This is a genomic window from Desulfobacter sp., assembly GCA_028768525.1.
Taxonomy (GTDB): domain Bacteria; phylum Desulfobacterota; class Desulfobacteria; order Desulfobacterales; family Desulfobacteraceae; genus Desulfobacter.
The window spans coordinates 4,027,400-4,488,772 of the sequence record CP054837.1 but is presented as its reverse complement, the minus strand read 5'-3'; the positions used below and the strand labels follow the sequence as shown (position 1 = coordinate 4,488,772).

Here is a 461,373-nt window from a genome sequence, read left to right as displayed (position 1 = left end):
CCGGAACGGCGCCATTGAGGGGGCGGACATCGCCGCCTACAACCCGGCCGGGATCATGCAGCTCAAAAACGGGCTGACCTGCGCCCTGGATGCCCAGTTTATATCCACCAATTACGACCACACCACCGGCGGAAGGGATTACGGCAATGAAAACTATCCCGTCGTGCCCTCCCTATTTGCCATATATAAAAAGGATAATTGGGCATTTTACGGCAGTTTCACCGTCCCGGGCGGGGGCGGGGAAGTGGAATACAAAGAGGGGAATATCATTACCCGCCAGGTCAGCAATAAATTGACCGGCGTCGGGCTGGGCAGGGAAGATCTGCTGAAAAACCAATATGCCTATGTTGAAAGCTATGATTACGGCCTTACGGCCGGTGCCTCCTACGCCCTTAGCGACAATTTTTCATTTTCTGCCGGCATCCGGCGGGTGATCACGGAAAAAAAAGTGGATATCCGGGGGTACCTGGGAAGCGATATCATTGCCAAATTTGAACAGGATGCCCAGGGCTGGGGCGGGGTATTCGGCATGAACTACCGGCCCAATAAAGCATTCAACCTGGCCCTGCGATATGAGACCCGGGTCAACCTGGACTGGGAGACCAAAATTCCAGGAGACACCAATGCCATGGGACGCTTTCTGTTGCAACAAAACAACCGGGAAGACGGCCACAGCTACGCCAGGGACCTGCCTGCGGTACTGGGCCTGGGCATGCAGTGGGCCGCCGCGCCGAAACTGACCGTCAGCCCTTCTTTTACCTATTACTTTGAAAAGGATGCAAACTGGGGTGACCAGAATGGCAAGGTGAATCATAATGCCTATGACATCGCCATCGCCTTTGCCTATGCCTTCAATGAAAAATGGACGGCCACCTGGGGGTATATGTACACCGACACCGGAATAGATCCGGCAGACTACGGCATTATCGAACAGATGAGCCCCCCGCTGGACTGCCATACCCTGTCTGTGGGCGGAACCTACCGGGCCACGGAACGGCTGGCATTCAAACTGGGTCTCATGGGCAGTTTTTATGTTTCTGATACCGCACCTGCCGACCCTGCCTCAGGTGCCCCGGAAACCGAATACAGCAAAACCAATTATACGGCGGCGCTTTCCATGGAGTATCGTTTCTTTTAGGCCTTGGTGTGCCGGCTGTTTATCCCATGTATCAACAGCCGGCGCCCGTCCCCCCTATTCCGGTGTCAGATGGCCTTCCGCATCTCCGCCATATAGTCGGCGGTTTTTTCTTTGACCCCTTCAATATCGTCTGGCCGCAGCCTTAGCAGATAGGCGGACTCGACTTTGTCAAGATCCGGTCCGGACACGGATGCCTCAATATTAAAACCCTGTGCCGTCACCAGCAGGTTGGCAAAATGGACACAAAGAAATTCCGGCGACGGATCATCCATTTTATGGAAATGATCGTGGCATACGGCCACATCCTTGAAGGGCTTTGGGAACCCCCACCGGTTCAGGAGCACGGCCCCGAAATTGCCGTGGTACTGCTTCAGGGTGGTTAATATTTTTTTTCGGCTGAACACCTTTTCGCCGCCGCTTTTCCCCTCCAGTTCGCCGATCACCTGGAGGAGGACGAGTTTACCGATATCATGGGTGAGGCCCAGGGAAAAAATATCAATACTGGATTTTAAATGGAGCAGATTCAGCAGGTACTCCGAGGCATAGGCCGTTGCCAGGGAATGTTCCCACAATTTCTCCACCAGGCCGGCAAAACGCTTGTTGTCCGAGGTATACAGGCTACGGTTGGCGATAATTTCCACATATTGCCGGGTTTTGCCAAGGCCAAGCTTTCCAACGGCGTCTTCCACCCTGGTGGTCTTTTCAATGCCCCGGTAGAGGGCCGAGTTGGCCACATTGATCAATTTTGAGGTAATGGCAACATCCTGTTTTAAAAAATCAGCCACCTCTTTCAGATTCGCCCCTTTTTTTACGAGGCGGTTGAATTTCATGGTGATTTCAGGAAGGGTGGGCAGGTTGACATCCCCTTTTTTGAACCTGGAAACGATCTCCTCCATCAGGTTCCGCTCCGGCTTCGGGGGCTCGGTTTTGGACGCGGCGTCCCCCGCGACGGGGGCGGCCGCCTTGGGCTTGGCACCCTGGGTGCGGGTTTTCCCTTCCAGGATGAACAGCCTTTTCTTTAACTCGGAAACGGTATGTTTCAGGTCCTGGCGTTCCCTGTATTTATTAACCGCATCATCAATGGCAATATGCAGGAACTTAAGATATCCCCCGGTTTTCACGATGTAGTTGAACGCCCCCACCCGCAGGGCTTCCACCGCACACTGGGGATCTCCGGACGGCGTGAGCATCAATACCGGCAGCTTGTAGCGGGGCAGAATATCCATTAAAAAATCAATGCCCGAATTGGGGGTGAAATTATGGTCAATGAGCATCAGGTCAAACCGGCTGTCCAGGTCAAAAAAGGCTTTGGGTGAACAAATGGTGCTGACCTTGAAAAACCGTTCAAGATATGTTGCCGTTTCTTCGGCCTTTTCAGGCTCTTTATTGGCCACCAGTATTTTTTTCATTCCCGTTTGGTCTGCCATTCAGGCCCCCGTCAATACAGCTTACGGATATGCTCCGCCACCCGGTCCCGCTGCTCCCGGCTGTCAAACACAAATTGAATGCCGGCTCCGTTTATACCGATCCAGGCCACATTTCCAGTGATGACAAGGGGATGGCCTGCATCTTTAAACTCAAATGTCAGTTCTAGTTTCTGTCCGGCAAAGAGGGGATGGATGGTTTCAAGGAAGATACCGCCCGGGCTGATATCCAGGATAAAATCCGTAAAACATTCCTTATCCGTACCACACTTGATCTGCATTAGGTAGGGCAGGCGCTCATACTGCCGCTCATCCCCTATCATCAGGAGCACATCTTTCTTGCGGCCCTCATCCATTTTCAAGATGGCCTCAAACAGCCTGGCGGTAATGCCTGACACATTGAATTGTTGACTTGACTCGGACACTATTCCTTTTCCTCACCGGCTAAGCTGCCGCCTTGTGTAGACGCCGTTCGCTGTTTCGGCCCGGACCCATGGAGAACACGATTTTTTACAGTATACGAATGAGTATGCCAACGATGGTATTGAAAGTCAAAAATTTTTAGTCATAAAACCCTTGAATGACGATTTGGGAAGGCGATTCACTGGTCTGGTGGGATTCGGTGAACTTCACCCCGAAAATGTCCCTGTCCACCTTAAGGACCGCTTTTTTGCCCTTGATCACAGTCCCCTTTGCCACCTTGTTTTTCACCCGGATGGCCGGTGGTACGGCTTGGGGCCCGGAAGGCCGGCTCAATGAGGCGGCATCCTTGCGAACGGTCAATGCCCGGATCTCCCTTTCGAGCTTTTTTATCCCATGCCGGCTGTCGTCAATTTTCTCCCGGATCAATTCCCTTCTGGCCTCATATTCCCGTTTATAGCGGCGGGTGGCACTGACTGAGGCCCTGTACATGCCGTATTTTATATCTGCCTGTTCAATAATATATTCTTCAAGGGCATCAGGTGACATCCTGCCGGCAGTTGCCATAAACTCTTTTTCAAATTGACGGAATGCCTCCGAGGCACACTCGGGCGGTCGGGGCAGGTTCGCCCATTCCTTCCGGGGGGTCCGGGCGGCACGGATTTTATCCGCCAGTCCGGGCAGGCCGGCCAGGGGGGGGAATTTTATCAGGGCCAACAGATATTTTAAAAATTCATTCTGTTCCAGATAGGTATCCTTGAGTTCCATGCGTTCCCTGAACCAGTCTTCCAATTCCCGGGTCTCACGGGCGCAGGACAGCCCCTCCAGTTTATCCCGGCAGGACCGAATCCGGGAGGATATATGCCCGGCCTTCACATTCGGTGCATTGCCGGTCTGCAACACACAGGGCCGGGGGCCGGTATCCAGGACATTCTTTACGATAATATCCTCCAATGCCTGCACAGCAGCGGCAGATAGATCCGCGCCGGGCGCCTTAACCCCTTTAGCGGTGACAATAATCGCATTGGAGACCGTTTTAGCCGCCTGAACATCCCCCTCCGCCCTGATGATGGCAGGATCCCCTCCGGAGGGATTCCCGATTTCTCCTTTGACGATGATTTCCCCGTCAGCAGACACCTGTCCCTTAATACTGCCGGACACGGTAAGATTCCGGCACCGGAGTTTCCCGCCGGCCAGGACAGAGCCGTCCACCCTCAGATTCACCCCTTCCCACCGGTCTTCCATATCCGTATCAATGGCGCCGGTGTGATGGCGGGTGGGCACGGATTCCGCCATTTCCTTCACAAAAAGAGTGCGGTTCCGGTAAAGGACAGGCGAACCGTCTACATCAGCGAAATACAGGTCATTGTCCCGGATGACGCCGGCCCCGCAGTTCAGAACGGGCTCCAGCGGTTCAGGAGCAGCCACGGTAAAGCCGCTGACATCCTTGCCCGGTTTCCCTGGGCTCGCCGGGATCCGCCGGGCAATGGGCTCCCCTTTTTTGACAAAGGACCGTGCGCCGGATTCACCCTCCCGGTCGCCGGGGGGATTTGCCGTATCAAAATAGAACTCCAGAGTCCCGTCGCTGCCGGGCTCCGGCGGCTGCCCCGCGGCAATGACAATTTCATCGCCCACAGTATTACGGGTTAAAAATTTTTGAATATCTGAATCCGGACAGATTCCCCAGACAATGCCCACAGATGAAATCCACCGCTTCAGATCGGGGACACTGATATCTTCAAACTCCCGGCTGTTCCGCCGCAGCCGGGCCTCAAGCTTGTTTTTGGCAAACCGATACTCAAAGAGGCCTGCCAGACGTTTATTGATGCTGGTTTCGGTATTGTACCGCTCAAGGGCCGTTTCCAGAGAGAGCCGTTTTTTCTCCAACTCCTTCTGAATCTGAAGAATACGGCTCAGCCGGTCGTCGGAAAGATCGAACAATTCCTTGAGAATGCCGCCCAGATATCGCTTAGGCTTCCCCTCCTTTGCCTCGGCCTCCTGGACGGCCAGGGCACGGTTCAAATGATCCAGGGTAATATATCCTTTTTTCACGGCAATGGCACCGAACCTCATGTTCAGGTTGATCTTTTCCATTTCCGATGCAGCTATATCATTCATGGCCTCGGCAAGGAATTCATCTTTGATCCGGTCCTGGGTAAGAAGAATGGCGGCCTTATCGGCCCTGGAAATTTCCCTGTTTTCAAGAAGGATATCGCCGATCAATTTACTCTGGTTTGTTTCTTTAAAAATTTGGCTCTGGATATCCAGGGCATTTTGAACGCTCTTGGCTTCAACAAGCCGGTTGGCCACCCCAAGCTCCCCGAACTTTTTGTCCAGCATCTTCATTTCAAGGTGCTCCCGGACGGCGAATAAAAAGTCAATATCCGTTTCCGAAAGGACATTGGTTTCCTTGAACAGGCTGACAGCCGTATAGCCGGGCTGCTCTTTTCTTTTCCGGACAAGGGTTTGCAGCAGGGCGGATTCCTGCTCCGGGGTGACCAGGCGGCATTTCACCGCAAGGGAGATCAGGGCTTTATTGTTGTGTCCGAAGATGTCCGGCACCTTGTCTGAATGCGTGGCAGTTTGAGAAATCCTATCCGGTGCCGTCCCTTCTGATGGGGTATCAGCGTTCATCCCATGAAGATAACCGCTTTTCATGGGCGGGGTCAAGTCCTGAATCCTGTCACCAAGGATGAATGCATTTAAACAGGATTCACAAGCGGCGTTTTTACGGCCGCAACCCTCTTAACATAAAAACCCGGCCGGCAAGGTCTCATTGTGACCCTATCCGGCCGGGCCGTATTTCACACTTGATTATCTTCTTGAATCATTCTTCATGCGGGTCTTGGAAAAACCGCCAATTCCGACCCTTGGCAACAGCGGCTATACGTTGAATCTGAAATGCAGGACATCACCGTCACAGACCTGGTACTCTTTGCCTTCGAGACGCAGTTTCCCTGCTTCCTTGAGTTTCTGCTCGGATTGGAACTGGAAAAGCTCTGTACAATGGTAGGCTTCGGACCTGATGAAACCGCGCTCGAAATCGGTATGGATGATGCCGGCGGCCTGGGGCGCCCTGGCGCCTTCGGGAAATGTCCATGCCCTGACCTCTTTCTCGCCTGCGGTAAAATAAGTTTTCAGCCCCAGGATGGCGTAACCTTTTCGTATCAGTCGGTCGAGGCCGGACTCCTCCAATCCGGCGGCCTCCAGGAATTCCTTTTTTTCTTCATCTGAATCCAGAGAGGCGATTTCCGATTCCATCTTGCCGGAAATAACAACCACCTCTGAGCCGTCTGTTTCAGCGTATTTCCGGACCTTTTTGACATACTCATTGTCCTCTCCAAGATCATCCTCTCCCACATTGCAGCAGTACAACTGCTGCTTCATGGTGATCAGATGGAGATCGGCAACACATTTTTTCTGGCTTTCGTCAAGTTCCACGCTTCTTGCCGGCAGCCCCTCTTCCAGCGCCCGGGCAATCATTTCCAGGACAGGCTCGGCAGCCTTGGCCGGCTCTGATATTTTTTTATCATGGGACTTCAGCAGTCTTACAAGGTTGTCCTGCCTTTTTTTGACCGTTTCCAGGTCGGCCAGGGCGAGCTCGATGCCGATGGTTTCAATATCGCTTACCGGATCGACCCTGCCGTCAACATGAACCACATCATCGTCGTCAAAGCACCTGACAACATGAATGATGGCGCCGACCTGCCTGATATGGCCCAGAAACTTGTTGCCCAATCCCTCACCCTTTGATGCGCCTTTAACAAGGCCTGCGATGTCCACAAACTCCACAACCGCCGGAATCACTTTCTGGGGTTTGATATACCGGGTGATCATCTCAAGCCTTGTGTCGGGGACACTGACGATTCCCACATTGGGTTCTATGGTACAGAACGGATAGTTGGCCGCTTCTGCCGGCGCAGAGGTCAGGGCCGAAAATATTGTGGATTTCCCGACATTGGGAAGCCCCACGATTCCACAGTTAAGCTGCATGGTTTATTCCTTTGGTACATAAAATAAAAAACCCGGCATTCATTGATGCCAGGTGTGTAAAATTCACATAAAAGCCGTTAGTTATACTATATTTTCAATTTTTTGCAATCAAAAACCCTGAAGGGTCAGGGCATACGCATTCAGACACGATAAAAAAAGGGGGTACCGGTTGAACCGCGTTTTATTATTTTTTGGTCAACGGGCAGAACCCGGCCGCGGCACGGGGGAACGATTCCGTTTAAGCATTCCCGGTCGTCCTGACCGGGAATGCAGTGAATGAACTGCCGTCTTCGCCGTCCTGGCAGCCGGCAGTTCATACACCACTCCATCGTTCCCCCGCACCACGGCCTAGTCACCCAGATAAACCATAACCAGTTGCCCGCGTTCTAAAACAATACCTTTCCTCTTGCATTCCAAGTGCAGATCAAGATAATCTCCAATATTGTTGATTCTCGTTTTTGGACCAACCTGTCTGAATTGGTTGGATAACATTCAAATTTTCAGGATATACAGTTAAAAACTGGATAATAAGGGAATATACAGAACCACACAATATATTGTTGGAATAACAAAAAATGAAACTACCAGTTGTAAAAGAAACCCAAAGCCATTTCCCAAAAGAACCAAAATGTCCAATTTGTGGAAAAAGAAAAGTATTTGAGCCACATTCATTTGCAGTTCTTAGCGCTGGCGCTTTATTAATGAATCGAAAAGATGACAGTGGAGGACCATCTGACAATATGGATGGATTCTTGAACATTGGCTGGCACGGTGCCCATGACTCTGGTGAAGGAGAACATAGGGAAATAGGATGTTATGTTGACATTTTTCGGGATGTTTTTGGTGGACAAGCGAATGCGTACTTTTGCTCCACTGAATGTCTCAGGACATTTTTGAATGAATGTGTGGATGCCCTAGAAAAGAGAATTAATCAAGAAGAAAAATGATTCCAACTAGCAGATGCACAATATCCAGAGGGACGCTTCGCTTACCCCTCTGGAATTGTGATCTAATCGTTCTGGCTCAAAGGAAATAATGAGATTACTTGATCAAGCAACTTGTAATGCAAATCACGAAAGATTCGTTCGGCGCATAGTTGAAAGTGAAATTGTTTGGTATCTTTCTCATCCTGATGGAGTTGCAAACTCAGTATCTAATGAAGATGAAGAAACTACAATTCTTCTTTTTTGGTCTGATCGTGCTTATGCAACAAGGGCAAAGAAGGAAACATTTCCTGAGTTTGAAGAAGCTTCTATGGATTTATTCGATTTTTTATTTCGCTGGCTACCGGGCATGAGTGGTGACGGAGTGTTGGCAGGCACGAACTGGACTCAGGATCTAATTGGTGTCGAAAAAGACCCATATGAATTGCGGGAAGAAATTGATTTGCAGCTACCTAAAGAACTCGCAGATCGGCACCAAGAGAAGTACAATCAATTAACAGGCAGTGAATAGCCAGAACATGGCATTCCACTGGACTGGCTGGACAGCGCCGCTTTTTGAAGTGCGCTGTTTTTATAAACTTTTTCTTAAATTCACGTCTGTCGGTATTCCCCGCCAGCCTGTGAATTTTTCGTTAGTCGTGGAGGAAAAAATGGGAAACTTCTATGTTAATATCACTACTCGAAAGGCGAAAAGTCATGAAATTATCGATTTTTTAAAATCTAATAATCTCTCAGCCTATATTATTGTTGGACCTGAAGACTTTTGCACAATCTATGAGGAGATATGTGATGAACAAAATACAAATCATATCTCAGCTCTTCTTCGTGAACTCTCAGAGAACTTCTCATGCCCTGCAATTGGGATGTTGAATCATGATGATGATATCCTTGCATACGAGTTATGGTCAAATGGCGAAAAAGTCGACGAATATGATTCTTGCCCCGGTTACTTTGATCCTGAATCTGACGAAATGGAACCTGAAGGTGGTAATGCAAAGCTTCTTTCTGAACTTATGGGACAGAACCCCAATGAAAAATCTATTGAAGACGTGCTAAGGGCATCTGGGGATGGAGATTTGGATTTTGTTTTTGCTGTTGAACGCCACGATGCTTTGGCAAAAGCAGTCGGTTTGCCTTCTCATACAGTAGGCTATGGCTTTAAGTACATATCGGAAGGTGAACTTCCAGAAGGCATTCTAAAAGAAAATATTCTTAAAACAGACGGCTAACATCACGTTTCACTTGATGGCTTGCTCCACAGCGGTTGGAAACTTCAATATTTATAGAACCATTTTTGTGTTTATTAAGCTGCGGCAATTATTAAACGCCACAAGTGAACTTCACGTTACATTTAATACTTTATTATCTGGATTTTTTGGCTACGGGGTTGCAATCAATTTAAAAAGTAAGTTGAATCTCCACTATAGTTGATTTTTCAAATGGGAAATAATTATCAAGTTCTAAGATAACAAGAATTCATTTCAATATGTATTGTCCAAGATGTAAAAAGCCATTAAGTACGAAAACTTATTGTAAATCATGTAATTTAATTATCTGTCCAAAATGCTCTCATGCTCAAAAACGCAAAAAGGCATTATCTTGGGCATTAACGCTGCTTGGGGTAATTCTTTTCCCAATTGTTTTAATTGCATTATTGGCATTATTCATGATTAGCGGAGGGGATCTTCCTGAATTCTCTTTTTTGAAAAACGAATGTGAACAATGTGGTGAAAAGTATTGAATCCAAATACAGATAAGGCAGAAAGTGAGTTGAAATCTTTTTTTAAAAAAAGGCGTGATAAATCTTTACTCGTGCTATTCTCTATTCCGATCAGTTCTTTTATAGTAGCAGCAATAGGTGAATCGCCTTTAACACTATTGTATCTTTTAATATACCTCTATATTATCGGTCGGATTTTTGTTCAAATAACAGCATACCAATGCCCCAAATGCCATAAAATGTTTACATATAATGGTGTTGGACCAGGCCTCTATACAAGCCAATGTTTGCATTGTGGATTTGGTATTAAAAAAAGAAAATGAAGAATACATTTCAGACATTGGTATCCCTAATTTCCAAAAAGCTAATCGATACAATAGACTCATTATTATATTGCTTATTGTCATTTTCAAATGACAGGTAGGTTTGTCAAAAACTCGGTGTGCAAGCCTTGGGCGGGGAGGGGTGTAAGCGGCTTTTGAGTTGCGGACTGCCATACCCTGAAGGGCAGGAACTGAACGGCACTGGGGGGGGGCGGAGGAAGGCGCCATGAAGCCGTCTCCTGACCGTCCACCCCGGTTTTTACAAAGAAAATACGCCCTGCTCCGGACCCGCATTTTTACAGAGGTTAGCGGGACGGCCTCAGGTAGGCGCCCCAATACCCCAGGCCCACGAAGAGCACCCCGCCGATGGTATTGCCGATGGTGACGGGGATCAGGTTGTTGACCACAAAGGCCGACCAGGTCAGGGTGGAGACATCCACCCCGGCCGGGGCAATGCCGGCCCAGCCAGCCAGAAAGACCCCCCCAGGGATAAAGAACATATTGGCGATGCAATGCTCGAACCCGATGGCCACAAAGGCCATGATGGGAAAGAAGATGGCAAAGATCTTGGAGACGATCTGGCGGGCGGCCAGGGCCATCCACACGGCCAGGCAGACCATCCAGTTACAGCCGATGGCCCGGATAAAGGCTTCTCCGAAGTCCAGGTTGACCTTGGCATGGGCAATTTTCACGGCTGTTTCCCCCAGGGCCCCGCCCCCGGTTTTCCAGAGACCGGAGTAGTAAAAAAGCAGGGCCAGAATGATGGAACCGATGAAATTGGCCGTATAAACCAGCCCCCATTTGGCCAGGACCTTCTGCCAGGTGACCCGGCCTGTGACCACGCTGGAAACCATGAGATTGTTGCCGGTGAACAGTTCGGCCCCGGCAATGACCACCAGCATCAGGCCGATGCTGAAGGCGCCGCCCGCCACCAGTTTTTTCATTCCCACCGGGGCCATGTCAAAGGTTACGGACATGGAAAAAAGGCCGCCGAACCCGATATAGGCCCCGGCCATCACCCCCAGCACAAACAATGAGAGCCATGGAGAGGTGGCCTTGGCCACCCCCACGGTCTGGGCAACGGTCTCGGCAATGATCTTGGGCCCCTTGTCGTCCACCCCCTGGGTGGGAAATTTATCCAGAATCTTTTCAAACCGGCCCAGTGCCCTTTTCTCCCGGTCCAGTTTTCCGGCCATGGCCCTGCGGACGGCATCGCAGATTTCCTCCGGGGTAAAGGGCTTGGCCAGGTAATCCATGGCCCCGCGCTTCATGGCCTCGGCCGCCCGCCCCACGCTGGGGTAGCCGGAAATCATGACCACGGCGGATTCCGGGGCATGGGTTTCCAGGGCCGCCACCACATCCATGCCGTCCAGTTCGGGCATATTCCAATCGCAGAGGATCACCGAATAGGGTTTATGCCTTGCCATATCCAGGCCCTCAAGGGGGTTGGTCGTGGTCGTCACCTCAAACCCCTCCTCCGCAAAAATGCGCTGGCAGGATGCCAGTACGGCCGTATCGTCATCTATTATCAACATCGTCTGTGCCACGTTTATTTCTCCTTGCTATTGTATTTTTACTCTCAGTGCCTTACCTGGGCATTCACCGCCGCCACGAGTTCCTCCGGGGTAAAGGGCTTGGCAATACACTGGTCGGCACCCGCCTGCCGCCCCCTTGCCACGGTTTCCCCGGTCAGATAGCCTGTCATCATTAAAACGGGCAGTTCAGGGGTGACGGCCTTTACCGTCCGGATCAGGTCGAATCCGTCCCGTCCCGGCATCTTAATGTCGGTGATCACCAGGTCGAACCGCCCCTGCCTGAGCATCTGAATACCCGATGCCACATCGGCGGCCGTCATCACCTTTATGCCTTCGGCTTCCAGAATCCGGCAGCAGCTGTGGACAACAATGGGGTCGTCATCAATGATTAAAATATTCATGCCTGTGTTATTACCTTTCCCGTGTTTTTTTCTCGGCGGGTTTTTCCGGCAGCCGGATAATAAAGGTGCTTCCCTCGCCTACGGCGGATCTGACCTTGACGGTGCCGCCGTGGCGCTGAATCACACCGGCGGAAACGGCAAGTCCCAGGCCGGTCCCCTTGCCCACATCCTTGGTGGTGAAAAAGGGATCAAAAAGCCGGTTAATGTGCTCGGGCGGGATCCCGCAGCCCGTATCTGAAATCCGGATGACCGCCCCCCCTTTTTCCGAAGAGTTAGGGTTGACGGACAGCTCGATTTTCCCGCCGGAGCCGGTGGCATCCAGGGCATTGAGAATGATATTGATGAGTACGCTCTGGAACTGGTTGCGGTCCAGGGTCAGGGGGGAAAGCCGGTCATCCCGGTGAAAGGAAAGATCAATGCCCTTGATCAGGGCCTGGTTTTTCATCAGCCGGACCGTGTCTGAAATCAACCGGTTGAGATCCGTTGATTCCGGGGCCAGGGCCGACTGCCTGGAAAAATCCAGAAGGCTTTTAACGATCCGCCGGACCCGCTCGGTCTGGGCGGCAACGATTTCAAGATCTGACCGGACCTCCTGGGCCAGATCCTTGCGGCGAAGAATCAGATGGGTAAAGGTCAGTACCGCCGTCAGGGGATTGTTGATTTCATGGGCCACCCCCGCAGCCAGCTTGCCGACGCTGGCCTGTTTTTCAGACTGGATGAGCTGGATCTGGCTTTCCACCTGCTGCCTGTGTTCCCGCCGCTTAAGGGCCCGGGTCATGGACAAGAATTTCTTTTGGAGCAGGCCGATGTCATCCTTGGAAATGGGACCGATATCCGGGGAAAAATTACCGCCGGAAATTTCGGCACTGGCCCGGATCAAATGGCTCACCGGCCGCATGATCCGCCCTGTAAACAGCCAGCCCAGTCCCATGGCAATGGCCATGCCGGCCAGGGTGATAGCCGCAAATACGGCCAGTGCCTTTTCCCGGACATCCCGGTATTTGGCCTCCAGCACCCCCACATAAAACATTCCCACCCGTCTGCCGCCGATGTCGGTGATGGGCTCATAGGCGGTGATATACCAGTCATCCAGGACCTTTGCCCGGTCCGTCCAGCGCTGCCCCTTTTCAAGCACTGTCCGGGACACCTCCGGAGAGGCGGTGGTGCCCAGGGCCCGGTTTCCGTCTGCATCCGTCACATTGGTGGCGATCCTCAGGTCCCGGTAAAAGATGGTGGCCGTGCCCAGATTCCGGCCCTTGTACACTTCATTTTCAAATACTGTCTCATTAATCTTATCCACAATGGCCGTATCCCCGTTGAGCAGGAATCCGCCGTAGATGATACCGGCCATGCAGCCGTCCTTCATGATGGGAACGGCAGCGCCGATGGCCAGCCCCGGAAGCCCCGCACCGGTTCTGCCCTCCTGATTTCCACCCACCATGCCGTCCTGCCGGGCCGGGAGCGGACGAATGTCGGCGCGGTCCCCAAGGGCGGGGGCCTCATGGGCCAGTTGTTCCGGGGTCATTACAATGGTGCCGGAAACCCCTTTGCGGTGTTTGAGCACGTATGCCGCCAGGGGATTCAGTCCGGCGGGACCTCCCGGATTCTTTGGATTGCCGGGGCAAAGCCTGCGGACATCCACAATGCCAAAAAAATCCAGTTTCAGATTCCTGAAAAGGGGATTGATATCCCGCAAGGCCTCGGCCGGGCCGCCCGAGGCGGCCATGGCATAAAACCCCGGGGCAGACACCGTTATCTCCAGGGCTGTGCGCACGGATCCGGTCCGGCCCTCATAGATCACCTTTGCCACGTTCAGATCCTGGCGGATCCGGTTGTTAACCTCATCCAGCACGGACTGGTAGAGCAGGTTTCCCCCCACCAGAAGGGAGAGCAATCCAATGAATAATGACACGGCCAGAAGGCTGGCAATGAGCTTAAACCGTATGGAATGGGGCTGCAGCTTAAACACGGCAGAATGTCCGGCAACATGCCTGTATCATTATATTAATTCCTTTTTCAAAAAAAGATTGAGCCATATCATAAAGGCAGGGATCCGTCAAAGCACAAAAAAATTAAAGGTGGCATTCCCCGGGGTTTTACTTTATGAATGGGCGGATATGATGAACTGAACGCATTTAACGCATAAACCTGGGATATGGAATAATGTTCAAATTAGCAATGGTGGGGCTGGGCGGCGGCATGGGCGCCATCTGCCGGTTCATGGTCTATGAAATCTGCCTGGGCCTGGTCAAAAATGCCTGGCTTCCCTATGGTACCATCATCGTCAATGTGGCGGGGTGTTTTGTCATCGGACTTCTGGGCGGAATTGCAGAAACCCGGGATGTCTTCAGCCCTGAGTTACGGGCCCTGATATTCATCGGATTTCTTGGGGGATTCACCACCTTTTCAACCTTCGGATTCGAGCTTTTTTTCTTCATCCGCAACGGCCAGGCCGGCGTGGCGGCCCTGAATGCCGCCATCCAGTTTACCCTCGGCCTGTTGGGCGTCTGGGCCGGATTCAGCCTGTCCAGGCTGGTTTAAATCAGGGGCAGGGAAATATCGAACCGGGTCCATTCTCCCTCGCGGGAGGCCACCTGGATGTCCCCCCCGTGGTCCTTGATGAATCCGTAACATACCGATAGCCCCAATCCCACCCCCTTGACGCTGTCGGTCTTGGTCGTAAAAAAAGAATCAAAAATCTTGCCGATGTGTTTGGAATTTATCCCGGTGCCCGTATCCTCCACCGTTATTTTCAGGGCAGTGGCATTGGCAGCGGTGGTGATTTTCAGTTCACCGCCGTCGGGCATGGCATACATGGCATTGGAAAAGAGGTTGATGAACACCTGGCGGAGCTGATCCTTGGAGCCCATGATCCTGGCCGGGGCTTCCGTAAGGTTGAGCCTGAGCTTCACGCTGTTCTCCCGGAACCGTTTTTCATACAGCAGCAGGAGTTCGTCCAGAACCATATGAATATCCAGCTCCGAGCGGATCTCCTGGTCCGGCTTGGAGAAGGAGAGCATTTTTTTGAGCATCTCGGCCAGGCGCATGGTTTCTGACAGGGACATGTCCAACAGTTTCCGGCGCTTATTGGAAGGCGGTATTTCGGTTTTCATTAATTCCAGGGTATTCATGATCCCGAACAACGGGTTGTTCAGCTCGTGGGCAATCTGGGAGGTAAGCCTCCCCATGGCCGCCAGTTTTTCGGACTGAAGCAGGTGCTGCCGGGCTTCGGAGAGTTCCCGTTCGGTCCGGAGCCGTTCCTTGAGATCCACAAACAGCCCCACCCAGGCCAGTTCCCGCCCCTTACCGTCATAGATCATGCCGGCGGAAAGATTGCCTTCCAGGCGCGCTCCCCCGGCCAGTTCCATGGTCAGGGAAAAAGAGTTGAGGCGGCCCTTGCCCCCGTATCCGGCATCCCGCATCATCTCAAGTACATTGCCGGTGGTTTCGCTGCCCAGAATGTCACGGATATTCATCAGGCCCGCCACCTCTTCGGCGGCATAGCCGAACATCTTTTCCGCCGCCTCATTCCACAGGGTGATCACCCCGTCCATCTCCATGGTCATGATGGCGTTGGGGGAACAGGAGATGATGTTATCCAGAAAATTATGGGCCTCCCAGAGCTGGTTTTCACTGAGTTTTCTCCGGGTCTGGTCAACCACAATGCCTTCGTATCCAAGCACCTCCCCCCCTTCTCCGTACCGGACGTTGGAGGTGAGCAGGATATGGAGGATATGGCCGTCCCGCCTCCGCCACCGGACCTCATAGCCCACAACCTGCCCCTTTTTCTCTATGGTCCGCTGGTACCGCAGGCGGTCCTCGGGCCGGAGATAAACATCCGTCGCCAAATCCAGGGAAAGGAACTCATCCTTGTCTTCATACCCCAGGATCTTCAGCAGGGCCGGATTCACATCCAGGAACCGCCCCTCCTTGGAGGAAATAAACACACCGCACCCCACATGCCTGAACAGCCGCTGGTAGGAGGCCAGGGAAGATTTGAGTTTGGCCTTCTGGGCCACGACGTCCGAGATATCCCTGTAGATGGAAAGCTTGGCCCGGGTGCCGTCCCGGTTGGTCACGGGCAGTTCATTCACGTCAAAGGTCTTGCCCACTGCCGGTACATAGACTTCTGAGCGGTGGGCTTCCTGTTTTTTAAACACCTTCTCATGCCGGCACCACTCACAGGGCTGATCCTCCCCGGTGAGCACTTCATAGCATTTTTTCCCCACCCCCTCTCCGAAATAGGTCCTCATGAACTTATTCATATATTCGACGGTATAATCCTCATTGACAATGTAAATGCCTTCATCGAATACATCCAGGGCGTCCTGGAGTCTGGGGGTGTTGTCGGCCATGATAAACCTCCTTGGGTCAAAAAAGGATCTCGGTTCGTATTGTCTGCCCGTCCGGATTAAACCGCGGGCTTGTAATCGGCGGCACCAGGCTTTAAGATAGGCCATTTTAACACTCCCGGCCCCATATGGAAAGAGAATGGACTGAACCCAGGGGGCCGGTTAAATAATTAAATATTTTAAGGACACACATGACGGAAGCAGACAGGGGCACCCACCATTTCAAGGCCCAGGTATATTACGAAGATACAGACCACTCAGGGGTGGTTTACCATGCCAACTACCTTAAATACTTTGAACGGGCCCGGGAAGATATCATCGGCGTGGCCGAACTGGCCCGGATGTGGCACGAGGAAGGCATTGGGTTTGCCGTATATAAAACCAGCCTCAATTTCAACGACGGCGCCGTATTCGGCGACCTTCTGGACATCCGGACCTCCTGGGAAAAAGACGGCCCCTACCGGGTGGTCTTCACCCACGAGGCCTGGCGGCCCGGCGGATCAAAGCCCGCCGTCTCCTGTACCCTGGAACTGGTCTGCCTGGCCCCGGGCAAAAAACTGATCCCCATTCCGGAGCTTCAGTTCCTGCGATAGCACAGCGCCGATGGCATGGCCCATTTCGCGTCCCGGATGACGCCTGCAAGGGGGGAACCGGGACCGCTGTCCTCCCCCCACCCGTTCTTCCGCCCTGCCCTTTTTATTACTAAACGTTTGCTTGTAAAAATAAAACCTTAGCTGAATACCTGATCATACTTTTTCATTGACAAATGGCTGTATTTTTCATTAACATGAATCCCTACGAATTTAGTGGGAAATTACCAATTACAAACAGGGGGCAGGCAAAACTGCCTGCCCATTAATACCAATAATGGGGATCGGGTTATGTTAAAACAAAGGTCTTTACGCCTGTTGCTGGGAACGGCAGCATGTTTATGTTTATTTCCTCTCATTGTTTTTGCCAGTGCCAAACTCATGGAGGAACCGGGTGAAATGCGGCCGGATATACTGGTCATCGACATTCCGCCTGTGGAAAACCCTGATGACGCGGACGTAAAGGACATGCCGCCTGTATTTTTCAAGCATGACCTGCATTCCCGCGCCCTAGAGGGCCAGTGCAGCAAATGCCATGAGGCCAAAGAGGGAAAGATTGTCTTCAAATTCAAACGGACCTCAACACTCAGCGGCAAGGCCTATATGGACCTCTACCATGAAAACTGTGTGGCCTGCCACGCAGAGATGAAAGGAGAATCCGGGAAACAGGGCCCCCTGGAGGCCCAGTGCCGGACCTGCCACACTGCCGACCCCGGGGCCGCCTCCTCACGGGTTAAAATTAAATTTGACCGGTCCCTTCATTACACCCATGAAACAGCCAAGGCCGTCAAACCCGCCGACAAAGACCAGCGGGCCAATTGCAGCGCCTGCCACCACAGTGCAAACATGAAGGCCAAAACCACCTTTTATGAAAAGGGCAAGGAATCGGCCTGTGTCTACTGCCACAAAGAAACGGCAGACGACCAGATGCCGGAAAACGGAGTAAGGCCGGCCCGCCAGGCCGCCCACGATTCCTGCGTAGTCTGCCATCTCTCCATGGCCGGGGATGCTGAAAAAGGCGGCCCCGTTGAATGCGCCGGCTGCCACGATGCAGAAAACCAGAAAAAAATCAAACAGCACACCGCCATGCCCAGGCTGGACCGGAACCAGCCTGACCAGGCACTGATGACCGGATTCAAGGACCTGGGCCAGGATGAAGCAGCCAATAAGAAAATGGTAGCCGCCCACATGGATGCCGTGCCCTTTAACCATAAACTCCATGAGGAAAAAGGGATCAGCTGCAAGACCTGCCACCATGACACCCTGAACGAGTGTGCGTCCTGCCATACGGCCAAGGGAGATGCCCAGGGCGGATATATCAAGCTGGCCGATGCCATGCACAACAGCGGTTCTGCCCAGAGTTGCATCGGCTGCCACAATGAGATAAAAACCGCCAAGGAATGCGCCGGCTGCCATGCCCAGATGCCTGAAAAGGATTTTAAGGACCAGGACTGCGCCGCCTGCCATTCCGTGGATGTCAAATCCACCCCGGCGGAGACCCTCAACGACACCCATGCAAAAGCCCGGCTGGCCAAAGACGCCCTGGCAGCCAAAACCTACACAAAAGTCAATCTGGAAGATATCCCTGAAACCGTTGAAATCAAGACCATTGCTGAGGAGTACAAGCCTTCCAGCTTCCCCCACCGCGCCGTGGTGGAAGCCATTTTCAAGCAGGTCGGCGACAATGCCATGGGAAAATCCTTCCATAAGAGCGACCTGACCATGTGCGCCGGCTGCCACCACAACAGCCCGGCCACCATGACACCGCCCCAGTGCGCCTCCTGCCACAGCAAAGAGCCGGATATTGCCACGGGCAAACCCGGGCTAAAAGGGGCCTACCACGGCCAGTGCATTACCTGCCACCAGAAGATGGAGGTCAAAAGCGTACTGCCCACGGACTGCACCAAATGCCACGAAAAAAAATAATAAAATAAGCGTATTTAGAGATATAAAGGTGGATTTATGGCTATTTCCCGAAGAAAATTTTTAGGCTGCCTCACCGCAGCCCTCGGCGCCACAACCGGCGTGCGGTCCATTGCCCATGCCGCATCCAACAAGCACTTTGAAGGCTACCCGGACAGCTTCGGCGTCCTCCACGACAGCACCAAGTGCATCGGATGCCGGCAGTGTGAAAAGGCCTGCAACGAGGTCAATGAACTGGGGTCACCCGAAAAACCCTTTGACGACCTTAAAGTGCTGGACACCCGGCGCAGGACCGACGAAGCCGCGTATACGGTGGTCAACAAATTTGAACCGGCCCAACCCGGGCCCAAATCAAGCCCGGTGTTTGCAAAAATCCAGTGCAACCACTGCCAGGAGCCGGCCTGCGCCTCTGCCTGCTTTGTAAAGGCATTCAAAAAAGACAAAACAGGGGCCGTGATCTATGACGAATCCCTCTGTGTGGGCTGCCGCTACTGCATGGTGGCCTGCCCCTTCAACGTGCCGGCCTACACCTATAACGACCCGATCACCCCCAAGGTCACCAAGTGCACCATGTGCCACCCCCGGATCCTTGAGGGCAAACTCCCCGGCTGCGTGGAAATCTGCCCCAAAGAGGCACTGGTTTTCGGCAAGCGGAAGGACCTGATCAAACTGGCCTGGAAACGGATCAATGAAAAACCGGACAACTATATCCAGCATGTATACGGGGAGCATGAGATGGGCGGCACCTCCTGGCTCTACCTCTCAGGCGTCCCCTTTGACCAGATCGGCATGCGAGAGGATTTAGGCGTCACCCCGGCCCCCCAGCTCACCTCCGGGGCCCTGGCGGCCGTGCCCATCGTGGTGGGCCTCTGGCCGGTTCTTCTCACCGGTGTCTATGCCATTGCCCAGCGCAAGGATAAGATTGCCAAAGAGGAAAAGGATGCGGCCGTAAAAGAAGCCATTGACCAGGCCACAGACGAAATGAACAAACAGCTGGCCCAGCTCAAGGATAAGATGACCAAGGAACAGCAGAACGCCGTGGCCAATGAAGTGAAAAAGGCCCTGGAAGAGGCCGCCAAAAAGGCGGAAGCAGAGGCAGCTGCCGCTGACGGCGAAGGCGGTTCAGAAGATGCGCCCGAAGCCGGTAAGGAGGATAAATAATGTCCCAGGAAAATAAAGCAATTCAACCTGAGCCCTATAATTGGTTCACCCCCTTTAATATACTTACGGCGGTTGTGCTGGCAGTGGGTGCGGTTCTGACCTTCATGCGCTTCACCCAGGGCATGGGCGCCGTCACCAACCTGGACAACAACAATCCCTGGGGTATCTGGATCGGCTTTGACCTGCTCTGCGGCGTGGCCCTGGCCGCCGGCGGATTCACCACCTCCGCCGCCTGCTATATCTTCGGCCTGAAACGGTTTCACTCCGCGGTCCGGCCGGCCATTCTCACCGCCTTTCTGGGCTATGCCCTGGTGGTCTTTGCCCTGCACTACGATGTGGGCCGCCCCTGGAAACTGCCCTACCCCATTTTTGTCTCCCAGGGCACCTCATCCCTGCTCTTTGAAGTGGGCCTCTGCGTATTCCTTTACCTGACCGTACTCTTCATCGAATGGACCCCGGCGGCCTTTGAATGGCTGGGGTTCAAAAAGCTGCGCACCATTGTGGTCCGGCTGACCCTGCTGCTCACCATCTTCGGCGTGGTGCTGTCCACCCTGCACCAGAGTTCCCTGGGGGCGCTGTTCATGATCGCCCCCTCCAAGCTCCACCCGCTCTGGTACTCGGGTTACCTGCACGTATACTTTTTCATCTCCGCCATATTTGCCGGCCTCTCCATGGTGATCTTTGAAGGGACCATGGCCCATAAATGGCTCCACCACAAGATGGATGACACCCACCTGGCCGAGGCTGACGGGGTGGTCCTTGGATTCGGCAAGGCCGCCTCATTTATCATGATGGGCTACTTCGGCATCAAGGTTATCGGCCTGGCCGTGGACAACAACTGGCATTACCTGGGTACGGGCTGGGGCGCCTGGTACCTGGTGGAAATGATCGGCTTTGTGCTTTTCCCTGCCATCCTCTACTCCGTGGGGGCCCGGGAAAAGAACCTGAAGTTCATCCGCATTGCCGCAGCCTGGACCGTCCTGGGCATTGTCCTGAACCGGTTCAACGTTTCCCTGGTGGCCTTCAACTACCATCTGCCCGCCGCGGACCGGTACTTCCCCAGCCTGTCTGAAATCGGCATCACCCTCTTCGTCGTATTCGTCGGCATTACCGTATACCGTTTCATCACGGCCAAAATGCCAATTTTATATGAACATCCCGAATACAAAGACGAGCATTAATAAGGAGAGACACCATGGAATTTTTCACACTCCACGACTTTATGACATTTACCAAGGGCATCACCTACCTGGTGATGGCCGGTATCCTGATCTTCATGCCGGTGTACTGGCTCTACCTCACCGACCGGGATGACGATTAGGGCATGCGGAATAAAAAAATATATCAATCAATCTACTTGCAGGATGAACACCTGTGCTTGGGCGAAAATTTGCCCAGATGCAAGGCGCAAGCAAGTTTGAAACCGGAGCGTACTGAAGTACGTGAGGATTTCAACCTTGTGCAGCAACGCGGCAGATGGGTGAATTTTCGTTCAAGCACCAACAAGATATGGAGGCAATGATGCACGGATTACTAACCGGACCCCTGTTTTATATATCCCTGGGGGTCTGTATCATCGGAATGATCGTCCGGTTTTACAAATATTTCACCGGGCTGAACTGGCAGCTGGACCGGGTGGCCTATAAAAAATATCCCATGATGGGGCTGAAAGGGGCACTGCGCTCCATCTATAAATGGCTCATCCCTTACGGCACTTACGGGTGGCGGCAGCAGCCGGTGATGGCGGCGGCCTTTTTCGGCTTTCACATCGGAGCGGTGGCCATCCCGCTGTTCCTGGCCGGCCATTCGGTATTTCTCAAGGAAAAAATCGGCTTTTCCCTGCCCTATATGGGCAGCGGCGCCGCGGACCTCATCTCCTGGATCGCCATTGTCTGCCTGGCCTTCATGGCACTGCGCCGGCTGGTGCTCCCCGAAGTGAGGATATTGACCGACAAATCCGACTGGGGGGTGCTCCTGCTCTCCTTCCTCCCCTTTGCCACCGGCCTTCTGGCCCGGTACCAGGTGGGAGACTACGGGTTCTGGCTGAACATGCACATCCTCGCAGGAGAACTGGTTCTTTTGGCCATTCCCTTTACCAAATTGTCCCATGTATTCCTGTTCTTTGCTTCCCGTGCACAGCTTGGAATGGATTTCGGCATCAAACGCGGCGGCCTCAAGGGCACGCCCATGGCCTGGTAACCCAAAGGTTTAAAGACGCCAAACACTTAAGGAGAATATTCCATGCCTGAAGGAACGCTTTGCAACAAGAAACCCATTGATACCGCAGAAGGGATCACCACCCTGCTGGCGGACAAAAGCGGTGCAAAATACTACGAGGAAATGAAACATATAGAGGTGGACACGGACCTGCTCTGGGAAACCATCCAGAAAACCTGCAAGTCCCGCATCCGCACCTGGCTTGAAATCTGTGCCCACTGCGGCATGTGCGCCGATTCATGCTTCCTCTACCTGGCCAACAAGCGGGACCCCAAGCAGGTCCCCGCCTACAAGATCCAGTCCACCCTGGGCGAGATCATCAAGCGCAAGGGAAAGGTGGACAATAAATTCATGCGGAACGCCATGCGGGTGGCCTGGAGCCAGTGCACCTGCTGCAACCGCTGCGGCATGTACTGCCCCCACGGCATCGACACCGGCATCATGTTCGGTTACCTGCGCGGCCTGCTTTACCAGCAGGGGTTTGTCCCCTGGGAGATGAAAATCGGTGCGGGGATGCACCGGGTCTACAACGCCCAGATGGACATCTCCAGCGAAGACTACGTGGACACCTTTGAATGGATGGTGGAAGAATACGAAGACGACTATCCCGGCCTCACTGTCCCCGTGGACGTGGAAGGGGCCGACATCATGTACACGGTCAACGCCAGGGAAGCCAAGCATTACCCCGAGGACCTGGCCGAGGCGGCCATCCTCTTCCACATTGCCGGTGAAAACTGGACCATCCCCTCCAAGGGCTGGGAGCAGACCTCCCTGGCCATGTTCGCCGGTGACTGGGCCGCTTGCAAAATGCAGGTGGAAAGTGTATACGACGCCATGGGACGGCTGAAACCCAGACGGATGGTGGGGACCGAATGCGGCCATGCCCACAGGGCAAGCGTGGTTGAAGGCCCTTACTGGGCAGGCCGGGAAGACGGAAGGCCCCCGGCGGAATCCATCCACTACATTGAATGGCTGGCAGAGGCATTGAGAGAAGGCAAACTGAAAATCGACCCGTCCAAACGGATAAAAGTTCCCTGCACCCTCCAGGATTCCTGCAACTATGTGAGGAACCACGGCCTGAGGGATACGGCCCGGGAGATTGTATCCTATATTGTCGAACCCGGATATTTCATCGACATGGACCCCAACCGCCAGAACAATTTCTGCTGCGGCGGGGGCGGCGGATTCAACGGTATCGGCTATTTCAGAAAAGAAAGGAATGTCGGTCTCAAGGTGAAGCGGGACCAGATCCTGGCCACGGGGGCCAAACTGGTCATTGCCCCCTGCCATAACTGCTGGGATGCCATCCGGGACCTTGAAGAAGAATTTGAAATCGGTATTGAATGGTCTTTTCTCAAACCCCTGATCATCAAAATGCTGGATATTCCCGACCACCTGAAACCCCAGGAAGAGGATATGTAGTATCAAATAGAAACACGGGCCGCGCTGTCCGGCTGCCACACCCTGCCGCCGGATAGCGCCACACCCTTTACCCATAGGTACGCATTGTTATGAGGCTCACCACCAAAAGCCGGTACGGCACAAGACTGATCCTGGACCTCGGGGTCTACGGGGCTGAAAAACCCGTCCCCCTGAGTGATATTTCCAAACGCCAGAATATTTCCCTCAAATACCTGGAACAGCTCACGGTCAAATTAAAAAAAGCCGGCCTGATCAAAAGCCTCAGGGGGGCCTCCGGCGGTCACATGCTGGCCAAGCCCGCCGCTGACATCACCATCGGCGACATCGTCCGCACCCTGGAGGGACACCACCAGATCACCGACTGCGCCGAAGACCAGAAAAATGCCTGCGGCGTCTGCAACAAGGCCGGCGACTGCCTCTCCCGCTGGGTCTGGGTGGAAGCTTCCAACGCCATGTTCAACTGCCTGGACAGCATCACGGTGGAGCGGTTGCTCAACATGGCCAACGCCAGCGACAGCCCCAACTGCAGGAGAAAGCACAGCGGCAGCGAGGATGATGCCCCCGATCCCGCCCAATAACGTTCTTTTTTTACATCTTTTTTACAAGTTCTTTACCCCGGTTTGACACATGATTCTGCCGGACCGGGTATGCTTGGGCCGTAAATGGAATTGATCATAAGGTGCACCTTGCACTTTTGGTCAAAAAGCATTAACTCAATACAAGGAGACGACCCATGCAGAAGATTAAATTCTCAATTCTGGCAATATCTTTTATTCTGGCAATGACCACGGCAGCTTCCGCTGCCCTGCCCGCCACCGTGGCCTGCCGGGTGGAAACCGACCGCTCGGTGCTGCCCGCCGGCGGTCCCCAGAACATTATCCTCAAGGTCACCCTAGACGCCCCTGCGGCACCGGCCAGGGCGCTTCGCCCCAAGGTCAATGTCGCCCTGGTACTGGACCGGTCCGGCTCCATGGCCGGGACCAAGCTGAAGATGGCCAAGGAAGCGGCCATTGAAGCCCTCTCCCGGCTGGGACATCAGGATGTCTTCTCCCTGGTCACCTATGACACCACGGTACAGACCCTGGTGCCGGCCCAGAAGCTGCGGGACATCAATCCCATCATCCGGACGGTGCAACGGATTGAATCCGGCGGCAACACCGCCCTCTTCGGCGGGGTCAGCCAGGGGGCCTCGGAAATCCGAAAATTCATTGAAAGGGACTATATCCACCGGGTGGTGCTGCTCTCCGACGGCCTGGCCAATGTCGGCCCCAGGATGCCCGGAGACCTGGGACGCCTGGGGGCGGGCCTGTTCAAGGAGCACATCTCCGTTACCACCGTGGGCGTGGGCAATGACTACAATGAAGACCTCATGGCCCAGCTCTCCCAGAAAAGTGACGGCAACACCTATTTTGCAGAATCCGGCATCGACCTTCCCCGGATCTTTGCCGAGGAACTGGGCAATGTCCTCAATGTGGTGGCCAAACAGGTGGTCCTGACCATCACCCTGCCCGACGGGGTGGAACCCCTGGAGATCATCGGACGGGAAGGCCGGATACGGGGGAACCAGATTGAGTTGTCCATGAACCAGCTTTACGGGGGGCAGGAAAAATTCGCCCTCATTGAGGTCCGCCTGCCCCAATCCCGGGCCGGCCGGTCAATGAAAGTGGCCATGGCCCATGTCCGCTACCACGACCCCTATGCCATGGCAGACCGCAGTTCAAAGGGGACGGCCACGGCCAGATTCTCCAGCGACCCGGCAAAGGTTGAGGCCTCCACCAATGTCAAGGTGGTCCGGGACTACCAGCTCAACCTCAATGCCCTGGCCCAGGAAAAGGCCATTGAACTTTCCGACAAGGGCAAACCGGCAGCAGCGGCCCAGGAGCTGAGGAAATCGGCAGCCAAGCTCAAGGAAGTGGGTGCCGTCTATAAGGACGAAGCCCTTATCCAGGAAGCCAAAGAGGCAGAAGCCCAGGCCGATACCCTGGAAAACGAAGGCATGAGCAAAAAGAGCAGAAAGCTGCTGAGAACCAAATCCTACCAGATGAAAAACCAGCAGTTGAAAAAATAGACCATGGCCGGCAGACGATCCATACTCATATTCTGGGCACTGCTCATGGTGCCCGCCCTGATCCTGGCCGGGATTGCATTCAGGCTGCTTTCCCTTGAAGAGGCGCGGATCCGCCAGGCCCGCATCACCACCCTGGTGGACCAAGCCCGGACCGCTGCCGGCCACATCGACCTGACCATTGAAACCGTCCAGAACAATCTCACCGGGGCCCTGCTGGAAATCCCCGCCCATGCCCTTGAACAACGGCTCCTTGAGTGGGAGCGGCAGAACCCCCTGGTGCGCAACGTCTTTATCCTTCACCCCAAAAAGGGCCTTGAATATCCCCTGCGGTCCCTGGCCGCCACCCGGGAGGAACGGCAGTTCATCAACCGGTTCGCCCCCCTGTTTTCAGGGGAAATGGCCTTTGATTTCAACCGGGCCGCCATGGAGGAATCCCCGGTACCCGCGTCCCGGACCGGGCTCTACGCCCTCTCACGGGAACCCTCCCCCGCCCCCCATGCCTCGGGATGGATTCCGTGGTTCAGCGACAACCGCCTCTATATCCTGGGCTGGGTGCAACGGCTGGAAAATGGCCCGGTGTACGGGGTTGAACTGGAAATGATGACCCTGTTATCCCGGCTGGCATCGGAATTTCCCGCCCCCGGGCAGAAAGGCGCCGCCCTGGTCCTCAGCGACGGCAGCGGCAGCACCCTGCTCCGGTCGGGGGAGGCCGCCGCGGAAGGGGAGCCGGATGGACGGCTCGCGGTCTCCCTCCGCCTGCCCCACTGGTCCCTCTCCGTTTACAGGGGCAATGCAGCCCACGGCAGCACCCGGGGGTTCATGGTCCTGGCCCTGCTCCTTCTGGGACTGATGCTCACGGCCATTGTCTCCGGAGGCATCATGATCACCCGCCTCACCCTGGCCAAAATTAAAGATGCCCGGCACAAAACCTCATTTGTGGCTTCGGTCTCCCACGAACTGAAAACCCCCCTGACCAGCATCCGCATGTATGCGGAACTCCTCCAGTCCGGCCGGATAAAAGATGTAAGCAAACAGGCCCGCTACCTTGAGGTCATTGTGGGGGAAAGCGGACGGCTCACCCGGCTGATCAACAACCTCCTTGATTTCGGCCGCCTGGAACAGGGGCGAAAAACATACAACCCCGTACCATTTGACATGAAAGACTTTCTGGAGGGACTCATCGGCATCCATGCCATCCGGCTCCGGAACGCAGGCTTTGAAATCATAAAAGACTTTGCCCCGGGCCCCTTTCCGGTGGTCACCGACCGGGATGCCCTGGAACAGTCCGTACTCAATCTCATGGACAACACCCTGAAATACGCGGACCAGGGAAAATTCATAACATTCATCCTGGCCCGGGAGGCGGGTGACACCCTGGTAAAAGTCAGGGACGGCGGCCCCGGTATTCCAGCTCCTGCCGCAGACCGGGTCTTTGAAAAATTCTACCGTGCTGACAATTCCCTCACCGCAGCCAAGCCAGGGTCCGGCCTTGGACTGAGTATTGCCAGGCAGATGCTCAGGGACCAGGGCGGAGACCTTTATCTGGACCCGGACTGCGCCCCTCACCAGGAAGCGGAGATGAGCCGGGGCGCATGCTTTACCATAAGGATTCCACACAATGAAAAAGATTAAAATACTTGTGGCTGAAGACGATACCCACATCAGAATCGGGCTGGCAGACACCCTTGAAAGCGAAGGATACCGGGTCATCCAGGCCGAAGACGGCGCACGCGCTCTCGCTTTGTTTGAACAAGAAGAACCCGACCTACTCCTGCTGGATGTGATGATGCCGGAAAAAAGCGGCTATGATGTCTGCCAGGCCGTCCGCGTTGCCGATTCCGCCGTCCCCGTGATTATGCTCACGGCCAAGGGCGAGGAGATCGACAAGGTCGTGGGGCTGAAACTGGGGGCCGACGACTACATCACCAAACCCTTTGGCATCCATGAACTTCTGGCCCGGGTGGAGGCGGTGCTCCGCAGGGCCCTCCCGCCAGCGCCGGTGACTGACGTCGCGGAGAAAGAGCCTTTCCCCTTTGCCAAATTCACGGTCAACCCCAAGACCTACAAGCTGACCGGCCCCGAAACCGACTGGGATATCTCCAAGCGGGAGCTTGAACTGATCCGGCTATTTGCCGCCCATCCCGGGGAAGTGCTGGACCGGGACACCCTGCTCAACAGGATATGGGGAATCGATTACAGCGGCACCACCCGGACCCTGGACCAGCACATTGCCATGCTCAGGAAAAAAATAGAAACCGATCCCGGTACTCCTGAATTAATTAAAACGGTACACGGTATCGGGTACAGGTTTGAAGAATAAGCAGCTATAGGATCTGAAGGCCGATGATTTTATGGTCGGGGTGGCGGCCATCCTCCGGTTCCGAAATATGGCGGATTTCTGCCTCAATAGGGGTATCAGACACATGCCCCCCGGGGTCGTGGACCTTCAGGGAGATCACCTGCCCCACCTCAATCAGGGCCAGGACCCTTGAATCGTTACGGACCAGGATACCCAGTCCGGACGTGGACCAATCCCTGAGACCGAACTGGTAAACCATGGCATTTTCAGAGGGTTTGAATTCTATGCTCCCCCCTTTTTCCGCGGCCTCTCTCACATCGGCCCTCAATTCCTCAACCCGGGTGTTTTTTTCTTTTTTCATTGTTCGGCTTTCGTTTACTGGGGCATTTAGGCTGTATTTTATTCTTATTTTCCTAAAAAAATCAAGAAATTGTTTCGCCATCCGCTTTTTTCGGTCCATCCCCGTCCGGCCGGAAACCCGGGGGCAAATCAGATATTCACCTTTACCGACCTGGTTTTAAGACTTCGCAGATTGCGCAGGGCCCTTGCTTTTTTCCGGGCAGAAACGGATTTCACCGTCTTCACGGCCATGGCCGGGGCCTCACGTCCATGGCCGCCGCCCTCCGGCGGCACAAGCTCCCCGGCGGCCAGACAATCGGTCAACATAGCCTGCCCTGCGTCTGTCCGTGCAATGAACGTGCTTTCCCCCGTTTGAAGGCCCTCCACCCTCCCCCAGGAGATATCTGCGAATTCCGATGAGAAATCACTGCAATACCTGCAGCCCGCCAGGTATTTTTCTCCGCTGCAAAACAGGCCGAAACAGATCTCAATGGCATGGGAAGGCGCCAGGTTCAGCACCTGCATCTTCCTCAGGGCCCTGATCTGGCACGGGGCGCCGACCAGGGCGACCCGGGTCAAGGCCCCAGCGACAATCGGCTGCAATACATCCAAATTCCCTTTTTCCTCTACCCGGATCCGGCCGGCCCCATCCTCCGGGATGGGCCGGACAGCGGCCAAAATCTTCTCCCGGGAGGCCCCAAGGGAAACATGGCCCCCGGGCAGGGTGACCACCACACCGTCAATGCGCCGGCTGTCAAACAGCTGGATCAAAAGGCGGGCAAGGGCGCCGGGCGCCTCCCCGGGGCCGGCAGCTCCAACAATAACCGCCTCAAGGATCCGGCCAGGCGGGGCCGTCCATCCGGCCTGCGCTTTTATGTCCCCGTCAAATTCCCCCAGCGCCGGGCAGACGGCATGGCAAAGGCCGCATTCAAAACAATTCTCCATTTTTTCATAGACGGGTTTCCCCTCAGAATTGATCCCGAGGGCATTGAACCCGGCCGCCCGGCAGAATACCGCGCAGCCCATGCAGTTACAGCACAACCCGTTCTTCTGTACCGACTGCACCAGATCAAAAAAAGATTTCATCGGCTGCCCCCTTTCTTTTCGTCCCCCTGGCCAGGGGGCCGAGCCCCTTTATCTTTTGCGAGAATGCGGCCACCTCCCGGGCAAACGCCCCGGCCTGGGCCGCCGATATCCACCCCAGGCCGAAGCGTTCCGGGTTGATCCCCATCCGATCCAGGGAGAATGAAAGGGCCCCGGCCCGGGCCGCCGCCCGGGTATTTCCTTCAATGTAGTGGCATTCCCCGGGATGGCACCCCAAAACGATGACACCGTCCGCCCCGCTGTTAAAGGCGTCAAGGACCAGGTCCGGCCGGACCATGCCCGAACACATGACCCGGATGGGCCGGAACCCGGCCGGATACTGAAGCCGGGCCGCACCTGCGCCGTCCGCGCCGGCATAGGAGCACCAATTGCATAAGAACCCGACGATAATCGGATCAAACCCGCTACCAGAGGGTCCCTGGGCAGCCAGGACCTGTGCCCGGAGCTGGTCGGTGGTAAATCCCCGGACCAGGATGCCGTCACGCCCGCAGGTGGCGGCGCAAATGCCGCACCCCTGGCACAGGGCCGGGTCAACGGCCGCCCGCCCCCCCCTCTTTCCAATACCGTCCGTCCCTTTATCCCGCCCCTGGCTGACAAGGGAAATCGCCCCAAAGGGGCAGGCATCCACACAGAGGGCGCAACCGTCGCACCCATCGGTCACATATGCCTTGACGGCATCGGATTTAATTTCATTCTGGGAGAGAAGGTTTACCGCACGCAGCCCCGCGGCCCGGGCCTCTTCAATGGATTCGTCCATGGGCTTGGGGTAATTGCACAGCCCGGCGAGGAAAAGGCCGGCCACCGACAGGTCCACCGGTCTCAATTTCGGGTGGGCCCCATTGAAGAATCCATCCTCATTGACTGAAAACCGGAACATTTCCGCCAGTGATCTGTTATCCCCGGCAGTGACCCCGGAGGCCAGTACCAGATAATCGGCATTAATCGTCAGTGTCCCGCCCCGGGGAGCGGCTGCGGCCACCCTTATCTGATTGTCTCCAAATGAGACCACCGGCTTGGTTTCCCGGGTATACCGGACAAAGGAGACCCCCAGGGCCTTTGCCCTGGTGTACAGGGTCTCCCATTTTCCATAGGTCCGGATCTCCCGGTAGAGGATATGTACCCGGATGCCGGGGTCATGCTGTTTCAGTGCAATTGCCGCCTTTACCGAATGGATGCAGCAGATCCGGCTGCAATAAATCCGGCCGTCTTCCCTGGATCCGACACATTGAATGAAAACCACATCCGAGGTACGGTCCAGTTTTTCGCGGCGTGCCATCACCTGCCGGTCAAATTCCATCTGGGTCATCACCCCGGGGCGGGTCTGGGGGCCGAAGCCGTATTCCCCGGGCCTGGCCTCAACTCCCCCCGTGGCCATCACCGCCGCCCCGAAGCTGAAAGACTCAAGGGTTCTGCCGGCCCTGATTTTCGCTGTAAAACGGCCGGCCGCCCCCCCGCCATCCTCCAGCACCGCCCCCATGCAGACGCGGATATGGGGATGGCCTTCAACCCGGCGGATCAGGTCCGCCAGCATGGGGCCCACCGGATCACCGTTAAAGCAGGTATCAAGGTTCAGGGCATTCCCCCCCAGCCGGGTTTCCTTTTCCACAATAAGGGTATGGATGCCGGCATCTGCAATGGTCAGTGCCGCTGTCATCCCGGCCACCCCACCGCCCACCACAAGTGCCCTGGGAACCACCCCAATGGGCACCCGGGCCAGGGGAGTGTTCAGTGCAACCCGGGCCACGGCCATCCCCACCTGGGCCATGGCTTTCCGGGTGGCCCCCCGGGGATTCTCCCGGTGAACCCAGGCGTTCAGATTTCTGATGTTGGCCATTTCCACCATGTACCCGTTAAGCCCGGCCTCCCTCAAGGTGGACCGGAACATATGCTCATGGGTGAGGGGGGAGCAGGCGGCAATGACAATCCGGTTCAGCTTCATTTCCCTGATCCGGTCCCTGATATTTTTCTGAACCGCCACAGCACAGGTAAACAGATTGTTCTCCACATAATCCACATGGGAAAGGGCTGCGGCATATTCCCCCAGGGCCGTCACATCCACCACCCCTGAAATATTGCTTCCGCATGAACAGATAAAAACGCCGATGGACGGGGCCTCCCCGGAGATATCCCGTTCCCGGGGGAGGTCTTCTTCCCCCGCCAGTGTGCGGCGCCGGCCGGCCAGGGCCTTTGAGACAGAGGCGGCGGCGGCCGACGCCTGGACCACCGCCCTGGGGATGGCAACCGGATTTTTAAACGCCCCGGCCGCATACACCCCGGCCCTGCTGGTCTCCACCGGCTCGAAATATGGGGTTTGGGCAAACCCCTGGCCATCCAGCTCAATACCGAACTGCCGGGCCAGACGGCCGGCGCCCTGGGGTGCCTCAAACCCAATGGCCAGCACCGCCATGTCAAAGGCCTCGGTTCGTGTCCTCCCGGTGCCATCCTTATATTCGACCCGGACCCCTCTGCTCCTGGCACCCGGTTCCAGCGCGCTGGGCAGGGCCCGGACGAACCGGATACCGCCGGACTTTGCCCGCATGAAATAGGCCTCGGACTCCTTGCCGTGGCTGCGCACATCCTCCACAAAAACCACCCGTTCCGTCCTGCGCCCCCCGGGCTGCTCGGCCACTGCCATCCCCTGTTTCACCGTGGACATACAACAGATATTGGAACAATAGGCGGTGTTGCAGCCGTTGATATGTCTGGAACCGACACATTGCACCCATGCGATTCTTTTGGGCGCCGTCAGGTCCGACGGCCGGAGAAGCACACCACCCGTGGGACCGCCCGCAGAAAGCAGCCGCTCAAACTCCAGACTGGTCACCAGGTCCGGGGTCACAGGATACCCGTAAAAATCATTTCCAGCCGGATCATAGGGGGAAAACCCCGGTGCAAGCACCACCGCCCCCACACGGAGATCCTCCACACTCCCGGCCTGCCTGAAATTCATTGCGCCTGTCGGACAGACCGCCTCGCACACCCGGCATTTTTTCCGGGTCAGCCAGAGGCAGGCATCAGGATCAACCGCGTACTTCCTGGGCTCGGACTGGTCATAGGGCAGATATACGGCCTTCCGCCGTCCCAATCCCTGGTCAAAATCATCAATGACAGACACCGGGCATTTCTGGGCACAGAGGCCGCAGGCCATACACTGATCCACATCAATATATCTAGGCGTTTTCTTGATCCGGATTTTAAAATCCCCGACCCGCCCGGCCACCGAGTCCACCTCGGCCAGGGTAATCAGTCTGATGTTGGGACGGCGGACGCAGTCCGCCAGCCTGGGAAGGAGAATACAGGGGGCGCAGTCATCCGTGGGAAAGGTTTTGTCAAGCCGGGCCATGGTGCCGCCGATGCCGGCACTCTTTTCAACCAAAAAGACATCAAACCCGGTATCGGCAAGGTCCAGTGCCGCCTGGATGCCGGCAATGCCGCCCCCCACCACCATGACCGAATCCGAAGCATTTTCAGCAACGGGTGCCGTTACATCCGTTCCAGACGCCGCTTCTGCCGCTGACCGGTCCGTCCCGTCCCCCTCCTGCATGGACGGGTCGGACAGCACCCGGTCCATTACCGTGGCCGGGATATTGGCCCGGGTGCAGAAAATGATAAACGCTTCTTTTGAAAGGGTATAGCGCTTTGCCGGCGCAGGGGTTGCCGGCAGCACCCCTTTTTTGATCCAGTTGGTGATGGTATTGCGGTGGACTCCGACCAATTCGGCCAGGCGCCCGACATTAAAGGTCAGCCCCATGGCTCCCTCTGCCTTTCCCAAAGCCCATGTAAATGGTCTATCCATTTCAGACCATTTCACAAAAGCTTGAAACTTTGTGCAATCCATTAATCCGCTCATTTTTCGGCGGATATTGATTTAATAGATGATTTACCCCAAAGGCATTCAAATTTTTAATTGACAATTAAATGCCCCCATTATATTGATTCAATTGTTTTGCACAAGCATATTTTGCATAATTTGCACAATGCTCGACAATCCCGGTCGAAACCGGGATGAAAGAATAGATAGGCAAGTTTTTTTAGTTGTTAACAGCATCAAGGAGGTGCCCGTGAAAGACGAACAAGTGTTGCCCGAAACGCAACAGAAGAAATCTGGAGTGACCAGGCGGAGCTTTCTGAAGGCCGTTACCGGAACTGCTGCCGGTATCGGTATTTCTCAGGTGGTGAACCCTGCGTTCATTCATGCCCTTGAAAAAGGTCTGGAACGCCATCCGGTTGTCTGGATCCAGGGTCAGGGATGCACCGGCTGCTCAGTCAGCCTGCTGAACTCCGTGTCTCCCCCCATTGCAGACGTCCTGCTTAAGATCATCAGCCTGCAGTATCACCCCACCATCATGGCCAGCGAAGGCGAAGAGGCTCTGGATAACCTGTTTGCCATTGCCAAAGAGTACAAAGGCAGATTTTCCATTGTTGTCGAAGGTGCCATCCCGACTGCTGAAGACGGAAAATACTGTATTGTGGGCGAATACCACCACAAAGAATACTCCCTGGTTGAGCTGATGAAAGAACTGTCTCCCATGGCAGGTTCCGTACTGGCCGTGGGCACCTGCGCAGCTTACGGCGGCATCCCTGCTGCTGAAGGCAACGTCACCGGCGCCACCGGCGTGATGGACTTCTTCAAGGCAGAAGGCATTAAAACACCGGTTGTGAACATCCCCGGCTGCCCGCCCCATCCCGACTGGATCGTTCTTTCCATCGCCCATCTCCTGGAAAAAGGGATTCCCGAGCTGGACGACGACGGACGCCCCACCCTCTTCTTCGGTGAAAACATCCACGACAACTGCCCCAGACTGGCAGCCTACGACGAAGGCGAACTTTCTGAAATCATTACCGACCCCAAGGGATGCCGTATGGATCTCGGGTGTAAAGGGCCGGACACCTATGCCGACTGCTTCAAGAGAAAATGGAACGGCGGCCTGAACTGGTGTGTGGATAACGCCGTTTGCATCGGCTGTGTTGAGCCGGGATTCCCCGATTCCTCTTCACCCTTTTACGAACCCTCATAATTTCCGAAATTATACTGAACCCAAGGAGGTTTTATGACTAAGAAAGCCGGAAAAGTTAAGATCCATATAGATCCGGTCACCCGGATTGAGGGTCACCTTAAGGCAGAAGTAGAAGTTAAGGACGGTGTGGTAGTAGATGCCCGTCTCTCAGGCGGTATGTACCGCGGTTTCGAACAGATCCTTCGGGGCCGGGACCCCAGGGACGCCACCCAGATCACCCAGAGAATCTGCGGCGTCTGCCCCACTGCCCATGCCACGGCATCTGCCATGGCCCTTGATGATGCCTTCGGCGTCAAACTCACTGAAAACGGCAGGATCGCCCGTAACCTGATCCTGGGTGCCAACTTCCTGCAGTCCCATATCCTGCATTTCTACCACCTGGCAGCCCTGGACTATGTCAACGGTCCGGATACCGCGCCCTTTATCCCCAGATACGGCAACAATGACGTTCGTCTTGATCCCAAGACCAACAAAGTCGGCGTTGACCAGTACCTTGAAGCCCTTGAAATCAGAAAAATCTGCCATGAGATGGTTGCCCTTCTCGGCGGCAAAATGCCCCATGTCCAGGGTATTGTAGCGGGCGGCGCCACTGAAATCCCCACCCGTGAAGCCCTGAACGCCTATGCAGAGCGCTTCAAAAAAGTTAAAGACTTCGTCTTCAACAAATATGTTCCCCTGATTTACCTGCTGGCCGGCCCCTACGGCGACCTGCTGAAAACAGGTGTGGGCCACAAAAACCTGGTATCCTTCGGCGTATTCCCCCTGGATGCCGGCGGAAAGAACACCCTGCTCAAACCCGGTATCTACATCGACGGCAAAGACTACGATGTGGATCCCGCCAAGATCAAAGAGTACGTTAAATACTCCTGGTTCAAGGATTCCACCACAGGCCTCAATCCCACCAAGGGACAGACCATGCCGGATCCCAATAAAGCAGGCGCCTACTCTTTCATCAAGGCTCCCAGATACAACAACAAGCCCGTCGAAGCAGGCCCCCTGGCCAGAATGTGGGCCACCAATCCCGAGCTGTCCAAAGCAGGCCAGGCCGCCCTTGGCGTCAAAAAGCTGCGTGACATCGGCGATGCCTGCTTCTCCATCCTGGGCCGCCATGTGGCACGGGCTGAAGAAACTGCCCTGGTTGCCATGGCCGTTGAAGAATGGCTCACCCAGGCCGAGCCCGGCAAAGAAACCTTTGTTCCGGCTCCCATCCCCGAAAAGGCGGAAGGCATGGGCCTGACCGAAGCCCCCCGCGGTGCCCTGCTCCACTATGTGGACATCAAGGATTCCGTGATCTCCAACTACCAGATCACCTCCGCCACCATCTGGAACGCCAACCCCAGAGACGATATGGGCGTCAGAGGACCCATTGAGGAATCCCTCATCGGCGTCCCCGTTCCGGATATCGACAACCCCGTGAACGTCGGGCGCCTGATACGCGCCTACGACCCCTGACTGGGCTGTGCCGTCCACGTGCTGGACGCAGATACCGGTAAAGAAGTTAAAGTGGAACTTCCCCTTTAATTGACGGACCATCGGATCTCATTGATCTGAACCTAATATAATGGGGAGGCTGGCCCGAACATCATCAGGCCCGCCTCCCCATTGTTTTTGAAAGCAAGGAAAAGCGGTAAATGAAAAAGCTATTGGTACTGGGCGTGGGCAACACACTGCTTCAGGATGAGGGCATCGGTGTCCATGCCATTAATGAATTCTGGAAGGAAAAAGAGGACTGGGACGAGTCCCTGGTTGATTTTGTGGACGGGGGTACCTTTACCCAGGACATCTTCTACCTCTTTGAAGAATACGAAAAGGTGCTGGTGCTGGACATTGTCCGGGCCGGCCATGAGCCCGGCACCATCTACAGCCTGGAAGAAGACCAGTTGCGCAAGGATAAAAAGCAGATGCTCTCCCTCCATGACATCGACCTGCTGGACTCCCTGGGCATGGCGGAAATGAGGGGCAACCGCCCCTATCTGAGGGTCATCGGCATCGAGCCCAAAACCATCGACTGGGGTACGGAACTCACCCCGCCCCTGGCCGATGCCTTTGACAACTACCTCAAGGTCATCAGAAAGCACATCAAAGAGCTTCTGGCCTAAGCCCCATCGCCCCAAAACAATTATACTCCTGCTTCCGGACCGAACCTTATGGAGATGCAGGAGTATAATGTATAGAGTTGACTTTAACACCAAGGCTCACAGTTGCCAATCTCGGAGCGCAGCGTAAAGGTCCGTATCATTGTGTAGCCGTTCGTTATGTCCAGAAATTAAAAAATATTTTAATACAAACGAATATGATCAACGCTATTAGACCAAGTCCAAAAATTATGTAGTGAAAAGCAAACTGAAATCCCCAAATATCTTTGTGAAGGTTTTTAGCGGAAAGCTCTTCGTGGCTCATTTCTGGGTTCAACTTATTTATTCTATTTTTAAAGGATTCTATACCCTGAATCATATGGTCTAAATAGACTGAGCCATTTTTGTAGTATAACCTGTAATATCGGATACCATCAAAATCATGCGTTATTTCTTTGATTTCAAATTTTGTTTTCTTTAAAACCCTGTGAAAGACTAAATATTGATCTTCGATAAGTTCGATCTTATAAATTTGGAATAAAAAAAAGGCCCAACTTAACCCAAAGAATAAATAACTCTCGAAAAGGCCACCATAAGTTGATTCTCTGTTAAAAACATAATATGTCGTATAGCAGACGATAAGAATTGCCAATATCTTTATTGAATTCGGAAGTTGGTAAACTTCATAGTCCTCTCCTTTTACGGTTGCACTTTCCCAATTTATTTTTTTTGATATTTGTTTTCCGGAAAAACCAATTGCGGGATTAATAAATTTAACAAAGAGTAATCGCACTAAGAGAATCCCAACGACCAAATATATGGGAAACATGAAGAATATTGTTGAGTAGAATAAATCAGCCATCATTCAAATTTAATGAATGTTATCCAACCATCTTGGAAAGGTTGGCCCAATAACGAGAATCAATTTTATTGGAGATATAGCTTACTTTTGCTGATAGTTTCAAGGCGAATCTGAGAAAACAGATATCAGGCCCCTTCCCTTCTCGCCACTATCCGGATTCGCATCTAAAAAACCATCACAGTTAAAGAAATTAGAGATTGGCACTGAGGGGCGGGCAGGCCGGTGGCGGCATCAAGGTGCTTTTTTCTTAGGGGCTCTATGGCGTGGAACGAAAAAATCCGTTTTGTTTGAGGACGAAGGACGAGTTTAACGGATTTTTCGTGGACGGCATTAGAGCACCTTGAAAAAAGTGCCCGCCGCCTCCGGTCTGCCCGTCCCGGTCCCTGGAATACTTTTTTATTTACTGCCTGAGAATCAATTCATCATCAGCAGATACGGGGCAATTGTTCACCGGTCAGCATATCCACGATGCGGGTGCCGCCGATAAGGGTCTGGAGAATAACCCGGCCCGGATCCTCTTTTGTGACCTCGCCGACAATAACCGCCTCTTTTCCGAATTCATCCTGCCGGATCACTTCAAGGGCCTGTTGCGCATCCTTTTCAGGAACAATGGCGATGAGTTTTCCTTCGTTGGCCACGTAAAGGGGATCAAACCCCAGCAACTCGCAGGTGCCCTGGACCGAACCGCGGACCGGCAGTTGATTTTCGAACAGGCGGATGCCCACATTGGACTGGCCGGCAATCTCGTTAAGGGTGGTGCCCAGCCCGCCCCGGGTGGGATCCCGCAGTACATGGACCTCACATCCGCAATCCAGCACGGATTTAACCATGTGGTTAAGGGGGGCGGAATCGGTCTTCACATCCGAGTCGAATTTAAGCCCTTCCCGTTCGCTGAGGATGGTGATGCCGTGGTCGGCAATGGTACCCGAGACTATGATTTTATCCCCTGGTTTGGCCCGGTCACCGGATACATCAACGCCTTCGGGGATGACGCCCACCCCAGAGGTGTTGATAAATATTTTATCGGCCTTGCCCCGGGGCACCACCTTGGTGTCTCCGGTGGCGATCCTCACACCCGCCTTTTTGGCGGCCGCAGCCATGGCTTCCAAAATGGCTTTCAGGTCTTTTATGGGCAGGCCTTCCTCAATGATCAGCCCCACTGAAATGTACAGGGGAACCGCTCCGCACATGGCCACATCGTTGACCGTCCCGTTCACCGCCAGTTCCCCGATATTCCCTCCCGGGAAAAAAATGGGGTCCACCACATAGGAATCCGTTGAAAAGGCCATCCGGCCCTTGGGCACCTCAAATACAGCCCCGTCGTCCTGTTTGGACAGCTCGGGGTTGTCGAACAGGGGCAAAATCAACTTGGAAAACATGGCATGGGAGACCTTGCCCCCGGAGCCGTGGTCCAGCAATACCTTATCATTATCACTCATGGTTCTTATCCTTACTCATTTTTAGCACAGCCTCATCCCAGCGCTTAAATGAAAACACGCTAACTATATTTGTAATAAGCGGCACAGGCCCCTTCACTCGACACCATACAGGGCCCCACCGGGCTCATGGGATTGCAGACCTTTTTATAAAGCTTGCAGGCCTCGGGTGTTTTAAGGCCCATGAGGATCTCCCCGCAGGCACAGCCCTTGGGCTCGGGCACATCGGGCAGGTCCGTCATATTGAATTTTCGGGCGGCATCAAAGGCGGCATACTCATTTTTCAGCGACATGCCGCTCTCCGGAATCTCTCCAATGCCACGCCAGGTCGCACCGGAAAGCTCAAAGACCTGGTTCATGATATTCTTGGCCTTCACATTGCCTTCATCACAAACCGCCCGGGGATAAGCATTCACCAGTTCGGGTTTTCCCGCCGCATTCTGCGCCACCAGAAGCAGCACCGCCTGGAGGATATCCACCGGCTCAAAGCCCGTGATCACCGAGGGCACATCATATTTTTCAAAGGTCGGCCGGTAGGCATCCGTCCCGGTGATCACCGAAACATGGCCGGGCAGGATGAATCCGTCGATCTTCACCCCGTCCGCCTCCATCAGGGCGGCCAGGGCCGGGGGGGTCAGTTTATTGGCCGCGTAGATACTGAAATTTTCCACATTGTCGGCCCTTGCCGTCATCACAGCCGCCGCAATGGTGGGAATGGTGGTTTCAAAACCAACGGCACAGAAGACCACCTCCTTATCAGGATTCTCCTTGGCGATGTTCACGGCATCAAAGATGGAATACACGATTCTCACATCGGCGCCGCCCGCCTTCTCCTTTGCCAGGGTGGAACCGGACCCCGGCACCTTCATCAGATCCCCGAAGGTGGTGACGATGACATCCTCTTTTCTGGCAAAGGCCACATAGGCGTCGATGTCCTTCTGGGCGGTCACGCAGACCGGACAGCCCGGGCCGGAAAGCAGTTTAATCCCTTCCGGGAGCACGGAACGGATGCCGTGGCGGAAGATGGACATGGTATGGGTCCCGCAGACCTCCATCAGCCGAAGTTCCCCGGTGCTTGTTTCCTGAATCCGCTTGATCAGTTCCCTTGCCAGTTCCGGGTCCCGGAACTCTTCAATATATTTTAACCCCATGGTTTTCCTCTATGCCTTTGGTTGTTCTTGGGCCAGCCTCGCCGCTGCCGCCATGGCCTGGCCCATGGCGATGCCGCCGTCCCCGCAGGGGACCCGGGAATGGGTATACACCTCAAACCCCTTTCCTTCAAGTCCGTCCACAATATTGTTAAATATTAAATCATTATTGAATACCCCGCCGGAGAGCACCACCCGGTCAAGCCCGGTTTCTTCCCGGACCAGGCCGGCCGTTTCCGCGAATACCCGTGCGAGCCCGGAATGAAACCGGACGGAAATCTCTCCCGGCGGTACATTCCTGCGGATATCTTCAACCATCTCCCGGACCATGGGCCCGGGATCAATCACCCGGCATCCCCCCTTATCTTTTCTGAGGCTGAAGGGATAGGGCGCCCCTTTCCGGCCCACGGCCAGGGCCTCCAATTCCATGGCTGCCTGGGAATCGTGGGAAATCTTCTGCCGGATGCAGTTCAAGGCGGAGACCGCATCAAATAGCCGGCCGGCACTGGAGGTCAGGGGGGCGTTCACCCCTCTGTCCATCATCTGGATAAGAAACGCCAGCTTCTTTTTGTCCATGGCAGCCATATAGGGGATATCCAGATCCAGAAATTCCGGTCCCAGGGTTTTATACAGCAGGGCGGCGGCCATCCGCCAGGGCTCCAGCACGGCGGCATCCCCGCCGGGCATGGGCAGCATGGCCAGACGGGCCCGGCGCGTAAATCCGCCATAGGTGCAGGTGAGGATCTCCCCCCCCCAGATATGACCGTCTGTGCCAAGCCCTGTACCGTCCAGGGTCAGGGCCATCACCTCGCCATCAAGCTGGTTTTCGGCCATGCAGGAAAGGGCGTGGGCGTGGTGGTGCTGTACCCCCACCAGGGGAATCCCTTTCTCCCCCAGCGCTTTGGCATATTCGGTACTGAAATAACCGGGGTGGAGATCGTGGGCTGCGATCCGGGGGGTAATGTCCAGTATTTTTTCCATGTGGCCGATGGTTTGGCTGTAGAATCCGTGCACTTTCGGGTTTTCCAGGTCCCCGATATGCTGGCTCATGAACCCGTATTGGTCCCGGGTCAGGCAGATACTTGATTTCATCCCGGCCCCGCAGCCCAGCACCATGGGCAGTTTTTCCCCTGCAAAGGGCGCCAGATCAACGGGCAGGGGCGCATACCCCCTGGACCGACGCAAAAACCTTGTTTTCCCCTTCTGCACCCTCGCGATGGAATCGTCGGCCCTGAAATAAATGTCCCGGTTGTGGAAGAGAAAATAATCGGCAATGTGGGCAAATGCGTCCAGGGCATCATCATTATCAATGGACAGGGGCTCCCCGGAACGGTTCCCCGAGGTCATGACCAGAATATCAGGCCCCTTGGCCAAAAGCAGGTAATGAAGGGGGGTATAGGGAAGCATGATCCCCAGACAGCGGTTGTACGGGGCAATGGAAGGTGCCAGGCCCTGAAGGCCGCCAGCCTCTTTTTTCTTGAATAGTACAATGGGCCGGTGGAAGGAATTGAGCAATTCCCGTTCATCCGCTGCCAGATGGACATGGCCGGACAGGCTGTCCGCCGATGATGCCATCAGGGCAAAGGGTTTGTCCGGCCGGTTTTTCCTTTGACGCAGCAGTGCCACCGCCGCCTCATTGGCGGCATCGCAGGCCAGGTGAAATCCGCCCAGCCCCTTTACGGCCAGGATCTTTCCCTGCCCCAGCAACGTTGCCGCCAGATCCAGGGCATGGCCCGGATCCCGGTCAACCCGTGTCCCCTCATTATCCGTTAAAAAGACCTGGGGGCCGCAGACCGGACAGGCATTGGGCTGGGCATGGAACCGCCGGTCCAGAGGATCCCCATACTCTGCCAGGCAGTCCGGGCACATGGGAAAATCCTTCATGGATGTCTTGGGCCTGTCATAGGGAATATCCCGGATAATGGTATACCGGGGGCCGCAATTGGTGCAATTGATAAAGGGGTATTCAAACCGCCGGTCATCGGGATCCATCATTTCGGCCAGACAGTCCGGGCAGATGCTCACATCCGGGGATATCAGGGTAAACCGGTCCTCCCCGCCGCCGCTTTTCACAATCTCAAAACGGGTAAATCCCTGCACCGGTTCGGGGCGGAATTCCAGCCCCGTGATCCGGCTGAGCAGGGGTTTTTTTTCCCGGATCTCACGGATAAAGGCCTCAAGGGCATCCGCCGGTCCTTCCACCAAAAGATCCACGCCCCGGGCGGTATTGGACACCCTTCCTGTTAGGCTGTGGACCCCGGCCAGACCGAAAAGAAAAGGACGGAATCCCACACCCTGGACAACGCCCTGGATTTCGATACGCCGTGCAGAAATGTTAGAAGGGGTCATACGTAAACAGGTATCCGGAAGGATCAGGCCGGGCCCGACCCCAGTTCCAGGATCTGGCGCATATCCTCGATGGTCTGGAGGGCCGCCGCTTCGTCTACTTTGGAAATGGCAAACCCGGCATGGACAATCACATAATCGCCTACACCGGCATCATCCAGCAGCATGAGGCTGGCTTCACGGACCACGCCGTCCACCTCCACCTTGGCCACTGAATCGTTAATTTCAATAATCTTTGACGGTACTGCTAAACACATATCATTTATCCATATTAAGTAAAGTTCAAAAAGGGAGTATAGCACAGCAGATTCAGCGGGCAATATTTATTTACCGAATTTATTAGAAAATCTTACATACCCGCCGGATTAAATGCAAAAAAGCCCTGGACGGTGCTGCCGTCCAGGGCTTTTCTTTTAACAAACTGCGCGTTGTAAAACGGTTTGTGATGAATTAGATCACAGTGACGTTTTTAGCGGCAGGGCCTTTCTGGCCTTCTTCAACTTCAAATTCAACCCTGTCACCTTCGTTCAGGGACCTGAATCCGGTGGAGTTGATCCCTGTGTGGTGGACGAATACATCCTGTCCGCTTTCCTGTTCGATAAATCCAAAACCTTTTGCGTCGTTAAACCATTTTACGGTACCAGTGGCCATGTTGGCAATCTCCTGTAAAAAAATAGTAATAAATAAAGTGGTTTCCAGCTCCGGGAGTATTGCCGACAAAACGGCCAAGAACTACACCTTCAGGAAAAACCTAACGTTCCCCTCTCCAGAAACGCTGTTTCACTATATCCAAAGAAAAAGAAAAGTCAAGCATTTAGATAATTTTATTTTTCCCCTGTATTTTTAGCATGTTATATTTTTCACAAATTGTGAATTTTTTTTCACATAATTTACAATTTTTGTCATTATCCCCCGGATTTTTCTTGATAAATCGTTTTTTGTCTTCTTCTCATCAGGGCAGTTCACCTGCAGCACCGGCCCGGCCATCAGCGTCCAAAAGGTTGACGATGCATGTTCTTTTATCAAAAAACGACTTTAACGCCGCTATTTTCCCGCTCTTTTCTACTCTTCTCGGCCTGCGCCTTTTTTCGGGCGGATGCCGCGTAGATTTTCTCCTCGGCCTGGGTGACAAACTTGGGATTATCCTCAAAGCGGTACCGCATGAGCACATTTTCCAGAGCAAGGGTAAAAACAGCTCTCCCAACGGGGGAACGGATAATGGAGGTGGTCCAGCCGTTCTCAGCCCCTAGGCCCCCGAACGAGATATCTGCGTACTCTGCGGTAAAATCATCGCAAAAATTACAGGCCGGGCGTTTGAGGCCACTGAGTTTGTCAATGGGAACCGCCACCTGACGGCCATCCGTCAGGGTAAACACAAACTCATCTTTGATATTTATTTTTCGGACATCCTCATAATCGAACCCGTATGCCTGGGAAACCGGTTTAAAACAAGGCTCGGAAAAGGTGAAATTCCCCGAACAGAACAGGCCGAGACAAAGGATGATCACATCCGACGGAACCATATTCATGGCCTGCATCTTCCTGATTGTCACGATCTGGCAGGGAGTTCCCACAAAGGCAAGCCGGTCAAGGGAGTGGAATCGCAGCCCCCCAAGGGCACTGATGGAAGGTGAAAAGGTGGAGTATTCTTTTCCAAACTGAAGCATGGCCTGGGAACTGTTAAAATGGGAACCGGCCGAACTAAGAATCTCCTGCCGGGTTTTGGCCAGGCAGGGAATCCTGCCCTGGGGGGTATTTTTAGACACAATCGCCCCGTCAATCCGGCCTGTATCAAAAAGGTAGGTCAGGATGGCAGTGACGACGCCGCCGTCAGTCCCGTTATCAAGAATTTTTTCATCCCTTGCCCGGGTGACGTTGAAATTGATCACCTTTCCCAGCGGTTCCTGCCAATGTGCCTTTTCCCGAATCTCATCATCCAGCTCGTTGGTCTGGGGGCAGATGGAATAGCACAGCCCACACTCAATGCACTTATCCATATTGCCGAATCTGGGCTTCCCATCCTCATCAAGTTCCAAGGCCCCATAGTTTATGGCAGAACAAAAGGTGACACAGCCGCCGCAATGGGAACATTTCCCCTTTTTCTGCACTTCCTGGACCAGGTTGAAAAAGGTTTTTTGCATGATTTTCCCCTTTCACCGGATTCGGCCATTCATTTTATCATGGCCCAGACCCAAAACCGTCCGGTATAATCTATTTTCGTTCTTGCGATTTTTTAAGTCCTACCAGGAGTTCATCAAGTTCAGCCCCATGAATTTGACCACTTCATCCTGCATCTGCTTGAACCGGAATCCGACGACCTGTACAAGGTATCCCATGATTTTAAACCCAATGCTGGGTTCTGACGCCATCAATTGATTGAGTTTTTCCCCATGCACTTTGACCACCTGGCATTTTCTGGAGGTACAATAGGCGGACAGCCTCATTTTATACGGCGGAATAAAGCAGGACCATCCAAAAACCTGGGACTGGGGGATTTCCTCCCCATGGGCTGACATGGTTGTATTAGAGGAACTGGCCTGGGTATTGGGCATCTCAAACCGGAGTTCCACTTTTCCTTCGGCGACAACCCACATGTCCGATGCCTTTTCCCCTTCCATAAAAAGCCGGTCCTGATTCTGGAACTCTTCAAGCGAACAGATTTCAAGAATCTTGCCCAGCTCCTGGTTGGTCAACTTGTCGAAAATCTCTAACTTTTCAAGCATTTCCACGGTTACCATGGTCTCCCTCCTTTGTTAAGAAAAGCGTTGGTTTTAAAACGGGGGAGAAATACCTTGAGGTCCCCCTTTTTCCTAACATGAATTGCCGTTTTCCGGCTTGCCTTTTCCATTTTGAGGACTGCTGTGACTGAGTAGCGTTTGGGGCTTCAGGAACTGAGGCTGGTATGGATATTGTAGAAAAAAATCATTGGTTTGTAAACCACGAAAGCCGAGTTGGGCAGGGCCAGCGCATTATAAGAATTGAGGCGAAATAAAGGATAGGGATGATAGAGCACCGGCCCTGGGCGGGAGAGGACCGACACCTTATATGGGCGAAGGCGGCACAGGGGCTGTCATCCCTGTGCCGCCGTATGCTTAAAGAGATGAGACATCCAGGGGGAATTTATACCCGGCATCAGCATAAATTTTCTGTATTTTCAGTAAATCCTCCACCTTGTCATCTCCGGGAATGACCTCTCCGAGCCATCTTGTAACTTGGTTGCGATTATCAAGATACCAGCAGATGATTGAAACATCGGCTTCTTTTGCGATGTGCCAGAAACCTGTCTTAATCGTTTTAACCCCTTTTCTGGTCCCTTCAGGCACAATTGCCAATAGAAAATCATCCTGCTCATTAAACCGGGTTACCATTTGGCCAACAACCCCCCGGGACGAATCACGGTAAACAGGGATTCCGCCCAGTGCCTTGAAAATAACTGACAGCGGCCAGAAGAACCATTCTTTTTTAATCATTATATACCCGGTGCGTTTAATAATTTTAAACCCGAAAAAAGCCCTTATGGTATCCATATTTGAAGTATGCGGGAACCCGATAAGGACATGTTGGTTCTTAAAATAATCTGGGATTGGCTCAAATTTCCAGCGGGTTGCCATATAGAAAAATTTACCGACAAAACTTAAAAATGTTTGCATGGCTCTCCTGAATCGATATTTTTGTATTGGTTCAAACATCAAAATATCGGAGATTAAACTGAGATTACCAAGGATTGCAAGAAGAAATCATGCTTTGAGTGACATCTCCGGAAATTTGCTGCGGCGGAGATATAAAAAGCCAAACCGGGGTGATACAAAATTTGCATTCCCCATAGGGAGCATTGTGGTCGGACGGTGATTTTGATATATCCTGATCCATGGCTTATATAAATAAACATATCCTCACCGCGGTTGCGGCCGGGGAAAACGGCGAAATATTTGAACTGGAAGGGTACGGGGCCGTGGGCATGTCCGGCGATCAATACCATATTCTGACCAAGACCAACAGCTGTGACATGCCCCACGGCAGCGAACTCATGCTCCTGCCCCACCGGAAGGTGGTGGTCTTCAACCTGATGACCGACGACTTTGAGGTGCTGGAAACCAATCCCTATGATCCCCGTGAGCGGATCTACCCTGTGGGGGTATTCAACTCCCCGGGATATGTGAACCGCCACTTCTGCGCCTATGACGATACCGGCATTGAAGCTCCCCTGCCCCTGTTTTCTTACGGGGCCGTGGGGTTCGGAAAAAACGATTTCCGGTCGGCGGCCCTTCAGGTGGATGACGAACCCAGACAGGATTTAAGGCGCATGCCCATTTCAGGGGTACAGGCCGGGGTAAAAAAATACCGCAAGAAATATCCTGACAACCGGCTGATGCGCCACCTTGAAACCTGCGCCCTGGAATACGGATGCCCGGCCGGGAAGAATTTCTTCCTGGGACGGTATGAGGCCCCCCTGCCCACTTCAGTGGTCTGCAATGCGGCCTGCCTGGGCTGCATTTCCCTTCAGACAGAAAACAACCTCTGCGCCTGCCAGGACCGGATCGCGTTCATCCCTGACCCCGAGGAAATCGCCGGGGTGGCCCTGGAACATATACAAAAGGTGGACAAGGCCGTGGTCAGTTTCGGCCAGGGCTGCGAAGGGGAACCCCTGACCTCGGGCAAGGCCCTGGAAGCCGCCATCAAAATCATCCGGACCCAAACGGATAAAGGCACCATCAACCTCAATTCCAACGCCAGCCTGACAAAGGTGGTGGATCGGCTCTGCCGTGCCGGCCTGGACAGCATGCGGGTGAGTATGAATTCAGTGAGGCCGGACTGCTATACCGCCTATTTCAGGCCGAAAACCTATACCTACGAGGACGTGGTGAACTCCATTAAAACCGCCAAGGCCCACGGCAAATTTGTGGCCATCAACTACCTGAACTGCCCCGGATTCACCGATTCGGAAGGGGAGCGGGAGGCCCTGTTCGCCTTTATCCGGGAGCTTAACATCGACATGATCCAATGGCGGAACCTGAATTTCGATCCCAGGCGGTATATCCGGATCATGGCCGGGGTGACGGATTCCGGCAGCCCGACCGGCATGGCGGACATGATTGACGCCCTGGGCAAAGAATTCCCCCACCTCATCCACGGCTACTTTAACCCGCCAAAGGAAAACCATGTCAGATAAAGGGAGAAGGATCCGGGTCATCGATGAAACCCTCAGAGAGGGAATGCAGTTCCACGGCCTGGTTTTTTCCCTTGAACAGCGGATAAAAATCCTGGAGTTCCAGGAGATGCTGGGGGTGGATGTCTGCCAGGCAGGCTATCCCCCGGCCCTGGACCGGGAGGCCGGTATTGTCCGGGCAGTGGCGGACCATGCCAGAAAGAACAAATTTAAGATCCGTACCGCCGCCCTGGGCCGGGCCCTGGCCGGGGATGCCCAGATCATCGCCGACACAGGGGTGGATGATCCCCATTTCCATTGTCACCTGAAAAAAGGGGCATCAAAAACAGAGCGCCAATCCATCCTTTCAGACCTTGGACGGCTTTTCAAGGATGTAAAGGAGATGCGTCCTGATTCCCAAATCAGCCTGGCCATGCTGGATATGGGCCGGACGCCGGCCCCGGTGCTGGCCGCCTGCCTGAAAGCCTTTGACAGCCCCGGCGGCCTGTCCATCCTTTCCCTGCCCGACACCTCGGGCATCATGGCCCCCAACCGGGTCACCGCCTGCATATCTCCCCTGGCCGCCTTAAAACAGAGAATCCGCCTTTCCGTACACTGCCACAATGACATGGGCATGGCCACAGCCAACACCCTCACCGGTATCCTGGCCGGTGCGGACATCTTCGAGGCATCGGCCCTGGGGATAGGGGAACGCAACGGCCTGGCCGACCTTTATATTACCGGCAGACTGCTGGCGGACCAGGGACACGAGACGGGACTGAACCTGGACAACCTTGACGGCTTCAAAGCCTATTACACCTATGTCAACGCCATCGTCAAAGAACAGGCCGGTTTCGACCTTTTAAACTACCAGTATCCGGTATTCGGAGCCGCAGTGAAAACCCATGTGGCCGGCACCCATGCCGGCGGAAACTTTGGCACGGCCGACCAGGAGGCATTTTTCCTAAATCCCCTCTGCGGCCGGGGGCTGGTGAAAAAATACCTGGGCAGCCATGGCATTGGCTATGATGCCCGTTCCCTTGAAGCCATTACCACGGCCGTGAAAAAAATGAGCATGGACAAGGGCCGCGCCCTGACAAAAGAGGAAATTGCCCGGATTGCCGAGAAAAACCATTTGCAAAACCCCCCTTGATCTGATTTAATTCGTGATTTGAATTGTTGGTTTAATTAGGTTCAGCAGAAGGGAGAGAGGGAGTTGCCGGAAATCAATATACCGGATATCAATGGAATCGTCGTCATTGCGGGCAACTACGGCAGCGGCAAGAGCGAAACCGCCGTCAACCTGGCCGTTGCCGGCAGAAAACAGGGCAAAACGGTGAAGATCACGGACCTGGACCTGGTCAACCCCTATTTTCGCACCCGGGAGGCCCGGCAGCCCCTTGAGGAGCTCGGTGTCCAAGTGGTCCTGCCCCCGTCCAAATACATGCATGCAGACCTGCCCATACTGGCCCCGGCCGTGGCCGGCATGATACAGGCGCCGGCGGAACTGACCATCCTGGATGCAGGCGGCGACGATGTGGGCGTCACGGTTCTGGCCGCCCTGGCCCATGTCCTTGCAGGCCGGGATATACAGATGCTGCAGGTCATCAACCCCATGCGGCCCTTTACCGAGACCCTTGAAGGCTGCTTGAAAATACGGCAGGAAATAGAAGCATCTGCAAAATTGAAGATCACAGGCCTTGTGTCCAATGCCAATCTCATCGACGAGACCACCCCTGACATCATCTACCGTGGGGTGGACCTGGTTCGGGAGGTTTCCTCCGCCACCGGCCTTGATATTAAATTTATAACAGCGTCCACCAGGCTGATGCCCCAGCTGGATATGAGCCGGATCGGCTGCCCGGTCCTGCCCATTGACAGAAAACTGGCTCCCCCCTGGAAACGCATTTAACCCCATGAGCTATTCGATAAGGAGTAAGGTTAACAATGGCCCTAAAACACATCATTGATTCCGAAAGGTGCAAGGGATGCGGGCTCTGTGTTCATTTCTGCCCGAAAAACGTCCTGGAAATCACCGATAAAGTGAATGCCAAGGGACACTTTCCCGCCTACCAGGCCCGGCCCGAAGACTGCATCCACTGTACCATCTGCTGCGTTATGTGCCCGGATGTGGCCATCAGCATCGTAGAAGAGGAAACCGCTTAAATTAAACAGACCATTGAATCAGTTAAAAGGAAAACATAATGGCTAAAGTCTTAATGAAAGGTAATGAAGCAATAGGCGAAGCCGCCATCAGGGCAGGCTGCAAGAACTATTTTGCATATCCCATCACCCCCCAGTCCGAAGTGGCTGAATACCTGGCCAAGCGCCTCCCCGAAGAAGGGGGATGTTTTCTCCAGGGTGAAAGTGAAGTGGCTGTGGGCTACATGATTTTCGGTGCCGCAGGTGCCGGCGAACGGGTCATGACCACCTCTTCCTCTCCCGGGGTCAGCCTCATGAGCGAAGCCATTTCCTATATTGCCGCGGCCCAGTGCCCGGCGGTTTTTGTCAATATCATGCGCGGCGGCCCGGGGCTGGGCGGCATTCTTCCCTCCCAGGGCGATTATTTCCAGGCCACCAAGGGCGGGGGACACGGCGACTACCACCTCCTGGTTCTGGCACCGGACGGGGTTCAGGAAGCCGTTGAAATGACCATGCAGGCCTTCACCCTGGCCGAAAAATACAGAAACCCAGTCATGATTCTGGGCGACGGCATGATCGGCCAGATGATGGAACCTGTGGAATTTAGGGACGACCTCAAAAGCGAACCCTCCAATAAAGACGACTGGGCCTCCAACGGCATGGCCACCCGGGGCAGCAAGAAACGGAACCTGGTAAAATCCCTGTTCCTGGATCCCACGGAGCTGAACAAAAACAACCTCATCCTCAAGGCCAAATACGAGCAGATGAGAAAAGAGGAAGTCCAGTACGAACTCTACAACGAGGATACCGACTACCAGGTGCTCATCACCAGTTACGGCACCATGAGCCGGGTCTGCCGCACCGCCATCGACATGCTCAAGGAAGAGGGCATTGAGGTGGCCATGTTCAGGCCGAAAACCCTGTTTCCCTTCCCGGAAAAAGAGGTTCACGATGCAGCGGTCAAGGAAAGCTGCAAGTCTGTTATCAGCATTGAGATGAGCATGGGCCAGATGGTGGAGGATGTCCAGCGCTGCGTCATGGGCAAACGGCCCGTGGAATTCTACGGAGAATGCGGCGGTGAAATCCCCACACCGGAAAAAATCATCGAAATCGTTAAAGGGCTGATATAGGAGAGCCTTAAAAAGGAGATTAGTATGGGAAAAACATATACCAAGCCCGCCGCCCTGACCGACAACCATACCCATTACTGCCCGGGCTGCACCCATGGTATCGTCCACCGGCTGGTGGCCGAAGCCATTGACGAGCTGGGCATCCAGGACACAACCGTGGGCATCGCCCCCGTGGGATGTGCGGTAATGGCCTACAATTATTTTGACTGCGACTTCCAGGAAGCCGCCCACGGCCGGGCGCCGGCCATGGCCACCGGCATCAAACGGGTGAGGCCCGATCTTAACGTTTTCACCTACCAGGGGGACGGGGACCTGGCCTCCATCGGCATGGGTGAAATCATGCATGCGGCCAACCGGGGTGAAAAATTCACCGTCATCTTCATCAACAACGCCATTTACGGCATGACCGGCGGCCAGATGGCCCCCACCACCATGCCGGGCCAGCGGGCCACCACCGCCCCCATGGGCCGTGACACCGCCCTCACCGGCATGCCCCTGCGCATGGCCAATATCTTAAGCCAGCTGGTCACCCCGGCATACGTCACCCGCCAGGCCGTACTCAAGCCCCAGCAGGTCAACAAGGCCAAAAAAGCCATTAAAAAAGCCTTCCAATACCAGGTTGACGGCACCTGCTTTTCCTTTGTGGAAGTCATTTCCACCTGCCCCACCAACTGGGGCATGACCCCGCTGGATGCGCTGAAATGGGCTGAAGACACCCTGCTGCCCTATTACGAGCTGGGGGATTACAAAACCCCTGAAGACGAGCCCAAATAAACCTAAGACCCGACTGGAGAAAGCTATGCAGACAGAGATAAAATTTGCAGGATTCGGCGGACAGGGCATCCTTCTCAGTGCCAAGCTCCTGGCCTACGCCGCAATGAAACAGGGCTCACAGGTGGCCTGGATCCCCTCCTACGGACCGGAGATGCGGGGCGGCACCGCCTATTGCACGGTGGTGATCAGCGACAAGCTCATTGGATCACCCATTATTAAAAACCCCACCCACCTGGTGGCCATGAACCGGCCCTCCCTGGAAAAATTTGACGAAACCGTCAAGCCCGGAGGCATTGTATTCATCAATTCCTCCCTGATTCCCGTGAGAAGCCAGAGAACCGACGTCACCGAACTGGTGGTGCCGGTAAACGATATTGCCATTGAAGCCGGCTCGGTGCGGGCCGCCAACATCGTGGCCCTGGCCGCCTTTGCCGCCAAGAGCGGCCTGGTGGATCTGGACCTGCTCAAAAAATGCATCAAGGAAGAATTTTCGGCCAAGCCCAAAATCATCCCCATGAATATGGATGCCTTTGACAGGGGGGTTGCCGCCGCCAACGCATAAAAAATATAGATAACGAAAAAGCGGAGATTCGGGGCCGTTCCCACCGTCCGGCCCGCCCCGCTTTTTCCCAACCAAAGGGGGACAAAGAGAATGATCAGACGTGAAATTTCGCTCTTTCTTAAGAATGTGCCCGGAGAACTGGGAAAACTGACCGACCTGCTGGGTGATGCCGGCGTGAACATTGACGCCATCACCATCCAGGATGCCTCATCCTATGTCCAGAACCTGTTTGAAGCCCGGGGCAAATCCCTGAAGCGCCTGGCCTCCTCGGCCAGTTATTCGTCCATGCGCAGGGATTCCGCCGAGTTTGCCCTGATCCGCCTTCTATGTGATGATCCTCAAAAGGCCGAAGGACTCCTCAAGGAAAAAGACTACCTCTTCGACACCAAGGATGTGGTGGCCATCGACATCACCAACCAGCCCGGCGAACTCTCCAAGATGACCAAGCGCCTGGGCAAGGAAGGGATTAATATCAACTACGTCTACGGCTCCGTTTCCACGGGGGCCGATCAATGCCTCTTCGTCTTCTGCCCCGAAGATGTGGCCTTTGCCGATTCCATATTCGAAGGCGGCAAGTACTAACACCGTCCCCCGCCGGCCACCCGGCCGGCGGGACCAGCTAAAAGACTCCGGCAGCGGGCGTCCGAGGCCTGCGCCAACCTTTCCCCTTGCATCACACCAGGGTTTGCCCTACACTGGCACCCATGAACTCCCTTGGCCCGTCCCCAAAAGGATGGAATCGGCAACCCATTGAATTTCAAGGCCCATGATGCTCATTACACTGGATACCCGTTCCCTGTTTATTGCACTGGCGGTGGCCACACTCAGCCTCTCTCTATGCATGTTTCACTTCATGCTGTCCAGAAAGACCTATCCTGGATTTTCCACCTGGTGCCTTTCTTTTCTGTGGATCGGTATCGGCATCGGGCTCATCGGGCTGCAAGGCGTCATGCCCAGGCTAATCACCGGTGGATTGGGAAACGCGGTGATATTTTATGCCGCCTTTCTCTTTTATTCTGGGTTCCGCATGTTCGCAAACCAGCGCGTTGACCGCCGCCGTCATGCCGCAGCCTTTACGGCTTACCTGCTCTGTCACCTGTTTTTTCTCTACGGCATGCCCTGCCTTCCGGCCAGGGTGATCCTGATTTCATCGGTACTGGCGCTCTATTCCGGGTTCTGCCTGAATACGCTGCTCAACAATATCCACAGGGAAGTCAGCCGTCCCAACTGGATTCTCGCGGCGGCCCTGGGGATGCTCATTCTTTTCTTTCTGCACAGGGCCTTGCATTACCTGATCCATCCCTCCCTTGAAAAGAGTATTATAACCAGCAAGACCCTTGAGCCGACCATTTTTCCACTGGTTTTAACGGCCGTCATCATCTTTCTGGTGGTGGGCCTGATCCAGCTCAGCTACCAGCGGCTTGAAAAGGATCATGCCGACGGATACAATGATCTGGAACAGGCCATGAAGGAAGCCGAAAGTGCCACCCTGGCCAAATCGGAATTCCTGGCCAATATGAGCCATGAAATCCGGACCCCCATGAACGGCATCATCGGCATGCTGGACCTGCTGGCCGCCACCCCCCTGACCCCGGAGCAGGAAGACCTTTCCCGGTCGGCCCAGGAAAGCGCAGAATCCCTGTTGTACCTGGTCAATGATATCCTCGATTTTTCCAAAATCGAGGCCGGCATGATGGAATTGGAATCCATTGACTTCAACCTGAACATCACCCTGGAGTCCTTTTCCGATATGATGGCTGTCAATGCCTATAAAAAAGGGCTCGAATTTGCCTGCCTCATCGATCCGGACGTACCGGTGCTGCTTAAGGGGGATCCCGGACGCCTGAGGCAGGTCCTGACCAATCTGGCGGGAAATGCCGTTAAATTTACCACAAAAGGGGAAGTATTTATCCAGGTCTCCATGGAAAAAACCCATGATGACCAGGTTGAGCTTAGATTCAAGGTCCGGGATACGGGCATCGGGATTCCGGAAAATAAACTGCCCTTCCTGTTTGAATCCTTTACCCAGGTGGACAGTTCCATCACCCGCAAATACGGCGGCACAGGCCTGGGACTTGCCATATCCAAACAAATGGCCGAACTGCTGGGGGGCCGGATATGGGTTAAAAGCCGTGAAGGGCTCGGGTCTACATTTTATTTTACCGCACAATTTTCCATATCCGCCCCCCCAACGCCCCCGGCGGTTCAGACGCCGGCGATAGAAGGCTGCCGGGTCCTGGTGGCGGCGGACAATCCCATGAACCAAAAGGTATACAATGCCATATTAACGGCCATGGACTGCCGGTGCAGCGGTGTACTCGACGGTGCAAAAGCCTTGAAACGCCTGATTCAGGCACCCGGCGACTATGATGTGGTACTCATCGACCTGCAGAAACCCGAGATGACCGGGGAAGAGCTGGGAAGATGGATCCGGAAAGAAAGCGCCCTGGCCGGCCTGCCCCTGGTCATGATGGCCTCCGCAGCCAAACGGGGGGACGCGGCCCTGCTTAAGGAAATCGGATTCCAGGCCTTTTTGACGAAACCCATCAAAAAGACCCAGTTAAAGGAATGTATTCAGGCCCTGCGCATCCCCGGCCCTGGTACACCGGACCGGCCAAGGGACGGGGACGGAGAAGATACGGCCCTGGTCACCCGGTACACCCTGGCAGAAATGCGCCGCCAGGCCAGCCCGCCAACTGGGACCATCCCCAAAAAAGTGCTGCTGGTGGAAGATAATAAAATCAACCGGAAAGTCGCGGTAAAAATGCTCACCTCCCTGTCCCACGAGGTGGTGATTGCCAAAAACGGCGTGGAGGCCGTGGACGCCGTCCAGGCCGCACCCGGAGAGTTCGACATCATCCTCATGGACATCCAGATGCCGGTGATGGACGGCGAACTGGCGACGAAACTGATCCGCACCGTTGAAATGGCAGGGCCGTTCCACACCCCGGTCATTGCATTGACGGCCAATGCAATGAAAGGGGACAGGGAAAAATTTCTGGCGGCGGGAATGGACGGCTACCTGTCCAAACCCGTCAAAAAAAAGGATCTCATGGAAGTATTCGCATCCCTTTGAAGATGGAAATATCACCGGTGATTGCCCCCCCCTGCCCCCCTGAAGCAGCACCTGCCCTGAATTGTGTTTTTTACAAAAATTCTATAGGATGCGATTATTACCTGTATCCACAATTGTGAGAAACCATGGCCCATGCCCAGTCATTGACATCCAAAAGCATAATCGGCATCCCTCTGGCGCTGATTGTCACCTTCACCATTGCCAGCGTCCTGCTCATTGACCTGTATTTTGAAAAAACCGCCATTGTCCGCTATGAAAAAGCGCTGATCCAGCAGGCCCGGAGCGGTGCCAGAATCCTGGAATTTTTAAAGAACCATTACAGGATGGCTGATTATGATGCCTTTGCCGATCACATCGCCAGAGGCAGCCTGCTCAGGGTCACCATCATCGGAAAGAACGGCTGGATTATCGGCGATTCGAGACTGTCCTTCGCCGAGGTGCAGGAGGCGGAAAACCGGTCCCAGCGCCCGGAGATTGTAAAGGCCAGGGAGCATGGGGCGGGACTGGACCGCAGATACAGCCAGACCGTCGGCGTTGAGCTTCTCTATGCGGCGGTCCGCTACAGAAATGAAAAAATGCAAGGCTTTTTCAGGGTGGCGGTTCCCATGAGAAGCCTCAATGAAGAATTGGTTCACCAGCGGATGGTACTGGGGGGATTTTGCATCATCACCCTTCTGGTGGCCGGTATCCTGAGCCTGCTGGCCTCCAGGTACCTGCTGGGCCTGGTGCGCAGAGAAGAGGATTCCCTGGAACGAAAAGTCCGGGAACGGACCCGTGAAATCGAAATCCTTCAGAACCTGGGCACCCAGCTGACGGCCTGCAACACCTACAATGAGGCCAGGAATGTCATTGCCATGGTGGCTCCGGTTCTAATGCCCAGGTTTTCAGGGGCCATGGCCATATTCGATGATGAAGCAGACCGCCTGAAGGTCATCGACACCTGGAACGGGGAATGGGGCCAGGAAACGGTCTATGAACCCGCCCAATGCTGGGCCCTGAGAAAGGGCAGCCGCCACCTGGGCGATACAAAAGCCGGCAATGCAACCTGCAGCCATTGGTCGGGCACTGACCGCACGATGCTCTGCCTTCCCCTGGTGGCCCAGGGAGAAAGCCTCGGGGTACTCCATATTTCCATACCGTCAGAAGATGTGTTCTCCCAGGAAGAACAGAATCTGGCCCTGGCCCTGGCAGAGCAGGCCAGCCTTGCCTTTGGCAACCTTAAACTGCAGGAGGCCCTGCGGGACCAGGCCATCCGGGATGCGCTCACCACCCTTTACAACAGACGTTTTCTTTTGGAATCTGCAGAACAGCAGATCAGCAGGGCCGGCCGGCGGAACCAGTCTCTGGGGCTGCTCATGATGGACCTGGACCATTTCAAAAAGATAAACGACACCCACGGCCATGACACCGGCGACCACATCCTGAAAGAATTCGGCCTCATGTTGCGGGGCATGGTCCGTGCCGAAGATATCCCCTGCCGGTACGGGGGAGAAGAATTTACCCTCATCCTGCCCGAAACCGGCCATGAAGCCACCTGCCAGACAGCCCAGAAAATCTGCGACCGGATCCGGTCCCACGAATTTTCACTTGACCATAGATCCCCGGGGACCGTCACCATTTCGGTGGGCGGGGCGGTATACCCCGACAACGGGACCACCCTGGACCAGTTGATCAAGGAAGCAGACAAAGCACTGTACACGGCCAAGTCCCAGGGCAGGGACAGGGTGGTCATGGCGAAAGATACAACCTGACCCGAGGCCACCCGGCCCCTGAAACGGCGGGCATGGACTGCCCGCCGTCCATGCCCGCCCAGAAGGCCTGTCCTATCTGAGTTTTCGCTTGTCCCTCAGTATATTGTTGGAAATGACGATGCGCTGGATTTCGCTGGTGCCCTCGTAGATGGTGAAGACCCGGGCATCCCGGTAGAAGCGCTCCACAGGGTAATCCTTGGTAAACCCGTATCCGCCGTGCATCTGGATAGCGCGGGCGGTGACATCCTGGACCATTTCAGAAGCAAAGAGCTTGGCCATGGAAGCCTCCCGGGTATAATTCTCCCCCCGGTCCTTCATGGAAGCGGCGGAAAAAACCAGCTGGCGGGCCGCCTCAATCTGGGTGGCCATATCGGCCACCTGGAACCGGATGGCCTGGTGCTTGGTGATGGGCACGCCGAACTGTTTTCTTTTCTTGGCATATTTTACGGCCGCATCAAAGGCGGCCTGGGCCACCCCTAAGGACTGGGCGGCAATGCCGATCCTGCCGCTGTCCAGGCCGGACATGGCAATTTTAAACCCGTCCCCTTCCTTGCCCAGTATATTGGCGGCCGGTACCCGGCAGTTCTCAAAAATCAAATCCGTGGTGTCCGAGGCACGCAATCCCATCTTATCCTCATGGTGTCCCACCACAAGACCCGGGGTGCCCTTGGGCACGATAAAACAGGAAATGCCTTTGTGGCCGGAGGATTCATCTGTCTTGGCCGTCACCAAAACCACGGAGGAATGCTCTCCAGAGGTGATGAACCGCTTGGTGCCGTTGATAATATAATGATCCCCGTCTTTTTCTGCGGTGGTGGCCTGGCTCACGGGATCGGAGCCGGCATCGGGTTCGGTAAGGCCGAAGGCGCCGATGATCTCCCCCGAGGCCAGGGGCACTAAAAATTCCTCCTTCTGCGCCTCGGTGCCGAATTTGTTCAGGCTCTCGCAGACAATGGAGTTCTGCACGGACATGACCACCGAGGTGGAGGCACAGGAGTAGGCGATCTCGGACAGGGCCAGGACATAGGAAACCGCATCGGCCGCTTCCCCGCCGTACTCTTCTGGGATCATCATCCCCATGAGGCCCAGTTCCCCCATCTGTTTGAAATTCTCTGCGGGGAATTCACGGGTTTTGTCCCGTTCAGCCGCCGTGGCCGCAACCACCTTCCGGGAGAATTCCCGGACCATGTTCTGGATCATCAATTGTTCGTCGGTCAGCTTGAATAGCATATGAAAAACTCCTTTTCACTCCCCGGCGGGGCCGGGCAGTCAATTTCAAATTGTATTAAGGGGCGTACACCACCACAATGAGTTCGGCATCTTCGTCGCCGACATTGCGCAGGTCATGCTTGATCCCTGAATTGAAATGGAGGGAGTCTCCCGCTTTCAAGGTATTGACATGGTCCCCCACCTGGATTTCAACGGTTCCGGACAGCACATAGGAAAACTCCTCGCCCTCGTGCTGGAAGCCGACGCCCTCATGCCGGGTGCCGGCCTCCACCACAATGCGGAAGGCCTTGAGGTGCTTGTTTTCCGCCCCGGGTGTCAGGGGCGTATAGGCATAGTTGTCCGTCCGTTTGGTGTAGGCATCGGCCCGCTCTTCCAGGGTGTCCTCCTGTTCCTTGAGCAGGTAGCTTGAATCCAGTTGAAGGGTCCGTGAAATCTGGAGCAGGGTCCCCACAGAGGGACGCTGTTCCCCGCCTTCGATCTTTTTGATGAAGTCTTTGGACAGTCCGGTTTCATTTGCCATAACGTTCAGGCTGATGCCCTTATCCAGCCGGGCACGCCTGATCCGCTTTCCAATGGGGGTCATTTCTTTCTTTTTAGCCATCTCATCTCCAATAGTTTGAGGGTGATCAAACTTCATCTTTGACTGAGCGCTCGTTCAGCGCCTGGGTCTAAAAAAATTAATCCATAAAACAACGTATTATACTAAAACTCACCGACAGTTCCCGCAGTGCAGGATCAATCGATGACTTCTATCCAGCCTTCGGTATCTTCTGCTTTGCCGTATTGAATGGCGGTCAGGGCATTGTAGAACTTCATGGAGGTCTCGCCCGGGGTGCCGTCGCCGATGTTCAGCATCTTATCGCCGTAACGGATTTCACCCACAGGTGAGATCACTGCGGCGGTGCCGGAACCGAATACTTCGGTGAGCTGCCCCTTGTCATGGGCCTCAAGAATTTCATCCATGCTGACTTTCCGTTCACTGACCTTCATGCCCCATTTTTTGGCCAGGTCAATGACTGAAAACCGGGTGATGCCCGGCAGGATGCTGCCGTTGAGTTCCGGGGTGACCAGTTCATCGTTGATGATGAAAAAGATATTCATGGCCCCGACTTCCTCAATATATTTGAGTTCAATCCCGTCCAGCCAGAGCACCTGGGCATATCCTTCTTTTTTCGCCTTTTCCCCGGCCAGGAGGCTTGCCGCATAATTGCCTGCGGTTTTAAACTCGCCCACGCCGCCCCGGACGGCCCTGACATGGTCCTTGCACACCCATATTTTCACCGGATTCAGTCCCTCGGCATAATATGCGCCCACGGAACAGAGGATGATGAAAAATTTAAATTTATAAGAGGATCTCACCCCCAGGAAAGGATCGGTGGCAATGATAAAGGGCCGCACATAGAGGGAGGTCCCCAGGGTTTCGGGGATCCATTTTTCTTCCATCTTAACCAGCTGTTTCATGGCATCCATGGTAAAATCCACATCAATCTTGGGGATGCACAGCCCTTCGGCGGATTTATTCATCCGGGCGAAATTATCCCGGGCCCGGAAAAACTGAATTTTGCCTTCTGGGGTCTTGTAGGCTTTGAGGCCTTCGAAAATCGCCTGGCCGTAGTGGAAAACCATTGCTGCAGGAGACATGGAAAATTCGGCAAAGGGTTCAATGCGGGGATTGAGCCATCCCTTGCCTTCCTCATAATCCATCACAAACATATGGTCGGTGAATACCGTACCAAACCCCAGGTCTTCGTCCTTGGGCCGGGTCCCTGTCTGGGCGGCCCGGGTTACTTTAATCTCCATTAACGCCTCCGTGTTTCATAATATTAAACTTAAGTTTGATTAAACTATAATGGGCCGCCCGAAACGCCTTTGTCAAGGGGATTTTGCCCTTTAAAGGCGGCAGCGGCCGGTCCGCAAAATTTCATATTAGGCTATTCAATGGGTGAAAGCAAAGGGAATTTGGATGGAACTGAAATTTTATGGATAAATGCTGTCTCTTCGCGTATGATAGAAAAATCCACGACAAATTTTTTCAGAAAAAAGCATACCTTTAATCCGCCGTAAGGAGGGAAAAATGGGAAAACTGATCAAAGAACAGGACGAAAAGGGCAGGCTGCACATTGACACCCCCATGCTGGGCGAATCCCTGGTGAGCAAAGAGTTTTTAAAAACCACCGAATCCGGGGAATATTTCCGGATGCACCCGGACATCAATGTATTAAAAATAGGCGGCCAGAGCATCATGGACCGGGGCTCCAAGGCCATTTTCCCCATTGTGGACGAACTGGTCAAACTCAAGGAAGAGCATAAGCTGCTGCTCATGACCGGCGGCGGCACAAGGGCCCGCCACGTCTACAATATCGGCGTGGACCTGGGCATGCCCACCGGGGTTCTCTCCAAGCTGGGGGACAAGGTCTCCTCCCAGAATGCGGTGATGCTATCGGTGCTGCTGGCCAAACACGGGGGGGTGAGGATCGGACACGGTGATCACCTGGAACAGCTGACCATGTTCTGCCGCCAGGGCTACCTGCCCATCACCACCGGCATTCCCCCTTATGGATTCTTTGAGCACCCGGCGGAATTCGGATCCATCCCTCCCCACCGCACCGACTGCGGCGCCTTTCTTTTAGCGGAAAATATCGGAGCCCAGTCCCTGATTTACCTCAAGGACGAAACCGGCCTTTATTCAAAAGACCCGAAAAAGGCGAAAAAGGATGAAAAGCTGGAATATTACGATAAAATTTCCGTTGATGAATTAATCGAACTGGACCTGGACGATCTCATTATTGAGCGCCCCATCCTGACGATGCTGAAGAATGCCAAATGCCTCAAGGAACTCCAGGTTATTGATGCCCTGCGCCACCCTGAAAAAATTGCAGATGCCCTGGCAGGCAAGCATGTGGGCACCATTATCCATAAATAGGCGGCCATTCCATGACCAGGGCCACACTGACATTTCGCCACAGGGAAAAGGCGATAGCCGAGCATGAACGGCTCTCCAGGCTCTTCCGGGAAAACCGGTTTTTATTTGAACTGGAACGGAAACAGGCCATTGAGAAAACCATCGGCCGGGTAAAAAAAGAGGCCCTGAAAAAGGAGCTTCGCCGGCGCCAGGATAAATGGGACAGGATTCTGGACCATTCTGGAAACACCCGGAACCGCCTGGCATTGATGGAAATGCTGCTCTGGGATGCCGTCCGCAAAGAATGGCTCCCCACCCTGAATAAAGTATAGTGCACGCCCCTGCGGTCCTGCCACAGGGGCGGCCTTTACATCTTCCCGTCCCGGTTGCCGGTGCCGTGCTTGGGCAGATAAATGATCTGTGCCCCGGCTTCCTTGGCAATCAGTTCCAGTTCATTTTTACGGATATGCTTGGTGTAAAGCTTCACATCCTTTCCGCTGAGCCCCACCACGCGGAATCTGGCTTTTTTTTCGCCTTTTTCGACTTTCCGCCTTTCGCGGACAAAAATTTTGCTCATGGTTCCTCCCTTTCCCGGTCTTTTCCCGACCTGTTTATCCATGTGGAAATATGATATAGAAAATCATATTTTAACTTAAAGTATATATCCTTAAAGGATATATGTCAAGGAGCTATACATGACCCACAAAAACATGCCCGGTTCCGGCCGCCAGGAACGCTACATCCAGGCCTCCATCCTCCTGGGGCTGGCCAGCGCCCCCTCCTACGGATACCAACTCATCTCCACCATCCAGACCTTCGGTTTCATCCAGGGATCAGCCCCCCCCGGCATGATCTACCGCCACCTGCGCCAGATGGAAGAGGACAACCTGGTGAAATCAGAATGGGACACCGGGGAGACCGGGGCGGCCAAACGGATCTACACCATCACCGACGAAGGCCGGGAAGTGCTGGAGTTGTGGATCCAATTCATGCAGGCCAATGCGGACAAGCTCAACAATTTCATCAGCATGTATGAAGAAAAAACAGCGGCGGGGAAAAAATAAGGATACCAAGCCCCCCCTGCGCTGGGGTCAACACCCAGGAACGATCACCTACCCCCCATGGCTGTCTGGCCGGTTGCCCCTATAAATGGATTTTGATAGGGTAGCGGTATGATGAAAAATACAATCATACTGAAAATACTTGCCTGCCTCGTGGCCGCCTGTGCATTCACCACGGCCCCTTCATTATCCGGCACCAGCCGGCCGGTACAAAAGAAACTGGTGATGAGCCACCTGGCACCGGAAACAGAGCCCGTGGGCTGCTGGCTGAAGATGATCTACACCGATGTATTCAGCCACCTGGGCTATGAACTGGAATACCTCCACCTCCCCGCCGCCAGGGCCAGCATACTTGCTGAAAAAGGAAAAATTGACGGTGAGCTGGGAAGAACCCGTTCCTACGGCAAAAATTATCCCGATCTGGTCATGGTGACCGAACCCCACCTCACAGAAGAATTTGTGGTGTATACCCTTGAAAAAGGGCTTTGCATAAAGGACTGGGATGACCTGGCCGCCCGTCCCGGCATTATCAGTTTTAAACGGGGTCTCCGTATAATTGAGGACCAGGTTGCCCAGCGGCGGCCCGGGGACACCATTATCCGGGTCAACAATTTTGATGCCGGCCTGATACTGCTGGAAATAAAAAGGGCGCGGTTCTTTGTGGGACCGCGGAAGAGAATGGAAGGCCTTTTAAAAAACCGGTCTTCCCAAAAGCCCGGGATATATCCCGCCGGCACCCTCGATATCCATACGGCCCATGCCTATCTCCATTCCAGGCACAGAGAACTTGCCGCTGACGCCGCCGTCTATCTGAAAAGCATGAAAAAAAGCGGCCTGCTCGACACTTACAAGGAAAAGTGCGGATTTTAAAATCCTGCACCAACCTGCCGGGCTGTGTGGCGCGGCGCCCTCTAAAGGGCCGGGAAAAAACCGGTCTGCCTGCAAACCGGCGTTCCCCGCCCAATCTATTAGCCGGCAGCCTTAAAACAGCTTGCCCACGGCAGAAGCCACCGCATCCTCATCGGCCGGATTCGGGATGGTGATCCGGTCCCCGTTGGGATTGTCCCGGTTATAGGTCAAAGCCACTTCCCTGGCATTGGGATTGCCGGCCCAGTTTCGCCGTGCCACCCCGCCCATGACGTCCCAGAGCATGGCGGATCTGATGATGTCATCCACCTGCTCGCTGCCGTCAAGGACCAGGCCGAACCCGCCGTTGATGGCCTTGCCGATGCCGGTGCCCCCGCCGTTGTGCAGGGCCACCATGGTCATGCCCCGGGCTGCATTGCCGGCAAAGCAGTGGGTCGCCATGTCGGCGCAGACGTTGGACCCGTCATTGATATTGGCCGTTTCCCGGAAGGGGGAATCCGTGCCCCCGGGGTCGTGATGGTCCCGGCCCAGCATGATGGGGCCTGAGACCTCTTTATTTCTCACCATTTCATTGAACCTCAGGGCAATGGCCACCCGCCCTGCGGCATCCTGGTAGAGGATCCGGGCCTGGGAGCCCACCACCATCCTGTTCTCTTTGGCATCCCGGATCCACACGTAGTTATCCCGGTCATAGGGCCGGCGGTCCGGATCAATGCAGGCCATGGCAGCGGCATCGGTCTTATCCAGGTCATCGGGACGCCCGCTGAGGCAGACCCACCTGAAGGGCCCGTACCCATAGTCAAAAATGGGCCCCATGATATCTTCAAAATAAGAGGGATAGACAAATCCGTCCTTGGCATCCACACCGTTTTTCACCACCTCGGTGACGCCGGCGTCAAATATCGCTTTCAAAAAGGCATTGCCGTAATCAAAGAAATAGGTGCCCTTCCCCGTGATCTGTTTGATCAGGTCATAATGCTTTTTAAGGCTCTCGTCCACCAGGACCTTGAATTGGGTCCGGTCCTCGGCCAGCAACCGTGTCCGCTCATCAAAATCAATGCCTGCCGGGCAGTACCCCCCGTCGTAGACCACATGGCAGGAGGTCTGGTCGGACAGCAGGTCCACCTTCAGGTCCTTATCCACCAAATAGTCCAACAGGTCCACCACATTGCCGTGGTAGGCAATGGAGGTATTCTCTTTGGCCGCCACCGCCGCCTTGGCCGTTTTGTATACGGTTTCCAGATCATCGGAAACCACATCCACCCAGCCCTGGGAATGGCGGGTTTCAACCCGGGAATAATCCACTTCCGCTGTAATGGACACCGCCCCGGCAATCTTGGCCGCCTTGGGCTGTGCCCCGCTCATGCCGCCCAGACCTGAGGAAACAAAAAGAAGACCGGCCAGGTCCCCATCACCAGGGACGCCGCACATCTGCCGCCCGGCATTGAGAAGGGTGTTATAGGTCCCGTGGACAATGCCCTGGGGGCCGATGTACATCCAGCCGCCGGCGGTCATCTGCCCGTAGGAGGAAACACCCATCTGAACCGCCACCTCCCAGTCATCGGGGTTGTCGTAGAGCCCCACCATCAACCCGTTGGTGATGATCACCCGGGGGTTGTCCGGGGAAGACTTGAACAGACCCAGCGGATGGCCGGACTGCATGACCAGGGTCTGGTCCTCGGTCATTTCCTCAAGATACCGCTTGATGAGCAGGTATTGCATCCAGTTCTGGCAGACCGCCCCGGTTTCCCCGTAGGTCACCAGTTCATAGGGATAAAGGGCCACATCAAAATCCAGGTTGTTGTCGATCATCACCTGGATGGCCTTTCCCGCCTTGCACCGTCCCTTATATTCCTCAATGGGCCGGGCCTTGATCTCACCGGCCGGCCGGAAGCGGTATCCATAGATCCGTCCCCGGGTTTTCAACTCTTCGAGAAACTCGGGGATCAACTCTTGGTGGAGGGCCTCGGGTACATAGCGAAGCGCATTTTTAAGGGCAACCGCCGTCTGGTTGCGGGTCAGGCGGAACCCCCGGTCCGGCGCACGCCGGATTCCGGGCCTGAATTCTTTTTTCTCCGGCAGGTTATCATCCAGACAAATACCCATTGAATCGATTAATTCCGTCATTGTTTCCTCCTTATGATCTCCGGGCACCCCGGTATAAAATATCAAAACACCAACTTGTATATACAAGCTTATACAACAGACAATTACCCATGTCAACACAGATAAAATGCCTCACAATATATTGATTTCCACCATGATTTGAATTTATAATACCGTCTATTCACTTTAATCCATTCGAAACCAAAGACAAAGGATTAAATTAATGAAAATAAGACGCATCACCTCTCTTACCGCCGGCCTTGCCTTTATTGTCATGGTGATCACCAGTTTTATCCTTTATATCGTCCCCCAGGGCCGGATCGCCTATTGGGCGGACTGGAAACTCCTGGGACTGACCAAGGAACAATGGGGCAACATCCACATCAACACCGGGATTCTTTTTCTCATGGCACTGGGGCTGCACATTTATTACAATTGGAATCCCATCCTCACCTACCTCAAGGACAAGGCCAGGCAGATAAAAATATTCACTGCAGACTTCAATGCCGCATTCATTCTCACCATTGTCGTCGTTCTGGGCACCTATGCGGAGATTCCCCCTTTTTCAAGCATTCTGTCGGTCAGCGAATCAATCAAAGACAAGGCCGCCAGGGAATATGGCGAACCGCCCTACGGACATGCAGAACTCTCCTCCCTGGAACTCTTTGCAAAAAAAACAGGCCTGCCCCTTGGGGAATCCCTGGCCCGGCTAAAGGAGAAGGGAATAAAAGTCGCCGGCAAAGAACAGACGCTCTCCGAAATTGCCCGGAATAACGCCCTCTCTCCCCAAAAGGTTTATCTGGCCATGAAACCGGAAACCGCCCGGCCGGTTGTACCGGTCGGCACCGCCATAAAACTGCCCGGCTCGCCGCCCCCGGGAACAGGCAATATGACCCTGGCCGCCCTGTGCAGCCAGTACAACCTGAACATGAAGGCAATGGTACGAACCCTGGCCGACAGGGGCCTGAAAGCCCGTGAAAACCAGACCATCAAAGACATTGCAACAGAAAATCAAACCGGCCCCATGGACATTTATGACCATATCCGGACGGCTGCCGGCATACTGGCGGACCAGAAGTCATGACCCGCCGGTATGCAATCTGTATTGAACTATTGGGGTAATTCCCATACACTAAAGGCAAACCTGCAACAAGGGAGGGCCCGTGGATCACTTTTCAACCCTTGAACATAAACGCCTGCTTCTGGTGGACGATGAGCCGGACATCCTTGAAACCCTGGAAGAACTTCTGGATATGTGTGATGTGGATACGGCATCGTCCTTTGAGGAGGCGGTTGCCTGCCTGAAAAACAATGAATATGATGCCGCCATCCTGGATATCATGGGGGTTCGGGGCCATTCCATTCTCAAAATCACACGAAAGCTGGATATCCCGTCCATTATGCTCACGGCCCACGCCCTGACGCCGGACAACCTCAAATCCTCCATTGAAAAGGGGGCGGACGCCTATGTGCCCAAGGACAAAATGGTGGACATCGCCCTTTTTGTCTCCGACGTACTCACCGCACGAAAAGAGGGAAAAAAAGCGAATGTCACCTGGTTTTCCCTGCTCAAGCCGGTGTTTGACAAATTATTCGGCGAAGGCTGGCGAAAAAGCGACCGGGAATTCTGGGACGAATTTGACGACAAACAGATGGCGGCCAGGGATGACATCCAGAAAATGTAAACAGGGCATTAATTTTGGTTAAGGGGGATATGTACGGTAAATTCAGCACCCTGCCCGTCCTCTGAATCCAGGGCAAGGGTACCGCCCATGTCCCGGAGCAGGACCATGACGCCGGCAAGCCCAAGGCCATGGCTGTTGATGGCGTTTTCAAGGGAACCGCCCGTGGTAAAATAGGTCTCAAATATCTTTTTATGTTCCGACGCCGGGATGCCCCTGCCGTCGTCCTTGACCCTGAGGACCAGATGGGGCCCGTCCAGAGTGGCCTGAATGTCAACCAGCTGGTTCCGGTGTTTAAATGCATTGGTCACCAGGTTCCTTAAAATCTGCTTTACCTTGGCCTTGTCCAGACAGACACTGGTGCGCCAGGTTTCCGCTCCCACCATCACAATAAACCCATGGGTGGCCAGCAGGTCCGCCAGGCTGTCATACCCCTGGATTTTTTTCACCTGTTCCGCCAGTGGCGGGTTGGCCAGGTCGAAAATTTCCACCAGCACCTCTCCCACCAGTTCGGCCACAGAGAACTCCGTGAGATTGACCACCCCTTCCCTGGATCGGCCCAGTTCCAGCATATCGTTGACCAGGCGCTGGGTGGTCAGGGTATTGCGGATAATCCGTTTGAGCACCTTCTCCTGCTTAGCCGTCAGGGGGCCGTACCGGTCCTGGCGGTTGAGCAGCGATTTGGCACCGGCATCAATGACTGAAACAGGTACTTTTAAATCGTGGATCAGGATTTCGGTTTTGATGGAGTTCTCCGCCATAGCAACTAAACCCTTGAAATTTATCCCCATGGTTTCTATAGTGGTGGCAATTATTTTTTTTGGTTATATACAGGATATCCAACCCTTGTAAAGTCTTTTGGAGTTTTTATGGGCCGGAACCCCGAAAATCTGCCGGAAAATGGGCCGGAAAAGGAAATTGGCGAATTAAAAGAAGAAATTCGCCGCCTCAAGGAAGAGAATCTCATCCTCAACAAAATTATATTCAAAGCCCCCATTCCCATATTTGTCCTGGACAAAGACCATAAAATCACCCATTTCAACCAGGCTCTGGAGGAACTGGCCGGGCTGGACAGCAGACAGATGCTGGGCACCCGGGAGCAGTGGAAGGCCTTTTACGGCAATCCCCGGCCGGTAATGGCCGACCTCATCATCGACAACTCCTCGGACAATGAGATTATCGAGCACTACGGGGTAAAATACAACCGCTCCCCCAAATCCCTGGACCGGTTCGCAGCCACCGACTTTTTCCCGGATCTTTCCCCGGAGGGCAAATGGCTCTATTTTACCGCCTCCCCCTTCAACGGCAGCAATGGCGAGATGGCCGGGGCCGTGGAAACCCTCCAGGATGTCACCCAGGAAAAGCTCCAGGAACACCGGCTCCGTGAACTCTACACCACCTATAGGAACATCCTGGAATTCATTCCCTATCCCATCATCGTATACGGGGACAAGGGAAGGGTTTCCTATATAAATCCTGCATTCACAAAGGTATTCGGATGGGACATGGATGAAATCAAAGGCACTCTCCTGGATTTCGTCCCCCCGGATCTGAAAGAGGAAACCCATGAGGTGCTCCACCGGTTCCGCCACACCAAGAAGCTCACCCGGTATGAAACCCAGCGGCTCACCAAGGACGGCGCCGTCCGGGACGTGATCATCTGGGCCGACACCCCCGCCCGTGAAAAGACCGGGGAAACCTTTGTCATCATCAGGGATGTCACAGAGGAAAAGCGGCTGGCCGCCAACAATAAGACCATCATGCGGATCTCGGCCGCCCTGCCCGAATATCCGGACCTGGAAGACCTGATGAACTATATCTCCCGGGAGGTCAAGGATCTGCTCAAGGCAGAGGGGGCGGTCGTCCTCCTCTACGACGAAATCAAATCGGATCTTTTCTTTCTGGGCGCCGCCTACGACGATCTGTCCACGGAGCGCCGGGCCAGGGAAATCCGGTTCAGCCTGGATGAGGTTTTTGCCGGGCAGGTGGTAAAAACCGGCGAGCCCGCAGTGACCAACAATGCAGAGGACCTGGCCGCCCAATACCCGGAGCGGGATAAAAAGATGGGTTACCGGACCCGGAGCATCCTTTCCATGCCCATCCGCAGCGACAGCCGGATCATCGGCGTACTCTGCGCCATAAACAAAAAACAGAACCTTTTTGACGACAACGATATGGAACTGATGACCATGATCGCCGGCACAGTGGCCATCTCCATTGAAAACGCCAGGTTCTCCGATGCCCTGAAAGAGGCCTACCGGGATGTGGCGTCCATGAACCGGGCCAAGGGGAAGGCCATCAACCACCTCTCCCATGAGCTGAAAACCCCGGTGGCCATCCTGACAGGGTCGCTGCAAATCCTGCGCAAAAAAATAGAGGCCATCCCCAATGTCAAGCTGGACTCCACCCTCAACCGCATCGAACGGAACCTGGACCGCATCGTGGATATCCAGGCGGAAACCGCCGACATCATGGAGACCGGTGCCTACCATACCCGGCAGATGCTCATCAAAATGCTGGAGGCCTGCCAGGATGAACTGGAAACCCTTATCGAAACCTGCCTGGACCAGGGCATACTGGCACCGGATCATCTGATTCAATCCGTGGGCGCCCTCATTGACAGGGAATTCGGCCCAAGATCCATGCGGCTGAAAATCATTGACTTCAAACAGGTCTTTGCTGATGTCTATGCCGCCATGGTGCCAAAATTCCATTTCCGGCGCCTGGAGATCATCCATGATGTCCCCGACGGGCTGCCCGATATCAAACTGCCCCCGGATGTGGCCGCGAAAATCATCGAGGGGCTGATTAAAAACGCCATTGAGAACACCCCGGACCAGGGACGGATCGACATCCTGGCCAGGGCAACGGGCGGCGGGCTGGTGTTTGAGGTGAAAGACTTCGGGGTGGGCATTGAACCGGACCACCAGAAAAGGGTATTTGAAGGATTTTTCTCCACCCAGGACACCCTGCTTTACTCCACCAAAACCCCCTTTGAATTCGGTGCCGGGGGCAAGGGGGCGGAGTTGCTGCGCATGAAACTTTTTGCCGGCCGCCTGGGATTCACCATTGAGCTTGCCTCCCGCCGGTGCCGGTACCTGGTCGCAAACGACGAACCCTGCCCCGGCGATATCATGAAATGCCGGTTCTGCAGTTCACAGACCGATTGTCTCAACTCGGGGCATACCAGTTTTTCAGTCTATTTCCCCAATGGAAAAAAATAAAAAGGGTGCTTGACAAGCCCCCGGCCTTTATGACAAAAATTAAAACATTAGCGAGCACTGGCTCAGTATGCAACGGAATTCCCTGTTGAAGCTGCCCTGCACAATACCGCAAGCACCAAAAGTTTAACAAACCCGGAAAGGAATGGTTCATGAACAACCTGCACGGCCTGACCTTGTTTGACTTTTTCCAGAAAAACGCTTTACAGCATAAAAATGCCGCCGCCCTCCACTGGGACGGCAAAAACATCAGTTTCCAGGCCCTGTTTGCCCGTACCTGCGCACTGACCGCAGGGCTGGCAGCCCTTAACCTTTCCCCCAACGCCCGGGTGGCCGTACTGGCCAAGAACCATCCCATTTTCTTTGAACTCTTCGGTGCCGCCTCGGCCCTGAACCTCTGCCTGGTACTCGTCAACCGGCGGCTGAGCCCCGAAGAAATGGCCCATATCATCGAAGACACCACCCCCAGCGTGCTCATCTGCGACGCAGAAATGGAAGCCCAGGCAGAAACACTTGCGGCCGGCAGCGATTCCCTTGAGCACTGCTTTGTCATCGGCAAAGATACGGACCGCCTATATCCGGAAAATACAGCAGCGGATCAGGGCCTGGCCGACCAGGCAGATCCCAATGCCCCGTATATAATCATCCACACCGCAGCCGTCCAGGGAAAGCCCCGGGGCGCTGTGCTGAGCCAGGAAAACATCATTCTGGCCAACCTGCAGATCATCCATACCTTTGGCCTGGATCCCTCCAAGGCCTACCTGAACATTCTCCCCCTCTTCCACATCATGGGGGTGAATTTCGGAATCGGTATGTTCATGGCCGGGGGCAAAAACGTCATTGTTGAAAAATTTGACCCGGCAAAATGCCTAGACTTCATCCAGGAACAGAAAATCACCATTTTCGGTTCCTTCCCCCCCATATTAACCAATATTCTCGACCTCATCAGCCAGGAAAAAGGATATGACCTGTCCAGCCTTGAAATAGCTGCCGGACTGGAAATCCCGGACACGGTAAAGAAATGGGAGGCGGCCACCCCGTCTAAATTCTGGACCATGTACGGCCAGACCGAGACCTCAGGTCTGATCACTTTTTCAGAGTACTTTAAAAACCCTGGTTCTGCCGGGGAGATCTCCCCCCTGGCCAGAATCGCCATAGCCGACGACCACGACAATATTCTCCCGTCTTGCAATGTGGGAGAAATCCTGGTCAAAGGCCCTCTGGTTTTCCAAGGATACTGGAACGCCGACGACCTCAATGCATTTACCTTCAGGCAGGGATGGCACCACACCGGTGACATGGGCCTGATCGATGATAAGGGCTTCCTCTTTTTCAAAGGCAGAAAAGCCGAAAAGGAACTGATCAAGCCCGGCGGGGAAAACGTATTTCCCGCAGAGGTGGAAAAGGCCGTGGTGACCCACGACGCCGTGGACAAGGTCTGCGTATTCGGCGTGCCCGACCCCAAATTCGGGGAAGGGATAAAGGCCGTGTGCACCCTAGTTCCGGGCACATCCCTGGATAAAGATGAGCTGATCGCCTTCACAGGCACCCTCATCGCCGGATATAAAAAACCCAGGTACGTTGAATTTATTGATGAGATGCCCCTGGCCGAAGACGGCAGTATAGACCGGGCCAAGGTAAAAGAACTCTACGGTTAAGACAAAAAGCGGCTGCCCTGCTCGCTCCCACAACTGACCTCGCTGCTCACGCTTTTTTTTACTTGATACATTTGTCCCGGCAGGTGCGATGGATATCCCCTGCCCCAACCCTAAACCTATGGACGTGCCATGACAGAACTCATTATTTCAGATGTCACCCTCTCCTTCGGCGGGCTCAAGGCCCTGGCGGATGTGGACATGACCATTGAACCGGGGCTCATCACCTCCATCATCGGGCCCAACGGGGCCGGAAAAACCAGCATGCTCAACTGCATCTCGGGCTTTTACCACCCCACCCACGGGGAGATCTCCTACAAGGGAAAGGACCTGTCCCACGCCTCCCCCCACCAGGTCTCCAACATGGGCATCGCCCGGGCCTTCCAGAACCTGGAACTCTTTTCCGGCCTGACGGTGCTGGACAATTTGCTGCTGGCCCGGCACCAAAACCTGAAGTATTCCTTTCTCCATGCCCTCTTTTTCTACGGAAAAGCCTCCCGCATTGAGGCGGAAAACCGGGCCTATGTGGAGGATGTCATCGACTTCATGGAACTGGAGCCCTACCGCAAAAGCCTGGTGGGCAACCTGAGCTACGGCATCCAGAAAAAGGTAGAGGTGGCCAGGGCCCTGACCCTGGCCCCGGATATTCTGCTGCTGGACGAGCCCATGGCCGGGATGAACATTGAGGAAAAAGAGGACATTGTCCGGTTTGTCATGGACATCCAGAAGGAACGGAATATCACCGTGGTCCTGGTGGAACACGACCTGGGGGTGGTCATGGATATCTCCGACCGGATCTATGTCCTGGACTTCGGCCAGGTCATCGGTTCCGGCACCCCGGAAGAAGTCTCCCAGAATCCCAAAGTAATTGAAGCCTATATCGGAGAGGACTAGCCCATGAGTGACAGATCCACCAATACGGAACAGATGAATACGGATCGGGACCACCTGCTTGACTATTCCATCCCCCAGTTGCTCCGCTGGCGGGTAAATACCAGCCCGGACCGCCCGGCCCTCAGGGAAAAGGATTTCGGCATCTGGAACACCTATACCTGGAAGGAGTATTACGCCCATGTCCGGAAAACCGCCCTGGGCCTGAGGGAACTGGGGCTGGGCAAGGGAGATACCATTGCCATTATCTCAGACAACATTCCGGAACTGCTTTTCATCGCCATCGGGGCCCATGCGGTTGGGGCCATTTCCGCAGGCATCTACCAGACATCCATGCCCCACGAAATTGCCCAGATTCTCCAGTATCTGAAGGTCTCCGCCGTATTCTGCGACAACCAGGAACAGGTGGACAAAGTACTGGATGTGAGAAAAGATATCCCCCTGGTGAAAAAGGTGATCTTTGAAGACCCCAGGGGCATGAGAAACTATTATTCCGACGACTGGTTCGTGGACATAAAGGAATTGTATAAACTGGGAGAGGCCGCCCATGGGCAGGCGCCGGATATCTTCGAAGAACTGGTGGACCAGGGGAGCCCCGATGATGTCTGCCACCTCTGCCTGACCTCAGGGACCACCGGTCTGCCCAAGGGCACCATGATGACCCACCGCAACTATATTAATATGGGGGTAAGGATCACGGATGTGGATCCGCTTTCCCCCACGGACGAATATGTTTCCTTCCTGCCCTTCGCCTGGATCGGGGAACAGATGAACTCCTTCGGGGTGGCCATGGCCACGGGGATCTGCATCAATTTCCCGGAATCCGTGGAAACCAATATGGCCGACCTCAAGGAGATCGGCCCCCATTTCATGTTCGGCGCCCCCCGGATATACGAAACCATCCGCAGCGAAATCTGGCTGAAAATAGACCAGTCCTACTGGTTCAACCAGCTCATGTACAATTACTTCATTAAAGTGGGGCTGGAAGCGGCAGATTACCGCATGAGCGGTAAAACCATGCCCCTCGGGCTTAAATTCAAGGCCTGGCTGGGCCGGCAGATCATTTTCCGCCCCCTGGTCAACCAGATCGGCCTGCTGCGGCTGCGGCGGGCCTATACCGGCGGGGCCGCCCTGGGCCCCGAATTGTTCACCTTCTACCAGGCCATCGGGGTCAACCTCAAACAGATCTACGGCCAGACCGAGATCACCGGCATCGCCTATATGCACCGGGACGGGGATGTAAGGCCGGACACCGTGGGCAAGCCCCTGCCGGGCACGGAGTGTAAAATCGCCGAAGACGGAGAGATCCTCTCCCGGTCCGCCTCGGTCTCCCCGGGCTACTACGAACTGCCGGAAAAAAGCGAAGAGCTGCTGGAAGGAGGATGGCTCCACTCCGGGGACGCCGGATTCATAGACGACCAGGGGCACCTGGTGGTCATCGACCGCCTCTCCGATGTCATGCACAACAACCAGGGGGAGATGTTCTCCCCCATGTTCCTGGAAAACGCCCTGAAATTCTCCCCCTATATCAAGGAGGCGGTGATCTACGGCAATCAAGAAGATTATATCTCCTGCCTCATCAACATCGATCCCATTGTTGTGGGAAAATGGGCCGAGGACAGGGGGATCTCCTATACCACCTACATGGATCTTTCGGCAAAAAAAGAGGTGGCCGACCTCATCATGGAGGAAATCCTCGGTGTCAACGGCCGGGCGGAAAAAGAGCATTTTAAAATCCATCGGTTCGCCCTGCTATACAAGCTTCTGGACGTGGATGACGGAGAACTGACCAAAACCGGCAAGATCCGCCGCAAATTCGTCCGGGAACGGTACCAGGACCTTTACGAGGCCCTCTACGATACAAGCATAAGTACCAAAGAGGTGACGGCCAGCTTCCAGTACCAGGACGGCCAGTCCACCACGGTGAACACCACCATTGAATTTTATACGGTGAAAGGAGCGTAAATGACGTATTTTTTCCAAATCGTGGTCAGCGGGATTGTGGTGGGTTCGATCTACGCCCTGGCGGCCCTGGGGCTGGTGCTTGTCTACAAGTCCAGCCGGGTGGCCAATTTCGCCCACGGCCAGATCATCGCGGCCGGGGCATTCATCACCTTTTTTCTCACCGTGGACCTGGGCGTGCCCATTTTCTTTTCCTTTCTCGCCTCCATGGCCATCACCTTTTTCCTGGCCATGAGCGTGGAACGGATTTTCCTGCGGCGCCTCATCGGCGAGCCCATCATTTCGGTGATCATGGTAACCATCGGCCTGGCCTCCATCATTGACGGGCTGATCTACCTGACCCCATTTGGTACGGAAAACTTCTCCTTTCCGCCCTTTTTACCCGACACCCCCCTGACCCTGGCCGGGGTCTCCATCTCCTGGACCCAATTGGTGGGGGTGATCATTACCTTCATTCTCATCGGAGGGTTCTCCTGGTTTTTTAAAAAATCCACCGTGGGCATTTCCATGCGGGCGGTTTCCGACGACCAGTTCGGTTCCATGTCCGTGGGGATCTCGGTTCCCCGGGTATTCGGACTGGCCTGGGCCACGGCCGGCCTTTCGGCCGCCGCCGCCGGCTGTATCATCGGCAATATCACAGGTTTAAACTTCGACACCCTCCACGCCTTCGGCATCGTGGTTTTCCCCGTGGTCATCCTGGGCGGCCTGGACTCCATCCTGGGGGCTGTTGTGGCCGGCATCATCATGGGGCTGATCCAGCAGTTCGCCGCCGGCTACCTGGACGGCAACTGGGGGCTGAACGGCACAGGCGACGTGGCCCCCTATGTTATTCTGCTCATCATCCTGCTGTTTAAACCCCATGGGCTCTTCGGCATCCATGAAATCGAGAGGGTATAGGTTATGTCACAGAATCAATGGCTGGCAACGGGCAATTTTTTCACCTCCTACAAAGAGGAACAGCACACCTTTTTCACCCACCTGGACAGGACCATATTCACCCTCTTTTTAGTCCTGCTCTTTGCATGGCCCCTGGTCTTTGAGGTGGGCAACAAGTACATGTTTGTGGTCAACAATGTCCTCATCGCCATTGTGGCGGTGATGGGGCTCAACCTGGTCACCGGATTTGCCGGACTCATTTCCATCGGCCACGCCGCCTTTGTGGGCATCGGCGCCTACACCGTGGCTTCCTTCTGCCGGACCCTGGGGACCGCCCATGTCCTGGTCACCCATTTCTGGCCCCTGGTGATCATCCTGGCCGGGCTTGTGGGGGCGGGATTCGGGGCCCTGGTCGGGCTGCCGGCCTTCCGGCTCAAGCATCTCTATCTGGCCATCGCCACCCTCTCCTTTCAGATGATCTTCCAGTGGGTGATCAACTTCATGACCTTTTTCAACCAGGGCCAGACCATCTCCATCGGCCGTGTCTTCTGGTTCACCGGCAAGGTGGGGCGGCGGGACCATTATTTTTTCTGGTACTATGTCATCCTGGTGGTTGTGGTGCTGATGGGGTTCGGCATCCGGAACCTGCTTAAAACCAAATACGGCAGGGCCCTGGTGGCGGTGAGGGACAACGACAGGGCCGCCGACGCCATGGGCATGCACCCGGGGCTGACCAAGGTATACGCCTTTGCCCTGGCCGGTTTTTTCGCAGGGGTGGCCGGCGCCCTGCACGCCTACGTATACCGGGGGGTGGGCTTTGAATCCTTTACCCTCCACGAATCCATCGGGTATCTTGCCATGGCCATTGTCGGGGGCCTGGGCACCTTGAACGGCAGTTTCTGGGGGCCGGTGGCCATCAAATTTCTGGACCTTCAGGTGGAACAGCTTTCCGAATCCGCGGCCCAGTACCTGCCGGCGGGCATGAACCTGGCCACGGCATTGAAGCCCTTCACCTTCGGTCTGGTCATCGTTTTATTTTTAATGTTCGAGCCCCGGGGCATCGCCAATTGGTGGCGGATCGTAAAATCGTATACCAAGCTGTGGCCCTTCAGGTATTGACGGGCCCTGAAAAAAGCAACGCACGTTAGGTCATATAACCCAAATCAAGGAGGAAAAGCGTCATGAAAAAAACAACGAGGGTTTTAACGGCAGCTTTAATCATGTTCTTTGCCTTTGCCGCAACAGCTACGGCGGGCCAGGTGTACAAGCTGGGATTTTCAGGAGCCATCACAGGCCCCACGTCGGATGCGGGCAACCCCCTGTCCAAGGGGATTGAGGACTGGTTCAAGTATGTCAACGACAACAAACTGCTGGGGGACGACAAAATCGAGTGTACCATCCGGGACGACCAGTATAAAACCGATGTCACCAAACGGAATTTTGAAGAGTACCTGGATGACGGCATCGTCTTTTACCTCAATTACTCCACCGGCTCCACCCTGGGCCTGAAAATGGATTTTGAAGAAGAACAGATGCCCACGGTGCCCTCCTCCTACCATGAGGGAAACCTGGTGGATTCCACCTATATTTTTATCCCCGTGGCCACCTATTCTGAAAACATGGTGGCCCTGGCTGAATATGTGGTTAAGAACCACAAGGGCGGCAAACCCAAGGTGGCCCTGTTCATCCACCCCAGCGCCTTTGGCAGGGGGCCGGTGGAAGATACCAAAAAGGCCGTGGCCGCAGGACTCAACATGGACATCGTCGAAGTGGTGGAACACGGCAAGGACCTGGATAACTCGGCCATGCTCAAACGGCTCATGAGCAAGGGGGTCCAGTATGTGATCTGCCATACGGTACAGTCCCCTGTGGCCACCATGATCAAGGATGCCATGCGCCTTAATGTCACAGCCAAATCATTCGGCGAGCCCGGCAAACTGACCTTTCTGGGCGCCCATTACACGGGCGGGGCGGACTTGATTGCCCTGGCCGGGGACGCGGCTGAAAACTACTATTGGACCTGTTCCTACAACCTGACCACGGAAGACAATGAAAAATCCCAAAAACAGCTGAAACTGGCCAAAACCTACGGCAGGGACGACAAGGCCGCCAATTCCCATAACTATGCAGCCGGCATCCTCCAGGCCCAGATTCCCACCCAGGCCATCATCATGGCCAAGGCCGCCGGCCTGGAGGTCAATCCTGCAAACCTCTACAAAATGCTGAACCAGATGAACGGGGCCAAGGTCTTTAACTCCTTTGCCGCAGTGGGCCCGGTATCCTATTCCGCCAACGACCATGTGGGGGTTGACGTGGTTAACATTTACAAGGTGGACAAGGGGGTATTCAAGGCCATCAGCTCCATTGAATCCGAATATATGAAAAAGCTGAGGGCCAAATAGGCCGCCGGCACTGCCGGTAACCCATATAAACGAACAGGCCTGCCGGAGCGGCCACCGCCCCGGCAGGCACAACAAGCGCGCAGAGAAAGGGCATATGGAAAATCTGCTTGAAGTCAACAATATCGAAGTGGTGTACAACGATATCATCCAGGTGCTGAGGGGGGTGAGCCTCAACGTACCCAAGGGCAGCATCGTCTCTTTGCTGGGCACCAACGGGGCCGGCAAGACCACGACGCTTCGGGCCGTTTCCGGCCTTCTCAAACCGGAAAACGGCGCCATAAAGGAAGGGTACATCAAATTCGACGGGACCGACACCACTGCCATGATGGGCACAGATGTGGTGAAACAGGGCGCCGTCATGGTACCCGAAGGCCGCCGGGTGTTCAAACATCTTACGGTGAACGAAAACATTCTGGTGGGATCCATCACCCGAAAGGATGGATCTGCGGCCATCAAAAAGGACCTGGACCTCATGTACCAGCACTTTCCCAGGCTCTCCAAGGTGACCAACCGCATGGCCGGATACTCTTCCGGGGGAGAGCAGCAGATGATCGCCATTGCCCGGGCACTCATGGCCGCCCCCAAAATGCTCATGCTGGACGAGCCCTCCCTGGGGCTGGCCCCCCTGCTGGTCAAGGAGATCTTCGATAATATCCGCCGCATCAACCAGGAACTCTCCACCACCATCCTGGTGGTGGAGCAGAACGCCAAGGTGGCCCTGGGCATTTCGGATTACGCCTATATCATGGAGTCGGGCAAAATCGTTCTGGAAGGATCCTCCGAAGACCTCCAGAACAATCCCGACGTCAAGGAGTTTTACATGGGCATCACCAAGGGCGGCGGACGGAAATCATTTAAGAATATTAAATCCTATAAAAGAAGAAAACGCTGGATGTAAACATGCTTGAACGAAAATTCACCCATATACTTCGTTGCTGCAAAAGCTTGAAGTCCTCACGTACCTTAGTACGCTCCGGTTTCAACCTTTTTTGCGCCTTGTATCCGGGCAATTTTTCGCCCAAGCAGATCCCAACTGAATTAGCGTTACAGATTGTTGATAAGGAGAATGTATGAAAATACTGGTTGGATATGACGGCGGCGAAGTGGGGCGGCAGGCCCTTTCCCTGGCCCGGGACATGGCCGGCATCCGCTCCGCCTTTGTCTATGTGGTCACCTCCATGACCGGCGGTTCTTCAGAAAAGCAGGCCGACGTTGAACGGGCTGAAGCCGGCCTGAAATTCGCCAAATCATTCATGGAATTTTCCGGCATCCAGTGCGACTGCCAGCAGAGCGTCCGGGGACTCTCCGCCGGAGAGGATTTGGTCAAATTTGCCCGGGAGAACGATATCGACCACATTTTCCTGGGGATCAGAAAAAAATCCCGGGCCCAGAAGGCCATCCTGGGTTCCACGGCCAGGTACGTCATACTCAAGGCCCCCTGCCCGGTCACCACGGTGAAATTCGAAGGGGATCAGATCTCCTCGGAAGACCTGCTCAAAGACCGGCGCATCCTGGTGGTGGATGATGAACCCGATATTCTGGAGACCATTGAGGAGCTTCTGGACATGTGCTTTCTGGATCTGGTCGACTCCTTTGATACCGCCCGAAAGATGCTCCGGAAAAATCAATACGATCTGGCCATACTGGATATCATGGGGGTCAGCGGCTACGACATCCTCAAGCTGGCCCGGGAAAAGGAGGTGCCGGCCCTGATGCTCACGGCCCATGCACTTACCCCGGAGAACCTCAAGGAATCCATCCAGCGGGGAGCAGACTCCTATATTCCCAAGGACGAACTGGCCAATCTCACCGACCATGCCGCAGACGTCATCCGTGCCAGAATCACGGGACAGCAGGGCGTCTGGTTTTCTACCCTCAAGCCATTTTTCGACCGGACCTTCGGAAAAGGATGGCGGGACAAGGACCGGACCTTCTGGAACTCCTTTGACGACAGGTATGGAAAATAATGCAGGCCATGGCCCTGGTAACGGCCATGGCCGCAGTTGTACTGGGTTTCCTTTCCCTGCCGGCAGGAGCGTCCCCCCTGAAATTGGAAAAAAAGATGCTGGCATATATCCGGTCACAGGATTTCAAAGAGAATTCGAGGGATCACCGGTGCACTGCCCCGGACAGGTACCGGGTCATCCTCATCGACAACTTCGAGTATCCCCTCCGCCTCACCCCGGAAGTGACCACCACCCACGGAGAGCTGCTTGTCAAGCTGCTCAAGTCCGGCAGGACAGACATCCGGGTGACCATTCTCAACACCACCCTGGCAAGGGGGCTGGCCCGCACACTCCAAATGCTCTCCCGGGGCGGCTGTGCAGACGCCGTTGTCTCATCCATCCCGGGTTCCAATTATACCTACAGCCAGATGCAGGCCATGCTGGCCAAAGACAGTCCCTTTAATCCGGATACCCGGCTGGCCCACCGACATACCCTAAACGCATTGATGCAGCAGATCGCCTTCAAGGGATTTCCCTCGGTAAAATGGGCAACCCGGGCAAAAGAAGCCGGCATCAACCTGATCAAACTCAGGGAAGACGCCCGGAAGCTCGCCTTCATCTCAGCCCTGGGCAAATTCAGCATCCCCGTCCTCCTGCCCTACGGCAACCCGGATACCCTCCACAGGGGAGAGGAAAAAGCCTTCAACCCCATGACCCTGGCGGACAATGCCCTGGTGTTCACCGGCCTTGACCGGACCGGCGGCCGGATGCCGGGCTATCCCTACAGCCCTTTGAGTGACGGCGACGCCACTGCCGAATACACCATGAAGGAATGTCCCCACCCCACGGATAACAGCATGGCCGTGCTGGATATCAATGAAGACGGGTGGTTCGATTTTGCCTACCCCCGGCCCCTGTCCGCCGCCGGGGAGCCAGAATCCGGCTTTCCCTGCCGGACACGGGGCCGCCTCAGGGGCACCTCCCTGATCCCGCCGCAAAAGGTTAAAGACCTGCTGCCCCCCTGGTGATGCCGGATATGACCATACCCTTTCTTTGCTTTCACCTAATTTTAACAGAGACGGTCTGAGTTTTCTCACCCAAGGATATCCTTGCAAATGGCATGGGTATACAGTGGCTTTCACAACGGCGTGTCCGAAACGCTCCTGCAGGACTGGGAGAGAAGACGCTCAATTTTTTCACCCATCTCCCCTGGATGCACTTTTTTCCCCAAAAAGCGGATCCAGCGCAGCGTTCCCCGGACCTGATTCAACGGCTTTAAGTTTGGATTTGGTGTGAACTTATTCTTGTTTTCCATGTTAGCTATGATAACACTGGTTATGATGGAATGTGTAAAGGATGGTGAAATACCCAGGGTTTCAGGGAATCAATAGTAAATTGATCGGAAAACGGGTAAGAAATCACTACACGGGATCTTTACTTTGCTGCGCTTCGCAAGAGCCAGGGCGGTCCACCGTTGACTGCAAGTAAAGGCAAAACATAAGGATGACGAAGGAGCGATGATTGAAGGGATTAGCCACATCACACTGATTGTTCAGGACTTGGACCGGACAAGCACTCTTTTTACATCGGTCCTGGGGGCAACGCAAGTATACGACAGCGGGAAAGCACCCTTCTCTTTGTCTGAGGAACGATTCTTCCTCCTTGGCGGTATCTGGATTACGATTATGAAGGGAGACGCCCTGCCTGAGCGGTCATACAACCACATCGCTTTCAAAATTCCCGAGTCGGAGTTTACACACTGCAGACACCGTCTGGAAAAGGCAGGGATCGATTTTAAAGAAGGGCGTCCAAGGATTCATGGTGAAGGATTGTCCCTCTATTTCTACGACTACGACAACCATCTTTTTGAACTTCATACAGGGACCCTGGAAACACGGCTTCAGGCATATGAGGGAAAATAAGTGAATGACAACCATCCGCCACCCCGCCGCTCCAGCGGGACGCATGTCATATCTTCAAAGGAGGGTAATTTGGACCGGACAGAAGAATCCTTTTGGGCACAGAAAGCCTGCAACTACGACAGATATAAGAAAAATAGCATTGAAAAAATAGTGGAACAGATTCTAAAGGATATTAAACCTGAAGATGATGTCCTGGATATTGCTTGTGGCACTGGATTGGCGGCTTTAAAAGTTGCTGAATGTGCAAAACATGTTGATGCCGTTGATAGCGAAACAAAAATGCTGTCCGTGGCTCAGCAGAAGATTGATTCAGCAAAAATACAAAATATAGATTTACATGTACAAAATGCCTACGATCTCGATTTCCCGGACCGCCATTTCGATTCAATTATTATTCTCAATTCCCTGCATGTTATGGAAACACCGGAAGCCGCTTTGAAAGAAGCCAAACGGGTTTTAAAACCAAAAGGCAAACTGTATGTCCCCACATATTGCCATGCTGAGACAGAGGAGGTGTTGAAAAATTATGAAAAGTGGTCGCTGAAATCAGGCCATACATCCTATCACCTGTTTACCTGTCAATCCCTTTGTGACCGGGTTGAAAGCTGCGGTTTTGAAATACAGGAGAATAAAACCCATTATATTAACACCGGGATGGATAATGGTATTATGGCAATAGGCTATGTTGTTGCCACTCATGAAATTTAGCAGAGGAGTCTTCCACCCGGCGATACAAGATTGAAATAAGCGCCGATACATAGTAGCATACGCGCAACATTGCAGGGCCTGAAAAGGTCCAGGAACCTTAATAAACGGATAAGAGAATTCTGAATGCTTCCGTTCCGGCATAAAATAATATCGGCCTGTATCAGGCGGTTGGTTGTATTTCTTTTTTTAACGGCATCGCACCTGCCCCCCGCCACCGCTGCCGGGGAAAAAATGATTACCTTTGCCTTTTCGGAATGGCAGCCGGTCTTCCATATTGACGAAAACAAAGAGATGCAGGGGCTTTACCCGGAAATTCTCGCGGAATTATTTGAAAAAAGACTGGGAATAACCGTCGTCGGCGTGGATCTGCCATGGGTAAGAAGCCAGATGAACATAAAAAACGGACAGTCGGATTTCTCTCTCATGGTGCCCAATGAAGAGCGCCTGGCCTATACGGAGATGAGCAAAGAACCGGTCTGCCAACTGTTTATGAACGTTTTCACCTATAAAGGCCATCCCAAACTTGAGGCCATTAGAAAAATAACCTCTGCCCGGGACATTAAACGGCTTGGGCTGCGCCCCGCCACCAATATCGGAAACGGGTGGCATAAAAAAAATATCGATGCCTACGGCATCCATACCGACTACCTGCCGGACGATCGCCTCATCTTCAGGTACCTGGCAAAGAAGCGGGCGGACATCGTCATTGATATCCTCGTGCCCAGCCTGTATCACATCCGCAAGGAGACCCTTCAATCACAGATTGAAGTTACCGACGCCCGGTTCGGCCCCCTGAACATCCATTTGATGATGGGGAAAAAATCAAAATACCGCCATCTCATGCCCAGGATAGATCAGGCCATCGCGGAGATGAAGCGCCAGGGGGTTATCCAGAAACTCATGGCCAAATTCGAAGGTGCCCGATAATCCAGGACGGTGAAGTAAAAAACAGATAAAATAATTATGAAAAATATGAACAAAAGGGACCTGCCCTCCCTGAACGGACTCAGGGCCTTTGAAGCCGCGGCCCGCCACCTGAGCTTTACCAGGGCCGCACGGGAGCTGAATGTCACCCAGGGGGCGGTGAGCCGGCAGATCAAACAGCTGGAATCCCATCTCAACACCATTCTCTTCCACCGCAACCACAGGACCCTGACCCTCACCGACCAGGGACGGCTTCTGGCCCAGCCCCTGACCCGGTCCCTGGACATCATGGCCGACGCCGTATACCGGCTGAAAACCCAGCAGCATGACCTCAACCTCAAGGTTCACCCGACATTTGCCATAAGGTGGCTGATTCCCCGGCTCCACCGGTTCCAGTCAAAGTACCCGGAAATCAGGGTCAGGCTGACCACCTCTTCGGTGAATGTGGATTTTGCCCGGGAAAATTTCGATGCCGGCATCACCCATCTTGGCAGGGAGGTCCCGGGGGTCATCCGGGAAAGGATACTCAAGGAGCAGCTGGTGCCGGTCTGCGCCCCCTCCCTTCTCAAAAAGGGACCGGCCATCACTGCCCCCGAGGACCTGCGGTGCCACACCCTGCTCCACAACAGCCCGGACATGCGGGAGTGGAGCGCCTGGGCCGCCCAGACCGGGGTCTCTGACCTCTCCCTGGAACGGGGGCAGATCTTTGAAGTGGACGACGCCGCCCTCCAGGCCGCCACCGCTGGCCTGGGCGTGGCCCTGGGCGACCTTTTCCTGATCCGGGACGAACTGGCCTCGGGCCGGCTGGTGACCCCATTGGGAAAAACCCCCATCCGGACCGGCAGCTATTATTTTTCCCGGCCGGATTTTGAGCCTGAAAACAAAGGGGTCCGGGTGTTCCGGGAATGGATCAGCCAGACCCTGGGATAAAGCGCAGCCCTGGGATACGGATTACTGGGCCGCCCCTTTTTCCTTAAACGACTCAATTTCCAGGGCCGTATATCCCAGCTTCTGAAGGACTTCCTCGGTGTGCTCCCCCTTTTCCGCCGCCCGGGTCAGGGTGCCGGGCCGGCATTTCCCGAAACGGGCCGGATAGCCCGGCAGGTTCATCTCCCCCAAGCCGGGATAATCGGCCGGCCTGACAAAGCCGTTGGCCCTGGCCTGGGGGTCATTTTCCACATCCATCACCTTCTGGATGGGGGCGAACATCAGTTTGGCCGCCATGAAATCCCCCATCCACTCATCCCGGGTCCGGGTGGCAAAAATCCTGTCGAACCGGTCGGTGAGTTCGTCGGAGACGATGGGCGCGCCCTTTTCATCGGTGAACCCTGGATCATCCAGCAGTTCAGGGGTGCCCATCACCCGGCAGAATCTGGCCCAGTATTTTTCTTCGGGATGGTGGGTGCACATCACCCACTGGCCGTCGGAACAGCAGAATACGTTTCGCAGGGGAGAATGGTGGGAGCGGTCCGCCGGCACGCAGGGGTCTATCTTCAGGGTGTTGGCCAGCATGAGGTTGATATGCTGGAGCCATAATGCCGATCCGTATAGGGAGACATGGACCTCCTGGGAAATCCCCTGTCTCTCCCTGGCCAGCAGGGCGGCAAGGACGGCATGGGAAAGGCTGATGGCCGTGGCCTGGTCCAGGACACCGATGTGAAGCAGCGCCGGCGTGGCGCCCCCGGTATTAAACATCATGCCGGAACAGGCCTGGCCCAGGGGATCAAAGGCGCCGATATCCTGCAGCGGTCCCTCATGGCCGTAGCCGGAGACGCTGGCATGGATGATTTTGGGATTGAGGCGGCGGATGGCGTCATAATCCAAATTCAGTTTAAGGGTGGTGCTCTTGCGCAGATTGGTCAAAAAGACATCGGCCTCCCGGACCAGCCGGTTGAAAATTTCCCGGCCCCCTTTCGTCTTTATGTCCAAACAGATATTTTTCTTATTCCGGTTGGAGACCTCAAAGGCCAGGCTGCCGCCGTGGGGCCCGGCCATGTCCACGGCACCCACCTTGGTCCAATAGCGGATGCCGTCGCCCACCGGGGCCTCCACCTTGACCACCTCTGCCCCCAGGTCCCCCAGTATGGCCCCGCCACCGGGGCCGGCATGGAAGACCCCGTATTCCACAACTTTTATCCCTTCAAGGGGCAGACGCCCTCCGTCCCGGCTCTCTTTATCATGATACCTGACTTCCATCCGCTCTCTCCTTCCCTTTAATTCTGCTGACTGCCGGCTCAGATTTCCTTGATTTCATCGGGATACCGGGTCAGGGCCCTGAGGCCGGCCTCGGTGACCAGAAAGGTGTTTTCAATCCCCGCAACCCCCCGGCCCGGCATCACCACCTTGGGCTCCAGGGCAAAGACCATGCCCGGTTCCAGCTTCAGTTCCTGGCCCTTGGCGATGAAGGGGAATTCATCCAGTTCAATGCCCAGCCCGTGGCCGGTGAACCGGATCCGGGGATGGGCACCGCCCATGAATTGTTCGGCATATCCTTTGTCGGCGGCCATGGCCACCATGATATCATAGATCCTGCCGGTCTCGATTCCGGGCACGGCCAGCCGCTTCACATGCTCCTGGATATCCAGCATGGACTCATGGGCCCGGTAAAATTCATCAGGCAGTTCGCCCATGGAAAAAATCCTGGCATGGTCGGCCAGGTAGCCGTCCAGGGCAAAAACATAGTCCACCAGCAACGGCTGGTTGGGTCTGATGGGGTTCATGGAGGGGCCCTGGCCCACAAAGGGATTCAGCCCCGGGCCGGCCGTGGGGGAGGATAACGCCCCGGGCACGGCCCCATCCCGGCCGCAGATGATATGGCCGTAAAACAAATGGTTGTCCCAGAGCCGCATGCAGATGGTGCCCTGGTGGCCCAGTTTCCGTGCATGGGCCTCCACAAGGCCGGCCAGTTCCACCTCGGGCATGCCCGCCTTCACCAGTTCGGGCACAGCGGCCGCCACCCCATCGGCCAGGGCCGCCGCTTTCTGGATGCACCCGATCTCAAATTCGGATTTCACGGCCCGCTGTAGCCGGACGGCGGTGGAGATATCCTCAATTTGGGTCGCCTCAAATATTTCCCGGAACATGAGATAGGTGTTGGCCGGCATGACATCCAGCTCCAGGCCCAGGCGCCTGGGCACCCCCATCTCCTCCAGGGTGGCGGGGATCTTTTTGGGGCTCATCAGGGGCAGAATGGATTCAATGGAGGATTCGGCCCGGGCCCGGTCCAGATCTTTAAACACCATGAACAGGGGATCGCCGTCCGCCGGCACATAGAGCCAGCCCTGCTGGGTGGTGCCGGTGTAATAGTACCGGTCCGCCTTCTGGACGATCAATGCCCCGTCCATCTCCTGCCGGGCCAGCCGCCGTTGAAGCCCCTGTATCCGGTTGTCAATTTCCTGCCGGGGTATCACCCGGCGATACGGTGAATCCATCTGCACCCTCCCGTAAAAAGCTGCAGCCGGACGGTGATCTTCCCGGCCGGCTGCATCAGTCTGTACTAAGTGAAAAAAGGCGGATTATTTATAATCGTAAAACCCTTTGCCGGTTTTCCGGCCCAGCCAGCCGGCTTCCACATATTTTCTCAGCAGGGGACAGGGCCGGTATTTGGAATCCTTAAACCCGTCGTAAAGGGTTTCCATGATGGCCAGACAGGTATCCAGGCCGATGAGGTCGGCCAGGGCCAGGGGCCCCATGGGATGGTTCATACCCAGCTTCATTACCGTGTCGATGTCCTCGGCCTTGCCCACGCTCTGGTAAAGGCAGAATACCGCTTCGTTGATCATGGGCATGAGGATGCGGTTGGCGATGAATCCGGGGTAGTCGTTGGCTTCCGCCGGGACCTTGCCGAATTTCTCAGACAGTTCCCAGGTCAGCTTGAAAGTCTCTTCCGAGGTGGCAATGCCCTTGATGATCTCAACCAGTTTCATCAGGGGGACAGGATTCATGAAATGCATGCCGATGACCTTGTCCGGCCGGGAGGTCTGGGCCGCAATCCGGCCGATGGGGATGGAGGAGGTGTTGGTGGAAAGGATCACGTGCCCGGGGCAGATCTCATCCAGGTCCCTGAAGATCTTGAACTTCAGGTCTTCCCGTTCCACGGCCGCCTCTACCACAAAATCCGCCTCGGCCATATCCTTGAGGTCCGTGGTGGTCTTAATCCGGTCCAGGATGGCCGTCTTGTCTGCTTCGGAGATTTTTTCCTTTTTCACCAGGCGCCCCAGGGACCCCGCGATGGTGGCCATGCCCTTGTCACAGAACTCTTCCTTGATATCGCTCATGATCACATTGAGGCCGGCCGCAGCCGCCACCTGGGCAATGCCGTTGCCCATTTGCCCTGAACCGATTACGCCAAAAGTCTTAACTTCCATCTCATATCTCCTAAAAACATTCTCAATAGTTGAACTTCTTTTAAAAATCGGGCCAAAAGACAATTTTTAACGATTCACAACCAGTGCTACCGCTTCGCCGCCGCCCAGACAGAGGGAGGCCAGGCCGGTTTTTACATCCCGTTTCTGCATTTCATAAAGCAGGGTGGTCAGCACCCGGCCGCCCGAGGCACCGATGGGATGGCCCAGGGCCACGGAGCCGCCGTTGACGTTGACCTTTTCCGGATCCAGCTCCAGCACCTTGTTGATGCCGCAGGAGGTGCCGGCGAAGGCTTCGTTGATTTCAAAGAGGTCCACGTCGCCGATGGAGATGCCCTGTTTTTTGAGCACCTTGGGAATGGCGTAAATGGGGGCCATGAGCACATATTTCATGTCAATGCCGTAGGAGGCCTGGGCACCGATCTCAGCCATGATGGTGCAGCCCAGCTCCTTGGCACGGGCTTCGCTCATGACCACCAGGGCCGAGGCCCCGTCGGAGATGATGGAGGCGTTGCCCGCCGTACCCACCCCGCCCTTCTTAAAGGCCGGTTTCATCTTGGAGAGGAACTCATAAGGGGTATCCTGGGGACATTCGTCGGTGTCGAAAATCTTGGGGTCTCCCTTGCGCTGGGGGACTTCCACGGGCATGATCTCATCCTTGAACCGGCCGGCAGCCACGGCTGCATTGGCCCGGCGGTAGGATTCGGCAGCGAATTTATCCTGGTCCTCCCGGGTCACCTCCCATTTTTCAGAGCAGAGTTCGTTGGACATGCCCATGTGGAAATCATTGACAATGTCCCAGAGCCCGTCGTGGATCATATGGTCCTCAATGCGGCCGGGGCCCATTCGGTGTCCCCACCGGGCCTTATCCATATAATAGGGGGCCATGCTCATGGTTTCCATGCCGCCGGCCACCACCACATCGGCGTCCCCGCACTGGATGGCCTGGGCCGCCAGCATCACGGCTTTAAGCGATGACCCGCAGACCTTGTTCACGGTAATGGCTTCCACATCCCAGGGAAGCCCGGCCTTGACCACGGCCTGTTTGCCCGGGTTCTGGCCGTAGCCGCAGGGAAGGACCTGCCCCATGATGCACTCGTCGACTTGTGTCTCTTCTATATTGGCTCTCCGGATGGCTTCCTTGATAACCATGCCGCCCAGGTCCGTTGCGCCGATTTTGCTCAGGCTGCCGCCGAAGCTGCCCAGGGGGGTTCTGGTGGCGCTGACAATGACCGCTTTGTTCATAGTACGCTCCTTTTTATCGCTCATATTCACTGTCTAAAGATTCCTATGTTTGGATAACACCTTACATGTTTCTTCTGTATTTTCCGCCCACTTCATACAATGCATTGGTAATGGTGCCCAGGGAACAGGATTTCACCGTTTCCATGAGCTGCTCGAACATATTGCCGCCGTTGAGGGCTGTCTGCTGGAGGGCCTGGACTGCCGGGTCGATTTCCTCGGCATGGGAGTCCTTGAATGCGGCCAGACGGTCCAGCTGGTCATCCTTCTGCTCGTCGGAAGCCCTGGCCAGTTCCAGGTGGTTGGCCATTTCCGCATAATCGGCATTGGGATCCTCAAAGGTATTCACCCCGACAATGGGATGTTTGCCCGTGTGCTTGAGGTATTCATAGTACAGGGACTCTTCCTGGATCTTGCCCCGCTGGTAGCCGGTTTCCATGGCCCCCAATACCCCGCCCCGCTCGGTGATCCGCTCGAACTCACAGAGCACGGCCTCTTCCACCAGGTCCGTAAGCTCATCCACGATAAATGAGCCCTGGAGCGGGTTCTCGTTCTTGGCCAGGCCCCACTCCCGGTTAATGATGAGCTGGATGGCCAGGGCCCGGCGGACGGATTCTTCCGACGGGGTGGTGATGGCCTCGTCAAAGGCATTGGTGTGCAGGCTGTTGCAATTGTCATAAATGGCACAGAGCCCCTGGAGGGTGGTCCGGATATCGTTGAACTGGATATCCTGGGAATGCAGGGACCGGCCCGAGGTCTGGACATGGTATTTCAGCTTCTGGGACTTTTCATTTCCGCCGTATTTGTATTTCATGGCCACGGCCCAGATCCGCCGGGCCACCCGGCCGATGACCGTATATTCCGGATCCATCCCGTTGGAAAAGAAAAAGGAGAGGGACGGTGCAAAATCATCAATGTGCATTCCCCTGGACAGGTAGTATTCCACGTAGGTAAACCCGTTGGCCAGGGTGAAGGCCAGCTGGGAAATGGGATTGGCCCCGGCCTCGGCAATGTGGTAGCCGGAGATGGAAACCGAATAAAAATTCCTTACCTGGTGGTCGATAAAATACTGCTGGATATCCCCCATCATTTTCAGGGCGAACTCAATGGAGAAGATGCAGGTGTTCTGTCCCTGGTCTTCCTTGAGGATATCGGCCTGGACCGTTCCCCTGACGTTGGAAAGGGCAAAGGCCTTGAGTTCAGCCGCTTCTTTTTCATCGGGCTCCCTGCCCTTTTCCTGGATGAACTTGTCCTTTTGCTGGGCAATGGCCGTATTCATGAACATGGCCAGCATCATGGGGGCCGGCCCGTTGATGGTCATGGAGACAGAGGTGTTGGGAGCGCAGAGGTCGAACCCGTCGTAGAGGACCTTCACGTCGTCCAGGGTGCAGATGCTCACCCCGGAGGTGCCGATTTTTCCGTAGATGTCGGGCCGGCGGTCCGGGTCGAACCCGTAGAGGGTGACCGAATCAAAAGCCGTGGAGAGCCGCTTGGCCGGATAGGCAGAGGAAAGCAGCTTGAACCGGGAATTGGTGTCTCCGGGGCCGCCCTCACCGGCAAACATCCGGGTGGGATCCTCATCGGCCCGTTTCAGGGGGAATACCCCGGCGGTATAGGGGAAGCTGCCGGCGAAATTTTCTTTACGCATCCAGGTGTACTGGTCGCCGGGGTCGGAAAATTTAGGCACGGAAATCTTTGCAATCTTTGAGTGGGAGAGGGACTCGGAATAGAGGGGCAGTCTGAATTCCTTGCCCCGGACCTCGTAAACCAGTTCATCCTTCTGGTACATCTCGGTGCAATGCTCAAAGGCCGCCACCGCCTCATTTGTTTCCCCATGGACCAGGGCATCCGTGGCCGCCACGGCTGACTTGAGGTCTTCGATGCCGCCGGCACCTTTTTCTTCCAGCGCCCTGACGGTCTCTTCAAGGTGCCAGCGCTGGCGTACGGCCTCAGCCTGTTTTTCGGTCTCCTGATGATAATCGCGCACCGTATCGGCAATTTCCGCCAGGTATCTCACCCGTTCCCCGGGAATGATAATGGTCTTGGAAGTGGATTCCTTTACCCCGGTCCGGGGAATGGCGGAGTCGTATTTGATCCCTTTTTTCTCTTCAATGGCATCCAGGAAGGCATGGTAAAAGGCCGTGACCCCGTCGTCATTGAATTTGGAGGCAATGGTGCCGAACACCGGCATATCCTTGGGGTCCTTGCCCCAGGCCTTGCGGTTTCGCTGGACCTGCTTGCGCACGTCCCTGACGGCGTCCTCGCTGCCCTTTTTTTCGTACTTATTGACCACCACGATATCGGCATAATCCAGCATATCTATTTTTTCCAGCTGGGAGGGGGCGCCGTATTCCGCCGTCATCACATAGATGGAGACATCCACCATATCCACCACCCTGGAATCCCCCTGGCCGATGCCGGCGGTTTCGACGATGATGATATCGTAGCCGGCGGCCTTGGCCACTTCCACGGCATGGGGAAGGGCTTCGGGCAGCTCGGTCTGGGAGCGGCGGGTGGCCAGGGACCGCATATAAACCCGGCCGGTCTCAATGGAATTCATCCGGATTCGGTCGCCCAAAAGGGCGCCGCCGGTTTTTCTCCGGGAGGGATCGCAGGAGATGATGGCGATGTGGACATCCTTAAGATCGCGCAGGATGCGGATGATCAACTCGTCGGTAAGGGAGGACTTGCCCGCCCCGCCGGTACCGGTGAGGCCGATGACCGGGGCACGGCTTCCGGCGGCCATCTCACCGATTCGTGACATGATGGCATCCAGTTGCCCCTTGTCATTGGCACAGGCCTCCTGGACCGCTGAAATCATATTGGCCGTCACCCGTTTATTGTCACGGTTTAACCCGTCGTATTCCAGATTGTTGAAATCCACGCAGGGATGGTCCATGCGCCGGATCTTATCGTTGATGATCCCCTGGAGCCCCATTTTCGCCCCGTCTTCGGGGGAATAGATCCGGGTGACCCCGTAGGCGTGGAGTTCATCCATTTCCGAGGGGATGATGACGCCGCCCCCGCCGCCGAAAATCTTGATATGGTCGCCCCCCTTCTCTTTGAGCATATCCACCATATACTTGAAATACTCCATGTGGCCGCCCTGGTAGGAGGAAACGGCAATGCCCTGGGCGTCTTCTTCGATGGCGGCATCCACCACCTCCTGGGCGGACCGGTTGTGGCCGATATGAATCACTTCGGCACCGGAATCCTGCAAAATTCGCCGCATAATGTTGATGGAAGCATCGTGGCCGTCAAAGAGAGAGGTGGCGGTTACGACCTTGACCGAATTCTTGGGGGTATATACATCAGGTTCTGCGCTCATAACATCTCCTTCTTTATAATACCGAAAAGTTTGATCACACTAAACTATGTTTACATACAATATTGTGATGGCATATATCGTTAAAAAAATAAATATAAATTTTTATTTTTATTTACATTTCCCTAATAAAGCAGCCCAAGAATAACATCCGTCTGGATGGCAGTATATTGTTCCAGGGTAAAATTTTTCTTCATGTGCCATCGCCTGAAAGCCCACATATGTCCCAGAACCGAGATATTGTGTCCCACCAGGTTAATGATCTTTTCGTCAAGATCGGGGAAATTATGCTTTCCCGACATCCGCCCCAGGATCCGGATAAAAATATCGGTAATATTCAGCTCATTGACCAGCACCCGTTCCTGCCACTTGTCCGGAAGAAACTGGGTCACCTGGTACATGAGCAGAATATGGTCTGACATCTTGTCGCAGACCATGAAATACTGGCGGATCATCCCGGCCAGCAGTTCCTTTTCCCCGACATTATCGGCCATCCCCTCCTCCACCGCATCCTGCACCTCTTCGTGGATGGCCTTGCAGACCAGGTAGAGCAGATCCTCTTTGGAGCTGACATATTCGTAAAGGGAACCGATGGAAAACCCGGCGGCCTTGGCAATCATCCGGGTGGTGGTTTTATGATACCCGTGTTCAATGAATAATTGAACGGTTGAATCAACGAGCTGGCGCCGCCTTTCGCTTACCAGTTCCTGGTTTTTAATCTGGGTCGGCACATCGTGGTCCGTCACGGGAGATGTCTTTTTTCTTGGCAATTACGCCTCCTTTCGGCCGGCATTCTCAAATTGAACGAGCGCTCGGTCTGCTTATTCCTGTCACGGTTTTCCCCGCTTGTCAAGGAATTATCCCAAAGCCGCCGGGTCCCTGCCCGGCCCCCCAAAATGATTCCGCAGTTGATCTTCCCTGTTTTTTAAAAATCCATTCAAACCAATCCCCCGGAACCGCTTGGTGCACCGGCCGCCACACCCCGGTCCGGGGCATCAATTCTGCTGTGACATTTATATACGAAAGCCACCCTCCCGGATAACAAGGGCGGCACCCGTGTCCGCCCGTTACGGGGATTGAATTCCCGACCGGCCGGAATTAAAGGACTCTGGATTTTCCCGGGACCCAAATTATGTAGAAAATATGTAGATTGCGGCGCGGTGTTGATCTGGAGAGCAGCGGATTATAGATGGTTAATACAGCAGGGAAAAGTTTTCACCTGCGGCAGGCAATTCCTGCCGCGGCCGGCGCCGGTAACGCCCGTTTCCCATGCCCGGAAAATAAAATTTTACAACATCAGTTTCAAAGGATTGGTTGGATGCGGAAAGGAAAAAACAGGTAAACTATGAAAATCAATCTCCATAAAAATGCCAGGACCACCCCTGCTCAGAGGGCCTTTATCCAGGACAATACCCATATGAACATCACTGACCTGGCCATGAGGATCGGGGTCAGTGAAACCACGGTCAGGCGGTGGAAAAACAGGGATTTCGTCTTTGACAAATCCCACACCCCCAGACATATTAAAACCGCGCTGCAGCCGGCGGATGAACTGGCCGCGGTGCTGTTCAGGTCCGCATTGCTGCTGAGCCTTGATGACCTTCTCCAGGTGATGCGCCGGTTTATCTCCCCCCGTTGCTCCAGGTCGGGACTGAACCGCTGCCTGGTGCGTTACGGGGTGTCACGGCTGGCCGCCGTTCAAAAGGAGGTGCCCTTTGGCCTGAAAGATTACCGGGGGACTTATTTTTATTATTCAAAGATTGATCTTCCCGCCCCCGTGGGCTGGCGGGAGCCCGTCAGCATCCATGGCCTCATGGATTATACCTTCAGATATCTTTTCGTGGATATCGGGGACTATAGTCCGGTGCCGGACACCGGATTTCTGGACAGGGTGATCGCAGAATACCCGTTTACCGTATTCGGCGTTCTTTTCGCCGACCCCATTGTGTTTGAAGATTCCGGTACCGGCCCGGGCAATCCGGGACGATACCATGGTTCTGTGGTCTCCGCATGGTGCCGGGGGCGGGGCCTTGCCTCCGGATACCTCAACTTCCCGGGGCCTTCGGCAAGGCAGCAGCTCAACCGGGCATGGCAGGTTGCAGGTGAACCGGGCCGGGCGGCGTTACGGTCAAAACTATTCAATGGGGACTGGACGAGGGTCCCCTGGCTGCAACCCTACAACCGCGAACTTGCCCTGCGCGCCCTGAGGCGGAAGACACCCTATCAGGCGCTCCGATCCCATTACACCCTTTTTCCGGGCAGTTTTAAAGGAAAGCCTGAGCGCCTGATTGCTTAACCCCCTGCCAGGGTTACAAATAATCGGCCAGGCTGACGTTGAGTATTTTCGCCGTGGCGCTGAGGCTGGCCTCGTAGGCGGTTTGAATGGCCTCAAGTTCCATGATGGCGGTGACCATATCGGCATCCTCTATCATGGACCTCCGTTCCGTCAGTACCAGCTGGATATCCGAATTAATGGTCTGGGTGCTCTCAAGCCGGTTGTATTTCATGCCCGTATCGGCAATCACCGAGGTGATGCTGTCGTAATGGGTGTCCAGGCGGGTCATGGACCGTTCGATGCCGGCCACATCGTCGCTTTCAAGATACCCCTTCAGGGCGGACAGGGTTTCAAAAATCCCGTACACCGTCTCCTCTCCCAGGGCGGCCTGGCCCGCCACATCCCCGGTGTCGAATCCCAGCAGCGGGCCGGCGGAGGCCGAGGCATGGCTGCCCGAGTCCCAGAGCAGGTCCAGCCGTTCCAGTTTCAGCCCCGTCTCCCCGTCCTCCCGGATGGTGAAGCTGTGGGTGTCCTCGTTGTAGAAAACAGCGTAGTCCACCCGGTTTCCGGCCGCCTCCGAAGCATCCTCCATGGCGTCTTCCACCGCCGCTGCAAGGGAGGCGGCATCGGTATAGTCCCCCGGGGGTATCACTGCGGTTAATTCACTGACATCCCCGCTGCTGTCCGGCAGGATCTCCTTAAAGTCAATGGTGTCGTTTTCCCCCGGGGTAACGGTAAAAAGGACCACGGCAGAATCGCTCCCATAGGACACCGCCCCGGTGTCGTCCGCCCCTGGGTTGAATCCCAGGGCGGTTGCGGCACTGGCTGCTGCATGGGTCCCGGAATTCCACAAAAGGGAAAACCCGGTAAGGGTGCCGCCCTCATCTTCAATGGTGAAGGTTCCGGAGGCCTCATCATAGGATACGGCATAGTCCGTATTATTTATGGATGCGGCTTCCAATGCCTCTTCCACGGCCAGGGAAAGTTCGGCCATATCTGAATACTCCCCCTGGGGAATGGCGGCGGTAAGCTGGGCAGAAGGGCCTGTCCCAATGTCTTCAGTAAAATCAATGAGATTGTTGGTATCGTCGAAGGACTTCAGGGTCACCGGCGCCGTGCTGGTGGGGGGATGGCAGGCGGTATCCGCGGTAAAGCCCAGGTCCGGGCCCAGCATCCCGGCATCCACGGTGTCAAGGCCGTCCACTTCTGTGCCGGGGCCCGATTCCCAGAGCAGGTCAAAACCGAAATATCCCTCGCTTTTCCCGTCGTCCCGGATGGCATACTGCCCGGTGTCATCATCGTATGCCGCCTGGTAGCCGATGCCGTACCCCGATGAAAGGGAGGCTGCGGTCATGGCATCCCCCACGGCGGCGGCCAGTTCCCCGGGCGTGTACATGCCGTCGGGAATAACCGCCATGACCGTCTTGATGCCCTCTTCCCCCATGCCGGTATCCTCCTGAAAAATAATGGTATTATTGGTGACATCCACGGCGATCCGCTCTTCGGTAAAGACCGCTTCCCCCACCCGGCCCACCGCCAGCACCGAGGTGGCGTTGATCTGAAGGGAAAAGGGGGTGTCACTCCCTTCATAGGCCACCCCCGAGGGACTGTCGGCATCCCGGGAAAAGGCCGGGGCATCATTGTCGGTCCCGGCAAAAATATAGGCGCCGTTGATCTGGGTGTTTCCCAGGGCAAAAATCTGGTCAATCATGGCATCCACGGTTTCAACGGCATCGGCCCGCTGGGAGGCGTTGGCCGATGCATTGACCAGCTGGGCGCAGAGCAGTTTGGTGTCCAGCAGAAGGTCCTGGGCCGACTGAAGGGCGGTTTCGATGCCGTTTATCCAGGTGAAACCCGTTTCAATATTGGCATCCATCTGCTCCAGCCCCTGGACGGCCTGGGTCAGCCCCAGGGTCTGGGAAACGCCCACGGGATCATCGGCCAGGCAGTTGATCCGTTTCTGGGTGGAAATAGCGGTATTGGCCTCTTTCAGTGCCCCGGCTGTCGTATTCAGCTGGGAGGTGGATGTATTATACAGGGAAATGGTTGGCACCCGCATTGTCTTTCTCCTTATTCTATACGCTGCATTTCACAGGCCGCCCATCCGGCGGCCGGCATGGGTTATCTGACCGATAAAATGGTCTGGAGCATCTCATCGGCCACGGAGAGCAGTTTTGAGGCGGCCGAATAGGCATGCTGGTATTGGGTTAATTTAATCATCTCTTCATCCAGGGAGACGGCAGAGACCGCATCCCGCTGGGCCGTGATCTGGTCCACCAGGGTGTCGGCAAATGTCCGGGAGGAAATAATGGATTTTGAGGTGATGCCCAGAGAGGCGATCATGGTGTTGTAATACTCATTTAATGAGGCCTGGGTCACCCCGGAAAGGGCATCCTCCCCCCGGACAAAATCGGTCTGGGTCATTTCAAGGGCGGTGTAGGCCAGATCGGCGATATCCAGGGCAGTTTCGTTGCTTCCCGTGGTGATGGCACCGGTCTGGGAATCCACCACCCCGGCGGCAATGCGTTCCGTATCCTTGAGGACTTCATTGACCCCTATATCCAGAGCGCTGGTGCCCGTAAAAAAGGTATTGAGCCCGGCGGCGGCGGCCAGCCCGCAGTCCCCCTCCCCAAGGCCGCCGAAGGCATAGCCGATGTCTGCCGGATCTTTGAGTACCAGATCAAAATTCACCGCCCCGTCTCCGGTGACGGGCGAAGAAAAGTCCACCTGGAGGTCCCCCAGCCCGTCCCCGTTAAGATCCACCTGGAACCCCCTGTCGTCCCCGCCCTCGGGGATGATGGCGGCCAGCCCCCCGGTGACATCGTTGACGATTCCCCAGGCGCCCGAAGACCGGACAAAGGAAAGGTCCGTTGCATTGAAGTCAAGGGCGGACCAGTCCAGTACGGTGATCTCTCCATTGTCCGAACTGAACCCGTCTGCCCCCGACCAGGTGACATTTTCCAGGGTATGGCAGTCCTGGTCCGCCGCCAGGGAGAGGCGGTTGTCCGCCGTCACCGTTGCGGCCATGCCGGACCCGTTCCGGTTGAATTCATCGGCAAAGGAGGTCAGGGTCCAATGCCAGTCCGACATCAGGGTCTGGGTGGCCTGGCCGGTCTCATCGGTGGTCAGGGTGAAAACGTCGCCATCAAACAGGGTGCCGCTGTAAAAATTGATGAGCATCCCGTCCACTTCCACCTGGATGGGGACATCGGGATCCTTGGGGGGATCCTCTGCAACCAGTTCAAAACTGCCGGCGCCCGTGGACGAGGTCCATTGAATGGTCAACGGCGCCTCTTCCCCTTCCAGGCCCACGCTGCCGCCGGAAACCACTTCAAAGGTATAGGTGTCGTTGATCCCGTTGGCCCGGCGGAAAACCTCCATATTCAGCAGATCGGGGCTGCCGGTCCCGTCGGTGTTCACGGTCAGGGTATTGCCGGCCACCAGACTGCCCGAAGACAGATCAAAAGAAAGGGTCTCCACACCCGCCTCCTCGATCACCACCCGCCCCTGGTCTTCCACCTGGATCAGGCCGGATTCCCCGGTAAAATACCCTTCTGAATCCAGTTTTTCCCAGAGGATAATGCCCCCATCGCTGTAAAGGGAAGATACCGCAAAATTTTTATCCGGATCACCGGAAACCAGCAGGGTGTTGTCCGGCCGGTCCGTGCCGGTGCCTGTCCCTGTGAACAGGCTTAAGGAGGCGTCCGCCGAGGTATTGTCCGTGAAATTGGTCAGTTCTATGGGCGCTTCCAGGTCCCTGTCCTTGATAATGGAAACCGAGGTGCCGTTGAGGACGAACTGGTAATCCGGGCTGGTGATGGTCGTGTTCAACTGGTTATAAATCTGCCGGGCCAGGCCCGCGTCGGTGGTGCCGCCGGCGGCCGCCGACACCGTAAAGCTGACGGTGGTGCCGTCCACATCAAAGGAGACCAGGTCCCCGTCGTCGAAATCGCCGAACCCGCCGGTGCCGCCCAGGGTGAGGATGGAAGCACCGGTGGCCGCCGTTCCCGATGTGCCGAAAAGGCCGGCTGCCGTTGCATTGTCCGAGTACAGGGTCATCCCGGGCTCAAGGTAGATGGTCAGGCTGCCGGTGGTCACGGCTGCCGTGTCCGCGGTCCCCGTCGGCGCCCCCACTTCACAGAGGGTCACCAGGGTGCCGGCCAGGGCGGCGGTGCCCGATCCGGGCATGGAGATATCCAGGGTGTCGGCGGTGCCGGATGCCGCCGTATAGGTTTCCGTATCCGTGCCTGCGGCGGTGAATTCCAGCACCCCGTTTCCGGCTCCGGATACGGAACCGGAAAGACCGGTGAGGGCAAGGGTTGCGTCGTCGCCGGTATCTCCGGCCGCCGCCCCCAGGGTCAGATTGGAACCGTCGGTTGTGCGCAGGGTCACCGCCCCGGTATCCTCATCCAGATCCAGGGCGAAAGGGCCCTCTGCCAGCCCCGTTGACAGGGCCTGGTAAAAGGCCGCGCCCATGGCCGCCTGGTCCGTGGGGTCGATGACCGAGGAAAGATCCACACTGATATCGGTGCTGGTGGTAGGGGCCCCGTCCGTGGAAACGGTGAGGGTGAGAACGTCGCCGGTATTGAAATTTGAAAAATTATCCATGAGGACCCCGGCATTGTCCACCACCTCAAAATCCTGGATTCCCAAAGTGGCCCCTTTGTCGCTTTTAAGGACCAGATCGTCGGCATAGAGGTCGGTATCGTTGTTGAGGATATTCACGGCGGCCGCGGCCTCTTCCAGGGCTGTCTCGAACTGCTGGTCAAGGGTGCCGGCCGAAGGGTCAACGGTAAAGGACTGCTGGTATTCAATCCCGTCGCAGTAAAGGGTGAATTTAACGATATCCCCTTCATCGGCAGCGGTCATGCCGCCTGTGTCAAAGGCCAGTTGGGATTCGGAGGCGTAGGCGGTGACCCCGTCGATACCGGTCAGGGTTTCTGCAATGGCGGCGGCGGACCGGCGGGTGCCGGCGGCGGTATCTGTGATTTCAATGGTCTGGGTCCCCTGGCCGGTCCCGGTGAGGGTCAGGGTCTGGGCGGCCATGACCGTATCCAGGGCCTGGTCCACCCCGCCGGAAGCAATTCCCCGGACCTCGCCCTGGCCTTCCCCCGAGGACTGGGCCACCACCAGGTCTCCCACTGCCGCCTCATCCACCACGGTGAGGCGGTAGGCGGCGGATTCCCCCCCGGGTGCCGTGCCCTGCCAGTCCGAGGCGGCCGCCCCGGAAATGCCCATATCCATGAGGATCTGGCGGTACTGGGCCGCCGAGGTCGAGCTGTCTTCCACCCAGAGGGAAAAATCCTTTGTATAATCAATCTTATCCCCGAACGCCAAACTGGACAGCCACCCGGAATCATCCGCGGCATAGGTGCCCGAGGAGGTGTCGGAGATATAATCCAGCCCCGCCCCCTGGGAATGCAGGTAATTCACGGCCCAGGTCATTTCCGAGGCCAGTTCGTCCACCTGGGCCATGCAGGTGGGCAGCACCTCGTCCCGGATGGTCAGCCAGCCGGCCAGCTTGCCCCCGGAAATTTTATCGGTAATATCCAGGGTGCTGCTGGCCCCCTGCCAGACGATCCGGTCCTTATCCGCTGCAATCCGGCTGCTGTCCACCCCGTTGACCAGGGGGAGGCCGTTGGCCCCGTTGATCAGGACGGCCCCGTCCCCCTGGGTGATGACATCGATATCGATGAGCTGGCCCAGATCGTCAATGAGGCCGTTTCTGGTATCCCTCAGGTCATTGGCGGTCTGGGTGGCTTCCAGCCCCAGGATTTCCCTGTTCAGATCCGCGATCTGGGAAGTGATGGCATTGATCTGGGTCAGGGTGGCGGAGATTTCCGAGTTAAGATCCTGTTCCAGGTCCTGGAGGTCCGAAGAGATGGAATTGAACTTGGCAGCCAGGGCCTGGCCGGTGTCGTACACCTGGACCCGTTCCGAGGTGCCCAGGGGGGAATCGGCAATATCCTGCCAGGCATCCCAATAATCATTGATGAGGCTGCTGAGGCCCGAACCCGAGGTTTCGTCAAAAAGGCTTTCAATCACCGCCAGGTAGGATTCAGCCTCTTCAAGGGAAGACTGCTTGGAGATTTCCGTTGTCAGCCGGTTTTCCAGGAGCTGGTCCACGGACTGGGAGACCTCGGTGATATCAACCCCGGTGCCGAAAATATATCCGGCGTATTCCGTGGACTGGGCATTGGTCTGCTGGACATTCTGGAGGGAATAATCCGGGTTGTTGACATTGGCGATGTTGTTGCCGGTGACGCTCAGCCCGTACTGCTGGGCGGCAATGGCCGTCTTGGCAATGCTAAGCGTGCTGTATAAACCGCTCATGGGACCATCCTTTCTCTTTTACCGTTTCATGGAGATGACCGTGTTCATCATTTCATCCACCGTTGTCACGATCTTGGAATTGGCCTGGAACCCCCGCTGCTGAACGATCATGGAGACAAACTCCTCGGACACATCCACGTTGGACATCTCAAGGGAGTTGGGTGAAATGGTGCCCAGCCCGTTTTCCCCGGGCTTGTTGGTGATGGCCGTCCCGCTCTCCCGGGTTTCGCTGAACAGGTTCCCCCCTTCATTGGAGAGCCCGTAATTGTTCTGGAATTCGGCTAATCCCACCCGGAAAAGGGGAATGAGCTGACCGTTGGAATAAATCCCGGTGATCACCCCGTCCGAGGCGACATCCACCCCCTGGAGATCCCCGGCGGCATACCCGTCTGCATCCTGGAACACCGTGGACGAAGACTTTGAATACTGGGTGGTGGACAGGGAATCGTTGATGAAATTGGTGCCGTCAAACCGGGAGCCGATGTTCAGCTCGATATCATTTTCCGTGGTGCCGAACTCCCCCCCGAGGAAGTCCGCGGTAAAGGCAAAGTAGCCGGTGTTTTTGATTTCGTCCGTCGAAATATCCGACCAGGCCGTGGAACCTGAGATATCAAAGGAGATGGTGCTCCGGTCGGTGTAGGGATGGGTGCTGGTGCCGTATTTCAGGGGATCGGTAAAGGTAAAGACAATGTCCTCCTTGTCATCGTCGCTGCCCGAGCCGTCCAGATCGATCACCACCTGGGTCTGGTCACCGGTGAGGGTGGCGTTCTGGTACGGTTCAGGGGGGACATCGGGGTCGGTGGTAAAACTGAAAAGGGACCCGTTGGCCGGGGCGGCGGAAAGGGCCGGATCAAAGGTGATGTCCAGGGTGTTGTCGGCATCGAAATCCACGGCAAACCCGTCTGCGGGCACGGCGGCCGAGGCGGCCGTGGTATAAAGCACGGCAGTTGAGTACTCCCTGGGGGGCGTGGGGTCGACCTGGAAGGAGATGGACTGGCCCGCCGCCGTGGACAGGGCCGACCCAAAGGTATATTCCAGGGTGGAAGCCCCGGCCGTGCCCGCGACGTAGAGGTCGAAAATCACATTGGTGGAAGAGCTGGCCGAGGTATTGATGGCCAGGGTGGTGTTGTCAAAGGCCTGGGTGGTCACCGTGCCCGCCGTGGACAGGGACCAGTGGTCCCCCATCCAGTAGAGGGAGGGCAGACCGGCGGCCGTGCCCGAGTATATGGCCCCCTCGGAACCGGCGGATTCAATGCTCAATACCGGATCATTCTGGGGGCTGAAATTAAAGGTGGAGGTGATGTCTTCCGACTTGAGGTCATCGTTCCAGTCCCAGGAACTGCCGTCGTACCGGAGCTGGAGGTCTTCGGCGTACATGGTGACATCCTCCGCATTGTTCACGGTGACAAATCCCGCCGCCGTGGTGGAAACCGGGTTCCCGAGCCCGTCGGTATAGGCCATGTCCGATACCAGGGTGCCCTGGTCCGCGGCAATGGCCGGGTTGCTCCAGGTCCATTCTTCGGTCAGGGGATTCCAGATCAGCCCCAGGTCCTCGGCGTCATGGGTCATCACCCCGGGGTCGTTGATTTCCAGGGTGGTGTTGTCGTTGGCCGTATCCCCGGAATAGGCGGCCCCTTCAATGGACTGGACATGGAGGTCATTGGCGTCATTGATGTCGAAACCGACGGAATCCGTTGCAACGGCGGGCTGGTCCAGCTTGATTCTCAGATCCGGCTCCGTGTCCAGGGCGTCGTCGGGGTCCAGGGTGATGTGGATATTCTTATTGTCCGAATAGACGATTTTCGCATCGGGGTAGTTATCCGGCAGATCGGCGGCGGTGATCAGGCCGTCCCCGTTCTGGTCGGTAAAATTCCAGGAACTGCCGTCGAACTCCAGGCTGAACCCGTACCCGTCCAGGAGGGCGGCGGCGGAATCGTCAATCTCGAAATGGACCTCATCCACCGTGTTCACCCCCGAGGCCGAAATATTGCCCACCCTGCCGGTGAACTCCTCCATGGTCATCTGGAGGACGTCTCCGGAACTCTGGGAAAAGGTGATGGTTCCCCGGGCCAGAAGCCCCTGGGAATCCGTGCCCTGGACCAGATTCCGGTTGTCCTCCTCGGGATTCATGGTGATGACGTATTCCCACTCGGTGCCGGATTTTTTATCGTAAAAAATGGTGATGTCATGGGTGCTGCCCAGGGAATCATAGACCTTGACCACGGTCTGGTACTCGTAATTCCCCGAGGACATCTGGGTGGTTTCCCCGGCATCCCATAGGTTGGACAGGACCACGGAATTGGATGAGGAATCGGCATCCAGGTTGGTGATGGCGGTGATTTCACTGCTTTTCTTGGGCGGGCTGGTAAATTCTTCCAGGATGAGATCGGTAATGGAGCCCACATCATCCCCGGTTTCCTCATCCAGCTCCCAGCCCTGGACAATATAGCCCTCCGGGTTGACCAGCTGGCCGGCTTCATCGAAATTAAAATTGCCGGCCCGGGTATAATAGGTGTTTTCCGTGCCGGACTGGCGGACGATGAAAAACCCGTCGCCGCCGATGGACAGGTCCGTGGTATTGCCCGTGGACTCAAAGGATCCCTGGCTGAAGTTCTGGGTGACGCTGCCCACGGCCATGCCCCGGCCCATCTGGGCGGTGCCGGCCTGGGTGGCCACGGATTCGTAAAGGGTGTCGGCAAAGGTGGTGCGCCCCTTTTTAAAGCCGATGGTGTTAAGGTTGGATATATTGTTGCCCACCACCTGGAGGGCGTTGCCCATATTTTTAAGGCCCGAGGTGCCGGTAAAAAGTGAACTGGATAAAGACATGACAAGTCTCCTTAAAAGGGGTTAAAAAATCTCGGTGACATTGGAGACGGACACAAGCCGGCCCGAATCCGCCAGGACCAGATAGGGGCTGCCGTTGACGGTCTTGACGGCCGACACCTCCCCGGACACCGGGGTGGATGCACTGCCGTCATCGGCGGACACGGTGTAGTAATACATCCCGTCCTGAACCTGGTATCCGTTGTCCGAAAGCCCGTCCCAGACAACGGCGTTTTCCCCTGCCGCCGTGTCATCGGCGTCGATTTCAATGGTCCGGACCAGCTCGTCGTAGGCATCGTAAACGCTGATGACGGCATCGGACTGTGTATCCAGTTCAAAACTCAAACCGGATCCGGACACGGCCCCGTCCTCCACCAGAACGATGGGAGCGGTGGAACTGATGGACTGCCCCAGGTAGGCGGCGGGTGAGGTGGCCAGGCCCGTTGCGGCGGTTTCTGAAAGGTTGGTGGCCGAGGTCACGGCATCGGGATCCAGCAGAATGCCCTGGACCACCAGGTAGGCCTTGCCGTTGTTATAGGCCACCCCTTCCACGGTGCCGCTCAATGAGGCGGAGAGGGTTTCATATCCGCTGCCGTAATCGGCCATGACCGTATAGCTGTATGTCCCGTCGGCAACGGCATCCCCCGACGCGTCGGTCCCGTCCCAGGAAACCAGGTAGGCACCGGCTTCCTGCTGCCCAGGATAGAGGGTCCTGACCACACTGCCGTCGGCATCGGTGATGGTGACGGCCACGTCCGCGGGTTCGGTGAGATTGTAGAACCCGCCGGAGACCGTGCCCTCGTCCACGGTCATGGTGTCGGCCGTGCCCGTAACCTCCATGCCGATATACTCCATGGGGTCCTTGCCCGAGGTGCCCTCAAGGGCGCTGATGAGGGATTCCATGGATTCATTGAGGTTCATGAGCTGTTCCAGCTGGGAATACTGGGCCAGCTGGGCCGAAAAATCCGTTCCGTCCATGGGGTTCAGGGGGTCCTGGTTTTCCAGCTGGGCCACCAGCATGGTCAGAAACGCATCCCGCCCCAGGGCATCCTCGGTCTCTTCGGTGGTTTGTTCATAGGGTTGATAGGATGCGGAAATGGCATCCAGCGCATTGGTTCCGGTGGATGAGACTGACATGGGTATTTCCTTTCATTAGTGTTAAAACCGTCGGAAAAAGGCACAGGGCAGCTTTTCCCTACCCATGGGAAACAACAAGAAAAATACCATCTGGGAACGATGGAAGGCCTGCACAGACAGCGGTTCCGCAAGATTGTTAAGGCCAATTTTCTCCCTGCCGGAAGACAGATTCCGGTCAATTTAAAAAGTCCCGGGATTAATCAGGCAGGACCAATTGCCCAAAACAGAAAAATGGCGCGCACGCATCCAAATGGGGCTGGATGTAAAAGGGGAATATTATTCCGGGTAAAGGGGAAAGTTATGACCGGGGAAAAATAAAAAAACGGCCTGCCGGTGAGGCAGGCCGTTGGAAAAGAAAAGTCTGGCCGGCAGGGCAGCCGGCTTGGTGCGGAGCGGGCTAATCGTCGCTGAGGGATGAAATCAGGGCCTCCAAGGTGTCGGCCTGGGAATTCATTTCACTGATATATGTATCCAGGCGGGAAAATTCGGCGGCCATGGTTTCGTACTTTTTATCCAGGCGTTCGGTTTCCGTTTCAATATATTCATCAATGCGTTCAATCCTCAGTTCGGCATCATCTATTTCCGTTGAGGCGATGCCCGAAGTGCTGACCATGTTGGTGATCGCTTCGTTGAAAAGGTCTGCCATGCCCTGGATCTCAAGGTCTTCATCCCCCAAAAAAAGGCTTGCCACCCCCTGGGGGTCGGCGGCAATGGCGTCATCCAGTGCGGACTCGTCAATGCTGACAGTGCCGTCGCTGTCGATTTCAAGTCCGATGTCCGCAAGGCTGGTATATCCTTCAGGCAGGTCAAGGACGGTGGTTAAAAGGGACTGGATATCATAGGAGATTCTCCGGGCACTGCTCTCCCCGTCCAGGGGGGTGCTGTCGGCCTCCCCCGCGCTCTCGTCCACGGCGCTGGTATCCCCGTCGCCCTCAAGGTAAACCAGAAGATTGTTGATCCCCTCCACCATTGAAAGGATGTCATCCTTGACGTTGTCCAGGGAAACTTCAACCCCCACGGTGGTCTCCCCAACGGTTTTCAGGTTCAGGGTAACCCCGTCAATGACATCGGAAATACCGGTGTTGGACTGGCGGGAATAGGCAATGCCGTTCACAGAAAATTCTGCGTTTAAAGACGCCCCGTCGGCGCCGGTGGCTTCGGTCATGACATCGAAATCGGTGAGGGTCAGCCGGCCGTCTTCACCGGTGTCGTCTGAGGTCAGGATGAGCTGGTAGGGATTGTCCGTATCTCCGTTATTAATAATGGCGGCGGTGACCCCGGGGTTGTCATCGGAGGCATTGATGAGTTCCGCCATCCCGGCATAGGTGGTCCCGGGGGCAACACTCAGGTACATGGTGCTGCTGCCCTGGCCGATGGCAATGGTGGTGTCCGCCACCACCCAGTCGAACCCGGATACGGAAACCCGGGAATCGTCACTGTTGCCGCCGTCAGTTGCCGACAGCCGGATATAATAGTCCCCGCTGTCCCCGAGCACATATGAGGCGCTGACCAGTTGACCGCCCTGCCCATCGGTATTCTGAGAGGAATTGTTGATTTCATCCACAATCTCGCTGAGGGTCATGCCGGCTGAAAGACTGATGTCAATCTGCTGGGGATCACCGGTATCACCGTAGTAAAAGGTCAGGGTTTCATCCCCGCTGACTGCCGCCGTGGTATCGGGATCGGCAATGCCCGATTCAGGCGAGTCAAACAGGGCCTGGGAGCTGCTGGAAACGGCTGCGGACGCCCATGAGTTTCGCTGGGCAAGGCTGGTGACATTGACCTGGTTTGAGGATGCGTCCAGGCCGTCGGAGACCGTCGCGGACAACACATCCTCATCGGAAACCGAGACGGAATTGCTCAGAAAGTTGGATTCCAGGGAAAGGTTGAATACATCGGATTTAATGGAGAACAATTTGGCATTCACCGTATTATAGGCATCGGACTTGTTCTGCAGCTCTGTTTTTTCAGTTTCCTTGGCCGTGATGGTGGCCTCTTCGGCCTCCCTGAGCTGATCCATGATATCCTGGAGATCCAGACCCGATCCCAATCCCAGACTTGTTATTGATCCTGTGGACATAATTTCCCTCCTCCAATGGCAGATTTATATATTCAGCCATCGACCGGGAAATCAGGAACTTAACCTGTAAAAAAGCAATAAAAGCCGCGGTGGCCGGGAGGTTCCGGATGATTGTTCGGACATGGGGAAAAGAATGGAAACCAAAGCCGCCTGAAGCCGGTAAACTCAGGTCGGTTCAATGATTCAGGATGGTGCGGAAAAGGAAACCAATCTTTCGGGACTTTTAGGTGGAAAGAAATTTAGTAATACCGGGATTCAATACGCCTGACCTCCCCTTCATCCTTCATCTTTCTGAGGACAAGGGAAAATCGGTCTACGGTCTTCCGGGTGACGGTTTTCTTTGAAAAAGCCAGATAGGTTTTGGAAGCACTTAAAAGGTAGGGCCGGCCGGTCTCGGTCATGGGCACCGGCTCGATCTGTCCGGCAACGCCCATCTTTCCGGCCAGATATAAAATGGTCAGCTTCACCCCCACAAAAACGTCGAAGCGGCCGCCCACCAGCTTTTTTATATTCATTGCATTATCCGGTACCGCCTGGAATGTTTTGAATCGTTTTTTTTCAATGGCGTCCTGGATCAATCCGCCGTATTGAAATCCCCTGCAAATCCCCAGGGTAAACTGTCCGGCATTGCCCAGATCCCTGTCAAGGGTCAGTGGACTCCCTTTCCGCCGGAACAGGTACCACTCTTCAACATAGACCTCTTCATGGGGATAATAAAGGAATTCGGCCCGTTCAGTGCTGTAAGCGGCATCGATAATCCCGTCGGCATCTCCGTTTTCCACCATGACCAGGGCCCGCTTCCAGGGCAGGATCCGCACCTTCGCCTCAATCCCCATCCGTTTCAGGCCTTCACGGGCAATATCCACATTCCGCCCCATTGCCCGTCCGTCCCTGAAAAACTCCGCCGGCGGGCTTTCCAGGGTCACCAATGTCAGCGTGTCCCCCAAAGCGGCTTCTCCGTATAAAAAAACAAAAAGAATGATATAAAATACCTGTTTCATATGGGAATGATATAAGTAAAGGATTTTGAGGTCAAGACACTTCCCCTTCCGACAGACTAATCGGTATCACTGGTGCCGGCCGGATTCCCCGTCGGCGATCGCCAGTCCTCAAGGTCGTATTTGTTCAGAATCTGTTTTAGCCTGCCGCTCTTTCTCATTTCCGCAATCCCTCTGGACAAAATGCGGGCGTAACTCTTGGAACGGTCAAGGCCCGGAGAAAAAGCAATGTAGCAAAATGAGGGCAGGGTGCCCTGCCCTGCCAACTGAATTTTATCCCCCAGGTTCATCTGTCTGGCAACAAACCGGATCGCCGCGTCATTGTCCACCACCGCATCCACCCGGCCGGCCATCAGCAGCCGCAGGTTTTTCTCCAGGGGATTCAGGCCGAAATTCACAAAGACTTTTTCCGGATTGTCCAGATTCGACGCCACATATTCATTGAGCCAGGGCCGGTAGTCATAACTGGCGATGGTGGCCAGTTTTATCTGCTTGAGCGATGACGGCTCCTTGTACTGCCAGGGGGTTCCCTTTTTCGTATAAAACGCCAGATAGTTCCTGGCCAGTTCCTGGGAGGGAAAAACAAATCCCTTTGCATCTGTTTTTGACGCCCCGACAACCGCAGTGTACCTTCCTCTCCGGGTTTCACGGAGGGCTCTTTTCCAAGGCAGCACCAGGTAATGAAACCCATGGCCCTCGGCCACAAATACGGCCCTGGCAATGTCAATCATGTACCCTTCGTTTTTCGCTCCGGCAATATGATTAAACGGCGGCCAATCATCCCCCACCACCGTTATCTCATCAGCGGCGGCCATGGATAGCATCAATGAACAGATAAGGACTGAAATATAAAATTTCATCATAGCTAAAAACGGTATAACTGTTTAGACACAATTATTTACAGTGGATCATCTGCAGTATAGGAAAGCCCACAGGGAAAAGCAACATCCGCAACAAAGAAATCCCCCCACTCTGATCGGTTGACATCCTCTATAAATCTTTCATCATTACTTCCGGGAAACACTTGATTCCAAACTGGTCACAGTTTATGCATCCGAATTGAGGGGCGTTTTCTCTATCGATTGCCAAGAAACCCTGAGTTTTAAAGAAACCGGGAGCCTTTGCACACAAATATAATTTCCTGGCGCCTAATGTTTTGAGATAGGTCTCTGCTTCACAAAGGAGTTGTTTTCCCACACGTTTTTTTCTGTAATCTGCATCTGTTGCGATGCCTTCAAGGATGTATACCCCTTCCCGCAGGCCCAAAACGCAACCACCAATAAGCTTTCCATCATCGAGTGCTTCCCAGTACTTGGCCACCGTACCTGGAATCTGTTTATCCTTTTCTGTAAATTCTAATTCATTTTCAATGAAAAGATTGATGAGTTCAGCGTATCGATTCGACTCGTTAATGGTTATCATTATTATTTTCCTTTGAAGCTCAACATGTGGTGTATGATACTTTTCAAGTGTTGAAATCTCCATTCAATTTTTTTGGACATTATCTTGATCTGCACCCGGAAAGCAAGGGGAAAGGTATCGCCCTGGAAACCTGGGAATTGGTCCGGGTTTATCTGGGTGGCCAGGCCGTGGTGCGGGGGAGCGATGGAGTGGTGTATGAACTGCCGACTGCCAGGACGGCAAAGACGGCCGTTCATTCACTGCATTCCCGGTCAGGACGACAGGGAATGCAAAAACGGAAGCGCTCCCCCGTGCTGCGGCCGGGTTATGCCCGCTTATCAAGAAACAATAAAAACGGTTTAATCACGTCCTCCTTTTTTTATCATGTATAGACGCGAAGGCCCTGGGAAAACAGATGGTAGGGGTTTACATCTCCAATCGCGGGTGATATGGCGGTTATATCTTCTATCATTTTCTGAGGGGTGCTTATGTCAATTGCAACAAAAAATTACATCAAAAATTCCATCGAACGACTCTACGGTATCATCGAGGGCATATCTATTGATTATAAAGTCAGGGATCAAGAGATAATTGCGCTTAAAAATTGGATTGATATACACGAAGCGATGAGAGAAACGGAGCCATTTAAAGGGCTCAGCTTATTGCTTGAAGAAATTCTGGAAGATGAGGTGATTGACGAACAAGAGCGGGAAGACCTGCTTGAATGGTGTGCTGAAACATTAAATGAAAAAGGTTATTTGGAAAATTTCACCCAGGTAATCAGGCGGTTGCATGGTATTTTTTCAGGCATTATCTGCGACCGATCCATCACAGAGGAAGAGCTTGAGGGGCTTGAAGAGTGGCTTTTGGACTACGAAGGGCTGCACGACTGGTGGCCGATAAACGAATTAAGAGCCCATATTCAAACCATCTTAAATGATGGAAAGATAGACACCGAAGAGCACCGTCTTTTAAAAGAATTCTTTTCAGATTTCGAAGAGCAATTAATTGACGAACCGCATCTCCACGATGATGAATACTGGCTAAATTGTCACATGAGGTCGCCCGCTCCAATATTCAAATCAATATCTTCTATTTGCGAAAAGGCGCCCAGAATAACCTTTAAAGGGAAAAAATTCTGCCTTACGGGGCCGGCAGCATCCGGCAAAAGAAAAGATCTTTTTTCAGTGATTGAAAAGCTTGGCGGTTCCCCTCACAACACGGCCATAAAAAAGCTTGATTACCTGATTATAGGGGCCCAAGCTTCACCGGCATGGGTTTACTCCACCTATGGAAGAAAAATAGAGACTGTTATGCATAGGAAGAAACACGATGAAAGGTGTCAGACCAAAATCGTCAGGGAGCTTGATTTTATCACTGCTGTTAAAAATATAGGCGGCGATGCTATTTTACCTGACCCCAATCGCCCTCTGTTCTGATTCGGAACAATCTCTGTGACCTGGACAGATTTTACCGCACCGACAGAAACTTGGCAGTAAAAAATAAAAACAGAATAAATATTGTTTGCAAATGGCAGCCTTGATATACCTTTCCCTGTCATGGAGCCCATAGCCACCCTCATTTTATATACCGCCATCACCGCCTTTGCCGCCGTAGTCCACGGCGTCGTGGGCATTGGATTTCCTCTGGTGGCCACCCCGCTGCTGGCCATGGCCGCCGATGTAAAAACCGCCGTACTGATCCTGGTGCTGCCCACGGTATTCATCAATGCGGCCAACGTTATCCGTGGGGGTGGATGGGGCAGGAGCATCGGCCGGTACTGGCCCCTGGCCCTGTACGGTATGGCTGGTTCCTTCATGGGCACCCGGCTGTTGATCCTGGCGCCGCCGGAACTCTTCCGGCCGCTTCTTGCCGGGGTCATCATCCTCTATCTCAACGCTGAACGCCTGGGCCTGGGCTTTTCCTGGATACCGGCCCATCCCGCTGCCGCCACAGCCGTCTTCGGCATATCCGCGGGCATCCTGGGAGGCACGGTGAACGTAATGCTCCCGGCCCTGGTCATCTTCGCCCTTGAGGTCAAAATGGATAAAACCGCCATGATCCAGGTCTTCAACCTCTGTTTTCTCTTGGGCAAACTGACCCAGGGAACGGTATTTCTCTCTGCGGGCCTGTACACCCCGGAAGTGTTAAAAACCGCACTGCCGCTGGCAGTCCTGGCCCTGGGAATCATGACCGGAGCCATGGCCCTGAGGGACCGGATTCCGGGGGCAGTCTACAGGAAATGGCTGCGGCGCCTGCTGGCCCTGATGGCCGGCATCCTCATTGTCCAGGCCCTGGGCCCGGCATTGGCCTGAAAGGGGGATATTGACAAAAAAAAGCCCATAACCTATTTATAATTTCAGTCTCTTCAGCGTATTCACACCATAATGAAAGGCTTCGTCAAATGAACCGGGAAGAATATATCAAACAACGGCTGGACGACCAGATTGAATGGTACGATCAAAAGAGCATGTGGAACCAGAAAATCTTCAAGCGCCTCAAGCTCATCGAATTTACGGCCGCGGCCATGATCCCCTTTCTCATCGGTTTCATGACCCAGGACGCCATTTTTCTCCAGGCCGTCGTCGGCCTGCTCGGGGTATTGATCTCAGTGATCACCGCCATGGTAACCATGAACAAATACCATGAAAACTGGATCGAATACCGGACCACCTGTGAAACCCTGCGCCATGAAAAATACCTCTTTGAAACCAACGTGCCGCCCTATGACACAAAGGCCCCCTTTCCCCTTCTGGTGGCCAGGGTGGAGGCCATGATTTCCAAAGAGAACTCCCAATGGGCCGCCACCTTAAGGAAAGCCGGGCCACCAGCCGACGACAGCCCCCAGAATAAAGATTAGACAGGCCGGCTAAAAAATGGAGATCAGCATCCGGGTGCCCACCAGGTAGAGCAACACCGCAAATACCCGTTTGAGCTTGTCAACGGGCAAACTGTGGGCCAGCTTCACCCCCAGGGGCGCAGTGAGCACAGAGGCCGCCACGATGCCGGCCAGGGCCTTCAGATTGATAAATCCAATGGACATGGCGGGCAGACCATCCACCCCCATGCCGTTAACCACATACCCCAGGGTGCCGGCAACGGCAATGGGAAAACCGATGGCCGACGAGGTGCCGATGGCCTTGTGAATCTTGGTATTGCACCAGACCAGGAAGGGCACGGACAGGGTGCCCCCGCCGATACCCACCAGACTTGAAAATACACCGATGATATTCCCTGCGGCGAATATCCCTGGGGCCCCGGGAATCTCCCGGGTGGGTTTGGGCTTGATGCCCATGAGCATCTGGGTGGCCACATAGTAAAGAAAAATCCCGAAAAACCCCTTGAGGAAATTGGTGGAGAGCATGGCGGCGATCCAGGTGCCGCAGAAGGTCCCCACCAGGATGCCCGGGGTAATCCGGAACACCACCGGCCAGACCACGGCCCCGTGCTTGTGGTGGGACCGCATGCTGGAGAGAGAGGTAAAGAGGATGCTGGCCAGGGAGGTGCCCAGGGCCATGTGAAGAATCACCTCGTGGGCAACGCCCTGGGAGGTAAAGACAAAGGTCAGCATAGGCACAATGACCAGTCCGCCGCCGATGCCAAGGAGGCCGGCCAGCACACCGGCCACAGCCCCGACACAAAGGTACAATGAGAGATAGATCATTTAGGGTATTCCTTATGTTTTGGATGTTAACATCCGGTTTAACAGGCTCTGGGTTTTTTCCATGTGATCGGCCATGGCCCGGGACGCCTTTTCCCTGTCCCGCGCCCTCAGGGCGCTGAGTATCTGCCGGTGGGAAGAAATGGAAAGGGCGGCCCGCCTGGGGGGTTGAAAATCACGGCTTTCGGCCAGGACGGCATTGAGGGTGGAAAACAGGGAACAGAGTACGGAATTGCCGGTGGCCTTTGCCAGAGCCTCATGGAACCGGGTGTCAAAGACTGCGGGGTCCTGGCCCTTCTCCAGCGCGGCCTCCTGCCGGCGGACGATCTCTTCCAGGTCTGCCAGCCCGGCCTCCCCGATGATCTCTGCGGCCCGGCCCGCAATGGCCGGTTCGAGCATTTTCCGGACTTCGAAAATCTCAGCCAGGCGCACCCGCTTTCCAGCCATTTCCTTTTGCAATGCCCGGGCAATCTGTTCCTCGGCTTCGGGAGCCACAAATGAGCCGGCCCCCCGTCGACAAAATAAAATTCCCTTTTCCACCAGGGCACGGATGGCTTCCCGCACCGTGTTCCTGGAGACCTTTAGCCTTTCCGCCAGTGCACGCTCCGAGGGCAGGCGGCAGCCCGGCGCCGCCTCACCGGTTTCAATCATCCGGATAATTTCCGATTCCACCCTGTGGTAAATTCCCCTGGCCATATCTTTGTCCTGTCCATCTGTCCTGCAAAAAAATTGGCCCAACCAATATCTGAAATTCCCATGAAAATCAAGAATAAAAAACGCCCTTTCCCCGGCGGCCGGGCCGGAAAAAGGGCGTTGGAAACAGCTCCTGAAATTAGCGGCGGAATACAGCCCCTGAAAGGGGCCGCTATTTTACAATAAACACGGGACAGTCAGATTTATGGAGTACCTGGTGGGCCACCGACCCCAGGAAAAGCCCCTCAAAATCAGATACCCCCCTGGATCCCATGACCACAAGATCAATCTTTTCAATTCGTACCACCTCGGCAACGGTGGAGCCGGGCAGCCCTTCCAGAATCCTGACTTCATAATCCACACCGGATTCCTCCAACATCTCCTCAAAGGGCTGGACCAGGGTTTCCGAGGCTTTCATGATTTCATTTATGGCCTGCTGGAAATAGGGTTCGGACAATACCACCGGAAACCGGTTGTGGCAGTGGAGAAGAACAACTTTGGAGTTAAATTTTTCTGCCAGGGTGATGGCATATCGGGTGGCATTCCTGGAATGCTCAGACCCGTCGACGGGATTTAAAATTGTTTGAAAAGTCATCATGCCTCCTTTCAGATCCGGGGACGGTTCAGGCACCGGACCTTTTCGGTTATTATGCTGGATCCTTGGGAGCAAAACCGGCATCAGACCCTGTAATCAGTTTGTATTATACATTATTTAAACGGCCAAGGCGAATGCATTTTTTTCACCGCTCTACTACTTCTGCCCCATTGATAATTCCCGTCTCTGAGTTTATACTGCCGCCATGGATGTAAACTACATAAACCCTTTTATCAGCGCCTCCATGAAGGTTTTTTCCACCTTTGCAGGGATGCAGTCCATGCCCGGCACCCCTGCCGTGCGGACCCAGCCCCTGGCAGATAAGGACATCAAAGGGTTCATCGGACTCAACGGGCACGGAATATCCGGGTATTTCATCATCAATTTTTCCGGCGGTTTCCTGGACCAGATCCTTGCCTCCATCTTCGGCCGGCCGGGTTCATCCATGGAGGAGCGCTTCGATCTGGCAGGGGAGCTGACCAATATGATCTCGGGGTCGGCCAAGGCCGAATTATCCCAAAAGGGCTATTTCTTCGATGTGGCCGTTCCCAAAATCAGCATGGAGCTGCCTGAAATCCCTGACAAGCTGAAAACCAATCCCATCATTGTGGTGCCCTTTTCAACCCGGGCAGGCAGCTTCCACATTGAAGCCTCCATCCAGCGCATAGAAGAGGATTTCCAGAAGGATACCATGCCCGACATACCGGCGCCGGAAGGACATATTTCCGTGGATGATTTTGCGGTAAAAACCCGCATGGCCCCGGTAAAGGTGCGGCGGCTGCTGAAAACCGGATTTCTGACCGGTAAAAAAATATCCAGCAGCCAATGGCATATTCCGGAATCCGAACTCCTTAAAATCCAGGGATACCGGCCGCCCAAGGCCGACTCCGCCCAAAAGGTAACCCAAAGCCTGATGGAGGAGACCATTTCCGTTGAAAAATTTTCAGTCCTCTCCGGGCTGTCCAAGGCAAAAGTCAAAAGCTTTCTGCGTACCGGTTTCCTCAAAGGGGTGCAGGACGAAAGCCACACCTGGCGGGTCCGCAGGAGCGAAATATCCAAATTCAACAAACGGGCCTGATTCCCCCCTGCCCCGGCCCCGGGCCCAGGCAGGGTCCGGCCCCCATCCGCCTTTCCCCGCCCCCCTTAAAAAAGTATTTGACAAACGAATTCTTTTAATTATAGAGTCGGGTAAAATAGACTGAGCGCTCGATCAGTTTCTTTCCCGAATCTCCGAGCACGCACCTGCTGATTCTGCACCGCAACATAAGACTTTAACCCTTAACCCAAAAGGAGGCCAGGGTGGATTTTGACCTTACCAAAGAACAGGAAATGATCCGTAAAGAAGTCAGAAAGTTTGCCCAGAAGGAAATCGCCCCCATCGCTGCAGAGCTTGACGAAAACGAGGAATTTTCCGAAGCGCTGACCCGGAAGATGGGTGAAATCGGTTTGTTCGGCATGTTTGTTTCAGAGGAATATGAGGGACAGGCAATGGATTATATTTCCTATATCATTGCCGTGGAGGAAATCGCCAGGATTGACGGTTCCCAGGCAGCAACCATTGCCGCTGGCAATTCCCTGGGGATTGGCCCCCTGTTCTACTTCGGCACCGAGGCGCAGAAGAAAAAATACCTGCCCAAACTCTGTGCCGGGGAGGGCCTGTGGGGTTTCGGCCTCACCGAACCCACGGCCGGTTCCGATGCCGGGGGCTCGAAAACCACGGCAGTCCTGGACGGGGACGAATGGGTGATCAACGGGTCCAAGATTTTTATCACCAACGCGGCCTGCGATATGACCATGGGCGTCACGGTGCAGGCGGTGACAGGGGAACGGGAAAACGGGAAACCGGAATACTCCTGTATCCTGGTGGAAGCCGGCACACCGGGGTTCAAAGCCGTTCCCATGCATAAAAAAATGATGTGGCGGGCCTCCAACACGGCGGAACTATACTTTGACAATGTGCGGGTGCCCAAGGAGAATATCCTGGGCAACAAGGGAGACGGCTTCCACCAGATGCTGGCCACCCTGGACGGCGGGCGGCTGTCCATCGGCGCCATGGGATTGGGGGGCGCCCAGGGCGCCTTTGACCTGGCCCTGAAATATGCCAGGGAAAGGGAACAATTCGGTCAGCCCATTTCCAAATTCCAGGCCGTGGCCTTCAAGCTGGCCGACTGCGCCATGGAGATCGAATGCGCCCGGAATCTGCTCTACAAGGCCTGCTGGCTCAAGTCCAACCACAAACCCTATGAAAAGGAAGCGGCCATGGGCAAACTCTACTGCTCCGAGGTCATGAGCCGGGTGGCGGACCATGCCGTACAGATCCACGGGGGCTACGGGCTGATGAAAGAGTATAATGTGGAACGCTTTTACAGGGATCAGAAGCTGCTGGAAATCGGGGAAGGCACCTCTGAAGTCCAGCGCCTGGTCATTTCAAGATATATAGGATGTTAGGGCATCCGGGCTGCTGATGCGCTAACTGAAACTGAACGGAGAAAAGATATGACTGAAGAGTCCCTACTGATCGTTGAAGAAAAAAACAATGCGGCCGTGCTCACCCTGAACCGGCCCCGTGTGATGAACTGCCTGAATTTCGACCTGCTCTACGCCGTGCGGGACCAGATCGATGCCCTGCAGTTCAGAAGCGATATCCGCTGCGTGATCATCACCGGAGCAGGAGAAAAAGCCTTCTGCGCCGGAGCCGACCTCAAGGAGAGGGCCAGTCTCACCCAGGACCAGGTAAAGAAGTTCATCCTCACCATCCGGAACCTGCTCACCGCCATCCAGACCCTGCCCATCCCGGTGATTGCCGCAGTGAACGGCATTGCCCTGGGCGGCGGTACGGAAGTGGCCCTGGCTTCGGATATCCGCATCGCCTCGGAAACCGCCACCATGGGGCTGACCGAAACCCGGCTGGCCATCATCCCCGGCGGCGGCGGTACCCAGCGCCTGCCCCGCATCGTGGGGGTGGCCAAGGCCAAGGAGCTGATTTTCACGGGCCGGCGGGTGGATGCCGATGAAGCCCTTGATATCGGCCTGGTCAACCATATGGTTCCGCCGGAACAGCTCATGGACAAATGCCTTGAGATGGCGGCCATGATTGCCGAGACCGGCCCCATTGCCGTGGAGATGGCCAAGTACGCCATTGACAGGGGAATTGAAACCGATCTCGCCACGGGCCTGGCCATTGAATCCAACGCCTACCGGGTCACCATCCCAACCGAAGACCGCATCGAAGGCCTCACCGCCTTCAGGGAAAAACGCAAACCCGTCTACAAAGGAAGGTAATCCATGACCACCGACAATAGATCATTCTGGCTCAAGGAAGAAGAGGCCCTTACCGCCCGGCAGCAGGAAGCGGTCTGGCCCGGGGGGCAGAAGGCCGTGGATATCCTTGCCAAACGGAACAAACGGCCGGTACGGGACCTGATCAACGATCTCATCGACCCCAATACCCCATTTTTCGAACTCTCCCTTCTGGCCGGATTCGGCGTGGGATATCCCGGGGTGGACGACGTGCCCTGCGCCGGCATTGTCACAGGCATCGGCAAAATCCACGGCAACTGGACCATGATCATGGCCAACGATTCCCGGGTCAAGGGGGGCACCTATTTTCCCATCACCCTGAAAAAGCATATGCGGGCCCAGGCCATTGCCGAACGCTGCGGCCTGAACTGCGTATATATTGCCGATTCCGGCGGGGCCTTTCTGCCCATGCAGGCCGAGGTATTTCCCGATGACCAGCATTTTGGCTCAATTTTCTACAATATGGCCAGGATGAGTGCCATGGGGCTGCGCCAGGTAACGCTCTCCACAGGGGGCAATACGGCCGGTGGGGCCTATATCGTTTTCATGGCCTGTGAATCGGTGATGATCGACAAACAGTCCTTCTCTTTCCTGGGGGGACCGCCCCTGGTTAAAATGGCCACAGGCGAAGAGATCTCCGCCGAGGATCTGGGGGGAGCCAAGGTCCACACCGGCATCTCCGGCGGTGCCGACCATATCTGCGCCGACCAGACAGAGGGCATTACCCGGGTGAGGGAACTGCTCTCTTTGACCCAACCCCAGACCGTTCACCTGCATCGGTACCAGGAGCAGGAACCCTCCATCCCTCTGGACAGCCTCTACGATGTACTCCCCCCCTCCCCCCACCAGGGAATGAACGGCTACCAGATCATCCAGGCCATTGCCGACGGTTCCTATTTTATAGAGGTAAAGAAAAATTTTGCCCCGGGCCGGGCCAGCAATATCCTTACCGGAAAAATCAGGATCAAAGGCCTGCCCGTGGGGGTGATCTGCTCCAACGGCTCGGGCATCATCTTCCATGAGACGGCCAAAAAGGTCACCGAGTGGATCGTACGGTGCTCCTACGAAAAAATCCCCCTGCTCTTCATCCAGGGAGCACCGGGATATATGGTGGGCTCGGACTCCGAGCACGCCGGCATCGGCAAATACGGGGCGGACATGGTGAGGGCGGTCTCCTGCGCCCAGGTCCCCCGGGTGCAGCTGGTCCTGGGGCCGGACAACGGAGCGGCCAACTACGGCATGTGCGGCCGGGCCTACCGCCCCCATTTCCTCTTTTCCTCCATGCGGGCCAGGACCGGCGTCATGAGCGGAAAAAGCGCCGGCGGCGTCCTGCTCTCCATTGAGCAGGCCAAACGCAAAAAAACCGGCAATCCCATGACAGATGAAGAAATCGCGGCCTTCCAGCAAAAGATGATAGACAAGTATGAAGGAGAGGCCCATCCCTTTTTCTGCGGGTCCCGCCTGCTCAGCGACCGGGTACTGAAATTCAGCGAAATCCGGGACTGGCTGGCCATGGCCTTTGAGGTCAGCCTGCTCAACCCCATCGATGATGCGACATTCGGAAATTTTAGATTTTAACCATAGGAGAAAACCATGACAGAGTATGATTATTGGAAGATTTTCCCCAGAATGCCCAAAAAAGTCACCATCGGCGATATCACGGTGAGGGACGGATTCCAGCACCTGGAAAAATTCATTTCCACCGCCGCCAAGATCACCTACCTGGAAGAACTGATCTTTGCCGGCTGCCGGAACATTGAGGTCACCAACCTGGGCAACCCCAGGCTCATGCCCCAGTTTTCAGATGCCGAAGCGCTCCTGGCCCATCTCAGGTCGGATAATTTCGTCTCCCGGGCCGCAAAAAAGGGCATCGACATGAACGATGTGACCCTGACGGCCATCACCATCCGTGAACCCTCAGTGGACCGGGCCGTTGAACTGAGAAAACGGGGGGTGGGCCCGGATCGGGTGCTCATGATGGTTTCCACCGAGGAGCAGCACCACTTTGCCAACTCCGGCACCACCCTGCCCAATTACTGGGCAGAGGCCGAACGCTGCATCAAAAAATGCTCGGATGTGGGCATCAAAATGTGCGGCACGGTATCCACCATCTGGGGATCGCCCATCGGCGGGGCCACGGAACTCAAGGATGCCGTTGAGTTCACCAAGCACTGGCTGGACATCGGGGCATCGGACATTGAACATGCCGACCACGACGGCTCAGCCTCGGCCCCCGAGGTCTACCGCTATTTTTCCATGATCCTGGACGAAATTCCAGACACAAGCCTGCACATTGCCCATTTCCATGAAACTAAGCGGGTGGCGTCGGCCTCGGTCCTGGCAGCGCTCCAGGCCGGTATCACCCATTTCGAGGCCACCTTAGGGGGCCTGGGCGGGCAGCCGGCCAACTTCATGGACGACCGGCCCATCAAGGGCACCGGCGACTACTACTATGAAGACGAACGCTATGTGGGGCTGGTCTGCCTTGAAGATACCCTTGTACAAATCGACGAAATGGGTATAGAACATGGATACGATGTGGACAGAATCCTCTGGCTGGGCAAACAACTGGAAAAAACCGTAGGCGCCCGGCTCCGTTCCGAGGCCATGATCAACGGCCGGACCCTGAAGGAAGGGCATATGCAGTTTGCCCGTCCCGGCCTGGCCAAGCTCAAGGAAAAACTGGGGGAAACACCGGACCAGATCCTGCCCACCCCCTAAACCCATTGGTTCGAAACCTTAAAAAACGGTATCCGGCCGGAAAAACCGGATACCTAAAATAAAAAGAAGCGGGGTCACCGTTCCCGCTTTTCACAAAGGAGATACCATGGAAAAAAAAGAGAATATTCCCCATATCAATGTGGATTATTTTGAGGACCTCACCGGCAATATCAAAAACGGAGAGGCCGGGGAGGTGGACGAGGTCGGAACCCGGATACGGCAGCTTCGGCAGGAGCGGGGAATTTCCCTGGACGACCTGTCCAGCCTCACGGGCTTCAGCGTGGAACGGCTGACGGATATTGAAAGCGGTAAGGAAAGCCCCCAGCTGGGCATGGTCATGAAACTCTCCAAGGCCCTGGATGCCGCCGTGGGACGCCTGGTATCCGGCATGGGCACCAAACTTTACTCCATTACCCGTAAAGACGACCGCAAACAGATTTCACGCTCCGCCTCCAAAACCGGGAAACAGAATGTATACTCCTATATGAGCCTGGCTCCGGAAGTCCAGGGGCGGCACATGGAAGCCCTCATCGTCCAGCTGGAAAAAACCGAAGACAGCGAAATTTCCGTCCACAACGGGGAAGAATTCATCTTTGTACTGGAGGGCACGGCCAACCTGACCATCGCCAAGGACTCCTACGATCTGGAACCGGGGGATTCGGCCTATTACCTCTCCACCACCCCCCACTATCTGACGGCAAAAACAGATAAAGCCACCATCCTGGCAGTACTCTACGAATAAGGAGGAAAGACCATGGCCGATTTATTGTGGCAGCCTTCGGAAGAACGGATTCAATCCACCAATATGTATGATTTCATGACCCGGGTCAATAATCGGTTCGACAAGGACTTTTCCGCCTATCCGGAACTCTGGGAATGGTCCGTGGACAATCTGGAGGATTTCTGGGCCGCAGCCTGGGATTACCTGGATATCACCGCCTCAAAACCCTACGAGCAGGTGATCCAGGACAAGGATAAGATGCCCGGGGCCAAATTTTTCACCGGGTCAAAGATCAACTTCGCCGAAAACCTGCTCAAATTCAGGAACGACAACACCGCCCTGGTTTTCCGGGGGGAGGATAAGGTCAGGCGCACCCTCACCTACAACCAGCTCTACGCTGAGGTCGCCCAGACCGCCGCCGCCCTCAAGGCCTGCGGCGTGGTCCCCGGGGACCGGGTGGTGGGATTTATTCCCAATATGCCCGAATCCATCGTGGCCATGCTGGCCGCCACCAGCCTGGGTGCCATCTGGTCCTCCTGCTCCCCGGATTTCGGCATCAAGGGGGTGCTGGACCGCTTCGGCCAGACCCGGCCCAAGGTGCTGTTCACGGCGGACGGCTACTTCTTCAAGGGAAAACCCCTGGACAGCATCGACCGCATCGCCGGCATCGTCAAAGAACTGCCCTCCATTGAAAAAATTGTGGTGGTTCCCTATGTCAATGAGGATCCCGACATCACTGCCCTTCCCAATGCCGTCCATTTCAAGGATTTCAAAACACCCGGCGCCACAGAGATTGAGTTTGCCCAGATGGACTTTGACGATCCCCTGTATATCATGTACTCCTCGGGCACCACGGGGCTTCCCAAATGCATGGTCCAGAGCATCGGCGGGGTCCTGCTCCACCAGAAAAAGGAACTGGTCCTCCACACCGACCTCAGGGAAGGGGACGTCATCTTCTATTTCACCACCTGCGGGTGGATGATGTGGAACTGGCTCACCTGCGCCCTGAGCACCGGGGCCACCCTGGTCCTTTACGACGGCAATCCCTTCCATCCCGGGCCCGAAGCGCTGTGGAAAATGGCTGAAGAGGAAAAGATCACCGTCTTCGGCACCTCGGCCGGATACATCGAAGCCCTGAAAAACGCAGGGGTGAAACCAGGGGAGCAGTTCGACCTGAGTCCGCTGAAATCGGTGCTCTCCACGGGGTCCCCCCTTTCCAACGAAAATTTTCACTTTGTCTACGACCATATTAAAAAAGATATCCAGCTGGCCTCCATCTCCGGCGGCTCGGACCTCAACGGATGTTTTGCCCTGGGAAATCCCATGGGGCCTGTCTATGTGGGGGAACTCCAGTGCAGGGGCCTGGGAATGAAGGTCTTTGCCTTCGGCCCCGACGGCAAACCCGTGGTGGGCGAGCAGGCGGAACTGGTCTGCACCGCCCCCTTCCCCTCCATGCCCATTTTCTTCTGGGGGGACAAGGACGGTTCAAAGTACCACTCGGCCTATTTTGACCAGTTCCCCAATATCTGGACCCATGGGGATTTTGTCATGGTCACCGAACGGGGCGGGGTTATCATGTATGGCCGCTCCGACGCCACCCTCAACCCGGGCGGGGTCCGCATCGGCACCGCCGAGATCTACCGCCGCCTGGACGCCATGATGGAAATCGATGATTCCGTGGTGGTGGGCCAGCCCTGGAATAACGATGTCCGGGTGGTGCTCTTCGTTAAACTGGCCCCGGGCATCACCCTCACCGAGGAACTGGAAAAAAGAATCCGGGCCGATATCCGAACCCATGCCTCCCCCAGGCATGTCCCGGCCAAGATCATCGAAACCCCGGACATCCCCTATACCCTGAACATGAAAAAGGTGGAACTGGCCGTCCGCCACATGATCGAGGGAAGGGAGGTCAAAAACAAGGATGCATTGAAAAACCCGGAATCCCTGGATTTCTTCGGAGACCTGAAGGAATTGAAAAGCTGATGGAAACCGAAGACCGCGTTCAACACCACTACGCCTGCCCGGACCTGGTAGAAGCCATCCGGGCAGGCCTTGAAAAGGCCGGAAAATCCGCTGAAACCATTTCCCCACGGGACCTGGCCCCGGTGGACCAGCTCCACACCGGCGGCCCCAAAGCCACCATCAGCCTGATTAAAAAGGCGGGCCTGGCAACGGATTCGGTGATCCTGGATGCCGGCTGCGGCATGGGCGGCTCCACCCGGCTTCTGGCCGAACAATTCGGGTTCCAGGCTGCCGGCATCGACATCACGGAGGACTTCATCCATACGGCCCGGATCCTGACCCAATGGTGCGGCATGGACAAGGGGCGCAACATCCGTTTCCAGCAGGGTTCGGTCCTGGACCTGCCATACGGCAACACCTGTTTCGACGCCGTGCTCTGCCAGCATATCCTCATGAACATCGAGGACAAACCCAGAGCCCTGGCCGAATTCCACCGGGTTCTCAAGCCCGGGGGCAAACTCATCCTCCATGAAATCGTGGACGGCCCGGGCCCGGTGCCCCTCATGCCCGTGCCCTGGGGGGCGGATGCCGCCACCTCCTTTGTCCCAGCCTGGGATACCCTCAACGCCCAACTGGCCGACGCCGGATTCAAACCAGACTATTTTTCCGATGAAACTGAAAATGCCGCGGCCTGGTGGCGGACGGTCAACCATATCCGGGAAACCAAAGGCATCCCTGCGGTAAACACCGGCCTGATCTTCGGCGCCATGGCCGACCATTTCGGACCCAACCTGGAAAAAAATTTTTCCTCCCGTGCCATCGGCTGCATTGAGGCCATCCTGACTCGCTGATCCCTGTTATCGGCTCCTTCCCCATTCATTTTTGAACATTAAAAAAAACAGCCTGGGACACCCGTCCCGGGCACATCTGCGCGCAAACACCAATGGTTATTTTTAGTTATTTTTAGTCATAATAATTATTAATCAATTATTATCTTGACTAAAAACATCCCCAAACATACAAAACAAACAAGATCTGCCTTCCACCAGGGTCCACATATTCACCAGGCTTCCCGCTCAAGGCTCAACTTTTGATTTAAACGTACTTTGATTTAAACGTACAAGGAGATTGAAATGATCGGTAAAAAACTATTGGTAAACGGTATTGAAAGAACCGTTTTTGTAAATGAGGATGATACATTGTCCACTGTCCTTCGGAACGGCCTCTACCTCACCGGTGTCAAGGTCGGATGCGACCAGGGCCAGTGCGGCGCCTGCAATGTTATTCTGAACTCAAAACTGGTCCGGTCCTGTGTCACCAAAATGAAACGGGTGCCGGATTATTCGGAGATTACCACCGTTGAAGGCATCGGCACCCCGGACAACCTCCACCCCATCCAGGTGGCCTGGATTGCCAACGGCGGCGCCCAGTGCGGGTTCTGCACCCCGGGCTTCATCGTCTCCTGCAAGGCATTGCTGGACACCCATCCCACTCCCACCCGCGAGGATGTACGGGACTGGTTCCAGAAACACAGAAACGCCTGCCGCTGCACCGGTTACAAACAGCTAGTGGATTCGGTGATGGATGCGGCCAAGGTCATCAACGGCGAGATGTCCATGGACGAACTGATGTTCAAGATCCCCGAAGACGGCCGGATCTGGGGGACCAAATACCCCCGGCCCAGCGCCGTGGCCAAGGTCACCGGCACCTGCGACTTCGGGGCCGACCTGGGGATCAAGATGCCCGAAGAGACCCTGAGGCTGGCCCTGGTCCAGGCCAAGGTCTCCCACGCCAATATCAAATCCATTGACACCTCGGAAGCCGAAAAAATGCCCGGCGTCTACAAGGTGGTCACCCACAAGGACGTTAAGGGCAAAAACAGAATCACCGGGCTGATCACCTTCCCCTCCAACAAGGGGGACGGCTGGGACCGGCCCATCCTCTGCGATGAAAAGGTATTCCAGTTCGGCGACGCCATTGCCATTGTCTGTGCCGACACAGAGAAGAATGCCAAGGCCGCCGCAGAAAAGGTGAAGGTGGACCTGGAACCCCTGCCCGAATACATGAGCGCACCGGCCGCCATGGCCGAAGATGCCATGGAAATCCATCCGGGCACCCCCAATATCTATTTTACCCAGGCCATCAAAAAAGGGGAGGAAACCGCCCCCATCTTTGACAATGCCGATGTCACCATTGAAGATGATTTCTACGTGGGCCGCCAGCCCCACATGCCCATCGAGCCGGACGTGGGCTTTGCCTTCCCCGGCGAAGACGGAACGCTGACCATCCACTCCAAATCCATCGGCATCCACCTCCACCTGGCCATGATCGCCCCGGGCCTGGGGATCGAGCCTGAAAAACTCACCCTGGTCCAGAACCCCACCGGCGGCACCTTCGGCTATAAGTTCTCCCCCACTATGGAAGCCCTGGTGGGCGTGGCCGCCATGGCCACGGGCAAACCGGTATTCCTCAACTACGATTGGTACCAGCAGCAGACCTATACGGGCAAACGCTCTCCCTTCTTCATGAATGTGAGGCTGGCTGCTGAAAAAGACGGGAAACTCAAGGCCATGGAAACCGACTGGTCCGTGGACCACGGCCCCTACTCCGAATTCGGCGACCTTTTAACCCTGCGCGGGGCCCAGTTCATCGGCGCCGGCTACGACATTGCCCATATCCGGGGCGAAGGCCGCACCGTCTGCACCAACCACGCCTGGGGCTCCGCCTTCAGGGGTTACGGGTCTCCCCAGAGCGAATTCTCTTCAGAGGTTCTCATGGACATGCTGGCCGAAAAGCTGGGCATGGACCCCTTTGACCTGCGCTATAAAAACATCTACCGTGAAGGGGCCACCACCCCCACGGGCCAGACCCCGGACGCCCTGAGCCTGGAAGAGATGTTCGATACCCTCAAACCCAAATACGAGGCTGCCAAAGCCGAAGCCGCCAGAAAGTCCACCGACGCCGAAAAATACGGGGTGGGGATCTCCATCGGGGTATACGGCTGCGGCCTGGACGGCCCGGACGGCTCCGAAGCCCGGGTACAGCTCAACGAGGACAACACCATCACCGTATTCAACTCCTGGGAAGACCACGGCCAGGGCGCAGATGCAGGCACCCTGGGCACTGCCCACGAGGCCCTCCGTCCCCTGGGGATCGCCCCTGAAAAGATAAAACTGGTGATGAACGACACCTCCGTCACCCCCAACTCCGGACCTGCCGGCGGTTCCCGCTCCCAGGTGGTCACCGGCCAGGCCACCAAGGCGGCCTGCGAACTGCTGCTGGGCGGTATGAGAAAAAGCGACGGCAGTTACCGGACCTATGAAGAAATGAAGGAAGAAAAAATCCCCGTGGAATACACCGGCGCCTGGACCGCCCCGGCTGTGGACTGTGATGAAAACGGCCAGGGCAGCCCCTTTGCCGTGTACATGTACGGCCTGTTCATGGCCGAAGTCTGCGTTGAAACGGCCACGGGCAAGACAAAGGTCACCAAGATGACCGCCATTGCCGACGTGGGCAAGATCAACAATAAGCTGGTGGTGGACGGCCAGATGTACGGCGGCATTGCCCAGAGCATCGGCCTGGCCCTGTCCGAAGATTACGAGGACATCAAAAAGCATTCCACCATGGTGGGTGCGGGCTTCCCCTACATCAAAGCCATCCCCGACGACATTGAACTGATCTATGTTCAGACCCCCAGGGAACACGGCCCCTTCGGCGCCGCCGGCGTGGGCGAGCTGCCGCTGACCTCCCCCCATGCCGCCGTCATCAACGGCATCTACAATGCATGCGGGGCCCGGATCAAACGGCTGCCGGCCACACCGGACAAGGTGCTGGCGGAACTGAACGGCTAGCCCCCGCTTTAACCTGCAACCCAGCCGCCGGGGCCTGCCCCGGCGGTTTAATTCATTTTAAACCATGGAAAAATCAGACCTCACCGCCTATGAGAAAAAATGCATCCAGGAGGAGCCGGCCTTTTGCACGGCCCGGTGCCCCTTCCATGTGGATGTAAAAGGTTTCCTGGCCCAGATGGCCGGGGGGAATGCGGACAAGGCCTTTAAAATCATTGAAAAAACCCTGCCCCTGCCGGAAATCATCACCCGGATCTGCGACCATCCCTGCGAAGCGGCCTGCATCCGTAAAGAGCTTGATGATCCTTTGGCCATCGGCCGGCTGGAACGGGCCTGCGCCGGAAACCGGAACCGGCAGAAAAAATACTTCCCCCCCCCGGCCAAGGAAACACTCGTCGGCATCTGGGGCAGCGGCCTGTCCAGCCTCACGGCGGCCTGGGACCTGGCCCTCAAGGGCTATAAGGTCCGTGTATTCGAACATGAAGAGCGGCTGGGCGGTCACCTGCGCCAACTGGACAGGGCGGTCCTGCCCCCGTCGGTTCTGGACCGGGAGATTGCACGCCTTGAAAGATTCGGGGTGAAATTCACCACCCGGGCCGGGTATACATCCTTCTTAGAGGCGCAGGACCGGTTCCAGGCCCAGTACATCGGCATGGACGCCCGGGGGGGGCCAGAGAATCCTCCGGAAACAGAGGAATTTTCCCTCCAATGGCTGTCGGATTCCAAACGGTTTGCCGGCGGTTTTTCCCGGAACGGGGCCTCCGCCAGCCCTGACAGCTACCCCATAGACCTTGCCTTCCAGGGCCGGAAGGCCGCCACCTCCATGGACCGGATCTTGTCCGGGGTCTCCCTGAGGGCCGGCCGGGAGAGGGAGGGCGTTTTTCAGACCGGGCTCTCCACGGACATCAGCCATGAGGCGATCCGGCCAATGATTGCCGATGCTGGAAAAAATATTGAACAGGCCGCCCTGGAGGCAGGCCGCTGCATCCAGTGCGACTGCTCCCGGTGCATCCGGACCTGCAACACCTTTCTGGAGAATTTCAAGGGCCATCCCGGTAAATACGCCCGGGAGATTTACAACAATCTGGCCATCGTCATGGGGGAAAAAAAGGCCAATACCCTGATCAACTCCTGCAGCCTCTGCGGTCAGTGCGAAACCGTCTGCCCCAATGATTTTTCCATGGCCGACCTCTGCCTCTCCGCCCGGCAGGAGATGGTGGCAGATAATAAAATGCCCCCCTCCGCCCATGAATTCGCCCTGGGAGAAATGGCCCATGCCAATGGCGAAACCTGCTTTTTCTCCATCCATGCCCCGGGCAAAACCACCTCGGACAGGGTGTTCTTCCCGGGATGCCAGCTCACCGGCTCATCCCCGGACCAGGTCAAAGCGGCCTGGGCATGGCTGAATAATACCCTTGAAGAAGACATCGGGCTCATCTCCGGCTGCTGCGGGGCACCGGCATACTGGGCGGGGCAAAAGGGGCTGTTTCAGGAGACCGGCAGCCGGCTCAAGGCCCTCTGGGAATCCTGGGGCCGGCCCGGGATCATCACCGCCTGCACCGCCTGCACCCGGATGCTGGAAGAGGTTCTGCCCGGGGCCGAGATTTCCTCCCTTTACGTGGAGATGGATGCCCTCCGCGCCGGCCTTCCCCGGCCCCAGCCCTCCCCTGCCGGCCCCGTGGCTGTCAGCGACCCCTGCACGGCCCGCAGGGACACGGCCGTCCAGCAGGCCGTGAGATCCCTGGCCCTATCACAAGGCCTTGAGATCAAAGAACTGGACACCGCCGGAGAACTGACTGAATGCTGCGGCTTCGGCGGCCTGGTCTTCAATGCCAACCCCAACCTGGCCGGCACCATCATCCAAAACCGGGTCCGGCAGAGCCCCCTGGACTATATGGCCTATTGTGCCATGTGCCGGGACCGCCTGGCCCGGGCCGGAAAACCCGCCCGCCATATTCTGGACCTGTTCTGGCCGGGAACGGCTGACCCTGAAAACAGGCAGGATCCCGGCTTTTCGGGCCGGCGCAGGAATCTCGCCGCCTTTAAACGGGAGATGGAAGGCGGGGAAGCGCCAGAGGATACGGTACCGATTACCAACGGCGGGAAAAGAATCATGATCCCGCCGGAGGCCCTGGCCCGCATGGAAGATGAATTCATCCTGGTGCCGGACATTCAAAGGGTGCTGGACCACCATGAATCGGAAAAAAACCGGTCCTTTTTTGTGGATGGGGAAAGGGGCGCTGAAATCGCCAATTTCCGGCCGGCCAATGTCTGCTTCTGGGTGGCATTCAAGGAAGACGGCGGGGCATATGAGATCCTGGATACCTGGTGCCACCGGATGGAAGTGGCCCGGCCCCCGGGCACTGCGCCGGGCGGCCCCCTGGACGGCCACAACCCGGCCCTGTCCTGCGGCACCTGCCGCACCCCGCTGGAGAGTGTCAAAAACCATGTGGCCTACCTGGATTCCCGGTTCGATGTGGACCTGCCCCAATGCCCGGGCTGCGGGGCCGTATATATCTCACCGGAAATGGCCCGGGGAAAGATGGCGGAAGTGGAAAAGATCCTTGAGGACAAATAAGCGTACCACATACAGGCCCGGCGGACTAACCCTGACCCGGGCCGCCCTGGACCATTGCGGCCTTGCCCCCGGCGACCCCGTACTGGATGCCGGCTGCGGTGACGGGGTGACCTGTGCATTCCTCTCCGGGGAAGCCGGGCTCAGCACCTTCGGCATGGATCTCTCCGCCCAGCGGATCTCCAAAACAGGGTCTGGCTGGACCGGCATACGGGCGAGGCTGCCCCTTCTCCCCTTTGCAACTTCTGCCTTCAGGGCCGTATTCTGCGAATGCGTCCTCTCCCTGGTGGCGGAAAAGCAGGACTGCCTGGAGGAATTTTTCAGGCTGCTCAAACCGGGGGGCCACCTGGTGCTCACCGACCTTTATCTTCCCGGCGAGGCGCCGGCGCCGGTCCCCGGCCTCACCTGCCTGGACGGGGCTCTGGGCCGCAACGCATTGAAAGCGGCCGTCGAGGGAGCCGGTTTCAGGCTCCGGATCTGGGAGGACCACACCCGGATGCTCAGGGAAATGGCCTGCCAAATGGTATTTAAACACGGCAGCCTGGATAATTTCTGGAAAACCCTCACCGGGGATGTTTTCCATGCCGGCCTGGGCGCCCGGTGCCGGGCCAGGGAGATCAACCCCGGATATTGCCTCATCATCGCAGACAAAGCATCGGATAAGCAAAAATATGAATGACATTGAGATACTGAAATTAAAAAGCAAAGGCTATTGCTGCAGCCAGATCATGGTGCAGCGGATTTTGGACCTTGGGGAGAGGGGAAACAGGGAACTGGTCCATTTCGCCCGGGGCCTGTGCATGGGCTCCGGCCTTGGGTCGGGCACCTGCGGCATCCTCACGGCCGGAATCTGCATCCTGGCCATGTATGCCCCCGATGACCCCGACCTCAGGGCATCCATGCAGGCCGTCTATATGGATTCTTTCACCGGGGCCGCCCCCGGGGGCAGCCAATGCCGGCAGATTGCAGGGACCCATTATCCCGATATGAACCCCGATACCTGTCCCGCCCTTCTGACCCGGGCCCTGACCACCCTCATGGCCATCCTCACCGAATACGGCATCGACCCGGCGGACCTTGATGATGAATAAAGACAGAGAGATCCTACACCATACCGAGAGCCTCTGCCCGGTCTGTTTCAAACGGATTCCGGCCCGGCATCTGGGGAACAGAGATGCGGTATTCCTGGAAAAAGAATGCCCGGATCACGGCCGGTTCTCCACCCTGTTCTGGGAAGGGCGCCAAAGCTATGAAAACTGGATCCGGCCCAAGCTTCCCATCCAAAAGCGGTTCACCATGACCCCGGAAGACCTCGGCTGCCCCTTTGACTGCGGCCTCTGCCCGGACCACCGCCAGCATACCTGCACCGCCGTGCTGGAGGTCACCCAGAACTGCAACTTTTCCTGCCGGTTCTGCTTTGCCGGATCCGCCCCCGGAAAAACCGTCGATCCCACACTCAGGGAGATCACCGGTCTCCTGGCCGGGGTGCACCGGGTCAGCCCCGATGCCAACCTCCAGATTTCAGGGGGGGAGCCCACCCTGAGGCCGGACCTTCCCCAAATCATCTCCCGTGCCGTTGAAACCGGGTTCGGATTTGTCCAGCTCAACACCAACGGGTTCCTCCTGGCCCGGGACCCCGGCTTAGCTCCCCGGCTGAAAGCCGCCGGGCTCTCATCGGTATTCCTCCAGTTTGACGGGGTTGAAGATCAGGTTTATGAGGCGCTCAGGGGCCGGCCGCTCCTTGAAGACAAGGCACGGGCCGCGGCCGCATGCATGGAAAACGGCATCGGCGTAATCCTGGTCCCCACCCTGGTGCCCGGCATCAATATCGACCAGATCGGCCCCATTCTCAAATTCGGCCTGGACCGGGCCCCGGGCATCCGGGGCGTCCATTTCCAGCCCGTCTCCTACTTCGGCCGCCACCACACCGCCCCGGGGCAACACCCCGGCGATGACAATAGGATCACCATTCCCGAGGTGCTCAGGGAGATTGAATCCCAGACCCGGGGACAGTTCAAAGCCGGGGAGTTCAGGCCCTCTTCCTGTGAACATGCCCTTTGTTCCTTTAACGGAAAATTCATCATCCGGGATGACGGCCGGCCATCGGCCCTCACCGCATTTCACACCGACTGCTGCACCCCGGTGCAGGCGGAGCAGGGGTCAAAACAGGCCAGGGATTCCGTGGCCGAACACTGGAAGGCCCCCGCGGGCATCGGGACGGAACCAGCGCCCCCCGTTAAGGAGGACGGCCTGGACAAATTCATCCGCCAGGCCAAAACCCGGATGTTTTCGGTGTCGGGCATGGCCTTCCAGGATGCCTGGAACCTGGACCTTGAACGGCTCAAGGGATGCTGCATCCACAGCGTGGCCCCGGACGGGCGGCTCATCCCATTCTGCGCCTATAACCTCACCCGGGCCGACGGCGAAGGACTCTACCGAAAGCCATGATTCCCGCCTTTTTAGACAGATGGATATACGACGCTACCGGGCCGGGACCGGCATCCCCCGGAGACCGGCTGGCGGCCTATCAATTGGACTGCCTGAACCGAAGCCTTGCCCATGCCCGGTCCTCCAGCCGGTTTTACCGGGACCGCCTTTCCGGGGCAGCCCCCCTCACCGGACTGAAGGATATGGCGGCCCTGCCCCTTACCCGGCCCGGCCATATACGGAAAAGTCCCAAGTCCTTTCTGGCCGTCTCCCAGGACGAGATTTCCCGCATCGCCACCCTGGCCACATCGGGCACCACCGCCGCCCCCAAACGGCTCTTTTTCACGGGCAGGGACCTTGACCGCACCCTTGATTTTTTCAAGGCCGTGCTCGCCCCCCTCATGGCCCCGGGGGATACCGGGCTCATCTTTCTGCCCGGCAGCACCCGGGCCTCGGCCGGGGACCTTATCAAAACCGCCATGGAAGCCCTTGGTGCGCGTCCCCGGGTGCCGGGCATCATCACAGATTTTAAGCCGGCGGCCGACCTGGTGGAGCAGACGGGCCCCGCCCTGATCATCGGCATGCCCGTCCAGATCCTGGCCCTGGGCGAATATATGAAATCCACGGGCAGCCTGACGACCCGGATCCCCTGGGCCATCCTCACGGCGGACCATCTGCCGGCGGCCCTGGCCGGCCGGGTGGAAGCCCTGCTGGGAGGGAAGGTGCTGAACCATTACGGGATGACGGAAACCGGATTCGGCGGGGCCATCCAGTGCCCGGCCCGGGAGGGGCTCCACCTCCGCCTCCCCGATCTCTTTTTTGAAATCATTGATCCGGCCACCGGCGCCCAGCTGCCCCCCGGCGTCTGGGGGGAGGTGGCCGTCACCACCCTTAACCGCCGGGGCATGCCCCTGATCCGGTACCGGACCGGGGATGTCTCCCGGATCATAGACACGCCCTGTGCCTGCGGCAGCCCCTATCCCCGGCTGGACCGGATACGGAACCGGCAGGCAGAGTCGGCGGACAGCGCCGGAGTCCCCCTGACCATGGCGGACCTGGACGATATACTCTTCTCCCTGCCCGGGGTGGTGGACTTTTCGGCCCGTATCAGCAAGGGAAAAAATATTCAGGTAAACAATGGGGCAAATAATTGGACAACCAACCCAATAAACAATCGAACAAACAAAGATACCGGTCCCAAAAGGGGAACCCCGGTGCTGGACATTGAACTCATGGGGCTCGCCCCCCTTCCACGGAATATTGACATTGACCCGGACCGGTCGCCCGGGTTAAAAACAGCCATTGAATCGGGCCGGCTGCGCATGGGCAGAATCACCACCCGGAAATTTGATTTTCGGAACACCTATGTGGGTAAGCGGCAGATTCTATACAATGAATGAGGTAATAGATTGAAGTATTATGAAAAAGACAAGCTAGAGGCCCTGCCCGTCAGGGAAGCTGTGGGCAAGGTCCTGCTCCACGATATCACCCGGATCGTTCCGGATCTGTTCAAAGGCCCCCTGTTCAAAAAGGGGCATATCATCACCGAAGCGGATGTGGACGCCCTGCTGGACATCGGCAAGGAGCATATCTATGTGGCCGGCCTGAAAAACGAGGTCCATGAAAATGAGGCTGCCCAGCGCATCGCCCGTGCCGCCATGGGCCCGAACATCGACCTCTCCGCCCCCAAGGAGGGCAAGGTCGGCTTTTCATCCAGGATCCACGGCCTGCTGAAGGTCAATGTCGAGGGGCTGGCAGCGCTCAATTCGGTCCAGGATGTGATCTGCGCCACCCTCCACACCTGCCGCAGCGTGGATGAGGGCCAGGACATTGCCGGCACCCGGGTGGTACCCCTGACCGTACCCGAAAAACAGGTAACCGAGGCGGAAAAGGTCTGCCGGGAATTCTTTCCCATCATAGAGGTCAAACCCTTTGCCGGGCTGGATGTAGGCATGGTGGTCACCGGTTCCGAGGTCTTCCATGAACGGATCCGGGACAAATTCGGACCGGTGGTGGAAAAAAAATTCAATGAGCTGGGTTCCCGGATCATGGGCAAACGGGTGGTCCCCGACGACCTTGAAATGACGGTGGCCGCCATCCGGGACCTGATCGCCGGCGGGGCAAAGATGATCGCCGTCACCGGCGGCATGTCCGTGGATCCCGACGACCTGACACCGGCCGCCATCCGGGCCGCCGGCGGGAGAATCGTCACCTACGGGGCCCCGGTCCTCCCCGGTGCCATGTTCATGCTGGCCTATATCAACGATATCCCGGTGGTGGGCCTGCCCGGATGCGTCATGTACTACCGGGCCTCCATCTTCGATCTGGTGGTTCCCAGGGTCCTGGCCGGGGAGAGCGTGGAAAAAGCCGATATTATCCAGATGGGACACGGCGGATTCTGTTCTAACTGCCGGGACTGCAGGTATCCGGACTGCAGTTTCGGGAAATAGGCTAGGAGAACGAAATCATGACATCACTCATCCGGGAAACCCTGGACCTTCTTGAAAAAAACACCCCCTTTGCCCTGGCCGTGATCATCGGCCACAGTGGCTCCACCCCCCGCACCTCGGGCAGCAGGATGCTGGTCCAACAGGACAAAAGCATCTTAGGTACCATCGGCGGCGGACTGGTGGAGGCCAATGTCATTGAAACCTGCACAGGGATGATGGACCGGTCCCGGTCCCGGATCATGGACTTTACCCTGGACCAGGAACTCAAAGAGGGGATGGATATGGTCTGCGGGGGCAGCCTTACGGTGTGGATCCGCAGTTTTGCCCCCCCCTGTGATCCGGAAGCGCTCCGGGTCTGGCAAATGCTGGCGGACCTGGAAACCAGGGGGAAAAAGGCCCTGGCCGTCACCCGGATCACCCCGGACGGGCCTGCCGAAACCAGCCTGGTGCTGGAAGGCGGAGAGGTGGCGGGCCCGGGCATGCTGCCCAAGCCCCTGCTGGATGCGGCCGGAGAAAACAGGTTCACAGGTTCCGGCCCGGTGCGGCAGTGCCACGGCCTGGACCAGTTTATCATCGACCCCCTGGCCCGGCCCCATACCCTTTATATTTGCGGGGCCGGACACGTGGGATTCCAGCTGGCCACACTGGCCAACCTCACGGACTTCACCTGCGTGGTCATGGACGACCGGAAAGAGTTTGCCAATGCAGAGCGCTTTCCCCATGCCGCTGATATACGGGTCCTGGATGATTTTTCCTCAGCCTTTGAAGGCCTGCCCATCGACGGCAGCGCCTATATTGTCATCCTCACCCGGGGGCACCTCCACGACCAGATCGTGCTGGAACAGGCCCTGGAAACCCATGCCGCCTACATCGGCATGATCGGCAGTAAAAAGAAAAAGCAACAGATCTACGACAACCTCGTGGAAAAAGGGGTGGATCCGGCCCTGCTGGAAAAGGTTTACTCACCCATCGGCCTGAAGATAAAGGCCGAAACCCCGGCGGAAATCGCCGTGAGCATCATGGGGGAACTGATCAGGGTCCGGGCGGAAAACAAGGGTAATCCGGCCTGATGGAGGCCGCCCTCATACCGGCCGCGGGGCTCTCCTCCCGCATGGGCAGGTACAAGCCGCTCCTGCCCCTGGGCCGTACCGATGTGATCACGACGGTCATCGGGCTCTTCAAGCGGGCGGGGATCAGGGAAGTCATCGTGGTCACCGGCCACAACCATGACCATCTCGCTCCGGTCGTTACGGCGGCGGGGGGCCGTCCCCTGTTCAACCCGGATTATGCATCGGGCATGTTCTCCTCCATCCGGGCCGGTGTGGCCGGCCTGCCCGGCGGCACCAGGGGATTTTTCCTTTTGCCCGCAGATATCCCGGCCATACGCCCCGCCACCATCGGCCGCATCCACCGGACATTTAAGGAGAACCCGGAGGCCCTGGTCATACCGGAATTCCAGGAGCAAACCAAGGGCCAGACCGGAAACCTGACCGGCCATCCCCCCCTGATTCCGTCCCGGCTGATTCCCGCCGTGGCCCAGGCCGGCCCGGAGGGCAACCTGAGGCAGATCCTCTTTTCGGATAAGGCGGGCATCATCCGCCTGCCCGTCCACGACCGGGGCATCCTCATGGACGCCGATACGCCCCGGGGATATGACGCGGTAAAGGCCAAATACGAAACCCTGGATATTCCCGATGAAGCGGAATGCCGTTCCATCATCCATGGGGAACTGGGAGAGGCCCCCGGGATCTGCGCCCACCTGACCCGGGTATCGACAACCGCCCTTACCCTTGTCCGGGCCATTGCCCCCAACGCCTTAACCCTGAACCCGGCGCTCATCCGGGCCGGGGCCCTGCTCCACGACATTAAAAGGAAAGAAAAAGACCATGCCCGGGCCGGGGAACGCCTGCTCCTGGACTTAGGCTTTCCCGGGGTCGCCCGTATCGTTGCCGATCACATGGACCTAGTGCCGGGGCCGGAACTGGATGAAGCCCAGATCGTTTACCTGGCTGACAAACTCTGTGACGGGGACCGACTGGACCTGGATTACCCCCGGCGGTTCCATGAAAAAGCCAACCGGTTTCCCCATGTAAAAAAGGAGATATTCAACCGCCTTGAAACTGCTCGGATCATACATGCCCGGGTCGAATCGGCTGCAGGCCGACCTCTCGGGGAAATTCTCGGATAAGGGCCCCCTCCTCTTCCTCCTGCGCCACGGAAAAATCCGGGGAGGGACCGTCCGCCGGTTCATCGGCCGCACCGATCTTCCCCTGGACGGGGCAGGCCGGGCCCAGGCCCGGGCCTGGCAGGCGGAATTTTCCGGGATAAAATTCAAAAAGGTCTATACCTCCGCCCTCACCCGGTGCCGGGAAACCGCCGCCACGTCCTGCCCCGGCAGCGTCCCCGCCGTCGATACCCGCCTCAATGAAATTGATCTGGGCGACTGGGACGGCCAATCATTTGACCGCATTAAAAGCGGCCACCCCGCCCTTTTTGAACAGCGGGGCCGGGAGATCTACAATTTCCGCCCCCCGGGCGGGGAAAGCTTTAAGGATCTTTTTGACCGGGTGTCCCCCTTTTTCAACCAGCTCCCCATAACCTCCCATACCCTGGTGGTCACCCATGCCGGGGTGATCCGGGCCATGCGCTGCTTCTGGGCCGGGGAAAGCATGGAAAAACTACTGACCTTTAAAACCGGATACAGCCAGCTCTTTGTGCTGGCCGGATCCGGGTAAGGTTAGCGCGTTGCCCCGGCATCATCCATCAAGGCGAATGCCCAAATGCTGTGGGGGTGCCGGAAACAGAGGACAACGCTCCCGAAACCGGGGCTGTGTTATCCTCAAATCCTGATATTGGTATATTCTTCAGTTACCTTATAATCATATTCAGGATATTCATACAGAGAATGCCTTTTTTCCGATTGCCCGATGGAATAGCCCCAGATACTCTTGTAATCGGAAATATCTTCTCCCATATACTCCAATTGATGCAGATAGTCATTGATGGCTTTGGATTCCACGATAATCACCTTTCCCATCTTATGGATGATGGGGCTGTGAACCCGGCTGGCATCGTGGTCAAACTGGAGAATCCGCCGCCCCCGCCTTGTGATGCCTATGGTTCTAAACGACAGGCTTTTTCCCACCCCGGGCATGTTGAGCACACTTCTGTCCGTTGACAAAAATGGCAGATCCAGCCTCTCTTTCAAAGCATTGATGTTTTCGGCCATGTTGGGTGCGTCCAGTGAAAAATCCTTGATCCGGTCATGGTATGGGCCCGGAACCAAACCAATATATTTCTCTTCATTCTGCTCCTGGATCAGCCGGGCATTGGTGGCAAAATTATAGACATTTTCATGGTAGCCTTTGACGCAGAATGAGTAATAGGGAACAATGCCCACATCGTTTAACACCTGCCGCAGCTTCGCCCCGTGGCCCCGCCGGGAGGCCGCGGTAATATACACATGCTGGTTGGTAACAATCCAGCCGGCCGATAACATCTGCCGGATCACGATTCTGACCTCCGGGGTCACTTCCATGGGAGAAATAAAGTGGGTCTGGACCACAAACTGCCTTATCCCGATCCGGCTTGCCTTTTCCCGGAAGGCCTTTAAAATCTCAATCAACCCGGAATCAACCCGCTGGGGCAGATAGACAGGGATCCGGGTTCCCAGCCTCACCCGCTGCATTTCAGCGTATTTTTCACCCTCGGGCCGGTCCGCATTGGCTTGAATTTTCCTTTTGGCCATTTCGTATACCGCATCCAGGATCTTTTTTAGGGAGCGGTTGGAGTTCATGAAGGCATCGCCGCCGGTGATGAGGATATCCCGAAGCTGGGCATCCTCCTCGAAATAGTTCATGTATTTTTCCAGCCGCTGATCCCATGATCCGTCGGGCTTCAGCTCATCAAGGTTGAAGTTGAGAATGCCGTTCTGGAAATTGTACATCCTCTGGCATGATGAGCAAAGGCCGCCGCATGCCCGCCCCCTGGTGTCCGGAATGAGGATGGCCACCTCGGGATACCTGCGGTGGACATTATTGCGGGAGGGCAGAATCCAGCCGGCGGCATTGGGCTTGCCCGGCTCAACCCGGTCCTCTTTTTCCCATGCCGTAATATCCCCGAAATTTTCCACCAGCTGTTTGCTGTAAATCACATAATCCCTGATGGCCAGTTCCGCCCCCACGGCAAACCACGGTGCATTGACATTCAGCAGGGAGAGGTAATAAAGGTTGATGAAAAAAGGGATCCCCTTTTCTTCGGCATCATGGAGCACCGCCATGGTGATGGGATCCAGTGAGTGGTTTAACAGCTCATCCAAAAGGTCGGCATTCCGGACGGCGAATTTCAAATGAAAACCGGTTTCCTTCCACCACCCAAGTGCGGTTTCCAGCTTCTGGGCATCGGTTAGCCCCGGTTCAAAGCAGTATTTGGGGTCAGTGATTTCCCCTTCGTCCATCTTGGCGATGATGATCTTTAAAATTCGCCGTTTATTGCGTTCCCGAAGTTCTACAATTTTTGGTTCCAGCCCTGAGGGGTAGAGCTCCATCCACTCTTCAACATCCTCTCTGGAGGGAATCTTTCTTTTTTCCTTACCTTTGAACTGACGGAACAGATGGATCATGTCTTCAAAAAAATCAGGGCGCGCCCCGCCCGTGCCTTTATGAATGGCCAGCCAGAGCAGCCGAAACGGATCATTTTCAGTGACCACATCTTTAAAATTGGGATCCTGGATCTCCATCCCTGCATGATCAATATAATCAAGGATCCTGATGGCCGCGACATCATGCCAGTCGATGTGGTTCACATTGAAGTCAGAACCACACGCCCCCCTGTAGAATTGATATGCAGGCCCCTTATCCCCCATGGTGCCGAGCACCCACTTTTTGATCCTTCCCTGGGCCGCTTCATGGGTGGAGGACTGGGTCATTATCTGTTTTAATCTGGGATTTTCATTGAGTAACCGTTTCAACAATTTAATGGATTTAACGGGGACGATAACCTTATCTAACCTTACGTGTCTTGACATACTGCAACTTCTTTTTGGAATATAGCGGGAGCAAGCGCGATGATGCGAATCCATCGGCTTATCTCCCGCAAAAATGAACTGAATTTTATTATTAGACGGGGTATGGAACGAGGATCACACGTCTCTGTAAATTTGATGTTCGCGCTGGGTCACATGGACCCTGTCTTCCTCCCATTCTCTGATTTTAAGTGCCATCATATTCCTGTAGATGGCGTCTCCCAGGGTTTCTTTCAGGAAACTGCTGCCTTCGGCCTCCACAAGGGCCTCATAAAAACTTCTGGGCAGAAAATCCTCATCCCAGACCTTTAATCCGTAATCCCTGCTGTAGGAACTGCCCTTATCCGCACTGCCGCAGTCAATCTTCTCCCTCATGCCGGCAAGCCCCATGGAGATCAATACCGCCATCTGAAGATAAACATTTCCGGCGGGATCCGGGTTGCGGAGCTCAATCCGGGTGCTCTCAGGGGACAGGGTATAGGGCACCCGGACCATTGAACTGCGGTTGCGAAGCCCCCAGCCCCTGACAACAGGCGCCTCTTTTCCCATGACATAGGCCTTATAGGAATTGACGGTGGATGCCATGACAATGGAGGTTTCCCGGGCATATTTCAGAATACCGCCGATGAAATGCCGGGCAGAATCGCTGAGCTGGCATTCCGCAGATTCGTCATAAAAAAGATTCCGGCCTTCAGCATCCTGCATGGAAAGATGCATATGAAAGGCATTTCGATTATGATTTTCAAAGGGTTTGGGCATAAAGCTGGCGGTAAACCCATTCTTTTCAGCGACCTGCTTGGCCACATATGAAAAAAGCAGGGTACGGTCCGCCGCTGAAAGGGCATCGGTGCACTCAAGATTGATCTCATGCTGGGACGGCGTCACTTCATGGTGGGTTTTTTCATACTGGATGCCGCATCCGGCCATTATATTGACGATATCCTGGCGAATAAATTCACCTTTGTCCATGGGGGAGGATTCAAAATAGCCGATATCATCGGAATGCTCCAGAACAGGTATTTCAGAATCAGCACCCGCTGCAGCAGGCTCTGTGTTGAGCAGGAAAAACTCATACTCGGGCCCCAGGGTGAACCGAACCTGGAATTCCTTTTCAGCGGTTTTTAACACCTGCTTTAAAAGATGACGGGGATCTGTTGGCGAAGGGTTGCCTTTTTCGTCGTAAATATCTCCGATGAGAAAGCCGACGCGCTTATCCTGGAAATCAATATTCTTATAGGTCGACAGATCGGGCACCAGGAGTCGGTCGCTGTTTTCCACTGAGGTATAACCGGCAATGGAACTGCCGTCAAACCCGACACCGGTCTTGCTCATTTTTTCGACCATGGCCGGGTTGACAAAGAGATTCATCAATCGCCCATTGATATCGGTAAAAAATATTTTTGTAAAATCTACATCACTATTAGGGTCGCTATCGGACTTTTCCCCCATGACTGCTAAACTCTCCTTTTCCCGTATCACCCTGCCGGGGCGACCAGGCTTATTTAAATAAACTCCGGGGCCGCCGTTGCCTTGGCGTTGCCGGAAAAAAATACCGGCCAGGTCTCCAATGCCTGCATCCGGGTGGCAGGGCGTACACATACCACAAAACTACATCGAATTCTACATATTAAATTTTCTGGAGATATTCCGGATTATAGAAAAATAAATGCACCATTCGCCTGTAACGGCAAAAATATTACATCGAACTAAATACAAACAAGAAGCGGCAATCTAATTTACTTTCACATATCGAGATGACCCGGGGATATACGACACAATATATTCACCCTTGCGAAACATGGAAATATTTTAAACTTGTTTTCTGTTTCCAAATATGGTTTCAATTTATTTAATCCGCCTGTCACATCCATTGCGGTGCTACATCTGAATATCCTTTGGGAAATACGCTCACTGATAAACCAATAAGCCTGCCATGGAATCACAGTTCTATGCTTACAGGCCTAATGGAACAGCCCCGTGTGGGGCCGTGGGATGCCGTCCAAGTCCATTCCCGCGTTGACAAAAAACCGGCAAGGAGAAAAAAATGGCATTCAAAATCTGCTTTCGCGGCGATGACAGGACACCCTACGGAGATGACCCGATTTTTACCGCCGGATTCCAGAAACGGCATCTGGGCGCACCCATTGAATACAGGACCCCAAATCCGATGAAAAGGTGCGGTGATATCACACCGCCTACCGCAGTGTGTTTTTCCGCCCGTCTTAATGTCGCTGCTATTTTCCCCATGGGGAACGACGGAACAAATCCCCAGCATCCCAATTACATCTATATGATGGCGGTGGACATTGCTACAATTTTCAATACCCACAAGATGCAGGTGGAGCACTCGCTTCAAATTATGGATATTTCACAAGCCCCCCATAAAACGCCTGAAATTATGTGGGCCGTATTCGCCCAGGAGATGGCTGCAGACAGCATTCCTCCCCACCACATCATCGCGGCCGTCCGCTTTACTCGAGCCGGCAACTGGCAGAATGGCGGCACCTATTCCCTGGACAACAACCTATTGCAAAATGACAATTGCACTGTCCCTGCCGAAGTACGCAACCCCGCTTTGGCTTTTCTGCGGGGCGAGATTGATAACCACCGGCTCAACCAGCCCCTTGCCAATGTGCCATCAGGATTTCATGCCTCAACAGGCACCTGATGCCATAAATAATCCATAATTATTTTTTGATTTCCGGTTTTTACTCCTTACGTTATAGCCTGGTTTATTAAAGAACTTTCCACCCCCAAATAAAACAAAGGAAAATTAAAATGATTACTGAAAAACTTGAAAAGGCCATCAACTACCAGATCAACCGGGAACTTTTTTCAGAATACTACTACCTCTCCATGGCATCTTACTTTAATGCCGCAGGCTTAAGCGGTTTTGAGAATTTCTTCCTTGTCCAGGTGGAAGAAGAGCGGTTCCATGCCATGAAAATGTACCGGTTTCTCAATGAAAAGGGCGGACGGGTCACCCTGGACGCCATTGAAGCGCCCAAAACAGAATTCAAGTCCCCCATTGAGGTGTTCCAGCTGGCCTATGAACATGAGCAACTGGTCTCCGGTCTGATCAACGATCTCATGGACCTGGCCATCTCTGAAAACGACCATTCCGCCAAGAATTTCCTGAACTGGTTTGTTGAAGAACAGGTGGAGGAGGAAGCCTCCATGGAAGGGATTCTGAACAAGCTCAAACTCATCAACGGGGAAGGCCACGGCCTGCTCATGCTGGATGCGGAACTGGCCCAGCGCAGTTTCACCCCGCCTGCCAAATAGATCTCACGTTAAGGAAAGAAACATGCCCTGTCCAACCCATGGACAGGGCATGGTGAAAACAGCGATACAGGTCATCATCCGGATCAGGCGTTCACCCTCTGCTGCATCTCATGGCGCAGCCCCATAAAGAGGCTGATCAGCATGACAATCATCACCGCGGTGAAGGGAAGCCCCACGGATACGGCCACAGCCTGGATAGCGCCCAGGGCGTCGGCCCCCCCGCCCACCAGGAGGCAGACGGCGATAAGGCCTTCAAGGGTGGCCCAGAAAATCCGCTGGATCACCGGGGCATCCATTTTGCCGCCGGCGGTTATGGAATCGACCACCAGGGAACCGGAATCCGAAGAGGTGACAAAGAACACCAGAACCAGGATGATACCGATGAATGAGGTGATTCCGGTGAGCGGAAGATTGGCAAGCATCTGGAACAGGGCCAGGGAAACCTCGCCCAGGCCTTTTTCCGCCAGTACACCCACGCCGTTCTGGATTTGGTAAAGGGCGTTTCCGCCGAATGCCTGCATCCAGAGCAGGGTCAAAAAGGTGGGAACCAGCAACACGGCCGTCATGAATTCACGGATGGTACGGCCCTTGGAGATGCGGGCGATAAACATGCCCACAAAGGGGGCCCAGGAAATCCACCAGGCCCAGTAGAAGACCGTCCAGCCCTTGTAGAACTTATCATCGGTACGGCCGATCCAGTTACTCAGGGGCAGGATATAGTCGGCGTAGGCAGCGGAGGTGGAAAAAAGGCCGGAGAAAAAATGGAGGATGGACCCGGCAAGAATGGTAAATACCAAAAGGCAGAGGGCCAGGGTCATATTTATATTGGACAGGACCTTTACCCCGCCTTCAAGCCCCCTGACCACCGAGATGATTGCGGCGGCAGTCACCAATGCGATGATGATCAGCTGCAGCCCCAGGGTATTTTCAATGCCGAAAATAAAATGAAGACCCGAGGCTGCCTGCTGGGCGCCGAAGCCCATGGAGGTGGCCAGCCCGAAGATGGTGGCCACGACGGAGATGGTATCAATGATATGGCCGGCCCAGCCCCAGGTTTTCTCGCCCAGAAGGGGGAAAAAGCAGGAACGGACGGTCAAAGGCAGGTTTTTATTAAAGGCAAAAAAGCCCAGGGACAGGGCCACCACCGCATACATGGCCCAGGGATGAAGCCCCCAGTGGAACATGGTGGCCCCCATGGCGGCCCGGGCCGCTTCAGGGCTTTTGCCGGCTACATTCAGGGGGGTGCCCCACCAGTCTGTGAAGTAGGCCACGGGTTCGGCCACACTCCAGAACATCAAACCGATGCCCATGCCCGCGGCAAAGAGCATGGCAAACCACGACATCCGGGTAAATTCCGGTTCACAGCCATCTCCGCCCAGACGGATTTTCCCGGCCGGCAGCACAATCAAGGCCAGGCAGGTCAGCACGAAAAGATTGCCCGAAATCATGAAAAACCAGTCAAAATTCTGAATGGTCCAGGATTTGGAGCTGTCGAACACTTTTTTGGCATCCACCGGGTTCATCAAGGTTAAAATGATAAAACCGATTACCAGCGCCGCGGAAATGAAAAACACCGGCCCATGGATATCCAGGCCCCATTTCTGCGTGTTGTCCTGACCGACTTTGTAATCGGTATCAAACCTGTCTTTCATACACTCCCCTTTCGTATTATGATTATTTCCTTCTCCCTCAACAATCGTCTCCGGGAACCTCATCAACCTTAATTTCGATTCTTCATTTAAGTTGCTTCGTCTAACAGCTCTGCAATATCCTTTACCTCTATTTGTTTATCCGCCTCCATGATCCCGTCGTTAAGCATGGTGGCGCAGAATGGACAGGAGGCCGCCACCATGCCCGCACCGGTGTCCACGGCCTGCTGGGCCCTGACGTTGTTAATCCGTTTTCCGATGGTCTCCTCCATGAACATCCTTGCGCCGCCGGCACCGCAGCACATGGCCGTTTCGCAGTTCCGCTCCATTTCAACCAAGTTCCCGGTATTCACCGCTCCTAGAAGTTGTCTTGGGCTGTGGTAAATATCGTTCCACCGCCCCAGGTAGCAGGAATCATGGAAGGTCAATTTCCCAAAGTCCTTTGGTTTAACCTTGAGTTTTCCCTCCTGAATCAGGGTGTTGAAATAATCGGCATAGTGGACCACCTCATAAGCGGCCCCGAATTCCGGGTATTCATTCTTCAGCGTATTATAGCAATGGGGGCATCCGGTGAGGATCAGTTCGGGTTTGTACTGATTGATGGTTTCCACATTCTGCATGATCATCATCTGGCCCAGGTATTCGTTCCCGGCCCGGCGGGCCATATCCCCGTTGCAGGATTCTTCCGGCCCCAGGATGGCAAAATCCACCCCGGCCTTTTTCAATACCCTGGCCGTGGCCCGGCTGATCTTTTTGCCCCGGTCATCAAAGGAACCGGCACAGCCTACAAAATAAAGCACCTTGGTGTCGGGCCTGTCCATCATCAGGGGAATGTCCAAATCCTTTGCCCAGTCCCCACGGGTATCTGCGGCAAATCCCCAGGGATTGGCCTGGTTTTCCATGTTGTTAAAGGTTTCCTGCATCTCCGGCGGGAAATTGGCTTCCATAAGTACCTGATGTTTACGCATTTCCAGAATAAAATCAAGGTGCTCGTTATTCACCGGACAGATGTTTTCACAGGACCGGCAGGTGGTGCAGGACCAGAGTACATCGTCGGTGATCCCCGAGTCCTCCCTCAGCAGGGGCTGGACCTCCTCCTTTTTGTCCGCTCCCTCTCCATCAGGCAGGATCAGCCCGGCCTGATCCAGAAGATCCACCTTAAAATCGTGGATGAGTTTCTTGGGGGAGAGGGGCTTGTCCGTGCCGGCGGCGGGACACAGTTCCTCGCACCGGCCGCACTCGGTGCAGGCATAGAGGTTGAGCACATTATGCCAGTTAAACTCCGAGGCCCGGCCCAGGCCGAAGGTCTCCGCCTCTTCATCCTCGATATCCGTCTTCACCATGGCTTTGGGGGTGTCCAGCCGTTTGAAAAAGACATTGGGCACCGCCGCCAGCAGGTGGAGGTGCTTGGATCCCGGGATATAAATGAGAAATCCCAGAATGGTGCCGATGTGGATGAAATAAAAGACCTCGTATCCCAGGGACAGCTGGTCCGGGGAGAGGCCGTTGATGCCGAAGACCCCGGCAAAAATACCGGAGACGGGGAAGGCCGAGGCATAGGAAAACCCCTCCCCGGCCGGCATGGCCATCTGAAATGCATTGATAAAATGGAAGGAAATCACAATCACCGAAGTAAAGAGGATGATGAGATTGGCATCCTTCCCCATGGTCAGGTAATGGGGTTTGACCACCAGCCGCCGGTAGAGGGCATAGGCAAATCCGGCCAGAACCAGGAAGCCCAGAATGTCGGCCACAAAGAGGTAGGCCCCGTAGAGTCCCGGCAGCAGGTTTCCCGGGTGGAAGGCGGGAATGACGCCCCTCACCATGAGTTCCAGTGAATGGGGCTGGATGGCCAGGAACCCGAAAAATATCAGGGTGTGGGCCAGGCCGGGCATGGGCTTGCGCCGGACATTGGTCTGGGCCAGCACTTCGGTGAAGAGCAGCTTGATCCGGTCTGCTGTCCTGTCCCCGGCCGTTTCCGCCATGCTTGGGCCGTCGCCCTCCACCGCCGTCATGATCCGGTAGAGCCTGGCCGCCTTAAGAAAAAAGTACCCGAAGGCCCCGGCCAGGGCCGCCAGCATGACCACAGATTTCAGAATAGTGTAGGTTTCCATTGATTCTACCTGTCCTGCTTGGCTTAAAGTTTCTCGGTGAGTGCCGGCACCACCTCAAAGATATCCCCCACAATGCCGTAGTCGCATTTGGCAAAGATGGGGGCGTCCTTGTCTTCATTGATGGCCACGATGACCTTGGAGGTCTTCATGCCGGCGAAATGCTGGACCGCCCCCGAAACCCCGCAGGCGATATAGAGCTTGGGGGATACGGTCTTGCCGGTCTGGCCCACCTGCATGGCATGGGGGGCAAACCCCGCGTCCACCGCCGCCCTGGAAGCGCCCACCGCACCGCCCATTTTCCCGGCGCAGGCTTCAAGCATGGAATAATTTTCAGCGGCCTTGATGGCCCGCCCCCCGGTGACGATGACCGGGGCTTCGGTGAGGTCCAGTTTGTCACTGTCTCCCTTTTTAATCTCTTTGATGACAGCCAGCCCCGGATCCTGCACATCTGCTGTAAACTCCAGGATTTCACCGCCGGCCGGCGCCGGCACCGCCTCAATGGCGTTTGGCCGGACAGTGGCCAGAAGCAGGTCAGCGTTCACACGGAGGGTGGCGAAGGTCTTGCCGGAAAAATGGGATTTTTTCACGGTTTTGGCATCAATGTCCACAGCCACACAATCGCTGACCATGGGCTGGTCCATCAGCGCCCCAAGGCGGGCAAAAAGATCCCTGCCCACGGCGGATGCCGTTCCCAAAAGCGCATCCAGGCCGTATTCATTGACGGCGGCCTCAAGGCAGCGGGCCGCCAGGTCCGGGGAGGCTAAGATATCCCCGGAAGCCGGTTTGAGTGATACAATGCCGGATGCCCCGTATTGGGCAAGTTTATCTTTTACCGATGCCGGGTTGGCATCCATGACCAGGGCAATAATCTCCTGGCCGGCAGCGGCGGTCAACACCCCCAAAGAGGTCTCTTTTACCGCATCGTTTTCAGTCTCTATCAAAATGCCGGTTTTGGCCATGCTCGCCTCCTTTATATCACTTTCTCTTCTTCTTTCAGAATCCTGACCAGTTCGGTCACCTGCTCTTGTACCGAGCCCTCAATCATTTTGGCACCGGCCCGTTCCGGCACCGGCTCCAGATGTTCAATCACCACGGCACCGGCGGCTTCATCAATGCCCAGATCGGATATGTCCATCTCCTTGATCTCTTTTTTCTTGGCCTTCATGATATCCGGGAATTTAGGATACCTGGGTTCGTTGAGCCCCTTGGTGGCCCCGATGACACAGGGCAGACCCATTTCAATGACCTGGCGGTCCCCCCCGCCCACTTCCTGCTCGGCCACGGCTTTACCGCCGTCAATGCGTAGGCGGCTGACCTCATTGGCCACTGGCAGGCCCAAGGCGGCGGCCAGGCGGTACTGGGTCTGGAAGGTTTCCGTGTCCACCGCCCCTTTTCCGGTGAATATCAGATCCGGGGCCCCGTCTTCTTCTATGGCTGCCTTCAGGGCTTTGGCCGTGAGGCTGGCGTCCAGAAACTGACCCTGGGTCTTCACCAAAATGGCCCGGTGGGCCCCCATGGCCATGGCCCCCCGGATGGTGGCGGCAGCCGCGGCCTTGCCAACGGTGACAATCACCACCTCGCCCCCGTTTTTTTCCACCAGGGAAACGGCCTCTTCCACCCCGAATTCGTCATAGGGGTTGACCACAAACTTGATTTCCGAATCCTCAAATCCGTTGTTCCCGGCCAGTTTGATGTTGGCGGCCGTGTCCGGAACATGTTTAACGCAGACAAAAATTTTCATGATCTCTTCCCCTTTAACCTTTCATTCTTTCATTTTTCGGATCGTAAATGGGCATGGAGACCACCTGGGCCGACCGTTTCACCCCCAGAATCTCCACTTCCAGGGCCGTGCCGGCATCGGCGAATTTGGGCGGGACATACCCAAGAGCAATGCTCTTTTGGGTTCTGTGGCCGTAGCCGCCGGAGGAGGTCATTCCCACCCGTTCTTCACCGGCAAATATGGGATTATATCCCCAGGCGTCGGCATCCTCGGCCTCCACCACCAGGCAGACCAGCTTCAGGGGAATCCCGTCTGCCTTCTGTTTTTCCAGCCCGGCCTTTCCGATGAACTCCTTATCCATTTTAACGGTCCAGGCCACATTGGTTTCCAGGGGCGTATGGTGGACGTTCATCTCGGATTTCCAGGCCAGATACCCCTTTTCCAGGCGCATGGAATCCATGGCATGCATACCGATGAGTTTGATGTCAACATCCGCCCCGGCTCCCATGAGGGCATGGTAGAGTGAAATCTGATGCTGGATGGGATGAAAAATCTCATACCCCAGTTCCCCCACATAGTTCATCCGGTTCACCCGGCATTTGGTCCGGCCCACATAGATTTCCCGGGAGGTGCCGAACTTGAAAACATCGTTGGACACATCGTCGTAGGCGGCCTTTTCCAGGACCTTGCGGGCATCCGGGCCCACCAGGACCAGGCAGCCCATCTCATAGGTAAGATCTTCCATGGCCACGGACCCGTCATTGGGCAGATTCTCCAGCATCCAGTGCTGGTCGTGTTTTTTGCCCACCGAGGCGGTGACGCAGAAAAATTCGTTTTCATTTACCCGGGTGATGGTCATGTCGGATTTAAAATGCCCCTGGTGGTCCAGCATGGGGCTCAGGGCAATGCGGCCGTCCACACTAGGCACCTTCTGGCAGGTCATATTGTTGAGCCAGGCTTTGGCGCCGGGGCCGGAAATCTTTGTTTTGGCAAACCGGGTCAGGTCGATGATCCCCACCTTTTCCATGGCATGTTTGCACTCGGCCGCCACATGCTTGAAAGCATTGGTCCGCCGCCAGGACGGGTTTTCGTATCCGTCCTCTCCCTCGGGCGGGAAGTAATTGGGGCATTCCCATCCGTAGTAGTCGCCGAAAACGGCATTGGCCTGTTTCTGGTATTCATAGATGGGGCTTGTCCTATTGGGCCGGGCCGCATCCCGGAATTCGTTGGGATAGATATGGGCGTAAAGCCGGGGATAGGTGTCGGCGATTTTTTCCGTGTTGTAGGCCCAGTTGGCGTAGGACCCGTACCGCCGGGAATCCATGGGCCAGAGGTCGATTTCAGGCTCACCGTCCATGATCCAGCCGGCCAGGTAATGGCCGATGCCCCCGGCCTGGGTGATGCCGAAGGAATAGCCGCAGGCATGGTAGAAATTTTTCAGGGGCGCTGCCGGGCCCACCAGGGGATCCCCGTTGGGGGTGTAGGTGATGGGGCCGGCCGTCACATGCTTGAACCCGGTTTCGCCCAGGATGGGGAACCGGTCCATGCCTGCTTCAATGCAGTCGGAGATATTGTCCAGATCCGGGTTGAGTTCCTCCTGGGCGTAATCCCAGGGGACCCCGCGCCGCTTCCACTGCTGGCCGTGGGCTTCGTACATTCCCAGGATCAGGGAGTCCATTTCCTGGCGGAGATAGATGGACTTGTCCGGGTCCCGCATCAGGGGCAGGTAGGTGTCGGCTTCGTCAATGGCCTGGATTTTTTCGTAAAGGATATGGGTATGGGCGATGGCGATGGAGGGGATTTCAAGGCCCACCATCCGGGCCACTTCCGGGGCCCAGAGACCGGCGGCGTTGATCAGGTGTTCGCAGGTGATCTCGCCCTTGTCCGTTTTCACCAGCCATTCGCCGTTGGCCTTCTGCTCGATCCCGGTCACCCGGGTATGGAGGTTGATTTCAACCCCGTGGTTCCGGGCGCCCTTGGCCATGGCCTGGGTAACGGAGTTGGGGTCCACATCCCCGTCATCGGGCCAGTAAAGCCCGCCCATCAGCCCTTCTGGGTTGATGAAGGGATGCATTTTGCCGATCTCTTCCGGGGTGACCCAGGAGACGTCCAGCCCCAGGCAGCGGTTCATGGAATAGGCATAGCCCAGTTCATCCATGCGGCCGGGGTTGTCGGCCGTACGGATGGAGCCTGTGGTGTGCCAGCCCACATTCTGGCCGGTTTCCTTTTCAAGCTCCTTGTAGATCTCAATGCTTTTCATGTTGACCTGGGTGCCGTAAAAGTTGGAGTGGAAAAAGGAGACATTGCCCGCGGCCATCCAGGTGGATCCCGATGTCAGTTCGTGTTTTTCAATCAGCACCACATCGTCTTTCCATCCGTACTTTGCCAGATGGTAAGCCACACTGACGCCGATGGCGCCTCCGCCGATAACAACTGCCCTTGCATTGGTCTTCATGGGTGTAAGTCTCCTTTTCCCTATGTCTGATTTAATGTCTGAACTTTTCTGCTGTATCGAAACTCCTTAATATTTTTTCACTCTGAGCATAGAGGTGCAGATTGCGTACCAGTGCATAGAAACACCGGACCGCCCCCCGTGTAACAATCTGTAATCGTTTGGTTCAACGGTACAATGGGAGGGGGTTTCACCGCATTAAAAAAAATTTATAAGCATTAATAAATGAATTGGATTTACAAACACCGCCCCACACTTTTACTGTAAAATTTTACACTTTTTTACAGTACGATGGCGAAACGGCTGACGCCCTTAGAACCGGCTCCGGTCAATCTGGTATTTTTTAATTTTATAGTAAAGAAGCTGGCGGGAAATCCCAAGATGTCTTGCGGACCGGGCGATATTGCCCCCACACTCGGACAGCACCCGGGTGACCAGTTCTTTTTCCGCTTCCCCTTTAACTTTTTTCACCCCCTTGAGGGTCGCCGGGGGCATCTGATCCCGGACCGCAGCCCCCGGACCGCCCGGAGGAGAAAAGGACCGGTTCTGAACCGGGATACCGCTGTGCTCCGGTTCCCCGGACCGGTGCTGGATGGACCAGTTGGAAAAATGGGACTGGAGATGGGTCATGCGTATGGTCTGCCCCTCCCCGACAACGTTCATGGCCCCTTCGATGACATGCTCCAGCTCCCGGACATTACCGGGCCAGTTATAAATCCGGAACAATTCCATCACATTGTCGGAAATGGATGCCACCTGCTTCATCAGCCGGGTATTGTGTTTGTCAATGAAGTGGTCCACAAGGAATTCCAGGTCACCCAGGCGCCGGCGCAGGGGGACGATATGGATGAACACCACCCCCAGGCGGTAAAAGAGGTCGGATCTCAGGGTGCCCTCTGAAATGGATATGCGGGGATCCTGATTCACTGAGGAAATAATCTTTAAATCGGTTTTGATTTCCCTGAGCGCCCCCACCCGCCGTACCTTGTTTTCCTGGACGATCCTTAAAATTTTTGCCTGGAGGCCCACGGGCATGGAGTTGACCTCATCCAGAAAAATGCTGCCGCCGGAGGTCCGCTCAAACAGCCCGGCCTTATTTACAGATCCGGTAAAGGCCCCCTTGGAAGTACCGAACAATATCCCCTCAAGCAGATTCTCCGGGATGGCCGCGCAGTTGACCGGGGTAAATTTCCTGTTGCCCCGGGGGCCGTGGTTGTGTATGGCCCTGGCAAAGAGTTCCTTGCCCGTTCCGGTCTCCCCGAACAGCATCACCGGCGACGGGGTCTGGGATGCCAGGCGGGCCGACCGGATGGCATCCCGGAATACAGGATCCCGGCCGATGATGGACTCAAAGGTAATGTTGCCGGTGTCAAAGGCGGTGGCCGGGACCGGCAGGGTGGCAATGGTGTTGGTCAGCATATGGTAATCCCTGACAAAACAGATCACCCCCACCAGCCGGTCCATGCTGAAGACCGGGAATACCGAATGAACGGTATTGGCGAACTTGCCCATGCGGGTCCTGTAGAAATTTGGCGCGTCAATGATGGGACGCCGCTTGTTCAGGCACTGCATGATGATGCTTTCCTCATCGCTGAGGTCATAGACATCTGTCACCCTGGAAAGGAGCACCTCTTTTCTGTCCAGATCGTCAATGCGGGACATGGCGTCGTTATAATACACAATGGTGCCCTGGCGGTCGGCCACAATGACCCCGTCGCTGAATTCATCGAATACGGAAAGGAAATCCGCATTGTTCAGGTCAAAGAGAAATTTTTTTATTGCTTCCGGCACTGTCCTGGCCTCCATTCACCTTGTCCGCATTCAGGTACGATACTGCCACCGGTCTGGTATGCTGACACGGGGGGCCGGGTTTGTCAATTTTTTTTACCCCCTGTAAAAAAAACCGCTGGCATGGGGCCCCCTTTCGTTTGCCTGCAGGCGGCCTGCCCCTAACATCCTTCGCTGGCATCACATGATTTCCGACATTTCTTTGCATAAATGCATATTTTTCGCATGAAATTCTACTTTTTATGCATTTACAAGAATTTTTTTCTTGACCCGGGCATATTATTAATATATCAGATATCATGCAATCAGGAAAAATGATTCAACGGCCTGATACCATACAAAAACACAAGAGAGCATATATATGCATGGAAGGAGTAGAATGGACATTTATTATATTGACGGAGAATTTGTAGAAGACGACCAGGCAATGGTGCCGGCCAAAGATATCACCGTATTGCGCGGCTACGGGGTATTTGACTTCCTGATCACTTACAACAAACGGCCCTTCCAACTGGAACAGCATGTGGCCCGCCTGGAAAATTCCGCCAGGGAAATCGGGCTGACCCTGAACCACTCCAACAGCGAAATCTGCGATATCGTTATGCAGACCCTGGAGAAGAACAGCCACCACAATGAATCCAACATCCGCATCGTTTACACCGGCGGCATCAGCCCCGACGGGGTGACCCCCCAGGGCAACGGCATTCTCATGGTCTATGTCACCCCCAAATATGAACTGCCCCAATGGTGGTACACCGATGGCGCCAAAATCATCACCGTTGACATGGAACGGTTCATTCCCGCCGCCAAAAGCACCAACTACCTGTCTGCGGTATTCGCCCAGCAAAAGGCCCATGCCCAGGACGCCATTGAGGCCGTATACAAAGATGCGGAGAACAATGTCCTGGAAGGCACCACCACCAATATTTTCTGCTTCAAGGGCAATGAGCTGATCACCCCTCCCGACGGCATTCTCCCGGGCGTTACCAGGGGAGCGGTGCTGGAACTGCTCAAGGAGACCTACGAAATTCAGCTGCGCCACATCAAGGCCGAAGAACTGCCGGAAATGGATGAGATATTCATCACCGCCTCCAACAAAGAGATTGTCCCTGTCATCCAGATTGACGATCTGGTGGTCAACGGCGGCAAACCCGGAGAAAAAACCCGGGCCCTGCTCAAGACATGGGCGGACTACACCAAAGCATACGGCCAGGGTGACTGCTGATGCCCCGTTCCCCTAAAAAGGAACACCGCAGGCAGCCCCTGCTTCTTCCCCAAACCCGGGCCAGTGTGGACCTGGGGGCGGTGGAACACAATCTGCGGGCCCTCAAGGGTCTTACGGCCCCAGGCACCCGGATCATGGCCGTGGTCAAGGCAGATGCCTACGGCCACGGCGCCGTTGCGGTCGCCGGCGCCGCCATGGCCGCCGGCGCCGACTTCCTGGCCGTGGCCCGGATTTCAGAAGCCGCCGCATTGAGGGATGCCGGCATTGACGCCCCCATGCTCCTGTTCGGGGATGTCCTGCCGGAGCAGGCCCCATGGATGGCGGAACACCATGTCCGTGCAACGGTGACCGACCTTGCCGGGGCAAAAGCAATGGCCGCCCGCTTAGACCCCCAGGGCCCTGATCTGAAAATCCATATCAAGGTGGATACGGGAATGGGACGGCTGGGCTATGTCCATAGTTCCTTGCAGGCCGCCGGCACCGCCCCGGAGAATCCCATTGATGACATCCTGGCCCTGGGTTCCCTGCCCAAACTCAGGGTAGAGGGTATTTACTCCCATCTGTCCCGGGCCGACGAACAGGATAAAACCCATGCTAACAGCCAGATTAAGCAGTTCATCCGGCTGACAGACAGATTAAAAGGGAAAGGATTTGATCCCGGCATCCGCCACATTGCCAACTCCGCCGGCACCATTGACCTGCCCCAATCCCACCTGGACATGATCCGGCCGGGGATCGCCATGTACGGTCTGTGGCCCTCCGGGGATGTGGACAAATCCAGGCTGATCCTGGAACCGGCCATGACCATCCGGTCAAAAATCATCCAGGTCAAATCCGTTCCCAAGGGATTTGATATCAGCTACGGCGCCACCCATGTCACCCCCAGCCCCACGGTCATTGCCACGGTGCCCGTGGGATATGCCGACGGCTACAGCCGGCAGCTGTCCAACCGGGGCCATATGCTGGTCCGGGGAATGCGGGCACCGGTCCTGGGCCGGATCTGCATGGACTTTACCATGATCGACGTGGGCCATATCCCTGGGGTTACGGCCGGAGACGAGGTGGTCCTCATGGGTTCCCAGGGGGATGAAACCATCTCGGCCGACGATATTGCCAAACTTACCAACACCATCAATTACGAGGTCACGGCAGGTCTGACCGGACGGATTCCCCTCCGGCACACCCGACCATGAGACGCAAAATGAAAGATATCAATTTTAAAACAGGGACCTGGTCCAACGGCCGCGGCCCCGTCGCCCATATGATGATCGCAGGGGACTGGGCCCCCATCCGGGAATTTGCCCCTTTAATTGAAAAAAATCCTGAAGGCGTATACGGGGACCTGCTGCCCCTGATCCGGGAAGCCGACCTGTCCCTGGTCAACCTTGAAGCCCCCTTAAGCGACACCGGCGCTCCCGTCACAAAGAGCGGTGCCGTGTTCAAGGGCAACGTCTGTCATGTGGAAGGCCTTGCCGCCGTTCCCTTTGACGCGGTCACCCTGGCCAACAACCATATGTTTGATTTCGGGACGGTTGCCTTTAAAGAAACCATAAACGCGCTGGAAAGCCGGAACATCAGACACACCGGCGCCGGAATGGACCTGGACGAGGCCAAAGCCCCGTTGATCCTGGAAACCTGCGGTCTCAAAGTCGCCGTGGTCAACTTCAGCGAAGGCGAGGACCTCACCGCCGCCGGAAAGGGCCCGGGGGTCATGGGCTGGGATCTGGAAACAGTGGCCGCCCAGATTAAAACAGCCAAAGCAGAGGCCGACGCCGTGGTCGCCGTGGTCCACTGCGGCCTGGAATATATCCCCTATCCCCCGGCCTACGTCATTGATGCCTTTAAAGCCGTTGCCGATGCCGGGGCCGATGCGGTCATCGGCCATCACCCCCACGTCCCCCAGGGGATTTTCATCCACAAGGGGGTGCCGGTCTGCTGCAGCCTGGGCAATTTTGTATTTTACCAGCCCACCAAATTCCATTGGCGCAAACTGGGATATATGGTCAACCTTAAACTGGCCCAGAAAGGCGTGGCCGGATTCGACATCATCCCCTACCGCATCCACGACACGGGCGTATCCCTGCTGCAGGAAGAGGAAGAAAATCGTTTTTTCCAACGGCTGGAGGAGATTTCCCTGCCCCTGTTTGACGAAGAGAACGCCCTGGCGGCCTGGAACGGTTTCATCGATTATTACGGTACAGCCGGATTTAAAAACGAAGTCAACATGATCCTGGGTAAAATGGAGGGGGAAGAACCCGGCAAGGGGGCGGCCATGTTCAGGAACCGCCTGACCACGGCCCAGCACTTTTACCACTGGAAGGACCTGCTCACCCGGATCGTGGATAATAAAATGGGGGACTCCCCCCAATGGGCTAGGGATATTGCCGAAGAATGGCTCACAAGGGAAATTCAATGAAAGAAACAACACTTTTAATCACCGATTCGGGACTGGGCGGCCTGTCGGTATGCGCCGGCATGGAAAAATCCTTGAAAACCGATGGACGGTACGACCGCATCCATCTGATCTATTTCAATGCCTGGCCCCAGCAGCATAAGGGCTACAACCACTACCCGGACCGGGAGGCCAGGGCAAAGGTATTCCACAATGCCATGGCCGCCATGGGAGAATTCAATCCCGACCACATTTATATCGCCTGCAACACCCTCTCGGTGATTTATCCTTTTACCCGGTTCGCCGGGGAAACACACATCCCGGTCACCGGCATTGTGGACCATGGGGCAGGCATGGTGAAAACCGCCCTGGACAAGGATCCCGCCGGACGGGCCGTTATCTTCGGCACCCCCACCACCGTCCAGGAAAACAGCCATAAAACCGCCCTGGTTGACGCCGGCATTGACCCGGGACGCATCATTCCCCAGGGCTGCCTCAACCTGGCCGGAAAAATCGAACGGGCCCCCTTTGGCGATGAAGTCAAAACGATGATTGACGAGAATGCCAGGGCCGCGGCAAAACAGCTGGACAAAACGCCAGGGAAAATATATGCCGCCCTCTGCTGCACCCACTTCGGTTATTGCCGGGACCAGTTCAAAAACGCCCTGGAACAGCACACCGGGAACCCCGTGGAAATTCTCAACCCCAACGACAAGATGGTGGACAGGGCCTGCCAGGGTGCAACCCCCGGCGGCAGCCCGGAAATCCGGATGACCATATTGTCCCGGGTGACCTGGGAACCCTCCCGGATCGAGGCCTATGAAAAATTATTGTCAGGGGTCTCGCCTGCAACCGTAACCGCTTTAAAAACGTATACACTGGACAGGGACCTGTTCAGCATTGATATTGATTAAACGAGGAGAACCATGAAAAGAATTTTAATCATCACAGGCCCGGGGGGAGATGCCCAGGGCTGGGGAGACATGGCCGTTACCCAGGAAGTTGCCAAGGCCATCAACGCATCGGAAAAATCCGCTGAAATCGCCTATGTCTCCAACATGGAAGAGCTGGACAAGGCCCTGGAAACCCATGAATTTGACCTTATCTGGAGCGCCCTGTACCACGTCAACGAAAATGCCGACACCATCGGCATGAGCGAAGGGGACGACCGCTGGGTGGCCGACATCCTTGACGAACGCAAAATCCCCTACATCGGCCCCAATGCCGCCACCATGAAGGCGCTCATCCACAAAACCGCCACCCACGACATCATGGAAAAAGCAGGCTGCGCCGTGCCCTACCACTACCAGATCGAAAAGGGCGAGGCCATGCCGGACCTGAAATTTCCCGCCTTTGTCAAACCCAGTTATGAAAGCCGCTCCGTGGGCATCTCCGACAACAGCGTGGTCAACAATGCCGAAGAACTGGCCGCCCAGGTCAAATTCATCCACGACACCTACGACCAGCCCGCCCTGGTGGAAGAATACCTGCCCGGCCAGGAATACACCGTACTCATGCTGGGCAACGGGGAATACCAGGAATACCTTTCCGGCAAAGTCATGGTCGATCCCTCCCTTTTCGGCGAATACCCCATCCTCAGGGCCGATCTGAGGGGCGTGGGGGCCACCAAGATCAAACCCGCCGGGGACCTCTCCGAGCAGGCCGTGGCCGTGACGGCCAAGGCCATGGAAGCCCTGAACTGCCTGGACCATGTCCGGGCCGACATGAGGCTGGACAGCGAGGGCAATTTTAAAATCATTGAGGTCAACGGCATCCCCGGCCTCAAGCCCATCAAAAGCTGGAGCCCCCAGATTTACACCCTTCACCATGCCTCCGAACAAGGGGAGATGGAAGACTACAAACGGCTCATCAACCACATTGTGGATTCCGCCCTGGCCCGATGCGGCCTGAATTAGTTACCGGCAATAAAACAAAAAAATGGGGGAGACCATTCGGCCTCCCCCATTTTTTTATCCCAACGCATTATCTGGTTAAATCATCTGGTCCAGGGTGTTTCCAAACAAATCCTTCATCATGGTATTGATCAGCTCATCCACCTTTTCCGCGGCATCTTCAAGCACCTGGTACAGGGGCTGATTTTCAGCCGCAACCAATTCATCCACACCATCGGTCCCTTCATCCACACCGTCGACCCCTTCAGTCGCATCTGTGTCATCTGGCGTTTCCAGGGCCTCCAGGTGGTGGCTGAACAATTGTCCCAGGGGCTGCCTGGCCCATGCCACGGTCTCTTCCCTCTGCTCTTCCAGAAGTGCCGCCACCTTGTCCATAAAGGAGACGCTTTCACCTTCGGAGGCCACGGGAACGGCCTCCTGCCCGGTTGCCGGCCCAAGGCTTCTGCCGTAACCATGGCCCCGCCCCCTTCCATAGGCGGCGGAGCTGTTTTCGGCATAAACGGCATAGGCGCGTTCCATGCTGATATCGGCCTCATACTGAGAAATGGAATCATAGGTTCCCATGGACAGGGCCTTGGAAACCGCATCCGCCATATCCCCTTCGGCCATTTCGCCAATGATGGCATCCACGCCGGAGACGATGGCTTCGATGTCCTCAAGCTCTTCTTCACTGAGATCCCCTTTTACGGTAAAGGTAAATGCTTCACCCGTACTCAGGGTAATTTCCCGTTCATTATAGGCTGCCGAGACACTGCCTCGTTTGCCGGCAAACTCTCCCTGACTGGTGTATTCATTGGCGTCCAACTCGGAAAACATGCTGGCGGACAGCGTGACGATATCCCCTTCACGGGTCTGGATGGTCAGTCCGGCGTTAAGGCTTTCATAGGAATTCACAGCGGTGGTGCTGCTGGACATGGCGCCATACCCGCCATGCTGCCTTAATCCGCCCGGGTTAATCTGGGACAGGCCGTTCATTTTTCTTCTCCTCGTTTAAAAGACCGGAAATAATGATCCTTATAGACTTAGACTATCGGCAGTCCGGGTAAGAAACATAAATTTTTATTCCACCACCGGGGAAAAGCCTGGCACCGCCAGCCTTCCCAATGGTATAACCAGCCCATGAAAGGATTTGGATTTACCCGGAAAAAATTTTTAACCCTTACGGACAAAGGGCGCCACAAACACCTCATTGACTGGCTTTCTGGCATTTACCAGACCCTGGCCGCCGGACGCACCGGCACAGGGGCCTTCCTTGATTTCGCCCGGGAGTATAAGACCATCTGCATCTGGATGGGCCTTGCCGCCGCCGAGGCCCCGGTGGAATCTGGAGTTCCCCACCGGCTGGCCTATGTCTCCGATGCCGTCCACCGGCACAGAACCCTCCTGGGCCTGGCACCAAGGGATTACGATCTTCTGGACCGGGTGGTGACCGGCGACAGGGAACAGCCCTTGATGCAGCGGCCGGCCATGGACTACCAGGTGGCCCTGGACGGCCTGCGCAGCCTGTTCAACGTGGGCTCAATCTATAGGACCTGCGAAGCCGCCGGGGTGGACCATATTATACTGGGAAACTGCCTGGGAAAAGAGAGCCCCCAGGTCAGGAAAACAGCCATGGGGGCCCAGGATAACATCACAGAAGAGCACACCAAGGACCTTGCCGGCTGCCTGGAAACAAAAAAGGCCCGGGGATACCATATCATTGCCGTGGAAACCATCTCAGGTTCCAGCGCCTGCCATGATTACCCCTGGCCTGAAAAAGCGGTTATCGTCATGGGCAATGAAGAGTACGGCATCTCCCCCCATGTGCTGGCTGCAGCCGACCACGCCGTCCACATCCCAATGTTCGGGAAAAAGAATTCCCTGAACGTGGCCAATGCCCTGGCAGCAGTGCTGTACCAGGCCGTATTCACCCGTATGGGATGATTATTTTTTAATCTTAATACTGATTTGGTACACCCCGCTTTCCAGGCGGGACTCCACGGGCAGCCCGGTTTTTTCAAAGACTTTTATCATGGGCTGGTTGTCCGATAGCACCTGGGCGCACAGGGCGTCCAGTCCCCGGTTCCGGCCTTCCACAATGAGCAGGTCCATGAGGTAGGATCCAATGCCCGCGCCCTGGTAATCCTCGTCAATGAGAAAGGCCACTTCCCCCACATTGTCCTCTTCCCCCACCACCAGGCGGGCCTCGGCAATCATCTTGCCTGCCCCCTTTTTACCGCCGAATCCCACAACGGAAAATTCTTTGGCATAGTCCACGTTGACGTATTCCTGCATTTTGTCGTGGCTCATGGTTTTAATGGAGTAAAAGAACCGGTAGAAGACCATTTCCTTGGAACAGCGGTAGAAAAAGCGGCGCATGGCCTCTTCGTCCGAGGGCTTCATGGCCCGGAACCGGACGGTTTTTCCGCCTTTAAAGGTTTTGGTATAGGCGATATGGTCCGGGTAGAGGTGGGCGGACCGGCTCACGAAAATCTGGTTGGGATAGATGATCTTCCGCTCCCTGGCCTGGCGGATGAGTTCCTCCCGGTCATCGGGATGGGCGATGTCGATGATGGCCTGGGCCCGTTCCCGCAGGGGGCGCCACTTGAGCATGGCCACCCCGTACTCCGTGACCATGGCATGGACCGACTCCCGGAGCCTCAGCTGGTTGACATAGTCCTGGATGGAAACCAGGATGTTGGACTCCCCTTTTTCATTCCGGGAGGGCAGGCCCACGATGGTGGCCCCATCTTTGGAGGCCTCTGCCCCCTTGTAAAAATCAATGCCCTCCCCCGGGCCGGTGATCACACTGCCCTTTAGGGGAAAGGCCACACTGCCCTGGATATCGGCTTTGCGTCCCTCATAAATGGCGGTGAACTGGGGGTTATTGGCAATAAACTGGGAGTTGCAGACCCAGTCAATGCCCTGGAACTCCACCAGGGGATTTTTATGGAGCCAGGTCATCAATTCCTTTGTTCCCAGGGCGTAGGAGGCCAGGGATTTACCCCGGAAGGGGGATTTGCGGTGGTTGGTCACAGCCCCGGAATTGACCAGCTCGGCCGTGGCATCGGTAAAATAAAGGGAATGGATGCCCAGATCCTTTTTATCGGATAAAAAGGGCACCAGGGCCTCGAACAGGGGGCCGTGGGACCAGTTGATACAGTCCCCGTCCCGGACCAGGGAGGCCACATTGGCGGCCACCCGCTTCATCACATCAGGCACCTGGGCCGGTTCATAGGTCACCGGCGCCCGGTCGGATTTCACCAGCAGGTCGAACTCCTCAATGGAAACAAAGGTATCTCCGTAGGTAAAGGGCATGTCCATGTTGACCTCCCCCACCACCAGCCGGGCCTTGTCCATGACCTCCCGGGCCACGTCCACGGCCACACCCAGGCTGCAATACCCCGCATCATTGGGCGGGGTAATCTGAATAAAGGCCACATCCATGTTGACACGGCGTGATTTGATGATCTCGGGAATTTCTGAGGTATAGGCGGGTATCAGGTCCACCTGGCCTTCGGAAATGGTATCCCAGGCCACATAACCGGCAAAAAAGGTTTTCATCCGGTAGTTGGGGGCGCTGAGACGGTCCAGGTGGAGGATTGTTTCCCCCAGTACCGCCAGCTGCACCAACTCAAGGTCCCGGATATTGTGCTTGTCAACATCCAGCAGGGTCCGGATCAGGGTACGGGGGGCTGCCGGTCCGGTACCGACAAATACGGTCATACCGGGCTGGATATGATTCAGCACCCGTTCCGGCGCCACCAGATGGTCTTCCCAGTTGGTCACATTAATTTCTGACATGGAACTCTCCCTATTCGGCAGGTGGGTAGAACAATTTCACTGCTGTTGTATCAACAAACCGCCCGGGGATCAAGGATAACCGCCACCAGCAGCCCAATCAGGGATTTTTTGGATCATAAAGCGATGGAGAACGCCTTTTTGAGCTCTATAGGCAGTACAACATACCTATTGCCCTCGAAGATTGTGTATAATTCTTTTCCTATTTATAGATCGGTTTATTCCCATTATTACTTTTTTTCCATATGAAAAAAGTAACCAAAAACAGCTTAAATATTGTAATTAAAGGATGGGAATTATTATAAATTTCGGGTATTTTTCTTGCATGATGCAATCAGACTAAATATAAATTTTTAGTTTCCTCTGTCATAACATTATCCTGCTTCTTTCTCCTCTGTTATTCCGTGCATTTGATCACCACAACATTCGATTTGGTGGACTCAGTCTTAATCGTTAAAACAAATGATAACACTTTGTTTTTACCAACAAAGCGTTATTAAGTCGTTCAGCTTTGGTGCAAGGGCATTCCATGTTATCACGCTGGACATTGAAAATTATTTCAAAATAAAGGAGGTAAGAAATGAGATTAAAACAATTACAACGTTTCATCCTGATAGTGGTTCCTGTCTTCGTGTTTTTAATGGCAGGAACCGTCAGTGCTTCGATGATAGATGTTACCCAGGGAGGAACCTTACTTGGCTCTATAGCATCTTACTCGGGATCTCTCAGTACCATAGATAATTATGACTACTATAACGCTGCTAACCGCATACAGAATGGCCCCGCCCAAACGGAATATAGGCGAGGGCATCTCTTCTTTTATGATGGGTCGGACGGTTTGTCTTTCAATATGATCTTTGGCCACGTTGTCGCAACAGGTGGTACCAGTTCGGTCGATTTAGATATCGCGGTTACAGGAAGCTCGACTGATCCCAGTGTTCTGGTGTCAGATGATCCTAATGAATTGCAAGAAACAGGTTCTAATTTTTTTGAGGCGCGGTTTTACTATAACCAGGCATACGGTGACGGTGGTGCAATAGGCGCCCTGGGGGGAGATTGGACTTTAACCATTGACCCACTCAGCTATGTAAATCTTGATTCTCTTTATGTTTATGGCGGAGACGGCTCAATGTTCGCACTCAATTTAGGGACCGATGCACGCTCAAATATCGTATTCAATCTCAGTGAGCAGGAACCTCCTGCAATCCCAGAACCCTCCACAATCCTGCTTCTGGGAATCGGGTTACTGGGCCTTGCCGGAGCCAATAGAAAAAAACAGAAATAATCGAAGAAACTTAAATTGCCATAAGGGCGGGAGTAAGCCGTTCCTGCCCTTATCCCAAACGGGGCAACAACAAGAATTATAAATAATTTTAAAATCTTTTACCATTTCCGACAGAAAAACCCTTCCTATTCGGCAGATGAATAGAACGTCTTTATGTTCAAGTATCATCAAAATAGCCAGGGCTTAAGGATAACCGGCGCCAGTGGCCCAGGCTGCGTCAGCAGCCCGAGCAGCATTGCAGCGTAGTGGAGTAATCAACAGGCTCCTAAAGGCTCTCAAGGCAAGATTTACACTTAAGGCAGAACATCTGGGCCAGATTCTGCTCATCCATGGCAGTCCGCTCATCAAAAGCCGCTTTTGCCCCCTCTCCGCCCAAGGCCTGCACAACTATGCTCACTCAGCACGATCTGCCATTTCAAAGCCACAGCAAACAATATGAAAAAAAATTTTATCGAAGATAATCTTGATTTTAGCCCACAAGTTCAGAATATGACCGCATGCCAGATCTTGACGGGGGCAGGAGAAAAGCCGATAGCCAATACCATTAAGCATCAGTTGGGAAGTTATTATTTTTCAAGGTAAAACAACTCCGCAATAGAATCACCAGAAGTAATTTCAACAGGAATCGTTTGAACAAAAATAATGCTGCCGATTAAAAGGCTGACTAAAATAATGGGTTTTATCCAATTTGACGTGATAATTTTGGACATGAATTATCCTTTGCATATCTTAAGAAGCTTTTTTTCAATTCTAAACTATGCGTGAGGAATTAGAATTTGATTAGGATGCTGTTAAGCTCTTAATAAATTTTTAAGCTCAGCAGAGTCAGGAGCCTCTATAAGTTCAAGCACCCGGGCTGTTCAAGCTTTGGGGACCGTCACAAACCATACAGCGAAAATCATTCAATACACTAAGCAATTTAGGCTCATCTGGATGTATAAACCGAGGGGCGGGGGAACTCGTATGAACTGGCGTCGGTCAGGACGGCAAAGACGGCAGTTCGTTCACTGTATTCCCGGTCAGAACGACCGGGAATACTAAAACGGAATCGTGCCGCTGCCGGATTATGCCCGCTTATCAAAAAACAATAAAAAGCGGTTCAACAGATACCTCCTTTTCCTACCGCATCTATATGCGAGTCTTTAGGTGGCGGCAGTGCCAAACGCGATCAGCGACCTTAGCGACAGCAGCAACAGCAGCGACAGCGTCTGGCTTCAGCAGGTGGCTGGGGTTTCCTCCTTCGGGCTCTCAAGGCGGGATTTACACTTGGGACAGAACATCTGGGCCATGTTCTGCTCATCCATGACGCTTTCCTGGTTCACCACCTTGACATAGGCATCCTTTTCGTTATCGCCACATTGGGGGTTGGTGCAAACATATTTTTTTTCCATGAAGCTAACTCCTTTTCATCAGTTGCGGTTGTCACAACCTGTCCTTAAGAATAGGGACAAATTATTAAAATACAATCAGTTTTCAATTATTTTTTGGTCTGAAAACATCAGGCCGTATTCATGCCTTTTATGGGGGTAATTCCCAGTGCACCGCCCAGAACCAGGGCAAAAGGCAGGGCGCGGATATCGGCGCCCCCGTATCTCTCGTACTGGATCTGGCAGTGGGTGCAGGCCGTGCAGATCCACCCGGCGCCTGCCTTTTTGGCATGTGCCAGTTTGCCGGACAGGATCTTTGCGGCCAGGCTGCTATGTGTTTCTGCGGCCGGATCGCCGCAGCACTCGGTTTCCTTATTCCAGTCCAGCACTTCAAGGCCGGTGCACTGAACCAGTTCCCGGAAAATTCTGGGGGCAAAGGGGTTGTCAAACCGGGTGACGGAAAAAGGCCGCAGGGCATGGCAGCCCTGTTGAAGCACAACCCTTTCCGGCGGCAGGGGGGTGGTGACCATGGCGGCCAGTTTTTCAACCCCGATATCATGGTAGAGGAAATCCAGCAAGTGGCGGATTTCAACCTGGCGGCGGGCCAGGCGGCCGGTGTCGGCCTCCTCGACCAGACAGGAGTCGTTCACGACCATTCCCTCCCCGGCCAGGGCCGTATCCACCTGCTCCCGGATTCTCGGGTCCGTGGCATACCAGTGCATCCCGTGCTTGAGCTGGCCGAAACAGCATTTGCAGGGGGTAAAAATGTCCAGGCCCCTGGCCTGGGCCAGGGCAATATTGGTCATCGCCGCCAGCACCGAGGCTGCGGGGTCTTTGCCCCGGGCCGGGTTGCCGCAGCAGTTAAAGGGCAGGCGCACCAGGGTAATGCCCAGGTGGCGCATCAGCTTTTCAACGGCCTTGCCGTAGGCGGGCAGATGAAAATTAATTTTGCATCCGGGAAAATATGCCAGCCGCATCACAGCCCCCCTTTCAGCCGTGCCCGGGTCAATTCAAAGGCCCTGGCCTGCCCCCGGCATCTCAATTCCAGAATGATATCCGTCACCCGGATGGACTGGGGACAGATTTCCTGGCAGGCGTAACAGGTCAGGCAATGCCAGACCATTCGGGTTCCCGATGCCATGCGGATCTCTCCCAGACGCAGCAGATTCATGATCTGGTGTGGCCCCATATCGTTGTCTGCCATATCCTGGGCCACCACAGGGCAAGCGTTGGTGCACAGGGTGCACTGGACGCAGTGCTCAAATGCATCGGCCTGAAAAATAAGGCCGGACAGCACCCCGTCCCCCGCAACCGCCCCCGATTCCGAAGCGGGACGCACAGCCGGCCGGCCGCTGTCCCCGGTTCCCATCCAGGCCCCGAAGGGGGTCTCCATGGCAGAGATATAATTATCGGGGCAGCCCAGCCGGTCCATCAGGCGGCCAGCCGCCGTCCACAGCCGGACAAGGTCAATGGACGAGGGGCAGATATCGGCGCAGCGCCCGCAAAGGGTGCAGTCGTCATTGCCGGATCGAAGTTGGGTAAGGGTATTAATGTCATACACGCCTTTTCCCGCCAGGCGTTTGAGGGTCTCAATCTTCACATGGGGCAGCACCTGGGGATTCTCTGAAATCTGGTAATCGGGATATACGGAACAGACCTTGGAACAGAACCCGCAATGGGTACAGGCGGTCAGGGCAGCCAGGTCCAGGGCGCCCATGTCCGTGCCCAGGTTTTCCGGTCCCACCCGCCTGCCCATGGAGGCCAGGGGGACGGCCACTATGTGAAACATCCTGGAAAAGGGAAGAAATAGCAACAGGGTCAGGGCCAGCCCCAGGTGAATCCAGTACATCACCCGGTCCAGGCGGAACCGGGCCAAAAATCGATTCACCCGCCCTCCCATTCGTGCCAGGGGGGCGGAGACAAAGGCAGCAGCCGGACGGGTGTGGCACTCCAGGCAGTATTCTTCATTCAATGTCCCGCCCGCTTCCAGATCCACCCCCTGAACAGATATGCCGCCGGCAAAGGCCACGTCATAATACCGCGCCCAATAGCCCTTTAAATGAACCAGTTCCGGCTCCCCAACCAAACCCGAATATTCCTCCACCATCTCATTGAACCGGACCTCGGACATGATATTCAGGGCTTCGGTGAAAAAACCGCTGGAGATCAATCCCAAAATCACCATGACCGAGAGGGTACCCCTGACCCTGAACCTCAGCCCCCGGCGCAGCCGCTCCCGGTTGATTCTGGACCGGCTCATCCGCCGGGCCAAAAAGGAGATGCAACCCGCCGCCACCATCACACCTGCCAGGTTCCGAAGCATCCTGAACGGATCGATACCCGGCTGGTACCAGTCAAAAACCACGCCGGTCCAATCGTCCAGGGCATGGACAAAAACTAAATAGACGAATCCGGAAAAAACCAGGGCATGGGCCAGCCACCGCAGTTTCCCGGCCCGGAAAAGGCGAACCTGGAACAGGGTATTGAAAAGCGCCCCCGCATAATTGATGTTAAAAAGCCGGCGGGCAAGGGGAGACTTGTCCCGCTCAAACACCCCGCCCAGGCGGGCCATGGTAATGAACCGGAAGATCAGCCCCATGAAACTCAAACAACAGACCGTGATCAGGATAATCTTAAATGCCATGGATGCCCTCCCCGGCCTTGGCAAAGGCATCCACGGCCTTGCAGGCGGATACCAGGGCGGTGCCCGTTCCGGACTTGAGCCTGGCCCAGTCGTTGTGGGCCAGGATGCTTCCGGCCGCATAGAGATGGGCATAGACCGGCCGGCCCCGTTCGTCCAGGGGGCGGAAAAATTCATCGGTTTCAATGCCCGACCGGTTCACTGCATGGCCACCCGGGGTTAAAAAACGGTTGTCATGCCAGAGCCGCCGGCCTGTGGGCTGGGCCACATCCAGATGGAACACCGGCTCCACAATCCGTTCCCGCCGGGCATGGAGCCCGCCGCCGAAAAACCGCCCCGTTGCCAGAAGCACCCCCGCTGTCCTGATCCGTAAGGGTTCCGGATCGGCCTCTCCCTTCAGGGTGAAGCGTCTGCCGTCGAATACGGGGTCTTTTATCCGGACATTGGATAAAAGCCTGCCGCCGGAGTCTGCCAGCCGTTTTTCAAAGGCCCGTTTCAGTCTCAGCCCGGGTACCGAGGGGGGCGGCCCCGGTATTTCAAATACAGGCTTATTCAGCCGCCGGGCAAGTGACGCCGCGATATCGCCGCTGCCTTCAATGCCGCAGACCGCGGGCAGGCCGATGATATCCGCCTTGGGGGCATGGGGAAGCAGGGCGGCCGCAAATGACTCCACGCCCCCGGATTCAGCCATTTTTTCCGCCAGAATCTGGGGGGGAACCCCGGTCCCGATGCCGGGCAATGCCGCCTCAAAGGGAATGGTCCGTAAAAACAAAGGTGCCAGCCCCTCGGCCACCTGAACGGCGCTGAATCCGGCCAGGCCCCGTATCCCGGCAACAAGCAGCACCATCTCCTTTGCCCCCCGCCCCATGGCGCCGGCCCCCGCCGCCATGGTTTCAGGCACAAGGAACCCGGGCCGCAGCGTCCCCATGGCCGTGGGCACGGTCATATTTTTTCCCCCGGCCATCCGGGTATAGGGCAGACCGGCCAGATCAAGCTGCGCTTTCAAAAATTCAAAATATTCACGGGTCTTTTCCCTTCCGGCCAGGCCATAGGCATGGTTGGGGAAATCCTGCAGCAGCCCTTCCAGTCCCTTTTCGGGATCAGCCAGTATTTTTTTATTCCCCGCCGGGTAAACCCCGAGGTAGTCCAGAATCCCACTGGAAAAGGCCAGAGCAGAGGGATTGCCTGCGACTACGGTATCCAGGCCCCTTGATGCGCCCCGGATGCCCGCGATCATCCCGGCCGCACCGGCACCGATAATCAAAAGATCGCAGCGGATGGTTTTATCCATCTTCATCCCCCTGCATCTCCAGGCAGAACAGGCCGCAGTGGATCATTTCCTTGAGGGAGGACTGGGCCAGGGAATCGCCCCACAGCAACGCGTGCTCCCCTTTCCACCGCTCATCCAGAAACCGGCTCAGGGCCCGAATCCCTTCCCGCCCCCGCACCTCTCCGTTGTCGTAAAGACGGGCCAGGGCCCGGGTGCTGCAGGTGGCCCCCTGGCAGGGACCTTTGCCCAGGCGGCTGCGCAGCCCGATGGCGACCAGATCCGGTTGCCCATGGTGGCGCTTGACATCCTCAACAATGGCGTCCATGGCCGAGGCCGGCACCATTTCGCACTCGCAGATCATCAGATCGTCCCGGTCCGGTAGGCGGTACCCCTGGCGAAGGGAGGCGCCGGGCGCTGTCCAGTCGCCGGTTTCAGCCATGGGCAGGGCAAGCACCCCGGTCTTACAAGGTTCTGAAATGCCGAGTTTGCCGCAGACCATGTCCGCAGTTCTCTCGGCCATCAGCCGGTAGGTGGTCAGTTTTCCGCTGGTAATGGTAATAAAATTGCTGACGCCCTCCTTTTCATGGTCGATAAGGGAAAAGCCCCGGGTCACCTTCCGGTCGTCCCCGCCCTGGGAACTGACCAGGGGGCGTACCCCGCAATAGGCACGGATATACCGGCGGACACCCAGGTCGGGTACCATCTGGCGGCCCTGGTTGATCACCAGGTCCACCTCTTCCACCGTGGGGAAAATACGATCCGGGCAGTCCACCCGGACCGAGGTGGTGCCGATGATGGAAACCACCCCGCCGGGCACCAGGATATCCCCGTCGCTGGCCTTGCGCAGGCGGTTGATCACGGGCTTTGCCAGCCGCTGGCCAGTGACCAGCAGGGTTCCCTTGGAAAAGACCATGGGAATGTGGAGTCCGGCCATGGCCGCCACTTCACCGGCCCAGGCCCCGGAGGCACTGACCATTATTTGTGCTGCAATGGCAAATTCATCCCCGGTCCGGGTATCCCGGACACGGGCACGGACCATCCGGCCCTTATCCATTTCAAATCCCGCCACCCGGGTATGCGAAAGGTACCTGGCCCCCAGGCCCCGTGCCTGGGTCATGTTTTCAATGGCCAGTTTAAACGGATCAATGGCCGCATCGGGCACCTCGTATACGGCAATGGCATCGGGCGCGATGCAGGGGGCTTTTTCAAGGGCCTCGGCCACTGCAAGTTCCCGGCAGGGAATACCGGCCCTGCTGCACATATGGGGAAAATCGGCGATATAGGCCTCATCATCGCCGGGCACGGCCACGAAAAGCCCTGAGGTTTCTTCGATGCACTGGGGACATATTTCTTTGAGGATCTGACCTTCGGCCCGGCACTCCATGGCCGCTTCAAGGTCGGAATGGACATACCGGGCTCCGGAATGGAGCAGGCCGTGATTGGCCCCGGACGCGCCGGCATTGAGATCTCCCTTTTCAGCCAGCACCACATCCAGGCCGCGCAGACAAAGATCCCGGGCAAGGCCTGTGCCTGTGGCCCCGCCGCCGATGATGAGAACCTGGGTCTCTATGGTCTGTGTCATTTTTTGTGACCCCTAATCCTTGCCCCATTAAATGTTCGGAAATGAAAGTAGCACCTTTATTTCACTTTCGCAAGTGAATACTGTTGAACCAGCCGACGCCCTGCAGGCCCCATGCTTTTTCCTGTTTCACCTGTATTTTTAACTGGATATCCCGTAACAACCATGTTATCAAAAGTCCCTGTAATGTTCACTTTCAAACAGGAGTACGCATGGCGCCCAGGCAACGCCCAATGACCCAACGCCAGAACGGAATCGTGCAACTTGTCCGGGAAAACGGATTTGCCACCGTAGAGGAGATGGCCCGGCAGTTCAAGGTCACCCCCCAGACCATCCGGAGGGATATCAATACCTTGAACAAGGAGGGCCGGATCACCCGCCACCACGGCGGAGCCGCCGCCAGCGGTTCCACGGAGAACCTGGCCTATACCCGTCGGAAAAAGCTGCTCCAGGCCGAAAAAAAGGATATTGCCCGTGCTGCCGCAGCGCTTGTGCCGGACAACTCTTCCCTGTTTATCAATATCGGCACCACCACCGAGCAGGTGGCCAGGGCCCTGGCCCACCGCAGAAGACTCAAGGTCATCACCAACAACCTGAACATCGCCGCCATCATGGGCAGCAACGAAGATTTCCAGGTCCTGGTCTCCGGCGGCATTGTCAGGGCCCGGGACAACGGGATTACCGGAGATTCGGCTATCCGCTTCATCCGCCGGTTCAAGGCGGACATCGGCATCATCGGCATCAGCGGCATCGACGGGGACGGCACCCTCCTGGATTACGATTTCATGGAAGTGGATGTGGCCCGGGCCATCATGGACAATGCCGGCAAGGTCATCCTGGTGGCCGACCATTCCAAATTCAACCGGAGCGCCATGGTCAAACTGGGCAATATCGCTGAAATACACACCCTGGTCACGGATCGGGAACCGCCCCCAACCGTCACCGCAGTGATGAAAAAATCAGGGGTCAACCTGGTATTAACCGGCTGATCGCCCAAGGGGAAGCCTGATGGTAAAGGTGGCCCCTTCGTCCGGGGCGGATCTGACATCCAGCTCTCCATCCAGGGTTTCCTTAATGATGAAATAAGATACCGACAGGCCCAGCCCGGTGCCGCGCCCCACGGATTTGGTGGTAAAAAACGGTTCGAATATCCGCCGCCGGACCGTCTCGTCCATACCGGGCCCGTTGTCCCGGATTTCCACCCCGGCCATATCCCGGTCAAGGAAATACCGGATAAAAAAAGTGGGGTCGGACGTACCGGCCTGGGCCATGGCCTGGCAGCCGTTTTTCAGAATATTGAAGAAAACCTGCTGCAGACGGCTTTTTTCACAGGGCACCAGTGGCAGGGCGTCCCGGTCTGCCACTTCAACCTTCACCGATCTGAAATCATACTGGCTGCGGAGGGTGAAATCCTTTTCCAGAAGGGAAATGGTATCATCCATCATTTCCGGGAGGCTGTGGCTGGACACCAGCCCGTCGTTTTTCCGGCTGAAGGTCAGCATGTTCTCCACAATCTTGCCGGCCCGGGCCCCCACCTCAAGGGCCTGGTCCATCATGCGGAAAATCTTGCGGTCTTCCATGTAAGCGGCAACCCGGTCCAGGTCCAGATTATACCGGCGGGCCGTTTCCAGATTGGCCGGCAAGGGCTTTGATAGCCGGTTCCGGATCACCTGGACATTCTGGATCATCCCGGCAAGGGGATTGTTGATTTCGTGGGCCATGCCCGCAGCAAGACCGGCGATGGACATGATTTTTTCAGACTGGGCCAGCATTTCGCTGACCCTGGCCTGATCGCTGATATCGTCCACCCGGATCACTGCCCCCGGCGTGCTCCCTGATAATATGGGGAAAATCATAATATCCGCGGTAATGGAAACACCGTTCAAGGAGAGCGATTGTTTTTCCCTATGCCTGGGCATCCCTGTTTCAACAACCCTCTCAATATCTTCACAATAGGGGGAAAGCCGGGGCAACAGCAGGTCCAGTTTCATCCCCGAAGCCTTTGCTTCCTCAATACCGGTCATTTTCTCGGCACCGAGGTTCCAGTGAACCACCCGGCCTTCCCGGTCCACCCCGATGATCACCGAAGGCATGGAATTGATGATGCTGTCCACATAATTTCTGGCTTCCCTCAGGGCCTTTTCCGCCGCCACCCGGCTAGTGATATCCCTTAAAAGGAGGAGCCATCCACTCTGGTGCTCCCAGTTCTCCCAGAGGGGAGACACCCGTATATGCCATTCCCTGGGCCGCCCTCCGGCTATTTCCAACCGGCACTGGAACTCCCTGGGCTGTTTCCCCCGGAAATCACAGATCTTTCTATACAGCCCCGGAAAAAGGAGCTGAGCAGACACCGGGTCCGACGGCAATGGGCCAAGATCAAATGCGGATATACAGGCCCGGTTGAGTTCCATCACCCGGTCATCCATGTCCAGCACAATGACCGGATCCCCCAGGCCGTCCATGACCGCCTCATGGGCCAGGGGCAGCAGATGGAGCAGGTGGTAGCGGAAAAGCCCCAGGGAAAACAAGGCACAGGAGGCCATAAAGGCCGTCGGGCTCAAATCCACATGGGCCATCCCGGGCAGCAGTTCAAACAGGTAGACCCCGTTTGCGGCCCAGGGAATGGAAATACCGCAGATAAGCACCACGGCCTGTTTCCGCTGGAGCCCCCGGGAGGTCACAACATCCCGGATCAACAGAATCAACACCCCCAGAATGCAAAGGTATGAAAAGCAGGTATGAAACCAGAATACAGGCCCCCTGTGATACTGAAGGAACTGGATCTCCGGCTTGGTCACCAGCCAGGCATCCTGCCACACCAAGCCGTGGATAGTATTGGACCAGGCGGCCGCCATCACCGTCAGGGGCACGGCCCACAGCCAGGGGGAAAGTCCCCAGGCCATCCGGCCCGGTTTCTCCACGGCAACCAGGGCAAACCGGAGCAGGAGCAGCCCCACGGCCCCCGCACCCAGGTACTCCACCCGTACCCACATGAGCTTGGATTCAAGGCCCGGGCAGATCAATTCCATGCCGTAGGCCCCTGCCCATACGGCCGTTCCTGCCATAAGAAAAATGAGAAACTGCGCCCGTTTGTTCCGGCGGTCACGGAAGAGGTGCGCCCCAAGGCCGATGCTTGCCATGGAAGACAAAAGGTTAAGGCAACCGTAAATTATATTCCAGTCCAACAGATCAATCCTGTAAATTTACTTAAATCATCATATCCGGAATCAAACCGTCTGGCCGAACATGGCCATCATTTTATCCTGTACCGCCTGGGCCACCTTTGTCCGGTCATGCCCCTCACCCAGCCGTTTTCCCAGAAGCTGGCCGGCCTCCGCCGCCGCAGCCATCACATCGGCCTGTTTTTCCACATCCGGAATGATATTGTCTGTAATTTTGACCCCGGGGCCGTGGATCATGTTGGGGATTCCCACCTGGCAGGTTTCCCCGAATCCGCAGGTATAACAGGAGGCCGCCCCCTGGCCCTGGACCTTGGCCACGGTTTCAATGAAATTATACATGAAAAACTTTTCAAGCTGATCCGCCGGGGCCGCCCCGCCGGTACCGCCCACGCCCACTGCCACAGCCAGTTTTCCCCACAGGGTCCGTCCGGTCTGGTGGCGGAACTGGAACCAGCGTTCCAAAAAGGCATGGGTGAGTGCGTTGAGGGTGGAATAATAATTGGGCGCGCCGATGACAAAGGCATCTGCTTCAACGATTTTTTCTCTCAGGGGGGTCAGATCATCCTTGACCTTGCATACATTATCCTTGACACATCCCAGGCAGGCAATGCAGCCCGCGATCTGTTTATTCCGAAGCGACACCAATTCATATTCGCAGCCGGTGTTCTCCAGAACGGTTTCAACCAACTTCATAACGCCTGAGGCTCCTGGTTTACGCGGACTTCCGGAAATACCCAAAATTTTCATTCCATCCTCCTTGTTATCGCTATTGGTTTCAAAGACATGCCGGTTTAGAATACATGATAAGATGCCCCCCGTCCAGCCGCTCTTTCATTGAAATACGGCCTGTTTTTTTAAAATCAAGCCCCGGGCCGTAACAGGGGAGAGACCTTTGGTTTAAGTATTCCCCGGTCCGGCCAATCACCCGGAACTATTTAAACCCAATACCCATTTTGCCAATGCAATTTCTTTCCCCTTGCATTCCGGACACGGAACAGGATAACCTCATCATAGAATTGAGGTTCAGGATAAGCCGTTTCTTGATATTGGCAGGCGAATATGTATTGGAACAAAATGAATTCAACGATACTGAAATCACTTTTGTTATTTATATGCTGTTTTATTATTGCAGCCCCACCTGCGGCCAACGGTGAGGATGCGAAAATTCGTGTTGTTTATACCCAATGGTTTCCGTATACATATCAAAAAAATCAACTGCCGTCCGGTTTTGAAATGGATATTTTCAATTCCGTTTTGAAAAAGATGAACCTCAAAGCAGAATTCAAAATGTACCCCTGGAAAAGATGTTTGGCGCAACTTAAGAAGGGGGGAGCCGATGTATTGATTTCTATGCTGAAGACCCCACAAAGAGAGCGATTCACATATTATCCCGATGAAAATATCAGTATATCCAGAACCATGCTTTTCAAAAAATATGGGAAGCCGATCCTGTTCAACGGTTCCTATAAAAGGCTGGAAGGGTATCGTATCGGCGTTATCATGGGCTTCAGTTATGGGAAAACCTTTGATCAGGCTGATTATCTGCAGAAAGACGGGGCGGTTGATACGAAAATGCTCATTACAAAACTGCTGAAAGGTAGAAATGATTTAGCCGCTGAAAATCAAGCGGTTGTGATTGCGACGGCCAATCAAATGGGGATGAGGGACCGAATTGAATTCTTAACACCGCCAATCCATACCCAGAAATTGTATGTCGGTTTTTCAAAAGCGCATCGACGGCTGGAAGGCCTATGCCGCAATTTTTCAATCCTGCTTCGTGAGTTCAAAAAATCAGAAGCGCATAGGGCAATTCTTGAAAAATATGGGATAGCGCCTTCGGATATGGTTGAAAATATAAAATAAATCATTGCATTTTTATATCCGCCCCTGTATATTACCACTCTTTTTAAATCATCCAGAAGGATTCCCAACACCCCATGTCAGAACAACAGACCATGCCCGGCAACGGGTTTGACCAGATGTCCCTGAGCGCACCTGTGCGCTCGGCTGTGGCAGATTCAGGCTACCACACCCCCACCCCTATACAGGACCAGACCATCCCCCTGCTCCTCAACGGAAAAGACCTGGTGGGCCAGGCAAGGACCGGCACCGGAAAAACAGCCGCCTTTGCCCTGCCCCTGCTCTCCCGCATCGATCTTGACCTGCGCCGGCCCCAGGTACTGGTCCTCACCCCCACCCGGGAACTGGCCATCCAGGTGGCCAAAAGCTTTGAAACCTACGGCAGCAAGATGAAAGGATTAAGCGTCCTGCCGGTATACGGGGGGCAGAGTTACGGCATCCAGCTCAAGGCACTTAAAAAAGGAGTTCACGTGGTGGTGGGCACCCCGGGCCGCCTCATGGACCATATCCAGCGCAAAACCCTTTCCCTTGCCCATCTCTTTGCCAAAGTCCTGGACGAGGCCGATGAAATGCTCCACATGGGATTCATCGACGATGTGGAATGGATATTCGACCACACCCCGGAAGAGACCCAGACCGCCTTGTTCTCCGCCACCATGCCCCGGCCCATCCGGAAAATCGCAGATAAATACCTCCGGGACCCCGAAACCGTCACCATCAAAGCCGACACCTCAGGAACGGACACCATCACCCAGGAATTCTGGATGGTAAAGGGCGCAAGCAAATCATCCGCCCTCATCCGTTTCCTGGACGCCCTCACCTTTGACGGGGTCATCGTATTTGCCAGAACCAAAGCCGCCACCATTGATATTACCAAGGAACTGGAAGGGGCGGGCTACCGGGCAGAAGCCCTGAACGGGGACATGGCCCAGAATGCCAGGGAAGCCGCCATAGAACGGCTGAAACGGGGCCGCACCGATATCCTGGTGGCCACGGATGTGGCGGCCAGGGGCCTGGATGTGGAACGGATCTCCCACGTCATCAACTATGACCTGCCCGACAAAACCGAACCCTATATCCACCGCATCGGGCGCACGGGCCGGGCCGGCCGGACCGGCAACGCCATCCTCTTTGTCCGCCCCAGGGAGCGCTGGATGGTCAGAAAAATTGAAAAGGCCGTGGGCCGTGAGCTTAAACAGGTCAACCTTCCCTCGGACAGGGCCGTAAACAAAAAACGGATCAAAGCCTTCAACGCCGCCATCACCAAAGCCCTTGAATCGCCGGACCTGGACATCTTCGAAGACCTGGCCGCAGATTACGCCGAAACCACCGGGGTGCCCATAACAAAAGTGGCCGCAGCCCTGGGCAAACTCACCCACGGAGATGGCCCCTTTCTCATGGAAAAAAAGCAAATGCCCCAGAAAGATACCCGGAAGGCCAGATCCGATAAAGCCTCCTCCCGGAAAAGCAGTGCAGGCAGGGACAGGGACAAGAAATCCACTAACAAACAGGCCCCCCGACCCATTAAAGACGGGATGGAACGTTACCGCATTGAAGTGGGCCGCAGCCACGGGGTAAAGCCCAGGGACATCGTCGGGGCCATTGCCAACGAAGCCGGCCTGAAAAGCCGATTCATCACCGGCATCACCATCAATACGAATTTCTCCGAGGTGGACCTGCCCCGGGACATGCCCACGGAGATCTTTCATCTCCTGAGAAAGACCTGGGTCCGGTCGCGGCCCATGGAGATATCAAAGGTCGCCTAGCCTAACGAAGATAATTCGGAGAAGATGCCATGGACCGGAGACGGCCTGTCAGGACCATATTATAAATTGACAAGACCGGAAGGCACTGCCATTATAAGGGCATGCCCCTGTCAAATGAGCGAGCGCCCACCAACCTTTTTATGGAGGATAAAAAATGATGAAGCGTTTTTTTATGGCACTTTTCCTGATCTTGGTTTTTACCACGGCCCATGCCGGTGACAAAATAGTTCTGGCGACCCTGGACTGGGAACCCTATGTGGGCCAGAACATGAAAAACCAGGGATATGTGGCTGAAGTGGTGAAAGAGGCATTTAAACGGAGCGGAATGGAGGTGGAAATCCAGTTTCATCAATGGTCTAGAGTGGTGGGGCTGGCAAAGGCAGGTAAAGTCGACGGATATTTCCCGGAATATCTATCCGACGAGGTAAAAAAATATGCTGCATTTTCCATTCCCATGCCCGGCGGCCCCCTGGGCTTTTTTAAGCGGTCGGACACGGACATCTCCTATCAAGCCCTCCAGGACCTGAAAGGAAAAAAGATCGGTGTGGTTAAAGGCTATGTCAATACAAAGGAATTTGACGATGCCGGCTACCTGACCAAGGATCCGGCCAAAGACGATTTAACCAATTTCAAAAAACTTCTGGCCGGCCGGCTGGATCTTCTGGTGGCGGACAAATTCGTAGGGACCCATCTGATGAAGACCAGTATGCCGGACAAAGCCGCTAGCGTTGAATTCATGTCACCTCCCCTGGCCGAACCGGATCTTTATGTCTGCATCTCCAACAAGGCAAAAGCCCATGCCGATAAACTCAAGGCCTTTAATGCAGGCCTTGAACAGATAAAGGCCGACGGGACACTTGACAACATCCTTAAATCCCACGGTTTCTAAATGAATTGCTGATATGCACCTCCTGCCCGGCCCGGATCCATCCGGGCCGGGCAGGCCCATTGCAACGCCTTCTCCCCCCCTTCTGGCACATCCAAAAAAAATCTGATATAGGGACCCTATGATAGAATTGAAGCGGCGGTTGAAAATCTTTCTTTCCCTTTTCTGCCTGCTGACCGTTGCCCGTAGGGCCGGGTTCATGATGCTGGAACATGGCCTGGAACCTGAATAATTTTTCAGCCGCGAAAAAGGCCCTGTCAGGCCATAAATTCGCCATCGCCGTCACCCCGGAGATCCTTTCTCGATCCCACACCTTCCTCATGGCCAAGCGGGGATTCCTCATAGATCTCATAGAGAACCCCGTACTGGTGGAACATGAAAAATTCAGTGATCTGCTCCTGGCCCTCTTCCACATCATGGACGAAATCAATTCCCGAAGAAATTTCGCCGATTTGCCGCAGCCGGACATGGCCCACATTGAAGGGGACTTCAACCGGACCTATGGGATGCTGATCCTGCAGTGGGTGGATTACCTGGCACACCTTAAAACCCATTATCCCTACCTATTCTCCCTTGCCGCCCGGCAAAATCCCTTTAATCCGGATGCGACCCCTGTCATAGGGGAGTGATTACTCACAGAATTCTAATACTTTTTCGCCTTTCCAGCTTGCCGGATTCCCTGTTATGTTGCTATATTAAACGAATCTGCCGTGCACACCAACAACAAGGAGTTCGTATGCTAAAAAGACTGACCATCAAAACCAAATTAATGCTCAGTGTCACCGGTTTCGTCATCGTCCTCATGATGGTGTCCGGATTTGTATCCAATTCAATCTCCTTTAACATCATTTATGACAGGATATCATCCAAAGAGGCGCCGGCCAGTGTAAGTTACATTGCCGAGACCTTTGAAAAAAAGATGGACAAATCCATGGCGATTTCCATGCTTATAGGTGACAATCCCCATATCATCCAATGGATTAAAGGAGGGGAACCGAAAGATGCGGAACCCCTTGCCATAGAGTACCTCAAAAAAATCAAGGAAAACGACATGGACTTTGTTTTCCTTGTTTCGGCCCCCTCCAAAGCCTATTACACAGACAAAGGGATATTCAAAACCGTAGATAAAAACAATCCACGGGACAGCTGGTTTTTTTCAACCCTTGCTTCCGGAAAAAAGCTTTCAATCAATTTCGATGTTGCAGAAGACACCCAGGCCCTCATGGCATTCATCAATGTGCTTGTCGGGCCGACTGACAAGCCCCTGGGCGTAGCCGGAGCCGGCATCAACCTCTCCGGCCTGTCGCAGCAGTTGAGCCAGACCAAGCTCAGCCCCAGCAGCACGGCATACATGACAGCCCCCGACGGCACCATCCTGGCCCACCCCGAAAAAACCGTCCTCACCGACATCAAGAATATTAAAAATTTCAAGGACGGCGGATTCCGGGAAAACATCGCCGCCCCCCTTCTGGACAGCGAACATGGGGAGATCGAATACACCGACGACACCGGGGTTGAAAAACTGGTGGTGTTTAAAACCATCCCCGCCACAGGCTGGAAAATCGTCTTTGATATTCCCAAAGACGAACTGGGCCAGGGTCTTGAAAAGATCCAGATCTACAACCTTGCCATGACCCTGGGCAGCATCCTCCTGCTGGTACTCCTGCTCAGCCTGTTCATCAACAGAATTTTAAAGCCGGTGCGGCAGACCGTGGAGACCCTGGAGGATATCTCCCAGGGCGAAGGGGATCTGACCCAGCGGATCAGCGTATCCTCTGAAGACGAAATCGGTGCACTGGCAAAAGCCTTCAATACCTTCCAGGAAAAATTGTGCAATATTATCTCCGATGCCAGGGGATACAGCGAAAAAGTGGACCAGGCCTCGGAACAGATGCTGGGCATCACCCGGAAGGTATCCGGCGAAACCGAATCCATATCCGGCAGGACCCGTACCATCGCCGACGCCGCCGGTGACGTCAACACCAGCATGGAAAGTGTGGCCTCTGCCGTGGAGGAGGCCAACAGCAACCTGTCAATGGTGGCTGGGGCCGTTGAAGAGATGAGTGCCACCATCAGCGAAATCAGCAAGAATTCATCCAATGCCAGGCAAATCTCGGAAAAAGCCGTGGCCGTATCCGATGAAACCTCCCAACAGATTGAAACCCTCGGTGTATCCGCCAATGAAATCGGCAATGTCACCGACACCATCACCGATATTTCCGAACAGACCAACCTGCTGGCGCTGAACGCCACCATAGAAGCCGCCCGGGCCGGGGAAGCCGGCAAGGGCTTTGCCGTTGTGGCTGCAGAAATCAAGGAACTGGCCGGCCAGACCACCACGGCGGCCCAGGAGATCAATGCCAAAATCTCCGCCATCCAGGATGCCACAACGGATTCTGCCCAAAAGGTAAGGGAAGTGGGCGGCATCATCAATGACTGCAACGACATCATTTCATCCATTGCTGCGGCCATTGAAGAGCAGACGGCCACCACCCAGGAAATCTCGGGCAATATTACCCAGCTGGCCGACGGTATCCAGGAGGTCAGCGCCAATGTGGCCACCAGCGCCCATGCCGTGAACACGGTCAATTCGGATATAGAATCCACCAATAGTTCCGTTGCCGACCTGGCCGGATCTTCAGCGGACATGACTGCCAACGCCCAGGCCGTTGCCGATCTGGCCAATAAACTCAAGGAATTGATGGGGGTGTTTAAAATTTAGGCCGAAACCAGATTCTAATCCGGCGTTAACCCATTCTTAAATTATCCAATGTAATACTGACCCAACCCTATTATTGGGGACAACCAGAAATAAAACAGGATAATTTAAGATGGGTTTTCAGATTAAGGTATTTCAGGAACCAGGACGTTTTTTAGATGACAACGCTTTTTCTGAGCTGGCCGGCCGGATCCGGGAGATCGCCGCATCCTGTTTCACCTCCCTGCCCCCTTACCAGGCCATGCTGGGCACCCGGGAGGCCCTGGCCGACAAATTGATCAGCATTGCCGTTGACGGGGAGACCGGCATGCCCCTGGGATTCTGCTCCATGGTTTTCCTTGAGGTGGAAGGGGTGGGCCGGGTCCTGCACCTGGGGCTCACCTGCGTACGCCCCGAGGCCCGTGGCAGGCGGCTCACCCATTTTCTGGTCAAAAAGGCACTGACGGGATACCTGCTCAAACAAAACCCCTTTGGCAAAATCTGGATCTCAAACTGTGCCGCCGTGCTCTCCAGCCTGGGTAATGTGGCCATGCACTTTGAAAAGGTGTACCCCTCCCCCTTTTATTCCCGGGGCCCCGGCCCCACCCACCTGAAGATCGCCCGGGCCATTGATGCCGGCTTCAGGGAGAAAATGTACATTCTGGAGGATGCGGTCCTGGATGAAAAAAGCTTTATTTTCAGGGGCAGCGTCAGAAACACGGTATTTCACAAAAAAAGGGACGATCTGGCCTTCCACCACAGAAAAAACGGCTTAAACAGATTCTACGACAATCTGATGAATTTTGAAAACGGGGACGAGGTGCTTCAGATCGGATATTTCCGCCTGGCTTCGGTGGTCAGGTATATCCTGCGCCAGTACCGGGTGAAACAGCTCAACAACAGCCGGCAGCCGGCCCTGGAGATTTAAAGTGGCCGTTCTCAAATCCCTTTACCGGCTATTCTGGGTGGTTGAGGTCACCCTGTACAGCGTATTCAAGCTGGGTATGGCCTCCCCCTCCAAGTGGCAACCCGGCCTTGCGGCCCGCCATGCCCGGCGCTGGGCCGCCGCCCTGGTCCGGGGGCTGGATATTCACATCCGAGTCAAGGGCAGGGTCCCCGGCCAGGGGATGCTGGTGGTGGCCAACCACAGGTCCTACCTGGATATTGTGGTCATTCTCTCCCAGATGGAAGCCGCCTTTCTGGCCAAGGCCGAACTGAAGACATGGCCGGTATTCGGTTATGCTGCCCAAAAGGGGAACACCGTATTTGTGGAACGGGGGGATGCCGCAAGCCGTGCCCGGGCCAGGCAGGCCCTGGCGGACCGGATACATGACGGGGTCACCGTTGTCATATTTCCCGAAGGGACCACCACGGCAGGCCCCGGGCTGCTGCCCTTTAAGAACGGAATCTTTAATACCGCCGCCCAACAAGGAATCCCGGTGGTGCCGGTGGCCGTCACCTATGACAATCCGGAAGCGGCCTGGATCGGGAATGATTTCTTCATCCCCCATTTTATACGGATATTCAAGAGCTCTCCCCTCAAGGCCAGACTGACCTTTGGACCGGTGCTGGAAGAGGCCGACGGCGGCAGCCTGAAATCCGCGGCCCATTCATATATTGAAGGCCGGCTGGCCATTGAAGACCGTAACCTGCCGAACTAATCCGCTGCTAATACAACCCAAGTCCACCCCTAACCTTTACGGCGTACCCTGCGCCTGACTGTTGGTATTTAATAATTTTCATGAGAATCGTATAAGGAGAACATCATGACCCCCATCAAACGGATAGCACCCATCCTGGCAGCCCTTCTGGTACTGCTCTTCCTGGCGGCCCCGGCCATGGCAGTCCAGCCCAAGTATGTATTTTATTTCATCGGTGACGGCCTCGGCGCCTCCCAGCGCCAGTTCAGCGAATTTTTCCTCAGGGAAAAAGCAAAGGATAACAGCCGCCAACTGCTTATGAACACCTTTGACATCGCCGGCATCAACACCACCTACTGCGCCAACACCCTGATCACCGACTCTGCTGCCGCAGGCACGGCCCTGGCTTCCGGTGTCAAAACCAATAAAGGCGTCATCGGCAAGGACACCGCCGGCAACGATGTAAAGACCCTTACCGAAGCGGCCCGGGACAAGGGAATGAAAACCGGACTCATCACCACCACCCGGCTCACCCATGCCACTCCGGCCGCCTTTGCCGCACACAACATCTCCCGAAACAATGAAAATGAAATCGCTGAAGATTTCTTGAACTCCGGCGTTGATTTCCTGGCCGGCGGCGGCGTCCGCCATTTTATCCCCCAGTCCATGAAAATCAAAAACGGGGATGCCGTGGGTAAAACCATCAAATCCAAACGTAAAGACGAGAAAAACCTGGTCAAGGGCTTTGAGGAAAAAGGATATGCCACCTATGTGGGCATGAAAGGGGCCAGGGCATTCAACACCACTGATTTTTCAAAAAAGGACAAAGTATTTGCCGCCTTTACCTACACCCACATCCCCTATGAAATCGAACGGATGAGCCAGTATCCTGACGTTCCCTCCCTGGCGGCCATGACCCAGGCCGGCATTGATGTGCTTGCCAGGGGCGACAAGGGATTCTTTCTCATGGTTGAAGGGGGCCGCATCGACCATGCCGCCCACGCCAATGACCCCACCGGCGTGATCTGGGACACCATCGCCTTTGACAATGCCGTGCAGGCGGCCTTTGATTTTTACAAAAAACACAGAAACGACACCCTCATCGTGGTGGTGGGCGACCACGAGACCGGCGGCATGGGCCTTGGCATGGACAGCATGGGCTATAAGCTCGATATGGCATCCCTCATGGACACAAAGGTGTCCGTTGAAGATACCCTGGCTTACGGCGCCGGCCAGTACAAAGGAGACAGAGCGGCCTACACCGCCTACCTGGCCAAAGAATTCGGCCTGACCCACCTCAACGCAGACGAATCCGCCAGCCTTGAAAAAGCCATGGCCGCGGCCGATGCCGGCAAAACAATGGGATATTACAAGGTAAACCCCGCAGCCCTCACCGCCGCCCACATCCTTTCGGGCCGGGCCAACATCAACTGGACCACCACCATCCACACCGCCACCATGATCCCCATGTCCGCTGCGGGCGTGGGTGCCGCCAAGTTCGGCGGATATAAAGACAACACCGAAATCGCCAGAACCATGGCCAAGATGCTCGGCGTCACCCTGTAATCCAGGTGCCCCATTGCGGGAGTTCACCGTTATCCGGCGCGGCCTGTTGATTTTTTTCACAGGCCGCGCCCATATTTACCCTATGAGAACATCCATGATACGCCCCTTACTCGGGCTGGCCGCCCTGATTGCCGGCCTGGCTGTCTATTATTATTCCCAGCACCCGGCCATGGATCCCATGACCATGGAGGTCCGGGCAAAGGTTATCTCTGCCGACGATTCCGAAGTCCGGTCCTCGGCCCTTTCCCATATCGGATTCCAGACCCTTGGCATCGAAATTCTGGACAGCCGGTTCAAGGGGCAAACAAAAACCGCCATCAACAGCCTCAACGGCCAGGTGGACCTGGAGAACCTATTTCGACCGGGGGATAATATCATCGCCGCCCTGATCCTGGACAAATCCGGCAACATTGACCATATCAAGGCTGTGGACCTCTACCGCCAGGACAGCCTGCTCTGCCTGTTCATTCTGTTCACGGCGGCCCTGGTCATCTATGCCGGGGTCATCGGGATCAAAGCCTTGATCTCTTTTGTCATCAGCATCTTTATCATCTGGGAGTTTCTGGTCCGGCAGATACTTGCCGGACATCCGCCCCTGGTTACCACCGCCATTACCCTGGTGCTGCTGTCCGCCATCATCATCTTCATGGTGGCCGGATTCAACCGCAAGGGGCTTACCGCCTTTATCGGCACCATCTCGGGGCTTGTCATCACCATCGGCGTCACCCTCTGGTTCGGCCGGGAGGCCGGGCTTTTCGGCATGACCCAGCCCTATGTGAACGCATTGATTTTCTCCGGGTACTACGATCTGGATATCCGCCAGATCTTTTATTCCGCCATTGTCCTGGGCGCCTCGGGGGCAGCCATGGACATTGCCATGGACATTGCCGCCTCCATGGATGAAATCCGGGTAAAAAAACCGGAGATATCCGCCCCGGAACTGATCCGGTCCGGGTTCACCGTGGGCCGCCAGGTCATCGGCACCATGACCACCACTCTGCTGCTGGCCTATTCCGGCGGTTACCTCACCCTGCTCATGATTTTCAGGGTAAAAGATCCCAGCCTCATGCGGATGATCAATTTGAAAATCGTGGCCGCGGAAATCATGCGCACCCTCATCGGCAGCATCGGCCTGGTCATGGTGGCCCCCATCACGGCCATTGTGGGGGGGCTGGTGATCATAGGCGTGGCCCGGCGCAGGGGGCAGGATGGAAAAAAAGCGATCCGGATAGAATAACCGCCGGCCTCAGCAGCGCCGGCGGATGGCCTGGATTTTTTTCAGATAGGACTGGAGCATGTCCTGCTCAAAGGCCTCGTTGGAATCATAGACCCTGCCAAAAACCGGTTTCCACAGGTCAACGTCCTCCATGCACATATAGAAAAAAACCGATTCCCGCCATTCCTGGGGGAACCCGCGGTAAAGGGTGGAAAACAGGTCTTTTTTGATCTCAAAGGGATAGCTGACCTTGCCCGCACATTCGGCCATGGGCATCCTGAGAATGGAGGTTCTGGCCATCCGCTCCCTGATCCGTTTGATCACCGGCTTGATAAAGGTCAGGGTCCCGATGGAGACCATGACCACCTCATCCGGGGAAAAGGTGTCCGCCAGCCGGGAAACCACGGACAGATACGCCGATTCCCATCCCTGGTACCAGACCATGGGATGGAAATGGAACCCGACCGGGGCGCCCATGTCCGCCATCTTCCGGGCGGCCTCAAGACGCCGGTCCAGGGATGCGGTCCCCTTTTCCTCGGCCGCTATCACCTCCGGGGTGTTCAACGACCAGGTAAACACCATATTAAAGGGCGGGGGATTCTCAAGGAAATAATCGATCCGCCCGCTCTTGGACTTCATCTCCAGCACCACCTTGGGATGATCCTCGGCAAACCGGGTCAAATTGTCCAGAAGGCCGAACCGGTTTCCCCACATCAGGGAATCCGAAGACTGGCCGGTCCCAATGTGCATGGGGGTATCTTTATGGAGTTCCAGCCCCTTAAGATGCCCGGCCAGGTCCCGGATGAACCTCACCTGGTTGCCGTGGTAAAAGGACTGGATGGAACAATAACTGCAGTCAAATCCGCACTGCTGAACCGCATCAAGGGTGTTGAGGTTGCAGCACCGGGTCTTTTCCGAGGCCACCGGGCATTTACCCATGACAGCGCCTTTGAGCTCGGTTTCCACCATCTGGGCGCTGGGAAATTTTCTTTCCTCGACCTCAAACCGGACCTGCTTCCCTGCCGGATAGGTTTTCCGGCTGTTTTTCAGATGCTCGTACCCGTCCTTGAGCTGCTGGAATATTTTTGCGGCAGCCTGCTTTCCTTTGATATTTTCAACAGCTTCAGGCCGATAAAACTGCTCAAGCCCCCCGGCCTCCCAGCAGGCCATGTCCAGGCTGAAATCAACCAGGAGCCGGAGCTGCTGAAAGGAAAACCCATGGGCATCCGCCGCGTCTGACAGCCATTCCTGGCGGTCCAGGGGCAGGCGGCCGTACATCTTAATCTGTTCAAGTTTATTCAATGACATTGGGCCATTATAAAGAAAAAACCAAAAGGGTCAAGCCGGGTTTCGGGGGACACCGGCCACGATATATGGATGGGGGAGAGGTAAACCCGGCCCACCACGCCCTGACCGTCCCGGCGGATTTCCGGATACCCCTGAATGGGCATGTCATTTTTTTGCACTCTGCCAAAAATTCGGTCAATTTTCAGCTTTCTTCGAAGGGGGACTGTCCTGTTTTCCCCTTTAAACACGGGATCCTTTAACGCCAACATATGTTGATAACACGCCTTCTATAATGATGCCCTTCGCATTCGGCAGAGCCTTATCTGAGCATCCAGCACCTGGGACCGGTAGCGCAGGGAGTGATCATTGGTGGTATTCCGGGCATTCTTACGCTGTTGCGGCTGAAAAACAAGCGATTACCGGGGGCCATCGTGGTTGTAGAATCCCGGTGGGGTTCCCGGGCATGGAACAGCGGTCAACCGGCCCTGGTTTATCAATCCTTTTCTGGCAAAGAGGTGAAAGTAGATGTCCACAATATAGACAACGCCTATGAGCCGATCGTTTTCCAATACGGGCAGCCTGTGGTATTTATTCTTGACCATGCGGTCCAGAATGATCATCAGGTGTTCGTCCGGAAAAGCGCCGACGATTTCCAGGCTCATAACATTTCGAATTTTTTTCTTAACCAATTCATTTTTACACATCTGTACGAGCCCACCCCAGGAAACATCCTTTCCATCAACGCCATAGTTGAGGAACCCGGGGCGCGTATAATAAAGAATGTCAAACATGGTGATGATACCGACAAAACGGTTGGCATCATCTACAACCATCAGGCTTGTGGTCTTATCCCCGGTACTTCTGATTTTTCCACAGAAAATCATTTTAATGGCGGTCTCCACCGTATCATTTTGATTCACCGTATCAAAATCCGTAACCATAATATCTTTTGCGTATAACTCGATACTCATAATCCGCTCCTCACCCCATTTTTTAATGAACGTCAAGTTTAAACCCGGCAGTGGTGTTATCTCTTCGTTGGGAGCAACTAGTTGGGAACAACTATAGGTATAAGAACAGGGGGCCCGGTTCCGCTGTTGGAATCACTTGGTCACTGCACGGTCAGTCCCGTGGCAATCAACTTCAAATTCTTTACCACCGCTCAAGGGATTTAGCAACAGGTTCATGGGGTTCGGCACGGGAAAGGGCGGATGTGGTTTACTCCCCGGCAGGCCTCTGGCGGGGAAAAGCCTGGGGCTGAGGACGAGCCGCCCAGATAAAGCAGCGGCAGGTCCCCATATAGGCCGGTGCGGCCTCCCGGGCGATTATGCCCTGATCCCTTTTTGTAAACCGGTGTTTTGTTCCAATTCTTTGAGGTTCAGTTTCTGGAAAAATTTACGGGTCTCGGCAAAGACCACGGGACTCAGTCCGATGAGGCCGATGAGGTTGGGCACGGCCATGAGGCCGTTGACGATATCGGCCAGGATCCAGATCAGTTCCAGCTTGATAAAGGCGCCGGAGGCCACAAGGGCGATGTAGATGAACTTATAGGGTTTGATCCCCTTCACCCCGAAGAGGTACTCCGTGCACCGTTCGCCGTAGTAGTTCCAGCCCAGGATGGTGGTAAAGGCGAAAAAAATCAGGCCGATGGTGACCACGTAAGCCCCCATGCCGCTGCCCATTCCCCGGACAAAGGCGGCATTGGTCAGGGCGGCGCCGGCCAGGTCAGGGGCGTTCCAGGCCCCGGTCATGACCAGGACAAGGCCGGTGAGGGAACAGATGACAATGGAATCGAAAAAGGTGCCGGTCATGGCAATGAGGCCCTGGCGGACGCAGGAATCGGTCTTGGCCGCTGCCGCTGCAATGGGGGCGCTGCCCAGGCCGGATTCATTGGAAAAGACCCCCCGGGCGATGCCGCTGCGCATGACCATGATCATGGACACCCCTGCCGCCCCGCCAAAGGCGGCGGATGGGCAGAATGCGCTTTCAATGATCAGGGCAATGGCCGCCGGCACCTGGGCGGCATTCAAAACAAGGATAACCAATGATCCGCCCACGAAAAACAGGGCCATGGCCGGCACCAGTTTTGAGGCGACCCGGGCGATGCTCTTGATGCCGCCCAGGGTGACCAGGGCCACCATCACCGTCAATACCACGGCCACAACCGGGGCCGGAATGGAAAAGGCCAGAAATGCCGCATCCTTGATGGCGTTGACCTGGGCAAAGGTCCCGATGCCGAAAAAGGCCACCCCGATGCCGAAGAGGGCGAACATTTTGGCCAGCAGCCTGTTGTTCAGCCCCCGCTCAATATAGTACATGGGCCCGCCGGACATCTGGCCGTTGGCATCGGTCACCCGGTATTTGACGGCCAGCAGCCCCTCGGCATACTTGGTGGCCATGCCGAAAAAGGCCGCCGTCCACATCCAGAAGATGGCCCCCGGGCCGCCGGCGGTCACTGCGGTGGCCACCCCTACGATATTTCCGGTGCCGATGGTGGCGCTCAGGGCCGTGCAAAGGGCGGCAAAACTGGAGACGTCTCCCTCATGGTCCGTCTCCTTCCGGCCGGCGAAAAGGTATTTCAGGGCCAGGGGAAGCTTGGCGATCTGAATCACCCTGAGGCCGGCGGTGAGGTAGATGCCGGTTCCCACCAAAAGGATCAGCAGGGGCGGCCCCCAAACCAATGCGTTAATGGAATTTAAAATTTGAGTAAAATTGTCCATGGTTGTTTCCTTCCAAAAAAAAATCAATTGCAAAACCTGTGGATGGAACGGTCTGAAAGAGAAAAACCTGTGCGGGGGTTGGTGCGGGTGAGGCGGGATAAAAAAATCCGGCCCCTATGATACTGCGCCGGCACCATGTCCGGGGAACATGATGCCATATAAATATCTTACCACTCTGTCCCTTGTACCTGAGAGTTTCACCGGCCCATTGTTCCTATCATGTTATTCAATGGCCCGGCTTGCTCCTTCGGTGCTCATAAAGAGGCTCTCCAGAGGCTCGTCCGGCTGCAGTCCTTTTGCCTGAAAGATTTACTTCTTCGGCGCCCTTTTACCCTTTCCGCTCTTGGGGCGGACAGGATTTAGGATCTCTCCTGCGGCTTTCATCCGAGTAACAAGACGGCGGTTTTACATCCTTGGCCATAAAAAATCAACCGTTTTTTTTGCTCCCGCCCCTTTGCCGTCCGCCAGGCCGATTCCTTCTTTACAGCGCCGGCTATTCCTGTTAATGGGGAAGTGATGAATGATCTGTTTCCATATCGAAAAACCATCGTTATTCCCAAATGAGGTATCGGCTCCTCATAGGCCTCATTCTGGCGGCAGTTTTTGCAGCACCGGTATTTGCAGGCCATGATATCCTTGTCACCTCAACGGCCGTTGACGCCCAAGAAGGGCCCGACGCCCAAATTCTCAGGGCCGTGGCCCACCGGCTGAATCTTGAAATTTTTTTCCAGAACGCCCCTTTTAAGCGCCGCCTCATCATGATGGAAAACGGGGACCTGGACCTGATCTGCGGCCTGTTGAAACGGCCGGATCGGGAAGCCTATATCCGGTATATCCAGCCGGCCTATAAGACAAGATCCGATACCGTATTTTTTGTGTCAAAAAAACGGTACGTCACCATCCGGTCCTACGCGGATCTTAGGCGCCTGAAGATCGGAACGGTGATCGGGGCAAACTATTTTCCCCGGTTCGACAATGACGCAACCCTGAACAAGGACCCGGTCCACCAGCATTCCATCAACTTCAGGAAACTGGCCCTGGGGCGCATCGACACCCTGATCGCCAACGAAGCAGCCGGCATCGACTTCATGCACAAATTAAAGATCTCGGACCGGCTGGTAATGGCGGACTACCGGTTCAACCGGGAAAAGAGGGTTTACTTCGGCCTTTCAAAAAAATCCAGGTTCATGGCGGACATCACCGCCCTGGAATCGGTGATCCGGGAGATGGTGGATTCCGGAAAAATCAGGCAGATCATCAGCAATTATTACATCCGCCGCGGCCTGCCTGTACCTTTTTTTTAATCCCCCTGAAAAATCGCCGATCCGGCTATCCGCATCCCTGTTGCAAAAATTTTACAATCGGCACCTGCGGCGGGCGGGCCGCCGCTTCCGCCGGCCAACCGTTTTTCCCCACGGTTTCAGGGACTTGATTTACCCCCAATGCCCGTATAAGAAGCAGGTTTTAAATTTGTTTTAAGGAAAGAGGCAGATGACAAACCTGGGGAAAATACTGATTGAATCCATGGACCGGCACAGCGGCCGCACCGCACTGCGGTACAAAAAAGAAACTGAGTGGCAGTCCATGACCTACAGCCGGCTTAAGGCCCACGTCCACACCCTGGCCGCAGCCATGGTCAACGCCGGCATCCGGCCCGGGGACCGGGTGGGCATTTATTCGGCCAACCGGTACGAATGGGCCGTGACCGATTTTGCCTGCATCCTGGCCGGGGCGGTTTCAGTCCCCATATACAGCACCAACACCCGGGAACAATCCGCCTTCATCGTTAAGGATGCCGGCATCGGCCTGGTCTTTACGGGCAATCGATTCCAATATGACAATATGGCGGCCCTTTCCGGGGGCGGCCTGAAAATCGTCACCTATGAACGGGAGGATTCAGCCCCTGAAGATCCCCGGCGCATCTATTTTTACGATTTCATGGAAACCGGCCTCAGCCGGGAACTGAGGGAGGAGGTTACGGCCCGGCACGCCGGCCTGACCGCCGGTCAGACCCTGACCATTATCTACACCTCCGGCACCACCGGAAACCCCAAGGGGGTAATGCTCAGCCATGCCAACGCCCTGCACCAGTTCAAGGCGCTGGAAGCACATTTTACCGTCACCAGCAAAGATGTCTCTTTATGCTTTCTCCCCCTAAGCCATGTATACGAACGGCTGTGGTCCTATTTTCTCTATTCAAAAGGGGCGTTGAACACCTATCTTGAAGACCCCAAAAAGGTGATTGAGACCCTGAAAGAGGTCCGGCCCACGGCCATGGTATCGGTGCCCAGGCTATATGAAAAGATCTATGCCGCCGTACGAAACAGCCAGGAAAACGCCTCCCCCCTCAAAAAGGCCCTGTTCGATGCCGCCGTTGCCGCCGGCTGGCAATACCACACCAAAAAACAGGAAGGCAGCCCCGTATCCTTGCTTCTCTCACTGAAATTCAGGATTCTGGACCGGCTGGTCCTGTCCAAGGTCAGGGATGCGGTGGGCGGCCCCAAAAACTTTTTCTCCGCCGGGGGCGCCCCCCTGGAAAAGAGTATAGAAGAATTTTTCTTTGCCTGCGGCCTGCTCATCTGCCAGGGATACGGCATGACGGAAACCGCTCCCATGATCACCTTCAACGCCCCCGGGGCATTTAAATTCGGCACCGTTGGCAAACCCGTGCCCGGCTGCGAAGTCAGGCTGGGCGACCAGGGGGAAATCCTGGTGAAAGGCGGCCAGGTCATGCAGGGCTATTACAACAACCCGGAAAAAACCGCAGAAACCATTGTGAACGGCTGGCTGAAGACCGGGGATATCGGGGAATTCGACGAAGAAGGCTATCTGCGCATCACCGACCGGATCAAGGAGCTGATTATTACCTCCGGCGGTAAAAACATCGCCCCCCAGCACATTGAAACCCATGTGGGCAAGGATTATTTCATTGAACAGATCGTGGCCGTGGGGGACCGTCAAAAATTCATCTCCGCCCTGGTGGTCCCGGCCATGGACGCCCTGGAAACCTGGGCAAAAAAACAAAAGATCAAATGGAACTCCATTGAAGAGCTGATCTCCCTGCCCGAGGTCCTGGACTTTTACAGAAAGCGCATCGACCTCAACTCAGGGGAACTGGCCCGGTTTGAGACCATTAAGAAATTTATTCTCCTGCCAAGGCCTTTTACCGTGGAACAGGGCGAAATCACCCCCACCCTGAAATTCAGGCGGAAGGTGATTTCACAAAAATACTTTGACCTGATTGAAGCCATGTATACCCGGGCCACGGCTTAGGCAGGTGCCTACCCCAGCCCCTGGAACCCGAAAAAGGCCAGGGAGATAAACCCTGCGGTCACAAGGCCGATGGCCGTATCCTTAATGGCCTCGGGCACATCGTTTAAAAGGATCCGCTCCCGGACCCCGGCAAACAGGATCAGGGCCAGGCCGAACCCCGCCCCCAAAAGAAGGGCATTCACCAGGGCGGTGACAAATCCGTATTCCTCGTTGATGTTCATGAGGCAGGCCCCCATGACCGCGCAATTGGTGGTGATCAGGGGCAGGAAAATCCCCAGTCCCTCGTAGAGGGCGGGGACGCTCTTTTTCATGAACATCTCCACAAACTGCACCAATGAAGCGATAATGAGGATGAAGACCAGGGTCCGCAGGAATTCAATATCATAGGGTTTGAGCAGAAAATGGTCGGCGATCCAGGTGGCGGCCCCGGCCATGACCAGCACGAAAATAACGGCCATGGACATGCCCATGGCCGTATCCATGGACTTGGAGGTGCCCAGATAGGGGCATGAACCCAGCCCCTGGGCCAGGAGGATGTTATTGACAAAAATGGCACCGATGGCCATGGCAATATAGTTTTCCATAACTTAGCTTCCTTTCTTGGCAGGCACAAGGTTCATCACAGCCAGAAGCAGCCCAAGGGTAACAAAGGCGCCGGGGGCCTTGACCATGATTTCAAAGGGCACAAACCCATCTCCGAAGACCGGGTGGCCCAGAAAGGTGCCGTTCCCCAGCACCTCGCGGAAGGTGCCGATGAGGGAGAGGGAAAGGGTGAACCCCAGCCCCATCCCCAGGCCGTCAGCAAGGGAGGGCAGAACGGCATTCTTGCTGGCAAAGGCCTCGGCCCGCCCCAGCACCACGCAGTTCACCACGATCAGGGGAATGAATATCCCCAGCTTCAGGTAGAGGGAATAGACATAGGCCTGCATGATGAATTCCACCATGGTCACGAAGGTGGCGATGATGATGATAAAACAGGCGATCCTGATCTTGGCCGGGATAAGGTTCCGTAAAAGGGATACCAGCATGTTGGAACCGGCCAGCACAAAGGTGGTGGCCAGGCCCATGCCGATGCCGTTTTCCACGCTCATGGTTACCGCCAGAACGGGGCAGAGCCCCAGCACCAGGCGGAAGGGGGGCAGCTCCTGCCAGAGCCCCTTGGTGAATTCTCTGACAATGGACTTACTCATGGTTATTCTCCTTTGCATCCCCGGCGGCAGCGGCAAGTTTATCCCCCAGTGCGCCGTAGATTTTTCCGGCCTCGCCGGCGGCCATGCACACGCCGCGGGAGGTGATGGTGGCACCGGAAATCCCGTCCACCTCGCCCCCGTCGGCCCTGACCCTGAACGCTTTCACCAGTTTTTTCCCTTTAAACCGGTCCACAAAATCCGGGGATTCCTTGGCCTTTGAGCCGATCCCCGGGGTTTCGCTGTGGGTGGTCACCCCCATGCCGATGATTTTGCCATCGGACAGGGAAACCCCCACCATTACCCCGACATCGCCGGAGTATCCTTTCCCGAAGGTCTCAAAGGCGGCCACGGGTTCACCGTCTATAACGCCGGGAAATACCGTGAGCTTTTGATCCCCGTAATCCAGCTTGAAACGGTTCTCCATGGGGTCCAGGGAAGATCCTTCCATGATCCGCCTCACCACGGGTTCCTTCTGGAACTTGAGCTGCTGATATTCAATTTTGTCCATGGTCGCCACCCGCATGCCCGCCAGGATTCCCGCAGCGGAACCGGCCAGCAGGGCCAGGACCCCAACCATATGAATGATATTTTTCATTTTACTTCCTGTGCGCCCAGGGCTTTGGGCCGGATACGGTCAAGCAGGGGGCTTGCCAGGTTCATGATGAGCACCGCAAAGATAACCCCGTCCACATACAGCCCCCTGTTGCGGATCAATACGGTGAGCACCCCGCCGCCAAGTCCGTAGAGGATCATGGCCGCTGTGTTCACCGGGGATGAAGAATCCTCGGTGGCCAGAAAAAAGGCGCCGAACAGGGTATACCCGGTGAGCAGATGAAAGATGGGACCGGCATAGGTTTGTGGGGCGGCCCACTGGAAGCAGAGGGCGGTCACGGCCACCCCTGCCAGAAAAGAGAGGCTGATTGCCCAGTGGATGATCCCCCTGGCCATGAGCAGGATGCCGCCGGCCAGAAGGCCGGCCCCGCAGACCGTGCCCATGCCGCCGGCCTGCCGGCCCATCAAAAGATCGGAAATATGATAGTTTTCGGCCATGGCCGCGCCGAAATACTTCACCAGCCCCAGGGGCTCCATCATTTCAAAATTTTCGGCCATCTGCCGGTAGGCCAGGTCGAAGTCCAAATAATCCCCCCAGGAAACCAGAAGGACGGCAACTCCCAGGGCTGCGGGACAGAAGGGGTTTCCCCCCATGCCGCCGAAAATCATCTTTCCCAGGACCACCGCCACAAAGGTGCCCGTGATGACCAGCCACCAGGGCGCGCCGGCCGGCAGCATCATGGCCAGGAGCAGCCCGATGAGGGCGGCGTTATAGTCGGTCACCGTGTTCCGGCGGCCGGTCAGGCGGCTGAACAAATGCTCCCAGGCCATGGCCGATCCCACGGAAACGGCGGCCACGGCAAAGGCCGGCATGCCGTAGAAGAGGATCCCGGGAACCAGGGACAAAAGGGCGGCGCCCAGGATCCACAGGCTTCGCTGGGGAATGGTGCAGGCGCTGCGGTAAAAAGGGGCGTGGGTGATGCGTAATCTTGTCATTGGGCTCTCCCTCCGTCAATCACTTCCTGTTTCATGGCCCTCAGCTTCATTTTCCCCAGCTTGATGCGCTGGAGAATGGGGATCTTGGAAACGCAGGCATAGGTGCAGAGCCCGCACTCCAGACAGGAATCCAAATTAAAATGATCGCTTGCTTTGAGATAGTCTCCCCGGGTCAGATGGCGGACCAAGAGGTTGACAGGCACCCGGGCCGGGCAGACCCGCACGCATTTGCCGCAGTTGATGCAGCCGTAATCGCCGTTTTCAAGGATATCCTCCCCGGCGCAGACCAGGATGCCGTCCATATAGGGGGAGATGGTGTAGTCGGGGTCATGGATGGCCACCCCGGTAAGCGGCCCACCGCCAATGAGGTAATCCCCCTCCACCAGGCTTTGGTTGAACAGGGAAAGAATATGACTGATGGGGGTGCCGATGCGGACTTTCACAAGGATGCTGGTGCCGTTCTTCAGGACCAGGCTGAGGGTCTTGTCAAATACCCCGGCCTCTCTTTGGGCAATCCGCCCCAGGGCAGCGGCCGTTTCCGTGGAAATAAAGGCCAGCCCCTCCCGGGCCAGTGGTTTGGCTGCCGGAACGGCCCGGCCCAGAATTTCTTTTGCAATGAGCCGGGGGGATGCCGCGGGATACTGCCGGGAAAGGCTGAGTACCCGTGCGCCCATGCCCCCTGCGCAGGGGGCCAGGTCCCCGGGAACGGCCAGGGTCACCTTTTTCACCCCGGAGACGCGTTTCAACAGCTCAATCCCATCGGCCACCCGCCGGCCGTCGTGCTTGAGGGCGTATTGGTTTGAAACAACGGAGATGTCCTTTTCCCCGGCGCAGACCACCAGTTCGTTGATGGGGGGCAGGTCCCCCTGGAGGGGAAGCAGACGCATCCGGCCGGGCAGCTGGGAGATAAACTTATGGGCCGAGGCGGGATCCAGGTTGTCCGTGTCAAAGAGGCCATCGTCCGTGACCTCCTCTTTCCCGGGAACGATATTTACCCGGACCAGCTTCCGTCCCAGGGGGCCGGTATAAAGGCCAACCCCGGATACGGTACCGGTGACCGTGGAGAGCAAAAACACATCCTCGGTTTCAAAGAGCCGGAGGCGCTGGCCGGTTCTGACGTCCTCCCCTTTTTTGAGAAGGGTTTTCTTTTTTGCCACAAGCAGGGCCTGGTCCGGGGTGCACCCGGCCAGCAGGCTCACCTCGCCGGGAAGAGAAAGCGCCACCGGTTCGGGGCGGTTATCTTCCAGCCCGGTATAGTTCAGCCGGAGGGCAGCGTATCCAAAAAACAGATTATTGATCATTTTCGCCCCCCTTTATTTTGTGCGATGGCATCCGGCACAATCCACGGGGCCGGCGCCCACATCTTCATGGCAGCGGATACACTGGGTATGCAGGGCATCGGTGATGCCGGGAAGATCCGGGTCGCCATCGTCTCCGTGGCATTGGCGGCATTGGTAAACATCATCATCTTCGATATTATGATGGCAGCTCAGGCAGTCCTGGACATAGCCATCTTCCGATGCGTGAACAGCGTGGGTAAAGACCACGCCACCGGCGCTGCCCTTATATACCAGCCGGACCGGCTCCCCGGGCCCGGCCATGGGAAAAGCCGCATAGGCGATTCCGCCCACGGCAAGCAGCACAATAATTATTTTTAACGCCGTACCCGGCGCGTTTGGTGAAGACATACGGGTTCCCTAAATATGCTCTGTTATTATCCTTCCCCCTGCGGGTGCATTCGGGACGCACAAAAATCCGGCCTTGGCATCAAGCTGCCGTCAACGTCGGTCCGCAATTATCGTTAGGGGGTGTTCTGCCTGCAAACAAAACTTGGAATGGACTTACCCTGGCTTTTAGGAAGGGGGATACTAACAAATTGTGTGCCAGGGGGCAACCGAAATCGAAACCGCTTTACCCAAGCGGTTTTCGGCATAATCCCCACCCATTGCGCACAAAATCCAGTCCATTTTTCTGTCCGGAAAAACAGACCCGGATGGTCATTTTCCGGGAAAACGGACCTGTTTTCCTGAAAATCAGTCAGCGACTGAAGGCGCTTCATTTTCCTATTGACGGCCCCGGTCCTTTTCTGTATATTGGCGGCCTGCAAACAAACTTCTTGGAATAGACCCAACCGCCTTTTTTTTACAGCAACCCCAATTTTATAACCGGAAAATAAGAGTTACTATTTTTTATTGGAGAGGTTAATACAATGCTTACAAGTGTCATCATTCCCATCCTTATCGTGGGCGGCCTGGGCGCCGGTATCGCCATATTCCTGGGCATTGCCGACAAAAAGCTGGCCGTACCGGCCGATCCCCTTGTTGAGGCGGTGGCTGCCGTTCTTCCCATGGGCAACTGCGGCAACTGCGGTTTTGCCGGCTGCAGCCAGTTCGCGGAAAAAGTGGTCCATGACCCCATGGTCTCCCCCTCCCTCTGCACCCCCGGGGGAGCGGAGTGTGCCGAGCAGGTCGCCCGGATCACCGGAAAAGACCCCGGCACCGTTGAAGTCAAAAAAGCGGCGGCCCGTTGCAGCGGATGCACGGACATCAACTGCACGGCCAAATATATTTATACGGGAGTAAACGACTGCGAGGCCGCCGCCCGGATGTTTGCCGGGGAAAAGAGCTGTGAATACGGCTGCCTGGGATTGGGCAACTGCGAACGGGCCTGCCCTTTTGATGCCATTGCCATGGATGACAACCGCCTGCCCGTGGTGGATGTTGAAAAATGCACCGGCTGCGGTGCCTGCACCACGGCCTGCCCCCGGAATATCATCCAGATCGTTCCCAGCCTTGCCCCCAGCATCGTCAAATGCATGAACAGGGACAAGGGCGGGGCCACCAAAAAAATCTGCGAAAACGGATGCATGGGCTGTAAAATATGTGAAAGGTCCTGCCCCCACGGCGCCATGAAGGTGGTGAACAACCTCTGTGAAATCGACTATGAAAAATGCCAGAGGTGTGCCGAACCGGTCTGCCTGGTGATCCAGTGCAAACCCCACGCCATCAGTCCCAACTACGGAGTTAAAATCCCCGATATTGAACCGCCGGCCCCCAGGAAAAAAGCCAAGGCCCGAACCAGGCTGTAATCATGGAAAAGGGCCATGGCCCCATCAAGGGTTCATGGCCTATTTATCTACTCATCCACCCGGCCATCCGGGAGCAATGCGGTATTGGGTTTTTTATTTGCGCAGTTCAAACTTATAAAATTTCTTATCAACCGCCATTATCGGAAAGGTTATAGGCAGGTCCTGTTTCCCGATTTCCACGAACCCGTTTTTTTCATAAAAACTGTGGGCCGCAAGAAACCTGGGCGTAGTGCCCAGGTAGATCTCCCGGATATGCTGATCACGCCCCCACCCGACCAGGGCCGCCAGCAGTTTTTTTGCCGTTCCTGTTTTCCCTCCCCTGTAATCCTGCCGGACAAACATCTTGCGCAGTGCCCCCTGTCCGTCTCCGATATCCAGAAGTGCAATTGTCCCCACCACCTGCTGGCCATCAAGGGCCACCCAGAAATTACCCCTGTCGGCCTGATAGAAATTGGGGATATCTGCCAGGTCAGGCTGATCCGCCTCGGTAATGGGGAGTTTGAATTCGTCCTGCTGGATGGAAAGGATGAGATTGATGACGTCCTGGCCATAGTCCGTTTTAAAGCGAACGATCCGTATGGGGGTCAGGTGATCCATTTTCTACCTCCGCTGTTAAGGTTGGCATGCCGGAAGCGGCCGTTTCAAAAAGAAATACCGGTCGCTTCCGGCCGCAGACGGGTGACGGTGGCTCTCACTGACAGGGAATCCGTCTCCCGTCTGCGGGCCAGATGCTGAAATTCTTTTTCTGTGGGCTGATCAAGCTGGTAAAACATTGATACCCCCTTTTTGGAAAAAATAGCCCGCTAAGTATATGTCAGCCAATTCGTTTTTCAATCTTTTTTTACTAGTTACGCCTTATCCAGCCATGAATTCGCGAAAACTGCCCCTTGGACTCTCTCCGTCAATTAATAGATGCCTGCTTTTTCTTATAAAGGAATCGATCCCAACTGCCGATTCCTTGTTTATCATTTTCTAAAATATTCACTCGATGGCTTCGGAGGTTTCCATGCAGATCAGCCAGTCCCCCATTTCCATATTCCAGAAATCCGGCAGAGAGATTACCGGCCTGCCCATCCAGGTTCTGCCAAACACTGCGCCATCAGCAGAGAAAGGCAAGTCGTCAGAGGCAGCGGTCCCCTCGGACAAGGTGACCCTCAGCGCCGGGGTCCCGGACCGGTCAACCGGCGTTTCCGCTTCCGCACTCCGGGACAAAGATTATCTGATGATCAGTGCCCAGATTTTTAATGCGCTGCCCTTTAACGAGCGGACCCAGGGCCTGCTGGAAACCCTGTATTTCTACCGTTCCCGGCTGGATGACACAGATTGGGATAATTTCACCACCGGGGTGCTGAATGCCGGTGAAGACTTTGATACCTTTATCCTTGCGGCAAACAGGATGTTCAATTCATCCGGCGGATCAGAAAAACAGCTCTCCGAATTTCTAGAATTTTCCGCCGGCCTCTCCCAACAGAATCTTGACCACTTCCTCCATGCAGCAGACCGGAATCCCGGCCAGATATTCGATCTGATGAAAAATGCCTCGGTACTGGCCCGGGACAAGGAAGGGATGAGTGCCTATTTAAAGGCGGCCCGGCTGTCGGGTAATGCCCTTGAAAAACTGAACACCGTCCTTGGAAAATTCATTGAAAGGGAACAGGGCACAGCCGGACTCGGCGCCTATCTCCTTGCAGGAATCAAGGCCGGGGATAAGATGGTTGATTTTTTCGGATCCACCCAGGGCATGGGCCAGGCCGCCAGGGACAGGATTGCGGCATTCATGGACCGGGAAACCAGCGGCCTGAACCTGGACTATTTTTCAACCCTGGCCGCATCAGTGGATAACGAAGACCAGCTCACAGCGTTCATCAATAGGGCCGAGGCCATGTCTGACAAGGACAGGGCGGCTTTTTTAAAGGCCGGGGCCATGGGAGGGGACCGGGCCGGTCAATTGATGGAGACCCTGGACAGGATATCCCCCCGGGGTGAGGACGCCCCATCGCTTTTTCTGGCTGCGGCAGCCAGGGCGGAAAGCCGGGTGGGTATTTTATTGGACCGGATAGACGAAATTGACCTGGGGTTCATGGCCACCCTATCCCTTGCAGATACTGTTAATTTCCTTGATGCGGCCCAGGCGGCCGGTCCGGGTATGGGAGAAGTCATGGACACGGCTGCCAAACTTTCTGGCCGGGACAAGAGCCTCTTCCTCTATGCCGCCGCCCAAAAGGATGGGAATGCCGGGGAGCTGATCAACGCCCTTGCCTCCCTTTCTCCGGGGGAGAAATCGGAGTTTATCCTTAAGGCGGCCAGCAAAGGGACGGATACACCCGATGACACCGTGTTCATGAAAGGCATCCTGTCGGATACCGCCTACCGGGATTTTAAAGCGGCCGCCGCCCATCTCCGCCCCAGCAGTGAAGGCCGGCTGGCCCAGACGGTAATGGACATGAATGGGGACCACCGGGCGGGCTTTCTCAATGCGGCGGCCGCCGCCGGAACCCAGGTCCATGAATTTGTGGAGCAGTATACCCAGACCCTTTCCCATGGCGAACAGAAAGACTTTCTGGCCCTGGCAGAGAACCTGTCGGGCCAACAGAAAGGCGACCTGATACGGAATATGCTCAAGGCGGAAAGCCGGGCCGGAGACTTCATCGCGCTGGCCGGAAAAATCAAAGAAGAGGATTATGACGGCCGGATGTTTGACAATTTCCTTGCGGCCGCCAGCCATACCAAAGGGAAGCAGGGGCTGGCCGGTTTCATGGATTACACCGCCTCCCTGGAAAAAAATGAAAAAGAATTTTTTCTATATATCGCCTCCCGGCAGCGCCATGCCCATGAGATTGCCAGCCTGGTCGAATTCGGGCGGGCCCTGGAGAAAACCGCCTGGGAGGGCCGGCATAAGCTGAATCTGGACACCAGAAGCCGATATCACGCCCTGGCCCGGCAGGACGCCCAGGCATTTTTAGACTATTCACAGGATATCGGCCCCAGGATATCTTTTAGAAAAGCCTTTTATGATAAATTCATCAAAGGCGACCCCGCGGCAGAAAAGGCATATAAGGACTATTATTACAGCAATTGAAACGCCCCTGGGGAAACCCACTTTTGGCAACCGGGCCACGTCCCCTCAATCCTCCCGTACCAGGGGAAGGCGGATGATGAAGTTGGCTCCCCGGCCCGGAGCGGAAGTCACCCGGATACTCCCCTTATGGTTTTCGGTGATGATAAAATAGGATACGGACAGCCCCAGCCCGGTGCCCACCCCCCGGCCTTTGGTTGTGAAGAAAGGCTCGAAGATGCTTTTTTGCACCTCGGGGGCCATGCCGGGACCGTTGTCCTCAATCTCGATACGGGCCATGTCACCGTCGCGGGTTAAGCGGATGTTGAATTGGGCCTCATCCTGGCCGCCCGCGGTTTCAAGCGACGCCATGGCCTGTGCCCCGTTTCTGAGGATGTTGAAGAGCACCTGCTGGATTTTCCCGGCCTCGCAGGCCACCCTGGGCATATCCGGATCAAATTCACGTACGATCTTTATATTCCTGAAATCATAGTTCTTTTTCAGGTCATAGTCGTTTTTGGACAGGTCCAGGGTATTGTTGATCAATTGGGCCAGGTCGGCGGGGGAAAACGCCCCTTCCCCCTTCCGGGCGAAGCTGAGCATATTTTCGATGATGGCCGTGGCCCGGTTGCCGGATTTGCCGATGGCATCCAGCATCTCCAGGATTTTCCTTTCCGTCAGATAGTCCTGGAGGCCAGCCATGGATATGCCGTACTTTTCGGCTGTTTCCTCATTTTTGGGAAGGGAAGGGGTCAGTCTGTTTTTCACCACCTGGCTGGACTGGACAACGGCGGCCAGCGGATTGTTGATCTCATGGGCCATGCCCGCTGCAAGGCCGCCCAGGGAGAGCATCTTTTCGGACTGGATCATCATCTCCTCCATGCGGACCTGCTCGGTGACATCATCCACCCGGATCACCGCCCCCTCGCACCGTTCCTGGACCAAAGGATATACCGTAATATCCGAATACCGTGCCTGGCCGCCGGAATAGGACAATACCTTTGTCTCCCGCTGGATTTCGCATCTTACAATGGCCTTGGCCACCCGTTCCATTTCCCGGTCCAGCTCCGGAAATACCGATGCCAGTGCATGCCCCCTTGCATTTTCAACGGAAATCCCCGTGGCCTTTTCCGCTTCACGGTTCCAGTGGATGACCCGCCCCTCAAGGTCGATCCCCACCAGAACCGAAGGCATTCCGTTGATGATATTCTGCATATGGACACGGAGGCGCTGGACTTCCAGTTCGGCAGTTCTGCGCTGTGAAATATCCACGATGAAGCCCTGGTAGCACACCACGCCCCCGGTTTCATCCCTGATCTCCTTACCGGAAATCATGCACCACACCGGCTCGCCGGTTTTGGTCTTCATCTGGACCTCAAAATCCTTTACTTCTCCTGTGCGGTTCATCTCATCTATGAACCGGTCGCGCCTTTCGGGGAGGTGATAGAGCTGGGTGGCAAGGTCCGTCACAAGGCGACACATCTCTTCCCCGGATTCATATTCCAGCATCTTGGCCATGGCCGGGCTGGCACTGATCAGCCGCCCACGGGGGGTCGTCTGGAAGATGCCCTCTACGGCATTCTGGTAGATATACCGGTATTTTTTTTCGCTCTCCTTGAGATGCTCATGGGCCTTTTCAAGCTCCTGGGTTTTGGTCTGTATCCGTTCTTCCAGATTTCTGTTCAGTTCCGCCAGCCTGCGGGTGAGAATGAGGCGGCTGTTCATCTCCTGTTTCAGCCTCAACGCTGCTTTGACCCTGGCCTGGACCACGGGTATGCTGAATGGTTTGGTAATAAAATCCACCCCCCCGAGATTCAGCCCCTTGGCCTCGTCCACATCCTGCCCCAATGCCGTGACAAAAATAACGGGCAGGTCCCAGGTATCTGCATTGGCCTTGAGCCGGGAGCAGACCTCATACCCGTCCATCCCCGGCATCATGATATCCAGAAGGATCAAATCTGGCATGGTTCCCCCGAAAACCACATCCAGGGCCTCCTGGCCGCTGGTGGTGCAGATGATCTCATAGTCGGATTCCAGATTTTCAATGAGGATCTGGATATTTTCGGGATTATCGTCCACCACCAGGACGATTTCCCTGTCCGGAGCGGCCGCTGGTGAGCTTTTAAAGAGGTGGCGGTATTTTTGTTCATAGTTGGTCAGTGCGGTTCTGGCATCCTCAAGCTCACGCTGTTTTTTCTCCACCTGCTGCTGGAGCATTTCATTCATGCCCTCAAGCTGAGCCTTCAGCAGCAGCCTGCGGTCTTCTTCTTTTTTGAGGTTGATCACACTTCTGACCCGGGCCCGGACCACCGGCATGCTGAAGGGTTTGGTGATATAATCCTGGGCCCCCAGTTCAATGCCTTTAATTTCCTCGGATTCGCGGACCTTTCCCGTTACAAAAATCACGGGGATGCGCCGGGTCTTTTTCTCGGCCTTAAGCGTTGATAAAATTTCATACCCGTCCAGTCCGGGCATGACAATATCCAGCAGAATCAAGTCCGGCGTGGGCGGGGCTGCCGCCAGGGCCAGGGCATCCTCTCCGCTGGTGGCACAGATGACCTCAAATTCCTTCTCCAATTCTTCCACAAGGGGCCAAATGTTTTCCGGCTCATCATCCACCACCAAAATTTTTTTCCGGTCGGTTTTCAACATCAGTTTTTCCCCTTTTCTTCGGCGTCACATTTTTCTTCGAGCTCCTTGAGGACCCCGAGGGCCGCCTTGAAATCAATCCGGTACACGGCCCTTTCAAGCCGGGTGATCAAAAGGCTGAACCGCCCGTCATTCAGGGCGGATTTCAGTTCCGGCAAGGATTTCCTGGCCCGGGAATTGCGCCCCTCAAGCAGGGATTTCAAGGTTTCGATACAGGTCCGGGCCCGATTAATATCCAGTTCTCCGCCGGAATGGGCATCCTCCGGGGATTCCGCCCCTGTGTCCGGGGCGGCCTGTTCCAGCCCTGCCAGCGCACCGGTAACAGTGGAAAGGGCGCTGTAAAACCGCAGGGCATCGGGCCCTGGGCCCTGATCACCGGCAAGGCAGTCATTCAAGGCCCTGGCCGCCGAATACAAGGCATTTGCCCCGATATTTCCCGACACCCCTTTGACGGCATGGGCAAGCTGCCTTGCCGCCTCCCGGTTGCCCTCGGCCAGATATGCTTTCATCTCTTCCCCGGCATTGGCGAACCGCTCATAAAAATGAATCAGCATGGTTCGATAAAGGCCTGAATTGCCCTTTATCCGTTCCAGGCCGGATTTCAGATCAATGCCGTCAATGGTTTCCGGTATATCTGTCCAGGCCGGCTCCACAAATTCCTCTTCCCCGGGTTCAGGCCGGGGGGGAGCGGGCAGGCGGGCCCCGGCTTTGGGCCGGATCCATTTGACCAGAACGGCAAAAAGATCCTTATCGTCAAATGGTTTGGATACGTAATCGTTCATTCCGGACCCGAAACATTTTTCCCTGTCCCCCTCCAGGGCGTGGGCGGTCATGGCAATCACGGGAAGATCGGCAAAGCGGGCGTCGCTGCGGATGGCTTTTACAGCGGCGTGTCCGTCCATCACCGGCATTTCAATATCCATCAGCACGGCATCGTAGAGGCCGTTTTCGCCCGATTGCGAGGCCGTCACCATCTCAACCGCCATTTTGCCGTTATCCGCCACCTCGACAACCATGCCTTCATTTGTCAGGCTTGCCAGGGCCACCTGCTGGTTGATCACATTATCTTCCACCAGAAGGATCCTGGCCCCGCGAATGGCTTCTATCCCCTCTATGCCGGCCGCCTCACTCCTTACCCTGCGCCGGGGCACCATGGATGCGGCATTGCCGAAAACTTCCATGATGGTGTTGAACAAATCCGAGGAACTCACCGGTTTTAGCAAAAATGCGTCAATGAGGGCACGGTTCTCCCTGTGCATCATGTCCTGGTCGTACATGGTCACCATGATAATTTTAGGCGGGTTTTCGGCCAGCCGTTCATGGCTTCGTATGGACCCTGCCATTTCTATGCCGTCTGTACCCGGCATTTTCCAGTCCAGCAGCACAAGACGGAAGGGGGCATCCCCGGAAGCCGCCACAAGGGCCGACATGCCCTCCTGGGCAGATGACGCCGTTGTCACGGACATACCAAAGCCGCTGAGAATTTTCTCAAGAATATACCTGGCCGTTTCATTGTCATCCACCACCAGGACCTTTTCACCTTTTATATCCGGCGGTGCGGCCAGGGTCACCTGTTTTGCGTTGTCCTGGTGCTGGAAGCTGAGGGTAAAGAAAAAACAGGCCCCTTCTCCCTCACGGCTTTGGGCCCAGATCCGCCCGCCCATAAGGTGGATCAGACGCTGGCAGATGGAAAGCCCCAGCCCGGTGCCACCGTATTTGCGGGTCACGCTGCCGTCCATCTGGGTAAAGGGTTTAAACAGGGTATCTATTTTATCCTGGGGAATGCCGTCCCCGGTATCCTTTACCGAAAAAATAAGACCGGCCGTATCATTGCCGCCCTTGGCCTTGGGATCCGGCGCCACCTGGATGATGACGTCTCCGCCCCGGGTGAATTTCACGGCATTGGAAATCAGATTGATCAGGATCTGGCCCAGCCGAAGGGAATCGCCCACCAGTGCCAGGGGGACATTGTGGTCGATGATATAATAGAGCTCAATCTCTTTTTGGGCCGCCTTCACCCTGAACATATTTGCCATTTTATCCACAATGTGGTGGAGGAAAAAAGCACGGTGTTCGATCTCCAGTTTCCCCGCCTCGATCTTGGAAAAATCAAGAATATCGTTGATGATCCTCAGCAGCAGCCTGGACGCCTCGTCAATTTTAACCAGATAGTCTTTCTGGGTGTCGTCCAGTTCGGTTTTCAGCGCCAGGTTGGTCAGGCCGATGACCGCATTCATGGGGGTCCTGATTTCATGGCTCATCCTCGCCAGAAAATCGCTTTTCGCCTGGGTGGCACTTTCTGCGGTTTTCTTGGCCTTGTAGAGCATTGTGGTCTGTTCTTCCAGCTTGGCCGTCCGTTCATGCACCCGGCTCTCCAGCTCGGCATTTGCCCGGCGAAGCTCCTCCTCGGCACTGATCAGGCGGTCAAACTGTTCTGTGATCTGCCGCCCCATCCTGATGAGCACCCGTTCAAAGGGTTTAAACTCCTGGTAGGGAATCCCCAGGCGGTCCACATGGTAGACCCCCCTGGCATAGGATTCCACAATCCGGTTCAGGCCCTCAAGGGGCCGCTTCAGCAGGCGGTGAATAAGGCTGCTGGTGACAAATACAATGGATATGAGGATAAGGGCGGTAATCCCCATCACAATCAGCAGGAACTGCCGGCGTTTTTTCTCATATACCAGGTTGCCCATGGCAAATCTGACCTGGCCCACCGGCTCGCCCTGATAATAGATAGCACCGGTACGGCCCACCCGGTCCGGGGCGGACAGCGACCCTGAGGAATAAAGAATCTTGTTGGCCAGATCTCTTATCTCAAGGCCCACCACCAATTCGTTCCGGGTCATTGTCACGGCGATCTGTTTCACATCTTGGTCACTGAAATTCCACAGGGGGATTTCAAGGGTGCCTTTCAGGTAGGCCAGCATTTCGTCGGCCTTCTGCTCAAGGACCCTGTTTTCATTGTAGGCCAGAATAAAATATATGCCCCCCACGGCAAGGGCGGCAACCAGTGCGACAACGGAGATCAGGCTGATGGTCAGCTGGGTGGAAAGGGACTGGGGACGGCGGGCTTGTCTTTTGCTGTTTTCTGTATTCAGGGCGGGCCTCCCTTTTATCCTGGAAAACGGTAGGTTACAAATTTTGAACGGGAATTATTACAATATATTGGTATGCCTGGGACAATTTGTCAATTTATAAATTCCCATGCCCGGTCAAACTATGGCAGTTTCCCTTTGAGTATGATACGTTAGCCGCTTTTAACCACTAGGATATGACCCCATGCCCCAAGCATATGAAAAAAATATCGTAAGGCTGTACATCATCAAGCTATCCAAATGGCTGATGCTGACCATGCCCATCCTCTTTCTCTTCTACAGGGAAAACGGGCTGGCCGCCCAGGAACTCTTCCTGCTTAAGGCGGCATACTCCTTTGCCATTGTGGTGCTTGAAGTGCCTTCGGGTTATCTGGGAGATGTATGGGGGCGAAAAAACACCCTGATCCTGGGCAGTGTCCTGGGCTTCATGGGATTCGCCCTCTACTGCGTTGCCACAGGATTCTGGGCATTTTTCGTCTGCGAAATCGTCCTTGGGGCGGGCCAGAGCTTTATTTCAGGATCCGACTCCGCCCTGCTCTACGACAGCCTCCAGGCCGCCGGCAATGACAAGGCATACCTCAAGGAGGAGGGTAAAATGATCTCCGCCGGGAACTTTGCCGAAGCCATTGCAGCGCCCCTGGGGGTATTCATCGCCATGGCCGGCCTGAGGACCCCCTTCTTTTTCCAGGCGGCCGTGGCCTTTGCCGCCGTGCCCGCGGCCATGACCCTGGCAGAACCGGGGCGGAACAAGCTCAGCGGTCACACCAGCTTCGGACAGATCCTTAAGATCGTCCGTTTCTCCCTCAAGGATCACAAGCCTTTGCGGGCAGCCATCCTCTACTCATCACTGATGGGAACGGCCACCCTGGCCATGGCCTGGTTTGTACAGCCCTATTTCGCCTACCTGGCCCTGCCCCTGGCCATGTACGGGATTATCATCCCCCTGCTCAACCTGGCCACCGGGGCCGTATCCATGCGGGCCTGGCAGGTGGAGGAAAAACTGGGCCGCAACGGCACCATGGTCTTCATTGCCGCAGGGATTTCCGGGGGCTATCTGCTCATGGGGATATGGGGCGGCATGGCCGGCCTTGTCTTTCTATTCCTCTTCTACGGGGTCAGGGGAGTGGCCACGCCGGTGCTCAGAAACCAGATCAACGAACTCACCCCCTCGGATGTCCGGGCGACGGTGCTCTCTGTGCGGAGCATGATCATCCGGCTGGCATTTGCCTTTCTGGGGCCGGTACTGGGATGGCAGGCCGACCGGGCCGGGGTACCCTCGGCACTCATGATCGCCGGTATCTTTTTCCTGGCCGGTGGCCTGGGATCGGCCTGGATGGTCATGGGAACCGCCGGCAAACCGCACCGCCAGGCCTCAGGGATCTAATAGAGTCGACCGGTCTCCAAAGGTTTCAATCCGGTTCCGCCCCCGATTTTTGGCCAGGTAAAGGGCTTCATCCGCATGTTTGAGCAATTCATCCTTTTGCCCGCCCCTGTCCGAGACCATGGCGATCCCGATGCTGATGGTGAGGGAAAGGGTCTTATCCCCGACGTGGAATAAATTTTTTGCCACTGCGGTTTTCAGGCGGCGGGCAGCGGTTTTCGCATCAGCCAAAGGCGTTTCGGGCAGGATGACGGCAAATTCCTCCCCGCCGATGCGGAAAATGGCATCAATCCCCCTGAAGGTGCGGCAGGTCAGCCGTGACAGGTCCGCCAGCACCTGATCGCCTGCGGGATGGCCGTAGGTGTCGTTGACCTGTTTGAAAAAATCAACATCAAAAAGCATGAGACTCAGGGGCAGCCCGTACCGGCAGAACCGCTCTATTTCCCGGGTGAGCTGGGCCATGAAATGCCGGCGGTTGAACAGCCCGGTGAGTTCGTCCCGGATCGCCAGTTCCGCCAGCCGGTCTTCGGCGGCCTTGCGCTCGGTGATGTCATTCATGAGAATGATAATTCTATCGCCGATGCCCGTGGCTGCAATCTCCACCACCCGGGCCGAGCCGTCCTTGCAGCGGATGGCATGCTCCTCAGGTCCGAACTGGCTGCCGAATTCGCCCAGCAGCGCATCGGCCCATTTGGAAAATGCATCTTCAAGGTTGTCGGATTCGTCAATTACCAGGGGGGCGAACTGGGCGGGGGAGGCCACCTCTTCCCGGGTCCAGCCGAATGTCCGGGTCAGTTTACGGTTTAAAAAAGAAAGGTGGTAGGTGTCATCGAGCACCGCAATGCTGATGGGGGAATGCTCAAGGAGGAGGCGGAGCTGTTTTTCCCTGGACTCAAGGGCGGACGTCCGTTCCCGGATCAAGGCTTCCAGGTTGTCCCTGTGGCGGATGAGATCCTTTTCAATGCGGTTGCGCTCATCAAAGGTCCTGTCCAGCTGTGATTTTATAAAGGATATGGCATCAAATACCGGCAGCATGGAATGGTCCGAATCAATGGCATACCTGCGGTTGAACTGCCCGGTTTTCCAGTCAATGGACTCCAGGTATTCCAGCAGATCCCCCACCTCATCCCGTGACTGCCGCCGGAATATCCCGGGCAGCCGAAACCGGCGAACAAGGCTTTTTACCGGCGGTTTACGATCCTTGCCCCTGGAAAGCATGGCCATGGCTGCGCCCAGGGCCCGTTCTATGTCCGGCGCGATTTCCACCTGGGTTTTCAGAATGTTCAGGGAGGCCGCCATCCGGATACTCAGGGACTGGGCCCAGGATATATTGCAGAACACCACCCCGGCAAGCCGGTCATCCCTGACCACGGAATCAATGAAATACTGTCTGGCCCGGGAGGAGGAATTTTCATAATCGGTCCAGTCCTGAACCATGGCATAGCGACGATTGTCTGGGATATGGGCCTCAATGATACTTTTCCCGAATGATACGGATTCCTTTTCAGCGTCAAGGCCCGAGTAGCCTTTTCCCTGGATGAGAAGCACCGCCCCGTTCACCAGTTGGTAGGAGACGGAAAACCGGTTGTCGAAACGGACATTCTTCCATTCCTCTTTCTGGAGAATATCCTGGAAATCACTTTTCGCGGTCATGGATACGGCTTTATAATTCCGAGTCATCAATAGTTTCGGATCTGACCATATCACAGTGCAAATGAATTTGCACCTCCTAACCCGCGGTTTTCAAGCCCCGTTCACATTGATGTCCTTTACCAGTTTTCGGTAGTCTTTCTTTTCAGCGGCCAATTGTCCCCCTGCCCTCCGGGGCTGTTCCGCGCTGCGGACATGGAGGACGGCGCCTTTTTCCCTCTGGGCCGAGGCCATGAATTTGGGCAGCATCTCAGCACCGCAGAGCAGGGCAAAGAGGATAAACAAAAGAACGGCAGACAATTTTCTCATGGGTTGGACTCCTCATACTTCGGCATAATGGTGCGTTTGGGGCAGACCGCCAGGGTCTTCCTGGCAAACCGCAGATAGAAAAACATCACCCTGGCCGGGCAGAACAGGTTGCACCAGGGCCGCCGGACCACTAGCGCGCCGATGGCCACAACAATGGTCAGGCCGTATACAATGCCGGATCCCACAAAGTTGAAGGCCTTGGAAAAGGGCTCGTACATGGCATCGGCCGGGGTCTGGAAATACAGGGCCGCCAGAAGCACGGCAAAGACCCAGGCCCTGACGGTCCAGTCCATCCATTTCCGGGGCTTGGGAGGCGGGCAGCCGGTGATCCGCCCCAGCAATTCCTGAACCGCCCCGAAAGGACAGATATAGGCGCAGAAAAGATTTTTCTTGGTCACCAGAAAAACCAGGATGGACAGCACCAGGCAGAGCAAGGCCCCATAGCTGGCCATTCCCCCCAGCCAGGCGCCGGAGAGCAGGGAGGCCACCGTGGAAAGGGAAAACTGGGCCCCCAGCCAGAACCCCAGGGTTGCGGCCGACAGCACCAGCATGGCTGTCCGGGCCCGTGCCCTGTGCTTGAATCCCCTGCGGCTGACCATGATGGCCCCTGCAAAAAAGAGGCAGATCAAGACCAGCTTTATGGTTTCCGGGGTTGCCGCTTTCCGGACCCTTTCCCCGGCGGCGGGCAGGCCGAACCGGGCGGCCCCGATCTTCCGGGCCGCCGCCTCAACCCCCCGGACAATGGCGGTGGAGGAGAGGGTGGCCCCGGAGACCCCGTCCACCTCCGGGAGATCATCCAGGGAGCATCCCGGGTAATGATCCAGGATACCGGCCTGGTCCACCACCCGTTCCAGATAGGACCGGGTATCGTTGCTGTCCAGGACGGCCACATGGCGGATCACTTTTTCGCTGTCCACCACCACGGCGGTTTCCAGGGGGCCGCCGTAGCTGGGAAAATCGGCATGGGCCACAAAGAGCGCCGCTTCGGGATCCCCCTTTACATGGCCCTTGTACAGCCCCGGGGAGATCCGGTTCAATCCCTGGATTTCCGGAGAAATACGGTTCAGCCGGCGGCCGGTCTCCTCTTTTTGTCGCATCTCTCCCCCGGTCCAGGCCAGGGCCAGGGCCAGGGGGACCGCCAGGACCAAAAGAATATTTCCAAACCTGGACATGGGGCGCCACCTCCTAATTTTTTAATTTTCTAAAGACAAAGAATTTCATGAGCAGGGCCATGGCGATGACATGGGGAAGGCCCAGAAACCCGATAAAATACCATCCGGCCTGGCTTTCATACTCCCCCATCAGGGTGAACCCGCCACCGACCACGGTGCACAGGGAGAGAAAGCATCCGTAAATCAGCCCCGCCTGCCACCAGGCCACGGACCGGTTAAAGGATTTGAGCCACTCATAGGTGCCGGCGGCCACCAGGGACTGGATCAGGCCCATGGCCATCCAGAAAAGATAATTTGCAATGGTTGTTCCGGGAAACATATTTTTCTCCTTCTATATTAAGCGGGAAAAAACGATTCCCGCATTTCCGATATTATTTTTTATTGCTCGTCGGGATTTGGATGAAAATTTGCCCAGATGCAAGGCGCGGCAGCAGTCGGCAACCGGAGTGTACTGAAGCACATGAGGATTGCGGGCTGCTGCAGCAACGAAGCAGATGGATGAATTTTCATTCAAAGGCCCTATTCCATGCCGTGGTATTCCCAGGTCTTTTCTATCCCCTCAAACACCTCCTCGGCCCGCAGATACCAGGGCGGATTGTGGTACACCGCTTCCTTGCCCCCCAGCCAGTCGGACTGAAAATCCTGGCCCTTGGGGTATTTGAAAAAGTTCTTCTGCATGGCAAGGAGACCCGTGGCCACCAGGCCGGTGGGGTCCCGGGGCTCCAGCTCCCTGGAAATGGTATGGATCCAGGTGTTTTTCCTGGAATAGGGGCAGACCCCGATGCAGACCCGGCAGCCCAAAGCGTCCACGGTCTGGCCCGAGGCCCACTGGTTGTAGCATTTTTCATCGTCCAGCAGCCACCGCTTGAATCCCCGGACCACGGTCTGGGGGGTGTCGTCCATGGGGATGGCGCCGGAGGGGCAGGCCTCCGCGCAGATCTTGCATTTAAGGCAGAAGTCGGCCATCTTCACTGAAATGGGCTGGTCGTATTCAAACTCAATATTGGTGATGACGGCGGCCGGGCGGACGTTGCACCCCAGTTCGGGCACCATGACCATGCCCGACCGGCTGTACTCCCCAAGCCCCGTGGTCAGCAGATAGGGCTCCATCATGATCTCATAGTGGGAGCCGGGGAACTGGGCCCGGGCAGGATACCCCAGCTCGTTGATGAACCGCTCCAAAAGGCCGGCCGTGACCCGGGAGCGAAAATAGGCGTCATAGGAGGTGCAGTAGCCGATGGCCGAATAGGTCTGGTCCCAGTACATGGGCACGCCGAATACAATGATGCTCTTCCAATGCCCGGGCACCCGGTCCCCCCAGTCAGCCCCATTGTTGGGCATGCCCCGCATCTTATTTTCAAACATGAACCGGGGGTCGAACTTGCCCACGGCCACGATGGAGGTGCCGAAAAGATGGGCCATGCGCTTGATGAGCTTTGTGGCATGCTTGGGGGACTTGAACGGCCGGGGAGATTTTCTTTTCACGTGCCTGAAATCCCATTCTTCAGGGGGAACGGGCTTGCCGGTTTCCCTGTACACATCGTCGGGATCTTCGGGGACAGTGGCCCCGTGGCGGTTGTACATCCCGCCGTGGGCAAAGGCCTCGGTATAGGCTGCCGGCAGGGCGTACCGGTCTTTTTTGCCCTTTTCCCAGTCCTCCCGGCTTTTGGCCCGCTTTTCCAGGGAATCCATCATGATTCTGTATTTTTCAGGATGGGCCCGGTAATAGTCCCCGAGCCGGCCGGGCAGTTTCTTCAGGCCCATGGAAGGATTCCACTCCCCGGACTTGATGAGCTTAATCAACCCCTTGAGCCGGTCAAAGATAAAGTCGTACCGGTCCGGCCGCTCCACCTTGCCCACGGGCGTCATCATGGCAGGGGTTTTCACCCGGAACGGCTTCCGGTTGAAGAACATATCCCCGCCCTGGTAGGTCCGGCCGTAACCGGTGTAGGCATCGTCGGACCTGCCGATGGCAAAGCCTGCGGCACCGGAGCCCGCCAGGGTGGCCGCGGCGGCCGCCGCTCCGCCGAACTTCAGAAAGCCCCGGCGGGAAACCCCTTTTTTATCCGGGGGCTCCCCCTGGGTCTCTTTCCGGCCTGTCCCCTCGGACTCTAAATCAAACTCACGTTTTTCGTAGTTGGCCGGATCGTTGACAATCTCCAGTCCGTCTTTCTCTTTAAACATAGGTGTCTCCTTATTTGGGTATCAATTCATGCGGTATCAGCAGGCATATTCCAAGGCCGCGCCAAGCAGGGACTCTAGCTCGGGGAATTTTTCTTTTACCAATGCGGCATATGCCTTGTATTTTTCCGGTTCCCGGCGGGACAATTCACGGATCCGGGTGACCACGAAATCCCTAATATCCAGGTCCAGCCGGCAGATGTCGGCGTGGCATCCCACGGCATCCTCCATACGCCCCATTTCAATCAGGGCATCGGCCTTGACCTGGAGGGGAAGGGTGGCGGCCCCGAAGGTCATCAGGATCTGGTCGCAGGTAATGGCGGCGGTCTCGGCCTCACCGGACTTGAGCCGGGCAATGGCAAGGCCGGTGAGGGATTCGAAGTGGCCCTGGTTGATCCGGCAGGCCGATTCAAAATAGGGAAGGGCCTCTTTTGCCCTGCCGGCCTGGAGCAGGGTTTCTCCTGCAAGGAAACTGGCCTGTCCGTTTCCAGGATCCGCCCCGGCCGCCCTGAGGAACAGGGGAAGGGCAGCGGCTTTGTCATCGGCCCATGCATGGCAGAGCCCGGCATTTAAAAGGGCGTCGAAATGATCCGGATGGGATGACAATATCTGCTCATACCGGTCCAGGGCCTTACCCAAAACACCCCGGTTCATATCCAGGGTGGCCAAATTGTAGAGGGCCGCCGTATATTCCGGGGAAAGGGCCAGGGCGTTCCCAAAACAGAGGGCCGCCTGTTCCGGGGCATCCTGGCGGACCTTGCTCAATCCCAGCTCATTCCAGAGCCGGGTCCTGCTGGCAAGGCAGAAAGCGTCCGGATCCGCCAGCCGGGCTTCCAGAAACAGATCCAGCTCCCTGTCATTTTGCTGCTCTTTCAAAGTCTGAATGGCATTTCCCAGGCGCTGTTCCGTCCACTCCCCGGATGCCGGCATTTCATTATGGGGCATATTGATTTCCTTTCTTATCTCTCATTCACATACCCAGACAGCCATCCTGGATTATCAACTTCCGTGCCAACAGCGAAACACGCATAAAATCAAGATGTTCAACAAAACCACACCCCGTATAGACTGCCTTATAAAACAATTTCTATTGAAAAACGTCTTATAAGACGATAAATTGTTATATTTACAAATTACAGCGGGGACCTGCCATGGATGCGCACAACACCAATGAGGACTTTTTATTTTTCCAGGAGGCGGTATCCCATATTTCAGGGAGTTTGGACCTCTCCGAATCCATGGTCCGGGTCTTTGATTTTCTAAAAGACCATTTCCCCATTGACGGGATTTCCCTTCACCAGTACTCCCGGCAGCTCAAGGCCATCAAACTGCTGTTCCTGGTGACAAAGGACAGTTTTAATTATGTGGAGACCGCCCTGCCCCTCTCTGATGAAAATGCCCGGTACATGGAAATGCATGAGCAGAATCCCGACCCCATCGTGATTTCAGACGAACTGACCAACACCGTTTCCGACGACCACCGGCGGGCCATTTCCCATCTGCTGCCCTACAAGCCCAGCTCCTATCTGGTCGGTATCATGAAATCGGGGGAAAAAACCGTGGGCCATCTCTGCTTTATCGGGAAGGGGAAGCTCAGCTATACCCGGACCCAGATACGGAAAATGAAACTGCTGCTGGGGCCCTTTAACCTGGCCATGTCCAATATGCTCAAATTCAGGCGGGTCATGGCCTTCCAGGAGAAATTGTACAGGGAAAAAAGCCACCTTGAAAAGGAACTCCACCAACTCAAGGCCCCCCCCATCATCGGGGCCCGCAGCGGCCTCCGCAAGACAATGGATGTGGTCCACCAGCTGGAGGGCAAGGAGACGCCGGTTCTCATTTTAGGGGAAACCGGCACCGGAAAAGAACTGATTGCCGATGCCGTCCAACGGATTTCCCCCAGGGCGGCGGCCCCCTTTATAAAGGTCAACTGCGGGGCCATTCCGGACACCCTCATCGACAGCGAGCTTTTCGGGTATGAAAAAGGGGCCTTCACCGGAGCGGCCAAGAGCCATGCCGGTAAATTTGAACAGGCCCACGGCGGCACCCTTTTTCTGGATGAAATCGGGGAACTGCCCCTCCAGGCCCAGGTCCGGTTTTTAAGGGTATTGCAGAACGGAAAAGTGGAACGGCTGGGGGGCAAATCCTCCATTCCTGTGGATGTCCGGATCATCGCCGCCACCAACCGGGATCTGAAAGCCATGATCCGGGAGGGCAGTTTCAGGGAAGACCTCTATTACCGTCTCTATGTATTTCCCGTGTACCTGCCCCCCTTAAGGGAACGGACCCGGGACATCCCGGCCCTTGTCCGCCATTTTCTGGACCGGGCCTGTGCCCGGCTCAACATTTCTCCCCGGCCTGTGATCGGCCTTGACACCGTCAACCGTATCAAGGCCTATCCCTGGCCGGGGAATGTCAGGGAACTTGAAAATTTCGTGGAAAGGGCCTTAATCCTCTTTCCCGACGGGGCCCTGCACCTGGAATCCCTTTTGCCCATAGAGCCGTCTGCCCCCGCCCCCGCCGCCCGGAATCACAGGGAATTGACCAATCTGATTGACCAACGGATCCGCCGGGCCCTGGACGGCCGCCCAACTGGCCCCTCGGCTCCCGAAGCCCCCACCGCACCGGTCCAGCCCCTGGAAAAAACCATTAAAGAGAGCATCTGCGCCGCATTGTCAGCCTCCCGGGGGAAGGTCCACGGCGAAAATGGCGCCGCTGCCCTCCTGGGATTAAATCCCTCCACCCTGAGGAATAAAATGCGCAAACTGAACATTGAAGCCGGGACCTTTAAAGGTTAGCAGGCCCCAAGGGATCCCGGGGCGGACCGGCGCTCACAGACCGAAGGCGTCTGTAAAAATGAGGAACGGTTCGGGAGATCCTCAGATCCCAGAACTCCGCTCCCCGGCCATGGGAGATCCATCGCTTTTTTATCCAGCCTATTGATTTTTCTTTAAAATATTTTACTATGACACATCCCCCTCTGGAACGGTCTTCATCCTGGTCCACGCACTGAATTGGCCATCTGCCCCGGTACCGGTCAATTATCCAAATCGTTAAACTAAAACAAAGAACGGTAAAAGATATGGCACGAATATATGTTTCCTCGACCTTCAGTGATTTAGAAGCCCATCGTAAAGAAGTCTGCCTGGCGTTAAAGCGGCTGGGCCATGAAGATGTGGCCATGGAATACTACGTGGCCGAAGACAAGCGCCCTGTGGACAGATGCCTTGAAGATGTGGCCTCCTGTGATGTCTATGTCGGTATCTTTGCCTATCGCTACGGCTTCGTCCCAATAAAAAACAACCCCCACGGCTATTCCATCACGGAAATGGAATACCGAAAAGCATTGGAAACCCATATCCCATGTCTGATGTTCCTCATGTCCGAGGAGGCCCCCTGGCCGAAAAACAAACAGGATAAAGGCGCGGCAGCCCAAAAAATAGAATCCTTCCGTGAAGAAATCATCAATGGCGAGCGGCATATGGTCAATTTCTTCGAAACCGCCGACGGGCTGGCCCGCCAGGTCAATGAAGCAATTGTCAACTGGGAGAAGGAAACCGGGGTACAAACCAAACGGCAGGCCACGGACTGGGACCGGTACCGGCAGGCGGTGGGAGACAAGCACCAGTGGGTCCGCCTCCAGGTCATCGCCGGCGCCGGCAAACACGGGGGCATTGCCAAAATCCCGCTGACGGATGTGTTCGAACCCCAGCTGGCGGCCCATGGAATTTCTCCCAAAGACATCCCCGATGAAATCAGGGAATATCAGAAAATCATATACGGGAGCCGGCATGGGGAAGGGGAGCCGGATGGGAAAACCCCGGATTCCGGTCTGGAACCGGATTGGGAAGATCCCATGTATGGGTCAAATCCTGAGATGGTCTTGGATCTGCTGGCCAAGGAGCCGGCCCAGGTGATTCTCGGTGGACCGGGTTCCGGCAAAACCACCATCCTCCACTATGCCATGCTCAGAATGTGCAGGCGCGGCACCGGTGCTTCCCCCCTGCCCCTGCATCTGGACAATGCCCCGGTTCCCTTCCTCATCGAACTGAGGAAATATGTGCTCCATGGGGCAGAAGACTTCATCCAATACATCATCAGAAACACAAAGGAATTTTACGATGTCACCATTGATGGGGAGAGCCTGGTGGCCCTTCTGGAAGAAAAGAAACGGGCCCTGGTCTTCTTTGACGGTCTGGATGAGGTGTTTGACCCCGACCAGCGTATCAGCGTCATCAACCAATTTGAAAACTTCGCCAACCGGTACCCCGGCGCATGCATTATCGTGACCTCCCGGATCGCCGGCTACAGCGGATATGAACTGGGCCTGGCGGGTTTCTCCCATTATACCCTGCTGCCCCTTACATTGAACCAGATCCGGAATTTCACCCTCCAGTGGTACCGGTATTATACACTGGAGGGAACCGAACGCACCGCCCAGGGGCTGGTTCAGCGGATAACCGAAAGCCCCCGCCTTCTTGATCTGGCCGGCAATCCCCTGCTTCTGACCATGATGGCGGTAATCTATAAGGACAGGGACCTGCCCAATGAAAGATGGCGCCTCTATAAACGCTGTGCCGATACCCTGCTTGAAGACTGGGAGATGGGCAAGGGAATTAAAAACATTGAATTCAGGTCAGACGTCCAGATCCGCACCGCTCAGAAAGCTGAAATCCTGCAGCGGGTAGCCCGGTATATGCTCGGGCACGGCCAGGAAAACAGAGAGTTGAACGCCATCGCCTATGCCCCGCTCTACACGATTGTGTCTGACTACCTTAGAAAAAAATACAGCCTGTCCCAGGGCATTGCCGAGGCCGTGACCATTGATATCCTCCAGCATCTGATGGAAAGAACCTATGTGCTGGCGGGCATCGGGGAGCGGGTATTCGGTTTTGTCCACAGAACCTTCATGGAATACTTCGCCGCATTGGACTGCCAGGCACAGTTCAACGCCAAAATGTCGGATTTCACCTGGCTGACCCGGGAGATTTTCGGTGCCCACTGGCAGGGCGGTGAATGGGAAGAGGTCCTGCTGCTGCTCATTGCCATGCTCCAGGACCAGGGCACTCCCATCCGGGATGTGGTGGAGTACCTGCGGACCCAGTGCCGACGCCCCATCCCATTTAACCGGGCATTTGCCGTCCGCTGCCTGGGTGAAACCGGCAGCATTGAAGATCTGGATTACGGCCGGAAACTGCTTGAGGAATTGGCATCGGATATATCGGAGCATGCCCCCCAATTCAGAAAAAAAGAGTCGGCCCGATTTCTGGAAGAAGGATTAAAAGCCTTTAGCGCCCTGGCCCCGCTGGTCCCTGTTTCCCATAAACTTCAAAAAACCATCGACGCGCTCAACCGCAGAAAAGAGGCCACCGCCCGCATGGCGGCCTGGCAGATGGGGTTTGCGCTGCAGCCCCATAAAGAACGGCTGGATTATGCGTTAAAGGCGCTGAATGACAAAGAAGAGGTGATTCGCAGGGGAGCCATCACCGCCATTGAACGGGAGTGGCCCGGCCGGGCCGATATCGGCCCGATCATGGCGGAGATTGTTCGCTCTGACCGCCTGGGGCGTGTCCGCCAGGCGGCCATGTATGCCATGCAACGCTCCTGGAGCAGGGAGCCCGCCATCCTGGATGCCATTTCCCGGCGTATTGACATGGAAACCGGTTATACATACGTCATCAAATATATCGAATACCTGGCCAAAAACTGGGGCGGCAATCCCAGGGCGAGGGATATTGCAGTCAATGCCGTTGCCCAAAAAACCAAAGCACGGGAGGACTACGATGTCAACCAGGTCAAAAATGCCCTCATATCGGCACTTGGGCAGGGATGGAGCGAAGACCCGGAGGCCTTTGGTTTCCTTCAGAATATGGCACGCCACGATCCCCTTTTTACCATTCGGCTGAATGCCTTGGGTGCCATCGTTAAAGGATGGGAATGCCGTTCACCGGTTCTCAGCTTTCTGGACACCCTGGTCGCCGATGAACGCAGCCCAGACACCCGTGGGGATATTATTGCAGCCATAATAGAAAACTGGAACGGGGACCCGCAGCTATTGGCTTTTATAAAAGAAAAAATGAAAAATGATGTCGAGCCGGCAATCCGCGCCATGGGAATGGAGTTTTTATCCTATGCCATATGGGGAAGGTGTGTCAATTACCACTCAGACACATCAAAAATCAATGAGGCCAAGAGGATTCTCCCGGTGCTCTACGACCTGATGATGAATGACCCCGACATCAGCATCCGTGAAAGGGCCATTTTTTATTATTCAGCCAATCAAAAACTCATTATCCAGACCACCGGGGACAGATCGGAAAGTCCCAGATGGATGGCAACCCTTGAACAGAGAGCGAAAAACGACTCGGATATCCGGATCAGATTGCTTGCTGTCAAGGAAATCGCCGAAGAAATCCACCTCTCATCACATCGTTCATTTTACAAAAAATACTGGGACCTGCGCCATAGAAGTTTCAAACTGGCGTCCATTTTAGACCCGGGCCAGATTACCCGGGGAAATGAATTCCTCACAGCGCAGTTTGACGTTCTCCACAAAGAGGCCAGTGGGAATCCGGATCCGGAGGTACGTGCAATTGCCATTTGGGCCATCGCATTCGGATGGCATAATGAGGCGGAATTGGGATTCCTCAAAAGATGCGCCGTGGAGGACCCGGCACCGCAAACCCGCATAAACAGCTTACTTGCCATGGCATTGGTGTGGCGCCATAAAAACAAAGTGCGCAATTTTCTGATAAAACGATCCACCAAAGACCCGGAAAAAGAAAACCGGAATTTCATCAAACTGATATTGCAAAAACCACATAACGATATCTGGGATTTAAGAACTTTCATTTCCCAGAATAACTATTATGTCCCCTTGCTGACATGAGAATGATTTTGGAACGCTGATCACAAGGTAAAAAGATGCCTGACCTATTGAAATACACTCACACTGCTGGTAATTCTTCTGGTCACGATCAATCCGCTGAATCTTATTATAGGAAAGGTTATTGCATCATGTTTAAAAAAATTTTTGCCAAAATCGGCATCGGGTCCGCCAGTGTGGATGCCGTCCTGACAACCGATGAATTCATGCCCGGGGGCACCTTGGAGGGCCGCATAGAGATCAAGGGGGGGAATGTGGAACAGGAGGTGTCCGCCATTAACCTGCAACTCAACACCCTGGCCAAGCAGGAGGGGGAGGACACGGAGTGCAACCTCACCCACACCCTTGAAGAATACGCCATCTGCGAAGCCTTTACCCTGAACCCCGGGGAGAGGCACTCCCTGGATTTTGCCTTTGAACTCCATCCCGAAACCCCGGTGACGGTGCTGGATATCCCGAAGAACCGGTGCAAGGTCTGGCTCGAGACCTCCCTGGACATCGACAATGCCATCGATCCCAAGGACCGGGACTCCCTGCATATCCACCCCGGCCCGGTCATGGCCCATTTCATCGACGCCATGCACCAAAACGGATTTAAAATGGTGAAAGCCGACGTGGAAAAGGGATTCCTAAACGGAGACGGGTTTGCCTCGGCATCGGGATGCTACCAGGAATTGGAATTCAAGCCCAAAGGTTTCGGTTTCAGCCGGGTGGAAGAGGTGGAACTCTCCTTTATCACCGACGGAGGCCTCACCCATGTGTTCATCGAACTGGACAGAAGATTCGGGGGAGACGGCTACCATTCCCTCACCCTTTCCAGCAATGCCGCCTATGGGGAGGTTGAAGCGGCGCTTAAATCCGTGATTTAATCCATCCGGTGGTCCACCAGCACCTGGCGGGGCTTGACCCCGTCAGAAGGCCCCACCACCCCTTTTTTCTCCATGAGATCGATGATCCGTGCGGCCCGGTTGTACCCCACCCTCAGGGCACGCTGGACACTGGAGATGGAAGCCTGCCGGGTGGACAGGACAAAATCCAGGGCCGCCTGGTATTTTTCGTCGTAGTCATCCTCGCCCACCTCTGCGGTCACTGGCTCCTCCTCCCTTTCCGTAATCACCTCCAGAAGGTAATCGGGCCGGCCCTGGGACTTGAGGGAATCGGTGATGGTGATCAGCTCCCTTTCGGAAAGGTAGGTGCCGTGGACCCGGGTCAGCCGGGCGGTCCCCGGCGGAACAAACAGCATATCCCCCCGTCCCAGCAGGGTTTCGGCCCCGTTGGAGTCAATAATGGTCCGGGAATCGGTTTTGGAAGAAACCTGGAAAGAAATCCGGGTGGGGAAGTTGGCCTTGATGATCCCGGTGAGGACATCCACCGAGGGGCGCTGGGTGGCCAGGATAAGATGAATCCCTGCCGCCCGTGCCATCTGGGCGATGCGGGTGAGGGAAAATTCAATATCCTTGGAAGCGGTCATCATGAGGTCGGCCAGCTCGTCAATGATGATGACAATGTATGAAAAATGTTCGAATTCCTCACCCAAGTGGCCGATATTCCCCTGTTTGATCTTCCTGTTGTACTGCTCAATGTTTCTCACCTGGAGTTTGGCCAGCTTTTCATACCGCCGCTCCATCTCACGCACCACCCACTGCAATGCAATATTGGCCTTTTTCATGTCCGTGATCACCGGGGTGATGAGATGGGGGATGTCGTTGAACAGGGACAGCTCGATGCGCTTGGGGTCGATCATGATGAACTTCACCATTTCCGGCGAAGATTTGTAGAGGATACTGGTGATCATGGCGTTGAGGGCCACGCTCTTGCCCGTGCCCGTGGCCCCCGCAATGAGCAGGTGGGGCATTTTGTCCAGTCCCACCACCACGGGGTTGCCGATGATGTCCTTGCCCAGGCAGATGGGGGTGCGGGAGTCGATATTCATGAAGGCCTCTGACCCCACGATATCGGCAAAGGGAACAATGCTCATCCGTTCATTGGGGATCTCAATGCCGATGACATCCTTGCCCGGGATGGGGGCCACCAGGCGGATGCTCAGGGCGCTGAGGGCCAGTGCCAGGTCATCTGCCAGGTTGACGATCTTACTGATCTTGATACCCGGGGCAGGCTTGTATTCAAAGGTGGTAATAACGGGTCCCGGAGAGACCTCCATGACCTCGCCCTTGATGCCGAAATACCCCAGCTTCTGCTCCAGCAACTCCGCATCCCGGCGGATGGCCTCGTGGTCCACCTCCATCCGGGTTTCCGGGCGGTTGAGGAAATCCAGGGAAGGGAGTCTGAATGCCCCGCTGCCAACCGGTGCCGGTGTCCTGGTCACCGCTGCCGGCCCCTCATGGCTGTTGATTTTCACCCTGGCAGGCATGGCATCACCGGCGGGTCGTTCAGACCCGGCCGCCTCATCTGTACCCCTTGCAGCGTCCCTTTCTCCGGCCTCTTCCCCGGTTCCAGATTCCGTCGACCTTTCCGTCGCCATGCCGGACGCCGGCGCTTGGTTCCCGGCCTCGGTTCTCTGCTCACCCTCCGCCGGCCTTGACTGCCTCAGGGTTTCCAGAACCTGTTTCACCAGGGGGCCGGGTTCCGAAGGCATTTCCCTGCTTTCCGGGGCTGGCTCCCCAGCCGGTTTTTCCGTATCTTCCGGCGCCGGTGCCGCCTCGGGTTCAGGGGGCGTCTCCTCTTCCTTTGCCTGGCCCCTTTCCTGGGCCTCCTGAACTTCAGTGGGTTCCGCAGGTTCCGGCACATCAGGGATCTCAGGCAATTCCACCTTAACTGCCAACGGCCGGTGTACCGACTTAAGCTGTTCGCATTCCTGAATCAGCCGGTTATATTCCTTCTCAAGATGCAGGTATTGTTCGGAAATATTCAAATTGGCCAGCAGCAGCTTTGCATAGGGGCTGGATTTTTCCCGGACACCCCGGAACTGCTCTTCCACCTTTTCCATTTCACCCACCATGAGCTCTGCAATACGCTGGGCCTTGGCCGTTCCGGTATCCTCCCCGATTTTGAATTTAAATTCACCGGATTCGGTATTGATGGCTAACACATTTCCTGCAAGGCTGTAACTATTCTTCTTCACACGTCCAACTTATTTTATCTGATTTAAGGCCACCCGCACCCGACTGTCCAGGTGCGGCGTTCCTATATACCATACTTAAAAAAGAGATACCACCGGCCGGCGAACAGCCCACAGGGCCAACACATCTGAAAATTCGAACCCCAAACCATAGCACCGGCCTTGGGCTTAAAACAATATCCTCTGCCATTTCAGCCCCACATTAAACTATATTAAAATGGATCCCCGGCACCGACAATCTGTCTGGGAAATTAAGGATACTCATACAGAGTATAATTTTTTGTTATCTTTAAAAAAAGAATTTAACAGGGCATTAAATTTATTCTTGCCTTTCGCTACAAGAGATGTTTAGTAGATCCAATTAGTTACACAGGGAAAGTTGATCTGATATTCAACGGTTATCTGTAGGAAGAACATCATATGTTTAAAATAATACTTACTCCTTTTGTAGTTCTATCTGCAACAGGCCTGCTCACGACTATTATCATCCATTTATCAACAATTTTAAAAATATCTTTCGAGCATTATGATAAAGTCTTTTTTTTAGCTATAGGCGTTTTTGTAGTTTGGTTCCCTACAGTATTAATCTCTACTCAACTTACAAAAGATTTCAAGCGAAAAGATTTTTGGAAGGCTGCTTTAAGAGGATGTCCTAAATGGCTAAGAAGGTCGATCAACTTTCTTTTTATATACGCAATTTTCAATTTCATATACATGATAAATGTTGGGCCGGATGAAAATGAAATATCTACTGCAAGATTCATTTCTGGTCATCTTTTACCGTTCTATTCTGCAGCAGTAGGAACTTTATATTCCGCTATAAAAATTAAAGATAACGATAACATTAGAAGATGTGAACAGGGACATCCAGTGTCGCCATCAGCAAAATTCTGTGAAGAGTGTGGCTCTCCAATTCAAACTAAAGGCAACAGATAACCCATCGTTGGATTAAGACTGGGCGTACTGCACACACTTTCGGAACAATGTGGTTTAATAAAATGGACATTTTTCCCGGCGCCGCAGGTCTTTAAGAAGCAATTTAATACCGGATGAAGTTGATTCTGTGCAAACCAAAATTATTGGAAAGTAAACTGGCATTACTTCGGATTGCAAGGGAAATCATGGCTTGAAAATGGCCGTTTCTAAAATTTGACGGGATGACTAGGCCGTGGTGCGGGTGGACGCTGTAATGGCGTGAGGCCTGTCGGCTGCCAGGACGGCGAAGACGGCAGGCCGTTCGCTGCATTCCCGGTCAGGACGACCGGGAATGCTTTAATGGAAGCGTTCGCCCGTGCCGCGGCCGGGTTACGCCTCTCCAAATAACAATACCCCCCAAACGAAACACCGCTTATATCCCCACCTTACAGACTGCCCTTATTTTTAAATTGAAGCCCTGCCCATTTTGGGATACACTCACAATTGAATTCCGGATCCAGCGGACGAAACCCAGGTTGCTGTTCAATCACCCCTCAGATACCCAATACAGAAATACCCGTTCCAGACTGTCTCTCCATTTTTCCTTTAACATTTGGGGAATATAAAAATGAAACTTTTAAAAAAAAGTATCGCCATCCTGGCCGGATTCGGCCTGGTCATAGGCATCGTCCTGGCCGTCCCCCCTGCCTGGGCATGGGAGGCACAGGATCTTTCCAAATCAGATAAGGTGTTCATGACCAATCTGGCCGGGATTACGGCCATCACCGCCTGGGGCATGGCCAAATGGGACTATTTTGACACCGCACCTAAAAGGGAAAGCGAAGGCTGGTTTTCCGACGGGACCAAGGAAGGGGGAGCAGACAAGCTGGGGCACTTTTATTTTACCTATGCCCTTTCCCACATCCTCTCCTCGACCTTTGATCACTGGTCTTTTTCCAGGGAGGAAGCCGGGCTTTGGGGGGCCGCCTCCTCCTTTGCCATGATGAGTTACATGGAATTGGGAGACGCCTTCAGCGATTACGGATTTTCCCACGAAGACCTTCTCATGAATCTTGCCGGTGCGGCCACAGCCTACCTTTTCTACACCCGCCCCCGCCTTAGTGAAAAAATCAATTTCAGGGTTGAATATGTTCCGGAATTCGACAAAACCGATGTGTTCACCGATTATGAAAACATGAAATTCCTCATGGCCGTCCGAATGAACGGTTTCAAAGCCCTGAAGCATACCCCGGCCCGCCACTTTGAACTCCAATTGGGATATTATGCCCGGGGATACCCCGGGGAAGAAAACCGGGAGAGGAACATCTACCTCGGCGTGGGGATCAGCCTGCCGGCCCTGTTCTCCGGTCTGACCATGAAAAAAACAGCCAAATTCTTCGAGTATTTCCAGCTTCCATTCACCTATATACCTGTGGAAAAAGATCTCAACAGATGAACGGCTGCCGGCCTGTTTCCCCGGATGCCGGAAACGCCCCCCCCTCATCCGGGCAGCTGGTCTGCCCCTTTCCCCCCGACCATTGGGGTGTAAATTTTAACGGGGATCTCCTTGCCCTTGACCCTGACTTCATCCACATAGCCAAATTCAAAACGCCCGTCCACCGCCGCCTTGGTGGCCTGGGAAACCAAGATAACCGTGCCGTAGGTTTTGTTAGTCCCCTCAAGACGGGAGGCCAGGTTGACGTTGTCCCCCATCACCGTATAGTCAAAGCGGTCCTGGCTGCCGAAATTTCCCACACTCACGATGCCGGTATTGATGCCCACCCCGATACGGACCCGGGGCAGGCCCAGGGACGCGAACTCAAGATTGAGGTCTTCCAGTGACTTTATCATGGCCAGGGCCGTTTCCACGGCTTTTCCGGCATGGTCGGGTTCATCCTTGGGCGCCCCCCAGAAAGCCATGATAGCATCCCCGATAAACTTGTCCACGGTGCCGCCGTTGTCCATGATAATCCGGCTCATACGGGTAAGGTAACGGTTCATGAACCGGCCCAGGGTACTGGAATCCATTTTCTCGGAAATACTGGTAAAATCCCGGATATCCGAAAAAAGCACGGTCAGTTCTTTCTGCTCCCCGGAGAGGGTGAGTTTTCCCGGCTGTTTAATCAGTGAGGAGACCACATCCGGGGCCAGATAGTGGGAAAAAGCCTTCTGGATATACCGCTTTGCCCGGCCCTCCCGGACATAATTGAGCACGCTGACCAGGACCAGGATCAGCACATAGGTGGCGGCGGCATGGGTCAGACCCACCTGGCGGTTGTTCAAAAAAAAGAAATAATAATTACCCCAGAATACCGCCCCCAGAAAACCGAAGGCCCCCAGGCTGCCAGCCACCGGGGAGAGCCGGCAGAGGATGAGGGTCAAAACAAAGCCTCCGGAAATGACCAGCAGGTAGGTGATGCCGATCTCGGTATACCGGTCATAGGCAAAGGGATCCTTTTGAATCAGATTATCGATGATATTGGCATTGATCTCAATCCCGGGCATGGTGCTGGAAAAGGGGGTGGCCCGCAGGTCAAATAGGCCGGTGGCCGATGAGCCCACCAGAACGTATTTGCCGGCAAGATCAATGGGCTTTTTTCCCGTGAGCAGGTCTGCGGCGGAGAGATAGGGAAAGGTGCCCGGCGGCCCCCGGTGGTTGACAAACAGCCGTCCGGTGTTGGAGGTGGGGAAAAAGGAATCGCCCATGGAAATCCCGATGACCGGCGTGCGCCGGGTGGCCAGCCGGGTGTCCGTATGAATGATGATCTCCTCAAGGCCCCGGCCCACCCTGAAGGTTTCCAGGGCCAGGGAGGGATAGGGCACCCCGTCCATGGCCATGAGCAGGGGGACCTGGCGCACCGTGCCGGACTCGTCGGTGATCACGTTGAAAAAGCCCTCGCTCTCGGCCATGGCCACGGCATCGGTATTGATAAGAGCCCTGTAGGCCGGAATCAGGGCCAGGCTCCGGAAAGGAACGGATTCCGGGACCAGGCGGATGCGGGCCGACGGAAAGGGGGTCTGGTCCTCGGCCTTGAGCCCGTCATTTTTAAACTGAAAAGCATAGCCCAGCACCGCCCGGGTATCGGCCAGGGCCTCCCCGAAGGCGGCGTCGTTGTCCCCGGCATATCGCGCCAGGATCCTCGCCCGGACCGCAGGGGGCACCTCTTCTCCCATCAGGGACTCCAGCACCGGCAGCTGGCGCCTGGGTGAGGTTCGGTCGGGTTCGGCAAAGACAATATCAAACCCGATGACCCGGCCCCCGTTTCCGTGGATGGCACGGGTCAGGCCGGCCATGAGGTCCCGGGGCCAGGGCCACTGCCCGAAGCGGCCCAGGCTTTTCTCGTCAATGTCCACAATGACCACCTGCCCGGTGTGGGGCCGGGGCCCCCGGATGCGGAACATGATGTCCGTGACCTTGTTGTCCATGCCGGCCACAAAGAGCGGCTTTTCATTCCCCGACACATACAATGCCGCGCAGGACAAAAGAATGACCAGACATCCCGCCCAGAAGGGAAGATTAAAAATCCGGGCCAGGGTCTCCTTGAAGGGGATGGTCATCTTGTCGTCCTAGGGACGGTCCCCGGCAAATATGCCCATATATTTGACAGATCCGAAATCAGCGGCGAAATTCCCCCCCAGTCCCTGGGCATTGGCGCCGAAAAAAGCGCCGTTGACCTGTGAGGTGGCGGCCCCGGATATGGTGCCCGTGAACCCGGTGCTCCCGCCGGCCAGAAAATCTGCGGCCGCCACGGTGACGGTCAGATTCACCTGTGAAAAATTGATATTCCCTGATATGGTCTTCCCGCTGAAATCAACATTTAATGAGGTCTGGCCGTTGGTCAGCTGGCTGACCTGGGGGGACACCCCGGAATCAATCATGATGCCCATTGCGCCGCCGGTATATGAAAACGTACCGGTAAGGGACTGGACAACGGTATTGGGGGTTCTATCCCCTGCTATCCACAGAGAACCGGGGACATGGACATGGTAATCATAGTTTGAGCCCGGCTCCTTATATGCGATCTCCCAGTACCCCCAATAGGTGTTGTCCGACAACGGGGTCTCCATGGAGGAGACCAGAAAATTCCCCCAGGACTTTAATCCTGTACTGCCGCCATTTTGGGTAATAACCGCGCTGGTTCCGATCAACTCGGCGCCCAGCCGGTCATCTGCGATATAGGCGGACTGGGTAACCGATGCGCCGCCGATTTGCAGGTTGTTGATCTGATTGCCCCCCCCAAATGCGTCTATGCCGGTCATGGTGCCGGAAATGGTTCCTGTAGCCCGGTTGAACCCCATACTGAATTTGGCGGAATCATCATTGATAAAATAGACCCGGTCGGTATCAATATTGTTCATATCCTCCCCCAGCCCCACGAAAAACCCGTTCCAGGCATTGCCCGGATCCGGGGAAGTGGAAACCTTGTCAAAGGTGGCTGCGGAAACATCGGACCAGGCATGGGTCGAATAAGGGCTGGCAAGTTCATAATCGGTGCCCGAAAGGGCAAGGCCCACAGCCCCCTGGTTAGTACCGTAGACATGGCCGAAGTCTTCGGAACCGGTGAGGGCGGAAATAACGCCAGGCCCTCCCGCGCCAGCCGGGTCGCCGGACCCTAAAAGCCGGACGTTTACCAGGGCACCGGTGCTGTCAATCTGGCCGATGGCAAAACCGTTGGTGGTCATGCCAGGATAGCTGGGATCCTTTTCAAACCCGATAAAGCGTTTGCCGTACCAGTTAACATGCACCACAAAGGTATCGTCGGTTATGGTTGGATCGCTGTCTCTTATCAGTCCGGCATAGGTCCAGATACCTAAGCCGGGCAGGGATGTCGACCGGGCGCCCACAAACCCCAGTTCGGCCAGCACATCGAATATGCCCTGTTCATAGCTGTTGGCGGCCACCGGGACAGCCTCCTGGGCGGTGGCATCCGCCAGTCCCGCTGTCACCGTTTCCGGCGTGGTCAGCACAGGTTCGATTTCTCCGGTTGAGTCGGAGGTAACATCCGGGGTTCCGGTTTCAAAAGAGGACCCGGCATCTGCCTCACCTTCAGCAAAGGCATCAGCGGTTGCCGGATCGCCCCCCTCACCACCGTCCTGTTCCTGTGTCCCGGCGTCATCCCCGGATGCGGTTCCCTCTTGGGACACACCGCTGTCCGATCCGTCTGTTTCCCCGGCGTCTTCCCCTTGGGTTCCGGCGTCATCGGTCCCGCCCTCCGTGTCCTGTCCCCCGGATGGTTCTTCAGCAACGGCCATTCCCCCTTCGATTTCTTCCATGCGGGTCTCGTCAAAGGGCTTGGGTTCGTCCGGCGGAGCGCCCATGCCGGCAACCTCGGTGCCGAATCCGGGGCGGTCGATGTCCACCCGGCCTTGGGGGTTGGAGACAAAAATCCCCCTGCCCCCCTGGTAAACCACGGAGAGCCGATTGCCCCGGACGATCCCCGCATACATGGACCCCCGGATACCGATGGTGGCCGACGGGGCCTCGGTCTTGAAATTCTGGGGGGCATCCCGGGTGATGGCGCCGCCCATGACCCTGAAACTTCCGGCCTTGATCTTGGTATGCAGCCTGGATTGGGGACTCCCCTTCTTCCACTGGTATTCTTCCAGCACCATTTTCGCATTCCGGCCCAGGGTCATCAGGGTATTGTCCGTAAACATGATCTGGAGCCGCCCCCTTGCGGTCTCTATGGTCTCCTTTAAAAAGACCGGGGCTTTTAGGGAAAGCACCCGGGGGGCCGCCCCTTCCATGGATGCCGTTGCCTTTCCCCGGATGGCAACGATTTTGCCAATGGGATCCCGGGCGGCAGCCCCGGAATTATCAGGCGATCCCGCAGCCAGGGCCACGGCCAGAACCATATAAATTAAAACCTGACGAAAAAAACTCATATTTCTCCCCTTTAAAACCGGTATTCAAGGGCGGAACTCACAATATTTTTCTTATAGTCGTAAAGGTCCAGGGTGGCATCGGAACGAACATGCCGGTAGGCCAGGCTGAGTGCGAAACTCTGCCGGTTGTCCCCGGACTGCCACAGCCGTTTTTTTACGCCGCAGCCCAGATTATGGAGATGGTCCCGCCGGGGGGCGCTGAACAGACCCGGGGTGCCGTCATAGGTGGTATAGGTATAGTCATAGGAACTGAAAAGGGTGATACCACCTGCGATTTCACGGTTGGCGGACAAGCGGATATTATACCGGTCAAAGCTGTACTCATCGTCATCTGCGGTTTCCCGTTCATATCCCAGTTCCGCGCCCCACCATATATTCCGGAACAGGAAAACCGCTTCCAGGTCCAGCCGCCGGTTGTCACTGTCCTTTGCCGGGGTTTCGGTATATTCCCTCTTGCTGAAGGCCGCCCCCGGCGTTATCACAAGGGCGGGGGTGATCACGTGGCGGTAAAATATCCGGGTGCCCAGGGCATGGGTGTATGTTTGATCGTCCAGGTCCATGTAATCGGCGGTGAGATGGATGCCGGCCACCCCGGTTTTCAAAAGGTATTCCGGCCCGGTGTCCAGACTCAGATATTGGGTATCCAGGCCATGTTCTTCATTGTACAGGGCCTTATATCCCGTTGCCTTGGTCTGCCAGGAGACCCTGGAATAGGGAAAGCTGTAGGTATGGCTGAGTTCGGCAATGGCGGAACAGATAAAATCGTCAATTTCCCGCGCTGAATTCCCTGAAAGGGATACCTGACCCAATGTTGTACTGATGGTACTGTTGGCGGGGCTGGTCCAGACATTGTCGTTCCAGTCCAGTCCCAGGCTGACGATGCCGCTGAAAAAATGGCGCTGTTCACTGCGGTCGATATAGGCCAAAAATTTTTCAATATTCTGCTTCACCGTTTCAGGGGGATCGGTGAGCAATACCTCGTTGCAGTACTTTCTGGCCATGTCGCTCACCCCCAGTCTCTGGAAGGCACGGGCCATCTCCAGCTTGACCCGGCTATCCCCCGGATGGATGATCAGCGCCCGTTCGAAAACCATGACAGCCATTTCGTAATTGCCGGTTTCATGGGCGGCGCGTCCCAGGTAAAAATTAACCCAGAAATGATCCGGCGCGATTTCAAAGGCTTTGAGGAATTCATCGTAGGCGGTTTGATAGGCTTTTTTCTGAAAGGCGGCCATCCCCTTTTGGGCATGGGTATCAAAGTCAGCCGCTCCGGCCGGAGGCGAAAGCCAGATGCAGCCTGCCGCCATCACCAGGCAAAAGAGCAAGATACTCAGGTGTTTATTCATTTGGGGTCCTTGTCTAATTTCGCATCTGTTAAAGGAAATCGTGAACTATCCTATTCCGGATTCAATGCCCCACCGGCTACTCCGCTGTTCCGGAGGATTCCTCCCTCTGGTCCGTCTCCCGGGCCACCGGATCCTGTTTGTACCGTCTGTCCCAGCCCGACCGGCGTTTCCACCCGGTCCGCCGCTCTGGATCGTGTTTGGCTCCCACCCGGAATCTCCGGTCGGAGATCCGGCGCCTCCCCCCTCTGTCCGAAAGAAACTTCTCAATCATGGCTTCTCCTTTTCATGCCTAAAAGGATGGTCGCCGACGGCCCTGCACCTTGGAGAAATCCCCAACTGAAAAAAGCGTCGCATCCGCGGGAAAACGAGGAAAAATCAATTATTAGTTTAACAAGAATTCGGCCTGCCGGTGTATAAACTTTAGAGTACTAGAATCCGGTCCGGATGACAAGTCTCTGTTCTTCCGTAAGAATCCCCACATTTTCATTGACAGGTCTAACCTGCCGGATTAAACAATAAACAATGTTCACAAATCAAACTCATGTCAGGGAGCTGCATCCATGAAAAAAGGCATATCCATCCAAAGAGACCATAACGGTATCCCCCGCATCAAAGGAAACACCATGGCGGATATTTTCTGGGGCCAGGGATATGCCCATGCCAAAGACAGGGGGCTGCAGATGCTGCTCATGCGCATTCTGGGCCAGGGCCGGGGATGTGAATTCCTGGACAGCGGCGATGAGATGCTGGCCATTGACACCTTTTTCAGAAAAATGAACTGGGGCCGGGATCTTTTTGCCCAGACCCGGAAACTCAGCCCGGCGCACCGGGACTGGATCGGCGCATACTGCGATGGCGCCAATGCCGCTTTTTTGGAGAAACTGCCCTGGGAACTGAAGCTGCTGGGATACCGCCACGAGCCCTGGCGCCCGGAACACAGCCTGCTGCTCTCCCGAATGATGGGTTATCTTACCCTGGCCCAGTCCCAGGGGGAAATGGAGCGCCTCTTTGTGGAGATGGTCCAGGCCGGTATTTCCAGGGACAAGCTGGAAGATCTGTTCCCGGGGCTGCTGGACGGTCTGGACATCCAACTGCTGAAAAAAGTCTCTTTGGGCGACCGCATCGTGGAACCGCCGGCCCTGTGGAACCGGGCGCTGCCCCGGATGATGGCCTCCAACAACTGGGTGGTGGCCGGCAGCAAAACCGCCTCTGGCAAGCCCATACTCTGCAATGATCCCCACCTGGAAATCAACCGCCTGCCCAATGTCTGGTATGAGCTGGTGATGGAGGCTCAGGGGCGGTACAACATGGGCGCCTCCATGCCCGGTATGCCAGGGGTGCTGGCCGGCCGTTCCGGTGAACTCGCCTGGGGAGTGACCTATGCCTTCATCGATAGCATTGACTCCTGGATTGAAAACTGCAGGGACGGGAAATACTACCGGGAAGACAGGGACCAGTGGATTCCCTTTGACCAGAGAACGGAAGTGATCGAAAGAAAGAAAAAAGAGCCAAAAAAAATTATCTTTTACGAAAACGGCCACGGGGTGCTGGACGGAGATCCGAATCAGGAAGGCTGTTACCTGGCGACCCGGTGGGCGGCGGCAGATTCAGGGGGGGACTCCCTGTCCGCCCTGTTCGGACTCTGGGACGCCGACACCGTGGAAACGGCCATGGACTCAGTCCGCCGGGTGGAAACCGGATGGAGCTTCGTCCTGGCCGATACCAGTGGCAGCATCGGTTTCCAGATGACCGGAAAGGTGCCCAAGCGCAATCACGGCACCCGGGGATTTATCCCCCTGCCCGGCTGGAAAGCCGAAAACGACTGGCAGGGATTCATCGACCCCGACGACCTGCCCCGGAAACTCAACCCGTCCAAAGGCTTTTTCTCCACGGCCAACCAAAACCTCAACGCATACGGAAAGGCCGCTCCCATCACCGTCTGCATGGGGGCATACCGGTCCGAGCGCATCGACCGCCTGCTGGAAGGCAGGACCCAGCTTACCCGGGAGGAGATGTACGCCATTCACGGGGACCTGTACTCCATCCAGGCCGAACAATTCATGGCGGTCATCCGCCCCCTGTTACCGGAGACCCCCCAGGGCGATATTCTGAAGGCCTGGGACCTCTGCTACGACAAAAATTCAAAAGGCGCCTTCCTCTTTGAGCGGATTTACGCCCGCCTGTACAAATCCGTGTTCGGGGAAAACGGTTTCGGTATCGCCGCCATGGATTACCTTTCCCGGGAAACCGGCATATTCATCGATTTTTACGATAACTTCGACAGAATACTCCTTACCGAAGCCTCCCCCTGGTTCAACGGCCGGTCCCGAGAAGACATCTTTAAAGCGGCCATTGACGACGCATTGGACACCAAGCCCCGTCGCTGGGGCCGCGGCCGCCGATTTCCCCTCAGCCACATTCTTTTCGGAGGCAAGCTCCCCGGTTTCCTGGGATTCGACCGGGGGCCGGTCACCGGCATCGGCGGGCGTGCCACCATCCACCAGGGCCAGATCTACAAAAGTGCCGGCCGTACCACCACCTTCATGCCCTCCATCCGCATGGTCTCGGACCTGGCGGAACCGGACCTGTACTCCAACATGCCCGGCGGACCGTCGGACCGGCGCTTCTCAAAATGGTATGTTTCGGACCTGGGTAACTGGCTCAAGGGACGGTATAAAAAATTATCCCCTGACCCAGCGGCAAAACACCCCTTTTAATATGCATACCCAGGGATGCCAAAATCATCTCCCATCCTTTCCCTTTTCCTCAAAGGGAATTGCCTACACCTGCCCGGTATGTTAGACTGATGGGTCATGATATTCAATAAACGGACAAAAAGGCTGGCGGCAGGTTCCCTGGCGGGTCTGGCGGCTATTTTTTTAATGGGGACCGGGTATATCGGCGATCCCGCAGGAAAGGGGACGCCGCCAGGAACGGCCGTGCCATCAGGGCCGGCAATCTCCTATGCCCCCCCTGTACTCCACCCCGTTGTCCGCCCGACCCTTCGCATATATCCGGTTTTAATCGTTCATGATACAAGCGATTGCCCCCACCGGAACCGGTTTATACAGCCCCTGCTCTCCTATATTGAAACCCGGGCCCTGCGGGAAGTGACCGCCTATAATGCCGGCGACTTTAACCAATGCGACGGAGACCCCTGCATTTCAGCCTCCGGGGAAAACATCTGCCTGGCCCTGGAGAAAGGCGAAAAACGGTGCGCGGCCAATTTTGTCCCCCTGGGCACCAGAATCTGGATCGAGGGATTCGGGGAATGCCTGGTCACGGACCGGATGCACCACCGGTTCAGCAATCGGGTGGACATTGCCATGCCCCTGGAAAAAAAACAGCAGGCCCTGGCCTTCGGCCGCCAGACCCGGGAGGTTAAAATAATTTCCCGGATGTAACCTTCTCCTTGTCCGTTAAAGTTCTTTTTCGTTACTTTCCCCCATCCTTTAGTCCAGACGCAAATTAAAATTGACAAGCATTCCCGAGCCTTCTATAAATCCCCCCTGTTACTGATTCTGAGAAAGGATAAAAAATGCATTATTGGATCTGCGTGGACGATACGGATATGCCCGGAACAAAAGGGACCGGCTGGATGCTTGAACGCATCTGCAACGAAATGGAAGAAGCGGCCATGGGCACCTGTACCCCCATCAGCCGCCACCAGCTCTTCGTCCACGAAGATGTTCCCTTCACCTCACACAACTCGGCCATGTGCTTTGAGATGGATCTGGCCCCCGGCTGCACTGTCCAGGATCTTATCCGCTACCTGGCCGGGGCGGTATCCACCCGGTCCCAAAAGGGCTCGGATCCGGGGATCTGCATCACAGGCCCCCTGGCCGCCCCTGGCCGGAATAGGCTCATTGACTTCGGCAGACAGGCCAAGAAACGGATCTGCACCAAGGACGAGGCCTATGATCTGGCCCGGGAACTGGGGCTCCACCTCTCTGAACACGGGGGCACCGGGGACGGGGTAATCGGCGCCCTGGCCGGGACAGGCCTGCGAATGGCCGGCAACGACGGCAGGTACCGGGGCTGGTACCACCTGGGCAGGCCCGGTGAGGTCCTGGGGGCGGAAACCCTGCGCAGCCATCCCTTCATTGACGGCCTGGTGCTGGCCTCGGGCACCAGCTTGCCGCCCGGGACAAAGGTAGCGGTGGGGTCCTATGAAACCAAAACCGTCCGCCTGGGGTCCCGGCGGGTGGTGGTGGCCGTGGAGAATGAAAATGCAGCGGCCTCCGGCATTGCTTACCGGCTCATCACAAAACAGGAATCAAAGCAGTATTAATTCCTGTATTTCATCTTTTTTGGCGAAATTTTATGCACCAATGGTGGGCACAACGAAAAGAGAATCAGATATTGCGGCGCAGTTCAAGGGCGTCTTTATGCTGCGGATCGATGCGGAGAATCTGGGAAATGTATTCGTCGGCCTGGAGGACTTTATCCTTCCGGCAGTACAGGCCGGCGATCTTCAGTTTTGAGTTCACCGGCTCAACCATGTGCCTGTCCGCCGCCAGATAATAGTCAAGCGCCTTGTCATCCTCCCCCAGCGCTTCAAAAATCAGGCCGGCCTTATACAGCAGTCCGTAACTGGAGGGAAACTCCTCAAGCAGATTTTCCAGAAGCTTTCTGGCAAACCGGAATTCCCCGTTATCCATGCACTGGTCCAGGATATCTTCCTTGACCGAAAGATGTTTTTCCAACTTTTTAATCAGGGTGGCGTACAGGGCCACGGCCAGCTCGTTCTGGCGCATCACCAGAAGCTTTCGCCCCATTTCCACGGCATCGCCATTGAACCGGTTGGTCAGTGCCAGGGCTTCGCAGGCATAGCGGACCGACCGGCTCCATTCCTTTTTCTTCCAATAGAATTCGGATAAAAGCTTCCGGGTCACGGCATCCTGAAGGTTGGAGGCGGCCGCTTCCAGAAAACATTTTTCCATGGCCCCGACCTCCCCGGCCTTGCCGTACAGAATCCCCAGGTTCCGTTTCAGCCTGGAGGCCTTGGGTTTGGCACTCACCGCCCGTTTCTGGCAGGAAATGGCGATTTCCAGCTTGCCGGCTTCATCCATATCCCGGGCCTTGCGGGAAAAAAGGGAGGCCTCATCCGGGTGGTTGGCCTTTTCCACGGCCTGGCGGATCTTGGATTCCAGCATGGCCGGGGTCAGGGGCTTAATCAGGTATCCGTCCACCTCAATCTCAGCCACCTCATAGACAATATCCCGCTCGCATTCCGCCGTAATCATGAGTACGGGCATATCCCTCAGAAGCTTGTCGCTGCGGACGGCATCCAGCATGGCAGCGCCATTCATCACCGGCATTCTCCAATCCACAATGGCCAGGTCCACCGGTCTTTCCCGCAGGGCATTCAGCCCGGCCTTCCCGTTTTCGGCAAAATGAATATTCCTTCCGATGCCAAGATGCCTCAGGGTCTTTTTGATAATGGACCGCATGCTTTTCATATCGTCCACGATCAGGATGGACATATTATGGATATCAATCATTACAGGATCCCATCGGGCAGCCGGCCACCTCTATTTGTTTCCAAACCATAGCCGAAATTAATACCACGACCGGACATGGTTAATCAATACGAAACAAATTCGTTGTCAGCACGCATTCAGATGAATTGAAGAACCGAGAGCCCCCTTGAAACACTGGAAACCAAAGATCTAAGCCCGGTTTAGATTTATATTTTTTCTGCTTAACCCGGCCGCGGCACAGGTAAACGATTCCAATAAAGCACCCCAGATCTTCCTGACCGGAAATGCAGCGACCGGCCTGCCGCCGTTGCCGTCTTAGCCACCCAATTTAAACCGGATTCGGCCCACAGTCCCTTTTACCGGATCTTACCACCAATTCAGGACATCTTCGGCAAAGCCCAGCATATTTTCGATTTTAAGTTCAGTGCCGTCATCCAATATCAGATTGCCGCTGAAGGTGCCGAAGACCTGGTGTTGAACCGATTTAATCAAGCCCAGGTTCACCGACGAATGCCGGTCAATCAACGGTTCCATTCTCATTTTAAATCGGTTGTCAACGCTGCCAAAACGCCAGGGGCTCATATAATTACCAGTATCAAAACAAAAAGTGATGCCATCGAGTTTATGCGCCCTGCCTTTGTAAAATATCATATTTTCCGTAGCGGTTGAGCGGTCACTGAAACCGTATCCAAGATTCCAGCCGATTGGGTGTCCGTCCAGCAAACCGGAAGCAGAGCCCCAAAACCAACGATTTTTATAGGTCCAGTGCCCCCGTCCCCAATCCAGTACCCCGAAACTATTCTCGGGCTGAAAGGGATGGGATTGGCCGCCGATGATGACCTCTCCCTTGGCAGGCATGCAATTGGTTTTCTGATTATAGTAAAAAGCGTTTCGGTTTTCCTCCCAGGAAGTCGCAATAACCATGCTATCCATTTTCGGGTCCTGGGCCAGTTCAATCCGCCCTTCAAGCCCTTTTTTATTGTCGGCTGAGACAAAACCGGGGACTTCAAACCTCAGGTGGCGGACCTTGTAATCAACGTCGAAAACCAGGCTGAACTGGTTATTCCTGAAAACCGTCATGCCGGATTGCGATGAATATGGAAGGTTTGTTTTGCCACGGGGCAGAAGCATTAGGGACTCTTCTTGAACAAAGGTCCGTTTTCGGAAATCAAGCCAGCAGACGGCTACCAGCCCGATATAACTTAAATCAGCCACGGTTAAGGTGATTCCATATCCCAACTCATGGGAAAGAATGCAATAGTAATCCCATTCCTTGATGCGATGCCAGGGCGCTTTAATCTTGTTGCGGTCATACTGCCAGAACGGGCGGGTGGCATACCCTTCCCTCGTCAATGTCCCGTCCGGAGTCAGGAGCGGGCACGGCTCGGTAATTTCGACTTGCTGTTTCAAGATGGTCTCCTGTTATAAGGAAAAACATGCATTGATGTTTTGAAATCCTGAAAACACAGTATCATATTGATACGCAATTCCACAAAGAGTTCAGACGAACATCCATTCCCGGGGTCGGCACTGAGGGCCGGTCAGGCCGGAAAACGGCATAAAGAAAATCTGTTCGCAGGGAGGCCTATGGAGCGGAGCATAAAAATCTGTGCTGTCTGACGGCCGGAGGCCGGCGGTTGCAAGACTTTTCAAAGAGTGGAATTCGCCTCTTTTGAATATAACAGCAGCCGCTTCCGGGCTGTCCGGCCCGGTGCTTGGGCATAATAGAATCAACACCAATCTGCCGCTGAATTCCGGCGTATCAGCCGATGGGATAGACCATCTCCTGGCGGTAGCCGGTGATGACCCGGGTATAGCCGGCCAGCATCCGGTCGGTATCCGGGTCTCCTGTGTCCACCAGAAAGGGGCGGCCCCTGAGGCTCCCGATTTTCTGGAGGGTGGCACCGACTCTGATATTTTCCTTTCCGGCCCTGCGGATGATCTCAGGGCTGATCTGGTGGTTGCCCCGGCCGAAAAGATATCCCTGGCCGCCGATGGGGGTGATGAAAATCCGGATATCCGGGGCGTTGCAGGTGATCTCAAGCAGGTCTTTTTCAGTGGAGTCGTTCAGGACAAGCTGTTTATTTTTCACCACATCTATTCCCAGCAGGCTGTTGGGCAGTTTCAGATTCTCCATCACCGGCCGGGTGGTGGTGCCCGGCCCGATGAGATAGACCGCCTCCGCTTCCATGGCGTCGATATAATCCAGGGCGATAAGGTTCTGGGCAGCGGCCTCCCCCACCGGGGTGCCGGACTTGCGGCTCTGGACCCGGTCGGCCTCGGGTACGGAAAGATAGCCGTAAAGCCGGGTCTGGACCCGGCCTTGGCGATAGATCTCTTCATCGATATCCAGTACTTCCCGGGGGCTGAAGGTCCGGATATTTCCTTTGGCCACCTCCAGGGCCAGGCGGCCGGCGGCCTCGGGGGTCTGTGCAAATACCGGGGAATGGATCTTTACCCCGGCAGGGATGCCCAGTACCGGCACGCCCTCCCCGACGGCCGTGCAGATGTCCCGGGCCGTACCGTCTCCGCCGGCAAAGAGGATGAGATCAGCATCCATGGATGCCATCATCCTTGCCGCCTTAATGGTATCGGCTCCGGAGGTGACTGCTTTCCCGGCCATGTCCAGCACCTGGACCGTCAGGCCGCAGGATCCGGCCATCCTCCCCCCCATGTCGCCGGGGGGGGACAGGAGGGTGAGGCCCGGTGCCTGGGCCAGAGCGGCCAGGGCGCGGACGGCCTTGGCCGCCGCCTGGGGCCGGGCACCCAGTTCCCTGGCCTTTTCTGCCAGGCCGTCGGTGCCCTTGAGCCCCACCCTGCCCCCCATGCCGGCAATGGGGTTAATGATCAGGCCGATACGGATCATGCCCTTCCTTTGGCCTTTTTCAAGTACATCCGCCAGGTGATGGCCCATTGATCCGGATCATCCGAAGGTGAATCATCCACCTGGTGGCAGACACTCTGGTGGGGTGCTGTCTTGATGATCTCGGGAGTGTCATAGGCTTCCTGGAAAACATGCTTTAGGGTGGCGATGTACTCGTCCAGATCTTTTTTGGACGGCGTCTCCGTGGGCTCCAGGGTCATGGGTTCGGAAATATGGTAGGGATGATGGCTGGTCCAGTAATGCATACCGAAGTCCATCATCCTGCGCTGGATATCCCCGGAGGTGATGCCGGTATCCTTTGTCAGTTTTTCAATGGTGTAACGCACCTGCTCCACCCGCTGCTTGCCGTCAATATAGGGCGCATCCACACAGGGAACCTCCATGAGTTTTTTAAACAGGTAATTATTGTTGAGAACGGCGACCTTGGCGGTTTCCCAGAGGCCTTCCGCCCCCAGGCTCATGATCCAGGCATAGGCCTTGACCACCACCGGGGCCACCCCGTACCAGGAGCGGACCTTGCCCACGGACCGGGGATCGTCCAGAAATCTGTTGTCAAATTCATACCCTTTGGTGCCGTCGGCATGGTCCACTTCATTGATAAAGGGGCCGGGCAGGAAGGGCTCAAGTTTTTTCACGGCCCCTGTGGCGCCGCAGGCAGGCCCGCCGCAGCCGTGGGGGGTGGAAAAGGTCTTATGGAGGTTGAAAAAACAGAGGTCGAACCCGGCTTCCCTGGCCCGGGTTACACCCAGCAAACCATTGGCATTGGCCTGGTCGTAGCCGCAGAGCCCGCCGTTTTCATGGATCAGGTCGGTGAACGCCTTTACCCGGGGGTTATAAACCCCGGTGTCCTCGGGATTGGCCACAAAGAATCCTGCAGTCCGGGGCCCCACAGCCGCCTTGAAGGCTTCGAAATCCGGATACCCGTCCTTGTCCGGACCGATGTGGATAATCTTGTACCCCTTCACCGCCGGGGCGGCGGCATCTGAAGGATGGGAATAGATGGTGGTGATGATCTCGTCCCGCTGGTCGGCCTCGCCACGGTCGGCAAAGTAGTTGTAGACCACCGAAGCCATGGTCAGGATGCCCTGGCTGCCGCCCCCGGGCTGGAAGGTGAACCGGTCCAGGCCTGAAATCTCCCGCAGAATTGTGTCGGTTTTATGGAAAATCTCCATCATCCCCTGGACGGTCTCTTCGGGCTGGAGGGGGTGGAGTTCGGTGACCTGGGGCAGCCGGGCCAGCTGTTCGTTGATCTTGGGGCTGTATTTTACCGTACAGGTGCCCTGGCCGATCTCAATGTTCACATCTGCGCCCAGGGTCTGCTGGGAAAGCCGCATATAGTGGCGGAGCACCCTGGGCTGGGCGATTTCCGGCAGGGCTGCCGGGGTCTTACGCCGCATGGATTCGGGAATTTCAGGTACCCCCACGGCAGCCTGGATCTCGGGCTCGGCCGCCGGTACATTGATCCCCCGTTCCCCCGGGGTACTCAGTTCAAAAATTATGGGCTCGTCCCATTTGGCCTGGTGAAAATTTTTCCTGACTTTTTCGCTTCTGTCTATACGCTGCATATCTATCTTCCTTTCGTATTCGCCGGGTTAGGCAAGGATGCCTTCAAGGGTACGGGCCAGACGCTCAATGTCCGCCTGGGCATGGATTTCAGTGACGCAGTAAAGGGCTGCCTGCCCCAGGACAGGGAACTGGGCAGAAAGGTCCTTGCCGCCGAAAATCCCTTTTTCCAGCAGGGCCTGGTTGATCCCGGCCACGGTCTTGCCGGTGCCGGTGAAATCCACAACAAACTCCTTGAACCCCGGGGAGGCCAGGGCGGGGGCCTTTACGCCGGGGAGTTCATCGAGCAGTTTCTGGGCATACTGCACCTTCTGCATGATGGTGGTGCCCACCTCTTCCATGCCCTTGGGGCCCATGCTGGCCAGATAGACGCCCGCGGTGATACCCCAGAGCGCCGACTGGGTGCCCACATATTCCTTGCCGTGTTCCCGGTGGTGGCCGAAGGAGGTCCGGTCGTAGGCCACATCGTCAAATCCGTACTCCCCGGGCGTGCAGGTGGGCACGATGCCGAAGAGCCTGGAGGGAAACTCCATGACGTACCGTTCTTCATCCCGGGTGGCCATGAACCCGGCCTGGCCGCCGCCGTAGTTCATGTGAACCCCCAGGGGCTGGAGGTCGCCGCAGATGATGTCGGCCCCGTAGGCCGTGGGCGGCGCCAGGACGCCGAGGGAAATGGGGTCCACGGCCACAACCACTTCCGCCCCGTTTTCATGGGCGATATCGGAAATGGCCTGGCCCTGGGTCTGAAGAAAACCAAGGAAGGAAGGGTTTTCAAAATAAACGGCGGCAGCTTTATCGGAAATCTTGTTCTTCAGGTCTTCCAGATCCAGCTGGCCGGTTCCGTCATCATGGCCCAGGGTGATGATGGTGATGTCCGGGCTGCAGTAATTCTTCACGGCCATGAGCCGGTCCGGATCCATGATATCCGGCACCAGCACCTCTTTGCGGCCGGTCATGCGGGCGGCCATGCGGATGGCCGTGGCCGCCGCCTGACAGCCGTCCATGGTGGGCACATTGACCACCTCCATGTCCACCAGTTCCGCCACCAGGCTCTGGTATTCGAACAGGGCCTGGAAACGGCCGAAGTCGTTGTACATTTCCCCGCCGTAGGCCGTCAGGAACTCACCGCGGGAATTGATCTCGTCGCAGAGGGCCGGCACATAATGCTGGGCACAGCCCGCTCCCAGGAAACTGAGCATCTCATCGCAATGCCTGTTCTTTGACAGGATGCCGGTGACATGGCGTTTGAGTTCAAACTCGGACCCCATTGCAGGGGGCAGGTTCAGGTTCCGGGTCAGCTTCAGGGCTTCGGGGACCTCTTCATGCAGGTCTTCCAGGGACGAAAGCCCAAGTTCCTTGAGCATTTCCTCCTGGGTTGCCAATGTGGAATTGGGAATATAGGGATGATTTTTCAGGCCGTTGACTGCCATGGATATCTCCTTGCGCTTTGGTTTACAAATATAAATTCCGTCTCGCCGCATGATAATAGCAGGTTCCGTACCAATACAAGGCCGGACCGGAAATCCCGGTCTAAACGATATATTTTAAAGGAGGTTATCCCCCTGCGTTGCCGCCTGGGGCAGGAGCGCCGCCCGGCGCCAAAGAGTTTTTTTGCCAATTTTGTCAAACCTTTCAGCAGATGTGACAAAACCATTGTCAAAATTGCGCAAAGCCCGTAGGATGTCTGGCCAGCAACCCACACCAAAGGAGAGGCCATGGTCAACATCCACGCCCACAAAGAAGACCTGAAAAAAATTCCCGCCATGATACAGTCCATGCTGAATGTGGATGTGGCCATATTTGACCGGGACAGCCGTCTGCTGGCGGCGACCGAAGAATATTTCAGGCAGAAGGGGCAGCGGGTCCACGCCCCCTCCATCCAGGAGGTGCTGGCAAACGGCAATGTGGTGGTGAACAAACCCGGCCACATGGCAGCCTGCAGCGGCTGCCGGTTCATCGGCAACTGCCCGGCTAAAATCGAAATTCTCAAGCGGTTCGGAACCGATGCCGGCCCCCTGGGTGTCATGGCCCTGACCTCATTCACCCGGAACGGCCATGACAAAATCACCCGGGAGACCCAAACCTATGTGGACGCACTCAAACTTTTTTCCGACTGGATCGCCGATTTGGTATCAGACCGGGATAATGCCCGTGCCTATTCCGAATCCGAAGAGATGCTCACCTCCCTCATGGATATGTCCGGCGATGCCATGCTCACCATGGATACCCGGGGCATGGTCACCCGTGGCAATACCGCCGCCCTCAAACTATTTGCCTTCTGCGATTTGTGCACCCGGTCCGCCTTCCACATCCTGCCCGAGCCCCTGGTGAACAAAATTCTTGAAGGCAGCCCGGTGAAAACCGCAAGGGTGACCATCAACGGCAGTGAAAAATTCCTGTCTGCCCGCCCCGTCCATTCCCGGGAGGCCTTTACCGGGGCCGTGCTCACCCTCTCCGGCCCTGCCGGCAGCCTGGGCGAACCGGAAAAAGAGGGCCCCCGGACAGAGTCCCCGGCCCGCCCCCGGATAAAAGACATCCTGGGCAGCACCCCGGAGATGGCCCGTCTCAAAAAGACCGCCTCCCGGCTCAGCGGATCATCCTCCACCATATTAATCACCGGGGAAACCGGCACGGGCAAAGGGCTGCTCGCCCAGGCCCTCCACCATTCCGGCCCCAGGAAAAACCATCCCTTTGTGCCGGTGAACTGCACCAGCATCCCGGACACCTTATTTGAAAGCGAATTGTTCGGGTATGAGGAAGGGGCGTTTACCGGGGCACGCAAGGGGGGAAAGCCCGGCCGGTTCGAGCTGGCCCACCGGGGCACCCTCTTCCTGGACGAAATCGGGGAAATGCCCCTGCATCTCCAGGCCAAGCTGCTCAACGTACTCCAGGACCAGGCCTTCCAGCGGGTGGGCGGGGTGGCCTTCATCCCGGTGGATGTCCGGGTGATCGCCGCCACCAACCAGGACCTGGAAAAGATGGTAAAAGAAAAAAAATTCCGGGCGGACCTTTATTACCGGCTCAATGTCATCCCCATGGACCTCCCCCCCCTGGCGGGACGGAAAGATGATATACCGCAGCTCTGCACCGCCTTCATCAATACGGCCAATGCCAGGGCGGGACGCATGGTAAAAACCGTCAGTCCCAAAGCGCTGGCCCTGTTCCAAGCCCACACCTGGCCCGGCAATGTCCGGGAACTGCAGAACATTATCGAATACAGCGTCAACATGGCCCGGACCGACACCATCACCCCTGAAGATTTTCCCGAAAAATTCTTAACCCGTATTAACACCAAGGGAAGCACCGGACCGGGTCCGGAAGAAGACACGGACGACATCCGAAGCCGGGCAGCCACGGCCCAGGCCAGGGTCATCCAGGAGTGCCTTGACCGGTACGGCCATGATGTCACCGGAAAAAAGAAAGCCGCTGAAAAACTCGGCATCAGCCTGAGAACCCTTTACAGGAAGCTGGAAGCCATGAATACCGCCCCCCGCTGACCCCCAGGGGCGGGCGCCGGCCTTCCCGGCCAGCAGTGCTTGACATCCAGTGCCAGAAAGATAGAATAGCAGCAGGGGTTTTTTCTAATTTTTCAGGAAAGCACCCATGACGACAGACCACCACATTCCTGACGAAAAACAGATTCTGGCATCTTTTATCTCCATCTTGCCGGAAGCCATCCTCATGTGCGACCCCAAAGGCATCTGCCTTGTCCACGATCTGCAGTCCCAGGCCTTTCTTGCGCCCGGACAGGCAGAGACGGATGAGCCGGTGGCAATGGTGGGACGGCCGGTGGCCTCCTTTATTGACAAGGGCCTGGTCGAACATGCCCTGAACGACATTAAAGAACGGCTTGGCAGGGGAATGTCCCGGCCCATCTCGGGGTTCATCCTGCAAAAAAAAGATCGGGTCCTGCAGACCCGGGTCGTACCGATCCTCACCGGCACCGGCATGTTCGGCGGATTTGTCATCATCCTGACGGATATTACCCAGCAGGCCCAGGCGGAAAAACGGGTGGAACGCCTGCTGACCACCCTGTCGAAAAATGCCAGGTCCCCCATGGCCAGCATCCGGGCCGCAGTCGAGGCCATGAAAGGATATCCGGCCATGGACGAAGAGAGGCGGCAGCAGTTCATCGACATTATTTATTCCGAGTCCTTGATTCTCAGCGATATTCTGGAACAGGTATCACAGGAATACGGCCGCTTGCTTCATGGGAAAAAGGCCCTGAAACCACTGCAGATAAACGATTTGATGCGGACCCTATCCCGGCGATCCCATGAACGGCTCGGCATCGTCTGCCAGGTAACCCCCGCCAGGGCACCGGCCGGGATTAAAGCAGAGGCCTATACCTTTATCGCCAGCCTCCTGTTTTTGCTGGATCAATTGAGAACCGAAACCGGGGTTGATCAGTTTTCCATATCTTCCCGCCTTAAAAACGAGATCCTGTACCTGGACCTGGCCTGGCAGGGAGCGGGGATTTCCCCGGACCGGCTCCACCGCTGGGAATCCCGGAATATCACTGACAAGGGGGCCGCCGGGATTTGCCTGAAAGAGGTCCTTGACCGGCACCAGTGTGCGGTCTGGGCATATCCGGCCGGGGAAAACGATCCCCCCTTTATAAGAATTTTCATCCCCCTGGACGATGCCCGGGGGGCAGCGACACTTGAACCGCCAACCATGCTTCCGGAAAGCCGCCCTCAGATCAGGGACCTGGAATTATTCCACCACTCGGACCAGGCCATGGCACTGGATAACCGGCTGATGACCGAATTGGCCTATACCGCCCTGATACGGGAAATCAACCAGGCCCGGGGGGTGGAAGAAATCATGGGAAAACACAGTCAGCTGCCGAGGATGATCCACAATATGCTTTCAAGCGGGACAACGGTGAGAACCATTACCTGGCTGATCACCGCGTTTTCCGACGCCATCCTCGGCAAACTGCTCACCTTTGCCCTAGAGGCGCTGGGCCCGGCCCCGGCCCCCTTTGCCTTTATCACACTGGGAAGCGAAGGACGGAAAGAACAGACATTAAAGACGGACCAGGATAATGCCATTATCCACAGCGGCAGTGAAAAGGATACCGCCTATTTCCTGGCCCTTGGAGAAAAGGTCTGCACCTGGCTGGACAGGGCAGGATATGATTTCTGCCGGGGCGGTATCATGGCCAAAAATCCCAAATGGTGCCAGCCCCTGTCTGTATGGAAATCCTATTTTTCCGACTGGATCCGTGCCCCGTCCCCGGAAGACCTGCTCCACACCAGCATCTTTTTTGACCTCCGGTTTGCCTTTGGCGACAGGGTCCTGGTGGACAGCCTGGCCGCCCATCTCCTTGAACAGCTGTCCGGGTGGACCGGCTTTTTCAGGAACCTTGCGGAAAACGCCGTCTATTTCAAGCCGCCCCTGGGCCTGCTCGGCCGGTTCCATGTGGAAAAAAACGGTCCCCATAAAAAATGCATCGATCTCAAAATGGCAGGAACACCCATTGTGGATTTCGCACGGATCTATTCGCTGAAATACGGAATTCCAGAGACCTCCACCCTGGACCGGCTCTTTCGCATGTATGAAAACCGGGTGCTGTCCCGGCAGGCCTATAATGAACTGGACCAGGCCTACAGCCTGCTGATCCAGCTTCGGTTCAGGGCACAGATCCAGCATATCCTGGTGGAAAACACAACGGCCCACAACTATGTCAATCCCCGCCACCTGACGCCCATGGAACGGCAGATGCTCAAACAGGTACTCAAAAGGGTTAAATCGGCCCAGGACAGGCTCAGGGTTGACTTAATCGGGGCCACAGACCAGCAGATGGGATAACCACCGGCCTAATCTCCCAGCAGTTCTTTGACCCTGCGGACCACATGCTCTGTGGCAAAGGGTTTGGTGATGTAATCGTCCGCAGACAGCCCCAGGCCTTTTTCGACATCAATGGACCGGGCCATGGCAGATAAAAAGATGATCTTCATGTGGTGGAATCGGGTCTGTGCCCTGATTTTCTGGCAGACTTCAAACCCGTCCTGGCCGGGAAGCATGATATCCAGGAGGATGAGATCCGGATGCCAGCTGGCGATGATTTCCAGGGCAGTTTCACCGGTCTGGGCGGTCCTGACCGCATAGTCGTTCTGGGTCATCAGAAATTCAAGGGGGACGATAATATTGGGTTCATCGTCGACAATCAGGATTTTTTTCTTCATGCGCCCCCCCCTGTATTGAATCGGTTTCACCTATTTTATCAAAGGCAGGGTAAAAAAGAAAGCCGCCCCCCTTCCCTCTTCACTCTCAACCCAGATCTGGCCGCCGTGGGCCAGGACAATATGCCGGGTAATGGTCAGGCCGATGCCTGAACCGCTTGGCCGGCCGTCACCGTCTGAAATCACCTGCCGGAACTCCTGGAAAATGATGTCCTGGTCCCGGGGACTGATACCGATGCCGTTGTCCTGAACCCCTACCTTGATCTGCCTTTTTCCAATTTTTGTTATCTCGCCGGCCATACAGATGCGGATTTCGCCCTTGTCACGGGGGCAGAATTTAACGGCATTGGAGGTGAGGTTGACCATGACCTGTATGAGACGGTCCCTGTCCCCTGAAATCATGGCCGGCTCAGGCGGCAGTTCCTGGATGAGACGGATATTTTTCTCCTTGATCAACTGACCGGTGGACATCAGGGCATCCTGTATCACCGCCCTGAAATCCAGGGGCCTCATCTGCCACTCAATACGGCCGGATTCGATTTTCTGGAAATCCAGCACGTTATTGATGAGCCGGGACAACCGTTCGCTCTCCTTGATGATGATGTCCACAAACCGGTAATGCCTCTCCCTGTCCAGATCCGGGTTGTCACGGATAATTTCGGCCAGGGCACGTACCGAGGTAAGCGGGGTGCGCAATTCATGGGATACGGTGGAGATGAATTCGTTTTTGAGCCGGTCCAGTTCCTTGAGGCGGTCATTGGCTGCGGCAAGATCTCTGGTGGCCGTTTCCAGTTCCCGGCTGTAGGTGATGATCTGCTGGGTTTCATCCAGGATATGCATGATCTCATCCATGCTCAGCGGCTCCTCCTCCACAACGGACCGCACCATGCCCAGGGCCGAGGCAGATCCGATGGCGCCGGCCAATAGCTTTTCCACGTAGCTGACCAGGCCTGCGTCCGCCACCCTGTCCCTTGCCAGGTTCAGGTGGTGGTCCCGGGCATATCGGAGCAGTGCCTCATGGGTGCGTTCTTCTCCGAGAAACCGTTCCAGCAGCCGGCGCAAATCGATCACCGATGCCGTGGCACGCCAAAAGGAAGATTTTTCGGAACGGACCGCATGCTTGAAAACGTCCACGAACAGGGTGGCCTGTTTTCGTTCGGTTTCGCTCTGCCCCGAGAACAGGGATATGCCCACGAAGAGGCCGATATTTAAGGCCATGCTCCAAAATACCGCATGGGTGTACTGGTTAAACCCCAAAGATGCGGTCTCAAGCCCCAGAAGATGGTGGGGCCTGAGCAATGCGATGTCAAAGGCCCCCCGGGACAGCAGGCCGCCGGATAGAAAACCGGCCTGGGCCAGGGAGGGCAGCACCAGGGTATACCCCCAGATTAGAAAACCGGCCAGCAGCCCGCAGAGGGCGCCGGAACGGGTGGCTCCTTTCCAGAAAATCCCGCCCAGCAAGGCCGGCGCAAACTGGGCCACCGCGGCAAAGGAAATCATTCCAATGGAAACCAGGGAGTAGTATTCCACCACATAATGAAAATAAAGGTATCCCAGAAGAACGATGCCCAGAATGCTGATCCGGCGGATGATGAGCAGAAGGCGGCTCAGGTCTCGTTTCTGGTCCAGCTTTAAAAAGGAGAGCCGCAGCAGGATGGGCATTACCAGGTCGTTGCAGACCATGGTGGACAGGGCGATGGTTTCCACAATCACCATGCCCGTTGCGGCGGACATGCCTCCGATAAAGGCGAACAAAGCCAGCCCCGGTTGTTTTTCAGCCATGAGCAGGGCCAGGGCAAAATAGTCTGCATCCACCTCTCCCCCGGCAAATGACAGGATACCGGAGAAGGCCCCGGAAAGGCTCTGGCTGCAGAAGGCATCCTCCTGGCATTGGGACAGAAAGAAATGCATGCTCCCAAAAGCAATGGGAAGTACAAAAAGATTAATGAGGAGCAGATAAAGGGGAAACAGCCATACCGCTTTTTTCAAATGGGTCTCGTCAACGTTTTCCACCACAATCACCTGGAACTGCCGTGGCAGCAGGAACACGGCCATCATGGCAAGGTACAGGGAACTGGTCCATCCGGTAAAGGTTGCCGCATCCACCTTCATGACAAACAGGGGGGCGATGAGCCGGTGCCGGCCCGTCTGGGAAAACAGATCCGAAAATCCATTATAAAGGCCGTAGGTGATGAACAGCCCGACTGACAGAATGGCCAACAGTTTGACAACGGATTCAAAGGCAATGGCAGCCACCAGGCCTTCATGCCGTTCCGTGGCTTCCAGGTGGCGGGTGCCGAAGACTACGGCAAACAGGGCCAGAAGAAGGGCCACGAAAAAAGAGGTGTCCCTGAACGCCGGCAGACGGGTGTGTCCCTGGAACATGAAGACATCGGGGGAATGGCTGATCAGTTGAAAGGAGGTGGAAATGGCCTTGATCTGGACCGACATATAGGGAACGATTCCCAGCACGGCAATAATGGTAACAGCGCCGGCAATGATCGCGCTTTTACCGTACCGGGAACCGATAAAATCAGCAATGGAGGTAATGCGGTTGACCTTGGAAATCCGGATAATCTTCCGGAGCACCGGCCACCCCAGCACCATGGTGAGGGTGGGCCCCAGATAAATGGCAAGAAAACCGGTGATTCCGGCCCGGCCGGCTGCGCCCACGCTGCCGTAAAAAGTCCATGCCGTGCAGTAGACGGCTAGGGAGAGGGCATAGATATACGGGTTGCTGATGATGCTCTTCCCGGCTTCGGCCCGCTTGTCTCCCCAAAAGGCGATGGCAAACAGCAGGCCCATATACCCGAAGGAAACAGGCAGAATGATCCTTTGTTCCAACATGGGGCCGTCCTATCCGTCTAAAATTCCGGCCGTATCATCCTTCCGGCCTGAACGGCGGCGGTGCCGCCGGGTGCAGAGCATGGTCAGAAAAATCAATCCGGTCCAGGCCGTAAACAGGTATAAGAAAAGCAGGGGCACCCCGAAGACAGACGAGGGCCGGTTAAATATGGTGAGAACCGGAAAGGAAAACAGGAAACAGCCGACCAGGAAAAGTCCCACATACCGCCCGGTGACGTGCTTGTTGTCAAGCATGGTATCTTTCCTCCATTAAATTTAACGGCAGGGCTTATTTTTGAATACAATGCCCCCGGTTCCGGCGCAAGTTTTTTCGCCGGTGGAGGATAAAATTATATCATTGTATTCAGATGATGGGGGGATTATACTGATATCAGTTATTACCATGTCTTTTCAAGCAGTTAAACTTAAATTCAGGAATAACCATGGACTGGGAAGAAAAAATCGTCACCCCCAGGAAAGTGATTCGGAAAATCCAACCCGGGATGCGGGTTTTCCTGGGGACCGGCGTATCCGAACCCCGGACCCTGGTTCACCACCTAATGGATTCCACCCTCCGGAACCTGGCCGATCTGCAGCTGATCCAGCTGGTCAGTTTCAGCCGGGATATTTCCTTCCAGGCCCTTGACGCCCAGAAATACCGGCTGAAAACCTTTTACCCGGGAGAAGTGGTGGACAGGGCCATCACTGCCGGACTGGTCGACCTGATCCCCCACCGCTTTGTCCGCCTGCCCCGCCTTTTTGAGTCCGGGCGGATCGGGGTTGATGCCGCTTTTGTACAGGTCACACCGCCGGACGCCGCCGGATATTGCAGCCTGGGCGTATCCCTGGATGTGGCCCGGATCGCCATGGAAAAGGCGGCGTTTGCCGTTGGTGAAATCAATGAAAAAATCCCCTGGACATCCGGGGATACCTTTGTCCACGTATCGGATTTCGACTATCTGGTCCGGTCCCACCATGACCCGGTTTATTTTAATCCCTGGACAATTTCTCCCCCTTTTGATCAGGTTGCCACACGCATTGCCGCCCTGATACCGGACAAAAGCTGCATCGCATTTTCCATCGGCCCGCTGTTTGAAGCCCTTTCCAGACAATTGAAAGGGAAAAAAGACCTAGGTATTCATTCTCCGATCTTTACCGATGCACTGATGGAACTGGTGGAATCCGGGGCCGTGACCAACCGGTTCAAAGCCTTTTTCAAGGGGAAATCCATTGCCTCCTATGCCTTTGGCACCCCCACTGGACCGGAATCCGGTGGTGGAATTCCAGGCTGTGGAACGGGTTTTTGATCCGGCAAATATTGGGAGCAACCCCGGGGTCGTTTCTGTGATTCCAGCCCGGAAGGTAGACCTGTCAGGCAACGTCGCTTTAAACAAGGGGCAGGGGAATGTGGCATCAGGCCCCATGGAACTGATTGATTTTTTTATCGGTGCGGAAGTTTCCCGGGGGGGGCGGACCATTATCGGCCTTCCCAGCCGGAACCTGAAGAATGAGCCCAATATCCAGGTCACCATGGCCAACCACAGCCCGCAGTTGGGGTTCGGGGAATCCATTGACATGGTGGTCACAGAATTCGGGACTGCCATTCTCAAAGGCCTTTCGGTGAGGGAAAGGGCCCAGGCCCTGATTGAAATCGCCCACCCCGATGACCGGCAGGTGCTGGTTGAAAAGGCCAAAAAGAAAAAAATCCTCTACCCGGATCAGATCTTTTTATCGGAGAGCATCCGTCTCTACCCGGACCATATCGACGAAACCCGGGTTTTTAAACAGGATACAACGGTAAGGTTCCGGGCCATCCGGCCTTCAGACGAGGAACAGATGTGCCGGCTTTTCTACCGGTTTTCCAACGAGGCCATCTATTACCGGTATTTTGCTCCCATCAGGACCATGCCCCATTCAAAAATGCAGGAGTATGTAAATATAGACTGGACCCGGATCATGTCCGTGGTCGGCCTTGTGGGTGAACCGGGGCACGGCCGGATCATTGCCGAAGGCCGGTATCTGAAGGGGGCATTCGGGCCGGACGCCGAGGTCGCCTTTATTGTGGATGAAGAATTCAACAACCGGGGAATCGCCACCCACCTCCTGGAGATGCTGATAAAACTGGGAAGGGAAAGGGGGATTGAAACCTTTACTGCAGATGTCCTCTTTTCAAATATCGGCATGATGCGGGTTTTCCGGAAGGCAGTGCCCCAACTCAAAGCCTTTCTCCAGGAAGGTGTCTACCAGGTGGAGCTGCCTCTCCTGTGACCGGGCACCTTGGCGCCTTCATCAAAACAGCCAAAGGAAAATTTAAAAAAACGGCCGGCAATGCCTAGGCACCGCCGGCCGCATTAGCAACGCCGTTCAAAAGGCGATGGATTAGAGAATGGGATGATCCCAAAGGGGGAGTGTTTTGCCGATGCCGCCGGCTTTGGCATTGGTATAGACCCGGTGGGCTTCGGAGAGGTCGTGGATGCCCATGCCGATGGGATTGAAAAAGATAATGTCATCCCTGGTCTTGCGGACCTGCCGGTCTCCCACAACGGTCTCGCCAAGGTCTGATACCTTTTCCCTGGGGATGACGCCGTCCCGGACGGCCCTGTAGCTGACATCCACCCCGTGGCTGGCTACGGCATCAAAATCATCCACCACAACATGGTCCACATGGGTCAGGGCTTCGGGCGGGGTATCCCAGAAGGAAATTTCGCAGTGCACCGCCCCCTTTTTATACCATGATCCGTCCACATAGGCCTCTTTGGCCATGGTGGCAGTGGAAATGACGTCGCTGTCCACAAAGGCCGCCTTGGCGGAATCCACCGCCTTAAAGGCCATGTCGGGAATCTCCTTTGCCATTCGCTCACAGAATTTTTCAGAGGTTTCCCAGTTCAGGTCAAAGACCCGGCACTCCCTGAGTCCGGGCAGGCCGGCTTTAAAGGCCTTGGTCTGGGTGATCCCCTGGACCGAAGCACCGACCAGGCCCATGATTTTCGCATCGGGGTTGGCCAGGTATTTCACGGCAACGCCGCTGGCAGCCCCCGTCCGCATGGCAGAGACCAGGGAGCCATCCATGATGCAGTCGGGCATGAGGGTGTCAGGATCAACGATGATAATCACGGCATTTGCCCGGGGCAGGCCGTATTTGGACGGGTTGTGGGGCTTGCTGGGAATCCATTTGATCCCCGACGTATTGACCGGACCAAGCAAATCCCGGGCTTCAAGCTCCTGGGCGTAGCCGGCACCTCCCAGGAATCCGGGCATGGACATGATCCGGCCGGTGGTTTCCTCGGTTTCAGGCCCTCCCCATCTCAATACCGGTTTGTGGGGAAGGATATAATCCTTTTTTCCGTGAAGGAAAAACGACCGTTCCGTGGCCTTCATGGTGCCGTTCATATCATAGCCGCCGGCGGCGACACAGTCTTCCTGCTGCAAATATAGGAATTCTACACGTTTGCCCATTGTCTTTTCTTTACCTCCAAAACGTTAATTCAGCTTACCGGCATTCCGGTAAAATCTGGAGAGATAAAGAGCAATCCCTGTGCCACCCAGAAAACATTTAAATTTCCCCTGTATTTTTACAGACTTAGACGCAGACCGCATTAAAAATGCCGGTCCGTTCCATGTCAAAATGACACAATCCCAACCCCATCCGGCCCGCGACCGCCCATAAGCCGCCGAAGCAAAAGGATTATCTCAAAATGGCACATGAAATATCAATTTGAGATAACGCTCATCCCAGGCCGTATTTACGTATTTTCCGATAGATGGTGGACCGGGAAATCCCCAGGAAGGCGGCCGCCCTTTCCTTGCCCTCGTTATGGCGGCCGAAACGGGACAACGCCTCCCGGATGGCTTCACGCTCAAGGGCTTCCAGGGTGCTGCCGCTCTTGGGCCGGTGCCGCAGGCGCCTGGGCAGGGTGTCGAACCGGATCTCATCCCCGGTTTCCATATTCATGGCGTATTCAATGGTATTCTGGAGTTCCCGGACATTACCCGGCCATTGGTAATTCATGAAAAACTCACTTACCCGGTCACTCATCCCGTGGATGTGGCACCCGAGGATGGCGTTATACTGGCGGATAAAATGGCGGGCGAGAATGATGACATCGGCCCCCCGCTCCCTTAAGGGGGGAATTTCAAGGGTGATCACGTTGATCCGGTGGAACAGGTCCTCCCGGAAGGTGCCCCGGGCCACCATGTCCTCAAGGTTTTTATTGGTGGCCACAATGAACCGGCCGTCTATGGGCACCGGCCGGGTCCCGCCGATGCGGTCCACCTGACGGGTTTCCAGGACCCGCAGCAGCTTCTGCTGCATGTACAGGGGCATGTTTTCCACCTCATCCAGCAAAACAGTGCCGCCGTTGCCGTGGTATAGCCGTCCCTGCTTTCCGTATTTATCCGCCCCGGTAAAAGCACCCTTTTCATAACCGAAAAGCTCTGCCTCTATAAGGTTTTCCGGAATGGCCCCGCAGTTGATGGCGATAAAGGGCTTGTCCTTCCGGTGGCTTTCGGCGTGAAGCGCCCTTGAGAACACCTCCTTACCCGTCCCGGTCTCTCCCATGAGAAGAATGGTGGAACGGCTGTCCGCCAGGCGTTTGATTTTGTCTATTAATGCGGTGAACACCGGGCTCTGACCCAGGATATCGGGAAGGGCAACGGTGTTGACCCCCCCCTGAAATCTCATGCCGCAGGGCCCTGGTGGTCATGAAATCCTTTATCTTGCTCTCCATAAGGGAGGCAATCTGCCGGATAAACGCCAGGTGTTCCAGCTTTCTATCGTTTAAAATGGCAGCCTGTTCGTCATCAAAGGCCAGGATGCCCATGGCCCCGATGGTTTTGTCCTTGTGCCGGATGGCCGCATATACCGCTTTTTTATAGGCGCACCGCCCGAAATGGGCGCATTCCCGGCAATTGTCTTCTTTGCCGGGATTATCAATGATGATCTGATCCTGCCCGGCAAAAATATGGCGGTTGACCACGCCTTTTTCCTGGATTTTCCGGCCGATGCCGGCCCGGGCCACACCGGTGCCGGCCACCCTGGTGAGCCGGTCGTCAAAAATATCCATGTCCAGTTTAATGGCCGCTTTCACAACATCGGCAAACTGCTGCATGGAGGAGCGGATCTGGTTGAGTATGGACATATGGGTCCTCCCTTGGTTTCTCATGGGCGCAATATAGCATATTCCAGAACGGGGTTCACCTGGGAAGGGGATCGGTTTCTTAAACGCTGGGGGAGGCCACCTGTATCAGATATCTGTTTTTATAAAAACTTATGGATTTTTTTCCATAATTATAATATTTATCTCCGGTTTAATAAAAAATTTCATAATAACGCCATGATTACGGAGGGAATTGCCGTGTTAAAAAAATTCATTGTCATGTTGGGGCTTTTATTCATCACCCTGCCCGCCTATGGGAGCCCGGTGGAATTCAACGGGCACTGGTACAACCTCGTCCAGCAGCCCTCCTCCCTGACCTGGGGCGCTGCAAGTGCCGCGGCCCAGTCAAAGGGAGGCTATCTTGCATCCATCACCACGGATGAAGAAAACAGCTTCATTGCCGGCCTTTTCAACGGAGTAAACAATATCGACGCATACTGGCTGGGCGGATATCAAATCAATGAAAACACATGGGCATGGGACAGCAAAGAAGAATGGAGCGACAGCTTTGCATCCCCATACTGGAAGCAGGGGGAACCCAACAACGGTATGGGAGGCACCCAGGATTATCTTCACTTCTGGCCGACGGCAGGGGTCTGGGACGACATGGAAAACAGGAATACAATGACAGGCTATGTCATTGAATATGAATCCAATCCGGTCCCCCTCCCGACGGCGGTGCTGCTTCTGGGCAGCGGTTTACTCGGCCTTGCCGGTTTTTCCAGAAGAAGCGCCTAACCCAAACCATCGGCCAAGAAATAATAAAAGCTTGAAACCCCAGCGCAGCATCGCGCATGGGGTTTCAAGCTTTTTTAATGGGCGGCATTAACGCCGGCAGATAATCCTTAACGGCCGCCGGTGCCCCGGACCATCTGCCCCAGGGCGGCCCGGGCGATGTTGGGGTTCTCCAGCAGGCGGCGGCGGGAATAGCCCAGCCACTCTCTGCCGTAGGGGATGTAAACCCTAAGCCTATGGCCTTCGGAGACAATGAGGTCCCGGAGTTCCGGATCAATGCCCAGCAGCATCTGGAATTCGTACTGGTCCGGTTTCAGCCCGTATTTGCGGATCAGGCGCTGGGCCTCGTAGTAGAGGACCTCGTCATGGGTGGCGATGCCCACATAGGCGCCCAGCTCGAACATCCTCTCCAGAAGCTGTACATAATTCCGGGTGACCAGTTCCGGGTCCTTCCAGGCCTGCTGGCGGTTGACGATGAAAATCCCTTTCACCAGCCTCAGGTTCAGCGGTTCGTCCTTTAAGAGCTCAAGGTGGTCCATGGCGTTCCTCATGTAAGACTGCAGGGCCGTTCCCACATGATCCGGGTACTCTTTTCTCAGAATCTGGTACATCTCAATGGTGGGTTCGTTGCAGTCCACATCCTCCATGTCGATGCGGACAAATCCGTCCAGATCAGCCGCCTTGGAGATTACATCCCGCAGGTTCTGAAGGCAGAAATCGTAATCCAGCTTCATCCCCATCTGGCTGGGCTTGATGGACAGGTTGGACTTCAGGCCCAGACGGCTGATGGTTTCAAGAATTTTGATGCATTCATCTTTAAAGGGAAGGGCCTGGTCTTTTTTGGTAATGTATTCCCCCAGGATATCCAGGGTGGATTCAATGCCCTTGGCCTCAAGCTCCCGGCAGACCTCAACGGCGTCTGTGATGTCCTTGCCGGCAACATAGTCCTTGGCAAAAAAACGGACAATGGGGGACGGGACATGCATAATGGTTTTGGAAACCGTATAGTTGAATATAGACATGGGTACTCCTGAAAATTAAATGGTTAAAACGATGTTGCCGGCAACCGGCATGGCCGTAAACATCTACTAGGCTTTCATCCATCCGGCCTGCCGCCGTTCAAGCTCGGCGGCAATCTCCCCGGCGAGGGGGTTCACCGGCGGCGTCTCCATAAGCGCCAGGGTCTTTGCCCGCAGCCTGTCGTCAAAACTCTCGTCAGGCTGCTCCCCGGGTGCCAGTCCCTTGGTCCGCTGGAAGAGTTCCGGGTAGATGACGGTTTTAAAATTCTGCATGGTGTGGGGATCCATGAGAAAGGTGCCGCCGGGGCCGATTTTATCGATGAGGTCCAGTGCCAGGGTATCGGCAGAGACATCAATGCCCCGGGTAAACTGCTTAACCAGGTTCAGAATCTCCTGCCCCGCCACCAGATGGGCGGGGGACAGAATCGCCCCGTGATCCAGCCAGCAATGGGTGTCATGGACCAGACCGCCGCCTACGGTGGCCATAACCAGGTCCTGGAGGCTGCCTTCAACCCCGGCCTGGACATCCACCCGTTTTGAGTCCGTGCAGCCGGCCGTGCTGAAAAAGGGCAAACCGTAGTGCTGGGAGAGCTGGGCCATGCCTCCCACCATCATGGCCATCTCAATGGCCCCATAGGAAAATACCGTGGTCTTCATATCCATGACGGTGATAAATGATCCAAAGACAAAGGGGGCGCCGGGGTTGATGGTCTGCTGGAGCACCAGGCCGCTGAGGGACTCTGCGGCCCCCATGACAATCCCCGAGGCCAGGGTGGCCGGAAAGCTGCCCCCCAGCTGCATGCCGGAATAATGGACAATGGGAATCCCCTTTTCTGCGGCATAGATGTTTTTTTCCACCAGGTGGTCATCGTGGCTCAAGGGGGAAATGGTGCAATTCAGGGTACCCAGCAGGGGGGCCTTTTTAAAATTTTCCTCCCCGCCCTGGCAGAGCAGGGCCATTTCGTAGATCTCTTTGAGGCTTTCCCCGTCATTGCAGGACACCACCACCGGCTTGGCGCAATGCTCCAGGGCGATGCGGGCCACGCACCGGTCGGCAATGGCCTCGGGCAGGTCCCGGGCGATCCCCAGGGTCATGATCCAGTCGTAATTCCCCAGTGCCTCGCAGAGTTGTGTCATGGCGATGACCTTGTCGCTGGTGCATTCGCTGACCTCATTGTCGGCCGGATCCAGGTAGTTGACGCAATCGACGGTGGCCCCGAAGTAGGTGTTGGCCCCTTCCAGTACCAGCTCTTTTGAGCCGTACCGGTCGCCCATGACCACCTTTTTTGGGGCGGTCTCAATGGCCTTTAACACCAGTTCCCTGGGAATACGGACCCGGTCCCCTTCCACCGAACATCCGGCATTGGCCAAGATTTCCTGTCCCCGGGGATGTTTGATACTGACCCCTGTTTTTTCAAGGACCTCAAGGACCGCCCCGTGGATCGCATCCATCTGTTCCGGGTTCAAAATTTTGGTGGTCGGCGAAAAACTTAAGGTTTCTTCGGATAATCTATCTCTCATTGTTTACTTCCTTGTTTTTGAATATGCCTTACATCAAGCCTCAACTTCATAAACTTTTTCTGCCGGCGTATATACCGGCTCGGTTGCCAGGGATTTAAAAAACGCTGCAATCATGATCACCATGAGGATCATGAAGGGGAACGATACCACAAAGGAGACGGTTTGTACGGCCTTTAGCCCCCCTGCCAGGAGCAGCATGGCCGCCAGGGTGGAGCAGAGCAGGCCCCAGAAAATTTTCAAAGAATTTTTCGGGTTCATATTGCCGCCGGAACTCATCATCCCCACCACAAAGGTGGCGGAGTCTGCAGAGGTGACAAAAAAGATGGAAACGATGACCATGGCCATGAGGGAGAGCAGGCCGCCCATGGGAAAATGTTCAAAAAGAACAAAGATGGCCGTGGTCACATCCTTGAAGGTGGCATCGGCGATACCGGCACCGCCGGCCAGTTCCAGGCTGATGGCGGACCCGCCCAGGATGGCGAACCAGATGGCGCAGAGCAGGGTCGGGGCCAAAAGGCTGCCGAATACGAATTCGCGAATGGTCCGGCCCCTGGAAATCCTTGCGATAAAGGCCCCGACAAAGGGCGCCCAGGTCAGCCACCAGGCCCAGTAAAATACGGTCCATGCCCCCACCCAGTCATAGCCGGCATGAGCCTTGACCGCACCGGAATTATCCATGAAAAAACTGAGCCAGACAATATTCTGGAAATAGTTGCCCAGGGATTCGATCAAACTCTGGAAGATATACTTGGTCGGGCCCAGGACAAGGACCAGGAGCATGAGGCCGAAGGCCAGGACCATATTGATATTGCTAAGGATTTTAATCCCTTTATTAATACCTGTAACGGCGGAAATAATATAAAGGACGGTGACCACGGCAATGATGATGATGGATACCGTGGTGGAACCGGGGATCCCATAAAGTTTATTCAACCCCGTTGCCACCTGCATGGCCCCCAGCCCTAATGATGTGGCCACGCCGAAGAGGGTCACGATAACGGCCAGGGAATCAATGCCCTTGCCGATGACCCCTTCAACCCGTTCCCGGCCGATAAGGGGTTCCAGAATCCAGGAAAGCAGGGCGGGATTGCCTTTCCTGAACTGGGAATAGGCCAGGAGCATGGCCACCACGGCATAGCAGGCCCAGGGATGGAGCCCCCAGTGAAACACCACGGTTCGCATGGCATCTGCAGCCGCTTCAGGGGTTTTGGGGTCGGCAAATGGAGGGCCTGCAAAATGATAAATGGGCTCGGCCACGCCCCAGAAGACCAAACCGATGCCCATGCCGGCGGCAAAGAGCATGGAAAACCATGCCATAAGGCTGAACTCGGGGGTTTCATCGTCTTTCCCCAGCTTGATATTGCCGAATTTGCTGAAGGCCATGGCAAAACAAAAAAGAACAAAGCCGGCCACACAGGTCAGGTAGGTCCATCCGAAGTTGCCAGTGAAAAATTTAAAAAGGCTGTCAAACACCCCTTTTACCCCTTCCGGTGAAATCATCGTGGCAATAATAAATACGGCACAGCATATCACTGACGTGAATGTGATGCCCCTGTCAATGGTCTGGGACTGATCCTGCATGTTACCCTCCTTGTTCTGTTGCCGGCGCTTCTGGACATAAGCGCCTTATGTAAATTGCTTTTATTCATATCCGGGGGATGATGCCATAAGACCCTTTATCCCGGCACCTTTATCCGTTCCGGATGATCATACGATTAACTCCTTGCTGCTCAACTGTTCAGAACTCATTAACTCCATACTTCACTATGTCCTTAAATCATTAACTAATGATTGTCAATATTTTTTTATCCAAAAGATAACCAGCGTAAAATAAAGAAGATACGGAGGATCCAGGAAACTAAGATGGGACGGCAGGCCGGACCGTCACCGGGAAAAAGAAAGGGGCATGACCGGTGACGGATGGTTTCAGGAAAGGGGTTATTTGGTACTTAGAAACTCTTTGTCAATCTCATCATAAACGATATTGATGTGGCGGTTCATACATGCTTCGGCCCCAGGGGCATCACCGGCCTTGATCCGGGCGATGACCTCCCTGGCCGTGGTCACCGCCCGCTCCACGGTAAAGGGCAGTGCGATATTCAAAGAATCGCTCATAAAGTTGATATGCCGGTGGGAGCGGTCCACCAGAAGCTTGACCATTTCGATAATGGCCTTGTTGTTGCTGGCTTCGGCCACGGCAATGTGGAACTGGAAATCCACCCGGTAAAAGACCTCGGTGTCATTGAAGGACTCATCCATATCCCGGCCGAGCTGTTCCAGTTTTTTTATATTTCCCTTATGGGCGTTTTCTGCGGCCAGTTTTGCCGCGCCGCATTCCACGATTTCCCTTGCCTTTACCAGCTCGGCCACGGACATGGCTTTCAATGCCTTTTCCAGCCGGGCCTCCTGTTCAGGATCCCTGGGAGGCTGCTCGGAAATATAGGTGCCCTTGCCACGGACCACATTGACATGTCCCATGACATCCAGGATTTTGATGGCCTCCCTCACCGACCCCAGCCCCACATTGAACATCTTGGCCAGTTCCCGCTGGGAGGGGAGGACCTCGCCGGGCTTAAGTTTTCCGGACCGGACCTGGGAGATGATTTCCTCCACCAGGACATCCGGTGCCGAGTTTATTCTGACTGCGTTAAATTCCATTGTCTATCCGTCGAATTAAGATCATTTCCATAAGAGTTCATAACTGCATGACTCCGGAGCGTAATACCATGGTATACCATAACAGCTTACGGGTAAACAGCAATAGAAAACTTCAATTCACAGGGCCACAGCCATCATATCTTTCAGTCTAAAAAACTTATGGCATGAATAGTTTTCATACAACACCATGAAAACAATGCGTTTTACACGGCAGACAGACCTTTGCTACCCTGGGCACCAGGGTTAAAAAGAAGTGTAAAAACAAGACCATGAGGAGAGGGGTATGGGACTTCAATTCAACAATGATACCTGTTCCGGGTGCAAGGCCTGCGAACTGGTCTGTTCACTGCAAAATCTGAAAAAGGTCAATCCGTCAAAGGCCCTTTTGAATGTGTCCGGAAAATTCCCGGTGCCGGGAAAATACTTTGTGGATATCTGCGACCAGTGCGGGGCCTGCGCCGAGGCCTGCCCGCGGGGGGCCATAAAACTCAAAGGCCAGACCTACCGCATTGACCGCAAACTTTGCGACAACTGCCTGGAATGCGTCGGGGCCTGCCCGGTCCATGTCATCAAGGTGGATGACGACGGCACCCCCCACAAGTGCATCAACTGCAAACAATGCGTCGAGGTCTGTCCCCGGGACGCACTGACATTTTCCTAAAACGGGAGGCTCTTATGCTATACGGATATGCAGGCTTTTGCCTCAGAATTGATTTGAGTACCCAAAGGGTTGAAACAGAACCCCTGAAATCCGACTGGGTGGACAATTACATCGGCGGCCGTGGATTTACCGCCAAAATCCTCTATGATGAAAACCCGCCCGGCGTAGCCCCCTTTGATCCGGAAAACCGGTTCATCATCGCCATGGGCCCTTTGAGCGGGCTTTTCCTGCCGGCTTCGGGCAAAACCCATTTTGCCACCAAATCCCCGGCCACCGGCGGATACGGGGACTCCAACATGGGCGGCCACTTCGGGGTGAACATGAAATATGCCGGATACGATGTAACCGTCCTCAAGGGCCGGGCTGAAGCCCCCTCCTATATCTTCATTGACAATGATACCGTAGAAATCCGGCCGGCAGCCCAATACTGGGGCAAAGGTTCCACCGTTGTGGAAGAGGCACTGAAAGAGGAACTGGGGGAGGATTTCCAGATCCTGACCATCGGCGAGGCCGGGGAACGGCTGGTGAATTTTGCCTGCATCTCCCACGACTTCGGCCGCCAGGCCGGCCGCATCGGCATCGGCGCCGTCCTGGGGTCCAAAAATATTAAAGCCATTGCCGTCAGGGGGACCAAAAGCATCCCGGTATTCGATCCCAAAGGGCTGCTCAAAAAGGGCAAGGAGACCTATGCGGCCTGCCGGGAAAAACCGGGTTTCACCGGCTGGACCCCCGAGGGTACCTCGGGCATCACCAATTGGTGCAACGATGTGGGGGCGCTGCCCACCCGGAATTTCAAGACCTCCAACTGCGACTATGCCGACAAGATCAACGGCCGCGCCATCCTGGATGAACTGAAAATCACGGACAAGGGCTGCTTTGCCTGCCCCATCCCCTGCGGCAAATACGGCCTGGCAAAAACCAAACTGGGCAATAAATATGTGGAAGGCCCGGAATACGAGACCCTGTCGCTTTTGGGCTCCAACTGCGAGCTGTCCGACATCCACGGCATTGCCCACACCAACTGGGTCTGCGATGAACTGGGAATCGACACCTGCTCTGCCGGCGTGGTGGTCAGCTTTGCCCTGGAATGCTATGAAAAGGGACTGATCTCCAGGGAGGAGATGGGCATGGACGTCAAGTGGGGGGATCTGGACTCCATTGTCCACATCCTGGAAATCATTGCCCGGCGGGAGGGCATCGGGGATGTCCTGGCCCGGGGCGTCCGGGAGGCCGCCGACATCATCGGCCATGATTCCAAAAAATTTGCCATCCATGTCAAGGGGCTGGAGTGGACCGGATACGAATCCAGAAACGCCCCGGGCATGATGCTGGGATACATGACCGCCGATGTGGGGGCCCACCATTCCCGGTGCTGGGTCCTGGGCTCCGATGTGGCCACGGCCGTGGGCGGGAACAAGGATGCCACGGTCCACGATCTCATCTCCGGCGGGGCGGATTTTGCCGCCATCCCCAAGGCCGACCATAAAAACGTGGTTCCCCTGGTCCTCAAATCCCAGCACCTGCGCCCGGCCTTTGACATCCTGGGCACCTGCCGCCTCCAGTACATGGAAATCGGCCTGGAAACCAAGTATTATGAAGAACTCTACTACTATGCCACGGGAAAAAAGCTGGATTTTGACAGGGACCTGCTGAAACTTTCCGAAAAAATCTGGCATTTAAACCGGATGTTCAACGCCCGGGAGATTCCCGACTTCGGCCGGAAATACGATTATCCCCCGGCCCGGTTCACGGAAGAGCCGGTGCCCAGCGGCCCCAACAAGGGCCACTTGGTCACCATGGATGTCATCGAAGAGATGCTGGATGCCTATTATCTGGCCCGGGGGTGGGACGCCAACGGGATTCCCACAAAAGAGACCATTGAAAAGTTTAATCTTCCGGCCCTTGCCGTTTAAGGGCCTGAGAAGGACAGGTGCCCGGCCCTTCCATTGCCTCCGGGCCGGGCGCCACTTCATTATTTCAAAGGAGGAGCCATGATTACCATCACCCTGCGCCTCTCCGAGAGCCTGCTGTGCATCTTCCGGGACAACGGAGACCCCAGGCCTGAATCCTGCAAAATTCAGGTGGCAGAGGGCACCACCGTCAAAGAGATACTGGCCGGGCAGCACATCAGTCCCCTGCTGGTTCCCATGATCTCCTTTAAAAGCGGCAGCGAAAACAGGCGGCTGGAAACGTCCGCGGCCATCACATCGGAAGGGGTGCTCACCCTGTACGGTCCCCTGGCCGGGGGCTGAACCCGGGTGCAGCGGCGTCAACCACCCTGCCAGAACCGCCCGGCCGTCTCGGCCACGGATTCGGGCAGGGTAAAGGTGGCCATTTCGCCGGAAGCCATTTCAAATCCCGTAAAATCACTTCTCACCCAGGGGGCATAACTGGGCCTGGCCGTCAGCGACACCCTGAGGCTGGGACAAACAGGCCCTGTTTCCACTGAGATAAGGGCAAGGTTGTAGGCATTTCTGTTCAGGCTCCTATAAAATCTCTGAACATTGAGCACCCCTTTTGCCAGATCCTCCCAGACCTGATGGGCATCAGGGTTCCGCAGGGAGGCGGCCTGGACGCAAATCCCCCAGATTTCATAGAAGCCCGACGGGGCAAAGGCGGCAATCCACTCCCAGGATCCGGTACTGCCGATATACCTTTGCCCGGCCTTTTTCTCAGCATCAAGCAGATCGGAGATGATACAGGTCCCGTATCTATCCAGGTGCGCTGCGGCCCGGTCTGCCAGGGCCCTGTGGCGGTTTGATATCTGCCGGGTGGCATGGACCTGGAGATGGGGATGGACCAGGGAACCGCCGGCGCCGGGCAGATGGTTCTGGGTGATGGACATGTAAACGGCATCGGTATCGGTTTCCATGACACGGCTCAGATATTGGGAACAATTGATGAAACTGTCCCGGTAAACCGCCGGCTCCGCCGTACCGATCTCAACATGGTGGGTATTGTCAAAAAGAGAGACGGCGGACCATTCGGTGTAGGGAAACAGATTGGGAAAAAGGATGGAATCCCTGTAGTACATCCGGCCGGCCCTGCTTATCTCAGGCGCAAGGCACGGGGTCATTGCCTCAAGATTCGGGGCACAGAAGGGGCATTTTGTTTCATCCAAGTCTGCGTTGGGCGGCGGATGCAGCATCCCGGTTCCCCGTTCGTTTTCAAGGGCCCGGCTCGGGGTGATCCTGCATTGAGTCAAGGTGACCGGATCTGTCCGGACCTGCTGTACCCGCTTAACCGGTCGGCCGGATGCGTCCAGAAAAGAGGCAACAAGGTCGGTTTGTTTAAATTCGATCACTTGCCCCCCTTAAATCCTGGCAATCAATCGGACCGGCCCAGGTGGGCCGCCGTAATTTTCGAATAAAGGCCTTCGCCTTCCATTGCCTTGAGGTGGCCGGCAATGGTCCGGGACAGGGCGTCCTTGTTTTTCAGACGCCCCTGTTTTGAGAGTACAAAATATGCGCCGCCCCGGGCTTTGACCGGCCGGGGGAGGTAGGTGATCCGGCTGGCATATTTGCTCAGCTTGCTGTCGTTGTTCAATTTATAGAGGGTGACCTCCAGGTTGTTCACAAAAGCATCATATCTGCCCTTGATAAGAAACTGGAATACGCCTGCGGATTTAAAGACTTCCTGGATCTGTATTTTTCTGGCGGCCACGGCACGGTCAAACTCATCCCCCACCGAAAAGCCGGCTTCTATCATTATCCTTTTTCCGTAAAGGTCACTGACAGTGGTGTAATTGAACTCTCTGCCTTTTTCCACAAAAAGAACAAAGGTGCTGTAATGGATGGGGTGGGTGAAAATGGCATAGGATTCACGTTCATCGGTTTTAAAAAGGGACATGCCGGCATCCAGCTGGCCTTTTTTCAGGTTGGTCAGCAGGCGTTTCCAGGGCATGAGGCGGATGTCGAACTCAACTCCTATACGCCGTCCCAGTTCCCTTGCGATGTCCACATCAATACCTGCAGGCCGGCCCTCTTTTGAGAATGAAAACGGGGCAAAATCATCATCCACGCCAAGGGTCAGGGTTTCCCGACATTCAACCGGCGTGCAGGCGGCACCGATAACGGCGAGGATGCATATCATCCGGATCAGAAAGGACATTGAACGCCTCCGTTAAGTTTATCCATATTGGGTGACTCTTCGCAGAGTAACAGAATTCCAGATACGGGATCAAGGAAAACCCGATATCCCGGGTCTGTGTGCAAAAAAAAATGGACATTTAAACCGATGACAGGTAGATAAAATCCGGTTGCCGGGCAGTTGCGCCCGTATGGACCAGAACAGATAAACCCAAGGTTAAACAGAGGTACCATGAAGAACAATTCGCCTGAAGCCGCCCACGGCAGCCCCCTGGGCAAGGACACCTTTAATTTCATCTGCAATGACACCGTCCCCTGCTTCACCCGCTGCTGCCACGATGCAGACATGCTGCTCTACCCCTATGATATCATCCGCCTCAAGCACCACCTGGGCATGGGATCCGAGGAATTCCTCGTCACCCACACCGTCACCGCATTCAGGGACAATCCCAATTTTCCCTCTGTAATGATGAAAATGACCGATAAAGAGGGACGCCCCTGTCCTTTTCTGTCGGAAAACGGCTGCACCGTCTATGAAAACAGGCCCTATTCCTGCCGGGCCTACCCCCTGGAACCGGCCCTCCACGGGACCGGCGATGACGGGTTCGAAATCACAGCCTTCCTGGTTCGCCATGACCATTGCAAGGGCCATGGCAGGGGAGAGGCGTGGACGGCGGACCAATGGATGGAAGACCAGGGCATGGCAATGTATAACAAATACAACAGCGCCTGGGCACGGGCGGCGTCCCTGCTTTACAGCCAGGCCCCCCCGGGCGTCCCCGGGGCCGACAATCCCACCATAAACATGGCCTACATGGCCAGCTATAACATGGATTCCTTCCGGCGGTTTGTTTTTGACAGCAGTTTTCTCAAGCGGTTTAAACTGCCCAAAAAACGCATAAAGACCGTGAAAAAAGACGATACAGCCTTAATGCTGCTGGGATTCGACTGGATTTTAAACTTTATCGGGGGGCAGGGGCCCCTGAAGACTAAAAAATAAGTCCATGCGGCGGCTGCCCCGCCTTGTGCAAACGGGGAAACGAAAGACGCGCCAACAAGGAGCAAAGGAGATAAAAACGTGATTGACCTGAGTGTGAACCAAGGGGTGCTGGAAAAGAATATCGCATTCTGCAGGGAAAAAAATATTGTCCTGCCCACCTTTGCCATGATGAAGGACCCGTCAAAGGCGCCGGAAAAAATTAAGGCGCGGCTGCAGGAAACCGGCCTATGGGATCTGGACAGCGCCAACCTGTTCAGGATCACCTGGAAGAACGCCCCCACGGCCGCCAACGGCCTTTTCGGCGCCCCCAACCACATCCTGCTGCCCCCGGCACTCACAGGCTGCCGGGCCAATATCATCATGATGACGGGCAAATGGTTTCCCACCGGGGCCCATAAGGTCGGCGCCACCTACGGGTGCCTTGCCCCCAGCCTGGTCACGGGCCGGTTCGATCCCCAGGCCACCAAGGCGGTATGGCCGTCCACGGGCAATTACTGCAGGGGCGGGGCCTATATTTCAGCGCTTTTGTCCGCCAATGCCGTGGCCATCCTCCCCGAAGAGATGTCCAAAGAACGGTTTGAATGGCTGGACAAGATTGCCGGAGAGGTGATCACCACCCCGGGCTGCGAGTCCAATGTCAAGGAGATCTTTGACAAATGCGGGGAGCTGAGGGCCTCGGGGGACGATCTTACCATCTTCAACCAGTTTGACGAGCTGGGCAACCCCCTCTGGCACTACACCGTCACCGGCAGTGCCGTCCAGGAGGTGCTCAACCACCGGATGCCCGGGGACGGAAGGTTTGCCGGCTATGTCTCCTCGTCGGGCTCCGGCGGCACCCTGGCCGCAGGGTACTACCTGAAAAAACAATTTCCCGGCTCAAAACTCATCGCGGCCGAAGCCCTCCAATGCCCCACCCTGCTCAATAACGGATTCGGCGGCCACCGCATCGAGGGCATCGGGGACAAGCATGTGCCCTGGGTCCACGACTGCAAAGAGACCGATTTTGTGGTGGCTGTGGACGACGAACTGCCCATGCGGCTGCTCAGGCTCTTTAACGAGGAAAAGGGGCGGCAGGCCCTTGCGGACAAGGGGGTTGACCCGGACCTGGCGGACCGGCTGGACCTGCTGGGCATTTCAGGCATCGCCAATATGGTTGCGGCGGTAAAATTTGCCAAATACCATGAGTTGACGGAAAAAGACTATATTGTCTCCATTGCCACGGATTCCATGGAACTTTACGGGTCCCGGCTGGCCGAACTGGCCGACGGCCTGGGCGCCTATAACCATATCGATGCCCGCATGGACATCCAGCGCCTTGACGACGTTACCATTGACCAGATGAAAGAACTCTCATATTACGATAAAAAGGCCATCCACAATCTGAAATACTATACCTGGGTGGAGCAGCAGGGAAAAGATGCCCAGACCCTCAACGCCCAGTGGTACGACCACGACGAATACTGGGGCGCCACATTTGCCAAGGCCGATGAAATTGACGCCCTCATCACCCGGTTCAACCAGCGGGTGGGGTTAATTTAAAGGAGACGCCAGATGGATCAGATAAATACCGCAGTGAATGCCATGGAGCCGGAACTCGTTACCTTTGCACAGGAACTGGTGAGGATCCAAAGCTACTCCGGAGAGGAAAAAGAGGTCATTCACCATATCAAAGCCAGGATGGAAGCCCTGGGTTACGATGAGGTGAAAATTGATGCCATGGGCAATGTGCTGGGCCGGATGGGTTCGGGCAGCCATGTCATCATGTTTGATTCCCATGTGGATACGGTGCGGGTGGACGAAGAATCCCAGTGGGACCACCCGCCCTTTGGCGGAAATATTGTTGACGGCAGGCTCTACGGCCGGGGGTCGGTGGACATGAAATCAGCGGCCGCAGCCTCCGTTTATGCCGGTGCTGCGGCCAAAAAGCTGGAGTTGCTCAAGGATAAAACCCTCTATGTCTCCTGCACCGTACTGGAAGAGGACTGCGACGGCGAAAACCTCAAGCACCTCTTTAAAGAATTCAATATCCGGCCCGACCGGATGATGATCTGCGAACCCTCGGGGAATAAACTGGTCACCGGTCACAAGGGCAAGGCCCAGATCAAGATCACAACCCAGGGGGTCTCGGCCCACGGGTCCGCCCCGGAAAAAGGGGTGAATGCCATCTATGAAATGGCCCAGATCATTAAGCGCATCGAGGATACAAGCAATGCCCTGCTGGCGGCACCGGACACCTCCGGCACCATCGTGGCATCGGATATCTGCAGTAAAAGCGCCTCCCTGAACGCCGTTCCCTTTGAATGCCAAATTTACCTGGACCGGCGGCTTTCCATGGGGGAAAACAGGGAAACCGTTGAAAAAGAGATGACGGCCGCCGTTGCCGGAAAAAAGGCTGACTGGGAGATCGGAACCCTGACCCGAAAAAGCTGGACCGGAATGGAGATTCATTACGAGCCCATCCACATGCCCTGGGAAATCGACAAGGACCATCCCCTGTTCCATTCCTGCGTCAGGGCCCACCGGGCATTGTTCGGTTCCGATCCTCAACTGGACTACTGGGACTTCAGCACCAATGCCGTCACCACCACGGCCATGGGCATCCCCACCATCGGGTTCGGCCCCGGGGAGTACAAACTGGCCCATATGGTCAACGAAAACTGCGAGGTACGCCAGATCATAGATGCCTGTAAATTCTATACCGCCGTCATCGGCACCCTGGAAGGGACCTAGGCGCTGTCTGCGGCACACCGCAGATGCCATTGGATCGAACCTGAAGAAAGGAGAATCAGATGCCGTTTTATACCAGACTGGCCTCAAAGAACCGGGGCGATGCAAAAAGAAGACGAACGGTGGAGCGCCTGATCGCATTGAGGGCCTCCCTGGCCAAACACTTAAAGGAGAGCGGGTCTGCCGGGGACCGTTCAAAATCCGTGCGCATCTGCACCTGGAACCTCCGTGAATTCGGCGGAAACAAGCATGGGGGCAGGGATTATGAATCCCTTTACTATATTGCGGAAATCCTTTCTCAGTTCGACATCGTCGCCCTGCAGGAAGTCAGGCAGGACCTGGAAGAATTCAACACCCTTTTAAAAATCCTCGGACCGGATTGGGATTACCTGGCAAGCGATGTCACCCCGGGCCATTCCGGCAACGGGGAAAGAATGGTTTTCCTTTTCAACCAGAAAAAAGCATTTTTCAGACATATTGCAGGCGAACTCACCCTGCCCGGCGGTGCAAAGATTCCGGCCTCATTCGGTGAACGGGTATTGCTTAAAAACGGCTGCACCCTTCTTCTGCCGGAAAATACAGATCTCTCGGGCGAATATAAGGCAAGGACCAAAACCAGCGGGTCAAAGGTTAAACTGGACCGGGACCTGGAAATCAAGCTCCCCCGGGGATGTGCGCTGAGCCTTCCCGAAGGATGCGCCCTCAGCGTACAAAAAAACTCCCTCATTGAACGGCCGAAAACCGGGATGGCGGCCCTTGAATTTCCTGGCACCGCCATTGAATCCACCGCCAGCCAGGAATACGGGGTCCGGTTTCCCGGGGGCTCCATAGATGATTCATTCAAACAATTTGCCAGATCCCCCTACATCGTGTCATTCCAGGCGGGATGGCTGAAACTGGTCTTCTGCACCGTCCATATCTACTTTGGGGACAACGACGACCCAAGGCTGCTTGAACAGAGAAAGGCTGAGATCAGGGCATTGACCACCTCATTGGGGGACCGTGCCAGGCAGGAATACGAAGAAGATCCGGAGAACCGCACCTTGATGGGGGTATTGGGTGATTTCAACATCATCAGCAAAACACACGAAACCATGGCGGCCCTGGAAAACAACGGATTTATTGTTCCAAAAGAGTTGAAAAAAATTCCCGGCTCCAATGTCAAAAAAGACAGGACCTATGACCAGATTGCCTTCTGGGAACCGGACCGCAGCCGCGGATATGCCAGGCTGGACATTCTTGCCGCCGGTGTGTTTGATTTCTTCCAGGAGGTGTACCGGCACTCGGATGCCCCGGTCTACAAAGCTGAAATGGGGGCAACACGCTCATCATTTGACACCTGGCGGACTTACAAGATGTCAGACCACCTGCCCATGTGGGTGGAGCTGCGGACCGATTTCAGCGACGAATACCTGGAAAGATGCGGGGACACGCCCTGATGAACCGGCATCGGAGGCAGCCGCACCAAGACAGTAGAAAACCCACGCACCTGGGATAGGGTTGCAAAAAACAAAAGGATGAGCCGTGCGCAACAAAGACCTGAACATGGAAACCGTTCTGAGCCCGAATTTCAGTTACACCCCGGTCCTGCAGGCACGGCCCGGTAGAACTGCTCTCCCAGGGACCAGGGCCAAAAGAAGTGAACGCCAAAAAATTTAAGGTCGAAGCGCAGCAAAAGAACTGTCAAATGTCAAAAAGGTGGATGCCGGCAGGCTGGATCGCCCCCCAATAGACCCATTCAGAACCGAATCTCCTGCAGGTGCCCGGTCAGCGCCGCCACAGACGGCCGGGCCGCCACCCGTTTTTTATAATAGATACCGATCTGGTCCCTGAGGACATCCACATGGGGAAACAAGGGGACCAGCCGGCCGGTTTCCAGGTCCGCCGCCACCGCATACCTGGGCACAAACCCCACCCCCACCGATGCCAGGCAGGCCTCTATGATCCCCCGGATATGATTGATCCGGGTCACCCTGCCGAACCGTACCGGCGGCTCCGGCGGCAGGGCCTGGATAAAATTCTGCCACCAGCCCATCTCCTTATCCAGTGAAATCAGGTTGCAATGCTCAAGATCCCCCACGGAATCAATCCCATGCGCCGCGATATAAGCCGGTGAGGCCACCACCACATAGTCCTCCCGGAGCAGCGGGATCTGGACCAGGCCGGGGCGGTTGTGGGGGCGGCAGTCGATGATCAGGTCCAGTTCATCCTCCAGCAGGGGAGACAGCAGGCGGTGGCTCAGGGTAAAATCCACATGCAGCCGTGGATGTGCGTCCAGAAAGGGCGCCATATGCCGGACCACCACATTGATGCCGAACTCCACCGGCGCCCCCAGCCGGATCACCTCGGGAATGCTCTGCCGGTCCGACAGCCGCTCCCGGGCCCTGTCCACCTCGGTAAAAATAGACCGGCAGCTTTTAAACAGCACCTCCCCCTCCGGGGTCAGGGCGAATCCGTTTTTCCGCTTCTCCGTCAATGCCAGCCCGATGCTCTGTTCCAGGGCCTTGATGGCATGGCTTACCGCCGACTGGGTGACAAAGAGCCTTTCAGCACATTTGGAATAATTTTTTGTCCGGGCCAGGGTATAAAAGGTATTGAGTTTATTGAGGTCCATCCATTGCCGTCCTTATGAATTTTCTTCAAAATCACAGTGAATATTATGAATTTTATTTGTATAGCATTATTCTGGTATGGATGAAAGCAAATCATTCAATCCTAAAAAAGGAGGCCCCATGTCCAACGGCATCTATACCATCCAGCGTCCCGAAAACGAAACCGTATTACCCTATCTCCCCGGCAGTCCGGAAAAGGCTGCGCTCAAAGAACAGATCGCGGCCATGACAGCGGCCCCCATTGAGATTCCCCTGATCATTAACGGAGAAGAGATCCGGACCGGCAACACCGGCACCTGCGTCATCCCCCACAACCACGCCCATGTCCTGGCGACCTACCACATGGCAGGGCCAAGGGAGGTGGAACTGGCCATCCAATCGGCAGTGGAGGCCCAGAAGGAGTGGGCCGCCATCTCCTGGGAACACCGGCTGGCCGTTTTCCTCAGGGCGGCAGAACTGATTTCCGGCCCCTGGCGCCATATCCTCAACGCCGCCACCATGCTGGGACAAAGCAAAACCGTTTACGAGGCAGATGCCGATGCCGCCTGTGAACTCATGGATTTTTTCCGGTACAACGCCTATTTTACCCGGCAGATATTGGAAGACCAGCCCGGCGGTGTCCCCGGCACCATGAACCGGATGGAATACCGTCCCCTGGAAGGCTTTGTCTTTGCCGTGACCCCCTTCAACTTCACGGCCATCGGCGGCAACCTGCCCTGCTCCCCGGCCATGGCCGGCAATACCGTGGTCTGGAAACCCGCCTCAACCGCGATTTTCTCCAACTATTACCTCATGCAGATGCTCCGGGAGGCCGGCCTCCCCGGCGGGGTCATCAATTTTCTGCCCGGACCGGGCCGCCTTGTGGGGCCCATGGTCATGGAGGACCGCCATCTGGCCGGCATCCACTTCACCGGATCCACCGCCACCTTCAACACGCTCTGGAGATATGTGGGGGAACACCTGGAAACCTATAAAAACTATCCCAGAATCGTGGGGGAAACCGGGGGCAAGGACTTTCTCTTCGCCCATGCCTCGGCACCGGCCAAAAGCGTGGCCCAGGCCATCATCGGCGGCGCCTTCTCATACCAGGGACAAAAATGCTCGGCCACATCAAGGGGGTACATCCCGGAATCCATGTGGCCGGCACTCCGCAGCGAACTGGAAACGGAACTGGCCCATGTCAAGGCCGGGGACGTGGCGGACTTCACCAACTACATGGGAGCGGTCATCGACCGGGCCGCATTCGATTCCATCGCCGCCTATATCGACTGCGCCAGGGAATCAGAAAATGCAGAGATTATCTTCGGGGGAAACTGTGACGATACCAGAGGATATTTCATCGATCCCACGGTCATCCTCACCACGGATCCCCATTTCAAAACCATGGAAGAGGAGATCTTCGGCCCGGTGGTGACCCTATACCTTTATGGTGATGAGGAATTTAAAGATGCCCTGGATCTTTGTGAATCCACCTCGGACTACGCCCTCACCGGCGCCCTGTTTGCCCGGGACAGGAAAGCCATTGAATATATGGAATCCCGCCTGGCCTACTCCGCCGGCAACCTCTACCTCAATGATAAAACCACCGGCGCCTTTGTGGGGCTGCAGCCCTTTGGGGGAGGAAGGGGCTCGGGCACCAACGAAAAGGTGGGCAGCAAACAGAACATCTCAAGATGGATGAGCCCCAGGACCATAAAGGAAAATTTCAGTCCGTCGCTGGAATGGCGGCTGGATCTCATGAAAGAGGCATAACACCCAGCGCGCAATTGCTGCGGCACTGCCGCGGCAATTGCACGGACGATATGCGGCCCGAATACTGGCAGGGCAAGGGTTCCCATGGTACAGGGCCTGCGAAACAAAGATGCGAAATCTCCCCCATATTAAAAATATAAAAAAGAAAATTTAAAATATTGAAAATTGTCCTTTTTTATACTAAAGGGATCCATTGTCTTTTTTTTAACTCCTGATCCTTAAATTGGGGGAGGCGGCAGAATGAAAAAAGAACTCTCCGGTTATGCCAGTCCCAAAGCACTGGATATTTCCAATGAGATGATCCTTGAAGCCCTGTCACAGATCGACGAAGGGGTATTGATCGTGGATGAAAAAGGAGAAATCGTTTTTTACAACCGGTTCCACGGTATCATCGACGGCCTGGCCCCGGAGCAGGTTATAGGAAAGAAAGTAACCGATGTCTACGATCTCTCTAAGGAAGAGAGCCTGACATTCAGGTGCCTGGCCCGGGGGCGCCCCATCAGCCAGGAATTCATCAGTTACAAACCCAACGAAGGCGTGGTGGTCAACAGCATCAACAGTATTTACCCCATCCGGAAAAACGGCCGGATGGTGGGCTGCATCAGTCTGCTCAAGGATTATAAGGTACTCAAAACACTGGTGGCACCCGACCCGCCCAAACCGGTGAAGGAATTCAAAAAAAAGACCCGGTATACATTCAGCCATATAAAGGGGGGGGCAAAGCAGCATCTTGCCGCCATCACCACCGCCCGGAAATCCGCGGCATCGGCATCCGCCGTGATGCTCTGCGGCGAGACCGGCACAGGAAAGGAAATGTTCGCCCAGTCCATCCACAATGCCGGCCCCCGCCGGGAGTACGCCTTTGTTGCCGTCAACTGCGCCGCCATCCCGGAAAACCTTTTTGAAGGCCTGCTCTTCGGCACCCGGAAAGGGGCCTTTACCGGTGCCATGGACCAGAAGGGGCTCTTTGAACAGGCCAACGGAGGCACCCTGTTTCTCGATGAAATAGACTCCATGCCCATCTCCCTGCAGACCAAGATGCTCAGGGCCATCCAGGAACAGAAAATACGGCGGGTGGGAGAACTGGAAGAAATCCCCATTGATATCCGGATCATTTCCTCCACCAGCACCCCGCCCCGGACCATCCTCTGCGAAAAGGGCAGATTCAGGAAGGACCTGTTTTACAGGCTGGCCGTGGTCATGGTCAAACTGCCGCCCCTCAGGGACCGTGAAGATGATGTCAGCCTGCTCACCCGGCATTTTCTGGACCGGTTCAACCGCCGGCTCAACCGCCGTGTGGATTCGGTCTCCAGAGCGGTGATGGCCCTTTTCTACAATTACGACTGGCCCGGGAATGTCCGGGAACTGGGGCATGTCATAGAAGGGGCAATGAACCTTTTGGACCAGGCCGATGTAATGGATATCGAACATGTGGCCCCCTATTTCAGAACCGTTGCCCCCCTTTTCCTTGATGCCCAGAAGCAGCTGTTTTCCCCCGCCCCGGACGCTGCCCCGGCGCCGGAACAAATTGAGCCGGCGGCACCCGTGGAAGACCCCGGGCCCCCAGAATTGCCGGCCCAAAAGGAAGAAACAAAAGACGGCAGCAAAGGGGAAAAATCAGACAAGCAGGTCATTTACCGGGCGCTGAAGGAGGCCGGCGGAAAAATAAAAACAGCCTGCGAAACACTTGGCATTTCCCGGCAGTTGCTCCATTACCGCATCAGAAAATACGGCATCGACAGCCGCGCCATTGCATCCGCCTGCGAGTCCCAGGAACTGGAAACCGCCCTGGCCGCCTGCGACCAGAACCTGACCCGGACGGCCGAAAGGCTGGGGATCTCACTCCAGCTTCTCAATTACCGGTTGAAAAAGCACGGGATGAGGCCCCTGAAATGAGGCCCGGTTTATTCACCTTCTCCGTCCAGCACATTCCGTATCATCTTTGCCAGGTCGCTTTTGATCACCGGTTTCATGAGCAGCCCCCTGATCCCCATCTTCCGGGCGGACTCGCTGCTCATCTGGTCACTGAAACCGGTATTCAGGATGATGGGGATGTCCGGCCTGATTGCCAGCAATTCAATGGCCAGCCTGTCCCCCGGCATTTTCGGCATGGCAAGGTCGGTGATGACCAGGTCAAACATAAAGGGGTCGGATTGAAAGAGCTTTAAGGTATCGATGCTGCTGTTTTTTGCCGTTACATGGTAACCGAGCCGTTCAAGTACCTGCTGGACCAGCCTGATGATGCTTTCTTCGTCATCCACCAGAAGGATACGCTCATCCCCCCCCGGAACAGGGGGCGGCCCCGCTGCATCTGCATCCCCCGGCAGGGTGTCGACAACGGGAAAATAAACATGAAACCGGGTGCCCTTTCCGGGTTCGCTGTGGACCTTTATGGCGCCCCCCATCCCGCTGACAATGCCATGGACCACAGAGAGCCCCATTCCCGTTCCTTTTCCCTGGGCCTTGGTGGTAAAATAGGGGTCAAAGATTTTACCCGCAACAAGCCTGTCCATGCCGATCCCTGTATCTGAAACCGTCAGGCAGTTATACGCCCCCGGCTTCATGGTGGGTGTCAATAAACCAGCGCCCTCGAGGGTCACCGTGTCCAGTGCCACCTTCAGCTCTCCCCCGGTCTCTTCCATGGCATGGTATGCATTGGTACACAGATTCATTATAATCTGATGGATCTTTGTGGGATCGGCCTTGACCGCCCCGCAGTCGGGGCTGATATCACGGGAGATGTCAATGGTGGCCGGTATGGAGGCCCGGATCAGTTTCAACGCCTCCTTTATTATGGGCTGCATGGTGACAAGGGTGACATCCCCCGCGTCCTGGCGGGAGAATGCCAGTATCTGCTTGATCAGTTCCTTTGCCCTTAAAGCCCCCTGATACACCTGATTGAGGCCTTCTTTCAAAGGGCTGTCCCCGGGGATATCCTCCAGCATTATTTCAGCATGGCCCATAATGGGAAAAAGAATATTGTTAAAGTCATGGGCGATCCCCCCTGCCAGGGTCCCGATGGATTCCATCCGCTGTGACTGCTGAAGCTGGGATTCCAGTTGCTTGACCTGGGTAATATCCCGGTAAATGGTGAGTTTGGCAAGGGAGCCGTCCAGCTGGGATATGGGGGAACTGGACACCAGGTAGGCCCTTCCGTCCCTGGGGCTCACCACATCCATGGTGTAGTGCTGGTGATCAAAAATCTTATCATACCGGCACCAGGGACAGGTCGTGGTACGGCTGTGCAGGGCAGAGTAGCATTTTTCCCCAGTGGCATCATAGCCGACCCGCTTGACCATGGCCGGGTTCATATAGGTAATGGTAAAGTCGGGGGCGCAGATATAAACCGGATCCTGCATGGTTTCCATCATGGACCGGTATTTTTTTTCGCTTTCCTTCAATGCCTGCTCAGCCTTTCTTCTTTCTGAAATATCCCTGGCAAAGGAGATGAAAACCCGCCCCTCCGGTATCTCAATCCGCCCTTCGATATTGTCGTATTCATCGGTTTCATACATGCCGATACGGACTTCCACGGGAAAGGTCTCCAGGCTTTTCTTCCTTTGAAGGCCATAAAAGGTTACGATCTTATTCTGGGACATAATTTCCCGGATGATTGCTTTCTGCCCATTTTTATCCGCGGCAATATCAATATCCGCCACATTCATCTTCAAAAGCGCCTGCCTTGAAAAATCAAGACTCTCGCAGGCCCTGACGTTCACATCAATAATACGTCCGTCCATTCCGGTCACAATAACGGCATCGGCCGCCTGGTCAATGAACGCCCTGTACCGCTCCCTGTTCCTGAAAAGGCTTTGGGCCAGCCCCTTCATCGCCTGGGAGAGATCGCCGATTTCATCCCTTGAAGGTGAAGGGAATCCGTATTCCTCGTCCTCTGTCTCAATCGCCGTGATGGCCTGCTTCTGGGAGCGGATGAAGCGGCGGAAATACCCGGACGCGGCAACCCACAACCCAAGGTTGAGGCAAATGGCCAGAAGGCTGACACAGACAATGGCCAGATAATGGAGATGCTGCCGTTTCCGGTTCTGGCGCACAATATCGTCAATGGCCTCATTGGCCACCCCGAAAAAATGGCTGGCGGTATTTGTCAAGAACGCCTGCCGGTTCTTGACGGCCAGGTAATTGATATAGTCCATTTCAAGGTTTTTAACGATCTTTTGCACCGGTCCCAGCAGAACAGGGTCACCGGTTATTTCTTCAAGGCGGGCCGTCATTTTTTTCAGTTCAGGAAACATGGAGATATCATGTGCATGATGGATGCGCACACCTGAAAGCCAGAGTTCATTGACAACCTCATAAAAAGATTGAAAATCCATCCCTTTTATCCCCCGGCTTTTTTCCTGCAGCGTTTTAAAAAGCCGCCGGTTCACATACGGGGCATTTATACAGGCCTCATATTTCTGGCTCAATTCCGAAAAGGCCTGGTCAAAATGATCAATTAGGGCGGGCAGTCCGGCCAGCCGTTTTCCCACGGTGGACGGAAAGGCCTGGCCCATGTTGACAATATCCTGGGCAATCTTTTTCGTGCGGCCCAGTTCCTCCTTAAACGCTTTCTTTTGCCGAACATTCTGGTCGGCATTGATCATCCGGGTCAAGGACTGCAGATTTCCGATCTGGGTAACAAAATCCTTAAAAAGAAAAATCCGCTCGTTGGCCAGTTGGCTCTCCCTGTACCCGGAATAGGATACCAGGCTGAGGATAAGGGTCATGGCAGTCAATGACGAAAACAGGACAAATACCTTCAGCGATAAGGATATCCGCATGGTTACAATCCCCTTCTGGCCCGCTGGTACATCTCCATCCCATAGATTTCCCGATCCAGATTGCCGGTTTCGTATGCCTGCTTCACCCTGCCCTTTAGCATGCCCTGAAGAATCATGGAACTCACCCATTCATTTACGCCGTGGTCCCATGCCCGGGTCCGCTCCCCTATAAATTTAATGGTGGGGATTGCCTTTTGTTCCACCTCGGCCGGCACCCCAAGCCACCGGGCAACCTGGGCGGCACTTTTCTTTGGAAACCTGTTTATGAAGGCATTGGCCCGGAGCATCAGCCGCAGCATATTCTCAGCTATAATGGGATGTTCTTCGAGGTAATCCTGGGTGGCTGCAAAGGCGCAGCAGGGATGCCCCTTCCACTTTCCCTTCGGGGGCAGTTCGCTTAAGGAGGCAATCCCTTTGCCGGCCCCCTGGTATTCGGCCAGGGCAAGAAAGGGCTGCATCACCACAAACCCGTCAATGAGGCCGCTTTTTAACGCCGGGATCAGATTTTTCGCCCCATACAGATTGATCAAGATCACCCCGGCCTCTGTATCATCCAGCCGTTTGCTAAAAGAAATCCCTTCAGCGTCAAGGGCCCGCTCAAAAATCAGATTCTGGACGGAGACATCAACCTTATACCCGATCCTAAAGGGGCGCCGCCGATGCTGGGCAAGGTATTCCTTGAAGTCCTCCCAGTTTTCAACGGGCAGATTATTTCCCACCACCAGCCCCGCGCCTTCGGTCATGACCGGAGACAATATTCGTATGGAATCATTTTTATCGATGTACTGCAGCATGGCCGGCAACCCGCCGAATGACATATCAAAATAATGCTCGGTCAGCTTGCGGACCAGTTCCTTTCCCCCTGTTCCCGAATCAATGGACACATGGGCCAGGGGAACGCCGTCAGCAATCAGTTCATAGGCCTTAAATGCTTCAATTTCCTTTAAAAAGACACCCCCGTTTTCTTTGAAATAGTCTGGATTGAGAGCCGCAATATAAAGGGGGGCATGATGGTCGTGGGGGGCATGGCCGATTCTCAGGGTCGGCAGCCGGCGGTTTTCCTCTCCGCTGGACATTACCGCCACCAGGACCGAAAGCAAAAGAATGATAAATGGTTTAGCGATTTTAGTCATGACCGTCACCATTATTGATGGATTCAGATGTTGTCGAATAGGAAACGATGCGCGTCATCGCTTTGCCCGGCGTTTCCAATTTATGTTATACATGAATTTAACCGGCAGAAAACATAAGGGCTATTAAATCACAGCACCGCACGATATGAAAGGGAATTATTGAATATCACAGGGAAATCACCATCCGGCCAGGCTGCCGGTATCGGTTTCAATGTCCTTGAGGTAGTGTTTGATCCGGCCCAGGATCTCCAGGTCGGTGACAAATTTTTCATAGGTCATGGCGGCATAGAGCATCCTGGGGTAAAGATTTTCATCGTTGGGGATATCCTCCGGGGTGATCATCACCCCGCCGTTGATATTAAAACAGGGGGTGGCATGGACCAGTTGGACAAAATTCATATAATCGCTGAACTGGGCCATCCGCCGCCTGCCGGGCAGCGTCCACCACCCCCTCGTGGTGCAGCCGAATCCCGCAGGTTTCAATGATCTCCATGGTTGCTTCATGTATATCTTTCAGCTTTTGATCCATATCCATTCTCCTTAATATTGGATGTTTATCACCCGGTTTATGCCTGCGCCCCCATAGATCAAGCGCCATGCCATATCGTGTAACCCAATTCTAGTAAAACATTAATACCGCCACCTACCCTCTTAAGCATTTTACAACTTCAAAAAAAGAAAATAATGATCTGGCATTATTACTGCTTGTATGGAGAGAGGAGTGAAGTAACGGCAAAAAAAAAGAAAAACTAAAGGAGGAAGAGATGACAGAGTTTAATGCAATGACCGAGGCCCTGGTCCACTGCGACGCCGCCAAGCTGACAGAGCTGGTCAACACCGCCCTTGCCGCTGACACACCGGCCAACGATATCCTCAACAACGGACTCATCGCCGGCATGGACATCGTGGGTGAAAAAATGGAATCCGGAGACATGTTCATCCCCGAAGTCCTCATGGCCGCCCAGGCCATGGGCAGTTGTGTGGAAATCCTCAAACCATTGCTGGGGGATGAAGACGGCGCCTCCGGCGGCTCCGTGATCATCGGCACCGTCAAGGGCGATCTGCACGACATCGGCAAAAACCTGGTGGCCATGATGATGGAAAGCGCAGGGCTTACCGTGCACAACATCGGGGTTGATATTGCCCCGGAAACCTTTATCGAAGAAATCAAAAAGAAAAACGCCCAGATCGTCTGCCTCTCCGCCCTGCTTACCACCACCATGCCGGCCATGAAACAGACCGTGGACGCCATTGTTGAAGCCGGCCTGAGGGACCAGGTTAAAATAATGGTGGGCGGCGCCCCCGTCACCCAGGCCTTTGCCGATGAGATCGGTGCCGACGGATTTGCCGCCGATGCAGGCTCCGCTTCCAAACTGGCGAAATCCTTTATCAATTAGGGGCTGAAGGAGGCTGCAATGTTCGAAGTCATCGGAGAAAGAATCAACACGTCCCGCAAACGGGTCCAGCCCATCTCAACGGACGCGGGCAAGGGGATGATGGTTCTGGATGCGGTAAGGGCCATCAAGGCCGAATTCCCGGAAGTCCATATCACCGGCGGACTATCCTAACATCTCCTACGGCCTGCCCCAGCGCCACATCATCAACCGGACCTTTGTGACCCTGATGATGGATGCGGGCATGGATTCGGCCATCATCGATCCCCTGGACAAAAAGATCATGGCCACCATCCGCACCGCGGACATGCTCCTGGGCCATGACCCGTTCTGCATGAACTACCTTAAAGGGGTCCGTACCGGGGCCATAGAAAGTTAGCCGTTTAATGAAGTTTCAGGGATTTGATGTGGTCTATCAAATCCCTGAACGCTTTTTTTCCGTAATTTCGCTTTTTGATATAGATATTAATCTGGTCGTTGAGCACCCCTGTTTCAGGAAACAGCTCCACCAGGTTCCCCCGCTCCAGTTCCCGGAGTACGGTATATCTGGGTACGAACCCCACCCCCAGGGACTCCAGGGCGCCGTTGATGATGCCCCGGACATTTGAAATCCGGGTAATGTCTTCAAACCCGAATCCCGCCTCTTCGGTGAGGGCATTGATAAAGTTCTTCCACCACCCCAGTTCCCGGTCAAAGGAAAGCAGGTTGCACCGGTTCAGATCCCCCACCGTTGAAATCTTTTTCTCTTTAATATACCGGGCCGTGGCAATCACCGCATATTCCTCCCGCAGCAGGGGGATGGTCACCAGGTCCTGATGGACATGGGGCACGCAGTCCACGATCACATCCAGGTCATCGGCCAGCAGGGGGGCCAAAAGATCGGACTCCAGCACAAAATCCATATGGATATTGGGGTGGTTCCTGAGAAAGGGGACCATCCCTTTAACGAGAACCGAAGACCCGAACTCCACCGGTGCGCCCAGGGCCAGGGATACGGGCAGTGCCTCATCTGCGGCCAGCCCGTCAAGGGCCTGGTCAATCCGGTCAAAAATTCCGGGGCATCGCCGGTAAAGATACTCGCCCTTGCGGGTCAGCCGGAACTGCCGGTTCTCCCGGTCCACCAGATCAAACCCCAGGTCCATTTCCAGCTTTTTAATGGCATGGCTCACCGCCGACTGGGTGAGGCATAGTTTCTCGGCACACCGGGTGTAGGATTTTGTACCGGCCAGGATATAAAATGTTTGAAGTTTGTTCAGGTCCATTTATCTGCGAGCCATTTTTTTAAACCGCCGTTATCGGTAATCATACTTCCCGGTGATCATACCAGAAAAATGCCGGGATGAATACGCAGGGGAGGCGGTTATATAATGCCGGCGCCCAGCAGCACCGCAATCCCCAGCAGAAGAACCCCTGTCAGGTTCTGTATGGCTGCCATGGTAATTTTATCAATATACCGCTGTCCGATCCTCACCCCGATGAATGCGGCGGCAATCCCCGTTGCAATCAGGGGCCACATCCCGTCGTCAACAGGGCCGGACCGGCCCGTGCCGAACAGAATAACCCCATAGGTGGTGATACGGGTCATATCCACCATAAACCCGATCATGGCATTGGTCCCCACAAAGGCCTTGGGAGAGATCCCGGTTTTGGCCAGGAATGCCGAACGAAGTGCCCCCTGGTGGCCGGAAAGCCCGCCGAAGAATCCGGAGAGCAGTCCGCCCCAAAACAGATGTTTCCGGTCAAAGGAGACCTTCTTCATGGCGGGCAGCAGTTCAAACAGGGCAAAGAGGACCATTAATATGCCCAGCACCAGTTTAATGGGAGTGATCTGGGCCCGGACCGGCCCGATGTCATACCGGAGCAGTTCGGGGAATCCGGCCAGCACGATCAGCATGCTTGCCCCGGCAACGGCCGCCAAAATGGCCGGCAGCCCGAAGATGAGCACCAGGGTACGTTCCGCATGTTTTCCCACGGCGAACATTTTAAAAATGCTGTTGGCCCCGTGAACCAGGGCGGTGGCCGCCACAGCGGTTTCAACCGGAAAGAAAAGGGCGAACACCGGCATCAACAGGGTGCCCAGCCCGAATCCGGAGAACAGGGTCAGACCGGATACAACAACAGCGGCAAGGCCGACAATTAAATAGCTCATTTAATCAGTTCAGTGTAAAACTTAAATATTTAACGGTCTCCCCGCGGTCCAGGGCCTTGCCCTCAAAAGCGGACAGGATCTGTCCGGCACCGGTGCCGGACAGGTTTGAACGGTGAAGGTCCCGGGTCTCCGCCAGAATGCGTCCGCCCCAGTAGGCCACCCCTTCCTGGGTATAGGTGTACAGCAGATCGCTGTCGGTTTTCAAATGGACGGTGCCCCCGGGGACCAGGAGTCTGGCATAGACGGCCAGAAAACCGGGGGAAGTCAACCGGTGCTTGATCCCCCGCTGTTTGGGGTAAGGGTCCGGAAAAGTGATCCAGATCTCGCCAATTGTTCCGGCGCAAAAATAGTCTTCCAGGTCCCTGCTGATATCCGTCCTGAGGAAAAAAAGGTTGTCCAGCCCCGCGGCCAGGCCCTTTTCACCCCCGACGCAGAGGCGGTGGCTTTTCATGTCCACCCCCACCACACAGGCATCCGGCCGGATCGTGGCAAAGTGCAGGCTGTGCTCCCCCTTGCCACAGCCCAGTTCCAGGATCAGTCTGCCGGGCAGTGCCGGTTCCGCCAGCCAGGGCAGACAGGTGTCATTGCCCGGTTTACCCTCCGGTTCCGGTATGAATACATTGGGCAGGTGTTTTACCCGCTCGTATCTTTTGCTCTTTATTTTGGGCATACCCTAGCCTTCCATCTCCATTTTCAGGCAGATGCCTTCAAACTCTATGGTGTCGCCGGGGTAGATTTTTTTCCGTTTACGGGTTTCCACATTTCCGTTAACCCATACCAGGCCGTCGGCAATGAGGTGCTTGGCCTCTCCGCCGCTGGCCACCAGGTTTTCAAATTTCAGCACCTTATACAGTTCCACAGGGGACCGGGTCAGGTATACGGTTTGAATCTCACTCATATCTAATGACTTCCTTTTGCTTTATTTAAGGGTTGCCCCCTGCGTTGATGCGGATGGTCTTTGCCCTCAGCCGTCCCTGGATATAGAGGGACAGTGCGGCCACGGCCTTGTCGCAGATATTGAACACCGGCACGCCCTTGGCCATGAGGGCGTCCCGCAGGGGGTCGTAGAGCCGTCCCCCGTCCACCACCGTGACCACGGGCACCGGGCTTTCAGCAGCCAGTGCGCCCATCCGTTCCAGGATGCCCCCGGGCAGGTCCATGCTGAAGGGCCCGTCAGTGCCGGGCTCAAGGGTTTTCATGGCCGGGGACATGGGATCCAGGCTGATGAGCACCGCATCCACCCCCGGGTCCCGGGTGAGCGCGGCGGCAATCTCCCCGTGGGCCTCGTCATCGGCAGAGGGATTGATGTCCAGGGGATTGTTCAGGGTCACCAGGCGGTCAAGCCCCTTATCCTTTAAAATACCTTCTATGGCGGCCCGGGTATCGGGACCAATGTCGGCCAGTTTCATGGCAAAATCGTCGGAAAGGATGGAGTCGGCCATGCCCACGGCTTCGAATCCCGCCCCGCTCACGGCGGCAAGCCGGTTGCCCTTCACCCTTTTGGCGCTGAGGGTTTCAGCCAGGAGCATGAGTTCCTGGAATTCACTGAAATTTCTGGCCACAACGGCGCCGGCCTGGGAGACGCAGCTTTCGCAGACCATATAGTCCCCGGCCAGGGAGGCGGTATGGCTGGAGGTGGCGGCCATGCCCTCGGGGGTCCGGCCGGCCTTGTAAAAGACCACTTCCTTGCCCGCCAGCACCGCTGACCGTACCGCCCGACAGAAGGCCAGGCCGTCCAGGTCGTTGAACCCTTCGGCGTAAACGGCGATGACATCCACCTGGTCGGAATCCTTGAAATAATCCACCATATCCCCCAGGGTGAGGTCGGTCTGGTTGCCCATGGAAATCATATAGGCCGGGGCCAGCTGGGGGCATTGGTGGCTGCGGTGAAGCATGAAGGCCCCGCTCTGGCTGATCAGCGCCGCCCGGCAGGCCATGGTCTCCCTGGTTTTAGGCAGTTTTTCCTCGGGGATGAACCAGGTATCGTAGCTGCCGGGCCGGGAAATCACCCCCATGCAGTTGGCGCCGAGGAATACGGGCCCGGCCGGATCCCCATTGCTGTTCACCCGGACCTCGTCGATCATGGCAAGCACCTTTCGGGCCCTCTCCTTGCTCTCTTCGGTCTCCCCCATGCCGCCGGGGATGAGCATGACGCTGTGGGCCGCATCGGTTTCAATGATCTCCTCCACCAGGTCCGGGACCTGGGCGGCCCCCACGGCCACGATAAACAGGTCTAATTGACCGCCCGCCGCATCTGACTGCAGGGCAGTCAGGTCCGGCAGGCAGGTAATGCCCTCCATTTCATCCTGGCCCGGTTTGAAAATCACAATATCATCGGGGTTGAACCCTTCGGCCAGGATATTGTCCAGGATGATCCGGCCGAAATTCTTCCGGGTGCCTGAAACCCCGATGATGCCGATTTTCTTTGGATGGAGCAGGTTATGGATCTTTGCCGTGGGGCGGCCTGCGGGCAGGTTTGTCTTTTTTGCAAACCGGCACATCCCGTCCAAAGGCACCATGAGGTAATCGGTAAAGGCAAAGGGATTGATCTCCAGTTCCTCAATGACAAAGGGCGCCTCCGGATTCTGCCTGGAATAATAATTGCCCATGCGGATAAAGGACTCAAAACATTCCACCAGCTGTTCGTCGGTGACGATGCGGCGCTGGCCCCGGGTCAGCCCGGCCAGCTTCCGATAGGAAATGGTCCGCCGGTAGAGCTGGAAAAAACTGTCCCCGTCCCCCATGGCCGTTGCCGTTGCCACGATGGCCTGGCCCTTGCGGAATCGTTTGGCGTAGAGTTCGGTGTCCGTGCCCCCCAAGCCGGCTGAAAGGACGGTGCCGAACTCCCGGGTGTGGCGCAGTCCCACGATGAGCTCATTGCCGAAGGCCGATGAATCCGGGGGCATGAACTGGACCTGGAGCACCCCTTTTATATCTGCGGCCACCGCCGCCACCAGGGCGTCGCCGGAAAGCCCCCGGTAGTGTGCCGGCAGGTGGTCCGGGGTCCGCTCCATATGGGCGGCATAATTTTCCGGCACCTCGTACACCATCCGGCGCACCGCCGACCGTACTTTGTTGGGGGTATTCTCGACAATTTTCACCCCGCCCACCTCTGTCTTGTGGATGATATAGGGGGAAACGATCTTGAGCACCGCCTTATCCCCGGGCAGGGCCGTCAGTTCCTCGTCGGAACTTCTGGCCCCCCGGGGAATGAGGTGGGCCTTTGGGGGGGTCTCCGCCCCTGAGCGGGCCAGGAGTTCATAGACCTCGTATTCAAACAGAAAATCCCGGCCCTGGTCCCAGGCCCGGGTAAAGATATCGGTGATTCCCTTATAATCAACGGGAACGTCCATAGGGGTCTCCATTTTCATGCAAAAACGTTAATTTAAAATTACAGCGGCTTATTCCCCGCCGGTTTTGCGGATATTTTCCAGGCGCAGCCGGTAGGCCGTATACCTTGCCAGCAGCCCCATGGCCCGGCTGCAGGACCGGAACACGGGTATGCCCTTGTCCCTGAGCCGCCGGTTGAGCCCTTCGTGGGCCCGGCCCGCATCGTTAAATACCACCACAGGCTTGCTGGTGTTCTGGACAATCCCGGGCAGGATGGCGGAGAGGCTTTCCGGCCCGCTGGTGAATCCGTCCTCAGCGTCCGGGGCCGGGGTGTCTGACGTGGCCGGGGCCAGGGACCCCAGGGAGGTCACCACGGCATCAATGGCATCATCCGCCGCCATGGCCGAAATAATGCCGGTATACACCCCGTCCGGTGCCGCCGGGGTAAGATCCAATGGATTTTTGATATCCATGATCTCAGCCAGGCCGGCCAGGTCGAACAGGTCTGCCACGGCATCCCGGGTCACCGGCTCAAAGGGGGGCAGTTCAAGGCAGCAATCCCTTGATTCAAGGGAATCGGCAATGCCCACGGTTTCAAATCCCGCAGGGCTCATGGCCCCCACCCGGAATCCGGTGATCGCCTTGCCGTGCAGATAGGCCGCCATGTTCACCAGGCCGTCGAATTCCTCCAGGGAATCGGTGACCAGGGCACCGGCCTGGCTGAGACAGGAGGTACAGACCATATAATCCCCGGCCACGGATGCGGTGTGCCCGGAGGTGGCCTTTTTCCCCTCGGGGGTCCGGCCGGCCTTGTACACCAGCACCTCCTTGCCCCTGCGCACCGCCTTTAAAATCCCGGTACAGGCATGGAGACCGTCCAGATCCTGGAACCCTTCGGCGTAGACGGCGATGATGCCGGCATCATCGACATCGGCCATATAGGTGATGAAATCCCCGATGGTCAGGTCCATCTGGTTGCCCACGGTGATATTGTAGGCCGGATCGCCTGCGGCCAGGCTTGCCATGCGTACCAGGGCAAAGGCCCCGCTCTGGCTGATCAGGGCCACCGGGGCCGCCGGCCTGTCCATGCGCTTGGGCGCACAGGCATCCGGGGTAAAAAATGTATCCAGGCCGCCGGAACGGGAAATCATGCCCAGGCAGTTCCCCCCTAAAAAGACCGGTCCCCCGCCCTTGCGGCCGTGGGCCATGCGGATCTTTGCCGTCACCGCATGGGCCCGCTCCCGGGAATCCTCGGTTTCCCCCATGCCGCCGGGGATGAGGATCACGCTCCGGGCCAGATTGTTGTCAATGATCTCGTCGATTAAAAAGGGGACCTGGGCCGCGCCCACGGCCACCACAAGCAGATCCACCCCCCCAAGATGCCCTATCTCCTCGACGCAGGCCACCCCGTCGATCTCTTTGGCACTGGGACTGACAATGGTGATATTCTTTCTGTCATATCCGGCCCGGATCAAATTTTTTAAAATATTCCTGCCAAAATTCATCTTTGTGGCCGACACCCCGATGATGGCAAGGGTTTGGGGATGAAGCAAACTGCCGATGCGGTCGATGCCCCGGGCTGCCGGCGGCCGGAAGGGCAGGGAAAATTTACACAGCCCGTCCAGGGGCACCATCTCGTAATCCACCAGGGCAAAGGGATTGACCTCCAGCTCCTCAATCACATAGGGGGCCTTTGGGTTCATGGGGGAAAAATAATTGCCCACGGCGATAAAGGCCCCGAAGCACTCCACAAGCTGCTCGTCGGAAACCAGGCGCTCCCCGCCCCGGGTCTGGCCAGAGAGCTTTTCATAGGCAATGGTTTTGGCGAAAAGATCGAAAAAGGCCTCCCCGGAGACATGGGCTGTTGAGGCGGAAATCACGGCCTGGCCCAGACGAAACCGCTCGGCATAGAGTTCGGTGTCCGTCCCGCCCAGCCCCGCGGTGATGACCATGCCGAATTCCCTCGTCCACCTCAGGCTGACCAGCAGTTCATTGCCCAGGGCATCGGATTCCGGGGGCAGGTACTGGGTGATGAGCACCCCATGGATCCGCCGGTTCACCGCATCCCGCAGCTTCCGGCCGGACAGGCCCCGGTAATGGGGCAGGTCCGCGTCCGGGTTCGCCTCGACCACCCGGGCAAACCGCTCGGACACGGTGTCCACCATGCGCCGGCTTTCGCTCCTGACCTTGCCGGCCATCTTGGGCACCACCTTGACCCCGCCCACATCGGACTTGTGCACCACATCGGGGCTGACCACCTTGAGCACCACCTTTTCCCCGAAAAAGGGCACCAGGACATCGGAATTCAGCCGGTGGTTCCTGGCAAAGAGCAGGTATTCAGGCACAGATTCCGATCCCAGGGCGGACAGCAGTTCATAGGTTTCATGCTCAAAGAGCTGAAACCGGTCCTGGCCGGCTGCCTGGGCAAAGACCCGGGTCATTTCCTCAAAATCTATAAACAATTGCATAGGGCTATTCCCATCCTTATTTTTTGGGGCATCATACCAATTTATGCACGCCGGGGGAAGGGAGCATCTCCGCATACATGGAGTCACGCATTTAGATAAGACAGGAACAATGGTTTAAATCAGCCGACCCAAAAATTAGAGCGAAACAATCCTTTTCTGGGCCGGCTGGATTTAACTGGATTAGGACTTCAGGACATTCTTTTCACCGTTTCTGCAACGTGCCTGCCTTGGAATTGAGCCATTGATAATTCGACTTCAGAGGCTTGTCTTGACCCATCTCCACCTGCAAGCATTCCGGCGCCCAATGGGGAACCGCCTTTTGCTTGCGATATATCCATTAAATCTTGACAGGAATATGGCAACCCGACGACGATCATTCCATGGTGAAAAAGTGTGGTATGGAATGACTGAATTGTGGTTTCATTTCCACCGCCTGTCCCGGTGCTTGTAAACACGCTGCCGACCTTGCCGACCAATGCACCGTCCATCCATAAACTCCCGGTTTGATCCAAAAAGTTGCGCATTTGGGAGGCCATGTTTCCAAATCTGGTGGGAGTGCCAAAAAGAATTGCATCATATTGATCCAATTCTTTTGGGTCCGCAATAGGGGCGTCTTGCTCAATTTTGGCACCAGCATTGCGCGCGATCTCTTCAGACATGATCTCTGGCACTCTTTTGATTGTTACATCGACACCATCGACTGAACCAGCCCCCTTAGCCACAGCGTCTGCCATTGTTTCAACATGACCATACATTGAGTAATATAGAACCAGTACTTTTTTCATTTTTCCCCTCTATGTTCAATAAAAATTTTCTTCGTAAGTAAGTCTGCTATAGTTGAAATTCAACTTTGAACAACAAACCCTTATGATGAGTTTTACCACTATGTGGTATATGTCAAGTCGTTTCTATCAGGGAAACAACGATACTTTACAAGCGCCTATGATGAAATGAAACGCCGCCATGGCGACATTGTTCTTGGCATTGATTTCGATATTGAAAAAGTAAAATCTGACCCGAGGCAGGGCCGGTGCTGTGGGATTCCTACCCCTTCTTTTATTACGATTCTTAAATGGCCCTGTCCACGGGCGCGGCGGGCCATCTGAACCCCTTACTATTATTTCACGGGGATTGAGGTTTTTGGTTTGAACTCCCCTGGCGGATATAGTACCCTGAAACACCATGATAATGATCTTGCCAACTCTATTGGGGTAAAGATAAACAATGCGTCGAATACATCTATTTTCCGTCATACTGCTTGCCACCCTTCTGGTCGCCACAGTCTTTACTGCTTCCGCCAGGGAGTATGTTTTCACCGGCAAAACCATGGGCACCTTTTACCGGATTAAATTTATCAGTAATCAACCGGTGTCTCTCCCCCTGTGGAAAAAAAAGGTTAACATCCGGCTCAGGGAGGTCAACACCCAGCTCTCCATGTTCCAGAAAAACAGTGAGATATCCCGGTTCAACGCCGGTCCGCCCCATACCCCGTTTAAACTGTCGACGGATTTTTCAAGGGTGCTGGAACAATGCCGCCGGCTCCACGCCTTAAGCGGGGGGGCCTGGGACGGCACGGTCAAACCCCTGGTGGACCTCTGGGGATTCGGCGTCAGGGACAAGGCACCGGCCCTGCCGGCTCCCCGGGAGATAAAAGCGGCTTTGGCCCGCACCGGTTTCGATAAACTGGTGCTCAAAGGCCGGACCCTGACCAAAACCGAGGCCGGGCTTACCCTGGACCTGGGCTCCATTGCCAAGGGGTACGGGGTGGATGAAATCGCCCGGCTATTTCCGGATGCCGGCATTACAGACTATCTGATCGAAATCGGCGGGGAGCTGGCCGGAGGCGGCCGGAACATAAAGGGGAAACCATGGTCCGTGGGCATTTCACGCCCGGTAAAGGGCACCGTCAATTCCGGGCTTTACCGGGTGGTGACCCTGGATAACATGGCCATTGCCACCAGCGGTAATTACAGAAATTTTTTCGAGATCAACGGCAAAACCTATTCCCATATCATCCATCCTGACACAGGATACCCGGTGGACAACAGGGTGGTCAGCGCGTCGGTCATCGCAAAAAACTGCACCATTGCCGACGGCCTGGCCACCGCATTGATGGTCATGGATACGGACAGCGCCATTGACCTGGTCAACGGCCTGGCCGACATCGAATGCCTCATTATCAAAAACGATGGCAGCTCCCTTATCCCGGTGAGGTCCAAGGGATTCAAGGCCTTTGAGATGGACTGATGGTATTTAAAAACCTATCCATACGAAATAAACTGTTTTTAAGTTTTGCAACGGTTTCCATCATTATCCTTGCCGCCAGTTTCACCCTTCTTTTCTTCCAGGTCAAAAAAAATATTGAGGACCGGATCCGGGCGGAACTGAACAAGTCCAACCAGACCATCACCGACATGGTGGAAACTGCAGCCATGGTCTCCATTAAAAACCACCTGCGGGCCATTGCGGAAAAAAATCTTGAAATCGTCACCCACATTTACCTGGAATCCCAACAAAAGGGCGTTTCCCAGGCCGCGGCCAGGGAACAGGCGGCCCGCACCCTGCTCAGCCAGACCGTCGGAGAAACCGGCTATATTTACTGCATCGACAGCAGTGGGAAAGTCGTAATCCACCCCCGTGACGGGGTGAGGGGGACCAATGTGGCCGGCTGGGCGTTCATCCAGGAACAGATCCGCCGCAAAAAAGGATATCTGGAATACAACTGGAAAAATCCAGGCGAAAAAAAGGCACGGCCCAAAGCTATGTACATGAGCTATTTCGAACCCTGGGACTGGATTATATCCGTCTCCTCCTATAAATCCGAATTTTCCAGGCTCGTTACCATTAAAGATTTCAGAGACCAGGTCCTGGGGCTGACCTTTGGAAAAACCGGCTATTCCTACATATTTGATACACAGGGCAACACCATCATCCATCCAGAGGTTAAAGGCAACTTCTATGACATCAGGGACGTCAACCAGGTTGACTTTGTCCAGGAGATGATCCGCAAAAAAAACGGGTATCTGACCTATCATTGGAAGAACCCCTCGGAACCGGTTCCCAGGGAAAAATTTGTCGCCTTTTCCTATATTCCTGAATTTGACTGGATAGTTGCATCCTCTTCCTATACGGCGGAAGTCTTCTCCCCCCTTTCCGAACTGCGGACCAGCTTTATCATCATTTTGGTATTGTCGGTGATCATCACCGGTTTTGTGGCCATGGCGGTGAGCACCTCCATCACACGCCCCTTGCGACAATTCATCCGCCGCTTTGAAAAAGGGGCCGATGGGGATCTGACCTCCCCCATGGGTCACAACTGGCTCAATGAAAACAGGCAGGATGAAATCGGAAAGCTGTCCATGAGCTTCAACCGTTTCATGGAACGCCTGGATGCCTATCAAAATGAGATTCATTCAGAAATCCGAAACCGGGAACACACCGAAAAAAAACTTGAGGACCTGAGAAGCTACCTGGCCGATATCATTGACTCCATGCCCTCAATGATCATCGGTATCGATACAGCCATGGCCGTTACCCTCTGGAATAAAAAAGCCGGAGATGAAACAGGAATCGATGCAGAAACAGCCATGGGGAGCCCGATCAGAGACTGTCTTCCCCGCATCGGACATCATCTGGCCCGGATAAAAGAGAGCCTGGAGGCGAACCTATCGGGCCAGATTCTGAAAACCCCCCATGCCTCTAAAGAGGCCGGCACCCGCTTTGAAACCATAACGGTATTTCCCGTGTCCGGCGGCCGGGGAGCCGTGCTCCGTATCGACGATGTTACAGAAACCATGCGCATGGAAGAGATTCTGATCCAGAATGAGAAAATGCTATCCGTGGGCGGCCTTGCCGCAGGCATGGCCCATGAAATCAACAATCCCCTGGCAGGGGTGATGCAGAATGCCTCCCTGCTGACCAACCGCCTCACCGACACCGCAATGCCCGCAAATATACAGGCGGCCGAGGAAACCGGCACCACCATGGCGGCCATCAAAGCCTTCATGGACGCCAGGGAAATTCCCCAGATCATCCTGTCCATCACCGACTCCGGCACCCGCATGGCCGAAATCGTAAATAATATGCTCAGTTTTGCCAGGAAGGGCGACGCCACCTTCTCCACCTGCGACCCGGTCCAGCTCCTGGACAAAACCCTGGACATCGCAGCCACGGACTACGACCTGAAAAAACATTACGACTTTAAAACCATTGCCATAAAAAAAGAATATGAAGAGGATGTCCCCTTTATTGCCTGCGAACGGGGCAAAATCCAGCAGGTCCTGCTGAACATACTGAACAACGGGGCCCAGGCCATGGCGGACCATCCCGGGGAATCCGTATTCATTCTCCGCCTTTCCCATGAAACACAGACGGAGATGCTCCGCATTGAAATCCAGGACAACGGCCCGGGCATGGCGCCGGACGTAAAAAAACGGATATTCGAGCCCTTTTTCACCACCAAGCCCGTGGGCATCGGCACGGGCCTGGGGCTGTCCGTCTCCTATTTCATCATCACGGAAAACCACCAGGGCACCATGGATGTGGATTCCGAGCCCGGCAAGGGCACCCGGTTCATCATCCGGCTGCCCCTCTCCCCCCGGTAATATTTCCATCACACCGGATTAAACCCGGCGAATAAAAAGATTGATTTACATTAATGATTCGATTAAGTGAGGGATGTTTTGTTAACGCGGCATTGAATCTAAAGTGACGGAGAATTGTTGAGATGGGCGGTCTTTTCGGATGTGCGTCAAAGGCGGAGTGCAATACGGAACTCTTTTACGGAACGGATTATCTATCCCATTTGGGAACCAAGCGGGCCGGATTGGTCACATACGGGGAGGGCCGGTTCAACCGGACCATCCACAGCCTGGAAAATGCCTATTTCAGATCCAAATTCGAATCCAGTCTGGACAGGCTTACGGGACGCATGGGCCTGGGCGTCATCAGCGACACCGATTCCCAGCCCATTATCATCCACTCCCACCTGGGGCAGTTTGCCGTGGTCATGGTGGGCAGAATCGCCAACCTGGAAGAACTGGCCGCCGCAGAGCTTAAGGGCAACATCCATTTTGCCGAAACCAGCCGGGGGGGCATCAATCCCACGGAACTTGTGGCCACCCTGATCTGCCGGGGATCATCCATTGAAGAGGGCATCGCCCTGGCCCAGGAAAGGATCAAGGGCTCCTGCTCCATGCTGGTGCTTACCGATTCCTGCATCTATGCGGCCCGGGACCGCCTGGGCAGAACCCCGCTCATCATGGGCCGGCGGGAAAACGCCTGTGCCGTCAGCTCCGAGTCCAGTGCCTTTTCAAACCTTGGATTTGAAACCGCATACTTTCCCGGCCCCGGGGAAATCATCAAAATGACCCCGGAAGGCTTTGAGCAGGTGCGCCCCCCTGGGGAAAAGATGCAGGTCTGCTCCTTTCTCTGGGTCTATTACGGCTACCCCGCATCCACCTACGAGGGCATCAATACCGAACAGGTGCGCTACAACTGCGGAGCGGCCCTGGCCAAAAACGAAACCTGCGGGGCGGATCTGGTGGCCGGCATCCCGGATTCGGGCATCGGCCATGCCATCGGCTTTGCCAATGAAAGCCGCATCCCCTATATGCGCCCCTATGTGAAATACACCCCCACCTGGCCCCGGAGTTTCATGCCCCAGAACCAGAAAATGCGGGACCTTGTGGCCCGGATGAAACTGATTCCCGTCCGGGAGATCATTGAGGGCAAACGGATTATTTTCTGCGACGACTCCGTGGTCCGGGGGACCCAGCTCCAGGACAATACCGAAATCCTCTACGAATTTGGGGCCAGAGAAGTCCACATGCGCATTGCCTGCCCCTGCCTCATCCACCCCTGTGAATTTTTGAACTTCTCCACCTCCCGTTCCACCCTGGACCTGGCCGGCCGCAGGGCCATCTATGAGCTGGAAGGCAGGGACGACGCCGATCTCGGGGACTATGCCGTGGCCGGATCTGAAAAACACGGCCGGATGCTTGAAAAAATAGTGGAACGCCTTAAACTTACCAGCCTGAGATACCAGACCCTGGACGACCTGGTCCGGGCCGTGGGCCTGCCCAAGGAGAAGCTTTGTACCCACTGCTGGGACGGCTCTTCCTATTTTTAAATAATAAAGACAAGGATAATAATAGAATGATTGCATATTTCAACGGTGAATACCTGGAAAAGGACGAGATCACCATTTCTCCGGACGACCGGGGCTTTTTATTTGCCGACGGTCTCTATGAGGTTATCCGGGCCTACCGGAAAAAACTGTTCAGGGCCAAAGACCATATTGACCGCCTCAATGCGGGAGCCGCCCATCTGCGGCTGGGGGTGACGGATTTTTCCGACCTGGAGGGGGTGGCCGAGACCCTGCTGGAGAAAAACGAACTCAAGGGAGATGCCACGGTCTATTTCCAGATCACCCGGGGGGTGGCGCCCCGGGGCCATGCGTTCCCGGATCCGTCCCCGGCGCCCACGGTATTCGCCTCCGCGGCCCTCTTCGACCCCACCCGAACCGTCACCTCCCGGGAAGACGGCATCCCGGTGATCACGGTGCCGGACAACAGATGGGCCCGGTGCGACATGAAAACCGTGGCCCTCACGGCCAATGTCCTGGCCAACCAGGAAGCTGTTGAAAAGGGTGCCAAAGAGGCCCTCTTCGTCCGGGACGGGGTAATCATGGAAGGCACCCACTCCAATTTCTTTGCCGTCATGGACGGCTGCCTGGTCACGGCCCCGGCCTCCAATTACATCCTCCACGGCATCACCCGGAAGGTGATTCTGGAACTGGCCGCAGAAAAGGGACTGGCCTTCAGGGAAGGGCCCGTCTTCAGGACAGATCTGGACAAGGTCACCGAGGCCTTTATCACCGGAACCACCACGGAAATTACCCCGGTGGTGTCCATTGACGGCGCTTCCGTGGGCACCGGTGCCCCCGGCCCTGTGACCCGAACCCTTCAGGATGCGTTCACAGACCTGATCAGCGACACCTAGTCTTTGACTGAAAGGTTAACCCCGGCCTCACCCCTGTTGAATCGCCTGCCGGAACTGAGTTGAATCCATTTTACGAGACCTCTCGCTGTGACCATGAACAACGCACCCTGTAATTATTGCTTCCGGGCGGCCAGAACCGTCTGTCTGGCCCTGGTTCTCATCCTCCTGCTCGTTCTTCCCGGCAGGTCCTCAGCCGGAAGGGCGGTCTGCCCCGTGGTCAAGGTGGTGGACGGGGACACCATCACCGTCCTCTATAAAGGGAAACGGGAAAAAATAAGGCTGCTCAATGTGGACACCCCGGAATCGGTGCATCCGGATGCCTCCCGGAATACCCCGATGGGCAAAAAAGCCGCCGCCTATACCCGGCAGCGTCTGGCAGGCCAACGGGTTGCCCTGGAATTCGAAGGCAGAAAACGGGGAAAATACGGCAGGCTTCTGGCCTATGTATTCATCGACCATGAAAATTTCAACCTGGAACTGGTACAAAAGGGCTGGTCCCCCTACTACACCAAATACGGCACCAGCCCCAGTTACCACAACCAATTCACAGCGGCCCAGGCCGGGGCCCGGGCCCGGGGGCTGAATATCTGGGGACCGGGCCAATCAACTGCGCCGGCACACAAGGCCAGGCCCCGTATGGCCGCGGCCTCGGCGTACAGGGGCAATACGTCATCCCGGGTATTTCACCGCCCCTCCTGCCGGTATTTTAACTGCAAAAACTGCACCCGCGTCTTTTCCCACCGGGATACGGCCATTGCCAAAGGATTTTCTCCCTGCGGCATCTGCAGGCCCTGAACTATTTTTGCCTTCCAGGTTGACAATAACTGAATGATCGTTTATTTTATCTTTCCATGAGAGTAAAAGACGAGATAAAACAGGAGGCCCTGTTCCAGGCCACGGTGGCCATGGTCAACGAGACCGGTTTTGCGGCCAGTTCCGTATCCAAGATCGCCAAGGCGGCCAAGGTTTCCCCGGCCACACTCTACGTTTATCATAAAAACAAAGAGGAATTGCTGGTCTCCACCTATGTCAGAATCAAAGAACTCATGAGCCGGACCCTGCTCAGGGGCTTTAATGAAGACCTGCCCATCCGGGACTGCCTGCAGCAGTTGTGGATGAACACCTTTGCCTTTGCCTCGGAACATCCGGCATATTTCCAGTACATGGAGCAATTCGCCAACTCTCCTTACAGCGGGTTGGTGGACAAGGAAAAGGTGGAAGCATATTTTGCCCCCATGTTCCGGGTCATGACCCGGGGGATTGAACAGAAAATACTCAAGGACGTGGAGTTTGACATCCTTGCCGCCTTTATGTTCTATCCGGTTAAAGCCCTGGCCAACCCCCGCTTCTGTACGAATTTTGAATTGACAGACAAAAGTATTGAGACGGCATTTAACCTGGCCTGGGATGCCGTAAAGCGTTAAACAAAAAATTTTAAATGATTATTAAATGAACATTCAATTAAAACCTTCAGCCATTATAATCATTGTATTAATCGCCACAGGAGTTGTTATGACCACATCAGCACAGACATTTGACAGCCGGTCACCGGACATGGATGCGGGCGGCACCCTTGCTGCCGCCGTCAAGTTTATCTTTTCAAAAAACAACCGGACGCCCAAAGTCGCCCTGCCCGTATCCCCGGTGGATACCGCCCCCTTTTCCCGCCGGGAAAAAGGGGAATTCAACAGCACCTGGCTGGGCCACTCTTCCCTCATGGTCAACATGGACGGTTTCCGGATTCTCCTGGACCCGGTATTGGCATCCAGGGTGACCATTGCCGGGCCCGGCCGGTTCAACGGCCCGCCCCCCCTGGCCCCCGGAGATCTGCCCCGGGTGGACCTGGTGATCATCTCCCACGACCATTATGACCACCTCAACAAGTTCACCGTCCTGGCCCTCAAGGACAAGGCCGCCCGGTTCATTGTCCCCACCGGGGTGGACCGCCGCCTGGCCGCCTGGGGGGTGCCGGAGGAAAAAATCACGGCCCTGGGCTGGTGGGATGATATGGAGATACCGGGAGGACTGAAGGTGACCGCCTGCCCATCCCAGCATTTTTCCGGCCGGGGCCTGATGGACCGGAACCAAACCCTATGGGCCTCCTGGGTCATCGCATCTCCCGGCTATAACATTTTCTTTTCAGGAGATTCCGGGTATTTCAATGGATTTGCCGCCATCGGAAAAGCCCTGGGCCCCTTTGACATGACCTTCATTGAATGCGGGGCCTATGACCCTGCCTGGCACGGGGTCCACATGTATCCCGAAGAAACGGTGCAGGCCCATCTGGACCTGGGGGGCCGCATCCTCCATCCCGTCCATTGGGGGACATTCAACCTGGCCCTCCACCCCTGGTATGAGCCCATGGCCCGGCTAAAGGCCGCCGCAGATGCCGCCGGGGTCACCATAGCCACCCCGGCCGCCGGAGAAACCGTCACCCTTAACCGCCTTGGCGGGCCATGGTGGGAGGCGCCCATGCAAAAGACCCTGGCAAAACAGAACCCAGGGCCGAGGCAGGCGGACGCCGTAAAATTTGTAAAAGACTGACCGGAGTGGTTTATGAATGCTGAAACCGGAAGCCCTTCTGCTCGGGCTTAATGGCGGGGATTTCACCGGCCCATACCGGCAGGTGAACCGATACCCGGGTGCCCCGGCCGGGCTCGGATTCCATGAAAATGAATCCCTGATGTCCCTTCACGATGCCCATGGACGCCGCCAGCCCCAGCCCCCTGCCCTGGAATTTGGTGGTGAAAAAGGGTTGGAACACCCGTTCCAGGGTATCGCTGTCCATGCCCTGGCCATTGTCCCGGATCTCCAGGCAGAGGTAGGCGCCATGGCCCGTCTTTCCCCTGTCGGTGCCATTGAGCCGGGGCGGTGGCGAGGGCTTCCCGCTCCCGCTGATATCAATCCGTCCGGCGCCGGCTTCCACCGCATTTTCAATGATATTGCCCAAAAGGGTCCGGATCTGCCCCATATCCACCCGGACCCTGAGCCCGGCTTCCGGCACCTGTTTATTGATCTGCACATGATCCGGAATATCGTGGGAAAGCTGATGCAGGGCCCTGTTGACCATTTCATGGAACCGCAGTTCCCGGACCCGGTACTTGCCCCCCCTGGCATAGGCAAGCAATGAGGCGGTCATATCCACCATTTTTTCGGCAGAGGCCTTCATGGCGCGGGTATAGGGTATTTTCTTCTCATGCCGGGCCATTTCCAATTCCATCAGCTCCAGGTTTCCCGATATAACGGAGAGGGAATTGTTGAACTGATGGGCAATGCCTCCGGCCAGGGTTTCGATATTCTCCAGCTCTGCCAGGCGCCTCACCTTTTTCTCATAGGCCCTGAACATAATCTCGTGCTTTCTTTTTTCTGTGATATTGAAAAAGGTGGACAGCCTGACGATCCTGCCGTCAATCCACTGAATGGCCTTATCCATGACCGTGTATCGGCTGCCGGTGACCGGATTTTCCATCTCCCATTCAAAGGAGCCGGCAGGCCGTCCCAGGTGGTCCAGGATCCGGGAATTGGTGCATACCCGGCAGGGATCCTTTTTCCGCCCCGGGATCACCTCCAGGCATTTTCTGCCGGAAAGATTCAGGTCCTCCGGGTGCCCCATCTCCAGATTGAACCTCCGGTTGGCAAAAATCACCCGGCAGGATGACATATCCAGTACCAGGACGCCGGTGTCGATGCCGTCGAGAATGTGGCCGAACACGGCCGCCTCGTTCTGGAGTTTCTGCTGTGTATACCGATCCTGTCTCAGGCGGTCGTAATTGATACGGGCCTCTGCCACGGCGCCGGCCAGTACATTGACATCCTCAATGGGTTTTTTGAAAAATTCAAATGCATTCCGGCGGAAAGCCTGTTTGATATAATCGATGCTGGGATAGCCGGTGAGGAAAATAAACTGGGTCAGACTGTCTTCACCGATTACATCCGTCATCAGATCAAATCCATTCTGCCGGGGCATCTGGATATCTGAAATGACGACTTTGACCGGATTTTCGCGAAACATGAGAAGCGCATCGGCCACGCTCAAGGATACCCGAGCCGCAATTCCTTTTTTCTCCAATAAGCATTTTAATGAGGCCGCAAACCGGGGCTCATCATCCACAATCAGAACATTGTTACCCATAGTTGACGCTCTTTTTTCGACCCGCCCGACAAGGCGGTATGGTTCAAAGGACTGTCAGAATTTTCAGAACATGGGACACACAGAACGAGAACCGGCAATCCAGTTTAATTATATATATGATCAAAAAAGATAGATATCCCTGAATAGGCCCAAAGTCAATGCAAAATTTTTTCCACCGAAAGCCCTGGGCCATTCCCGCTTATATGCCCTTGAACCGGGCCTCCCGCCGCTCCATGAAAGAGGCCAGCCCTTCTTTCACATCATCGCTCGACATAAGGGGCAGCAAATCCGGGAGCAACCGCTCAACGGCGGCCTGCTCCCCGCGAACCCTTGCGATTCGGGCGGAGCGCAGGGTTGCGGCGACGCCCAGGGGCGCCTGTTTTGCAATGGTTTGGGCAATCCCGAGGGCGCGATCCAGGGCCTGCCCCTGTTCCGCCACTTCCTGAACCAGGCCCATGGTCAGGGCGTCTTCGGCGGTGAATTCGTCGGCCGTGAGCAGCCAGCGCATGGCGTTGCCCCACCCCACCTCCTGAAGAAGCCGTACGGTGGCACCGCCCACGGGATATATCCCCCGCTTGATCTCGATCTGGCCGAACCGGGCGGTCTTGTCTGCCACCCGGATATCCGTGGCCAGGAGCAATTCAATCCCCAGGGTCAGACAGATACCCTGGACCGCCATGACAATGGGTTTTCCCACCTGGTTTGAAGGGTCCAGCCCTAGGGGGTCCAGCCCGTCCTCCGGCAGTTCCGGAAAACTGCCCCGGGAAAAACAGGGTGACCACTGGGGCAGGTCCAGTCCTGCGGTAAAATGCTCCCCTTCGGCGTAAAGGAGCCCGCAGCGCAGTTCAGGGTCACGGTGGAGCCGGCCGTATGCAGCACTCAGTTCCCGGTACATCTCCAGGTCAAAGGCGTTCCTTTTTTCCGGCCGGTTCAGCCCCATGAGCAGGACATGTCCCTGGGTACGGATTTCAACTTTACTCATTTCGTGCCCCCTTATCGTTTATTGCGGTTAAATAATAAATTTCCCCTGGTATGAATCCCGGACCTCCAGGGTGCGCTGGATCATATTAAAGGTTTCCCTGTACCGGCCGGCCCAGGAAGGGGCCACCAGTTCGTCGGCATGGGGGTCCCCCGTAATCCGCTGGATAATCACATCTTTGGGCAGCCGCTCCAGAAAATCACATACCAGGTCAACGTATTCATTCTGCGTCAGGGGGGTATAGCCCCCCTTTTCATACATCCGCTCCAAGGCCGTCCCCCGGATCACATAAAGCAGGTGGATCTTCACCCCGTTCACCCCAAGGTCGGCGATCACCTTTGCGCTGTCCAGCATCATCTGCCGGTCTTCCCCGGGCAGGCCGAGAATGATATGGGTGCAGATATTGATTTTCGGCCTGGACGCAGTCAGGGCCATGGCCTCCTCAAAGGCTTTGAAATCGTGCCCCCGGTTGATGATATCAAGGGAAGAATTGTGCACGGACTGCAGGCCGTACTCCAGCCAGACCAGGTAATCTTTGGCATAGGAATCAATGAGGGCGATTTTTTCCTCATCCACACAATCAGGCCGGGTGCCAACGGCCATGCCCACCACCCCCTCACAGGACAGGGCCTCATCGTACATGGATTTCATATGGGCCGCCGAGGTGTAAGTATTGGAATAGGACTGGAAATAGGCCAGAAATTTCTTGGCCTTGTATTTTTTCATGGCCGGAATTTTTCCCTGTTCGATCTGCTCCCGGATGGACAGGCCCCTGGCAAAGGCCCCGGTGCCGGACCCCTTGGCATTGCAGTAAATGCAGCCAGCCCGGGAAAGGGTGCCGTCCCGGTTGGGGCAGGTCATCCCCGCATCCACTGAAATTTTCTGCACCCGCTCCCCGTAAAGGTTCCTCAGATACGCATTATAATCCGAATACCGTTTCTTTTTTTCCATTCAGGCTCCTGCCTCCCTTATTCATTTTTCAAGGCGGAACTATACCAGAAACCCATTTTTTTTTCATCTCCACTTGTATCTGCTGAAAATAACGAGGAAATTATTCATGGTGCCGGCCGGATGCCGGCCAAGGCGGGTTAAAGCCATTTGTCTTTGAGTTGTTGGAGTTCTCCACCCCGAATTAATTCATCCAGCGCGGCATTCAATTTTTCCAGCAGACCCTGTTCCCCCTTTTTAACTGCCAGGGCGACAGGGGAGCCCGCATCCGACGTGGTCAGGATTCTAACCGGAAGGTCCATCTCCTTTGCCAAAAAACGTCCCACGGCCCTGGGCATGATGGCCGCCTGGGTATTGCCGGCCTCCAGCAACTGCATGGCCTTTCTCTTGCTTGGGGTCTGCATAATCCGGATTTTATCCTTGATGCCCTCTTTCTGCCATCTCAATTCCAAAAATGAATGTCTGTCGCCTGTAATGATCTTGTTATATAAATCTTTGACCCCATGGATCTGTCTTTCATTTTCCCGGACAAAAACAGCATCATATCGATGGTAATAAGGGGGGCTGAAATCAAAGAGCTGCATCCGCACCTCATTGATTTCCATGCCTGCGATAAAATCAATCTTCCCAAATCGCAACTGGTTGAAGACATCGTCCCAATCTCCCTGAAAAAAAACCAGTTCCACACCCAGCTTTTCGCCAATCCGCCTGGCAACTTCGGCATCCAATCCGGCGGCCGTCCCATAGCGCTGGAACTGATAGGGGGGATACCCCGAAGCAATGCCGCAAACATATGTCTCGGCATTGACCGGACCTGAAAACAAGGCCATGACAAAGGACAACAATATGATTTGAATCGATAAACGCATCCCTTACCTACTTTGTTTTGATGAATTGACTTTAAAACAATCTGGCTGGAACCGGTTGGAGCGTTTGCTTAAAAAGAGCATAACAACATTGATGATGGCTGTAAAGCCCAGTCAATCTATCTTTTTTCATCCAGTACTTGACGCATTTTTTGACAAAGATCCACCATCTCCACCGGTTTTCCCAGGTATGCGCTGATACCAAGGGCTGCGGCCTTTTCTTCGGTCATGGTATCGCCAAATCCGGTACACATGATAATGGGGATATCAGGGTTTAAACTCTTCAATTCAGCAGTGAGTACATCCCCTGCCATTACAGGCATATTCATGTCGGTGACGATCAAGTCAAACCGGCTGGTATCTTCTTTAACCGCCTGCAGCGCCTCAAAGCCGTTTCTGCTCAGATCCACTTCATATCCAAGATTTTCTAAACTCTCCTTGGCGATTTCCCTGATCGGCCTTTCATCATCGACAAACATGATTCTCTCACTTCCTGTTAATGAAGCGGGCCCCTCCATAGAGGAATCCGCCGGCTCAACATCCTTTGTAACAATCGGAAAATAGATGTAGAAACGGGTTCCTTTGCCAGGATCACTTTTCACCTCTATATGGCCATCATGTTCATCCACAACGGCCTGAACAATTGCAAGACCGAAGCCTGTCCCTTCGCCCATCTGCTTTGTTGTATAATAAGGGTCAAAAGCTTTTTCTATTTCCTTTTCGCCCATGCCGTGTCCTGTATCGCTGACTTCCAGTTTCACATATTTTCCGGGAAGGATGTCTCCATTTTGCGATTGCTTTGGGCCAAGGATATCAACCTCCGTCAAAATGACTGTCAGCCTCCCCCCTCTCTCTTTCATGGCATGATATGCATTTGTGCAAAGGTTCATGACCAATTGATGAATCTTTCCCGGATCGGCAGAAATCATGGATTCGGAATTCAAATTCTTCACGATGTCAATGGTGCTGGGGATGGTAGACCGTAAAAGCTTTAACGCCTCATTGATTTCAAAGGATATGCATAAAGGCTTTTTTTGGTATTCGGTCTTCCTGCTGAAGGTCAATATCTGCTGGACAAGCTCGGCCGCTCTTTTTGCCCCTTTCAGTGACTGATCAATACTCCTGATCGCCTTTTGCGGATTATCCACATGGTTTTTGGCCAATTGGGAATATCCGATTATCCCTGAAAGAATATTATTGAAGTCATGGGCAATCCCCCCGGCAAGGGTGCCGATTGCTTCCATTTTGCGCGCCTGGTATAGCTGGGTTTCAAGCTTGTGCCGTTCCTCTTCCGACTGCCGGATATCAGTCAAATCATGGACAACCGCCATGGCCCGCTTGGGCACCCCCGCCTCATAAAAAAATTTTGCATTGGACAAGACCCAGAATTCCCTCTGATTCTTCCCCTTGATCTTGTATTCCGCAGCCAGTTCTTCCGGATTTTCTGAAAAAACCGTGTTAATTAAATTTTCCAGGGTGGTCTTGCTGTCATCACTTAAAATATCAAAGGGATTGAGTCTTAAAAATTCCTCTTTTGAGTATCCGGTATATTCACACATCACATCGTTGACGCTAATGAATTCCAAATTCTCCATATCGAATTCGTAGATCCCGGTTGGGGCATATTGAACAAGGTTCCGGTATTTGTCTTCGCTTTCCTGAAGTGCCTTCTCGTTTCTTTTTGCACGCTGGAGCGACCTGACCAGATTATCCGTAAGGATGCGGACTGAAAGAGCGGTAATCGCAATGACAACAATAATATCAATGCCGTCATAGGGAGAAACCAGGTGGGAAAATTTTGTCTCGTAGATGCCAAGGTTTTCCACCACAACAAGAAGGGCGATCAATAATAATGGCACCAAAGTGAATATGTAAAACTGCTTTTTCCTCAATACCATGCCAGCCACTATGAGAAGGCCCGGTACGGCGAAAAGGGCGGTGTCATGGTAACCATTCCCGCCAACAATGACAAGATAGCAGCATAAGCCAAGGAATGTTCCGACCAGGGTGTAAGAAGCCGGTTCGAGCCGCTTTGACAAAAGAAGGAAATGAGAAAACAGCAGAAGGCCGAGGCTGGCCAAAAGAGGGGGAATCAGATAGAATTCCGATTCCGCCCCCATGATACGGACGCCAAGGATAACGGAAATCCCAATAAAACTCGCCTTTATTATCAAAAAAAGGGTCGAAGCTTTTCTGCTTTCCTTTTCAGTTGAAAAGGGCGGCGGATTCAGTCGCTGCAACAATTTTGATACCAATTTCATTCTCAGTTAATCCCTATTGCCCAATGGCATTAGACGCAGGCTGCCGATCCTTGATTGAATCGGCGCCCCCTCTAAAAATATGTCTGGCGTAAAAGTACCACGAAACATTTGTTTTCGAAAGGTTAGCCGCCAACGCCTCCGCCATTTTTCAAAAACACGCCAATAATCTTGACCCACGCCCCATATATAATGTATTTTAGGAGGTTATGAATTTTTACAAAAACAGATACGACGTTATTGTGGTCGGCGCCGGCCATGCCGGGTGTGAAGCTGCCCTGGCATCCGCCCGCATGGGATGTGACACCCTGCTGCTCACCATTGATATGGACAAGATCGCGGCCATGCCCTGCAGCCCCTCCATCGGCGGCATGGCCAAGGGCCAGCTGGTTAAGGAAATCGACGCACTGGGCGGGCAGATGGCCAAGATTACGGATTCATCGGCCATCCAGTACCGGACCCTGAATACCCGGAAAGGCCCGGCCGTCCACTCCACCCGGACCCAGAACGATAAAAATATGTACTCCCGCCACATGAAGGCCCGGATTGAAAAGACGGACAACCTGGACCTGAAGCAGGCCATGGTGGAGATCCTGATCCTTGAAAACAACGAGGTGAAGGGTCTTGCCGACCAGACGGGATTTGAATATTTCGCCCCCAGCATCGTCATCACCACGGGCACCTTTTTACGGGGCACCGTCCACATCGGCGCATCCAGAATCGAAGCCGGGCGGGCCGGGGAGTTTGCCTCCATCGGGCTGGCCCGGGACCTTGAAAAAATCGGTCTTTCCGTGGGCCGGATGAAAACCGGGACCCCGCCCCGGCTCCATGCCGACTCCATTGACTTTTCCCAGTTCAACGTCCACGGCTCAGACGAGGTGCCCAAGCCATTCTCGTACACCACCACGGAAATTACCACCCCCATGCTGCCCAGTTTCATGGGGGAGACCAATGCACAGACCCACGAGATCGTCCGGAAAAACCTTGAGTTCTCCGCCCTCTACGGGGGCCATATCAAAGGGCAGTCGGCCCGGTATTGCCCCTCATTTGAAGACAAAATCGTCAAATTCCCGGACCGGGAGTCCCACCATGTCATTTTGGAGTACGAGGGCATCGACTCCAAGGAGATCTACGCTTCGGGCCTGGGAAACAGCCTGCCCCTGGAAATCCAGTACCAGGTGGTCCGTTCCGTCAAGGGCCTGGAACAGGCCCAGATCATGCGGCCGGCCTATGCCATTGAATACGACTATATCAATCCCATGGAACTCACCCCGGCCCTGGAAACCAAAAAGGTACGGGGCCTGTTCCTGGCCGGCCAGATCAACGGCACCTCAGGCTACGAGGAGGCCGGGGCCCAGGGGCTGTGGGCCGGCGTCAACGCCGCTGCCCGGGTCCAGAAGCGGCCGGCCTTTATTCTGGACCGGTCCCAGGCCTATATGGGCGTGATGGTGGACGACCTGGTCACCCGGGGCACCAAAGAACCCTACCGGATGTTCACCTCCCGGGCCGAATACCGGCTCATGCTCCGGGAAGACAATGCCGACCTGCGCCTGGCCGAAGCCGGGTTTGAATACGGGCTGATCACCAAAGAGGCCCTGGACTTCGCCCGTGAGATCCTGGCCCAGGCCGCCGTCGAAACAGAACGGGTCAAGAAGGCCGTGGTCAAACCCAGCACGGAAAACAACGAATTCCTCGCCCGGCACAATACCAACCCCATCACCAACGGGGTCAAGCTAGAACAGCTTCTCAAGCGGGCGGAACTGAACTACGGTATCCTGAAACAGATATCCCCCCCACCGGAACCGGTCCACAACCGGGCCGCCCAGCAGGTGGAAATCGAGGTCAAGTACGAAGGCTATATCAAACGCCAGTACAATGAGATCAAAAAATTCCAGGACCTGGAAAAAATCAAAATCCCTGACGGATTTACCTACGATACGGCCCACGGCCTCTCCAATGAAATCCGGGAGAAACTTAACCGGGTGCAGCCGGCCTCCCTGGGCCAGGCCTCCCGCATCGACGGCATGACCCCGGCAGCCATATCCGTGCTCATGGTGGCCATCACCGCATTCCACCAGGGCCGGACCCCTTGATTCATCGGGTTGACTTCAACGGGTTGACACTTACATTTAGACTCAAAACGATTTGATTACACTTAACCCCATTTTTGAGGACGACAGACACAATGGCTGATGATTATTATAAAATCCTAGGCGTTAATAAAACAGCCTCCGCATCGGAGATTAAAAAGGCCTACCGGAAACTGGCCCTGAAATACCACCCGGACAAAACCAAGGGGGACAAAGCCCTTGAGGATAAATTCAAAAAAATATCCGAAGCCTATGCCGTGCTTTCGGACCCGGAGAAAAAACAGCAGTACGACACCTATGGATCGGCGGACTTCCAGCAGCGGTTTTCCCAGGAGGACATCTTCCGGAATTTCGATCTCGGGGATATCCTCAAAGAGTTCGGATTCGGCGGGGGCGGCGCAAGCTTCGGCCGGGGCGGCGGTTTTTCCGGAGGCTTCGGCGGAGGCGGCCCCCGGGGTGGATTCTCCGGCATGGGCGGCAACCCCTTTTTCGGAAACATGGGCGGAGGAGGATGCGGCGGAGGCAGCCGTCAGGCCCCGGTCCGGGGCAAAGACCTTGAATACGAAATCCCCCTGACCCTTGATGAACTTATCAACGGCAGCAAAAAGACCATTACCATTAACCAGGGCGGCCAGGCCAAGGCCATTGAGGTCAAAATCCCCAAAGGCCTGACCCAGGGCAAAAAGATCCGCCTGGCCGGCAAAGGCGAACCCAGCCCCAACGGCGGGCCTGCCGGCAACCTTTATATTAAGTCGGCCCCCACCCTGCCCCAGGGCGTGACCATTGAGGAGAACAATATTTCCATGGACCGGGATGTCCGCCTCACCCAGGCCCTGCTCGGAGACAAAATAGAGGTCACCACGCCGGCGGGAAAAACCTTCAACCTCACCCTGCCCCCCGGCACCAGCCACAAGGCAAAAATGAGGCTTCCGGGCATGGGAATCCCCCATATGAAAGGAAATGGTTGCGGAGATCTCTTTGTTGTGGTTAATATAATGATGCCTAAAAATTTAGACCAGCACCAGAAGGAACTGATCAATCAACTCAAAGAAACAGGATTATAATCAAACATGCCTGAATTCATTCCCCTGATTTCCGAAGCAGAAATCAAAGAAAAAACCCGGGAAATCGGGAAACGGATTAGCCAAGACTATGAAGGCCTTGACCTTGTGCTTGTGGGAGTCCTCAAGGGCTCTTTCATTTTTCTGTCGGACCTGACCCGGCAGATTACCATTGACCATGAGATCGACCTCATCGGTGCGTCCTCCTATGAAGGCACCTCCACCACCGGCCAGATCGTATTCACCAAACAGCCCGACCTTGAACTTGAAGGCAGGGATGTCCTTTTGGTGGAAGATATTGTCGACACCGGACTGACCCTGCACAAAATCGTTGAATTTGTAAAGCTGCTCAACCCCAATTCCGTTAAGATTTGCACCCTCATCGACAAGCATGAGCGCAGGGAAGTGGAACTGGATGTGAATTATTCATGCTTTTCCCTTGAAAAAGGCTTTATCGTAGGCTATGGACTTGATTACAATGAAAAATACAGGAATCTGCCTGCAATCTTTGATTTAAAATTATAGAAGATAAGGGGATGTGCAATGATAATCACCTGTGAAAAATGCTCGACCCGGTTCACTCTGGACGATTCCCTGATCCAGCCCCAGGGCTCCAAGGTAAGGTGCAGCCAGTGCAAACATGTTTTCACGGCGTTGCCCGAACTGCCTGATACCGGGGATGAGGATTTTGATGCTCCAGTGGATTTTGACTTTGATGAACCGGACAATCTTCCTGCCGACGACGGTTCCGGCGACATCCCTTTTGACGCCCCGGACAGCGAAGAAGAGCTTGAAATGGAATTTTCCCAGGAAGAGAGCTTTGACTTCGAGGATCAGGATATCGACTTTGACGAGGTGGAATTCGACGAAGCCCCTGATTTTGAAGATTCAGACTTTCCGGAATCAAATTTCGACGAGCCCCAGGAAGAGGACCTGGACACCGGACTTGAAATGGATATTCCTGAAGAAATGGACATTTCCGAACCGGACGACGGAGACCTGGAACTGGACATCCCCGAAGCTGAACCCGACCAAGATCTGGAAGAAGAGCCGGCACCGGCCCTCCAGGGCGCAGCCCCCGTCCTTGCAGACAGTGATCTGGAACTGGCAGAAGGAGACCTGGACCTTGAACCGCTGGACCTGGAAATCGAAGATATAGAGCCCATTGAAGAGGCAGACGCGCCGGCAGAGGAATCCGCTGACATTGAAATCAGTTTCGACGGAGAAGAGGACGATGGGCTTTCCCTGGATATAGATGCTCCGCAGGCCCCCCAGGCAGGCGTGGACGATATTCAATTGGAAGACGACGATCTTGATGACGGGCTGGAACTTGTATTTGAAGACGACCCCGATGCAGACCTCGTATTTGAAGAATCATCAGACAGCCTTGATGATCTGGAGGATCTTGGAGATCTGGGAGGCGACCTTGAAATAGAAGACGGATTTGAAGCCGCCCCCAAAGCCCTGGATGAAGAGGAGTTCGAGCCGGAATTGGAACTGGAAGTCGAGCCGGACTTTTTCATGGAAGAAGAGATTCCGGAACTTGATGAAGAGGCTGCAAACCAGGATGCAGATGGAGAAAAGTTCGCCGAATACGACGCCGTTCTTGACTCGGATCCTGGAACAGAAGAGGTGATCCCGGACCCGGAACTGGAAGAGGAGCCTACGGATATCTCCGATGAATCCGGCCCCGAAGACCTGGAAGCCCCAGACGACACTGAAGACGAAATGCTCATTGGCGGCCCGGCCATTGCCGATGATGGAAAAAAACCGGCAAGGAAAAAAAGCGCCATGGGCGCTCCCGTGAAAATTCTGTTTCTCCTGTTTCTGCTGGTTATTGCCGCTTACATTGCCAGTTTGAAACTTGGAGCGGATATCCCTTTTCTTTCACAAATCAACATCCCATATATAACGGATGCCCTGAAACCGGCGCCCCAGCCCGTACCGCAATTAAAACCAGTACCCAACGAACCCAGCATTAATGGCCGGTTTGTATCAAACGCCACAGCCGGTGAATTATTCATTGTAACCGGGCGCATCGACAATCCGTCACAAATTGCCTACAGCAACATCAAAGTAAAGGGGACCCTGCTGGACAAGAAAAAGGCAAAAGTCGGGACCCAGACCGCATTTTGCGGCAATATCGTACCCGAAGAGATACTGAAGAAAGGCAATATTTCAGATATCACAAGCCAATTGAGTAATAAAAACGGCCTGCAGAATGCCAATGTAAACGTTAAGCCCGGAAAATCGGTGCTGTTTATGCTGGTATTTTCCAACCTGCCGGAGAATCTGACTAATTTTACGGTAGAGGTCATACATTTTAATGCACAGGACCAAAAAAATTAAAATATCATTTGACAAAGTCAAAACTCAATGATATCTTACCCGAGTTTTTTGGCGAAGTAGCTCAGTTGGTCAGAGCATGCGGCTCATATCCGCAGAGTCCGGGGTTCAAGTCCCTGCTTCGCTACCAGATAATACAAGGCCCCTGATTTTTATCAGGGGCTTTTTTTTTTGCAAAAAAAACTGCCGGGCGTTTTTGGCGCCTGATGGCAGACCGGGAAAACAAATGAGAATAGAATTGGACGAAACCACATCTGTTGAAGTCGAGGTTGGTGCCTATGTTCATGATGAACTGACAGACACCTGGATCACCTGGGACCGGCTGGACCCGGCCACACAGGCCCACCTGGAAGTATTGGTGCGGGATATTGAAAAGACAACGACGGCTATCCGGGCGGCGGCGGTCAACACGGTTGCCACACTCATGAAACCCTCGCTGGTTTCATAAAACCCGTCCACCACAGGGCCGCCGCATGTAACACCCGGATTCAGCCCTGGGGCGTGGCTGTTCCGGTGACAGACGCCATTGCCCGGAAGCTGCTCCGGCCTCGGTTTTGATTTCAGACCGGGTTTGTGATAGGCTCTGTTTATCCGTCAACCCATTGCATGTTCCGGGAGATGCCTATGCCGGGTGTATATGATATCCATGTGAAAGACCAGTTCACCGCCGACCATTCCCTGAGGGGCTACGACGGCAAAAGTGCGCAAACCCACGGCCATAAATGGGGGGTGGAGGTAAAGCTCAGGTGCAGTACCTTGAACCGTCTGGGGGTGGGTATGGACTTCAAGGACGTTAAAAAGGTGGTGGGAGATGTGCTGGGACGGTTGAACGACACCAACCTCAACGATGTGGTTGAATTCGGCAGCATCAATCCCACGGCCGAAAACCTGGCAAAATTCCTCTACGCGGAACTGGGCAGGTGCTTAAACACGGATAGAATAACCGTAAAAAAAGTAAAGGTATTTGAAACCCCGGACTGCGGGGTCGCCTACAGCGAAGTAAAGCCCGGGGAATAACTGGTGCAGACCTGCCGCCCCTCAGGCGTTGCCGTTGGACTGGCTGATCTCCCGTTCGTGGATGCCCAGCAGGTATAAAAGCCCGTCCAGGCCCATGGTGGAGATGGCGTTGGCGGCCTTTTCCCGGACCACGGGTTTGGCATTGTAAGCCACGCCCAGGCCGGCGATGGAGATCATGGGCAGGTCGTTGGCCCCGTCACCCACGGCAATGGTCTGCTGGATGGATAATTTCTCCCTTTGGGCGATTTCCCTGAGCAGACTGGCCTTTCTCTCACCGTCCACGATATCTCCCTTTACCTCTCCTGTGACCACACCATCTTTGATTTCCAGATCATTGGCATAGACATAGTCAAACCCCAGGAGATCCTTGAGGTATTCCCCCACAAAGGTGAATCCGCCGGACAGGATGCCCAGTTTATATCCCAGGTTTTTGAGGGTCCGGGTGACCAGCCCGGCGCCTTCGGAAAGTGGCAGCCGCTGGGCAAGTCCGCGGATATCCTCTTCCTTCAGTCCCTTCAGCAGGGCCACCCGCCTGCGGAAACTTTCCTTGAAATCCATCTCCCCCCGCATGGCCGCCTCGGTGATCCGGTCCACTTCATCGCCCACGCCTGCCAGTTTGGCCAGTTCCACAATCACTTCGGCCTGGATCAGGGTGGAATCCATGTCAAACACCACCAGTTTCCGGTTTTTCCGGTAGATATTGTCCACATGGAAAGAGATATCAATCCCCAGGGTCTGGGAGATCTTCATGAACTCCCCGCGCATGTCCGTGATATCCGTGGGGGTGCCGGAGACTGAAAACTGGATGCTGGCCCTGGAATCAGGGGAGGGTTTCTTAACGGATCGCCGCCCGGACAGGCGGGTGATATAATCGATATTCAGCCCGTTGTCGGCAATCACCGAGGCCACAGCGGAAATCTGACGGGACGTGATATTCCGCCCCAGTATAGTGATAATCCGCCGTTCTTTGCCCTGGGCATGGACCCAGTTTTCGTAATTCTCCTGTTCCACCGGCGTGATGTTCACGGAGAGTCCCATATTATACCCTTCAAAAAGCATGTCCTTGAAGATCAGCGAAAAATCTGAAGCGCAGGGGATTTCAGCCAGAATGCCCAATGAAATATGCTCATGTATCACGGATTGGCCGATATCCAGGATGGTTACATTGTACTGGGCCAGGATACCTGTGAATTTGGCGTCCAGCCCGGTTCTGTCCCTGCCGCTTATATTAATGAGAACGATATCACCCATTGTTTTTCCTTGCGCTTGATTTGTAACTTCGGTTTAAATTGCTTTTTCAGTTCCCTTCACCACCACATCTCCCAGGTTCCAGCCGCCCCAGGCCGCCACCACCGGGCATTTGGCCTTGAGCAGAAAGAATATCCGGGCATCCCGGCAGTCCAGGGTTTCAAAATTGCCCTGGCCCTTTGAAATGATCAGGTCCGCCGCCCGGTATGCGTCCTTGAATTCAGCGGAACAATCCGGCAGAAAGGTGCCGGGAACGGCGGTGCCGGAGTCAATGACCTTTACCATATCTGTCAGCCCCGCGGCCCTGGCATCGGCCATGGTGGCGTCATTTTGAACGGGGCCGCCCCTTACCCCGTACACCACTTTGCTGCAGTCCATTTCTTCAAGGAGCAGCTTGTCAAATACGATTTCTCCGGCATTGTCCCCGATCCATAGGATCTTTCCGGCCCGGTCCACGGCCTGCCTTAAACGGGCCGCATCCAGGGCATTCCGCGCCAGGCAGGGGTAACAATCGGGGTGAAGGTTCATGCTTTCATCTCCTTGGCCAGCCGGATCAACTCTCCATGTACATTCAGATGGGGATTTTCCAGCACCATCTCAAAAAGCCGGGCTTTGGCAGTGCCGATATCCGGCCCCTGTTCCAGGCCCAGAATCTCCTGAATCTCCCGCCCCGAAATCTCAAGGTCATTGATATTGAATGCCGTCTGCTTCTCCACGGCGTCCCGGATCTTGTGAAGGCGGATACGGATATCCGGAAAGGTGTAGGGGGATTTGGCCAGATTTCCCTTTTTATCCGCGATTCTCATACGCAGAAAATCCCGGTGGGATATCTGCAGGTCATCGAGCATGGCCATTAGCCGCCGCACCGCCCTGGGGGTGGAATCGGCATTGAGGGGACGCATATGGGCCTGTATCAACGAGAGCATATATGCTCGTTCTTTGTTGGAAAAACGAAGGCGCATCAAATCCCTTTCCACAGCCTCCCGGCACTTTTCATGGCCGGCAAAGGTCAATTTACCGTCCTTGATCCGGGCGGCATCAAATTTTCCTGTATCATGGAGATACCCGGCCAGACGAAGCAGGGGCTGCCGGGACGGCAGGGCATCCCCCACCAGCAGACAGTGCTCAAATACGCTCTCTCCGTGAAAGGGGCCCCCGTCCAGGCCGTGGCACCGGTCCAGGCTGGGGAAGATATGGGCCAGAAGGCCGGTCTCATGGAGAAGGCTGAAAAACTGAGAGGGGGCAGCCAGGGCCATGGCCTTGACCACTTCCATGCGGAGGCGCTCCCCTGCGGTGCGGTCGGCTATCCATTGGCGCCGTGCCCGGATGGCTGCACGGGATGCCGGTTCTATTTCAGCACCGAACCGGGCGGCAAACCGGCAGGCCCGGACCATGCGCAGGGGATCTGCCGCTATCCGCTCTTCCGAATCTCCCGTAAACCGTATGATGCGATTTTCAAGGTCATTGCGGCCGTTGAAGGGATCCAGAAGCATCCGGCGGGCAGGGTCCCATGCCATGGAATTGATGGTCAGGTCCCGGGCGGAAAGGTCTGAAACGGGAAAATCCGACCCGGTCCGGCAGGAGGCCACTTCCACCCCATTGACCAGGTTCACGGCAAAGCTTACCCCCACCAGCCGGGTTTTCTGATCCCGGAATAATTGTCCCACCCTTTCATTCGGGGCATCGGTGACCAGATCCACATCCCCGGGCACAAGGCCCATCAGTCCGTCCCTCACGGCACCGCCCACCAGCAGCACCCTGTGTCCGGCGGTGGCCAGCCGGTCCAGGATCAGGCGGATATCCTTCCGATCCGCCACGGCATCCAGCACTGTGACAAGGTCGTCCATTGGTTTCAGCGGCCCCCGTCCCAGCGCGGCAAAAGATCGTGGCCGGCGCCAAGGTGATCCATGATCCGGGCCACCACCGTATCGGCCAGGTCTTCAAGGCTTTGGGGAAAGGTATAAAAGGAGGGGGACGGCGGCAGGATCACGGCCCCGGCCCGGGCCGCCCGGGTCATATTTTCAAGGTGGATCAGGCTGAAGGGGGTTTCCCTGGGTACCAGAACCAGGGGACGCCTCTCCTTGAGGGCCACGTCGCAGGACCGGGTCAGCAGGTTGCCGGCATAGCCTGAAGCCACGGCCGCCAGGGTTTTCATGGAACAGGGCGCCACGGCCATGCCGTGGTGGATAAAGGAACCCGAAGCCGGCGCCGAGGCAATCTCATCCTGGGTAAAGACGTCAACCCGTTCCAGTGCAGGGTCTGCCACCCCTTGCCGGGCCAAAAAATCAATAACTGGCTCATCCTTTTCCATGGCCAGTTCATATTCCAGGACCTGTCTTCCCCCGTGGGAGAGCACCAAAAGCACCCGGGCAGCGGTCTCGGCCAGGGCCTTGACCAGGCGGATGCCGTAAATTCCCCCCGAGGCACCGCTGATGCCTACCACATAGGTTTTTCCTGCGTTGACGCCCATGCCTACCTCAATGCCGTTTCGGTGAGGACCCCGATGAACAGCAGCAGGGACACAATGGAATTCATGTGGAAAAATGCCATGTTGACCCGGGTCAGGTCCTCCGGATTGACCAGGCGGTGCTCAATGACCAGGGCGACCCCGATGGCGGCCAGAAATCCCAGGAACACCGGATGCATGGAAAAGGCAAAAAACATGGCCGTAAAAAACCCCATGGTCATCAGATGAAAGAGCCTGGAGACCTTCATGGCATTTTCAGCCCCCAGCACAGTGGGCAGGGAAAACAGCCCCTGCTCCCGATCGAAATCAATGTCCTGGCAGGCGTACAGAATGTCGAAGCCTGCCATCCATGTCCAGAGGGCTGCGGCCATGAACACCGCCCCCGGTGCCAGGGTATCGGTGACCGCCACCCAGGCCCCCATGGGTGCAAGACCGATGGCAAACCCCAGATAAAGATGGCAATAAGGGGTAAACCGTTTGGTATAGGAATAAAAGCAAAGGGCAAAGAGTACGGGAAAGGAGAGAAAAAAGCAAAGCGGGGAGAGCATTGCCGCCGAAAGGACAAAGCCCAGGCCGGAGAGGCAGACAAAGAAAATGGACTCTCTCATGGAGAGCACCCCGGAGGGAATCTCCCGTATGGCTGTTCTGGGATTTTTTCCGTCAATGGCCGCGTCCACGATGCGGTTGAACCCCATGGCCGCAGACCGGGCCGTGACCATGGCCGCCAGGATCCAGCCCAGATCCCAGGCTGAAGGGGCATGGGTCTGCCAGGCCAGCACCACGGCGGACAGGGCAAAAGGAAGGGCAAAGACCGTATGGGTAAATTTAATCATTTTCCCGTAATCCCGGGTTTTCTCAGTAAATTGTTTTATTCCCAGACTCATTAATTGGTTCATTAAATCGCTCATTCATAAATTCCGTAAATCCGGGTGCCGCATTCAGGGCAGCCCCCGTTCCGGGTTAAAAAGTTTTCAGCACCATAGCCGCGCCGGCGCACCCCAAGGGCCCCGCAGGCGGGACAGTAGGTATTTTCCCGGGCGCCCCGGATATTGCCGGTATACACATAGTGGAGTCCGGCTTTTTCACCGGCCTCGCAGGCCAGATCCAGGGTGGCCTCGGGGGTGGGACCCCGGTCCTGCATCCTATAGGCCGGATGGAACCGGGATAGGTGCCAGGGGGTTTCCGCTCCCAGGTCCCCTGCAATAAATTCAGCGGCCCGGGCCAGTTCCGCCGGGTCGTCGTTGAGGCCGGGGATGACCAGGGTGGTGACCTCCACCATCATCCCCTTTGCCTTCATCAGCTTCAGGGTCTCTTTTACCGGTTCCAGCCGGGCATTGCAGTATCTTTTATAAAAGTCTTCGTTAAAGGCCTTAAGGTCCACGTTGGCCGCATCCAGCACCGGTGCCGCCATTTCAACGAGTTCAGGGCTCATGAACCCGTTGGTCACAAAAATATTATACAGCCCCTTGGACCTGGCCAGCCGGGCCGTATCCAGGGCCAGTTCGAAAAATACAGAGGGCTCGGTATAGGTATAGGAAATGCTGGCGCAGCCCCGGGCAACGGCCTGGTCCACAATTTCCTCCGGGCTGAAGGGCTTTCCGGCCAGGGCAGGGCCGCCCCCGTCCGTTCCCAGGTCGCTGGGGTGGGCAATATCTGCATTCTGGCAGAACCTGCACTTGAGGTTGCACCCCATGGTGGCGATGGAAAAAGACGTCGATCCCGGCTTTAAATGAAAAATGGGTTTTTTCTCAATGGGATCCACCGAAGCGGCCACCACACGGTCGTAAACCAGGGAGACCAGTTTACCGCCCTGATTTTCCCTGACCCGGCAGATGCCCTGCCGCCCCGGTTTTATTTTGCAGTAATGGTTGCAGATCCGGCATCGGACCGCGTCATTTTCCAGACGGTCGTAGAGATACGCCTCTTTTGCCTTTTCCATCATTGCCTCCTCAGTCCGGTCACAAGTCCTGTGGCCGGTTTATATATTTTCCGGGTGCGGATTCTCAAGGCCAGGGGGCGGGTTCTGAACTTGGGCACCGGTTTGATGCGCATGGCGATGAAGGTGCCGAAATATGATTTCTGCAGTATGCGCCGGTTCTCCATCCAGGCGGCCCAGGATCCGGAAACAAAGGGGAATTGCAGGGTGGTGCCCCATTTCACCGGCACCCGGCCCAGAATGGATCTCAGCATCATTTTCAATTCCCATATGCTGAAAAAATGGGCCTTGGAATAGAGGCCGGGGGAGATGAATCCTTTTGCCCGGCGGGCCATGTTCAGGGGAGCGTAGCGGTTGAGAACGCCGATCACCACCTGATCCTTTGCCACCCGGCAGGCCTCCTCAATGGCCTTGGCCGGGCGTTCTGTAAACTCCAGGCTGGTAAAAAAAAACGCCGTGTCAAAGGCGTTATCGTCAAAGGGCAGATCTTCGGCCGGTCCCCGGTGCAGGTCTACCCGGCTGCCCAGGCGGGCGGCGGCCTGGTCCAGCATATATGGAGAGGGGTCGATGCCGGTGAGGCTCATGCCCTCGTCCAGAAAGGGAGCCAGGCTCATGCCGGAACCGCATCCGATATCCAGCAGCCGCTGCCCCCTTCTGGGATTCATCAATTTACGGGTCAGTCCGATCTCAAGCTCAAACCCATGCCTGGGCTTAGGCCTGTCAAACCAGGCATCATACCTGCCGGCATCTTTGAAATCGAACACATGGCCCATGATTAGGCAATGACCTCCTGAACCCTGGCCATCAACTCGTCCACCGCTGTAACCGCCGGGGAGTCGTCGGGCAGTTCCATGAGAGAGCGCTGTTCCATATCAAATTCAAGGAGGTTGCCGTCATCGGGTATGGTGGCGATAATGGGCACCCCGATCCGTTCCACTTCATCCAAAAAGGCCTGGCTTAAAGTTTCCGGGGCGCGGTTCACAATCAGTCCCTTTGCTTTGACTTCCAGTTTCAGGTCGCCGAGCATCTCATTGATCCGTCCCACAGCCCGCAGGCCCCTCAGGGCGTAATCGGTGACCATGAGCAGGATATCCACCTTGCCGGAGGTCCTGCGGCTCAGGTGCTCCATGCCGGCCTCGTTGTCTACCAACAGGTATTTATAATTGCTTTCCAGCTCTTCGGCGAACCGGTTTAAAATATTGTTAACCATGCAGTAGCAGCCCTGGCCTTCCTGGCGGCCCATGACCAGCAGATCGAAGTTCTTTTCTTCGATGAGCACCTGGTTCATGAGCATCTCAAGGTAAAGCACCTTGTCCATGCCCGATGGCACCCCCTGGGGATCCCGCATGAAATTTTCCCGGACATCTCCCACGGTATTTTCGATTTTCAGCCCCAGGGTCTCGCCCAGGTTGGAGTTGGGATCGGCATCAATGGCAAGAAGAGGATCAGAATTCTGTTTTGCAAAATATCGGGTGACCAGCGCGGAAACAGTGGTTTTTCCAACTCCGCCCTTGCCGGCCATGGCAATTACGTTACTCATAGTCGCTCCAGTGGTTGCGGTGAGGCCCGACGGGGAATTCACCCGGCAGGGCCGACCTGGTTAACGTCAATTTACGTCAAATCAACGTCCATAAGATAACGCAATCCATGAAAAAAGCAATTGAACTATTCAAAAACTGAAGGACAAAAATCAATGGATAAACCGGGGTGAAATTATTCGGGGGCGTGCTTCTTTTTATACCAGCGGGCATCCTTGTACAGCCCCTTGGCACACTCCGGGCAGATGCCGTGGGAAAATATCACTTTTGAGTGGGTCTCAATATAGGCATCCACATCTTCCCAAAACCCGCCGTCGTCACGGATTTTTTTGCAATGGGCGCAAATGGGCAGAAGGCCGCGCAGGGTTTTCAATTCTATATGGGTCCGGATCCTGGCCATGAGTTCGGCGGAGTTAAAGGGTTTGGTCACATAATCCACCCCTCCGGCATCAAATCCTTTAACCACATCTTCCGTATCTGTTTTGGCGGTGAGAAAGATAACCGGGATATGGCTGGTGCCCAGATCCTTTTTCAGCCGCTTGCAGACCTCATACCCGTCCATGTCGGGCATCATAATGTCCAAAAGGATGAGATCCGGCACCTCTTTCTTCACAAAGTCAAGTGCCTGTCTGCCGCTTTCGGCCATGACCAGTTCATACCCCTGGTCCGAGAGCAGCTTTCCCAAAAATTGAAGATTCTGGGGTTTATCATCAACGGCAAGCACCAGACTTCTTTTATCCATCACCATACTCCGAAAAATCGAAACCTATGAATTAAATTGGAAAATAAAATTCTTTTCAAGATAGGCGGATTTTTCCTCCCATGCAACCCTTTTCCGAATTTTGCCGTCCCAATGAAGCAGTACGTCCCCATTCCGGCGGATAGAAATATCAAATTTCTGATCAGATCGCCATTCCAGGGACCTTGCCGGCAAAACCCCACACCGCAAAATGTCATTTAATTTCAGACAGATAGTCTGCAAGCCTGCCACAAAAAAATAATTCCGCGCCGGACAAATCAAAAAAAAGCCTTGACTAAATAACAATCTTTACTATAGCAATGGTTAAACCATTATAGCCGGAACCGAATTATTCCGGCAGCTTAAATGACCTGTAGTGAAACAAAGCGGAAAAGGAGATTGGCCGGAGGTTATGAATCACCCCCGCAGTGAGTTCGGCGGGACTATATAGCAAAAAATAAAGAAGAAGGGAATAGGAGAATTATGGGAATTTTGTTGTACGTACAATTTGGTCTTTATCTGCTGTTAATGTTGGGTATTGGTTTTTACTCAATGAAGCGGACAAGCAACAATGAAGATTTTCTAATCGGCGGACGGACCCTGGGTCCCGCCACAACAGCCATCAGTGCCGGCGCTTCAGACATGTCCAGCTGGCTGCTTCTGGGACTTCCCGGCGCGGTATTTGCCGGCGGGCTCGGCGAGGGGCTCTGGATTTCACTGGGCCTGACCATCGGCGCCTATGTCAACTGGCTGGTGGTTGCCGGCCGGCTGAGAGCCATGACCGAAAAACTGGATGTGGTGACCCTGCCCAAATTCATCGCCAAACGCTTTGACGATGAATCCGGCCTTCTGAAAATCGTTTCCACTGTGGTTATTCTTCTTTTCTTCACCCTTTATGTGGCCTCCGGCCTCAAGGGCGGCACCCTGCTCTTTGCCCACAGTTTCGGCGCAACTGAACAGACCGCACTTCTGGTCACCACCTTTGTGGTTGTATCCTACACCTTTTTGGGCGGCTACATGGCTGTCTGCTGGACCGACCTGATCCAGGGCCTGCTCATGCTCTGCGCCCTGGTTTTCTGCGCCCTCCTGGGCTATATCGCCATTTCCGGCTCCGGCGCTTCCATCGTGTCCGTTAAACCTGAAGCCTTTAAGTTCACCACCTCCTGGATCACCGGCGCCTCCCTCATGGCCTGGGGATTCGGCTATTTCGGCCAGCCCCACATCCTGGCCCGGTTCATCGGGATCGAAAGTGTAAAGGCCGTTCCCAGCGCCCGCCGCATCGGCATCACCTGGATGATCATCTGCCTGATCCTGGCCACCGCCATCGGCCTCATCGGCATCGGCTACAACGAAATCGTCCCCATGGCCGGCGTCACCGGTCCCGACGGGAACAAAGAAAGAATTTTCCTGGCCATGACCACGGCCCTGTTCCATCCCGTTTTCGCCGGTTTCGTACTGGCAGCGGTTATGGCAGCAGTGATGTCCACGGCCGACTCCCAGCTCCTGGTTCTGACCTCTGCACTGACCGAGGATCTGCCCTTCTTTGAAAACTATGACGACGGTGCCAAAGCCTGGATCAGCCGTATCGGCGTTGTGGCCTTTGCCGTACTCGCCTTTTTCATCGCCTCCAAGGATTCCGGCTCCATCCTCCACATGGTGGGTTACGCCTGGGGCGGCTTCGGCGCAGCCTTCGGCCCCCTGGTCATCCTGGCCGTCTGCTGGAGAGGGGTCACCAAGTACGGTGCGCTGGCCGGCATGATCGTCGGTGCCGTTACCATCTTTGTTGTGAAAAATTACATCAAAATCGAAGGGGAATACTTTTACGAACTGATGCCCGGTTTCATCCTGGCCTTCATCGCCATCGTGGTTGTTTCCATGATGACTGAGAAACCCAGCCAGGAAACCCTTGCAAAATTCGATCAGTCCCAGGAAGAGGTTAAAACCGTTTAACCCCTGAGCGATCCCTATTATAAAAAAAGGCCCGGCGCTGGAAGCAGCGCCGGGCCTTTTTTTTATTCACTACAGCCGGAGGCTGGTTGGAGGCTAATTGCAGCCGCAGCCGCCCTCGCAGCCTGAACCGCAGTCCTGGGCATCGGTGCCGCAGCCGCAGCCGCAGTCCTGAGCCGGGGGCTCCAGTCCGGTGTCTGCGATGGTGATATCAAAGACCAGGGTCTTGCCGGCCAGGAAATGGTTGATATCCATTTTTACATTATCGTCGGAAATTTCCGCCACCCGGGCCGGCACCGGCCGCCCCTGGGGATCCTGAAGCTGGAGTTCCAGTCCCTCGGACAGGGGAATCTCGTCGGGGAACTGTGCTCTGGGGATTTCCACAAAGGCATCCTCGTTTCTCTGGCCGTATCCCTCTTCCGGCGGGATAGTAACGGTTTTGGAATCCCCTTTTTTCATGCCGACAACGGCGGAATCAAAGCCTTTAATCAGCATCCCTGCCCCCACGGTAAATGTCAGGGGAGATTTGCCTTCGGATGTATCGAAGACCTCTCCGTTTTCAAGTTTACCCGTGTAATCCACGGCAATGGTGTCCCCTGATTTGATTGCTTCAGTCATAATCTATCCTTTTTGGCCCCGCTTCATCCTCGTGGAGACCCGTAACCGGAAAGGCATTTCCGGCGATTAAAAAAAATATCCTTGACGGATATAAACGCAAACTGAGCGATAAGGTAAGGGCGAATCCCGGATTTGTCCAATTTATTCTGGGCTTTTCTTTTATAAACCTGCTATGAATGGTCCATATCAACCCCCAATAAAAGGAATGGACATGGAACTATTAAAAATCATTATAGCAATCATTCTTCCCCCCCTTGGCGTCTTCATGCAGGTGGGAATCGGCAAGCATTTCTGGCTGAACATCCTGCTCACCCTTCTGGGATATATTCCAGGCATTGTACATGCCATCTGGGTCATCGCAAAGAATAAATAAATTCAAAAAGCGAATACTATATATTTCTGCCCGAAACGCAGTGTTTGGACGATTGCCCACCTGCCGCGTTGCTGCACAAGCCTGAAATCCTCAAGTACTACAGTACGCTCCGGTTTCAGTCTTGCTTGCGCCTTGCATCTGGACAAGTTTTCGTCCAAACACAGTTTTTCAGTAAGACAGGAAATATTTATTTAACTGTCCCCAAAAAACAGAAAGAACTGAAAATCAAGAAACACCGATTCTCAGTTCTTTCTATTTTCCCGTAGCCGGGCGCTGAGTTAGTTCAGCTTTTTAACCCATGAACGGATAGGGGTAATCCGTGGGGGGCACAAAGGTCTCCTTGATGGTTCTGGGAGAGGTCCAGCGGATGAGATTCAGCAGGCTGCCGGCCTTATCGTTGGTGCCGCTCTTTCTGGCGCCGCCAAAGGGCTGCTGGCCCACCACGGCGCCCGTGGGTTTATCATTGATGTAGAAGTTGCCGGCCGTGTGGGTGAGACGGGCCATGAGATCGTTGATCACGCCCCGGTCCCGGGCAAAAATGGCACCGGTCAGGGCATAGGTGCTGGTGTTGTCCAGAATGTCAAGGGTGGCATCCAGGTCTTTGTCTTCATAGACGTATACCGTGAGTACCGGTCCGAAAATCTCCTCGGCCATGGATTCATAGCCGGGCACCTTGGCCTGGATAATGGTGGGCTCAACATAATAGCCCTTGGACTTGTCCCGTTCTCCGCCCATGATGACCTCGGCCTCGTCCGAGCCTTCCGCCCTTGCGATAAACCCGTCAATGGAGTCAAAGGCCTTCTCGTCGATAACGGCATTGACAAAATTTTTAAAATCCGTGACCGGCCCCATTTTAATGCCGGCCAGTTTTTCCCTGAGCTTGCCTTCCGCTTCAGCCCAGAGGGAAGACGGCATATACAGGCGGGAACAGGCGGAACATTTCTGTCCCTGGTATTCAAAGGCGCCCCGGACAGAGGCCGTCACCAGTTCATCCACATCTGCCGTGGGGTGGGCAAAAATATAGTCCTTGCCTCCGGTCTCCCCCACGATCCTGGGATAGGATTTATAATTATCGATATTTTCACCGGATTTCTGCCACAGGGTCTGAAAAACCCCGGTGGAGCCGGTGAAATGGATGCCGGCAAAATCCCTGTGGGAAAGCAGGATATTGCCGATCTGGGAGCCCCGGCCCGGGATGAAGTTAATGACCCCGTCGGGCATTCCGGCTTCCTTGAAGATTTCCATGATGTAATATCCGGAAAGCACGGCCGTGGTGGCGGGTTTCCAGACGACGGTGTTGCCCATCATGGCCGGGGCGGAGCTGAGGTTGCCGGCGATGGCGGTGAAATTAAAGGGGCTCAGGGCAAAGATGAAGCCTTCCAGGGGCCGGTATTCAAGCCGGTTCCACACGCCCTTTTCAGAGGCGGGCTGGTTGGAATAGATCTCTTCCATATATTTCACGTTGAACCGGAGGAAATCCACCAGCTCGCAGGTGGAATCGATTTCCGCCTGAAAGGCATTTTTGGACTGGCCCAGCATGGTGGCGGCATTGAGTTTGGCGGTGTATTTCAGGGAAATCAGATCGGCGGCTTTCAGAAAAATGGCGGCACGCTCCTGCCAGTCCATGGCTTCCCAGGCCGGTTTGGCGGCCATGGCCGCATCCACGGCGGCACGGATATGCTCGTCATCGGCCATATGGACCTTGCCCAGCACATGGCCGTGGTCATGGGGGCAGACAATGTTCTGTACGTTCCCGGTGTAAACGGCCTCGCCGTTAATCACCACAGGCACCTCCACCGCCATTCCCATCTGCCGCTCAAGTTCTGCTTCCAATCTTGCACGTTCGGGCGTCCCCGGGGCATAGGATTTAACCGGTTCGTTATAGGGCTGGGGTAATGTAAATACGCTGTTGCTCATCTCTTCCTCTTTCTTTCATTAATGCGTTTGTTTGGTTAATGACAGTGCTGCAAGGTCATTTAATCAATGTTGAATTCTATCCCCTGGGCCAGGGGCAGATCCCTGCCCCAGTTGATGGTATTGGTCTGCCGTCTCATGTAGATCTTCCAGGCGTCGGAACCGGACTCCCGGCCGCCGCCGGTCTCCTTTTCGCCGCCGAAGGCCCCGCCGATCTCGGCGCCGGAGGTGCCGATGTTCACATTGGCAATGCCGCAGTCCGAGCCCCGGTGGGAAAGAAACCCTTCCTGGTACTGGACGGAACTTGTGAATACGGCAGAAGAAAGCCCCTGGGGCACGCCGTTGTGGATCGCAATGGCATCATCAAAATCATCATATTCAATGATGTAAAGAATGGGGGCAAAGGTCTCTTCCTGGACCATGGGAACCTCGTTTTTGGCCTCAACCACCGCCGGAATCACATAATGGCCGTTTTCACAGCCCGCCACACGGGTTCGGCCGCCGCCGTAAAGGATTTTGCCGCCCTGGGCCGTGACCGCTTCAAGGGCCTGATCCATGGCCAGCACCGCCCCCTCATCAATCAGCGGTCCCATGAGGGTGCCGGGCTCAAGGGGATTGCCGATGGTCACCTGCTTATAGGCGTTGACCAGATTCTTGACAAACGCCTCTTTCACCTCGGCATGGATGATGATCCGGCGGGTGGAAGTGCAGCGCTGGCCGGCCGTGCCAACGGCCCCGAAAAGGGTGGCCCGGATGGCCATGTCCATGTCTGCATCTTCGGTGACGATGATGGCGTTGTTCCCGCCGAGCTCCAGCAGGGAGCGGCCCAGCCGCCCGCCCACCACTTCGCCCACATGCTTGCCCATATTGGTGGAACCGGTGGCGGATATCAGAGGGATCCGTTTATCATGGAGCAGGGGTTCACCCACCTCGTCCCGGGGGCCGATGACCATGTTAAAAATGCCGTCAATGCCGTATCTGTCCACCACCGGGGCAATGATATTCTGGATGGCAATGGCGGTAAGCGGTGTTTTTGAACTGGGTTTGAACAGACAGGCATCCCCGCATACACCGGCCAGAAGGGCATTCCAGGACCATACCGCCACAGGGAAATTAAAGGCTGTGATGATCCCCACGATGCCCAGGGGGTGCCACTGCTCATACATCCTGTGCATGGGCCGCTCGGAATGCATGGTCAGGCCGTAAAGCTGGCGGCTCAGGCCCACGGCAAAATCGGCAATATCGATCATCTCCTGGACCTCGCCCTCTCCTTCTGCCCGGATCTTTCCCGCTTCAAGGGAGACCAGGGCGCCCAGGGCCGCTTTTTTCTCCCGCAAGGCGTTGCCGATGTCCCTGACAATCTCCCCGCGTTTGGGCGCCGGCATCATGCGATAGGTTTTAAAGGCTTTTTCAGCCCTGGCCATGACCGTCTCGTAGGCCTTGCGGTCCGCCTGGCGCACTTTGGCAATGGGGCTGCCGTCTATGGGAGAATAGCTGGTCAGTTCAGGGCCGCTGGTTTCAATCCAGCCTGTGCTGCTCCCGGATGTGGCACCGAAATTTACCGCTTTGAGCCCCAAGGTTTCAAGAATCTCGTTTATTTCCGCACGATCCAATCCTTTTACGTCGGCCATGGCTGTACCTCCCTGAATATATTAATGATGATTAGGCTATCCTTGTAATATATCCATGGAGTTGGTAAAGTAAAATTCATAATATTTATAATAACTATGAATAAGGATCATACAAACACCATGGACCTCTACCACTTAAAAACCTTTTTCACCCTGGCAAAGGTCAAAAACTTCACCCGGGCCGCCGAGCAGCTCTTTGTCACCCAGTCGGCGGTCAGCCATGCCATAAAAAAGCTGGAAGCCTCAGTGGACACCCCGCTGATCAAGCGCCGGGGCAAGGTCCTGGACCTCACCACGGCCGGACACACCCTGTTTCGGTCCTGTGAAAAGGTCTTCTACGAAATTGAGAAGGCCGACCAGGACATGGCAAGGTTCAGCAGGCGTGCCAAGGTCACCATCCGCCTCGGTGCCACCGTGGAATTCGGCACCTCCATCCTCATCAACCACATCCGGTCTTTTCTGGACGCCAACCCGGACATTCACCTGGATTTTTATTTTTCCCACCACCTGGATACCCCCCTGGTCCGGGACGAGGTGGACCTGATCATCGACTGCTTTCCCCATGACCATCCCAACCTGGAAAAAATTTATCTTTTCCAGGAGCAGTACGTGACCATTGCCTCACCGGAGTTCCTGGCACGCCATGCCGTCCGCACCCTGGATGACCTGGAACGGGTCAACATTCTCTCCAGCGACAAACAGCTGGCCTGGTGGCGTAATTTCATCACCGCCATCCCCGAAGAAAAACAGTCCTGCCTGAAAAATGTGGTTCAAATCAACCATATCCGGGGGATCATCAACGGCGCCGTATCCGGCCTGGGCATCGGCTTTGTCCCCAAGTACACGGTAATCCGGGAATTGGTGGACAAAACCCTGGTGGATCCCTTCCCGGGCATAAAGCCCGGGGCCGACCACTTCAACATCTTCATCAAAAAGGAAAAACTGGAATTCGCAAAGAACAAAGCCCTGGTCGATTACCTCACACAGTTGAAACCCGAAGAATTCGGCGTGGGGTAATCGTACCGGCGGGACAGGCCGTTCAAAACGGCTGCTGATTATCTTCAGGAAGGGCCAGACAGATTTTTATCTTTTTATTGACAGCCCTAGGGTCTCTATTCTATTCATAAATAAGGCGTTTTGACGGAACCATCCCCCAAAAACTCCCGCCCGCCCAGACGCTTAATCCAAACCCTGCTTCTGTTGAGGATCAATCTTTAGGATGCAAAGATTTAAATGGGCATTTCCGGTTATCGGCGCCATGATCTTGGCTGTCTTCATCGTCACCCCGGGTGATTCCTTTTTCTCCCCCCGGCCTTCAATGGCCCGGGCAGCATCCGGCCCCACGCCGTCCCCCGCCGAGAAAAAGGGCAGCGCATACGGTTCCCGCGCGCCCCGCCATATTGTGATTGAAATGCCCTTGCTCACCCCGCTGATCACGGGTGAAACCGGAACCTTTGAGATTTCAGCCCATTTGAGGCGAAATACGGCCCCAGGCCCGCCGTCTGTCGGGTGGACCCCGAATAAGGCAGCCCCGCTGATGGGCTGGCTCGCCGCCCCTGAAAACAGTGGCATCGAATTCCTTGATAAAACCCATCCGGAAAGGCCCCGCCGCCACATCATGATAAAATTCGCCCCCTCTCCTGCGAACCAGCCCTTAACCGCCACCGTGCAATACCATGTAAACAAGCATACCAGTGCGGGCCACTACAAATTCTGGATGGAAATTTATGGCCAGCTCACCCGTGGGGACGGAACACAATTCCAGGATACGGGAGCGATCCGGCTGCCCGTTGAAATCGACACCCACCTCAACACCAAGCTGCTGATGCTGCTGGTGATCGGCATTGCAGTCCTGCTTTTCATTATGGAGTGGGTCCGTGTGGATGTTGTGGCCATGGCCATGATGGTGCTGCTTCCGGAGCTTGGGCTGCTCAACGCCCGGGACACCTTCAAGGGAATCAGCAGCAATGCGGTGATGGCGATTATCGGGGTGATGATCATCAGCTATGGACTTAACCGCGCAGGCCTGGTCAGCCGTATGATTCAGCCGCTGCTCAAACTGGTCGGCAAAAGCCCGAAGCGCCTGACGATAATTTTCTCCGGCCTGATCGCTGTCATTTCAAGCGTCATGCAGAACACGGGGGCGGCGGTGCTGTTTCTGCCGGGCATCAGAATGGCCGCCTCATACCGGTTGAAAATCCCCATATCCCGGGTGCTCATGCCCATCGGCATGGCCGCAATCCTCGGGGGTACCCTGACGATGATCGGTACAAGCCCTTTGATCCTGCTCAACGATATTTTACCGGAAGGAATGCCCAAATTCGGCCTTCTTGAATTGACGCCCATCGGCCTCAGCCTGGTTGCGGGCGGGATTGCATATCTGTCAACCGCAGGCCTTGGGTTTCTTTCCAGACGCCCCCTGGAGAAAGTCTCCAACACATCCGGAACGGACAACGGCAATGGAGAAAACGGCATACTTGATGCTTATCCCATGATCCGCGGGCCGTTTGAAATTTCTGTGCCGGATGATTTTGAACCAGGGCAGCTCCCCCTGACGGTGACAGGCATCCGCCGCCGATTTATGGTAAACATCGTGGCCGCTTCAAAATCTGCCGGTGCTTGTGAAATCGCCCCGCTTCCGGAACACCGGATCCGCCCGGGATACACCCTTTGTGTCTACGGCCCTAAAGCATCGGTGAAAAAATTCGTAAAAGACTACCGGCTCCTGTTAAAAAAAGAGCCGGAGTGCTTCAAGGCAAATATGTTCAACCCCTCCATGGCGGGCATCGTCGAAGGGGTGGTGTCCCCCCGCTCTGTCCTTATCGGTCAGACCATCAAGCAGATCCGTTTCCGGGAAACATTCGGGGTAAATCCGCTGGCCATCCATCAGTCCGGAAAAACCTATTACCAGGAGCTGGCGGACCGGCCGCTGCAAGCCGGTGATGCCGTGCTGGTCCACGGCACCTGGGAACAATTTCACGCATTGGAGGAGCTGCACCAGAACCTGATCATCATCACCCCCTTTGAAGAAGAATTTCATAAGCCTGAAAATTCCGGAAGGGCCATGCTCTGTTTTGGGACATCCCTTTTTCTGATGCTATTGTCCAGTTTCTATTTTCAGAACCGCCCCTATAACCCCATCCCGCTGTCCGTCTGCCTCATGCTGGGCGCCGTGGGCATGGTCATCAGCAAGGTGATCACCATAAACGAAGCCTACCGGGCGGTGGACTGGCGCACGGTTTTCCTTCTGGGAGGCCTTATCCCCCTTGGCATGGCCGTTGACCAGACCGGTACGGCCGAATGGATCGCCAAAAGCATTGTCACCGGCATGGGCCCGTCCATGTCTCCCCTGCTTTTGCTCATCCTCCTGGCCGTATTAAGCTGCGCATTCACCACAGTGATTTCCAATGTCGGTGCCTGCACCCTGCTGGTGCCGCTGGGCGTTTCAATTGCCAGCCAAATCGGTGTCGATCCCCGTGTGGCAGCCATTGTCGTGGGCATCGGGGTGTCCAATTCCTTTATTCTGCCCACCCACCAGGTCAATGCGCTGTACATGGGCCCCGGCGAATACCGGACACGGGATTATATTAAAATAGGCGGCATTCTGGCCGTCATCTACATTGCCATTCTTGTGACCGTTACCTGGGCATTTTACCTCTAGGGCAGGCCTGCCTGTGCGGGGGGCGTTTGCCCCTTTACCCGGGAAGGAACCATGCTGAAGGCAAACCGCTTTACACCGTCCTTAAATACTGGTATGCCTTCTGCCGGACAATAAATTGAACAGGACCGACAATGCAATGTGGAAATCCGAAAACATCAAAGCGGTAATAACCGGGGGCACCCCCCAGATTCAGCTTCTTAAAGCCTATATCCAGGAAAAAAACCTGAATTTCATCATTGCCCGGGGCAAATGTGTGAACCGCTGCCGGCAGGATCTCGCAAGCGGGGAGCTCGACGTCCTCCTGGATGAATTCGCCGCCTGCGGGGCCGCCATGGTCAGCTGGAACGGCCGGCAGCCCTCACCGCCATTTCTGGCAGCCGACCTTGATCCGGAAACCCGGACTGCCCGGGTGGCCTTTCTCATGGATCTGACCCGGGAGGCGGAAAAGGGAGAGGCCAGCCCCTTTTACTCAAAAATCATGGGGGCGCTTTCCACCCAGTTTTTTGCGGCCAGGCCGGACATGGACAGGATATGGTTTCCCTTTATCCTCCAGGATACGGTGGGGCGGGGGGCGGCCCGTCAGGCTGCGGACCAGGGTATGTTCATCATCAGGGGCTGAGCAAAAAAACAGGCCCGGAAGATTCCGGGCCTGGAGTGATTTTTTCTTATATCTGAAACGTATCCCCGGGTTTGGGAATAAAGGCATTGTACCCTTTTTCCTTCAGGCGGCCGGCAAAGGCCTCGCTCTGGTCGGTTTCCCCGTGGACAATGGCCACATTCTTCACATTGAGGTTGGATTCGGTGACGATGCGCATGAGTTCATGTCGGTCGCCGTGGGCGGAAAAACCGCCGATCTTTTCTACCCTGGCCTTTAAGGGGTATTCCTTGCCCAGGATCTTTACTTCCGGAGCCTCTCCCCCGCCGTTTTCCCCGTGGGCCAGGCCCAGTTCCTCAAGGCGCCGTCCCAGGGTATGCTGTGCCATGTATCCCACCAGAAGGATGGTATTCTTGGGATCATGGATCTTATACCTCAGGTGGTGGAGAATCCGGCCGGCCTCACACATGCCCGAAGCGGAAATCACCACATGGGGAGAAGTATCCCTTGTCAGGTTCATTGACTCCTCCACCGTGCCCACAAATTTAATCTTTTCAAAATAAAAGGGGTTCAGCCCCTTTTCCAGGAAGGCCTCATGGGTCTCCTTGTCGTAGGACTCGGGATGTTCGCCGAACACCGTTGTGATATTGGACGCCAGGGGGCTGTCCACATAGATGGGCACCTGGGGAACGGTGCCGGCCTCATACAGCTCGTGGAGGATGTAAATAATCTCCTGGGTCCTGCCGTAGGCAAAGGAGGGGATGATCAGGGAGCCGCCCCGGGACACGGTGTCGGTGAGCACACGGCTCAAACTGCCGGCCAGGTCCTCCACAGGATCGTGCTCCCGGTCCCCGTAAGTGCTTTCCATGATCAGCAGGTCAATGTCCCGGTCCTCCTCGTCAAAGACCAGGGTGGGATCCTTGAGGATGGGCTTGTCAAACCGCCCCACATCTCCGGTGTAAAGAATTCTGGTCTTCTTGCCTCCCTGGTCCACGGTGATCAGGGAAAAGGCCGATCCCAGAATATGGCCGGCCACGTAAAACTTCACCGTGGTATTGGATCCGATGGTCACCGGCACCCCGAAGGGATAGCCGTCAATATAGGTAAGGGACTGACGGGCGTCCTCCATGGTGTACAGGGGCGTCACCACCTCCAGGCCGTGCTCTTTCTGGAGTTTGACAATGGTCTCCACATTCAGTTCATAGGGATTTTTCTTGAGCAGATTTTTAATCTGTGATTTCTCTTTATTGGAAATGGTTTTGCCGTTTTTGGACTTGGACTGCTCCGCCTGATAGAGAAAGCCGCGCAACGCCTTGTAATTCAGGTAGTGGGCATCTGATTCCTGGATATGGCCCGAGTCCAGCAGCATATAGTTCAGCGCGTCCCGGGTCGGCCGGGTGGTGACGATGCGCCCGGCAAACCCGTTCTGGGTCAGCATGGGAATCCTGCCCGAATGGTCGATGTGGGCATGGGAAAGCACCATGGAGGTGAATTCCGAGCGCTTCACCGGAAACTTGAGGTTCTTCTCCCGGGCTTCCTTTCTGCGGCCCTGGAACATGCCGCAATCCAGTAAAATCTTTTCTTCCCCAGTATCCACCACATGCATGGAGCCGGTGACCTCGCCGGCCGCTCCCATAAATCCCAGTTCAACCATGAGCTTCTTCCTTTTCAGTTCAGTATTGATACAGGCTGGGACAAAAATCGCCCCGATAGATGAATTGTCGCACCAGCGTCATTTGAATACTTTTTGCAGCAGTTCAGTTGTCCGCTTGGCCGGATTTTCCCGGATCGCCTTTTCCTCCTTTGCCAGATAATAGAAAATCCCGTCCATGGCCTTTTCAACGGCGTGGCCGGTAAGGTTCCCCTTCACATCAGGAACAAAGGGCATTTTTTTATACTCCCCGATCATCAGATCATAGGCCTGGATGGCTCCCACCTGGTTCAGGCTCTCGTCCACCACCGGGGTCATGGCCTCGGCCAGTCCCGGTGACATCTTAGCCTTGAAATACTGGGTGGCCGCATCATCGGGCCCGTCCAGAATCCCCCTGGCATCCTCAAAGGTCATCTGGGTGATGGCATCCATGAACAGGGCTTTCGCCTTGGGGGTTGCCGCCTCGGCCGCCCGGTTCAGCTTCAGTTCCACATCATCGGTATATGCCCCCATCCCGGCCTTGTCCAGCAAAGATTTCACCATGGCCAAGTTTTCAGGCAGGGGAATATGCACGGCAGCATCGGTGTTGAATCCATCCACGGCACTCAACTGTCCCACCACGGCGGCGGAACCCTTCTCCAGGGCCTGCTTGAGACCGGCGATGATATCCTCCGTGGACAGGCCGGCTGAAAGTACCTGCGCCGCCCCCGAATCTGATTCCTGGCCGCTGCCCATGGATTTGAGCAGTTTGCTTCCCTGGTCCAGCCATGAGGTTCCGGCCCATGCCGGTGGCTGGAATAGCAGCCCCAGGGCCAGAATTCCAAAAACCGCCATGCGTTTCAATTTCAGCGTCAACATAAAATTCTCCTATTGTATAAATCCCTTAAGCAGGCTTTTAACTTTATCTTCGGGTTTGGTTTCCTGGGCAGGGGCGCCTTCTGTGGCAGTTTCCCCCTCCCCGCTCTTGCCGCCGAGAACCCCCATGATCCCTTCAGGGCTGGTCAACTCCTTGCCCACCACAGCCTTGAGGTCCGGCCTGATCTTGGGATGGGCATAGGTGCCGGTGACCACCAGGGGAATGAGCAGGCCGCGGCGCTGCTGGGTGTCGCCCTGGCCCTTGAGAGTGGCCACCACCTTGGGCTCAATCCTGAAGTCCAGACTCTCTTGGGGCAGGTGGGTTTTTCCCGTGGTCACCAGGCGAAGCAAAGGGGAGACCAGGCTGGCCCCGGGAATGGTCACCAGGCCCTGGCTGGCCGTGTAGGGAATTTTTAATTCGGCAAAATCCGTTTTGGGCTTTTCCGTTGATTTTTCCCCCAGCCCCAGCGACTTGGCATTGCGGATGGTGCCGGCAATATCAATGCCAACAATGGCCCCGTCGGTAAAGGTCAACTCGCCCTTGCCGCCCAGGGTCTTCTTTATCTGGTCCGGGGTGTCCCCGGTCATGGTCAGTCCGATGTCCGCATCCAGGGCCCCCTCAATGATTTCTTTCTGGGCGGCATCCTTGATCACGGGCCCTGCCTGTACCCCCTGGGAGGTAATGTTCAGGCTGGTGACCGGGGTGTTTTTCCGGACATCCAGCCGGGCCTTGGCCCCGGCCTTGCCCTGGTAGAAATCCATGGAAAAGGGATCCAGGTTAAAGACCCCGCCTTTGCCGGTAATTTTCACCAGGACGTTTTCCATTTTCAAATTGGCTGCCTTAAGGCTGCCCACGGTGGCCTTACCGTCCAGCACCATCCTGCGAAGGGGGGCGTAGTCCGGTTTCGCCTGGGTGCCGGATCCGGTTTTGGCGCCGGTCTTGGCACCGGCCCCGGCGGGCTGTCCCTGCCCCTCCTTGGCCGGGGGAAGGTAACGGTCCAGGTCAATCTTATCCAGCGCCAGGTCAAACTTAATATCCGGCTTACTGAAGGCCCCCACCTGTGCGGAAAATTTCATCAGGGAATCATCCAGCCCCAACTCGCCACCGGTCAGGGAGACTGCGGCGGCAGAGCCTTTGACAGCAGCCCTGAAAAAGACCTTGTCCAATGCGCCGGGATCCTTTGTCTCCACTGGGAAAGGCTGGCCCAGGGCCTCAAAAAGCCTGCGGGGAGAAAACGGGGACACATTGAGGGTAAGATCGATTTTCTGCGCCGTTGCAGGGGCAATGAGCTGCCCCTTAAGAGCCAGTTCCAATTCATTCAGGGCTTTGATCCTAAGGTCGATCCCCATATCTGACTTACCCGGTTCCTTGCCCACCGGCCCGGCCTGGCCAGACAGGGAAAGGGGCTTGCCGTCCAGTTTGGCGCTCAGATCAATCTTCACCGGCTTGTCCAGGCTGATATCCGCCAGTTCCAGATTCAGATCCGAGACCTCCTTTGACATCCCGGTTTTCTGGTCCACATAGGAAAGAAGCCCGTTGATAATGGAAAACCGTCCCACCATCAACGAATCAATGGGCAGGGCCCCTCCCCCTTTAGCAGCTGGGGTTTCAGCCTTGGGTGCCGCTTTCTTCTTCCCGGCAGGCCCCATCTCCCAGTTGCCCTTGCCGGCCTTATTCTTGGCCAGGATGATCCGGGGAGAATCCATGATGAACTTGTCCACCTGCACCTGCCGGGAAAACAGGGGCATGACCTTGAGGCGGACCTCAAAGCCCTTGACCGACACCATCTCATCCCCGGCAAAACCGGCGGCATTGCCCAGTTTCAGGTCGGACAGGGACACCCCCACCCAAGGAAACACGGAAAGCTTGATATCATCGCCCATGGAAAAACTGCGGCCGGTCTGTTCGGTCACCAGGGCTTCGATTTCAGGTTTGTACTTCTGGACATCCACAAACATGGGGACCAGGACAACGGCCCCCACAATCAATACCAGGCAGACGCCCGCGGCGATCGCCCCCCACTTGATGACCTTTTTCATTGTATTCTCCCCGATTCTTTATTGATCCAAGTTTTATTTCAGGCAGGCAAGGGCGGCGGCGTAGTCCGGTTCTTCCCTGATTTCCCCCACCAGCTGGCTGTGGATCACCCTGCCGGTTTCATCCACCACCACAACGGCCCGGGCCGTCAGCCCGGCCAGGGGCCCGTCCTGGATGGCCACACCATAGTCCGTTCCGAACTCAGGATTTCTAAACACCGAAGCCGTTACCACGTTGTCAATCCCCTCGGCCCCGCAGAACCGCTGGTGGGCAAAGGGCAGGTCCCCTGAAATACAGACCACAACGGCATTGTCCAGGGCCGCGGCCTGTTCGTTGAATTTGCGTACTGAGGTGGCGCAGACTGCGGTGTCAATACTTGGGAAAATATTAAGTACCACCCGTTTCCCCTCCAGAGAAGAGAGGGTAATTTCAGATAAATCCTGTTTTACACCTTTGAATTCTTTTGCCGGCTGGCCCTGTACAGGAAAATCGCCGGCCAGGGAAACCGGGTTTCCGCCGAGTTGAGTAGAAGCCATGATCATCTCCTTATCTCTTTGATATCGTTATGATTACGAATAGACTGCAGTAAAAGTCAAGGAACCGCGGCATCAGTCGTTTTTACTTTCCCGTCGGCTCCTGCTTTTTTATATAGTAATGGCTTGCCCGATATTTTCAACGATTTTTCACAGATGACCATGGATTTCGTTATGGAATCTGTTAGGAAACGTGTACAAAGGAAAAAATAATTCCCTTTTACCTTCCCTGTTTTTTCATGGACAGGGAGATCCGTTTCCTCCGCACATCCACCTCCAGCACCTTCACCCGGACCTGCTGCCTCACCGTCACCACCTCGTTGGGATCCTTGACAAAGCGGTCGGCCAGCTGGCTGATGTGGACCAGGCCGTCCTGGTGGACACCGATATCCACAAAGGCGCCAAAGGCCGTGACATTGGTCACGATGCCCGGCAGACTCATACCGGGGACAAGGTCGGTGATTTCGTGGACGGTGTCGTCAAAGGAAAAGGACTGAAAGGGTTTCCTCGGATCCCGGCCCGGAGCGGCCAGTTCCTTTAGGATGTCCTCCAGGGTGGGCAGGCCGGTCTCCGGGGTGATGTACGGGGCAAGGTCGATCTTTTCCACCACCTCTTTTTTCCCGATGACGGCGGCAATATCCCATCCCCGATCCCGGGCAATGGTCTGGACCAGGCCATAGGATTCGGGATGGATACCGGAATTATCCAGGGGGTTTCTGGCATTTTTAATTCTCAAAAAGCCGGCGGCCTGCTCAAAAGCCTTGGGCCCCAGCCTCGGCACCTTGAGCAATTGTTTCCTGCTGGTAAAGGGGCCGTTCTCGTTTCTATAGGCCACCAGGTTGGCGGCAATGGTTTTGTTCAGCCCGGAGACCTGGGAGAGCAATTCCTTTGATGCGGTATTCATCTCCACCCCCACCCGGTTCACGCAGGATTTTACCACATGGTCCAGGCTGTTTTTCAAAAGCGCCTGGTCCACATCGTGCTGGTACTGGCCCACGCCGATGGATTTGGGATCGATTTTCACCAGTTCCGCCAGGGGATCCATGAGCCGGCGGCCGATGGACACCGCCCCCCGCACCGTGATGTCATGGTCAGGGAATTCCTCCCGGGCGCATTGGGATGCCGAATAGACCGAGGCCCCGCTCTCATCGGTCATGACCACTTCGATATCCCTGTCCATCCCTTTTTCCTTCAGGGCCGAGGCGGCCAGGTCCCGGGTTTCCCGTCCGGCCGTGCCGTTGCCCACGGCCACGGCCTGGATCCTGTACTTTTCCGCCAGGCGGACAAGGGTGGCCCTGGCTTTTTCCTCCTGGTGGAGATAGATCAGGTCGTGGTGGAGCAGGCGCCCCTGGGCAGACAGACAGGCGATCTTGCACCCGGTCCTGAATCCCGGGTCAACGGCCATCACCCGCTTTTCCCCCATGGGCGGGGAGAGGAGCAGCCCTTCCAGGTTATCGGCAAAGACGTCAATGGCCCGGCTGTCCGCCCGGGCTTTCAACTCCACCATGGCCTCTTTTTCCATGGATTTGGAGAGCAGGCGCTTGTATCCGTCCTTGACCGCAGCCGCCATTTCCTCCCGGGTCTGGGGAGCGGTTTTGGAGGGATGCCTCAGGGCAAATCGACCCATGAGCTTGAGGGCCCGTTCTTCATCGGGCAGGACATGGACGGTGAGCACCCCCTCCTTCTGCCCCCTGAACATGGCCATGATCCTGTGGGAAGGGGCTTTGAAGGCCGGCTCGTTCCAGTCAAAATAGTCCCTGTACTTGGCCCCCTCTTCCTCTTTGGCCTTTTTCACCCTGGCAGAGACGGCGGCCCCGGAAATAAAGAACTCCCGCATCGCCTTTCTGACCTCCGGTGCCTGGCAGACCTCTTCGGCAATGATGTCCCTGGCACCGGCCAGTGCGGCCTCGGCATCGGGCACATCCTTCTGGGGATTAATATATTTTTTGATTTCGGGAGCCAGGGGCGCCCGGGTCTGGGACCGGATGAACCGGGCCAGGGGATCCAGTCCCCGCTCCCTGGCCTTGGTGGCCCGGGTCTGCTTTTTGGGACGGTATCCCTCGTAAAGGTCTTCCAATTCCGTGAGGGTGGCGGCCTTTTCAAAGGCGGCGGAAAGTTCCGGGGTCAGCAGCTCCCGCTCTTCCAGGGATTTGAGGATGGCCGCCTTCCTATTGGAAACCGCCTTGAAGGCTTCCATTTTTTCCTGGACTGCGGCAATGGCCACTTCATCCAGGGAACCGGTTTTTTCCTTTCTGTACCGGGCGATGAACCAGATGGTGGCCCCCTCCTCCAGAAGCTGTGCCACCGCCCCAACCTGGGTTGCCTTCAGCCCGGTTTCCCGGCTGACCTGCCCTATCATATCTGTCATTTAATATGGTCCTTTTTCATAGCTGACTTCGGTAAAACTGCCGTCCCGGATCTCCAGATCAATGGGGGGATTAATGAACAATTCCTTTTCCTGGGCCGTCATCACCGGAAAACCGTAGTGGCGGTTCTGGTGTTTCAAAGGCCCCTTCTCTGCCACCCGTTTTTCCACAAATCCAAGGTGGGCGGCCAGCCGCTGTTCAATGAGTTCCCCTGCCCCGGCCACCAGATTACCCTTCAGGCCGGTGATGGTATTTTCCAGGCCGGGATCAATTTCATACCCTGCGGAATTCCGGCCCGCCACCATGGCGGCCAGGGCCGTGGTACCCATGCCCAGGAAGGGATCCACCACCAGGTCGCCTTTCACCGAGTACATATTGACGAGCCGATAGGCCAGCTCAAAGGGAAAGGCGGCGCTGCGCTTCCGGGTCTCCTTGTCCCCCAGGGCCTGGCGGCTGCCCTTGATGTCAAACCAGACATCGGAAAACCATGCGTTGCGCTCCTCCCAGAACAGGGCGCTTTCCCGCCGGAGCGCCTTGTCCTCCTCCCTTTTGAATTCCCGCTTTCCCCCTTTCCTTAGAATCAGCACATACTCATGTTCCAGGGTCACATAGGCACCGGCAGGCAGCATGCCGGAGCCCATGAATTTATTGGGGGCATTGGTCTGCTTCCGCCATAGGATGCAGGGCAGCGGGGTAAACCCCAGGGCTGTTGTCGATGACAAAATCCTGGAATGGTTGGGATAGAGGCAGAAATCACCTTTAATGGTCCGGGTGGCGTCGCCGATGTTGATGCAGGCAAACCCGCCGGGGGCAAGGATCCGGTAGACCTCCGCCCACACCCGGTCTAAAAGGCGGTGCATGGTTTCAAATGCCGACCATCCCGCCCCCTTTTCCAGGTGCGTTTTAACGGCCCCATCCTGGCGGGTAAAGATACCATCCCACATCTCAATCATGGGATAGGGAGGAGAGGTCACCACCAGGTTCGTGCTCCCGTCCCCCAATTCCGTCATGGCTGCGGCATCTGAAAAAATAGTTCTGTGTTCTGTTTTCATTTATCTCCCTGAAGGCACTCATTCAGGGGCATATCTACCATGTCGGCTCAAAAAGATAAATCGTAGAATTCCGCGGCATTCCTGTAAAGCACCCGGTCCAGATCCTCCCGGGCCAGGCCGGCAGACGCCAGCCATTTGAGTTCCCGGTCCCAGTTATAGGGAATATTGGGATAATCCGAGCCGTAGAGGATCCGGTGCAGGGGAAACTCCTTAAAATTTTCAGGGTTGCCCTGGGGAAAATAATCGGCCAGTACCATGGCCGTATCCAGCCAGAGGGTGTCGTATTTTTCAACCAGGGCCAGATAGGCATCGGTCTCGTCAAACCCCAGGTGGGGGACACATAGCTTTAAGCCCGGCCATTCCCCCAGCACCCGGTCGACCCGGCCAGCGCTGCAGATCTCGTAGGGGTCGCATAGGTAATGCTCGCTTTTGGGTTCCCGGCCGGCATGGATCAGAAGCGGCCGGTTCCGTTCCCGGCAGACCCGGTAAATCACATCCATATCCGGGCTGTTCATGTCAAAACACTGGACATGGGCGTGGAGCTTGACCCCGGAAAGCCCGGCATCAAAGGCCCGGTTCAAAATGCCGTCGGCCTCCGCCTCCCCTGGAAAGAGGGTGGCCAGGCCGATGACCCGATCCCCAAATTCCCGGCAGAGGTCTGCCATGTAATGATTCAGGTAATCGGCCATTCCCGGCTTATGGGCATACTGCAGGGCGACGACCCGCCCGACGCCGCGGTCAAGGAGAAAGGCGATGAGTTCCCGGCTTTTCATCCGGTAGCGGATCTTCCAGGCAAAGGCGTCGAACCAGTCCTGGACCGCAGAAAAAATTTTATCCGGAAAGACATGAACATGGGCATCGATCACCCGGGAGATTCCGCTGGGAAGTTTATCGCCGTGGGGATCGTCAAAATAAGGCAGTTGGTCACTCAGCATGGGCTTGTCCTTTCAGTTTTTTACAACCATAGCCCGGAACCTGCTGCGGTTTCAAGGCCCGGCTGGAAAATGCTTGATAAATTCCCGGCCACCGATTATGGTTACACCCTTGAGATAATATAAATTCATCCATGGGACCCGACCAGTGACATATCACCGATTTACGTTGAATTTTACCCGCCAATGGGCCCATCTTGAGCCGGAATTCCAGCGGACCTATTTCAGGGATTCACTGACGAGAATCCGCTTTGCCCTTTTGGTGGGCATCTTTCTATACGGGATCTTCGGCGCCCTGGATGCCGTGATGGCGCCGGCTAAAAAAGAAATATTCTGGTTCATGAGATACGGGGTGGTGATCCCGTCAGCGGCCGGGATACTGGCATTTTCCTTCCATCCGGCCTTTGAACGCTGGTATCAGCCCCTGCTTTCACTGGAACTCATGGTGGCAGGGTTCTGCATTGAAATCATGGTGATCCTGGCCGATCCCCCGGCCAACTTCTCATATTATGCCGGCATCATACTGGTATTTATTACCACCCACACCTTTTTCCGCATCGGTTTTCTCTGGGCCGCAGCCGCTTCAACGTCCATTTTAATCGCCTACGAAATCATCTCCATCTGGATCGTGGATACACCGGTCCCCGTGTTTATAAACAATAATTTCTTTTTTATCTCATCGGCCCTGCTCTGCATCATGGCGGGGTATTCCATCGAATTAGCCGCCAGGCAGCGTTTTTTTTCACGCCACCTGCTCCACCTGGAAAAGGAAAAGGTCAGTGCGGCCAATGCAGAACTGGATAGCAAGGTCAGGGAGCGGACCCTGGAATTGTCGGACGCCAATAAAAAGCTGCACAATGAAATGAAAGAGCGGTTGGCGGCCCAGGAAAAACGCCTGGAACTGGAGCATGCCCTGAACCGGCGGCAGAAGCTGGAGTCCATTGGCACCCTGGCCGGGGGAATTGCCCATGATTTTAATAATATCCTGGCAGCCATCATGGGATATACCGAATTGATAAAGGAAGAGGCAGCTCCCATGGACGACGGAATTGAGCGGTATGCCCGGGAGGTGCTCAAGGCCTCCCAGCGGGCCAAGGACCTCACCGGCCAGATCCTCACTTTCAGCCGCCAGGCAGAACAGCCCCTCAGCCCCCTTGAGCTGGCCCCGGTGGTCCGGGAAGCCTTGAAGCTGCTGCGGGCCTCCATTCCTTCCACGGTCGGCATCACAACAAAAATCTCATCCACGGCCTGGATTGTTTCCGATGCCACCCAGATCCACAGGGTGGTCGTCAACCTGTGCACCAATGCGGTCCAGGCCATCGGCAACACCAAGGGAGGTATTTCAGTCTCCCTCAGGGACATTGACCAGGATCCGGAAACAGGGTGGCCCGCCAGCCTGGTGCAGCTGAAGATCAAAGACACGGGACAAGGCATGACAAAAGAGGTCATGGGCAAAATATTCGACCCCTTTTTCACCACCCGCGACGTTGACCAGGGAACCGGCATGGGGCTTTCCGTGGTCCACGGCATTGTAAAAAAATCCGGCGGCCGGATTCTGGTGGAAAGCGAGCCCGGCAGGGGCAGTGAATTCACCATACTCATCCCACGTATCCAGGACACCCAATGCAAGAACAGGGAGGATTCCCCGGAAGACGGCACCCTGCCCGGCGGCAAGGGTGAACACATTTTGGTTGTGGATGACGAACCCGTCCTTATCCGGCTGATGGAAACCATGCTGCCCAAACTCGGGTACAGGGTGACAACATTTTTAACCCCCGGCCGGGCCCTGGCCTATGTACTGGAGACCGGTGGGGATATGGATATGGTGATTACGGATTTTTCCATGCCCGGAATGGACGGCCTTGAATTCGCAAGCCAGGTGAGGGCATCCAACCCCGGCATTCCCATACTGCTCTGCACCGGTTACAGCCAGGACCTGACCAAAGAAAAAATGGCCGCGGCCGGCATAGACGATTTTCTTATGAAACCGCTGACCCGGGATGATTTAGGAAAAAAAATATATGACCTGCTCTCCCGCCGGGGATAAAGGCATCACGTCCCGGCAAGGAGTTGAGTAACCAGAATCCGGGTGCCGATACCCACCAGGATCACCCCGCCGGCAATTTCCATGCGCTTGCCGAACAGGACGCCCAGCCGCCGGCCCAGGGCAATGGCCGTCAGGGACATGGCCGACGTGACCACCCCGATGATCACCGACGGGTACCAGATATTTATTTCCAGCATGGCCAGGCTCAGGCCCACGGCCAGGGCATCGATGGAGGTGGCCAGGCTGAGCACCACCATGGTCATTCCCCGGGAAGGATCCTTTTGAATCACGGTATCGGACCGGTCCAGGCCGGAGACAATCATCCGTCCCCCCACAAAGACAAGCAGTCCAAAGGCGATCCAATGGTCAAAGGCCTTGAAATACGACACAAACCCCACTCCCAGGAACCAGCCCAGCACCGGCATCATAAACTGGAAAAGGCCGAAGTGAAATGCCAGGCGGAATACGGCCCTGCCGTTCCCGGCAAACCCGGCGGCCGCCGCAGCCAGTGACACGGCCGCCGCATCCATGGCCAGCCCCACGGCCACCACAACAATATCAAATAATCCCATATGGTCCTTTTTGGGTCCGGCAGCCCGGCCCGTCAGAGAAAATAAAATCAGACGCTCAGGATAATAAAGTTTTATCGAATTTGCAAATTCCCAACGCTTGGTGTAACGTTTAATTCTCTTACCTGCAATCAAACAGGAGATCGCGATGGATAAATCAAAGACCTTGAATATTCTGAAGCATGCATTTCTTATGGAGCGCCAGGGCAAACACCTTTACGAAACGGCCAGGGACAAGGCTGAAAACCTTGCCGTCAAAGCTTTTTTCCAGACCCTTGCGGACGATGAACAGAGCCATATGGACATTCTTGAGAAGCAGTTCAAAGCCTATATGGACAGCGGAAAATTCGCCGCCGGCGGATATGAGAACGACGGGGCCGCCGAATCCGCCCCGGATATCCTCAGCGACGAAATTAAAAACAATATCAATGCCGCCGGGTTCGAGGCAACGGCCATTACCGCGGCCATCGGGTTTGAAGAAAAGGCCGTTGAACTCTATGGGCGCCGGGCACAGGAGACCCAAGACCCCGAAGAAAAGAAACTTTACAACTGGCTCTCTGCCTGGGAAAAAACCCATCTGAAAAAACTGATCGCACTCCAGGAATCCCTCATGGCGCGGATATGGGAAGACAACCGCTTCTGGCCGATGTAGTCCCATTTTACAGGGACCGGTTCCCGGACCGTTTATTTACAGAAACGGACGGACGGCAAGGATTACGCCCAGGCAGATGAGGAGGCAGAACACCATTTTCCGGTAAACCGCTTCGCTTACCCGTTTTCGCAGCCGGCCGCCCAGAAAAATCCCCAGGGCTACCGGAAGAATGCCCACAGCAGAAATCCCGGCCACGGGAAGGGTTACCAGGCCCAGTTTTCCCAGGCAGGCCATCATGACCAGGGTATTGATGGTAAAAGACAAATTGATGGTCTGGACAAAAAGGTCCCGGTCCATGTCCAGGGAAAGCAGATAGGGCATAATGGGCATGATCTGGGAGCCGGTGGCCCCGTTGACAAAGCCTGACACAACGCCCATGGGCACCATGAGCTGCCGCTCCTGTTTCCTGGAAATTTTAAACCGCCCGCTTTTCAGCCCCCAGCCCCCGTAAAGCAGCATAACGCCGCCCAAAAAAGCCTTGGGCAGATCGTTCTCACTGTTCCCCAGCAGCCAGATGCCCGGCAGCAGCCCGGGCAAAGCGCTTAAAAAAAGCAGCCGGAACCGCCTCACCGCCTCCCGGAACCGTCCGGCCTCTGCCATAACCATGAGATTGCTGGACAGGGACGGAATAAAGACCAGGGGGATGGCCAGGCGGATATCCATAAACAGGGCCAGGAATCCCAGGCAAAGGGTGCTGAACCCGATACCGGTCAACCCTTTTAAAAACGAAGCGGTGAAAAATGCCCCGAATGCCAGGCAGAGGGTCAGGATATCCATGGGTGTCGGAAAAAGCCGCCGGCGTATTATTCCCGGATCTGCTCGCCGGAATATTCCTTGGCTTCCCCTTCAAGGGTAAGAACGGTCCAGGAGCCCTGGTCGTCCTTGGCCGCCACCAGGCAGTCAAGGCGGGTGCCGTCGTTGAGGGTGATAAAACACTCTCCCTCTTCATTGAGGGTATGGACCTTTTCAAACTTCTTTTCTGCGGCCAGGGTTCTGAATTTCTCAGAGGCCTGTTCAATGGCAAGAATCCGGCGGTACTCTTCCGGGTCAACTTCCTCAATTTTCCGGCGGAGATCCTGGATCTGCTGTTTTTGGGAAGAAATCTTTTCCAAGACCTTTTCCATCTCCCCTTTCTGGTCCGAGGGAATGGAAAAAAGGATCTGTTTCTGGAGTTCCATATCGGTCTCAATGAAATTGATCTGCTGAAGCAGGCCTTTGACGCGTTCTTTCATATCCTTCTGCCCTTTGGTCAGGTTATATGCCTCATGTGTGAAACAACTCAGGCGAGTATAACGGCTTTGGGGGAATTTTCAAGAAATTTTACCCCGCCCCCGGGGGAAACAAGCCCCAGGGCATACGCATTTAGACACGATAGAAAAAGATGGGGCCGGTTGAACCGCTTTTTATTATTTTTTGATCAACGGGCATGACCCGGCCGCGGCACGGCCTAGTCACCCAGATAAATCTAAACCAATTATCAGGTTTCCAAGGCAAGGCCTTTCCTCTTGCATTCCGGGTGCAGATCAAGATATTCCAAGAATACTGAATTCTAAAAAGGATTTTTGCCGATATGGACAATCAACTCGAAATACATTCCAAACTTACACAACATTTTGATGGTTGCCAAAGCATGATATCTATGTTTTGCAGATTATATGGACGCAATATATCCTTTTTAAAATTTGTGTCATAATTAGGGGCGTAGCACAAATATGCCAATTAATACTTTATTCATAATTGCCTCTTTTATTTTAGGTTTTCTGCTGGTTGCATTTATTAGAACCTATGACATCCATGAGAAAGAACCCTATTTTAAGATGTTGCTCACAGCTATGTGGGGAGGTTTTTGGTCTGTTGCACTATCGTTGGCTCAATACCATCTTGCAGAAAAATTGGGGATACGCATTTATCACAATTTTTTTGGTGCTATTTTCATTATTGGCCCCATAGAAGAATTATCGAAATTTTTAGCTTTATTATCCTCCTATTTCTTCATAAAAAAAGAATTGAACGAACCAACTGACGGCTTAATATATATGAGCTGTGTTGCTCTTGGGTTTTCCCTAATTGAAAACTATTTTTATGCAGTACGATCAATAAATTCAGGCTATTTGCTCTGGCTTCGTCTTTTTATATCCACGCCTAGTCATATTTTTTTCAGCGCCTTTATGGGTATCGCATTTTTTTCGGTAACAAAACAGAAAAAAGGATTTTCTCTGCTTATTATTTCCTTTATCTATGCTTCATTAATACATGGTTTGTTCAATGGGGTTCTCTTTCATAACTGGCTCATCATCTTTTTCATTTTAGTCATCAAATTTTCATACCATTGGACTTTTACATTATTGAGTTATACAACCTCCAAATCTCCTTTCAGAGAATCTCTTTCCGACTTTTTAATGAACTCAGAACCAAAAATAGAAAAAGGGATTGAATGTTTGCATTGTGGTGATACAACCCCTAAAAAAACATTCAAGAAAAATAAAATTATAATCCAGAAATGCAATAATTGCCCCTGCTACGTTTCTAACCATGATTCAATTTATTATATATTTCATCATTTTGGTTCAGACTTCAGAAATATGACCAATCAATATTATCTAAAAGACGAAAAATCAGAAAACAAGCTAAGGCGAAATTACGCCTCTGTATTTAAAGGCAATTACATTTGTAACATATCAAGAAAAGCCTTTTTCTTTCTCGACGAACTTTCAAGTGCAATCGATGAATACAATTTAAAACTTCAAAAAAATATAGAAGAAAAATGGTGGTTCCCGGAAACTTTAAAATCTGACTAAAAACCAAGCACTCGACAAAATGATGCTTTGGCCTCCCAATTTAATTATTGTGATGTTGGTTTCAAACCATAGTATTCATGTGGAGCACCCCATTGAGAGGGGCTGGCATCGAAAGAAAATTTCGTAATATGAAAAAGATAAAATTGAAATCGGTTGATTCGGAAGCGGCAGGTATAATTGTTAATATCCATTTCGATGCTGTGCATAAAGGCTTTGCATCACATTTCTATGATAAGGAGATACTCAATGACTGGTCTCCCCCGATTTCGGAAGAAAGGATAGGTGACTTTAAGCGAAGAATTTCAGAGACCCAACCGATTGCCATATTGGCCTACCTGGATGAAGAACCTGTTGGCTTTGGTATTTTTGACAAAGAGCTGCAACGAATTGGGGCAATATATGTAAAAGCGGCATATACTGGTTTTTATGTTGGAACAACCTTGCTTAAGGAACTTGAGAGGATAGCTATTCAGAATAGTTGTGAACAACTTCATCTTGAGTCATCGCTTAATGCAAAAGAATTCTATGAAAAGCAAGGATTTGAAAGTATTTCAGAAGGCTTCTTTTCTCTGCCCTCAGGACAGCAAATGAAGTCTGTAAATATGTCAAAAATGCTAACAAAAGGCTCCGGCCGCCCCGGGGGACTATCGCCTTTTTGAAAGCCCTTGGTTTATGAAGAAGTCATGTTCAAATGGCGGGCAAGTTTGCTTACCCCCCGGTGTTTAGGCCCTGGGCGGGGGCGAACGCGGCCATATTGCATCTTTAAGGTAAATGTAGTATGAACCGCAATTATACTCTTGATCTGAAAAAAATCATCTGCGTTCCCCCTTATAGACAGTCTTTTAAAGGAGAACCGACATGTTACCCCTATGTTTTATTCTGATGCCCTTTGGGCAGAAACGGGACGGATCCGGGCGGATCATTGATTTTGATGCGGTGTATACCAGCATCATTGCCCCGGCGGTTAAACAAGCAGGCTTAGCCCCGCTTCGCGCGGATGAGGAAATGGCCGGCGGGGTGATCCACAAACCCATGTTCGAACGCCTGGTCCTCTGCGATTTTGCGGTGGCGGACCTGACCACGGCCAACGCCAACGTATTTTATGAGCTTGGGGTCCGCCATGCGGTCCGTCCATTTACAACCGTGCTCTTCTATTGCAGGGGGCGGGGCCAGCTGCCGTTTGATGTGGCCCCCTTGCGGGCCCTGCACTATGAACTCGGCCCTGACGGAAAACCATGCAATGAACAGGCGGATATCTCTGCCCTGAAGGACCAACTGATCCATGCAAAAAAAACCGCCCAGCAGGACAGCCCGGTGTTTAATTTTCTTGAGGATTTCCCTGAGATCAGCCATACGAAAACCGATGTATTCAGGGACAGGGTCGACTATTCCCAACAGATAAAAAAACAATTGACACAGGCAAGGAAAAAAGGGGTCGACGCCATCCGTGCCATAGAAAAAGAGATGGGAGACCTGTCCGGTGTCGATGCCGGACCGGTGATTGATTTATTCCTTTCCTACCGCGGAGTTAAAGCATGGCCCGATATGATCCGCCTGGCCGGGACCATGCCGCCGCCCCTGGCCGCCACTGTAATGGTCCGGGAGCAACTGGCCCTGGCTCTGAACCGGCACGGCCGTTGGGACGAGGCTGAAGAATTGCTGCTTGAACTCATTGAGCAACGGGGGCCCAGCAGCGAAACCTACGGCATTCTCGGCCGGGTGTACAAAGACCGCTGGGAAACCCTGGCCCTGTCCGGAGAAACCTACCAGGCAGGCGCCTACCTGAAAAAAGCGGTGGCGGCCTACCTCAAAGGGTTTGAAACGGATTTCAGGGACGCGTATCCCGGCATTAATGCCCTGACCCTGATGGAAATTTCAGACCCGCCTGATGATCGGCGGCACCATATTCTTCCTGTGGTACGCTACGCCGTAGAACGGAAAATCGCTTCGGGGAAGCCCGATTACTGGGACCATGCCACCCGTCTTGAATTGGCCGTTTTGGCCAGGGATGAAAAAGAATCCTTTGAGGCCCTTGATGCCTGCCTCATTTCGGTGAGGGAAATCTTTGAACCGGAAACCACACTAAGAAACCTGAGGCTCATACGTGAAGCAAGGGAAAAAAGAAAGGGGGCTCCGGCCTGGTCTGCCATCCTTGAAAAGGAACTGGCAAAAAAAGCGAAATCCCCCTAATGGATATCAACCCGGAGTTCAATGGCATCAAACCGCCAGTATTCATGCTCCACGGTGAGCACCCTGCCCCCGGGCCCTGTTTTGGTACGCCTGACGTAAATCCCGGGGGACCCCAGGGAGATATTGAGCTGCAGGGTGATTTTCCTGGGCAGCAGCAGGGGACGGATGAGCAGGTTGCGCTGGCGCAGGGCCATGCCGTACTCCTCTTCAATGACCTGGGTCATGGCCCGGTCAACGGTTTTGGGAACGATGCCGGGCAGCAGTTCCTTATCCAGATAGGTCAGGGTATAGGCCACTTTCTGTTCTTCCAGAAAATAAATATTCTCCATCTTATATACCGGCCTTCCCATGGCGAAACCCTCTTTGCCGCTGTCCGTTTCCCGGTCCATGGTGGTTGTGCCCAAATCCGTTGTGGACCACCGGGCCCCAAGCCCCTGGGAGGCGGCAAGCCGGGCAAAATTCACATGGTCCACGGGATTGTATGAAAGGCGGAGGGTGCTCACGTACCAGCCTTTGCGCTCAAGGCGGAATATCTTTCCCTCACGCTGGAGCAAGAGCAGGGCATGGCGGACCGTGTTGCGGTTCAAAGAAAGATCGCTGCACAGGGCGCGTTCCGAAGGCAGCTTGTCCCCCGGCAGCAGGGTGCCCTCTTTTATCTGCTTGAGTATCAGCTGTCTGACAATCTGGTAGCTGTTGTTTTTCTGCATCTCCATTCCTTTAAGTGTAAGGGAAAAATATTAGAATAATACTAAACTGGTTTAAACCAGTTGTCATTCTTTTTTTAATCGTGTAAAAAGAAAATACAGAAGCCTGGTTTAAACCAGTTAAATTAAATGAAGTTTTGCACTATGGCGGTACATACGCGGCGAACCGGCCGTGACATCCGAATGCCCTGGGGAGATGTACCGTTAATTTCAGGGAGAAAAAGGATCAACCTATGCGTTCTTTTTTGATGGCAGTCAGTACAATTGCAGTGTTGGCAACGGCAGCGGCCGGCGTTCAGGCCGGCACCCTCAAGGATGTGCAGAAAGACGGGTTCCTCAAATGCGGGACCCATATTGAAAACCCAGGATTTTCCGCACTGGACAGCAAGGGACAGCGCATCGGCTTTGACGTGGATGTCTGCCGGGCAGTGGCCGCGGCCGTCAATGTCCCTGAAATCAAATACACGGCCCTGACCTCCAAGGAACGGCTTCCGGCCCTGCAGTCCGGCGAAATCGATCTGCTCTCCCGGACCACCACCCACACCATGAGCCGGGACATCAAGCTGGGCCTGGACTTCACCGTCACCACCCTCTACGACGGCCAGGGCATGATGGTCAGAAAAGATTTGGGCGTCAAAAGCGCCAAAGAGCTGGACGGCGCCACCATCTGCCTCCAGACCGGTTCCACCACGGAGCTGAACATCACCGACTATTTCCGGAAAACCGGGATGAGCTTTACCCCGGTGGTCTTCGACAAGCAGCCCGATGTCCGTAAAGCCTACGACACCGGACGATGTGACGTCCACACCACGGACATCTCCGGCCTGGCCGCCCAGCGGTCCCTCATGGAAAACCCTGCCGACCATATCATCCTGCCAGAAGTCATCTCCAAGGAGCCCCTGGCCCCGGTTGTCCGCCACGGCGACAACCAGTGGGCGGACATTGTCCGCTGGACCGTCTGGCTGACCATGGCGGCCGAAGAAAAAGGGATCTCCGCTGAAAATGTGGAAAAAATGATGGCCGAAAGCAAGGATCCGGAAGTACAGCGGATGCTGGGCAGAACCGGCACCCTCTGGGCCGACCTGGGCCTTGACGCCAAAGCCCCTGTCCGTGTACTGAAAACCGTGGGCAACTACGGCCAGATTTTTGACAGGAATCTGGGCCCCAACACCCCCCTGCGCCTGGAACGCGGCCTCAACGCCCAGTGGACCGACGGCGGCCTGATTTACGCACCGCCCTTCAGGTAGACCGCAACACGCAACTCAACGGCACCTCATTCCAGGGCAGCACCCCTGGAAAGGGGTGCCTGGCATTTAATATTTAAGGCTTAAACAATGATGTCAGCACCCGCCAAGGTACCGGTATGGAGAAGTCCCAGGGGCCGGGCATGGCTGTTTCAGATTGTCATGCTGGCCGCCTTTATCTGGCTGGCCCTTACCATGTACGGCAATACCCTGGACAACCTTGAAACCCGGGGAATCGGCTCGGGGTTCGGATTTCTCACGGCAGAGGCCGGGTTTAAAATCGGAGAAATCACGGGTATCCCCCTTCCCAAAGGGGGATTTTTATATTTTCTCATCAGCCTGGGGGCGGGGCTTGGGATCTGCCGGCTGATCGCAATGCGCCTGAAACGGAAAGGCGCGCCCCTGTCCACGGCAGGGACGGCAGCCTGCCTGGCCGCCGGCGTCGGATTGCCCCTGGTGACCCTTTACCTTTTCCGGGACAGCGTGGAAATCGCCCGGTACTCCGCCTCTTCTTCTTATATCATGGCCCTCGCCACCGGCCTTGCCAACACCCTCAAGGTAACGGTGATCGGCTGTGTGGCCTCTTCAATACTCGGGCTGATGGTGGCGTTGGGCCGGCTTTCCCCCAACTGGCTCATGCGCACCCTCTGCCGGTGGTATGTGGAACTGAACCGGAACCTCCCCCTGCTCCTCCAGCTCTTTTTCTGGTACTTTATCGTGCTCCAGCAGCTCCCGGGCGTCCGTCAGTCCATTGATATCGGGGGCTGGATATTTTTAAACAAACGGGGGCTCTACCTGCCGGCCCTGGTGCCCGGCCCCGGAGCCTGGGCCTTCTGCGCCGCCCTGGTGCTTGCCCTCTGCGGGACCGGGCTGTTGTATAAACGGGCTCTGGGATTAAGGGAAAAAACCGGCCGCCCAGGCCGGTGGCTCCTGCCGGGTCTGGGTCTTGTCATCGGCCTGCCCGCCCTGGCATGGCTGGCCTCAGGCACCCCCTTTACCCTGGATATGCCGGTGCTCAAGGGATTCAACTACAAGGGCGGCACCGGCCTCACCCCGGAATTCACCGCCCTGGTGGTGGGGCTCACCGTCTATGTCTCCGCCTTCAACGCCGAAATCATCCGGGCCGGCATCGAAGCGGTGTCCACGGGTCAGCGGGAGGCGGCCCGGGCCATTGCCATGAACGAAAGGCAGGTGATGCGCATTGTGGTGCTGCCCCAGGCCATGCGGGTGATTGTCCCCCCCATGACCAGCGAATACCTGGCCATTGCCAAAAACTCTTCCCTGGCCGTGGCCATCGGGTACCCCGAATTTGTCAGCATCGGCGGCACCATTTTAAACCAGTCGGGCCAGGCCGTGGAAATCGTGGGCATATGGATGGGGGTGTATTTGTGTATCTCCCTTGCCATCTCCCTGGGCATGAATATCTATAACGCCAGAATCGCCCTGAAGGAGAGGTAGAGATGAATGAAACAAAAATGATTCCCGACCGGCGCCCCCCCCGCACCCGGACCGGTGTCATCGGCTGGATCCGGAAGAACCTCCTGTCACCCTGGTACAACGGGGTGCTGACCCTGGTGGCCGGCTGGCTGATCTGGTCGGCGGCAATGCCGTTCTTTGACTGGGCTGTACGCAACGCCACCATCACCCTGGACCCCGAGGCGGCAAAGGCCGGATCCGGCGCGGCCTGGGGATTCATCCGGGAGATGTGGCCGGTGTTCATGACCGGTGTCTACCCGGAAGCGGAAAGATGGCGCCCCCTGCTGGCCCTGGGGGTAGTGGTGGCCATTGTCTGCCTTTCCCTGGTGCATAAATACCGCAGGACCAAATGGATTCGAGGAATGTGGATACTCTCACCGGTGGTGGTCTTCAGCCTGCTCCACGGCGGCGGCATCACAGGGCTGCCTGCGGTGGGCACCCATTACTGGGGCGGGCTCATGCTCACCGTCACCCTGGCGGTGGTGGCCATGGTGGCCGCCTTCCCCATCAGTGTGCTCCTGGCCCTGGGCCGGACCTCCAAGATGCCCATTGCCAGGCAATTCTGCGTGGCCTATATCGAATTGATCAGGGGCGTTCCCCTGATCACCATCCTTTTCATGGCCTCGGTGGTCCTGCCGCTGTTCCTGCCCGCCGGCATGGAGCTGGACAAGGTGCTGCGGGCCATGGTGGGCATCACCATGTTTTTCTCCGCCTACCTGGCCGAAAATATCCGCGGCGGCCTCCAGGGCATTGCCCGGGGGCAGTACGAAGCGGCAGATGCCCTGGGGATGAGCTACTGGGCCAAGGTGAGGATCATTATCCTGCCCCAGGCCCTGCGCATCGTGATTCCGCCCATGGTCAACAATTTCATCGGCATCCTCAAAGACACGTCGCTGGTGGGCATTGTGGGGCTGGTGGATCTTCTGCAGATCGCCTTTGCCACCACCTCCAATCCCAGGTGGTTCGGCCGCCTTGAAGAGGCCTATATCTTTATTGCATTCTGGTACTGGGTGTTCTGCTACGGACTTTCCAGGTACAGCCAGCATCTTGAACGTAAAATGCCCTCCGCCGGCAAATAAGAAGGTAAGAATTTATGAATACCGCCGACAATCTTAAAAGCTCCCCTATCGTCATTGACATACGGGGCTTAAATAAATGGTACGACCAGTTCCACGTCCTCAAGGAGGTGAACCTCCAGGTCCGCCAGCAGGAAAAAGTGGTGATCTGCGGCCCCTCGGGCTCGGGAAAATCCACCCTCATCCGGACCATCAACCGGCTGGAGGAACACCAGGAGGGGACCATCACCGTGGACGGCACCCCCCTGACCAACGATGTAAAAAAAATCGAACAGATAAGAAAAGAGGTGGGCATGGTCTTCCAGCAGTTCAACCTCTTTCCCCACATGAGCATCCTGGACAACGTCACCTCGGGGCCCGTCCATGTCCGGAAAATGCCAAAGAAACAGGCAGAGGAAATCGCCTATACCTATCTTCAACGGGTGGGGATCGCCGAACAGGCCGGCAAATTTCCAGGCCAGCTTTCAGGGGGCCAGCAGCAGCGGGTGGCCATTGCCCGGGCCCTGGCCATGCAGCCCAAAATAATGCTTTTTGACGAACCCACCTCGGCCCTGGATCCGGAAATGATCAAGGAGGTGCTGGACGTGATGCGGGAACTGGCCGAACAGGGGATGACCATGATCTGCGTCACCCATGAGATGGGCTTTGCCCGGGAGGTGGCCGATACCATGGTCTTCATGGATAAGGGGCAGATCGTTGAATACGCCCCGGTGGATGAATTTTTCACCGCCCCCAGGGAGGAGCGCTGCCGCAACTTCCTGGAGCAGATCCTCAACCATTGATGCACAAGGGCGGCCCTTTGTTTTTTTCAGCCGCCCCCCGGAACACATCGAACCGGCCATTAACCTGCTTGGCAGCCCGGTGGTTATCCCGGATTTGCATTATTAAAACTGCCCGCTGTATCAACAATACAGCGGGCCCTTCCTTTTGTGGGCGATTGCACTCCTCTGACCGAAAATAATTTAAATTCCTGCTTTTTGCTGTCTTTAAAAAGTTATTTACAATACATCCAATTGACTGTTGCAATTTTCTTCAGAGGATGGTTAATCTCCAATTAAGTTATAAGACCTGAATCTGAAAGGTTGCCAATAACCGAGTATTCGATTCATTTGGATTTTGTAATTAATTTTTAATGTTTTTGACTTACGCTTGTGTTCATTTACAAATTCTTGGGATAGTTAAATGCACCATTGGTTTATTCTATTAGCCGTTCTCGCATTTTATTTGGACATCTTTTCAAACAACGAGAGCCCCCCTGTTCTTCAAAAACCGGAAAACCATGTTTTAAGTTGCAAGTCTCCAACTCCGGCGAATGAGATATATCAAAACTCCATTTCTATAAGAAAGAGCAGGGATTATAAGATATATTCTATTGCCCCTAAATATCCGAAGAAAGCTCTCAAAAAACAAATTGAGGGAAACGTGGGTATTTCATTCACGATAACGCCGGCAGGTGAAGTTATAAATCCTGAAATCATATCTGCAACACCGGAAGGATATTTTGAGGATGAAGCCATCAGGATTGTTCAATGCTGGCATTTTAAGGCACTCTCCGAAAGCAAGAAAGGGAAAACGGTAAAGGTTAAGCAAAAAATTAATTTTAAATTGAACCCCAATTCAGACGGTAATTATAATAACAACGTTAACCAGAAATCTAAAATATAAGATTTCGGTTTTATTTTGAATCTGGTTAGGCCAGATATCTCACTAAGTGATTGCGCTATTTAATGCATTATTTTCATTCCTGTCCGAAGATCCCGAAAATCAATTTAATACCGGATAAAATTGATCCTCTGAGAATCACCTCCATCTTTCAGAAAAGGAAATTTTACAGGGCATTAAATTGACTGTTGCATTTCGCTGTAAGAGATGTTTAATCATCATTAAGTTGCTTTTGATGTTATCGTTCTTTGTGCTTTCATAACGGTAAAGAGGTCAGATCGAATGAATATTTTCAATATCAGATTTATTATCTCTTTATTACTGGGCTGTTCCATTATTGCCTTCGGTATTTTGTGGGGACTATTCCCGATAATCAAAATAATAACTCAAATTTTTAATGGGGAGCAACTTCGAGGTACTGTAGGCTTATTTGCGTTATCGATACCTTTAATTCCCCTCGGTATATGGTTAATAACAACCGCCTACAGAGAAATTATAAAAAAGGAATCTACTTAATCTCCAATTAAGCTAATTTTTCAATGATAATTAATCTACCGGGAAACACTCAATATGTTGCTTTTAATTATAGGGTTGGTTCTGTGTGCTATCGCGATTAATCTATTTCAAGCTTCTTCTTTGCTTTTTTTACCAGGTATAACACTGGTAATTAGTTTTCACTTAATTCAGAAAGGGCAGAAAAGCCAGCTTATGCAATATATTTGCTCAGTATTAATTGTTTCCTGTTTTTTATTTATAGGCTGCGAAGGGAATCCCCCACCGGAGTTATCTGAAACGGAATATATCAATTACGCCCATGACTTCAGGATTATAATTCCAGAACCTTGGGAAGCAGAAACAGACATACCAGAAGAAAGATTAAAACATTTAAGAAGCGAGGGTCTCAGAGTTCTACTTCGTAATAATAGTTCAGACGGGATGATTATTATTTCATCTGATAAATCATATGAGAATCTTGACTATCTGAAATATGATAAGAGTTTCAGAAAAGCGACGGCTGAGGTCTACAAAAAAATGGGAAAAGAGAAAGGGATAACTGGATATAACAGTATGGCTTTTCAACCATTTCAACCATTTCCATCCCTGCTTGGAATAATAGAATTTTTCTACGAAAATGAAACTGTAAAGCGCAGAGTTTTAATGAAAGAATATCTTCATCCTTGCAAGGGAGATGATACATGTTCCGTACGATTTTTATTGAATTCTAACCCAATAACATTTGAAATGAATGAAAAAGGTTTCAACAAAATTATAGAAGAATTTGAATATGATGGGTGGATAAACGAAGTTTATTGAAATAGAATAAAGTTACTTTTTAGCGAGTTCATTTATTGCATTGCTAAATTTACCGTTCCTATGTTTTCAAGAATCAATTTAATACCGGATAAAGTAAACTATCGTGACTATATGAACGGGCACGTTGAACCAATTGCCCAAGACTTAAGAGATAGTTATTTAGGCGGTTTACTTTTTTATTAACAATAAGGAGAGGTTTTAAGTTGTTTTCAATTAATAAAATAATTGGTGTAATAACCTGTATAAACTTCTTGTTAGCCTTTCACTTTGATGTGCAAGCCGCTAAATACAATGGTGAAATTGAAATTATACACTCCGAGAAAATTTTAAAAAAAATAGAACAAGCATACAAAAATGTTGAGACATACTATGATTTTGGCACCGTAATCACAGATATTGGAGCTTATACCTTTGAATCTATTTACATAGCAAAGGGATTTTTCCGAATTGGCTGGGCCGGGAACTATCCCTATAATGACAGCCTAAAAAAATATGCCATCATTAAACACGGCAAGGAAATTATAGCTTACAGTGATCGGTTTAAAGATAAAAAGATAAGAACATTTAATACAATGAAGGATGCGGTTTTAAAATTATTAATAAGCTCTAATGGTTTACTTTCAAAAATACCCGGCCAGTTGTTTGACAATCTAGGAATTACACCATTAACCCGGCTTACAGGTTTCAAGTTTATAGGTGAAGAGATTGTCCATGGTGAGGTTTGTGTTGTCTTCAAATTACATAAACCGTTAAAGCATAAGGATGCAAATATAGAGTACCGCATATGGGCTTCGAAAAATTCTTATTTTATCAGAAAAATTGAATTGGTTACCGCTGAAACCAAAATAACCTATAATTACAAAAAATTAAAAACAAACGAAGCGTTGGATGTTAAACAAAAAGATCTTGATCTTTGACCTGGACTAAAAATCACTACGATTATTGTCAACAATATACCGGATAAAGTTGATTCTGGACAAATCAGAATTATTGGAGAATATCCAGCTTCTCCGACCGAGAATAAAATCCTTTTCCGAAAGAAAAGAACAAGATTAACTCCCTATAAATTTGCCGGGCCGGCCAGGCCGTGGTGCGGGTGAACGCTGGAATGGCGTGAGGGCTGTCGGCTGCCAGGACGGCAGACGGCAGGCCGTTCGCTGCATTCCCGCTCAGGACGAGCGGAAATGCTTTAATGGAAGCGTTCACCCGTGCCGCGGCCGGGTTTACGCCCCAGGAAAAACAGCAATCCAAAACCGCGCTACTATCCCGCCTCCCAATGGGGCCACCTCCCCCTGCCGGTTTTAAAGGCGGGTTCTCCACCCACAGGCACCGGGCTGTAATCGGCCTTTTCCTGAGACGCTCGAAATCGGCATTGCCCTTTTCAAAAATCCGCGACATGATCCATCGCCCGGATATCACCGGAGGGTTTCCTGGCCTATCTTAAAAAAAATGCTTAAAAATCCATGGGCGAACCTTTTAATTACGCCCTGCGCAAAGCCATAGAGACAGCGCCGGCAGGGCAGGCCGGGACGCACAGGCCGCATCCCATGCAGCGGTCTTCATTGAAAACCAGTTGATCCCCATCCATGAGCCTTGCATCAAAGGGGCAGATATCAAGGCAATCTCCGCAAACAATGCACTCCCGGGAGTTGGTCAGGGCCAGATATTGGGAGCGGACCATCAAATCCCCGCGGCCGTATTCTTTTACAAGCTGAAGATCATGACAGCAGCAGATGCAGCAGGAACAAACGGCATAGACTTCGTGGTCCGGCATATAGAGGCTCAAATGGATGAGGCCGTTTTGCCGGGCCCGGCCCAGTATTTTTTCAGCCTCTTGTTGCTCCACATGCCGGGCCTTTCCCCGGGCAGCCATCTTTTCTGCGGTTCGGTTCAACAGCAGGCAGACCTCAAGGGGACGGTCACACCGGCGGTAATGGCTTCTGCATGCACAATTCTGGACCGCCACGGTTTCCGCCCTTTTGATGATCTCAAGGACCTGCTCCGGTGGCAGCACCCATTGTTCGGGCGAAAAGGATGCCCCCACCGGTATGACCCTGGAGGAATGGGAGATCAACCCTTTTTCCAGCCAGTCGTCATAGTCCCGAAGCCGCTTTCCAAGGAATTCGTCCATGGGGGATTTTCTGTCCATATCACTCCTCCTTTAGGGCGCGGATACGCCCCTGATCCTGATTTATGCTTTAATGTATCCCCAAGGCCAACGCTTCTTGCCGGGATTCTTCCCATTGTGTTTCCCGTTAGCCACGGTATACCTGCCTGACCCTGGCATCAAACCCTTTATGGACCGGTGCTGGAAAAATAATGCTTTCAAACAATTCCATGAGATCCCCGCTATGGCGGGCCGGCTGCCTCCCGGCCAGGTCAAAATGCCGGAACTTGATCCAGGCCACCGCCTTCAGATCTCCCGATGCCATGCCGGTCATCTCTCCCTCCATGAGCAGGGATTTATGGGTATAGGCGATAAGGCGGGTGCAGATGCTTATCCGTTCCCGTAAAACCGCCGGGTGAAGATAGGCGATTTTTGTTTTGGCAACCACCCAATTGGTTTTGCAGCGCTGCTGCCGTTGGTATATATCAAGGCTGTAACAATCTGCCAGGTGATCTTCACGGGCATTGATAAAATAATCCAGATATCTTGCATTGTTCAGATGGCCGAAAGGATCGCAGTCCTGGAAACGGATCCTGGCCTCCGAGACCGGCTCCCTGGTCACTTTTTTCACCATATTCCCCCCTCCCATTGTCAACGGTTCCGTTGATCTGTGTTGTAGCAGCATGAAAAAAACAGGGCATCCCCCATTTGGGGGGTTTTATCTTTCATTTTTTTGGATATGATGGGTAAATTGGAAACACAACAAAGGGGCTGATATGCTGACAACTTATTCCGATGTAACCTGTATTGTATCAAATATTCCCCGCCCCCGTCCCGATGAAGGCGGGGGGAGTGCCAGGGTCTGGTCCCTTTCCTTCAAGCCGGACCAGGATGCCGGATTTCTCTTTCCCTATATCAACGGCTCCAGGGATGATGCGCTCTGGTATGAACATCCCGAGCATGTGAAATTTCTATTTGAGGAATACCGCTGCCTGCTCTATCCCAACCTGGCGACGGCCCATTTTTTTGAAACCCGGCAGGGGGCATTGGATTTTATCAAGCGCTTCATGGGATTTCTCGATTCCGTCGATCAAAAAAAGGAGAGTATTCAACCCAATTTTAACCAGATCCGCCGGGTGCCGGTCATGGACATATTCAGGCTGCTGCCGGGGAACAATTGCCGGGAGTGCGGCTTTTCAACCTGTATGGCATTCGCGGCTGCGGTGACAAAGGGAAAGGCCACGGCAGACCAGTGCCGGTGCCTGGCCCGGCCCATGTGCGAAAACGCCGTCTATCCCGTCTTTGACAAAGAGGGGAAATTGAGCCATTCCGTTTCTTTAAAAATTGATACGGCGGAACTAAAGCAGCGGATCAGGGATCAGGATGAACAGATCAGAATGCTGGAAGCACAGCTGGCTCCCATTTCCGGTACCCATGCGCCCCCGCCCCGGGATGACACTTACCGCCTCCCGCCCCTCACAGACAGAGAACTTCAAATCCTGGACCACATTGCCCGGGGCCAGACCAATACTGAAATCGGCCGCCACCTGTTCATCAGTCCCCACACGGTGAAAAGCCACATGATAAACATTTTCAATAAACTCAACGTCAGTGACAGAACCCAGGCGGCAGTAAAAGGGGTCCGCCAGGGCCTGATCTGATCCTTCCCCGGCAGAATTTTCCCTTACCGCCATCATTGGATTGACATTCCCCGCCCCAGTATATAGATATGAATTCGCAGGCAGTTCATTTTTCTGTACGGAGCCATCCACAGCCACAGGAGGTAGCATGACCAGAATTATACGCGTCAACGACCTCATGCAGCAGGGATATACCTACAAGTGCGCAGCACCCATGGGCAGGGAATTCCACCCGGAATTCGCCCCGGCCCTCTCCCCCAAGGAATTACTTGCCCTGGGTATTTTCGGGGGATGTTACATGAACGACTGTAAGGATGAATTTCCCAAAGACTGGTTTGAAGAGGCCCGGCTTTCCCCGGGAAAAAAAGATGTTTCCCTGAACTACTACGGCGTATCGGCGTCCCAATCCCTTGCCATGTGGCAGGATCTTGGCTGGATCCACCCCGATGATCCCAGGGGCTGGTTTCAATGGTACTGCCGCTACTACATGGGGAGGCGGATCCCCAATGAAGACCTGCGCCAGATCCGGCGGTGGAAAGGCATCCAGCGCCATGTCGCCGCCATTAAAAAGAACTGCAGGCCAGGGGACGCCGCCTGCCGCCCCAAACAGCGCCAGGCCCTTCTCCACTGGGCCTACGATCCCAGGGAATTGTAAACAGCGGCCCGCCATGACCGACAGGCGCGTCATCCTGATACCGGCCTTTATTCTCCTGCTCTTTCTATCCTGTGCCTCAAAAGACAAGGCTGATTTTTCAGAAGACAAATGGCGGACAGCCGTTGAAGCCACCCGCGCCCCGGACCTTTATGCCCGCCATGAACAGGGCGGCCGTTTTTTCGCCCCATGGATGAAAATGAGGGACAAAAATTTCCTGGAGATCCTTGCCTGGAAACTTTTCACCCGCACCGATTACACGAAAGAAGAAAGGAGATATCTTCCCCGGGTCCAACTCCGGGCTTTGGAACGGGTCAAAAACGCGGCCGGCGATTTCATCCTCTGGATCGGCCACAATACATTCCTGGTCCGGATCAACGGCCAGTACTGGCTCACCGACCCCATATTCTCCAAAAGGGCCCTGATCCCCGCCCGGGTCACCCCGCCGGCCCTCACCCTGGAAGAGTTGAACACCCTGGCAGAACGGCCCAATATCCTGATCTCCCACAACCATTACGACCACCTGGACCGCCTTTCCGTGGAAGGCCTGCCCAAAGCCTCACAGGTATTTGTTCCCCTGGGTCTGGGGGCGTATGTGAAAGCCATGGGCAAACCCCATACCCGGGAGATGGACTGGTGGGAAGAAAGAGACCTGGGAAAGGGCAACCGCCTGGTGTTTCTCCCCACCCAGCACTGGTCCATGCGCCTGGGGCTGGGCCGGAACAAAAGCCTGTGGGGGGCCTGGCTGCTGATCACCCCCGAAGCCACCCTCTATTTCGGGGGAGACTCCGGCTATTTTAAAGGGTTCAAAGAGGTGGGGAAAAAATATCCGGGCATCGACTACGCCTTCATGGCCACCACCGCCTACCACCCCAGGTGGTTCATGCACTACCAGCACATGAACGTGGCCGAAGCGGTCCAGGGGTTCCGGGACCTAAAGGCCCGTTTTTTCATTCCCACCCAATGGGGGACCTTCCCCCTGGGCAGTGAGCCAGCCGGTTTCCCCGGCCTGGACCTGGCCAGGCATATCCGGAAAAACAAACTGGATCCCTCACGGTTCAAACGCCTGGAGATCGGCGAAATTCTGCCCCTCAGGCCTCCCCAAGACAGTCTCTTGCATTGACCGCAGCGGACTTCCGCCGGATCACCATGGCGGCTGCGGCCAGCAGCACGGCCAGCACGGCCAGGGCCGGGGTGAAGGTATTCATCCGGTCAAACACAAGCCCGGCCAGAATCGGGGAGAGGGCGGCCGGGATATTGGATGTAAACAGCCACCCGTAGACCTGGCCGATATTTCCGGCCCCCCAGCTTCTGGATGCCGACGCCGCATAGATCACCAGCACCCCGCCGTAATTGAATCCCGTGGCCAGGGCCAGGGCCATAAATCCCCAGGCCGTATTCGTCAGAAAAGGGGCTGTTCCGAGTACCAAAGCCTGGCACCCCAGGTTGGCCTGGATGGCGGCGGCGGATGCAGTCCGGTCGAAGACTGCGCCCCAGATGACCCGGCCGGCAGCATTGGCCAGGGCAAACAGCGAAACCGCCGTGATCCCGAGGCCCACAGCGTCGCCCCCGCCCCGGTACAACTCCTTTAGGTTGGCGTTCACGGCGAACCCGGCGGCCAGCCCGATGAACATGGCAAAATAAAGAATGCGAAAATTAATATGGGTGAGCACCTTTGCCGGGGCAGGTGTCCCACATCCTTCACCGGCGGCATCGGGGGTTCTGGGAAAATGCATCAGGGCGCCGGCCCCGGTGACAAGGCAGAGAAAAAGCATCCCGAACACCCCAAAGGTATAAAACGGGGTAAGGCCCATGGACGAAATCATATATCCCCCGGCCTGGCTCACCATGGCGGCACCGCCGCCGAACCCGGCCACGGCAACCCCGGTAACCAGCCCCTTGGACCGTGGAAACCAGCGGATGCACACGGCAATGGGAACGATATAGGCCATGCCCGCCCCCATGCCGGCCATGGCACCGATGCCCAGCACCGTGAACACAAAGGAATGGGCCCCCAGTCCGGCCAGCAGCCATCCCCCGCCGAAGAACAGCCCCCCGGCCATGGCGGAGCGCCTCGGCCCGATTCTGGGCAGATAACTGCCCGCCACCATCATGGTGGCCGGAAATATAAAATAAAATACGGTAAAGGGAATCTGGACCGGACCCTGGGCCAGGCCGGTCAGGTCTTTCAGCGGCTGGACATACACACTCCAGGAATAGGTGGCCCCCAGACAAACCTGCATGACCACAGCAGAGACAAGGATGAGATATCGCATGGTAAATCCTTTTTTTTATCCCGGTAAACCCGGGAGTCATACTAAGCCGGACAAGGATTGTCAATACGGGAAAACAGGGAACCGTCCAGGCAAAAACCGACTGAAATGCATCAGGATATGGTCACACCCTGCGGCCTATGGTATGCTGCCCATAAAGGAGAGAGATTCAATCCCAAAGGAGTGATCATGAAAGAAGGCATAATAGTTTTACTATTAATTTTCTGCTGCTCCATACCGGCATCTGCGGATCATTTTAATTTCGTATCCCTGGAATTCCCGCCGCTGGAATATGCAGGCAGAAACGGGGAGGCAGAAGGGATAGCGGTTGATATCGTAAAAACAATCATGGCGCACCTGGGGCATACCGTTGATATCCGTATCTATCCGTGGGCAAGATCCCTGCGCATGGTGAAGCGGGGGGAGGCCGACGCGATTTTCACCGCCTACAAGAATGACGAAAGAGAACAATTCCTGGATTATTCAAAAACCGTTCTCATTCCCCAGATCATTGCCTTTTATGTCCGCAAAGACAGCGGCATCAAGTATGATGGGGACCTGCTGAAACTCAAGTCCCAGAGAATCGGTGTTTTAAACACTATAAGCTACGGGAAAAAATTTGATGATGTCCGGGAACAACTGAATACCAGGGTTGTTCAAAATCTGAAATGCAATTTTAAAAAGCTGAAAGCCAACCGCGTGGATCTGGTCATCTCAAATGTCTATATGGGGGATTCCACCATCAAAAAAATGGGACTCGATCACGAGTTTAAACGGCTGAGCCCGGCGGTCCAGGCGGTGGACAGTTTCATTGCCTTTTCAAAAGCCAGGGGGCTGATGGCAATCAGAGATCAATTCGATGCGGCGCTTGAAAAACTCATCGCCGACGGAACCTATGATAAGATTATGGCAGGATACGGCATAAAAAAATAAGAAACATTCCCGCAGCAACACCCCTTATATCCGGCCCCACGGAAGGCACCGCCAGAAATGCCTGCCCGGCGATACGGCCAGACGGTTAATCAGCCGCCGGGTATTCCCCTGGGCAGGATGAAGAAAGCGGCCGCCCCCGGCCTGGGGAGACAGGGCAGGAGCAGCCGGATGAAATCAGGTTAGATTTCTTTCTTTTTAATGGCAATGGCGATACAGGCAGCTGCACCGCCCCAGGTGACCCCGAGGCCGATTACCATCATGATGAGTGCGGATGTGGTCATGATTGAACTCCTCTGTTCTTCAGGCCGCCGGCCTGGATAATGAAGCTGACGATAACAATGGCCACCACCAGGAACCAGCCGAACCAGAACAGGGACGATGCCGGATATCCCCCGTAGGGTGTTGTTATATCGCCGATGAGATTTTTAATGCTCATATAGCCCAGCACGGCCGGGGTGATGATCTTAAGGCAGAAAATCCACCAGCTGCCAACGGAGAAATCCGATGTGCTGTTGATATGTTTCTGGAAATCGGCGAGGCGGCAGAACCAGGTCAGGAAGATGATTTCCACAAGGCCGCCGGCAAGCACCCCGAAATTCATGATGAACCGGTCTACGATGTCCAGCACCAGCAGGCCGCTCTGGGTGGCGAAAACCGTACCGCAGACAATGCCCACCAGGCAGTAAACGGTAACGGCTTTTTTCCTGGAAATGTCAAATTTTTCCATCAGGGCCGCAATGGTCACCTCGCAGATGGAGACCATGGAAGAGAGGCCGGCAAAGATCAGGGCCATGAAAAAGAGGGTGCCGAAAAGTACGGGGCCGGGAAGGCTGTTGATGGCCTTGGGGATGGTGATGAAAGCGAGCCCCACGCCGGAGCTGACCACCTTGTCCACGCCCACGCCCTGCTGGGCCGCCATGTTCCCCAGAACGGAAAAGACCAGAATGCCGCAGAGAATGGAAAACCCGCAGTTGGCAAAGGCGGTGATGAACCCGTTGTTGGCCATATCCGCATCCTTGGGCAGGTAGGAGGAGTAGGTCAGCATGATGGCGAACCCGATGCTCAGCGAAAAGAAAATCTGGCCGTAGGCAGCCATCCAGACCTTAAAGTTCATCAGGGCGGAAAAATCAGGCTTGAACATCCAGTTCAGCCCCTCCATGGAGCCTTCCAGTGTCACCGCCCGCACCGTGATGATCAGGATCATGATAAAAAGCAGGGGCATGAAAATCTTTGAGGCCGCTTCAATGCCCTTTTTCACCCCGTTGAACAGGACGAACCAGCAGATGCCCCAGGCACCGGCCACGGCAGCCATGATGGGCCAGCGGATGGACCCGAAATCCGTGGGACTGGAGGTCAGCTGGAGATATGTATTAAAAAAGAAATCCTTGGTTTCGGCCCCCCATCCCTGGTTAAATGCCAGGACAAAATAGGAAATGGACCATCCCACCACGGCCACATAATAGATGGAAATGGTAAAGGAGACCAGGATCTGCCACCATCCCAGCCATTCCCATTTTTGGGAGAGGCGGGAAAAAATCCGGGGAGCGGAGCCCTGAAGCTTATGGCCCACGCCGAATTCCAGGATCATAAACGGGATCCCGGCGGTCAGCATGGCAAAAAGATAGGGGATGAAAAAGGCCCCGCCACCGTTTTCATAGGCCATATAGGGAAACCGCCAGATGTTTCCCAGGCCGATGGCAGATCCGACGGCCGCCAGTACAAAACCGACCCGGGTCCCCCATTGTTCTCTGTTTTTCATATTTTTTACTCCTTAAACGTTAATAAAAACCAATACAACCAATACAAAGTGTGGGAAACTACAGTATTTCATTCCCATAGTCAATCAATACCGGGCCATTTTTTCTCACCGGCCGTAAATAAATACCGGCTCATAAAAACCCCTTCCCGGCCAATGCCTGATTTTTCTGTAAATCGCCGATTTTCCTGTTTTTACTTGATGTTTTCCCTGCAATGGTACAGAATAAAAACTGTCCGAAAAATTAAACACCCCGAATTGGCCGGGTTCAGCCCGTTGAGGGACAAAGGCAATCCGGTTCGTCATTGATTGAGATGAAACATGATTGAAAAAATCGCATTACAGAAAAATCTCATTACCCGGGACCAGTGCGCAGAGGCATTGGCGGCCTGCCGGGGGGCGGACAACCTGGAAGTCGCACTCAAGGATTATTTTCTCTCTAGAAAAATGATTTCAGTGGGACAGATGAAGCACCTGATTTCAACCTACCACGCCTTGAAGATCATGAAAAAGAATGATCTGTTCGGCCGTATCGCAGTTAAATTCGGCCATATAAAAAGCGCCCGCTTCAAGGAAGAAATGGTCCGGCAAAAACAGGCAATGGCGCGTCAGTCCCAGCCCAGGTTCATCGGCGAACTCTGGATGGAAACCCGGGTCCTCACCAGGGAACAGTTTAAAAATATTCTCCAGACCACCAAAAAACTGCAGACCACCGCTGCCCGGCCCAGTTCCCCGCCCTTGGCAAAGTCCCCCGACGCGTCCCCCCAGACACCTGTCCGGCAAGCGGACCACAGCCTGAAAGCAGAACTGCCCGGGGGCATTCTCCTTGAGGTGGACAGCCGGGGCATGACCGCCATGATCAGAAAGACAGATCAATTTGAAGAAGATATTACGGCCAGGGAAATACAAAACCGGCTGGGCGACCTGGACATCCTGTACGGGGTGGCCCCGGAAAAAAACATTCAGGGATTCATCCGGTCAAAGGGATTTCGGGAGAAACCCTTTAAAGCCGCCGCCGGGACCCCTCCCCGGCCGGGTAAGGATGCCCGGGTGGAGTATTATTTCGATACAGACCATTTGAAAGCCTCGGGGGTGGATGCAGAGGGCAAGATCGATTTCAAAGACAGGGGAGAAATCCCCTGGGTGGAAGAGGGCACCCTTCTGGCTGAAAAATTTCCCATGTCAGAGGCCCGGAACGGCAGAACCATTTTCGACCAGGAGGTGGAAATGCCGCCCGCAGCAGACCTTCCCTTAAAATTCAAGTCCGGGGTGGTGCCTTCGGAAGACGGGTTCAGGCTGTACGCCGAAATAGACGGCCATCCCCGGCTGGACATGACGGGCGCCATCCAGGTCACGGACACCTTTACGGTGAAAGAGGATGTCAGCTATGAAACCGGCCACCTCAATTACCACGGGGACATTGATGTCAAGGGCACCCTAAAGGCCGGATTCAAGGTCATGGGGCAGTCCGTGCGCATCAACACGGTGGACGGCGGAGAGATCCATGCCCGGGGGGATGTCACCGTGGTTAACAGCATCAATGATGCCCGGATCTACGCCCGGGGCAATGTCACGGCCAAATTCATCCAGAATTCAGAAATCTTCTGCATGGGCAACCTCACCGTCACCAAGGAGATCCTTGACTGCACCATTGAAACCAGCGGCGCCGTGCTGATAGCCAACGGCGAAGTGATCTCTTCCAATATTATCTGCAATATGGGTCTTTTCACCCGCCATCTGGGCACGGACAAATCCGTTCCCAATACGGTTACGGCAGGGGTGGACGCCTTTACGGACAGGGAGATTGCGGCCATAGATCAGGGCATCGCCCAATGCAGGGAGCGGCTTGAACAGATCCGGACAAAAACAGACACGCTTTCCCGGGAAGTCCGCGAACTCCACGGAACCACCGGGCGGATCTCCTATCAGATGGACAAGGCCAGGGAAGAGGCGGCCGCCCTGCCGGAAGAAGAAAGGGGAAAAGGGTCCCGGTCCCTGAACAGCAAGGCATTGATCGCCAGGCTGGAAAAGGATCTCAACCAAATCTTCGAACGGATTGAGAAAAAGGAAAAAAAGATGCTGGACCTTGCTGGCGAGCGGGAGCAGGTGGAAGATAACCTGGAGGATTTTTTCTACGAACAGGCCAATTTCAGTGACTGGCAGGCGGCAAATCCCGGAACCCCGGTGGTTTGTGTTACCGGCAGGGTCAGTCCGGGCACCGTGGTCAGCGGGCCGGGCGGTGCAACCCGGGAAGTGACGGAACATCTAACCAATGTAAAAATAAAGGAAGTCCTGTCCAAAGATCCCATGGACGAGGGCAAGCCTGAAATCCAGATCCATGACAATATTCGGAAATGACAGAATAAAAAAATTCAGGGGCAGGCTATACAGCAGAAACCTGTCAACCCTTCTTCGCAAAGGCGCAAAGGGGCTGCATCCCCTGGAAAAATACAAGAGCGATGACAAAGGGCGGCCCCTGGTTCCCACCCGGGAAATCACCCGGTTCTTTCTCAAGGAGGCCGAAAAAGCCGCCCCCCTCTGCGCCGACGACTACCTTGCCGCCCTTTACGAACTGCTCCGGGAACTGACCCTGGGTGCAGAAGCGGTCTCCTTTGACTGCGGATTCAGCGTGTCCGAAGAAGATATCCAGGCCGCAGACAATAAACCCACCATTGCGCTTCTGACCACCAATATTATTATCACCTATTTCAACAACCTTAAAACCTACAAGGGGACAGTGGATAAATCCCTTCTCAGCCCCGACCTCAAGGCCCTTATCGCCAAAGCCGGCGACGGGCGGGATTACGCCGGCCTGGTGGACAACACCCTGGCCGTCCTGGCCCAGCGCCTTGACCGGGACAGGCCCTGGCGGGAGTACCTGGAAGACCTGAACGATACGGACCTTGTCTGCCGGCTGGCCGGGGCCCTGCTGCCCGACATGGAAGAAGGGGCCATGGCCGGAATCCTGGACAAATCCCATAAAGAAATCCAGGAGATTGATTCGATGTTCTCCAAAATTCTGACCGCCCGCGCCCGGCTGGTGGCCCGGGAAGGCAACCCCGGCACCTATCTCAAGTCCATGGAAAAGCTGGATACCGCAGTGTTATCCATCCTGGAAAAGACAGATCAATACCTGGCCGCCGCCCACCGCCTCATGGGCGTGCTCTACCTCTCCTATGCCGTGGTCCTGGGCCAGACCGACGCCTCCCTCCGGCAAAACCTGGTCTGGCTATTCCTAAACGCCAGGCCGGATGGAGACAGCCCGCCGGACATCCAGAAAAACCTGGGGATGGCCCATCTGCGCTACCGCCTGAACATGCTGTTCAACTACCCGGATATCACCCGGTACGCCAGCACATTTAAAAATGCCGAACCCTTCGGCTCACTTTATTTCGATCTTTTCCGTCTCCTCTTTAAAGAGTCTGTGGAAACAGCAAGCCGCACTGAAACGGACCTCGACCAGCTCTCCAGGACCCTCAAGGAAACGGCCCGGGCCGTGGAAAACCTCGGGCTGGAGGAGGAGCGGCTCATGGATGAAAAACAGGCCCTAAGACAGGCCTTTACCGGCCTGATTCACGACGCCGGCAGCACCGGCCTGGCCGCCGTGATGGAATTGTGCGATCTGGTCTGCCGGGCCACCCAGGACCGGTCCCGGGAAATCATGGCCGCTGTCCGGCCGGCCCTGATCAAGGCCTGTTACGCGGACCTGTGCACAGCATCTTCAGATACAGCGCTGGCCGTGTCCGATATCAAAAAGCACCTCAACGCCTATGCCCTGCATTATAAACCCCAGCGGGAATTTTACCGTATTTTCTTTGACATCCATGCAGGACCGGCCTCATCCACCATGCCCGGCCTGGCCAATGGTCACAAATCCTTTGCCCTGGCCCTGCTCATGGTATTTGCCGATGCCGCCGCCATGAAGGCCCTGCTGCCCGAGGACCGGATCTCCCAGGCCGCGGCCCTGCTGGCCGACCTGCAGCAAAAAAAATGAGTTCCCCTGCCCGCCCGGGAAGGGGGCACAAAATCATTTGATATTTGGATTGAGGGTCCATTTGATAAACCAGTCCCACTCCCCGTCCTCGCCTCTCCCGGCATCCAGGCAGACAATCCCGGAATTCTGGAATTCATAGACCCGGAGCCCCTCACTGCCGGTGGTCAAAAATGAGACCAGCCGCTCCATAAACGGCATATGCCCCACCACCATCCACCCGGCCCCTGGATCCAGGGTTGCGGCAAAGGTCTGGACATCATCCAGGGGATTGATCCCGGCCATGGGCGCCGGGGGAGTATCGAGTTCCAGGGCCCGGTGATAGATCTCCGCGGTCTGCTCCGCCCGCTTTTTGCCCGAGTGGAAAATCCGTTCCACAGCGATCCCGTACCCCCTGGCCACCGGCGCCAGGCGATGGGTTTCCTCAATCCCCAGGGGGGAGAGGCCCTTTTGGGGATCTTGGTCCTTGGCCAGGCTGATACCGTGCTGAACCAGAAATAATGCCATAATCCACCTTCCTTTCAATTATTTCCAATGCCGGTATCCTAACACCGGCCCCGGATATCCGGCAATGGCCAATTCCCTCCGTCCGTGAAATCCGTATTTATCTTAAGGGTGATCAGGGCCCTCCCGCCCTGCCCTGCCGCCATATCTTCCATGACTATTGGGACGGATTGTGATATATTCTTTTCCCATAAACAGACCTGTAAAAAAGGAATACAAGGTGTTTGAATTAAAAGAATTTTCCAGGGTCCAAAGCCTTGACCAGGCCGACGACCTGCTCCACCGGGATAAAAAAAACGTGATCCTGGGGGGGCTGCTGTGGATGCGCATGGGCACCCGGCGGTTTCACACGGGCATTGATCTGTCGGCCTTAAGCCTGGATCGGATTGAGGATAAGGGGGATTGCATCGACATCGGGGCCATGGCCTGCCTGAGGCAGGTGGAAACCTCGGCCCTGCTCTTTGACAACTTCGGGCCGGTGCTCCGGGACGCGGTATCCGCCATTGTGGGGGTGCAGTTCAGGAACCTGGCCACCGTGGGCGGATCGGTATTCTCCCGGTTTAGTTTTTCAGACCTGATCACGGCCCTGCTGATCCTGGATACCCGGGTCCACCTGTACCGCGGCGGCGCCGTTCCCCTGGGGGATTTTCTTGGAACCTCTCCGGGGCGGGATATCCTGGTAAAACTTTCCATCCCCAAGCAAACCGTCAAAACCAGTTACCAGAGCCTGCGGAAGACTGCCACGGACTTTCCCGTACTGGCTGCGGCCCTGGGCCGTACCGAAAATGGATGGAAGATCGCCCTGGGCGCCCGGCCCGCAAAGGCGAAACTGGCGGAAACAGCGGCACAATATCTCAGCGCCCAACCCGATACCGGGCAGATAGAGGCGGCCTGCACCGCCGTGGTTGAAGAACTGGAATTCGGAAGCAATCAGCGGGGAAGCCGCAGCTACAGAGAACATCTGGCCAAGGTCCTGGTAAAAAGGGGGATAGAAGAGATATGCAATTGAAGTTCACCGTAAACGGCATTGCCTGTGAAGAAGAGATCGCCCCGGACACCCTGCTTTTAGATCTGCTGCGGTCCCTGGGTTTTTTAAGCGTCAAACAGGGATGCGATACAACCAACTGCGGTTTGTGCACGGTATGGCTGGACGGCCGGCCCGTGCTCTCCTGCGCCATGCTGGCCGCCCGGGCCCAGGATTCTGAGGTCACCACCATTGAAGGCCTTGAAAAAGAGGCAGCGGCTTTCGGCGAATATATTGCCGCCCAGGGGGCGGACCAATGCGGTTACTGCAGCCCCGGCCTGGTCATGAATGTCCTGGCCATGGAGCGGGAGCTGGACAATCCCGGCACGGAGGAGATCAAACACTACCTGGCGGGCAACCTCTGCCGGTGCACCGGGTATGCCGGCCAGCTCCGGGCCATAGAAAACTACCTGGGTGAGAAGGCCGGGAGAACCAAAGGGGGGCAGTCATGAAATATGTCAATCAAGCCGTCCCCAAGCGGGACGCCATGGCCCTTGTCACGGGTAAACCGGTCTACACCGACGATATAGCTCCGGAAAACTGCCTCATCGTAAAAATCCTGCGCAGCCCCCATGCCTTTGCAAAGATCAAAGAGATCCGCAGGGAAAAGGCCAGGGCCCTGCCCGGGGTGGCCTGCGTCCTCACCCATGAAGATGTGCCGGACAAGCGGTTCACCATGGCCGGCCAGTCCATTCCCGAACCCAGCCCCTATGACCGGCGGATACTGGACACCTGGGTCCGCCATGTGGGGGACCCGGTGGCCATTGTGGCGGCCCGGACGGAAAAACAGGCATTGGCCGCCCTCAAGGCCATTGAGGTGGACTATGAGGTCCTGGAACCGGTGCTGGATCCGGAAACCGCAGATGGCCATGCCAGCCTCATCCACCCCGAGGCGAACTATCACGTCAATTTCAACATCGGCAACGATGTGAAGAATAATATCTGCAGCTCCGGGGAATTTTCCCACGGGGATGTGGACGCGGCCTTTGACGCGGCGGAGGTGGTGGTGGATCAGACCTACCGCACCTGCGCCAACAACCAGGCCATGATGGAGACCTTCAGGGCATTCACCCATCTGGACCACACAGGGCGTCTTGTCATCACCGCCTCCACCCAGGTTCCCTTCCACGTCCGGGCCATTGCCGCCCGGGCCCTGGATATCCCCAGGCAGAACGTCCGGGTGATCAAGCCCAGGATCGGGGGGGGCTTCGGGGCCAAGCAGACCCTGGTGGCCGAGCTATTCCCCGCCATTGTCACCCTGAAAACAGGCAAGCCCGCCAAAATGGTCTTTACCCGCCAGGAATGCTTTACCGCAGCCACCAGCCGCCACGCCATGACCATCCGGGTCCGGCTGGGGGCCGATAAAACCGGGAACATCCTGGGGATACACATGGACACCCTGTCCGATACCGGGGCCTACGGGGAACACGGTCCCACCACCGTGGGGCTTTCCGGCCACAAGACCATGCCGCTTTACAACAAGGCCCGTGCCATCAAGTTCACCTACAAGGTGGTCTACACCAACACCATGTCCGCCGGCGCCTACCGGGGCTACGGGGCCACCCAGGGGACATTTGCCATGGAATCGGCCATGGACGAACTGGCCAAAAAGCTGGCCATGGACCCCATGGACCTGAGGCTGAAAAACCTGGTGAAAGAAGGGGAAATCATGCCCGGGTATTACGGGGAAAAGCTCAACGCCTGTACCCTGGACCAGTGCATCGCCCACGGCAAGGACCTCATCGGCTGGGCGGATAAATTCCCCTGCAAAAAAATCTCGGATACAAAGATCAGGGCGGTTGGCGGTGCCATCACCATGCAGGGCTCCAGCATCGCCAACATTGATACGGCCTCGGTGGAGATCCGCCTCCAGGACGACGGCTTCTACACCCTGATGATCGGGGCGGCGGACATGGGCACGGGCTGCGACACCATATTGTCCCAGATGGCCGCCGAGGTGCTCAACTGTGACCTTTCCCGCATCATCGTGGCCCAGGTGGACACGGACCATTCCCCCTACGATACCGGTTCCTATGCCTCGGCCACCACCTACCTGACAGGGATGTCCGTGGTCAAGGCCGGCCAGGACCTGATCAGGCAGCTCATGGAAGCGGCCGCCCTGAAATTTGAACTGGATGCCGGCGACCTGGAATTCGACGGCAACACCGTATTTGCCGGCAAGCCGGGTCAGGGGCCCGCCATCACCCTGGATGAACTGGCCGCCGACCTGGCCGTGGGGGAAGGGACCTGTTTGTCGGCCTCGGCCACCTCCTCCAGCCCGGTCTCTCCCCCGCCCTTCATGGCCGGGTTTGCCGAAATAGAACTGGATACCGAGACCGGACAGGTATCTGTGGTGGACTATGTGGGGGTGGTGGACTGCGGTACCCCCATCAACACCAACCTGGCAAGGATGCAGACCGAAGGGGGGATCGTCCAGGGCATCGGCATGGCCCTGACCGAAGAGATCACCTACAACAGCAGCGGCAAGATGATGAATTCAAGCTTCATGCAGTATAAAATCCCATCAAGGCTGGACATGGGCAGCCTCCGGGTTGAATTCAAGCCCTCCCACGAGCCCACCGGCCCCTTCGGCGCCAAGTCCATCGGCGAAGTGGTCATCAACACCCCGGCCCCGGCCATTGCCAATGCCATTGAAAATGCCTGCGGACTCAGGCTGAGGACCCTGCCCATGACCGCCGAGACCATCTGCAGGGGCATCCATGGTTTCTGATCCGCAGACACCGCCCCTCCATGCCCCGGCCCTCCAGGCATGGGACCCGGAGACAGACCCGCCCCGCCTCAGCCAATTGGTCATCGGCATCAAAGGCGGCGGAGACCTGGCCACCGGGATCGCCCATGCCCTGTTCAGGGCCGGCCTCCGCCGGATCTTCATCATGGAATCTCCCATGCCCACGGTGATCCGGCGGGAAGTGGCCTTTGCCTCTGCCGTTTATACGGGAGAGATCGAGGTGGAAGGGATCACCGCCCGCCTGACCCCGTCTCCGCAGCAGGTGCCCGACCTCTGGAAAGAGGACAGCATTCCCGTGCTTGCAGACCCTGAGTGGCGGGCCGTGGCGGCCGTGGCTCCCCATGTCCTCGTGGATGCGGTGGTGGCCAAGAAAAATCTGGGCACCCAAATGACGGATGCCCCCCTGGTCCTCGGCCTGGGCCCCGGGTTCACCGCAGGAGAGGATGTCCACCTGGCCCTTGAAACCCGGCGGGGCCACAACCTGGGCAGGCTCATTGAAAAGGGCAGCCCTTCCCCCAATACCTCCATGCCCGAAGCGGTCATGGGCATCACAGGAGACCGCCTCCTCAGGTCTCCGGCCGCCGGAGCCTTCACAGGAATTGCAGGGATCGGCGATACCGTGGTGGCGGGCCAGGTCCTGGGCCATGTGGACGGGGTGCCGGTGGAAGCAAAAATAAACGGCGTCATCCGGGGGCTGATCCACGACGGGGTGACCGTCGGCCCGGGGAAAAAAATCGGGGATATCGATCCCAGGGGAAAGGCCGCCTACAGCCGAACCATATCGGACAAGGCCAGGGCCCTGGGCGGTGCCGTCCTGGGGGCCATCCTTGGCCGGTTCAACCGATAATATCGCCGGCATCATCCTGGCCGCAGGAACCGGTTCCCGCATGGGCGGCCATACCAAGCAGCTCCTCCCCTTCAAGGGCAGGCCGCTGTTAACCCATGCCGTGGAAAAGGGGCTTGCCGCAGGCCTCTCTCCACTTATCCTGGTGCTGGGGCATGGGGCGGACCGGATCAAAAGACAATTAGACGCATATCCCGTGGACATCATTGTCACCCCCGATTTCACCCGGGGTATGGCCGCCTCCCTGAAAGCGGGCCTCCACCGGCTTGATAGCACCGGAACGGCACGGGGCGCACTCTTCCTGCTGGGGGACCAGCCCCTGGTACGGGCAGAGACCCTCTTGACCCTCCGGGAAGCGGCCCGGAACCACCCGGGCAGCATCCTTATCCCCGTTTTCAAGGGCCGGCGGGGCAACCCGGTCTATTTTGACGCCTGCTTTTTCCCCGAACTGCGACAAGTGTCCGGGGACATGGGGGGGCGGGTGCTGATTGGCCGGCATCCCCATGCGGTCAGGGAAATCGCTGTTGACGATCCGGGCATCGGCATGGACATTGACACCCCGGAGGACTACGAGGACCTCTTGGCAGGGGAGGATAAAGATGAAACTCATTGACGCCTTAGGCTTAAAATTTCCCACCGTAATTTCCCTGGTGGGGGCGGGCGGGAAGACCTCGTTTATTTTCACCCTGGCCCGGGAAGCCGCCGACAGGGGCAGATCGGTTCTCATCACCACCACCACAGCCATGTTCAACCCGGCATATAAACCGCCGGACTCCGGCCCGGCGGGGCCGCTGTTCACCGGCCCGCCGGAACGCCTGGTCCAATGGCTGGCAGAGCGCCCCCTCCTTCCAGGCACCGTCGCCCTTGCCGCCCGGGGCACCCGGTCCGGGGGAAGGAAACTGGCCGGATACACCCCGGAAGAACTCGCCCCGCTGCTCCGTCCCCCGGCCTTCGACCTGGTGCTCATTGAAGCGGACGGGGCGAAGATGCGGCCGGTAAAGGCCCCGGCAGACCATGAACCCGTGATCCCGGCCCAAACCCATCTGGTGGCCGGCTGCATCGGCCTGGACTGCCTGGGCAGTCCCCTGTCAGAACCCCATGTCCACCGGCCGGAACACCTGGCCGAACTGACCGGCCAGGAACCAGACACCCCGGTGACCCCGGCCACCCTGGCCGGCCTGGCCGCATCTGAAAAAGGCCTCTTTAAATCGGCCGGGAAACATATGAAAAAAGTACTGGTACTGAACAAGGCGGACACACCGGCCCTGGTGAAGAAAGGAAAGACGGCAGCCCTGCAGATCATGGCCTCTGGCCCGGCAGACATATGCCTGGTCACCTCATTTCTCAATCCCGGCGATACTGTGCGACAACGCATCCTACCAGATGACAGCTAAACCGCCGGCAGCCCTCTGCCCCCGCTTAAGCGCCCTCACCGATAAAATTATCCATCCCCAGGTTTCCCGGAGCAGAGAATTTAAACGTTTACAGCAGCCAATGGATCTGTGCATAATTAAATTCCACCGATTATATCCTATTCCTGTGTCTGAATACGGATGACCGCTATGACTGCTGCAAGGCGGCAGCCGGTCAGAGAGAATGCTGTGACTGCGCCCCCCCCGATCGCTCTTCCCCGATCATTCAAATTTTGCCAACGGGTACACACGCCCATTGGTTCAGCAAAAATTAAGAAGGAGGGAAAAACATGATTAGACATCTGCTGATTGCGGCACTGGTAATGGGGAGTATTTCGACGGCAGCCGGCAAAACACTGCATTATAACAGCCTGAGTGAGGCCGAACCCTGGACGCCCTACATCAAGGAAGTGATTGCCCAGGCCTTGAAGGCCGGAGATCCGTCCACCACCTACCGCCTTGAACCATGCAAGAAAAAAATGGTGCAGGCCCGTGCCCTGGAGACGCTACGGAAAGGCCGGGAACTGGATATTTATTGGACCATGACCTCCAAAACCCGGGAACAGGGCTTGGGCGTCATTCGCATCCCCCTGCTTAAGGGAATGCTGGGCCAGCGCCTGGTGGTCATCCGTAAAGCAGATAAAGAAAAATTTCATGCCATTGCCACAATGGCGGATGCCAAAGCATTCAGCTACGGCCAGGGCCATGACTGGCCCGACGCCGATATCCTTGAATCGGCCGGATTCAAGGTCGCCCGTTCAGCGCAGTATAAAAAACTGATGCAGATGCTGGACAAAAACAGGTTTGACGCATTCCCATTAGGCATGAACGAAATATGGGCAGAGGTTGAAAAACGGCCGCAATTGAATGTCATGGTGGATACCAAAATCGTACTATCCTACAAAGCCCCGGTATTTCTTTTCTTGAAACATTCGGATACGGAACTGCAGAACACACTCCGGCGCGGGCTTGACCTCATCATTAAAAACAAGACCTTAGACGGACTCTTTAACAGATATTATAAAGACCCCATTCTGAGGACGGACCTGAGCCGGCGGCTGATCTTTAAACTGGACAACCCCTTCATGAGCAGCGAAACCAAGGCGGCTCTGGATATGTATTCAGACATGCTGCTTGTGAAGTGACGGTCCGAACGTCCTGCAGCCGGCCCTTGACGCCGATAGCAGGAATGGTACAATACGGCAGTGGTTAATCTATAGGACACCATTTTCCCAAAGGATATCAATGGGCGTATCCGGCCGCCAGGAACAGAACGGCAAAAGCCGTGTAAAACAGCAAATCATCACCGGCTCCCTCAGGGTACTCATTCCCCTGTACCTGACCTATATCATCTTTCTGGTCAGCGTATTCCTTTTCTTTATCCCCAGCCAGAAAGACCAGCTGCTGGAACAAAAAAAGGAAAGCATCCGCCACCTCACCGATTCCGCCGTCAGCCTGCTCGCCGAATATGAAAACCGGATAAAACGCAAAGAGATCTCCCCGGAAACGGCCCGCAGCGAAGCAATCCGCATGATCCGCCATCTCAGGTACGGCCCGGAAGGCAAGGATTATTTCTGGATCAACGATTACCACCCCATCATGATCATGCACCCCTACCGCCCCGAACTTGAAGGCCGGGACCTCACCGAATTCCAGGATGCCGTGGGCAACTATCTCTTCATGGCCATGGTGGAAATGGTAATGAACAAAGGGGGCGGATATGTGAACTACCACTGGCAGTGGAAAGACGCCGCCGGGGAATCGGAACCCAAAATATCCTATGTCCGGGGGTTTAAGCCCTGGGGCTGGATCATCGGCACCGGGGTATATGAAAATGACATCAATGAAGAAATCGGGTCCATCATTCGTCAGTTCCTGGGGATATTCACCGGCGTCCTGGCCTTCATCATCCTCCTCTCCCTGTATATCACGGTGCAGGTGGTCAGGATTGAAAAAAAGAAAAACACGGCCCAGAATGCCCAGGCCCTGGAAGAGCTGAGGCTGAAAAAACTTCTGGAGCTCAACCGCCTGGCCGGGAGATCCCCGGAAACCATCACCAATTTTGCCATTGAGGAGGGGATCAAGCTGACCCAGAGCCGGATCGGATTCATCGCCTTTATGAATAAATCCGAGTCCCTGCTGACCCTGAATACCCGGTCGGAGCAGGCCATGAAGGAGTGTGCCCTGGAAGACAAGCAGCGGATCTATGAGCTGGCACACACCGGATTGTGGACAAATGCGGTGAGAACCAGGGAGCCGGTGATGATCAACGATTATCCCGCCCATGAGGATGAAAATAAAAAAGGGTATCCCCATGGCCATATCCCCATTCAGCGGGTGCTGACCGTCCCTGTATTCGACGGAGACAAGATCGTGGCCCTTGCCGGGGTGGGCAACAAGGAGGCCCCCTACAACGAATCCGATATCCGGCAGCTGCAGCTCATGATGGACGGTATGTGGAAAATCATCCAGAAAAGCCGCAGCGAAAAACAACTCAAGGAAAGTGAGGAACGGTACCGGCTCCTGGCCGACAATGCCACGGACGGCATCTGGATTCTGGAGTTGTCCTCCATGTGTTTTTCCTATGCCAGCCCGGCCATGGCCCAATTATACGGATACCAGCCCGATGAATTTTCAGGCATGGAGATGGGAAAACACATGACAGCGGCTTCCTTTGAACGGGCATCCGCCGCCATTGCCGCGGAAGTTGCCAGGGACGGCAACCCCGGGGTGGATCCGGACCGCCATAAAATCCTTGAACTTGAAATGGTCAAAACCGACGGCAGCAAAAGCTGGGTTGAAATAAAGGCGAGGATCCTCAGGGATGCCGCGGGCAAGCCGGACCGGGTGCTGGGCATCACACGGGACATCTCCCAGCGAAAGGCACTGGAAGAACGGCTCAGGCAGACCCAGAAAATGGAGGCGCTGGGCACCCTTGCCGGCGGAATTGCCCACGATTTCAACAATATTCTATCCTCCATCATCGGATTTACGGAGCTGGCCAAACTCAAGGTGGACAAGGATTCGGACATCTGCCACAAGCTTGACAATGTCCTCGCAGGCGGACTCCGGGCCAGGGACCTGGTCCGGCACATCCTGGCATTCAGCCGAAAGGCCGATGTCAGCAAAACCGCTGTCCGCATTACCCCCCTGGTCAAAGAATGCCTGAAATTCGTAAGGGCCTCCCTGACGCCGGACATTGAGATCCGCCGCCACATCCACTACGAAGACGGCCTGGTCATGGCCGACCCCACCCAGATGCACCAGGTCTTCATGAATCTGTTCACAAATGCCGCCCATGCCATGAAAGAGGCCGGCGGCACCCTGACGGTTGAACTGGACGCCGTCACCCTTTCAAACGACGATATGGCAGGGGCAGGCGAACTCTCCCCGGGCGCCTATATCCGCCTGGATGTCAAAGATACCGGCAAAGGCATTCCCAAAGAGCTGATGGAAAAAATATTTGAACCTTTTTTTACCACAAAGGTCCGGGGAGAAGGCACGGGCATGGGACTGGCCCTGGTTTACGGCATTGTCAAGGAGATGGACGGCAGCATCACCGTCAAAAGCAGTCCGGGAAAGGAAACCTGTTTCACCCTTTTGCTCCCGGACCGGGCCGACCTGGAAGAAACCCAGGCCCCCTCAGAAGCCCCCCTTGTGATGGGAAAGGGCCAGATCCTTCTGGTGGATGATGAGCCCAGCATCATCCAATGGAGTTCCCATTTGTTATTGAAGCTGGGATACGGGGTAGAAGGATTTGAGTCCGCCCTGGATGCCCTGGAGCGGTTCAGCCATGATCCGGAGAATTTTGACCTTGTGCTCACGGACCTGACCATGCCCAAAATGACAGGGCTTGAACTGGCCAAGGAGATCAAAAGAATCCGGCCGGATCTTCCCATTATTCTCTGCACGGGTTTCAGTGCAAAAATCACCCGGGACAGCATCCGGAAAAAGGGTCTGGCGGATGTGATCATGAAGCCCATGATCGCCGGGGAATTGTCCCAGGCCGTGGCCCGGGCGCTGGGAAAAGGAGGAGACCAGACATGAGCCGGGTATTGGTTATTGACGATGATACAAAGATCTGCCTCTTTTTCACAGAGCTTCTCAAGGATATGGGCCTTGAATTCAAAACAGCCAATACCCTGGGAGAGGCCCGCAAGGAGATCGCCGCCCGCAGCTTTGACCTGGTGCTTTTAGACCTGGATCTTCCCGACGGCAACGGCCTGGGCTTCATGCCCGAACTGACCGCCCTCCCCGACCCGCCGGAGGTGATCATCGTCACCGGCACAGGAGATGCCGGGGGCGCGGAGCTGGCCTTTAAATACAATGCCTGGGATTATGTCCAGAAACCCTTTCTCCTCAACGAAGTCACCCTGCCCATCACCAGGGCCCTTGAATACCGCAAGGAAAAACAAACGGAGAGCCACCCGGTCCCCCTGGTCCGCAAAGATATCATCGGCGCCTCCCCGGTCCTTGAGAAATGCCTGGAAGAGGTGGCCAAGGCCGCGGCCACAGATGTCAGCGTACTCATCACCGGGGAAACCGGCACGGGAAAGGAATTATTTGCCAGGGCCGTCCACGACAACAGCCCCCGGGCCGGCCGCCCCTTTGTGGCCGTGGACTGCGGGGCCCTGCCCGACACCCTGGTGGAAAGCACCCTATTCGGCCATGCAAAAGGCGCCTTCACCGGGGCCGGCAAAGACCAGGAGGGGCTGATCACCCGGGCGGACCGGGGCACCCTCATGCTGGACGAGGTGGGGGACCTGCCCCTTCCCGCCCAGCGGTCCCTGCTGAGGACCCTCCAGGAACGGACGGTCCGCCCTGTGGGCAGCACCAGGGAAATCCCCGTAGACATACGCCTCATTGCCGCCACCCACCTGAACCTGGATGAACTGGTGACCCGGGACCTGTTCAGAAAGGATCTGCTTTACCGGATCCGGACCATGACCATCACCCTGCCGCCCCTGCGGGAACGGGGAGATGACATTGAAGAGATTGCCCTGAAAAAAATCCATGAACTGGCGGCCCGCTATAACATGCCTCCCAAAGCCCTCTCCAGAAGCTTTCTGGATGCATTGGCCGCCCATCCCTGGCCCGGAAACGTCCGGGAGCTGGTAAATCTCCTGGAATATGTCCTGGCCTCCGCCGGTGCGGACCCCACGATCTTTCCCAAGCACCTGCCCCCGGAATACCGGGTGGCCGGCCTGAAATTCAACGATTCCTCCAGGGAGACAGACCCAGCCGTCCCGGACGCCCTTGACCCGGACCTGCCCCTGCCCACGCTATCCACTTACCGCGACCGGGCGGAAAAAACCTATCTCAAAGAATTGCTGAACCGGTCAAAGGGGGACAGGAAAGCCGCCTGCCACACCTCGGGCATCTCCCAGTCACGGCTGTATGGCCTGCTGGCCAAACACGGCATCCCAGGATTCGGTTCTTCAGAATAGCGGATCCGGACTGTTTTCCACAGACTCATTTTCACTCTGCAAATAATTAATTAAACCATGCCCACCGGAAAGCGACCTGGAAACGGTTTAAATACATACCGCCCAGGGCGCAGGATTCTGCCTGAACCGGAAAATCCGCACCGGACCTGTCCGGCTTTGCATTTTCCGGTTCATTAAGGTTTGGCGGCTAAAACTGGTAACTGAGTTCAGCCATTATAAACCGCCCCGGCCCTTTATCATCGTCACTGACCAGGTATTCTTCGTCCAGCAGGTTCTGGAGGGTCAACGTCGCTTTAAGGCCCGGGGTAATGCAGGCAAGCTCCCGCCAGAATTTCAGATTCACGGTTTTATAGGCGTTGAGTTTTTCCGTATTCTGGTCGTCGGAATACTGGGTGCCCACATGGCGGAGGACCGCACTGATATTGACCACTGGGTTCAGCCATTGCAGGCCTGCATGCCCGGAATGCCTCGGAACATACTCCAGCTGCTTGTTCTCAAGGTCGGGCCGCTTATCAAAGGTATCGATGACCGAGTCGTTGAATGCATATCCGGCAAAGAGTTTGACGCCGGGGCAGATTGTGAAATCCACATCGGCTTCAAGACCTGTGATCCGTACCTCGCTGGCGTTTTCCATCAGGTAGACCGAGCGGTTTTTCCCCCAGAGGAACCGGGTCGCACCGGTGTCCACGCTGTAGATGAAATCCTTACCCCTGGAATAAAAGGCGGAAATGGAAAGGTTGAGCCGGTTATCCACAAAGGAGGAGTCCGCGCCGATTTCAAATGTATCGATGGTTTCGTTTTCAAGGTCCGGGTTGGCGTCGTAAAACCGCCCGTGGAATATGCCGTACCGGCACAGGGCATCAAGGATCGGCGCCCTGAATCCCCTGGAATAGGAGGTATAAAGGCTGAAGTCCGGGGTGACATGGTAACGGGCCGCAAGTTTGGGGGAGAATGCACTCCAGGAGTTGCTATCCATATCCCCGGAAAGCGCACTGAATGCGCCTGAATTGGACTGGTAGCTGCCGCTGTGAAACCGTACCTGGTCAAACCTCAACCCTGCCGTAAGGATCAGGCGGTCCGACATGGCCGTATACTGGTCCTGGACATAGACGGCGTACTGGTCCAGCTCACCTTTGTTGGCGGCAAACTGGTCGGAGGTATCATAATCATCTATGGCGTCCACGCTGGAAAAGCGGGTGTCAACCCCGAAGGTCAGGGAATGAGCCGTACCCAGCGCCCTGGACAGGCTGATGGCGGAACCGAAGTCCTCCCTGTCGGAACTGACCGTATATACATCGTCAATGTCGCTAAAATCCCGGTGATAGAAATAGTCCTCCTTCTGGTAAAAACCGCCGGCCCTGATCTGCCAGTCTCCTTTTTCCAGCTTATAGAGCAGGTTGGCGCTGTTGGTGTCAAAATCCCGGCTGGAGCCGTCTTCCAGGTTATAGCGGTATCCTTCACCCCTGGCGTCATCAAAATAGGAGAATCCCAGTTCAAGGGACTGGCCGGGGCTGAACTGATATCCGGCCTTGGTATTTAGAGTAAACTCCTCCACAAACCGGTCGATGCGGTTGTCGTAATGGCTGGATGATGAGGTAAGGGAGGTAAAACCGTCGCTTTTAAGGCCCGTGGCCGCCACCTGTCCGTAAAATCCGGAATCCTTTGCCTGGCGCCCGGCCAGACGGGCCGAGCCCTTGCGCGTGTTATAAGTACCGTATCCCACAGAGGCCGACCCCTCAACATTTTTGTCAGGGCGCCGGGTAATGATATTGATGACGCCGCCCATGGCATTGGAACCGTAAACCGATGATCCGGGGCCCTTAAAAATTTCAATGCGCTGTATATCCGCTGTATTGATACGGTTCCACCTCATATTTCCGGTATCACCGGTGGAGGCCGGCTGGCCGTCGATAAGCACCAGGGTCCGACCCGGGACATTGCCGCCCAGCCCCCTTAGGGAAACCCGGGGTGAGAGGGAGAAAATATGATCGGTTCTGTCTGCGGTCACGCCGGTAACATAGCCGAGGAGGTCGTCCACCCGTTCAAAGGGAAGGGACTCAATATCCTTGGCCGTGATGACTTCGATTTTTCCAGCCACCTTGTCAACGGGTACGGGAAACCGGGTGGCGGTTATTACCATCTCCCCCATGTCATAACCGGATTGGGGGGAAACCTTTTGTGTCTCCTGGCCGTCGGCAAATGCCGGCAAAGCGGGGATCATCCAGATCAGGAGCATGAGAGCGTGATACAACAAACAACGGGTCAGGGTATTCATCAAGATTCTCCTTTGGGCCGGTACGCCTCCTGGAAAAACGCCGAACGAATTGACCTCTGCACAGATCAGGCATAGTATAAAAGTCAATTGCCGTCTTAGCATTTTTCAGAAGGCAATTACCGCGATGGCGGGGCAGCCGCATTCCTGGCCGGGGTCCGGCTGCCCCGTTTTCCAATAAAAAAACCATGAAAACATCTCCTCCCGGTTCACCGGGGAGCGCCTTCATGGTTCGCTGATTTCGGACCAGACCGGTTCGCTGCCGCCCTGATCATAATAAACAATTTTTAATCTACATTAATTGTCTTCATGACAATATGGTTTTCTGGATTTAAAAAATCATCTGGGTTTTGTCAAGGGGTAAAAGGCGCTTCCAATTCATCGGAATCCGCCCCCCCATTCCTATTTTCAGGAATGAAACCTTTCCTATTTATAGGAATCAAGATTGGCATCCTAAAGCCCCCGCCCGCCGTCCAGACAAATAACCCATTAAAATTATTTAAAATTTCAACAACACCCTACTTCTGGCACAATTTCTGCTCTGAATCTTGGCAACATCCAAAGATAAGGACGGTAAAATGAAAATACTGATTCATGCAGACACCGCAAAAAAAGAGGCCGCAGTTCTCGGCGCCAAGATCCAGAACCGGCTTCCCGGCATCCGGATCACCGGTTCGGGGAGCATGGCTGAACTTGAAGGGGCGGTGGGCCGTCCGCTGAACAATATTGATGTCCTGGTTATCTTTATCAAGGATGAAAGGGATCTGGAAAACTTATTCAGCCTGGCTTCTTTTCTCGACAATAAAAAACTGATTCTTATGCTCTCCGGCCCCGATTCCCGCCGTGCCGTCACCCGGGGGCTGCAATTGCATCCAAGCTTCATCGGATCGGCGGACACCGGAGAAGCAGAAATTCTGGAAGTCCTGGAACAGATTTCCAGGCGCCGGCAGGCCATGAAAAAAACAAATAATATATCTCAATACCTAGACATAATAAGGGGGAGGTAAACATGAAAAAAAGATCATTAAAATGCAAGCTTATCATCGGCGGCATCCTGGCATCCATGGTGCCCCTGGCCGTTGTCGGCGTTTTTGCCGTGAATACCGCATCCAAGGCCCTGGTCACCTCGGCTGAAGGCCAGGCCCGCCGCCTGGCCGCAAGCCTGGCGGATACCGCAGACATGATGATGGCCCAGGAGGTCAAGCTGGCCAGGGAAATGGCCGTTGCCCCCCTGGTGTCCCAGGCATCCGAAGCCGTGTTCACCGGCGGCCTGGAAAATGCCGGAGCACGGCTCAATGCCCTGGATGCCTTCCTCGGCAAAAGCTTCAAGGAAATCGGACGGGGATATGACCTATTCTTTGTGACCGATGACAAGGGCGTGACCATTTCAGACAGTGCCGGGGGACGTTACAGGGAAAGCAAAATGAATGTCTCGGACAGGGATTATTTTTCCGAGGCAAGGGCCGGGCAGGTCAGCGTGGGCACCCCTGCGATGTCCAAAGCCAGCCAGACCCCCATTGTGGTGGTGGCCGTTCCCCTGAAAACAAAAAGCGGTGAATTCTCAGGTATCTTTGCCTCGGTGATCCAGATGGCCGGACTAAGCCAGGAGATTACCCGTATTAAAATCGGTGAAACCGGCTACCCCTTCATGATTGACAAAGCCGGCATCATTCTGGCCCATCCCAAAAAAGAATACATACTGGACCTGGATCTGACCCGGCTTGACGGAATGGAATCCATCGTCAGCCAGATGATGGAGGGAAAATCCGGAGTGGATACCTACCGGTTCAAGGGAGTGGACAAAATCGCCGGCTTTGCCACTGTGGCCGCCACCGGCTGGAGCATCGGAGTCACCCAGAACGAAAAAGAATTCCTGGCCGCCGCAGTCACCATCCGCAACATGATCATGGCCGTGGCCGCAGTTTTTCTGGGGCTTACCATTGCCGGTGTTCTCTGGTTCGTCCGGGGGGTGATGGCCCAGCTGGGCAAAGATCCCGCCGAGATCGCTGAAATCGCCAACCGCATTGCCAAGGGCGACCTGACCATCCGGTTCAACGGAGACGGGAAAGCCGCCACCGGCGTCTACGCCAACATGCAGCATATGACGGAAAACCTCACCGGCATGCTCACCGATATCACCGGCGGGGTCCAGACCCTGACCTCATCTTCCACGGAGTTGTCCGCCATATCCGAACAGATGGCCTCCAGCGCCTCTCAGACCTCTGAAAAATCCACCAACGTGGCATCGGCAGCCGAAGAGATGGCCACCAATATGACCAGCGTGGCCGCCGCCACCGAGCAGACCACGGCCAACATCCAGATGATCGTTTCGGCGGCTGAAGAAATGTCCGCCACCATCACCGAAATTGCGGCCAACACCGCCAAAGGAAGCGAAACCACTGCCCATGCCGTGGCCCAGGCCGAAGCCGTCTCGGAAAAGGTCATTGCCCTGGGCCGTGCCGCAGCCGATATCAGCAAGGTTACGGACACCATTTCCGATATTTCGGAACAGACCAACCTGCTGGCCCTCAACGCCACCATTGAAGCGGCCAGGGCCGGGGACGCCGGTAAAGGCTTTGCCGTAGTGGCCGGAGAAATAAAGGAACTGGCCCAGCAGACGGCCCGGGCCACCGAGGAAATCGGATCCCGCATTGAGGATGTGCAGCACACCACAGAAGAATCCGTGTCCGCCATTGAATCCATCGTGGCCGTGATCAACGACATCAATGCCATTGTCGGCTCAGTGGCCACTGCCATTGAAGAGCAGTCCGCCACCACCGAGGAAATTTCCTCCAATGTGAGCCAGGCGGCAGCCGGGGTCCAGGAGGTAAACGTCAACGTGAACCAGACCTCCACCGTTGCCGGGGATGTGACCCAGGATATCCACGGGGTCAGCCGGGCCTCGGACGAAATGCACACCGGCAGCAGCCAGGTCAGTTCCAGTGCCACGGAACTCTCCGCCCTTGCAGAAAATCTCAACGGCATGGTGGCACGTTTCCGCCTGAACTAACACCAGTATCATTCTCTCCCACGGCCGGGCAGGATCATCTGCCCGGCCTTTTCTCTAACAAAATACTCACCATAAAATTCCTTTACTCCTTTTCCAAAAAATGAAATTATCATAGGGTTATTTCGGTGGCGGCCTGTCATTCGCTTCCGGCCAACCCTGAAACCAATTCCAATATGGTATCAATGACTGTCTAAAGGAGAGCACTCGTGAAAAAATCAATGGTAGTATTACTGGCAATGTTTTTTTGTTTTATGGCCGCTCCGGCAGGGGCCGAAACCCTGGAACTTTTGACCTGGAAAGGGTATGCCCCCAAGGTGCTGGTGGAAAAATTCGAAGCCCAGACCGGCATCAAGGTCAAGGTCACCTACACCAACAACGAAGAGATGATCGCCAAACTGCGGGCCACCCGCGGCGCCGGATTCGACCTGGCCCAGCCCAGCCAGGACCGGATCTCATCGGTTCAGGCCAAGTATAAGATCTACCAGGCCATGGACATGTCCCGGATCAAACAGGACCAGATCATCACCTCCATGCTGGACGCCGTGAAAAACAACACCATGGTCAAGGGCAACCCCCATGCCGTGCCCTTCTGCTGGGGCACCTCCGGCCTGGTGGTCAATAAAAAGATGGCCCCGGCGGCCGCCGACTACTCCGACCTGCTCAACTCAGCCTACAGCGGCCGGGTCAGCTACCGCCTCAAACGGCCCACCCTCATTGCCATGGCCTTTGCCATGGGCGACGATCCCTTTGCCAAATACAGCGATGCCGCCGCATACAAGGCACTCATGGACAGCGTGGGCAATGAACTCATCGCCAAAAAAGGCCTGGTGAAAAACTATTGGACCAACGGGGACGCCCTGCTCCAGTCCATGCGGGCCAACGAAGTCTACCTGGCCATGGCCTGGGACAACGGCGGCTGGAAACTCCACGAAGAAAATCCCGACATCGATTTCGTGGCCCCCAAAAGCGGCGCCCTGGGCTGGATCGATACCTTTGCCATCCCGGCCAAGGCCAAAAACGTGGACGGCGCCTACAAGTGGATCAACTTCATGCTGAATCCTGAAAACGCGGCCGTATTCACCAACCTGGAAAAATACGGCACCGCCTCCAAGGGCGCCATCAAGCTCACCGATGCCAAGGTCCGGGGCAACTTTGAAAGAAGCTTCTCCGATGCCGACATCGACAATATCAAATGGTATCCCCCGGTGCCGGCCAAGCTGGAATCCATTGAAGGCATGGTGCTGGATAAAGTAAAAGCAGCCAAATAATTGTTTGAACGAAAATTCACTCATCTGCTTCGTTGCAGCGCCCGGCTGAAATCCTCATGTACTCCAGTACACTCCGGTTTCAACCGGGCACTGCGCCTTGCATCTGGGCAAATTTTCATCCAAACAAAGAAACAAGGTTCGTCAGCTTTTTCGTTTTTTTATTTTAAGGTACGCCCCCTATGCAAATTGATCTATCCGTTCAGGACGTTGTCAAAAAATTCAAAGAATTTACCGCCGTTGACCATGTCAGTTTTGAGGTGGAAAAGGGAAAGTTTTTTTCCATCCTCGGGCCCTCTGGCTGCGGGAAAACCACCCTGCTGAGAATGATTTCCGGCTTTTTCGAGCCCACTTCGGGCACCATTGCCATCGGCGGCCGGGACATGGCCGGGATTCCGCCCAACAAGCGCCCCGTGAACCTGATCTTCCAGAACCTGGCCCTGTTTCCCATGATGAATGTGGGGCAGAACATTGCCTTCGGCCTGGAGCGCCTGCGGGAGAAACGGCCGGTGATCCGGAAAAAGACGGCGGCCATTCTGGAACGGGTGGGCCTGCCCGGATTTGAGGACAAAAAGGTGGACCAGCTCTCCGGCGGCCAGCGCCAGCGGGTGGCCATTGCCAGGAGTCTGGTGCTGGAGCCCTCGGTGCTGCTGCTGGACGAGCCCCTGGGCGCCCTGGACCTGAAGCTGCGGGAGCAGATGAAAATCGAACTCAAAACCCTTCAGACCCAGGTCGGCACCACCTTTGTCTACATCACCCACGACCAGAGCGAGGCCCTGGTCATGTCCGACCATGTGGCCGTGATGAACCAGGGGAAATTCGAACAGGTGGACACCCCGAAAAACCTTTACATCAACCCGGCCACCCCCTTTGTGGCCCAGTTTGTGGGGGAAAACAACAAATGGGAGGGCAGGATCGATTCCGTCAACGATGATCTGGCCGTGGTCACCACCCCGGAAGGCCATGAATTCAAGGCCAAGGCCGCCCCCGGTGCAGGACCGGGCACGGATGCGGATCTCTTCCTGCGGCCCGAGGCCATTGTGCTGGAACCGGATCCCGGCCGGGCGGAGCTGAACCGGTTTGAGATTAAGGTCTCCTCCCTGCTCTTTGACGGGGCCAACTCCAGGCTTCTGGCCGTCCTGCCGGAAACCGGGCGGGAAATCCAGGTTTCCCTGCCCCAGACCCGGCAGTTCGACCACATCCGCCCCGGTGACAGGGTCACGGCCGGATGGGACCCGGCCTCTGCCATGCTCTTTCCCAAGGAGGCCCAATGAAAAACGGCATCCGATGGGGGCTGGTGATCTTCATCACCCCGGTACTGCTCTGGCTTTTTCTGCTCATTGTCCTGCCCCAGGTGGACATGCTCATCATGTCCCTGGGGGCGGAAAACGAGCTGGGGGAGATGGGGTTCTCCCTGTCCAACTTCACCCTGTTTTTTACCGAACCCATCTATTGGCGGACCTTTGCCCGCACCGCCCTTTTTTCCGTCCTGGTCACGGCCCTGACCTTTGTCATCACCATGCCCGTGGCCTTTTTCATCACCAAGGTGGTCTCCCCCAAATTCCAGGGATTCCTCTCCCTGCTCATCCTCATGCCCTTCTGGGTCTCGGAACTGGTCCGGGTGTACGGATGGATGATCCTGCTGAGGGAAAGCGGGGTGATCAACCATTTCATGACGGGGCTGGGGCTATGGAACCAACCCGTGGAGCTCTTGTACAACGACGCCACCATGGTCATGGGCCTGGTCTACACCTCCATGCTTTTCATGCTGGTGCCCCTGCTCTCGGTGCTGGAAAGCCTGGATAACAGCCTCATTGAAGCGGCCTACGACCTGGGCGGCAATGTGATGACCATATTCCGGCGGATCATCATCCCCCACTGCATGCCCGGCATCGTCTCCGGTTCCATTGTGGTCTTCATGCTCACCCTGGGCAACTACCTCACCCCCAACCTCATGGGCGGAAAAAACAGCCTCTGGTTCACGGAGCAGATCTACAACCAGTTCATCGCCTCCTTCAACTGGAACCAGGGATCGGCCTTCGGCTTTCTGCTGCTCATCCTTTCCTCGGCCATTATCTGGGCCGGCCTCAAACTCACCGGCCAGAAACTGGGAAAGGTGGTCCAATGATACGCAACATCCCCCAGACCAAGACCTATTCCGCAGGGTTCCGCCTTTACGTCACCCTGTATTTTATATTTCTTTTCGCCCCCCTGGCCGTAACCTGCGTGCTGGCCTTCAACGACTCCATGTTTCCCTCCCTTCCCTGGAAGGGATTTACCCTGGAATGGTTTTTCGGAAACTCCCTGGAGCGCACCGGCATCTTCCACGACCAGATCAACCTGGCCTCCATCTGGATCAGCTTTAAAACCGCCTTTTGGGTCTCCATCCTCTCCACGGCCGTGGGCACCATGGGCGCCTTTTTATTTGAACAGGAGGAATTCCCCTTCAAATCCCTGCTCTTTTTCCTCATGATCGCGCCACTTGTTATTCCCGGCGTCATTTTGGGCATCTCCATCCTGCTCTTTTCCAACACCCTGGGCCTGTTTTTCGAAAACCATTTTAATCTGGATTTCGAAATTTTCCGCCCCGGATTCTGGCTGGTGGTTCTGGGCCAGTTCTCATTTATCACCACCATTGTCACCCTGGTGGTCTCGGCCCGGCTGAAAAAATTCGACCCCACCCTGGAGGAGGCGGCCATGAACCTGGGGGCCACCCGGTTCGAAACCATCTACCACATCACCCTGAAGTTTTTAAGGCCGGCCATCGTCGGGGCCCTGGCGGTCTCCTTTCTCATGTCCTTTGAGAACTTTAACACCACCCTCTTTCTGGTGGGTTCCGACGCCACCCTGCCCATCAACCTATACCTTCAGGTCAGGGACGGCAGCACACCGGTGATTAACGCCATTTCCTTTCTCATGATTTTCGGCACCTCGCTCCTGGCCCTGATCAATTTATATTTCAGCAAAAAGGAATGATATGAATCCGAACATCCAGAAGAAAATAGATGCCGTCCTGGACCGGGTCAAAGATCCCCAGTCCGGGATGACCGCCGCCCAGATGGGCCTGGTGGAAAAGGTCCGGGTCAGCGAAAAGATGAATATACTGACCATATTCTACGCCCCCATGGGCAAGTCCAAGGCCTGCTGCTCGGTGTTGAACATGGCCGTGCTGTCGGAGATCGAAACCGCCATGGAAAAGGAATTTAAAAAGGAATTCCCCGGATTCATCATCAAATCCGCCAATGCCGGAGGAAAAGAGCCGCTCCAGGCCGGCTAATATATAAAGTACGATCCCCGGTGCAATTGCGATCAGGGCAGGAATTGATGGGCCCCATTAAATTCGCCCAGGATAAGGGGCTTGTGGATGCTGCTCCAGGTTGAAACCCGCTCCCATTTTTCTCTTTTCTCGCAGGCCCCCCTCCTTTCATCCCCTTTCCAGGATGTACCCAGGTTCTGCCTGCGGTCGTCTGGAGACCTGTTGATCATTTTTCTGCGATTCCATTTCATGCCAACCTCCCCGGGGCAGAGCCCCTCCTTCTATGTATTAAGCAATCAAACTAAAGGAATTGAAAACCGGCATATCAATATGGGGATTCGCTTTGGGCCGTACCGCGATTATAGGGCACTCACGGTCTTGGAGGAAGAAACACTGTAAGAACGCTGATGGGCCAGTTTTTTATACTATATAACAGGCAGGATAGGATTGCCACCCTGGGTCCCAGCGTATCCTGCCGAAATTGTCCTCCAAAATTAAAAATTAGAGGAAAAGCACCGCGAACCCAGTCCGGTCCCAGGGATTCGGTAGAAGGAAAGGGACCGCTGGAATCATTTGTCATTCGCCCCCGGTTGTGATACACCCTCCTGCTGTTATTCAAATGCAATTCCAGGGGACGGATATGACAGACAGAACGATCTTCGACAATGAAAGATACCTCAGGGAACAGGCCGCAGAGATCCAAAAGCGCATCGACCGCTTCGACAACAAACTCTACCTTGAATTCGGCGGCAAGCTGCTTTTCGACTACCACGCCGCCCGGGTGCTTCCCGGCTACGACCCCAACATCAAAATCAGGCTGCTGCATGAGCTGCGGGAGCAGGCCGAAGTCCTGATCTGCATCTTTGCCGGCGACATTGAGCGCAAAAAAATCCGGGCCGACTTCGGCATCACCTATGAGACGGATATCCTCAAGATCATCGACGACCTCAAGGCCTGGGAGATCAGCGTCAAGGGCGTCATCATCACCCGGTTCGACAACCAGCCCGCCGCCCTGGTATTCAAAAAGAAACTGCAACGACGGGGCATCAACGTCTACACCCATTACTTCACCAAGGGATACCCCACGGATGTGGACCTTATTGTCAGCGAAGAAGGATACGGGGCCAATGATTATATCAAAACCGACAAACCCCTGGTGATTGTCACCGGGCCCGGGCCCGGCTCGGGCAAAATGGCCACCTGTCTCTCCCAGCTCTACCATGACCACCAGCACGGCATCCAGTCCGGCTATGCCAAGTTCGAAACCTTTCCGGTGTGGAACCTGCCCCTGAAGCACCCGGTAAACGTGGCCTACGAGGCCGCCACCGCCGACCTGGCCGACATCAACATGATCGATCCCTTCCACCTGGAAGCCTATCAGGAAACATCGGTTAATTATAACCGGGACGTGGAAGTCTATCCCGTGCTCAAGCGGATCCTGGAAAAAATCACCGGGGACGATGCCGGTTACAAATCCCCCACCGACATGGGGCTTAACCGGGTGGGGTTTGCCATTGTCGACGACGAAGGCGCCAGGGAAGCGTCCCGCCAGGAGATGATCCGCCGATACCTGCGCTACAAGTGCGAATACGCATTGGGGCTGACGGATAAGGATACGGTCCAGCGGGCCGAGCTTATCATGAAGGAGCACAACCTCACCGTGGAAGACCGGGCCGTTGTCATCCCGGCGCGCAAGGCTGCAGAAGGGGCAAAATCAGACCCCAGGCTGGGCAACGAGGGGGTGTATTTCGGGGCTGCCATCCAGTTGCGGGACGGCACCATCATCCAGGGCAGCAACTCCCCCCGGATGCATGCCGCATCCAGTGCCATTGTACGGGCCATCAAACACCTGGCCGGCATCCCCAGCAAAATCAACCTCATGCCCGATGCCGTCTGCGACTCGGTCACCAGCCTGAAAACAGATATACTTGGGGAAAAAAGCCTGAGCCTTGACCTCCAGGAAACCCTCATCGCCCTGGCCATCAGCGCCACCTCCAACCATGCGGTACAGCTGGCCATGGCAAAGCTTACAAATTTTTCAGGCTGCGAAATGCACATGACCCACATGCCCACCCCCGGGGATGAGGAAGGGCTGCGCCGCCTGGGGGTCAACCTGACCACGGATTCCGTATTTGCCACCGACGATCTGTATACCTTATAGGAAAAACGGAAAACGGGTTATCACAAATTAGGGGTTGAGTTCTTTTAAATTATGACCATATTGATGGTCTACTTTAAATTTGAAAGGATGTTCAACTATGAAATTGTGTTTTCCGGTAAAAAAAGACGATGGCCTTGACAGTGACATTTTCGGCCACTTCGGCTCCGCCCCCTTTTTTGTGGTATTTGACACGGAAACCCAGAAGGTTTCCAGCATCAACAACCAGGACCTTGACCATACCCACGGCCAGTGCAACCCCATGAAGGCCCTTAACGGCCAGTTGGTGGATGTGGTGATCGTGGGCGGCATCGGCGGCGGCGCCATCCAGGGCCTCAACAACCGGGGCATCAAGGTATACAAGGCAGAGGAAGGCGGTATCAACGAGCACATTGAGCGTTTCAAGGCCGGCAGCCTCATGGAAATGACCATGGCCCACACCTGCGGCGGCCACGGTGACGCCTGCGGCCACCATCACAGCCCTACCCCCTTAAAGCCGCGCAAGCCCCTGATGTAACCCATTACAATCACAAGGCTCCGGCAAAAAACCCACCGGAGCCTTTTTTTCAAGTCCGGCGTTCCAGCCGCCCGGCTTTTCCCTCACAATCTGTTATACCACAACCCGGCGGCGGCAAGAGCGGGTGGCCCCGGACAAACTTCCATCATTGTTGATTTGTCTGTTCCATCAATTTATTGATGCCCTGGACATAATCTTTATTTTGGCAGGGCTTTGATATGTGGTCAATGTAAAGATCTTTTTGTTTCAATTGCTGTATTGATTCCAAAAACTGTAAATTCCCTGAAACAAACAATATTGGGGTGCGCTTCTCACTTTTTCTGATATGATGATAAACATCCATACCATTCGTATCTCCCGGAAGGATATAATCCAAACTCACAAAATCGTAGTGATTCCTGTCGAACAAGTCCATTGCAGTCCGGCCGTTATGCGCAATATCGACTTTATGGTTACAGGGCTCTTCTGTTAATACCCTGTATTGAACATCTGAAATAGCCGTTTCATCTTCAACAAGAAGGATGCACTTTTCATATTGTGTGATTTCATTTTTAATCGTCGTCTTCTCCTCACTTGTCAGCTCTTTTTTGAAAACGGGCAGATGGATAGAAAACACAGTGCCGGAGTCGACTTTTGACTGAACAGACATGGTCCCTTTATGCTGCTCAATATATTTTTTGACATTGGCCATCCCATAGCCTGTTCCCCTGATACCTGCTTCATATGACCCGATGACATCCTTACTGCCTTTCAGGGTAAAAGCAGGGTCATAAATCCTTTCGAGAGCGTCCTCAGGAATACCGCATCCATTATCCTCTATTTCAATACAGATGGCTTCATTCCGAGAATAGGCCCGGATAGTAATCTTGGGATGTTCAGACTTGGACGTGGCATGGATTGAATTTTGAATGAGGTTTACCAAAGCATGTTCAATCATTCCGGAATCAGCAAGCAAATCAGGCACGGCAGGATTATATTCCCTGACGACTTTAATGCCGTCAAGCTCTCTTTGCAAAAGTTTCAATACAAGGTCAATTTTTTCAGTAATTCTGAAATATTCATGTCTGGGTTCCTGATCTTTTGCAAACGCAACCAGATTTTTGGTTAAATTTTTACCCCGGATGGTCTGTTCAAGTATTAATTCCAACCTCTTTTTTAGCTTTTCATCATTGCATTTTTTAAGCGCAAGTTCAGTATTACCCATGACAATTCCAAGGACATTATTGAAATCGTGAGCCATTTTTCCGGCAATCTGTCCTACTAACGCTAATTTCTTATGTTCACTTGCAATCTTCTGAGCCTTGATTTTTTCTCTCTCAACCTGTTTTCGCTCGGTGATATCACGGACCACAAGGACGATAACCGTTTCGGACATGGGGGATATCCGTCCATCAAACCATATCTCTTGCCCTTTTATATCCAAAGCGTATTCCATGCTGATATTTTGTTGAGATTTCAAGCATTGATGAATCCGGTCGAGGAAAAAATCCGCTTCTGCCCGTGGAAACAGATCATGCAGGGTTTTGCCGATCATTTCCTTTTTTGGTTTGAAATGAATTCCTATCGAAGTGGGAGCGATTTTGAGATAACGCCCCTCATTATCCAGCATAAATACGGCATCCGTCATACCCGAGAATAATGCCTGGAGTTCCGCCTGTGACGATTGCACTTCAAGGGTACGCTCCGAAACTTCCTGTTCCAGCCGTTGGTTGTAGTTTTTAAGAAGAATTCTGGAGTTCAATAACTTTTGCACCATATTGTTGAGCGCCTCGGCCAAAATCGACAGTTCATCCTTACCCGATGCGTTGAGGTTAACCCGAATGTTTTCCAGGTTATCCAATTCAATCTCTTTGCAAGTGGAAGTCAATTCAGCCAGGGGGCGTTGCAGAAGGAAACGGCTAAAGAACAAAAAAACAATCCAAAGGACAAGCGTTTTAATAATGGCACTGACGATGATAAATAAATAGCTGTATTGAACCCGCTCAAAAATCACGAAAGCACTCGAATAAAGCGTCACCCTGCCGATTTCATGGGTTGTGTCCGGCCCGGAATAATTAATGGGGAATTGATACCCGAACAGATCATTACCCTTACTATCAATACGTATGCCTGATGAGCCCTTTTCATGGCTTTTCAGTTCATCGTTCACTAGAATATTCTTACCAACCCTGCGGACATAGTTTTCCGAAAGGTCGTTGATTTTCAGTCCAGAAATCGCCGGATTTTTGATAACACCTTGAAGAATGGACTGCATCTGATCACTGTCCGCCTCCCATAACGCAATGGAAAGTGTTGGATTCAAAGTAACGTAAAAATTTTTTAAATCTTGAATAACATTGTCTTCCGCCCGCCGATACTCCGACACCATCTGGAATACAGTTACAACAAAAGCTACCAGCAAATAAATTAAAAACACGTAGCGAAGCAGCTTGGTGACAACCGAATTCTTAAGGCTGACAGGTTCAGTATCTTGCATAGTGTCAATGCTTATTTAAACAAGGCGTTAAACTCAAAGTGATACTTTTCCAAATCCGGATGATAGGCGCGTGAAAATCGTTTAAAATCGATGCGATCTATATTGTCCTGACTTAATTTTTCACGAAGATCCCCAAGAGCGGTAAGCTCAGAACTGGTATAGCTTCCCATTTTTGTTGCAAAGACCACGGAATCGGTCTGCGCAAAGTCGTATCCTTTAAGGTAATCATATAGAGCGATGATGGCCCAAGCCCCTTCCGCATAATGTCCACCGACACTGACACTCAGCTTTCCGGATTCCAAATACGCCTGGTTGCGAGGAAGAAGGTCGACACCTCCGGTCACAAAGTCCCTTCCTGGAATCCAACCGTGTTTTTTCGCTGCGTTGATGACGCCGATGGCCATGCTGTCACTTGCCGCCCAGAACACAGACACCTTGGGATAACGAACGATACTAAGCTCAAACGCCTCTGCGGCGAGCGGTTCCCGCCATTTTGAATGAAAGTATTGTTCAACATGGAATTCTGAGTTTTCAACTGCCTTCTTCAGCCCCCTTACCCTCTCGTTTGAGGCCTCCGATACCCGGTTGCCTTCAAGGGCCACCACATGAATTTTGCCATCTTTTCCAAGTTTGTTGATTTTTTTTGCTTCCCTCATTAATTTTTTGGCCAAAATGAAACCTGCATATTCATCATCCGGAAGCATCATCCCAATCCAGTTTTTATACTTTTCCCGTGGTCGGCCGACATCGTCGCTCTCTTTGAAACCTGAATTAAACACAAACGCAGGCACATCATATCGTTGGCTCAATTCCAGAATTTCCTTTCCTCGGCTCTTAAAATTGTGAAACAGTATCGCGTCGGGTCTGGTGTCTGAATTGGCGAGCACTTTTTTCACATTGGACACTATCGCCATAGGGTTTTCACCATGGGTATAAGTATTGAGATCCACGCCCAGATCCTTTGAGGCCGCCACGACAAAACGTTCCACCATAGGCCAAAAACCTGTTTCCGAATTGGACCGGAACCAGGCGATTTTAGGCTCCGAGGCCAATAACGGGTTTGAACACAACAGGACCGACACCCAAAAAATGCTTACAACCAAAAATGTTTTTTTCATGCACAGTTCCTTGTTTCAAGATGACCCACTTCTTTTGTTTGCTCAACATCTGTCCTGACCCAGGGGGGGCCCTGTGAACCTGGAGCAAACCCAAAAGCATGAGGATAAATTATATCAGTAATTTATTTCCAGAACCATAGCTTTTAAATTATATTGACACGGCATGGCGTCAGCGGTGGTTGATTGCTAAATAGGATCAGAATGCAGGATTTCAGGCCCCGGGCCATTATCCATTCCAAGCAGCTTAAGAGTTAAAAATCAGCACTCAAGGAGTATCCTGATACGATCCGGCATTATGCCCTGTTAAACTGAGTTTTCTGACACCGTATGTCAGATTAAATCCAGATTTATGCATCTCGTATTTGAACCTACTCTGAATTTTCACGATTCTCAGCTGGAGCAAGCCCGTCAGGGTTTATCTTTGATATTACCCGATAGTATGCTAAATTCACATCTATGCGGTTCTGTTTGACAACCATCACCATGACCCTCATACTTCTGGCCCTGCCGTTTCACTGTGCCGCATGGGAGAGGTACAACAGGGTCACCAAGTATGATTCCCTCTTCATAAAATACACCAAGCGCTATTTCGGCCCTGGGTTTAACTGGAGAGAGTTCAAATCCCAGGCCATATCAGAATCTGGGCTGAACGAGGATGCCCGTTCGGCTATGGGTGCCCGGGGCATTATGCAGATCATGCCCCGAACCTTTGAGGAAATCAAATACAAAACCCCCGCCATCCGGGGAACTATCCAGCAGCCCCGATGGAGCATAGCCGCTGGCATTGCATACGACCGCAGCATTTGGAACATCTTCAAGGAGAAACGTCCGCTCCAGGATCGGAAGGATTTCATGTTCGGAGCCTACAATGCCGGCAAAGGCAGTATCATCAAGGCGCAAAAAAAGGCTGACAGCAACGGAATGAACCCAAATCGCTGGACTTCCATTGAAATAACCCTACCTGAAGTCACCGGCGCCCGCAGCAAAGAAACGATCAACTATGTCACCAAAATCAAGCAAATTAAAAAGGTACTCAAGTAATGGAATTGTCAATTGTTTTTCTCAATTTTATCTATGCTGGCATCGGCGTGGCCCTGGCTCTTTTATTCATGCTCATAGGGTTCCGGTTATTTGACCGGATTACTCCCTTTGACACATCAGAACAGCTGGCTGGGAATAATGTGGCGGTTGGAATTGTGGTGGGGGCTATTTTCATAGGCCTCGGTATAGCAGTGGGTCTGGTGATCGGATTAGGACTTAATTAACTGACTCTATTCCGAAATATTAGAAACATGGTTAAGCCGTATTACGATTGTTTTCTGTAATTTCTTGAAGCGACCATGTACTTGGAAACCGTGGCCCCAGGTATTCGTAGCGTTGGCTACTCCTGCACGCAACTCATCTATAAAATTTTCGGGCAAATACCACAAGTGTTTGTCTTAGCGGTATTCGAACATTAACATTTATGGGGTAATCAAATAACCGAACGGCGGATAAAAAACGTTGTCATATTTTCCCACCGTTCGGTTAAGTAAATGAGTTTAAACCAATGGTAATTGGCATTCTTCCGTCCGAAAATCATGATTTGAAAAAATATGCCATCACTGATCATTCTTATGTGTTATCATATCAATTCCTCCATTTTCAAATACCAACAAGTTCCGGATGTTAATGGAAGAAATTGTCTGAGGATGGAATTATAATTCGCAAACGCCCTCAGCCGATCCGAAACATTTGTTTAAGTGGTAGGCGATGAACATCACCGTAAGAACCGTTGCGATCATAGGTCACCTCCTATATCTTTAAGTGCATATGCTGCCACCGGATTCCGGGGCAGAGGGTTATTTTTAGTTTTGTTTAGCTAACAATATTGTATATTAGCTAACAAATAACATAGTGCTGTTTATTAGAGTTTCAATAGCAGGAAGTTTTTTTAGGCTTTTACCGATGATACTTCATGATCTTAGGACTAAATTTATGATTGGATAATCTGGTCAACTTAATTGGAGAATATTCATATAAGGATTTGAATTGCAAGAAAGTCGTTTGTCTGGTTCCGTAATTTTCCAGAGTTCAAATGTTCTGGCTTTTCCCACAAGGCTTGATGCCTGACACTTCCGCCGACATACGATATTTGCTCAGTCAGAAGGTTGTATATTCTCGGGCTTTTGGGGGGATAATAAAAAGATATTTATATATTCTTACCAAATTTTGACAAATGAAGTTCGATTATATATAAAATCCATCTCTACTTTGCTCCATAGCAATGAAGGAATACAGATGCGCCTTGCTAAATCGATATTGCATACTTTAAAGATAACACTGCTCTGTATTGCTGCGTTGAATACTGTTTGCTGGTCAACCGCCAGGTTGCGCCATGAACTGCATGACCACAGGCATGCTCCGATTTGTCAAAATCATGCTGGCATACATGGTACCTGCATCGTTTCAGGTGAGCCTGCAACACACCACGGGGCATGCAGCATATGTGAATTATTCCGGCACCTTCATCCAGATGGCACCTCCACAGGTTTTCTTCAAGGGACACCGCAACTATTATTGTCCAGGATCCAGTTTGTAGGATACCATCGGCATGATTGTGAACCGCTTCAGGGCTGGCCGGTCAGGGCACCGCCGCTTTTTTCCTGATACAGGCCCGTTAAGGGCTGTCCAACCGTATGATTAGGTTGCGTTTTAAACACATTTATTCAGGAGAAAAATATGATGTCATTATTGCGCCTGGCCGCTTCGGGCCTGGCAGTGATTTTACTGACCGGTGCCGCTGTGTATGCCGGCACCCCTTTAAAAATCCATGTCAGCATTCTGCCCCAGAAATATTTTGTTGAAAGAATTGCCGGGCAATTAGCCATGGTGGATGTCCTGGTTAAACCCGGGAAAAGCCCTGCCACATATTCACCCACACCCAATCAGATTCGCAGTCTTTCTGCTGCTGATGTCTATTTCAGTATCGGTGTACCCTTTGAAAACGGTTTCATGCATAAGGTTGAATCCATCGCTCCCAACGTCAAACTCGTGGACTGCCGCCAAGGTGTTCACATGAGGGAAATGGCTGCCCACGTCCATGATGGTGAGCACCATGAAGAAGGGCACAAGCATGAAGGAGGCCATGATGATGAAAACGGCGAAGGACATGGTGATCACGGAAAAGCGGCCGGAAAAGATCCGCATATCTGGATGAGTCCGCTGCTGGTGAAACACCAGGCCGGAATCATTCTTGATTCTCTCAAAAACCTTGATCCGGCCAATGCCGCCGCCTACAACGAAAATTACAATGGCTTTGTCAGGGAGCTGGACACCCTTCATCACACCCTGTCCGAACTGCTGGCCCCCTATAAAGGGGAAACTCTATTTGTTTTCCATCCTGCCTTCGGGTATTTTGCAGATACTTACGGTATGCATCAGGTTGCTGTGGAAACCATGGGGAAAGCCCCCAAAGGAAAAGATCTTGCCGCAATCATTAAACGGGCAAAAAAAGAAAATGCCAGGGTGATTTTTGTTCAGCCGCAGTTTGATACCAATGCGGCAGAAACAATCGCTTCGGCCATCAAAGGCCATGTGATTTCCATCAATCCCCTGGCATACGATTACCTTTCCAATATGCAGGCCATGGCCCGGGTCATTACCCGGAATCTGACCCCTTAACCCCTTTCATGCCCCCTGCCTTTGCCGCAGGGGGCAGCCAAAGGAAACATATGGAAAACGATATTCGAATTAAAGATCTCTTTTTCGGCTATACCCGGCAGCCGGCTCTTGAAAATGTGAACCTTAGCGTTTCATCAAAGGAGTTTGCCAGCATTGTCGGCCCCAACGGCGGAGGAAAAACCACTCTGCTGAAACTGATTCTGGGATTGATCCGGCCGAACAATGGGATAATAGAGGTGCTGGGAGGCTCCCCTGAAAAGGTGCGCCATCATATTGGGTATATGCCCCAATATGCCCACCTGGACATGCGGTTCCCGGCAACGGTGAAGGATGTTGTGCTCATGGGGCGGCTGTCCGGAAAAAAATTCTGGTTCGGGAAAAAAGATAGTGCAAAAGCGATGCAGGCATTGGAAAAAGTGGATATGGCCGGTTACAGGAATTCGGGATTCAACGCATTATCTGGCGGGCAGAAACAACGGGTTCTCATTGCCAGAGCATTATGCACCCGCCCCCGGATATTGCTTTTGGACGAACCCACCGCCAATGTGGACCACGAAACCGGCGAATCCCTTTTTTCAATTTTAAGCGAACTCAACCATGAGATGACCATCCTTCTGGTTTCCCATGATATCGGACTTGTTTCAAAATACGTTAAACATGTGATCTGCGTAAACAGGCAGGTGGTGACCCACCCCACGGCAGCGCTTGAAGGGGGATTGATCAAGGATATCTACAACGGAGAATTCAAACTGGTGCGCCATGACCGCCGCTGCATAGAGGAAGGAGGCTACTGCCGTGATTGAATTCATCCAGGCCGTTTTTGATCCTGACAACCGGTTCCTGGCATATGCCCTGGCAATGGGAGGGCTCTCTTCCGTGGCCTTCGGCATCATCGGAACCTTTGTCACCATAAAGCGCATCGGCTATTTGGCAGGGGCGATTTCCCACTCGGTTCTGGGCGGGGTCGGGCTTGCGCTTTATCTCCAGACCGCCATGGGGGTTCAATGGGCCGATCCTGTGCTGGGAGCGGCGGCCGCAGCAGTCACCGCCGCCCTGGTCATCGGTACGGTAAGCATCAAGGCAAAGGAACGTGAGGATACCATCATCGGCACCCTCTGGGCCGTGGGTATGGCAGCGGGCATTCTGTTTCTGGATAAAACCCCAGGATATTTCAGCCTGGGGTCATACCTGTTCGGGGATATCCTGCTCATTTCCGGGCGGGACCTGGCCTATGTGGTCTGCCTGGATCTGATCATCCTGGCTGCATCCCTTTTGTTTTTCAACCGCTTATTCGGCATCTGTTTTGACGAAGAGTTTACCCTTATCCGGGGAATCAATACAACGGCGTATTACCTTTTGCTGCTGGTTCTTACGGCCCTCACCGTTGTTCTCATGGTGCGCATCGTGGGGATTGTTCTGGTAATCGCCTTGTTGACAATCCCGCCGGCTATTGCCGGATTTTATTCCCGGAGGCTTTGGCAGATGATGGCGGGATCAGTGATCCTGTGCATCCTGTTTACCTGGACCGGACTTGGTATCAGTTATCATTTCAGTCTCTCTTCAGGTCCTGTGATTATCGTTCTCAGCGGCCTAGTGTATGTGGCACTGTTGATCTTGAACTCATTAATCAGGAAAGTTTAAATGACTTTAAATACAGACCCTTTCCCCCTGGCACCCAACCCGGTGCCGTCAGCGTCCCGCTCCCGGATCAGTTCCCTGGGCGGATATCTTCAAATATTTTTTCTGGTAATTGGCCTGTCCATGTTCCTGTTCTCCGCACAGACTGAAGCCTATGTCACATTCGCCATTATTTTTTCTTCAATTGTTCTGGAGGCCCTTCCATTTATGTTGCTGGGCACCCTGCTGGGAGGAGTGGTGGAGGTGTTCCTTTCCAGGGAAACCATGATCAAATTTCTTCCCGCCAATAAAAAGATGGCCATTGCCGCAGCCGCAGTGCTGGGGATCATATTTCCGGTATGCGAATGCGCCATTGTGCCGGTGGTCAGAAAATTTATCCAGAAAGGTATGCCCCTGGGGGCTGCCGTGGCATTTCTGCTGGGCGGACCCATTGTAAATCCCCTGGTGTTCAGCTCTACCCTTGTGGCCTATTCATTTTCATGGGATGTGGCAGTTCTCAGGATGCTGCAGGGATTCGGCGTGGCAGTGGCCGGGGGGCTCCTTGTGGATTCGGTCCTGAACCGGAACAAGGCCCTGCTGCCGGGTGCCTTTGAAGCCCGGGGGGGCTGCAGTCATGCCGGGTGCGGACACGACCATGATCCCGGACGGCCTTTCATGACGAAAATCCGGGATGCATTCTCCCACGGTGCTGCGGATTTCTATGACATCGGCCGGTTTCTCATTTTCGGAGCGTTTATTGCGGCTCTGCTTCAGACCCATATTTCCCGTCAGGCGGTACTTTCCATTGCAGACGGACCGTTGCTGTCCACCGCAGCCATGATGGCACTGGCGATAATCCTTAACCTGTGCAGTGAAGCCGATGCATTTATTGCTGCCTCTTTCCGTCCCCTGGGCATCCCTTTGTCCGCCCAACTTGCCTTCATGGTCCTTGGCCCCATGCTGGATGTCAAGCTGATACTTATGTACCTGGGCATATTTACCCGCAATATGATTCTGGTTCTCGTCACCTTTGTCTGTCTGGCAGTATTTCTGATATCCGTTTTCATGGAGGTATTCCAATGGCTCGCCGTCTGATATCATTGCCCTTTCTTTCCATGGCCGCCTGGGCCGTCACCCTCGGAATCCTGATCTATGATGATAATTATCAATTTTTTCTGGCTCCGAAATTCGAATTTCTTATTGTTGCAGGCCTGGTGTTGAGCCTTATTTTTGCAATCAGTCTTGCCAGCACAGACATCAACAAAGATGGAGATCACATCATCAAAGGGCTGACACTGATACTTCCCATATTATTTATCTGCAGTGCCGGCGACAGCACCCTGGGGAATTTTGCCCTGTCCAAAAGAACCATCAAACCACTTGAAACTACAGCCTCCGACATGCAAGCATCCGGCCCATCTGCATCAGCCAAATCACCGGAAGTCGCGGATCATGATATTCCCCTGGTTTCAATCTCAAATCTGATTCGGAAATGGGAGAATTATGACGGCAGACGTATCCAGGTTGAAGGGCTGTTTGCAAATACCGTATCGGGAAATGAGTCGCTTTCTGCTGTTTTCCGCTATTTTATCACATGCTGTGCTGCCGATGCCATGCCTGTGGGCGTATTCATGGTTGGACAGGGAGACGCCGGCATCAAGGACAATGATTGGGTGATAGCAGGCGGAAGAGTACAACATCGGAAAATAGACGGATACGATGTCATATTTATGGAGGTGGAAGGCTTGGAAAAAAAGAAAAAACCTTCAAAGAATGCAGCATATATTTTTTAATTGAAATCAGCTTGCAGAGTAAATTTAACAGAAAACCGTTTCCTTTTTTAGATAGTTAAAAGGTATAATATGAAAACAACTATCCTTATTATCGTTTTTCTGCTGGTCTTTGCTGGAGCTACTATAATAATTTTTTTGACGAATAGAGAACCAACAAAAAGACGACAAACAGCAGTTCCGGCCACACAAGCCCTTAATCCAAAACAGCCGTTGAAACGGAGTTTGCCAGCAATTGGACAGATACCATCAACGCTCAATCTGAAGCAAGCAGCCGCCGGCAAAATGATGAAAAGACCGCCATCAGGGAAAACTATAATGGTCGTGACTATATCCCGATCCGTGTTTATGAACTTTATGACCTCTGCGCTACAGGCAGAATAAAGAGCTTTCAGGAAAACGCCTTTGTCCTTCGGGGAATTGTCTTTAAGGATGAGATCCAGCCAAGGGCAACCCAATGGTGCTGTAAAGATCATGAGGTGGCATGGAGATTTAGCCGGGAGCCTCCGCGTTCAAGGCCGGGTCCGCGGCACTCTTTCAAACCTCGTAAAACCAGCATGGGGCCCACGCCCCCGCACTGATGCCTCCCTGCCTCCCCTATTGATTAACCACCGGCCAGAAAGGCCTCTCCCCTTTCAGTCACTTCCTGCTGATCCCCGGGCGGGGTCAGTTGGCTGAGAATATCACAGGTTTTCTCTTTTAATAGGCGCTCGGCCGTGGGCTTCCCCTGGGCCCGCCACTTGTCAATGGACATATAGGGCCAGATGCCGCTTGAAAACTGGGAGGCTCTGAAGTTCTTGGCTGTCAGCCCGGACATGAGATAATTGCCGCCGGGCCCCATCCCTTGGATATCCTCAAACCCCACCATGGCGTCATCAATGGAAAAGCCGGCGGCAAGGGTTCGGGCCTGGGTGATGACATCATCGGCAAAGACCACAAATTCAGGGGAAAAGACCAGGGAATCGAAACAGCCGCCCACAAAAGGCACCATGCCCACCCGGCCCAGGCAGGAGGTGATATGGTTGGTGCACAGGGTCATGGCCGAGAGCAGGTCCGCCCCCCAGCCGTTGCTCGATCCCGAAGTCCCGCAGTGGGGCACCTTGTAATGGGCCATCATTTCCGCGCAGGCCAGGTTCAGCAGCAGGGTATGGGGGGAATAAAAGGAACCGGCCTGTTTCATGTCAAAGGCGGCGGGCAGGCTGCCCAGGACAACAGGGGTCCCTTCCCTGAGCAACTGGCTGTAGACCAGCCCCGCCAGCAGCTCCGCCGTGAGCACCACAAGGGTACCAGCCGGGGTGATGGGACAGGTGGCCCCGGACATTCCGTAATTGGAAAAAATCAGGGGCAGGCCCCGCTCTATGGAGGCCTCCATTTTCATGGTGGTTTCCGTGTTCAGCACCAGGGGGGTTATGGGATTAAGGTAGGGAATCAAAAAGGGGCGCTGGTAGAGATCCGGACAGAGGTGCTCGGCAAGATCCAGGGCCGGCACAAAGCCATCCCAGTCGGAAACCAGCATTACAATGGGCTTGGTGGTGTTGGCCATCATTTCCAGCACCCCGTATCCGTCGGCCTTTTTGGCAGGCAGATCCTGGATCACCCCGGGGGTGGAAAGAAAATCAAACCCGTCCAGGGCATGGCAGAGCCCGGCGGCAGCCCCCATGTGACGCCTGGAAAAGGCGGAGATTTCCCCGTCAAAGGGGTCCTGGTAATGGAGATTGGTGACCCCCACCCCAAAAACGGAGCGCCCATCACCCGTCCCGTCCAGTTCAAAGCTGGGGCTGCCCGTCCGGTCGTATATCCGGATCCGTTCCGGTGCCGCTTCAATGGCCCATTGAACAAGCTCCCCCGGGATCCTGACCCTGCCGTCGGCCCGGGTTCTGCCAACGGCGGTCTCAAAACGGGCCCTGGCACCGGGGTCGTCCACCGTTATCCCTGTGTTTTCAAGTACCGCCAGCGCATCCCTGTGCACCTTCTCGACCTGTTCAGCGGTCATGACCTGAATTTGGGGTTGGATATCCAACATGGGGGTCAGCTCCTCATTTTAATAGATGTATTACACGGACAGATAATCGCTGGGATACAGCCGCTCCATATCGATCCCCCTCAGGGTACTGGCCAGATGGTGTTTGATGGCCTGCCCGGCCTCCTGTACATCATTTTTTTCCATATATGCCAGAATATCCCTGTGCTCCACCGGCGAATGGTGCTGCATCTCCACCAGCTGATAAAAGGGGTCAAAGAGAATCAGGTAAATGGTGGTCTTCTGCAGCAGTTCCCTGACATAGTGGACCAATACCTGGTTCCCCGAATTTTCAACGATTTTCATGTGAAAGGCATCGTTTATCTCGTAGTATGCCTGGAGTTCCCTGGCCTTGAACAGGGCTTCCTCTTTTTCCACCAGAATGCGCAGGGCCTTGTAGTCCTGCCCCTTCATATTGGGAATGGCCTGGGTCACGGCCAGCTGCTCCAGCTGCCCCCGGACCTGGAAGGTCTGGTCGATTTCCTCCAGGGTGGGGCTGACCACGGAAACCCCCTTGTTGGGGACATGCTCGGCCAGCCCCTCGTAAACCAGCCGCTTGATGGCGCCCTTCACCGTTGCCCGGCTCATTTCAAGATTTTTGGCCAAAACCGTCTCCGTGAGCTTGCTCCCCTTTTTTATATAGCCCTTGCTGATGGCGATCTTAATTTTATTATATGCCTGATCTTCCTGTGTTACTGCCATATGCTCCGCCGTATCTTTTTTACCATACAATTATTGTTCGACAATTTTCGATTGACAAAACTATAAAATATTCTGTAGGAATGGTCAATAAGATTTGAAAATTGGCTAAAACCAGATGATGACGAGGTAACGCAAATGAGTCGCAACCTGCATGCGGGAAGACAGCTCACCGCCGGCCTGAGTCTCAACATCCTCACCGATGACGAGCTCCAGGAGATTCACCACGGCACCCTCGAAGTTCTCAGCGAAACCGGTGTCTACGTGGAAGACCAGGACGCCCGGGACTGCTTTGAACAGGGGGGCGCAGACGTCGACCCGGACACCCACATCGTAAGAATCCCTCCATACGTGGTGGAGGACGCCATCCGATCGGCCCCGTCCAAGGTCATTCTCCACGGCCGGGACCCCAAACACGATATCGTGCTGGAGAGTACCAGGGTTCACTTCACCAACTTCAGCGAAGGGGTGATGGTCAACGATCCCTACACCGGAGAAAACCGGGAACCGGTAAAAAAGGACCTGGTGGACTCGGCCCGGGTCATTGACGCCCTGCCTGAAATCGATTTCTGTGAAAAGGCTTTGGGCGCCCATGATGTCAGCCAGGAGACCGTGCCGTTGCACAATGCCGAAGCCTATCTCACCAACACCACCAAGCACTGCGCCTTCGGCCCGGGCAACGGGAAATTCCTGAAAAAGATCATTGAGATGGGCCAGGCCATCGCCGGCGGGGTTAAGGCCTTCAAACGCCGGCCCCTGGTCTCCTTCACCACCTGTCCGGTGAGCCCCCTGACCCTGATCACGGACTGCTGTGAAATCATCATGGAGGCGGCCCGGAACAATGTGGTCTGCAATATCCTCTCCATGGCCATGGCAGGGGGAACTGCCCCGGTCACCCTGGCCGGCACCCTGGTCAACCACAATGCCGAGGTGCTTTCGGGCATCACCCTGGCCCAGCTCACCCGTCGGGGGACACCGGTGATCTACGGCAGCTCCACCACGGCCATGGACCTGCGGCTGGCCTCCGCCTCGGTGGGCACGCCTGAATGCGCCGTCATCTCCGGCGCCGTGGCCCGGCTGGCCCGGTACTATGCCCTGCCCTCATATGTTGCCGGTGGCTAGGGCGATTCAAAGATATCCGACGTCCAGACCGGCCACGAAAAGACCCTTACCGGACTGATACCCGCATTGGCAGGTGCCAATATGATTTACGGTCCGGGGATGCTGGAAAGCGGCATCACCTTTGACTACGGCCAGCTGGTACTCGATTGTGAGTTTGCGCGTATGATCAAGCATACGGTCATGGGCATGCCCGTGACAGATGAGACCCTTGCCATCGATCCCATCAAGGAGGTGGGCTCAGGCGGAGACTTTCTCATGCACAAACACACCATCGCCCATATGAGGGAACAGTCCTCACCGGAACTCATCGACAGAAAGATGCGGGGCGCCTGGGAAAAGGCGGGATCCAAATCCGCCTATGACAGGGCCATGGACAAGGTCCGATATATCCTTGAAAACCATACCCCCGCCCCCCTGCCCGATGAGGTTCTCCAAAAAATCCGCGCCATCGTGGAAGAAACGGAAAAGGAAATGGGAATCACTTCCTGAACGCCAATATGATAAAATTAAGGAAATAAATGCAAATGGAAAACACGGATAAACGCTTCCCCACCCATGCCCGGGTCGTTATCATCGGGGGCGGCATCATCGGCTGTTCCATCGCCTACCACCTGGGTCACATGGGCTGCAAGGACGTGGTGCTGCTGGAACGGGACACCCTGACCTCGGGCACCACCTGGCATGCCGCAGGCCTCATGGTCACCTTTGGATCCACATCCGAAACCTCCACCCGGATGCGGATCTACGGCCGGGATCTCTACGCAAAACTTGAGGCGGAAACGGGCCTGGCCTCGGGTTTCACCCCCATCGGCTTTATAGAGGCCGCCTCCAACCCGGACCGGCTGGAAGAATACCGCAGGGTGGCGGCCCTCAACCGCTACTGCGGGGTGGATGTCCATGAAATCACCCCCGGCGAAATAAAAGACCTCTTTCCCCTGGCCGAAACCAGCGACCTGCTGGCCGGGTTCTATGTAAAAGAGGACGGGCGGGTCAACCCCGTGGACGGCACCATGGCCCTGGCCAAGGGGGCGAGGATGCAGGGAGTCAACATCATCGAAAAGACCCCCTGCACCGGCATCATCAAGAAAAACGGACGGGCCGTCGGCGTCAAGACCGAAAAGGGAGACATCCAGGCCGAAGTGGTGGTTAACTGCGCCGGCATGTGGGCCCGGCAGCTGGGCAACGCCGAAGGCATCAACATCCCCAACCAGTCCACGGAACACTATTACCTGATCACCGAGGAAATCGACGATATCCCCAAAAACATGCCGGTGCTGGAAGACCCCTCCCACTACGGCTACTACCGGGAAGAGGTCGGCGGGCTGATGATCGGTCTCTTTGAGCCCAAGTGCGCCCCCTGGAAGCTGGACCGGGTGCCGGACAACTTTTCCTTCGGCGAAATCAAGCCCGACTGGGACCGGATGTGGCCCTTTGTTGAAAAGGCCATGGCCCGGGTGCCTATTGCCGAGGACCTGGGGGTCAAAAAATTCTTCTGCGGCCCGGAAAGCTTCACCGCAGACCTGGGCCCCATCATCGGCGAGGCCCCGGAACTGAAAAATTATTTTGTCTGCGCCGGCCTCAACTCCATCGGCATCATCATGGGACCGGGACTGGGCCGGATGATGGCCCATTGGATCATGGAAGGGGATCCGGGGGTGGACATCACCGGCTTCAACATCGACCGCCTCCACACCTACCAGAACAATGTGGAATACCGGGCCCACAGGACCGTGGAATCCTTAGGGAAAGTATACAAATGCCACTATCCCTTCCAGTCCATGGAAACGGCCAGGGGAGCAAAAAAGAGCCCCGTCTACGACCGGCTCAAATCCTGCGGCGCCTATTTCAAGGATGTCAGCGGCTGGGAAGGGGCGGACTGGTTTGCCCCTGAAGGAAAATCTGCGGCAATGGACAAACACTCCTGGGGCAGGGAAGAATGGTTCGACTACTGGCAGGCCGAACATCGGGCGGCCCGGGAAAACGTGATCCTCATGGACATGTCCTTCATGTCAAAGTTCATGGTCCAGGGCCGGGATTCAGGAAAGGTACTGGATTATATTTCGGCCAACGCGGTCAACGGCCCCGTGGGTCAGATCACCTACACCCCCTGGCTCAACGAAAACGGCAAGCTGGAGGCCGACCTCACCGTGGCCAAGCTGGCCGAGGAAAAGTTCATGGTGGTGGTCACCGACACCATGCACCGCCATGCCTTAACCTGGCTGGAACGCCATATCCCCGAGGACGCCCATGCCTTTGTTACGGATATGACCGGGGCCTATGCCCAGATCAATATCCAGGGCCCCAAATCCAGGGCGCTCATGCAGGCGGCCACCGATGCGGACATGTCCAATGATGCCTTCCCCTACCGCCACGTAGAAGAAATCGCCATCGGCTACGGCCGGGCCATCTGCGTGCGGCTGACCTATCTGGGGGAACTGGGATACGAGCTGTACATCCCCTGCGAGCACGCCCTCCATGTCTACGACCGGCTGGCTGAAGCCGGCAAAAAATTCAACATGGTTCATGCCGGGCTCAAGGCCCTGGGCAGCCTGCGCATGGAAAAAGGCTATCGGGACTACGGCCACGACATGGACAACACCGACGATCCCTTTGAAGTCGGCCTGGGCTTCTGCGTAAAAATGGACAAGCCCGGCGGATTCATCGGAAAAACGGCCTGCCAGGAAAAACTGGCCCAGGGGCCGCTGAAACGTCGGCTGGCCCAGGTGAAGGTATTGGATCCCGAGCCCCTGCTCTTCCATGCTGAAGTCATTACAAGGAACGGTGAGAATGCCGGCTATGTCAGGTCCGGCTCCTATTGCTGGACACTGGGCGGCGCCGTGGGCCTGTTCATGATCGAAGCCGGAGCGGTGGTGGACCAGGATTATATTGACAGCGGCAAATGGGAAATCAATATTGCCGGAAAGGTCTATCCGGCCGAAGTTTCCCTAAAGCCCATGTATGATCCTGCCAACGAAAAGATTAAATCCTAGGCAGCATGCACAACAGGGCGGTTCCGGCAAACCTGCCGGAACCGCCCCGCCCCCATCACAACCCCTGAGGAAAGACATATGGATATTATCGTACTCATGAAACAGGTGCCGGATACCGAAGCCCCGGTGGAAATTTCAGCCTCGGCAGACCGGTTGGAAACAGAAGATCTCAAATGGGCCATCAACCCCTACGATGAGTTCGCCCTGGAAGAGGCACTGCTCATTAAAGAGGCCCGTGAGGATGTGACGGTCACCGTCATCTCCGTGGGGCCGGACCGGGTGGCTGAAGCCATCCGGGTGGCCTATGCCATGGGCGTGGACAATGCCATCCACATCAACGACGAATTTGAAGAGGAGGCCTTTGCGGCCACAGATGCCCACACCACGGCAGCCATTCTTTCAAAGGTCCTGGACGACACCCCTTACGACCTGATCATTTCCGGCAACCGGGGGGTGGATGACGACAACTACCAGGTGCCCGCCTTTGTGGCACGGATGAGGGATATCCCAATGATCAACATGGTCACCCGCCAGGAGATCCAAGGCAATGAGATCATCTGCGACCAGGCCGTTGACGGGGGCATTGCCACGGTCAAGGCGGCCCTTCCGGCCCTGATCACGGCCAACAAGGGCATGAACGAACCCCGGTATCCGGCATTTCGGGCCATCATGAAGGCGAGAAAACAAAAAGTGGATGAACGGGAACTCTCCGATATCGGCCTTGCCCCGGCGGATCTTGTCCCCAAAGTCAAAATCCGCTCCCTTGCCTATCCCCCGGAACGGGCCGACGGCAAACTGGTCAACGGGGCCAATGCGGCACAGAAGGCAAAAGAACTGATCAGGCTGCTCAAAGAAGAGGCCAACGTCATTTAACCGGGATTAAGGAGAGAACAAATGGCAAAAGAAATACTGATCGTCACCGAAATCTGGAACGGCGACTTTAGAAAAATATCCCTGGAGGCCCTGTCTGCCGGCCGGCATCTTGCCGACGACACCGGCGCGGCCCTCACCGCCCTGGTTATGGGAGAAAATGTGGCCGACAAGGCCGAGGCTCTGGCCGCCCATGGGGCAGACACCGTCCTTGTGGCCGAGAACCCGGGCCTTGCCAGCTTCCGGCCCTGTGAATTCGAAAATCTGGTCACCGCTGTCATCAAAGAAAAACAGCCCGGAATCGTCATCTTCGGCGCCACCCGCCAGGGGCGGGAATTGTCCGCAGGGGTTGCCGCCCGCACCAAGGCCGGCCTTGCCCCGGAATGCACCGGCCTTTTCATCGAAGCGGGGCGCCTGGTGGCCACACGGCCCATGTACGGCGGCAAGGTCATTGCCACCGTGGATATTGAGGGAGAAATCCAGATGGTCTCCATCCGGCCCAATGTATTTGAAATTAAAGAAGCCGCGGGTGAAGGCAAAATAGAGACCCTGGCCGTTGACCTGGGCGAGGCCAATGTCACCCTGCTGGAAGAAAAGATCGAGATGGCCACCCGTGTGGAACTGACCGAAGCCGACTATATCGTTTCCGGCGGCAGGGGGGTGGGCAGCGAGGATTTTACCGTAATTGAAAACCTGGCCAGGGCCCTGGGCGGTGCCGTTGGCGCATCCAGAAACGCCGTTGACCTGGGCTGGCGTCCCCAGTCCGACCAGGTGGGCCAGACCGGCAAGGTGGTCTCCCCCAAACTATATATTGCCTGCGGCATCTCCGGTGCCATGCAGCATATCGCCGGCATGTCCACCTCCGATGTCATCGTGGCCATCAACACCGATCCGGACGCCCTGATCTTCAAGACCTCGGACTATTGCATCGTGGAGGATCTCTTTGAGGTGGTCCCGGCCATCACCGCCGAACTTGAAAAAGGATAGCCCGGGGCTCACCCGTTGGTGAGGGTGGATCCCTGGTGCCTGCGGAACAGGGTGGACGAATACTTTTCAAGTTTCCAGTCCGGCACCCTGCAGTCGGGGCAGACCCGGACAAACCACTTGTTCCGCAGCCACCTGGCCGCCCGGCTGTTCAGGGAATTGGAAATAATGAATACCTTATTGCAGTGGGTGGTCAGCCGGGCCTTGTCCCCCATGACCTCAATGGTCCGGATGCCGTGCAGGCTTCCGGTCCTTGAGGGCCAGAGTTTAATTTTGTCGATCAGGTTAAACAGCTTTACCCGTTTCCGGTAAAATCGCTTCTTTGCCGGGGCGGACGCCTTTTTATTTTCTTCAAGTGCCATGACAGTTCACCTTAATCTAAATATCAATATCACCTGGTATGGATCATCTGGGTATGGTCAGCTCGGTATGGATCATAATCGGATCCGGCATTCCAGCCCATTGCTTTTTACACCTAAATCTTTAACGAAATGCCATCCAGATACGCAAGGCTTTTGGCCCATTTCCCAATGGATGCATCCTTGTTTGATATCATCAGCAGCCGTTCAAGGCCGAACCCCATCCCCACCCAGGTATCGGTGATGCCCCAGGGGACATCAAGGGCATGGGGGCCCATGGCGCCGGATGCCACTTCAACATCATCGGGGCCGGCCACGACATCAAGGGTCTCCCCGTAGACATTGGAGTCTTCGCTTTCAAACCGGTAGTCCTGGATCCCAGCAGCCGCCATGATCCGTTGGGCCAGGAATCGAAGCCGGTCATGGCGCTCCTCTTCGGGCAGCCCCATCTCCACAAGGTTAAGCATGGTAAATTCATTGGCATGGCTGGCGCCCCTGGATTCCTTTCTAAAGCAGGAACCGATCTCAAAAAACCGGATGGGCCGCTGGTCTAACCGTCCCAGGTCCTTCATAAGGCTGTAGAGGTTGGGGGCCAGCATGGGACGCAGGCATTGATTTGAATTGAGCCAGAACACCTGTTTGCTCAAGGGATGGGCTGCGTCTATGGTCATTTTCTTAAGGGCCTGCCCCGTGATGACCGTGGGGGTGGTCACCCCTGTGAACCCCTCCTGGGACAATGCCTGCTCAATCCGCTCCCTGAGGCCCTGAAACCGGGTTTTTCTTTCATGGTTCAGCAGGTTCTGCAGATTTTTCCTCTGGGCCTGAACCTCTTTTTTTTCGATCTGCTGGAACAGCCTGTTCCTTTCTTCAGGTGTGGAACAGTCCGATGGTAGATTATCCGGTTCGATTCCCAAGGCCTTGAACCGCCTCAGCTGGGTCTGGGTCCATTTTTCCTCTGCCACTTCAGTCTCCTTGTCCGCTGCTTATAATCAGTTTTACGGCCATGGCCGCAACCCCCAGCTCCAGTTTATCATGGATGAGGCGTCCCTGGAGGAGATCCGCCCCCCGGCCTGAGAGCCCCAGGGGAACCCCCGGGGCGGCGACCCGCATCCGGTCGGTGATCCATTCATCGGGAATGGTGTTCCCTTGCGGTGTGGCCTCCAGAATATGGGAATACCCCCGGCATTGAGATGTAAAATCATCGTGGACCTCAATCTTGGCTTCTCCCGACGCCTTGTCCAGCCTTTTTTCCAGGGACCGGGCGGCGTCATAATTGGTGTCATAGAGCCCCACCCGGGCGTTCTTTTCCAGGAGCATTCCGGCCCCGGCCTCTCCCACGGGGCCGCAGCCCATCACCAGTACGGTCTGGTCTTTAATTCCTCCGGCCATGAGATCCAGGACGGCGGCAAAGGCCCGCCCTGTGGCCACGGCGTTGTCCACCACTTCACGGGTGTGCAGGTTGATTCCGACAAACCGGTAATCATCCGCCATCATAATCGCATCCGCCTTCCGTTCAAAGGCCTGTGCAAGACCTGAGGCATCGGTCTGCTCTGTGACAATGGCATCACAACCCAAGAATTGCAATATACCGCCAACGGTTTCACTGAATCGGGTAATGATACCCTGGCCGGCGGTGACGGGTATGACATAAACGGCAAAGCGTTTTATCCGGCTGGCCACCGCCTCCGGATCAACGCCCCATGCATGGCAGGCCACACCGGCTAAGGATTGATGGGCAGCAGCCTGAAGATAACGGTCATAGGCATCCAAGCGTGAAGTAATTCCGCTGATATCACTGGTTTTTAAACGGGTCAACGCATCATCTCCTCAATGTTCATTACCGGAAAGCGCACGTATTTCACCATAACAACGGGTCCGCTTTAACTCTATTTCATCCCGGGAGTCCCCCCTAAAGATCATGGTGGCCACCCAATGTTTCTTCCCACGGCGGTAACTGGTGACGGCCTCATCCGCTCCGAAAAATCCGGTCTGCCGCCTCAGGGGACCGTCCTGGGCCATGATATGCTCACCCAGGTACTCAATCCGGCCGCCGGAGACCTGTATATGCTCCACAAGGACAGGAAACTCCCGGCCGGGTTTTCCGCTGACAGTCCTGTTGCGCACCAGGTCCGCCAGCATCTGGACCATATTGATGCCCGTGGACCAGTACACCGCCATGGGCGTCTGGCTGGGAAGCCTGGCATCTATCTCTAAAATCTTGAGCGTATTTTGATTCAAAATCACTTCAAGGTCCATGATTCCGGTCAGTTCTAACCCTTCGGCAATCTCAATTGCCATTTGTTTCAACCCGGTGATATGGTTCGCTGACAATTGCGATGGGGCGCTTACATTTTTGCAGTCCCAGTCCTCATCCATTCCCAGGTCGGTCACCTGGAGCGGATGGTAATTACCGGGCCCCCCCAATATTTCAATGGAATAGGAAGGCCCTTCAACAAACTCCTGGATAACGGCATTCCCTTTGTTGGTCCTGGCAAGCCATTCATCCAGCAACGCCTGAGTCTCCATGATTTCCACGCCCTGGCTCCCGCTGGTCTGATCCGGTTTCACCACAACCGGAAAGGCGCACCCCGGCCATGGCTGCGGTATGGGAAGGTTTAATTTTTCAAAAAGACGATTGGAGTTGCGCTTGGATCTTGTTGTGGCATAGGCATCCCCGTCAAAGGCCAGGGGGATGGCCGACTGCTTTGACCATGCTTGGAGCAGGGAAAGGACCGAATCGTCCTCAATGGCCGGAAGAATCAAATCAATCGAAGAACCATATACCGGGAAGGGATGATCACTGCAGAATTCAAACGCCAGAAAATGATCAGATAATCCCGCTGCCGGCGCCTGGGGGTTTTTATCAATGACCAGGGTTCGAAAGCCGGCCTTGTGCGCCAGATAAACGGCCTCAACCCCCTGAAGCTTGCCTCCGATGACTGCGATCAGCATACTGGTTTCACCTCTTTTGCAAAAATGGGAAAAGGCCCTTGGGGACGGCCACACGCTGTATCCGGCCCCCAAAAATTGATTATAACAAATTTCAGTCTATTAAAAGAAATTTCTTTACCCCTCTGAAAAGCTCTGATAACAGACTGCCCATGGACATGCGTCCATAATTTACGGTTTCTGCATCACGGGGAGGCAACTTGGATTATTCCCCAAAACAACGGCCCTCGCTTTTTAGGTTTCTTCAAATAAAAAAAAGTGATAAAAGATACGGCTTTTATAATAATAAGTGGTGAAAGACCGGCTGAAAAAATGAAACCTGAAAAACATATAACCGCTGCCTACACCTGCCTGGTCATTGCCATGGTGCTGTGGGCCAGCACCTTCGTTGCCCTGAAGCTTGCCTTCCGCGCCTATGATCCCATGGTGGTAATTTTCGGAAGAATGCTCATTGCAAGCTGCTGCGCCCTATTTGTCCCCTTTGTGTTCAAGTCCGTAAAACACATCCGGAAGCAGGACATCAAATACATCGCGCTCATGGCCTTTTGCGAACCCTGTCTTTATTTCATCTTTGAAGCCAAGGCACTGGTCTACACCTCGGCGTCCCAGGCCGGCATGATCACCACCATGATGCCGCTGATTACCGCCCTTGGCGCCTGGGTTTTCCTGAAGGAACGGATCAGCCCGCGGACCTGCATCGGTTTTGCCATTGCTGCAACAGGCGCCCTGTGGCTCAGCCTGGCGTCAACGCCCACGGACCACGGCCCCAATCCCCTGCTGGGAAATTTTCTGGAATTCATGGCCATGATCTGTGCCACCGGGTACGGGCTGTGCTTAAAGAAGCTGACAGACCGGTACAAACCCATCTTCCTGGCCTTCATGCAGACCTTTGCCGGTACCCTGTTTTATTTTCCCATCCTCTTTTTTCCGGGAACCCAGCTGCCCACCCATATAGATCCCGTTTCCTTGGGGGCGGTGGTATACCTGGGGGCCGTTGTGACCCTGGGGGCATATGGCATGTATAATATCGGGGTGAGTAAAATCCCGGCCAGCCAGGCCGCCTCCTTTGTCAACCTGATTCCCGTGATCACCCTGGTAATGAGTGCCCTGATCCTGAAGGAACGGTTTACCGGGACCCAGTACATGGCCTCCTTGCTTGTGCTGGCCGGAGTCATTCTCGCCCAGGACCGGTCCACCATACCCGAACCGGTTATAAAGCCGGCGCCTCTTCCCGAAGCCTGACCCGGCGGCAAAAAACGCCGGAGCAAGCTGTCGACTTCCCCGCAGATTTCGATTGGAAAAAAACAGGAGACTATGGTATACAAAACAAGTATACTAACTTCGTATAAATTCATCCATGGTCAGGGGAATCATCTTGGAAAAAAACAATGAAGAGACGGTCTACCAGACCCTTAAAAATGCCATCATCAAGCGGTACATCAAGCAGGGAACCAAATTGGTTGAAACCACCCTGGCAAAACAGCTCAAGGTGAGCCGCACCCCCATCCGGGCGGCCATAAAACGGCTGACCTACGAAGGATTTGCCACCTATGAGCAGAACAAGGGGGTCTGCGTTATCAAACCCACCATTGAGGAGATCAAAGAGACCTTTTTTGTCCGTCTGCAGCTGGAAAAGGCTGCGGTCTCACTGGCAGCCCTCAGTATCACCCCGGATGACCTGGACCGGATTGAAGCCTATATCGACCAAGAGGAAAAAACCTTCGCAAACAAAGATATCAGCGGGTACTACCAGGTCAACGATGCCATCCACCTGGTCATTGCCCGGGCCGCAAAAAACGAGGTGCTCACCCGCTATATCGAAGACCTGCTGAACCGGACAAAAATCTATCTCATCCTTTACGATCCGTTTTATACCCTGCCCTTTAATCCCTCCCACCACGAACACCGCAAGCTGGTGGAGGCCCTTAGGAAAAGAGACCCGGCCATGGCCCAAAAGGTCATGGCACTCCATCTGGAAAGCGCCCTCAAGGGCATGGAGTTCTCAACACTGCCCGACGACTATATTTCCCTATAGACCGACCGTATCCGAAATTCCGCCGGGATTCCCGGCCGGGCCCGTGGGGAAGTGGCCATGCAACCCTTGTCCAATCAGGCGTCCTGGGTGGGAATCTTATTCTCGAAATGCCTGAACACCACCACCAGTACACCGGTCAGGCACAGGTATATCAATGCCAGCAGCAGCATGGGTTCGTATACGATATAGGTTTCCTGACGGATCTTTGAAATCACGGCATAGACGTCCACCACGGTGATGGTGGCCACAAGGGGGGTGGATTTAAGTTGGAGCACGACCTCTCCGGCAAGGGTGGGAAGGGCACGGTGAAGGGCACGGGGCAGCCAGATCCGCCGCAAGGCCGTCCAGCGGCCCATGCCATATGCCCGTGCCGCCTCAAGCTCCCCGGCCGGAACCCCTGCAAAGGCGCCCCGCATCACCTCTCCCTCATACCCGGCAAAGGACATGGTCAGCGCCAGCACCCCGTAGGGCCAGGCTTCCCTGAGATAGGGCCATATAAAAGTCTCCCGGATTCCGGGAATCTGGGGAAACAGGGACCCCACCCCGTAGTAGATCATCCACAGCTGAAGAAGCAGCGGGGTTCCCCGGATCAGGGTACAGAACATCTTGCTTGCCGTGGCCAAGGGCACGGGGCCCGTCACCTGGAAAAGCCCCAGGGGAACGGCAAGCAAGATTCCCAGGATACAGGAGACCAGGAGAATGACCAGGGTAATCCATACGCCTGAAAGCAGCTCGCCGTAGTAATTGGGCAGCCAGTCCCACCGCATGGTTCCGGCGATGACCGCGACCAGCCCCATGGCAATCCCCAGCAATATGATCCGGTGGAGCTTCATCCAATTACCCATAATCACCCCACATCCGGCATGCCTTTGTAGGCCCGCCGCTCAATCATTTTAATACCGACATTGGAGATCAGGGTGACCATGAGATAGAGACACCCGGCGGCCGAAAAAAACAGGAAATAGGCTTTGGTGGCCCCCCCGGCCTGGCGGGTGGCCAGGGTCAGTTCCGTAAACCCCACCACAGCCAGCAAGGCCGTATCCTTGGTGGCGATGAGCCAGAGATTGGAAAGCCCCGGGATGGCATGGGGAAGCATGGCCGGCAGGGTAATCCGCCTCAGGAGAAGTCCCTGACTCATTCCATAGGCCCGGCCCGCTTCAATCTGACCGGGATGGATGGCCTTGATGGCACCGCGAAGCACCTCAGTTGAATAGGCCCCCTGAACCACGCCAATCACGAGGATCCCCGCCACAAGCCCGTTGATGTCCACGGGACTGGCCCCGAACATCACCAGAAGGCGGTTGACCACATCCGACCCGGCATAAAAGAGCAGGACGATCAGGACCAGCTCAGGTATGGCCCGGATGACCGTGGTATACGCCTCCAGAATATCCCGCAGCACGGGTCCCCCGTATAGCTTGCCAAAGGCGCCGCCAATACCGATCATCAAACCCACCAGGTATCCGCCGACGGCGACGGTCATGGACATGGCCAGGCCTTTCAGCAAAACCCCTCCCCATCCCGGCGGTGACAGGGCAAGCAGTTCCAGGGCGCTCATGGTTTCTCCCCATTTTTTAGAATACGGGTTGCAGATGAGAAAGGGGCACCGGCCCCTTTCAGACAAATCCTTTAGTCGCCGTAGACATCTACTTTAAAATATTTTTCGGTAATTTCCTTATACTTGCCATTGGCCCGGATGGCTTTGATGGCGGCATTGATTTTTGACTTGAGGTCATCGCTTCCCTTGCGCAGGCCGACGCCGACCCCACGTCCCAGGATGGCGGGATCGTCAATGGCAGCACCTTTGAGATCACAGCATGATTTTCCTTCTTTGCTCTCCAAAAATTCGATCATGGCCAGGGAGTCTGCCTGGGTGGCGTCGATACGGCCGGAGATCAGATCCTGGTTGATTTCATCCTGGGTCTGGTATTGTTTGACCTTGGCACCCTTATAGTGTTTTGCGGCATAGGATGCATGGGTGGTGGCCGTCTGGACGCCGAGGATCTTGCCCTTCAGCCCGGCAGGGGTGGCGTCAAATTTCATGGTTTTGGTCCCCACCACATAGGCCGGCGTATTGAAATACTTATCTGTAAAATCAATGGATTTAAGGCGTTCTTCGGTGATGGACATGGAGCCCATGATCATATCGATCTTCTTTGAAATCAATGCCGGAATAATCCCGTCCCAGGAAGTGGGCGCCAGTTCATAATCCAGTCCGGCTTCCTGGCAGACGGCTTCGATGATTTCAATTTCCCAACCGGTCCAGTTACCGGAGGCGTCGGGTACGGTGAAAGGAGGATAGGGTTCCGCACCAAACCCCACACGGATCTTCCCGGCATTTGCCATGCTGGTGCTGAAAACAATGACGACAAGTACGAGTAACATCTTTTTCACGATTTGGGCCATTTCAATCTCCTTTGCGTTAGTAATATTGTTGACACGGGTCCACCATTCATTTTCCCCTCTAGGAAATCGAACAGATAAACCGCTTTAAATGCTCTGATTCGGGCGCACCGAATATCGCCTTGGGGCCCCCCTCCTCTTCTATGATACCGTTGTTGAGAAAAATAATTTTATCGGCCACCTCCTGGGCAAATTTCATTTCATGGGTGACAATGAGCATAGTCCGTCCCTCCTTGGCCAGATCGCCCATAACAGATAGCACCTCGCCAATCAGTTCCGGATCCAGGGCGGATGTGGGTTCGTCAAAGAGCATGACCTCAGGCTCAATGGCCAGGGCCCTTGCAATGGCGGCCCGCTGCTGCTGCCCCCCGGAGAGGAATGCCGGATAGGTATCCCTTTTTTCGTAAAGCCCCACCCGATGAAGCAGACTGTCGGCCATTTCCACAGCCTCTGATTTTTTCCTGCCCAGGACATGGACGGGCACCTCTATGACATTTTCCAGAAGGGTCATGTGCTGCCAGAGATTGAAACCCTGAAACACCATGGCCAGCCGGGTGCGAATTCGCCGCACCTGTTCCGGATCGGCCGGTTTCAATCCGCCTTTTCCATCGCTTTTCAGTTTAATTTCTTCGCCGTGGACCCTGATGCGGCCTTTGGTAGGGGATTCCAGCATATTGATGCATCGCAGCATGGTGGACTTGCCGGATCCGCTCCCGCCGATGATGGCGACCACATCCCCCTGGCCCGCATCAAGGGAGACCCCTTTGAGTACATCAATGGCACCGAATGATTTGTGGAGGTCAATGACTTCAATGGCTTTTTCCGAAGTATTTCGATCTGATGCCCCTGGCCGACGATGCGCATTATTAATGGGTGATCCGTCCAAATCGCTTCTCCATTGTATACATTTTTTGTCTTTCTATTTCTGCATCCACTAACATTGTGCATGGCATTTGTCAACATCAATTATGGTAATTTTTTGCGCTGCCCCCAGAACCACACATAGTTCAATTTAACAGTCAATGCAACCAGTTAAATCCAGTCTCCCCTTCCAGAAAAATTCTATTGAAAAACCTTGACTGTTGATTGTATACATTTTATGTATATAATTACCGCGCAAAAACCGGCGCCCTGGGGAATCGGAATCACCGTGCGCTTTTATGCGGCCAAGCCTCCCAGGACGGGGAAGGTGCATGACGGCCCTCCCCAGGTGGTTGACCGCCCATGATAAAGGGCATATTGAAAGATACGCGGAGGGTGGATCGGATGGGATCACACGGACTCTAAATCCGTGCAGCCGGGTGCGACTCCCGGACTCTCCGCCAACCCCATAAATGATGACTTTTTAAGAAATGAGGAAACAAGATGGCAGATTTCAACGGAATGCAGAAGGCCCTTGTCGGCTGTGACCAAGCCGCCCTTGAAAACCTGGTTAATAGTGCTTTGGATGAAGGAACGCCGGCCATCGACATTTTGAACCAGGGATTGATCGCCGGCATGGATATCGTCGGTGAAAAAATGGAAAACGGGGACATGTTCATCCCGGAAGTCCTCATGGCCGCCCAGGCCATGGGGGCCTGTGTCTCCGTCCTCAAGCCCCTGCTGGGTGAGGCCGGGGCCGCCCAGGGGTCCACTGTCATCATCGGTACCGTCAAAGGCGATCTCCACGATATCGGGAAGAACCTGGTGGCCATGATGATGGAAAGCGCCGGGATGACCGTTTATAATCTGGGGGTCGACATTGCCCCGGAAGAATTCGTGGCCCAGATCAGGGAAAAAGATGCCAAAATTGTCTGCCTCTCCGCCCTTTTGACCACCACCATGCCCGCCATGAAGCAGACCGTGGATGCCATTGTGGAAGCCGGACTGAGAGACCAGGTGAAAATAATGGTGGGCGGCGCCCCGGTGACCCAGGCCTTTGCCGACGAAATCGGGGCCGACGGCTTTGCCCCGGATGCCGGCTCGGCATCCAAAATGGCAAAAACCATGGCCGCCTGAGGGGGAGGGAAAAATGTTCCAAGTCATTGGTGAACGGATCAACACCTCCAGAAAAAATGTCCAGACGGCCGTGGCAGACCGGGATGCCCAATACATCATCAATGATGTCAAGCGCCAGGAATCCGCCGGCACCGCCTATATCGACGTTAACGCAGGGGCCCGGATCGGCCATGAAGCAGAGGATATGAAATGGCTCCTGGAAACCATCCAGCCCGAGGTATCCCGGCCCCTGGCCCTGGATTCACCGGACCCGGCCGTGCTGGAAATGGCCTTTGCCATGGTTGGCCAGCCCCCGATGATCAACTCCATTTCCCTTGAAAAGGAACGGTTCGATGCCATGCTCCCCTTTCTCAGCGGCAAGGACTGCAAGGTTATTGCCCTGTGCATGGATGATTCGGGCATGCCCCGATCCTCCCAAGACATTGTGGAACGGGCCAAAAGCCTGGTGGCGGCCCTGAATAAAATGGGGTTGCCCACGGCCAGTATCTATGTGGATCCACTGGTTCAGCCCATTTCCACGGATTCCGGCAAGGGCACCATGGTGCTGGACGCCGTCCGGGCCATAAAGGGGCTGTTCCCAGATGTCCACATCACCGGCGGCCTGTCCAATATTTCCTACGGCCTGCCCCAGCGGAAAATCATCAACAGGACCTTCATCACCCTGATGATGGATGCCGGCATGGATTCGGCCATCATTGACCCGCTTGATGAAAAGATCATGGCCACCATCAAAACGGCGGACATGCTTCTGGGCCACGACCCGTTCTGCATGGATTACCTCAAGGGTGTCCGGGCGGGCATCATTGTAAGTTAAAGTGATGCCCCTCGATCTTTCCCCGCTGCTGGCCCGCCTTGAAAAGGAGGCCCCTGCCCGTAAAAAAGAGATCCGCTTTCTCCTGGGCCTGACAACGCCCGAGGATCTGGGCCGGCTCTTTGATGCCGCAGCCAGGGTCAGGGACCGGCATTTCGGCTCCCGGATCTTTTTTTACGGATTCCTCTATTTTTCAACCTACTGCCGGAACAACTGCCGGTTCTGCCAGTACCGGCGGTCCAACCGCGCCCAGCCCCGGTATCGGAAAACCGAAGCGCAGATCATGGAAGCCGCGGCCATCATGGCGGACTCAGGGGTCCATCTCATCGACCTGACCATGGGGGAAGATCCGGTCTGGCAGGGCATGGACGGCATCCGCCGCCTCACGGACCTGGCCGTACAGGTACAGCAGAAAACCGGTCTGCCGGTGATGATCTCCCCCGGGATGCTTTCCCCGTCCGGGGTCAGCCATATGGCGGCCAGGGGCATCCACTGGTATGCCTGCTACCAGGAGACCCACAACCGGGCGCTTTTCGACCGGCTCAGGCCCGGCCAGGACTACGATGACAGGTGGGCCGCCAAAACAGCGGCCAGGGAGGCGGGCATGCTCATCGAAGAGGGGATTCTCGCCGGCGTGGGCGAAACCTTGGAAGACATTGCCGACTCCATCCTGGCCATGGCAGCGCTTAACGTTGACCAGGCCAGGGTCATGTCCTTTGTGCCCCAGCCCGGCACCCCCATGGCCCACCTGGCATCCCGGAACCGCCTCAGGGAATTGACGACCATCGCCGTCATGCGCCTGGTGCTCAAAGACTGCCTGATTCCGGCCTCCCTTGATGTGGACGGGCTGGACGGGCTGCTTCCCCGGCTCAATGCCGGGGCAAACGTGGTCACATCCATTGTCCCGCCGGAACATGGCCTTGCCGGAGTCGCCAACCCGGCCCTGGACATAGAAGCCGCCAGACGGTCGCTGGACCATGTGCTGCCGGTACTGGACCGCAGCGGGCTCTCCCCGGCATCCGAAACGGAATACCGGGACTGGATCCAGGCCCGGCGCCATCTTTGCCTTGCCCGGACCCCCAATTGATATAAAAACCCTTTACATCTTTTTTTGCCAACGCCTTGCATTTTCATTTTCTGCCCGGTATACGTTTCTACCTATAGAAACAAGAATTATAATAATAAATAAAGGAGTAACCCATGGCAAAAACAATAAACCGGTCCATACCGGCCGGGATTTTCTTATGTCTCTTTATCTTGGCTGTCACAGCCCCGATCCAGGCGGCCGAGCCGGTGAAAATCGGCATGGTGACCACCCTGTCCACCAAGGCCGGGTACCTGGGCGAGGACATCCGCGACGGGTTTAAACTGGCCATCAGCCAGGAAGACGGGAAACTGGGGGGCGTGCCCGTGGAACTGCTGGTGGAGGACGACGGCAGAAAACCGGGAAAGGGCAAGCAGATCGCCGAACGGTTCATCAAAAAGGATGGTGTAAAAATCCTCACCGGCATTGTCTTTTCCAATGTGGCCATGGCCGTTGTGCCCAAGGTGGTCCGCCAGGAAGTCGTTTACCTGAGCCCCAATGCCGCCCCCTCCAAGCTGGCCGGTTCCGGGTGCAACCCAAACTACTTTGCCGTATCCTACCAGAACGACAACCTGGACGAGGTGGTGGGACAATACGTTGCGGATGAAGGATACAAGAGCGTTTACCTGCTGGCCCCCAATTATCCGGCGGGGAAGGACCACCTGGCCGGATTCAAGCGGTATTACAAAGGCGAAATTTCAGGCGAGGTCTACACCAAGCTGGGCCAGTCCGACTATGCCGCAGAAATCGCCTCCCTCCGCGCGGCCAAGCCTGCTGCGGTATTTTTCTTTCTGCCCGGGGGCATGGGCATCAACTTCCTGAAGCAGTATTCCCAGGCCGGCCTCTCCAAAGAGATCCCGGTCTTCGGCCCGGCCTTTTCCTTTGACGAGCGCATCCTCAAGGCTGTGGGTCCGGCTGCCCTGGGGGTGAAAAACGGTTCCCAGTGGACCCACGACCTGGGCAACCCGGCCAATAAACAATTTGTGGAAGCCTATAAAAAGGCCTATAACCGCATGCCCACCCTCTATGCGGCCCAGGGCTACGACACGGCCCGGCTCATCGGCAGCGCCCTCAGGGCCGTGGCCGGAAACCTAGACGATCTGTCCGCTTTCAGGACGGCGGTGAAAAAAGCCGACTTCGACTCCGTCCGGGGCAACTTCAGCTTCGCCGACAACCAGCATCCGGTCCAGGACCTCTATATACGGGAGGTCATTGAAAAGGACGGCGGTTTCACCAATAAAACCGTGAAAAAGGTATTTACCGACCACGTGGATGCCTATATCTCCCAGTGTAAGATGCAGTAAAGGAGTCCCCTGGGACTGGACCGGCAATGCGCCGGTCCGGCCCCGCCCGTCACCATGCTTCTCTTTGCAGAACAGCTTTTAAACGGCCTGCAGCTGGGCATTACCCTGTTTTTGATGTCCGCCGGGCTCACCCTGGTCTTCGGGATCATGCAGGTCATCAACCTGGCCCACGGTTCTTTTTACATGATCGGGGCCTATGTATGCGCCACCGTGGCCGCCCGCACCGGCTCCTTTGCCCTGGGGCTGCTGGCGGCCCTTCCGGCGGCGGCCGCCGCCGGCATGGCCGCGGAGTTCGTCATCTTCCGCCGCCTGTATGACCGGGATCACCTGGACCAGGTCCTGGCCACCTTCGGCCTGATCATGTTCTTCAACGAACTGGTGAGGATCATCTGGGGCCGCCAGCCCCTGTTCATGGATGTGCCGGCCTGGCTTTCCGGCAGCGTTGAACTGGCCCCGGGGCTGCACTATCCCTTGTACCGGCTGGCCGTCATCCTTGTGGGACTTTCCGTGGCCCTGTTCTTATGGGTGATCTTTTCCAAAACCCGGCTGGGGATGCAGATCCGGGCCGGGGCCGCCAACCGGGCCATGATCGGGGCCCTGGGGGTGAACATCCGGCGGCTCTACACCTGGGTGTTCGGACTGGGGGCACTTTTGGCCGGACTGGCCGGGGTCATGGCCGGCCCCATCCTGGCCGTGGAATCGGGCATGGGGGAAAGCATTCTCATCCTCACCTTTGTGGTCATCGTCATCGGCGGCATCGGCTCGGTCCGGGGCGCCGTTGTGGGGGCGCTGCTGGTGGGGCTGGTGGACACCCTGGGCCGGGCCTTTCTCCCGGCGCTTTTCCGACTGGTCTTTCACTCCGGAGCGGCGGACAATGCCGCGGCATCCATAGCCTCCATGTCCATTTACATTCTCATGGCCGCCATCCTGGTATGGAAACCCCGCGGCCTCTTCCCTGCACAGAATTCATGAATATGTCAAAACGCAGAACCATTGCCGTTGCAACCGGCACCCTTTTCCTGGCCCTGCTGCCCGTGGCCGCCAATGCCATGGGCCAGGCGTATTATATCTCCTTTTTCAGCCGGGTGCTCATCTACGCCATGGCTGCGGTGAGCCTGGACCTTCTCCTGGGCTACGGGGGCATGGTCAGCCTGGGCCATGCGGCCTATGTGGGAATCGGGGCCTACGTGGTGGGCATCCTTTTTTTCCATTCATCGGAGGGAACCCCCCTTTTCAGTGTTCCCTTTCTTTTTAACGGCAGTGAAAATGCATTGGTGGTCCTCCCGCTGGCAGCACTCACCGCCGCCCTGTTTGCAACCCTGTTCGGCGCCTTGAGCCTGCGGACCAAGGGAATGCACTTTATCATGATCACCCTGGCCTTTGCCCAGATGCTCTTCTATTTTTTTGTATCCCTGGAAAAATACGGAGGAAACGACGGGATCTCCCTTTATGCCAGATCATCCCTGCCGGGACTGGATCTGGGGAACGATATCCAGTTTTACTATCTCTGCCTGGGTCTGTTGTCAGGGATGTTGTTTCTGGCCCTGCGCCTGGTGAAGTCCCGTTTCGGCCTGGTACTCCGGGGGGGATGCGACAATGAGCGGCGGCTTCGCGCCCTGGGTCTGAGCCCGTACAGATATCAGCTCTTCTGCTTTATGGTGGCCGGAGCCGGGGCCGGCCTGGCCGGCGGCCTTCTGGCCAACCAGACCGAATATGTCAGCCCGGCGCTGATGCACTGGACCCTCTCCGGGGAACTCATGGTCATGGTCCTTATCGGGGGCATGGGCACCCTGTTCGGCCCGGTGCTGGGGGCGGCGGTATTTCTATTCATGGAGGAGACCCTGGCCATGTATACGGAACACTGGATGATATACATGGGACCCTTTCTTGTGCTGGTGGTCATCTTTGCCAAACAGGGACTGTTCGGCCTGATCGCGGGGGGCCACCGCCATGGATGAATTTATTTTAAAAACCGTCTTTCTTAACAAATCCTTCGGAGCCCTGACAGCCACCAAAAACCTGAACATGAACATCGCCAGGGGCCATATCCACGCCCTCATCGGCCCCAACGGCGCAGGCAAAACCACCCTGGTCAACCAGATCAGCGGTGATATGTCTCCGGACAGCGGAACCGTTATGTTTAACGGCCGGGATGTGACTGCCCTCAGTGCCCACCGCCGGGCCCGGCTGGGCATGGCCCGGTCCTTTCAGATCACCCATATTTTTGACAACCTCACGGTGGAAGAAAACATGGCCCTGGCCATCTGCGCCCACAACGGCCACAATTTCAGATTCTGGCGCCACAGCCTGGCCAGTTCCGTGGTCAAAGAGAAACTGCCCGAGGCCCTGGCCCGGGTGGACCTTGACCGCCGGGCCGGGCTGCCGGCCCGGCATCTCTCCCACGGGGAAAAACGGCAGCTTGAGGTGGGCATGGCCCTCACAGGCGATCCGGAACTTCTTATTCTGGACGAGCCCATGGCCGGGATGGGCCCCGGGGGTACGGTGGAACTCTCCAGGCTGATCCAGGGGTTGAAAGGCACCCTGACCATCCTTCTGGTGGAGCATGACATGGATGTGGTCTTTTCTTTGGCCGACATGGTGACGGTCCTGGTCTACGGCGAAAACATCGCCACGGCCCCGCCCGGTGAAATCCGTAAAAATGATCAGGTACGGGCCGCCTACCTGGGGGAGGACGATCAATGCTGAAGGTGAAAAACATTGAAACCTTTTACGGGGAGAGCCAGGCCCTGTTCGGGGTCTCCCTTGACATCGGGGAATCCGAGGTGGTCACCCTCCTGGGCCGCAACGGCATGGGAAAAAGCACCACCATTAAATCCGTCATGGGCCTCACCCCGGTGAAAACCGGAGACATCACCTTCAGGGGCCGTCCCATCCACGCCGCCCCGCCCTATGCCATTGCCCGGCTGGGCATCGGACTGGTCCCGGAAGGCCGGCAGATATTCCCCAATCTCACGGTGAAAGAAAATATCATGGCAACGGCGGCCAATCCCACCAACGCCCCCTCCCCCTATACCCTCGGGGAGGTGCTTAGCCTTTTTCCCCGGCTGAAGGAACGGCTGACCCACTACGGCAACCAGCTCTCCGGCGGGGAACAGCAGATGCTGGCCATTGCCCGGGCCCTAATGATCAACCCCAGGCTGCTCATCCTTGACGAGGCCACCGAAGGCCTGGCCCCCCTGGTCCGCAAGGAGATATGGGACAGCCTGGCCGCCCTCAAGGACAAGGGCATGTCCATCCTCATCGTGGATAAAAACATCAAGGCCCTCATGGCCCTGGCCCGGCGCCACTATATCATGGAAAGGGGAGAAATCGTCTGGTCGGGCACCACGGCCGACCTCCAGGCCGACCCGGCATGCCTGTCCCGCTACCTGGGGGTCTGACCCCGCCCCGGCAGCAACGATTGTATTTTAGCGAGTAAAAGATCCAGGGCCGCTTCACTCCGGCCCCCGTCGGTGATAATGATGTCCGCATGGGACTTGGCGGGTTCAACATATTGGTCATGCATGGGCTTGACCGTTTCAAGATACTGGCGGACCACGGACTCCCGGGTCCGCCCCCGGTGCTTCACATCCCGCTCCATCCTCCGGATGAACCTGAGATCCGGGTCCGTCTCCACATACACCTTCAGGTCCATGAGTTCCCTCAATGCCGGATCATCGAAAATCAAAATGCCGTCGATGATGATAACACCTGAGGGAAGAATGGTCCGGGTCTCCGCTTTGCGCAGGTGGGTGGAAAAATCGTACTGGGGGGCCTCCACGGGCCGCCCGCCGATGAGTTCCCGAAGCTGGGCGGTCAAAAGCTCTGTTTCCAGGGCACCGGGATGGTCGTAATTGGCGCTTGCCCGTTTTGACGGGGACAAATGGGGATGATGCCTGTAATACCAGTCGTGCTGAATCACCACAACGGCCCCGGACCCGGTGTGTTCCAGGATGCGGTTGATCAGCGTGGTCTTTCCGGCACCGGAGCCCCCGGCAATACCGATCACATATGATTCAGCCCTGTTCATCTCCCCTCCTTTCCGTTTCATTGTACACTTATCCCGGATAGGATTAAAGATCTACCCCGCCATCCGGCCAAAATCAATCCTTTTCCCGGCCTGCCCTCACAGGTGCCGCGCATTCAGCGAAAATATAGAAAAATATCCCCGAAGACGTTCCAAATTCAACATCAACCTGTTATCCTTGCCCGCGTCGGGATCACCAGGATTGCCGGATACAGGAGGTAAACATATGGCAGAGAATTTCAAACTGGCCGTGGCCCAGGTCCCCTCGGTAAAGGGGGATGTTTCAGCGAATATCCAAACCCACCTTGGGGCGGTGGGGAAAGCGGCACAAATCGGGGTGTCATACATTGTATTTCCGGAATTATCCCTCACCGGATATGAGCCGGAATTGGCGGAGAACCTGGCCTTTTCAAAAAAAGATCCCCGGCTTACCCCTTTAATTGACGCTGCAAAGAACCATAAAATTCATATTGTTGCAGGCGCCCCTTTGCAGGCGGAAGGCCGTCCCCGTATTGGTGAATTTATTTTCTCCCCCCACGGCGGTACGGAGACCTATGCCAAGATGAATCTACATCCGGGGGAAGAACAGTATTTCTCAGTTGGGGGGGAGTATCATTCCGTCAATACAGGCGGACAGAAGATCTTTAACGCAATCTGCGCAGACACCAACAACACCCGCCATGCCCAGATCTGTGCACAGATGGGGGCAACGGTTTATATTGCCGGCGTTCTCATCAGTGCCAGCGGGTATGACGCAGACACCCAAAAACTGGCCGCCTATTCCAAAGCGCATGGGTGCCTGGTTGCAATGGCAAACCATAATCAACCCACCGGCGGGTGGGTACCCGTGGGCAAAAGCGCCATTTGGGACGCGTCCCGTCTGATTGCAGTTGCCGATGAGACCCGGAGTGAATTGGTTGTCGCAACCTTTACCCCCCATGGGTGGAAGGGGGAGGTGGCTGCACTCTGAGGATAAATCCGATGTAAAAACCGCTGCCGGCTGCCGGTGTTTATTTACCTGATTCAAAGGGTTTAAAAGAGATGGTTCCAACACTGAAAACAAAACGGCTGACATTGCGGCCCCTGGCATTTTCCGACCGGGATGCCCTGGTTGACGCCATCATGTCAGATAAGGATGTAATGAAATGGCTGCCCCGTTCCGATGAAGCGTCAACCCCTGAAGGCCTGGGAAAAGCGGAGGCCGGATACCTTGAGGACTTCATCCCCCCCTGGGATGAGCTGGGCTATGGGGTCTGGGCGGTCTGTATTGGCGAGCCCGGCCTGGGAACATTGGGAGATTTCATCGGGTATTGCGGATTTATTCCCGAACAGATCAAAGGCGCAGGGCCTGAAATCGCCTATGCCCTGAGAAAATCCATGTGGGGACGTGGATTGGCCACCGAAGCCCTGGGCGCATGCCTGGACTGGATATTCACCAGGCCGGAAATCCGCCGAGTCCATGCCGTGACCGATACAGGGAACCGGGCCTCACGCCATGTCATGAAAAAAGCAGGCATGTCCCATCAAGAGGATGTGGACCTTTATGATTCCGTGGCCAAGGGCGACGGCCTGCTCCCCCTTTATTCCCTTGACCGCGCGGGATACCGCAGGGGAACCGGGCAATGCAGCGGGCTGCTCATCAGGGAAGCGCAAGAGCCGGACTGCATCAACCTGGCCGCCCTTTCCCTTGAGGTCTGGTTTACCACCTACTCCTTTGACGGCATCCGGACGGAAAATTCGGAATATGCCCTATCCATGTTCACCGAGGACCGTTTCAAATCAATCCTGGCCGACGGCGGGTATAGACTGCTGGTATGCACCCAGGGCATCTACCTGAGGGGATACGTCCTGTTAAATCTCGACTCCCGGTCCCAAGGAGAAGCAAAGGGTTTTGAAATCGATAAACTCTATGTCCAGAAGCCCTTCCAGGGAAGGGGGATCGGGAAAGCCCTCCTTCTGGAAGTCAAAGCCAGGTACGGAGAACGGTTCTGGCTTACCAGCTGGGTGTACAATAGATCCATCGGCTTTTACAAAAGATTCGGATTCAGGGACATCGGCCGGCATAACTTTAAACTGGGCGAGGATACCATTGAAAACCGTGTACTGGCCTATGGGTAAAAGGGGGACCGGAAAATGACCGGGGCCTGTGCCCCTGAATATAAAACCGGGCCGCCACCATGGCGACCCGGCCAAAAAGGAAAAGAGAAACAAAAGCTTGGGAGTTATGGCTCCTGGCAAAGTGAGCACATCAGCTGTATCCCAAAACATGTCCTTTATACGCCATAAGTTTAACCCCAACATGACATGGAGATTACCAAACGGTAATCTTTCAATCATCCTTGATCTTCCTCCAGGGCGAATGCCGCCGCACCCAGGGCGCCGATGATGCCGGGATGGGGCGGCACAAGGATCTCCCTGCCCATGCACCGTTCCAGGGCGGCCACCACCCCCCTGATCCGGGCCACGCCCCCTGAGATGGCAATTTTTTCAGCGGCCATGTCCGGGGCCACCCGTTTGGCCAAAGAAAAAGTCCGGGTGGCAATGGCCCGGTTGATCCCCGAAATAATTTCGCCGGTATCCACGCCCTGGGCGATGAGGGAAACCACCTCGCTTTCGGCGAACACCGTGCACATGTTGGAAATCCGGCAACGGCCCTTTTCTCCGGCATCCAGCCTGTCCATCTCGGAGATATCCATTTCCAGGACCCTGGCCATGGTCTCCAGAAACCGGCCCGTGCCGGCGGCGCATTTATCGTTCATGGCAAAGTTGACCACCTTTCCGGACTGGGGATGGATATAGATGGCCTTGGAATCCTGGCCGCCGATGTCGATGAGCAGGGAGGTGCCGGGGAAATAGGTCTGGATGCCCTTGGCGTGACAGACGATTTCGGTCTTGTCCAGGGTCCGGTTTTCCACCCGCTTCCGGCCGTAGCCTGTGGAAACAAGGGCCTTGAGATCCCCGGGTTCAAGTCCCGCCTCCCCCAGGGTCTGTTCCCTGACCCATGCAATGGCCTTTTCGTTTCTGGCACCGGTGGGCACCATGGCCCGGGAAAGGATCTTGGAATCTTTGTTGAGGATGACTGCGCAGCAGGTGGAACTGCCGATGTCGATGCCCATGTATGCCATTATCGTCTCCTTATCAGCCTAACCGTTCGTCAAATCTGCTCCAATATAATATCCGCTCGTATCGAATGCTTATGGTTACACAGGCCAGGCCCCAATTGTCAAGCCACGGCGAAATCAGGCGCAGGGCACCTCATCTATCTTTTCTTAACCCGGCCTTGGACAGGGCTGCCCCATGGGTGATCTGCACGGTTTGTCGCAGAACGCAGCCGGACCATTATTGCCAATAACGGCCCGGTACTCATTTCCCGCCATAATCTGCATTATTTGAAGCGCAACCAATGACACTGAATTCTGAAAACGCATCAATATGGAGGCATCAATTTGACATTCCGTATGCAGTCAGAATCTCCAGAATTTCTCCGTTTTTATGCATTCTTTCCAACGCCTGGTCAAAGCTTCTTTTAAAGCCGGACAATTCCTTTTGCTTTTTCTTTGAAAACCCAAAGTAATTATAATTTATTGTCAACTTTGGAAAAATTCGAAGGGGAAGTTGCTTGTCTGTGAGATTTAACCTTTTAAAGGAAGATTTTGCCTCTCTTAACTGTGTTGGTACAAAATCAACATATTCTTGAATCAACATTCTAAAGCACATATCAATATTGGGTACATACTCTATAGATAAACTTTTTTTTGCTTTTTCAAAATCCGGACCGACGCTCCACTTGAGAACCATTCCGATCTTTTTCCCCCTGAGTGAGGCCAGGTCTCCGTTCCAGAAACTCTGACTGCCTTGTCTGACAAAAAAGAAGGTTTCATCCTTGGCGAAAGGACGTTTTGTGTAATCCAGCCATTTTTCTCTTTCAGGAGTTTTATAAGGAGGAAACAATACGTCTGCAATACCATTTTTTACCATGTGCTGTGCCCTGGCCCAAGGGTAAAGGCGCACAATTATTCTATGCCCAAGCCTTTCGGTTATTTTTCTTGCAATGTCGACAGCGATTCCCCGAATATCACCGTCTTTATTTTTCTCAGAAAGAAGGGGAAAATCGCCTCCCGCAAAAATATATGTTTCGGCGTTGGCGCTTGCACTAAGCATCAGAATTATGAATAAAACGCATAAAATTTTTATACGGATAGCCATCATTCTTTTTCTACCATTTACATAAAAATTTCTCTATATTTTTATGTGAAATTCTAACCGTCAACGACAGTTAATACTGGATCAAATTGATTCTTAGAGAATACACCACATCAGTCAGGATTTTAGAATATCAACTGCATTTATCTTTGAACACGGCCCTGTTCAGTCAGGATATAGTTGAATAATTTTTGGGGCATGGCTCCATACAGCTTTATGGAAGAAGGATTAACTTGAAAACTTAAATATTGCATCAGCAGTCTGTCGCCACCGTCATGGATGTGAGGCATTATCCCAGCAAACCCAAAGCCTTCTTTTTCAAGCTGTTCAACCAGCCAGCACAAATGGCAGCTCTCCAGTGGCAAAAAAACATAAACAGCATCTGCTCGTTTTCGTTTGAATTCACACAGGGCGGTTTTTACCTCTTCTTTTGTTTTCCTGCCAATAGTATGAACAACAATAAATGCAGCATTATGTTCCTCCGGCATTGGCAGGATACTAACATTCGACAGGCCCGAAGCGGGTTTCATATCACCTGCCTTAAACTCTCTTGGTAGTTCAAGCCATTTGTAAATCTGAAAAACCATATCCTGGTGGCGTGGTGGGATATAGACGGTTCTTTGCGAGCGGTCAAAGGCATAATAATGGTTAATCACAGAACCTTTTTCCTGATTAGATGTTTCCAGTTGCCTTGCCTGCATCCCTTCGGCAACAATGCCGAATAATACACCGCAGGGGCGCGATCCTATGGCTTGCATTCCCTGCTGGGAAAAAGTGTGCGTGGTGACGGAACAATCAAATACCCCTGGATAATTGTTTAATCGTGCGAATTCCATTGCTTTTTTTCCCAAGGCAATTGCTAATCCTCCCTTTCGGTAAGCCGGGTCAACAAAAGCAAGGCCCATTTCCGGCACGTTGACTGCATTATCATGGTGCTTGAGGCCGATATGGCCAATCACAGCTTCACGCGTCGTATCAATGGCTATTATGGATATCAGTTCCCCGGATTCAACCTTCTGTTTAAGGGCGTTTATATCGTACAAAAGCGCCTCTTGGGTATACCCATAGCATTTCCAGGCCAATCGCATGACGTCTTGAAGTTCGCTCAATTCTGTAAGGCGGATCACGGGTTCACTTTTCAGTGTATGCTTCCGTTCCATTCGTGTGACATCACCCTTGAAAAGATCTTCTGGCAAAGACCCGGGTCTCAACGATTTTGTCAGGCGTGTCTCTCGACCGTCTCTTCCATTAATCAGGTATTCAATCTTGTCCATCCCTTGGTTTTCAGTAAAAGCGTCCGGGGCATTTTTTACTATTTCGCCTATGGGACGGGTATCTGTTTTTCTCCTTCCAAATGGAATACCCTTTTCCCGTATGGAAATCACTAATTGTAATTTTGTTGCAACAAATTCGAGATGAATGTAATCATAAATTTTTATCGGGGATGACAAATCGGATACTGAACTGTGGAAAGCCATTTCTACCGTTTTTACAATGGAAGACCGCTCCGTATCATTTAGTGACAGAAGGAGCCCTATCTGGTTGGTATATTCAATAATGCTCTGCATCATACAGATATGAGCCGGAACCGTCAGCTTCCCGAGGAAATGTTCATCTGAACGTCTGTTTTTTCTTCGCATATTATTCTGCTTTTATATTCATATGGCTTATTTTTAAAAATGGAATCAAAAGGCTGGCAGTGAGCATAATTAAGCCCGCGCAACAGGTCAGGATAACCTCTTTTTCCAGCCCGGCCGACACAGCCAGTCCTCCGACAAACGGGCCCGCAAAAAAACCAAGATCCACCATCTCCAGCATAAGATTGGCATTTACGCCTCTATATTCCGGTTTTGATACAACAAACATGAGACTGTTCAAAAGCGGCGTTGCAGCGCCGATGCCCATTCCATACATAATAGCGGCACAATAGAATTGCTTATAATAAGCCGCATACCCCAGAAACAACAGGCTAACCGCAAAGATGAAAAGACTGAGCATGCCCATTAAAGCCTTGTTGTATATATCAAACGAGGAACCCATTGCAATCCTGACAATAATCATGGTCAGGGTGGATATTGTAAAAAAAAGACCGACATCGCCAAAATCGGCTGCCCCAAAAAATGCTTTCAAGAAATAAAAAACCAATGCATATACTAAAAAAACAAGCCCGTTCACCAGAAGCAGTATAGATACCCTGGGGTGCCTTAGGTTCATCCAAAACTGCTTACATAGTTCTTCTTTGTCATTACGGCGGCATTTATCTTTAATATTTCTGTCACGCGCCCTCATGGAAAGCGGAATTAGCAGGAATGCGCAGGGTAGGATAAGAAACGCCATATATGAATAAACCTGGCGGCTAACAATAGGTAAATAACCACTTTCCAGGACCAAAGGGACTACGGCATAAGGAAGCAGTGTCATAATAGAAATAATGCTGAACCCCTGCCCGCTGTTTTCAGGCGGCATAAACACCATCAATAATATCACCGAGGACGACATGAGGAGAACGTATGCGGCACCGTGGAAAATCCGCAGTAAAATCAAAAAATATAATGATGATGTCGTACTGTATAGACATAAGCAGGTGACAATGAGGATCAGGCCAATGGCAATCGATTTGACTGCATGACGAGGGGTTAAAAACAGGCTGATTATTGGGCGGAAAATCAAGGCACTAACCGAAAAAATACCGATGACCCCGCCCCGCCATTCAATTGGTATCTGAAGCAACTCAAGATAATTGTAAAAATCGTAAAATACGGCAAGGTTACAGAATGAAAACAAAATGAAAATATTCAGAGTGATAAAACCCCAATTGAACAATTTATTGCCTAATTTCATTCAAACGTCCTTGCGTTGTCTTCATTGGAGAGCTTCTCTTAATTAAATCGGTTTCCATCGTGCATCAATTCCGACAAGCTATTCCACCATTCCATTTCAAATCCATCCATTTTTCCATAACGCTTTACAACCAGCCAAAATGCTACAACAAAACAGTTTTAATACACCATTCCGTAAAAACATAAAACCTCCAGAAAACGTTTTGCTTTGTAACAAGAGATATTCGCCTTTTTCGTCTCAAGGGATCAAAAATTATTGATTATTAGTCAGTAGTAATGAAGACGCAGGAGGATATCAATTTTGGGCCGGGAACTTTCTATAATCGCTCAAATTTTCAAATGATAAACCCACTACTATATATCGGGGATGGTCTTTACACTGGAACGCGCATTTAAATACCGGATCAAGCTGATATCGGGAGAATCAGCTAAACCGGGGAACAAACTTACTCTGGGAAAATAGGGCAAGCCCTTTCCTTAAATTTGTTCCCTTCCTCAAACGTTCGAAAAAAAACCATGCCCACCGGCCTTGAACAAGGAGGCACCCCGGCTCAAGGCCGGGACACCGAGGCTTGGACCGGTCATGTCGATTACCTGGGGGATCAGGTATAGATGGCGCCCGTATAGCCAAGCTGCCTGGAGATGGCCTGGGCTGTTTTTTTTACCTCACCCACCAGGCGGTTTTCATTTTCCGCGAAATAGGCTTCCTTTCCAGAGATGGCAAAGGAGGCGATGACCTGGTTTCTGTGGTTGTAAATGGGGCCGGAAATGGCATGGATGCCGGCCAGCCCCTCGGCCCGGCTGAAACCGACGCCGGCTTCCCTCACCCGGTCCAGTTCGGCCAGGAACTCAGCTTCATCGGTAATGGTGGTTTCCGTTGATTTAATATAATTATAATCCTTGAGAACCTCATCCCTGACCTCGGGCTCGGCAAAGGCCAGGAGGATTTTTCCGTTGGCCGTGTTATGGACGGGCACCACCGCCCCCACTTCGGGATAGGCAATCACGGCCTGGTCCGGGTCCACCTTATAGACCACCACGGCCTGGCCGCCGGCCAGCATGCAGACATTGACGGATTTTGCAAATTTATAACAGAGCCGCTCTGCATAGACACGTACCATGGAAAGCACATCGGACTGCCGGGCATACTGTAGCCCCAGCCGGAAAAGCACCGGTCCCAGCCTGTATTTCGAATTTTCAGGGTTCTGCTCCAGGAGCTGGTGGGCGGCCATGGTATTGACCAGGCTGTAGATGGTGGGTTTGGGCAGGTCGAGCTCCCTGGCAAAATCCTTGATTGCCAGTTCCTCGGCTCCTCCCAAAAAGAGCTTCAACGCATTGATGGACCGGTCAACCGACTGGATGATACGGCCCTGGGATTTTTTCTTGGGTGTCATTTACTATACTGCCATTGCAGTCTTTCTTTGAGGATAACGGTTTTCCAAAATATTCACAATATCGGAGGAATAACACAAAGAACGGTTTTTAGCCAGGGATATGCGTCTTGGGGTCAGCTGTCCCTGTCCGGCCTCTTTCTGGCATACCACCGCTGGCCGCCATAGAGTCTGTCTGAACATTCCGGGCAGATGCCGTGGCTGAACTGCGCGTCGGAATGGCTTTCAATATAGGACTCCAGCCGGTTCCAGTATCCCTGGTCGTCGCGGATCTTCTTGCAGGAAGCACAGATGGGCAGCAGCCCGGACAGGGCGTTGATCTCTTCCATGGCCTTTACCAGACGCTCATGCTTGAGTTCAAGCGCGATTTCCGCCTGCTTTCTGGATGTTATATTCTTTGAAATGCAGATGACGGTATCCACCTCACCGGCGGCATTGAAAATCGGTTTCACCGTTGTCAGATACCATGTGTCCCCAGTGGGCAGCGGCACCCGAACCTCAATTTCCTTTACAACGCCCCGGGAAAAAACCTCCCGAACAACGGCAAACCGCTTGTCCGCCTCATCCTTTTCAAAAATGTCCCAGATGGTCCTGCCGATGATCTCTTTCGCGGTCCGCCCCACCCCTGTTGCAAAGGCATTGTTCACATACCGGTATTGGCCATTCGGGTAAAATGAAAATATGGGATCCGTGGACTCATCCATCAAAATCCGATAGTGAGTTTCACTCTCTTTCAGCCTTGCCAGTTCATCCAGCAATTCTTTCCTATCCACAATCCGGGCTCCTTTGCAATTGACGGCACAATGGCAGTCTAACAAAAACCGGTAAAAAAACAGAGCATTTTATATTCCGGGGCCCCCCGTGGGGGACCGTCCCCTCCCCTGCAAACAATTTTAATAATGGGGCGGTTTTTCATTGGCCGGGGCATCAATGCCCATGGCCTGTTCCCTGCTTATTTTCAACAGCTTTTCACAGACGGCGCCGAGCCGTTCTATCTCTTTTTGCTGCTCACAGACCACCTCGTTCAATTCCTTGACGGTCTTTTCCTGGTATGCCAGTTTGGTTTCAATATCCATTAAACGGTTTTCATCCACGATTGGTTCTCCCTGTTTTTTTTAAACGAAAACATTGTTGCCGAAATTAATCATCCCAAGCACTTAGGCATCCAATAAAAAGAACCGATCCATCTTGCTTGTCTTTTTATCCGTCTTCTTCGTTGGCCCAAGGCTTATATAGCTCGTTATACGCGCCTTAAACACGAATAAAAATCAGGCGCAATATGTAAAGGTTATTTCCACTCGCTGCCTTAGAAAAGGCTCAGCTGCTTTCCTCCCATGATTTCGGCCACACTCATGTCCGAAAAATGGAGCACGGCGTCGGCAATGGGTTTAAGCTGTTTGTCAATATAATGGCCGTAGTCCAGGTCTTCATGGGGCAGGGCCGTGGGGATAGGCCCCCTGGTGGTCATGACATAGGCAATCTCCCTGGCATTTCCCATCTTATCCCCCAGCAGCCGGGCCGCCTTGACATGGGGCGGCACCACCTTGACATATTCCCCGGCGGGCTTGGTCAGCCGTTTTCTGTAGATCAGGTCCCGGTCATGGCGCCCGGCCTTGATCTCCATGATTTTCTGCCGGATCCACCCCTCCACCTCCTCCCCCTTGAATATCCTGTTAAAAAGATCATACTGGAACTGCCGGGCAAACCGGGTCCAGTCCGAGCGGACAAACTCCAGCCCGGTAAAGACCAGTTCCCTGTCCTCACCCTTTTGAACGAGGCCGGCATACCGCTTTTTGGCACTGTCCCCCCCGCCCCTGAGGGCCGGCAGGAAAAACCGGACAAATAATTTCTCAAATTCAATCTCCAGATGGGACTCTAAGTTGAATGTTTCCCTGAGGGTCCGGGTGAGAAAGGCATTGATGGCCAGGGCAAGCTGCCGGGCTGCCGCCTCCCCGTCCTTGGATTCACCGGGTTTGAGCTGGACAAATACGGAATCCGTGTCCCCGTAAAGGACGGCATATCCCCGGCCTTCCAGAAATTCCCGGGTGGTTTTCAGCAGCCACCTTCCCGTGCCGGTGATGGACCGGGAAAGGTCGGGGTTGTAAAACCGGCTCTTTGTGGTGCCCATGACCCCGTAAAAGCTGTTCATCAATATCTTAACCGCCTGGGAGAGGTGGGCGTCCTTTTTCTTTTTGGCCCTCTCCCGGGTCTCCATCAGGGTGGTGATAAACTCGGGCAGCACATGGACCGTCCTGGAAAACCGTGGGCCCACAGGGGTATCCAGGGGATTGCTGCCGGCCTTGAGCCTGGAGAGGGGATCGATTTTAAAGGTCCGGATAATGGAAGGATAGAGGCTTTTAAAATCAAATACGGCGATCTGCTCGAAAAAACCGGGGGACTTGGTGAACACCCATCCCCCCGGGGCATGGCCGATATCCTTGATGTCTTTAATATTCGGCGCCACCAGGCCGTGGCGGTGGATCTTGGGGAGCATAAAATGGTCGAATGCGGCCACGGACCGCCCCACCCCGTCCATGGCCAGCCCCGAAAGCTGCGCCCGTTTCCAGGTCAGATCCATGAGGCCGGTCCGGGCGAAAATCTCTGCAACCAGAGTGCAGTCCAGGAGGTTGTACCGGGCCAGGGCCGCTTTGTCGTGGCGGAACCGCCGTTCAATCTCCGCCACCTTATCGGTTTCTTCTCCGATATCCTTTCCCCTGCCCAGCACCTCACCGGCCACCGTCTCCAGGCGAAAATTGTCAAAGGAATAGAAGGCGCCGCGCAGGGCCGGCGGTCCGTCAATGACGATGCGGCCGCTGATATCGGCGGCAAATACCCCTTTGCGGATTTCCCGGATATCCGGCACCCGCCGGTCCCGGCCCAGGGTGAAGGGGATGCCGTGTTCCCTGTACTTGTTTGCCAGGAACACCAGGTCAAACCCGATGACATGCCACCCCATGAGGATATCCGGATCCAGCACCGCCGCCACCTCGTTAAATCCCCTGAGCAGTTCCGCCTCACCGGGCAGGCGCACCATCCAGCCGGTCTCTGTCAGGGGGACGACCGCCCCGCCGGGCAGCCGGATATCCAGCGGCAGACCGGCGGCCGCTCCCGTATTTCCGGCAGCGGCCGGGTCCAGCATCAGCACAATGCCAAAGGGCTCCCTTTCTCCGCCCTCAACATGGCAGGCAATGGAGTAAAGTTCCCCATGCTGACCGGTTTCAATATCCAGGGACATCAGGGAAAACCGGGGCTTGAAATCCGACGGGGCCAGGACCGGATCATTGAACCTGAGCATTCCGCCCCGGTATCTGCCCTCCCCTTTGATCAATACATTCCCGTTGATGAACCGCTCCATTAAAAACCGGTCTTCGGGCATGATATCCGATTCAAAGGTGGTGATCCCCAGGTCCCGGAGCTGCTTCCGGGCACGGTAGAGCATGGGCTGGTTCCTGAAATAAAGGGCGTCCACAGGCGCTCCCCCGAAGGCCGCCAATTCAACCGGCTTTCTCTTTTCAAAGGCCAGGTTCCCGGGCAGGGCAGCGCTTCGCTCAATAAAAAACAGGGGACGGTCCCGGGTGATCACCACCTCAAAGGGCCCCTGTGCCCCCCTGCCCGTATACCGCAGCAGCAGCCCGCCCCGGCTTTCCAAATGTTCCCGGGTCAGTATGTACCCTTGATAAGCGTCCATGGGGATATCATCCCATATCCGGCCCGGATTGGAAACCACTGCCGGCATATTTACAACCAATGGACAGCAGCGGCCTTACGGATGGGTATAAATTTTTATGGCACAGAGTTCTGGGCGGAGAGGGGGCGGACGAATGGTTTGAATATATGCTGCATGGGTACAATAATACTACATTATTGTTATATTCCCTTTTTAAAAGGAAGCCGATAAAATGCATCACAAGGCATGCCCAGGACGCACGCCAATAGAGAATGCCTAACACAGAGGAGGAATGGATATGATTAATTATCTGAAAATGGTACGGAATATTGTCGGCCCCATGGTTGATGCCATGCCCTACCCTGTTTTTATAGTGGATGAAAATGTCTCTGTTGTAGGCTTAAACCGGGCCTCTCAAAAAATGGTGGGGGCTGCCCCGGAAATGGTCCTCAGGCAGCCGGCCGGAGAGGTGCTTCACTGTCTCCATTCCACGGAAACCGAATCGGGGTGCGGCCATGCCGAATACTGCAAAGCCTGCATTATTCGCAAATCCGTTGCCAAGGCCTTTAAAACACAGAAGGTATCACGGAAAAAGGTCAGAATGGAGATCATATCCGGTGACCAGGTGGAGGAAATTTTCATCTCCGTCATTGCTTCCCCCTTTAACTATGACGGGACCTCATTGGTGCTGCTTCAAATTGAGAATATGACCGAAATCATGGAATTACGGGAATTGGTCCCCATCTGCGCCGGTTGCCATGACATCAGGGTGGATGATGAGTATTGGCAGAAAATCGACAGCTATCTGTCCAAAAATTTCAGCCTGAATTTTTCCCACAGCCTCTGTCCCGAGTGCCTTGAAAAATACTATGGCGAAGAAGACTGGTTCCCTGAAATGAAACAGAAAATCGGAGAGAAAAAGATTTTAAAACGCCTGGCCGCAGCCAGGGGCAAAAAAACGGACCGCCCGTGAACCACGGCCGGATCTCTATGCTGAGACCCGGCCGATTGCCAGAAAGCTGCGAAGATTCGTCTTGGTATTGATCAGTCCCAGTTTCTTTCTGATCTTGTTCCGATAGGCGGAAACGGTGCCGGGTGATATATTCATATACCGGCTGATCTGTTTGGTCGATTTCCCCTCCTTGATCAGATCGACGATCTTAAGCTCCCTGGGGGAGAGACTGTCCTGGAAAGGCGGGATGGAATATTTTTTTATTGGCACGGTCTTCATCACCGCCCCTTTCAGCAACCCTATAGTGGTGGTTTCAGGCTCTCTGCCGGCCACCTCCTCCTCAAGGGCCGAGATATAAGGCAGGACACGCTGTTCCAGGCGGGATCGAATGGTCTCCCGGATGGCCTGGATTTCGATTTCGCGGGTATCCACCATGGCGGCAAGGGCCCTGTTTGCATTTTCCAATTCCTCCACGGCCCGTTTAAGCCGGGTCTCTATTTTTTTCCGCTCCAGGATCTCCGCGTACAGTTTGCGGGACCGGTAAATCATCTTTTCCTCAAGTCTTTCAAGGGATTTTTTCTGTATCAGATCCCTAGTTTTCCGGAAAAGGCTGACCTCTATGGCGGCCTTGAGGTCGTCGGGGCTGAAAGGTTTGGCCAGACAGGCCATGGGGGCCGTCTGCTTTACCCGCCCAATTGTCATGTCATCCATGGGTGCGGTCAGGTATATGACCGGAATGGCAAACCGCTTGTCCAGAATCCGGGCCAGGGAAACCCCGGCCTCAATGCGCCGGATGCCGACATCCATCACAGCGAGGTCCGGCCGGGTCCGTTCGGCAGCTGTCAGGGCCTCTTTTTCCGAGGCGACATTGCCGCATACCTCATATTCCATTGCTGTCAGGCGATCTTCCAGGTCGGCCGCCAAGCACCGGTCCCCTTCGACGATGAGTATTCTGGCCCGGTCCATTCTCCCCCCTTTGTGATCCAGTCGGGCCGGGATGCTGTCAATGGCCTTGTTAAGAATTGAAACAAGATCAGGGAGTTGCCGGCTGACATGCATTGAAAACCCCACATCAGCATTAATGCCCCGCCGGTTCTCACATGGGTGATACTTTTGTTGCCAGCAAATCTGAAAGGCACGAACACGAATCTTTGATTTCGGTTTAATGGGCTCATATTACACAAACAGACTTTGAAAAGCAAAAAATTCTTGGGGCCCGGGTCACTAGACATCCCCCCATTGAAATTACAGCTTCAATGTCTTATCTTTTTCCGAACCGGCGCTGTTTATCTAATTACTGCAGGTGTGGTGACCTGCTGTTTCAGGAGTTGATGCGTGGAACTGATCCTTCCCTATTTCAAAAAAAATCTTGTCCGAATCATGGGCGGCATCCTCTGCATGATCGCCGTGGACCTGGCCCAGCTAGGGGTGCCCCAGATCGTCAAACGGGCCGTAGACACCCTGGCGGCGGCCGGGCTGGACCGCCAGGTACTGATGGTCCAATGCCTGATCATTGTGGGCCTGGGGATCTTCATGGCCCTGCTGCGCTACGGGTGGCGGATCCTGCTCATGGGGGCGGCCCGGGACCTGGAACGGGGGATCCGGGACAGCCTGTACGAACATGTGCTCTCCCTGGACCAGGCCTATTACGACAAGACCAAAACCGGGGATATCATGGCCCATGCCACCTCGGACATCAACCACGTACGCATGGCCTTCGGTTTCGGCATCATCGCCCTGGTGGACACCATCCTCCTGGGGAGCGCCTGCATCACCATCATGGTCTGGACCAGCCCCAAACTCACCTTGCTGACCCTGATTCCCATGCCCTTCCTGGTCCTGACCACCAAGTTTCTGGGCAAAAAAATGCACCTTTTCCACCGCACGGCCCAGGAGGCATTTTCCGCCCTTACCGAGCAGATCCGGGAAGGCTTTTTCGGCATCCGGGTCATCAAGGTCTTTAACTTCGAACCGGTGATTCAGGACAAGGTTGAGACGGCCTCCAGGGACTATTTCAGAAAAAACCTGAAACGGGCCGTGGTCAACGCCCTGCTCCGGCCCATGCTCGGTCTTTTCTTTAACCTGTCCACCCTGATCATCGTCGGCTACGGCGGTTTTTTAGTAATACATAAAGCCATCAGCCCCGGGGACCTGGTGGCCTTTATCCAATATCTGGGAATCCTTGCCTGGCCCGTCATCGCCATCGGCTGGATGACCAATCTCTTCCAGCGGGGCATGGCTTCCCTGAATCGGATCAGGACCCTGCTCAACGCCGAACCCGGCATTGACACGCCCAGCGCCCCGGAGACCATCGACCGGGTTGAGGGAAATATTGAACTGGCAAATGTCTGCTTTTCCTATGGGGGGGCGGCCCCGGTTCTCTCTGATATCTCCATGGATATCCGGGCGGGCCGCCGCATCGGCATCACCGGCCCGCCCGGATCGGGCAAGACCAGCCTGATCCAGCTCATCCCCAGGCTGTACGATCCGGACCAGGGCGAAATCCGCCTTGACGGCCGCCGGCTCAAAGACCTGGATCCGGAATTTCTCCGCCGCCGGATTTCCCTCATGGCCCAGGAGCCCTTTCTATTTTCCGGCACCCTTGAGGAGAATATTCTCATGGGCCGGGCCGCGGACAGGGACCAGCTGCACCGGGTGATCCGGCTCTGCGACCTTGAGGAAACCCTGGCCCGCATGCCCGACGGCCTCGACACGGTGGTGGGGGAACGGGGCGTCACCCTCTCCGGGGGCCAGAAGCAGCGGGTGGCCCTGGCCCGGACCCTTGTCACGGACAAGCCGGTGATCCTCCTGGACGATCCGGTCAGCCAGCTGGATACCCAGACCGCCCAGAAAGTGATCACCGGCATATTTGAAATGAATCCGCAATCGGCACTGGTCATGGTCTCCCACCGGCTATCGGCCCTGGCGGCCTGTCACCGGATCTATATTCTGGATAAAGGAAAAATCGCCGCCGCCGGCACCCACGAGGAACTAAAGGAGACAAACACCTTTTACAGGGAATCCTTCAGGGTCCAGCAGTTTGAGGAGGACGCCCATGTCTGATGCAAAGGGATTTCCCGGGGCCGAAGAAAAAAAGGTGCGCCTGGCCGACCTCACCCTGTTCAGGGAACTGCTCCCCCATGTCAGGCCCTATGCCTGGATGCTGGGGCTGACCACCCTGCTGGTGTTCATGGTTACCGGTTTCGAACTGCTGCTGCCCACCCTCACCCAGAAGGCCATTGACGGATTTATCATCCCGGCGGGGGATACTGCGGGCCTATCTTTTTTGGGCCTTCAGATCACAAGCTTCACCACCTTTTGTATCCTCTTCGGCCTGGTGATTGTCGGGGGCTTTACCCTGGATTTCTGCCAGACCCTGTTCATGGAATACTCGGGGCAGAAAATAATTCTCAACCTGCGGATCGTACTCTTTTCCCACATGACCGGGCTGCCGGTCTCCTATTACGATAAAAACGCCTCGGGCCGGCTGGTGGCCCGGGTGGCCGGGGACATCGAAAACATGAACGAGATGTTCACCAGCATCCTGGTATTTATCTTCAAGGACCTGCTGCTCATGGCCGGTGTCTTTGCCATCCTCTTTACCATCAACGCTCGGCTGGCCCTGTACCTGAGCCTGATCATCCCGGTGATTGTTCTGGCCATCGCCTACTTCTCCCGGGTGCTGCGCAATGTATTCAGAACCATCCGGCAGAAAATTTCCGAAATCAACCACCGGTTTTCAGAAGGGATCACCGGCATAAAAACCATCCAGACAAACACGGCCCGGCAGCGGTTCGTCAGGGAATTTCACGCCCTGAACCATGCCCATTTCAACGCGGCCATGGCCCAGATCCGGGTATTTGCGGTATTCATGCCCATGATCGGATTTTTAGGGGTGATGTCCACGGCCGTGATCATCTGGGCCGGTTCCTATTCCGTTGCCGGAGAGGTGATGACCCTGGGGGAACTGGTGGCCTTCCTTTCCTATATGAAGCTGTTTTTCAGGCCGCTGCGGGAGCTGTCGGAAAAGTTCAACCTTCTCCAGAACGCCCTGGCCTCTGCAGAACGGATCATCACTGTGCTGCGCACCCCCAGGGCCCGCCACCGGCTATCGGACCGGGCGGCCGCCCTGACCGGCATCGACCGGCTGGAATTTGAGGACGTAACTTTCTCCTACACCCCCGACGTGCCGGTACTCGAAAAAATCGGATTCACCCTGGATAAAGGCAGGTCCCTTGGCATTGTGGGCCGGACCGGCTCCGGTAAAAGCTCCATTATCAATTTGATCACGGGTTTTTACCGGCCGGACATGGGGATCATCCGCATCAACAGACAGCCCCACCAGAATATGGATATCCGGGATATACGCCGCCGGACCGCCCTGGTCATGCAGGATCCCATCCTGTTTTCCGGCACGGTGAGGGAAAACATCTCCCCGGCTGCCGGGAAAAATGATGATGACCTGAGGGCGGCCCTGCACAGGGCGAACTGTGGTTTTCTCTTTGATAAATTTTCAGGCCTGGATACCAAACTCAGCGAAGGGGGGCGGCCGCTGTCCTCCGGCGAGAAGCAGCTGGTCTGCATTGCCCGGGCCTTTGCATTCAACCCGGACCTCATCATTTTTGACGAGGCCACCTCCTACATGGATTCCCAGTCGGAAACCCAGGTCCATGACGCCATGAACAAACTCATGGAAGGGCGGCTGGCCATCATCATCGCCCACCGCCTCTCCACGGTGCGGGAATGCGGCAATATCCTGGTGCTCAAACAGGGCAAGGTGGTGGAACAGGGCAGCCATGCCGCCCTGGCCGCCCAGAACGGGGAATATGCCATGCTGCTGAAAAAAGAAACCATTTAACCCCGAACGGTTAAACCTCAGGGGTAATCCTGTGGTATCTCTTTTTCCCGGCCCGCAGCATCATTTCACCATCCTTCAGATGGACGGCGCCCACGGCCTGGTCAAATGCCACGACCTTTTCACCGTTGATATAGGCACCGCCCTGGCCGATGAGACGGCGGGCCTCCCCTGCTGATCTGGCTAGGCCTGCCCGGTGAAAGAGCTGGTAGGCGGGGATACCGGCCGCAAGATCGCCTTGGGGGATGCAGGTGGTGGGCAGGCCGGCGGAGACATCCCCGGCGCCGCTCCTGGGGATGGCGGAGGAGGGCAGAATCTCCCCGGACAAATCCCGGCTGCCAAAGGCGGCGGCAGCGGCGGTTCGGGCGTCCAACGCCGCGTCCCTGCCGTGGGCCAGGCGGGTGGCCTCAAAGGCAAGGATCTCTTTGGCCTGGTTGATGCCGGCCCCCGAGAGGCTGCCCACCTGCCGGATCTCCGCCATGGGCAGAAAGGTAAAAAGGGCCAGAAACTTTTCCACATCCAGGTCTCCCGTATTGATCCAGAACTGGTAGTAATCATAGGGAGACGTCTTCTCCGGATCCAGCCATACCGCGCCGCCGGCGGTTTTCCCCATTTTGGTGCCGTCGCTTTTTGTGATCAGCTTAAAGGTGATGCCGAATACGGTCTGGGCCCTGGTTTTCCGGACCAGCTCCACCCCGGCCAGGATATTTCCCCACTGGTCGCTGCCCCCCATCTGGAGCATGCAGCCCCGGGTGTCGAAGAGATTTAAAAAATCATAGGCCTGGAGAAGCATGTAATTGAACTCAATGAAACTCAACCCCGCTTCGGACTCAATGCGCTGGCGGTAGCTTTCCGCCTTGACCATGCGGTTAATGGAAAAATGCCTGCCGATATCCCGTAAAAAGGGAATGTACTCCAGGCCGGCCAGCCAGTCCGCATTATTGGCCAGAACAGCCCCGTCCCCGCCGAAATCAATAAAATGGGACAATTGGCCTTTGATGGCCTGCACATTGTTTTCAATGGTTTCAAGGGTCATCATCTGCCGCATCTCGGTCTTTCCGCTGGGGTCGCCGATCCTGCCGGTGCCGCCCCCCACCAGGGCGATGGGGCGGTGGCCGCAGCGCTGCATGTGGGCCAGGGACATGATGGGGATGAGATGGCCCACATGAAGGCTGTCCGCCGTGGGGTCGAACCCGATGTAACAACGCCTCCCCCCGGTGTTTAAATGATCCTCAAGCTCCGCATCATGGGTCTGGTTCTCAATGAATCCCCGCTCTTTTAAAATTCTTAATACATTCATTTTCAATAGGCCTCCGGTAAAAAATAAAAAAAAAGGGCTGCAGCCCGGAAACCCGCTGCAGCCCTTAAAAATAAAAAATGCCGCAGGCGCTTCCGGCCCGCGGCATTTATGTTCGTCGATTTTTATATGGAATCTATTTTATCATGGAAACACCACGGCAGCCGGATATGGATAATATCCGCAATAATAATAGGCCTGCCTGTCTGTATTCCGATGTGTCAAATTAATCCTCCAATAAAGATGTGATCTTATATACAGCCCCCCAATAAATATCAAGCGCTTTTTACGGTGACCGGTGAATCAGGGCTGGCGCATTTTTCTATATTCACGGCGCAGACCTTGTAATCCGGTGTGTTGGACACCGGGTCCAAAAAGGTTCCCAGCAGGTTATTGGAGTTGGCGTGGACAAAATGAAAATCCATGAAAATAGCCCCCCGGGGGACGGTGTCGTCGGCTTTTACCGGGGTAACCACCCTTCCCCGCCGGGAGGTGACACAGATATTATCCCCCGTGGCAATCCCCATTTTTAAGGCGTCCGCCACATTCATCTGGGCCATGGGATCGCCCATCTCCCTTTGAAGGGAGGGGCATCTTCCGGTCATGGAACTGGTATTGTAGTGGACATAACGGCGCCCCGTGGTCAAAATAAAAGGAAATGAGCTGTCCGGCAGTTCTTTTGAGGGGCTGTATTCCACGCTGTGGAAAAGCCCTTTGCCCCGGGTGAACCGGCCATGGTGAAGAAAGGCGGTCCCGGGATGGTCCGGTGTCGGGCAGGGCCACTGCAGCCCGATGTGCGCGATGCGGTCGTAGCTGATGCCCGCAAAACTGGGGGTCAGTCCGGCCATTTCATCAAAGATATCCCCGGCAGCGCCATAGGGCATGGAAAGCCCCATGCGCCTTCCCAGTTCTGAGAAAATCTGCCAGTTGGGCATGGCCCGGCCCGGCGGTTCCACCGCCTTTCTCACCCGCTGCACCCGCCGTTCGCTGTTGGTGAAAGTGCCGTCCACCTCGGCCCAGCAGGCGCCGGGCAGCACCACATCCGCCATCTCTGCCGTTGAGGTGAGGAAAATATCCTGCACCACTAAAAATTCTGCAGCATCCAGGGCCTTGCGGACATGGGAGGTATTGGGGTCTCCCTCCACGGAATTTTCCCCGAAAATGAACAGCCCCCGGAGTGACCCCTGGATCAGGCCGTCCATGATTTCAGGGATGGTTTTGCCCAATCGGCCGGACAGGGGCCTGTCCCAGGCATTCTGGAATTTTTCCCGGGCGCCGTCATCGGTTACCGCCTGGTAACCGGGGTATACATTGGGCAGGGCTCCCATGTCGCAGGCCCCCTGGACATTATTCTGTCCCCTCAGGGGATTGACCCCGGCGGAGGGTTTTCCGATCTGGCCGGTGAGCATGGACAGGTTGGCCAGGGTTTTCACATTGTTCACCCCGTGGGCGTGCTCGGTAATCCCCAGGGTGTAGCAGATGCTGGCGTTCCCGGCCCGGGAGAAGTGTTTTGCAACGGCCCTAATGGTTTCTTCAGGCACCCCGCTCAGTTCAGCCGCCCTTTCAACCGGGTAGGCCCCAAGGGTTCGGGCAAGGGCCTCAAAATTTTCGGTCCGCTCTTCAATGAATGCCCTGTCATGCCAGTCGTTCTGGATAATCTCGTTCATCACCCCGTTGATAAAGGCGATGTCCGTTCCGAATTTCAGCCGGACATGGATGTCCGCCATCCGGGCCAGCTGGATTTTCCGGGGATCCACCACAATGAGCGTCGCCCCCCTTTCCTTGGCCCTGAACATCCGGTGGGCGATCAGGGGATGGGCTTCGGTGGTATTGGACCCCACCACAAGGAGGCAGTCGGCATGGGCGATCTCCTCGATGGAGTTCGTCATGGCCCCGCTTCCGAACGCAGCGGCAAGACCTGCCACTGTCGGCGCATGTCATAGCCGGGCGCAGTGATCGATATTATTGGTGCCGAAACCGGCCCGTACCAGTTTCTGGAATGCATAATTCTCTTCATTGGTGCTTCTGGCGCAACTGAACGCGCCGATGGCGTCGCCCCCGTGGGCCGCTTTTATTCTGGAGAATCCGGAGACCACGCACGCAAAGGCCTCCTCCCATCCAACCGGCTCAAGCCGGCCGTTTTTCCGGATCAGGGGCCGGGTGAGGCGGTCCTCGCTGTGGACAAATTCATGGGCGGTATGCCCTTTGATGCACAGCTTGCCCTGGTTCATTTCCCCGTCTTTCAGGGGCAGGGTATTGGTCAGCCTGCCGTCGGTCACCTCCAGCAGCATCTGGCAGCCGCACCCGCAGTAGGGGCAGGTGGTTCTGATACATTCATATTGCATGGTAAATTCACCTTTTATTTATGGTAGACCGTAAAAAGTCTTGATATATCACGCAAAAATTCGTTATGTCAATATCGGCAAAACGCAAAATACCCCGCCTGCCCGGCACCGCCGGTCCGGGATGCACTCCTGGGTCATCGGACCATCCAGGGCCGCGCACTGGGAGGGATTGATTAGTGGGGAAACAGGCCGAATGCCTTGAAAATGAAGATAAGGGGCAGATTTATTTTATTGCCGGTAACGCCTGGCCGCGGCACGGATGGAGGCTTCCATTAAATTATTAAGGCCATCGTATTCCAAGGTATGATTTTCCTTGCAATTGAGAATTATGTCAGTTAAATCTTCAATTTAATTGAATTTCGAATTTTCACCCGACCTCTCTTTCAGTTCTTTCAGCCGTTGGGTGTCAACAAAATTACCGGAATCATCGGTTATTCAACCAAGTAACGGGAGAGCCCAAACTTCACGCATTATATTATTACTTTAATACGAAGGAATGGATATGAAATCTAAATGCAGTCGTAGACGGTTTTTGTCATTGTGCTCCTATGGCACAATGCTGCTTGCTTATGGTGGATCTACATTTGCTTCCGACCTGCCACGTTGTGAGTCAGGAGAAATTGTTCGAAATGGCTGGCGTGCGAAATGGGATGGAAAAGCCATTGAAATCAAGGATGGTAAAAGGAGCCCTTCGCAACGGTATACGGAAGATTTGAAACTATTTTTCAAATCCCAATCTCATAAGTATCGAGGTGAAAAAGCGGGTATAAATAGTTTTTTACACCTGACATTCAACTATGACACTTCAATTTCAAATACACCATGGATATCCATACGTACCCCTCGTTTTTTTGAAACGAAAGCAGCAAGATATGATGCGCGATATAAAGTCGATTATGCAAAAGACGGGTATTATAGAACACCGATTTTAGATGGTGTTTCAGGTATGGCGGAGGTTCGCCTAACCTTAAGGAGAAAAGGGACAAGAGGACTGTATACGGTGATTAAAGCGTATGGCACCGGTACATTTTCACTTGAGGATGACGAATTAAACCGCTTTTTGGGAGAAGGGGCGAATCCTTTAGAAATAGAGTTCTCCGCTGACGGCCAGACCTTGTTTTCACGAAAGTATGACGTCAATGGTATTTTAAGAGCCTATTCAGAAGCGAAGCCTAAATACTTGGCAGAAAAATTGAGAGCAGATAACAAAAGATGCGACCCTGGATGCTTCCTTACAACCGCAGTCTGTGGCCATATCGGACTGGATGATGACTGCTGGGAGCTCAGGACACTGCGGAAATTTCGTGATAATTACCTGATGAAAACAAAAACAGGCCGGCGTCAAATAGATGAATATTATTCTATTGCCCCAATCATTGTTGAAAGAATCAACTTAAAAAACAATTCACAATATTTATATTTATCAATGTATTGGAAATTTATTCTGCCTTCTGCTGTCCTGATAAAAATGGGGCTTTTAGAAAAAGCCCATTCAAAATATTATTCATTGGTGAAATGGGCTAAAGCCTTAACTCTGTAGATAAAAACGGGGCAGGAGACCTCTTGCCCCCCATTGTTGATACCCGAAATTGGCCGTGGAATTAGAATGATTTTCAAAATAAAGTGTATAGATTGGATCTTCCGCCTGCGGCATCGCAACCCCAGGCGGGCAATTTGCCCCTGATAAAATAGACCCTGGCCGTGGGGTGGCCTCCCCTTTTTCCCTCCCCGGGTTTTGCCCCAATCGGGCCATTGCCATTGCCGGCCCCGGGGTGTATATATTGGCAGCACGATGAAGCCATATTGGATGGGAAACGCCTGCCCCGGGCCATGCACGCAACTCACTGTCGGGAGGAGATGATGAATCTGTCTGTTTTTCTTTTTATGGGTATTTTCCTTATCACCCTGGTGCTGACCATGGTGGGGCTGGGCGGGGGGCTGATTTTCTCGCCCCTGTTTTTACTTCTCGGATTCGCCAAATCCGATGCTGCCTCGGCCTCATTGTTTTTAAACCTGATTGCCGCCGCCTCGGCCGCATATACCTATTCCCGGGAAAAAATGGTGGATTTCTCCCTGTCGCTTCCCCTGATTCTTTCCTCGGCCCTGGCCGCCCCTGTGGGCGCGTATTTCAATGTCCGCATCGACATCAAGCCCTTTATGGCCATCATGGCCGGGGTGCTTTTTCTAGCCGGGTGCAGGATGCTGCTCTCCCCGCCCAAAAGCGATGACCAGACCGGGGTCAGCACCGCCAAGAAAATAATCAGCGGACTGGTTATCGGCGGTGTCATCGGCACCATGGGCGGACTCCTGGGAATCGGGGGCGGTGTGTTTGTGGTCCCTTTGCTGATCTATGTCATCCATACCCCCACAAAAATTGCAGCGGCCTCCTCAACCTTTATTGTCTGTTTTTCCTCCTTAACCGGATTTCTGGGCTATATGTCCATGACCGAGATAAACTGGATGTTTCTGCTGCCAGCAGCCGTGGCCGCCTTTGCCGGGGGACAGGCCGGGGCGAGGATCATGAGCAGGGGGCTCAAGGGCAAAACGATCCGCACCATATTCAGTATTCTCCTCTTTGCCCTATGTGCCAAACTGATCTACCAATCCCTTTTCATCTAAAACTTCCAGGAGGACCCCATGTCGAACCGTTTCAGATTTACCCGTATGGAACTGGCAGGATCACTGGGCGACCTGGGCGCCCTGCTTCCCATTGCCGCCGCCATGGTGCTGGTCAACGGCCTCAGCCCGGTGGGCCTTTTTTTCAGCATTGCGGTATTTTTCATTCTCTCGGGCATCTGCTTCGGGGTAACCGTTCCGGTCCAGCCCATGAAAGTCATCGGGGCCTATGCCATTGCAACGGCAATGGCCCCCTCCCAGATCATGGCCTCCTCCCTGCTCATGGGATGCTTTCTTCTCATTGTCGGGCTGACCGGCGCCATAGAAGTCATTAGGAAAATCACGCCGAAATCGACGATCCGGGGCGTCCAGCTGTCCACGGGCGCCCTTCTTATCTCAGGGGGAGTCAAGTTCATCATCGGCAAATCAAACTTCCAGGCCCTTCAGAATGCTGCAGAACCGTATCTCTCCATCCAGACCCTGGGCCCGTTGCCCATCGGCATGATCATCGGCCTGGCCGGCGCCATTGCCACCTTTCTGCTCATCGACAATAAGAGATATCCTGCCGGCCTGGTAGTGGTGGCAGGCGGGCTTCTCACAGGGCTGATACTGGGCGCCGGCACCGGCATCGGCCTGGGCAATATGGGATTTCATCTCCCTGAATTCCTCCCTTTTGGCTTTCCGGGAATGCCTGACTTTACCTTTGCCCTTTTTGCCCTGGTCCTGCCCCAGCTTCCCATGACCCTGGGAAATGCCGTGCTGGCCTATACCGACCTTTCGCGTGAGTATTTCGGCGATACCGCCTCAAAGGTGACAAACCGGAATGCCTGCATCAGCATGGCCCTGGCCAATTTTTTCAGTTTCTGCCTGGGGGGCATGCCCATGTGCCACGGCGCCGGGGGCCTGGCCGCCCATTACCGGTTCGGGGCCCGTACCGCCGGGTCAAACCTGATGATCGGTATGATTTTCCTGGTACTGGCAGTGGTGCTGGGCAATGACATCGTTAAATTTATCAACCTGCTCCCCATGGCCGTTCTGGGGGTTCTTCTGGTGTTTGCCGGTGCCCAGCTCACCCTGACCATCATGGATCTTGACACCCGCAAGGACTATTTTGTGGCCACCATGATCCTGGGCATCACCCTGGCATCCAACCTGGCCGCCGGCTTTATCGCCGGAATGGTCATTGCCCGGCTTCTCAAGTGGGAAAAACTCTCCGTTTAACCGGATGTCAGCCGAAAGGCAAAATTCCTCAAAAGCCCCTTGAATCCCGCCGTGATTTATGTAACTCTGGGCACGGTGATTTTCTCTTTTCCTGTTCGATGGAATCTTATGTACTGACAGCCTGCCCAGGGCCCATATAAAATTACCGCCACAAATACACTCTTTTCCAGTGAGGAAGACCATGGGTAAACCTGTTAAAATCGGATTTGCCGGAACAGACGCCCGGACCCTGCTGTCCGCTGTGACCCTGTCCCAGACAGGGGCCAACAAAAGCGGCCGGGCCTATCGGGGCATTGTGGTGAGGGGCACCCCTGCCATGCCCCGTTTCGCCGATGAAGTCATGGGCTGGGATGTTGGATTCGTCCCCACCCGGGACAATACCGTGGAAAGCTATGCATCGGCCATGGCAGGGGCCATGGCATCGGGAGAAATGGATTATGCCGTTCCAATGCCCGAATCCCTGATTTTCAACGGTATTGTGGACCTGATGGCAGAAAAAGGATTCGGAGACCGGGTTGCCGGACTGACACGGGCCGGTGCATTCATTGAGGGCGACAAGATCCAGTGCAAGGAATTCTGCAGGGATACCGGCATTCCCGTGGCCGACGAATGGACCGTCGCCGATGCCGCCTCCTTTTCCGAGGTCTCCCGGATGGTCCTGGATTACCTCCACAGGTACGGGGGGGCAGTCCTGAAGTTCCCGTACAGTGCCGGCGGCAAAGGGGCCAGAATCATTCTGGATGTATGGGAAATGCGGCAGGTTTACGATGACCTGCTCAAAGATTATAAGGCCGCTTACAAAAAAATGTTTAAAAAGCGGCCCTGGCCGCTGCTCATCGAATCCCGGATGGCCGGGGTGGAAATCAGTTTTACCATCCTGGTGGACGGCAGGGGGGGGTTTAGGATACTGCCCACGGCCATGGATTACCCGGAACGGTTTGAGGGGCCTGCCAGTTCCCTGAACCCCATCACCGGGGGGATGGGCAGCATCTCCCCCCACCCCCTTGAATCCAGGCTTCTCATTGAAATGGTAAAAGAACTGATCGCCTTTCCCCTGGTGAACGAACTCAAATCCCGGGGGCTGTTAAGGCCCTGTATCCTCTACCCTGGGTGCATCGTCTCCTTTGAACGGAACGGCGACGGGCTGTCGCCCTCTTCAATCAGGGTCTGCGAAATCAATATCCGGCCCGGGGAACCGGAATTCCAGTCCGTAATCCGGCGCCTTGCAAATCCGGGCCCCCTGTTTGAGGCCATGTTCACCGGCGAACTGGACCGGGTGGTCCCCGAGGTCCGAAAGGATCAAATCGCCGTCACCACCGCCTTTGTCACCGGACCCGGCGGGCCGGACGGCCAGAAAGGATATCCATGGCGGGTGACCCGCAACGAAAAAATCGAAATGGATTTTCCCTACCTTAAAAAGAAAGGCCTTCTGGCCCTGCCGTCGGCAATGGGATTTTCCGGGGAAAAAGGATTTGTCTCGGACGGCACCCGGGTGGTCTATCTGGTATGCAACGGGAGGGTCAAAGACAGCGGCTCTGCCGAAGAAACCGCCGCCAGGCTGATGAATAAGGTGAAAACGGCATTTGAAGGCGGCCGGATCCGTCTCGTTCCCAGGGAGGACAGCCGGGGCAACCGCTTTGATTTCAGGCGGGATATCGGTACCCACTATGGCCTTGCCCATAAAATATTTCCGGCGCCGCCATCCTGATTAATACATATTCCGTATATTTACAATCCAGGCCGTCGGCACACGCTTATTGCTTGCAGTTCTCAAAAAAAACATGTTACTACAGCATGGAGCCGACGTTCAACCGGATCAAATATCTTTCATTCTCCAGGATTCTTTAACATGGAAAAAAGACTCAGAATTCCCAGTGCATCTGATATAAAAGAAACGCTCAAAAGCGACCATAAGGCGCTGCCCAGCTTTACCCAGGTGGTCGCCAAAATGCTGTCGCTCTGCAATGATCCCAATGCCCCCATGGCAGATATCGCCAAACTGGTGGAAACGGATCCAGGCATTTCCACCAGGGTTCTGGGAATTGTGAACTCGGCGTTTTCCGGTTTAAAAAGAAAGGTGTCTGCGGTGTCGGAGGCAGTGGTTTACCTGGGGATTGATGAGGTTAAAAAAATCTGTCTCGGTGTGACCTTTTTCGAAAAAATGATCAAAGCCGGCAATAAAAACCGGTTTGACCGCACCTTTTTCTGGCGGCACTGCCTTAGCGTGGCCATCCTGAGCCAGGCCATTGCAAAGGAAATTGGATATCCCAGGCCCGAAGATGCATACACGGCGGGACTGCTTCACGATTTCGGAAAAATCGTCCTGGACCAGGCCGGCCGGGTCAGCTATGCCGGTTTCATCGAAAAAGCCGCCGCCTGTACCGGGCAGATGTCCGAAACGGAACGGGATCTCATGGGCATGGGCCACGACGATGTGGGGGCCTATTACGGACGGACCTGGCATTTCCCGGACGACCTCTGCCTGGTCATTCAATGCCACCACCGCCGGTTTGCCCACCTGGACCTTTCCCGGGAAGAGATGCAGCTTATTTCCATTGTTTCCCTGGCCGATTTTCTGGCCTGGACCCAGGGCATGGGGGCGGTGGATATTATCTGCCCGCCCCTGCTTCAGCCGGAAGTCGGCCGGGCCATCCGCCTTGACACCTTAGATTATGAAAAGCTCATCCGGAAAATGGATGAAGAAATTGAGAGCACCTCCCGGTTCTACCAGTTTTCTTTCCCCTCATCCGACCGGTTCAGGGCCAACCTGCTCCAGGCCAACCTGAAATTGAGCGCCATTAACTCAGACCGTTTTTTTTCCGGAGAGCCGGCCCCTTCAAAAGGAATTTCCCCTCCCGGGGCAGACGGTATCGCCGCAAGTCTCACCGCCCCCCACCACAGCCTGAACCCCAAAAAAATTATTTCAGCCACCCTGAGAGCCATCTGCGATGACTTCGGATTTGACCGCATCTATATCCTTAAGATGGTCAAGCGCCTGCGGCGTCTCCAGGTCACCGAATGCCTGGACCGGGGTCAATTCTCCGACGGCCTGTCCTCGGCCCGGATCTCCCTGGACGAAGGGGCCGGCAGATTTATCCGTTGCCTGAGAAATAAAGAACCCCTGGTGATTTCCGGCGCCACCCCCGGTGAAAAAAAGGCCCTGGAAACATTTTCAGTCCGCCAGATGCTCATCGTTCCATTCTGCAGCCACAACAAGGTGATCGGCCTTTTGGGGATGGACCATGCTGAATCGGGCAAGGATATAGAACCGGCGCTGTTTTCCTCCATATCCGTGGTGGCCAATGAACTGGGCCTGGCCCTGGAAAATGCCTCGACCTATTCAAAGGCCAGGTCCGTCTCCCTCCATGACGGGCTGACCGGGCTGTTGAACCGGATGGCCCTGGGCGACCTGTTGAGAAAATCATTCAGGAAAGCGGTGGACGGCGACACATCGCTTTCCCTGGCCATGGTGGATGTGGATTTCTTTAAAAAATTCAATGACCGGTTCGGCCACCAGGCCGGGGACAATGTCCTGAAACTCATCGCCGGGACCCTTAAAAAAATATCCCGCCCCTCCGACCATGTGGGCCGGTACGGGGGCGAGGAATTTATCGTTGTCCTCAATGATACAGACCTTCCCAAAGCTGCCGTTTATGCAGAAAGGATCCGCCGGGAAATCGAAACCCTCGGCACCCTTCTGTCAGACCGCTACCCGGGTCTTAAGCTGACGGTGAGCATCGGCATCAGCCAGTATGACCCGGATGTCAAAAACCAGGACGCCCTGGTGTCAAAGGCGGATAAGGCCCTTTACCGGGCAAAGGCAGAGGGCCGGAACCGGGTCGCTGCCGGTTAAACGGCTGTCTTATTTAATTTCATGCATTTTCAATTCATAAAGGAGTCTATGTTTTATGGCGATCCGTTATACACACACGAATATTGTGAGCAACGATTGGAAAAAATTAGTTAAGTTTTACAGCGAGGTATTTGAATGCAGGCCCGTTCCGCCCGAACGCAACCTCTCAGGAAAATGGCTGGATGAAGGGACAGGCTTAGATAATGCGTCTCTTCAGGGCATGCATCTTCGGTTACCCGGCCTTGGTGACAATGGGCCAACACTTGAAATCTACCAATATGAAAAAATTGAAAACAACGATTCCCCCAAGGCAAACAGGAAAGGATTCGGCCATCTGGCCTTTCACGTTGATGATGTCGAACACATGATGGAAAAAGTGATGTCATATGGGGGAGACTGCCTGGGAAAAATAACCGAAAAACAAGTGCCCGGGGTCGGTCTGCTGACCTTTGTTTATATGACGGATCCGGAAGGAAACATCCTTGAACTGCAGAATTGGTCATAACATATACCCTGCGGCTGACCGGGGATCCCGATTTCAACGCTGCCCTTGGAAGGCTGGCACCTGTGTGGCATATTCTTGATAATTTATCGTTAATGTGTTTTATCCTAGGCGTTGACAATGGCCATATTCAATTTAAAAGAAATGAAAGTCAGTTTATACAATGGATGTAAAAAATTTCAGTATCGGCAATATTCCTGCGATATTGTGGGGGAAAGAGTCAAGCAAGCTATTCATTGCAGTTCACGGACACATGTCGAACAAAGCGGATGACATCATTGCTCTATTTGCAAAACAAGCACAAACCAAAGGCTACCAGACGCTGAGTTTTGATCTACCCGAACATGGTGATCGCCAAAATGATCCATATCCTTGCAAGGCCCAGAACTGCGTTCAGGATCTGTTAAAAGTAAAGCGGTTTGCCGATTCAATTTCTGAGGATTTGAATTTGTTTTGCTGCAGTATAGGCGCATACTTTAGCCTGCTCGCTTATAAAGATATCAATCTAAATCAGTCCCTGTTTCTATCGCCGGTAGTGAATATGCTGGAAATTATTAACAACATAATGAGGTTTTGCGGAATCACTGAAACCCAGCTTGACGAACAAAAAACAGTCGAAACATCAATTGGCCATACCTTGTATTGGGATTATTATTGCTACGTGAAAAATAATCCCATTAAAGAATGGAATTCCAGCACATCACTATTATACGGGTCAGAGGATGAGATATGCAGTTTTGACTCGGTTTCAGATTTTTCAGACAAATTCAACTGCCATTTAAGCGTATTCGACGGCGGAGAACACTTTTTTCATACCCAGCCCCAATTGAAGTTTTTCAGCCAATGGCTCAAGAATGAATTCCTTTGATAATATCGTGACCTTCTCTAAACAGTTTTTTGAAACTCACCCCATCGCTGGCCGAGACCGCAAGAAGCCCAGCCGCCTTAAATGAGTGCGCCATGGAAAAGGCCTTGACTTCCCACGGGTATACCGGTCTATAACCGACTCTGGCGTTTTTTTAATTTACTTTAACGGTTGTTAACAGAAATTAACGGAGGCGTTTTGAAAGTATCAATCCGAGGGGTGGTCATCACCGGTGTCATTATACTGATCTGGGGCACATTTCTCATCAGCACCCCCTTATCCTATATTTCCAATAAAAAAGTGATGCTGGTCCACACCATGGATGTCATGGAAAACATCTCGGATCTCACCGTAAAGCAGGCCCGCAACTTTTTTTCAACGGCCAGGGGGGCGGCACGGCTGACCAAGCGTCTCATCTCCTCCAAGGTGGTCTACACCGACAGGGAGCATATTGAAAAACTGGAAAAATATTTTATCGACCAGCTTGAAATCTATCCCCAGTTTGCCGGTATCTATTTTGCCAATCCCCAGGGTGAATTCTATTTTGTGAACCGGAGTAACAAATTTTCGGCGGATGGCTACCGGACCAAATTCATCCGGACGACGGACCGGGGGCGTGAGACCCAGCTGATCTGGCGGAACCGGGAGATGGCCCTTCTGGACAAGGCCGTTGACGCCGATGACACCTTTGATCCCCGGCGCCGGCCCTGGTATAAAAAGGCGGCCAAAGAAAAACAGGTAATCTGGACCGAACCTTACATTTTTTTTACCACCAAAAAACCCGGCATCACCACGGCGGGCCCCATCTACGACAACGGCAAGCTGGTCGGC

Annotated in this window: 377 protein-coding genes, 1 tRNA gene, 2 pseudogenes and 1 riboswitch (2 of these 381 only partly in view); of the genes and pseudogenes, 207 read left to right on the top strand and 173 right to left on the bottom strand. The window is 55.0% G+C overall.

All coding sequences use genetic code 11. From position 1 onward, the window contains the following. Nucleotides 1-1,138: the 3' portion of an outer membrane protein transport protein gene (locus HUN04_19775; GenBank protein WDP93350.1), read on the top strand. The gene continues 104 nt to the left of window position 1, outside the view; the window shows 1,138 of its 1,242 coding nt (coding positions 105-1,242); the start codon falls outside the window, past its left edge; the stop codon is at nucleotides 1,136-1,138. Between the two features lie 65 nt (nucleotides 1,139-1,203). Here the strand turns inward: HUN04_19775 and HUN04_19770 are convergent, their stop codons facing one another. The 4 genes from HUN04_19770 to ychF all read right to left on the bottom strand — a co-directional run bounded on the left by HUN04_19770 (nucleotide 1,204) and on the right by ychF (nucleotide 6,975). Continuing rightward, nucleotides 1,204-2,565 (bottom strand): HDOD domain-containing protein, encoded by a 1,362-nt coding sequence (locus HUN04_19770; GenBank protein ID WDP91823.1) that lies wholly within the window; start codon nucleotides 2,563-2,565, stop codon nucleotides 1,204-1,206. Nucleotides 2,566-2,576: 11 nt separating this feature from the next. Beyond that, nucleotides 2,577-2,987, bottom strand: a complete 411-nt coding sequence (locus tag HUN04_19765; protein ID WDP91822.1) for a PilZ domain-containing protein — start codon at nucleotides 2,985-2,987, stop codon at nucleotides 2,577-2,579. A 136-nt stretch (nucleotides 2,988-3,123) separates the two neighbouring features. Next, complete coding sequence (locus HUN04_19760) at nucleotides 3,124-5,640, bottom strand: DUF342 domain-containing protein (GenBank protein ID WDP91821.1); 2,517 nt, start codon at nucleotides 5,638-5,640, stop codon at nucleotides 3,124-3,126. Nucleotides 5,641-5,865: 225 nt separating this feature from the next. Beyond that, nucleotides 5,866-6,975, bottom strand: a complete 1,110-nt coding sequence (ychF, locus tag HUN04_19755) for a redox-regulated ATPase YchF (protein ID WDP91820.1) — start codon at nucleotides 6,973-6,975, stop codon at nucleotides 5,866-5,868. Between the two features lie 575 nt (nucleotides 6,976-7,550). On the opposite strand from ychF, the gene HUN04_19750 reads away from it, so the two are divergent. The 3 genes from HUN04_19750 (at nucleotide 7,551) to HUN04_19740 (ending at nucleotide 9,148) form a co-directional block, all read left to right on the top strand. Continuing rightward, entirely contained in the window at nucleotides 7,551-7,922 is a 372-nt protein-coding gene (locus HUN04_19750; GenBank protein ID WDP91819.1) for a hypothetical protein, read from the top strand. Nucleotides 7,923-8,010: 88 nt separating this feature from the next. Then, entirely contained in the window at nucleotides 8,011-8,430 is a 420-nt protein-coding gene (locus HUN04_19745; GenBank protein WDP91818.1) for a DUF2750 domain-containing protein, read from the top strand. Nucleotides 8,431-8,437: 7 nt separating this feature from the next. After that, nucleotides 8,438-9,148: a hypothetical protein gene (locus tag HUN04_19740; protein WDP91817.1), complete on the top strand. Its 711-nt coding sequence runs from the start codon at nucleotides 8,438-8,440 to the stop codon at nucleotides 9,146-9,148. Between the two features lie 1,119 nt (nucleotides 9,149-10,267). Here the strand turns inward: HUN04_19740 and HUN04_19735 are convergent. Genes HUN04_19735 through HUN04_19725 form a run of 3 tightly spaced genes read right to left on the bottom strand, consistent with a single transcriptional unit; the run spans nucleotide 10,268 to nucleotide 13,858 of the window. Next, nucleotides 10,268-11,509: a formate/nitrite transporter family protein gene (locus HUN04_19735; GenBank protein ID WDP91816.1), complete on the bottom strand. Its 1,242-nt coding sequence runs from the start codon at nucleotides 11,507-11,509 to the stop codon at nucleotides 10,268-10,270. A gap of 32 nt (nucleotides 11,510-11,541) precedes the next feature. After that, nucleotides 11,542-11,898, bottom strand: a complete 357-nt coding sequence (locus tag HUN04_19730) for a response regulator (GenBank protein ID WDP91815.1) — start codon at nucleotides 11,896-11,898, stop codon at nucleotides 11,542-11,544. Between the two features lie 10 nt (nucleotides 11,899-11,908). Further along, nucleotides 11,909-13,858: a cache domain-containing protein gene (locus HUN04_19725; GenBank protein ID WDP93349.1), complete on the bottom strand. Its 1,950-nt coding sequence runs from the start codon at nucleotides 13,856-13,858 to the stop codon at nucleotides 11,909-11,911. A 203-nt stretch (nucleotides 13,859-14,061) separates the two neighbouring features. Between HUN04_19725 and crcB the strand changes: the two genes are divergently transcribed. Next, a complete protein-coding gene (gene crcB, locus HUN04_19720) occupies nucleotides 14,062-14,439 on the top strand; it encodes a fluoride efflux transporter CrcB (GenBank protein ID WDP91814.1) in 378 nt (125 codons plus the stop codon). On the opposite strand, the gene HUN04_19715 is transcribed toward crcB, so the two are convergent. Then, the gene (locus HUN04_19715; protein WDP91813.1) at nucleotides 14,436-16,253 is read right to left on the bottom strand and encodes a PAS domain S-box protein; all 1,818 of its coding nucleotides are present in this window, start codon (nucleotides 16,251-16,253) and stop codon (nucleotides 14,436-14,438) included. The two genes, crcB and HUN04_19715, sit on opposite strands and share 4 nt — an antisense overlap. 188 nt (nucleotides 16,254-16,441) lie before the next feature. Between HUN04_19715 and HUN04_19710 the strand changes: the two genes are divergently transcribed. The 10 genes from HUN04_19710 to HUN04_19665 all read left to right on the top strand — a co-directional run bounded on the left by HUN04_19710 (nucleotide 16,442) and on the right by HUN04_19665 (nucleotide 27,951). Beyond that, nucleotides 16,442-16,843 (top strand): YbgC/FadM family acyl-CoA thioesterase, encoded by a 402-nt coding sequence (locus HUN04_19710; protein ID WDP91812.1) that lies wholly within the window; start codon nucleotides 16,442-16,444, stop codon nucleotides 16,841-16,843. Nucleotides 16,844-17,239: 396 nt separating this feature from the next. Continuing rightward, nucleotides 17,240-18,766: a cytochrome c3 family protein gene (locus HUN04_19705; GenBank protein ID WDP91811.1), complete on the top strand. Its 1,527-nt coding sequence runs from the start codon at nucleotides 17,240-17,242 to the stop codon at nucleotides 18,764-18,766. A gap of 42 nt (nucleotides 18,767-18,808) precedes the next feature. Continuing rightward, nucleotides 18,809-19,924, top strand: coding sequence for a 4Fe-4S dicluster domain-containing protein (locus HUN04_19700; protein WDP93348.1), 1,116 nt, complete (start codon nucleotides 18,809-18,811; stop codon nucleotides 19,922-19,924). Then, entirely contained in the window at nucleotides 19,924-21,105 is a 1,182-nt protein-coding gene (nrfD, locus tag HUN04_19695) for a polysulfide reductase NrfD (GenBank protein WDP91810.1), read from the top strand. Before HUN04_19700 ends, nrfD begins: the two co-directional genes overlap by 1 nt. 340 nt (nucleotides 21,106-21,445) lie before the next feature. Next, nucleotides 21,446-22,123: a hypothetical protein gene (locus HUN04_19690; GenBank protein ID WDP93347.1), complete on the top strand. Its 678-nt coding sequence runs from the start codon at nucleotides 21,446-21,448 to the stop codon at nucleotides 22,121-22,123. A 42-nt stretch (nucleotides 22,124-22,165) separates the two neighbouring features. Next, complete coding sequence (locus HUN04_19685; protein ID WDP91809.1) at nucleotides 22,166-23,563, top strand: (Fe-S)-binding protein; 1,398 nt, start codon at nucleotides 22,166-22,168, stop codon at nucleotides 23,561-23,563. An 89-nt stretch (nucleotides 23,564-23,652) separates the two neighbouring features. Next, on the top strand, nucleotides 23,653-24,141 hold the full coding sequence (locus HUN04_19680) for an RrF2 family transcriptional regulator (GenBank protein WDP91808.1): 489 nt from the start codon (nucleotides 23,653-23,655) through the stop codon (nucleotides 24,139-24,141). Between the two features lie 155 nt (nucleotides 24,142-24,296). Next, a complete protein-coding gene (locus tag HUN04_19675) occupies nucleotides 24,297-25,631 on the top strand; it encodes a VWA domain-containing protein (GenBank protein WDP91807.1) in 1,335 nt (444 codons plus the stop codon). A 3-nt stretch (nucleotides 25,632-25,634) separates the two neighbouring features. After that, entirely contained in the window at nucleotides 25,635-27,263 is a 1,629-nt protein-coding gene (locus HUN04_19670; protein WDP91806.1) for a HAMP domain-containing histidine kinase, read from the top strand. After that, entirely contained in the window at nucleotides 27,259-27,951 is a 693-nt protein-coding gene (locus HUN04_19665) for a response regulator transcription factor (protein WDP93346.1), read from the top strand. The genes HUN04_19670 and HUN04_19665 overlap by 5 nt, the downstream gene beginning before the upstream one ends. 4 nt (nucleotides 27,952-27,955) lie before the next feature. Here HUN04_19665 and HUN04_19660 read toward each other — a convergent pair whose 3' ends face one another. From HUN04_19660 to HUN04_19650, 3 genes are all read right to left on the bottom strand, one after another. Then, nucleotides 27,956-28,291, bottom strand: a complete 336-nt coding sequence (locus HUN04_19660; GenBank protein ID WDP91805.1) for a hypothetical protein — start codon at nucleotides 28,289-28,291, stop codon at nucleotides 27,956-27,958. Nucleotides 28,292-28,419: 128 nt separating this feature from the next. After that, the gene (locus HUN04_19655) at nucleotides 28,420-29,355 is read right to left on the bottom strand and encodes a Coenzyme F420 hydrogenase/dehydrogenase, beta subunit C-terminal domain (protein WDP91804.1); all 936 of its coding nucleotides are present in this window, start codon (nucleotides 29,353-29,355) and stop codon (nucleotides 28,420-28,422) included. Continuing rightward, nucleotides 29,339-33,169: a hydrogenase iron-sulfur subunit gene (locus HUN04_19650; GenBank protein ID WDP91803.1), complete on the bottom strand. Its 3,831-nt coding sequence runs from the start codon at nucleotides 33,167-33,169 to the stop codon at nucleotides 29,339-29,341. The genes HUN04_19655 and HUN04_19650 overlap by 17 nt, the downstream gene beginning before the upstream one ends. Nucleotides 33,170-33,350: 181 nt before the next feature. Between HUN04_19650 and HUN04_19645 the strand changes: the two genes are divergently transcribed. From HUN04_19645 to HUN04_19635, 3 genes are all read left to right on the top strand, one after another. Next, the gene (locus HUN04_19645) at nucleotides 33,351-34,391 is read left to right on the top strand and encodes a hydrogenase small subunit (GenBank protein WDP91802.1); all 1,041 of its coding nucleotides are present in this window, start codon (nucleotides 33,351-33,353) and stop codon (nucleotides 34,389-34,391) included. 33 nt (nucleotides 34,392-34,424) lie between these two features. Then, nucleotides 34,425-35,843 carry a nickel-dependent hydrogenase large subunit gene (locus tag HUN04_19640; protein WDP91801.1) on the top strand — a complete coding sequence of 473 codons (1,419 nt, stop codon included), beginning with the start codon at nucleotides 34,425-34,427 and terminating at the stop codon, nucleotides 35,841-35,843. Nucleotides 35,844-36,022: 179 nt separating this feature from the next. Beyond that, nucleotides 36,023-36,490, top strand: a complete 468-nt coding sequence (locus HUN04_19635) for a HyaD/HybD family hydrogenase maturation endopeptidase (GenBank protein WDP91800.1) — start codon at nucleotides 36,023-36,025, stop codon at nucleotides 36,488-36,490. Nucleotides 36,491-36,644: 154 nt separating this feature from the next. Here the strand turns inward: HUN04_19635 and HUN04_19630 are convergent, their stop codons facing one another. The 9 genes from HUN04_19630 to HUN04_19590 all read right to left on the bottom strand — a co-directional run bounded on the left by HUN04_19630 (nucleotide 36,645) and on the right by HUN04_19590 (nucleotide 45,908). After that, nucleotides 36,645-37,331, bottom strand: coding sequence for a hypothetical protein (locus HUN04_19630; GenBank protein WDP91799.1), 687 nt, complete (start codon nucleotides 37,329-37,331; stop codon nucleotides 36,645-36,647). A gap of 422 nt (nucleotides 37,332-37,753) precedes the next feature. After that, the gene (gene hypE, locus HUN04_19625; protein ID WDP91798.1) at nucleotides 37,754-38,767 is read right to left on the bottom strand and encodes a hydrogenase expression/formation protein HypE; all 1,014 of its coding nucleotides are present in this window, start codon (nucleotides 38,765-38,767) and stop codon (nucleotides 37,754-37,756) included. A 59-nt stretch (nucleotides 38,768-38,826) separates the two neighbouring features. Beyond that, nucleotides 38,827-39,915 carry a hydrogenase formation protein HypD gene (gene hypD, locus HUN04_19620; GenBank protein WDP91797.1) on the bottom strand — a complete coding sequence of 363 codons (1,089 nt, stop codon included), beginning with the start codon at nucleotides 39,913-39,915 and terminating at the stop codon, nucleotides 38,827-38,829. A 9-nt stretch (nucleotides 39,916-39,924) separates the two neighbouring features. Further along, nucleotides 39,925-42,261 (bottom strand): carbamoyltransferase HypF, encoded by a 2,337-nt coding sequence (hypF, locus tag HUN04_19615; GenBank protein WDP91796.1) that lies wholly within the window; start codon nucleotides 42,259-42,261, stop codon nucleotides 39,925-39,927. A gap of 23 nt (nucleotides 42,262-42,284) precedes the next feature. Further along, a complete protein-coding gene (locus HUN04_19610) occupies nucleotides 42,285-42,515 on the bottom strand; it encodes a HypC/HybG/HupF family hydrogenase formation chaperone (protein WDP91795.1) in 231 nt (76 codons plus the stop codon). A gap of 193 nt (nucleotides 42,516-42,708) precedes the next feature. Next, nucleotides 42,709-42,909 (bottom strand): cold-shock protein, encoded by a 201-nt coding sequence (locus tag HUN04_19605; GenBank protein WDP91794.1) that lies wholly within the window; start codon nucleotides 42,907-42,909, stop codon nucleotides 42,709-42,711. 371 nt (nucleotides 42,910-43,280) lie between these two features. Further along, nucleotides 43,281-44,399 (bottom strand): Coenzyme F420 hydrogenase/dehydrogenase, beta subunit C-terminal domain, encoded by a 1,119-nt coding sequence (locus HUN04_19600; protein WDP91793.1) that lies wholly within the window; start codon nucleotides 44,397-44,399, stop codon nucleotides 43,281-43,283. A 99-nt stretch (nucleotides 44,400-44,498) separates the two neighbouring features. Continuing rightward, entirely contained in the window at nucleotides 44,499-44,996 is a 498-nt protein-coding gene (locus tag HUN04_19595) for a cyclic nucleotide-binding domain-containing protein (protein WDP91792.1), read from the bottom strand. Nucleotides 44,997-45,350: 354 nt separating this feature from the next. Then, the gene (locus HUN04_19590; protein WDP91791.1) at nucleotides 45,351-45,908 is read right to left on the bottom strand and encodes a 1-acyl-sn-glycerol-3-phosphate acyltransferase; all 558 of its coding nucleotides are present in this window, start codon (nucleotides 45,906-45,908) and stop codon (nucleotides 45,351-45,353) included. Nucleotides 45,909-46,126: 218 nt separating this feature from the next. Here HUN04_19590 and HUN04_19585 point away from each other — a divergent pair, with 218 nt between their 5' ends. The 10 genes from HUN04_19585 to HUN04_19540 all read left to right on the top strand — a co-directional run bounded on the left by HUN04_19585 (nucleotide 46,127) and on the right by HUN04_19540 (nucleotide 56,839). After that, on the top strand, nucleotides 46,127-47,428 hold the full coding sequence (locus HUN04_19585; GenBank protein ID WDP91790.1) for a radical SAM protein: 1,302 nt from the start codon (nucleotides 46,127-46,129) through the stop codon (nucleotides 47,426-47,428). Next, nucleotides 47,418-48,557, top strand: coding sequence for a hypothetical protein (locus HUN04_19580; protein ID WDP91789.1), 1,140 nt, complete (start codon nucleotides 47,418-47,420; stop codon nucleotides 48,555-48,557). The genes HUN04_19585 and HUN04_19580 overlap by 11 nt, the downstream gene beginning before the upstream one ends. Nucleotides 48,558-48,629: 72 nt before the next feature. Then, complete coding sequence (locus HUN04_19575) at nucleotides 48,630-49,316, top strand: cobalamin biosynthesis protein CbiA (protein ID WDP93345.1); 687 nt, start codon at nucleotides 48,630-48,632, stop codon at nucleotides 49,314-49,316. Between the two features lie 35 nt (nucleotides 49,317-49,351). Beyond that, nucleotides 49,352-49,570, top strand: a complete 219-nt coding sequence (locus HUN04_19570) for a 4Fe-4S binding protein (protein WDP91788.1) — start codon at nucleotides 49,352-49,354, stop codon at nucleotides 49,568-49,570. 38 nt (nucleotides 49,571-49,608) lie between these two features. Continuing rightward, nucleotides 49,609-50,676 carry a 3-methyl-2-oxobutanoate dehydrogenase subunit VorB gene (gene vorB / locus HUN04_19565; GenBank protein WDP91787.1) on the top strand — a complete coding sequence of 356 codons (1,068 nt, stop codon included), beginning with the start codon at nucleotides 49,609-49,611 and terminating at the stop codon, nucleotides 50,674-50,676. 24 nt (nucleotides 50,677-50,700) lie between these two features. After that, nucleotides 50,701-51,450 carry a 2-oxoglutarate oxidoreductase gene (locus HUN04_19560; GenBank protein ID WDP91786.1) on the top strand — a complete coding sequence of 250 codons (750 nt, stop codon included), beginning with the start codon at nucleotides 50,701-50,703 and terminating at the stop codon, nucleotides 51,448-51,450. Between the two features lie 25 nt (nucleotides 51,451-51,475). Then, nucleotides 51,476-52,012: a 2-oxoacid:acceptor oxidoreductase family protein gene (locus HUN04_19555; GenBank protein ID WDP91785.1), complete on the top strand. Its 537-nt coding sequence runs from the start codon at nucleotides 51,476-51,478 to the stop codon at nucleotides 52,010-52,012. A gap of 90 nt (nucleotides 52,013-52,102) precedes the next feature. Further along, entirely contained in the window at nucleotides 52,103-52,594 is a 492-nt protein-coding gene (locus tag HUN04_19550; GenBank protein WDP91784.1) for an amino acid-binding protein, read from the top strand. Between the two features lie 184 nt (nucleotides 52,595-52,778). Next, the gene (locus HUN04_19545) at nucleotides 52,779-55,088 is read left to right on the top strand and encodes a response regulator (GenBank protein WDP91783.1); all 2,310 of its coding nucleotides are present in this window, start codon (nucleotides 52,779-52,781) and stop codon (nucleotides 55,086-55,088) included. Between the two features lie 125 nt (nucleotides 55,089-55,213). Beyond that, nucleotides 55,214-56,839, top strand: coding sequence for a GGDEF domain-containing protein (locus tag HUN04_19540; protein ID WDP91782.1), 1,626 nt, complete (start codon nucleotides 55,214-55,216; stop codon nucleotides 56,837-56,839). 72 nt (nucleotides 56,840-56,911) lie between these two features. On the opposite strand, the gene HUN04_19535 is transcribed toward HUN04_19540, so the two are convergent. The 3 genes from HUN04_19535 to HUN04_19525 form a co-directional block, all read right to left on the bottom strand. Continuing rightward, nucleotides 56,912-58,069, bottom strand: coding sequence for an acyl-CoA dehydrogenase (locus HUN04_19535; protein WDP91781.1), 1,158 nt, complete (start codon nucleotides 58,067-58,069; stop codon nucleotides 56,912-56,914). A 55-nt stretch (nucleotides 58,070-58,124) separates the two neighbouring features. Continuing rightward, nucleotides 58,125-58,670, bottom strand: coding sequence for a helix-turn-helix transcriptional regulator (locus HUN04_19530; protein WDP91780.1), 546 nt, complete (start codon nucleotides 58,668-58,670; stop codon nucleotides 58,125-58,127). 134 nt (nucleotides 58,671-58,804) lie between these two features. Continuing rightward, complete coding sequence (locus tag HUN04_19525; GenBank protein ID WDP91779.1) at nucleotides 58,805-59,869, bottom strand: branched-chain amino acid aminotransferase; 1,065 nt, start codon at nucleotides 59,867-59,869, stop codon at nucleotides 58,805-58,807. A 274-nt stretch (nucleotides 59,870-60,143) separates the two neighbouring features. On the opposite strand from HUN04_19525, the gene HUN04_19520 reads away from it, so the two are divergent. After that, a complete protein-coding gene (locus tag HUN04_19520) occupies nucleotides 60,144-60,992 on the top strand; it encodes a uridine kinase (GenBank protein WDP91778.1) in 849 nt (282 codons plus the stop codon). 11 nt (nucleotides 60,993-61,003) lie between these two features. Next, nucleotides 61,004-61,303, top strand: coding sequence for a hypothetical protein (locus tag HUN04_19515; GenBank protein ID WDP91777.1), 300 nt, complete (start codon nucleotides 61,004-61,006; stop codon nucleotides 61,301-61,303). A 35-nt stretch (nucleotides 61,304-61,338) separates the two neighbouring features. On the opposite strand, the gene HUN04_19510 is transcribed toward HUN04_19515, so the two are convergent. Next, nucleotides 61,339-61,548, bottom strand: coding sequence for a hypothetical protein (locus HUN04_19510; protein WDP91776.1), 210 nt, complete (start codon nucleotides 61,546-61,548; stop codon nucleotides 61,339-61,341). 118 nt (nucleotides 61,549-61,666) lie between these two features. On the opposite strand from HUN04_19510, the gene HUN04_19505 reads away from it, so the two are divergent. Beyond that, the gene (locus HUN04_19505) at nucleotides 61,667-62,035 is read left to right on the top strand and encodes a helix-turn-helix transcriptional regulator (protein WDP91775.1); all 369 of its coding nucleotides are present in this window, start codon (nucleotides 61,667-61,669) and stop codon (nucleotides 62,033-62,035) included. Nucleotides 62,036-62,143: 108 nt separating this feature from the next. Next, nucleotides 62,144-62,902, top strand: a complete 759-nt coding sequence (locus HUN04_19500; GenBank protein ID WDP91774.1) for a hypothetical protein — start codon at nucleotides 62,144-62,146, stop codon at nucleotides 62,900-62,902. Between the two features lie 111 nt (nucleotides 62,903-63,013). On the opposite strand, the gene HUN04_19495 is transcribed toward HUN04_19500, so the two are convergent. Next, a complete protein-coding gene (locus tag HUN04_19495; GenBank protein ID WDP91773.1) occupies nucleotides 63,014-65,026 on the bottom strand; it encodes a urocanate hydratase in 2,013 nt (670 codons plus the stop codon). A gap of 202 nt (nucleotides 65,027-65,228) precedes the next feature. Between HUN04_19495 and HUN04_19490 the strand changes: the two genes are divergently transcribed. Both HUN04_19490 and HUN04_19485 read left to right on the top strand, forming a co-directional pair. Beyond that, nucleotides 65,229-66,089 carry a DUF4405 domain-containing protein gene (locus HUN04_19490; GenBank protein ID WDP91772.1) on the top strand — a complete coding sequence of 287 codons (861 nt, stop codon included), beginning with the start codon at nucleotides 65,229-65,231 and terminating at the stop codon, nucleotides 66,087-66,089. A gap of 79 nt (nucleotides 66,090-66,168) precedes the next feature. Continuing rightward, nucleotides 66,169-66,690 (top strand): response regulator, encoded by a 522-nt coding sequence (locus tag HUN04_19485; protein WDP91771.1) that lies wholly within the window; start codon nucleotides 66,169-66,171, stop codon nucleotides 66,688-66,690. Between the two features lie 8 nt (nucleotides 66,691-66,698). On the opposite strand, the gene HUN04_19480 is transcribed toward HUN04_19485, so the two are convergent. After that, complete coding sequence (locus HUN04_19480; GenBank protein ID WDP91770.1) at nucleotides 66,699-67,478, bottom strand: HAMP domain-containing histidine kinase; 780 nt, start codon at nucleotides 67,476-67,478, stop codon at nucleotides 66,699-66,701. A gap of 78 nt (nucleotides 67,479-67,556) precedes the next feature. Here HUN04_19480 and HUN04_19475 point away from each other — a divergent pair, with 78 nt between their 5' ends. From HUN04_19475 to gcvA, 14 genes are all read left to right on the top strand, one after another. After that, on the top strand, nucleotides 67,557-69,911 hold the full coding sequence (locus tag HUN04_19475) for a PAS domain S-box protein (GenBank protein WDP91769.1): 2,355 nt from the start codon (nucleotides 67,557-67,559) through the stop codon (nucleotides 69,909-69,911). Nucleotides 69,912-70,060: 149 nt separating this feature from the next. After that, nucleotides 70,061-71,566: an AMP-binding protein gene (locus HUN04_19470; GenBank protein WDP91768.1), complete on the top strand. Its 1,506-nt coding sequence runs from the start codon at nucleotides 70,061-70,063 to the stop codon at nucleotides 71,564-71,566. Between the two features lie 129 nt (nucleotides 71,567-71,695). Further along, a complete protein-coding gene (locus tag HUN04_19465; protein ID WDP91767.1) occupies nucleotides 71,696-72,457 on the top strand; it encodes an ABC transporter ATP-binding protein in 762 nt (253 codons plus the stop codon). A 33-nt stretch (nucleotides 72,458-72,490) separates the two neighbouring features. Further along, entirely contained in the window at nucleotides 72,491-74,419 is a 1,929-nt protein-coding gene (locus HUN04_19460; GenBank protein ID WDP93344.1) for an AMP-binding protein, read from the top strand. Further along, nucleotides 74,420-75,313: a branched-chain amino acid ABC transporter permease gene (locus HUN04_19455; protein WDP91766.1), complete on the top strand. Its 894-nt coding sequence runs from the start codon at nucleotides 74,420-74,422 to the stop codon at nucleotides 75,311-75,313. It abuts the gene before it with no gap. Between the two features lie 3 nt (nucleotides 75,314-75,316). Then, complete coding sequence (locus HUN04_19450) at nucleotides 75,317-76,411, top strand: branched-chain amino acid ABC transporter permease (GenBank protein WDP91765.1); 1,095 nt, start codon at nucleotides 75,317-75,319, stop codon at nucleotides 76,409-76,411. Nucleotides 76,412-76,473: 62 nt separating this feature from the next. Then, complete coding sequence (locus HUN04_19445; GenBank protein WDP91764.1) at nucleotides 76,474-77,694, top strand: ABC transporter substrate-binding protein; 1,221 nt, start codon at nucleotides 76,474-76,476, stop codon at nucleotides 77,692-77,694. Nucleotides 77,695-77,788: 94 nt separating this feature from the next. Then, the gene (locus HUN04_19440; GenBank protein WDP91763.1) at nucleotides 77,789-78,592 is read left to right on the top strand and encodes an ABC transporter ATP-binding protein; all 804 of its coding nucleotides are present in this window, start codon (nucleotides 77,789-77,791) and stop codon (nucleotides 78,590-78,592) included. Nucleotides 78,593-78,764: 172 nt separating this feature from the next. Then, nucleotides 78,765-79,661: a universal stress protein gene (locus HUN04_19435; protein ID WDP91762.1), complete on the top strand. Its 897-nt coding sequence runs from the start codon at nucleotides 78,765-78,767 to the stop codon at nucleotides 79,659-79,661. Then, nucleotides 79,661-80,668 (top strand): hypothetical protein, encoded by a 1,008-nt coding sequence (locus HUN04_19430; protein WDP91761.1) that lies wholly within the window; start codon nucleotides 79,661-79,663, stop codon nucleotides 80,666-80,668. The genes HUN04_19435 and HUN04_19430 overlap by 1 nt, the downstream gene beginning before the upstream one ends. Before the next feature lie 489 nt (nucleotides 80,669-81,157). After that, nucleotides 81,158-81,562 carry a FosX/FosE/FosI family fosfomycin resistance thiol transferase gene (gene fosX / locus HUN04_19425; GenBank protein ID WDP91760.1) on the top strand — a complete coding sequence of 135 codons (405 nt, stop codon included), beginning with the start codon at nucleotides 81,158-81,160 and terminating at the stop codon, nucleotides 81,560-81,562. A gap of 69 nt (nucleotides 81,563-81,631) precedes the next feature. Beyond that, a complete protein-coding gene (locus HUN04_19420) occupies nucleotides 81,632-82,270 on the top strand; it encodes a class I SAM-dependent methyltransferase (GenBank protein WDP91759.1) in 639 nt (212 codons plus the stop codon). Between the two features lie 231 nt (nucleotides 82,271-82,501). Then, on the top strand, nucleotides 82,502-83,197 hold the full coding sequence (locus tag HUN04_19415; GenBank protein WDP91758.1) for a transporter substrate-binding domain-containing protein: 696 nt from the start codon (nucleotides 82,502-82,504) through the stop codon (nucleotides 83,195-83,197). Between the two features lie 36 nt (nucleotides 83,198-83,233). After that, the gene (gene gcvA, locus HUN04_19410; GenBank protein ID WDP91757.1) at nucleotides 83,234-84,124 is read left to right on the top strand and encodes a transcriptional regulator GcvA; all 891 of its coding nucleotides are present in this window, start codon (nucleotides 83,234-83,236) and stop codon (nucleotides 84,122-84,124) included. Between the two features lie 21 nt (nucleotides 84,125-84,145). On the opposite strand, the gene HUN04_19405 is transcribed toward gcvA, so the two are convergent. The 6 genes from HUN04_19405 to HUN04_19380 all read right to left on the bottom strand — a co-directional run bounded on the left by HUN04_19405 (nucleotide 84,146) and on the right by HUN04_19380 (nucleotide 92,895). After that, nucleotides 84,146-85,390, bottom strand: a complete 1,245-nt coding sequence (locus HUN04_19405; GenBank protein WDP91756.1) for a CoA transferase — start codon at nucleotides 85,388-85,390, stop codon at nucleotides 84,146-84,148. A gap of 38 nt (nucleotides 85,391-85,428) precedes the next feature. After that, complete coding sequence (locus tag HUN04_19400) at nucleotides 85,429-86,625, bottom strand: aminopeptidase P family protein (GenBank protein ID WDP91755.1); 1,197 nt, start codon at nucleotides 86,623-86,625, stop codon at nucleotides 85,429-85,431. 84 nt (nucleotides 86,626-86,709) lie between these two features. Continuing rightward, entirely contained in the window at nucleotides 86,710-87,561 is an 852-nt protein-coding gene (locus tag HUN04_19395) for a 3-hydroxybutyryl-CoA dehydrogenase (GenBank protein WDP91754.1), read from the bottom strand. Nucleotides 87,562-87,627: 66 nt separating this feature from the next. Continuing rightward, nucleotides 87,628-88,803, bottom strand: a complete 1,176-nt coding sequence (locus HUN04_19390; GenBank protein ID WDP91753.1) for an acetyl-CoA C-acetyltransferase — start codon at nucleotides 88,801-88,803, stop codon at nucleotides 87,628-87,630. Between the two features lie 61 nt (nucleotides 88,804-88,864). After that, nucleotides 88,865-92,128, bottom strand: a complete 3,264-nt coding sequence (locus HUN04_19385; protein WDP91752.1) for a methylmalonyl-CoA mutase family protein — start codon at nucleotides 92,126-92,128, stop codon at nucleotides 88,865-88,867. Nucleotides 92,129-92,250: 122 nt separating this feature from the next. Further along, nucleotides 92,251-92,895, bottom strand: coding sequence for a TetR/AcrR family transcriptional regulator (locus HUN04_19380; protein WDP91751.1), 645 nt, complete (start codon nucleotides 92,893-92,895; stop codon nucleotides 92,251-92,253). Between the two features lie 575 nt (nucleotides 92,896-93,470). Between HUN04_19380 and HUN04_19375 the strand changes: the two genes are divergently transcribed. Further along, nucleotides 93,471-94,421 (top strand): helix-turn-helix domain-containing protein, encoded by a 951-nt coding sequence (locus tag HUN04_19375; protein ID WDP91750.1) that lies wholly within the window; start codon nucleotides 93,471-93,473, stop codon nucleotides 94,419-94,421. Nucleotides 94,422-94,434: 13 nt separating this feature from the next. Here HUN04_19375 and flgL read toward each other — a convergent pair whose 3' ends face one another. The 8 genes from flgL to HUN04_19335 all read right to left on the bottom strand — a co-directional run bounded on the left by flgL (nucleotide 94,435) and on the right by HUN04_19335 (nucleotide 109,193). Further along, nucleotides 94,435-96,459 (bottom strand): flagellar hook-associated protein FlgL, encoded by a 2,025-nt coding sequence (gene flgL, locus HUN04_19370; protein ID WDP91749.1) that lies wholly within the window; start codon nucleotides 96,457-96,459, stop codon nucleotides 94,435-94,437. 62 nt (nucleotides 96,460-96,521) lie between these two features. Beyond that, nucleotides 96,522-100,733 (bottom strand): flagellar hook-associated protein FlgK, encoded by a 4,212-nt coding sequence (gene flgK / locus HUN04_19365; protein ID WDP91748.1) that lies wholly within the window; start codon nucleotides 100,731-100,733, stop codon nucleotides 96,522-96,524. Nucleotides 100,734-100,751: 18 nt separating this feature from the next. Then, entirely contained in the window at nucleotides 100,752-103,559 is a 2,808-nt protein-coding gene (locus tag HUN04_19360) for a flagellar hook-basal body complex protein (GenBank protein WDP91747.1), read from the bottom strand. Nucleotides 103,560-103,580: 21 nt separating this feature from the next. Next, entirely contained in the window at nucleotides 103,581-104,693 is a 1,113-nt protein-coding gene (locus HUN04_19355) for a flagellar hook capping protein (GenBank protein WDP91746.1), read from the bottom strand. A 397-nt stretch (nucleotides 104,694-105,090) separates the two neighbouring features. Continuing rightward, nucleotides 105,091-106,773 (bottom strand): flagellar filament capping protein FliD, encoded by a 1,683-nt coding sequence (gene fliD, locus HUN04_19350; GenBank protein WDP91745.1) that lies wholly within the window; start codon nucleotides 106,771-106,773, stop codon nucleotides 105,091-105,093. Between the two features lie 239 nt (nucleotides 106,774-107,012). Continuing rightward, nucleotides 107,013-107,774, bottom strand: a complete 762-nt coding sequence (locus HUN04_19345) for a transporter substrate-binding domain-containing protein (GenBank protein ID WDP91744.1) — start codon at nucleotides 107,772-107,774, stop codon at nucleotides 107,013-107,015. A 56-nt stretch (nucleotides 107,775-107,830) separates the two neighbouring features. Beyond that, nucleotides 107,831-108,586 carry a transporter substrate-binding domain-containing protein gene (locus tag HUN04_19340; GenBank protein WDP91743.1) on the bottom strand — a complete coding sequence of 252 codons (756 nt, stop codon included), beginning with the start codon at nucleotides 108,584-108,586 and terminating at the stop codon, nucleotides 107,831-107,833. 175 nt (nucleotides 108,587-108,761) lie between these two features. Beyond that, nucleotides 108,762-109,193, bottom strand: a complete 432-nt coding sequence (locus HUN04_19335; GenBank protein ID WDP91742.1) for a GNAT family N-acetyltransferase — start codon at nucleotides 109,191-109,193, stop codon at nucleotides 108,762-108,764. Nucleotides 109,194-109,660: 467 nt separating this feature from the next. On the opposite strand from HUN04_19335, the gene HUN04_19330 reads away from it, so the two are divergent. The 3 genes from HUN04_19330 (at nucleotide 109,661) to HUN04_19320 (ending at nucleotide 112,032) form a co-directional block, all read left to right on the top strand. Continuing rightward, nucleotides 109,661-110,611 (top strand): hypothetical protein, encoded by a 951-nt coding sequence (locus HUN04_19330; GenBank protein WDP91741.1) that lies wholly within the window; start codon nucleotides 109,661-109,663, stop codon nucleotides 110,609-110,611. A 120-nt stretch (nucleotides 110,612-110,731) separates the two neighbouring features. After that, complete coding sequence (locus tag HUN04_19325; protein ID WDP91740.1) at nucleotides 110,732-111,487, top strand: sulfite exporter TauE/SafE family protein; 756 nt, start codon at nucleotides 110,732-110,734, stop codon at nucleotides 111,485-111,487. A gap of 89 nt (nucleotides 111,488-111,576) precedes the next feature. After that, entirely contained in the window at nucleotides 111,577-112,032 is a 456-nt protein-coding gene (locus HUN04_19320) for a DUF4231 domain-containing protein (protein ID WDP91739.1), read from the top strand. Nucleotides 112,033-112,041: 9 nt separating this feature from the next. Here HUN04_19320 and HUN04_19315 read toward each other — a convergent pair whose 3' ends face one another. The 3 genes from HUN04_19315 to HUN04_19305 all read right to left on the bottom strand — a co-directional run bounded on the left by HUN04_19315 (nucleotide 112,042) and on the right by HUN04_19305 (nucleotide 114,121). Beyond that, nucleotides 112,042-112,836 carry a sulfite exporter TauE/SafE family protein gene (locus HUN04_19315; protein ID WDP91738.1) on the bottom strand — a complete coding sequence of 265 codons (795 nt, stop codon included), beginning with the start codon at nucleotides 112,834-112,836 and terminating at the stop codon, nucleotides 112,042-112,044. 12 nt (nucleotides 112,837-112,848) lie between these two features. Continuing rightward, entirely contained in the window at nucleotides 112,849-113,529 is a 681-nt protein-coding gene (locus HUN04_19310) for a FadR family transcriptional regulator (protein ID WDP91737.1), read from the bottom strand. Between the two features lie 169 nt (nucleotides 113,530-113,698). Then, a complete protein-coding gene (locus tag HUN04_19305) occupies nucleotides 113,699-114,121 on the bottom strand; it encodes a universal stress protein (GenBank protein WDP91736.1) in 423 nt (140 codons plus the stop codon). Nucleotides 114,122-114,326: 205 nt separating this feature from the next. Between HUN04_19305 and HUN04_19300 the strand changes: the two genes are divergently transcribed. From HUN04_19300 to HUN04_19215, 18 genes are all read left to right on the top strand, one after another. Continuing rightward, nucleotides 114,327-115,199 carry a chemotaxis protein CheX gene (locus HUN04_19300; GenBank protein ID WDP91735.1) on the top strand — a complete coding sequence of 291 codons (873 nt, stop codon included), beginning with the start codon at nucleotides 114,327-114,329 and terminating at the stop codon, nucleotides 115,197-115,199. Nucleotides 115,200-115,420: 221 nt separating this feature from the next. Further along, nucleotides 115,421-116,569: an acyl-CoA dehydrogenase family protein gene (locus HUN04_19295; protein ID WDP91734.1), complete on the top strand. Its 1,149-nt coding sequence runs from the start codon at nucleotides 115,421-115,423 to the stop codon at nucleotides 116,567-116,569. 48 nt (nucleotides 116,570-116,617) lie between these two features. Continuing rightward, nucleotides 116,618-117,403, top strand: coding sequence for an enoyl-CoA hydratase/isomerase family protein (locus tag HUN04_19290; GenBank protein WDP91733.1), 786 nt, complete (start codon nucleotides 116,618-116,620; stop codon nucleotides 117,401-117,403). 3 nt (nucleotides 117,404-117,406) lie between these two features. Continuing rightward, nucleotides 117,407-118,999, top strand: a complete 1,593-nt coding sequence (locus HUN04_19285; protein ID WDP91732.1) for a propionyl-CoA carboxylase — start codon at nucleotides 117,407-117,409, stop codon at nucleotides 118,997-118,999. A 15-nt stretch (nucleotides 119,000-119,014) separates the two neighbouring features. Beyond that, complete coding sequence (locus tag HUN04_19280) at nucleotides 119,015-120,142, top strand: pyruvate carboxyltransferase (protein ID WDP91731.1); 1,128 nt, start codon at nucleotides 119,015-119,017, stop codon at nucleotides 120,140-120,142. A gap of 106 nt (nucleotides 120,143-120,248) precedes the next feature. Beyond that, nucleotides 120,249-120,884 carry a helix-turn-helix transcriptional regulator gene (locus HUN04_19275; protein WDP91730.1) on the top strand — a complete coding sequence of 212 codons (636 nt, stop codon included), beginning with the start codon at nucleotides 120,249-120,251 and terminating at the stop codon, nucleotides 120,882-120,884. A 12-nt stretch (nucleotides 120,885-120,896) separates the two neighbouring features. Then, nucleotides 120,897-122,846, top strand: a complete 1,950-nt coding sequence (locus HUN04_19270) for an acetoacetate--CoA ligase (protein WDP91729.1) — start codon at nucleotides 120,897-120,899, stop codon at nucleotides 122,844-122,846. Continuing rightward, the gene (locus HUN04_19265) at nucleotides 122,846-123,676 is read left to right on the top strand and encodes a class I SAM-dependent methyltransferase (GenBank protein ID WDP91728.1); all 831 of its coding nucleotides are present in this window, start codon (nucleotides 122,846-122,848) and stop codon (nucleotides 123,674-123,676) included. Before HUN04_19270 ends, HUN04_19265 begins: the two co-directional genes overlap by 1 nt. A 282-nt stretch (nucleotides 123,677-123,958) precedes the next feature. Continuing rightward, on the top strand, nucleotides 123,959-126,676 hold the full coding sequence (locus tag HUN04_19260; GenBank protein ID WDP91727.1) for a molybdopterin-dependent oxidoreductase: 2,718 nt from the start codon (nucleotides 123,959-123,961) through the stop codon (nucleotides 126,674-126,676). Nucleotides 126,677-126,740: 64 nt separating this feature from the next. Continuing rightward, a complete protein-coding gene (locus tag HUN04_19255) occupies nucleotides 126,741-129,251 on the top strand; it encodes a 4Fe-4S dicluster domain-containing protein (GenBank protein WDP91726.1) in 2,511 nt (836 codons plus the stop codon). Then, complete coding sequence (locus tag HUN04_19250) at nucleotides 129,238-129,927, top strand: methyltransferase domain-containing protein (protein WDP91725.1); 690 nt, start codon at nucleotides 129,238-129,240, stop codon at nucleotides 129,925-129,927. Before HUN04_19255 ends, HUN04_19250 begins: the two co-directional genes overlap by 14 nt. Beyond that, nucleotides 129,920-130,339 carry a C-GCAxxG-C-C family protein gene (locus HUN04_19245; protein WDP91724.1) on the top strand — a complete coding sequence of 140 codons (420 nt, stop codon included), beginning with the start codon at nucleotides 129,920-129,922 and terminating at the stop codon, nucleotides 130,337-130,339. Before HUN04_19250 ends, HUN04_19245 begins: the two co-directional genes overlap by 8 nt. Beyond that, nucleotides 130,329-131,696, top strand: coding sequence for a radical SAM protein (locus tag HUN04_19240; GenBank protein WDP91723.1), 1,368 nt, complete (start codon nucleotides 130,329-130,331; stop codon nucleotides 131,694-131,696). The genes HUN04_19245 and HUN04_19240 overlap by 11 nt, the downstream gene beginning before the upstream one ends. Further along, nucleotides 131,693-133,075 carry a phenylacetate--CoA ligase family protein gene (locus HUN04_19235; protein WDP91722.1) on the top strand — a complete coding sequence of 461 codons (1,383 nt, stop codon included), beginning with the start codon at nucleotides 131,693-131,695 and terminating at the stop codon, nucleotides 133,073-133,075. Before HUN04_19240 ends, HUN04_19235 begins: the two co-directional genes overlap by 4 nt. Nucleotides 133,076-133,084: 9 nt before the next feature. Continuing rightward, nucleotides 133,085-134,125 carry a molybdopterin-binding protein gene (locus HUN04_19230; GenBank protein ID WDP91721.1) on the top strand — a complete coding sequence of 347 codons (1,041 nt, stop codon included), beginning with the start codon at nucleotides 133,085-133,087 and terminating at the stop codon, nucleotides 134,123-134,125. 17 nt (nucleotides 134,126-134,142) lie between these two features. Next, a complete protein-coding gene (locus tag HUN04_19225) occupies nucleotides 134,143-135,195 on the top strand; it encodes an XdhC family protein (protein ID WDP91720.1) in 1,053 nt (350 codons plus the stop codon). Beyond that, nucleotides 135,195-136,313 (top strand): NTP transferase domain-containing protein, encoded by a 1,119-nt coding sequence (locus HUN04_19220; protein ID WDP91719.1) that lies wholly within the window; start codon nucleotides 135,195-135,197, stop codon nucleotides 136,311-136,313. Before HUN04_19225 ends, HUN04_19220 begins: the two co-directional genes overlap by 1 nt. Further along, entirely contained in the window at nucleotides 136,261-136,860 is a 600-nt protein-coding gene (locus HUN04_19215) for a histidine phosphatase family protein (protein ID WDP91718.1), read from the top strand. Before HUN04_19220 ends, HUN04_19215 begins: the two co-directional genes overlap by 53 nt. Nucleotides 136,861-136,964: 104 nt before the next feature. Here the strand turns inward: HUN04_19215 and HUN04_19210 are convergent, their stop codons facing one another. Both HUN04_19210 and HUN04_19205 read right to left on the bottom strand, forming a co-directional pair. Beyond that, entirely contained in the window at nucleotides 136,965-139,151 is a 2,187-nt protein-coding gene (locus HUN04_19210) for a KamA family protein (GenBank protein WDP91717.1), read from the bottom strand. Nucleotides 139,152-139,265: 114 nt separating this feature from the next. After that, nucleotides 139,266-140,597 (bottom strand): glutamine synthetase, encoded by a 1,332-nt coding sequence (locus tag HUN04_19205; GenBank protein WDP91716.1) that lies wholly within the window; start codon nucleotides 140,595-140,597, stop codon nucleotides 139,266-139,268. Between the two features lie 595 nt (nucleotides 140,598-141,192). Here HUN04_19205 and HUN04_19200 point away from each other — a divergent pair. Then, on the top strand, nucleotides 141,193-141,816 hold the full coding sequence (locus HUN04_19200) for a hypothetical protein (protein WDP91715.1): 624 nt from the start codon (nucleotides 141,193-141,195) through the stop codon (nucleotides 141,814-141,816). 110 nt (nucleotides 141,817-141,926) lie between these two features. Then, nucleotides 141,927-142,433 carry a ferritin gene (locus tag HUN04_19195; protein WDP91714.1) on the top strand — a complete coding sequence of 169 codons (507 nt, stop codon included), beginning with the start codon at nucleotides 141,927-141,929 and terminating at the stop codon, nucleotides 142,431-142,433. Nucleotides 142,434-142,516: 83 nt separating this feature from the next. Here HUN04_19195 and HUN04_19190 read toward each other — a convergent pair whose 3' ends face one another. The 6 genes from HUN04_19190 to HUN04_19165 all read right to left on the bottom strand — a co-directional run bounded on the left by HUN04_19190 (nucleotide 142,517) and on the right by HUN04_19165 (nucleotide 152,174). Continuing rightward, nucleotides 142,517-144,085 (bottom strand): BCCT family transporter, encoded by a 1,569-nt coding sequence (locus tag HUN04_19190; protein ID WDP91713.1) that lies wholly within the window; start codon nucleotides 144,083-144,085, stop codon nucleotides 142,517-142,519. A gap of 86 nt (nucleotides 144,086-144,171) precedes the next feature. Continuing rightward, a complete protein-coding gene (locus HUN04_19185; protein WDP91712.1) occupies nucleotides 144,172-146,196 on the bottom strand; it encodes a 4Fe-4S dicluster domain-containing protein in 2,025 nt (674 codons plus the stop codon). 23 nt (nucleotides 146,197-146,219) lie between these two features. Then, nucleotides 146,220-147,155: an electron transfer flavoprotein subunit alpha/FixB family protein gene (locus HUN04_19180; GenBank protein ID WDP91711.1), complete on the bottom strand. Its 936-nt coding sequence runs from the start codon at nucleotides 147,153-147,155 to the stop codon at nucleotides 146,220-146,222. 11 nt (nucleotides 147,156-147,166) lie between these two features. Continuing rightward, complete coding sequence (locus HUN04_19175) at nucleotides 147,167-147,937, bottom strand: electron transfer flavoprotein subunit beta/FixA family protein (GenBank protein WDP91710.1); 771 nt, start codon at nucleotides 147,935-147,937, stop codon at nucleotides 147,167-147,169. Between the two features lie 13 nt (nucleotides 147,938-147,950). After that, a complete protein-coding gene (locus HUN04_19170) occupies nucleotides 147,951-150,371 on the bottom strand; it encodes a GcvT family protein (protein ID WDP91709.1) in 2,421 nt (806 codons plus the stop codon). 309 nt (nucleotides 150,372-150,680) lie between these two features. Next, nucleotides 150,681-152,174, bottom strand: a complete 1,494-nt coding sequence (locus tag HUN04_19165; protein ID WDP91708.1) for a sigma 54-interacting transcriptional regulator — start codon at nucleotides 152,172-152,174, stop codon at nucleotides 150,681-150,683. 361 nt (nucleotides 152,175-152,535) lie between these two features. Here HUN04_19165 and HUN04_19160 point away from each other — a divergent pair, with 361 nt between their 5' ends. From HUN04_19160 to HUN04_19140, 5 genes are read left to right on the top strand one after another with little or no spacing between them, the layout of a single operon-like run. Next, a complete protein-coding gene (locus HUN04_19160) occupies nucleotides 152,536-153,381 on the top strand; it encodes an aminotransferase class IV (GenBank protein WDP91707.1) in 846 nt (281 codons plus the stop codon). After that, entirely contained in the window at nucleotides 153,381-154,574 is a 1,194-nt protein-coding gene (gene alr / locus HUN04_19155) for an alanine racemase (protein WDP91706.1), read from the top strand. Before HUN04_19160 ends, alr begins: the two co-directional genes overlap by 1 nt. Nucleotides 154,575-154,582: 8 nt before the next feature. Then, entirely contained in the window at nucleotides 154,583-155,797 is a 1,215-nt protein-coding gene (locus HUN04_19150; protein WDP91705.1) for a CapA family protein, read from the top strand. Further along, nucleotides 155,794-156,687: an aspartate/glutamate racemase family protein gene (locus HUN04_19145; GenBank protein ID WDP91704.1), complete on the top strand. Its 894-nt coding sequence runs from the start codon at nucleotides 155,794-155,796 to the stop codon at nucleotides 156,685-156,687. Before HUN04_19150 ends, HUN04_19145 begins: the two co-directional genes overlap by 4 nt. Nucleotides 156,688-156,699: 12 nt before the next feature. Beyond that, nucleotides 156,700-157,689 (top strand): hypothetical protein, encoded by a 990-nt coding sequence (locus tag HUN04_19140; protein WDP91703.1) that lies wholly within the window; start codon nucleotides 156,700-156,702, stop codon nucleotides 157,687-157,689. Between the two features lie 75 nt (nucleotides 157,690-157,764). Here HUN04_19140 and HUN04_19135 read toward each other — a convergent pair whose 3' ends face one another. Further along, a complete protein-coding gene (locus HUN04_19135; GenBank protein ID WDP91702.1) occupies nucleotides 157,765-158,661 on the bottom strand; it encodes a hypothetical protein in 897 nt (298 codons plus the stop codon). A 144-nt stretch (nucleotides 158,662-158,805) separates the two neighbouring features. Between HUN04_19135 and HUN04_19130 the strand changes: the two genes are divergently transcribed. Next, the gene (locus HUN04_19130) at nucleotides 158,806-159,609 is read left to right on the top strand and encodes a hypothetical protein (protein ID WDP91701.1); all 804 of its coding nucleotides are present in this window, start codon (nucleotides 158,806-158,808) and stop codon (nucleotides 159,607-159,609) included. Here the strand turns inward: HUN04_19130 and HUN04_19125 are convergent, their stop codons facing one another. Beyond that, entirely contained in the window at nucleotides 159,610-161,469 is a 1,860-nt protein-coding gene (locus HUN04_19125; protein WDP91700.1) for a GNAT family N-acetyltransferase, read from the bottom strand. A gap of 577 nt (nucleotides 161,470-162,046) precedes the next feature. Here HUN04_19125 and HUN04_19120 point away from each other — a divergent pair. Continuing rightward, on the top strand, nucleotides 162,047-162,751 hold the full coding sequence (locus tag HUN04_19120) for a PEP-CTERM sorting domain-containing protein (protein ID WDP91699.1): 705 nt from the start codon (nucleotides 162,047-162,049) through the stop codon (nucleotides 162,749-162,751). A 566-nt stretch (nucleotides 162,752-163,317) separates the two neighbouring features. On the opposite strand, the gene HUN04_19115 is transcribed toward HUN04_19120, so the two are convergent. The 6 genes from HUN04_19115 to glpA form a co-directional block, all read right to left on the bottom strand. After that, complete coding sequence (locus HUN04_19115) at nucleotides 163,318-163,461, bottom strand: hypothetical protein (GenBank protein ID WDP91698.1); 144 nt, start codon at nucleotides 163,459-163,461, stop codon at nucleotides 163,318-163,320. A 504-nt stretch (nucleotides 163,462-163,965) separates the two neighbouring features. Continuing rightward, a complete protein-coding gene (locus HUN04_19110; GenBank protein WDP91697.1) occupies nucleotides 163,966-164,142 on the bottom strand; it encodes a hypothetical protein in 177 nt (58 codons plus the stop codon). Between the two features lie 107 nt (nucleotides 164,143-164,249). Beyond that, the gene (locus tag HUN04_19105; protein ID WDP91696.1) at nucleotides 164,250-165,095 is read right to left on the bottom strand and encodes a CoB--CoM heterodisulfide reductase iron-sulfur subunit B family protein; all 846 of its coding nucleotides are present in this window, start codon (nucleotides 165,093-165,095) and stop codon (nucleotides 164,250-164,252) included. After that, nucleotides 165,095-166,762, bottom strand: coding sequence for a 4Fe-4S dicluster domain-containing protein (locus HUN04_19100; GenBank protein WDP91695.1), 1,668 nt, complete (start codon nucleotides 166,760-166,762; stop codon nucleotides 165,095-165,097). Before HUN04_19100 ends, HUN04_19105 begins: the two co-directional genes overlap by 1 nt. Next, nucleotides 166,752-168,056, bottom strand: coding sequence for a glycerol-3-phosphate dehydrogenase subunit GlpB (gene glpB, locus HUN04_19095; GenBank protein WDP91694.1), 1,305 nt, complete (start codon nucleotides 168,054-168,056; stop codon nucleotides 166,752-166,754). Before glpB ends, HUN04_19100 begins: the two co-directional genes overlap by 11 nt. Then, the gene (gene glpA, locus HUN04_19090) at nucleotides 168,043-169,611 is read right to left on the bottom strand and encodes an anaerobic glycerol-3-phosphate dehydrogenase subunit A (protein WDP91693.1); all 1,569 of its coding nucleotides are present in this window, start codon (nucleotides 169,609-169,611) and stop codon (nucleotides 168,043-168,045) included. The genes glpB and glpA overlap by 14 nt, the downstream gene beginning before the upstream one ends. Before the next feature lie 230 nt (nucleotides 169,612-169,841). Between glpA and HUN04_19085 the strand changes: the two genes are divergently transcribed. Next, entirely contained in the window at nucleotides 169,842-170,597 is a 756-nt protein-coding gene (locus HUN04_19085; GenBank protein ID WDP93343.1) for a DeoR/GlpR transcriptional regulator, read from the top strand. On the opposite strand, the gene HUN04_19080 is transcribed toward HUN04_19085, so the two are convergent. Beyond that, nucleotides 170,586-172,793, bottom strand: coding sequence for a PAS domain-containing protein (locus HUN04_19080; protein WDP91692.1), 2,208 nt, complete (start codon nucleotides 172,791-172,793; stop codon nucleotides 170,586-170,588). The genes HUN04_19085 and HUN04_19080 overlap by 12 nt on opposite strands. A gap of 42 nt (nucleotides 172,794-172,835) precedes the next feature. Then, nucleotides 172,836-173,537 carry a flavodoxin family protein gene (locus HUN04_19075; GenBank protein ID WDP91691.1) on the bottom strand — a complete coding sequence of 234 codons (702 nt, stop codon included), beginning with the start codon at nucleotides 173,535-173,537 and terminating at the stop codon, nucleotides 172,836-172,838. Between the two features lie 312 nt (nucleotides 173,538-173,849). On the opposite strand from HUN04_19075, the gene HUN04_19070 reads away from it, so the two are divergent. From HUN04_19070 to HUN04_19030, 9 genes are all read left to right on the top strand, one after another. Further along, nucleotides 173,850-174,653 carry a transporter substrate-binding domain-containing protein gene (locus HUN04_19070; protein WDP91690.1) on the top strand — a complete coding sequence of 268 codons (804 nt, stop codon included), beginning with the start codon at nucleotides 173,850-173,852 and terminating at the stop codon, nucleotides 174,651-174,653. Between the two features lie 74 nt (nucleotides 174,654-174,727). Then, entirely contained in the window at nucleotides 174,728-176,416 is a 1,689-nt protein-coding gene (locus HUN04_19065; GenBank protein ID WDP91689.1) for a DEAD/DEAH box helicase, read from the top strand. Between the two features lie 154 nt (nucleotides 176,417-176,570). After that, on the top strand, nucleotides 176,571-177,305 hold the full coding sequence (locus HUN04_19060) for a transporter substrate-binding domain-containing protein (protein ID WDP91688.1): 735 nt from the start codon (nucleotides 176,571-176,573) through the stop codon (nucleotides 177,303-177,305). A gap of 209 nt (nucleotides 177,306-177,514) precedes the next feature. Then, nucleotides 177,515-177,931 carry a hypothetical protein gene (locus HUN04_19055; protein WDP91687.1) on the top strand — a complete coding sequence of 139 codons (417 nt, stop codon included), beginning with the start codon at nucleotides 177,515-177,517 and terminating at the stop codon, nucleotides 177,929-177,931. A gap of 107 nt (nucleotides 177,932-178,038) precedes the next feature. After that, complete coding sequence (locus HUN04_19050) at nucleotides 178,039-180,024, top strand: methyl-accepting chemotaxis protein (protein ID WDP91686.1); 1,986 nt, start codon at nucleotides 178,039-178,041, stop codon at nucleotides 180,022-180,024. Between the two features lie 109 nt (nucleotides 180,025-180,133). Next, nucleotides 180,134-180,928 (top strand): hypothetical protein, encoded by a 795-nt coding sequence (locus tag HUN04_19045; GenBank protein WDP91685.1) that lies wholly within the window; start codon nucleotides 180,134-180,136, stop codon nucleotides 180,926-180,928. A 1-nt stretch (nucleotide 180,929) separates the two neighbouring features. Beyond that, a complete protein-coding gene (locus tag HUN04_19040; protein ID WDP91684.1) occupies nucleotides 180,930-181,661 on the top strand; it encodes a 1-acyl-sn-glycerol-3-phosphate acyltransferase in 732 nt (243 codons plus the stop codon). A gap of 105 nt (nucleotides 181,662-181,766) precedes the next feature. Further along, nucleotides 181,767-183,206, top strand: coding sequence for an alkaline phosphatase (locus HUN04_19035; GenBank protein WDP91683.1), 1,440 nt, complete (start codon nucleotides 181,767-181,769; stop codon nucleotides 183,204-183,206). Nucleotides 183,207-183,300: 94 nt separating this feature from the next. Then, nucleotides 183,301-184,443 (top strand): YibE/F family protein, encoded by a 1,143-nt coding sequence (locus HUN04_19030; protein WDP91682.1) that lies wholly within the window; start codon nucleotides 183,301-183,303, stop codon nucleotides 184,441-184,443. Between the two features lie 9 nt (nucleotides 184,444-184,452). Here HUN04_19030 and HUN04_19025 read toward each other — a convergent pair whose 3' ends face one another. The 3 genes from HUN04_19025 to HUN04_19015 form a co-directional block, all read right to left on the bottom strand. Further along, entirely contained in the window at nucleotides 184,453-185,730 is a 1,278-nt protein-coding gene (locus HUN04_19025) for a DNA photolyase (GenBank protein ID WDP91681.1), read from the bottom strand. Between the two features lie 395 nt (nucleotides 185,731-186,125). Continuing rightward, nucleotides 186,126-186,674, bottom strand: a complete 549-nt coding sequence (locus HUN04_19020) for a CBS domain-containing protein (GenBank protein ID WDP93342.1) — start codon at nucleotides 186,672-186,674, stop codon at nucleotides 186,126-186,128. A 360-nt stretch (nucleotides 186,675-187,034) separates the two neighbouring features. Further along, on the bottom strand, nucleotides 187,035-188,429 hold the full coding sequence (locus tag HUN04_19015) for a sodium:alanine symporter family protein (protein WDP91680.1): 1,395 nt from the start codon (nucleotides 188,427-188,429) through the stop codon (nucleotides 187,035-187,037). A 165-nt stretch (nucleotides 188,430-188,594) separates the two neighbouring features. After that, nucleotides 188,595-188,712, bottom strand: a riboswitch (glycine riboswitch). Between the two features lie 277 nt (nucleotides 188,713-188,989). On the opposite strand from HUN04_19015, the gene HUN04_19010 reads away from it, so the two are divergent. After that, complete coding sequence (locus tag HUN04_19010) at nucleotides 188,990-189,733, top strand: ABC transporter substrate-binding protein (GenBank protein WDP91679.1); 744 nt, start codon at nucleotides 188,990-188,992, stop codon at nucleotides 189,731-189,733. A 187-nt stretch (nucleotides 189,734-189,920) separates the two neighbouring features. Further along, nucleotides 189,921-191,702, top strand: a complete 1,782-nt coding sequence (locus HUN04_19005; protein WDP91678.1) for a long-chain fatty acid--CoA ligase — start codon at nucleotides 189,921-189,923, stop codon at nucleotides 191,700-191,702. A gap of 8 nt (nucleotides 191,703-191,710) precedes the next feature. Here the strand turns inward: HUN04_19005 and HUN04_19000 are convergent, their stop codons facing one another. The 6 genes from HUN04_19000 to HUN04_18975 are packed head-to-tail and all read right to left on the bottom strand — an operon-like array spanning nucleotide 191,711 to nucleotide 196,128. Continuing rightward, complete coding sequence (locus HUN04_19000) at nucleotides 191,711-192,286, bottom strand: RnfABCDGE type electron transport complex subunit A (GenBank protein WDP91677.1); 576 nt, start codon at nucleotides 192,284-192,286, stop codon at nucleotides 191,711-191,713. Between the two features lie 3 nt (nucleotides 192,287-192,289). Beyond that, nucleotides 192,290-192,892 carry an electron transport complex subunit E gene (locus HUN04_18995; protein ID WDP91676.1) on the bottom strand — a complete coding sequence of 201 codons (603 nt, stop codon included), beginning with the start codon at nucleotides 192,890-192,892 and terminating at the stop codon, nucleotides 192,290-192,292. Beyond that, nucleotides 192,885-193,487 (bottom strand): FMN-binding protein, encoded by a 603-nt coding sequence (locus tag HUN04_18990; GenBank protein ID WDP91675.1) that lies wholly within the window; start codon nucleotides 193,485-193,487, stop codon nucleotides 192,885-192,887. The genes HUN04_18995 and HUN04_18990 overlap by 8 nt, the downstream gene beginning before the upstream one ends. After that, nucleotides 193,484-194,440 carry an RnfABCDGE type electron transport complex subunit D gene (locus HUN04_18985; GenBank protein WDP91674.1) on the bottom strand — a complete coding sequence of 319 codons (957 nt, stop codon included), beginning with the start codon at nucleotides 194,438-194,440 and terminating at the stop codon, nucleotides 193,484-193,486. Before HUN04_18985 ends, HUN04_18990 begins: the two co-directional genes overlap by 4 nt. Continuing rightward, on the bottom strand, nucleotides 194,437-195,741 hold the full coding sequence (locus tag HUN04_18980) for a 4Fe-4S dicluster domain-containing protein (protein WDP91673.1): 1,305 nt from the start codon (nucleotides 195,739-195,741) through the stop codon (nucleotides 194,437-194,439). The genes HUN04_18985 and HUN04_18980 overlap by 4 nt, the downstream gene beginning before the upstream one ends. 12 nt (nucleotides 195,742-195,753) lie before the next feature. Further along, the gene (locus HUN04_18975) at nucleotides 195,754-196,128 is read right to left on the bottom strand and encodes a cytochrome c3 family protein (GenBank protein WDP91672.1); all 375 of its coding nucleotides are present in this window, start codon (nucleotides 196,126-196,128) and stop codon (nucleotides 195,754-195,756) included. Nucleotides 196,129-196,649: 521 nt separating this feature from the next. Here HUN04_18975 and HUN04_18970 point away from each other — a divergent pair. After that, on the top strand, nucleotides 196,650-197,528 hold the full coding sequence (locus HUN04_18970) for an RnfABCDGE type electron transport complex subunit B (protein WDP91671.1): 879 nt from the start codon (nucleotides 196,650-196,652) through the stop codon (nucleotides 197,526-197,528). Between the two features lie 93 nt (nucleotides 197,529-197,621). Here HUN04_18970 and HUN04_18965 read toward each other — a convergent pair whose 3' ends face one another. After that, nucleotides 197,622-198,125 (bottom strand): GNAT family N-acetyltransferase, encoded by a 504-nt coding sequence (locus HUN04_18965; GenBank protein ID WDP91670.1) that lies wholly within the window; start codon nucleotides 198,123-198,125, stop codon nucleotides 197,622-197,624. Nucleotides 198,126-198,534: 409 nt separating this feature from the next. On the opposite strand from HUN04_18965, the gene HUN04_18960 reads away from it, so the two are divergent. Further along, on the top strand, nucleotides 198,535-200,607 hold the full coding sequence (locus HUN04_18960; protein WDP91669.1) for a hypothetical protein: 2,073 nt from the start codon (nucleotides 198,535-198,537) through the stop codon (nucleotides 200,605-200,607). Nucleotides 200,608-200,652: 45 nt separating this feature from the next. On the opposite strand, the gene HUN04_18955 is transcribed toward HUN04_18960, so the two are convergent. Then, nucleotides 200,653-203,235: a response regulator gene (locus tag HUN04_18955; GenBank protein ID WDP91668.1), complete on the bottom strand. Its 2,583-nt coding sequence runs from the start codon at nucleotides 203,233-203,235 to the stop codon at nucleotides 200,653-200,655. Continuing rightward, nucleotides 203,235-206,225, bottom strand: coding sequence for a response regulator (locus HUN04_18950; GenBank protein ID WDP91667.1), 2,991 nt, complete (start codon nucleotides 206,223-206,225; stop codon nucleotides 203,235-203,237). The genes HUN04_18955 and HUN04_18950 overlap by 1 nt, the downstream gene beginning before the upstream one ends. A 286-nt stretch (nucleotides 206,226-206,511) precedes the next feature. On the opposite strand from HUN04_18950, the gene HUN04_18945 reads away from it, so the two are divergent. Next, nucleotides 206,512-207,711, top strand: a complete 1,200-nt coding sequence (locus tag HUN04_18945) for an MFS transporter (GenBank protein ID WDP91666.1) — start codon at nucleotides 206,512-206,514, stop codon at nucleotides 207,709-207,711. Here the strand turns inward: HUN04_18945 and HUN04_18940 are convergent. From HUN04_18940 to HUN04_18915, 6 genes are all read right to left on the bottom strand, one after another. Next, nucleotides 207,700-209,361, bottom strand: a complete 1,662-nt coding sequence (locus HUN04_18940) for a diguanylate cyclase (protein ID WDP91665.1) — start codon at nucleotides 209,359-209,361, stop codon at nucleotides 207,700-207,702. The two genes, HUN04_18945 and HUN04_18940, sit on opposite strands and share 12 nt — an antisense overlap. Before the next feature lie 90 nt (nucleotides 209,362-209,451). Further along, the gene (locus HUN04_18935; GenBank protein ID WDP91664.1) at nucleotides 209,452-209,667 is read right to left on the bottom strand and encodes a hypothetical protein; all 216 of its coding nucleotides are present in this window, start codon (nucleotides 209,665-209,667) and stop codon (nucleotides 209,452-209,454) included. Beyond that, nucleotides 209,664-210,839, bottom strand: a complete 1,176-nt coding sequence (locus HUN04_18930) for an FMN-binding protein (GenBank protein WDP91663.1) — start codon at nucleotides 210,837-210,839, stop codon at nucleotides 209,664-209,666. Before HUN04_18930 ends, HUN04_18935 begins: the two co-directional genes overlap by 4 nt. A 13-nt stretch (nucleotides 210,840-210,852) precedes the next feature. Beyond that, the gene (locus tag HUN04_18925; GenBank protein WDP91662.1) at nucleotides 210,853-211,158 is read right to left on the bottom strand and encodes a hypothetical protein; all 306 of its coding nucleotides are present in this window, start codon (nucleotides 211,156-211,158) and stop codon (nucleotides 210,853-210,855) included. 200 nt (nucleotides 211,159-211,358) lie between these two features. Beyond that, nucleotides 211,359-213,023 carry a 4Fe-4S dicluster domain-containing protein gene (locus HUN04_18920; protein WDP91661.1) on the bottom strand — a complete coding sequence of 555 codons (1,665 nt, stop codon included), beginning with the start codon at nucleotides 213,021-213,023 and terminating at the stop codon, nucleotides 211,359-211,361. A gap of 36 nt (nucleotides 213,024-213,059) precedes the next feature. Next, a complete protein-coding gene (locus HUN04_18915) occupies nucleotides 213,060-213,965 on the bottom strand; it encodes a tetratricopeptide repeat protein (protein WDP91660.1) in 906 nt (301 codons plus the stop codon). Nucleotides 213,966-214,171: 206 nt separating this feature from the next. Here HUN04_18915 and HUN04_18910 point away from each other — a divergent pair, with 206 nt between their 5' ends. The 3 genes from HUN04_18910 to HUN04_18900 all read left to right on the top strand — a co-directional run bounded on the left by HUN04_18910 (nucleotide 214,172) and on the right by HUN04_18900 (nucleotide 220,775). Beyond that, complete coding sequence (locus HUN04_18910) at nucleotides 214,172-215,818, top strand: sigma-54-dependent Fis family transcriptional regulator (protein WDP91659.1); 1,647 nt, start codon at nucleotides 214,172-214,174, stop codon at nucleotides 215,816-215,818. Nucleotides 215,819-216,102: 284 nt separating this feature from the next. Beyond that, nucleotides 216,103-219,909 carry a DUF4062 domain-containing protein gene (locus HUN04_18905; GenBank protein ID WDP91658.1) on the top strand — a complete coding sequence of 1,269 codons (3,807 nt, stop codon included), beginning with the start codon at nucleotides 216,103-216,105 and terminating at the stop codon, nucleotides 219,907-219,909. Nucleotides 219,910-220,037: 128 nt separating this feature from the next. Next, the gene (locus HUN04_18900) at nucleotides 220,038-220,775 is read left to right on the top strand and encodes a sporulation protein (GenBank protein ID WDP91657.1); all 738 of its coding nucleotides are present in this window, start codon (nucleotides 220,038-220,040) and stop codon (nucleotides 220,773-220,775) included. On the opposite strand, the gene HUN04_18895 is transcribed toward HUN04_18900, so the two are convergent. After that, nucleotides 220,772-222,988 carry a DNA translocase FtsK gene (locus HUN04_18895; protein ID WDP91656.1) on the bottom strand — a complete coding sequence of 739 codons (2,217 nt, stop codon included), beginning with the start codon at nucleotides 222,986-222,988 and terminating at the stop codon, nucleotides 220,772-220,774. The two genes, HUN04_18900 and HUN04_18895, sit on opposite strands and share 4 nt — an antisense overlap. A gap of 417 nt (nucleotides 222,989-223,405) precedes the next feature. Between HUN04_18895 and HUN04_18890 the strand changes: the two genes are divergently transcribed. Then, nucleotides 223,406-223,921 carry a zinc ribbon domain-containing protein gene (locus HUN04_18890; GenBank protein WDP91655.1) on the top strand — a complete coding sequence of 172 codons (516 nt, stop codon included), beginning with the start codon at nucleotides 223,406-223,408 and terminating at the stop codon, nucleotides 223,919-223,921. Nucleotides 223,922-224,528: 607 nt separating this feature from the next. After that, nucleotides 224,529-225,356 (top strand): DUF2279 domain-containing protein, encoded by an 828-nt coding sequence (locus HUN04_18885; GenBank protein WDP91654.1) that lies wholly within the window; start codon nucleotides 224,529-224,531, stop codon nucleotides 225,354-225,356. A 44-nt stretch (nucleotides 225,357-225,400) separates the two neighbouring features. On the opposite strand, the gene HUN04_18880 is transcribed toward HUN04_18885, so the two are convergent. From HUN04_18880 to HUN04_18865, 4 genes are all read right to left on the bottom strand, one after another. Continuing rightward, nucleotides 225,401-227,458 (bottom strand): adenylate/guanylate cyclase domain-containing protein, encoded by a 2,058-nt coding sequence (locus tag HUN04_18880; GenBank protein ID WDP91653.1) that lies wholly within the window; start codon nucleotides 227,456-227,458, stop codon nucleotides 225,401-225,403. Between the two features lie 9 nt (nucleotides 227,459-227,467). Next, nucleotides 227,468-229,786: a transferrin-binding protein-like solute binding protein gene (locus HUN04_18875; GenBank protein ID WDP91652.1), complete on the bottom strand. Its 2,319-nt coding sequence runs from the start codon at nucleotides 229,784-229,786 to the stop codon at nucleotides 227,468-227,470. Between the two features lie 11 nt (nucleotides 229,787-229,797). After that, nucleotides 229,798-231,132 (bottom strand): DUF560 domain-containing protein, encoded by a 1,335-nt coding sequence (locus HUN04_18870; GenBank protein WDP91651.1) that lies wholly within the window; start codon nucleotides 231,130-231,132, stop codon nucleotides 229,798-229,800. A gap of 76 nt (nucleotides 231,133-231,208) precedes the next feature. After that, nucleotides 231,209-231,403: a hypothetical protein gene (locus tag HUN04_18865; GenBank protein WDP91650.1), complete on the bottom strand. Its 195-nt coding sequence runs from the start codon at nucleotides 231,401-231,403 to the stop codon at nucleotides 231,209-231,211. A 289-nt stretch (nucleotides 231,404-231,692) separates the two neighbouring features. Here HUN04_18865 and HUN04_18860 point away from each other — a divergent pair, with 289 nt between their 5' ends. The 3 genes from HUN04_18860 to HUN04_18850 all read left to right on the top strand — a co-directional run bounded on the left by HUN04_18860 (nucleotide 231,693) and on the right by HUN04_18850 (nucleotide 235,423). Beyond that, nucleotides 231,693-233,849 carry a penicillin acylase family protein gene (locus tag HUN04_18860; GenBank protein WDP91649.1) on the top strand — a complete coding sequence of 719 codons (2,157 nt, stop codon included), beginning with the start codon at nucleotides 231,693-231,695 and terminating at the stop codon, nucleotides 233,847-233,849. 96 nt (nucleotides 233,850-233,945) lie between these two features. Then, complete coding sequence (locus tag HUN04_18855; protein ID WDP91648.1) at nucleotides 233,946-234,536, top strand: 3D domain-containing protein; 591 nt, start codon at nucleotides 233,946-233,948, stop codon at nucleotides 234,534-234,536. A gap of 134 nt (nucleotides 234,537-234,670) precedes the next feature. Then, nucleotides 234,671-235,423 (top strand): hypothetical protein, encoded by a 753-nt coding sequence (locus HUN04_18850; protein WDP91647.1) that lies wholly within the window; start codon nucleotides 234,671-234,673, stop codon nucleotides 235,421-235,423. 64 nt (nucleotides 235,424-235,487) lie between these two features. On the opposite strand, the gene HUN04_18845 is transcribed toward HUN04_18850, so the two are convergent. The 5 genes from HUN04_18845 to gcvPA all read right to left on the bottom strand — a co-directional run bounded on the left by HUN04_18845 (nucleotide 235,488) and on the right by gcvPA (nucleotide 242,492). Continuing rightward, nucleotides 235,488-236,636: a response regulator gene (locus tag HUN04_18845; protein WDP91646.1), complete on the bottom strand. Its 1,149-nt coding sequence runs from the start codon at nucleotides 236,634-236,636 to the stop codon at nucleotides 235,488-235,490. Nucleotides 236,637-236,981: 345 nt separating this feature from the next. After that, nucleotides 236,982-238,025, bottom strand: a complete 1,044-nt coding sequence (locus HUN04_18840) for a DUF2804 domain-containing protein (protein WDP91645.1) — start codon at nucleotides 238,023-238,025, stop codon at nucleotides 236,982-236,984. 352 nt (nucleotides 238,026-238,377) lie between these two features. After that, nucleotides 238,378-239,481, bottom strand: coding sequence for an ATP-NAD kinase family protein (locus HUN04_18835; GenBank protein ID WDP93341.1), 1,104 nt, complete (start codon nucleotides 239,479-239,481; stop codon nucleotides 238,378-238,380). Then, on the bottom strand, nucleotides 239,478-241,064 hold the full coding sequence (gene gcvPB / locus HUN04_18830) for an aminomethyl-transferring glycine dehydrogenase subunit GcvPB (protein WDP91644.1): 1,587 nt from the start codon (nucleotides 241,062-241,064) through the stop codon (nucleotides 239,478-239,480). The genes HUN04_18835 and gcvPB overlap by 4 nt, the downstream gene beginning before the upstream one ends. Nucleotides 241,065-241,091: 27 nt before the next feature. Continuing rightward, a complete protein-coding gene (gene gcvPA / locus HUN04_18825) occupies nucleotides 241,092-242,492 on the bottom strand; it encodes an aminomethyl-transferring glycine dehydrogenase subunit GcvPA (GenBank protein WDP91643.1) in 1,401 nt (466 codons plus the stop codon). A 285-nt stretch (nucleotides 242,493-242,777) separates the two neighbouring features. Here gcvPA and HUN04_18820 point away from each other — a divergent pair, with 285 nt between their 5' ends. Both HUN04_18820 and HUN04_18815 read left to right on the top strand, forming a co-directional pair. Further along, the gene (locus HUN04_18820) at nucleotides 242,778-244,559 is read left to right on the top strand and encodes a sigma 54-interacting transcriptional regulator (protein ID WDP91642.1); all 1,782 of its coding nucleotides are present in this window, start codon (nucleotides 242,778-242,780) and stop codon (nucleotides 244,557-244,559) included. A 106-nt stretch (nucleotides 244,560-244,665) separates the two neighbouring features. Further along, entirely contained in the window at nucleotides 244,666-246,879 is a 2,214-nt protein-coding gene (locus HUN04_18815) for a hypothetical protein (protein WDP91641.1), read from the top strand. A gap of 8 nt (nucleotides 246,880-246,887) precedes the next feature. On the opposite strand, the gene HUN04_18810 is transcribed toward HUN04_18815, so the two are convergent. The 3 genes from HUN04_18810 to HUN04_18800 are packed head-to-tail and all read right to left on the bottom strand — an operon-like array spanning nucleotide 246,888 to nucleotide 250,352. Continuing rightward, nucleotides 246,888-247,256, bottom strand: a complete 369-nt coding sequence (locus HUN04_18810) for a response regulator (protein ID WDP91640.1) — start codon at nucleotides 247,254-247,256, stop codon at nucleotides 246,888-246,890. Nucleotides 247,257-247,286: 30 nt separating this feature from the next. Further along, on the bottom strand, nucleotides 247,287-250,100 hold the full coding sequence (locus HUN04_18805; protein WDP91639.1) for a histidine kinase: 2,814 nt from the start codon (nucleotides 250,098-250,100) through the stop codon (nucleotides 247,287-247,289). Between the two features lie 9 nt (nucleotides 250,101-250,109). Further along, entirely contained in the window at nucleotides 250,110-250,352 is a 243-nt protein-coding gene (locus HUN04_18800) for a hypothetical protein (protein WDP91638.1), read from the bottom strand. A gap of 188 nt (nucleotides 250,353-250,540) precedes the next feature. On the opposite strand from HUN04_18800, the pseudogene HUN04_18795 reads away from it, so the two are divergent. Next, nucleotides 250,541-252,365: pseudogene (locus HUN04_18795) on the top strand (GNAT family N-acetyltransferase). A 111-nt stretch (nucleotides 252,366-252,476) separates the two neighbouring features. Here the strand turns inward: HUN04_18795 and HUN04_18790 are convergent. Next, complete coding sequence (locus tag HUN04_18790) at nucleotides 252,477-253,553, bottom strand: hypothetical protein (GenBank protein ID WDP91637.1); 1,077 nt, start codon at nucleotides 253,551-253,553, stop codon at nucleotides 252,477-252,479. A 271-nt stretch (nucleotides 253,554-253,824) separates the two neighbouring features. Next, nucleotides 253,825-254,778: a sigma 54-interacting transcriptional regulator gene (locus HUN04_18785; GenBank protein WDP91636.1), complete on the bottom strand. Its 954-nt coding sequence runs from the start codon at nucleotides 254,776-254,778 to the stop codon at nucleotides 253,825-253,827. A gap of 673 nt (nucleotides 254,779-255,451) precedes the next feature. On the opposite strand from HUN04_18785, the gene HUN04_18780 reads away from it, so the two are divergent. Continuing rightward, a complete protein-coding gene (locus HUN04_18780; GenBank protein WDP91635.1) occupies nucleotides 255,452-255,991 on the top strand; it encodes a hypothetical protein in 540 nt (179 codons plus the stop codon). A gap of 107 nt (nucleotides 255,992-256,098) precedes the next feature. On the opposite strand, the gene HUN04_18775 is transcribed toward HUN04_18780, so the two are convergent. From HUN04_18775 to HUN04_18760, 4 genes are all read right to left on the bottom strand, one after another. Continuing rightward, on the bottom strand, nucleotides 256,099-257,010 hold the full coding sequence (locus HUN04_18775; protein WDP91634.1) for a proline dehydrogenase family protein: 912 nt from the start codon (nucleotides 257,008-257,010) through the stop codon (nucleotides 256,099-256,101). Nucleotides 257,011-257,076: 66 nt separating this feature from the next. Then, complete coding sequence (locus tag HUN04_18770; GenBank protein WDP91633.1) at nucleotides 257,077-258,528, bottom strand: trimethylamine methyltransferase family protein; 1,452 nt, start codon at nucleotides 258,526-258,528, stop codon at nucleotides 257,077-257,079. 33 nt (nucleotides 258,529-258,561) lie between these two features. Continuing rightward, a complete protein-coding gene (locus tag HUN04_18765) occupies nucleotides 258,562-260,109 on the bottom strand; it encodes a BCCT family transporter (protein WDP91632.1) in 1,548 nt (515 codons plus the stop codon). A 357-nt stretch (nucleotides 260,110-260,466) separates the two neighbouring features. Further along, entirely contained in the window at nucleotides 260,467-261,186 is a 720-nt protein-coding gene (locus tag HUN04_18760) for a FadR family transcriptional regulator (protein WDP91631.1), read from the bottom strand. A 283-nt stretch (nucleotides 261,187-261,469) separates the two neighbouring features. Here HUN04_18760 and HUN04_18755 point away from each other — a divergent pair, with 283 nt between their 5' ends. The 3 genes from HUN04_18755 to HUN04_18745 all read left to right on the top strand — a co-directional run bounded on the left by HUN04_18755 (nucleotide 261,470) and on the right by HUN04_18745 (nucleotide 264,099). Continuing rightward, nucleotides 261,470-261,847, top strand: coding sequence for a 4Fe-4S binding protein (locus HUN04_18755; protein WDP91630.1), 378 nt, complete (start codon nucleotides 261,470-261,472; stop codon nucleotides 261,845-261,847). A gap of 14 nt (nucleotides 261,848-261,861) precedes the next feature. Then, nucleotides 261,862-263,760, top strand: coding sequence for an aldehyde ferredoxin oxidoreductase family protein (locus HUN04_18750; protein WDP91629.1), 1,899 nt, complete (start codon nucleotides 261,862-261,864; stop codon nucleotides 263,758-263,760). A gap of 78 nt (nucleotides 263,761-263,838) precedes the next feature. Next, nucleotides 263,839-264,099, top strand: a complete 261-nt coding sequence (locus HUN04_18745) for a hypothetical protein (GenBank protein WDP91628.1) — start codon at nucleotides 263,839-263,841, stop codon at nucleotides 264,097-264,099. A gap of 17 nt (nucleotides 264,100-264,116) precedes the next feature. Here the strand turns inward: HUN04_18745 and HUN04_18740 are convergent, their stop codons facing one another. Together HUN04_18740 and HUN04_18735 are read right to left on the bottom strand one after the other, a co-directional pair. Then, nucleotides 264,117-265,151, bottom strand: coding sequence for a galactose-1-phosphate uridylyltransferase (locus HUN04_18740; GenBank protein WDP91627.1), 1,035 nt, complete (start codon nucleotides 265,149-265,151; stop codon nucleotides 264,117-264,119). 23 nt (nucleotides 265,152-265,174) lie between these two features. Continuing rightward, nucleotides 265,175-265,957 (bottom strand): amino acid ABC transporter substrate-binding protein, encoded by a 783-nt coding sequence (locus HUN04_18735; protein ID WDP91626.1) that lies wholly within the window; start codon nucleotides 265,955-265,957, stop codon nucleotides 265,175-265,177. Between the two features lie 210 nt (nucleotides 265,958-266,167). Here HUN04_18735 and HUN04_18730 point away from each other — a divergent pair, with 210 nt between their 5' ends. The 4 genes from HUN04_18730 to HUN04_18715 all read left to right on the top strand — a co-directional run bounded on the left by HUN04_18730 (nucleotide 266,168) and on the right by HUN04_18715 (nucleotide 271,101). Beyond that, nucleotides 266,168-266,935, top strand: coding sequence for a YkgJ family cysteine cluster protein (locus HUN04_18730; protein ID WDP91625.1), 768 nt, complete (start codon nucleotides 266,168-266,170; stop codon nucleotides 266,933-266,935). 78 nt (nucleotides 266,936-267,013) lie between these two features. Then, nucleotides 267,014-268,474 (top strand): pyridoxal-phosphate dependent enzyme, encoded by a 1,461-nt coding sequence (locus tag HUN04_18725; GenBank protein WDP91624.1) that lies wholly within the window; start codon nucleotides 267,014-267,016, stop codon nucleotides 268,472-268,474. Between the two features lie 12 nt (nucleotides 268,475-268,486). Then, nucleotides 268,487-269,665: a YgeY family selenium metabolism-linked hydrolase gene (locus HUN04_18720; GenBank protein ID WDP91623.1), complete on the top strand. Its 1,179-nt coding sequence runs from the start codon at nucleotides 268,487-268,489 to the stop codon at nucleotides 269,663-269,665. Nucleotides 269,666-269,724: 59 nt separating this feature from the next. Continuing rightward, nucleotides 269,725-271,101: an endonuclease/exonuclease/phosphatase family protein gene (locus tag HUN04_18715; protein ID WDP91622.1), complete on the top strand. Its 1,377-nt coding sequence runs from the start codon at nucleotides 269,725-269,727 to the stop codon at nucleotides 271,099-271,101. 299 nt (nucleotides 271,102-271,400) lie between these two features. On the opposite strand, the gene HUN04_18710 is transcribed toward HUN04_18715, so the two are convergent. After that, nucleotides 271,401-272,276 carry a LysR family transcriptional regulator gene (locus HUN04_18710; GenBank protein WDP91621.1) on the bottom strand — a complete coding sequence of 292 codons (876 nt, stop codon included), beginning with the start codon at nucleotides 272,274-272,276 and terminating at the stop codon, nucleotides 271,401-271,403. Nucleotides 272,277-272,394: 118 nt separating this feature from the next. On the opposite strand from HUN04_18710, the gene pruA (HUN04_18705) reads away from it, so the two are divergent. Together pruA (HUN04_18705) and HUN04_18700 are read left to right on the top strand one after the other, a co-directional pair. Continuing rightward, nucleotides 272,395-274,026, top strand: coding sequence for an L-glutamate gamma-semialdehyde dehydrogenase (pruA, locus tag HUN04_18705; protein WDP91620.1), 1,632 nt, complete (start codon nucleotides 272,395-272,397; stop codon nucleotides 274,024-274,026). A gap of 240 nt (nucleotides 274,027-274,266) precedes the next feature. Continuing rightward, a complete protein-coding gene (locus HUN04_18700; protein WDP91619.1) occupies nucleotides 274,267-275,922 on the top strand; it encodes a sigma 54-interacting transcriptional regulator in 1,656 nt (551 codons plus the stop codon). A gap of 8 nt (nucleotides 275,923-275,930) precedes the next feature. On the opposite strand, the gene HUN04_18695 is transcribed toward HUN04_18700, so the two are convergent. The 3 genes from HUN04_18695 to HUN04_18685 form a co-directional block, all read right to left on the bottom strand. Further along, nucleotides 275,931-278,807 carry a PAS domain S-box protein gene (locus HUN04_18695; GenBank protein ID WDP91618.1) on the bottom strand — a complete coding sequence of 959 codons (2,877 nt, stop codon included), beginning with the start codon at nucleotides 278,805-278,807 and terminating at the stop codon, nucleotides 275,931-275,933. Nucleotides 278,808-278,809: 2 nt separating this feature from the next. After that, nucleotides 278,810-279,940, bottom strand: coding sequence for an ABC transporter substrate-binding protein (locus tag HUN04_18690; GenBank protein WDP91617.1), 1,131 nt, complete (start codon nucleotides 279,938-279,940; stop codon nucleotides 278,810-278,812). Nucleotides 279,941-280,117: 177 nt separating this feature from the next. Next, on the bottom strand, nucleotides 280,118-280,423 hold the full coding sequence (locus HUN04_18685) for a hypothetical protein (protein ID WDP91616.1): 306 nt from the start codon (nucleotides 280,421-280,423) through the stop codon (nucleotides 280,118-280,120). A gap of 281 nt (nucleotides 280,424-280,704) precedes the next feature. On the opposite strand from HUN04_18685, the gene HUN04_18680 reads away from it, so the two are divergent. Then, nucleotides 280,705-281,337, top strand: a complete 633-nt coding sequence (locus tag HUN04_18680) for a corrinoid protein (GenBank protein WDP91615.1) — start codon at nucleotides 280,705-280,707, stop codon at nucleotides 281,335-281,337. A gap of 63 nt (nucleotides 281,338-281,400) precedes the next feature. Then, nucleotides 281,401-281,713: pseudogene (locus HUN04_18675) on the top strand (methyltetrahydrofolate cobalamin methyltransferase). 4 nt (nucleotides 281,714-281,717) lie between these two features. On the opposite strand, the gene HUN04_18670 reads toward HUN04_18675, so the two are convergent. The 7 genes from HUN04_18670 to wrbA form a co-directional block, all read right to left on the bottom strand. Then, nucleotides 281,718-282,596, bottom strand: a complete 879-nt coding sequence (locus HUN04_18670) for a LysR family transcriptional regulator (protein WDP91614.1) — start codon at nucleotides 282,594-282,596, stop codon at nucleotides 281,718-281,720. 98 nt (nucleotides 282,597-282,694) lie between these two features. Beyond that, entirely contained in the window at nucleotides 282,695-283,483 is a 789-nt protein-coding gene (locus HUN04_18665; GenBank protein WDP91613.1) for a TSUP family transporter, read from the bottom strand. A 4-nt stretch (nucleotides 283,484-283,487) separates the two neighbouring features. Next, nucleotides 283,488-284,153, bottom strand: coding sequence for a tRNA (guanosine(46)-N7)-methyltransferase TrmB (gene trmB / locus HUN04_18660; GenBank protein ID WDP91612.1), 666 nt, complete (start codon nucleotides 284,151-284,153; stop codon nucleotides 283,488-283,490). A gap of 3 nt (nucleotides 284,154-284,156) precedes the next feature. Continuing rightward, nucleotides 284,157-284,381, bottom strand: coding sequence for an RNA-binding S4 domain-containing protein (locus HUN04_18655; GenBank protein WDP91611.1), 225 nt, complete (start codon nucleotides 284,379-284,381; stop codon nucleotides 284,157-284,159). Nucleotides 284,382-284,406: 25 nt separating this feature from the next. Continuing rightward, the gene (locus HUN04_18650; GenBank protein ID WDP91610.1) at nucleotides 284,407-286,836 is read right to left on the bottom strand and encodes an acetate--CoA ligase family protein; all 2,430 of its coding nucleotides are present in this window, start codon (nucleotides 286,834-286,836) and stop codon (nucleotides 284,407-284,409) included. Nucleotides 286,837-286,884: 48 nt separating this feature from the next. Beyond that, nucleotides 286,885-289,281: an acetate--CoA ligase family protein gene (locus HUN04_18645; GenBank protein WDP91609.1), complete on the bottom strand. Its 2,397-nt coding sequence runs from the start codon at nucleotides 289,279-289,281 to the stop codon at nucleotides 286,885-286,887. A gap of 188 nt (nucleotides 289,282-289,469) precedes the next feature. Next, a complete protein-coding gene (gene wrbA / locus HUN04_18640) occupies nucleotides 289,470-290,066 on the bottom strand; it encodes an NAD(P)H:quinone oxidoreductase (protein WDP91608.1) in 597 nt (198 codons plus the stop codon). Between the two features lie 439 nt (nucleotides 290,067-290,505). On the opposite strand from wrbA, the gene HUN04_18635 reads away from it, so the two are divergent. The 7 genes from HUN04_18635 to HUN04_18605 all read left to right on the top strand — a co-directional run bounded on the left by HUN04_18635 (nucleotide 290,506) and on the right by HUN04_18605 (nucleotide 298,827). Continuing rightward, nucleotides 290,506-291,528 carry an FAD:protein FMN transferase gene (locus HUN04_18635; protein ID WDP91607.1) on the top strand — a complete coding sequence of 341 codons (1,023 nt, stop codon included), beginning with the start codon at nucleotides 290,506-290,508 and terminating at the stop codon, nucleotides 291,526-291,528. Further along, nucleotides 291,528-293,885 (top strand): cache domain-containing protein, encoded by a 2,358-nt coding sequence (locus HUN04_18630; GenBank protein ID WDP91606.1) that lies wholly within the window; start codon nucleotides 291,528-291,530, stop codon nucleotides 293,883-293,885. Before HUN04_18635 ends, HUN04_18630 begins: the two co-directional genes overlap by 1 nt. A 122-nt stretch (nucleotides 293,886-294,007) precedes the next feature. After that, a complete protein-coding gene (locus HUN04_18625) occupies nucleotides 294,008-295,411 on the top strand; it encodes an amidophosphoribosyltransferase (protein ID WDP91605.1) in 1,404 nt (467 codons plus the stop codon). Between the two features lie 26 nt (nucleotides 295,412-295,437). Beyond that, nucleotides 295,438-296,283, top strand: coding sequence for a D-amino-acid transaminase (gene dat / locus HUN04_18620; GenBank protein WDP91604.1), 846 nt, complete (start codon nucleotides 295,438-295,440; stop codon nucleotides 296,281-296,283). A 93-nt stretch (nucleotides 296,284-296,376) separates the two neighbouring features. Then, a complete protein-coding gene (locus HUN04_18615) occupies nucleotides 296,377-297,078 on the top strand; it encodes a thermonuclease family protein (protein WDP91603.1) in 702 nt (233 codons plus the stop codon). Nucleotides 297,079-297,134: 56 nt separating this feature from the next. Beyond that, nucleotides 297,135-297,707: a TetR/AcrR family transcriptional regulator gene (locus HUN04_18610; GenBank protein ID WDP91602.1), complete on the top strand. Its 573-nt coding sequence runs from the start codon at nucleotides 297,135-297,137 to the stop codon at nucleotides 297,705-297,707. An 88-nt stretch (nucleotides 297,708-297,795) separates the two neighbouring features. After that, entirely contained in the window at nucleotides 297,796-298,827 is a 1,032-nt protein-coding gene (locus HUN04_18605; GenBank protein ID WDP91601.1) for an MBL fold metallo-hydrolase, read from the top strand. Between the two features lie 10 nt (nucleotides 298,828-298,837). Here HUN04_18605 and HUN04_18600 read toward each other — a convergent pair whose 3' ends face one another. The 5 genes from HUN04_18600 to HUN04_18580 all read right to left on the bottom strand — a co-directional run bounded on the left by HUN04_18600 (nucleotide 298,838) and on the right by HUN04_18580 (nucleotide 305,469). Next, nucleotides 298,838-300,415 carry a response regulator gene (locus tag HUN04_18600; GenBank protein ID WDP91600.1) on the bottom strand — a complete coding sequence of 526 codons (1,578 nt, stop codon included), beginning with the start codon at nucleotides 300,413-300,415 and terminating at the stop codon, nucleotides 298,838-298,840. Nucleotides 300,416-300,614: 199 nt separating this feature from the next. Further along, nucleotides 300,615-301,397: a crotonase/enoyl-CoA hydratase family protein gene (locus tag HUN04_18595; protein WDP91599.1), complete on the bottom strand. Its 783-nt coding sequence runs from the start codon at nucleotides 301,395-301,397 to the stop codon at nucleotides 300,615-300,617. A gap of 27 nt (nucleotides 301,398-301,424) precedes the next feature. Next, nucleotides 301,425-302,345, bottom strand: coding sequence for a TIGR01212 family radical SAM protein (locus tag HUN04_18590; protein WDP91598.1), 921 nt, complete (start codon nucleotides 302,343-302,345; stop codon nucleotides 301,425-301,427). A 137-nt stretch (nucleotides 302,346-302,482) separates the two neighbouring features. After that, on the bottom strand, nucleotides 302,483-303,211 hold the full coding sequence (locus HUN04_18585) for a transporter substrate-binding domain-containing protein (GenBank protein WDP91597.1): 729 nt from the start codon (nucleotides 303,209-303,211) through the stop codon (nucleotides 302,483-302,485). A gap of 116 nt (nucleotides 303,212-303,327) precedes the next feature. Beyond that, nucleotides 303,328-305,469: a response regulator gene (locus HUN04_18580; protein ID WDP91596.1), complete on the bottom strand. Its 2,142-nt coding sequence runs from the start codon at nucleotides 305,467-305,469 to the stop codon at nucleotides 303,328-303,330. A gap of 206 nt (nucleotides 305,470-305,675) precedes the next feature. Between HUN04_18580 and mnmG the strand changes: the two genes are divergently transcribed. From mnmG to HUN04_18545, 7 genes are all read left to right on the top strand, one after another. Further along, complete coding sequence (mnmG, locus tag HUN04_18575) at nucleotides 305,676-307,559, top strand: tRNA uridine-5-carboxymethylaminomethyl(34) synthesis enzyme MnmG (protein WDP91595.1); 1,884 nt, start codon at nucleotides 305,676-305,678, stop codon at nucleotides 307,557-307,559. Between the two features lie 92 nt (nucleotides 307,560-307,651). Next, complete coding sequence (locus tag HUN04_18570) at nucleotides 307,652-308,620, top strand: J domain-containing protein (GenBank protein WDP91594.1); 969 nt, start codon at nucleotides 307,652-307,654, stop codon at nucleotides 308,618-308,620. A gap of 6 nt (nucleotides 308,621-308,626) precedes the next feature. Next, nucleotides 308,627-309,142: a hypoxanthine phosphoribosyltransferase gene (gene hpt, locus HUN04_18565; protein ID WDP91593.1), complete on the top strand. Its 516-nt coding sequence runs from the start codon at nucleotides 308,627-308,629 to the stop codon at nucleotides 309,140-309,142. Between the two features lie 18 nt (nucleotides 309,143-309,160). After that, a complete protein-coding gene (locus HUN04_18560; protein WDP93340.1) occupies nucleotides 309,161-310,966 on the top strand; it encodes a zinc-ribbon domain-containing protein in 1,806 nt (601 codons plus the stop codon). A 50-nt stretch (nucleotides 310,967-311,016) separates the two neighbouring features. After that, nucleotides 311,017-311,093, top strand: a tRNA-Met gene (locus HUN04_18555). Nucleotides 311,094-311,189: 96 nt separating this feature from the next. Beyond that, the gene (locus HUN04_18550) at nucleotides 311,190-311,411 is read left to right on the top strand and encodes a hypothetical protein (protein ID WDP91592.1); all 222 of its coding nucleotides are present in this window, start codon (nucleotides 311,190-311,192) and stop codon (nucleotides 311,409-311,411) included. Between the two features lie 176 nt (nucleotides 311,412-311,587). Further along, nucleotides 311,588-311,980: a 6-carboxytetrahydropterin synthase gene (locus HUN04_18545; GenBank protein WDP91591.1), complete on the top strand. Its 393-nt coding sequence runs from the start codon at nucleotides 311,588-311,590 to the stop codon at nucleotides 311,978-311,980. Between the two features lie 21 nt (nucleotides 311,981-312,001). Here the strand turns inward: HUN04_18545 and serB are convergent, their stop codons facing one another. From serB to HUN04_18500, 9 genes are all read right to left on the bottom strand, one after another. After that, complete coding sequence (gene serB / locus HUN04_18540) at nucleotides 312,002-313,231, bottom strand: phosphoserine phosphatase SerB (GenBank protein ID WDP91590.1); 1,230 nt, start codon at nucleotides 313,229-313,231, stop codon at nucleotides 312,002-312,004. 33 nt (nucleotides 313,232-313,264) lie between these two features. After that, on the bottom strand, nucleotides 313,265-313,756 hold the full coding sequence (locus HUN04_18535; protein ID WDP91589.1) for a DUF89 family protein: 492 nt from the start codon (nucleotides 313,754-313,756) through the stop codon (nucleotides 313,265-313,267). After that, on the bottom strand, nucleotides 313,753-315,075 hold the full coding sequence (locus tag HUN04_18530; protein WDP91588.1) for a CCA tRNA nucleotidyltransferase: 1,323 nt from the start codon (nucleotides 315,073-315,075) through the stop codon (nucleotides 313,753-313,755). Before HUN04_18530 ends, HUN04_18535 begins: the two co-directional genes overlap by 4 nt. 5 nt (nucleotides 315,076-315,080) lie before the next feature. Continuing rightward, a complete protein-coding gene (locus HUN04_18525; GenBank protein ID WDP91587.1) occupies nucleotides 315,081-315,698 on the bottom strand; it encodes a UbiX family flavin prenyltransferase in 618 nt (205 codons plus the stop codon). Between the two features lie 2 nt (nucleotides 315,699-315,700). Continuing rightward, on the bottom strand, nucleotides 315,701-316,579 hold the full coding sequence (locus tag HUN04_18520) for a UbiA family prenyltransferase (GenBank protein ID WDP93339.1): 879 nt from the start codon (nucleotides 316,577-316,579) through the stop codon (nucleotides 315,701-315,703). A 20-nt stretch (nucleotides 316,580-316,599) separates the two neighbouring features. Next, the gene (gene amrS / locus HUN04_18515) at nucleotides 316,600-317,634 is read right to left on the bottom strand and encodes an AmmeMemoRadiSam system radical SAM enzyme (protein ID WDP93338.1); all 1,035 of its coding nucleotides are present in this window, start codon (nucleotides 317,632-317,634) and stop codon (nucleotides 316,600-316,602) included. Then, the gene (locus tag HUN04_18510) at nucleotides 317,634-318,404 is read right to left on the bottom strand and encodes a class I SAM-dependent methyltransferase (GenBank protein ID WDP91586.1); all 771 of its coding nucleotides are present in this window, start codon (nucleotides 318,402-318,404) and stop codon (nucleotides 317,634-317,636) included. The genes amrS and HUN04_18510 overlap by 1 nt, the downstream gene beginning before the upstream one ends. Before the next feature lie 2 nt (nucleotides 318,405-318,406). Beyond that, nucleotides 318,407-319,171, bottom strand: a complete 765-nt coding sequence (locus HUN04_18505; protein ID WDP91585.1) for an AAA family ATPase — start codon at nucleotides 319,169-319,171, stop codon at nucleotides 318,407-318,409. A gap of 173 nt (nucleotides 319,172-319,344) precedes the next feature. Further along, the gene (locus HUN04_18500) at nucleotides 319,345-319,911 is read right to left on the bottom strand and encodes a response regulator (protein WDP91584.1); all 567 of its coding nucleotides are present in this window, start codon (nucleotides 319,909-319,911) and stop codon (nucleotides 319,345-319,347) included. Nucleotides 319,912-320,400: 489 nt separating this feature from the next. Here HUN04_18500 and putP point away from each other — a divergent pair, with 489 nt between their 5' ends. Beyond that, a complete protein-coding gene (putP, locus tag HUN04_18495; protein WDP93337.1) occupies nucleotides 320,401-321,858 on the top strand; it encodes a sodium/proline symporter PutP in 1,458 nt (485 codons plus the stop codon). Nucleotides 321,859-321,951: 93 nt separating this feature from the next. Here the strand turns inward: putP and HUN04_18490 are convergent, their stop codons facing one another. After that, nucleotides 321,952-322,473, bottom strand: a complete 522-nt coding sequence (locus HUN04_18490) for a peptidylprolyl isomerase (protein WDP91583.1) — start codon at nucleotides 322,471-322,473, stop codon at nucleotides 321,952-321,954. Nucleotides 322,474-322,684: 211 nt separating this feature from the next. Between HUN04_18490 and HUN04_18485 the strand changes: the two genes are divergently transcribed. Then, nucleotides 322,685-322,846, top strand: a complete 162-nt coding sequence (locus HUN04_18485) for a YqaE/Pmp3 family membrane protein (GenBank protein ID WDP91582.1) — start codon at nucleotides 322,685-322,687, stop codon at nucleotides 322,844-322,846. Nucleotides 322,847-323,137: 291 nt separating this feature from the next. Here the strand turns inward: HUN04_18485 and pruA (HUN04_18480) are convergent, their stop codons facing one another. Together pruA (HUN04_18480) and HUN04_18475 are read right to left on the bottom strand one after the other, a co-directional pair. Then, on the bottom strand, nucleotides 323,138-324,763 hold the full coding sequence (gene pruA, locus HUN04_18480; protein WDP91581.1) for an L-glutamate gamma-semialdehyde dehydrogenase: 1,626 nt from the start codon (nucleotides 324,761-324,763) through the stop codon (nucleotides 323,138-323,140). A 59-nt stretch (nucleotides 324,764-324,822) separates the two neighbouring features. Continuing rightward, entirely contained in the window at nucleotides 324,823-326,391 is a 1,569-nt protein-coding gene (locus HUN04_18475; protein WDP91580.1) for an aldehyde dehydrogenase family protein, read from the bottom strand. A 120-nt stretch (nucleotides 326,392-326,511) separates the two neighbouring features. Here HUN04_18475 and HUN04_18470 point away from each other — a divergent pair, with 120 nt between their 5' ends. From HUN04_18470 to HUN04_18460, 3 genes are all read left to right on the top strand, one after another. Further along, nucleotides 326,512-327,408: a LysR family transcriptional regulator gene (locus tag HUN04_18470; GenBank protein ID WDP91579.1), complete on the top strand. Its 897-nt coding sequence runs from the start codon at nucleotides 326,512-326,514 to the stop codon at nucleotides 327,406-327,408. Between the two features lie 202 nt (nucleotides 327,409-327,610). Next, nucleotides 327,611-330,052: an SLC13 family permease gene (locus HUN04_18465; GenBank protein ID WDP91578.1), complete on the top strand. Its 2,442-nt coding sequence runs from the start codon at nucleotides 327,611-327,613 to the stop codon at nucleotides 330,050-330,052. Nucleotides 330,053-330,188: 136 nt separating this feature from the next. After that, nucleotides 330,189-330,671 (top strand): hypothetical protein, encoded by a 483-nt coding sequence (locus HUN04_18460; protein ID WDP91577.1) that lies wholly within the window; start codon nucleotides 330,189-330,191, stop codon nucleotides 330,669-330,671. Nucleotides 330,672-330,717: 46 nt separating this feature from the next. On the opposite strand, the gene HUN04_18455 is transcribed toward HUN04_18460, so the two are convergent. From HUN04_18455 to HUN04_18425, 7 genes are all read right to left on the bottom strand, one after another. Then, nucleotides 330,718-332,301, bottom strand: coding sequence for an MBL fold metallo-hydrolase (locus tag HUN04_18455; protein ID WDP91576.1), 1,584 nt, complete (start codon nucleotides 332,299-332,301; stop codon nucleotides 330,718-330,720). A 78-nt stretch (nucleotides 332,302-332,379) separates the two neighbouring features. Beyond that, nucleotides 332,380-333,156 carry a DUF4197 domain-containing protein gene (locus HUN04_18450; protein ID WDP91575.1) on the bottom strand — a complete coding sequence of 259 codons (777 nt, stop codon included), beginning with the start codon at nucleotides 333,154-333,156 and terminating at the stop codon, nucleotides 332,380-332,382. A 9-nt stretch (nucleotides 333,157-333,165) separates the two neighbouring features. Then, nucleotides 333,166-335,193 (bottom strand): AsmA family protein, encoded by a 2,028-nt coding sequence (locus HUN04_18445; protein WDP91574.1) that lies wholly within the window; start codon nucleotides 335,191-335,193, stop codon nucleotides 333,166-333,168. Nucleotides 335,194-335,226: 33 nt separating this feature from the next. Further along, complete coding sequence (tpx, locus tag HUN04_18440; GenBank protein ID WDP91573.1) at nucleotides 335,227-335,727, bottom strand: thiol peroxidase; 501 nt, start codon at nucleotides 335,725-335,727, stop codon at nucleotides 335,227-335,229. A gap of 217 nt (nucleotides 335,728-335,944) precedes the next feature. Next, entirely contained in the window at nucleotides 335,945-338,092 is a 2,148-nt protein-coding gene (locus tag HUN04_18435; GenBank protein ID WDP91572.1) for an RNA-binding transcriptional accessory protein, read from the bottom strand. Then, nucleotides 338,093-339,142 (bottom strand): site-specific DNA-methyltransferase, encoded by a 1,050-nt coding sequence (locus HUN04_18430; GenBank protein WDP91571.1) that lies wholly within the window; start codon nucleotides 339,140-339,142, stop codon nucleotides 338,093-338,095. Nucleotides 339,143-339,189: 47 nt separating this feature from the next. Beyond that, nucleotides 339,190-340,077 carry an amidohydrolase family protein gene (locus HUN04_18425; protein ID WDP91570.1) on the bottom strand — a complete coding sequence of 296 codons (888 nt, stop codon included), beginning with the start codon at nucleotides 340,075-340,077 and terminating at the stop codon, nucleotides 339,190-339,192. Between the two features lie 145 nt (nucleotides 340,078-340,222). Between HUN04_18425 and HUN04_18420 the strand changes: the two genes are divergently transcribed. Further along, complete coding sequence (locus HUN04_18420) at nucleotides 340,223-342,121, top strand: response regulator (GenBank protein ID WDP91569.1); 1,899 nt, start codon at nucleotides 340,223-340,225, stop codon at nucleotides 342,119-342,121. Nucleotides 342,122-342,126: 5 nt separating this feature from the next. On the opposite strand, the gene HUN04_18415 is transcribed toward HUN04_18420, so the two are convergent. Further along, nucleotides 342,127-342,693 carry a manganese efflux pump gene (locus HUN04_18415; protein ID WDP91568.1) on the bottom strand — a complete coding sequence of 189 codons (567 nt, stop codon included), beginning with the start codon at nucleotides 342,691-342,693 and terminating at the stop codon, nucleotides 342,127-342,129. 145 nt (nucleotides 342,694-342,838) lie between these two features. Between HUN04_18415 and HUN04_18410 the strand changes: the two genes are divergently transcribed. Continuing rightward, entirely contained in the window at nucleotides 342,839-343,342 is a 504-nt protein-coding gene (locus HUN04_18410; GenBank protein WDP91567.1) for a ferritin family protein, read from the top strand. A 36-nt stretch (nucleotides 343,343-343,378) separates the two neighbouring features. On the opposite strand, the gene HUN04_18405 is transcribed toward HUN04_18410, so the two are convergent. Continuing rightward, nucleotides 343,379-344,119 (bottom strand): sulfite exporter TauE/SafE family protein, encoded by a 741-nt coding sequence (locus HUN04_18405; GenBank protein WDP91566.1) that lies wholly within the window; start codon nucleotides 344,117-344,119, stop codon nucleotides 343,379-343,381. Between the two features lie 26 nt (nucleotides 344,120-344,145). Beyond that, complete coding sequence (locus tag HUN04_18400) at nucleotides 344,146-344,574, bottom strand: hypothetical protein (protein ID WDP91565.1); 429 nt, start codon at nucleotides 344,572-344,574, stop codon at nucleotides 344,146-344,148. Between the two features lie 480 nt (nucleotides 344,575-345,054). On the opposite strand from HUN04_18400, the gene HUN04_18395 reads away from it, so the two are divergent. The 3 genes from HUN04_18395 to HUN04_18385 all read left to right on the top strand — a co-directional run bounded on the left by HUN04_18395 (nucleotide 345,055) and on the right by HUN04_18385 (nucleotide 348,330). Beyond that, nucleotides 345,055-346,140, top strand: coding sequence for a PrsW family intramembrane metalloprotease (locus tag HUN04_18395; protein ID WDP91564.1), 1,086 nt, complete (start codon nucleotides 345,055-345,057; stop codon nucleotides 346,138-346,140). Between the two features lie 128 nt (nucleotides 346,141-346,268). Continuing rightward, nucleotides 346,269-346,799: a GNAT family N-acetyltransferase gene (locus HUN04_18390; GenBank protein ID WDP91563.1), complete on the top strand. Its 531-nt coding sequence runs from the start codon at nucleotides 346,269-346,271 to the stop codon at nucleotides 346,797-346,799. Nucleotides 346,800-346,998: 199 nt separating this feature from the next. Beyond that, a complete protein-coding gene (locus HUN04_18385; GenBank protein WDP91562.1) occupies nucleotides 346,999-348,330 on the top strand; it encodes a DUF4071 domain-containing protein in 1,332 nt (443 codons plus the stop codon). Here the strand turns inward: HUN04_18385 and HUN04_18380 are convergent. Further along, nucleotides 348,327-349,037, bottom strand: coding sequence for a GntR family transcriptional regulator (locus HUN04_18380; protein WDP91561.1), 711 nt, complete (start codon nucleotides 349,035-349,037; stop codon nucleotides 348,327-348,329). The genes HUN04_18385 and HUN04_18380 overlap by 4 nt on opposite strands. A gap of 230 nt (nucleotides 349,038-349,267) precedes the next feature. On the opposite strand from HUN04_18380, the gene HUN04_18375 reads away from it, so the two are divergent. From HUN04_18375 to HUN04_18345, 7 genes are all read left to right on the top strand, one after another. Then, on the top strand, nucleotides 349,268-350,281 hold the full coding sequence (locus HUN04_18375; protein ID WDP91560.1) for an amino acid ABC transporter substrate-binding protein: 1,014 nt from the start codon (nucleotides 349,268-349,270) through the stop codon (nucleotides 350,279-350,281). A gap of 87 nt (nucleotides 350,282-350,368) precedes the next feature. Continuing rightward, on the top strand, nucleotides 350,369-351,736 hold the full coding sequence (locus HUN04_18370; protein WDP91559.1) for an ABC transporter permease subunit: 1,368 nt from the start codon (nucleotides 350,369-350,371) through the stop codon (nucleotides 351,734-351,736). A 2-nt stretch (nucleotides 351,737-351,738) separates the two neighbouring features. Then, nucleotides 351,739-352,833, top strand: a complete 1,095-nt coding sequence (locus HUN04_18365) for an amino acid ABC transporter permease (protein ID WDP91558.1) — start codon at nucleotides 351,739-351,741, stop codon at nucleotides 352,831-352,833. Between the two features lie 14 nt (nucleotides 352,834-352,847). Then, entirely contained in the window at nucleotides 352,848-353,612 is a 765-nt protein-coding gene (locus tag HUN04_18360; GenBank protein ID WDP91557.1) for an amino acid ABC transporter ATP-binding protein, read from the top strand. A 400-nt stretch (nucleotides 353,613-354,012) separates the two neighbouring features. Beyond that, the gene (locus HUN04_18355; GenBank protein ID WDP91556.1) at nucleotides 354,013-354,495 is read left to right on the top strand and encodes an energy transducer TonB; all 483 of its coding nucleotides are present in this window, start codon (nucleotides 354,013-354,015) and stop codon (nucleotides 354,493-354,495) included. 567 nt (nucleotides 354,496-355,062) lie between these two features. Then, on the top strand, nucleotides 355,063-355,806 hold the full coding sequence (locus HUN04_18350; protein WDP91555.1) for a hypothetical protein: 744 nt from the start codon (nucleotides 355,063-355,065) through the stop codon (nucleotides 355,804-355,806). 203 nt (nucleotides 355,807-356,009) lie between these two features. Then, nucleotides 356,010-356,723 (top strand): hypothetical protein, encoded by a 714-nt coding sequence (locus HUN04_18345; protein WDP91554.1) that lies wholly within the window; start codon nucleotides 356,010-356,012, stop codon nucleotides 356,721-356,723. Nucleotides 356,724-356,793: 70 nt separating this feature from the next. Here HUN04_18345 and HUN04_18340 read toward each other — a convergent pair whose 3' ends face one another. The 3 genes from HUN04_18340 to HUN04_18330 form a co-directional block, all read right to left on the bottom strand. Next, nucleotides 356,794-357,204: a hypothetical protein gene (locus HUN04_18340; protein ID WDP91553.1), complete on the bottom strand. Its 411-nt coding sequence runs from the start codon at nucleotides 357,202-357,204 to the stop codon at nucleotides 356,794-356,796. An 82-nt stretch (nucleotides 357,205-357,286) separates the two neighbouring features. Next, nucleotides 357,287-357,955 carry a 4Fe-4S binding protein gene (locus tag HUN04_18335; GenBank protein ID WDP91552.1) on the bottom strand — a complete coding sequence of 223 codons (669 nt, stop codon included), beginning with the start codon at nucleotides 357,953-357,955 and terminating at the stop codon, nucleotides 357,287-357,289. Nucleotides 357,956-358,061: 106 nt separating this feature from the next. Further along, the gene (locus HUN04_18330; GenBank protein WDP91551.1) at nucleotides 358,062-358,547 is read right to left on the bottom strand and encodes an acyl-CoA thioesterase; all 486 of its coding nucleotides are present in this window, start codon (nucleotides 358,545-358,547) and stop codon (nucleotides 358,062-358,064) included. Between the two features lie 142 nt (nucleotides 358,548-358,689). Between HUN04_18330 and HUN04_18325 the strand changes: the two genes are divergently transcribed. From HUN04_18325 to HUN04_18315, 3 genes are all read left to right on the top strand, one after another. Beyond that, the gene (locus HUN04_18325) at nucleotides 358,690-359,574 is read left to right on the top strand and encodes a hypothetical protein (protein WDP91550.1); all 885 of its coding nucleotides are present in this window, start codon (nucleotides 358,690-358,692) and stop codon (nucleotides 359,572-359,574) included. A gap of 127 nt (nucleotides 359,575-359,701) precedes the next feature. After that, on the top strand, nucleotides 359,702-360,208 hold the full coding sequence (locus tag HUN04_18320) for a hypothetical protein (GenBank protein ID WDP91549.1): 507 nt from the start codon (nucleotides 359,702-359,704) through the stop codon (nucleotides 360,206-360,208). Between the two features lie 13 nt (nucleotides 360,209-360,221). Then, entirely contained in the window at nucleotides 360,222-361,328 is a 1,107-nt protein-coding gene (locus HUN04_18315; GenBank protein WDP91548.1) for an MBL fold metallo-hydrolase, read from the top strand. Here HUN04_18315 and HUN04_18310 read toward each other — a convergent pair. After that, nucleotides 361,297-362,481 (bottom strand): MFS transporter, encoded by a 1,185-nt coding sequence (locus HUN04_18310; GenBank protein ID WDP91547.1) that lies wholly within the window; start codon nucleotides 362,479-362,481, stop codon nucleotides 361,297-361,299. The two genes, HUN04_18315 and HUN04_18310, sit on opposite strands and share 32 nt — an antisense overlap. 186 nt (nucleotides 362,482-362,667) lie before the next feature. Between HUN04_18310 and HUN04_18305 the strand changes: the two genes are divergently transcribed. Further along, nucleotides 362,668-363,411: a transporter substrate-binding domain-containing protein gene (locus HUN04_18305; GenBank protein WDP91546.1), complete on the top strand. Its 744-nt coding sequence runs from the start codon at nucleotides 362,668-362,670 to the stop codon at nucleotides 363,409-363,411. Nucleotides 363,412-363,590: 179 nt separating this feature from the next. Here HUN04_18305 and HUN04_18300 read toward each other — a convergent pair whose 3' ends face one another. Then, nucleotides 363,591-363,692: a MetS family NSS transporter small subunit gene (locus HUN04_18300; protein ID WDP91545.1), complete on the bottom strand. Its 102-nt coding sequence runs from the start codon at nucleotides 363,690-363,692 to the stop codon at nucleotides 363,591-363,593. Beyond that, on the bottom strand, nucleotides 363,689-365,170 hold the full coding sequence (locus HUN04_18295) for a sodium-dependent transporter (GenBank protein ID WDP91544.1): 1,482 nt from the start codon (nucleotides 365,168-365,170) through the stop codon (nucleotides 363,689-363,691). Before HUN04_18295 ends, HUN04_18300 begins: the two co-directional genes overlap by 4 nt. A gap of 318 nt (nucleotides 365,171-365,488) precedes the next feature. Here HUN04_18295 and HUN04_18290 point away from each other — a divergent pair, with 318 nt between their 5' ends. Further along, nucleotides 365,489-367,525: a DUF342 domain-containing protein gene (locus tag HUN04_18290; protein ID WDP91543.1), complete on the top strand. Its 2,037-nt coding sequence runs from the start codon at nucleotides 365,489-365,491 to the stop codon at nucleotides 367,523-367,525. Then, nucleotides 367,506-369,161 carry a hypothetical protein gene (locus HUN04_18285; GenBank protein WDP91542.1) on the top strand — a complete coding sequence of 552 codons (1,656 nt, stop codon included), beginning with the start codon at nucleotides 367,506-367,508 and terminating at the stop codon, nucleotides 369,159-369,161. The genes HUN04_18290 and HUN04_18285 overlap by 20 nt, the downstream gene beginning before the upstream one ends. 33 nt (nucleotides 369,162-369,194) lie before the next feature. On the opposite strand, the gene sixA is transcribed toward HUN04_18285, so the two are convergent. Beyond that, nucleotides 369,195-369,665 (bottom strand): phosphohistidine phosphatase SixA, encoded by a 471-nt coding sequence (sixA, locus tag HUN04_18280; protein WDP91541.1) that lies wholly within the window; start codon nucleotides 369,663-369,665, stop codon nucleotides 369,195-369,197. Nucleotides 369,666-369,882: 217 nt separating this feature from the next. On the opposite strand from sixA, the gene HUN04_18275 reads away from it, so the two are divergent. From HUN04_18275 to HUN04_18235, 9 genes are all read left to right on the top strand, one after another. After that, the gene (locus HUN04_18275; protein ID WDP91540.1) at nucleotides 369,883-370,671 is read left to right on the top strand and encodes an FAD binding domain-containing protein; all 789 of its coding nucleotides are present in this window, start codon (nucleotides 369,883-369,885) and stop codon (nucleotides 370,669-370,671) included. Further along, on the top strand, nucleotides 370,662-371,138 hold the full coding sequence (locus tag HUN04_18270; protein WDP91539.1) for a 2Fe-2S iron-sulfur cluster binding domain-containing protein: 477 nt from the start codon (nucleotides 370,662-370,664) through the stop codon (nucleotides 371,136-371,138). The genes HUN04_18275 and HUN04_18270 overlap by 10 nt, the downstream gene beginning before the upstream one ends. Then, the gene (locus HUN04_18265; GenBank protein ID WDP91538.1) at nucleotides 371,135-373,417 is read left to right on the top strand and encodes a molybdopterin-dependent oxidoreductase; all 2,283 of its coding nucleotides are present in this window, start codon (nucleotides 371,135-371,137) and stop codon (nucleotides 373,415-373,417) included. Before HUN04_18270 ends, HUN04_18265 begins: the two co-directional genes overlap by 4 nt. Further along, nucleotides 373,407-374,282 (top strand): EF2563 family selenium-dependent molybdenum hydroxylase system protein, encoded by an 876-nt coding sequence (locus tag HUN04_18260; protein WDP91537.1) that lies wholly within the window; start codon nucleotides 373,407-373,409, stop codon nucleotides 374,280-374,282. Before HUN04_18265 ends, HUN04_18260 begins: the two co-directional genes overlap by 11 nt. Further along, on the top strand, nucleotides 374,263-374,892 hold the full coding sequence (locus HUN04_18255; GenBank protein WDP91536.1) for a nucleotidyltransferase family protein: 630 nt from the start codon (nucleotides 374,263-374,265) through the stop codon (nucleotides 374,890-374,892). The genes HUN04_18260 and HUN04_18255 overlap by 20 nt, the downstream gene beginning before the upstream one ends. Next, a complete protein-coding gene (yqeC, locus tag HUN04_18250) occupies nucleotides 374,879-375,673 on the top strand; it encodes a putative selenium-dependent hydroxylase accessory protein YqeC (protein ID WDP91535.1) in 795 nt (264 codons plus the stop codon). Before HUN04_18255 ends, yqeC begins: the two co-directional genes overlap by 14 nt. A 308-nt stretch (nucleotides 375,674-375,981) precedes the next feature. Then, complete coding sequence (locus tag HUN04_18245; protein ID WDP91534.1) at nucleotides 375,982-376,836, top strand: ABC transporter substrate-binding protein; 855 nt, start codon at nucleotides 375,982-375,984, stop codon at nucleotides 376,834-376,836. A gap of 100 nt (nucleotides 376,837-376,936) precedes the next feature. Next, nucleotides 376,937-379,738, top strand: a complete 2,802-nt coding sequence (locus HUN04_18240) for a cache domain-containing protein (GenBank protein ID WDP91533.1) — start codon at nucleotides 376,937-376,939, stop codon at nucleotides 379,736-379,738. Beyond that, nucleotides 379,735-381,138 carry a sigma-54-dependent Fis family transcriptional regulator gene (locus tag HUN04_18235; GenBank protein WDP91532.1) on the top strand — a complete coding sequence of 468 codons (1,404 nt, stop codon included), beginning with the start codon at nucleotides 379,735-379,737 and terminating at the stop codon, nucleotides 381,136-381,138. The genes HUN04_18240 and HUN04_18235 overlap by 4 nt, the downstream gene beginning before the upstream one ends. A 187-nt stretch (nucleotides 381,139-381,325) precedes the next feature. On the opposite strand, the gene HUN04_18230 is transcribed toward HUN04_18235, so the two are convergent. Next, nucleotides 381,326-383,413, bottom strand: coding sequence for a TonB-dependent receptor (locus HUN04_18230; GenBank protein WDP91531.1), 2,088 nt, complete (start codon nucleotides 383,411-383,413; stop codon nucleotides 381,326-381,328). Between the two features lie 575 nt (nucleotides 383,414-383,988). Here HUN04_18230 and HUN04_18225 point away from each other — a divergent pair. The 7 genes from HUN04_18225 to HUN04_18195 all read left to right on the top strand — a co-directional run bounded on the left by HUN04_18225 (nucleotide 383,989) and on the right by HUN04_18195 (nucleotide 390,962). Beyond that, nucleotides 383,989-384,417 carry a hypothetical protein gene (locus HUN04_18225; protein WDP91530.1) on the top strand — a complete coding sequence of 143 codons (429 nt, stop codon included), beginning with the start codon at nucleotides 383,989-383,991 and terminating at the stop codon, nucleotides 384,415-384,417. A gap of 2 nt (nucleotides 384,418-384,419) precedes the next feature. After that, the gene (locus HUN04_18220; protein ID WDP91529.1) at nucleotides 384,420-386,420 is read left to right on the top strand and encodes a Cache 3/Cache 2 fusion domain-containing protein; all 2,001 of its coding nucleotides are present in this window, start codon (nucleotides 384,420-384,422) and stop codon (nucleotides 386,418-386,420) included. Nucleotides 386,421-386,638: 218 nt separating this feature from the next. After that, the gene (locus HUN04_18215; protein WDP93336.1) at nucleotides 386,639-387,688 is read left to right on the top strand and encodes an extracellular solute-binding protein; all 1,050 of its coding nucleotides are present in this window, start codon (nucleotides 386,639-386,641) and stop codon (nucleotides 387,686-387,688) included. 179 nt (nucleotides 387,689-387,867) lie between these two features. Then, nucleotides 387,868-388,959 carry an ABC transporter ATP-binding protein gene (locus tag HUN04_18210; GenBank protein WDP91528.1) on the top strand — a complete coding sequence of 364 codons (1,092 nt, stop codon included), beginning with the start codon at nucleotides 387,868-387,870 and terminating at the stop codon, nucleotides 388,957-388,959. Then, nucleotides 388,956-389,813: an ABC transporter permease gene (locus tag HUN04_18205; GenBank protein ID WDP91527.1), complete on the top strand. Its 858-nt coding sequence runs from the start codon at nucleotides 388,956-388,958 to the stop codon at nucleotides 389,811-389,813. The genes HUN04_18210 and HUN04_18205 overlap by 4 nt, the downstream gene beginning before the upstream one ends. Next, entirely contained in the window at nucleotides 389,810-390,661 is an 852-nt protein-coding gene (locus HUN04_18200) for an ABC transporter permease (protein WDP91526.1), read from the top strand. The genes HUN04_18205 and HUN04_18200 overlap by 4 nt, the downstream gene beginning before the upstream one ends. Before the next feature lies 1 nt (nucleotide 390,662). Then, entirely contained in the window at nucleotides 390,663-390,962 is a 300-nt protein-coding gene (locus tag HUN04_18195) for a hypothetical protein (GenBank protein ID WDP91525.1), read from the top strand. A 32-nt stretch (nucleotides 390,963-390,994) separates the two neighbouring features. On the opposite strand, the gene HUN04_18190 is transcribed toward HUN04_18195, so the two are convergent. Then, on the bottom strand, nucleotides 390,995-391,192 hold the full coding sequence (locus tag HUN04_18190; GenBank protein ID WDP91524.1) for a hypothetical protein: 198 nt from the start codon (nucleotides 391,190-391,192) through the stop codon (nucleotides 390,995-390,997). A gap of 389 nt (nucleotides 391,193-391,581) precedes the next feature. Between HUN04_18190 and HUN04_18185 the strand changes: the two genes are divergently transcribed. Together HUN04_18185 and HUN04_18180 are read left to right on the top strand one after the other, a co-directional pair. Continuing rightward, nucleotides 391,582-393,102, top strand: coding sequence for a DUF1846 domain-containing protein (locus HUN04_18185; protein ID WDP91523.1), 1,521 nt, complete (start codon nucleotides 391,582-391,584; stop codon nucleotides 393,100-393,102). 97 nt (nucleotides 393,103-393,199) lie between these two features. Further along, nucleotides 393,200-393,616, top strand: a complete 417-nt coding sequence (locus HUN04_18180) for a NifB/NifX family molybdenum-iron cluster-binding protein (GenBank protein WDP91522.1) — start codon at nucleotides 393,200-393,202, stop codon at nucleotides 393,614-393,616. Between the two features lie 145 nt (nucleotides 393,617-393,761). Here HUN04_18180 and HUN04_18175 read toward each other — a convergent pair whose 3' ends face one another. Next, the gene (locus HUN04_18175) at nucleotides 393,762-396,092 is read right to left on the bottom strand and encodes a response regulator (GenBank protein ID WDP91521.1); all 2,331 of its coding nucleotides are present in this window, start codon (nucleotides 396,090-396,092) and stop codon (nucleotides 393,762-393,764) included. An 11-nt stretch (nucleotides 396,093-396,103) separates the two neighbouring features. After that, entirely contained in the window at nucleotides 396,104-397,210 is a 1,107-nt protein-coding gene (locus HUN04_18170; protein WDP91520.1) for an ABC transporter substrate-binding protein, read from the bottom strand. 468 nt (nucleotides 397,211-397,678) lie between these two features. On the opposite strand from HUN04_18170, the gene HUN04_18165 reads away from it, so the two are divergent. The 7 genes from HUN04_18165 to HUN04_18135 all read left to right on the top strand — a co-directional run bounded on the left by HUN04_18165 (nucleotide 397,679) and on the right by HUN04_18135 (nucleotide 404,283). Beyond that, the gene (locus tag HUN04_18165) at nucleotides 397,679-398,251 is read left to right on the top strand and encodes a transglycosylase SLT domain-containing protein (protein ID WDP91519.1); all 573 of its coding nucleotides are present in this window, start codon (nucleotides 397,679-397,681) and stop codon (nucleotides 398,249-398,251) included. Continuing rightward, nucleotides 398,251-398,475: a DUF350 domain-containing protein gene (locus HUN04_18160; GenBank protein WDP91518.1), complete on the top strand. Its 225-nt coding sequence runs from the start codon at nucleotides 398,251-398,253 to the stop codon at nucleotides 398,473-398,475. The genes HUN04_18165 and HUN04_18160 overlap by 1 nt, the downstream gene beginning before the upstream one ends. Before the next feature lie 1,456 nt (nucleotides 398,476-399,931). Beyond that, a complete protein-coding gene (locus HUN04_18155; protein ID WDP91517.1) occupies nucleotides 399,932-400,873 on the top strand; it encodes a zinc ABC transporter substrate-binding protein in 942 nt (313 codons plus the stop codon). A gap of 50 nt (nucleotides 400,874-400,923) precedes the next feature. Next, nucleotides 400,924-401,676, top strand: a complete 753-nt coding sequence (locus HUN04_18150) for an ABC transporter ATP-binding protein (protein WDP91516.1) — start codon at nucleotides 400,924-400,926, stop codon at nucleotides 401,674-401,676. Further along, nucleotides 401,669-402,514 (top strand): metal ABC transporter permease, encoded by an 846-nt coding sequence (locus HUN04_18145; GenBank protein WDP91515.1) that lies wholly within the window; start codon nucleotides 401,669-401,671, stop codon nucleotides 402,512-402,514. The genes HUN04_18150 and HUN04_18145 overlap by 8 nt, the downstream gene beginning before the upstream one ends. Next, nucleotides 402,515-403,585, top strand: a complete 1,071-nt coding sequence (locus tag HUN04_18140; GenBank protein WDP91514.1) for a permease — start codon at nucleotides 402,515-402,517, stop codon at nucleotides 403,583-403,585. It begins immediately after the preceding gene. Between the two features lie 20 nt (nucleotides 403,586-403,605). Beyond that, the gene (locus HUN04_18135; GenBank protein ID WDP91513.1) at nucleotides 403,606-404,283 is read left to right on the top strand and encodes a hypothetical protein; all 678 of its coding nucleotides are present in this window, start codon (nucleotides 403,606-403,608) and stop codon (nucleotides 404,281-404,283) included. A 47-nt stretch (nucleotides 404,284-404,330) separates the two neighbouring features. Here the strand turns inward: HUN04_18135 and HUN04_18130 are convergent, their stop codons facing one another. From HUN04_18130 to HUN04_18120, 3 genes are all read right to left on the bottom strand, one after another. Continuing rightward, nucleotides 404,331-404,756 carry a hypothetical protein gene (locus tag HUN04_18130; protein WDP91512.1) on the bottom strand — a complete coding sequence of 142 codons (426 nt, stop codon included), beginning with the start codon at nucleotides 404,754-404,756 and terminating at the stop codon, nucleotides 404,331-404,333. 128 nt (nucleotides 404,757-404,884) lie between these two features. Continuing rightward, nucleotides 404,885-406,303 (bottom strand): trimethylamine methyltransferase family protein, encoded by a 1,419-nt coding sequence (locus HUN04_18125; protein ID WDP91511.1) that lies wholly within the window; start codon nucleotides 406,301-406,303, stop codon nucleotides 404,885-404,887. A gap of 30 nt (nucleotides 406,304-406,333) precedes the next feature. Then, on the bottom strand, nucleotides 406,334-407,002 hold the full coding sequence (locus tag HUN04_18120; protein WDP91510.1) for a GntR family transcriptional regulator: 669 nt from the start codon (nucleotides 407,000-407,002) through the stop codon (nucleotides 406,334-406,336). A 135-nt stretch (nucleotides 407,003-407,137) separates the two neighbouring features. Here HUN04_18120 and HUN04_18115 point away from each other — a divergent pair, with 135 nt between their 5' ends. The 5 genes from HUN04_18115 to HUN04_18095 all read left to right on the top strand — a co-directional run bounded on the left by HUN04_18115 (nucleotide 407,138) and on the right by HUN04_18095 (nucleotide 412,968). Then, complete coding sequence (locus HUN04_18115) at nucleotides 407,138-408,121, top strand: trimethylamine methyltransferase family protein (GenBank protein ID WDP91509.1); 984 nt, start codon at nucleotides 407,138-407,140, stop codon at nucleotides 408,119-408,121. 12 nt (nucleotides 408,122-408,133) lie between these two features. Next, nucleotides 408,134-408,610 carry a trimethylamine methyltransferase family protein gene (locus tag HUN04_18110; GenBank protein ID WDP93335.1) on the top strand — a complete coding sequence of 159 codons (477 nt, stop codon included), beginning with the start codon at nucleotides 408,134-408,136 and terminating at the stop codon, nucleotides 408,608-408,610. A gap of 35 nt (nucleotides 408,611-408,645) precedes the next feature. Next, a complete protein-coding gene (locus HUN04_18105; protein WDP91508.1) occupies nucleotides 408,646-411,111 on the top strand; it encodes a GcvT family protein in 2,466 nt (821 codons plus the stop codon). A gap of 78 nt (nucleotides 411,112-411,189) precedes the next feature. Further along, a complete protein-coding gene (locus tag HUN04_18100) occupies nucleotides 411,190-411,984 on the top strand; it encodes an electron transfer flavoprotein subunit beta/FixA family protein (GenBank protein WDP91507.1) in 795 nt (264 codons plus the stop codon). 21 nt (nucleotides 411,985-412,005) lie between these two features. Beyond that, on the top strand, nucleotides 412,006-412,968 hold the full coding sequence (locus HUN04_18095; protein ID WDP91506.1) for an electron transfer flavoprotein subunit alpha/FixB family protein: 963 nt from the start codon (nucleotides 412,006-412,008) through the stop codon (nucleotides 412,966-412,968). 8 nt (nucleotides 412,969-412,976) lie between these two features. Here the strand turns inward: HUN04_18095 and HUN04_18090 are convergent, their stop codons facing one another. The 4 genes from HUN04_18090 to pylC form a co-directional block, all read right to left on the bottom strand. Continuing rightward, a complete protein-coding gene (locus HUN04_18090) occupies nucleotides 412,977-413,327 on the bottom strand; it encodes a hypothetical protein (GenBank protein WDP91505.1) in 351 nt (116 codons plus the stop codon). 113 nt (nucleotides 413,328-413,440) lie between these two features. Further along, nucleotides 413,441-414,286 (bottom strand): pyrrolysine--tRNA(Pyl) ligase large subunit, encoded by an 846-nt coding sequence (locus HUN04_18085; GenBank protein ID WDP91504.1) that lies wholly within the window; start codon nucleotides 414,284-414,286, stop codon nucleotides 413,441-413,443. A 1-nt stretch (nucleotide 414,287) separates the two neighbouring features. Then, nucleotides 414,288-415,139, bottom strand: coding sequence for a 3-methylornithyl-N6-L-lysine dehydrogenase PylD (gene pylD / locus HUN04_18080; protein WDP91503.1), 852 nt, complete (start codon nucleotides 415,137-415,139; stop codon nucleotides 414,288-414,290). A 12-nt stretch (nucleotides 415,140-415,151) separates the two neighbouring features. Further along, nucleotides 415,152-416,276, bottom strand: coding sequence for a 3-methylornithine--L-lysine ligase PylC (gene pylC / locus HUN04_18075; protein WDP91502.1), 1,125 nt, complete (start codon nucleotides 416,274-416,276; stop codon nucleotides 415,152-415,154). Nucleotides 416,277-416,585: 309 nt separating this feature from the next. Here pylC and HUN04_18070 point away from each other — a divergent pair, with 309 nt between their 5' ends. After that, on the top strand, nucleotides 416,586-417,515 hold the full coding sequence (locus tag HUN04_18070; GenBank protein WDP91501.1) for a DMT family transporter: 930 nt from the start codon (nucleotides 416,586-416,588) through the stop codon (nucleotides 417,513-417,515). Nucleotides 417,516-417,648: 133 nt separating this feature from the next. Next, nucleotides 417,649-418,308, top strand: a complete 660-nt coding sequence (locus HUN04_18065; protein ID WDP91500.1) for a GntR family transcriptional regulator — start codon at nucleotides 417,649-417,651, stop codon at nucleotides 418,306-418,308. A gap of 74 nt (nucleotides 418,309-418,382) precedes the next feature. Here HUN04_18065 and HUN04_18060 read toward each other — a convergent pair whose 3' ends face one another. The 4 genes from HUN04_18060 to HUN04_18045 all read right to left on the bottom strand — a co-directional run bounded on the left by HUN04_18060 (nucleotide 418,383) and on the right by HUN04_18045 (nucleotide 421,525). Next, nucleotides 418,383-419,153, bottom strand: a complete 771-nt coding sequence (locus HUN04_18060) for an ABC transporter permease (protein WDP91499.1) — start codon at nucleotides 419,151-419,153, stop codon at nucleotides 418,383-418,385. A gap of 2 nt (nucleotides 419,154-419,155) precedes the next feature. Next, a complete protein-coding gene (locus HUN04_18055) occupies nucleotides 419,156-419,866 on the bottom strand; it encodes an ABC transporter permease (protein ID WDP91498.1) in 711 nt (236 codons plus the stop codon). Between the two features lie 71 nt (nucleotides 419,867-419,937). After that, nucleotides 419,938-420,714: a transporter substrate-binding domain-containing protein gene (locus HUN04_18050; protein WDP91497.1), complete on the bottom strand. Its 777-nt coding sequence runs from the start codon at nucleotides 420,712-420,714 to the stop codon at nucleotides 419,938-419,940. A 58-nt stretch (nucleotides 420,715-420,772) separates the two neighbouring features. Then, nucleotides 420,773-421,525, bottom strand: coding sequence for an ATP-binding cassette domain-containing protein (locus HUN04_18045; GenBank protein WDP93334.1), 753 nt, complete (start codon nucleotides 421,523-421,525; stop codon nucleotides 420,773-420,775). Between the two features lie 551 nt (nucleotides 421,526-422,076). Here HUN04_18045 and HUN04_18040 point away from each other — a divergent pair. The 8 genes from HUN04_18040 (at nucleotide 422,077) to HUN04_18005 (ending at nucleotide 429,309) form a co-directional block, all read left to right on the top strand. Continuing rightward, entirely contained in the window at nucleotides 422,077-422,709 is a 633-nt protein-coding gene (locus tag HUN04_18040) for a corrinoid protein (GenBank protein WDP91496.1), read from the top strand. 13 nt (nucleotides 422,710-422,722) lie between these two features. Continuing rightward, nucleotides 422,723-423,523: a dihydropteroate synthase gene (locus HUN04_18035; GenBank protein WDP91495.1), complete on the top strand. Its 801-nt coding sequence runs from the start codon at nucleotides 422,723-422,725 to the stop codon at nucleotides 423,521-423,523. 4 nt (nucleotides 423,524-423,527) lie between these two features. After that, nucleotides 423,528-424,607, top strand: coding sequence for a methylornithine synthase PylB (gene pylB / locus HUN04_18030; protein WDP91494.1), 1,080 nt, complete (start codon nucleotides 423,528-423,530; stop codon nucleotides 424,605-424,607). A 113-nt stretch (nucleotides 424,608-424,720) separates the two neighbouring features. Then, entirely contained in the window at nucleotides 424,721-425,908 is a 1,188-nt protein-coding gene (locus HUN04_18025; GenBank protein ID WDP91493.1) for an ABC transporter substrate-binding protein, read from the top strand. A 54-nt stretch (nucleotides 425,909-425,962) separates the two neighbouring features. Further along, nucleotides 425,963-426,880, top strand: coding sequence for a branched-chain amino acid ABC transporter permease (locus HUN04_18020; GenBank protein ID WDP91492.1), 918 nt, complete (start codon nucleotides 425,963-425,965; stop codon nucleotides 426,878-426,880). A 2-nt stretch (nucleotides 426,881-426,882) separates the two neighbouring features. Then, nucleotides 426,883-427,866 (top strand): branched-chain amino acid ABC transporter permease, encoded by a 984-nt coding sequence (locus HUN04_18015; GenBank protein WDP91491.1) that lies wholly within the window; start codon nucleotides 426,883-426,885, stop codon nucleotides 427,864-427,866. After that, nucleotides 427,859-428,614 carry an ABC transporter ATP-binding protein gene (locus HUN04_18010; GenBank protein ID WDP91490.1) on the top strand — a complete coding sequence of 252 codons (756 nt, stop codon included), beginning with the start codon at nucleotides 427,859-427,861 and terminating at the stop codon, nucleotides 428,612-428,614. Before HUN04_18015 ends, HUN04_18010 begins: the two co-directional genes overlap by 8 nt. Beyond that, nucleotides 428,608-429,309 (top strand): ABC transporter ATP-binding protein, encoded by a 702-nt coding sequence (locus tag HUN04_18005; GenBank protein ID WDP91489.1) that lies wholly within the window; start codon nucleotides 428,608-428,610, stop codon nucleotides 429,307-429,309. The genes HUN04_18010 and HUN04_18005 overlap by 7 nt, the downstream gene beginning before the upstream one ends. Here HUN04_18005 and udk read toward each other — a convergent pair. Further along, nucleotides 429,294-429,938 (bottom strand): uridine kinase, encoded by a 645-nt coding sequence (gene udk, locus HUN04_18000; GenBank protein ID WDP93333.1) that lies wholly within the window; start codon nucleotides 429,936-429,938, stop codon nucleotides 429,294-429,296. The two genes, HUN04_18005 and udk, sit on opposite strands and share 16 nt — an antisense overlap. Nucleotides 429,939-430,161: 223 nt before the next feature. On the opposite strand from udk, the gene HUN04_17995 reads away from it, so the two are divergent. Next, on the top strand, nucleotides 430,162-430,905 hold the full coding sequence (locus HUN04_17995; GenBank protein WDP91488.1) for a carbon-nitrogen hydrolase family protein: 744 nt from the start codon (nucleotides 430,162-430,164) through the stop codon (nucleotides 430,903-430,905). Between the two features lie 71 nt (nucleotides 430,906-430,976). Continuing rightward, entirely contained in the window at nucleotides 430,977-432,053 is a 1,077-nt protein-coding gene (locus HUN04_17990) for a GNAT family N-acetyltransferase (protein WDP91487.1), read from the top strand. A gap of 215 nt (nucleotides 432,054-432,268) precedes the next feature. Here the strand turns inward: HUN04_17990 and HUN04_17985 are convergent, their stop codons facing one another. From HUN04_17985 to HUN04_17950, 8 genes are all read right to left on the bottom strand, one after another. Continuing rightward, on the bottom strand, nucleotides 432,269-433,060 hold the full coding sequence (locus HUN04_17985; protein WDP91486.1) for a 2-hydroxyglutaryl-CoA dehydratase: 792 nt from the start codon (nucleotides 433,058-433,060) through the stop codon (nucleotides 432,269-432,271). Nucleotides 433,061-433,376: 316 nt separating this feature from the next. After that, the gene (locus tag HUN04_17980; protein WDP91485.1) at nucleotides 433,377-434,144 is read right to left on the bottom strand and encodes a transporter substrate-binding domain-containing protein; all 768 of its coding nucleotides are present in this window, start codon (nucleotides 434,142-434,144) and stop codon (nucleotides 433,377-433,379) included. A 137-nt stretch (nucleotides 434,145-434,281) separates the two neighbouring features. After that, complete coding sequence (locus tag HUN04_17975; protein WDP91484.1) at nucleotides 434,282-435,778, bottom strand: GNAT family N-acetyltransferase; 1,497 nt, start codon at nucleotides 435,776-435,778, stop codon at nucleotides 434,282-434,284. A gap of 1 nt (nucleotide 435,779) precedes the next feature. Beyond that, entirely contained in the window at nucleotides 435,780-436,979 is a 1,200-nt protein-coding gene (locus tag HUN04_17970; protein WDP91483.1) for an MFS transporter, read from the bottom strand. 601 nt (nucleotides 436,980-437,580) lie between these two features. Further along, complete coding sequence (locus tag HUN04_17965; GenBank protein ID WDP91482.1) at nucleotides 437,581-438,372, bottom strand: IclR family transcriptional regulator; 792 nt, start codon at nucleotides 438,370-438,372, stop codon at nucleotides 437,581-437,583. A gap of 113 nt (nucleotides 438,373-438,485) precedes the next feature. Next, nucleotides 438,486-439,142, bottom strand: coding sequence for a PAS domain S-box protein (locus HUN04_17960; protein ID WDP91481.1), 657 nt, complete (start codon nucleotides 439,140-439,142; stop codon nucleotides 438,486-438,488). 120 nt (nucleotides 439,143-439,262) lie between these two features. After that, a complete protein-coding gene (locus HUN04_17955) occupies nucleotides 439,263-439,463 on the bottom strand; it encodes a SlyX family protein (GenBank protein WDP91480.1) in 201 nt (66 codons plus the stop codon). A 212-nt stretch (nucleotides 439,464-439,675) separates the two neighbouring features. Continuing rightward, nucleotides 439,676-442,057, bottom strand: coding sequence for a DNA polymerase II (locus HUN04_17950; GenBank protein ID WDP91479.1), 2,382 nt, complete (start codon nucleotides 442,055-442,057; stop codon nucleotides 439,676-439,678). A 277-nt stretch (nucleotides 442,058-442,334) separates the two neighbouring features. On the opposite strand from HUN04_17950, the gene HUN04_17945 reads away from it, so the two are divergent. Further along, a complete protein-coding gene (locus HUN04_17945) occupies nucleotides 442,335-443,009 on the top strand; it encodes a PAS domain-containing protein (protein WDP91478.1) in 675 nt (224 codons plus the stop codon). Nucleotides 443,010-443,024: 15 nt separating this feature from the next. Here HUN04_17945 and HUN04_17940 read toward each other — a convergent pair whose 3' ends face one another. Then, the gene (locus HUN04_17940) at nucleotides 443,025-443,954 is read right to left on the bottom strand and encodes a DNA-binding response regulator (protein ID WDP91477.1); all 930 of its coding nucleotides are present in this window, start codon (nucleotides 443,952-443,954) and stop codon (nucleotides 443,025-443,027) included. Nucleotides 443,955-444,323: 369 nt separating this feature from the next. Between HUN04_17940 and HUN04_17935 the strand changes: the two genes are divergently transcribed. Then, the gene (locus HUN04_17935) at nucleotides 444,324-446,051 is read left to right on the top strand and encodes an ABC transporter ATP-binding protein (GenBank protein ID WDP91476.1); all 1,728 of its coding nucleotides are present in this window, start codon (nucleotides 444,324-444,326) and stop codon (nucleotides 446,049-446,051) included. Further along, nucleotides 446,044-447,846 (top strand): ABC transporter ATP-binding protein, encoded by a 1,803-nt coding sequence (locus tag HUN04_17930; GenBank protein WDP91475.1) that lies wholly within the window; start codon nucleotides 446,044-446,046, stop codon nucleotides 447,844-447,846. Before HUN04_17935 ends, HUN04_17930 begins: the two co-directional genes overlap by 8 nt. A gap of 10 nt (nucleotides 447,847-447,856) precedes the next feature. Here HUN04_17930 and HUN04_17925 read toward each other — a convergent pair whose 3' ends face one another. Beyond that, nucleotides 447,857-449,143: a tyrosine--tRNA ligase gene (locus tag HUN04_17925; protein WDP91474.1), complete on the bottom strand. Its 1,287-nt coding sequence runs from the start codon at nucleotides 449,141-449,143 to the stop codon at nucleotides 447,857-447,859. A 272-nt stretch (nucleotides 449,144-449,415) separates the two neighbouring features. Then, on the bottom strand, nucleotides 449,416-451,485 hold the full coding sequence (gene fdhF, locus HUN04_17920) for a formate dehydrogenase subunit alpha (GenBank protein ID WDP91473.1): 2,070 nt from the start codon (nucleotides 451,483-451,485) through the stop codon (nucleotides 449,416-449,418). 502 nt (nucleotides 451,486-451,987) lie between these two features. Between fdhF and HUN04_17915 the strand changes: the two genes are divergently transcribed. The 8 genes from HUN04_17915 to HUN04_17880 form a co-directional block, all read left to right on the top strand. Further along, entirely contained in the window at nucleotides 451,988-453,025 is a 1,038-nt protein-coding gene (locus tag HUN04_17915) for a hypothetical protein (protein WDP91472.1), read from the top strand. A gap of 317 nt (nucleotides 453,026-453,342) precedes the next feature. Then, the gene (locus tag HUN04_17910; protein ID WDP91471.1) at nucleotides 453,343-454,104 is read left to right on the top strand and encodes a sulfite exporter TauE/SafE family protein; all 762 of its coding nucleotides are present in this window, start codon (nucleotides 453,343-453,345) and stop codon (nucleotides 454,102-454,104) included. An 18-nt stretch (nucleotides 454,105-454,122) separates the two neighbouring features. Then, nucleotides 454,123-455,322 (top strand): sulfate permease, encoded by a 1,200-nt coding sequence (locus HUN04_17905; protein WDP91470.1) that lies wholly within the window; start codon nucleotides 454,123-454,125, stop codon nucleotides 455,320-455,322. 181 nt (nucleotides 455,323-455,503) lie between these two features. Next, nucleotides 455,504-457,030 (top strand): hypothetical protein, encoded by a 1,527-nt coding sequence (locus HUN04_17900; protein ID WDP91469.1) that lies wholly within the window; start codon nucleotides 455,504-455,506, stop codon nucleotides 457,028-457,030. Between the two features lie 141 nt (nucleotides 457,031-457,171). Beyond that, nucleotides 457,172-459,175: an HDOD domain-containing protein gene (locus tag HUN04_17895; GenBank protein WDP91468.1), complete on the top strand. Its 2,004-nt coding sequence runs from the start codon at nucleotides 457,172-457,174 to the stop codon at nucleotides 459,173-459,175. Between the two features lie 55 nt (nucleotides 459,176-459,230). Then, nucleotides 459,231-459,680, top strand: a complete 450-nt coding sequence (locus tag HUN04_17890) for a VOC family protein (protein WDP91467.1) — start codon at nucleotides 459,231-459,233, stop codon at nucleotides 459,678-459,680. A 160-nt stretch (nucleotides 459,681-459,840) separates the two neighbouring features. After that, nucleotides 459,841-460,545, top strand: a complete 705-nt coding sequence (locus tag HUN04_17885; GenBank protein WDP91466.1) for an alpha/beta hydrolase — start codon at nucleotides 459,841-459,843, stop codon at nucleotides 460,543-460,545. A gap of 195 nt (nucleotides 460,546-460,740) precedes the next feature. Next, nucleotides 460,741-461,373, top strand: partial view of a response regulator gene (locus tag HUN04_17880; GenBank protein ID WDP91465.1) — the beginning only. It continues 1,860 nt past the right edge of the window; only the first 633 of its 2,493 coding nucleotides appear in the window; its start codon is at nucleotides 460,741-460,743; its stop codon lies beyond the right edge, outside the window.

Bases quoted from the DNA above. Each gene is read 5' to 3' on its own strand.
- HUN04_19770 (WDP91823.1), bottom strand. From the start codon at position 2,565: ATGGCAGACCAAACGGGAATGAAAAAAATACTGGTGGCCAATAAAGAG.
- HUN04_19760 (WDP91821.1), bottom strand. From the start codon at position 5,640: ATGAAAAGCGGTTATCTTCATGGGATGAACGCTGATACCCCATCAGAA.
- ychF (WDP91820.1), bottom strand. From the start codon at position 6,975: ATGCAGCTTAACTGTGGAATCGTGGGGCTTCCCAATGTCGGGAAATCC.
- HUN04_19750 (WDP91819.1), top strand. From the start codon at position 7,551: ATGAAACTACCAGTTGTAAAAGAAACCCAAAGCCATTTCCCAAAAGAA.
- HUN04_19745 (WDP91818.1), top strand. From the start codon at position 8,011: ATGAGATTACTTGATCAAGCAACTTGTAATGCAAATCACGAAAGATTC.
- HUN04_19740 (WDP91817.1), top strand. From the start codon at position 8,438: ATGGCATTCCACTGGACTGGCTGGACAGCGCCGCTTTTTGAAGTGCGC.
- HUN04_19730 (WDP91815.1), bottom strand. From the start codon at position 11,898: ATGAATATTTTAATCATTGATGACGACCCCATTGTTGTCCACAGCTGC.
- crcB (WDP91814.1), top strand. From the start codon at position 14,062: ATGTTCAAATTAGCAATGGTGGGGCTGGGCGGCGGCATGGGCGCCATC.
- HUN04_19715 (WDP91813.1), bottom strand. From the start codon at position 16,253: ATGGCCGACAACACCCCCAGACTCCAGGACGCCCTGGATGTATTCGAT.
- HUN04_19710 (WDP91812.1), top strand. From the start codon at position 16,442: ATGACGGAAGCAGACAGGGGCACCCACCATTTCAAGGCCCAGGTATAT.
- HUN04_19705 (WDP91811.1), top strand. From the start codon at position 17,240: ATGCGGCCGGATATACTGGTCATCGACATTCCGCCTGTGGAAAACCCT.
- nrfD (WDP91810.1), top strand. From the start codon at position 19,924: ATGTCCCAGGAAAATAAAGCAATTCAACCTGAGCCCTATAATTGGTTC.
- HUN04_19690 (WDP93347.1), top strand. From the start codon at position 21,446: ATGCACGGATTACTAACCGGACCCCTGTTTTATATATCCCTGGGGGTC.
- HUN04_19685 (WDP91809.1), top strand. From the start codon at position 22,166: ATGCCTGAAGGAACGCTTTGCAACAAGAAACCCATTGATACCGCAGAA.
- HUN04_19680 (WDP91808.1), top strand. From the start codon at position 23,653: ATGAGGCTCACCACCAAAAGCCGGTACGGCACAAGACTGATCCTGGAC.
- HUN04_19675 (WDP91807.1), top strand. From the start codon at position 24,297: ATGCAGAAGATTAAATTCTCAATTCTGGCAATATCTTTTATTCTGGCA.
- HUN04_19670 (WDP91806.1), top strand. From the start codon at position 25,635: ATGGCCGGCAGACGATCCATACTCATATTCTGGGCACTGCTCATGGTG.
- HUN04_19660 (WDP91805.1), bottom strand. From the start codon at position 28,291: ATGAAAAAAGAAAAAAACACCCGGGTTGAGGAATTGAGGGCCGATGTG.
- HUN04_19655 (WDP91804.1), bottom strand. From the start codon at position 29,355: ATGAAATCTTTTTTTGATCTGGTGCAGTCGGTACAGAAGAACGGGTTG.
- HUN04_19650 (WDP91803.1), bottom strand. From the start codon at position 33,169: ATGGATAGACCATTTACATGGGCTTTGGGAAAGGCAGAGGGAGCCATG.
- HUN04_19645 (WDP91802.1), top strand. From the start codon at position 33,351: ATGCTCGACAATCCCGGTCGAAACCGGGATGAAAGAATAGATAGGCAA.
- HUN04_19640 (WDP91801.1), top strand. From the start codon at position 34,425: ATGACTAAGAAAGCCGGAAAAGTTAAGATCCATATAGATCCGGTCACC.
- HUN04_19635 (WDP91800.1), top strand. From the start codon at position 36,023: ATGAAAAAGCTATTGGTACTGGGCGTGGGCAACACACTGCTTCAGGAT.
- HUN04_19630 (WDP91799.1), bottom strand. From the start codon at position 37,331: ATGATGGCTGATTTATTCTACTCAACAATATTCTTCATGTTTCCCATA.
- hypE (WDP91798.1), bottom strand. From the start codon at position 38,767: ATGAGTGATAATGATAAGGTATTGCTGGACCACGGCTCCGGGGGCAAG.
- hypD (WDP91797.1), bottom strand. From the start codon at position 39,915: ATGGGGTTAAAATATATTGAAGAGTTCCGGGACCCGGAACTGGCAAGG.
- hypF (WDP91796.1), bottom strand. From the start codon at position 42,261: ATGACCCCTTCTAACATTTCTGCACGGCGTATCGAAATCCAGGGCGTT.
- HUN04_19610 (WDP91795.1), bottom strand. From the start codon at position 42,515: ATGTGTTTAGCAGTACCGTCAAAGATTATTGAAATTAACGATTCAGTG.
- HUN04_19605 (WDP91794.1), bottom strand. From the start codon at position 42,909: ATGGCCACTGGTACCGTAAAATGGTTTAACGACGCAAAAGGTTTTGGA.
- HUN04_19600 (WDP91793.1), bottom strand. From the start codon at position 44,399: ATGCAAAAAACCTTTTTCAACCTGGTCCAGGAAGTGCAGAAAAAGGGG.
- HUN04_19595 (WDP91792.1), bottom strand. From the start codon at position 44,996: ATGGTAACCGTGGAAATGCTTGAAAAGTTAGAGATTTTCGACAAGTTG.
- HUN04_19590 (WDP91791.1), bottom strand. From the start codon at position 45,908: ATGCAAACATTTTTAAGTTTTGTCGGTAAATTTTTCTATATGGCAACC.
- HUN04_19585 (WDP91790.1), top strand. From the start codon at position 46,127: ATGGCTTATATAAATAAACATATCCTCACCGCGGTTGCGGCCGGGGAA.
- HUN04_19580 (WDP91789.1), top strand. From the start codon at position 47,418: ATGTCAGATAAAGGGAGAAGGATCCGGGTCATCGATGAAACCCTCAGA.
- HUN04_19570 (WDP91788.1), top strand. From the start codon at position 49,352: ATGGCCCTAAAACACATCATTGATTCCGAAAGGTGCAAGGGATGCGGG.
- vorB (WDP91787.1), top strand. From the start codon at position 49,609: ATGGCTAAAGTCTTAATGAAAGGTAATGAAGCAATAGGCGAAGCCGCC.
- HUN04_19560 (WDP91786.1), top strand. From the start codon at position 50,701: ATGGGAAAAACATATACCAAGCCCGCCGCCCTGACCGACAACCATACC.
- HUN04_19555 (WDP91785.1), top strand. From the start codon at position 51,476: ATGCAGACAGAGATAAAATTTGCAGGATTCGGCGGACAGGGCATCCTT.
- HUN04_19550 (WDP91784.1), top strand. From the start codon at position 52,103: ATGATCAGACGTGAAATTTCGCTCTTTCTTAAGAATGTGCCCGGAGAA.
- HUN04_19545 (WDP91783.1), top strand. From the start codon at position 52,779: ATGATGCTCATTACACTGGATACCCGTTCCCTGTTTATTGCACTGGCG.
- HUN04_19540 (WDP91782.1), top strand. From the start codon at position 55,214: ATGGCCCATGCCCAGTCATTGACATCCAAAAGCATAATCGGCATCCCT.
- HUN04_19535 (WDP91781.1), bottom strand. From the start codon at position 58,069: ATGCTATTCAAGCTGACCGACGAACAATTGATGATCCAGAACATGGTC.
- HUN04_19530 (WDP91780.1), bottom strand. From the start codon at position 58,670: ATGGCTAAAAAGAAAGAAATGACCCCCATTGGAAAGCGGATCAGGCGT.
- HUN04_19525 (WDP91779.1), bottom strand. From the start codon at position 59,869: ATGGAGATTAAAGTAACCCGGGCCGCCCAGACAGGGACCCGGCCCAAG.
- HUN04_19520 (WDP91778.1), top strand. From the start codon at position 60,144: ATGGGAAAACTGATCAAAGAACAGGACGAAAAGGGCAGGCTGCACATT.
- HUN04_19515 (WDP91777.1), top strand. From the start codon at position 61,004: ATGACCAGGGCCACACTGACATTTCGCCACAGGGAAAAGGCGATAGCC.
- HUN04_19510 (WDP91776.1), bottom strand. From the start codon at position 61,548: ATGAGCAAAATTTTTGTCCGCGAAAGGCGGAAAGTCGAAAAAGGCGAA.
- HUN04_19505 (WDP91775.1), top strand. From the start codon at position 61,667: ATGACCCACAAAAACATGCCCGGTTCCGGCCGCCAGGAACGCTACATC.
- HUN04_19500 (WDP91774.1), top strand. From the start codon at position 62,144: ATGATGAAAAATACAATCATACTGAAAATACTTGCCTGCCTCGTGGCC.
- HUN04_19495 (WDP91773.1), bottom strand. From the start codon at position 65,026: ATGACGGAATTAATCGATTCAATGGGTATTTGTCTGGATGATAACCTG.
- HUN04_19490 (WDP91772.1), top strand. From the start codon at position 65,229: ATGAAAATAAGACGCATCACCTCTCTTACCGCCGGCCTTGCCTTTATT.
- HUN04_19480 (WDP91770.1), bottom strand. From the start codon at position 67,478: ATGGGGATAAATTTCAAGGGTTTAGTTGCTATGGCGGAGAACTCCATC.
- HUN04_19475 (WDP91769.1), top strand. From the start codon at position 67,557: ATGGGCCGGAACCCCGAAAATCTGCCGGAAAATGGGCCGGAAAAGGAA.
- HUN04_19470 (WDP91768.1), top strand. From the start codon at position 70,061: ATGAACAACCTGCACGGCCTGACCTTGTTTGACTTTTTCCAGAAAAAC.
- HUN04_19465 (WDP91767.1), top strand. From the start codon at position 71,696: ATGACAGAACTCATTATTTCAGATGTCACCCTCTCCTTCGGCGGGCTC.
- HUN04_19460 (WDP93344.1), top strand. From the start codon at position 72,491: ATGAATACGGATCGGGACCACCTGCTTGACTATTCCATCCCCCAGTTG.
- HUN04_19455 (WDP91766.1), top strand. From the start codon at position 74,420: ATGACGTATTTTTTCCAAATCGTGGTCAGCGGGATTGTGGTGGGTTCG.
- HUN04_19450 (WDP91765.1), top strand. From the start codon at position 75,317: ATGTCACAGAATCAATGGCTGGCAACGGGCAATTTTTTCACCTCCTAC.
- HUN04_19445 (WDP91764.1), top strand. From the start codon at position 76,474: ATGAAAAAAACAACGAGGGTTTTAACGGCAGCTTTAATCATGTTCTTT.
- HUN04_19440 (WDP91763.1), top strand. From the start codon at position 77,789: ATGGAAAATCTGCTTGAAGTCAACAATATCGAAGTGGTGTACAACGAT.
- HUN04_19435 (WDP91762.1), top strand. From the start codon at position 78,765: ATGAAAATACTGGTTGGATATGACGGCGGCGAAGTGGGGCGGCAGGCC.
- HUN04_19430 (WDP91761.1), top strand. From the start codon at position 79,661: ATGCAGGCCATGGCCCTGGTAACGGCCATGGCCGCAGTTGTACTGGGT.
- fosX (WDP91760.1), top strand. From the start codon at position 81,158: ATGATTGAAGGGATTAGCCACATCACACTGATTGTTCAGGACTTGGAC.
- HUN04_19415 (WDP91758.1), top strand. From the start codon at position 82,502: ATGATTACCTTTGCCTTTTCGGAATGGCAGCCGGTCTTCCATATTGAC.
- gcvA (WDP91757.1), top strand. From the start codon at position 83,234: ATGAAAAATATGAACAAAAGGGACCTGCCCTCCCTGAACGGACTCAGG.
- HUN04_19405 (WDP91756.1), bottom strand. From the start codon at position 85,390: ATGGAAGTCAGGTATCATGATAAAGAGAGCCGGGACGGAGGGCGTCTG.
- HUN04_19400 (WDP91755.1), bottom strand. From the start codon at position 86,625: ATGGATTCACCGTATCGCCGGGTGATACCCCGGCAGGAAATTGACAAC.
- HUN04_19395 (WDP91754.1), bottom strand. From the start codon at position 87,561: ATGGAAGTTAAGACTTTTGGCGTAATCGGTTCAGGGCAAATGGGCAAC.
- HUN04_19390 (WDP91753.1), bottom strand. From the start codon at position 88,803: ATGAACAAAGCGGTCATTGTCAGCGCCACCAGAACCCCCCTGGGCAGC.
- HUN04_19385 (WDP91752.1), bottom strand. From the start codon at position 92,128: ATGAGCGCAGAACCTGATGTATATACCCCCAAGAATTCGGTCAAGGTC.
- HUN04_19375 (WDP91750.1), top strand. From the start codon at position 93,471: ATGAAAATCAATCTCCATAAAAATGCCAGGACCACCCCTGCTCAGAGG.
- flgL (WDP91749.1), bottom strand. From the start codon at position 96,459: ATGCGGGTGCCAACCATTTCCCTGTATAATACATCCACCTCCCAGCTG.
- flgK (WDP91748.1), bottom strand. From the start codon at position 100,733: ATGAGCGGTTTATACAGCACGCTTAGCATTGCCAAGACGGCCATTGCC.
- HUN04_19360 (WDP91747.1), bottom strand. From the start codon at position 103,559: ATGTCTTTATCCAGTTCACTTTTTACCGGCACCTCGGGCCTTAAAAAT.
- HUN04_19355 (WDP91746.1), bottom strand. From the start codon at position 104,693: ATGTCAGTCTCATCCACCGGAACCAATGCGCTGGATGCCATTTCCGCA.
- fliD (WDP91745.1), bottom strand. From the start codon at position 106,773: ATGTCCACAGGATCAATAACAAGTCTGGGATTGGGATCGGGTCTGGAT.
- HUN04_19345 (WDP91744.1), bottom strand. From the start codon at position 107,774: ATGAAACAGGTATTTTATATCATTCTTTTTGTTTTTTTATACGGAGAA.
- HUN04_19340 (WDP91743.1), bottom strand. From the start codon at position 108,586: ATGGCCGCCGCTGATGAGATAACGGTGGTGGGGGATGATTGGCCGCCG.
- HUN04_19335 (WDP91742.1), bottom strand. From the start codon at position 109,193: ATGATAACCATTAACGAGTCGAATCGATACGCTGAACTCATCAATCTT.
- HUN04_19330 (WDP91741.1), top strand. From the start codon at position 109,661: ATGTCAATTGCAACAAAAAATTACATCAAAAATTCCATCGAACGACTC.
- HUN04_19325 (WDP91740.1), top strand. From the start codon at position 110,732: ATGGAGCCCATAGCCACCCTCATTTTATATACCGCCATCACCGCCTTT.
- HUN04_19320 (WDP91739.1), top strand. From the start codon at position 111,577: ATGAACCGGGAAGAATATATCAAACAACGGCTGGACGACCAGATTGAA.
- HUN04_19315 (WDP91738.1), bottom strand. From the start codon at position 112,836: ATGATCTATCTCTCATTGTACCTTTGTGTCGGGGCTGTGGCCGGTGTG.
- HUN04_19310 (WDP91737.1), bottom strand. From the start codon at position 113,529: ATGGCCAGGGGAATTTACCACAGGGTGGAATCGGAAATTATCCGGATG.
- HUN04_19305 (WDP91736.1), bottom strand. From the start codon at position 114,121: ATGACTTTTCAAACAATTTTAAATCCCGTCGACGGGTCTGAGCATTCC.
- HUN04_19300 (WDP91735.1), top strand. From the start codon at position 114,327: ATGGATGTAAACTACATAAACCCTTTTATCAGCGCCTCCATGAAGGTT.
- HUN04_19290 (WDP91733.1), top strand. From the start codon at position 116,618: ATGACTGAAGAGTCCCTACTGATCGTTGAAGAAAAAAACAATGCGGCC.
- HUN04_19285 (WDP91732.1), top strand. From the start codon at position 117,407: ATGACCACCGACAATAGATCATTCTGGCTCAAGGAAGAAGAGGCCCTT.
- HUN04_19280 (WDP91731.1), top strand. From the start codon at position 119,015: ATGACAGAGTATGATTATTGGAAGATTTTCCCCAGAATGCCCAAAAAA.
- HUN04_19275 (WDP91730.1), top strand. From the start codon at position 120,249: ATGGAAAAAAAAGAGAATATTCCCCATATCAATGTGGATTATTTTGAG.
- HUN04_19270 (WDP91729.1), top strand. From the start codon at position 120,897: ATGGCCGATTTATTGTGGCAGCCTTCGGAAGAACGGATTCAATCCACC.
- HUN04_19265 (WDP91728.1), top strand. From the start codon at position 122,846: ATGGAAACCGAAGACCGCGTTCAACACCACTACGCCTGCCCGGACCTG.
- HUN04_19260 (WDP91727.1), top strand. From the start codon at position 123,959: ATGATCGGTAAAAAACTATTGGTAAACGGTATTGAAAGAACCGTTTTT.
- HUN04_19255 (WDP91726.1), top strand. From the start codon at position 126,741: ATGGAAAAATCAGACCTCACCGCCTATGAGAAAAAATGCATCCAGGAG.
- HUN04_19245 (WDP91724.1), top strand. From the start codon at position 129,920: ATGAATGACATTGAGATACTGAAATTAAAAAGCAAAGGCTATTGCTGC.
- HUN04_19240 (WDP91723.1), top strand. From the start codon at position 130,329: ATGATGAATAAAGACAGAGAGATCCTACACCATACCGAGAGCCTCTGC.
- HUN04_19235 (WDP91722.1), top strand. From the start codon at position 131,693: ATGATTCCCGCCTTTTTAGACAGATGGATATACGACGCTACCGGGCCG.
- HUN04_19225 (WDP91720.1), top strand. From the start codon at position 134,143: ATGACATCACTCATCCGGGAAACCCTGGACCTTCTTGAAAAAAACACC.
- HUN04_19220 (WDP91719.1), top strand. From the start codon at position 135,195: ATGGAGGCCGCCCTCATACCGGCCGCGGGGCTCTCCTCCCGCATGGGC.
- HUN04_19215 (WDP91718.1), top strand. From the start codon at position 136,261: ATGCCCGGGTCGAATCGGCTGCAGGCCGACCTCTCGGGGAAATTCTCG.
- HUN04_19210 (WDP91717.1), bottom strand. From the start codon at position 139,151: ATGTCAAGACACGTAAGGTTAGATAAGGTTATCGTCCCCGTTAAATCC.
- HUN04_19205 (WDP91716.1), bottom strand. From the start codon at position 140,597: ATGGGGGAAAAGTCCGATAGCGACCCTAATAGTGATGTAGATTTTACA.
- HUN04_19200 (WDP91715.1), top strand. From the start codon at position 141,193: ATGGCATTCAAAATCTGCTTTCGCGGCGATGACAGGACACCCTACGGA.
- HUN04_19195 (WDP91714.1), top strand. From the start codon at position 141,927: ATGATTACTGAAAAACTTGAAAAGGCCATCAACTACCAGATCAACCGG.
- HUN04_19190 (WDP91713.1), bottom strand. From the start codon at position 144,085: ATGAAAGACAGGTTTGATACCGATTACAAAGTCGGTCAGGACAACACG.
- HUN04_19185 (WDP91712.1), bottom strand. From the start codon at position 146,196: ATGGAAACCTACACTATTCTGAAATCTGTGGTCATGCTGGCGGCCCTG.
- HUN04_19180 (WDP91711.1), bottom strand. From the start codon at position 147,155: ATGGCCAAAACCGGCATTTTGATAGAGACTGAAAACGATGCGGTAAAA.
- HUN04_19175 (WDP91710.1), bottom strand. From the start codon at position 147,937: ATGAAAATTTTTGTCTGCGTTAAACATGTTCCGGACACGGCCGCCAAC.
- HUN04_19170 (WDP91709.1), bottom strand. From the start codon at position 150,371: ATGAAGACCAATGCAAGGGCAGTTGTTATCGGCGGAGGCGCCATCGGC.
- HUN04_19165 (WDP91708.1), bottom strand. From the start codon at position 152,174: ATGGAGGCCAGGACAGTGCCGGAAGCAATAAAAAAATTTCTCTTTGAC.
- HUN04_19160 (WDP91707.1), top strand. From the start codon at position 152,536: ATGGACATTTATTATATTGACGGAGAATTTGTAGAAGACGACCAGGCA.
- alr (WDP91706.1), top strand. From the start codon at position 153,381: ATGCCCCGTTCCCCTAAAAAGGAACACCGCAGGCAGCCCCTGCTTCTT.
- HUN04_19150 (WDP91705.1), top strand. From the start codon at position 154,583: ATGAAAGATATCAATTTTAAAACAGGGACCTGGTCCAACGGCCGCGGC.
- HUN04_19145 (WDP91704.1), top strand. From the start codon at position 155,794: ATGAAAGAAACAACACTTTTAATCACCGATTCGGGACTGGGCGGCCTG.
- HUN04_19140 (WDP91703.1), top strand. From the start codon at position 156,700: ATGAAAAGAATTTTAATCATCACAGGCCCGGGGGGAGATGCCCAGGGC.
- HUN04_19135 (WDP91702.1), bottom strand. From the start codon at position 158,661: ATGAACGGCCTGTCCCAGATTAACCCGGGCGGATTAAGGCAGCATGGC.
- HUN04_19130 (WDP91701.1), top strand. From the start codon at position 158,806: ATGAAAGGATTTGGATTTACCCGGAAAAAATTTTTAACCCTTACGGAC.
- HUN04_19125 (WDP91700.1), bottom strand. From the start codon at position 161,469: ATGTCAGAAATTAATGTGACCAACTGGGAAGACCATCTGGTGGCGCCG.
- HUN04_19120 (WDP91699.1), top strand. From the start codon at position 162,047: ATGAGATTAAAACAATTACAACGTTTCATCCTGATAGTGGTTCCTGTC.
- HUN04_19115 (WDP91698.1), bottom strand. From the start codon at position 163,461: ATGTCCAAAATTATCACGTCAAATTGGATAAAACCCATTATTTTAGTC.
- HUN04_19110 (WDP91697.1), bottom strand. From the start codon at position 164,142: ATGGAAAAAAAATATGTTTGCACCAACCCCCAATGTGGCGATAACGAA.
- HUN04_19105 (WDP91696.1), bottom strand. From the start codon at position 165,095: ATGCGGCTGGCATATTTTCCCGGATGCAAAATTAATTTTCATCTGCCC.
- HUN04_19100 (WDP91695.1), bottom strand. From the start codon at position 166,762: ATGGCATTTAAGATTATCCTGATCACGGTCTGTTGTTTGAGTTTCATG.
- glpB (WDP91694.1), bottom strand. From the start codon at position 168,056: ATGAAGATGGATAAAACCATCCGCTGCGATCTTTTGATTATCGGTGCC.
- glpA (WDP91693.1), bottom strand. From the start codon at position 169,611: ATGACACAGACCATAGAGACCCAGGTTCTCATCATCGGCGGCGGGGCC.
- HUN04_19085 (WDP93343.1), top strand. From the start codon at position 169,842: ATGACCCAACGCCAGAACGGAATCGTGCAACTTGTCCGGGAAAACGGA.
- HUN04_19075 (WDP91691.1), bottom strand. From the start codon at position 173,537: ATGAAAATTTTGGGTATTTCCGGAAGTCCGCGTAAACCAGGAGCCTCA.
- HUN04_19070 (WDP91690.1), top strand. From the start codon at position 173,850: ATGTATTGGAACAAAATGAATTCAACGATACTGAAATCACTTTTGTTA.
- HUN04_19065 (WDP91689.1), top strand. From the start codon at position 174,728: ATGTCAGAACAACAGACCATGCCCGGCAACGGGTTTGACCAGATGTCC.
- HUN04_19060 (WDP91688.1), top strand. From the start codon at position 176,571: ATGATGAAGCGTTTTTTTATGGCACTTTTCCTGATCTTGGTTTTTACC.
- HUN04_19055 (WDP91687.1), top strand. From the start codon at position 177,515: ATGGCCTGGAACCTGAATAATTTTTCAGCCGCGAAAAAGGCCCTGTCA.
- HUN04_19050 (WDP91686.1), top strand. From the start codon at position 178,039: ATGCTAAAAAGACTGACCATCAAAACCAAATTAATGCTCAGTGTCACC.
- HUN04_19045 (WDP91685.1), top strand. From the start codon at position 180,134: ATGGGTTTTCAGATTAAGGTATTTCAGGAACCAGGACGTTTTTTAGAT.
- HUN04_19035 (WDP91683.1), top strand. From the start codon at position 181,767: ATGACCCCCATCAAACGGATAGCACCCATCCTGGCAGCCCTTCTGGTA.
- HUN04_19030 (WDP91682.1), top strand. From the start codon at position 183,301: ATGATACGCCCCTTACTCGGGCTGGCCGCCCTGATTGCCGGCCTGGCT.
- HUN04_19025 (WDP91681.1), bottom strand. From the start codon at position 185,730: ATGTCATTGAATAAACTTGAACAGATTAAGATGTACGGCCGCCTGCCC.
- HUN04_19015 (WDP91680.1), bottom strand. From the start codon at position 188,429: ATGGACAATTTTACTCAAATTTTAAATTCCATTAACGCATTGGTTTGG.
- HUN04_19010 (WDP91679.1), top strand. From the start codon at position 188,990: ATGAGGTATCGGCTCCTCATAGGCCTCATTCTGGCGGCAGTTTTTGCA.
- HUN04_19005 (WDP91678.1), top strand. From the start codon at position 189,921: ATGACAAACCTGGGGAAAATACTGATTGAATCCATGGACCGGCACAGC.
- HUN04_19000 (WDP91677.1), bottom strand. From the start codon at position 192,286: ATGGAAAACTATATTGCCATGGCCATCGGTGCCATTTTTGTCAATAAC.
- HUN04_18995 (WDP91676.1), bottom strand. From the start codon at position 192,892: ATGAGTAAGTCCATTGTCAGAGAATTCACCAAGGGGCTCTGGCAGGAG.
- HUN04_18990 (WDP91675.1), bottom strand. From the start codon at position 193,487: ATGAAAAATATCATTCATATGGTTGGGGTCCTGGCCCTGCTGGCCGGT.
- HUN04_18985 (WDP91674.1), bottom strand. From the start codon at position 194,440: ATGACAAGATTACGCATCACCCACGCCCCTTTTTACCGCAGCGCCTGC.
- HUN04_18980 (WDP91673.1), bottom strand. From the start codon at position 195,741: ATGATCAATAATCTGTTTTTTGGATACGCTGCCCTCCGGCTGAACTAT.
- HUN04_18975 (WDP91672.1), bottom strand. From the start codon at position 196,128: ATGTCTTCACCAAACGCGCCGGGTACGGCGTTAAAAATAATTATTGTG.
- HUN04_18970 (WDP91671.1), top strand. From the start codon at position 196,650: ATGCTTACAAGTGTCATCATTCCCATCCTTATCGTGGGCGGCCTGGGC.
- HUN04_18965 (WDP91670.1), bottom strand. From the start codon at position 198,125: ATGGATCACCTGACCCCCATACGGATCGTTCGCTTTAAAACGGACTAT.
- HUN04_18960 (WDP91669.1), top strand. From the start codon at position 198,535: ATGCAGATCAGCCAGTCCCCCATTTCCATATTCCAGAAATCCGGCAGA.
- HUN04_18955 (WDP91668.1), bottom strand. From the start codon at position 203,235: ATGTTGAAAACCGACCGGAAAAAAATTTTGGTGGTGGATGATGAGCCG.
- HUN04_18945 (WDP91666.1), top strand. From the start codon at position 206,512: ATGCCCCAAGCATATGAAAAAAATATCGTAAGGCTGTACATCATCAAG.
- HUN04_18940 (WDP91665.1), bottom strand. From the start codon at position 209,361: ATGACCGCGAAAAGTGATTTCCAGGATATTCTCCAGAAAGAGGAATGG.
- HUN04_18935 (WDP91664.1), bottom strand. From the start codon at position 209,667: ATGAGAAAATTGTCTGCCGTTCTTTTGTTTATCCTCTTTGCCCTGCTC.
- HUN04_18930 (WDP91663.1), bottom strand. From the start codon at position 210,839: ATGTCCAGGTTTGGAAATATTCTTTTGGTCCTGGCGGTCCCCCTGGCC.
- HUN04_18925 (WDP91662.1), bottom strand. From the start codon at position 211,158: ATGTTTCCCGGAACAACCATTGCAAATTATCTTTTCTGGATGGCCATG.
- HUN04_18920 (WDP91661.1), bottom strand. From the start codon at position 213,023: ATGTTTAAAGAGAAAGACGGACTGGAGATTGTCAACGATCCGGCCAAC.
- HUN04_18915 (WDP91660.1), bottom strand. From the start codon at position 213,965: ATGCCCCATAATGAAATGCCGGCATCCGGGGAGTGGACGGAACAGCGC.
- HUN04_18910 (WDP91659.1), top strand. From the start codon at position 214,172: ATGGATGCGCACAACACCAATGAGGACTTTTTATTTTTCCAGGAGGCG.
- HUN04_18905 (WDP91658.1), top strand. From the start codon at position 216,103: ATGGCACGAATATATGTTTCCTCGACCTTCAGTGATTTAGAAGCCCAT.
- HUN04_18900 (WDP91657.1), top strand. From the start codon at position 220,038: ATGTTTAAAAAAATTTTTGCCAAAATCGGCATCGGGTCCGCCAGTGTG.
- HUN04_18890 (WDP91655.1), top strand. From the start codon at position 223,406: ATGTTTAAAATAATACTTACTCCTTTTGTAGTTCTATCTGCAACAGGC.
- HUN04_18885 (WDP91654.1), top strand. From the start codon at position 224,529: ATGAAACTTTTAAAAAAAAGTATCGCCATCCTGGCCGGATTCGGCCTG.
- HUN04_18880 (WDP91653.1), bottom strand. From the start codon at position 227,458: ATGACCATCCCCTTCAAGGAGACCCTGGCCCGGATTTTTAATCTTCCC.
- HUN04_18875 (WDP91652.1), bottom strand. From the start codon at position 229,786: ATGAGTTTTTTTCGTCAGGTTTTAATTTATATGGTTCTGGCCGTGGCC.
- HUN04_18870 (WDP91651.1), bottom strand. From the start codon at position 231,132: ATGAATAAACACCTGAGTATCTTGCTCTTTTGCCTGGTGATGGCGGCA.
- HUN04_18865 (WDP91650.1), bottom strand. From the start codon at position 231,403: ATGATTGAGAAGTTTCTTTCGGACAGAGGGGGGAGGCGCCGGATCTCC.
- HUN04_18860 (WDP91649.1), top strand. From the start codon at position 231,693: ATGAAAAAAGGCATATCCATCCAAAGAGACCATAACGGTATCCCCCGC.
- HUN04_18855 (WDP91648.1), top strand. From the start codon at position 233,946: ATGATATTCAATAAACGGACAAAAAGGCTGGCGGCAGGTTCCCTGGCG.
- HUN04_18850 (WDP91647.1), top strand. From the start codon at position 234,671: ATGCATTATTGGATCTGCGTGGACGATACGGATATGCCCGGAACAAAA.
- HUN04_18845 (WDP91646.1), bottom strand. From the start codon at position 236,636: ATGATTGATATCCATAATATGTCCATCCTGATCGTGGACGATATGAAA.
- HUN04_18835 (WDP93341.1), bottom strand. From the start codon at position 239,481: ATGATCCGTATCGGCCTGATCATTAACCCCATTGCCGGCATGGGGGGC.
- gcvPB (WDP91644.1), bottom strand. From the start codon at position 241,064: ATGCAGCGTATAGACAGAAGCGAAAAAGTCAGGAAAAATTTTCACCAG.
- gcvPA (WDP91643.1), bottom strand. From the start codon at position 242,492: ATGGCAGTCAACGGCCTGAAAAATCATCCCTATATTCCCAATTCCACA.
- HUN04_18820 (WDP91642.1), top strand. From the start codon at position 242,778: ATGGTCAACATCCACGCCCACAAAGAAGACCTGAAAAAAATTCCCGCC.
- HUN04_18815 (WDP91641.1), top strand. From the start codon at position 244,666: ATGACGACAGACCACCACATTCCTGACGAAAAACAGATTCTGGCATCT.
- HUN04_18810 (WDP91640.1), bottom strand. From the start codon at position 247,256: ATGAAGAAAAAAATCCTGATTGTCGACGATGAACCCAATATTATCGTC.
- HUN04_18805 (WDP91639.1), bottom strand. From the start codon at position 250,100: ATGTTGGAACAAAGGATCATTCTGCCTGTTTCCTTCGGGTATATGGGC.
- HUN04_18800 (WDP91638.1), bottom strand. From the start codon at position 250,352: ATGCTTGACAACAAGCACGTCACCGGGCGGTATGTGGGACTTTTCCTG.
- HUN04_18790 (WDP91637.1), bottom strand. From the start codon at position 253,553: ATGGGCAAACGTGTAGAATTCCTATATTTGCAGCAGGAAGACTGTGTC.
- HUN04_18785 (WDP91636.1), bottom strand. From the start codon at position 254,778: ATGAGATTTCAGGGGGGGGTCAACACCGTTGCCCTTCCCGATATCCTG.
- HUN04_18775 (WDP91634.1), bottom strand. From the start codon at position 257,010: ATGTCTATATTCAACTATACGGTTTCCAAAACCATTATGCATGTCCCG.
- HUN04_18770 (WDP91633.1), bottom strand. From the start codon at position 258,528: ATGAGAGATAGATTATCCGAAGAAACCTTAAGTTTTTCGCCGACCACC.
- HUN04_18765 (WDP91632.1), bottom strand. From the start codon at position 260,109: ATGCAGGATCAGTCCCAGACCATTGACAGGGGCATCACATTCACGTCA.
- HUN04_18760 (WDP91631.1), bottom strand. From the start codon at position 261,186: ATGGAATTTAACGCAGTCAGAATAAACTCGGCACCGGATGTCCTGGTG.
- HUN04_18755 (WDP91630.1), top strand. From the start codon at position 261,470: ATGGGACTTCAATTCAACAATGATACCTGTTCCGGGTGCAAGGCCTGC.
- HUN04_18750 (WDP91629.1), top strand. From the start codon at position 261,862: ATGCTATACGGATATGCAGGCTTTTGCCTCAGAATTGATTTGAGTACC.
- HUN04_18745 (WDP91628.1), top strand. From the start codon at position 263,839: ATGATTACCATCACCCTGCGCCTCTCCGAGAGCCTGCTGTGCATCTTC.
- HUN04_18735 (WDP91626.1), bottom strand. From the start codon at position 265,957: ATGTCCTTTCTGATCCGGATGATATGCATCCTCGCCGTTATCGGTGCC.
- HUN04_18730 (WDP91625.1), top strand. From the start codon at position 266,168: ATGAAGAACAATTCGCCTGAAGCCGCCCACGGCAGCCCCCTGGGCAAG.
- HUN04_18720 (WDP91623.1), top strand. From the start codon at position 268,487: ATGGATCAGATAAATACCGCAGTGAATGCCATGGAGCCGGAACTCGTT.
- HUN04_18715 (WDP91622.1), top strand. From the start codon at position 269,725: ATGCCGTTTTATACCAGACTGGCCTCAAAGAACCGGGGCGATGCAAAA.
- HUN04_18710 (WDP91621.1), bottom strand. From the start codon at position 272,276: ATGGACCTCAATAAACTCAATACCTTTTATACCCTGGCCCGGACAAAA.
- pruA (WDP91620.1), top strand. From the start codon at position 272,395: ATGTCCAACGGCATCTATACCATCCAGCGTCCCGAAAACGAAACCGTA.
- HUN04_18700 (WDP91619.1), top strand. From the start codon at position 274,267: ATGAAAAAAGAACTCTCCGGTTATGCCAGTCCCAAAGCACTGGATATT.
- HUN04_18695 (WDP91618.1), bottom strand. From the start codon at position 278,807: ATGCGGATATCCTTATCGCTGAAGGTATTTGTCCTGTTTTCGTCATTG.
- HUN04_18690 (WDP91617.1), bottom strand. From the start codon at position 279,940: ATGACTAAAATCGCTAAACCATTTATCATTCTTTTGCTTTCGGTCCTG.
- HUN04_18680 (WDP91615.1), top strand. From the start codon at position 280,705: ATGACAGAGTTTAATGCAATGACCGAGGCCCTGGTCCACTGCGACGCC.
- HUN04_18670 (WDP91614.1), bottom strand. From the start codon at position 282,596: ATGGACCTGAACAAACTTCAAACATTTTATATCCTGGCCGGTACAAAA.
- HUN04_18665 (WDP91613.1), bottom strand. From the start codon at position 283,483: ATGAGCTATTTAATTGTCGGCCTTGCCGCTGTTGTTGTATCCGGTCTG.
- trmB (WDP91612.1), bottom strand. From the start codon at position 284,153: ATGCCCAAAATAAAGAGCAAAAGATACGAGCGGGTAAAACACCTGCCC.
- HUN04_18655 (WDP91611.1), bottom strand. From the start codon at position 284,381: ATGAGTGAGATTCAAACCGTATACCTGACCCGGTCCCCTGTGGAACTG.
- HUN04_18650 (WDP91610.1), bottom strand. From the start codon at position 286,836: ATGGACGTTCCCGTTGATTATAAGGGAATCACCGATATCTTTACCCGG.
- HUN04_18645 (WDP91609.1), bottom strand. From the start codon at position 289,281: ATGCAATTGTTTATAGATTTTGAGGAAATGACCCGGGTCTTTGCCCAG.
- wrbA (WDP91608.1), bottom strand. From the start codon at position 290,066: ATGAAAAAAGTACTGGTTCTATATTACTCAATGTATGGTCATGTTGAA.
- HUN04_18635 (WDP91607.1), top strand. From the start codon at position 290,506: ATGCGTCGAATACATCTATTTTCCGTCATACTGCTTGCCACCCTTCTG.
- HUN04_18630 (WDP91606.1), top strand. From the start codon at position 291,528: ATGGTATTTAAAAACCTATCCATACGAAATAAACTGTTTTTAAGTTTT.
- HUN04_18625 (WDP91605.1), top strand. From the start codon at position 294,008: ATGGGCGGTCTTTTCGGATGTGCGTCAAAGGCGGAGTGCAATACGGAA.
- dat (WDP91604.1), top strand. From the start codon at position 295,438: ATGATTGCATATTTCAACGGTGAATACCTGGAAAAGGACGAGATCACC.
- HUN04_18615 (WDP91603.1), top strand. From the start codon at position 296,377: ATGAACAACGCACCCTGTAATTATTGCTTCCGGGCGGCCAGAACCGTC.
- HUN04_18610 (WDP91602.1), top strand. From the start codon at position 297,135: ATGAGAGTAAAAGACGAGATAAAACAGGAGGCCCTGTTCCAGGCCACG.
- HUN04_18605 (WDP91601.1), top strand. From the start codon at position 297,796: ATGACCACATCAGCACAGACATTTGACAGCCGGTCACCGGACATGGAT.
- HUN04_18600 (WDP91600.1), bottom strand. From the start codon at position 300,415: ATGGGTAACAATGTTCTGATTGTGGATGATGAGCCCCGGTTTGCGGCC.
- HUN04_18595 (WDP91599.1), bottom strand. From the start codon at position 301,397: ATGAGTAAAGTTGAAATCCGTACCCAGGGACATGTCCTGCTCATGGGG.
- HUN04_18590 (WDP91598.1), bottom strand. From the start codon at position 302,345: ATGGAAAAAAAGAAACGGTATTCGGATTATAATGCGTATCTGAGGAAC.
- HUN04_18585 (WDP91597.1), bottom strand. From the start codon at position 303,211: ATGCGTTTATCGATTCAAATCATATTGTTGTCCTTTGTCATGGCCTTG.
- HUN04_18580 (WDP91596.1), bottom strand. From the start codon at position 305,469: ATGAAATTGGTATCAAAATTGTTGCAGCGACTGAATCCGCCGCCCTTT.
- mnmG (WDP91595.1), top strand. From the start codon at position 305,676: ATGAATTTTTACAAAAACAGATACGACGTTATTGTGGTCGGCGCCGGC.
- HUN04_18570 (WDP91594.1), top strand. From the start codon at position 307,652: ATGGCTGATGATTATTATAAAATCCTAGGCGTTAATAAAACAGCCTCC.
- hpt (WDP91593.1), top strand. From the start codon at position 308,627: ATGCCTGAATTCATTCCCCTGATTTCCGAAGCAGAAATCAAAGAAAAA.
- HUN04_18560 (WDP93340.1), top strand. From the start codon at position 309,161: ATGATAATCACCTGTGAAAAATGCTCGACCCGGTTCACTCTGGACGAT.
- HUN04_18550 (WDP91592.1), top strand. From the start codon at position 311,190: ATGAGAATAGAATTGGACGAAACCACATCTGTTGAAGTCGAGGTTGGT.
- HUN04_18545 (WDP91591.1), top strand. From the start codon at position 311,588: ATGCCGGGTGTATATGATATCCATGTGAAAGACCAGTTCACCGCCGAC.
- serB (WDP91590.1), bottom strand. From the start codon at position 313,231: ATGGGTGATATCGTTCTCATTAATATAAGCGGCAGGGACAGAACCGGG.
- HUN04_18535 (WDP91589.1), bottom strand. From the start codon at position 313,756: ATGAACCTTCACCCCGATTGTTACCCCTGCCTGGCGCGGAATGCCCTG.
- HUN04_18530 (WDP91588.1), bottom strand. From the start codon at position 315,075: ATGGACGACCTTGTCACAGTGCTGGATGCCGTGGCGGATCGGAAGGAT.
- HUN04_18525 (WDP91587.1), bottom strand. From the start codon at position 315,698: ATGGGCGTCAACGCAGGAAAAACCTATGTGGTAGGCATCAGCGGTGCC.
- HUN04_18520 (WDP93339.1), bottom strand. From the start codon at position 316,579: ATGAGTCTGGGAATAAAACAATTTACTGAGAAAACCCGGGATTACGGG.
- amrS (WDP93338.1), bottom strand. From the start codon at position 317,634: ATGGAAAAGGCAAAAGAGGCGTATCTCTACGACCGTCTGGAAAATGAC.
- HUN04_18510 (WDP91586.1), bottom strand. From the start codon at position 318,404: ATGGGCCATGTGTTCGATTTCAAAGATGCCGGCAGGTATGATGCCTGG.
- HUN04_18505 (WDP91585.1), bottom strand. From the start codon at position 319,171: ATGAGTAACGTAATTGCCATGGCCGGCAAGGGCGGAGTTGGAAAAACC.
- HUN04_18500 (WDP91584.1), bottom strand. From the start codon at position 319,911: ATGGATAAAAGAAGTCTGGTGCTTGCCGTTGATGATAAACCCCAGAAT.
- HUN04_18490 (WDP91583.1), bottom strand. From the start codon at position 322,473: ATGACTGAAGCAATCAAATCAGGGGACACCATTGCCGTGGATTACACG.
- HUN04_18485 (WDP91582.1), top strand. From the start codon at position 322,685: ATGGAACTATTAAAAATCATTATAGCAATCATTCTTCCCCCCCTTGGC.
- pruA (WDP91581.1), bottom strand. From the start codon at position 324,763: ATGAGCAACAGCGTATTTACATTACCCCAGCCCTATAACGAACCGGTT.
- HUN04_18475 (WDP91580.1), bottom strand. From the start codon at position 326,391: ATGGCCGACGTAAAAGGATTGGATCGTGCGGAAATAAACGAGATTCTT.
- HUN04_18470 (WDP91579.1), top strand. From the start codon at position 326,512: ATGGACCTCTACCACTTAAAAACCTTTTTCACCCTGGCAAAGGTCAAA.
- HUN04_18465 (WDP91578.1), top strand. From the start codon at position 327,611: ATGCAAAGATTTAAATGGGCATTTCCGGTTATCGGCGCCATGATCTTG.
- HUN04_18460 (WDP91577.1), top strand. From the start codon at position 330,189: ATGTGGAAATCCGAAAACATCAAAGCGGTAATAACCGGGGGCACCCCC.
- HUN04_18455 (WDP91576.1), bottom strand. From the start codon at position 332,301: ATGGTTGAACTGGGATTTATGGGAGCGGCCGGCGAGGTCACCGGCTCC.
- HUN04_18450 (WDP91575.1), bottom strand. From the start codon at position 333,156: ATGTTGACGCTGAAATTGAAACGCATGGCGGTTTTTGGAATTCTGGCC.
- HUN04_18445 (WDP91574.1), bottom strand. From the start codon at position 335,193: ATGAAAAAGGTCATCAAGTGGGGGGCGATCGCCGCGGGCGTCTGCCTG.
- tpx (WDP91573.1), bottom strand. From the start codon at position 335,727: ATGGCTTCTACTCAACTCGGCGGAAACCCGGTTTCCCTGGCCGGCGAT.
- HUN04_18435 (WDP91572.1), bottom strand. From the start codon at position 338,092: ATGACAGATATGATAGGGCAGGTCAGCCGGGAAACCGGGCTGAAGGCA.
- HUN04_18430 (WDP91571.1), bottom strand. From the start codon at position 339,142: ATGAAAACAGAACACAGAACTATTTTTTCAGATGCCGCAGCCATGACG.
- HUN04_18425 (WDP91570.1), bottom strand. From the start codon at position 340,077: ATGCTGAGTGACCAACTGCCTTATTTTGACGATCCCCACGGCGATAAA.
- HUN04_18415 (WDP91568.1), bottom strand. From the start codon at position 342,693: ATGGGATTATTTGATATTGTTGTGGTGGCCGTGGGGCTGGCCATGGAT.
- HUN04_18410 (WDP91567.1), top strand. From the start codon at position 342,839: ATGGATAAATCAAAGACCTTGAATATTCTGAAGCATGCATTTCTTATG.
- HUN04_18405 (WDP91566.1), bottom strand. From the start codon at position 344,119: ATGGATATCCTGACCCTCTGCCTGGCATTCGGGGCATTTTTCACCGCT.
- HUN04_18400 (WDP91565.1), bottom strand. From the start codon at position 344,574: ATGAAAGAACGCGTCAAAGGCCTGCTTCAGCAGATCAATTTCATTGAG.
- HUN04_18395 (WDP91564.1), top strand. From the start codon at position 345,055: ATGCCAATTAATACTTTATTCATAATTGCCTCTTTTATTTTAGGTTTT.
- HUN04_18390 (WDP91563.1), top strand. From the start codon at position 346,269: ATGAAAAAGATAAAATTGAAATCGGTTGATTCGGAAGCGGCAGGTATA.
- HUN04_18385 (WDP91562.1), top strand. From the start codon at position 346,999: ATGTTACCCCTATGTTTTATTCTGATGCCCTTTGGGCAGAAACGGGAC.
- HUN04_18380 (WDP91561.1), bottom strand. From the start codon at position 349,037: ATGCAGAAAAACAACAGCTACCAGATTGTCAGACAGCTGATACTCAAG.
- HUN04_18375 (WDP91560.1), top strand. From the start codon at position 349,268: ATGCGTTCTTTTTTGATGGCAGTCAGTACAATTGCAGTGTTGGCAACG.
- HUN04_18370 (WDP91559.1), top strand. From the start codon at position 350,369: ATGATGTCAGCACCCGCCAAGGTACCGGTATGGAGAAGTCCCAGGGGC.
- HUN04_18365 (WDP91558.1), top strand. From the start codon at position 351,739: ATGAATGAAACAAAAATGATTCCCGACCGGCGCCCCCCCCGCACCCGG.
- HUN04_18360 (WDP91557.1), top strand. From the start codon at position 352,848: ATGAATACCGCCGACAATCTTAAAAGCTCCCCTATCGTCATTGACATA.
- HUN04_18355 (WDP91556.1), top strand. From the start codon at position 354,013: ATGCACCATTGGTTTATTCTATTAGCCGTTCTCGCATTTTATTTGGAC.
- HUN04_18350 (WDP91555.1), top strand. From the start codon at position 355,063: ATGTTGCTTTTAATTATAGGGTTGGTTCTGTGTGCTATCGCGATTAAT.
- HUN04_18340 (WDP91553.1), bottom strand. From the start codon at position 357,204: ATGTCGCGGATTTTTGAAAAGGGCAATGCCGATTTCGAGCGTCTCAGG.
- HUN04_18335 (WDP91552.1), bottom strand. From the start codon at position 357,955: ATGGACAGAAAATCCCCCATGGACGAATTCCTTGGAAAGCGGCTTCGG.
- HUN04_18330 (WDP91551.1), bottom strand. From the start codon at position 358,547: ATGGTGAAAAAAGTGACCAGGGAGCCGGTCTCGGAGGCCAGGATCCGT.
- HUN04_18325 (WDP91550.1), top strand. From the start codon at position 358,690: ATGCTGACAACTTATTCCGATGTAACCTGTATTGTATCAAATATTCCC.
- HUN04_18320 (WDP91549.1), top strand. From the start codon at position 359,702: ATGACCAGAATTATACGCGTCAACGACCTCATGCAGCAGGGATATACC.
- HUN04_18315 (WDP91548.1), top strand. From the start codon at position 360,222: ATGACCGACAGGCGCGTCATCCTGATACCGGCCTTTATTCTCCTGCTC.
- HUN04_18310 (WDP91547.1), bottom strand. From the start codon at position 362,481: ATGCGATATCTCATCCTTGTCTCTGCTGTGGTCATGCAGGTTTGTCTG.
- HUN04_18305 (WDP91546.1), top strand. From the start codon at position 362,668: ATGAAAGAAGGCATAATAGTTTTACTATTAATTTTCTGCTGCTCCATA.
- HUN04_18300 (WDP91545.1), bottom strand. From the start codon at position 363,692: ATGACCACATCCGCACTCATCATGATGGTAATCGGCCTCGGGGTCACC.
- HUN04_18295 (WDP91544.1), bottom strand. From the start codon at position 365,170: ATGAAAAACAGAGAACAATGGGGGACCCGGGTCGGTTTTGTACTGGCG.
- HUN04_18290 (WDP91543.1), top strand. From the start codon at position 365,489: ATGATTGAAAAAATCGCATTACAGAAAAATCTCATTACCCGGGACCAG.
- HUN04_18285 (WDP91542.1), top strand. From the start codon at position 367,506: ATGACAATATTCGGAAATGACAGAATAAAAAAATTCAGGGGCAGGCTA.
- sixA (WDP91541.1), bottom strand. From the start codon at position 369,665: ATGGCATTATTTCTGGTTCAGCACGGTATCAGCCTGGCCAAGGACCAA.
- HUN04_18270 (WDP91539.1), top strand. From the start codon at position 370,662: ATGCAATTGAAGTTCACCGTAAACGGCATTGCCTGTGAAGAAGAGATC.
- HUN04_18265 (WDP91538.1), top strand. From the start codon at position 371,135: ATGAAATATGTCAATCAAGCCGTCCCCAAGCGGGACGCCATGGCCCTT.
- HUN04_18260 (WDP91537.1), top strand. From the start codon at position 373,407: ATGGTTTCTGATCCGCAGACACCGCCCCTCCATGCCCCGGCCCTCCAG.
- yqeC (WDP91535.1), top strand. From the start codon at position 374,879: ATGAAACTCATTGACGCCTTAGGCTTAAAATTTCCCACCGTAATTTCC.
- HUN04_18245 (WDP91534.1), top strand. From the start codon at position 375,982: ATGATTAGACATCTGCTGATTGCGGCACTGGTAATGGGGAGTATTTCG.
- HUN04_18240 (WDP91533.1), top strand. From the start codon at position 376,937: ATGGGCGTATCCGGCCGCCAGGAACAGAACGGCAAAAGCCGTGTAAAA.
- HUN04_18235 (WDP91532.1), top strand. From the start codon at position 379,735: ATGAGCCGGGTATTGGTTATTGACGATGATACAAAGATCTGCCTCTTT.
- HUN04_18230 (WDP91531.1), bottom strand. From the start codon at position 383,413: ATGAATACCCTGACCCGTTGTTTGTTGTATCACGCTCTCATGCTCCTG.
- HUN04_18225 (WDP91530.1), top strand. From the start codon at position 383,989: ATGAAAATACTGATTCATGCAGACACCGCAAAAAAAGAGGCCGCAGTT.
- HUN04_18220 (WDP91529.1), top strand. From the start codon at position 384,420: ATGAAAAAAAGATCATTAAAATGCAAGCTTATCATCGGCGGCATCCTG.
- HUN04_18215 (WDP93336.1), top strand. From the start codon at position 386,639: ATGGTAGTATTACTGGCAATGTTTTTTTGTTTTATGGCCGCTCCGGCA.
- HUN04_18210 (WDP91528.1), top strand. From the start codon at position 387,868: ATGCAAATTGATCTATCCGTTCAGGACGTTGTCAAAAAATTCAAAGAA.
- HUN04_18205 (WDP91527.1), top strand. From the start codon at position 388,956: ATGAAAAACGGCATCCGATGGGGGCTGGTGATCTTCATCACCCCGGTA.
- HUN04_18200 (WDP91526.1), top strand. From the start codon at position 389,810: ATGATACGCAACATCCCCCAGACCAAGACCTATTCCGCAGGGTTCCGC.
- HUN04_18195 (WDP91525.1), top strand. From the start codon at position 390,663: ATGAATCCGAACATCCAGAAGAAAATAGATGCCGTCCTGGACCGGGTC.
- HUN04_18190 (WDP91524.1), bottom strand. From the start codon at position 391,192: ATGAAATGGAATCGCAGAAAAATGATCAACAGGTCTCCAGACGACCGC.
- HUN04_18185 (WDP91523.1), top strand. From the start codon at position 391,582: ATGACAGACAGAACGATCTTCGACAATGAAAGATACCTCAGGGAACAG.
- HUN04_18180 (WDP91522.1), top strand. From the start codon at position 393,200: ATGAAATTGTGTTTTCCGGTAAAAAAAGACGATGGCCTTGACAGTGAC.
- HUN04_18175 (WDP91521.1), bottom strand. From the start codon at position 396,092: ATGCAAGATACTGAACCTGTCAGCCTTAAGAATTCGGTTGTCACCAAG.
- HUN04_18170 (WDP91520.1), bottom strand. From the start codon at position 397,210: ATGAAAAAAACATTTTTGGTTGTAAGCATTTTTTGGGTGTCGGTCCTG.
- HUN04_18160 (WDP91518.1), top strand. From the start codon at position 398,251: ATGGAATTGTCAATTGTTTTTCTCAATTTTATCTATGCTGGCATCGGC.
- HUN04_18155 (WDP91517.1), top strand. From the start codon at position 399,932: ATGATGTCATTATTGCGCCTGGCCGCTTCGGGCCTGGCAGTGATTTTA.
- HUN04_18150 (WDP91516.1), top strand. From the start codon at position 400,924: ATGGAAAACGATATTCGAATTAAAGATCTCTTTTTCGGCTATACCCGG.
- HUN04_18140 (WDP91514.1), top strand. From the start codon at position 402,515: ATGACTTTAAATACAGACCCTTTCCCCCTGGCACCCAACCCGGTGCCG.
- HUN04_18135 (WDP91513.1), top strand. From the start codon at position 403,606: ATGGCCGCCTGGGCCGTCACCCTCGGAATCCTGATCTATGATGATAAT.
- HUN04_18130 (WDP91512.1), bottom strand. From the start codon at position 404,756: ATGATCTTTACAGCACCATTGGGTTGCCCTTGGCTGGATCTCATCCTT.
- HUN04_18125 (WDP91511.1), bottom strand. From the start codon at position 406,303: ATGTTGGATATCCAACCCCAAATTCAGGTCATGACCGCTGAACAGGTC.
- HUN04_18120 (WDP91510.1), bottom strand. From the start codon at position 407,002: ATGGCAGTAACACAGGAAGATCAGGCATATAATAAAATTAAGATCGCC.
- HUN04_18115 (WDP91509.1), top strand. From the start codon at position 407,138: ATGAGTCGCAACCTGCATGCGGGAAGACAGCTCACCGCCGGCCTGAGT.
- HUN04_18105 (WDP91508.1), top strand. From the start codon at position 408,646: ATGGAAAACACGGATAAACGCTTCCCCACCCATGCCCGGGTCGTTATC.
- HUN04_18100 (WDP91507.1), top strand. From the start codon at position 411,190: ATGGATATTATCGTACTCATGAAACAGGTGCCGGATACCGAAGCCCCG.
- HUN04_18095 (WDP91506.1), top strand. From the start codon at position 412,006: ATGGCAAAAGAAATACTGATCGTCACCGAAATCTGGAACGGCGACTTT.
- HUN04_18090 (WDP91505.1), bottom strand. From the start codon at position 413,327: ATGGCACTTGAAGAAAATAAAAAGGCGTCCGCCCCGGCAAAGAAGCGA.
- pylC (WDP91502.1), bottom strand. From the start codon at position 416,276: ATGCTGATCGCAGTCATCGGAGGCAAGCTTCAGGGGGTTGAGGCCGTT.
- HUN04_18070 (WDP91501.1), top strand. From the start codon at position 416,586: ATGAAACCTGAAAAACATATAACCGCTGCCTACACCTGCCTGGTCATT.
- HUN04_18060 (WDP91499.1), bottom strand. From the start codon at position 419,153: ATGGGTAATTGGATGAAGCTCCACCGGATCATATTGCTGGGGATTGCC.
- HUN04_18055 (WDP91498.1), bottom strand. From the start codon at position 419,866: ATGAGCGCCCTGGAACTGCTTGCCCTGTCACCGCCGGGATGGGGAGGG.
- HUN04_18050 (WDP91497.1), bottom strand. From the start codon at position 420,714: ATGGCCCAAATCGTGAAAAAGATGTTACTCGTACTTGTCGTCATTGTT.
- HUN04_18040 (WDP91496.1), top strand. From the start codon at position 422,077: ATGGCAGATTTCAACGGAATGCAGAAGGCCCTTGTCGGCTGTGACCAA.
- HUN04_18035 (WDP91495.1), top strand. From the start codon at position 422,723: ATGTTCCAAGTCATTGGTGAACGGATCAACACCTCCAGAAAAAATGTC.
- pylB (WDP91494.1), top strand. From the start codon at position 423,528: ATGCCCCTCGATCTTTCCCCGCTGCTGGCCCGCCTTGAAAAGGAGGCC.
- HUN04_18025 (WDP91493.1), top strand. From the start codon at position 424,721: ATGGCAAAAACAATAAACCGGTCCATACCGGCCGGGATTTTCTTATGT.
- HUN04_18020 (WDP91492.1), top strand. From the start codon at position 425,963: ATGCTTCTCTTTGCAGAACAGCTTTTAAACGGCCTGCAGCTGGGCATT.
- HUN04_18015 (WDP91491.1), top strand. From the start codon at position 426,883: ATGTCAAAACGCAGAACCATTGCCGTTGCAACCGGCACCCTTTTCCTG.
- HUN04_18010 (WDP91490.1), top strand. From the start codon at position 427,859: ATGGATGAATTTATTTTAAAAACCGTCTTTCTTAACAAATCCTTCGGA.
- HUN04_18005 (WDP91489.1), top strand. From the start codon at position 428,608: ATGCTGAAGGTGAAAAACATTGAAACCTTTTACGGGGAGAGCCAGGCC.
- udk (WDP93333.1), bottom strand. From the start codon at position 429,938: ATGAACAGGGCTGAATCATATGTGATCGGTATTGCCGGGGGCTCCGGT.
- HUN04_17995 (WDP91488.1), top strand. From the start codon at position 430,162: ATGGCAGAGAATTTCAAACTGGCCGTGGCCCAGGTCCCCTCGGTAAAG.
- HUN04_17990 (WDP91487.1), top strand. From the start codon at position 430,977: ATGGTTCCAACACTGAAAACAAAACGGCTGACATTGCGGCCCCTGGCA.
- HUN04_17985 (WDP91486.1), bottom strand. From the start codon at position 433,060: ATGGCATACATGGGCATCGACATCGGCAGTTCCACCTGCTGCGCAGTC.
- HUN04_17980 (WDP91485.1), bottom strand. From the start codon at position 434,144: ATGATGGCTATCCGTATAAAAATTTTATGCGTTTTATTCATAATTCTG.
- HUN04_17975 (WDP91484.1), bottom strand. From the start codon at position 435,778: ATGCGAAGAAAAAACAGACGTTCAGATGAACATTTCCTCGGGAAGCTG.
- HUN04_17970 (WDP91483.1), bottom strand. From the start codon at position 436,979: ATGAAATTAGGCAATAAATTGTTCAATTGGGGTTTTATCACTCTGAAT.
- HUN04_17965 (WDP91482.1), bottom strand. From the start codon at position 438,372: ATGACACCCAAGAAAAAATCCCAGGGCCGTATCATCCAGTCGGTTGAC.
- HUN04_17950 (WDP91479.1), bottom strand. From the start codon at position 442,057: ATGGACGCTTATCAAGGGTACATACTGACCCGGGAACATTTGGAAAGC.
- HUN04_17945 (WDP91478.1), top strand. From the start codon at position 442,335: ATGATTAATTATCTGAAAATGGTACGGAATATTGTCGGCCCCATGGTT.
- HUN04_17940 (WDP91477.1), bottom strand. From the start codon at position 443,954: ATGGACCGGGCCAGAATACTCATCGTCGAAGGGGACCGGTGCTTGGCG.
- HUN04_17930 (WDP91475.1), top strand. From the start codon at position 446,044: ATGTCTGATGCAAAGGGATTTCCCGGGGCCGAAGAAAAAAAGGTGCGC.
- HUN04_17925 (WDP91474.1), bottom strand. From the start codon at position 449,143: ATGAATGTATTAAGAATTTTAAAAGAGCGGGGATTCATTGAGAACCAG.
- HUN04_17915 (WDP91472.1), top strand. From the start codon at position 451,988: ATGAAATCTAAATGCAGTCGTAGACGGTTTTTGTCATTGTGCTCCTAT.
- HUN04_17910 (WDP91471.1), top strand. From the start codon at position 453,343: ATGATGAATCTGTCTGTTTTTCTTTTTATGGGTATTTTCCTTATCACC.
- HUN04_17905 (WDP91470.1), top strand. From the start codon at position 454,123: ATGTCGAACCGTTTCAGATTTACCCGTATGGAACTGGCAGGATCACTG.
- HUN04_17900 (WDP91469.1), top strand. From the start codon at position 455,504: ATGGGTAAACCTGTTAAAATCGGATTTGCCGGAACAGACGCCCGGACC.
- HUN04_17895 (WDP91468.1), top strand. From the start codon at position 457,172: ATGGAAAAAAGACTCAGAATTCCCAGTGCATCTGATATAAAAGAAACG.
- HUN04_17890 (WDP91467.1), top strand. From the start codon at position 459,231: ATGGCGATCCGTTATACACACACGAATATTGTGAGCAACGATTGGAAA.
- HUN04_17885 (WDP91466.1), top strand. From the start codon at position 459,841: ATGGATGTAAAAAATTTCAGTATCGGCAATATTCCTGCGATATTGTGG.